Here is a 461,373-nt window from a genome sequence, read left to right as displayed (position 1 = left end):
GATGTAGCGGGACTCTCCACCGCCGCCTATGATATCCTCGGCACCGAGGCTCCGGAAGAACCGACCAGCCTGCTGGCGATCCCCTATTTTGCAGGAGGCGCTACGCCGGATATGGACGATAAAACGCCCGCTACCATTACGGGGTTGCGGTTAGGAACCACGCGGGGAGAGATTTTCCGTGCGCTTATGGAAGGAGAGGCGTATGAAATGAGGCGGTGCGTCGATTGCCTTATAGACGCTGGCGTTGATATCCGCAAGATCACGGCGGTCGGCGGCGGTGCAAATTCTTCCGTATGGATGCAGCTTCGGGCGGATATCTTTGAACGGAAATTATATACCGCCCGCAACAAAGAAGCGGGGACGCTTGCAAGCGCGCTGCTTTGTTATGCGAATATTGGGGTTTATAGAGATATACGGGAAGCACAGGAACATCTTGTTGAGATTGAATCCGTTCATCTGCCCGAGCAAAAAAACAGCGCTGCTTACGTGAAAAAGAGAAAAGAATACCATCGCTTTTACGAAGCCGTCAAGGGCGGCCAACCATCATATTTTCCGGCAGGAGATGCTGTTATATAAGGGGACTGTCTCTGAAAAAATAAGAAACGCCCCCCAAAAGTTAAACAATATGACGCGCAGGCTTGCCTGTTTTTCCCGGACGCTCTCTTTTTGCCGGGACAGTCACTTTCTATCTTGATTTAGAATTCAAGCTCCGTATCAAAATCAAACAATTCAAAATCGCACATAAGACGCAGCATGGTAAAACGATTGCGGATATAGCAACAGATTTTCATGGTTTCCCTGAATTGGCCGTCCGTCATATCAATCGCTGAATAATCCGTATATCCGCCAACGGTGCGGAGCGTTTCCGTAAGGGATCCAGGGGAGGGCACTTCATCCGCAATCCGCAGGACTTCGTCATAATTCTGCTTCAAAAGTTCGCGGTCAAGCTTTGAGGTAATGGTAGGAGTATTTTCTTTCTCTACCGCGGCAACAATATTTTCCGGATAGTGCGCGTAGTATCCTTTAACACGCGCAATGTCAAACTGGTTGGGGATGTTTTGCTCATAAATGCGCTTTAATCTCCGTGTAAAGACGGGGTAATATTTTGCCGCCTGGATTGTTGCGATTCCCACTTTTTCTCCATGAAGCGCAGCGCGGTTTACACCTTCGATCGGCACAGTTTCGAGATAGTGTGAAAAATGGTGTTCGAAGCTTGAGGCGGGGCGGGTGATTCCGACCATCTGCATTGTAATACCGGAGAGCAGCAGCCCTTTCATCAATACGCCAAAACTCTCGATATCGCCACTGTCGATTTTTTCAATGTTCTGCACGATCATATCGACAGCTTCAATCGTAAGGTCAGCCACGAAAGGACAAAAATATTCCCCGGTAATGAGATGGCCGATCTTCCAGTCGGCGATGCTGATATATTTACTAAGCATATCGCCTACGCCGGAAGCTGTCATTTTTTTGGGAGCGGCAGCGATGATTTCAAGATCTGCGACTACGGCATTCGGCGCTTTAGCCGGCAGGGTAATTTTCGCGCCGCCAAGTGTCATTGCCGCGGAATCGGAAACAAATCCGTCTACGCTTGCGGCGGTTGGCACTGCGATAAAAGGGATATCTTGCTGAAAGGCCACATACCGCACGATATCGCAGATTACGCCCGAACCAACAGCCAGGAGAAGATCACAGCTGCCTTCCCTGAGCGCTTGCGTCACAAGCCCTACCTGTTTTTCATCGGCATGGATTTCTTCGTCTGTCAGGATAAAGGCCGGAACCCCGGGAAGTGCGGCGTTAAATTTAGGATGCGCTGCTTCGTATGTGTTGCGGTCAAAGACCGCGAGTGGAGCTGCATCCGGAAAGAGGCGCCCAAGAAGTGCGGGCAGCTTTAACATCGCATCCTTTTCCACAATATAATCACGTGTTTTGAGCGTATGATTTTTCCCGCAGGCACAGTCGGTAACATCCAGGATATCTTCAAACATAAAAGGTGTTCCCCCTATTAAAATTTAAGTCGCTTTCATTGTACGGCAGGTGGAAGCGTTCGTCAAATAGCATTGCAAAAAAAGGATTTTACAGTATAATAATGAGTGAATATAGAAGCGATGAAAGGAAAACGTATGCTGACGGCAAAAGAGTTTATTAACGAACATAAAATGGAATATACGTCTGTTGACGTAAAAAACGAAATGGACGCTTATATTGATGAAATGAAAAAGGGACTGTGCGGCGAGAAGAGTTCGCTGTTAATGATTCCTTCTTATATTACATTAAAAAGCGAAGTGCAGCGGGAAAAACCAGTCATCTGCGTGGACGCGGGGGGGACGAACCTGCGTATTGCCGTGGCGGAATTTCTCGAGGATGGTTCATTCCATACGGAAAAGATCCAGCGCTATCTGATGCCGGGAGTGGAAAAAGAGCTTGAAGCGGAAGAATTTTTTGATATTCTTGCGGGTTATATCCTGCCGTTCACGGAGATTGCAAAAGACATTGTAATTTCTTTTGCATATCCGGCCAGAATACTGCCGGATATTGACTGCGAAATCGTTGAAATCACTAAGGAAGTCAAAGTGAAAAATGCGGTTGGGAAACGGTTGGGAAAAGAAATCTGCGCGTCCCTTGCGAAGCAGGGGGCGAAGGGATGCAATATTATTGTGGTAAATGATTCCGTGGCAACGGCGCTTGCGGGAAAAGCGGAAAAATTAAACGATGGCTACGGTTCTTTTACGGGAACTATCCTTGGTACAGGGAGCAACAGCTGCTATATTGAATACGTGCGCAATATCGCCAAACTTGCAGGCGGGGGAGAAGGCGTGATGGTTATTAATACGGAGGCAGGCAGTTACAGCCGGGTACCGCGAAGCGATATTGACCTTGCCTATGATGAGAGTACGCAAAATCCGGGACTTGGGGTATTTGAAAAAATGACAAGCGGCGGCTATATAGGGCCTTTGTGTGATTTCACCCTGCGTACGGCGGCGCGGGAAGGAGTGTTCGCAAATGGGTTTTCCCTCGCCAAAACGGTTTCAACCGTTGACGTGAATGATTTTTTGACAGATGGCTCGGGGGCAGTCGGAAAATATTTCACGGAAGCTGCAGACCGCGATGCCGCACGGGAAATCCTGCTTAATATTGTGCTCCGCGCAGGCCGTTTCCTCGCGCTGCAGATGGCAGCGGTTGCCGTGAAGGCTGCAAAGGAAAACGAGCGTGTTTGTATGACCATTGAGGGAACAACGTATGAAAAGATGTTTGGATTGAAAAAGGAGGCGCTTACCGTACTGCTTCCGTATCTTGATTCCATCGGCATCAAAGCAGACGTAATCAGCGTAGAGCATGCAGTGCTGAAGGGCTGTGCGATTGCCGGACTTTCGAGGTAATATGGAATTTTTAAAGAAATTAAAAAAGGATGCATATTGTAATCAAGACGAGTTTATAATATGATTAGAGAGATCGGAATTTTGGCTTCTGATCACAAGGAGGAATCTGAGTGAGAGGACGGCATTTGAAATAGCGATATTTTATTAGCTGTCTTTTCGTTTGGAAAGGCAGTTTTTTTATCGGCTGGAAGCAGGAGAGGATATGGCGCTTTATACACTGGGAAATCACACACTGGATACGCAACAACCGGATAGGGATATCCTTGCCGCGCTGATTGGGGATGAGACCGTGGATGCAGAGCTGTTCCATGCGGCAAACACTCTCAAGATACGGCAGTTTGGAAATAAGGTATTTGTACGCGGCATTATAGAGTTCTCCAACTATTGCCGATGTACCTGCGCTTATTGTGGAATTAATGCGCAAATGACGCATACAAAGCGTTACCGCATGATGCCGGATGACTTAGTGAACGCAGCGGTTTGTGCCGCGAAAGTATATCGTACCGTAATCCTCCAGAGTGGGGAAGACCTGTTTTACACTGCAAAGACGCTGGCAGATATTGTGCGGCGGATTAAAGAAAAAGCCAACTGCGCGGTAACTTTATCGATCGGGGAACGAACCCTCGAAGAATACCGTTTGATGCGGGAAGCTGGGGCAGACCGTTTTCTGCTCAAGCATGAAACGGCAAATGCAGTGCTTTATGAGTCCCTGCATGGAGCGGCGCTTGAAACGCGCCTTGGCGCGCAGCGCAGAATTAAAGCGCTTGGGTTTGAGCTCGGTGGGGGCTTTATGGTTGGACTTCCAGGGCAGACGGATGAGATACTTGCAGAAGACCTGTTGACGCTTGTGCGCGAGAGAGTGGAGATGGCGGGGATCGGTCCGTTTATTGCACATCCGGATACGGATCTTGGAAATGCATTGGACGGAGACCCGCATAAAACGTTGAAGGTGCTTGCGCTTGCGCGGCTCCTTCTTCCGGGATGTCATTTACCGTCAACCACAGCGCTTAACGTAAAAGGCGGCATGAAAAATGCATTGTTGTGCGGGGCGGACGTTATTATGCAGAAGGCGACGCCTTTTGAATATAGACAGCTTTACGACATCTATCCGGGGCGGGATGCCCAGGAGGTGCCGCTTGAAGAACAATATGAAACATTGAAAAAAAGACTTGCGGAACTTGGTTTATCCGCAGAATAGGGGGAAAGTATGTACAATGTAATGGGGAAAACAGCCGCTGAGTTTATGGACAACGCAGAAATTGAACGGGTACTTGCGGCGGCGCGGGAAAAAGCGCATGACAAAAAAGAGGTAGAACGTATCATCCATAAAGCGAGTGGTTTTGGCGGATTAACGCATGAGGAAGCCGGAATTTTAAGCTATGTGGAGGACAAAAACCTGATTGAAAAGATGTTTGCTACGGCGAAAGAGATCAAAAAGCATATTTACGGCAACCGTATCGTGATGTTTGCACCGCTTTATCTTTCAGATTACTGTGTGAATGAGTGCCGCTATTGTGGTTATCATCATTCCTCGTGTATGGAGCGCAAAAAACTTACGCAGGAAGAAATTGTACAGGAAGTGCAGGCACTCGAGAAAATGGGCCATAAACGTCTTGCCCTTGAAACGGGGGAAGATCCGAAAAATTGTCCGCTCGAATATGTACTTGAAAGCATCAAAACAATTTATTCGATTCATTTTGAGAATGGAGCGATCCGCCGTGTGAATGTCAATATCGCGGCAACGACAGTTGAAAACTATAAGCGGCTTAAAGAAGCGGGAATCGGGACTTATATCCTGTTCCAGGAGACCTATCATAAACCGACATATGAACTGCAGCATCCGAAAGGACCGAAGAGCAACTATGAATACCACACAACCGCCCATGATCGGGCAATGGAAGCCGGGATCGACGACGTCGGCCTGGGGGTGCTTTACGGTCTTTACGATTGGCATTTTGATCTTGTAGGACAAATTATGCATGCGGAGCATCTGGAAGCGGTATTCGGCGTGGGGCCCCATACGATTTCTATGCTGCGTATCCGCGATGCGGGAGACGTCAAGAAGACGGATTATGAACACGCGGTATCGGATGACGACTATAAAAAGATTGTCGCAATCATGCGTATGACGGTTCCATATACGGGGATGATTCTCTCTACACGCGAAGGCGGTGCATACCGCGACAGCGTCATTGAACTCGGTATTTCACAAGTGAGCGCGGGCAGCGCGACGGGCGTAGGCGGATATACAATAAAAACACAGCAGCCACAATTTGAAATCGAGGACCACAGGACGCCGATTGAAATGACAAAAGAGCTGATCAGAGATGGATATATACCGAGCTTTTGCACGGCATGCTATCGGCAGGGAAGGACGGGCGACCGCTTTATGCGTCTTGCGAAAACGGGGCAGATCAGCAATATTTGCCAGCCGAACGCGCTTTTGACACTCAAAGAATATGCGGTTGACTATGGCGATGATGAGTTCAAACAAATGGCGGACAGCTTGATTGAAAAACAGCTTGAAGAGATTCCGAATGATACGGTTCGTGAAAAAGCAAAAGAGTATATCGGAAAGATTGAAAACGGGGAACGGGATTTCAGATTCTGATAGCGGGTGAGTTTTTGAAAAACGAGGGGCACCGACTCTGCTTGCCCGTATTGGGCAGGCAGAGTGTCGCTGCCCCTGCTTGCATTCTGTTCGGCAGATATCTTGTTTTTAAAGTATAAAACCAAATATGATTGGGAGGAATTACAATGTCTAATTTAGATGAAACGCCGAGGGCGAACAGGCTTCATATTGCCTTCTTCGGAAAAACCAACGCGGGAAAATCCAGCACGATCAATGCAATCACTGGCCAGGAAATTGCTCTCGTTTCGGATGTAGCGGGGACAACGACCGATCCTGTTTATAAAGCGATGGAACTTTTGCCGGTTGGCCCGGTCGTGTTTATCGATACTGCGGGACTCGATGACCGGACTGCACTGGGCCGGGCGCGCATCGGCAAGACGGATGAAGTAGTGGATAAAGCCGATATTGCCGTTTTTATCATCAATAGCGCCGACCACGATCTTGTGCCGGAACAGGAATATATGGCGCGGTTCCGCGCAAAAAAAACGCCGGTTATTATTGCTTATAATGAGTTCGGAAACGATGGAGCAAAATCCACAGTGACGGCTGGGGACAATGCGGTGGTAATTAATGCGAAAACGGGCCAGGGGATTGATGCGTTAAAAGAAATGATTGTACGTAATGCGACGGATTATGAGCTTCCCAGCATTGTGGGGAATCTGGCCCAAAAAGGCGATGTTGTCCTATTGGTAATGCCGCAGGATATCCAGGCGCCCAAAGGAAGGCTGATTCTCCCGCAGGTACAGGTGACGCGCGACCTGCTTGACAAGGGCTGCCGGGTAATTTCTGTGAAAACGGAAGATATGATTCCCATGCTGAGGGAATTAAAGAATCCACCACGCCTTGTGATTACGGACTCGCAGGTATTCAAGTTTGTTAACGAGCATCTTGACAAGACCATTCCGCTGACTTCTTTCTCTATGCTAATGGCAAGATATAAGGGAGACATTGAAGAATTTGTGAAAGGCGCACGCACTATTGCAGATTTAAAACCAGGGGATAAGGTGCTGATTGCGGAATCTTGCACCCATCATGCCATGAAGGGCGATATCGCGCGGGAAAAATTGCCGGGTTGGTTGAATGAATATGCAGGAGGAGAGCTTATTGTTGAAAACACGGCAGGACACGGTTTTCCCGACAATCTTGCAGAATATAAATTAATCGTTCATTGCGGCGGATGCATGATCAACCGCAAAAATATGCTTTCTAAAGTTGAGCGTGCCCGAAGCAAAGGCGTTGCGATTACAAACTTTGGCGTCGCGATTGCATTCCTCAATGGAATGCTTTCCCGCGTTTCCTATTAAAATATGCAAGAAACATGCTTTGATTGTGTTATAGATGTGCGGTTGTGGTTTACAAAAAATATGAAATAAAGTATAATGTACGCAAAAAGTGGCCGAAAGGCTGCATAATACCGGGAGGCAGGGATAATGATTATTATCAAAATAAAAGGCGGCGGCACCATCAAGGTTAAGCTCGACGAAAAGGCTGCTCCGAAAACGGTAGAAAATTTTAAGAAATTGGTTCGTGAAGGTTTTTATGATGGACTTACATTTCATAGGGTAATCAAAGGCTTCATGATCCAAGGCGGATGCCCTAAGGGAACGGGTACCGGCGGGCCTGGCTACAGCATCGAGGGGGAATTTTCTTCGAATGGGTACGATAACCCGCTCAAGCATAAGCGCGGTGTAATCTCCATGGCACGCAGCATGGATCCAAACTCTGCAGGTTCTCAGTTTTTTATCATGCATGCGGATGCTCCGCATCTGGACGGACAGTATGCGGCATTTGGGAAAGTTGTCGAAGGCATGGAGGTTGTCGATGAGATCGCTTCTATGAAAACGGACTTTTCAGACCGCCCGATGGCTGATATCGTCATGGAAAAAGTTACCGTCGAAGACTGAAGCACAATCCGCTGATGCCTGGTGGACTTAAAACGGTATTGATACCGCAGTATTTGCTGCGGTATTTTTTTGTCTTTAAAATGGCTTGGCACAGCGAAAACTTTTTTACATACACTTTACAACATATAAAAATGACCTCTCCCTGATTTTACATGGATTTTACAGAATTAAATACTTGATTTTACATTGGCATTTTATAATACACTCATCGTTAAAGTTTTCAATAATTTAAATAAGGAGAACGAACATGAAAAAAATTATTACAGTCACAGCATTGGTACTTTGTATGGTGTTTGCGGTCATCGGCTGCTCGGCACCAGCGGCAGAGGAATCCACGGCAGCGCCGAGCGAATCTGCTTCGACGGAAGCGAGTGCATCCACAGAAGCAACGGCCTCTGCTTCCACGGAAGCCTCGGGCGAGGCAATCTCCGGGAGCGTACAGATGTCTGGTTCCACTTCGATGGAGACCATTGCAAATGCCCTGAAGGAAGCCTTTATGGCCCAATATCCTGATGTTTCGGTTGACGTACAGCTCGGTGGATCTTCCGTAGGCGTGCAGGACGCACAGTCTGGAAAATCCGATATCGGGAATGTGTCGCGGGAACTGAAAGACGATGAGACAGGTCTTGTTGCAAACACGATTGCCATCGATGGCATCGCGGTCATTGTCCATCCAGACAATAAAGTGACGGAAATTACGTCGGAAGATCTGGTGAAAGTATATACGGGCGAGATCAAAAACTGGAAAGATCTCGGCGGCGACGACCAGCCGATTGTAGTAATCGGACGCGAAGCTTCTTCTGGTACGCGCGGCGCGTTTGAAGAACTGCTTAAAATAGAAGACCAGTGCCAATATGCACAGGAGCTGAATGAAACAGGCGCGGTCAAGACGGCGGTTTCCGCAACGCCAGCAGCCATTGGCTATGTATCCCTCGAAGCGCTTGACGATACGGTGACGGCCCTTAAGGTGGATGGCGCAGAAGCGACGGAAGAAGCGATTAAGGCGGGTGATTATCCGCTCTCAAGACCGTTCATTATGGCGACGAAAGAAGGAGAACTCCGCCCCGAAGTGCAAGCGTTCCTCGACTTCGTGATGGGAGAAGAGGGGCAAGCAGTCGTGGCGGACAATAAGCTGATTACGATTTCATAATAATTCCTCTAGGTTAGATTCCGGAAGGGACGCGGAGGCAAGTCCGCGTCCCTTTCGATGGTAAGAGGAATTTTAATGCTAAGGAGAAAGATATGAATGCCAGCATGACAATCATAGGCGGCAGGAAAAGTAAAACGATCCTGGAACGGACGATGAAAGGGATTTTTATCGGATGCGGGCTGTTTGCGATCATAGCGGTTCTGATTATTACGATCTATATGATCGTTTCCGGCGCGCCGGCAATGTTTACAATTGGGCTCAAGGATTTCCTGTTCGGAACGGAATGGGCGCCAACCGCCGCCGATCCGAAATTTGGGATACTCCCAATGATATTAACGTCTCTTGTGGGGACGGGACTCACGATTTTAATCGGAGTGCCCATCGCGTTGATGGCGGCAGTGTTCGTTTCCGAAGTCGCTCATAAAAAGGTCGCGGGCGTTGTGAAACCGGCGATTGAACTTTTGGCGGGTATTCCATCGGTTGTATATGGCCTGCTTGGAATGATTATCCTTGTCCCGCAGATATCAAAACTGGAAGCACTTTTGTATGCGAACGACCCGGCGCACATTTTTACAGGCGGGGCAAACCTTTTATCTGGAATTATCGTACTCACAATTATGATTCTGCCCACTGTAGTCAACATAAGCATCACATCGCTAAAAGCGGTCCCACAGGAATACAAGGAAGCGTCGCTCGCGATGGGGGCAACCAAAATGCAGACGATCTTCAAGGTTCAGATCCCTGCGGCAAAATCCGGAATTATCACGGGTATTGTGCTCGGCATCGGACGGGCGCTCGGCGAAGCAATGGCGATTATTCTCGTCTCGGGAAATGTAGCAAATATGCCCGCACTCTTTAGCAGTGTCCGTTTCCTTACAACAGGCATTGTGTCGGAAATGAGTTATGCATCCGGCCTGCATAGGGAAGCCCTTTTCAGCATTGGCCTCGTATTATTTATTTTCATCATGGTCATCAACGTCACCCTTAACACACTATTGAAAAAGGAGGCCGCGGCTAATGAGAAATAGTGCGGAAAAACTTTCCAACGATATCAGTCTGATGAAAAAGAAGCACCGTCCTAAGGATGCGGCGCAAAAATTTGCCATTTATGCTTGTGCAATCCTTACGGTTGTGATCCTGTTTTACCTGCTGATTTATATCATGATACGCGGACTTCCGAATGTGAACTGGGAATTCCTTTCCACGGCGCCTTCGGCGCTCAATAAGACAGTAGGGATCCTTCCCAGCATCCTCAATACGCTTTACATGATCGGGATCACGCTTCTGATTGCAACGCCGATTGGGGTAGGTGCAGCTATTTTCCTAAACGAATACGCAAAACGCGGGAAGATTGTCAAAATTATCGAATTTACGACGGAAACCCTGGCAGGAATCCCTTCTGTGTTATACGGTCTGTTCGGTGCGCTGTTTTTTGGAGTGACACTGGCCCTTGGGTATTCAATTATTGCCGGTGCTCTCACTCTTGTATTGATGATCCTGCCGATCATTGTACGGACGACGCAGGAAGCACTGAAGACAGTGCCCAACGAATACCGGGAGGGAGCCCTTGGAATCGGGACGACCAAATGGCATATGATTCGTACGATTATTCTGCCCGGCGCGCTGCCCGGGATTATCACAGCAGTCATCCTTGCCATCGGCAGGATTGTGGGTGAATCGGCGGCCCTGCTCTTTACGTCTGGGATTGGCACCAACATGCCGGCAAACTTTTTCGGGCATATGATGGAATCGGGGGCAACGCTTACTGTGCAGCTCTACACGTATGCCGCGAAAGGGCAAAATGAACCTGCATTCGGGATTGCGGCCGTACTGGTAATTATTGTCCTTGTCATTAATTTGCTGACTAATTACCTGAGCAAACGTTTCGGCAATAAGAACAAGTAGTGGAAAGGGGTAACACCTTGGATATCAAAATTTCAACAAAAAATCTGAATTTATATTACGGACAGAACCATGCCCTCAAAGATGTAAATATAGAAATTGAAGCGGGGAAGATCACCGCCCTGATCGGGCCTTCGGGATGCGGGAAGTCTACCTACCTGAAAACGCTCAACCGTATGAACGATCTGGTGGAAGGCGTAAAAATAACAGGTGAAATATTGCTCGAGGGGGAAAACATCTATGACCCGAAAGTGGATGTGACGATTCTCAGAAAAAAGGTCGGGATGGTATTCCAGAAGCCAAATCCGTTCCCTATGAGCATCTATGACAATATTGCCTATGGACCGAGAGTGCACGGGATCAAAAACCGCAGCGATCTCGACGAAATTGTGGAAAACAGCCTTAAAGGTGCGGCACTGTGGGAAGAAGTGCGCGACCGCCTGAAGAAAAGTGCGCTGGGGCTTTCGGGCGGGCAACAGCAGAGGCTGTGTATCGCGCGGGCAATTGCGGTTTCACCGGAAGTCATACTGATGGATGAGCCGACCTCGGCCCTCGACCCGATTTCCACGACCAAGATTGAGGATCTGATGAGCGAGTTAAAGAAAAAATATACCGTCGTTATCGTTACGCACAACATGCAGCAGGCCGTCCGTATTTCAGACCGGACCGCATTCTTCTTGCTCGGGGAAATGGTAGAATTTGGCAAGACGGAGGATTTGTTCAGTATGCCGAAGGACAAACGGACAGAAGACTACATCACCGGACGTTTCGGCTGATTGGTAAAGGAGAAACCATGAGAAATAAGTTTGATATAGAATTGGAAGATTTAAATCTGGATTTGATCCGCATGGGTGCCCGCGCGGAGCAAACGATCACAAAAGTAGTCAAGGTTATTGAAAACTGTGACGAGGCGGGCGCGCGTGAAATCATTGAAGACGATGACCTCGTAGACGCGATGGCGCGGCAGATCGAAAGCCGTTCCATGAAGCTGATTATGAAGCAGCAGCCGGTAGCCAAAGACCTGCGGATCATTTCCACGGCGCTGAAAATGATTACGGACATCGAAAGGATCTGTGACCAGGCATCGGATATTTCCGAAATTACCCTTTCCGTATGTAAGGAAATTACGATCCCCCGGCCGCAGCATATCTCTAAAATGGGCCGTACGACGGCCCAGATGGTTCACATGGCGGTAGATTCCTATGTGCACCGGGACATGGGACTTGCAGAGGAAGTCATCGGGATGGATAATGAAGTAGACCGCCTGTACGACGTAGTGAAGACGGAACTTCTGGATATGGCCATAGAGGACAGGGAAAAGATCGACCAAATTGTGGATTTCCTGATGATCGCAAAATATTTGGAACGCATCGGAGATCACGCAGAAAACATTGCGGAATGGGCGGTGTTTTCGGAAACCGGTGTGCACAAAGACCGCCGTATTCTCTGACGGATGATGTGTGATATAATATGCATAGCAAACGTGTGAGGTAAAAAAAGTGGCTTATATTGCGGTAGTGGAAGACGATGCTTCGGTACGGGAGCTCATCCTGTGTACGCTAAAGTCGGCAGGCTTTGCGGTAGAAGCGTATGAACGGGGAGAAGACTTTCTGGAACAATATAAAAAGCATGAGGAACCGGATGCGATTCTTCTGGATATCATGTTGCCCGGGATAGACGGGTTCGAAATATTCAGGAGGTTATCTTCGCAAAGCGGATTCGACAGTCCCGTCATTTTTCTGACCGCCCGGACAACAGAAGTGGATAAAGTCTCCGGATTGAACCTGGGAGCGGATGATTATATTACGAAGCCGTTCGGCGTATTGGAACTGATCGCGCGTGTGAACGCGGTCATCCGGCGTTCCCGGAGAAGCTCGCGGCCGCCGCAGGCTATTGAGATCGGTGGCCTGAAGCTGGACGTTTCGGCGCATACTCTTTACGTAGAGGGGGAAAAAACCGCACTGACCTATAAAGAGTTTGAGATGCTGCGTTACTTTATGCGAAACCCGGGCCTTGTATTGACGCGGGAGATGCTCCTGAACGAGATATGGGGTATCGATACGGATATTGAGACGCGTACAGTTGATATGCATATTAAAACATTGCGACAAAAGATAGGACGCTGCGGAGAATGTATTAAAACGGTGCGCGGCGTTGGCTATCGGTTTGAGGTATAGATGTGAAAAAGAAAATTGTACAATTAACTACCTGCATTCTGGTGGTGGCGCTGGTAGTAACGGTATTGGTTTCTATGGCAAGTTTCAAGGGAACCTATACAAACGATGTAATCGCCGTACTGAAGGGGAACATCAACGCGATGGAACTTTCCTTAGGGGAACACACTGATTATCAGAAAATGGCAAATGAATACCAGAAGGCTTATGGGCAGAACAACCGCGTTACGGTCATTGCAGAGGATGGAACCGTCCTTGCGGATACGCAGGCGGATTCGGAACAAACGGAAAACCATCTGGAGCGGCCGGAGGTGCAGGAAGCGCTTGCGGGCAGGTTTGGCTCCGAAGTGCGTTACTCCGAAACAACAGGGCAGGATATGATCTATGTGGCAAAACAAATGCCAAACGGGGTGATTATCCGAAATTCCATGCCGCTTGATAATGCGACTGCTGTGGTCAACCAGACGCTTCCGGTTATTATTATCGTGTTCATCCTGCTCGTGGTGCTGGCGGTTTTCCTTTCAGGAAAGATTGTGAGCAACACGTTGAAGCCGTTTAGCCAGCTTCATGATTCTATACAGGGTTATATTGAGGGAAAGCAAGAAAAACTCAGTATCGAGAGCCCTTATCCGGAATTCGACGATATCGCACAGGCATTTTCGCGTATTTCGGAACGGCTGAACCGCTATATAGAAAAAGTAAAACTTGAAAACCGTAAGACGGCGCTTATCATCGACAGCATTAATGAAGGCTTGATGATCTTGGATGAAAAAGAGGAGGTGCTCCTGATCAACACGGCTGCCAAAAATATTTTCGGTGTGAACGGAGAACCGCTGAGTGAGAACATCCTTCATTATATTCGCCGCCCGGATATTGTATCCAAACTTGAAAAAGCGCTTACTAAGAAGAAAAACATGCAGTTTGAGGCACGCAACGATGAAGACGGGCGTACGTATCGGTTTTATACAAGTATTGTGGATGAACCAGCCTTTATGAATGGGCAAGGCGGGTATGCGATGCTTGTCCTGATCAGCGACGTAACGGATATCGAGCTTTCTGAACGCGTACGCCGGGATTTTGCGGCAAACGTTTCCCATGAACTGAAAACACCGCTTACCTCCATCAATGGATTCGCGCAGCTTGTTGCCAATGGCATGGTGGAGGACGAAAAAAGCATAAAAGCTTACGCGAGACGTATTTCTGAAGAATCAGACCGGCTGATGGGCCTGATTAACGATACGTTGATGCTGTCCGAACTGGAGCAAATCAGTATTGATGAAGCAATCGAGACTGTAGATATCGCGAAAGTGACGGAAGATGTGCTGCATCTTCTCGAGGACAACATCGTAAAACGGGATCTGAAAGTTCATGTCAGCGGGGCGGCGGCAATAATGGCGAACAGGAACCGTATCCGGGAACTGATGCTAAACCTATGCGACAATGCCGTCAAATATAATAAAGAGGGTGGGAGAATAGATATCCGGCTTTCAGAGCAGGACACTTTTGTGGAAATTGAAATACAGGATACCGGGATTGGGGTACCTGAGGATGAAGTGAACCGCATCTTTGAGCGTTTCTACCGTGCGAAAAATTCGGGAGGCTCTACGATAAGCGGGACGGGACTTGGCCTTGCGATCGTCAAGCATATCGTTGCACTTTATGAGGGAGAGCTTACCATGGAAAGCCGCCTCGGCGAGGGGAGCCGGTTTATTGTCCGTCTGAAGAAAGATTAAGCCTGGAAAATACGCATTTTAAAGGATGCGTATTTTTTTGCTATAGTTGACATTGCCTTTTCCAAATATTAATATGAAGTACGAAGGCATTAAAAAACGGGAGGAATGCGGCATGCAACTGGCAAAGATTGTTGGAACTGCAAAAAGCATCACAAAATCCGATGAACTATATGGAGCGGAGCTTCTGATTGCGGTTCCGGTAAATATGGAAACCATGCAGGAAGACGGGGAGCCGTTTTTAGTGGCGGACAAACTTGGCGCGCAGGAAGGGCAGGTCGTGGTATGCGCGGCTGTATGCTCCCAGCAGCAGGAGAATACCGTAATTGACAAGATAATTGCTATTCCGGAAACTATTTTTCGGGACGGGGAAAAACAATTGAACCAGGCAGCGGACAGCGAAGAAGCGGCAGAGGCACCGCAGGACTTACTTGAAGGAATCGATCCGGTTTCAGATCTAACTGCTGAATTTAAAGCGTTACATCAGGAGCTTGACCAGCTTTCAGATAGAGATGTGCCGAGCCAGAATACAAATTCTGTTCCGTATGAAGATTATGCGAAATACCTGACTACTGACTTCGAGCCTGTGGATGTACCGCCGGAAATACCGAAAAGTTCGGAAAAAGAACGGGAGAAACGGCAGGGCTATACTCGCGTGGGCTATCGAAGCGAAAAGAAAAAATAGAATCAGGAGAAGAGATGGAGACGATTTTTGATATGGAAACCGTGGCGCTCGACGACGAAGACAGCGCCCTTTTAATTATTGACCAGACACAGTTGCCAGGACGCCGCGAGATTTTGCGTTTGAAAGATCAAAAGAGTATCTGGAATGCAATTTATTTACTCCAGGTGCGCGGCGCTCCGGCAATCGGGGTTTCTGCGGCGTTTGGAATTTATCTTGCGGCAAAGGAAATTACCGAAACAGATTTTGAGGCATTCTATGCGAAATTCGAAGCGGCACGGGATTATCTGGATTCAGCGCGTCCAACAGCGGTAAACCTTTCATGGGCGCTGCGGCGGATGGACGGCGTGGTGCGCGCAAACAAGGAAAAACCGGTTGAAGAGATTAAAAAATTACTCCTAAAGGAAGCACATGAGATAAAAGCGGAAGATATTCGCGTATGCAGGGCGATTGGCGAAAATGGCCTTGCCCTCCTGAAGCCGGGCATGGGGCTTTTGACACACTGCAATGCCGGGCAGCTTGCCACTTCTAAATATGGTACGGCGACAGCGCCTATGTATCTTGGGCAGGAGCGGGGATATGATTTCCATGTGTTTTGCGATGAGACACGCCCCCTGCTGCAGGGAGCGCGGCTTACGGCGTTTGAGCTTACGGAAGCAGGCATCGACACAACGCTCATTTGCGACAATATGGCGCCTTCCGTTATGAAGCAGGGATGGGTGGACGCCGTCTTTGTTGGATGCGACCGTGTTGCGGCAAATGGCGATACAGCCAATAAAATCGGGACATCCTATGTGGCACTTGCTGCAAAACAATTCCAGATTCCGTTTTATGTATGCGCGCCAACCTCGACCATCGATATGAACTGCAAAACAGGCGGAGAAATTCATATTGAGCTGCGTCCGGCGGAAGAAGTGACGGAAATGTGGTATGAAAAAAGGATGGCGCCTGAAGGAGTGAAAGTTTATAATCCGAGTTTTGACGTGACGGATGCCGAATTTATTACGGCAATTATTACGGAACATGGCGTAGCCTATCCGCCATATGACGTTTCTTTAAAAGAGATTTTTGATAAGAAGAAAGGCGGGACGGAAAAATAATGGAATATCTGCCGGTTAAACAGGCGAAAGAGCAAATCCTTGATATTGGGAAACGGATGTATCAAAAAGGCTTTGTCGCCGCAAATGACGGAAATATCAGCTGCAAGATTGCAGAGGATGTTATTCTTACTACGCCGACAGGCGTATCCAAAGGTTTTATGAACGAGGATATGCTGGTAGAAATGACACTCGGCGGAGAAATTTTGAGGCAGGGGGCTTATGCTCCTTCTTCAGAGGTGAAGATGCATATCCGCGCTTACCTGGAAAATCCTTCTATTATGGCAGTGACGCATGCACACCCTCCGGCGGCTACGGCGTTTGCCATTGCGGGGATTCCGCTTGATCGGCCGCTTCTTACCGAACCGATCGTACTGCTGGGCAGCGTACCGGTAGCAAAATATGCTACGCCCGGGACACAGGAAGTTCCAGATTCCATTGCGCCATTTTGCAAGACGCATAACGCGGTGTTGCTTTCCAACCACGGAGCGCTTACATGGGGGAAAGACCTCTTACAGGCATTCTACCGTCTGGAATCCGTAGAATATTATGCCATGATTACAATGTATACGGAAAACATTCTGGGGAAGGCAAATTACCTGAGTGAGCAACAAATCGTTCCTCTCTTGAAAACGAGGAAAATGATGGGGAACCACTGCGGCGGAGAGCCGCTGTGCAGTGCAGAGGAAACAAATTGCATGGATTTTATGCCACAGTGCGGAACGGTGGAGAAATACGCGACAGCACTGGACGTTTTAGTTGAACGCATTGCAGAGCGTGTTGCGGAAAAGATAAAATAATTTTAGAGACGCGGTGTCCTACAGGAAAAACGAAAGCATTCCCAGACAGGCAAAAGTGAATAAAAATTTATTTTATAACAAAAAGACCGGGTTCTTGTGAAAAAAGACCGGTCTTTTTTCATCCAATATAAACGTCAAATTTCTTTCAAATCAATCTCCATAAAATCGGTTACTTCCGTGTTCCAGCGCTCCTCCACGAACTTACAGTGGTCGGGATGGTTGTTATAACTTTCATAATCCTCCGGTTTCATAAAGTCAAAAGAAAAACCATACGTATAGTTATTTTTCGGGCTGATTTCCCAGCACTGCATAACATTTCGGGCAAAGGGAATGCCGGCGAATACTTTCTTTGCCGTTTCAATAAAATCTTTTGCGCGGGGATCCTCTTTCGCATACTTGAGATTAAATACCACCATGTGTCTAATTGCTGCTTCCATATTTATTTCTCCTATTCCGTAAGTTTGTCAATCAGGTTGACAGCGCTTACTTTTAATTGATCCAGTTGATATTCTGCCTGTTGCCTATCCATTGAAAAAGCGGAAAGATATGATTTCAGCTTAGGTTCCGTGCCGGAAGGGCGGATGATGAACCGTCCGCCATCGAGCTCGAAATAGAGCACGTTCGATTGCTCCATATCGATTGGTTCGGCTTTTCCGGTTGACATATCAAAGCGTTCCTGTTTTAGGTAATCCCGCACTGCAATCACATGGAAATCGCCGATTTTTTCAGGATACTTGTCACGCAGCAAACGAACGGCGTTCTGAATTTTCTCAATACCTTCTTTGCCGTATAATGTTTTTGAAACCACCAGTTCTTCGAACCAGCCATATTTTTCGTATATATCGATAAGTGCCTCATACAGTGTACGGCCGAGGGAATGATACCAGCATGCGGCTTCGGCAATCATCATGGCGGCCTGCACCGCATCCTTATCGCGCACGAACGCGCCCTGTAAATATCCATAGCTTTCCTCAAAGCCAAAAATAAACTTGCCTTTCCCCGTGCGCTCAGAGAGCTTGATTTGCTCGGCAATAAATTTAAAGCCTGTAAATACGCTGCGCAGTTCTACTCCGTAGTGTTTGGCAATCACATCCACCATATCGCTGGTGACAATAGATTTGACGACAAATTCATCACCAGAAAAAGTTTTTTGCTTTTGCGAAAGCACATAATCCATCAATAAACAGCCAATCTGATTCCCCGTTAAAATTACAAATTCGTGTTCTGTATTGCGGATGGCAACGCCAAGGCGGTCACTGTCCGGATCGGTCGCGAGGATCAGGTTTGCATCTTTCTGATTCGCCAGCTCTATTGCGAGATCAAAGCATTGACGTTCTTCGGGATTAGGCGCTTTTACGGTCGGGAAGGCCGGATCGGGATGCTCCTGCCCGGGAACGACGTGCAGATTGTCGACCCCCAGATCTTTTAAAACGCGCCGTACCGGTATATTGCCTGTGCCGTGCAGGGGAGTATATATAATGTTAAGTTTGTCGGCCTGTTGTTTTATAATTTCGGGATGAATGCACAGCGCTTCCACCTTTTTAAAATAAATTTCATCCAGATCTTTTCCAATATAGGTAAGCAAGCCTTTACGCTCCGCCTCGTCGAGCGGCATGGACTCAATATGGAATATATCGTCGATTTGCGAAATATATTGGGTAATGCGGTCGGAATCTGCAACAGGGCACTGCCCGCCGTCGTCGCCGTAGACTTTATATCCATTGTATTCGGGAGGATTGTGGCTTGCCGTAATAACGACGCCCGCTGTTGTTTTCAATTCTAAAATCGTAAAAGAAAGCTGAGGGACGCTATGCGGCGTATCATACATGAATACACTGATGCCATTTGCGCAAAGAACACCCGCCGTTTCGCGCGCGAAAAGATCACTGTTTTTACGCGTGTCATATGCAATAGCAACGCCGGCAGTTGGATCTCCGTGGGCCAGGATATTGTTTGCGAGCGCTTGTGTAGCGCGCTTTACTGTGAATATGTTCATGCGATTGGTGCCCATGCCGATGATACCGCGCATTCCGGCAGTACCAAATTCCATTTCTTTGTAAAAGGAATCCTGCAATGTTTCCGTGCTTTTTGCCGTAAGCGCAAGCTCTGCCTCATACTCTGTTCCCGTCAATGCGTCTTTCCAGACTTGGTAAGTTTCCTGATAAGTCATGAGAGTGCCTCCTCGTGAATGCCGCTCCCGCAATCGTCATGCGGACTGGCTGATTTATATAAATATGGGTTAGTCGCTCCTCAGAATCCGAGCGCATCGTTTACCAGAAGGATATGAATTTCTTTTCCTTTTGGCGGATATTGGATGCGCACCGTCACTTTGCACATGCGTTCGGGCGAATCGCAGTTTCTGCATACGCCTTCCGTAGCGCATGGGGTGGAAAGACCGAGGCGCTTTGCATTCTTTGGACAGGCGCTTTTTTTAATCCGGGCAATGGCATCATGCGGTCCCTTGCTGATTTTGTTCGTGCCGCACAGCACGACCACCTTATCCGGCCCAAAGAACATTGCAGCGACCCGGTTGCCGTTACCGTCAATATTGATAAGATCTCCTTCGCGCGTCAAAGCATTGGTGGAGGTAAGGTATACGTCCGCTCCCATGGCACTGCGCCACACCGCCATATTATCGGGATTTTCTTTTTTGCGCTCAAGCGTTTGGGAATAAATAGTTTTTCCTGTCGCAACGACTTCGTCAAAAAGTCCGGATTCTTTAATGGTTTGGCTGCCTCCGATGCCAATGGAGTCCGCGTCCGCAATCAATTCCATTACGCGCTGTTTTGCGGAAACGACATCTTCAAAGAATTCGGCGTGGAATCTTTTTTCATTGAGTAAATTTATGAGATCTTGATATTCATCCATAGGAAAGCCCCCCTTTTTACAACAATAGATGAACCTGCTCTTCTTTCACTATTATATTATTATATACCACAACCGGGCTATGAGCTACCGATTATTTTATTGATTTTTGGACGGCGTTTGCGTATCATTAAGGAAGAAAACCAATATTAGGAGAACGTATGAAGAACGAGTATCAGAAAAATATACGGAATTTTTGTATTATCGCGCATATAGATCATGGAAAATCGACGCTTGCAGACCGGCTGATTGAAATGACGGGCACGGTTGCGCAGCGGGATATTAAGGAGCAGCTTCTCGATACGATGGACCTTGAACGGGAGCGCGGGATCACCATTAAATCACAGGCGGTGCGTATGCTCTATGAACGCGATGGCATAGAGTATGAATTAAACCTAATCGACACGCCCGGGCATGTCGATTTTACTTACGAGGTATCGCGTTCGCTCGCCGCATGCGAGGGAGCTGTGCTCGTGGTGGATGCAAGCCAGGGAATCGAAGCGCAGACACTTGCCAATGTGTATCTTGCCATGGACAACGACCTCGAAATTATTCCGGTAATCAATAAAGTGGATCTGCCGAGCGCACGCCCGGATGAAATTGCCAAAGAGATCGAGGATGTCCTTGGGCTGGATGCGTCCGACGCGCCGCGCATCAGTGCGAAGAGCGGCGAAAATGTCGGACAAGTTTTAGACGCAATCGTAGACAAACTTCCCGCACCGTCGGGTGATGAAGAAAAGCCTTTAAAGGCATTGGTATTTGATTCTTACTACGATAATTATAAAGGCGCGATTAGCTATGTACGCCTGATTGATGGATGTGTAAAGGAAGGTACCAAAATCAGGTTTATGGCGTCGGGGAAGGTCTTTGACACTACGGAGGTCGGCGCGTTTGCGCCGGAACTCGTTCCAACAAAGGAATTGAAAGCAGGGGACGTTGGCTATATTGCAGCCAGTATCAAGAATGTCGCGGATACGCGCGTGGGTGATACGGTGACGGATGACCAGCGGCCTGCCGCACAGGCACTTCCGGGTTATAAAAAGATTACGCCCATGGTATACTGCGGTATCTATCCGGCAGATGGAGCCAAGTATGACGATTTACGCGATGCTCTGGAAAAGCTGCAACTCAACGATGCATCCCTGCTCTACGATCCGGAGGTATCGGTTGCGCTTGGATTCGGATTCCGCTGTGGTTTTCTGGGGCTTCTGCACATGGAGATCATTCAGGAGCGGCTGGAACGTGAATTTGATCTTGACCTTGTAACAACAGCGCCCAGCGTTTCTTACCGCGTATGTATGATGAGCGGGGAGGAACTTGAGATAGACAATCCGACGAACCTTCCGGACCCGTCGATGATCGAGTATATGGAAGAACCGATCGCCAAGGTAAGTGTGATGACGCCGGATACTTATGTGGGAGCTGTGATGGAATTGTGCCAGGAAAAACGGGGTGTTTTTAAAAACATGGAATACATTGAAGCAACCCGTGTACTGTTGCACTATGAAATTCCACTAAACGAGATTATTTACGATTTTTTTGACAACCTGAAATCAAGGACGCGCGGATATGCATCCATGGATTATGAAGTGCAAGGTTACGCGAAAAGCGATCTTGTTAAGCTGGATATTTTACTCAACGGGGAAATGTGCGACGCGCTTTCCATTATTGTGCATCGGGACCGCGCGTATGGGCGGGGAAGATCCATCGCTGAAAAGCTCAAGGAAGTAATTCCAAGGCAAATGTTTGAGATCCCGATTCAAGCTGCGATCGGTGGAAAAATCATTGCACGGGAAACTGTGAAAGCGCTGCGCAAGGATGTTTTGGCAAAATGCTACGGCGGTGATATCAGCCGCAAAAAGAAGCTGCTCGAAAAGCAGAAAGAGGGCAAAAAACGAATGAGGCAAGTAGGCAGCGTAGAAGTGCCGTCGGAGGCATTTATGAGCGTCCTCAAGATGGATAAATAAACTGGTTAAAAGAGGGCAAAATGCTGGGTATCTATTTACATATCCCTTTTTGTGTAAAAAAGTGTAATTATTGCGATTTTGTGTCTGTAGAACGAAAAGAACTCATAGAAGCGTATTTTTGCGCGCTAAAAAATGAGATTGAGATGACGGGGCGGATGTATAGACGAAAAGTGGATTCCGTTTTTTTCGGAGGCGGCACACCATCTTTCCCACCGGCGCAGTATCTTGTGGAAACTATGGACGCGCTTTGCCGCGCCTTCGACGTGCAGGCAGATGCGGAGATTACCATCGAGGCGAATCCATGTTCTCTAGATGCTTCAAAACTAAAAGAATATCGCAGGGCAGGGATCAACCGCCTGAGCATCGGGTTGCAAGCGGTGCAGGATCACCTTCTCAAAATGCTTGGCAGGCAGCATACATACAGGCAGTTTGAATATGCCTATAGCTGTGCGCGCGAGGCAGGTTTTAATAACATCAATATTGATGCCATTTATGCGCTGCCTGGACAAAAAATGGCAGACTGGGAGGAAACCCTGCGTTTTATCATGGAAAAGGAGCCGGAGCATATTTCAGCCTATGCGTTGAAATTTGAACCCGGGACCCCCATTTTTCAGGGATTACAGATAGGAGAAATTATTCCAATAAACGAAGATATGGATCTTGCGATGTATCATATTGCCCAGGATATGCTAACGAGCCGGGATTATGATAATTACGAGATATCCAATTTTGCAAAAGAAGGCTTTGAATGTTCCCATAACCTGAAATATTGGAATTTACGGGATTACCTCGGCCTTGGCGCAGCCGCACATTCCTGCGTAGACCATATGCGCTTTGCCAATACGGGCGATGTAAAAAAATATATTTCCAATATGAAGTCGGGACAGCTGCACTATGCTTCCTCCGAACTTATTTTGGAACGGGAACGCAAGCTGGAATATATCATGCTCAAACTGCGGCTCAAAAAGGGCTTTTCATTTTTTGATTATAAAAGCAGGTTTGATGAGGATTTTCGCCAAGCATTTCCCACCGAGCTGGAAAAGGTGGTTTCGCTTGGCCTTGCCGAAACGGATGGGCGCGGTTTATATCCCACGAGACGCGGATTCGATCTCCAAAATCAGTTGGTCTCGATTTTGATTCAAAATCTATAATCTTTAATCTTTGGGAAATTTAAATTTTCCGGTAGAAATTGCAGAACCTGGGAATTGTTCATAAAATATTCATCTGAAACGTTTATTATTTTAACAAACCATATTGACAACCAACCGGCGGGGTGGTATCTTTATATCAAGGAATTAGCACTCGACAATGATGAGTGCTAACAAATCGGTTTATAACCGGTTTTTTGTGTATATAAAGATACTACCGCAAGAAAGGAGGCGCGCGGCATGGAGCTTTCGGACAGAAAACTGAAGATACTGAAAGCGATTATTGATGACTATATTGATACCGGAGTTCCGGTTGGATCGCGTACGCTCTCCAAGAAACCGGATCTGGATTACAGTCCGGCGACGATACGCAACGAGATGGCGGATCTTGAAGAACTTGGGTTGCTTGAACAACCGCATACTTCAGCGGGAAGAACGCCAAGCGATAAAGCGTACCGGTTGTATGTGGACAGGTTGATGCATATTGACCGTATCACGAAGGATGAAGCAATGTTCATCCGCAATTATTTCGATACGCGGGTGGATGAAATCGGGGAAGTATTGACTTCGGCAGCCAAAGCGTTGTCGGATGCCACGAAGCATATCTCCATGGTGACGGCACCAAACCTTGAAAGCGTGAAGCTGAAGCGTATCCAGATCGTAAAAATTACAGAAACAAAGGGACTTCTTGTTTTTGTGACGGATAACGGCCTTGTACAGGATAAAATGATCAATATACCGCTTGCGATGGATGCGCATCAATTGGAAATTCTTTCCAATATGTTGACAGACCAGGTACAGAACGTTTCACTGAAAGAAGCGGAAGAGATTATCAGGAGTTCCTGCATGGACAGTCTGAAAGAGCAGAAAATGGTCATGGGAGAAATCTTGGATGCGATTAATCTCAACCGGGAAAAGAAAGAGCTTGTGTTTGGCGGCGCGCAAAATATATTCAATTATCCCGAATATAAGGACATCAGTAAGGCCCAGCATTTTCTGCAGCTTTTGGAAACCAAGGATGTGCTTTACAAGGTGATGTCTGCAGCGACCGATCTTGAATTTTCGATTAAGATTGGACGGGAAAACCCTTACGATGATTTTAAGGATATGAGCATCGTAACGGCTACTTATAAAATAGGCGGAGAAAAAATCGGCTCATTTGGCGTGATTGGGCCGACACGGATGGATTACGCACGCGTACTTTCAGTGTTAAATTATGTAGGTATGAGTTTGAGCGACATTCTTTCATGTTTGCTGCAGACAGAGAATAAAGAATAAGGCAGGTAAAAAAATTGGCGGAAAAACAGGAAAAGCAGCAGGTAAAGCAGGCTGCGGAAGAAGTAAAAGGACAGGCCGTGGAAGATCAGGTGGAGGAACCAAAATCTGGGGAAAAAGAAGAGAAAAAACCGGCTAAGCATAAAACGGCTTCCAAAAAGGATAAAACGCAGGAAAAAATAAAAATATTGGAAGCGGAAAAAGAGGAATATTTAAACGCCCTGCAAAGAGAACGTGCGGATTTTGAGAATTATAAGAAACGCAACGCAACACTTGCAGCGTCGTCGTTCCAGAACGGGGTTGCGGATACTGTTATGGTCATGCTGCCGATTTTGGATAATTTCGAGAGGGCGCTTGCCGTAGAATGTGGTGATAAAGCGTTTTTCGAAGGAATGAATATGATTATGCGGCAAATGAAGGATGTCCTCAAAAATTTGGGGGTGGAAGAAATTGCGGCGGATGGCCAATTCGATCCGGAACTGCACAATGCAGTAATGCAAGCGGAAGAAGAAGGAGCTGAAACAAATCAGATTATCGAAGTGCTGCAAAAAGGATATAGCCTGAACGGAAAGGTGCTGCGGCATTCGATGGTAAAGGTTGCAAAATGAAGACAAGGCGGAACGCCTTATCATAAATAATCGAAAACAATTTTACAGGAGGTTTTCATAAATGGGAAAAGTAATCGGAATTGACCTTGGAACAACGAATTCGTGCGTGGCAGTCATGGAAGGCGGCGAGGCCGTCGTAATTCCAAACGCAGAAGGTGCGCGAACCACACCGTCTGTCGTGGCTTTTTCAAATAATGGCGAAAGATTGGTTGGCCAGGTGGCGAAGCGTCAGGCTGTGACCAATCCGGATCACACCGTTATGTCGGTCAAGCGTGATATGGGTACGGACAGGAAAATTGATATTGATGGGAAAAGTTATTCTCCGCAGGAGATTTCTGCAATGATTCTCCAGAAGCTGAAATCGGATGCAGAAGCTTACCTTGGTGAAACGGTTACACAGGCAGTCATTACCGTTCCGGCGTATTTTTCTGATTCGCAGCGGCAGGCGACAAAAGACGCAGGCAAAATCGCGGGCCTTGAGGTGTTGCGTATTGTGAACGAGCCTACGGCGGCAGCGCTTGCTTACGGACTTGAAAAAGACAACAACCAAAAGGTTCTGGTATACGACCTTGGCGGCGGTACCTTTGATGTGTCGCTGCTTGAAATTGGCGACGGCGTAATTGAAGTGCTTGCTACAAGCGGAAACAACCGTCTTGGCGGAGATGATTTTGATGATAAGATTGTCGGATGGATGGTCGGAGAGTTCAAGAAGAGCAACGGTATCGACCTTTCCGGTGATAAGATTGCAATGCAGCGTTTAAAGGAAGCGGCAGAAAAGGCTAAAATCGAACTTTCCGGCGTGATGCAAACCAATATCAACCTGCCTTTTATTACGGCAGACGCTACTGGACCCAAGCATCTCGACCTCAACCTCACGCGGGCGAAGTTTGACGAGCTTACGGCGGATCTTGTTGCCGCGACGGAAGGGCCGACCACAAATGCAATCAAGGATGCGGGAATCAGCAGCTCGGCTATCGATAAAATCCTGCTTGTAGGCGGTTCTTCGCGTATTCCAGCCGTGCAAGACATGGTCAAACGGATTACGGGAAAAGAACCCTTCAAAGGCATCAATCCGGATGAATGCGTAGCCATGGGCGCGGCGATTCAGGCAGGCGTTCTTGGCGGCGAGGTCAAGGATGTATTACTTCTCGACGTAACGCCGCTTTCTCTCGGTATCGAGACAATGGGTGGTATCTGCACAAAGCTTATCGACAGGAACACAACCATTCCGGCAAAGAAGAGCCAGATTTTCTCTACGGCTGCGGATGGGCAGACAAGTGTGGAAATCCATGTGCTGCAAGGTGAACGCGAGATGGCGGCTGCGAATAAGACGCTCGGACGGTTTACGCTTACCGGCATTGCACCGGCTCCTAGAGGCGTTCCGCAGATCGAAGTTACTTTTGATATTGACGCGAATGGTATCGTAAATGTGTCTGCTAAGGATATGGGCACGGGTAAGGAGCAAAAAATTACGATTACAGCATCTACAAACCTTTCAGATGAAGAAATCGACAAGGCTGTAAAAGATGCGGAAAAATTCGCGGCTGAAGACGAAAAGCGTAAGGAAGAAGTAGAAGCACGCAACAATGCCGACTCATTGATCTATCAAACGGAAAAGACACTGAAAGATCTCGGAGACAAGGTGCCGAAGGAAGACCAGAAAAAGATCGAGGATGAATTGGCGGCAACTAAGGAAGCGCTGAAAACGAACAATCCGGATACCATTAAATCTGCTACGGAAAAGTTGCAGAAGGTTTCGTTTGATACGTTTGGCAAGATTTACCAGCAAGCGGGCGGCGATCCGAACGCAGCAGCGGGCGGTGCGGGTTTTAACCCGAATTATGATCCGAACGGCGGCGCAAAGAAGGATGATAATGTAGTAGATGCGGACTATGAAGTCGTTGATGATGACAAAAAAGACGACGATAAAAAAGAAAAATAAGAAGAACGAATTATAGGGGATAGGCGGAAAATTTCTTCAAAAGCCAGAGTATTATACTTTGGCTTTTGGAGGTTTTCAAGATTCTGAGGGAAGAGGTAGCGTGAATTTTGGCTAAGGACTATTACGAGACGCTTGGCGTTGGAAAAGATGCGAATGCGGACGAAATCAAAAGTGCATACAGAAAACTTGCCAAGAAATATCATCCCGATATGAATAAAGGGGATGAAAGCGCAGCACAGAAATTCAAAGAAGTAAATGAGGCGTACCAAGTATTGAGCGACGACCAGAAACGACAGCAATATGATATGTATGGTACGGCAGATGGAGCCGGCGGCTTTAATGGGCAGGGCGGTTTCGGTGGGTTTGGAGACTTTGGCGGGTTTGGCGATATCTTCGACAATATTTTTGGCGGCGGTATGCGCAGCCGGCCGGCAAACGGCCCTCAACGCGGCAGCGATATCCGCGTCAACATGAAACTTTCCTTTGAAGAAGCGGCACAGGGGGTAAAGCATGATATCAGCATCACCCGGCTCGAACAGTGCAATGAATGCGGAGGAACAGGAGCGGCAAAAGGAACGGAACGCAGGACATGCCCCACATGCAACGGCACGGGGCAGGAACGCGTGCAACAGCAAACCGTATTCGGCAGCTTTGTGAATGTGCAGCCCTGCCGTACATGCGGAGGAGAAGGAACCATTGTAGATACTCCGTGTGAGAAGTGTAAGGGAAAGGGAACTACGCAGCAGCAACGCACGATTTCTGTAAACATTCCGGCGGGAATTGATAATGGCCAGATCCTGACCATGCGCGGAGAGGGAAATGCGGGAAAACGGGGCGGCCCGTCAGGAGACCTGCAGATTGCCATTTCCGTAAAGCCGCATAAGCTGTTTGAGCGTCTGGGAAATGATCTTTACCTTGACATGGATATTACGATGATGCAGGCGGCGCTCGGCGATGAAGTTGAAGTCCCAACGCTTGACGGAAAGGTGCGTTATAAGATAGATGCCGGTACCCAGCCGGGAACGATCTTCCGGCTTAAAAACAAGGGAATAAAACATCTGAATTCAAGCCGCATGGGGGATCTTTATGTGCGCGCAAACGTACAGATTCCTAAAAAGTTAAATGAGCGCCAGAAGAAAATTTTGCGTGATTTTGAAGATAAAATCCGGTCAAAGGATAAGGAGACTACATTTTCCAAACCCAGCGACGCATTTTAACCGGTTTCAAAGAAGAGCGGGAAACTGCTCTTTTTTGTTGCATTGGGAAAAGGTTTACGGGTATAATAGAGTGAAGTTTATAGCGAGGTATGGTAAATGGACTGGCTGAAGATCGGAATACGAACACAAAAGGAAGCAGAAGAAATTTTTTCCGCCCTGCTTATGGAAGCAGGCGCAAGAGGAGTCTCCATTGAAGGAGATAACGCAGCATGCGCCAAAGATGGGCTCCCGTGGGATTATTTGGATGAAGAGGTTTTGGCGAAAGTACCTTTTTGCGTAACGGCATTTTTCCCATGCGATGGGAATGAGCAGAAGATTCTTTCGGATGTGAAGGAGCGTGTACGGCAGGTTAAAGGAATGAATCTTGGCGTTCCGCTGGGCAGCCTTGAAATTATTACGCAAACTGTATGTGAGCAGGATTGGGAAAATGCATGGAAGGCTTATTTCAAACCGGTTAAAATTTCTGATTTTGTAGTAATCAAGCCAACATGGGAACAATATTCCGCCGCGCAGGATGATGTCGTTATTGAAATTGACCCGGGCATGGCTTTCGGAACGGGAAACCACGAAACAACACGGATGTGCGTGCGCTTTTTGGAAGAATATATCGAGCCTGGAATGACGGTAATCGACGCCGGATGCGGAAGCGGAATCCTTTCAATTGCCGCTGCGAAATTTGGCGCCAAGAAAGTCTTTGCGCTTGATCTTGACCCTGTCGCTATAGAAGTAACGGAGGATAACGCAAAACGGAACAGATGCGGGGGAGAAATTGAGGTCCGGCAGTCCGACCTTCTCGCAGAAGTACCGGAGGATGTGCAGGCGGATATTGTCGTCGCCAATATTATTGCGGATGTAGTCATTGCGCTCAACAAAGTGGCGCAGGGGTATATGAAACGCAATGGGATGTATATTTGTTCGGGCATCATTGATTCCCGGCTGGACGACGTAAGAAAGTCGCTTGAGGAAATGAAGTTTAAGGTGATTCAAATTCTGGAAGACGGAGAATGGCGGGCAATCGCATGTAAATACAGAGGATGAGACGTTTTTATTGGCCGGATATTTCCGGGAAACATATTACAATTAAAGGTCAGGAAGCAAAGCATATTTCCCGCGTGCTGCGGATGCAGCAGGGCGATATGCTTATTCTGTTTGACGGAAGTGGGACGGACTATTCCTGCGTTATTACGGAAATGGATGAAGACGGAGTCATGGTACGCGTGGGGGAAAAGAAAAAATCCGATAAGGAGCTGCCTGTTCAAATCACACTTTACCAGGCAGTTATTAAAAGCGACCATCTCGATTATGCGGTGCAAAAATGCACGGAAGCCGGGGTGCATGCATTTGTTCCCTTTTTAAGCGAACGATGTGTAAAGCGTCCGGATGCGAAATCCGCCGGAAAACTTGTCGAACGGGAAAACCGTATCGCGCTAGAAGCTGCTAAACAATGCGGCCGCTCCTTTGTCCCCACGGTTGGAAATCTTGTTATGTTCAAAAAAGCGGTAGAAGACATAAGGCAAAAAAGCGGCTTTAAGCTTGTCGCTTACGAAAATGAGGAGCGCACGACGATTAAAAAAGTGCTTGAGACTCAGGTGGTAAATGAGATATTCTTGTTTATCGGGCCAGAGGGCGGCTTTACAAAAGAGGAAATTCATATGCTTGGGGAGGCGGGCGTGGTGTCCTGCTCACTTGGAAAATTGATTTTACGCGCGGAAACAGCAGGACTTGCCGCAGCCGCGATGATTGGCTATGAATATATGGGGAAATAGCATGAAGGTTGCGGCGTATACTCTGGGGTGCAAGGTGAATCAATATGATACGAACGCTATGGTTGAGCTCCTTGAGAAAAGTGGGTTTGAGCGTGTTGAGTTTCATGAAGAAGCGGACGTCTACCTGATCAATACATGTACAGTGACGAATACTGCGGATAAAAAGTCGCGGAATATGATTCGCCGCCTGCATAAAAATCATCCGGAAGCTGTTATTTGTGTATGCGGTTGCCTTGCTCAGCGCGATAGCGAGGGAATTTTGGGAATCGAAGGGGTCAGCGCAGTTATTGGAACGGAAGAACGGAGCAGAATTGTACAGATCGTCCGGGAGTGCTTTGATGGGAAAAAAGTTGACGGCGTATGCGAAATTGGAAAAGGATTTGAAGAATTATCGGTCTCTTCCGCGGGAGAACTCACGCGGGGCTATATCAAAATCCAAGAGGGCTGCAACAATTTTTGCAGTTACTGCATCATTCCTTATGTACGTGGGCGGGTTCGCTCACGCGCGAGTACGGGCATTTTATCTGAGGGCAGAGCACTTGCGGCACGCGGAGTACAGGAAATTGTGCTTACCGGAATTCATATTTCATCCTATGGACAAGATAATGGGGAAAGCCTTCTGAATGTGTTGGACGGTCTTAATGGGATTGAAGGCATCGGGCGTATTCGGTTAGGCTCCCTTGAACCGCATATCCTAACCAGGGAATTCCTTGGCGAAATAAAGAAACTGGGAAAAATATGCCCTCATTTTCATGTGTCGCTCCAAAGCGGAAGCGATGCGGTCTTAAAGAGAATGAACCGGAAATATACCTCTATGCAGTTTGCGGAATATATGGAGAATATACGTGAAGCATATGACCGGCCTGCGATTGCCACTGATATTATTACGGGATTTCCTGGAGAAACAGAGAGAGAATTTGAGGAAACGTGCCGATTTGCGGAAGAACAGGCCTTTTCGCGCATCCATGTGTTTCCCTTCTCGGAACGTGCGGGTACGCCTGCGGCAGAAATGGGCGGTAAGGTTCCTGTAGACGTGCGGCGCAGCCGCGCCAATCGGCTGATAGAGGTTGGGAAGCAGCTTGAATGCAGATTCGCCGGAGAATTTTTAGGAACCGTACAGGCGGTACTGTTTGAACAAGAAACGGAAAACGGATTTGCGGAAGGATATACGGACCGGTATCTGCGCATTCATGCGGCGGGAACTCCCGGAGGCTTCCAAAATGTTTTGTTAAAGAAATATAATGATGCTATACTATATGGAGATATCATAAAGTAAAGGAGTACAAATGAATGGAAGATTGCTTATTCTGCAGAATCATTACGGGCGAAATCCCATCTAACAAAGTGTATGAAGATGAGTTTGTATATGCGTTTACTGACATTGATCCCAAAGCGCCGGTGCATATATTGATTATTCCGAAAAAACATCTGAAAAGTATTTTAGAAGTAAAAGACGGAGATTTTGAATATATTGATGCAATGATAAAAGCGGCGCAGAAAATTGCTGCCGAAAAGGGAATTGCGGCGGATGGATTCCGGCTTGTATTCAATACCGGAGAAAATGGCGGACAAACGGTGCCGCACTTGCATTTACATCTTCTCGGAGGGAGATATCTGGAATGGCCGCCCGGCTAAGGAGGCGGACAGGTTAACATTTACTTGCGATGAGAACACGCCTGATAGGGAATTTCACAGCCCTGATGGATGTGAGGCATTTTTGCTGGAATTAGTTGTTGACAGAACGCCGCGATTTTACTATAATACAGGGGTATGAAATAGCTCCCAGTTCCTGTTTTGGATGGGAACAGAGTACGGGAGGAGGGGAGATTAATGTCTGAGATACGCGTAGGCGAAAATGAAACACTGGAAAGTGCTCTGAGAAGATTCAAGCGTAAATGCGCAAGAGCAGGGGTTCTGGCTGAAATCCGGAAACGTGAGCATTATGAAAAACCCAGCGTAAAAAGAAAGAAAAAAGCGGAAGCGGCAAGAAAGAGAAAGCATTAAGTTTTGGTGCGGTTTCTTACCAGATGTTGAAAAGCAAAGACAACAGGCTACTCGCAGGATGCGGGCAGCCTGTTTTTTCATAGGAAATAAGGTGTGGGCTTTTTGGAAAAAATATGGTACTATGCATATGTGGATATGAAACCGGGAGGATTTTTTGAATTTGGCAGAAACACAGATTGATATTTCGTTTGACAGTATGGAGCAGATGGCCGGCGTATTCGGTAATTTCGACGAGAATATTAATATTATATCAGCGGAGACTGATACGGCGATCCGCGCGACGGAAAATGGAATTTGTATTACAGGAGAGGCGAAAAAAGCGCAGCTTGCTGCCGATGTTATTGAAGTGCTGAAAAAGATGTACGGAAAAAATGAAACGATCAATCAGGATTCCGTAAATTATGCGATGAACCTTGTACAAGACGGCCATCAGGATTTAGTCAATGAAATGATGTCTGATGTGGTAGCGATTACAGCAAAAGGCAAACAGATCAAATGTAAATCTTACGGGCAGAAAGAATATATCCAGGCGATCAAAGACAATACGGTAGTGGTTTGTATCGGCCCGGCCGGCACGGGTAAGACCTATCTTGCGATGGCAATGGCGGTTGTCGCACTCAAAAACAAACAAATTTCACGCATTATCCTAACCAGGCCGGCCGTCGAAGCCGGGGAGAACCTTGGATTTTTACCGGGAGACTTACAAAATAAAGTCGACCCGTATTTGCGCCCTTTGTATGATGCTCTTTATGATTTTATGGGAGCGGATGCTTATGCGCGCCTCTCCGAAAAAGGCGTGATTGAAGTGGCACCGCTTGCCTACATGCGAGGGCGTACACTGAATGATGCTTTTATTATCTTGGATGAGGCACAAAACTGTACGATGGAACAGATGAAGATGTTTCTCACGCGCTTTGGAGAGAACGCCAAGGTTGTCGTTACCGGAGATATCACCCAAATTGATTTGCCCAAAGAACGTGCCTCCGGTTTGAAAAAAGTGGTTGAAATATTGAAGAATATCAAAAATATCGCAATCGTTCATTTGGATCAGAAGGATGTCGTACGCCATCCGCTGGTCAGGAACATCATCAAGGCATTCGAGAAGTATGAAAACAGGCGTAAAAATACGATTGTTTAGACTGTATACGAGGATTGACTATGGTTTTGAAAGAGACATTTCGTAAAAAAGCGGCGATGAACCTGCTGATGGCAATTGGTTCCCTTGTGCTTTGCGTTGCGATTGCACTTTTTTCATTGATGCCCCAGACCTATGATATCACGAGCGGTGAAATTTCAGATATTACAATTACCGCGCCAACCGATGTCATCGACGAAGCGGCGACCCAACGTATTATCGAAGAAGAACAAGCCAAAATCGGCCCGGTTTACAATACGGATGCAAATACTACGCAGCAAATCGTAAAGAAGATTTCCGAAGATTTTGCCGCATTTGAAAATGCACGCGCAGCTGCGGAAGAAATTTATAACGCGGATCAGAAAAAGAAGCAGCAAGATGTAGAAGAAACAATCACGGATGCGCAGCAGGCGAATGCTGCTAATCCGGCGGAACCGGTTCCTGTGCCTACAGCATATGCCACCGTACCATTTGACCCGAAAAAAACGGAATGGGAAACGCTCCTTACGGAAGATAATGTAAATACCCTTAAGGATTTACTGCCGGACTACATTACAACCGCCCAACTTTATCATATCGTTAGTATGACGTCTGGCCAGCTCGCAGATATGAAAGATTCGATTACCAATCACGTACAGGACGTCCTCTACGCGGGGGTGCGGGCAGATGATATCGATTCAGCCAAGACAGATGTGGTAAGCGCGACTACGGAACAAAGCGATATGACCGATGAAGAGAAAGAACTTGTGTCGGCCGTCGTTACAAACGACTTGTATCCCAATATGGTGTTTGATGAAAAAGCGACCCAGCAAAAGCGGGACGAGGTCGCAGCTATGGTTACACCGATCGAATATAAAAAGGGACAGAATATTGTGCGGAAGGGCGAACTTGTTACAGACGACCAATATGCTGTATTAAAAAGCCTTGGCATGCTGGCTGCGGAATCCACTTCTATCAAGCCGTATGCGGCAGTAACGATTTATATTGTGTTGATTTTTGTGATGTATGCGGTCTTTCTTGCGGTGTTCAACCGCAAGCTTCTGCTCGATACAAAAAAAATAGCGATACTTGCGATCCTGACGGCGGCGGCTTATGGGATAACTTCAATTGCACAACTTGTAGCAATCCATTTATTGCCAGTATTTTTGTTTGTTATTTTGGGCGCGGTCTTACTTTCGCCAAAGAATGCGATTGTGTATAGTGTCTTTTTATCCCTTCTATTGATGAGCGTTACGACGGGCGGGCAAAACATGTTCAGCACGACGTCGCTGATGTTGCTCCTGATTATGCTTACCGGCGGTTTCTTTGCTGTCTATATCCTGAAAGATATGCGGTATCGTTCGCGGCTGGTGCTTGCTGGCCTTGTTGCAGCAATACCAGGGGTTGTCATCGCATTGCTTGTATGGATGCTGCAAGTCCCTCTACTTTCAGACCAGCCCCACAACGGACAGCAAATGTTCTCCGGAATGGCGATGATTGCAGGCAGTGGCGTATTGTGCGGTATTGTCAGTATTGGCGTACTTCCAATCATTGAAAATGCATTCAATCTGACTACGCCGACCAAACTTCTCGAGCTATCCGACCCAACCCACCCCCTGACAAAACGGTTGATGATTGAAGCCCCTGGGACTTACCATCACAGTATTTTGGTCGCCAATCTTGCAGAGGCAGGATGTAACGCAGTAGGGGGATTTTCGTTGCTTGCACGTGTCGGAGCTTATTTCCACGATATCGGCAAGGTGGAACATCCTCTGTATTTCAAGGAGAACCAGAGAAATAATATAAATATGCATGATTCGCTTCCGCCGGAACGCAGTGCGGAAATTATCCGGCATCACGTACCTGCGGGAGTAGATTTGTTGCGTAAGTACAAAATGCCGCGTGAAATCATTGAAATTGTACGCAACCATCATGGAAGCGGTACAGTCGGCTATTTTTATGCGGAAGCATTGGAGCGGGACCCCCGTACAAAGAAAGAAGATTTCCAATATGAAGGAAATCCTCCAGAGACGAAAGAGCAGGCAATCGTTATGCTTGCTGACGTCGTGGAGGCAGCGGTACGCAGTCTTGATAATCCATCGCGTGAAGAGATTTCCGCTATGGTACATAAATTGGTCAAAGCCCGATATGATGAAGGACAGCTTGATAACGCACCGCTCAACAGGCGCGATTTGAAGTTGATTGCCGAAGCGTTTATCAATATTTTTGACGGCGTTTATCATCAGCGGATCAAATATCCGGAAATCAAGATACATGGAGCAGAAGATGACGATAACATTCTCTGACGAACAGAATCAAATAGAAGTGACGGATAAAATTTCAGCCGCGATCAGAGCCGCACTCGAGGCCGCACAGGCAGAGCTTGGGGTTCCGGCATGCCTGAACCTGCTCTTTACGGATAATGAAGGAATCCGGGAACTAAACCGGGAATTTCGCAATATTGACCGGGCAACGGATGTATTGTCCTTTCCGGCCTACGAGCTTCCTGCGCTTTTGACGGAGTGCTTCGATGAAATCGAGGCGGAATATGTGGAAGGGGAACTTTTCCTTGGGGATATTGCCATTTCTATGGAGCGGGCACAGGCGCAAGCAGCAGAATATGGGCACAGCCTGATACGGGAAGCGGCATTTCTGGCGCTTCACGGGACCCTTCACCTGATGGGGTATGACCACATGACGTCTGGGGAAGAAGCAGTGATGACAAAAAAACAGGAGGCGCTTTTGCAGTCTGTTAATATTGGCAGGGAAATGGATGGAATCTAACGAAACAGGGAAAAAATATAGGCCGAAGAAATCGTTGATGAACAGCTTTAACCATGCCATCAACGGTTTTTTGCAGTCGTTTAAGATGGAGCGCAATATGAAGATCCATGTTGCGCTTGCGGTTGTTGTTACGGTCACAGCGCTTCTTACGCAGGTTACGCGCTTTGAGATGATTGCGCTTGTGCTTGTTATTGCGTTTGTGTTTTTTGCGGAGCTGTTTAATACGGCGATTGAAGCGGTGGTGGATATTGCCTCCAGGGGCGAATATAACGAACTTGCCCGTATTGCCAAGGATGTCGCGGCGGGGGGCGTTTTTGTTGCGGCGATGAGCGCGCTTGTGGTGGGCTACCTCGTTTTTTTTCGAAAATTATACACGATTTCTTATGCATCGGTCAGTTATATCAATAATTTGCCCGCTTATATTACGTTTGCAGCCTTGATGCTTGTGTTTGTAGCTGTGATTGTTATGAAATCCCGTTTCATGAAAAAGGGCGGGAATTATATTCAGGGGGGGATGCCGAGTGGGCATACTGCCTTCGCTTTTGCGCTGTTTACCGCCATTGCCTTTGTATCCGCCGATCCGGTTGCCTCGACCTTTGCGGCAGTACTTGCCCTGATCGTCGCAGAAAGCCGCATGGAAACCAAAGTACATACCTTTGCAGAAGTGCTGGTAGGCGCGCTTATGGGCGTCGTGATTACGGTGCTTGTGTTTGAGGTGGGAGAATTGATTATTCATTAAGGAGAAGGAAATGGAATTTAAATCCGGTTTTATTGCGCTTACAGGCAGCCCAAATGTGGGGAAGTCCACACTGTTGAATGCGCTTGTGGGAACAAAAATTGCCATTGTATCAAAAAAGCCGCAAACTACGCGCAGCCGCATTACCGGGGTACTTACGCGCGAAGAGTATCAAATGGTTTTTATGGATACGCCGGGCTTGCAAACGCCGAAAAACAAATTAGGGGAATTTATGTTAAAAACGGCGGAACAAACCGCGCGGGATGTAGATGCTGTTTTGTTTGTAGCGGATGCTAAAGTCGGCGTGCGTGAAAAAGACGAAGAAATACTTAAGCGCCTCGGGACCGGCGAAACGCCTCTTGTTATTGCCCTGAACAAGATCGATGCAGTGGATGGCGAACGTGTCCGGGAGCAGGAAGAAATTCTGGGAAAATACGGTAGGAAAGTTTTTCGGATCTCTGCTGCCGAAAAACTTGGCCTTGCGGAGCTGGTCGAATATCTGAAACAGTATCTTGTGGAAGGGCCGATGTATTATCCGGCGGAGATGGTTACGGATCAGCCGGAACAGGTAATTGCGGCGGAGTTGATCCGGGAAAAAGCGCTGAAAAGTATCGGCAAGGAAATCCCGCATGGTATCGGCGTTGTTGTAGAGAAACTTGAACGGGAAGAAGATCGGGAACTTACCAATATCGATGCTGTGATTTATTGTGAGAAAGATTCCCATAAAGGAATTATTATCGGAGCAGGCGGCAGGATGCTGAAAAAAATTGCTTCAGCCGCGCGTGAGGATATGCAGATGCTGTTTGGCGGAAAGGTTTTTTTGCAGGTATGGGTTAAGGTGAAGCCTGACTGGCGGAACAAGAGCGGAATGCTGCGGACGCTCGGATATGACGAACGGCAATAAAGTGGAATATTAATTTAAAGAAGCGGGAGGAATTCTGTGGAAAAGCACTATTGCATTGTATTGCGCACGGCAGATTATAAAGATTATGATAAGATATTAACGCTTTTTTCGCGTTCAGATGGGCGCATTAATGCTCAGGCGCGCGGCGCGCGCAGGCTGAAAAGCGATATTGCTACGGCAGCGCAGCCGCTTTCGTGCGGGGAATATGAATTTTATAAAAAAGGGGACAAGCTGTATCTTACGGCAGCGCTCATCAAGCAGGAATTTTTTAAGGTTCAGAATGATTATGATAAATTTGCCGCAGCATGCGTCATGCTGGAACTTTCCGATAAGCTGCTGCAAAACACGGATGATTATGAAGATTTGTTCCTTGCCCTTATTTATGCGCTTTTTTCAATGGAGCAGGGAACGCTTTCCCATACGCAGGCGCTTGCGTATTTTTTTGCGCGCATTGTGGAGCGAATGGGTATTTTCCCGGTCGTCGGCATGTGTGCAGTGTGCGGAAATGAAACCAATAATGATCCGGCAAATTTTTCTTTGGAAGAAGGCGGGGAAATTTGCCGGGAATGTGCGCCGCATATCTCTACTGTTTCTGTACCACATTCCGTGCTTTTGAGCCTTGAAAAAATGGGAGGGGCCAGACCGCAAGATATCGTGCAATCAGCAGCCGGAGAGCCGGACGCCAAAAGTGTAATAGATCTTATGAGCCGTTATCTGGAAAATATGATGGAATTACACCTCAAAACAATGAAATGTTTCCGTGAAAAATCTTTGTGAAAGTGTAATCTTTTGTTGTTTTCTTACATTTGTTCATGTATAATAGACGTGGCTCTTCATTATACGTATAATACGCAAATAAGTGAACAAATTTTTAAATAAATATAAATTCAGGAGGAGTTTTTAGATGGCAAAAAAGTATGTATACCTTTTCAAAGAAGGTGATGCTTCCATGAGAAACCTTCTTGGGGGCAAAGGCGCAAACCTGGCAGAAATGACCAACCTCGGTTTGCCGGTTCCCCAAGGCTTTACGGTTTCCACGGAGGCTTGCACAAAGTACTATGAAGACGGCAAAAAGATTGCTGATGAAGTAGTAGAACAGATTTATGACGCAATGGCAAAAACGGAAGAAATCGCGGGCAAAAAGTTCGGTGATCCGGAAAATCCATTCCTCGTATCCGTACGCAGCGGTGCCCGCGCTTCCATGCCGGGCATGATGGACACGATTCTGAACCTTGGCCTCAATGATGTTGCAGTAGAAGGCATGGCGAAGAAATCCGGTAATCCGCGTTGGGCGTATGACAGCTACAGGAGATTTATCCAGATGTTCTCCGACGTTGTTATGTGCATCGATAAAGAAAAGTTTGAAGAGCAGCTCCAGGCCGCAAAAGACGCCAAGGGCGTTAAAATGGATACAGAACTGGACGCGGACGATCTGAAAGAAGTCGTCAAGAAATATAAAGAAATTTATAAGCAGGAAATGGGTAAAGAATTCCCTCAGGATGCAAAAGAACAGCTGCTTGAATCTGTAACGGCTGTATTCCGTTCCTGGGATAACCCGAGAGCAATCGTTTATCGCCGCATGAACGATATCCCGGCCAGCTGGGGTACTGCGGTTAACGTGCAGGCCATGGTATTTGGCAACATGGGTGACGATTGCGGCACGGGCGTTGCTTTCACAAGAAACCCCTCCACAGGCGAAAAGAAGCTGTATGGCGAATATCTGATGAATGCGCAGGGTGAAGACGTTGTTGCCGGTATCAGGACGCCTCAGCCGATTTCCCACCTCGCAGACCAGATGCCCGAGGTGTATGAGCAGTTTGCAAATATTGCACAGTCCCTCGAAGACCATTACAAAGATATGCAGGATATGGAGTTCACCATTGAAGGCGGGAAACTTTACATGCTGCAAACAAGAAACGGCAAGCGGACGGCTCCGGCTGCGCTCAAGATTGCTGTTGACCTCGTAAAAGAAGGAAAATTGACGGAAGAAGAAGCGATCCTGAAGGTAGAGCCTAAACAGCTCGATTCGCTCCTCCACCCAATGTTCAATGCAGATGCGCTGAAGAAAGCGAAACCGGTTGCAAAGGGATTGCCGGCTTCTCCTGGCGCTGCTTGCGGTAAGCTGTATTTTACGGCTGACGATGCGACGGCGGCTGCTGCAAAAGGCGACAAAGTAGTTCTTGCGCGGCAGGAAACTTCTCCTGAAGATATCGAAGGCATGTATGCTTCCGAAGGTATCCTTACGGCACGCGGCGGTATGACGTCTCACGCGGCGGTTGTTGCCCGCGGCATGGGTACGTGCTGCGTAGCAGGCTGCGGTGAGTTGAGGATCGACGAATGCGCGAAGACAATGACCACGGAAGATGGCAAAGTCTATAAAGAAGGCGACTGGATTTCCCTTGATGGTTCCACGGGTAACGTGTACGGTGAAGCAATTGAGACGCAGGAAGCCCAGGTAACGGGCGATTTCGCTACAGTTATGAGTTGGGCGGATTCCATCCGCAGGTTGAAAGTTCGCACAAATGCCGATACGCCGCACGATGCGGAGCAGGCGATGGAGTTTGGTGCGGAAGGTATTGGCCTGTGCCGTACAGAGCATATGTTCTTCGCGGAAGATAGAATTGCCGCGATGCGCGAAATGATCGTTTCCAAGACGGTTGAGCAGAGAGAAAAAGCTTTGGCGAAGCTCCTGCCGATGCAGAAGGAAGACTTCAAGGGCATCTATAAGGCAATGAAGGGCAATCCGGTTACGATTCGCTTCCTCGATCCGCCGCTGCATGAATTCCTGCCCACGGATCCGGAAGATATTGCGAATCTGGCGAAAGAAATGTCCCTTGACGTGGAAGAACTGACAGGCATCATTGAAGGATTGCACGAATTCAACCCGATGCTTGGCCACCGCGGAGTCCGTCTTGCGGTTACGTTCCCTGAGATCGCTGTGATGCAGACGAGAGCGGTTATGGAAGCTGCGATTGAAGTAACGGAAGAAACCGAATATAATATCGTTCCTGAAATCATGATTCCGCTTGTCGGCGATCTGAAAGAGCTGAAATATGTAAAAGACTTCGTTGTTGAAACAGCGGAGAAAGTCATGGAAGAAAAAGGCAAAAAGATCGATTACAAAGTCGGTACGATGATCGAAGTGCCGCGGGCTGCCGTTATGGCTGATGAAATCGCGAAGGAAGCAGAATTCTTCTCCTTCGGTACGAACGATCTCACGCAGATGACGTTCGGTTTCAGCCGCGACGATGCCGGTAAGTTCCTTGACGATTACTACACGAAGAAAATCTACGAATCTGATCCGTTTGCGAAGTTGGATCAGGATGGCGTCGGCAAGCTTGTGAAGATGGCTGTAGAACTTGGGCGCCAGACCCGCCCCGACATTAAACTCGGAATCTGCGGTGAACACGGCGGAGATCCGTCCACTGTTGAATTCTGCGACAGCCTTGGCCTCAACTACGTATCCTGCTCGCCCTTCCGTGTACCGATTGCACGCCTTGCAGCAGCACATGCAGTTGTGAAGTCAAAATAAGTTCGTTCATAAAACGAAACTTTATTAAAAATTGAAACAGGCGTATTCCTATCAAAAGGAATACGCCTGTTTTTTGAATGCGAATTTCTTAATGTTTTGCTGGCATATGGAAGGTTAAAAATAGCATATCAATCCTGAAAGATTGTTAATACGGGACGGACTGTGAAGATTAAGTGCCGGAAAGGAGAAATATGTATCGTAGAAGAACAGAAAAATTAGCACAACATGCAGAAGTAGCCACGGAAGGAAGAGCCTGCCTAATCTGCGGAAACAGAAAATACGATATTAGTGATAGATAAAACGTATATTCTGGAAGCAGCAGACAAGGGAAACAGTGCTGAAGCTATCTGTACAAAGCGTGCGAATTGTGTTTTGCTATACGTTTATGGAGCCATAAACGTCCGAAGCAAATACGAAAAGCTATCCGCAAACTAAATGGGGGAATAGCTTTCTATTATTCCAAGGAAGTGGAGAGCTAAAACAGAAGAATTGTCCGGCTGCATATTTGACAGACTGGGAAGGCAAGCGCCTTCTTTTTATTTGTAAATAAGAATCATATCCGGTATGATAAAATGAAAAGTTCCCGGAAGATGAGGGAAATATAACAGCTATGGAAAAGAAAGTATACGTAAAGGGAAAAGTGCTTGTTACTGATTTACTCTTGTTTTTGGCAGGCAGTCTGATTTTTGCAATTGCAATCAACACCTTTATTTCACCGAACAATATTGCGCCAGGTGGGCTTACCGGGGTTGCAACTATGCTTAATTATACATTCGGACTGCCAATCGGTACGATGGTTATCGTAATGAATATACCGCTTTTCATTATAGCGTTTTTTTCGTTTGGGTTTGAATTCATTATTAAAACTGTAGTTGCGGCTGTCATATCTTCAGCCATGATTGACCTGACAGAAGGAATTCTTCCCGTTTACCATGGAGATCCATTGATTACAATTGTTTTTGGCGGAGCGTTTTACGGCGCAGGCCTTGCCCTGATCCTGATGCGCGGAGGAACTGACCTTGTCGCTAATCTGATTAACAAGCGTTTCCCCCATATGCCGATGGCGAAAATGATTTTATTTACCAATGTTGTGGTTGTCGTATGCTCGGGCTTTGTCTATGAAAATCTGGAAAGTCCGTTGTATGCGGTGATTGTAATTTTTATCGAATTAAAAGTAATTGATGTAATTCTCTATGGAACGAGCGTCGCAACAGGGAAAATGTTATTCATTATATCTAAAGAAAACGACCGGATTGCCAATGAAATATTATGCAGACTGCGGCGGGGCGTAACCGCCCTTAAATCGCGCGGGGTCTATACGGACTGGGAAGGCGAGATGCTGATGTGCGCTGTGCACCGGCCGGAAATAACGAAGCTCTATCATTTAATCTACAAAATTGACCCGGATGCTTTCATCATTGTGGGCGATGCCGGCCAAATCCGGGGAGCAGGTTTTATGCCAAACGCCGATCCAACAGGTAAAAATATTTGTATGCCTTTCAAAAAGGAAAAAAATGATGCTCAAAAAATGGCTTGCTGCTTTGCTGTGTCTGTATAAAGAACAACAAATGTAATGGTAGGAGATGCTTACAAGGGATTGTTGGCAAGAAAGCAGAAAGAATGGTTTGCGGGAGATCAATTTGAAATGGAAAGCATTTTAAGGTATAATCTAAACTGCAATGGAAACTAAAGGAGCGGAACAGCAATTGAATAAAATAGTTATGCCTATGGTGGCGCTTCGGGGACTTGTAATTTTTCCCTATATGGTATTGCACTTTGACGTAGGGCGCGAGATGTCTGTCGCTGCGGTAGAGGAATGCGTGACGCAGGGACAGGAAATTTTTCTCGTTACACAAAAAGATTTAAAAATCGAAATGCCGGAAATCAAGGATGTGTATGAAATTGGCACGATTGCAAAAGTAAAGCAGGTTTTAAAGCTCCCTGGAGATACGCTGCGCGTACTCGTAGAAGGAGAGCGGCGTGCCCGCGTTCTGTCATATGCTGCGAGAGAACCCTATTTACAGGCGGAAGTGGAAGTGATCCCGGATGAAATGCGCGATGATCCGGCGAAAGAGGTTGTGAAAGAAGCATATATGCGCCGTGTGACGGACCTGTTTGAACGGTTTGCGGCACTGGGGGCACGGATACCGGGCGAGACGCTTTTTACGGTCAGCGAGGTAGAGGAGCCGGGCAAATTTGCAGATATGATTGCCTCTAATGTGGCGATTAAGCTGGACGATAAGCAGAAGGTATTGAGCTGCATTGATGAGCTTGAACGTTTACAGCTTGTCATGAGTATCCTGAAAAAAGAAATTGATATTCTGGAAATTGACAAAGAAATTGCATCTTCCGTAAAGCAGCAAATTGATAAATCTCAACGGGAATATTTCCTGCGTGAGCAGCTTAAAGTGATTCAAAAAGAGCTTGGCGAAACGGAAAATGATGCGGATGAAATCGAAGACCTAAGGAAAAAAATCAAAGGTTTGCCGCTTTCCGAGGAAGCACGTACCAAAGCTGAAAAAGAATTGACACGTATGGCGCGTATGGCCCCGGGCTCGCCGGAAATCAGCGTATTGCGAAACTATATCGATTGGATTGTCAGCCTGCCGTGGGGGAAGGAAACAACGGACAATATGGATCTTGCGCATGCGCGCAGCATACTTGACCAAGATCATTACGGCCTTGCCAAAGTGAAGGACAGGATTATTGAGTTTCTAGCCGTACGCAAATTGAAAAATGATATGCACGGGCCGATTTTGTGCCTTGCCGGCCCTCCCGGAGTGGGCAAGACATCGATTGCGCATTCGATTGCACGTGCATTAGATAAAAAATTTGTGCGGATGTCCCTTGGCGGAGTACATGACGAAGCGGAGATCCGTGGGCATCGCCGTACCTATATTGGAGCGATTCCGGGACGTATTATTACGTCGATTAAACAGGCGGACAGCATGAATCCACTTTTTCTGCTTGATGAAATCGATAAGATGTCCAGTGACTTCCGAGGCGATCCCGCGTCGGCGATGCTGGAAGTGCTGGATCCGGAGATCAACAATACGTTTCGGGACCACTATCTCGATATTGATTTCGACTTATCGAAAGTTATGTTCATTACGACTGCAAATGATGTGAGCACGATTCCGGGCCCGTTATATGACCGAATGGAAATCATTCATATCGATAGCTATACGGATGTTGAGAAACTCAATATCGCCAAGAAACATCTGGTCGCAAAGCAGGCGAAGGAACATGGCCTGAAGCCTTCTGCCGTCAGGATCAGCGATGCTGCGCTGATGGATATTATTCACCGCTATACGGCGGAAAGCGGCGTAAGGAGCCTGGAGCGTGAAATTGCCGCCATTATGAGGAAATCCGCCGCTAAAATTGTAGCAGATGGAGTAGAAAAAATATCTATATCGCAGAAGAACCTGAAGGAATTTCTGGGATTGCCAAAATGCAGCGAAACGAATGTATTAAAGCGTGATACAGTTGGCGTCGTAACAGGGCTTGCCTGGACAGCGGTTGGTGGGCAGACAATGCCTGTCGAAGTTTCTATTATTCCAGGAAATGGAAAAATGGAACTAACCGGGCAGCTTGGAGATGTCATGAAGGAATCGGCCAAGACGGGTATATCCGTTGTGCGGGCGATGTCTGGGAAGCTGAAATTTCCGAAAGATATTAATGAAAAAACAGACCTGCATATTCACGTGCCTGAAGGGGCCATTCCCAAAGATGGTCCCTCGGCGGGCGTTACCATGGTGACAGCTCTCGTTTCAGCGCTGACAAAACGGCCGGTGCGGCATGATATTGCAATGACGGGGGAAATCACCCTGACCGGAAGGGTGCTGAAGATTGGCGGAATTAAAGAAAAAGCGCTTGCAGCCTTGCGCGCAGGGATTCATACGATAATCCTGCCAAAGGATAATGAAAGCGATCTGGAAGAACTTCCGGAGTCTGTGAGAAATGAACTTCATTTTATTTTTGCTTCGGAAATTGACGATGTTTTGAAGCACGCCCTTGTGACGGAGAAAAAATAGTGGAGATCAAGAAAGCAAGCTTTTATACAAGCATGAAAAATGCCTCCGGCTATCCAAACGACGGGAAGCCAGAGATTGCTTTTGCCGGGAAGTCGAACGTGGGTAAATCTTCGCTGATTAATTTCCTGACGAATAATGGAAAACTTGCTTATGTCAGTAAGCAACCGGGAAAAACGCGGCTCGTCAATTATTTCCTGATAAATGACTCTTTTTACCTTGTGGACCTCCCGGGCTATGGATTTGCGCGGGTCTCTAAATCAGAGCGCGATTCGTGGGCGGAAATGATGGAGTGTTATTTTGCGGCAGCGAAATATTTGCGTGCACTTGTGATTCTCATCGATATTCGCCATAAACCGACAGAGGACGATCTACAGATGATCGAATGGGCGGCGCATTTTGGCATTCCGTTTATAGTTGCGGCAACGAAGGCTGATAAAGTTGCAAAGTCAAAACGCTACCATTATGCGGTTCAAATGGCAAAGCATATTGAAGCGGCTCTGGATATGGATTTGGAATTTGAAATTGTTCCCGTTTCATCAACAGGCAAGGTAGGAAAGGAGAAGATACTCTCCTATATTGATGTGATGACGGGATTGCCGGAGGATGTGGAATGAACATCTATGCAATCGGGGATCTGCATCTTTCCAATGCACAACCCAAAGCAATGGATATTTTTGGCGCACACTGGAAAAATCATTTTGAGAAAATAAGCGCTGATTGGAAAACTCGTGTGACAGATCAAGATGTAGTATTGATTCCAGGCGATATTAGCTGGGCAATGAAGCTGGAGGACGCCAAACCGGATATCGATGCGATCTGTAGCCTCCCTGGTAAGAAAATCATGATTAAAGGCAATCACGACTACTGGTGGGGCTCTATGGCAAAAATAAACGGAATATTACATGGTGATGCCCATATTCTGCAAAATAATTGTATTGCGGTGGGGGGATATGTGTTTTGCGGGACGCGCGGCTGGACTTTCCCGCAGGATAGCGGTTTCGGAGAAAACGACCAGAAAATTTACGAACGTGAAAAGATACGTCTTCAGCTTTCTTTGGATGCAGCCAAAAAATATCCGGACTGTGAAAAAATTGTGATGATGCATTTCCCGCCGATTTACCAAAATATGAAAAATACGGAATTTGCACGCATTTTGGAGCAGGAACAGGTGTCGGAAGTGGTGTTTGGCCATCTTCACGGTGACATTTTAAAAAATATTTATTTGACGGACGTTTCCTCGGGAGGAGTAAATTATAATCTTGTCTCAGCCGACTATCTTAACTTCACATTAAAACAGATCCGCTAAACTGAATTACAAAAACGAAAAAAGCCGACAAGACAGCGAAAAAATAAGATCGCTGTCTTTTTGTATTTCTCGCAAAAATGCTTGCATAATGGTGGTGAAAATGGTAAAATTTGATTAAAAGTGGTGGAAAGTGGTTAAAAGTGGGGAAAGGAGTCTTGTGCGGAGATGTTGATCGGTGAATACACACACAATATAGATGCCAAGGGCAGGGTATTCATGCCGGCGAAGTTTCGTGACGATCTGGGCGAAAGCTTTATCGTGACGAAAGGCGTAGGCAAATGCCTTTTTGTGTTTTCATCCGAAGAATGGGCAAACTTTTCCGGCAAACTCAAGGATTTACCGATATCCGATGTAGCAGCGCAAAGCTTTACGCGTATGCTGTTTGCGAGCGCCTGCGAATGCGAGGGAGATAAGCAGGGGAGGATTCTCCTGCCACAGCGGTTGCGGGATCATATCGGCGTGACTAAGGAAACCGTTATTATCGGTGTGATGACACGCGCGGAGATTTGGTCGAAAGAAGGTTGGGAAGAATATAACGACAGCGCCTACCAGGATTACGAAGAAACGCTCGCCAAGTTGGCGGAGCTTGGGATATGAGTTCGCGCGGGCACGTTCCGGTGCTCTATCATGAAACGCTCGGAATGCTAAACCTTAAAACGGGCAAGACTATTGTAGATGGAACGCTTGGCGGCGGCGGGCATGCAAACGGGATACTCGAAAAAATTACACCTGGCGGAAAACTCGTAGGGATTGATCGGGACGCAGCTGCGATCGAACGTTGTGCGAAAAGGTTCTCCACCTATAAAGAGCAGGTAACGTTGGTCCATGACAACTTTAAACGGATCAAACCGATCCTGTATGACATGGGGATCGAAAAGATTGACGGGGCTGTCCTGGATTTGGGAGTATCGTCTTTTCAGCTTGATGAAGGAGAAAGAGGATTTTCCTATAATACGGATGCACCGCTTGATATGCGGATGGACCAGGGAGATTCCCTTTCCGCGTATGACGTAGTAAATGGATACAGCGAGAGCGCCCTCGAGGAGACCATAAGAGAATATGGTGAGGAACGCTGGGCTGCCCGCATTGCGCGGTTCATTGTAAAAGAACGAGAAGGAAAACAGATAAAGACTACAAAGGAATTAACAGAAGCAATCAAAAAAGCAATTCCGGCCGCTGCGAGAAGAGACGGACCGCATCCTGCGAAACGAACGTTTCAGGCAATCCGTATCGAAGTAAACGGGGAATTGACAGGACTCAGAGAAGCACTGGAGGATTATGTTTCTGTCCTGAGAAGTGGAGGGAGGTTCGCAGTAATCACCTTCCACTCCCTCGAGGATAGAATTGTGAAACAAACCTTCAAAAGACTGTTTAATCCATGCGAATGCCCCAAGGATCTTCCAGTCTGCGTATGCGGGAAGGTGAGCCAGATTAAGATAATTACGAGAAAACCCATACTCCCGGGAATAGAAGAATTAGAAGAAAATCCTCGTGCAAGAAGCGCGAAATTACGGGTAGCGGAAAAGAGATAGCGAAAGGAAGAAGCATATGAATGCGATACCGCAGAGAGCATATGACAATTACGAAAGAATACAACTGCCACGTAGGATAAATGCTACGGAGCGCGGCCGTATTTCTGATATGGAAGCCTACCGGATGCAAAAAATTGCGGCAGAGCGCCGCCGCCTCCAACAGCAGGATGAAATTCATACTGCGCGGCGAGTAGGCATGCAGCAGAATAGCCGTCCCATGCAAACGAGATCGCCACAGGTACGGCGTCCAGCCCAGGAACAGCGTTCAAGCCAGGCAAGAAGGCCTGTACAGCAAACACGGCGCTATTCTGGTGAGCAACAGGGGGAACGCTATGGAATCCGGCAGACAGGCGTAAAAAACGTAGTTGGCGGCAGACGGCTTATGCCCGCGTATGAAGGCGCCTATGCTCCGGGGAATGATTATTCTTACGGGGGGCGGCAGGCACAAAGAAGCACCGGAAGAAGGAATGAAGAAAATTCGCGGCGCAACGAATATTCGCGTCCGCGACAGGCGGCAAGCTATGGCGGATATGCTGCTCCGGCTCCGGCGTCAAAAAGGTATGTGCGTGGCTATGAACGCGCGCCTCAAATCGAGAATACGGCATATAATGGTGTAAAACCGATTGCTGTGGAATATGAGAGCCCGAAGAAAAAAGGTATTGTATCCACAATTCTATTGATTGCCTTTGTCTTTGCGGTGTTGACAGGAATTGTAATCCGTTATGCTTCGATCAGTGACCTGAGCTATAAAAATGCGCAAATCCAAACGCAAAACGAAACGCTTCAGGACGAACTGGATAAAATAAAAATGGAAAATGCGCTTAGCCAGGATCTTAACAGCATTCAGGAGAAAGCTTCTACCGAGCTTAATATGTATTATCCAACAGACGATCAGATCGTTTATCTGGAACCTGAAGCGGAAGAAACAGCATCTGTGGAAAGCGTACAGCCTGAAGTGCAGGAGAAAACCCCGGTTCAAGTTCAGGAAAACACATCTGGGGAAACGGGTTTTTTGGAAGGCATTCAAAGTTTCTTCGGAGATATGATGGAAGCATTGAAGGGATGGTTCCAAGCGTGAAGAAGGAGTTAATGGTTTGGCAACCTCGCATGTTCTGATTACAAGAAAAAGGCTGCTCGTCTTATTGATCATATTAATTGTACTCATTATCCTGCTCATGACACGAGTGGGATATTGGTCTTTATGGAAGGGGCCAGACCTGAAAGCCCAGGCAGAATCCCAGTGGGTCAAGGATGTTGAAGTGAGTGCAAAGCGCGGTTCTATTATGGATCGGAATCAGCAGATTCTGGCACAGAGCGCAGCGGCTGATACGGTTGTCCTGCTGCCGGAGAAGATCGCAAAGGCTGAAAACGCCAATGAAATTGCGGATCAACTTTCGCAAATCCTTGAAATGGATCGTGAAGAGATTTATCAAAAGGCGACCAATACCGAGAAAAAAGAAATCTGGTTAAAGAGACAGATATCAATGGAACAATCGGAACAAATTGAAGCACTCAATTTGCAGGGAGTCGCCTTCCGGGATGATGTGAAACGCTTTTACCCCAATAAGGATTTTGCTGCGCAGGTTATTGGATATACTACGCTTGACGGAGAAGGACAGACAGGGATTGAACGACGCTACAATACGACGCTTTCGGGACGTGCGGGCAGGCAGGTAGCCGAAACGGCAAAAGATGGAAGCGGCGTGCCAAATGGTCAGGAAATGATGATCCAACCGCAAGATGGCCTGAATGTCGTATTGACTATAGATGAGATTACACAAAGCTTTTTAGAGACTGCGTGTAAACAACTTTATGATATACAGTCTCCGGAGAGCGTACAAGGCTTGGTGATGGATGTAACCAATGGAGAAGTTCTGGCGATGGCAAATATCCCGGAGTTCGATCTCAATTCGCCGCCGCGCGAAGATGCCGAAGCGCTTTCCGCGCTTTCGACAAATGTGATCACCGCAAATTCCTATGAGCCAGGAAATATATTAGAAATTTTTACGGCGGCTGCTGCGCTCGACAGCGGAACCGTTTCCGGGGAATATATATGCACGGGAACTCACGCTGTGGACGGCGAGGTAATTGTCTGCAATAGTGCGCACGGTTCCCAGGATCTGGATAATGCAGTTTTGAACCATTGCAATGTGGGCGCAGCCATGCAGGCCGATGCTATGGGGCGGGATGTATTCTATCAATACCTGAAAGGATTTGGCTTCGGAACAAAGACCGGGATTGATTTTTCAACAGATACCGCAGGGGATATGATTGAAAAGCGATATGCGCGAAAAGCCGATGTTGCCATGATGGGAGCAGGCGCCGATATAGGAATATCGCAAATGCAGCTTGCAAGTGCAGCGGCTTCCCTCGTAAACGGCGGTACATTATATACGCCTAAAATGGTGCTTGGACTTTCGGATGCCGAGGGAAATATGGTGGAAACCTATGCACCTGAGGCAAAAGGGCAGACGGTCACGGAAGATACGGCAGCACAAATCAAATCCATCATGGAAAACAGGGCGCAGTCTGACGGTATTAGTATTGCGGGCTATTCCATCGGCGCAATATGCGGAACGGCAAATCAATATAAAGATGGGATTATAGTGCAGGGAAATATGATTTCCACCTATATTGCATACGCACCGGCCGATAATCCCAAATATATGGTCATGATTACGGCCACTGGGATTCCGGCAACCGAAAAAGCGGAAATGGTGTGTGCACCGTATGTACAGGAAACGCTGGACGGCGCGCTTAAAAATGGGAACATTATGCCCAGCGAAAATGTATCGGAACAGGAAAAGGTAACTGTGCCCAATGTAGTTGGAATGGAGCTGCAGGAGGCACGCGATATTCTCGCCAATGCAGGACTGCAAGTATCTTATGACGGAAGCGGCACTGTAGTCAGTCAGGTTCCGGCAGCTGATGAAGAGGTCTATAAAAACAATACGGTTGTACTTGTTATGGAGACAAAAACAATGCAGCAGGAGGGAAACGAGATGGTTACTGTCCCGGATTTTACGGGTATGGACATCATTACGGCGCGAAATACGGCAATTTCATCCGGACTCGTGTTTGTTGCAAGAGGCAGCGGAGTCGCGCAGGATCAATCCCCTGCGGCGGGAACGCAAGTCAGCAAGGGAAGCAATATTGTGATTGACTTCAAACTACAAATTGCGTCTGAGCAGTAGATAGATACAACATTTTGTGGTATAATAATATCCGGATTTCGGGAGGATGCAAAAATGAAACTAAGTGAATTGTTTCGCAATATAAATTGTAAAATACATGGTAATGAAGAAACAGAAATTAAGGATCTGAAATATGATTCCCGAAAAGTACACAAAGGAGATCTGTTCTTTTGTATTTCTGGATTTGCTGAAGACGGACATAAATATGCTGCGGACGCGGTGAAAAAAGGCGCTGCTGCAATCGTTGTAACCGAGTATCAGGAAGGGATCAGCGTGCCGCAAATCGTTGTGAAAAACGATAGGGAAGCGATGGCACTTGCAGCGTGCCGCTTTTTTGAATATCCTGCGCGCCGCATGAAGATGATTGGGGTTACGGGCACCAACGGAAAAACGACGACGACCTATATGATTAAAGCAATTGCAGAACAGGCAGGGCTCAAGGTTGGACTGATCGGGACAATTCGTAATATGATCGGCGACAAGGTAATTCATACGGAACGTACGACACCTGAATCGGTTGATTTGCAGCGTCTGTTGAAAGAAATGGCAGACGAGGGGTGCGAAGTGCTTGCGATGGAAGTCTCCTCTCATTCCCTGGTTTTGAAACGGGTTTACGGAATTGATTTTGATATTGGGATTTTTACTAATCTAACACAAGACCATCTGGATTTCCACGAGACATGGGATAATTATATTCAGGCAAAAAGTATGCTGTTTGAGCAAGCTGAGACATCCATAATTAATATTGATGACGACAGCGCGGCAAATATGATGGGTGCAGCGAAAAGTGAAGTAATAAAATACAGCGTACTCCAGCCAATTCAGTATGCGGCAAAAGATTTGGAACTGACACACGAGAAAACAAAATTTGCAGTTGAAATTGACGGACGGGATCTACACATTGAAGTGCCGATTCCCGGATATTTTACTGTTTATAATGCAATGGCCTCAATTGTAGCTGCTAATGCAGCAGGGATTGACAGCTATTGTATTGAACAGGGGCTAAAAAAGATGAAGCCGGTTGCTGGACGGTTTGAGCCGCTTGATACTCATGGACGCGAGTGCAGCATCATTTTGGATTATGCCCACACGCCAGACAGCCTTAAGAATGCGCTCGACACAGCTAAGAGCTTTGCGCCCGCCCGGGTCGTAACGATTTTTGGCTGTGGTGGAAACAGAGATTCCAGCAAACGTGCCATCATGGGGAAGATTGCGGGGGAACGCGCCGATTTTACGATCATTACGTCAGATAATCCCCGGTTTGAGGAACCGGCCGCCATTATAGCGCAGATTGAAGAGGGCATGAAACAGACGGACGGAAAATACACCTGTATTGAAAACCGGAAGGAAGCGATTGAATATGCGATTCGTAATGCCCAGAAAGACGATGTAATCCTCCTGGCTGGAAAAGGACACGAGGATTATCAGGAAATTAAAGGGATAAAGCACGACTTTGATGAAAAGGTTGTTGTTGAAGAAATACTCGACAGGCTCGGGCCTGTGAGAAAATAAAAAGAAACCTGAGGGACTGGCTCCATGAATTTTATAATGAATATGCTGCTTACGGTTTTGATTGCCTTTGCAATTACCTTTGTAGCATCAAAGATTTTAATTCCGATTTTAAAAAAAGCGAAGGCGGGCCAGCATGTGCGTGATGACGGCCCGCAAACCCATCTGGTAAAAGAAGGCACGCCTACCATGGGCGGCATTGCAATGCTGGTTGGTATTATTGCATCGAGTTTTATTTTTTCTTCGGGAGATATTAAATATACGTTATTTGCCCTGATCACAGTTTTGGCGTTTGCCTTGATTGGCTTTTTGGACGATGGACTGAAACTCTTTAAAAAGCGTTCGCTCGGGCTCCGGGCATGGCAAAAAATTGTGCTGCAGCTTATTGCCGCGGCAGTGGCCGCGTGCCTAGCTTACTACTGGCTGGGAATTGATTTTGTCGCTATCCCGCTTTCTGCCTCCATCTGGCAGATGGGGTGGGGCTTCATCCCATTTACGATGTTTGTGCTTCTTGCAATGGTAAATAGCGTGAATCTTACAGATGGCCTCGACGGACTGGCAACCGGCATTACGCTGATTAATTCCTCTACATTTTTACTGATTTTTGTGTTAAGCGTAATAGGAGCAGTTGCCATGACGGACACGGAAGTCGTGGCGGATATGTCTAATATGACCATGTTTACCGCCGCGGTAGCTGGATCGTGCATCGCGTTTCTTTGCTTTAATGCGCATCCGGCAAAAGTTTTCATGGGTGACACCGGGGCGTTCGCACTCGGCGCAGCACTTACCGCGATGGGTATTGCGACGGGAATGCAGCTTTTCCTGCCGGTTATGGGCTTTATGTTTGTGCTTTCGGCAGTGTCCGTTATCATACAGGTCGGGTCATTCAAATTGCGTGGGAAACGTGTATTTCGCATGGCTCCGTTGCATCACCACTTTGAACTCGGCGGTGCAAGTGAAACACAAGTTGTGACAGGTTATATGATTGCAACGACGCTTTTATGCGTGGGAGCGTTTCTGCTGTTTTTCTTTTCGTTTTAAGCGCACTTCAGGAGGCAGAGAATGGATTACAAAGATAAAAAGGTACTTGTTATCGGCATGGCGAAAAGCGGGATTTCTTCAGCAGCGCTTTTATGTAAGCTCGGCGCCGATGTAACGATTTACGATGTGAAGAAACGGGAAGATTTGCCGGCGGAATTGCTTCATGAACTTGATGGACATTCTTACCACGATATGTTGGGCCAGGATCCTACAGAAATAGTTTCGGACATGGATATTCTTGTTCTAAGCCCGGGCGTACCGCTTGGCTTGCCGTTTATTCGCAAGGCTTATGAACTTGAGAAGCGCGTAATTGCTGAGATTGAATTGGGCTTTGCAGTTTCAAAAGCTGATTTTATCGCAATTACAGGGACGAATGGAAAAACAACTACGACAGCGCTTACCGGCGAAATTTTTAAAAATGCCGGCATTCCGACGCATGTACTTGGAAATATCGGCGTACCCATTACTCAGGAAGCCATGCAGACGCAGCCAGGCGACGTAGTAGTTGCGGAAACGGCCGCATTGCAACTTGACACTATAGAAGCTTACCGACCCCGTGAAAGCGCGATCTTGAATATTACGGAAGACCATCTGGATCGGTATGGCACTATGGAAAACTATATTGCGGCAAAAGCGAAGATCTTTAAAAATCAGACGCAGGAAGATTATTGTGTTTTGAATTACGATAACGGCCTTGTGCGGGGGCTGGAAGATCAAATCAGGGCCGGAGTCGTATGGTTCAGTGCGCTTACCATTCCGCCGAACGGCGCGTATGTGGCAGACGGAATCATTCGCTTTTCGCTGGATGGGGAAGAAATTGATATTATGCCGGCGCAGGAGCTTCGGATTCCCGGCCGTCACAATCTTGAAAATGCGTTAGCGGCGACGGCACTTGCCTGTCTGTATGGAATACCGGCAGATGTGATTGCGAATACGCTTCGTACTTTTCCGGGGGTAGAGCACCGTATTGAATTTGTACGCACGGTGAATGGCGTGACATTTATCAATGACTCCAAGGGAACCAATCCTGATGCGACACTGAATGCGATTCGTGCGATGGCTGCGCCAACAGTACTTATTTTGGGAGGATATGACAAAAAGAGCGATTTTGTCCCTCTCTATCAGGCGTTTACACCCATGATTAAAGCGGTGATTGTCTTGGGTGATACGGCAGGGAAACTAATTGATGCAGCGGAGGAATGCGGTTATCAGAATTATATCCGGGCGACCGGATTTGAAGATGCGGTTCTAAAAGCCTACAGTATAGCTAACGAAGGAGATAACGTGTTATTGTCCCCGGCATGCGCCAGTTGGGATATGTTTCAAAATTTTGAGGAGCGGGGGCGTATCTTCAAGGAAATTGTGAACGGACTTTGATATGCAGAAAAAAAATATCTTGCAAAAGGGATCAATTGATTACTCGATTTTAATTGTAACCCTGATCTTAATCGCATATGGGATAATTATGGTATTCAGTGCCAGTTACTATATGGCGCAATCATCCAAAGACTATGATTACGATGGTTTGGCACTTTTTAAAAAGCAGTTGTTCGGTGCGGCAATTGGTCTGGTCGCAATGATTTTCTTTGCGTTTTTTGATTATAAAAAACTATTTAAGCTTCGCTATATTGCTTTGGCAGTAGCCGGAGTTTTTTTGATCGCGGTGCTTGTTCCCGGTGTTGGTGTAAATCTGAACGGATCCTCGCGGTGGATTCGGGTATTGGGAATCAGTATCCAGCCGGCGGAAATCGCCAAAATTGCATTAATTATTTTTATTGCATCTTCGGTCTATCTCAACCGCAAGCGTATGGATACCCTGCGGCACGGGGTGTTGCCGCCGCTTCTGGCGCTCTTTCCAATTTGCATCCTGCTGTATTTTCAGCCAAATTATTCTGCGATTATTGTCCTTTGCGCGCTAACGTTTATCATGATCTTTGTAGGGGGCGTAAAGGGCTGGCACCTTGCCGCAATTGGTGCGATTGGCGTTGTAGGAATACTCGTTCTCATGCTGCAGGAGGGATATCGGGTCGCCCGTGTTACTTCTTTTATGGATCCATGGCAGAACCCAACGGGGGACGGTTATCAGGTGATACAGTCTTTGTATGGTATAGGATCGGGCGGGTTATTCGGTCAGGGTATCGGAAACGGAACCCAAAAGCTTTCATGGCTTCCTTATGGCGAATCGGATTTTATTTTTTCAATTATCGCGGAAGAACTTGGATTGGTAGGCGCAGTCTTATTGCTCGCTTTATTTATTTTTCTGATTTACAGGGGAATTAAGGTCGCAGCAACTGCACCGGATCTGTTTGGGACAATGCTTGCGACGGGTATTATCACGCTGATTGGCTTACAGGTAGTGGTTAACGTAGGTGTAGTGACTGCGTCGCTGCCTCCAACGGGCGTATCCCTGCCGTTTATCAGCTACGGAAGTTCTTCCTTGGTTATTTTTATGAGTATGATTGGGATTTTGCTCAATATATCGAAACAGGGCAGGCGTATTATGATGGCAAACACAGCGCGTCAGAAGACATAATGGAGGAATCATGAAGGAACGGCGAAAAGCGCATAGTGTCGGAAAAACAATATTAACGGTCGTATTGGTGATTTTGCTGCTTGCGGGAGCGGGATATTTTACTTATGCTTATTTTCAGGTGGAGAAAATTAAAGTGGAGGGCGATCACCCTTCGTTTTCTGATGGGGATATTGCGAAGCTGGCCGATATCCAGCCGAAGACACATATGTTTTTTGTAGATACGGATGAAATTAAAGAAAAAATTGAGACGGAGCCATATTTGGAGGTAGACAGCATTACCAAAGAATATCCTAAAACGTTGGTTGTCCATGTCACGGAGCGTCAGCCTATGGCTGTTATCTCCGCTTCAGATCAATATCTCCTTGCAGATGCCAATGCCAATGTAATGGAGATGATAGCGGAATTGCCCGCAGAACCATATCCAGTAGTGAATGGATTTGTGATTGACGCGGTAAATCTTGGAAAACAGATATCTACACAGGACAGTTTTAAACTGACGGTTTATACGGAACTGATGAACGCATTGACTGAAAAAGAAATTAAAGACCTGATAGAAACAATTGACCTGACGGATATAAATAATATCAAAATGAAGACACGGGATGGCCTGGAGATTAAATTCGGCCAATCGGACAAAATAACCGATAAAGTAAAAATGATTAAGCGCATGATTCCAAAGTTAGCTGCGAGTGGAGACGCGGGGGGAATTCTTGACGTAACGCTGGGAATATCGGCGACATACCAGCTCAATGAAAACAGTACGGCTACGCCCCAGGACGGTGGAACACAGGATGATCCTGCCCAGTCTGGCGACGGCGGCACCGAACCGGATGGAGAAAGTTCAACGGACCCGGGGAGTGGAGAATAAAGTTTTCGTTTGCTGATGTGGTTAATGAAGCGGCAAATGTGGTAAAAAATATACAAAAGTGTTTCGTTTTCCAAATAAATGTGATATTATATGCATAATGGTTTCTGCTGGAGAAAAGAAACAGGATGCTAAGGTTGGTTTTTGAATGAGAGATTTCAAAACAGTTATCGAATTTGGTACTTCGAAAATATCCTGCACCGTCGCTGAAAAAAAGCAGCGCATGGGGCTGGAAGTTTTAGGGTACGCGCAAATTCCTTATGCGGGAATTAAAAAGTCAAATTGGGTGGATTCCAAGAATGTAATTTATGCTTTAGAGCAGGCTTTGGAATCATGCGAACGGCAGACCGGATTCCGTATCAGAAGCGCTGATGTCGGGATACCGGGTTCTTTTATTAAAGTGATTACCCAAACTGCACAGGTGCCGGTAAAAGGGAGAGTTTCCGAGCGTGATGTAGACCGGCTGGTTGACCGCGCACGGCGCTTTGATATCCTTGACGACCTGACACTTGTTCATGAATGGCCCGCATGGTTTCTTCTTGATGACAAGAATGTGTATTTGGAACCTTACGATATTCCCACGAAGAACCTTCGGGGATGTGTTTCATTTACATTTGCCAATAAGTTCTTTCTAAAAGATGTGATGGATCTTTTGAATCATTTAGGAGTTCGTGTGGATTATTTTATTCCTGAGCCGCTCGCAGAAGCGCTTTATTTGCTTTCGGCGGAGAAGAGGGATTCTTTCGCGGCATTGGTGGATGTTGGCTATTACAGTACCAATATTTCGCTCGTCTATGGCGACTCCATTTTGTATTTTGCCACTATTCCGATGGGTGGAGGGCATATTACAAGCGACATTTCCTATGCAATGAAGGTGGAAGCGGAAACAGCGGAACAATTAAAGCGCCGTTATACGTTTGGACTGAGCGATAATAACAGCATTTCTCAATTGTTTGCTAAGGATGCGGAAGGAAAGCTTAAGAAGTATCCGTATGACCTTTTGAAAGAGATCATTGACGCACGGGTTGAACACCTAATTATGTATATTGGTCAACATATCGCTAAAGCGGAAGCCAAAATCGGCAGGAAGATCAATATTTATCTCACGGGCGGAGGGCTTGCATTCATGAAAGGATCGGATAGTTTTTTTCGGGCAGTGTCCGGCAGGATTCCGACTTTCATTAAAGTTCCGAATACAAAGCTACAACCACCGGATATGCATTCAGCGTATGCGCTGATGCAATATGCGTATGACGGTTACATTCAGAGTAAACCTCCGACCAAAAAGAAAGGTTTTTTTGGAAGAGGGCAGGATGTACTGTTTGAATAATTTATCCATACCAAGGAGGAAAACAAATGTCACTCGAATTTGATAACAACAGTGAAAATTTCGCAAAGATTCGCGTTTTTGGCGTGGGCGGTGCGGGAAACAACGCTGTCAACAGAATGATAGAGTTTGGCGTAAAGGGAGCGGAGCTCATTGCAGTCAATACTGATAAACAGGCTCTCTTTTTATCAAAAGCTGACCAGAAAATACAGATTGGTGAAAAACTTACAAAAGGTCTTGGTTCAGGGGCGGATCCGTCAACCGGGCGTAAAGCGGCGGAAGAAAGCCGTGACGAGCTTGAGCAGGCTGTCAAAGGAGCGGATCTTGTATTCGTTTCGTGCGGCCTCGGGGGTGGAACGGGAACAGGCGCCGCGCCGGTTATTGCAGAAATTGCAAAAGAAGACGGCTGTCTTACCATTGGCTTTGTGACTAAGCCGTTTTGGTTTGAAGGACATCCGCGTGCAAAGGCTGCGGAAGCTGGATTTGAAGATTTAAAATCGGTGGTAGATACAATTGTAACGATCCCCAACGATAAGCTCCTCAATACGGTTGGCAAAGATACCCCGCTTGTCGATGCGTTCCGAGTAGCGGATGACGTGCTGCGGCAGGGAATACAGGGAATTATTGATTTGATCGGTAAGCCGGCTCTGATTAACCTGGATTTTGCGGATGTGAAGAAAGTAATGACACTTCGCGGTATTGCGCATATGGGCATTGGGATCGGCTATGGGGAAAACAAAACGGTTGAAGCTGCAAAACAGGCAATTAACAGTCCATTGCTTGATACGACGATCGAAGGTGCGCGTGGTATTATCTTCAATGTCACTGGGGATCCCTCCCTTGGCATGTATGAAATACAGGAAGCTGCAAAGATTATTCAGGAAGGAGCGGATCCGGAGGCGGATGTGTTCTTCGGTGTGTGCATTGATCCTTCCCTTGATGACGAGGTGCGCATCACAGTGATTGCAACAGGTTTTGATGCACCTGAAACCGTTGGCATGCCGAAGGTTCAAAAACAAAAGGTAGAAGAAAAGATTGAATTTACAGATGAGGTATCTCTTAATCTGGAACCCCAAATTCCGCACCGTGAGAAGGCAACTTTTAATTCGAACACCTCGCCTATGCCGGAATTGAAAGAGTCGGGAACAAGGGAAGCAGAACCGTTGGAAACCTTTGGAGACGAAGATCTCGAGATTCCTTCTTTCCTGAAGAAGAAACCCAGAAGAAACCGTACGGATTATTAATTTAGAATCTATAAAGAAGGCCTTTTTCTTGAAGAAAAGGGTCTTTTTTGGTTGTATCGTAAAACCACTCGTTAGACGAGTGGTTCAGAGAAAGCCTACTGGCGATAATAAAAAAAAACTCCCTTTGGTATAATGAGCTTGCGGTCTGCCAACTGCAAGAAAAATACAAAGGGAGGACATTCAGATGAGCATGAATGACATAAATAGTTTATCGCACACCAAATGGAATTGCAAATATCACATAGTATTTGCACCCAAATACCGTAGAAAGGTGTTCTATGGAGAAAAGAAAGCGGCAATAGGAAAGATATTAAGACAACTGTGTGAGTGGAAAAGGGTAAAAATAATAGAAGCAGAAATGTGCCCCGACCATGTGCATATGTTAGTTGAGATACCACCGAAAATAGCAGTATCGAGTTTTATGGGATATCTCAAGGGAAAAAGCAGTACGATGCTATATGAGCAATTCGGCGAATTGAAATACAAATATCGGAACCGAGAATTTTGGTGCAGAGGATATTATGTAGATACAGCAGGAAAAAACGCAGGCCGAATTGCGGAGTATATACAGAATCAACTAAAGGAAGATCAATTAGGTGAGCAGTTAACGATACCGGGATTCAGCCCGTTTACGGGCGGCAAGTAATAGTATCGCAACTGGCAGACCGTTTTACACGTTTGACGTGTCGCGAAGAACAGAGGGCTTTGCCCGCATATGAACAACCACCAGCTTGGCTGGTGGTTGTTTATTATGTAAACATAGAGAATTATAAAATTTCATTAAATAATTTCATTAAAACCTACACAAATCGACACGGTTTGATTCACAAAGAATGTTACCATACAGCAAAAGACACATAAGGGGAAACGGAAGGAGAAAACAGATGTATGATAAGAAAAACATGCCTGCGCCGCTTTTCCCGACAAAAGGACTCAAACAGAAAGACAGTGGGAGGCAGCGGGAAAAGAAGGCGTTGATCGAAGATAACCTTTCCCTCGTTTCTTTTACTGCAAAAAAATATACTGGTAAAACAGCGGAATTTGACGATTTAATGTCTGTTGGAAGCATCGGATTGATTAAAGCGGCAGATAGTTTTGATCCTCTGAAACATGTGCAATTTTCTACCTATGCTTCTCATTGTATAAAAAATGAAATACTGATGTATCTGCGTAAAAACACGAAGCCGGAAGTGCCTCTTGAGAAGTGGAAAGAGGAGGCTCTTTTTTGTTCGGAAGAAGATTTGGTATGGATGGAGATGGAACGGAAAATTAATCGAAGCAAGTTCACGGAAATTGCAGATCAACTTCCTTCCCGACAGAAAAAAATCATATATTTACGATTTGGCCTTGATGGGAAACTGGAACAAAGCCAAAAAGCCGTTGCAGCAATTGCCGGGGTGTCACAATCATGTGTCAGCAAGGTGGAACGAAAATTTATTGAACTTTTAAAGGCTGATATGGATAATGACGCGAAATAATTGAAAAATTATGCATTTCTATCCGGAATATGGTATACTTAACACAATAAATCTAATTTCTGCGGAGGAAAAATAAGTGAAATGTATTTATTGTGATTTTCCGGAAAGCAAAGTAGTCGATTCGCGTCCGGTCGATGAGGGAACTTCCATCCGCAGGCGACGGGAATGCCTGAAATGCGGGAAGCGCTTTACAACCTATGAAAAGGTCGAGAGCCTTCCTGTTTTTGTAATCAAAAAAGATGGGAAACGGGAAGTATTCGATATAGAAAAAGTTAAGAAAGGCATTGTAAAGGCGTGCGAGAAACGGGAAGTATCTTTTCAGGACATTGAAGAACTGATTAATGAGATTGAACGTTCCGTTTATAATGCGCCCAGTCAGGAAATCACATCACATGAAGTTGGCGAAATTGTAATGGACGGGCTGAGAAAACTGGATGAAGTAGCCTATGTGCGCTTTGCGTCCGTTTACCGTCAGTTTAAGGACATCAACACATTTCGGGAAGAACTCAACAGGCTTTTGACGGAGAAATAAATGAATATATTTGAGGACAAAGTTAAACGCGGTTTTTTGTTGCAAACAAAAGCTGGCGTTTCCTTTTTAACAATCCCTTCTTTTTTGGAGGCTGGCTTTGAGAAACATTGTTACACTACACGTAAAGGCGGCGTGAGCAAAGGGTGCTATGCATCCCTCAATTTGAGTAAGACGAGGGAAAATTCCCCTCAAAATAAGGAAGAGAATTACCGGCGCGTATGCAGGGCTTTGGACGTACCCTATGAATCTTTGACACTGGTTAATTATGCGCACGGCGACGGCATATGCAAAGCATCGGCTGAAGATGCAGGCAAAGGTATTGTGCGCGAAAATGATTTGCCTCCTTGTGATGCAATGATTATTTGTGAGACGGGAATTACGGCAGTCACTCTGCATGCGGACTGTGTTCCTGTTTTTTTTGCGGATAAAAAACAGCGGATTGCCTGTGTAAGTCATGCCGGATGGCGGGGTGTTTACAGCGGCCTTCCTGCGAAGGTTGCCAATGTCTTCTTCCATGATTACCATACTTCGGCGGATGATTTGTTGATTGGGATTGGCCCGCATATCATGACCGATTGTTTCGAAGTGCAGGAAGATGTAGCGCAGCCTTTTAGCGAACGTTTCGGCGGCGCAGCGGTGGTGCGGAAAGAGAGAAAACTATATGTCGATCTGCAATATGCAATTCTAAAACAGTTTGATCAGGCAGGTGTTTCGCTGGAAAATATTACGTGTGCGGATCTTTGTACCTATATGCGGGAGGATCTGTTTTTTTCCCATCGTAGGGACCAAGGAAACACAGGAGCAATGGGATCGTTTATCAATCTCGAAACAAAAGCTGTTTAAGGGAAAAATGGCCGGTTTATAAATTAAACGGATAAAATTTTAGACCAAAGAAGGTAGATGCGATGGACAGAATTTATTTGGATTATGCAGCAACAACCTATGTCAAAGATGAAGTGCTTGAGGCGATGAAGCCCTATTATAAGAAGCACTTTGGCAATCCGTCAAGCATGTATGAAAGTGGACGATATGCGAAAAATGCGCTTGATAAGGCGCGTGAAGAGGTTGCGGGATGCATCGGAGCGAAATACAGCAACGAGATCTATTTTACCGCATGCGGGACAGAAAGCGATAACTGGGCGCTCAAAGGTGCGATGGAGGCCAACAGGGCAAAGGGCAGGCATCTGATTACAACGGCAGTAGAACACCATGCCATTATGGATACTGCCGAGTACCTGAAAAAGAACGGCTATGACGTTACTTTTCTTCCGGTAGACGAATATGGAATGGTAACGGCGCAGCAGGTAAAGGATGCAATACGCGATGATACGGTGCTTGTTTCAGTGGTATATGCAAATAATGAAGTGGGTACAATTAACCCAATTGCCGAGATTGGCAGGGTAACGCGTGAAGCCGGCGTGATTTTTCATACGGATGCGGTGCAGGCAGCAGGCCATCTGCCTCTCAATGTGCAGGAAGATAATGTGGATTTGTTATCGATTTCAGCGCACAAGTTTTATGGACCAAAGGGAATCGGGATGCTTTATATCCGCAATGGCGTAAAGATAGAACGGTTGATGCATGGCGGCGCACAGGAGCGTAAACGGCGTGCGGGTACGGAAAATGTTCCGGAAATTATTGGCCTTGCGAAGGCGTTAACTATGGCGACAGAGGCGCTTGGAGAGACAAATATCCGGCTTACAGAGCTCAGGGATTACATGATTCGTGAAATTGTGGAGAAAATCCCGTATACGAAGTTGAATGGGCATCCAGAAAAACGGCTGTGCAATAATGTCAATATCTCGCTGGAATTTATTGAGGCGGAGGCATCTTTGCTGAGCTTGGATCTGGCGGGTATTGAATGTTCCAGTGGGTCTGCATGCGCAAGTGGTTCACTTGAATCTTCGCATGTACTTCTGGCAATGGGCATTCCGCCTGAAATTGCCAAGGGAGCGCTTCGTTTTACAATGGGTGAGACAACTACAAAAGAACAAATAGATTATACGGTAAATGAGCTCGTGCAGCTTGCGGAACGCCTGCGGAAAATATCGCCGCTGTTTCAGCAGATGCACGCATAAAGAAAAGGAGATAACAGGATGTATACGGAAAAATTGATTAAACACTTTCAGGAACCCCATAATGTAGGGGTTATGGAGAATGCGGATATTGTAGGCGAGGCGGGCAGCCCGACTTGCGGAGATACTACAACAGTTTATCTAAAAATGGATGGAGACGTTATCCAGGATATTTCATTCCAGACATACGGATGTGCTGCCGCTATTGCCAGTTCAAGCGTACTTACAGATATGGTCAAAGGCAAAACGGTTGAAGAGGCACTTAAAATCACAAAAAACGATATTGTGGAAGAACTCGGCGGAATGCCGGCCGAAAAAGTGCATTGTTCGCTCCTTGCCGAGGATGCACTTAAAACAGCATTGCATAAGGTTCTTGAACAGAATAAATAGCGATTTACTTCTTAACGTGTTTAGGGTATAATAAAAAGCAAGCAGTTGCAATGAAGGAGGCGGGGCAATGTCAGATTTTGATAAGACGATGCAGTTCAACTTTGATAAGGAGTTGGAAAACCCTGTGCGCGGTATCATTCGCATTGTAAGCGAGGCGATGCGTGAAAAGGGATACGACCCGGTAAATCAGCTGATAGGCTACATCGTTTCCGGCGACCCGACCTATGTGACGGGATATAAAAACGCGCGTTCATTGATTGCGAGTGTAGACCGTGACGAATTGCTGGAAGAGCTTGTAAGCTATTATATCAAGCAAATGTAAAACAATTGAATCACGCCTGAACCAAATTTTCAGGCGTGATTTTTTGTACATGAGGAGAAATGTGTGGGTAGAGTTTTAGGATTGGATGTAGGCGACATACGGATTGGGGTGGCGCTCTCGGATCTGTTGATGATTACTGCGCAAGGGATAGAGACTTATACGCGCCGGGACGAGCAATCGGATATCCAATATTTTTGTGAATTGATGAATCAACAGGATGTAGAGACGCTTGTTGTAGGGCTGCCGAAAAATATGAATGGAACGATTGGCGAACAGGCCGAAAAGGTACAGGATTTTGCCGAAAAATTGAAAACAGCTTGTGGCAGAAAATTGGTTTATTGGGATGAGCGGCTTACGACCAAAAGTGCCCATAGAACCCTTCTCGAGGCCGATATGAGTCGCAGGAAACGAAAAGCGGTTGTAGACAAGATTGCCGCCGTATATATTTTGCAAGGTTACATGGATAGTTTATAAGGAGAAAAAAATGAGCGAAGAAGAGATGAACTTAATCGAAATGCAGGATGAAGATGGAAACGTATTAAAATTTGAACATTTGCTTACGTTTGAAGTGGATGAAGAATTTTATGTTGCCTTTACGCCCATTGAAAAAACAGGGGAATTTGATGTAGGGGAAGTCCTGATCATGCGGATTCAGGAAGATGACGAAGGGGATGTTTATCTTCCAATTGAAACGGAGAAAGAGCTGGATGAGTTGTGGGCAATTTTCCAGCAACTTTATTATGAGGACGATGAGGATGGCGAAGACGCGTAATCGGATAGATTCGAGCAGCCTCAATGCGGAAAAATTATAAAAAAGTTTCATGAAGTCTTGACAGAAGCAAGAGTTTATAATAAAATAATAAACGCACTGTGAGTTCAGTGCACATGTGATGTGTGGGAGTATAGCTCAGCTGGGAGAGCATCTGCCTTACAAGCAGAGGGTCACAGGTTCGAGCCCTGTTACTCCCACCATTCAATTATTGGTATTTATTCTGTGGCCTGGTAGTTCAGTTGGTTAGAACGCTAGCCTGTCACGCTAGAGGTCGAGAGTTCGAGTCTCTTCCAGGTCGCCATAGAATCCTTCTCGGGCTTTCGGGCCCGGAAGGAAGAATAAGCGGGAGTGGCTCAGTGGTAGAGCGTCGCCTTGCCAAGGCGAATGTCGCGAGTTCGAATCTCGTCTTCCGCTCCATAATGGCGCCATAGCCAAGTGGTAAGGCAGGGGCCTGCAAAGCCCTCATCCCCAGTTCAAATCTGGGTGGCGCCTCCAAAACGTCGCGACGTATTCGCGGCTCAATCCCACAAGCATTGCTTGTGGGATTTTTGTATTTTCCGTTTCCGGGTTAAGTACCACATGATGTATGATAGGAAGTATAAGATGTCTTGCCAATAATCTTTTATAATACAGCGGAGGTAACAAGGTGTATTGTGATAGAGTAAGTTTTATATAGTGATATACACAGGACAAGAATATTATATAAAGCTGATTTCTTGTTGACAGGAAAGTGCGCCTACCATATTATGAAACTAACTTCAGGGATCTATTATTGCTGCATATAAAATTAAATGAAGGGTGGTTTTCATATGACGGGGAAAGATATCGTTACAAGAGCAGTTCATTTTCAGGATGTTCCAAGGACGCCGGTAGCGTTTATTGATGGAGGGGCATGGCTGGTCTATCAAAAAGGAATCTCCTATGAAGACATATTTGACATGGAAGACTATGGGGCGGGCCTGATACGTGAATACTACGAATTATTTGATTCCGATATCGTATGGACTGCACCCGCGTGCTACAATCTGGCAATCCGGGCGCTTGGTGGAAAAGTAGATTTCAGTATTAAGGGCAGTTGCCCGGAGGTTCTTGAACCTTTGCTGAAAAGTCCGGAGGATATCAAGAAATATGATGAGAAAAAAATCGCGGAATTTTTACTCGCGGATCCGGGAATTCAGGCAATGTTGGAGCAGACCAGGCTGGTTGCAAAAGAGTTCGGAGCGGAAAAGTGTATTGCAATCAATTACATAGGGCCCTTCACTCTGGCGTCGCAGCTCATCGGAATCACTGATTTTATGATGGGGCTGTACGATGAAGAGACGGATATTTGGCCTTTGCTGAATTTTGCGACTCGCGTATGTTACGAATTTTTTCATATTTTCCTTGAAGCGGGCGCCGATACTGTTTTTATTGGAGATCCTTCCTCCTCAGGAGATCTGATCAGTCCGGATATGTTTGAACAATACGCATTGCCTTGCATTAAAAGCCTGACTACATTACTGGAGGGGGAAGCTCAAATCAAGATGCTTCACATTTGCGGCAGCACACAGGCGCGTATCAAGCCTTTAAGAGGCTCCGGGATTGACGGCTTTTCGCTGGATTCAATCGATCTCAAAACGGCGATGCAGTTGGCGGATGGAAATTTTGCAATTTTTGGCAATATGGGGACTGTATCTGTTATGAATGAAAAATCTCCGGATGAGATTTATACTATTTGCCTGGAGTTGGCACGAGCGGGAGGCCTGCAGGGAGGATATGTTATGATGCCGGGATGCGATCTGCCGCCAATTACGCCAATAGAAAATATAAAGGCAATGATACGGGCGGCGCATGCCAATCAAAAGTAAGCGAGAAAAAACGGGAATAGATTTATTCCTGTTTTTTATTGCGGAAAATATACTGCCCTGCCGTTGCCGCAGATAGCGAAAAAAGAAAGCGTTCTTTTTATCTGAAATATTTTGAAATAACAGTTGACGAATGTGGGTTTTTGTTGTATTATAGCATTAAACAAACAGAAAACAACTAAAATCAACAATTTCAAACAAGGATAATACGATATATTCTACGAGTTAGGAGGTGCAAAAATGCTGGCAGTTGAGCGCAAAAGTAAAATTATTGATCTTCTGGAAGCCAAAGGGCAGGCAGAAGTAAGCGAACTTGCGCAAATGTTGAGCGTTGTACCGGAGACGATCCGTCGTGATCTAAAAGAACTTGAAATGCAAGGTGTGTTGCAGCGCACCCATGGTGGAGCTGTGCTTGCCGAAAAGAAGGAAGCGGATACACTGCATGCCTTGCGAATAAAGCAGCACTATAAGGAGAAAATAAAGCTGTGCAAAAAAGCTGCGGAATTTATTGAAAACGGAGACACTATTTTTGTTGATAATAGCACAACCCTTCTGAACCTGATTCGCTTTATCGATCCGGAATCAAGCGTTACTTTACTCACCAATTCTGTAGATGTGCTCCAACTGGCATCAACGCTTGAAAATCAAGTGACTGTAATCAGCAGCGGCGGGGTATTACATAAAGAGAAAATGTATTTATCCGGTTCGATTGCCGATTATATGCATACGGAATTTATTCCCTCTAAAGCGTTTATTTCATGCTATGGAATTTCGCTTGAATATGGGCTTTCGGATTGCAGTATGAACGAAGCGGCATTTAAGAAAAATATGATGCAGGTGAGCCAAAAGACATTTTGTATTGTTGACCACACCAAGTTTGAAAAAAATGGACCGGTAAAGCTTACGGGCATCGATGCATGTGACGTGTTGATTACAGACAAGCGGCTGGAGCCTCGTTATCAGGAGATGTTGCAATCGGACAATGTAATTATGGATATTTTTCATTGTGAAGAGCGAAAATGATAATAATTAAATAATAAAAAAAGAAATGCGGAGGTAAGGAAATGAAGTTAGGATTCTTTGCGGCAAACTATGCGCATCTGAGCCTGGAAGAAGTGGCGAAGATCATGAGCAGACATGGGTATGAGATGATGGAGATACCGGCGTATATAGGGAACGGGCAGTTCGACTGTGACGAGATTCTGAAGGGGAATAACGCAGAAGAACTGAAAAAGATGCTGTCAGGCTATGGGATCACGATCTCGGCGCTGTCGAACCATGCGGATTCGCTGCTGATCCTGGGGCCGTGGGGTGAAGATACAGACGGGCTGTATAAAGGAACAAAGGAAGAAAAGATCAAATACGGAACGGAGAGCCTTATAAAGACGGCGCAGGCGGCGAACGCGCTGGGAGTGCCGGTGGTAAACGGTTTTACGGGAGTGACGAACTGGGGAAGGTATTTTCCGTTTCCATGCCCACAGGGATGGGAAATGATGGAGCGTGATTTCGTGAAGTATTTCACGCCGATCCTGGACAAGTTCAAGGAATACGGAGTGAAGTTCGCGGTAGAGCCGCATCCGAACAACTTCATCTATGATATTCATACGGCCAAGAGGGCGATCGAGCTGGTGGACGGACATCCGTGCCTGGGATTCAATATGGATCCGGCGAACCTGATATATTTGGGATTGAGGATAGAAAACTTTGTAGACGAGCTTGGGGAAAGGATTTTCCATGTACATGCAAAGGACGGAGAGATAGTAGAGCACAATATCCAGTATGGAGGAATCCTGATGCAGGGAGACTGGCAGAGGCTGGACCGGACGTTCCGGTTCCGGATACCGGGCTGGGGGAGCGTGCCGTGGAAGAAAGTGATTACGGAGCTGTCGATGGTAGGATATGATTACGTATTGAGTTATGAGCACGAAGACGTAACGATGAGCGTAGGAGACGGAGTGGAGAAGGTATCGGCGTTCTTAAAGCCGCTTATAATCAAGGCGCCTTATGAGGGAAGGCGCGACAAAATCTTCAACAATCCCTGCGAGAAATAGGCCTATTTAAATTAGATCAAATTAAGTAATAGAAATCTTTAGGAGGATACTGAAATGAGTTATAAGGAAACCCTGCTTGACCCGATTAAAATCGGTACGAGAGAGTGCAAAAACAGATTTTTTGTACAGGCTATGGAATGTACGGACGCGGATGCGGACGGCAACCCAACTGATCTTACTTTACAGAGATATGAGAATCTGTATAAAGGGGGCTGGGGCTTAGTCGATCTGGAAGCAATTTCCATCACACAGGAAAGCCGTTCCCGAATGAACCAGTTGATGATTATGGAGAAGAACGTTCCTGCTCTTACTACATTTATGAAGAAGTTGAAGGAAGTCAACAAGGACGTACTGAATGTATTCCAGTTGACCCACTCCGGTGAGCTAAGCAACCCCAAATTTTCGCGCAGGGTGACTGTTATGCCTTCCTATAGCTACGGAGGAGACTTGCTTTCGGAGGAAGAAGTGGATAAAATCATTGACGATTTTGTTCTGGCCGCGAAGATTGCACATGACGTTGGCGCGGACGGTATCGATATGAAGCTGTGCCACGGTTACCTCGGTTCGCAAATTTTGCGCCCGTTCAACAGCCGCAAGTGGAAATATGGCGGAAGCTGGGAAAACAGAAGACGTTTCGCTTTTGATCTGTATGAGAGAATTGCCAAAGAAATCAATGATAAGAACTTCCTGATTGGCTCTAAGATTTCCGCATGGGAAGGCTTCCCGGGCGGTTTCGGAACGGAGGGCCCCGATTCGCCGATTCTGGATCTTACAGAGCCGCTTGACCTGATTAAGGGCCTTGAAGAGCGCGGGGCGCAGTATATCGTTCAGTCTGCAGGAAGTCCTTCTATCACGGTTACGCTTACGCAGGCGGAAAAGAACTATCCTTATATCGCTTACCTGCACCCGTACTTCCAGAAGGAATTCAAGAAGGTATTGAAGCCGGAGACGGTGCTGATTGGTTCGAACTACTCCGTATGGGGCAATGGCAATAAAAACCTGCAGATGATCGATCCGAAGGATAATACGATGTTCAAGGTTGGCGCGCATAATATTGAGAGAGGCATTGTGGACATGATTGGCCTTGGACGCCAGTCCTTTGCTGATCCGCTGCTGCCCCAAAAGCTGGCAGACGGCAATGAGAAAGACATCCATTTCTGCACCCTGTGTGATAACTGTCTTGAACTTTTGATCAGGCAGGAAAACATCGGCTGCTGCACTTACAACAAGTATTATACAAACGTTCTGGTAAACGTGCGGAAAGAAAAAGGAAAATTAACCCAAAACCATACCTGATTGAGGGAAAAGCATGATGCAAATCTGCGGGGCTATTTTGGCCCCGCGGATTTGTCAATAACTGCGCAAGCAAGGGAACGAAAAATCATAATGACCATATTGTATTGTGCTGATTTTTGTGGTAAAATACACTGGTCATATTGATATTTGTTTTTATGCCGAAGTGGCGGAACTGGCAGACGCACAGGACTTAAAATCCTGCGGGAATTAACCCCCGTACCGGTTCGATCCCGGTCTTCGGCACCAAAACCGTTCCTGTTTCGGGGACGGTTTTACCATATTAACAAGAATTGCGCCCAAAACGGCATATTCCATCCGCGGATTTGGTATTGACAAATTTAAAAAAACTGATTATATTTAGAGAGCAAAAAGAAGGAATATCAGGGTTTGGGGTATGTGGCGCAAATAGCAGTAGTGTTGCGGTTATGCTACGGAAAATCCTGGTTTTTTTGTGAGTTTTTACAGAAAAATAACGAAATGGTATCAAATAACAATATATGATAGCAAAGGTTTTTGGAAAAAGAGAGAAAACGACAAAAATTTAATAACAAATACAAAATAAATGTTGAAAATTATATGTTTGTGAAGTATAATACAGTTTAACAGGGTAGTTATGAATTGCCCCGGCATTTCTTGCTCAATATGGCATAAGCCGTTTGAGATATTCTAAGAACTAAGTAGGAGGAAACAAAACATGAAAAAGTCTTTGGTTCTTGTGGTCTGCGTTATCGTAGCAGTTGCTATGTTCGTTGGCTGCGCAGCACCGGCGGAAACACCGTCCACGGAAGCTTCTACTGAAGCATCCACGGAAGCATCTGCAGAAGCTTCTACTGAAGCATCCGCGGAAGCGTCTGAACCGGCTGCAAGCGGCGATGGCCCGCTCGTAGGTATCTCGGTTCCGAACAACCCGACGGGTTGGGTTGCAGCGGTTCAGTGGTCTGCAAAGCAGAAAGCTGAAGAGCTCGGTCTCAACTATGTGCTGGTTGCATCTGACAGCGTAAACGATCAGGCGAACAAGATCGACGAACTGATCCAGATGGGTTGCGAGTACATCGTAATGATGCCGGAGAATGACGAACTGGCAGTTGCTGCTCAGAAAGTTCTTGACGCTGGCATTACGCTGATCGACTTCGACCGTACGCTGGGTGACGTAGAGCCTGACTACTATGTAGCTGGCGACAACACCGGCATGGGCGTTGCGGGCGGCGAGTACATCGTTGACAAACTTGGCCCGGAAGGCGGCAAGGTTGTTATCATGAACATCCCGTCCTATGGCGAGATTTTCACGGAACGTGTTGATGGCTTCAAATCCGTTGCTGCCGAGCATCCGGAACTCGAAATCATTGGCGAATATGCTTCCGATAACGGCGCTCCCGAAACGGTTCTGACAGTTATGTCCGACGTGCTCACGGCGAACCCGGAAATCGATGCGATCTATTCTTCCGATGACGAAATGTCCCAGGGTATCCTTCAGGCAATTAAAGAAGCTGGCCGTACGGACATCAAAGTAATCACCGGCGGTGGTGGTGCGAAGACCTACTTCGACCTGTTTGATGATTATCCGGACATCTGGGTTTCTTCTCAGACATATGCTCCTTACATGATGGCTGATGCAGTACAGGTTGCTGCTGACCTGATTGCTGGTAAGGAAGTAGAGAAAGAACTCATCATTCCGACGTCGAATGTTGACCGTGAGAACGTTGAACAGTATCTGACGGAGAACAACATCACAGAGGAAGCTCCTTACTAAGCCCTGGCTTTGTAAAGAGAATTGACTATGAAGAAATATCCAACGGGGCCCTAGGACCCCGTTGGATTATTTCAAGAGAACTTTTGTAGCTGGCAGTGATGAGAGAGAATTGCCAGACCATAAGCGAGGAGACATGCGTAAATGGAATATGCACTGAAAATGAATGATATCCATAAAGGTTTCGGCGGCGTTCCTGTGCTTAAGGGTGTCGATTTCAATGTTGAAACAGGGAAAATCCATGCGCTGCTTGGCGAGAATGGTGCCGGAAAAACAACACTGATGAATATCTTGGGCGGAGTCATTTCCATGGACAGCGGGAACATCGAACTATTCGGGAACCAGGTAAAGATCAACAGCCCAGCCGAGGCCCAGAAAAACAGGGTTGCGTTTATTCATCAGGAATTAAACGTAGTGAATGATTTGTTCGTATATGAGAATATGTTCCTGGGACATGAATTGCGTAAAAAAAGCGGAGCAATGGATGCGGGTACGATGATTGAGAAAACGAGAGAAGTTTTCGAGCGTATGCACGTTGATATAAATCCGCGCGCTATGATGGGCGATTTGCAGGCTTCCTATAAGCAGATCGTAGAGATCGCGAAGTCGATTTTGATGGACGCCAAGCTTATTATCATGGACGAGCCTACGACGTCACTGACGCAGCCCGAGGTGGAAAATGTATTTTCGATCATGCGCAACCTGATCGAAGAACATGGTGTTACCATTATATTTATTTCCCACAAGCTGGGGGAAGTTGTAGAGTTCTGCGATTACTATACCGTATTGCGCAATGGCGAAATGGTAGGAACCCACCCGATCAAGGATGAAAATGGAGAGCTTGTAAAGCAAGCCGATATCGCCAGAATGATGGTTGGTAAAAGTGTCATGGATGTAGAGGTATATAAACCTCATGAAATCGGAGAAGTCATTTTGAAGGCGGACGATTTATGCATCGATAGACACGTTGAACATGTAAGTTTCGATCTGCATGCGGGAGAGATCCTCGGCATTACCGGTTTGCTCGGGGATGGCAAAGACGAGTTGGTACGCGGTTTGTTCGGCGATATGCCTTTTAACAGCGGAACAATTGAGAAAAATGGGAAAGTTGTAAAGTATAACCATCCTGCCAAGGCAAAAAAAGCAGGCATTGGAATGCTTCCTTCTAACCGGAAAGAAAATGCAATCATAAAAGATCTGACGGTTATGCAGAATATGACGATTGTTACGTTGGATCAGTATAAAAACGGGTTGTCCCTTTCACGTGCCAAGGAAAATAAAGTTGCCTTGGAATATAAGGAAAAATTAAATATAAAGGTAGACAACCTTGCCAATCTGATTACGAGCCTTTCCGGCGGAAATCAGCAGAAAGTAGTACTTGCAAAATGGTTAACCGCGAATCCTGATATTATGATCCTGTCAAACCCGACTCAGGGTGTTGACGTCGGCGCTAAGAATGAGATTTATGGAATTATTATGGAACTTGCAAAGGCCGGTATGGGAATCATTGTTACTTCAGGGGAAGCGCAGGAAATCTTAAAAATTTGCGACCGTGTATTGGTTATGTATCATGGCGTACTCAAAGGGGAACTGCAACGCAGCGAACTCTCCGAAGAAGCTATTATGATACTCTCTACCGGCGGTGTATTAGATTGAGAGGGGGCAAAATAATGTCTGAAGAAGTAAAAGAGTTAAAAAAGAATACTGGGTGGCATAAATTTGTCAGAGAATATTCTATTATTCTGGTAGCTGTTGGACTGATCATCGTTGCTACGATTCTGGGCGGTTCGACATTTATGAACGGGCAAAACTTTATCAACATATTCCGTAACAATACGGTGCTTGGGATTATTGCCTTTGGTATGGCGTTTGTTATTATCACGGGAAATATCGACTTGTCGGTTGGTACTCAGCTCGTTGTTGTTGGTATTGTCCTTCTGTCTGTACTGAATGCGACGGGAAATATCGTTATCGCGCTGATTGTGGCGGTATTGTTCAGTTGTGCATTGTCGGCAGGTGTAGGCGCTATCATAACGAAGGGACGTGTTCCCTCCTTCATTGTTACATTAGGTATGCAGTACATTTACCGTTCGTTGGCGATTTTCATTCTGGACGCACGCGGAATTTCCGGCGAGGTAGATGCATTCCAGCAGATTTCAAACTACGAAATCGGGGGAGTATTCCCACTGCCGTTGATTTATTTTGCGGTTGTATTCTTTATCTGTTTCTATATCTCCAAGTATACGGTACTCGGACGGAGAATCTATGCTGTTGGTTCCAACGAACAGGCGACCAGGCTGTCTGGTATTGATACGGATAAAGTAAAGATCATGGCGTTTGTACTGATGGGCCTTACGGTTGCAATTGCAACGATCATTGAAGCTTCGAGAATGAACTCCATTAACTCCGCATCTTCTGGCAATGGCTATGAACTGAATGCAATCGCTATGGCGGTTGTTGGCGGTATTGCAATGGAAGGCGGCAAGGGACATATGATCGGCGTTCTGTTCGGTGTTATTATCTTGGGCGTTATAAACAATATCCTAACGATTGTCGGCATGAACGTATATCTGGTTAACGCAGTAAAGGGCGCGATCATCATTGGTGCGGTTCTGCTGCAGCATAAGAAAAAAGACTGAAATATATCAAATATTTTTAAACAGGAGGCTGTTTGCGGCGAAGGCAGGCAGTCTCCTGTTTTTTTACCGGATGGAAATTGCAAAGCATTTATTTATGATATAAGCAGTCAGGGCAGGCAGTCATGGCAAAGATCCAATCTGGTAAAGTATCTAAACTGTATTTTGTTATATGGGAAGCCCCCTTACTTATTGACACCGTTTCTTAAAAGCATTATAATGATAACAAATAACAATAAACAATTACAAATAAAAATATTATTTTTTACATGTGAAAATGAAATAGGGGGAACAATTATGCAGTATATTATTTCTTTGGATATCGGGACACAGGGAACAAAGTGCATTCTATTCGATACGAATATGAATATGGTTGCGGATGCATTTGAGATATCTAACTTGATTAGCCCAAAACCAGGGGTAGTGTGGCAGGAGGCTGACGAGATTTACGGTTCTTGCGTCCGTACAATAAAAGAAGTGATGGATAAATCACAAATTTCCCCTTCCGATGTATGCTCTATCGGAATTGACAGCCAATCAGCCGGGATTATGGGAGTAGATGCAGACGGGGAAGCATCTACATATTACGACTCGTGGCTTGATATGCGTTGCGGAAAATATATGCATGAAATGCAGCAAAAGGCTGGGAAGAGAATTATCGAAATCTGTGGCGGGCCAGCCTCTTATACGCACGGCCCGAAAATATTATGGTGGAAAAATGAGCAGCCGGAAGCTTATGCGAAAACGGCAAAATTTGTTCTCCCGAGCGGGTATGTAGTAGGGAAAATATGCGGTCTGAAAGGGGAAGAAGCGACATTCACACATACATGTATTCATTTTTCTAATTTTGGAGATAACCTGAAAAAGGAATGGTCGGATGAACTGCTTGATTTGTTTGGCGTAGCGAAAGAAAAGATGGCACGTATTGCTTCTTCTTTCGAAGTTGTCGGAAAGACCACGGCTGAATTTGCGAAACAAAGCGGGCTGATTGAAGGAATTCCGGTTGTGGTCGGAGCAGGCGATACCGCCGCAGGGGCATTCGGCTCGGGAATCATAGAGGCGGGCATGCTGATGGATACAGCGGGAACAGCTTCTGTTCTTTGCTGCGCATCGGATGAATATCATCCAGATACGGAATTCGAGACCCTGGTGCAGATGCCGTCGCCGGTTGAGGGGCTGTGGCATCCTCTTGCATATATTAACGGAGGCGGGCTGTGTGTGCGCTGGTTCCGTGATGAATTTACCGGGAAACCCGCCGCCTCCTATGATGAGTTGATGGCGGAAGCGAAAGACCTTCCTGCTGGAAGTGAAGGGATTTTATTTGTGCCCCATTTCAGCGGCCGGGTTTTGCCGAACAATCCTTATGTGAAGGGAAGCTTTATCGGGCTCGACTGGAAACATGGCAGGGGCCATATGTACCGGGCAGTGATGGAAGGAATTGCTTATGAATATGCGTATTATTTCAATATCTTGAAAAAAGAACACAAGAGCACCCGGTTTGAAAAGCTGTATACGACCGGCGGCGGTTCCAAGAGTCCGCTTTTTAATCAGATCAAGGCAGATGTACTGGGAATTCCCGTTGTTGCATACGAACAAGGAGAGACGGCGCTTGCAGGAAGCGCGATCATTGCCGGATGTGGGGCGGGCGTATTTGCCGATTACAGGGAACCAATGAAAAACCTTGGAAAAGAAGGGGCCGCTTTCCAACCGAATATGAAGAACCATGAAAAATATCAAAAATTTGCGGAACAATATTTGAATATAATCAGCGCGCTTGAGCCAATCTACCGGAGCGATGTTTATGAAATCGAGGGATAGAGAGGAAACGGAGGACGGAACATTGAACAAAAATGGTGAAGACGGCATGTTTGCAGAAGAACGCAAGCACATGATTGTCGATCTGGTAAATAAGAATATCAAGACGACAGTAAATAATTTATGTGAGAAATTTTCCGTTTCCCCCGCAACGATCAGAAATGATTTACGTGAACTTGAGGAGGCGGGACTGCTGAAACGCACACATGGCGGGGCAATCAGCAATATCAAAGCCAATTACGAGCCGAATGCCTACCAGAAAGAAGTTGAGCATGTCAATGAAAAAAAGGCGATCGCAAAACATGCAACACAATATGTACATGAGGGAGATACCATTGCGCTTGACACGGGGACGACGACCTTTGAGCTTGCGAAACTGCTGGTAACATATGAAAACCTGACGGTTGTAACAAACGACCTGCAAATCGCGGCATTTCTCGAACGCAACGGGAAAGCGAATATTATTATGGCAGGCGGTGCTGTACGGCGCAACTTTCACTGCACAGCCGGGCAAAAAGCAATCGATACACTGTCCGACCTCAATGTAGACAAAACTTTTCTGGCGGCAAACGGAATAAGCGTGAAGCGTGGAATTTCAACGCCGAATATCGATACGGCGCATGTTAAAGAGAAATTGGTTTCCCTTGGTGATGAAGTGATCCTGCTTGTAGATAGTACAAAATTTGATACGTCAACTTTTGTGAAATTTGCGAACTTGGAAGATATTGATTTGGTCATTACGGATGATAATGTTGACCGGGAGTATGTCGAACTTCTGGAGCGCAAAGATATGACCGTTGAAATTGCTAAAATATAGGTGAAACGAAACGATTATCACCATAAGCGAAAATAAATGACAATAAACTATTGCAAAACGATAATAAATTCAGTATAATAATAGTAATGAAAAACTCAAAATTTCAGATTAGATTTTAGGCGTTCCGGAGGAGGAAAATTATGAAAAACGGCAGAATTGGGGTTTGCCTGATTGGGGCTGGACGTGCGGGCATGATTCATGCAAATAACTTTAAGAACAAGGTGAACGGCGCATATATGGCGGCAGTCGTCGATGTTGTGGAAGATGCGGCAAAAGCTGCTGCAAAAGAACTGGAAATCACAAAATATTATACGGACTATAAAGAAGTGCTGAAAGACGATGAGATCGACGCCGTGGTTGTGGTTTCGCCCACCAATCTGCACAAAGATATCGTGATTGATTGCGCAAGGGCGGGAAAACATATTTTCTGCGAAAAGCCAATGGCAATGAATTCACAGGAATGTGAAGAAATGGAAGCCGCTGCAAAAGAAAACAATGTAAAACTGCAAATTGGCTTTATGAGGCGGCATGACGCAAGCTTTATCCAGGCAAAGGAAGTGATCGATTCCGGAGTTATCGGTGATGTGGTACTGATTCGCTCCAATACACGCGGTCCCAGCAAACCGCGTCCGTGGATGTATGATATCAAGAAGAGCAATGGCGTTCTTGCAGAACTCAACAGCCACGATATTGATTGCGTGCGGTGGCTTGCTGGCAGCGAAATGAAATCGGTTTATGCAATTGCGGGCAATTACCGGAACCGTGAAGTTGCGGAGGAATATCCGGATTATTATGATAGCGTTGTCATGACGGGAGTATTTGAGAATGGAATTCAGTATTCTATCGATGGCGCAGCCTATGTGCAATATGGATATGACGCCAAGGTTGAGGTTGTGGGCACGAAAGGCGTGATCCATATTGGAAAAGAAAACGGGAGCAATTATACAGTTGCGGCTCCGCAAAGCGGGATTTCCACTCCCTATATCAATAGCTGGATGACCCTCTTCAAGGACGCATATCTGGCGGAAGACATCGGGTTTGCGGAGTGCATTTTAAACGATACGGATCCGAAGGTGACGGGACATGACGGGAAAATGGCGGTGAAGATTGTAGAAATCGGGAACCAGTCGATTGCGGAAAAACGCATTATCGAGCTTTAAGGAGGAAAACTATGTTAGCATTGAGATTATACGGACCGAACGACATTCGCTTGGATGATATCCCGGTTCCTACGATTAACGAAGATGAAATTCTGCTGAAAGTTGACGCGGCTGCCGTATGCGGAACAGACGTCCGGATGTGGCAGAACGGATATACGGGAGTAGATGAAGAACATCCGCGCGTACTCGGACATGAATTCGGAGGAACGATTGTTGAGGTCGGAAAAAATGTGAAATTCTATGAAAAAGGTATGAAAGTGGCGCTTGCACCCAATATGGGCTGTGGAATTTGCGACAGATGTGTTGCAGGACAGCCACATTTGTGCGATAATTATAGAGCGTTCGGAATTAATATGGACGGTGCGTTTGCCGAATATGTAAGAGTTCCGAAGGAAGCGATTGTTTACGGCAATCTCATGGTGATGCCGGAGGGCGTGACCGCTGAGGAAGCTGCGGTTAACGAACCGCTTTCCTGCGCATATAATGGCTCTTTGAAATGCAATATCAAGCCGGGGGAATATGTGCTTGTCGTAGGTGCGGGTCCAATTGGCATTATGCATGCGATGCTTGCCAAGATGGCAGGTGCGGCAAAGGTTATGATGAACGACTTGTCGGCAGAACGCCTTGCGGAATGCGAAAAAATTATTCCGGGAATTGTTACTTACAGTGGCGATGACCTTCCCGGTTTCGTCAAAGAACAGACGCGTGGTAAAGGCCTTGATGTAGCGATTACGGCTTGTCCGGTACCGGCGGTTCAGGCTGCAATGCTTCCGCTGATGAACTATGGCGGCCGCGTTAATTTCTTTGGCGGAATCCCTGCATCCAAACAGCCTGTGCCGATTGACACAAATCTTGTGCACTACAAAGAATTGTTCCTGACAGGTTCGACGCGCGCGAGCATTTGCCAGTTCAGGCAGACTCTTGATTTTGTGTCTGAAGGCTTGATTGATATCAAGAGTATTATTACAGGGCATTACGATATTAAGGATATTTTGGTAGCGTTTGATAATGCAAAAGCTGCCAAAGGACTTAAGAATGTAATAACATTCGGATAAAGGAACGGATTTATATGAGTGATTTTGTAAGGACCGTAGCAGGGGATGTCTCCCCGGAAACATTGGGGCATTGCCAATGCCATGAGCATATCTTCCTTGAGATGGATAAATCTTACGAAGTAGCCCCGGTACTCTATATGGATAACTACGAAAAATCTCTTACAGAGCTAAAGGACTATCGCGCCGCGGGGGGAGGGGCGATAGTCGATGCTCAGCCCGTGCTCGGAGGACGTATGGCGGAGTTGCTTGAAAAAGCTTCTAAAGCGAGCGGCATCCAGATCGTTGCGTCTACAGGTTTTCATAAAACAATATTCTATTATGAGGACAGCTATCTTTTTAACGAAACAACAGATAGAATCACGCGGCGCTATATTGAAGAAATTGAAGAAGGGATGCTTTCCTCCAAACAGGACGGTGCAAGACGTCTTGACTGTCGCGCCGGACAGATCAAAACAGCAATCGATAAAAATGGAATCCACGCAGATGCAACGTATGAAAAACTGTTTGAGGCTGCTGCAAACGCGGCTCTTGCGACAGGAGTCCCCGTTATGGTTCATATTGAACAGGAGGCGGACGCGTTGCATGTAGTGGATTTTTTTGTGAAAAAAGGTCTTGGTCCGGAGCGGCTGATCCTCTGCCATTTGGACCGTGCGCGTTATGATTTTGGTTACAACAAAGAATGTGCGCAAACAGGCGCTTTTATGGAATACGATACCATCCACAGATTAAAATACCATGATGATGTGAAAGAAGCTGAACTGATTGAATTTATGCTCGGGGAAGGCTTTGAATCCCAATTGCTTTTGGGACTCGATACCACGAACGCGCGTCTGCGTAGCTATGGCGCAGAAGATATGGGACTTGATTTTATCTTGAAAACGTTTATTCCGTTTATGGAAGAACGCGGCGTAGGAAAACAAATGATGCAAAAGATGCTTGTTGCCAATCCGCAGCAGGCATTGAAAATAAGTAAGGAATAAGAAAAAAGGAGTGTGTAAGAAAATGTTTAATTTTGAACCTGCAACGCAGCCGACAATGTACTTCATTGGGGTGACTACAGGGAAGTCTTCCATCATGAAGGTGTTCCCGGAGTGGGCAAAGGCTCTCGGACTTAAGGATACGGTCATGAAAGGGATTGACATTGAGATCCATGCTGAGCCTGAAAAATATAGAAAGGTCGTTGAGTTCATTAAAAACGATCCGCTTTCTTATGGCGCGCTTGTAACGACACATAAAATTGACCTTTACAATGCGACAAAGGATATGTTTGAATATCTTGATCCATATGCGCAGAAATTTGGCGAGCTGTCTTCTATCTCCAAGAGAGGGGACAAACTGTGCGGACATGCGAAAGATCCGATTTCAAGCGGTCTTGCTCTGGAAGAATTTGTTCCTAAAAACTACTGGAAAGACCATCCGGAAGCCGGCGTGTTTATTATGGGCGCGGGCGGTAGCGCAATTTCCATGTGCTCTTACTTCATGCGGCCTGAATTTGAAGGGAATTATCCGGCGGAAATCGTAATTGGGAACCGCTCTAAGCCGCGGTTGGATGAAATTGAAGCAATTAATAAAACGCTCAATCCGGGCAGTGTTAAATGTTCTTACTATCTGACGCCTGAACCGGGCCAAAACGATAAGGTCATGGAAGAAATGAGCAAGGGTTCCCTGATTATCAATGCGACCGGCCTTGGAAAAGACCGCCCGGGCAGCCCGCTTACAGATGCGGCACAATTCCCGCAGGATGGCCTCGTATGGGAGATTAACTACCGCGGCGACCTTCTGTTTATGCATCAAGCGGAAGCGCAGGAAAAGGAAAAGAATCTGCATGTAGAAGATGGATGGAAATACTTCATTTATGGTTGGACGCAAGTAATTTCCGAAGTCTTCGATATTCCGATTGAGGGCGCAGTTCTGGATGAACTCGACAAGATCGCTGCAAAATTCAACCAAAGATAAAAGGACAGGAAACGGTTTCCGCTGTCTTTGCAGGCGGCGGGAACTTGCTTCTTTGAAACCTGACTATTTGATACACAGGAAGCATACGATGGTTTTCTCCAGTGAACCGATAGGGCACTGATATTTGGAGGTTAATAAAATGGGTAATGCGGAAAAGTTTGATTGGGTACGTGGTTTCACGTGCGATTTTGATCTGGTAAATGGTCTCTCCAAAACGGCGGAAAGTACAAAACGTTATCTTTCCCAGATGAAGGGGATGTATGCGGACGATGCAGCATTTGATAAAATGCTGGAAGGCGGCGATGATCCGCTGGTATATGAATTCTACGAAATGGGCGCACCGGAACTTCCCGGAGATCTGGCATTTGGTACAAGCATTACATATCCGGGCAAAGTTGGCGACGAATATTTTATGACAAAGGGCCACTTCCATACGATCCTCGATACCGGAGAAGTATATTATTGCCTGAGCGGGCACGGCTATATGCTGCTTGAAAGCCCGGAAGGTGACTGGTCGTTGCAGGAGATGAAAGCCGGCGAGGCTGTTTATGTTCCCAAACGTTATGCGCACAGAAGTATTAATATTGGTGACACGCCGCTGGTAACGTTTTTTGTATTCCGTGGAGATGCGGGACACGACTATGGCACAATCGAAACGAAGGGATACAGGAACCTCGTTGTGGAAAAAGGCGGCAAAGCAGTAGCGGTGCCGAATCCTAAGTGGGGGGAATGAGCATGAAGATCCTTGTGACGCCAACTTCTTTTTTGAAGCCGGAAAACGCCGCGGCGAAAGCGAAGCTGGAAGCATTTGCAGATGAAGTTGTGTATAACGATCTTGGACGCCCGCTGCAAGCGGAAGAGATTCTGGAGCGTCTTGACGGGGTTGACGGCTATGTGGCAGGACTTGACTACATCACAGCAGACGTCCTGGAAAAAGCGCCGGCCTCTTTGAAGGTGATTTCCCGTTATGGAGCGGGAGTAGACCGTGTGGATATGCCAGCGGCGACAGCTAAGGGGATCAAAGTGACCAACACGCCGGGCACGAATTCAGTGGCTGTGTGCGAACTTGCCTTCACATTAATGCTATGTGCGGCAAGAAATGTTCCGAAGTTGCATGCGGCGGTGGAAAAAGGCGAATGGCCGCGCAGCCAGGGCGTTGAACTTCGTGGAAAAACCCTTGGCATTGTGGGAATGGGTGCAATCGGAAAAAATCTTGCAACGCGGGCAAAGGCGTTTGGGATGACAGTAAATGCATATGATCCGTATTTTGACGAGGCTTTTGCAAAAGAATATGGAATTGGGAAGTTGAGTCTTGACGAAGTACTTACAACATCCGACTTTATTTCTTTGCACGTGCCGCTTAATGATTCAACCCGTCATATGATTGATGCGTCCAAAATCGCTGAAATGAAAGATGGAGCGATTATTATCAATACGGCGCGGGGGGGAATTATTGACGAACAGGCGGCGGCGGATGCCGTGAAGAATGGAAAACTCGGCGGGCTTGGTCTCGATGCTTTTGAACAGGAACCGTTGATCGATTCGCCGTTGAAAGGGTTGGATAATGTAATCTTTACACCCCACACAGGAGCACATACGGCAGAAGCGGTGAGTGGAATGGGCAGCATGGCGGTTGATAATGTGATCGCGGTTCTTTCGGGCGAAGATTGCCCGTATGTCTTAAACAAATAAAACAGGTGATATTATGGAAAAATTAGAAGTTTTGAGAAGACTGGAAGAATGTGGTGTTGTAGCGGTTGTACGCGGCAACAATGAAGAAGAAGTAATGAAGATCATCGACGCTTGTATCGCGGGCGGAATTATCGGCATCGAAGTAACGTTCACGGTACCGGGCGCTGCAGATATCATCAAAGCGTTGGCAAAGCGGTATGATCCAAAGGATGTATTGATCGGAGCAGGTACGGTGCTTGATCCGGAAACGGCGCGTGCGGCGATCCTTGCAGGGGCGCAGTTTGTAGTAGCGCCATGCCTGAATGTAGACACGGTGAAGATGTGCCTGCGCTATCAGGTTGCTTGCATGCCGGGTGCAATGACGATCAAGGAAACTGTTGACTGTATGGAAGCGGGTGCAGACATTGTTAAACTGTTCCCGGGAAATCTTGCGGGCCCGAAGATGATCAAGAATATCAAAGGGCCGCTGCCGCAGGTGCGCATTATGCCTACGGGCGGTGTGAATGCCGCCAATGCCGGTGAATGGATTGCAGCCGGCGCGGTTGCAGTTGGCGCAGGCGGAGACCTTACAGCGGGTGCCAAGACAGGCGATTACGAGTCCATCACACGAATTGCAAAGGAAATGGTTGCCGCAGTAAAAGAAGCACGTAAATAAGCATTGAATTTTTTAAAAAGTATAACATCGGCTGCGAAACATAAGTAAGGGATTCGCAGCCTTTGTTATATTAAAGAGCGGAGGATGGAATTTTGAAAAAACCAATCCATATAGTTTGTGTTTTGTTTTGCCTGGCTGCTGTTGCAGCGGGCTGCGGAAAACAGGCAGGCAGCGAACACTTTACCGCAAAGATTGTTGAAATAAGCGGAGACAGCATCCTGGCAGAACCTGATCCTGAAGAAACGGTTAGAAATTCCAGCGATCTGTTTTTGTTTAGCATGGGGGAGCTGGCCGAGATCGGAGCCGAGCAGGGAGACAAGGTTATCCTTTTCTATACCGGGGAGATCCGGGAGACTTATCCGGCCCAGATTGATGTGACCGACTGGAGACTCGTTGAAAATACCTAGACAGAGCAGATGCAAGAAGCCGGATTTGATACCAGTGGTCAGGCATCTGGATTGATGGACTTCTTTACATAGATACCAGAGTTGGCGTTATGGAGCAGATCATATGTGAGATACCGGATGGAACAATTGAGACAGGCATTGATAGAATAGAAAAAACTTTGGGCGGCAACCAATCCAATTTCGGCTATGTAGGAGCAAAACAATGTGGGGTACCGCTTCGGAAATTTCAGTGGAAATTGATAGAAAATATATTAAATCCGCCGCGGGGGAAGCACGTGATTAAAGAAAATAAAAATTTATTCAAATACGAAAAATGTCCGGACATTCTATCAAAAAAATCTATCCTATTTCTGCTATTTTTGTTGACTTAAATTGCATTTTGGTATATCATAAAGACATAAACAAACAGAAAACAACTAAAAACAACATTTTCAAAAATGCAATATGGATGAAATGATTTGATGGAAAGATAAATAATATAAAACGAATGGAGGTAAGGAAATGAAGTTAGGATTCTTTGCGGCAAACTATGCGCATCTGAGCCTGGAAGAAGTGGCGAAGATCATGAGCAGACATGGGTATGAGATGATGGAGATACCGGCGTATATAGGGAACGGGCAGTTCGACTGTGACGAGATTCTGAAGGGGAATAACGCAGAAGAACTGAAAAAGATGCTGTCAGGCTATGGGATCACGATCTCGGCGCTGTCGAACCATGCGGATTCGCTGCTGATCCTGGGGCCGTGGGGTGAAGATACAGACGGGCTGTATAAAGGAACAAAGGAAGAAAAGATCAAATACGGAACGGAGAGCCTTATAAAGACGGCGCAGGCGGCGAACGCGCTGGGAGTGCCGGTGGTAAACGGTTTTACGGGAGTGACGAACTGGGGAAGGTATTTCCCGTTTCCATGCCCACAGGGATGGGAAATGATGGAGCGTGATTTCGTGAAGTATTTCACGCCGATCCTGGACAAGTTCAAGGAATACGGAGTGAAGTTCGCGGTAGAGCCGCATCCGAACAACTTCATCTATGATATTCATACGGCCAAGAGGGCGATCGAGCTGGTGGACGGACATCCGTGCCTGGGATTCAATATGGATCCGGCGAACCTGATATATTTGGGATTGAGGATAGAAAACTTTGTAGACGAGCTTGGGGAAAGGATTTTCCACGTGCATGCAAAGGACGGAGAGATAGTAGAGCACAATATCCAGTATGGAGGAATCCTGATGCAGGGAGACTGGCAGAGGCTGGACCGGACGTTCCGGTTCCGGATACCGGGCTGGGGGAGCGTGCCGTGGAAGAAAGTGATTACGGAGCTGTCGATGGTAGGATATGATTACGTATTGAGTTATGAGCACGAAGACGTAACGATGAGCGTAGGAGACGGAGTGGAGAAGGTATCGGCGTTCTTAAAGCCGCTTATAATCAAGGCGCCTTATGAGGGAAGGCGCGACAAAATCTTCAACAATCCCTGCGAGAAATAAAAGTTGAAACAGGAGGAAAAATAAAATGGCAAGAATGATGAAAGCACAGGTTGTAGAATCTCCGAACAATATGGTATTCAAGGAAGTACCGGTTCCGGAAATTAATGATGATGAAGTATTGATTAAGGTAAAATACTGTGGAATTTGCGGTTCTGACTGGAGCATTTATACGGGAAAATATGCGGCTGATCAGTTGCCGTTGATTACGGGACATGAGATTTTCGGCGTAATCGATGAAGTTGGAAAAAACGCAAAGGGAATCAAAAAAGGAGATCGTGTTGCGGTAGATATCTGCCTTACCTGCGGAACATGCTATTGCTGCCGCCGTGGCGACGGGCTCTTGTGTGAATCCTTTACACAGCTCGGCATCCATACAGACGGAGGATTTGCTGAATATGTAAAAGCGCCTTGGAAGAACATTTACCATATCCCGGACAGCATGGATGATTATACGGCAGCTTTTGTAGAACCTCTTACAGCGACGCTTCAGGCAAGCAAAAAGATGGATGCAAAAATTGCTTCGTCCTGCGTTGTGATTGGCTGCGGACTTGGTGTCGTACATGCCCTTCTCGCAAAGTTGCGTGGCTGCGCACCGGTTATTCTGGTAGGCGACAGTGAACTGCGCCTTAATATGGCAAAGGAAATGGGCATTGATTATACAATCAATATCAAGGAAGTGGACGACCCAATTGCGGAAGTGAAGAAGCTTACGGGTGGTGTTGGAGCGGATTATGCGATCGAAGCGGTAGGACACCACAGCACATATGAACAGGCATTTGCGATGCTGCGCAGGGGCGGCAAGCTGGAGGCGTTTGGCGTATGTGCCACAGACGATATGATGCAGCTTGCGCCTTATGATTTCGTTTTGGGAGAGAAGAAAGTCAGCGGTTCATGCGCGGGAATCGGCAACGACTGGGGCGATGCGATCCGCTTGCTGGAATACCACAGGATCGATCCGAAGCCGATGATCTCTATGGTCGTTCCGCTAGAAGAGCTGGAAGACGCATTGAAAGAATTGCGTACGAATCCGAATCTGTTCAAAGTTCTCGTCTCCCCTGAAATCAAAGAACGGGTGGTATTCTAGGTATGAAAATAAAAGGGATGGATCACATTGGAATCAACGTCAGCGACATGGAAAAGGCGCTCCATTTTTATCGCGACTTGTTGAAGCTTCCGGTTTTGCAGGAAAAGATTGATAATGGCAACAATGACGTTTACTATCTGCAACTTGGAGAAAATTCCAGGGTTGAACTTTTTGATTATCATGGCGCCAGCGCAAAGAAGGAAACCGCTGATAGCGATCTTGGGTACCGGCACCTTGCAATGGGAGTCGATGATGTTGACGAATGGGCTGTCTATTTGAAGGAAAATAACGTGCCGATTCGCTATGGTCCAGAGAGCCTTCCTCATCTCGGTGTACGCGTATGCCTGATTGAAGATCCGGACGGAACGGAAATCGAGATTTGCGCAGAATTGTAGGCTTGTCAAAAAGCCACTGGAAACAGTGGCTTTTTTTGTTAAATCCATTGATTTATTTTCGTTTTGTGTTACAATAAAAATATATTAGTGTTGGATGCTGTTTTTTATTAGCTTTTTATTGCGAATTTGTTATCGAATTCTATTGTTTGAAGTAGATGATTTTGTTATTTGGTGCTATAATTAAGAGGATAAAATGAGCAATAAGATAAATTTGGAATGATTTCTCAATTGAGAAAAAATGAGGGAGGTTAACCTGTTATGATGAAAGCACGTTTGGCGCCGCTCTATTTTGATGCGGCAAATGAAAGGGAACGGGGGGAGTTCCAGGAACAGCTTGACAGGCTCAAGGAAATGTACGGCGATGTTGCCGAATTTCTTGAACCGGTTTGTGTAGGAAACGCCTTGCCGGAAACAGCAGACGCAGTTGTGTTTCCGCAGCTTATAGGTGCGGCATTTAAGGAAAGCGAAAGCCTGAAAGAGTACGACTTGCCGATGATTGTACTGACATCGAAATTTGGAACGGTGGAAATGTGGGACTGGGAAATTGTATATTATCTCCGTGAAAAGGGTATGAACGTCTTTTCACCCTACAACATCGAACTGGCTAAGGTTGTCATCCGCGCGATTGCCGCGAAAGTACAGCTCAAGCAGGGCGTAAAATTCCTGATGTTCCAAGATACGCCGGGCGAGGGGATGCAGGCCTATATTTTCAAGCGCTTCTATTGGTGGGAAGATGAAGCGACAAAAACGATGGCGGATACGTTTGGTATGAAGTTAATCCACAAGAGCTGGAAAAAGCTGGCGGAAGATGCAAAAGCCATACCGGATGACGAAGCACGCAAGATAAGCGCCGACTGGGATATCAACAAGGCGGAAGACCTGACGGAGAAATCATTCCTTTCTGCGGTAAAACTGTATATTGCCGCAAAAGCAGAATGTGAAAAGGAGGGCAACGTAGTCGGCATCGGCTGCAACTGTCTGAACGAAAGCTTTTATTCGGATAGTACGCCCTGCCTTGCATGGAATATGCTGTTTGAGCGCGACGGTATCATTTTTGCTTGCGAAGGCGATACGCTTACGCTGCTTTCCAACTATATGATCTACCAGTCTCTGAAAGCTCCTTTCATGATGAGCAATGTATATCCGTTCCTCGTTGGAATGGCGGCTCTCGCACATGAAAAAATTGACAAGTTCCCGGACATCGAGGATCCGGACAACCATGCTCTTGTTGTTCACTGCGGATATTTCGGACTTGTTGCGCGTCAGTTCTGTTCTCGTTGGATTCTCCGGCCGAAGGCCCTTGAAATTGTAGATGATAATGCGGTTGTCGTTGACTGTGAGCTGCCGAAGGGGCCTGCTACACTGGCTAAAGTCGCAGCGGATATGAAGCATATTGTTATCATCGAGGCCGAGATTGAAGATTATGTACAGTATCCGGGCAGTGATTGCCGGAATGGAGCACTGATCCGTTATAAGGATGGGCACAAGGTAATGGAAAGCCTGAGTTCGCATCACGCTATTGTGATGTCGGGTAATTGGAAAGTAGAATTACTCCAGATGGCTAAAGTATTTGGTTTAAAACCCACTGTTTTATAACAGTAAAAATATACGCTAAAAAGGAGGATAAGAACATGAAAATAGGTATTGACAGTTATTGCTACCATAGATTCTTCGGAGAGGTATACGACGACCAGGAAGCGCCAAAAAAGAACATGACGATGGAAGATTTTTTGCGCCGTGCAAAAGAGCTTGATGTTGACGGGGTTTCGCTGGAGTCCTGCTTCTTTCCGAGCTTTGATGAAGCTTACCTTACAGAACTAAAAGGGCAGCTTGACGAATATGGTTTTGACCGTGTATTTGCGTGGGGACATCCCGATGGTCTTGAAAGAGGCGGGAACCCGCAGGCCTTTGAAGAGATGAAAAAATTGATTCCCTGCACGAGGATGATCGGCGCGGATACGATGCGTGTCACCGGTTCCAGTCTGATGTTTCGCCACGAAGACCATGGTCCGCAGGTAAAGGCACTGATTAAGCAATTTAAAGAAGCGGTCAAAATTGCGGAAGACAACGGTGTGAAAATGGCTGTTGAGAACCACATCGACTTTACGGCAGATGAAATTTACCAGATTCTCGAAGGGGTGGATTCCCCGAACTTCGGCGTGAATTTCGATACCGGTAATTTCCTGCGCCTGCTTGACGACCCGATTGCAGGCATGGAAAAATTGGCTCCCTACGTATTTGCGACACACATCAAGGACCTGAAGATTGAGCCTTCCGCAAACCCCACCGATTGGTTCTTCTTTGCTGGTGTTCCAGTAGGAATGGGCCTCATTGATAATCAGAAATTGGCTGAAATTCTTCACAAAAATAACTATAAGGGATTTCTTGCCGTAGAAATCGATCATCCGCACAGCGATTGGGCGGGCTTTGAAGATGAAGCAGTCGGTATCAGTGTAAAGAATCTTCGCAAAATCGGCGATTCATTGAAATAAACAAAGGAGATTTGCTATGAAGAAAAAATTGAACATTGCCTTAATGGGTAGCGGCTTTATGGGAAAAGCCCATAGCTATGCATGGACGCTTGTCAATAAGTTTTTTGATGTAGATTATGAACCTGTACTGAAAGTAAACTTCGGAACGGACGAAGAACTGACGAGAGAGTTTGCTGAAAAGTGGGGATGGGAAGAGATTTCCACCAACTGGGAAGAAGTGATTAACCGCGATGATATTGATATTGTGGATATCGTAACGCCTACCTACATCCATAAAGATATGGCTGTTGCGGCCGCGAAAGCAGGAAAGCATATCTTCTGTGAGAAGCCCTGTGCAGTTACATATGACCAGACCAAGGAAATGGCGGAAGCGGCGGACAAGGCTGGCGTGGTAAACTATCTAAACCATAACTACCGCAGGGTGCCGGCAATTGCGTTTGCAAAGCAAATGATTGACGAAGGCAAACTTGGCACGATCTATCACTGGAGGGGTGCATATTTGCAGGATTGGGTCATGGATCCAAATTTCCCGCTGACATGGCACTTTAAAAAAGATCTCGCGGGCGGCGGTCCGTTGTTTGACCTGAGTTCCCACGCGATCGATCTTGCCAGATACCTGATTGGCGAAGTAAAAGCAGTCACGGCGGTTAACAAGACATTCATTGAAGAACGTCCGCTTCCGGGACAGCGTGCGGCAACTTTCACTGCGGGCGGCGAAGTAAACAGCGAAAAAGGGAAGGTTGAAGTTGAGGATGCAAGCTTTATGATCGCTGAATTCGAAAATGGTGCACTTGGTTCCTTTGAAGCTTCCAGATTTGCGGCAGGACGCAAAAACTATAATACATTTGAGGTTTACGGCAGCAAGGGAGCGCTCACGTTTAACTTTGAACGCATGAATGAGTTGCAATATTTGAATCTTGAAGATCCAGCCGACGAACAGGGTTACAAGACGATTCTTGTTACGAACATGACGCATCCGTATGCAGGTGCATGGTGGGCGGCAGGACATGTAATTGGTTATGAAAATACGTTTGTACACGCGATGGCGGATTTCCTGAAGGCCGTTGAGAAAAACGAGACGATCGAGCCGAATTTCCACGATGGCGAAAAGATTATCCGCACGCTTGAAGCGGCGGCGCTGTCCAGCGAAGAAAAACGGCGTGTTGAGGTTTCCGAAATCAAATAAGAAACAGGAAACATAAAAAAGACGCATCTGGAAAAGAGATAATCCTTACACTCCGTTATCCTTTCAGGTGCGTCTTTTTATACTGTTTTTGAAAGGCGCTCTTTTATGCTAAATTTATTCTTCGATATCGAGCGCGTACAGTTTATCACCGATTTTGGCGAGATAATCGGTGGCTTCCTTATAGACGCCGAGAATTTTATTGTATTCGGCCTGTGCCGCAGGATCGACGTGGCTTACGCTCTCAATTTTATGGATTTGATCGATGGGTGTGAAATCACTCCACATGCCGCAGCCAACGGCTGCAATTGCTGCAGCGCCCAAGGAACCGGCTTCCTGGCCAACGTTTGTTTTGATAACATCCATACCATAGATATTGGCAAACATTTGCAGCCATAACGGACTGTTTGCACCACCACCTACGAACAGAATTTCATCCTGAAGCGTAGTCATGGTTTTCATATAATCAAGCGCGATACGTAGTGCAAGGGAAATTCCTTCCATTGCCGAACGGATCAGATCCGCTTGCGTATGTTTCAGATCAAGCCCTATGTAAGCACCGCGAATATTCGGGGTGAGGTCTGCACCTGTGCCGCCTGCAAGGCTTGGATTGAAGAGGAGCTTGTGGGAACCAATCGGCGATTGTGCGGCGAGCTCATTCATCAATACGTAAGGATCTTTAGCTCCTGCATTTTGCATAATATCCTTGCAAAGCTGGTTGCGGACCCACTGGAAGGAAGAACCAGCCGAGAAAATGGAAGTTGCCGAAACAAACAAGCCGGGAATACAATGCGCAAATACAAAAGGAGACAGTTTGGTATCAAGGATTGGCTCATGGCTCGACACCACATTCCATGCCGAGGAACCAAGAGATACGTAAGCGCGCCCGTCTGCAATACAGCGACCGCCAAGCGCCATACATGAGTTGTCTACACCGCCGCAGGCTACCTTGACATCCATAGGCAAACCAATTTCTTCGGAGGCTTTTTTTGTTAAGGTGCCAATGATTTCAGTAGACGGGACGATCTGGGGAAAGATTTCTGCCGGAAGCCCCATTTCTTTCATATAAGATGCGTCATATTGACCTTTTTTCAAGTCATAAAAACCAATGCCCGAAGCATAGGAATGATCGGTATACATTTTACCGGTCAACAGGTAATTGATATAATCCTTTGTTCCCAGGACCATGGCAATTTTGCCAAACATTTCTGGCTCGTTTTTGCGGTACCACATCAGTTTGAAGGCAGAGTATAGATGGCTGGGAAATCCATTTCCGGTCATCATATACCAGTCATCCTTGCTGTGCGAGGAAAAGAATTCGTCCGCTTCCTTTTGCGCACGCGTATCAGACCAGATCGGTGCCGTTTCCCGCAGAAGGTTTCCATCTCTATCGACCGGCACAACGCCAAGGCTGTGGCCTGAGATTGCCAGGCCTTCAATTTCATTCTTATCCGCTCTCGATTTTTCAAGCAAGCGCTGAGTACTCACACAGATGGATTTCCACCAGTCGCCGGGCCGTTGCTCATGCCAGCCGACATGCGGGTAGATCGTGTCGTAAGGCTCAAAGGAGGAGGCAAGCGAAAGGCCTTCAGCGGTATAAAGAGAAGCCTTGATGCCGCCTGTTCCAAAATCATATGCAATAATATACTTTTTCATGAGAAGACTCCATTCAAGATAGTATTGTTACAGATTTATTATAATAAATCATTTCCGTGGTTTCAATAGATAACGATTAAAAAATGAAAATATTTTTTCAAAAAAAATTTATTTTTTCAGAATAAAACGAACAAAAAACCACATTGTATTTTGGCGTTTTTTTGAGCGTCAAAATTTGACGCAAACTTGCTTCCGTATTATAATAAATGAGGTATAAATTTCTAATTTAAAGGGAGAATCGCATGATCAACACAGTTACTTTAAATCCGGCGATGGATGAAATTCTCTACATCGAATCTTTTCAGGAAAACTGCATGAACCGTATTCAAAAAAAAGAAAAATGCCTGGGCGGGAAAGGAACGCATTTGGCGTATAATTTTTCACTGCTTGGCGTACCAAACCGTACGTTTGGCGTTTCTTTCGGCAGTTGTGGGAAGGAAGTAATCGATGTTTTGAAAGAATCCGGGTCGGATACGCACTATCTTTGGTATGAGACGCCTGAAACACGTACCAACTATCTGGTGGTTGATAAAGAAAGAAATTGCACGTTTCTTGGCGGTAAGGGAGAGACTCTGACGCAGGAAATTACAGAAAAGCTGCTGGAGCTGATGGAAGCCCAAATGCAGAAGGGGGACACGCTAATCATTGCAGGCGACGCTTCGAACGTAGACGATAAGGACGTTCAGAAAAAACTTTTGGAAATTGCAAAGAAAATGGGCCTTAAGCTGTACCTTGACAGCTCAGGTGCGTTTATGAAAGAAGGACTCAAGTATCATCCGGAATTGATTAAACCAAACCTTGAAGAGCTTTCAGAGCTTGTCGGACGCGATTTGAAAAATGTGGACGATGTAGTTGCTGCGCTTGGCGAGATTCCGGACATCCCGGTTGTAATGGTTTCCATGGGCGGAGACGGATGGGTATTCCGTTATGAAGGAAAGATTTACCGCGGACATGGGCTGAAAGTCCAGGTTGGCAATACGGCCGGATGCGGGGACGCGCTCCTGACCGGGCTCATTTATGGACTTGAATGCAACCCGATGCCAGTCATGGACATGCTTGCATATGCGACGGCGCTCTCTGCGACCTGTGCGGCAAGCAATAAAACGGTTGGCTTTGATATTGAAAAAGCTAAGGAATGGATGAAAGACGTAAAGATTGAAGTCATCCGTTAACGAAAATTGAAATCCGGCTATGCCGGAAATATAAAGTTTATGCTGGGAGGCAATTAAAATGGCAGAATTATCTTATATGAAACAAAGGATGGAAATGCTCGAAATCATTGAGTTCCTGTATGACCGTAAACTCACCAATGCGGCAGGCGGAAACCTTTCCGAACGTGTTGCGGAAAATCGTGTGTTAATCACGCCCACTATGATGTCGGAACATCACAGATGCCGCCTGAATCCGGAAGACTTGATGATTATTGACTATGACTGCAACATTATTGAAGGGCCGGATAAGCTCTCGCGTGAAAGCAGGATGCACACGATGCTGCTTAAAAATTTCCCGGAATTTGGAGCGGTGATCCATGCGCATCCGCAGTTTTCCATGTGCTTTGCGGCGTTCAGCCAACCGATTCCGTCCGTAACGGAAGCGACGATGAAAATGGGGGATTGCGGCGTAATCCATCAGGCGTGGGCTTACTCTGAAGAACTGGCAATCCGTACCAATGAATATTTTATGAAAAACCGTGAACGTGCCCAGAAAATGGGGCTGGAAGGTATTCTTCCGCAGCACGGCATCGTAGCGGCCGGCCCTACGCTTAACAAAGCATACAGCATTGTGGAACGCGTAGAATACGACGCAATGGCGAACATCTTCAAACCGGCAGTATATGCGGCACAGGAGAATTTACACGAATGAAAAAAGAAGGATTGGCGTTAGCGGTTGATCTTGGTGCCTCCGGCGGTAAGCTTTTTGTAGGCGAACTGAAGGACGGAAAAGCCGAAATTCATCCGGTGCACAAATTCAAAAATAAAATCGTGCTTGCCCAAGGAAAAGCTTACTGGGATTTCCTACGCATTTTTGATGAAATTAAAATGGGATATGCGTTTGCCCAACGTGAGTTTGACGGGCAGATTACGTCGATTGCGATTGACTCATGGTGCAATGATTATGCACTGGTTTCGAAGCACGGTACAATGATTGGAACACCGCGTAATTACCGCGACAGCCGGACGTTCGGCTGGGTGGAACGTTCGTTTGAGCTGATGCCTCAATATGAGGTATATAAGCGTACGGGCCAGCAATTCCAGCGCTTTGAAACCAGTTATCACCTGCTTGCGGAAAAGGAGCAGGATCCGGACATCCTCGGGATTGCAAAGGAACTTATTTTTGTCCCGGATTATCTTTCACATTTGCTGGGGGCGAAAAAGTATTCGGAATACACGATTGCGAGCGTATCGAACCTTTACAACCTTGTAGAAAACAAGTGGGATGATGATATTCTTAACGCGTATGGGCTGCCGAAGGAAATTTTTATGCCGATCGTATACGCGGGAGATAAAGTTGGCGAGATCGCAAAGGATGTGACGGATGAACTGCAAGTGCCTTCTGCGGAAATTTATGCGGTAGGTTCCCATGATACGGCTTCGGCAGTCGTAGCTGCTCCGGCGGCGGACGATGAAGAATTTATTTTCATTTCGAGCGGGACATGGTCCCTTGTGGGCGCGGAACTCCGCAAGAATATCATGACTGAAGAAAGCATGAAGCTCGGTTTTGGAAATGAAGGCGGCGTTAACCGGCGCAACCGCTATATTTGTAATGTAATGGGTTTGTGGATCATTCAGGAGTGTGTGCGCATGTGGAACCTGCAGGGTAAGAATTATGATTTTGCAGGACTGGCTGAAGAAGCAAGCAAAGTGACCACATGCGATACGGTATTCATCGACCCGGATGACGACAGGCTGTTTGAACCTGCCAATATGCCGGCGGTTGTCGCGCAGATGGCGCAGGAACAGGGATATACGCCTCAAAATGATATTGAAATCGTGCGCATTGTAACGCAGAGCCTTGCGTGTAAATATCGTTATGTAATTGACAATATCGAATATCTGACGGGCAAAAAATTTCCCTGCCTGCACATTATTGGCGGCGGAAGCCAAAATGCTTTTCTGGATCAGCTGACTGCAGATTATCTGCACAAACCTGTGAAGGCGGGGCCGGCTGACGCAACGGGAATCGGGAATATTCTTACGCAATGGATAGGGCGCGGTATGCTGAAGGACCTGAAAGAAGCGCGGCAGGTTTGCGCGGCTTCCTGTGGGATAAAGACATATCAGCCAAGCGGCGATGAAAAGTTCGAAAAGAACTATCAGAAATTCCTGCGAGATATTGGGAAGGCTTAATTGAACTGCTGAAAACGGTCCCGTCCGGGGCCGTTTTTTGATACAAAACAGCTTTCTGTCACGCGGTGTTCACATTATGCAGATAAAATAACAGAAAGTAAACACATGGCGGTGAAATATATGTACAAAATTTTAGTTGTAGACGATGAGGAAAATATACGGTCCCTGATCCGCAAATATGCAGAGTTTGAAGGATATGAGGTTGAAGAGGCAAAAGATGGAATGGAAGCGGTGGTCATGTGCCGCGATCACGACTATGATTTTATTATCATGGATATCATGATGCCGGAACTCGACGGTTTTTCTGCTTGCAGTAAAATCCGGGAGACAAAGGATATTCCGGTGTTGATGCTCTCTGCGCGGGGGGAAGAATACGACAGGATTCATGGCTTCGAACTGGGTATCGACGATTATGTGGTGAAACCATTTTCGCCCAAGGAATTAATGATGCGCGTTAATGCAATTTTGCAGCGCTCACACCGGAGCGTACCGGAAAATGAAAAGATGGTCTTTGGCGGGCTCGTAATCGACACTTCGGCCATGTTGGTCTATGTGGATGGCGAAAAAATTGAGCTGTCGCCCAAGGGATATGAACTTTTACATTATCTTGCAAAAAACAAAGGAATTGCGCTTACCCGTGAGAAGCTGATTACCGAAGTATGGGGATACGATTTTTACGGTGATGACAGGACGCTTGACACACATATTAAGCTGCTGCGCAGCGCTTTGAAGGAATATCGTGATTGCATTGTAACGCTTAGAGGAGTGGGATACCGGTTTGAAGCCTGATACAATGAGTGTAAAATGGAAAATTTTTTTCTATATATTGATTTTTGCAATAGCGATGATCGTCCTCCTGTGGCTGTTTCAAATTGTTTTTTTGGATGATTTTTATCAAGCTATTAAGAAGAGCGAAATCCAGAAGACGGCACAGACTATTTCGCAGAACATTGACAATGAAAACGTAGAAACGTTGATCGACCAGATCGGGGACCGCTTCGATATGCGTGTTGAAATTGCGGACATGGAAGGAAATACGATATACAGCACGGATACCATGCTAGAACTCCCACAGAGTGAATTGGCTGTAGTGGCCCGGAAAACGCAGGAAAATGGCGGGAGCAAGATGGAGATATTCAGGATGGAGAAATTAGAAAATCCTGAATATAATGAACAGATGTTCAACGGCAACAATGTACCGCCACGCGATATGAACGGGTTTGAAACACTCATTTATTCACAGATCGTAACGCCGGAAGACGGGACATCGATTTTATTGGTACTTACTTCACGTATCACGCCTGTGGACGCCACGGTGGATACCTTGCGTGTCCAGCTTGTCTATATTACAATTATCCTGCTTGGCTGTGCGTTGTTCCTTGCGTTTGTGATTTCAAAATGGATATCACGCCCTATTGTAAAAATCAATAAAGGGGCAAAAAAGCTTGCGCGTGCGGAATATGACGTCTGTTTTGACGATGGGGGCTACAGGGAAATTGCCGAGCTTGCGGATACGCTGAATTATGCATCGCGGGAGCTTTCCAAAGTAGAAAAACTTCGCCGGGAACTTTTGGCAAACATTTCACATGACCTGCGTACGCCGCTTACTATGATTATCGGCTATTCTGAAGTGATGCGGGACATTCCAGGGGAAAACACACCGGAAAATATCCAGATTATTATCGACGAAGCAAAGCGGCTGACGACGCTTGTGAATGATGCGATGGATATTTCGAAGCTCCAGGCGGGGACGCAGGAATTGAATATGGAACGTTTTAACCTGACGGAATCAATAAGCAATATTGTTGTACGCTATGTGAAACTCGTGGAGCAGGATGGGTACAGTATCAGTTTTGTTTGTGACCGGGGCGTATATGTTTTGGGGGACGAAGTGAAAATTGGTCAGGTACTATGTAACCTGTTAAGCAATGCTATCAATTATTCAGAAAAAGATAAAAGGATATTTGTCCGGCAGGAAACCCGGGATGGGCAAGTGACGGTTTCAGTCGAGGACCACGGGGAGGGAATTGCCGAAGACCAACTTGAATATATATGGGACCGTTATTATAAGGTTGATAAAACCCATAAGCGGGCCTCTGTCGGAACCGGGCTTGGATTATCTATTGTAAAAGGTGTATTGGAACTGCACCATGCGGAATATGGCGTGGAGAGCGAAGTGGGGAAAGGCAGCACATTCTGGTTCAGGCTGCCGGAAGCGGAAGACAGGCAATAAAGCGGCAGGATGAAAGAGCAACCCTAGGGCTGCTCTTTTTTGTTGGCTGTTTCAGAAGATACGGAATGTTTAAATTTCTTTTAAGACGCGAAAAGCGCATTGAACGAGCGTCTTACTTCTTCTATAATGAGATGGAAGGAAAGGATGGATTCAATGAAAATCTGTATTGTGGAAGATAACCGGAAAATACGGGAAGAGCTTACTTCTTTCCTGCAAAAATATGGATATACCATAGGTGCTATCGCTGATTTTGACGGGGATGTGGTTTCTGATATTATACGAGAGCAAGCGGATTTACTTTTGCTTGACATCAACCTGCCAATGGTGGACGGGTACTCTATCTGCCGTGAAATACGCAAACGATCGTCCCTGCCTATTATTATTGTGACCAGCAGAAATACGGAAATGGATGAATTGATGAGTATGAATTTGGGGGCGGATGATTTTATTACAAAGCCGTATAATACCCAAATTCTTCTCGCGCGGATTCATTCTGTATTGAAGCGGGCATATCATACGGTGGATAAAATTGATTGCGGCAGGTTTGTTCTGAATCTTTCCAAAAGCCTGATCGAATACGACGGATATGAAATTGAACTGACGAAAAATGAGCTGCGTATTTTGAACACCCTGGCACAGCATGCGGGCAGCATTGTTCCCCGGGAGGAGCTAATGAACGATCTATGGAGCAGCGATATGTTTGTGGACGAAAATACATTGAATGTGAACGTGAACCGCCTGCGCAAAAAAATGGAGGAAGCCAGCCTTAAGGATGTGATCGAAACGAAAAGGGGACAGGGGTATTTACTGAAATGAAGCCAAGTGATTATCTCAAAGACAAGGTGCTTTTTTTATTGTTTGATTTATTGCTGCTTGCATCCACCGCGCTGCTATTTTATTTGCTCGGCGTAGGATCAATGATTGTTATCTTTTTTGAAGCTATTTTCATCGCTTGCCTTTCCGTCCCGCTCATTATGGATTTTTTTAGGCGCAGACGGTTTTATAACGGCTTTTTATCACTTCTTAATACGCTTGAACAAAAGAATTTAATTGCTGAAATCATGGAAAAACCAGATTTTAAGGAAGGGATGATTCTTTATGATTCCCTGAGAATTTCGAATAAAGCAATGCTTGAAGCGATTAAGAAATACAGTAAGGCACAGGAAGAATACCGCGAATATATTGAGATGTGGGTACATGAAATCAAGACGCCGATTGCGTCTTCCCGGCTTATACTGGAAAATCACAGGGAAATCCCTGCAGAAAAAGGACTTTCGGAGGATCTTAACATACTTGAAAACCTTGTGGAGCAAGTGCTTTTTTATGCCCGCAGTAATGCGGTCGAAAAAGATTATATGGTGAGAAAGACAGACCTGAAAGACGTCGTGTATGCAGTGGCACGGAGGAATGCAAAATTATTCATCGAGCGCAGGATCCGGTTTGAAATGGACGGACTCGATCTTGTTGTAAATACGGACGCTAAATGGATCGAATTTATTTTAAACCAAATTGTGGGCAATGCAGTAAAATATTGCGATAAAGAAAATCCGGAGATTTGCATAGCGGCGCATCAAGCTCCAAACGCCGTCATTCTCAACATCACGGATAACGGGATTGGAATTCCGGAAGATGAAGTTGATAGGGTGTTTGAAAAAGGATTTACTGGTACCAACGGAAGGCAGCAGGAAAAATCCACCGGGATGGGCCTTTATTTGTGCGCCCGGTTATGCGAAAAATTGGGGCATGGATTTAAAATTATATCGGAATATGGAAAGGGGACAACAGTTGTCATCGTTTTTCCGGAAAGTTCAATGCACAAAATGCAATAATTCAAAGCGGTGTTTGGATGGCTTTTTCTTACAAAACTGTAAGGAAGACGTAAGATGAAACGATAGGCGCTTATTTCCGGCTTGCATATAATAAAACTACAGCAGGATAAAAGATATCCAAATAAGTCATATATGCAGTCAGGAGCTTTGGAATGAGCATCTATTGGGAGGTAAAAATGGAAACACTGCTAAAGGTCAGAAATGTTGAAAAAATATATGGGGGAAAAGGCAACCTTACTAAGGCGCTCGACGACGTCAACTTTGATGTTAACAAGGGCGAATTTTTGGGTATTATGGGTCCGTCCGGAAGCGGAAAAACGACGCTTCTTAATTGTATTTCTACAATTGATACGGTGACAAGCGGCCATATTACGGTAAACAATACGGACGTCACCATGCTGAAGGCAGGAAGGCTTGCGGAATTTAGGAGGCGCCAGCTCGGATTTATTTTTCAGGATTTTAATTTACTGGATACGCTTTCGGGATATGAAAACATTGCGCTCGCCCTTACAATCTGCGGAGTAGGATATGGGCAGATCAAGGAGCGTATTAAGAGCATTGCAAAAGCGCTGGAAATCAATGACGTGCTGTATAAATATCCGTGCGAAATGTCGGGCGGACAAAAACAGCGTATCGCCGCCGCAAGGGCGATCATCACAAATCCTTCCCTCATCCTCGCGGATGAACCTACAGGCGCGCTCGATTCCAAATCATCGCGTATGTTGCTTGAAAATTTTACAGAAATGAACAAAAAATTTGGCGCTACGCTTCTGATGGTAACGCATGACGCATTTGCGGCAAGCTATTGCAGCCGCATTCTGTTTTTGCGGGACGGCAAGATATTTACAGAATTGGTGCGCGGCGTGGACAGCCGGAAAGATTTCTTCAGCAAAATTATAGAAGTGGTATCCCTTCTGGGAGGTGACGTAGCTGATGCTGTGTAAATTAGCTTTCCGTAATGTCCGCAAAAGCGTTGGTGATTATGCGGTATATTTTATTACGCTGATGTTTGCAGTGATGTTTTTCTACGCTTTCAACTCGCTGGACGCGCAGCAGGCGATTATGGACCTGAACGAAAATAAAGCGACCTCGGCACAGATGATGCTGGAGAGTATTAAGGTGTTTTCAACATTTGTTGCGGTTGCGCTTGCAATACTGATTTTATATGCCAACAATTTCCTGATTAAGCGCAGAAACAAGGAACTGGGAATTTACCTGACCCTCGGGATGGGGAAGGGCCGGGTGGCTGGTATCCTGATGATGGAAACGCTGCTCGTGGGCATCATTGCTCTTGCCGCAGGTCTTTTTCTGGGCATATTATTCTCACAGGGCATGTCGCTCATTACGGCCAAAATGTTTGAAGTGCAGCTTAAGGAATATGTTTTTGTATTTTCATCGAAAGCGGCAATCCAATCAATTATTTATTTTGGCGTTATGTTCCTATGCGTGATGCTTTTCAATGCAGTCAGAGTATCCAAACAAAAGATAATCAAATTGCTTCATTCGGATGTGGAAAACGAAAAAGTCATTGGAAAAAAAACGTGGGTTTCTATTCTGATGACAGTTGCGGGGATTGTCCTGATTATCGTTGCCTATTACCTGATTATCAAAGGGATGATGATTATGTACCTTCCGCTGGTGATGCTGTTTGGAATTCCGGGAACGTTTTTGCTGTTCGCAGGACTTTCAGGATTTGTGTATAAGATCGCGTCCCGCAACAAAAAGAAATATTACAAGGGACTTAACCTGTTTGTAACCAGGCAGCTTACAAGCAAAATCAATTCGACGCATACATCGATGGCGCTTATCTGCCTGATGCTGTTTGTGACAATGGTGACGCTGGGCGCCAGTTCCGGCGTATCTGCCGCGGTTAACAAAGAGGCCGGGCGGGACATTAGGTTTGATGCGGAATATTATATGAGACCGGCCGAGGTGGAAAATGCGGGCGGAGGTGTTGCGGCACTTGAAGACTATGGAATTCCGGTTGACAAATTTTTTAAAGAGACGGCGGAATATGCGCGCTATGACAGTGATGTAGATATGCTGGCAGACTTTGCGGAATATCTCGATGTTGCACAAGCAAATGAAATGGCGGGCAATATGGATGTCCACTCCTTTGCGGGAGCGGTTCCGGTATCGCAGTTTAACAGTTTCCTGCGCCTGATTGGTGAACCAGAGGTCACAGTCGGTGAAAATGAGGTTGGTGCGGTGGTTTATAATGAAAAGCTGGCGGAAAACCTGGAAAATTTCTCAAATGATGGAAATAAAATCCATTCCAACGGAAAAGAATATACGCTTAGCCCTGACGGTATACGCATTGTAAACACAAGGATTATGGGCGCTGCCTCCAACGCGATGATGATTTTTATCTATCCGGACGCAGATGTAGCAGGCTTTGAGCTCCGGGATGTGATGGTAGACGGCATTTACATCGATGGTGTGCCAAAGGAAGAAACAGACCAATCCCTGCAGGCTTTGCAATCGCAATTGCGGGAAGAAAACCCGGAGCGTCCTTTTAGCGGGTTTACGACAGCTCTGACCTCGCAGGATTCCAGTATCGGCCTGCGTGTGACAATTTCTTTCGTAGGGATATATCTTGGCATCACATTCCTGGTGACGGCGGCGGTTATCCTTGCATTGCAACAGCTTTCGGCTGCAAACGACAATAAAAAACGCTATGCGACGCTTAGGAAGCTTGGCACAGAGGAAAAAATGATTAACAGGTCCCTGTTGAAACAGATTGTAATTTACTTCCTCATTCCGCTTGCTATAGCGGCAGTCCACGCAATTTTCGGAATACAGGGCCTGATGAGTATGATTAATATGGCGTGGTATGAAAACGTCTATCAGGATGTATTTTGGGGACTTGCGATTATTGCTGTAATCTATGGAATCTACTTCTTGGCGACCTATTTCAGCAGCAAAAAGATTATTCGGGAAAAATAACAAAAATTTCCATAAATACTATGATACATGCAAAAAGAGCGAATCCAGCCTGGATATCGCTCTTTTTGCATGCCATAGCTGGGATAATGGATTTAATAATATCGTAAGAATTTTAGGCGATTTCCGTTAAGAAGTACGGCTTATAATAAAAATAACAAATAAGGAAAAGGAGTGATGAAAGTGAAGAGGATATTTTACGCAGTTATGGTTTTGGTGAGCGCCTTCTTTTTGGTCAATGCCGGGATGAGCGAAACCGAAGCGCTTGGAATCATTCCTGACTATAAAAAGGCATAGGACAAAAGTATGGGACATTTGCTTTGTGTGGAGGATATCGAAAAAATATATGGAAACAGGAGAAATGTCACTAAGGCTCTCGACAATCTTAGCTTTTGTGTAGACAATGGCGAGTTTGTAGGGATTATGGGCCCATCCGGAAGTGGAAAAACGACGCTCCTCAACTGTATCTCTACAATCGATCCGGTGACGACGGGGCATATTTATATTGATGGGACTGATGTTACCAAAATGAAAAGGGAACATCTTTCAAAGTTCCGGAGGCAGCATCTGGGCTTTGTGTTTCAGGAATTTAATCTGATTGATTCCTTGACCGCCTATGAAAATATTGCCCTTTCCCTTGCCGTAAACGGGATTGCATACGAAGAACTGCGGGTGCTTGTCGCTCAGGCGGCGGATACGCTTGGTATCAGCGATCTCTTGGACCGATATCCGGGCGAACTTTCCGGAGGACAAAAGCAGCGTATAGCGGTCGCCAGGGCAATTGCCATGCAGCCTTTTTTGGTGCTTGCGGATGAACCCACGGGGACTCTTGACTCACGTGCGGCCCGCAGGATGCTGGAGAGTTTTTCCGATATGAATAAACGGCTGCATACCACAATAATAATGGTGACTCATGACGCGTTTGTAGCAAGCTATTGCGGGCGTATTCTGTTTTTGAGAGATGGGAAAATTTTTACGGAAATCCGGCGGGGAGAACTTACGCGCAGCGCATTCTTTAGCAGGGTGATGGATGTCGTATCGGTGTTGGGCGGAGATATGGAGAATGCGGGATGAATGCTTCGCCAACAATCATTATTTTCATGGCAAAAGAATAAAGATCACATTGAAAGCGGCTCTTGCCGCTTTTTCTGTAAGATAATGTTACAAAAATATGATGGGTATGCTATAATAAATTAATGTCTTGATAAGGAGCGTTCATTATGGCAAAAAATATTTTGATTGTGGATGACGAACCTACTTTGGTAAAAGGCCTGCGTTTTAATCTGGAACAACAGGAAGGCTATGTGATTGATGTTGCTTATGATGGAGAGGAAGCACTCGATATTTTTGATCCGGAAAAACATGATCTGATTCTTTTAGATCTAATGCTGCCTAAAATTGACGGAATGGAAGTATGCCAGAAAATCCGCAGTGTGTCAGAGGTGCCCATTATTATGTTGACCGCCAAAGGCGAGGATATGGATAAGATTATGGGACTTGAATTCGGGGCTGATGATTACATGACAAAGCCTTTTAATATGCTGGAACTCAAAGCACGCATCAAGACAATCCTTCGCCGCGCGGGAGCACAGAAAGCAGTCACGGATACGCAAACAATCCAGGTAAAGGATATGAAGGTTAACCTGATTAACCGCAGTGTGGAAATCAAAGGTGAGGATATCAATCTTACGGCAAAAGAATTTGATTTGCTGAATCTTTTTATTACGAACCGGGGAAAGGTATTCGATAGGAACACCCTGCTTGAACTTGTCTGGAAGCACCAGGGCGATTTGCGTACGGTGGATGTGCATATTCGCCGGTTACGTGAGAAGATTGAACAAAATCCGGCAAAACCGGAGTATATTTTAACAAAATGGGGAGTTGGCTATTATTTTACGAACAAATAAGCTGCTATACTCTATTAGATGGCAATTTGCTGTTATTTATCTGATTCTTGTGGGAATCGTTTTTGGACTTGTGTCCGTCGCAGTTTCATCGCTGGTGGAAAACTATTTGGTAAACCAGCGTATTTCGGCGCTGACAAAGACAGCGAATAGCACGGCAGTTCAGGTGGCGCCCTACCTTTCGGATGATGATGCGGGCACAATGTATGAAATTGTGGTAAACAATAAAAATGATTCCGGCGGACGTTTTCTGGTATTGAACAGTTCGGGAATTGTGGCTGTTGACAGCTCGTCCGAACTAAATGGCGTTCGGCTTTCCGAAAGGGAAGTGAACGATATTTTGTATGGACAGAACTCATCTTCCTATGGATTTCATTCCATTAATAATTCGGACGGCGAGTTTTGGGCGGTTTATTGTACGTCTTCCATCGTTCATAACGGACAAATCATTGGAGCGGTGCTCTATTCTTCCAGTATTCAGGATGTTGTAGATGCGACTGCCATACTGCAGCAACGAACGCTCACTATCTTTTTGCTTGCCTGCGGAATTATTATTATTGTCAGCCTTTTTACAACAAATTTGATTACAAAACCAATTAAAAAGTTGACGGATGTCGCCATGAAGATTTCCACAGGGGACCTTTCGCAGCGTGCTAATATTCACGGAAAAGGAGAGGTTGCGGAATTGGCGCAAACCTTTGATATGATGTGCGGCCGGATACAGAATATGGATCAGCAAAGGAGCGAGTTTGTTTCGGATGCGTCCCACGAACTGAAAACGCCGCTTGCTTCTATGAAAATTCTTGTGGAATCCATGTTATATCAGGACAATGTTCCAGAGGAGGTATATAAAGAATTTTTAGGTGATATCAACGGTGAGATCGACCGTATGAACAGCCTGATTACGGATCTTTTGCTGCTTTCAAAAATGGATAGTGACATCGTCACAATTAACCTTGAAAAAGTGCGCATTTCCTCTATTATCAATAAATGTATAAATGCATTGGAACCAATTGCAAGGGAGCGGAATATCCGAATCAGAACGGATCTTGGTGATGATTTTGAATTAGAGTGCGACCCGCTTAAACTGCGCCAGGCAATTAACAACCTGATCGAAAATGCAATCAAATATACGGGGGATGGCGGGCACGTATTTGTGTCTACAAGACATCATGGCGGCGAGGGCATTATCCGCATCGAGGATGATGGAGTTGGAATGAGCCCGGAACATTTGGAACATATTTTTGAACGATTCTACCGGGTGGATAAGGCGCGTTCTCGTGAAACGGGAGGAACGGGCCTTGGGTTACATATTGTACGCAGAATTGCTCTGATGCACAAGGGACGCGTTGATGTGGAGAGTCAGGAGGGAAAAGGGTCCGTATTTACTCTTGTGGTTCCGCTGGTTCAGCATACGGAGGATATATTATGAAAAAAGGGAAAAAATTGATTTGTATTGTGCTTTGCAGCCTTTTGATTCTTGGGGCCTCGGCATGTGCACAACAAGATACAGAACCGTCCGCAACAGCTTCAGAGGAAACGGCAATCCAGATTAATCCTCTGCCCGAAGCGGTCAGCAAGGACAAAGAAACGGCGCGGCTTTACTTTGGATATATGCAGGAGGCGCTTTTGATTGGAGAAGTGCGTGTGTTTTCCGTTCCGATTAACGAAAATTCTGAGGCTTCTATTATCGCAGAATTGATTAAAGGCCCCTCGACAGCCCGTGCCGATTTTACCCAACTGATCAATCCAAATACAAAGGTAGTAAACGTCGCACAGGACGGTACATTTCTGTCTGTGACCCTAAGTAAGGAATTCTTGACGCCGCCGGAGGATACGTCGGCGGATGGCGCGGAAAATGAAGCCTACGAGGAAACGCGAAGAAGAATGCTGGCAACTTATTCGATTGTGAACACAATCGTGGAACAGGGCAACTTTTCGAGGGTACAAATTTATATTGACGACGATGGCACTGGGACTGGCCGGCCTCTGACGCTTGAGGAAGCGGGACTTGACGGGGAGGGCGCCACGGAAGCATTGGAGCGCAAGGGAGATCTCGACCTGAATGGACGCAATACTTTGCGCGAAATTATGAACTGCATTGAAAATAAGTCGTGGGATACGCTTTACAGGTATATTTCTTTTAAAAACCTCTATGGAGAAGATAAGCCTTCGCTTGAAGAGTTCAAGAGTGAAATTACAACTGCAAAACTTGTTGTTTCGGATGTTGAAATTGGAGATGAAATACAAAGTGCAGACGACCTGACCGAAGTGGTCATGGCAAGCTATGTACTGAAATTGCGTGACGGAGATGCAAAAACGATATCGAATGTTCCGATACGGCTGATTTTGGAAAATGACGTATGGAAGATGACGTATACTACATTCAAACGGAACTTTTTATCGTAGGTGATATATGAAGAGGATATTGTTGTTTCTGCTTGCGGCAGTCTTGGTTTTTTCGGGATGCTCCGTCGTAAGAGAGGACACCAACCAACAGGAAAATTATACAGAAACGGGAGCGGTAATGCAGCCCGTGAGTTTGGAGCCGAGCATTGTGATCAATCCAGCCCTTTATTTCCTTGATAAATCCAAATCCGAACTGACGCTTGCAGCGGAAACGCGAAAATTGTCGGTGGGGCAAAACGAGCGTGCAGAAAAAAAGATTATCGAGGCGATTATTGAAGGTCCTGCTACGGAAACGTATGGTCCGGTTGCGGAAGGATTTTCTTATGAGGGAATTGAAATACTTCCCAATTTGATCAATGTATTTCTCGGAACGGATGAAGAAAAGACGGATGAAGAAATTGCATTGATGGAGCTCTCCCTCGTGTCAACGCTTGTAGATTTTTCAGGTGTATCTTACATCAATATTTTTGTTAATGGCATCCAAACAGGATATGAGAGGCAGCCGGTTGGCGTTCTCCAAAAGCCAAAGGGAACACTTCAGGAGGAAATCACAAAAATAGAACAGCGGGCCCGCATGGAGAAACCTTCCATGGATGTTATGCTGTATTTTTTAGACCGTACAGAACAATTTTTGGTTCCAGAAGCGAGAAGTTTCCAGTTTGAAACAAACGTACCTGAGGAGATGATTGGCGCAGTCGTACAGGCAATTATCCGTGGGCCGGAGAATACATATCAGCATATGCCGGTTGTAGATAAGACAATCGCCGAGCTGCTGGGGACAGAGATCGTTACGCTTGAAGATGGACAAAAGATTGTCCGGCTTAATTTTAATAAGGCGCCCGTAGCGATTACACAGCAATTCAGCGACGGGGAAAGAATTGCTGCACTGGCCCTTGCGAAAACTATAATCGGGTTTATGCCGGATATAAACGGGATAGAAATATATGTAAATGGAAACGCACAGGCAGAGCCAGTTATTTATACGCAATCCATGAGTGATGAACTGCTCGGAAATGATATATTGTTGTATTTCCCCAACTCCACATATACACTGTTTATGAGTGTAGAACGTATGGTGGAGCAGGGAACGGCGGGATATCCAGAAGAAATCCTTGCAGAGCTAATGCGCGGGCCGGCTGGTCTGGATGATAAGGATGTAAGCCCGGCATTTCTTTCGGGAATATCAATGGAAGATGTTAATGACGTCTATTTGGCCGGGGATGTAGCAGTAGTTGATTTTAATGCTTCTATTTCGGAAAAACTGGAAGGGATCAGCAGAAAAGATGAATCTATGATGATTTATTCTATTGTCAATACGCTAACAAATATCGAAAACATCAAGCGGGTACAGTTCCTACTCGATGGAGAGCGTGTGGAGAGCCTTGGCGGAGGAATTATCAATATCATTGATCCGTTGCTAAAAAATCCGGGAATTATTAAAGACGAATAAGAGGGGCATGAAAAGAAAAATGGACATCAAGACAAGAAGACTCACAACAACAGCGGTTACGGCGGCATTGGTTTACGTAGTAACAATGCTGCTTGTAATTCAGATTCCCGCCGTGAAGGGCGCATATTTTAATCTTGGAGATGTGATTATCTATTGTGCCGCTTTCATTTTAGGCGGCCCTTACGCTGCGCTTTCTGCCGCAATAGGAAGCGGACTCGCCGATCTCACAGTTGGATCTACCGTTTATATTCCGGCTACGATTGTGATTAAAGCATGTATGGCGCTTCTTGTCGGTGCAATGACAAAAAAAGGCGATTCGTTCAAACAATACGCGATGGCATGCGTGGCGGCTGCGCTCGTAATGGCCTTCGGATATTTTGGATATGAGACTCTCCTGGTGGGCGTTGGGGGAGCCTTGCTTACGCTGATTCCGAATTTGATTCAGGCGGGATGTGGCGCGGCACTTGCCATGGTACTTTACCATCCAATGTTTATGATGAGAAATAAACTGAAATTGAGGATAGCATCATGAAGCTTACAGTTCTTGGAAAATATGGTCCTTATCCCAAACAAGGAGGGGCGACTACCTCGTACCTGATGGAGTGTGGCGGAAAGAAGATATTGATTGATGCGGGCAGCGGGAGTCTTTCGCGTGTTCAGGAATATTGCAGGCTGGAGGAGCTTGATTCGGTTGTGCTGACACATCTGCATTCCGATCATTGCAGCGATATGTTTATTTTGCGTTACGCTCTTCGGGATATGGTGATTCCGGTTTTTCTTCCACGCACACCGGAAAAGGAATATGGAATACTGCATTCCTGTCCATGTTTTCATACGTCGGAGATTTCCGCGGCGCTGGAGATATTACTTCCGGAGACGAACGTGAAACTTTCTTTTTGCAAAACGATTCATCCGGTAGAATGTTATGCGGTTAAAATTCAGGACGCCGGAAAGATTTTTGTATTCTCAGGCGATGCGTGCCGCAGCGACGATCTGACGGAGTTTTGCAGAGGAGCAGACGTGTTTTTATGCGACAGCGGTTTTTTATCGGCACAGGAAAACACAGGCTCGCTTCCGCATATGTATGTACGTGAGGCCGCGCAAACGGCACAGAAAGCCGGCGTAGGCCGTTTGTTGCTTACGCATATTAATCCTGCCTATCAGGAGGAAAAGCTTGTGGAAGAAGCAACAGCTGTATTTAAGCCTACGGAAGTTGTGAAAGAAATGAAACAATATGATATATAAGTAAAATGTACCGCAGTATGCGGTCCCGTTGATTGGGGGAAGAAATGAAGCGCGTCTTAAATCCAAGACCAGTCGCTTTTCTTGCATTCTTTTTAGTGGTGGGTATCGCCGCGGCATATTACCTCGGTTTGCCGGGTGTTTTTTCGTTGCCTGCATGGATTTTGTGTGGGATTCTTTTTGGTATTCTTTTTTTCAAACAAAAAAAGCAAATGTTTCCCGTCCTGTACCTGTTTGCCTTTTTCCTTGGGGCATTTTTATTCCAGATGCAGTTTCATACGGATTTTTCAGGCTTTGATCCGAACCGGATCTACCGGATTGAAGGATACGTTTCCGACCGTTCCAAAATGGAGGCGGAAACGCATACATATCTTCTGACCGATGTGAAGATTGGAGGGAAAAATTTCGGAAAGAAGGTTATCCTGTATTCGCCGGACATCCTTGAATATGGAGACACGGTAGTGACGGAAGGGGAAGTCGCGCCGCCTTCGCCTCCACGAAATCCGGGAGATTTTGATGAAACCATGTACTTGGCAGGAAAAGGAGCTGGGTTCAGCCTCTACCGGGCCTCCCTTGATGTAGAAGGGAACGAGCTTTCCTGGTATCAATACCCGTTTTTACTGCGTGAAAAACTAGCGGAGAAAATGAATGGGATTTTTTCACAGGAGAGTGCCCCCATTGCAAAAGCGATGTTCTTGGGGATCAAGGATGAAATTTCACAGGAGACAAGAGATAGCTTTTCGAAAACCGGAATCGCACATATTCTGGCTATTTCAGGACTTCACGTTGCAATCCTATCCTATGCTTTTAATTTTATGCTCAAAAAGCTGAAAGCGGAAAGAAGGGTAAGGTTTACCCTCAACATTGTTATACTTATTTTGTATGCGACCTTGACGGGATTTGCCCCATCTATCCTGCGGGCTGTTTTGATGACCATATTTGTGATAATAGGAAGATGGAAATTTTCAAAACGGGATACGCTTGTATTTCTTTCTGCCGCTCTCATTTTCACTTTGCTGGGCAATACCACACAGCTTTTCCTGCCGGGCCTGCTGATGTCATATGGCGTAGTATTCGGCATTTTATGCCTGAATCCCCCGCTCATGCGTCTTTTTCGAAAAATTCATCTGGATAAAGCTAAAGTGGATGCGCCGCTTGCCACTTCACTTTCAGCGACTACGTCCGTTTTTCCCATGACGGCATATTTTTTCAATAATGTCGCGCTTGCCGCTCCTTTGGCAAATTTTTTTGCCATCCCTCTTGCGGGAATTATTGTCCTGTTTAGCGGAATTGGGACTGTTGTTTCCCTTGGGATTCCACAAGCCGGGCGGATTCTTGCGTTCCCAGCGGAGATTTCGATTCGGGGTCTTACGTGGCTTAATGAGCAGATTGCCCAAAGTTCATTCGGATTTATCGAAGTGAACGGATTCCCGGTGTGGGCCTGCATAGCCGTCCTGGCAGTTATTTTTTTATGTTCGGACTATATGCTCATAAAACGCAGAACGAAAGCGTTGATGGTTGGAGTTCTTACGGGAGCCATTCTTTTTGCAGGAATTGCGGCTGTGCCTTCCGTCCCGTTGCGTGTGGTTATCCTTGATGTTGGAACAGGAGACGCAATTCATGTTTCCGCGGAAGGAAAAGACTATCTGATCGATAATGGGGGAAATCTTCAATATTCGAATATAAGCAATTATGCGGAAAAAAACGGAATCGTTTTTGACGGCATTATTGTAACAAATGATCGAACGAAAAATTTGAAACAGCTTGCGGCGGACAGCAGGATAAAAACATTGTACGTACCTGAAAATTATCAAGCCAAAGAATACGATACGCAATATCCCGTGAAAGAATATACATTATATGATAAAATAGAGTTGAACGAAAATATCTTTCTCGAAAACGTCGGAGCCGATGGTAAATACCAATCTCTGGTACTGCGCTATCGGGGAGAAGCGGTGTGCCTGTTCGCACAGACAATGCCGGAATATTTGGAATTTGAGGGGCCCGTTTCCGTCTTAAAACCGGCGGGCGGCGGCAGAAAGGGGTCCGTAACGGAGGAGCTTCTAATAAAAACGGAGCCTCAATATGCGGTTATTTCCGTAAAAGAAAATAATAAAAAAGGGTTGCCTGATTCTACGGTTTTAAGTTTATTGCAGAAAGAGGCAATTAGACTGTTTGTTACTTCGGAAGATGGAGCGGTAACGATCTTGGTGAACGGGCAGGGAGACATTCAAATACAGACAGAAAAGCGAGTGGTTCAATGAAGGCACGGGAAGCATTAAAACAGATCAAAGGCGGGGATATCAAAAATTTCATATTGGTGGCCGGCGAGGATGATGCACAAATACAGCAGGCGTTTCATGCCTTGCTCGCAGCGCTTAACGTACAGATGCCTGAATTAAATCTTTCGGTTTTTGAGGAGCGCCCTGAACCTATGGCAGTAGTACGCTCTTTGGAAACGCTTCCGTTTATGGGAGAGCGCCGGGTTGTTGTAATCAAAAACACCGATCTTCTTTCACCGGCCGCATCAGGGGAGTTTAGTGCCCCATTTGAGAAAGCAAACCTTCCAGCGCAAAATGTGTTGTGTATTGTTCATCAGGGAAAAGTGGACAAGCGAAAAGCATTTGTGAAATATGTTATGAAAAAAGGAATGTTTATTGAATGTAATGCGATGAAGGAAAATGAACTTGCCGCCTATATCGTACAGGCCGCAAAGCGGAGGGGGCTTTTGATTTCTGTAAAGAATGCGCAGACTCTGGCCGCGCTTGCGGACGGAGATATGGGTATTGTGCAGAATGAGCTTGAAAAACTTTCATGTGTGTGCAGGGGAGATATTACGGCGGATGATATTGAAAAATATGCCGTGAAATCCTTACAGTATAATGTGTATAAGATACATGACCTGATGGTGGGAGGTTATGCAAAAGAAGCGCATGCGCTCATCGGTCGATTACTTGCGGAGGACAATAATCCAATTGGCTTTTTAACGCTTCTTTCCAACAATTTTCGTCAAATGCTGGTTGCAAGAGCGTGCAGGGATGCGCGTTTTCCAGAGCAAAAGATCATTTCCCACATTATGAAGGCGACGGGGACATGGGAATTTGCCGCACGTCGGGCTCTCACACAATGCAAGCAGTTTACGGCGCCGCAGATTCGCCGTGCTCTTGAAAAATTAGCGCAGATGGATTTCGATGCCAAACAAGGCGTAATCAGTTTGAAGACCGATCTGTATCCATTGCTTGTGGATATCTATATGAATCCAAACAAAAAAGGCTGAGGGTGAATCAGCCTTTAGCATGTTATCGTTATGGGGGAGACAAAAAACTATTCAGCTTTGCTGTTTAACTTTTTTGCCAATTGCGCTTTGGTACGATTTGCTTTGTTTTTGTGGATCGTACCTTTTAAAGCAGCCTTATCAACCGCACTGACAGCGTCCTTATACAGCTCGCCGATATTTGCGTCGTTTGCGCTTACTGCAACGTCAAACTTTTTCAGATCGGTTTTGAGTGCTGATTTGATCATTTTGTTCTGCAGAGTTTTCTTAGCGATTACTTTTACGCGTTTTTTTGCTGATTTAATGTTAGGCATTGTTTCACCCCCCGTAATATTTTAATCCAGCAAGGGCTATTTTATCACAATACAAGGCTATTTGCAAGCTATTTTTAACAGGAAAATGGAGCCCTTTACTCCGCTCCCGTCTTGTTATATAATAAAAAACGTTTATAAGAAGAAATTTGGGATTTGGAATATGCAGAAAAAGGAATTGCCGATCGGTGTTTATGATTCGGGCGCGGGCGGAATAAGCGTGCTTGCTCAGGCCAGAATATGCCTGCCGCACGAAAATTTTATTTACTATGGGGATAGCGCGAATGCCCCCTATGGAACGAAGTCTGAAGAAGAGATTCGTGACCTTTCGCTTGCCTGCGGGGATTTTTTGTGCCGGCAAGGCGTTAAAATGATTATTATTGCTTGCAATACGGCGACGAGTATTACCGTGCAGGCGATGCGCGAAAAATATAATATTCCTATTATCAGCATTGAACCTGCGGTAAAACCCGCGGTGGAAAAATATCCGGAGGGAAAAATTGCCGTTTTGGCAACCCCGGCAACCCTGCACCAAAAAAGGTATTTACATCTTCTTGATAAACTTGGTGCAATGGATCAGGCCGTGAATATTTCCTGTGATGGTCTTGCAGAGATAGTGGAAAGAGGAAATCTTTCGGATCCGCATATTAAGGCGTACCTTTGCGAGAAATTTCTTCCGTACAGGCGATGCGATTTTAATGGAATCGTGGTTGGATGTACGCATTATTCGTTTATCAGTGATCAAATACGTGACGTTGCAAGGAAAATATGTGGCGGGCCGTGCGAAATATTTGATGGAATGTACGGTACGGCGCGGCATGTTGCAGATGTGCTTGCGCTGGAAGGACTCCTGAACGACTCATTTTCCGAAGGCAGGATAAAATTTTTTTCTTCCGGTGAGGCGCATCATATAGATGTTTTCGAACGATTCCTGAAAATTTTCAAAAAATAGAGTGAAAAAAGGCTGGTATTTCAATTCCTTTCGGTGTACTATATATAGTGTGTTTGATGAATAAAAGACACTAAATATATTGCGCGGGGGGAGCTTTTGATGTTAAGCAAGAACGCGGTAACAGTACTTGAAAGACGTTACCTGAAAAAGGATGCGAATGGAAAGCCTGCCGAAAAACCGGAGGACCTTTTTAAGCGTGTAGCCAAAGCAATAGCGGAGGCGGACAAAGAATTTAATGTGGATGCTGATATTAAGGCGACACAGGATATTTTTTATGATATGATGTATCATTTGAAATTCATGCCGAATTCCCCGACATTGATGAATGCAGGGCGTCCGCTGGGGCAGCTTTCGGCTTGTTTCGTTTTACCGGTGGCCGATAGTATGGAAGATATTTTTGACGCACTTAAAAATGCGGCACTTATCCATAAAAGTGGCGGAGGAACGGGATTTTCTTTTTCACGCCTGCGCCCGGCGGGAGCATCGGTTAATTCCACCGGCGGCGTAGCCAGTGGGCCGATCAGCTTCATGAAAGTATTCAATGCGGCAACGGAAGCCGTAAAACAGGGTGGAACGCGCAGGGGTGCCAACATGGGTATCTTGCGGATCGATCATCCCGACATTATGGATTTTATCCAATGTAAAAAAAATACGACAGAAATTACGAATTTTAATATCAGCGTAGGGATTACCGAAGAGTTTATGAAAGCTGTTCATGAAAAGCGTGAATATGTACTTTTCGATCCGCACGACAAAAAGGAATGTGGAAAACTTTATGCTCCCGATGTATTTGAGTTGATTGTAAAAATGGCATGGACGAACGGTGAACCGGGGATTGTATTTCTCGACCGTATCAACCGTGATAATCCGGTGCCTTCCCTTGGTGAGGTTGAGAGCACAAACCCGTGCGGAGAGCAGCCGCTTCTGCCGTTTGAAAGCTGCAATCTTGGTTCCATTAACCTAGACGCCATGCTGATTAAAAAAGGTAATCAATACGAAATTGATTATCAGGAATTTGAAAAGACAATTCGCAATGCGGTACATTTTCTCGATAATGTTATTACAGTAAATAATTACCCGTTGGCCGAAATCCGGGAAATGACACAATCGACACGTAAGATTGGCCTTGGATTGATGGGGTTCGCCGACATTCTTTATAAGCTTAGAATCCCTTACAATTCCGACGAAGCGATTGCTTTGGCGGAGAAAGTGATGAAATTCCTGCGGGATACAGCCCGCGACGCTTCGGGCGAACTGGCAAAGGAACGTGGAACGTTCCCGACTTATTCAGAAAGCGTGTTTAAATCCAAGGGGATGGTGCAAAGAAATGCCACCGTTACCACCATTGCGCCTACGGGGACGATTTCGATTATATGCGGCGCTTCTTCGGGAATTGAACCTATTTTCGGTCTTTCTTATATCCGCAACGTTATGGACAATGATGAACTTCTTGAGATCCATCCGTATTTTGAGGAGGTTATGAAGGAACGCGGCCTTTATAGCAAAGAACTGATGTCTAAAATTGCACAGGAGGGAACCATAGCTCATATGGAAGAAATCCCACAGGAAATCAGGGATGTATTTGTGACGGCGCATGATATCACACCGGAATATCATATCCGTATGCAGGCGGCATTCCAGAAATATACAGATAACGCGGTTTCCAAGACAGTAAACTTCCCGCGGGAGGCAACACAGAACGATGTGCGGATGGTTTATGAACTGGCATATGAGCTTGGACTGAAAGGCGTTACGATTTACCGTGACGGATCAAGGGATGCGCAGGTTCTGAACATCGGAAAGGTGAATAAGGCAGAAAACTCTGAGATGGAAGCTGCTGCTGTGGAAAAAGACGGGGGAAGGGTTGCGCCCAGGATGCGTCCGGAAATTACTCAGGGAATCACGCAAAAGGTGAAGATTGGTTGTGGCAACCTTTATATTACAGTTAATTATGATGAAAATGGAATTTGCGAGGTGTTTACAAATCTTGGACGCGCGGGCGGATGCCCCTCACAGTCTGAGGCAACGAGCCGTCTGATTTCAACGGCATTGCGTTCCGGCATGGATGTTGAATCCATCGTGGAACAATTGCGCGGTATTCGGTGCCATTCCACACTGCGTAAAGGCGGAGACGTCAAAGTGCTTTCGTGCCCCGACGCAATCGGGCGTGTCCTTCAGACGGTGGCCCAGATGCAGAGTGAAAAGGTTGCGCCGCTTGTCATGCAGGATGAACCCGAAGTGCCGGATGACTCGAAATGCCCGGAATGCGGAAAACCCCTGGCATTTGAAGGCGGATGTAATATTTGCCGTTCATGCGGTTACTCTAAGTGTGGCTGATACTACCAAAGGTAAAACAGGCAGGACGCGAAGCGGTTCCCTGCCTGTTTTTTATTACAGATGATTTTTTGTCCTTCTGTCCAGCGATATGATGCAGGAGAATTGTGTAAAAGCCCGCCGGCAGAAATATTGAATTTAGTTTATGGTTGATTTTTTGTGGTAGATGTATGATACTTAGTAATGAATATGACCTGCAAAGAGAGGTTTTTATCTATGCCTGCAAAAGAATTTGAGAGTAAATTGAGATATCTGATTATTTCCGCACCTGATGTAATCCAACAAGCGCCGGGAATTAAAATATTTGGGAGAACCCTGCGGTCGTTTCTGTTTACGACAGATATAGCGCTCATCAGGAATACCGATGCGGACGCGATTATGGCGGTTTATCCGTTTACGCCCCAGCCTTCCATCAATCAGGCGATTATGACTACGGCGGATGTGCCTGTCATGTGCAGCGTCGGGGGAGGAGAACTAAAGGACGAGCGGGCAGTCCATTTGGCATTGGAAACAGAATTCCGCGGGGCTGTCGGAGCGGTATTGAGCCCTGAAATTGATAATGATATTGTTGCAAAAATTAAAAAACGCGTGGATATCCCGGTGGTGGTAACGGTCGTTTCTGAAAAGGAAGATGTGGAAAGGCGCATTGAAAGCGGCGCGGATATTTTGAATGTATCCGGTGCGGAAAACACATGCCGTATTATTGAGAGAATCCGCAACAAATATCCGTATATTCCGATTATTGCGACAGGTGGACCTACGGATGATAGCATCCGTGAAACGATTACCTGTGGCGCGGATGCGATTACGTATACGCCGCCTACGAATGCGGAACTGTTCAAGAAGACAATGCAGCTCTTTCGGGAGAACTTATAGAAAATAAAAAAATCCGGCTGCCAGCCGGATTTTTTATTTTGCGAAAATTAACTGAATATTCTGCCTGTAAGAGCACCGACAAGGAAGAAAAGACCCAATCCAATAACCAGCCCAATCAACCAGAATTTAGTAAATAATGTCAGCCGCATATCCAGCGAACGTTCAATTTTTCGCTGCCCAAAAATAACAACGACAAAAATAATGAGAAATAAATATTGAAGGAGAATATTATCGGACTCGCTTCCAAAATAAATTGCCAGCCAGATGCCGATACCGGCAACAATCCCTAAAAATTTCTGCCAAAAATTCAATTGTTTTTCCGTAAGTTGTTTCATAGAATACCCCTCGATTTCCAATACTTTTCCTATTATTGCACAGAATGCCTTCAAATTCCATATTAAATTGAAAAATTTATTTATTTTTTAGCTGTAATCTGTTACACTGAATGTGTAACTCATTTCAATATGGAATTTAAGTTTTAAGAGGCTTCACATAAATAAATATCATTAGGGAGGCTTATTACATGAAAATATATCATCCACAGGACATTTTTAACATTGCGGTTGTCGGGCATGGCGGGGAAGGAAAGACGACGCTCGTCGAGGCAATGCTTTTTGATTCAGGTGCGACAGAGCGTATGGGCCGTGTGGAAGACGGAAATACCGTAACAGACTATGACGGAGAGGAAACAAAACGGCAAATATCTATTGGGCTCGCACTTGCGCCGGTTGAATGGAAAAATAAGAAAATTAACTTGATTGATGCCCCCGGCTATTTTGACTTTGAAGGCGAAGCAGTCGCGGCGTATGAACTTTGCGACAGCGCATTGATTGTTTTGAGCGCAAGCGGTTCTGTGCCGGTAGGCGCCCAAAAAGCATATGACTATTGTTCCAAGCATGGGATACCGCGTGCATTTCTTGTTAATCAGGTTGATAAGGAACATGCGGACTATTTGAAAACAGTAGCGGCGCTTGGCACAAAATATACATCAGCCATTACGGCGGTCCAGATGCCTATTATGCAGGATGGAAAATTTACTGGTATCATTGATATTATCGGCATGAAGGCATATCTGTTTGACGGTAAGAACATGAAGGAAGCAGAGATTCCGGCTGATTGCGCCGCAGACGCAGAAGGCTTGCGGGAAACACTGGTGGAAAATGCAGCGGGAAATGACGAAGAACTGATGGAAAAGTTTTTCGACGGGCAGGAACTTTCCACGCAGGATATCCTGAAAGGACTCCGGGCAGGGATTCTTCAGGGAAGTATTGCTCCCGTATTTGTAAGTGCTGCTGCGCCGAATATCGGAGTAAGCGAGCTGATGGATGAAATTGTTGCGCTGATGCCGAATGCGGCTGAAATGCCGGGAACAGAAGCGCTTGATTCTTCAGGCAATTCTATTACGCTTAAAATTGATGCGTCGGCACCTTTTACCGCGCACGTGTTAAAGACAATCGCAGATCCGTTTGTGGGCAAATTATCCATTATTAAAATTGTTCAGGGCACCTTGAAGTCAGATATGTCTATCACGAACGCCAATACGGGAAAACCGGAAAAATGTTCGGGCCTTGGCGTGATGCGTGGGAAAAAACTGATTAACGTGGGGGAACTTGAAGCAGGCGACATTGGCGCCGTTGCCAAACTGCAACATACGGCGACGGGCGATACGCTGTGCTCCACATCCTGCGTTGTAAAATTTCCGCCGCTTGATTTTCCTGAACCGTGTATTTGCCTTGCCGTTGGCGCGAAAAAGAAAGGCGAGGAAGAAAAAGTATTTTCCGGCCTGCACCGTTTGGAGGACGAAGATCCGACCTTTAAACTTGTAAAAGATACCGAAACGGGCGATATGTTGGCGAACGGTATGGGCGAGATGCATCTTGAAGTAATCAACAATAAATTGAAAAGCAAATTCAATGTGGAGGGCGAACTGCACGATCCGCGTATTCCATACCGCGAAGCAATCAAAAAAGCGGTTAAAGCACAGGGAAAACACAAGAAGCAGTCGGGCGGCCATGGGCAGTACGGCGATGTATGGATTGAGTTTGCGCCTGTTCCCGATGGACTTGCAGATTTCGTTTTTGAAGACAAGATCGTTGGCGGCGTCGTTCCGCGGCAATATATACCGGCAGTTGAAAAGGGACTGAAAGAAAGCATCCAGAAAGGCGTTTTGGCCGGCTATCCGGTAGTAGGGCTCAAATGCACGCTTTACGACGGTTCCTATCATACCGTGGATTCTTCTGAAATGGCGTTTAAAGTGGCGGCAAACCTCGCATTTAAAAAGGGGATTGCGGAAGCGAATCCAGTTCTTCTTGAACCTATTATGAAAGTGGTTGTTACGATCCCGGATGAATACATGGGAGATATCATTGGCGATCTCAACCGCCGCCGTGGCAGGATTCTTGGCATGAATCCAATTGATGGATTACAGGAAGTGACGGCGGAAGTGCCGTTAAGCGAACTATTTAAATATGCGACAGACCTGAGATCTATGACGCAGGCACGCGGTACATTTAAACAAACATTTGAACGGTACGAAGAAGTACCGGCTCAGATGGCAGGAAAAATTATTGAGCAGGCAAAAAAAGATATGGAAGAATAACCTGAAAACTGGTAAGATAAAGGCTGTGGAGACGCAGCCTTTATTTTGTTACGGTAAAGGAGAGACTTATGAACGGTTTTATGTTAGAATGGAGCCGTTGCGATAAATTTTAAAATCATATGGGAGAATATACTGCATGAGAAAAACAAAAATTATTTGTACGCTGGGGCCTTCCAGTGAAGATGAACATACAATTGGGCGCATGGTGGAAGCCGGTATGGATGTGGCACGCCTGAATTTTTCGCACGGCGATCATAAAATACAGCTTGAACGGGTGAAAAAAGTCCGCAAGATCGGCGCGGAAGCGGGCAGGCATATTGCTTGCCTGCTCGACACCAAAGGCCCTGAAATCAGGATTGGGACCTTTAAACAGGGAAGCATTGAACTCCAAGAGGGAGATACTTTTACGCTTACGACGCGTGAGGTGGAAGGGGATGAAACCTGTGTTTCGGTTTCGTTTAAGGATCTGCCGCAGGATCTTGCGCAGGGAGCAATCATCTTGATTGACGACGGTTTGATTGAAATGCAGGCGACGTGTATTACCGATACGGAAATTACATGTAAAGTATTGAACGGCGGAGTACTCTCCGACCGCAAAGGCGTCAATGTTCCGGGTTTTTCAGTGTCTCTTCCTTATATCAGCGACAAAGATCGTGCAGATATTATTTTTGGTATCGAAAATGAAGTTGATTTTATTGCCGCGAGTTTTACGCGCAGTGAGCAGGATATTCTGGATATTAAACGTATACTTGACGAATATAAGTGCCAGAATACCAAAATTATTGCCAAGATTGAAAATGCGGAAGGCGTAAAAAATATTGATGATATCCTGCGGGTTTCCGATGGTATCATGGTAGCGCGCGGCGACATGGGTGTAGAAATTCCTCTCGAGGAAGTTCCGGTGCTCCAGAAGCAATTGATCCGAAAAGCGTATGGAGCAGGGAAAATTGTCATTACCGCTACCCAGATGCTGGAAAGCATGATGCATAATCCGCGGCCAACGCGTGCAGAGACTACGGACATCGCCAATGCAATTTACGACGGGACGAGCGCAATTATGCTGTCGGGAGAAACAGCTGCGGGAAAATATCCCGTAGAATGTGTAAAAACAATGGCACGTATCGCGCTGCGTACAGAAAAAGACATTAATTATGAGATGCGTTTTAAGAAAAACGACGTGACACAGATTTCAGACGTTACGAATGCAATTTCTCACGCGGCATGTACGACTGCATACGACCTTGGCGCATCCGCGATTATTGCTGTAACAAAAACGGGAAAATCTGTACGTATGGTTTCAAAATACAGGCCTTCCATTCCCATCATTGGCTGTTCGCCGGATGAACAGGTATGCCGCCAGCTCAGTATGTCATGGGGGGTGACGCCCATGAAAGTAGAACAAAAGCTGAACACAGACGAATTGTTTGAGATGGTAGTCAACTATGGAAAACAGGCCGGCCTGCTCGAAAACGGAGATCTTGTGGTGATCATGGCGGGCGTTCCGCTGGGAATCGCGGGGACGACAAATCTTTTAAAAGTTCATATTGTGGGCGATGTATTGGTCAAGGGGACCGGTATTAACGGACTATGTGCTTCCGGGAATCTTTGCGTTGCGCGCACGGAAAAAGAAGCGCGGCAGACGTTCAAACGGGGGGATATCCTGGTTGTTCCCACGACGTCAAACAATATTTTGGATTTAATGAAGCAGTCCGCGGGTATTATAACGGAAGAGGATGGGCCGAACACGCATGCCGCAATTGTCGGAATGGCACTTGACATTCCGGTACTTGTGGGAGCTGTAAGCGCAACGCAGATTTTAAAAAGCGGTACGCACATCAAGCTGGATGCAGACCGCGGCCTTGTCTGCAATGAAAATCGTGAGGACTGATATTATTTATGCTTAATTTTAAACCGTTAGAACTGGAAGATAAACTAATCTTCGACCGTTTTGTGATGCCACAGAATTTCAGACATTCCGAAGCGTCGTTTTCCAATATGTATACATGGCAGGAAGCTTGGGATATCCAAATGGCAGTGGAAGGAAATGGATTATATATTTGGATGTACAGCGACGTCTATAAGCCTTTTATGCTTCCGCCTTACCTGAAAGATCCAAATGAATCGATCGAACCATATATGCGAAAATGCGAGGAATATATGGCGGATAAAGGAGGCATATTTTATATCAAATGTGCAACGCCGCGCATGGTGGAAAAGATCAAAAACGATTGTGGCGACCGATATGATTTCGTTTATGATGAATATAATTCAGAATATGTTTATCATGCGCAGGATCTGATTGAGCTTTCGGGAAAGAAATATCATTCCAAGCGAAACCATATCAATGCGTTCCTCCGCACCTATCAAAGCGAATTCGCTCTTTATGAAGACCGGTACCGGGACGAATGCCTGAAGCTTCAGGAAGATTGGGCAGCGGATAAAGATGCCGACCCGCGTGAAGCGGAAGAAGAATTGCTTTCCATCACAAAAGCGCTTGACCATTGGCGGGAACTGAATTTCAAAGGATGCGTAATTAAAATTGCAGGCGAAGTCGTCGCGTTTTCCTTTGGAGAACAGATCAGCGAAGATACGGCGATTATCCACATTGAAAAGGCGCGTTCAGATTACAATGGATTGTTTACCTACGTCAATAACGCTTTTGTAAAAAACGTATGGCCGCACTGTACCTATATTAACCGTGCGGAAGATATGGGCGTGCCGGGAATCCGCAAGGCAAAGCAGTCGTATCATCCGGTGTTTATGCTGGAAAAATATGATGTGATTTTAAGTGGAGAAACAACATGAATATCAGGCCGCTTTCAAGGAAAGATGAAGTAAAAGCAAAGGAAATATGGAAGATTTGCTTTGGGGATTCTGATGCCTTCATTGACGAATATTTTAATCGAATTGTGCGCTATGAGGACACGCTCGGCTGTTATGACGGGCGTGAGCTCATAGCCGATCTTTTTATGCTGGATTTTCAGGCGAGCATTTCGGGTATTGATTTCAAAACAGAGTTTTTGGCAGGCTGCGCAACCCTGCCCAAGGCAAGAAAGCGCGGGTTGATGCGAGACTTGGTGAAGAGTGCCATGCTCGGCATGAGAAAAAGCGGACTTGCCGTTACATACCTGCATCCGTTTCTACATGCCTTCTATCGCCAATTCGGATATGAAACGGTTGCATATGTAAAAAGAGAGAGTATGAGACCCAATTCTGGACACATGGAAAAAGAACCGGCGATTTTTTCCACATATGATAAAATTCCGGAAGAAAATATGCGTCGGGCCTATCACCGATATATTGCCGCTTACGATCACTCATTTATTCGCTCCAAGGAGCGCTTTTCGAAGTGGCTGCAATTGCTTTTTGCCGATCGGGGATACGCAATTGTGAATGAGGATGAGGAGCCTGTTTCTTATGCTCTTTATTATATGGAGGAGAACACCGCAGATGTATTTGAACTGGTGGCTGAAGGAAAAAAAGCGCGTGAGTTGCTCTTGGGCTCCATTCCGGCGGAAAGGATAAATTATTTTCTTCCCTCGCCGCCTGACGAGGCGGCAGAAGAATTTACAATGATGCGGGTATTGGAACCCGTTTGCTTGCTCAAAAAAATGCCGCTTAAGGCCGAGCATTTTATACTTGAAATAAAAGATGATTTTCTGGAAGAGCATTACAACCTGCGGGTAGAAAAAGTGGAAGGCGAAACAAACCTGGTAGAGGAAACCGTAGAAAAAGCGGACCTTTCACTCACTATAGGAGAATTAGCGCAAGCTGCCGCAGGTGCGTACGCCCAAGGCAGCAAATTTGATGCCTGCTTCCCCGGCAAAACCGCATGCTTTTTCGAAACGTATTGAATATCGCAAGTATTTGCGCGTATACATGCGCATTGCTGGAATAATAAAAATAAAACCTGGTTTTTGGCAGTATTTACGGTTGCATTCTCTGGGGAATAGGGCTACACTAGGGCTTAGAAATTTTGAATTTGAGCAGGTAAAGTAGTATGTGGGGAATCTTCATCGGGCTTGGTCTCGGAGTGCTTGAGGTGCTTTTCCTGAAAAAGTTGATTGCAATGATGACGGCTGATAAAAGAAATACAGCAATTGCGGTTCCGCTCACCATTGCCAAACTTGCTTTGATTTTAGTGGTGCTATGGTTAATGGCTAGGTTTATTTCCTTGGAGGCTATGATTTGGTGTGCGGCTGGGGTTGCAGCTGCAATGATTGGCATTCCAGTCGTAACAGGCATTTTGACAATTAAAAAATACAGGCAGAGTGGAGGTGAGCAAAAATAATGGATATACCAAGCGTATTCCCTGACAAAGTAACGATCTTCGGCGGTTGGACCGTATCAACGACGCTGATTGCGGCCTTTGGCACGACGCTGGCAATTATCGTGTTTGGGCTCATTTTTCGTTTTGTGATTCTTAAAAATTTCAAGAGGGTTCCTAAGGGGCTGCAAAATGTAATGGAACTTATGGTAGAAGGGGTAAATAAATTTTCAACCTCGATTATGGGGGCGGGAAAAAAAGCAAGCTCCATTGCTCCCTACATTATGACGATTTTTGGTTTTATCATTTGCAGCGGCCTTTTGGAATTTATGGGAATCCGTTCGCCCGCTACGGACCTTGACTGCACGATAGGGCTCGCGCTGATTACGTTTGTGCTTATTATTGCGTATTCAATCCGGTTCCGCGGAGTGAAAGGATGGCTTAAGACCTATGCTGAGCCGAAGGCATTCATGGTTCCGATCAACGTTCTTTCCTCGGTGGCTGTGCCGATTTCTCTTGCATGCCGGCTTTTCGGTAATATGTTCAGCGGGCTTGTCGTTATGGATATGCTTTATGGGGCAATGGGCTATTTTGCGGTCGGTGTTCCGGCGCTTGCTTCTATTTACTTCATTTTGTTCCATCTTGGTATGCAGTCCTATGTATTCTCGATGCTGACGATGTCCTTTATCGAAGAAAAGGCATAAAAGTGTGCTTAAGCGGTACGCCGCTTTATATATTTTAATGAATAAACGGAGGTAATTAGTTATGGATATGGGTTTGATTGCAATCGGCGCAGGTATTGCCGTTTTTACAGGCATGGGCGCGGGCATTGGCATGGGAATCGCAACAAGCAAGGCATGTGAAGCAGTGGCAAGGCAGCCGGAAGCAACGGGCAAGATCAACCAGGTGCTTTTGATTGGCCTGGCGCTTGCGGAATCCACAGCCATCTATGGTTTCGTTATTTCTATCATCATGATTTTCACGATGGGAAAATAAGGGCGTAGGAGCGCACAATTCAATTGTTGCGCAAATAAGTACAGGGGAAGTTTTGAGATGGAAATTAATTTTCTGGAGATCATACTCTATATCGTCAACATCATTATTTTGTTTTTCTTTTTGCGGTGGCTGCTTTATAAGCCGATGACCCGTTTTTTAAATAACCGGACGAATGAAATTCAAAAGCAAATTGATGAAGCGGCCCAGAAGTATTCCGATGCGGAGCAGCTTAAAGCAAAATATGACGAGATGATGGAAAACGCGCAGGACCTTGCGACACAGCTTATTAACAAGAGTAAATCCGTTGCAGATGAACAGGCGCGGCAGATTGTTGCCGAAGCAGAGGAAAGTGCGGAAGAGATCCGTACGCGGACGGAAAAGCATATTGAGTCGCAAAAACAACAGGCTGTACTTGAGATGCGGCAGGAAGTTACGCGTATGGCCATACAGATCGCGGAAAAGGTGTTGCAGCGCGAAGTGTCTTACGAAGATAACAAGAATGTCATCAACGAATTTTTTGAGAAGGTGAGTTAACATTTGGAAATGAAGGGCAAACTCGTTTGTGCAACTGAATTTACGCCGGATGAATTATCCGCAATTACCGAGAAGTTTAATAAGCTTTTTGATGCAAAAATAGATTTTGATATTACTGTGGATCCATCGCTGATCAGCGGCTTTGTTGCAACTGTAAACAATATGGTTTATGACCTCAGTGCAAAATCTTACTTGGATCGGATGCAGGAGTATATCGGCGATAATTCGACCAAAACAGGTACGGAAAATATTGAAGATATTGTCGCCGCCCTGAAAAGAAATGTGGACGGTGCGCTCGGAAATACGGCGGTAGGAGAGGATCTGGCAAACAGGATCACCCAGTTTGACGTAAAATATGATATCTCAATGATCGGTATTGTGGAGCGGACAGGAGATGGCGTCGTTTTTGTACGCGGACTTGACGGCTGTAAATACGGAGAACTTTTACAGTTCGAAAATGATGCATACGGGATCGTCATGAACCTCGAAATCGAGCGTGTAGGCGCGGTTCTTTTGAACGGCGTTGCCGATGTTGTGGAAGGGTCTATGGTGCGGCATACCGGTGATGTGGTAAAGGTTCCGGTTGGAGACGCCGTGATGGGGCGCGTAATGAATCCGCTCGGGCTTCCGATTGACGGAAAGGGAAGGATCCTGACTGAAAAGTTTCGGCCGATTGAAACACCGGCTCCGGCAATCATTGACAGGCAGCCGGTAGATACGCCGCTGCAAACGGGTATTATGGCTATTGATTCCATGATTCCGATTGGCCGCGGACAAAGAGAGCTGATTATTGGGGATCGGCAGACGGGAAAAACGGCGATTGCAGTCGATACGATTATCAACCAGAAGGGCCAAAACGTCAAATGCGTTTATGTAGCAATTGCGCAGAAAGCGTCCACTATTGCTGAAATTGTGAACCGTTTGGATGAATTTGGCGCACTTGATTATACGACCGTTGTAGCTTCGACGGCGAGCGATACGGCGCCGATGCAGTACATTGCCCCCTATGCAGGATGCGCGATTGCGGAAGAATTTATGCGTAATGGGGAAGATGTACTGGTGGTCTATGACGATCTGTCAAAGCATGCCGTTGCCTACAGGACGATGTCCCTGTTGCTTCGCAGGCCGCCGGGACGCGAGGCGTATCCGGGAGACGTTTTTTATTTGCATTCAAGACTTTTGGAACGCGCCGCAAAGCTTTCGGAGGCTCTTGGCGGGGGTTCGATGACAGCGCTTCCCATTATTGAAACAATGGAGGGGGACATTTCTTCCTATATTCCGACGAATGTGATTTCCATTACGGACGGCCAGATTTATCTTGAGACAGAGCTGTTCAATTCAGGACAGCGTCCGGCTGTTAATGTTGGACTTTCGGTTTCGCGTGTAGGCGGCAGTGCGCAGATCAAAGCAATGCGTAAAGTTGCAGGGCCGCTTCGGCTGGAGCTCGCCCAGTATCGTGAACTAGAAGTGTTCTCGCAGTTTGCTTCCGATCTTGATAAAGCGACGCAAGATGCCCTAAACAATGGCCTCAAGGTGACGAAGGCGCTGGTTCAACCGCAGTATACGCCGTATTCGGTGGAGAATCAGGTTATTTTGCTGTGCGCCGCAACTAATAAAGTATTGATGGATATTCCCGCGGAACGGGTGCGTAAATTCAACGAAGAGTTTTTAGATTTCGTTAATGCAAAATATCCACAAATCAAGGGGGCAATTAGGGAAACGAAAGAACTTTCTGCAGAAAATGAGAAATTGATTCTTGATGCGGTAAAGGAATTTGAACGCGGATTTTTGGCAGAGAAACCTGGGAAGACCGAAGAAACGCCTAAAGCAGAAGCGGGAGCTGATCAGCCATGAGGAGCCTTGCGGACGTTAAAAACAGTATGCGTGCAATCGGCGATACAAGCAAAATTACGAGTGCGATGAAGCTTATTTCTACGTCTAAAATGCAAAAGGCAATCCAGCGTTACGACGCGAACCTTTTATATTTTAACCGTGTACGCAGTGCAATTAAGGACATCCTTGTGCATTCCCACGAATTGCATCATACGTTTCTGGAAAAGCATGAAAAGGGGCATCCGGCCTATATTGTGATTGCGGCGGATAAAGGATTGTGCGGGGCATATAACCACAATATCCTGAATTTTGCATCAGAGTTTATGACGCCGGGTGAAAAATTTGTTATTACAATCGGGCAGGAAGCGCGCGCGTTTTTTGAACGTAAAAATATACCGATCGACGTGGAATACCTCCATATTTCGCAAAATCCAACCCTATATGAGGCGCGGAACCTGGCGGATGACTTGTCGAAGATGTATAAGAATAGCGAAATGAACGAAGTTTATCTTCTTTATACGCGTTATTATTCTTCTGTAAAACAAGTTCCGACAGCGTTAAAGTTATTGCCTGTGGAACTTTCGAGCTTTGAGGATATCGAAACAGAGGTCGATTATGAAAATGAGATGAACTATCATCCATCTCCGCGAAAAGTGTTTGACGTGCTTGTGCCGCAGTACATCATCGGGCTTATTTATGGCGCTTTGATTCAATCATTTGCCAGTGAAAACAGCGCGCGTATGATGGCAATGGATTCTTCTTCAAAAAATGCGGCGGAGATGCTCGGGAAATTGAGCGTTGAACTGAACCGTGCGCGCCAACAGGCGATCACCATGGAGATCACGGAGATCGTAGGGGCAATGGAGGCATTAACCTAAGGAGCAGGAATGTATGTACGATTATAAAATTGTGAGCGAAGGCGAAATTATAAAGATAACAGGACCGGTCATCGATGTTAAATTTGCAGAGAAAACAGATCCTTCCATCAATACGATTCTTTATGCAAAAAATGATGCGGATAAAGATAGCCGCGTATGGATGGAAGTCGCTTCCCAGATCGGTGACAGCGTCGTGCGCTGTATTGCCCTTGAAGCGACGGAAGGTCTGGCATGTGGCATGAAAGTATATAATACCGGTGAACCGATTACGGTTCCGGTCGGGGACGGTATTCTTGGACGGGTTGTCAATGTAATGGGAGAAGCGATCGACGGCAAAGGTGAAATCAAGACAGAAGATTATTGGCCTATTTATCGTCCGGCCCCGGCGTTTGCAGAACAAAACCCAGTGTCTGAAATTTTCGAGACGGGCCTTAAGGTAATCGACCTTATCGCACCGTATGCCAAGGGTGGAAAGATCGGCCTGTTTGGTGGCGCGGGCGTAGGAAAAACGGTACTGATTAATGAATTGATCCACAATATTGCAACGGAAAGCGGTGGTTATTCCGTCTTTACCGGCGTTGGTGAACGGAGCAGGGAAGGACGCGACTTGATTGGTGAAATGGCGGAGAGCGGCGTCCTGGAAAAGACGGCGCTTGCATTTGGACAAATGAACGAGCCGCCGGGTTCCCGTATGCGTGTCGCCATGACAGGTCTTACCATGGCCGAGTACCTGCGCGACAAGACGCAACAGAATGTGCTTTTGTTTATCGACAATATTTACCGTTTTATTCAGGCGGGTTCCGAGGTATCGGCATTGCTGGGGAGAATTCCTTCCGCAGTTGGTTATCAGCCGACTCTGGCGAATGAACTGGGAGCGCTTGAGGAGCGCATTACCTCAACAACGCATGGATCTATCACGTCGGTACAGGCAATCTACGTCCCTGCAGACGACTTGACAGATCCAGCTCCGGCAACCACCTTCTCGCATCTTGACGCAATTACTGTGCTTTCAAGAAGCATTGCCGAACTTGGTATCTATCCATCGGTCGATCCGCTGGAATCCACTTCGCGTATCCTCGATCCGCGCATCGTAGGAGAAGAACACTATGAGGTTGCGAGCCGCGTGATCCATACGCTCCAGCGCTATAAGGAGTTGCAGGATATTATTTCGATCCTTGGTATGGAAGAGCTTGCGCCGGAAGATAAAATTACGGTATTCCGTGCGAGGAAAGTGCAGCGCTTCCTTTCGCAGCCGATGTTTGTGGCTGAAATTTTTACCGGGATTGAAGGGAAATACGTTCCGCTCAAGGATACGATCAGAAGCTTTAAGGCGATTCTTGACGGTGAAGTGGACGATCTGCCGGAACAAGCGTTTTTGATGGTGGGAGATATTGACGAGGCAAAAGAAAAAGCAAAGGAAATGAAATAAATGGCTTCGGAATTTTTGCTTGAAATCCTGACACCGGAACGGTCTTTCTTTTGTGACAGTATTGTGTCCGTGATTTTCCCTACGGAGGACGGGCAGATGTCGATACAGAAGAATCATGAATCGGAAGTTGTAACCGTGGTTCCGGGAGAGGTAAAAATCAATACGGGGAAAAAATGGCTGATGTGCTCTGTGGCGGAGGGATTTCTTGAAGTGCGCCCAGATGAAACAATTATGTTTACACAGGCCGCTGAATGGCCGGATGAAATTGATGTAAAACGTGCGGAGCGCGCGAGGGAACGTGCGGAAGAACGTTTGCGCCAGAAACGGAGCGAACAGGAATACCGCCGAAACAAGATAGCGCTTGCGCGGGCAATGGCAAGACTGAGCCTGACAAAGCGGAAAACAACGCTGTAGGCGGCACAGGCGAGGGATACTTATCCCCCGCCTTTTTCTTCAGTAAATCAAATGATATAGGAATGGTGCTTGGAAATGGGAAAAATTACGTTTATTACAGGCGGGGCGAGGAGTGGAAAGAGCTATCATGCCGAACAAATGGCAAAGCGGTATCGGGATGTTGCGTATATTGCAACCGGAGTAGTTACGGATGATGAAATGAAACTGCGGGTTGAACGTCACAAACAACAACGACCGGCAGCATGGAAAACTTATGAAGCGCCGTATGATATTGCACGGGTAATTCACCGAAGCGGTCATGAGGCGTATCTGGTCGATTGCATTACCGTACATATCACCAATCTTCTTTTACAGGAAAAAATAGACTGGGATTCGGCTACACTGGGTTTGGAGGAACAGAAACGGCTGGAAGAAACGGTGGAGAAAAAAATAAGCGAACTTCTTTCCGCGATGGAAAAGAGTCCGGCACATTTTATTATTGTCTCCAATGAAGTTGGGATGGGGCTTGTGCCGGCGTATTCTCTTGGAAGAATTTTTCGTGATGCTGCCGGAAGGGCAAATCGGGCGATTGCCGCGCAAGCGGACGAAGCCTATTTTTCGGTAAGCGGCATCCTGATTCCCTTGAAAAAAATACAGGAGGAACTATGAGTACCAGTTTTACATTTTTAAGGCATGCCCAGACGGAGGCGAATGAAAAAGGTGTATTCAGCGGAAGCATTGACCTTCCGCTCAGCAAGGAGGGCGAAGCCTGCGCGGAGCAAACGGCGTTTATGCTTGCCGAGGAGCATTTTGATGCCGTCTTTTATGGGACGGCCAAACGTGTCCTGCAGACAACAGACTATGTGCTGAGCAAATTGCAGGACGTTCCCAAAATTATCTTGAAATCAGATGAGATCCGGGAAACGAATTTCGGCCTGTTTGAAGGACTGTCGGCAGGTGAAATACAGGAAAAATATCCGCAGGACTGGAAGCGGTACATGGATGATTGGCAGACGTTTGTTTTTCCGGGGGGAGACAGCGTAGAAGCGTTTTATGAACGCTGTGAGCAGTTTATCCACAACGTTTTATTTGAGTATGAAAACAACAGGATACTGATTGTCGCACATAAGGGATTTATCCTTGCGTGCTGGTCGGCTCTCCTTACAGGAGACCTTTCCGATGTTTTTACGCGGGATATAAAAAATGGAGAATTTGTGACAATCACTCTGTAGGGCGGCGAAATAGCTTTTGGATCAGCCGAAAGCTATTTCTTTTTTTCTATGAATGTATTATAATATTATTTGATTGTTTTTAAGCGGATATTACCGCTTTCTTTCAGGAGGGAGTAGTGCGTTGGAACATATTATTTGGGATAGGGAATTTGAATGTGCAGGCCGGGAAAAAATCAGGGAATTGCAGCTTGAAAGGCTCAAACATACGGTGCAATATTGTTATGACAACGTACCTCACTATAAGAAAAAATTTGATGAAATCGGTTTGAAGCCGGAACACATTAAAACACTTAAAGATATTGAAAAAATTCCGTTCACAACAAAGGAAGATTTCAGGGCAAACTATCCATATGATATGTTTGCCGTCCCCATGAAGGAGATTGTCCGCCTTCATGGGTCTTCCGGAACTACCGGAAATCCGGTCGTAACGGGATATACGCGTCATGACCTTGATATGTGGACGGGACTTGTGGCGAGAGTAGCCTGCGCAGCGGGTGTCGTACCCGACGATATTGCACAGATTTCTTTCGGATACGGCCTTTTTACGGGTGGTTTTGGCCTGCATTACGGCTTGGAACGCGTTGGCCTCAGCGTAATTCCGGTTTCCAGCGGAAATACAAAACGCCAGATTAAGTTTATGCAGGATTTTGGCAGCACGGTGCTCATCAGTACGCCGTCATATGCCATGTATCTTGGCGAAACCGCACAGGAAATGGGCGTTGATTTTAAGAAACTGAAACTGCGCCTTGGTCTTTTTGGCGGCGAAGGCCACACCAAAGAGATGCAAAAGCAGATTGAGAAGTATCTGAATATTACAGATACGGAAAACTATGGGCTGACGGAGGTCATCGGTCCAGGTTTTTCCGGGGAATGCTATGTACAAAACGGGATGCATATCGCGGACGACGAGTTCATTTCTGAAATTATCGATCCGGAAACGGGAAAGGTGCTTCCGATGGGTGAAAAAGGAGAGCTCGTCGTGACCAGCCTGACCAAGGAAGGCGTACCGATCCTGCGCTACCGCACAAAGGATATTACACGCCTGATGGATGAGCCGTGTAAGTGCGGACGGACGACGACTCGCATGGAGAAGGTATCGGGGCGGACAGACGATATGCTTGTAATCCGCGGGGTGAACGTCTTCCCGTCGCAGATCGAAGGCGTACTGCTGGGAATGGATGATGTCGCACCCCACTATGAGATCGTCCTTACAACCGAAAAACATTTGGACCGGATTGAAGTCAAGGTAGAGGTTGCAGACGCGGAACTGCTGACGAGTTATTCAGCGCTTGAAGATTTGCGGGCGCGGATTTCAAACAACATTTATTCGATCCTGAATATGCATGTGAAGGTTACGCTGGCCGAACCGCATACCCTGAAGCGTTTTGAAGGAAAAGCGCGGCGGGTTACGGATATGCGGACGGAATAAAGAGAATGCTCCCGCCTTCCGGCGGCGGGCTTTACAAGAGAAGAGGACTGGTATGGGAATGAAGAAAATTATGCTTGGAAACGAGGCGTATGCGCAGGGGGCATATGAGGCGGGGGTCAATATAGTCTCCTCTTACCCGGGCACGCCGAGCACAGAAGTTACCGAAAACATTGTAAAACATGATGAAGTATATGCCGAATGGGCGCCGAATGAAAAGGTTGCGCTGGAGGTTGCAGCAGGTGCAAGCTACGGAGGAGCGCGTGCACTTTGCTGTATGAAGCACGTGGGACTCAATGTAGCTGCAGATCCGCTTTTTACTGCGTCATACACCGGAGTAAACGGTGGGCTGGTTATTTTAGTTGCGGATGATCCGGGGATGCATTCGAGCCAGAATGAACAGGATTCGCGTTTTTATGCCCGCAGCGCACACGTGCCGATGCTCGAGCCGGCGGACAGCGGGGAGGCAAAGGAATTTGTTAAAGCTGCTTTTGATTTGAGCGAACGGTTCGATACGCCCGTGTTGGTTCGCTCCAATACAAGAATTTCGCATTCCCGCGGAATTGTCGAACTGGAAGAACGCAAAGAAGTTCCTCTGAAGGAATATCAAAAAAACATCAGAAAATATGTTATGATGCCGGGAATGGCACGGGAAAGGCATATTGTGGTTGAACAGCGCATGAAGGATCTTGCGGAATATGCAGAAACATATGAACTCAACCGAATTGAATATGCCGATACGGAAGTGGGCGTAATTACAAGCGGCACATGCTATAATTATGTGAAGGAAGCAATGCCGAATGCCAGTATTTTAAAACTGGGAATGGCTTATCCGCTGCCTCAAAAGAAAATTTGTGAGTTTGCTTCCAAAGTGAAGAGACTTTATGTGATTGAAGAACTGGAGCCTTTCTTCGAAAACCAGATTAAAGTAATGGGAATCGAAGTAAAAGGAAAGGAGCTTTTTACTGTACAAGGGGAGTATTCCACGCGTATGATCCGGGAAAAATTGTGCGGGGAAGTTTGCACGCCGGTAGAGGTCGGCGCTTTGCCGCAACGTCCGCCAGTACTTTGCCCGGGCTGCCCGCATCGTGCGGTTTATTATATGTTTAACAAATTGAAATTAACCGCAATGGGAGATATTGGATGCTATACGCTTGGTGCAGGCGCACCGCTCTCGGCAATCGATACGACATTATGCATGGGTGCTTCCATTGGGATGGCACACGGTATGGAAAAGGCGCGCGGCAGGGAATTTGCCCGCAAACTTGTCAGCGTAATTGGCGATAGTACTTTTATGCATTCAGGTATCACGGGGCTAACGAACATGGTTTATAACGGAGCTACTTCAACCGTATTGATTCTGGATAATTCTACGACGGGCATGACGGGCCATCAGGATCATCCTGCAACCGGAAAAAATGCAAAAGGCCAGCCCGCGCCTGCAGTAGATATTCCAAGACTGGTAGAATCTCTTGGCGTGAAAAACGTCCGTGTTGTGGATCCGTTTGACCTCCCCGGACTGGAGGCAGCGCTGCGGGAGGAGACGGCCCGTGAAGAAGTTTCGGTTATTATTACAAAGCGGCCCTGTGTTTTGATCGATAAGGAGTCAATCAAAGGAACGCTCACGATTACGGATGCATGCCGTAATTGCGGTACGTGCATGAAGCTTGGATGTCCGGCCCTGGTTAAGGGGGAAAACGCGGTGCGGATTGATGCGTCGTTGTGTATTGGATGTGGATTGTGCGCGGATGTTTGTCCGTTCCATGCAATTGAAGGAGAACGCAAATGAAAAGTATATTGATAGCTGGAGTAGGCGGTCAGGGCACGCTGCTTGCGAGTATGGTATTTGGACAAATCGCCCTTAGGATGGGATATGATGTGAAGCTTTCGGAAGTGCATGGAATGGCCCAGCGCGGTGGCAGTGTAGTTACGTATGTACGCATGGGCGATCAGGGGGAAAAAGTATATTCTCCAGTCATTGACGAATGCGGCGCAGATATTCTTTTGGCGTTTGAGGAATTGGAAGGCTTGCGGTGGCTGCCGTATCTTAACCCGCAGGGCGGCAAGTTGTATTGTAATTCACAGCAGGTTCTGCCTATGCCTGTCATTATTGGGGCGGCCGAATATCCGCAGAATATACCCGGGAAAATCAAGACGTATTTTCCGGATGCGGTATTTGTAGATGCGCTTAAGCTTGCCAACGAGGCGGGAAGCGTGAAGGCGGTCAATACCGTTTTACTTGGAGTGCTTGCTAAAAATATGCCGCTTGATAAAGAAATTTGGAAAGAAGCGATTCGTTCCGTCGTTAAGCCTAAATTTATCGGCCTGAACGAGAATGCATTCGAACTCGGATATGCTTTATAATGCGGGGCCAGAAGATGGAAAACGCTGAAGGAGGATGAAAAAATGTTGATTAAACAAATATCGGCTTTTGTTGAGAATAAAAAAGGAAGATTGTACAGTTTGACACAGACGCTTGCCGACCATAGCATCGACCTGAAGGCGCTTTCTATTGCGGATACTTCGGAGTTTGGAATCCTGAGGTGCATTGTCAATGATCCGGATACTGCCCTGGAGATTTTAAAGGAAGCGGGCTTCACGGCTTCCATGACAAAGGTGCTTGGCATCGAGGTAGCAGATACTCCCGGCGGCCTTGCAGAAGTCTTGAGGGTTTTGCATGAACATGAGATTAGTGTTGAATATTTGTATTCTTTCGTTGGAACAAGAAGTGAGAACGCAATCGTCATTTTCCATGTGAAGGAAACGGAAAGAGCATTTGAGATACTGAAAGACGCCGGCTTGAAAATGCTTACCGGAGAAATGATTTATAACATTTAAGAGGCGGAATTTTGTATAGGAAGACATACGCCCGGATTCATCTGGGAAATTTGAAGCAGAACATCCGAAGTGCAGCGGAAAACCTGCCGCGCACATGCGGGATTGTAGCCGTTGTGAAGGCAAATGCCTACGGGCATGGAGCTGTGGAGTGTGCGAAGGCCGCCAAGCATGCGGGAGCTTGTATGCTGGCGGTTGCCCTGGCGGAAGAAGCCGTGCCTTTATATGAGGAAAAAATAGGGATTCCCATTATTGTTATTGGGCGTTCCAACCATGAACAATTACGGCTTGCTGTAGAGCTTGGTTTGCAGCCGTGTGTTTTTACGGCAGGAGATATTTTATTTCTGCAGAAGATTTGTGCGGCGCAGGGAAAAAAAATTAAGATTCATCTGAAATTCGATACGGGTATGTGCCGCATTGGAATTCGCAGCGACGAAGAACTGAATTCATGTGTCCGCATGCTAGATACCTGTCCGGATGTAGAGCTTGAAGGAGTCTTTACTCATTTTGCAAATAGTGACGCGAAGAACAAAGAGCATGCCATTCGGCAGCATGAGAGTTTTTTGCATTTTATTGAGATTTTACGGGAAAATGGATTTCAGCCGGCTATTCATGCAGACAATAGTGCGGGCACGATTGACTTACCGCAGTTTTCACATGATATGGTGCGCCTTGGGATTTCGATGTACGGATATTATCCTTCGGATGAAGTAGATAAAGACGCAGTACCGCTGAAACCTGTTATGGAAGTTTTTGCTGAAATTTCCCATGTAAAAACCATTGGACCGGGGGAAAGCGTGGGCTATGGAAGCACATTTACGGCACAACGCACGACTAAAGTCGCCACTGTGCAAATTGGTTATGGAGATGGATACAATCGGCTTCTCTCAAACCGCGGGAAAATGATTGTAACAACAGGATGCGGTTCGTTTTATGCACCCATCATTGGGCGTGTATGCATGGATCAGACGATGCTTGATATCACCGACGTTGACGGAGAGGTGCAAACGGGAGACCTTGTGACCGTACTGGGAAAGCGGGGGGATAAATTAATTTCGGCGGATGCTATTGCGCAAATTTGCGGAACCATAAGTTATGAGGTGCTCCTTGATTTCAATGAACGCGTCCCGCGGATTTATGTGGAAGATTAACCGAATTTCAACCACCGACAGGGAGTAAAAATGACAAAACAGGAGATACGTGAAAAGATTCTAAATATGCGGAGGGGGCTTACTTCGAAATATATCGAAGACGAATCCGCAAAAATATATGAGCGGCTTACGGAAAGCGGAATATTTGAAAATATAAAATCTGTACTTTCCTACAGCGATTTTGATAATGAAGTCAAGACAGCGGCGCTTACCGGATGGATGATGTTTCGCGGTATGCGTCTATATCTGCCTTGTGTGCGTAAAAAAGAAATGTTTGCAGCGGATATTAAAAGCGCGGGCCTTGAATTGAGCAAATTTGGGATTGCGCAGCCTAAATTTGCAGAGGCTTCTTTTTTAGAACCGGGAGAGCTTGATATGGTGATTGTACCGGGAATTGCTTTTGACCGAACTGGCCACAGGATTGGATTTGGCTGCGGCTATTATGATGATTACCTGAAAAAGACGGCAAAGGCCAAAAAAATTGCTCTTGCCTATGATTTCCAGGTCATAGATTTTATCCCGGCAGAGGCGCACGATGTGCGTATGGACATGATTATTACACCGGATGGGATCATTGGATGAGGATTATTGCAGGCGAAAAACGCGGCCTGAAGCTGGCAAGCCAAGAGGGGATGGAAACGCGGCCCACGCTTGACCGGGTCAAAGAGGCGATGTTTGGGAGGTTACAATTCGAGCTTAAGGGAAAGCACATATTGGACCTTTTTGCCGGCAGCGGTGCGCTTGGCCTTGAAGCGCTTTCGCGCGGCGCGCAGGATGCTGTGTTTGTTGATTATGACGATGGTGCAGGAGCTGCAGTAAAACGCAATATTGAGGCGGCCCAAATGGAAAGCCGCGCGGTGTTTATTAAAAATGACTATGTGGCTGCAATGAAACTATTTCAAAACAAAAGGAAGTTTGATATAGTATTTATAGATCCGCCTTATAGAAGCGGTTTCTATGGAAAGGTCTTGTGTGACCTTGTAGAATATGGGCTTCTTACCGCCGGTGCGGTTGTAGTCACGGAAAGTGGCGAGCCGATTGAATTTGATGCGAAAGGCTATCGTCTGGAAAAACAGAAAAAATACGGAAAGACGTTTCTGACTTTTTTCCGTTGGAAAGAGGAATAAATGAAAGCATGCATTTATCCGGGCAGCTTTGATCCAATTACCAAAGGCCATATGGATATTATTGACCGCGCGTGTAATCTTTTCCCCAGGGTTTATGTAGGGGTGCTGAACAATACAGCGAAAAAAAATTTGTTTTCAGTTGAAGAACGAATTGAAATGATACGCCGCGCAACAAGCGGCATGGAAGAGGTTGAAGTCGTAGCATTTGATGGCCTGTTAGTGGAATTGATGAAAAAACTGGAATGCAAGATCATTATCCGCGGACTCCGAACCGGTACGGATCTTGAACTCGAACAACAGCTTTCTGTCATTAATGGCAAATTGTTTCCCGGCGCGGAAACGGTTGCGCTTCTTTCCAAACCGGAAACCTACTTCATCAGTTCGAGCGCAGTACGTGAATTAATTGAGTTTCGCGCAGATATATCCGATTATGTTCCAAAAGAAGTGGCAGATATGATAAACGGAGGAATTGCAAAATGAAAGTCTATGATTTGCTGAATGAGATTATTGAAGAGGTAGACAACAGCCGAAAGTCTCTGTTTGGAAATAAGAAAACGATCGATGTAGATTTTGTTCTGGAAATATTGGAAGAAATCAAAGCGGCATTGCCAGACGAAATTGTATATGCGCAGGAGATTCTGGATCATAAGCGGGAAATCATTGATTCAGCGCAGGGCAAGGCAAAAAATATTCTGGATGGGGTGGATAACCGTTTATCCGAACTGGTCGAGGAACATAAGGTGACGCAGCTGGCCTATGAAAAGGCGAACCGCGTCATTGATACGGCGCAGAAACAAGCATATGAAATTCGTGTGAACGCAAACGATTATGCGGTAAATGTTCTCGAGGATTTATCCTCCTATATGAAGGAGTACATGGATATCATCAAAGAGAACCAGTCTAATTTTATTAATAAAAAGAATAAAGATCAGGCAGAATTTGAATAAAATGTTTAAAAAGAAATCTTTACGTTATTGGAAAATAAAGTAAAGATTTTTTTATGGAGAGAAAACATATGGCAAAAGTTAAAAAAATGGGACTCGCACTTGGAGGCGGTTCAGCCCGTGGATTTGCGCACATCGGCGTGCTTCGGGTCATGATTGAAAACAGAATTCCTATTGACTCGATTGCCGGCTGCAGCATGGGGGCTTTGATCGGAGGAATTTATGCGTCAGAAGCCGATCTTGAAACGCTGGAGAATTTGGCGGTCGTATTTGATTATAAAAAATATTTTGACCTGACTTTGTCTTCCAAAGGCTATGTGAAGGGGAGCAAAGTACAGGAACTGATCAAATTGATGACCAAGAATAGCATGATTGAGAAATCGAAAATTCCGTACTGTTGCATTGCAACATGCCTCTGCGATGCCAAATTGAAAAGATTTACGGAAGGGCCGATCCATGAAGCGGTCCGGGCAAGCATTTCTATTCCAGGAATGTTTACGCCGCACGTGATTGACGGAGTTTCCTATGTAGACGGCGGCGTGATTGACCGTACGGCGATTGACGCTGCGTGGGCAATGGGACCGGATGTGGTTGTGGCGGTGGACGTGGGATACAGGGGAGAAAAAATCACTCCTCCGAAAAGTATAATTGGGCTTGCACAAGCCTCTTTTTCGGTGGCGGATTGGCATCTTGCACAGACCAATTTACCCAAAGCGAGCATGTGTATCTTTCCTGACGTCAGCGGAATTTCCGGAAGCCAGTATAAAGATATACAGGACATTATAGCCCGCGGCGAAGAGGCTGCACATGCAGCGCTTCCGCAAATTAAGGAACTGATTGAAATCAAATAACAATAAGCTTCTGTGTGAAATCGCGCTTTGAAGGCGCGATTTTTTTTGTGAACAGGGAATAAATATCTGTAGCAAGCAAGTCTGCATCAAACAGCAAGCTGTCCGGAAATTCTGCCGCCCTTGTCACGATCGGAATCTTGGCGTGTGCCGAAAGGTAGGAAAGCAGATCAATGGAATCCTGTCGGATTCCCAGCACGCGTGCATAAAGCGGCAGAAGTTTCAATTTTCTCATTTGTTCTTTAGTAATACCAAACAAAGAGTGGAGTAAAATGCGTTGAATACGGGAATGAGGATAACGCTTACTGGCAATCCGGAAGACGAGGTCATTATAATTTTGGGCTTTTTTTGCAGCGCTAAAGATCCTGTGTTCCAAACCTTCGCACACCCCGTAGATGGTTCCGATTTCTTGAACGGTCATGCGGCGTAGTTGAAACATGAGAAATGGAAACATGGACTCAGGAAATACGGGCGTACTGCGAGAGCAAGATGCATTGTCCGGAAGATAATTTTTATAGATGTCATTCCCATCCTTGATCGCGCCGCGAATAGCACGTGCACTGGAATAAGAAGGCGCAAGAGCATTTTCGGAATATCCTGAACCGATACGTTCAACTGGAATGGGCTGAAGCTTGCTTTTTTGCCGATGCATTGCTTTCAGATATTCAATAGCAAGAATGTTGTTTGGCTGCCTCCATACTACGGCATCGGCTTCGGGTAAAAGGTGGGAAAGGGCGTGCGCGCGTGCAGATGGGAAGGAAAGGCCTCTGCCAAGATTTTGCCGCAGGATATTACGGAATTCAGGAGATTCGGCGCACAGAAGCTGTGCCGCACGCTTCATGAAGTCAAGATCCGTATTCTCTGCGCCGAAAGAAAGATATTCTACACAATTAAGCGCATCCAAAATAGAAATACCGCCTTCGGCAAATCCTTCCGCGCTTTGTGTGGCATAGGCAAAAGGCAGTTCCAAAACAAGGCTGACTCCACCCAAAAGGGCCGACCTTGCACGCGTCCATTTATCCCAGACCGCGGGTTCGCCGCGTTGTGTAAAATTTCCGCTCATAACACAAATAATGTGATCTGCGCCACACTTTTCACATGTCTTTTGAATATGGTATGCGTGCCCCGTATGAAAGGGATTGTATTCTGCGATGATTCCTGCGATTTTCATAAAATACCTTTGCAAAGCAGTGTTTTTTTATATATAATATATGAGTGTCATTATAGCAGAGAAATCAAAAAATTTAAAATTCATTTTATAAAATCGTGAGGTGCAGAAAAATGTCATTAATGGACAAAATCAAGGATAAGGCAAAATCGGTCAAGAAAAATATCGTTTTGCCGGAGGGAAGCGAACCGCGTACCATTGAAGCGGCGGCTAAAATCGCCAGTGAAGGAATTGCAAATGTAATTCTGCTGGGCGACGAGCAGGAAATTGAAAAAGCAAATACTAAGCACGTTGATCTCTCCGGAGCGACGATTATCAATCCGGTGACCTCTCCAAAGCTTCAGGAATACGCCGATATGTTCTACGAAATGCGCAAGAAAAAAGGAATCACGCCTGAACAAGCGCTTGAAACTACGAAAGATCCGCTTTATTATGCGGTTTTAATGATTAAGGCAAATGATGCAGACGGTATGGTATCCGGGGCGATTCATTCTACAGGCGATACGCTGCGCCCTGCGCTGCAGGTAATCAAGACAAAACCGGGCGTACCGATTGTGTCTAGCTGCTTCATCATGGAACATCCAGACAGCAAATGGGGCCAGGAAGGCGTGATGGTGTTTGCGGATTGCGCAGTGAATATTGATCCAAATGCAGAAGAGCTTGCAGCCATTGCGGTTGCGTCTGCGGATTCGGCAAAAGACCTTGCAGGGATTGACGATCCAAAGATTGCAATGTTGTCTTTTTCAACCAAGAACAGTGCGAAGCATGAGCATGTAGACAAAGTGATCGAAGCGACAAGACTCGCCAAAGAAATGGCGCCGGAACTGAATATTGACGGAGAATTACAGGCGGATGCGGCGTTGATTGAATCGGTTGGTCAATTAAAAAGCCCGGGCAGTAAGGTTGCAGGACATGCAAACGTATTGATCTTCCCGGATATCCAAGCGGGGAATATTGGATATAAATTGGTTCAAAGGCTGGGCGGGGCAGAAGCAATCGGCCCGATCTGCCAGGGACTCGCACGCCCGGTGAACGATCTTTCACGCGGATGCAGTGTGGATGATATTGTTTCTGTTGTGGCGATCACGGCAGTACAGGCTCAATCTTTCTAATTGAAAAAGGGGTACGGAAAAATGAAAAATGTTCTGGTAATCAACGCGGGGAGTTCTTCACTGAAATATCAACTGATCGATATGGAAAGTGCGGACGTTATCGCAAAAGGTCTTGTTGAAAGAATTGGTATTGACGGATCTGTCATTAAGCATAAACCAGCAGGAAAAGACAAGGTAGAAATCGAAACGCCTATGAAAGACCACAACGATGCGATGAAGCAGGTTATTGCTGCGCTTACGGATTCTGTACACGGCGTAGTGTCTGATCTTTCCGGTATCTGTGCGGTTGGGCACCGTATCGTTCACGGCGGTGAGAAGTTCAGTGAATCCGTATTGATTACGGATGAAGTTATGGAAGCGATCAAGGAAAATATTGAGCTTGCCCCGCTCCATAATCCAGCAAACCTGATGGGGATTGACGCTTGCCGCGCACTGATGCCCGATGTGCCGATGGTCGGTGTCTTTGATACGGCATTCCATGCAAATATGCCCCAAAAGGCATTCCTGTATGGAATTCCTTACACGGCTTACACGGACTATAAAGTCAGAAGGTACGGCTTCCACGGGACATCCCATAAATATGTTTCGAGGCGGGCAGCCGAATTGCTCGGCAAGGACATCAAAGACCTTAAAATCATCACCTGCCACCTTGGCAATGGCTCCTCTGTTGCTGCGGTTGACGGCGGTGTTTCTGTGGATACTTCCATGGGATTTACGCCGTTGGAGGGCCTCGTAATGGGAACGCGTTCGGGGGACCTCGATGCGGCAATTGTTCCATATCTTATGGATAAGATGCATATGGATGTTAATCAGGCAATCAACTACCTCAATAAGGAGTCGGGCGTATGGGGGATTTCCGGTGTTTCGAGCGATTTCCGCGACCTTTGGGCAGAAGAGGAAAAAGGAAACGAACGGGCAAAGCTTGCGCTTGACGTATTTAACTACCGTCTGAAGAAATTTATTGGTTCTTATGCGGCTGCAATGGGCGGCGTTGACGTCATTACTTTTGCAGGCGGCGTAGGCGAAAACGACTGGGATGTCCGCAAGCATGCTCTTGAAGGTCTTGAGTTTATGGGCGTAAAGTTAGATAAGGAGAAAAACGACGGTCTGCGCGGAGAGGAAATGGATATCTCGGCTCCCGACTCAAAAGTGAAGATTCTCGTAATCCCGACAGACGAAGAAATGACGATTGCAAAGGACACCTACGATATTTGTTGCAAGTAAACTTTGCGGTACGAGGCTTCCGGCGAGAAAAAACAGTTGACAAGCCCGCTGCATAAAAATATAATGTAGTGGTACTCGTTTTCTTGCATGGAGAAGAGCAATGATAGAGATAGACATTCGGGAAGCGTTGAAAAACGAAGGAAAGGTTTATTCTTTCCATTATGATGGAATTCCCGATTTGAGCGAAGAGATAGATTTCGCAAGGCCGCTCGTTCTCGATGCGGAATATAGTGTGCTCGACCGGAAGGTTTCTGTGAAGGGGACTTTTGAAACAGCGCTTAACACTGTTTGTGATCGATGCCTTGAAGAGATGGAAACAAGGGTTTCCTACCGCTTTGATGAAACATTTTTTCGGGACGGTATGCAGGAAGAAGAGGATTATACATACGCGGGCGGCTTGTTATCGCTTGATAAGATGGTGTATGATGCAATTGTTTTGAGCTTACCGCATCAGCTGTTATGTAGTGAAGACTGCAAAGGAATTTGCCCGGCATGCGGGCAAAATTTAAACAGCGGATCGTGCGGATGCAAACAGAAAGATACGGATGAGACAAATCCGTTTGCAAAATTAAAGGGATTGTTTTGACCTTAAGGGAGGTGTGTGAAAATGGCAGTACCAAAGAATAGAACGTCGAAGCAGCGTAAACATACGAGAAGAGCGCATTGGAAACTGACGGCTCCAGCCGTATCGCAGTGTCCGCAGTGCCACCAGCCAAAACTGGCTCACAGGGTTTGCCCGAATTGCGGTTATTATAACGGCAGGCTGGCAGTTGCTCCGAAAGAAGCGGCAAAATAAGAAAGAACTGAAAGGTTTGCCATGAGCAAGCCTTTTTTGTTTTCATCTCTTTGAAAAATACAGATTTTCGTGTATACTGTATCTATTGTATTTCGTTTGACAGGGGAGACGGCATGAAGATTATCATTGACGCGATGGGCGGCGATCATGCGCCGGAGGAAATAGTGGCAGGCGTGCTGGCTGCGCTTGAAAAGTTTAGCGACACCTCTTTTTTGCTGGTAGGAGATGAAGCGGGAATCAGGGCATTGCTTGCGGATCGGGCCTATGATAAGGAACGGGTGGAAATTGTCCCTACAACCCAGGTGATTGAAATGGATGATTCGCCTGTGAAAGCTCTGAAAGAAAAGCGGGATTCCTCAATGGTGGTGGCACTTCACCTTTTAGCGGAAAAAAAGGGGGACATGCTGATTTCAGCAGGCTGTACGGGCGCCCTTGTCGCGGGATCCACCTTGATTGTGAAACGCCTTCCTGGCATCAAGCGTCCGGCGCTTGCACCGGTGCTTCCTTCACAGACGGGCGAGGTACTTCTGATTGACGGTGGAGCAAATGCGGACTGCAAACCCCAGTATTTGCAGCAATTTGGTGTTATGGGCAGCATTTATATGCAAAAAGTATTCGGTATTGCTTCGCCGCGGGTAGCACTCATTAACAATGGTGCAGAAGAAGAAAAGGGCAGTGAACTGACGAAAAAAGCATACCAGCTGCTAAAGCAGGCGCCTATTAATTTTGTAGGAAATGCGGAAGGACGGGAGCTTCTTTCCGGTGAATTTGATGTGTTGGTATGCGATGGGTTTACTGGGAATATCGTCCTTAAATTTTTGGAAGGTTGTGCCAAGACGATTCTAGGTATGTTAAAGGGATACGTCAAAGAGAGCGGAAGCGCTAAATTCGGATACCTGTTTATGAAAGGCTCTTTTGGGAAACTAAAACAGAAGATGGACTATAAGGAATACGGCGGCGCGCTTCTTTTGGGACTGAATGGCGGAGTCATGAAGGCACACGGGAGTTCGAACCGGGATGCAATTTTCCACGCGATTGCAGCGGCAAGAAAATTTATCGCAGGAGACGTGGTGGGAACAATAGGGCAGGAAATGGTAAAGTTGGCGGATGCAGATGAGTGATCGTGAACTTGAAAACAGAATTGGATATTCTTTTGAAGACCAGTCGCTTTTAACGCGCGCACTTACACATCCATCCTGTGGGAATATGCCTAATTATGAACGGTTGGAATTTTTGGGAGACGCGGTGATTGAGTTGATCATCAGCGACGACTTATTTCAGAATTACCGGGATTTTTCGGAGGGAATGCTGACGCAGCGGAGGGCAGATATCGTTTGCTCTAAATCTCTTGCACGGATCGCCCAGTCGATTGATCTTGGAAGATATATTGTTCTCGGAAAAGGCGAGGAAGAATCAGGGGGCAGGAAGAAAACTTCCATATTGGAAAACGTGATGGAGGCGCTTATGGGCGCTGTTTATGTGGATGGCGGATTTGCGGAGGCACAGCGGGTGGTACGTACTTTATTTGCGGATGCGGTACGCAGCGCCATGAATGGAAAGAATGAAAATGATTACAAGTCGCAGTTTCAGGAACTTGTGCAAAGGACGGTAAAACAGGAAATATCTTATCAAGTAATCCGTCAGGAAGGACCGCCGCATAATACAGTGTTTTACGTACAGCTCTCTGTAGGCGGAAAAGCTTTGCATGAAGGTATAGGAAATTCCAAAAAAGAAGCAGAGCAAAATGCAGCCAAATCCGCAATTGAGGATTTCGAAAAAATTTATAAGGGGTAGAATGTGATGTTTGAATTTGAATCAGTAAAAAATACGGATCAGGAAATCTACGACTCTATGATGCGTGAGTTAAACCGGCAAGAGCATAATATTGAGTTAATTGCTTCGGAGAATTTTGTATCGCCGGCAGTCATGCAGGCAATGGGATCCCATCTGACCAACAAATATGCGGAGGGATATCCGGGAAAGCGTTATTATGGCGGATGCCAGTTCGTAGACGAAGTAGAAGAGCTCGCGCGTGAACGTGCAAAGAAACTGTTCGGCGCAGAACATGCAAACGTCCAGCCGCATTCGGGCGCGCAGGCCAATACGGCAGTGTATTTTGGCGTTCTTGAGCCGGGCGATACAATTTTGGGGATGAATCTCTCCCATGGCGGACACCTGACACACGGAAGTCCGGTTAATCTTTCGGGAAAATATTTTAATATCGTACCTTATGGTGTAAGCGAGAAGGATGAAAAAATTGATTATGACAAGCTTTCCGATCTTGCGCAGGAACACAAACCAAAAATGATTGTCGCCGGTGCGAGTGCCTATCCCCGCACGATTGACTTTGCAAAGTTTAGGGAAATTGCGGATTCGGTGGGTGCCTACCTGATGGTAGATATGGCGCATATTGCAGGCCTTGTAGCAGCGGGACTGCATCCCAACCCGGTGCCCTATGCACACTTCACAACCACCACAACACATAAGACGCTGCGTGGACCGCGCGGAGGTATGATCCTGTGCTCGGAGGAATATGCAAAAATTGTAGACAAAGCTATTTTTCCGGGGACGCAGGGCGGACCGCTTATGCATGTGATTGCAGCAAAAGCGGTATCTTTCCATGAAGCTTTGCAGCCGGAATTCAAAGAATACCAGAAACAGATTGTGAAAAATGCAGCAGCTCTCGCAAAGACGCTGACAGACAATGGTCTGCGTCTTGTTTCCGGTGGGACGGACAACCACCTGATGCTGGTTGATGTAGGAGAAAAGGAAAAGACGGGGAAAGAAATTGAAGCCCTGCTTGACACTGTAAATATCACGGTCAATAAAAATACCATTCCGTTTGAAACATTAAGCCCGTTTGTTACAAGCGGTATCCGTATTGGAACGCCTTCGGTGACGACGCGGGGCATGAAAGAAACGGAAATGGAGACAATCGGAAAATTGATAGCGGATATGATCCTGGGTGGAGAGACGTCTTCTGATCAAGTGAAAAAGAGTGTTTTGGAGCTCTGTGAAGCTTTCCCGCTGTACAAATAGAAATAAAGGCGGAAATTGAGTCGGGCGGAAGATTCTTCCGCCCGATTTTAGGGAAGTATAAATGATTGTAAAACAAGTGGATCCCGGCAGTATCGCCGAAGAATGTGAAATTTCCCCAGGCGATGTTTTGCTGTCAATCAACGGACACCGGCTTCGGGATTATATCGATTATATTTATGAGCTTGCCGGAGATGAAATCCTTCTCACCGTCCGAAAAAAAGATGATGTTCTCGAAGAAATTGAGATTGAAAAGGAACCGTATGAAGAATTAGGGATTACCTTTGAAAATGACGGTTTCGGACGGAAGATCAGTTGCCGGAATAAATGTGTGTTTTGCTTTGTGGACCAGATGCCAAAGCGTATGCGCCGAACACTTTACGTCAAGGATGATGATTGGCGTATGTCTTTTTTGATGGGAAGTTATGTGACGCTTACTAACCTCACTGAGGACGAGATCGGGAGAATTATAGAACAAAGGATTTCGCCCCTTTATGTCTCGGTGCATGCATATGACAATGAACTGCGCAAACTTCTTTTTGGAAATGAAGATGCCGGAAAAACATTCGGACTGATTCGTCGTTTCGTGGATCATGGTATTCGTATGCACACACAGATTGTAATGTGTGAGGGACTGAACAGCGGTGCCATATTGCAAGAGACAATTGAACAGCTATATCGGCTTTTTCCGGGGGTACAATCTGTTGCGGTGGTGCCTGCGGGCCTTACGAAGCATCGGAAAGGGCGTTATCCTCTTTCGCCGGTAAGCAAAGATTGCGCGCGCGAAACAATCCGTTTGATTGAAGCATTTCAAAAACAGTTTCTGGAAGAAACCGGGGAAACGCGTTTTGTATTTGCTTCGGATGAAATGTATATCCGCGCGAACTTAGAACTTCCTTCTTATGAGGAATACGAAGATTTTGTACAGATTGAAAACGGCGTAGGGCTCGTGAAGATGTTTCTTCATGATGCATATGAGGCGTTAGGACTTCTGCGCGGCGAAAAGCCGCGTTATCAGAAGATCGGCTTTATTACGGGAAAAGATTTTTATCCCTTTCTTAAGGAGCTTGCGAAGCAAATTGAGGATGTATTTGACATCAAGATAACCGTTTATCAGGTCAGGAATGATTTTTTTGGAGAGACAATTACAGTTGCGGGCCTCCTGACCGGAAGCGATGTGATGGCTCAGGTGAAACGAGGGGATGAACAGGCTTTGTTTTTAAGCCGATGCTGTTTTAAGGAAAATGAAAACGCGATGCTTGACGAGGTAACGTTGGAAGAACTTGCAGATGCGTTTGGTGTTCCCTGTTATAAAGCGAGCGGGGACGGGTATGAAGTAATACAGATGTTGCTCAAGGAATGAGGAAAGTTTTATGGCAAAACCATTGGTTGCAATTGTGGGGCGGCCCAATGTAGGAAAATCTACATTTTTCAACCGGATAACAGGAACAAAATTAGCGATTATTGAAGATACGCCGGGTGTAACGCGGGACCGTATTTATGCGGACGCAGAATGGCTCGGAAGGGAATTCACGCTTGTTGATACGGGTGGCGTGGATATGAATACGGAAGATGTTCTTTTGCGGCAGATGCGTATGCAGGCAGAACTTGCGATTGAAGCCGCACAGTTGATCCTCTTTTTTGTGGATGGAAAAACGGGCATCACTTCGGAAGACTACGAGGTGGCAAAAATGCTTCGAAAATCCGGCAAACCCGTCATCGTAGTGGTAAACAAAACGGATAACCAGAACGACGAACAGAATGTTTATGATTTTTACGAGCTTGGACTGGGTGATGTCGTCGGGATATCTTCATCGCAAGGGCTTGGAATCGGCGACTTGCTTGACGATGTGATTGAGGAGATTGGCGAATATGAAAGCGGAGGAGAAGAGGATGATACTTTAAAAATTGCGCTCGTTGGGAAACCAAACGTCGGAAAATCCTCCCTGACCAACAAGATTCTTGGATACGACCGCGTAATTGTAAGCGATATTCCAGGGACGACACGCGATGCAATCGACTCTTTATTTGAACGCGACGGACAAAAATATACAATTATAGATACGGCGGGAATGCGCAAAAAAGGACGTATTGACGATAAATCAATTGAACGGTACAGCGTGATTCGCTCGCTTGGGGCGGTCCGCCGCGCAGATGTCGTGGTTGTCATGATTGATGCAACCGAAGGAATCACGGAGCAGGATGTTAAAGTTGCCGGATATGTTGACTCCGAAGGAAAACCGTGTGTCATTGCCGTCAATAAGTGGGACGCAATTGAAAAAGATACGTACACCATTGAGGAATATAATAAAAAAATCGCTGCGGATCTGGCATTTATGCCATACGCACAGCGCATTTATATTTCAGCACAGACCGGCCTGCGCATTGACAAACTGTTTCATATGCTGCATGCGGCATATGAAAATAACATCCGGCGCATACCCACCGGGATATTGAACGATTGCCTGCAGGATGCCATCACAGCGGCAGAACCGCCCTCGACAAACGGCAGGCGGTTAAAAATTTATTATATGACGCAGGTTAGCATAAAGCCGCCTACATTCGTATTATTTGTTAACGAAACAGCATTGATGCATTTTTCCTATCAGAGATACCTGGAAAATTATTTGCGTAAAACATTTGACTTTACAGGTACGCCGATTAAAATAATAGTTAGACAAAAGAGCGACGAGAAAGGGGAATGAGGTATGAATGAAAATTTAATACTTGTTTTATGCGCCGTCATTGCATACCTTTTAGGATCCATTTCATTTTCCTATATTTTCACTAAGAAAATCAGGCATGAAGATATCCGGAAAAAGGGTAGCGGAAATGCCGGTACAACAAATGTGTTGCGCAGTTATGGATGGGGAATGGGACTCCTTGTATTTGCCGGAGATGTGCTGAAGGGGTTGCTTGCAGCGCTGATCGGCCTGCATTTCGGGGGAGAAATCGGGCTGTGCGTAGCGGGCGTATTTGCGATTGTAGGGCATAATTACTCTTGTTTTCTGAATTTTAAGGGCGGGAAGGGAATTGCCGCAACGATTGGCGTGCTGCTCATTATCCAGACCATACCGACGTTAATTATTTTTACAATTGCCATTATCATCGTTATTTCAACGAAGATTATGAGCATTGGCTCCATCATCGGCCTTATCCTGAGCGCTGTGGCCGCTTTTATTGTCGCGCCGGGAGATCCTTATCACTATATCGCGGTACTTGTGATTGCACTTCTGGGGATCTGGAGCCACCGCGAGAACATAGAGCGGTTGATTCATGGAAATGAACGAAAGCTGAGCCTGTCCAAAAAGTAAAAAATGCTTGCATAAAGGGCGCTGTTATGGTATTCTTAAATAGGTTAATAAATGCTTGACTAAAGAGTGGGAGTGAAAACCCACTCTTTCGCATTATGAATACTTTTTGCAGGAGATGTTATGGCAAAAAATACACGTGCCATGGTGGAAGAAATCGCCGTACCGATTATTGAGGCGCTTGGATTTGAATATGTGGATACGGAATACGCAAAACAGGGACAGGATTGGCTGCTTACGGTTTATATCGATAAAATTGGCGGTGTGCTCATCGATGACTGCGAAGCGGTGAGCCGCGCGATAGAAACCGTCCTTGACGAGAGGGATTTGATTGCCGAAAGCTATATCCTGTGCGTATCTTCGCCGGGGCTTGACCGTCCGCTGAAAAACGAACGCGATTATAAGCGCTGCTTGGGGCAAAAAGTGGATGTAAAGCTGTACAAGCCGTTTTTGGAGAAAAAAGAGTATACTGGCGTGCTTTCGGCGTATACGCCAACGAGCATCACCATTGAGACGGCTGAAAACGAGATTATCTTCGAATGTAAGGAAGTTGCAAAGCTTTCCTTGCACTTGGATTTTTGATAAGGAGATAGGGATATGAATACGGAATTTATGGAAGCTTTATCAGATCTGGAGCATGATAAGGGAATCAAAAAAGATGTTTTGCTGGAAGCGATTGAGACGGCATTGATTTCGGCCTATAAGCGCCATTTTGGAACAGATCAGAACGCACGTGTTGAAATTGATGGGGATACGGGCGAAATTAAAGTATTTGCAATCAAAAATGTAGTGGATGAAGTGGAAGACGAAGATACAGAGATCTCTGTAGAGGATGCGCATGCGATTCACGAGAAATATGAGGCGGGAGATGTACTCGAAACAGAAGTGACGCCGCGCGATTTTGGACGTATCGCGGCGCAGACTGCCAAACAGGTTGTAGTGCAGCGGATCCGCGAAGCAGAGCGGGGTATTATTTACGACCAGTATTCAGAAAAAGAGAATGAAGTACTGACTGCCATTGTCCATAGAATTGAGCGCGGAAACGTTTATGTAGAGCTGGGACGTGCGGAAGGCATTATTCCCGTAAGCGAAACGGTTTATTCGGAGCAGTATAACATCAATGACCGGCTTAAGGTTTATGTCCTTGAAGTGAAAAAGACAAACAAGGGGCCGCAGATCATTGTTTCGCGTACCCATCCGGCATTGATCAAACGTTTATTTGAAATTGAAGTGCCCGAAATTCGCCAGAATGTTGTACAGATTAAAAGTATTGCGCGTGAAGCGGGCGGGCGTACAAAAATTGCTGTATGGAGCGATGAAAAAGATGTCGATCCGGTTGGAGCTTGCGTAGGACATAAGGGAACGCGCATTGAAAAGGTTGTAGAAGAATTGGGCGGAGAAAAGATTGACGTAGTTCCGTGGAGTTCGGACCCGATCGAGTTTATTGCAAATGCCCTGAGGCCGGCAAAGGTTGTCATGGTTCAGATTAATGAGGACGAAAAAGCAGCGAAAGTTATTGTACCAGATTACCAGCTCTCCCTTGCAATTGGCAAGGAAGGGCAAAATGCGCGTCTTGCTGCAAAGCTGACAGGTTGGAAAATAGATATTAAGAGCCAGTCACAGACGGAACAGGAAGTTTTCGGTGAAGCGTTTGCAAATGCGGACACTAGCTTCGATTCGCTTGCAGATACTTTTGGCGTAGTTGATCGGTTGAACGAAGAATCGGCAGTGGAAGAGGCAGAAGAGGAGCTGATCCTGGATGAGCTTGCTAAGAATGAAGGTGAAGAGGACGAGGGTGTTTCGGATCAGGAGGAAACTAAGTAAGCGATGACGGGCGGAAATAAAAAACAGCCTGTAAGGATGTGTATTGCCTGCCGCTGCGGAAAACCGAAGCGGGAGCTTATACGGATCGTGCGGACAAAAGAAGGCGCGCTTTCCATAGATAAGACGGGGAAGGCGCCGGGACGCGGCGCCTATGTGTGCGCAGATCAAGCATGTATTGAGAAAGCCAAAAAAATTTTTCCTAAGATCCTGCATTGCGAAATGGATGGAGAACTCTATGAAATGCTTATAGAGATTGTGAGCGGTTATGGAAAATGAGAAGTTCCTGAGATTCCTCGGGCTTGCGGCGCGGGCTGGAAAGATTATATGCGGCGCCCAGGGAGTTGACCAGGCGGTAAAGAAAAGGAAGGCGAAACTCGTTGTTGCAGACGGCGGCGCTTCCGAAAATACAAAAAAGCAAATAAAGGATGCGTGTGCCTACTATCACGTAAAGTGCATCATTCTTGATGAGTGTGGAGTGCTTGGCAAAAGCATCCATAAACCAAACAATAAAGTCATAGGAATAGTGTGTCCGCAGTTTGCACAAAGTGCATGGGACAAATATAACGCTATCTCCGGGGGTGAAACTATTGAGCAAGATTAAAATTTTAGAAACAAACAAATCGCTTCTCGCAAATGCGCAGAATATTTTCAACCGTATTTTGGAAATGCAAACGGAGGCAGACGGCCAAATCCGTGATATAAAGACTATCGAGTCTAAAATTCTTGATATAGAGAAAGTCAGGAACGAAAAGGCGCGCGCTGAAAAAGAAGAGCAACAGCGCATGGAAGAAGAAGCCCGGAGAATGGCAGAGCAAAAGGCGGCGGAAGAAAAAGCTGCTGCTGAGCAAAAAACAGCGCCGGAAATTGTGAAAGCAACGGAAGAAACGCCAAAGCCGGAAGTGAAGGAAGAGGAGAGCGCGAAAGCTGCTCCTGAAAAGAAAGAGCAGCCTGCTGCACCTGCGGCGGCGTGTCCACAGATGCAACAGCCGCAGCGAATGGAGGCTAAGACAAAGCCATCGGTTCCGCCGAAGCAAGCGGCGTCCAGACAGGCGGTCCCCCAGAAGCAGGAAGCGAAAGAAGGTCAGAAGAAGCAAGAGCGGATGGAAACAAAACCGGCTAAGAAATTTGCAAATACGAACGCAAAACCGGGCGGTTTTGAGCATGGCAAAAAAACAAAAAAGCAGCTTGAAGACGAGCGTGCCAAACGGCCGAAAATTAAAGAACGCGTTTTTAATATTGATGACGACGATTTTCCGAAGGGATCCAGAAAACGCCATAAAAAGCAACAGCAGCCAAAGGTAGTCATCGAACCAATTAAAATTGAAAAAGCAGTGATTACGGAAGAAACGATTTCCGTAAAGCTTTTCTCGGAAAAAATAGGAAAACCGGTTTCCGAAATTTTGAAAAAACTGCTTCTGCTGGGCATGATGTCCACCATCAATTCCCAAATTGATTTTGATACGGCGACACTGGTGGCTGGTGAGTTTGGAATTGAACTGGAGCAGAAAATTGAAAAAACGGCAGAAGACATCCTGATTGAGGAAGCGCCTGATACGGAAGAGCAGCTTTTAAAGCGCCCGCCGATTGTTACAATTATGGGCCATGTTGATCATGGTAAAACGTCTTTGCTTGATAAAATCAGGCAATCCAAGGTGACGGAAGGCGAGGCTGGGGGCATCACACAGCATATTGGTGCCTATCAGGTAGAACTGAACGGTGAAAAAATTACATTTATTGATACACCTGGCCACGAAGCGTTTACAGCGATGCGCGCCCGTGGCGCCCAGGTAACGGACATAGCGATTATTGTAGTCGCGGCGGACGACGGCATCATGCCTCAGACGGTTGAGGCCATCAACCATGCTAAGTCAGCTGATGTCCCGATTATTGTGGCTGTGAACAAGATCGACCGGCCAAATGCCAATGTGCAGAAGATTATGCAGGAGCTTACCGAACATGACCTCCTGCCCGAAGAATGGGGCGGACAAACGATTGTTGTTCCGGTCTCTGCAAAGACGGGTGAAGGAATTGAAAAGCTCCTTGAGATGATTTTGTTGGTTGCGGAGGTTCAGGAACTGAAAGCAAATCCAGATCGTCTTGCAAAGGGAACTATTGTAGAGGCGCAGCTTGATAAAGGGCGCGGACCGGTTGCTACTGTATTGGTGGAAACAGGTACGCTCCGAACGGGCGATACAATTATCGCAGGTACGGCTTACGGCCGGGTACGCGCTATGGTAAACGATCTTGGGAAAACGGTGAACGAGGCGTTTCCATCTCAGCCGGTTGAAGTGATTGGCTTTTCCGAAGTCCCTGCGGCAGGAGATATTCTGCATGCCGCTCCTGCGGATAAGCTTTCCAAACAGGTTGCAGAAGAGCGGAAAGATAAGCAAAAGGCGGAAATGCTCAAGAAGATGTCCAAAGTTTCGCTGGATGACCTGTTTAACCAGATCGCAGAAGGGCAGATCAAGGATTTGAATATTGTCATCAAAGCGGATGTACAAGGCTCTGTTGAAGCGGTAAGACAGTCTCTGGAAAAACTGTCCAATGAAGAGGTACGTGTGCGTGCTATTCATTGCGGAGTCGGCGCGATCACAGAAACGGACGTTATGTTGGCCTCGGCCGCAAATGCTATCATCATCGGGTTTAATGTCCGGCCGGATAATATGGCACAGACGGCGGCGGAACATGAGAAAGTTGACATCAGGCTATACCGCATTATTTATAAGGCAATCGAAGATATTACTGCTGCCATGAAAGGCATGCTTGAGCCTGAATTTGAAGAACTTGTCATCGGTCACGCCGAGGTTCGGCAGACCTTTAAAGTTTCTGCTGTGGGAACGATTGCGGGCTGCTATGTGACGGACGGACTGATCCGCAGAAATGCACAGGCGCGTTTGCTTCGTGATAATGTGGTTATCTATGAAGGAGCACTCAGTTCTCTAAAACGCTTTAAGGATGACGCCAAGGAAGTGGCGCAGGGGTATGAGTGCGGACTTTCCCTCGAACGTTTTGACGATATCAAAGAAGGCGATGTTGTGGAATGTTTTGAGATGCATGAAATCGCACGGTAAGGAGTGAATATCCATGGCGACGAATCGGTTAAGCAGGATTGATGAAGAGGTAAAACGCGCGCTTGCTGAAATCATCAGAGACGATGTAAAGGATGACCGGTTGTCTGAAATGACGACTGTAACTAAGGTAGAAATTACATCCGACCTGAAATTTGGCAAGGTATACATTAGCGTATATGACACAGAGAAAAAAAGACGCGCTTCAATCGACGCGCTCAACCATGGAGCCTCCTTTATTCGTACAAAGCTGGCAAGGGCTGTGGATTTGCGGCGGGTGCCTGAGCTTACTTTTGTATTGGACGATTCGATTGAGTATGGCATCAAAATTTCTAAGTTAATTGACGATGTAAAAAGTAAGGAAATAAAATGAAAGAAGTTGTCACTTTTTTAGAAACGCATCATAAATTTGCAGTGCTTACCCATTTGAATCCTGACGGAGACGCACTCGGGAGCGCGTATGCGCTTGCTCAAATATTAAATAATCTTGGCAAATGCGCCGAGGTTATTTTATTATGTGAACCGCCGGCGAAATACCGGTTTGGGTGTTTTGAGCATTTATACCGCTTGTTACCAAATGTTATGGCCGCATCATACGATGCTGCGGTTTCGGTGGATTGCGCAACAGCAAAACGGCTTTCGGATGCGCAGGAATTATTCCAGCAGTTACCGAACTGTAATATTGACCACCATATTTCCAACACCAATTACGCGCAAATTAATTATGTAGCTGATTTGCCGGCGACGGGGGAAATTATTTGGCAATTGGGGAAGATATTAGGCGCCGTAGCGGATGAAACGGTACGCATGGCCATCTATATGGCGATTTCTACAGATACCGGGAATTTCACCTATTCCAATACGAAAAAAACAACGCTTGAATTGTTTTCACGTTTAGTGGCAGAGGGATTGCCTTTGTCTGAAATGGCGGAACAGATTTTTAACAGGCGTTCTCTTGGCGCCACAAAGCTGATTGCACGTTTTATTGACAATATCAGGCTTTACAAGAATGGAATGATGGCTATCTCTGTTCTTATGTTGAGCGATATTGAAGAAAGCGGAGCAGATGTATCGGATACGGAGATACTGATTGATTACGCACGTGAGATCGAGGGTGTGGAGATTGCCGCGTTCATTCGGGAGATGAGCCGTGATACCTATAAGGTAAGTCTTCGGGCAAATACATATGCGGACGTAGGCGAACTGGCAGCCCAGTTTGGCGGTGGCGGACATGTCAAAGCGGCTGGATGCATGATGAAAGGAAATATTTACAACGTAACGGAAACGCTGATGAAGGCGGCGGAGAATTATTTGAAGTGAACGGTGTTTTGAATCTATTGAAACCCCCGGCCATGACCTCAAGCGACGTGGTGTTCCATGTGCGCAGGATATTGGGACAAAAAAAGGTTGGACATACGGGGACACTTGATCCGGGTGCGGCGGGAGTGCTGCCGGTTTGCATTGGCCGTGCAACAAAGATTGCAGATTATATTATGCATGGCGATAAGGAATATATTGCGGAGATTACTTTTGGCATGGAGACGGATACTCAGGACAGTTATGGACGCGTGACGCGCGTGTCGGAAGGCGATATTACGCGGAAACAACTGGAATCCATCCTACCGGGTTTTACCGGGAAGCTTTTACAAAAACCTCCTATGTATTCGGCGATAAAACATGAAGGAAAAAAGCTTTATGAGCTTGCGCGCAAGGGGATTACAGTAGAGAAACCGCCGCGGGAAGTATATGTGCATAAATTGGAACTGATACGGGGAATGCAGAACCGCTTTCTTTTACGCATTCGGTGTTCTAAAGGTACCTATATCCGGAGCTTGTGTGCGGATATAGGAAGAGGGCTTTCTGCTTGTGCCCATATGTCGTTCCTCATGAGAACCGAAACGTGTGGGTTTCGGGCGGAAGATGCATATACGCTACCCGAAATTGAAGAATTAGCGGGCGGCGGCAAAGCGGCAGCGGTTGTACAGCCTATGGAACAAGCGGTTTCCTTTTTGGAAACGCTCCGCTGTGATCCATATTTGTACCGTTTTCTTACTAATGGAACACCTGTTGATCTTGGTAAGGCAAATCTCCGGGTGCAGGCCGATACAAATTATGCGGTATATTGCAAAGATGAATTGATTGGCATTGGAAAAAAAGCAGGAAATACGTTGAAACTTGTATCCATGCTGAAGGAATTGGGGGATTCTCGCAGGTGAAACTGCTGACACGAAATGACTTGCCGCTTCAGGAAGAGACCGCCGTTGCAATCGGACTATTTGACGGAATCCATGCGGGACATATGGCGCTCATCGATGAAATAGAGCGTAGGGCGAACCTGAAATCGCTTATTTATACGTTTGACACAAAACCGAATCACGCGGCCTATAAAAACATTTATACCGCAGAGGAAAAGGTTTCTATTTTTGCTTCCATGAATGTGGATATGCTTTATCAGCAGCCCTTTACAAAAGAGTTTTCACAGCTGACAAAGGAAGAATTCTTGGAATATATTGTGGGAAATATGCATGCCAGGCATATTACGGTCGGCTTTGATTTCCGGTTTGGAAGGAATGCGGAGGGGACGGCTGATTATTTGCGCTCGCAGGCGAAGCACTTCGGATACACGGTTTGTATTGTGCCGCCAGTGAAATGCCAGGATGGTAAAATAAGCAGTACGCTGATCCGCGGACATATTGAACGCGGAGAAATGGAGCAGACGGTCTCATTGCTGAAGCGCTTCTACTTCATCGACGGAAAGATTGAAAAAGGAAAGCATCTTGGGTCATCCATTGGTTTTCCGACGGCGAATATTTCAACGGATAAGCTTTTGCCGCGGTATGGCGTTTATGCAACCATCGCCCAGATTGATGGAAAATGTTATCCCGCAGTAACGAATGTAGGCATAAAACCTACCGTTTCGGATGCAGGAATTGCCAATGTGGAGACTTTTATTTTTGGATTTTCGGGAGACGTATATGATGAAAAGATGCGCGTGAATTTCGTATCATTTCTTCGCGGGGAACGGGCGTTCCCAAATGTGGCGGCGCTGCAGAAGCAAATTGCTCAGGACGCACACCTGGCGCAGGAAATGCTGAAGGATTTAGATGTTTACAAAAAGTATATGTTGTGGTAAACTACTTTACATGTGATTATATCGTATGCTCCGATGTACGACAACTCCGACGTCACCGTGGCATCACGAGGTTTCAAAAAAATGGAGGTAAGAAATGGACAAAGCAGTAAAGACGGAAATTATTCAGAAGTATGCCCAAAAAGAAGGGGACACCGGTTCGCCGGAAGTGCAGATCGCCCTTCTTACATACAGGATCAATCACCTGAATGAACATTTGAAACAGTTTAAGAAAGACGCGCATTCACGGCGTGGCCTTCTGAAAATGGTTGGTAAAAGACGTGGCTTGCTCAACTATCTGAAGGAAAAGGATATTGAGCGTTACAGAAGCCTGATCAGCAGCCTGAATTTAAGAAAGTAAGCGATAAGGAGCGGGGCTTGTCTCGCTCTTTTTGCATGCCAGGTGCCGGAACATCATCGGGCGGGAGACGCCTAAGTGGTGTTCCGGTTTTATCGATTCGTTACCAATAGAGGGAATATATAGAAAGAACATAGGAGGAAACTATGCAGGATCACATGTATGAAATGGAACTCGGAGGCCGTACCCTTTCGATAGAGAGCGGCAAGTATGCTTTTCAAGCAGGCGGCTCCGTAATTGTAAGATGTGGAGATACGGCCGTTATGGTAAATGCGACGGGCTCCAAAACAGAACGGGAGGGAATTGATTTTTTCCCGCTCAGTGTAGAATATGAAGAAAAAATGTATGCCGCCGGTAAAATACCGGGAGGCTTTATTAAACGCGAAGGCAGGCCTGCCACCTCGGCAATTCTGGCAGCACGCCTGATTGACCGCCCCATTCGTCCGCTTTTCCCGAAGGGATATTATAAGGATGTTCAAATAGTTGCGACGGTTATGTCTGTTGATCTTGATAATCCGCCGGAAATATTGGCCATGATCGGATCTTCCGCGGCGCTTTCCATTTCCGGACTGCCTTTTGCAGGACCGACGGGTTCCGTTGCGGTCGGAATGGTCGATGGGGAATACATCATCAACCCAAACAGCGAACAACGTGAAAAGAGCAGGCTGAATCTTACGGTATCCGGAACAAAGGATGCGGTGATGATGGTGGAAGCAGGCGCGAAAGAAGTGACTGAAGCGGAAATGCTGGATGCAATTCTGTTCGCGCACGAAGAAATCAAACGAATCTGTGCCTTCATTCAGAATATCAAAGATGATATTGGCAAGCCGGAACAGGAAGTAGAAATCCACAAACCATCGGAAGAAGTAGAAGCTGCCGTTCGTGAGTTTGCTGCGGAAAAAGTGGTCTGGAGCCTCGATACGTTCGAACGTGATGAGCGTGAAGCGCGCCAGGAACAAGTAAAACAGGAGACGATCGAACATTTTGCGGAACAGTTCCCAGAAAGTGCGGGAGATATTGCGGACGTCTTGTATGCAATGACAAAGGAAGTTTTGCGCAGCAAGATTATGAATGACGGTGTACGTCCCGACGGACGCGGATATGAAGATATCCGCCCGATTTGGTGTGAAACCGGCCTTTTCAAACGGACTCACGGAAGTGCGGTATTTACGCGCGGCCTGACACAGGCAATGAATATCGTAACGCTCGGCGGGCTTCGCGAAGGCCAGAACCTGGATGGAATTACGGATGAAGACTTCAAGCGTTATATGCATCATTATAATATGCCTCCGTTCTCTACAGGTGAAGCGAAAATGATGCGCAGCGCTTCTCGCCGGGAGATTGGCCATGGTGCGCTCGCAGAACGCGCGATTGAACCGATGCTTCCCTCCGAGGAGGAATTCCCATACGCAATCCGTGCAGTTTCAGAAGTAATTAGCTCGAATGGTTCGACCTCACAAGCAAGCGTATGCGCCAGCTCGCTTGCATTGATGGATGCAGGCGTACCTATGAAAAAAGCAGTTGCCGGATGCGCTATGGGCTTAATCAAAGATCCTGATACCGGAAAGGTTGTTGTCCTTACGGACATTCAAGGACTTGAAGATTTCATGGGCGATATGGACTTCAAAGTTGCAGGCACAAAAGACGGAATTACTGCAATCCAGATGGACATTAAAATCAAGGGAATCGATAAAGAAATCCTCGAACGGGCGCTGGCGCAAGCCTTACGCGGCAGGCTTTATATCCTCGATAAGATGAACGAAGTTATTTCGGCCCCGCGTGAACATCTCTCGCCCTTTGCACCGAAGATTGTCCAATTTATGATCGATCCGGATAAGATCCGTGAAGTAATTGGTTCAGGCGGCAAAGTAATCAATAAAATTATTGACGATACTGGCGTGAAAATTGACATTGAAGACGATGGCCGTGTGGCGATCCTGACACCGGATGACGAGGCAGCGGCAAAGGCACGCAAAATCATTGAGACGATCGTAAAAGATGTGAAAGTCGGCGAGGTATTCAATGGCAAGGTAACACGCATTATGAACTTTGGGGCGTTTGTGGAGCTTGCTCCGGGGAAAGAAGGAATGTGCCGTATTTCCAATCTCTCCAAAGATTATGTGAAAAAGGTTGAGGACGTGTGCAATATTGGCGACACTTTACTTGTAAAAGTTATCGAGATTGATAAGCAAGGAAGAATCAACCTGACGCATAAAGGTGTAAAACCGGAAGAATTGAACTGAAACGAGTGAGAAAAAGCCGGCTAATGGGGAGCAGCGATAACCGTTTGGGTTCCCGTGTCGGCTTTTTTGTATCATGAAAGGATTTTGTTATGGATGGAACATTTATCAACGAAGAGCTGGAATGCGGAGTGCGCCTGATTGCCGAAAAGCTTCCTAATTTTCATTCGGTAACGGCGGGAATCTGGGTAGGGGCGGGCTCTATCACGGAAACACCCGGGGAGAATGGTATTTCCCATTTGATAGAGCATATGCTGTTCAAGGGAACGGAGAAACGGACTTCCAAGCAGATTGCAGTAGATGTAGATAATATCGGCGGACAAATTAATGCGTTTACTTCGAAGGAATGTACTTGCTATTACATCAAAGTGATTGACGAGAAGTTAGCGGACGGCCTTGAGATTTTGACGGATTTATTCTGCAATGCGACCTTGCAGTCAGAGGAGCTCGACAAAGAACGAAATGTTGTGCTGGAAGAGATCGCGATGTCGAATGATAATCCGGAAGACCTTGCGATGGATCTGATCTCAAGCACCTATTTTAGCGGCTGTTCCCTTGAAAAGACAATACTGGGGCCGGCAGATAATATTCGGCGTTTTGGGCGGGAAGACCTTGTAAACTATATGAACCGCTACTATACGGCCTCTAATATTGTAGTGGCGGTAGCAGGAAATTTTGACGAGCAAGAGCTTCGGGACTGCCTGAACCGGCTGTTGAACAAAGTCAACCAAGGTCCGCTGGATGTTCCGGGATTTGCTGATTGCAGTGCTTTTTCCCCGCAAAAGGATGGGTTTCAAGTGATTGACCGGGAGATTGAACAGGTTCATCTGTGTATGGGGATGCCAGGACTCAACCTTAGCGACAAAAGAAAATATGCGCTGAATATTATCAATAACGTGATCGGAGGCTCAATGAGCTCACGCCTATTCCAGAAAATCAGGGAAGAAATGGGCATGGCATATTCTGTATTTACTTACCCGGCGCTTTATGCAAATTCTGGAATGTATGGTGTGTACGCGGGGACAATGGCAGATAATACGCTTCAGGTTGCGGAAATGATTCTGGAAGAGCTCCGGAAGGTAAAGCAAGAAGGGATTACGGAAGAGGAGTTTATCCAGAGCCGCGAACAGTCAAAGGGAAACTTGATCCTGTCCCTCGAAAGTACTTCTTCAAAAATGAGTGCGATTGGAAAGGCTATGATCCTTACGGGAAATGTTTACTCTGATGAAGAAGCGCTTCGTTTTATGGAGGAAGTACGATATCAGGATCTGCAGGATGTAATTGACGCCTGTCTTGATTTCGATCGGCTGACAGTTACATGCGTAGGCAAAGTACAGGATGGTGAAGCGCTCCGTAAGACCGTTTTCTAAATTTAACTTTATTTGAACAAAAGGGCAGACAGGGAATGCGCCGTTTCCCCGTCTGTCTTTTATGTATGGCAGTCCCAGTCTATGTTGAAGTTCTGTCAGCAAAGTGCACATTGCCAAAAGATATGTTATCCGTTGGTGAAAAGAGCCTTGTAGTATTTATTGGAGAGGGGCCTTCCTCCCCAATATCAACAGAGGAAAATGATTGCTTTTCCTCCGGCTATTTTGATTTCGCAACTTAAAACTTCACCAGATTTTGGATTTTCCGCTTCTTTTTTTCTTTACTCTCTGTAACTCATCATTGTACAACCTACACTTCTGTCAGCAAGGCGATTGAAATACGGTATATTTGATGCTATAATAAATAAGATTGTAATCTGGTTTTAAAGGGGTTTTCATGGCAGCTCGCAGGAAACGGAAAAGAAAGAATACCAACAAGAAAAATGAGATCGCTGGCATTATTATCATAGGGCTGGCCGTTTTTGTTGCTATCACAATTTATTTGAATGTTGACAGTGTATTTGGAAACATGGTTGCGGATTTTGTTTTTGGCTTATGTGGTGCAATTGGTTATGTGATACCGGTTATTCTTGGAATCGTCGGCGTGTTGTTTATTGCTGCAAGGAAAAAAGCGCCGAATGCAGGGAAACTTGCTTTGCTGGCACTGGCGGTGTTTTGCGTATTTTCTTTGATTCATCTAATACCGATCGGGGATATTTATACAGAAGGGGGCAGCTATGGCAGCTTTATTCAGGCTTCGTATGAATATGGAGTAGCAAATCATGCGGGAGGCGGCGCGATTGGTTCATTGCTTACCTATTGGACCTACCTTTTCCTGGGGCTTGTTGGAAGCTATATCGTATTTATCACAGGAATTGCAGTTTGCATTATTGCGTTGACCAATCTTTCCATTAAAAAAGTGAGCAAAGATATTGGCACTGCAGTTAAAACGACATATGACGAATACCGCACCCGTGCGGAACAACGGCGCGAAAAGAAACGCCTTTATATTGAAAGCCTCGATCTTGAGCGGGAAGAGGAGATGCGCGCCCGACAGGAAGAGGCAGCGTTTGCCCGGCAGGAAGAGGAAAACGAATTTAATATGCACGTAGAAGAGCCGCAGCCCACGGATGAAATCTATTCGGCGGAAGAAGTTCCGGAAGAATTTACCGACTATGATCCGGAGGAATACCGAAAGGTATTCTCGGATACCGATATTGAATTTGATGATGAAATGCAGCCGGAACCAAAAGGAAGACGGAAAATCGGTGTTTCTCAGGTGACGGCGGAGCAACCGCGTGTATCCCAGCAAACGGCTGAGTTTGCGCCCGCCAGCGTACAGGGGAACCTTGCGCCTGCCCAAAAGTATATTAAACCGCCGCTCAACCTCCTTGCACAACCGGCAAAAAGCGCCAGGACATCAACCGCGGATCTCAAGAAAAATATGGAAATACTTGAGAATACGCTTGCGAGTTTTAACGTGAGCGCCAAAGTCGTCAATGTGAGCCGCGGACCGGTTGTTACACGTTATGAAGTACAGCCTGCGCCCGGTGTAAAGGTCAGTAAAATTGTCAATCTTTCAGATGATATTGCAATGAATCTCGCGGCACGGGATGTGCGCATTGAAGCGCCAGTTCCCGGGAAGCCTGTGGTTGGAATCGAAATACCAAATATGGAGACCAGTTCCGTTGGCTTGCGCGAATTGGTAGGAAGCGAGGAGTTCAAGGGGATCAAAAGTCCCATTGCATTCGCACTCGGGAAAGATATTGCGGGCGCAAACGTTTATGCGGACATTGCCAAGATGCCCCATATGTTGATTGCCGGTGCAACGGGATCCGGTAAAAGCGTATGTATCAATTCGCTGATCGTCAGTATACTATACCATGCATCGCCGGAAGAGGTCAAAATGATCATGGTTGACCCGAAGGTTGTGGAACTCAATGTATTCAATGACATTCCGCATCTTTTGATTCCTGTGGTTACAGATCCTAAAAAAGCATCTTCAGCGCTCAACTGGGCAGTTAACGAGATGACAATGCGTTACCGCATGTTCGCTGCAAAAGGCGCCAAAGACCTCAAAAAGTATAATGAATTGATGCAGGCTGAGGAAGATGGGGAAACGTTGCCGCATATTCTTGTTATTATTGATGAGCTTGCAGACTTGATGATGGTCGCACCGGGTGAGGTAGAAGATGCGATTTGCCGCATTGCGCAGCTTGGACGCGCGAGCGGCATACATCTTGTAATTGCGACGCAGCGGCCGTCCGTGGACGTTATTACAGGTATTATTAAAGCCAATATTCCCTCGCGGGTTGCATTTGCCGTTTCTTCGCAAGTGGATTCCCGGACAATTTTGGACATGGCGGGGGCGGAAAAACTTCTTGGACAGGGCGATATGCTGTTCTATCCATCGGGCGCACCGAAACCAATGAGGCTTCAGGGATGTTTTATTTCTGATCGTGAAGTGGAAGCGGTAGCGAAGTTCCTGAAAGAGAGGCTTGCCGCTGATTATGATGCGAAGGTCATCGATGGAATTTCGAAAGACAGCGCCAATCCTATTGCGGGGCAGGCGGAAACGGATGAGCTTTTTCTCCGCGCGCTTGAAACGATTGTGGAATACGACCAGGCGTCTACTTCCATGCTGCAGCGGCGTCTGCGCATTGGATATGCCCGTGCGGCGCGCCTGATTGACCAACTGGAAGAACATGGGTATATTTCGCCAATGGATGGGAGCAAAGGGCGGCAAGTACTCGTTACCAAAGAAGAACTTCAAAAGATTATGAACCCGCAGGAAGAGGAATGATAAAAATGACTGTGAAAATTGGTGTTATTTCGCTTGGATGTGTAAAAAACAGGGTCGATACGGAAGCGATGCTTGCGCAACTGCAGGACGATTATGAGTTTGTACAGGATATGCAGGATGCGGATATTATGCTTATCAATACATGCGCTTTTATCAGCGATGCACAGGAAGAATCCATTAATACGATTCTTGAAGCAGAGCAGCAGAAAAAATTTGGTAAACTGAAGGGTATTGTCGTAACGGGATGCTTGCCGGAACGTTATCATGAGAAATTGCGGCAAGTGGTTCCGCGTGTGGATGCATTTCTTGGAACTGCGGCATATAAAGAAATACGCCAGGCAATTGAAGCGGTTGTAGAAGGCGGCGATTTTACCAGTTATCCGGATCGGACAATAGATGAAAAGTTTTCACGGCGCGTGCTGACGACAGTACCGCCTACTGCATATGTAAAGATCGCCGAAGGTTGTGATAATTGTTGCAGTTATTGCGTTATTCCGTCTATTCGCGGCGGGTACCAGAGCAGAAAGCCAAAAGATATTCTTGACGAAATTGCCTCTCTTGCGCACGATGGTTACAGTGAAATTATTTTAGTTGCACAGGATACGACCAGCTACGGAAAAGACCTGGAGGAGAAGGTAAATCTTGCAGAGCTGATGGATCGGGCTGCTGAAATCCCCGGAGTGAAATGGCTCCGCGTGCTCTATAGCTATCCGAACGGCATTACGGACGAGCTGCTTGAAGTGATGTGCAGACATGATAATATCGTAAAATATCTTGATATTCCGATCCAACATACGGACGATGAAATATTACAGAAGATGCATCGCCGGAATACCTGGAAACTAACAGATGATATCATGCAAAAGATTCGCAGCGCTTCGAAGGATTTTATCATCCGCTCTACGGTAATCGTAGGTTTTCCGGGAGAGAAACGGGAAAATGTAATTCATTTATATCAAGATCTCAAAAAATACCAGTTTGATCGTTTGGGCGTGTTTTCCTATTCGCAGGAAGAAGGAACTCCCGCGGCTGAAATGGAAGATCAGATCGACGAAGAAGAGAAAGAATTCCGGCGTGATTCCGTACTGAATACACAATCCTCTATTTCTCTGGACCGGAACCAGGCGCGGGTAGATAAAATTTACGAGGTTTTGATCGAGGGCTATGATGAGCATTCCGGGCTTTTTTACGGAAGATCTTATGCGGAAGCACCGGATGTGGACGGGAAGATTTTTGTAAAAACACGCGAAAAGCTTAGTGCAGGGGAATATTATCCTGTAAAAATAACTATGGCTTATAGCTATGATTGTATGGGAGAATTGGCAAAATGAAATGGAATGTACCAAATATACTGACCCTAATCCGCATGATACTGATTCCATTTTTTGTATTGTTTTATTTTACGGATTTACCGCATTGGAACATATGGTCTGCTATAATATTTATAGTGGCGGCAGTAACAGATTGGCTTGATGGATATCTTGCACGCAAAAACAATCAGGTCTCCAATTTTGGGAAGCTATGGGATCCGATAGCTGATAAGCTTTTGGTGCTCGCAGCACTTTTGCTTCTTATGGATTGGGGCAAAGTGGGCTTTATCGCAGTATTGATTCTTGAGGCAAGGGAGCTTCTCATCGGCGGGATGCGTTCGGTTGCAGCTTCCAAAGGCGTTGTAATTGCTGCAGATAAATCAGGAAAGCTTAAAACGGTGGTGCAGTTCATTGCGATTATATTATTACTGCTCAATGATTGGCCGTTTATGTTCGTACCTGTCTCAATTGGGACGATTTTGATTTGGGTAAGCGTAGTTTTATCAGTTTACTCATGTATCGAGTACTTTGTAAAGAACCGCAGTGTATTTACAGATTGATATTGGAAAGGGAAAGCATATGGATAATAAAGGAAAAGCGTTAGACGCGGCTCTTGCGCAGATTGAAAAGCAGTTTGGTAAAGGCGCAGTCATGAAACTGGGTGACGCGGCGAGGAATATGAATATTGAGGCGATTCCCACTGGCTGCCTGGAGCTGGACGTTGCGCTTGGCATCGGCGGCGTACCGCGCGGGCGGATCATCGAGGTGTATGGTCCGGAATCATCAGGTAAAACAACTGTGGCGCTGCATATGATTGCAGAAGCCCAAAAGCTTGGAGGTGCGGCAGCGTTTATTGATGCGGAACATGCGCTTGACCCGGTCTATGCAAAAAATTTGGGCGTTGATATCGATAACCTTTATGTTTCACAGCCGAGCACGGGCGAGGAAGCGTTGGAAATCACGGATATGCTAACGCGCAGCGGTGCAATCGATATTGTAGTCGTGGATTCGGTTGCCGCCCTGGTACCGAAATCTGAAATTGAAGGCCTAATGGGGGATTCCTCGGTAGGTGTACAGGCACGCCTGATGTCGCAGGCACTACGCAAACTTGCAGGGGCGATCAACAAAACCAATACGGTTGTTGTATTCATCAATCAATTGCGCGAAAAGATCGGTGTAATGTTTGGCAACCCGGAGACAACGACAGGCGGCAAAGCGCTTAAGTTCTATGCTTCCGTACGTCTTGACGTACGCCGGATTGAGACAATCAAAGTGGGCGATCAGATGATTGGAAACCGAACCCGTATTAAAGTTGTAAAGAATAAGGTTGCTCCGCCTTTTAAAATGGCGGAATTTGAAATTTATTATGGCGAGGGGATCAGTGAACCCGCCAGTGTGCTGAATTTGGGTACACAGCTCGGCTTGATTGTAAAATCAGGTGCATGGTTCTCCTATCAAGGGGAACATATCGGCCAGGGACGCGACAATGCGCGGCAATATCTGATGGCGCACCCAGAGATTATGGAAGAAGTAAAGCAACAGGTTCTTAAAACATACGGCCTTGGCAAGTATAAAGACGAGGATGCAAAAGAAGAACCCGAGCAGGAAGAAAAGGAATAATTACGTTCACCGCGAAAGCGGGAGGCGTATCATAAAGTTTTGGTGGTGCAGTATTCTAGTCGGTACTGCCGATTCCGAAGACGGGCCTAAAAATCCGTTATAGGGCACATCGATGAAGTTTCTGGTGTTGGCTGCTGACGCCCCGTCGGGAGCTGATGCTGGGAGTTAAGAAAGAAGGGCGATCCATAAGGGCATATGGGCGTTGACCCAGCTTTCGCGGAGACCTGTTGCGGTGGTGGTGAAAACAACCCATTACTGGACGGGGAAAAACCTGCTATGCGGTACTAAGCTGTGTACAGAGTAGCCTGCCTTGAGTTGGCATGGTGGAAAATGCGGGATAATTGCAAGCCGTCTGCAGCGTACGGGCAACGGTATGCACGACTGTAAAAAACCATGCTGGCAAAAGAGACTAGGAATTGGATTTGTGCTGTCGAGGAAAGCTCCTAGACTGTATTTCAGGCAATAAGGGGATTATAGTGTGGTTTGAACAGGCAATCCGGTCGTGCGAGTGGTAACACCGCACCGGAAACTTTAAAGGGAAACCGCTTCTTTCGGCGACGGGAAGTAGTTTTTGGGGAAATCCTACCGGACCATATACTGCAAGGTCTACTCTTATTGTCACCACCAAATTTTTTTATAGATGGCCGGGTGGAAATCCGGCTGCGAGGATTCGATGAAAGTAATTAAACATTGGACTATTAAAATATTTTTTATTACGCTTTTTATTTCCGCAGGCGTTTCCGTGGCTGCGGAATATTTTATTTCTAATTTGTCTCTTCCGGCATCTGTGGGCATTCTTGCGGCTTTAATAGCTGTTGGCGTTTTATTTGATATCGTCGGCGTTGCATTTGCAAGTTGCGATCAGGCGCCGTTTATCGCTATGTCCGCAAAGAAGAACGCAAAAGCGCATTATGCGCTGAAAATGCTTAAGAATGCGGACGTTGTTTCCAATTTTTGCAATGACGTCATTGGTGATATTTGCGGAATTGTCAGTGGAGCGGCCGGGGCGGCAATTACGCTGAAAGCACTGGTGTTTGAGTTTCCTTTTCCCGATCTTGTCGTATCCATTGCTATTTCTGCTCTGATTGCTGCGGCAACGGTGGCGGGCAAGGCGTGGGGCAAAACAATTGCGCTCCGAAAAAATAAAGATATTGTGCTTGCAATTGGCACGGCTGCAAATTTTTTCAGCGGAGGCAGGAAAAAGAATGAAAAAGAGAATTGACGTACTGATTGCGGAAAAAGGTCTTGCTCCGAGCCGGGAAAAAGCCAAGACGCTGATTATTGCCGGAAAAGTAAAGGCAGGGGGAAGGGCAGTCAAGAGCCCCTCTGAACAATTTGAAGGAGATATTGCGATTGAAGTGGAAGGGCATGCTTGCCCGTATGTCAGCAGGGGAGGCCTGAAACTTGAAAAGGCGGTCAAAGAGTTTAGGCTTCGCCTAAGCGATAAAATTTGTATGGACATTGGCGCTTCGACGGGGGGCTTTACGGACTGCATGCTGCAAAATGGAGCACGATTTGTATATGCGGTGGATGTAGGGTATGGGCAGTTTGACTGGAGCCTTCGAAATGATAAACGCGTGAAACTGATGGAGCGTACCAATGCAAGATATTTAGAGAGGCAGGATGCCCCGATTGATTTTGTAAGCGTAGATGTGTCGTTTATTTCTTTGAGATTAATATTTCCCGCTATTATGCGTGTAATCGGGGGGGAGGCACAGGCGGTTACTCTGATAAAACCACAATTTGAAGCCGGGCGGGAGCATGTTGGCAAAAAAGGCGTCGTACGGGACGCACAAGTCCATGCGGCAGTCATCCGGCAAACGGTTGAACACGCGTCTTCCTGCGGGCTTTTTTTGCAGGGGCTTACTTTTTCGCCGGTAAAGGGGCCAAATGGAAATATTGAATATCTGGCTCTTTTTTCAACGGAAAAGAAGGAGTGGATTGCGGATATTGAACGGACTGTGAGCGCTGCGCACGGTGAACTAAATTGACTTGTATATCTATGCATTTTTATGTATAATAAAACAGAATGACAGAGAGAAAAGCGGAGGCTGTATCATGCTGAGAATCGGTATTTATACGAATAAAGACAAGGACCCGGGCCTCCAGGCAACAGGGAAAGTGATCAGTGCGCTTGAACTCGCCGGGTGCAGTATTTGTTATGATTCGGATACAGCTTCGTTGTTGAACCTCGCTGAATACACGGACGCGAGCAAGGCGGATGCACTTTTTATTTTAGGCGGAGACGGAACTATTCTTCGCGCGGCCCGCAAGTATGTCTCGTTCGGTTTGCCGCTGGTAGGAATTAATATCGGACATCTTGGTTTTATGAGTGAAATCAACCTTCCTGATGTGGAAAAAATGATCAGGCATGTCAAGCGGGGCGATTATGTGATTGATGAGCGTATGATGCTCGAAGCGAAGATCAACGGCGAGGGCAGACCGTTTATTGCGCTCAATGATTTTATCATTACAAAAATTAACCGTACGCATATGGTGCAGCTTGACCTTTATGTGAATGGGACGCTTGCGGAGTTTTATAATGGCGACGGACTTATCGTTGCAACTCCTACGGGATCAACAGCGTATTCCCTGTCGGCAGGCGGACCGATTATTGCGCCAAATGTGAGCTGCATGTTAATTACTCCTATGTGCCCGCATTCGCTTTACGCACGCAGCATTGTGACAAAATACAGCGATACGATCATGGTGTGCCCGCATGATGGGGAAGAGAATGTAACTTTCTCGGCGGATGGCCAGGAAGTGCAATATTTAAACAGCGCGGACAGAGTGATGATTCAGCGCTCGGAAATGAAAGCAAAATTTTTGCGGTTCACAAATGATATGTTTTTTCCACAATTGAAAGATAAGCTCGCGCAGTGGAGCGGTCCGAAAAAATAGGAGTTTTTGCCATGAAATCCAAAAGACAGAACAAAATTTTAGAAATTATCGAGAACAACGAGGTAGAAACGCAAGAGGAACTGGTAGTCCTTTTGAATGAAGCGGGGTACAAAGTAACCCAGGCGACTATCTCACGGGATATCAAAGAGCTCCATCTCATTAAGGTGCAATCGTCATCAGGGGCGTATAAATATGCAGATAATAAAAAAAATAAAGGGAATGACATGGATATCCTGATGCGCATTTTCAGGGATACGGTGGTTTCGATTGAAAGCGCAATGAATCTTGTGGTGATCAAGACGCTTTCAGGAAGTGCAAATGCAGCGGCAGAGGTTGTAGACAGTCTCCATTATGCCGGAGTCCTGGGAACGCTCGCGGGTGACAATACGATCTTTATTGCCACGACTTCAGAACAAACAGCAGAAGAGATTGTGGAACGTTTTTCTAAGATGGTGAACAGATAAAAAGAAAGTGACGCGCAAATGATACAGAGTCTTACGGTGAAAAATATCGCCTTGATAGACGAACTGAATATTGAATTCGGCAATGGTCTCAATGTCCTCTCAGGAGAAACAGGTGCGGGAAAATCAATTGTAGTCGATTCTATGAACCTTTTACTGGGAGAACGCGCAGACAGGGAGCTTATCCGCAGCGGACAGGAAAAAGCGCATGTTGAAGCGAATATTTGTATTGATTCTGCGGCGTTCGCGGATTTTTTTGATGAAAATGAACTTGAAGCAGACGACGAATTAATTATTTCCCGTGATCTGTCTGTCTCCGGTAAGAATGTATGCCGAATAAATGGAACCGTGGTAAGCCTTGCTACACTGAAGACGCTGATGGATCGAATTGTAGATCTTCACGGACAGCACGAGCACCAATCATTGTTATATGCCAAAAACCATATACTTTTTCTGGATAATTACTGCGGAAAAAAAGCGAAGGAAGCCAAAGGACGGATTGCCCAGTTGTATACGCGGCTGAAAAATGTGCAGCGGCAGCTTGATGAAACGGGCGGGGATGAAAGAGAACGTATGCGGAGTATGGATCTTTTGTCTTTCCAAATACAGGAAATCACGGAAGCAAAGATTTTTGCGGGAGAAGAGGATGCACTGAGGGACGAGCGCGAGAAGCTGAATCATGCGCAATTTATTGCCCAAACGCTTTCCAATGGATATGCGGAGCTGTACCTTGGCGGCGAAGAAGGCGGCAGCGCACTTTCACTTGTACAGGATGCCGTTCGTTTGCTATCGCAAATTGCTATATATGATGCCGCCTATGAGAAAACGGCAGAACGCCTTCAGGAGAGTGCATTTGTTTTAGAAGAGTGTGCGCACGATCTGCGCGGTTTTTCTGAATCAATCGTATTTGACGAACAGCGTCAGACTGAAATTGAAGAACGAATCGACCTTTTAGGAGGGTTGAAGAGGAAATACGGAAATTCCGAAAAGGAAATTTTGGCTTTTTGCACAGATGCGCAACAAAAGCTCGAAAAAATGCAGCATGCGGAGGAAGAAGCGGCACGGCTGACTTCTGAAATTATTGGGATACAGGATCAGTTATATGCAGAATACCAGGCATTGTCTGGCCTGCGCAAAGAAGCGGCAAAAAAGCTTTCCGCCGCTGTTTTGAAAGAATTGAATGATCTCGGAATGCCGGGAGCAAACTTTGAAGCAAAATTTGCCCCGCTTCCCGGAAGAAAAGAAACTGTTTGGCATAGGGACGGGATCGATGAAATGGAATTTTATCTCTCGACGAATGAAGGGGAACCTTTAAAGCCGCTATCTAAGACTGCTTCCGGTGGTGAAATATCGAGGGTGATGCTTGCTTTCAAAAATATTTCCGCAGGTTCGGAGGATATTTCCACTTTGATTTTTGACGAAATTGATACGGGAATCAGCGGAAGGATGGCCTTGGTCGTTTCCGAGAAAATGGCCTCGATTTCACGGTCGCGTCAAGTAATTTGTGTGACGCATCTTCCGCAAATTGCAGCCATGGCGGACGCGAACTTTTTGATTCGTAAATATTCTGCGGATGGAGCGACGCATACGAATGTCGCACGGCTTGAGGGAGCAAATATCACGGATGAGATTGCACGCCTTGCAGGGGGGATTGAAACCGAAAATGCCCTGAAATATGCAGGGGAACTGCGGCAGAATGCAGAGAAGATCAAAAGAGCATTCAAAGGGTAAAAACGGAGGTTTGCATTGGCAAGGTTCAGGCGTACATTGATTGTTGAACAAAACAATGATTACATAAACCAAATCAAAGAGATGCTTAGGGAGGAATCGGCTTCTTTTTTATGTACCACCAATGGCGGGAAGGCCTTGGAGCTTTATGACAAATATCACCCGGACCTGGTTCTTGTAGAGGCAATTTTACCGGGATATGACGGTTTTGCACTTATGGAACACATGCTTGCAGATAAAAATGTGATTAAAATTGTCCTGACGCCAATGAATCAGGACCTTATTATCAAAAAGGCATTCGAACTGGAAGCGGCATATGTGATCGTGAAGCCCTATATCAAAAAGTATTTTGTTGAACGAATTCTCGAAGCAGCGGATCAACAGGAAGAAAGGAGAATAGTGCCTGCCGAAAGCGATCAGCTGCTTGCCGGGAAGATTTCCGTTGCACTTAAAAAATTGGGTGTTCCGGTCAATATCAAAGGATATAAATTGTTGCGTGAAGCACTGCTTATGATATGTATGGATCCGGCGAAAGCGCGTCCGCTCAACTTCAACGTATATGAACCGCTTGCCCGAAAGTATGCCTCCACTATCAAATGTGTAGAACGCAACATCAGGCATGCGATTGAAACGGCTGCTACGCGCGGCGATACCGAAGCATTTTATGAATACTTTGGTTATACAATCAGTCCTGAAAAAGGAAAACCGACAAACAGCGAATTTATTGCGACGCTTGCAGAGAAAATACTTTCGCAGCAGGAATAAGAAAGGAAAAAATATGAAGGAACGGCTGACAATTGCAAAAAACTATATCGAATCGAAAACGGATTTCAGACCGGAGGTTGTGATCGTACTCGGCTCAGGTCTTGGAGATTATGGGAACACAGTAGAAGAGGTTGAGGCAGAGTTTCTCTATGCCGAAATTCCAGGCTTTCCAGTTTCAACCGCACCCGGACATGCGGGGAAATTGACCTTTGGATGTAAAGCGGGAAAAAAAATTGCTTTGCTTTCGGGACGCTTTCATTGTTATGAAGGATATCAGGCGGCAGAAACGGTAGTGCCGCTGCGTACATTGCTGATGCTTGGCGCGAGGTATGTGGTACTTACGAATGCGGCCGGGGGGATTAATACGGATTTTACCGCCGGGGATCTGATGTTAATCACGGATCATATTAATTTTTCTGCAAATAATGCACTCACCGGCCCGAATATTGATGAACTTGGCCCGCGTTTTCCGGATATGTCTTTTGCTTACTCCAAACGGCTCAATAAAATGATAGACGAAATTGCGGAGCAGGAAGGGATTGCATTGCAGCACGGCGTGTACGGTTATATGGTCGGCCCTTCTTACGAAACGCCCGCCGAGATTCGCGCCCTTCGCGTACTCGGCGCGGATGCGGTGGGGATGTCTACTGTACACGAGGCAGTCGCTGCGTCCCATGCGGGAGCGGAAACTGTTGCCATTTCATGTATCAGCAATCTGGCGGCAGGGGTTGCCAAGCATGCGCTTACCATGGAAGAAGTTCTTGAGGCGGGGAAAATGGTCGCTTCACGGATGTGTGCGCTTGTGGACGGTTTTCTGAAAAAATTGTGATGGCCTAACTGCACGAAACGTGTTAAAATTGATTCATATGTTTAAAAGCAAAAGGCGATTAAACAACAAAAAAATGAGGTATTCTTATGTTTAGTTATTTTACCGATCCAAATTACTGGATGGGGCTTTTGTACAGTATTCCCGCTGTGCTTTTGGCGCTTTCAATCCACGAGTATGCGCATGCGTTTGCTGCTTATAAGTGCGGAGATCCGACGGCACGCAATTTGGGGAGAATGACGCTTGATCCGGTGAAGCACCTGGATCCGATCGGGACGATTTGTTTGCTGCTATTCCGGTTTGGATGGGCCAAACCGGTTCCGGTCAATTCGCGTAATTTCAAACATCCGAAAAGGGATAATGTACTGGTTTCCTTATCCGGTATTATTGCGAATTTTATTATGTCTTTTATTGCATTTGCAATTTTTTTCCTGGTTTATTACAAATTAGGCTTCACCAATGAGATATTTGCCAACATTATGATGCCGATTGTCATACTGAACATCACGTTGGGGATTTTCAATCTTTTGCCTATTCCGCCGCTTGACGGTTTCCAGGTTTTGAACAGCTTTTTGCCTCATAAGGCTTCAGGAGTAATTAACATACTGTACCGTTATGGCTTTATTATTCTACTGATTTTGATCCTGACGAATGTTACCAGCATGATTCTGGGAACCTTTACGACATGGTTGGTCTATGATGTTTATACTCCGTTCTTTGGATTGTTTTTGTAGGACTTGAATGATGCCGTATACTGTTAAACTTGCCCAATTTGAAGGGCCGCTCGACCTGCTCCTGCATCTGATCAGCAAGGCAAAAATTGATTTGCAGGATATTTTTGTTTCGGAGATTACAGAGCAATATCTGGTTTATATGGATCAGATCGGCGAACTTGATATGGACAGGGCCAGTGAATTTCTCAATATGGCGGCAACGCTTTTGTACATCAAATCGCGTGCACTTTTGCCGGCGAAGCGGGAAGAACTGGAAGACGAAGATTTCGTTGATCCGGAAACGGAATTAATTGAGCGCCTGCGCGCCTATAAACTTTATAAAGAGGCAGGGGAACGCCTTGGAGAAATGGAACGCGGGGCGAAAGGAATCTACTATAAACTGCCGGAGGAGCTTGTAGATATCGAGCAGGAGATATTTATCGAAGGAAGCGATGCGGACGCACTTTATATGGCTTTCCTCGAACTTTTAAAAAACAGAAAGAAAGAGCCGGAGGAACGGCGCAGAGTAGAGATACGCCAGGATACATTCAGCATCCGGGTGCAAAAAAAGAAAATATTGGAACGGCTCCGAAGTGAAAAAAAAGTTTCCTTTTTTTCTTTGTTTGAAGAGCAGTCAACCCATATGGAAATTGCCGTAACATTTGTTGCGCTTTTGGAACTGTGGCATGTGGGGCGGCTGGCAGTCCGGCAAAATAAAGCATTTGCAGATATTGCATTGATGTACCGTGATGGGGGGAATACAGGTTGAACAAGAATGAAATATGCGGGGCGGTAATGGCCGCCCTGTTCGTCGCCGGCGATGCCGTTGAAATATCGGTTTTCGCGGAACTGTTCGGCATGGATCCCGATGAGCTGGATATTCTCATACAGGAAATCCTGGAAGAAAAAAAGAACCGTGGAGAGGGCCTGCTGCTCACGCGCGTGGGTGATAAAATACAGCTCTGCACGAATCCAAAATATGCGGATTATATCAAAACCCTGCTTGCTCCGGATGAGCATATGTCGCTTTCCAAATCGGTGCTCGAAGCGTTAAGCATTATTGCCTATAAGCAGCCTGTAACACGTTCTGAAATTGATGAAATAAGGGGTGTGCGTTCGAATTATGCGGTGACAACGCTTGTTGAAAAAGGATTGATTCATGTTATTGGGAAAAAAGACGTCCTTGGGAGACCTTCTCTTTTTGCGACGACAGATGAATTCTTACGGCATTTTGGGATATCGTCGCTAGAGGAACTTCCCAAAATAGACTTTGAGGAACTGGAACAAGACAGCCTGGAATAAAGGCTGTTTTTTATGGAGAAAGAATTATGAGATTACAAAAATTTTTAGCAGATGCAGGAATTGCTTCACGCCGGAAAGCGGAAGAATTAATTGCGGCGGGCCGCGTTGAGGTAAACGGGAAGACAATACGTGAAATGGGTTATCTCGTCGATCCTGAAAAAGATGTGGTGAAGTATTTGAATAAGCCTGTAAAACCTATGAAAAGGAAAGTTTACCTGATGCTCAATAAGCCGGCAGGGTGCGTATCAACCTGTCATGACGAAAGTGGCCGGAAAACGGTCATGCAATATGTAAAAGATGTGAAAGAGCGGCTCTATCCTGTTGGGCGTCTTGATTTCACAACGGAAGGTTTGCTTTTAATGACGAACGACGGCGCGCTTACCAATGCGCTTACGCACCCGCGCCATAATGTTCCGAAAAAATATTTGGCAGTGGTGGATTCTGAGGTGACAGAAGAAGAACTCGCACAACTTGCCAAGGGAATTGTGCTGGATGACGGATATAAAACGGCGCCCTGCATCTTGAAGCTTCTTTCCGCCGGAAAAGACCGCAGTGAAGTACTGTGCGTTATCACCGAAGGAAAAAACCGGCAGGTGCGCAGGATGTTTGCTGCAATTGAAAAAAATGTATGCTACTTGAAACGCGTCGCTGTTGGGGATATTAAGTTGGGAAATTTACGGAAAGGTACCTATCGTATGCTGACAGACGAAGAGGTGGCTTATTTAAAGAAATTTATTTCTTTGTAAAAAAATAATATTTTTGGCAGGGATGTGAAGGGTACGTGTTGAATTTGTATAAGTAGGATAAATTTTTAATTACACAAATGATTACCGGCACGTTCGCATCGAACATATGGTATTCAGACTGGCTGGACGTTTGTCCGGACATGTGTAACTTTGTTTTTATTTTAAATTTTTAATGTGGAGGTATCATAATGGGCAAACTGGAAGAGCTCAGGCAAAAGAACGCAGATGTTCTTGCGGGGAACGAGCAGAACGTTCAGGCTCAGCACGCCGCCGGAAAAAAGACTGCGCGAGAGAGAATCAGCAACCTGCTCGACGAGGGTAGTTTTGTTGAAATCGAAAAGTTTGTAAAGCGTACGTTTGCAACACCGAGATTTGAGGCTGCAAGCGAAACGGGAGAGGGTGTCGTATGCGGCTACGGAACAATTTCAGACCGGGCGGTATTCATCTATGCGCAGGACTATACGGTCCTTTCAGGATCGCTTTCCGCAGCGCATGCATCCAAAATTATCAAGGTCATGGATATGGCTGCGAAAAATGGCGTACCGGTTATCGGCGTGCTTGACTCGGGCGGTGCACGTATTTCAGAAGGAATTGCGGCAATTGGAAGTACGGCGGCAATTCTCGATAAGTATAGTGAAATTTCAGGCGTGGTGCCGACCATTACGGTTGTAGCCGGGCCTTGTATCGGCACGGCGGCGTATATTACGGCAGTCTCTGATTTTACATTGATGGTTGATGGAATTTCAACGGTTGCGCTGCATGGCCCACAGATTTATGCTTCAGCCTTGGGAAAAGGGATTGAAGCGCAGGAATTTTTCGGAGCGAAAAATCATGCGGAAAAAACTGGCCTTGCACAATTTGCATGCGTAAATGAAGAAGAATGTGCTGGAACTGTGAAAAAACTCATTTCATTTCTGCCGTCGAACAACCTCGATGAAGCTCCTTATGAGATGACGGGCGACGATCTTAACAGGCAACTTCCGTTTACGGGAGAAGAAACTTATGATGCACGGGCAGTCATTTCCGCAGTTTGCGACGGGGGCGATATGCTTGAGCTGCAATCTGCTTATGCTCCTGATGTAGTTCTTGCTTTTGGCAGGATTAACGGGAACGTATGCGGCTTTATTGCCAATGCAGACACGAATCTCACAGGTGCGGGCGCCAGAAAAGCTGCGCGGTTTGTGGAGCTTCTCGATGCATTTAATATTCCGGCAGTGACACTTGTAAACTGCGGCGGTACGAAATTTGATGTGGAGGCAGAACAGGATTCGCTGATTCAGAATGCAGCCCGCTTGATTTCTGCGTATGCGCAGGCAGGAATTCCTAAGCTTACCCTTGTGACGGGAAAGGCGATAGGGGACGGGTTTGCCGTAATGTGTCCCAAAGCGCTCGGCGCAGACCTGGTTTATGCATGGCCGGATGCGGAAATTTCCTCGATGCCTTCCGAAGCGGGCGCGCTGGTCCTGTATGAAGATGAAATCAGCAAAGCGGAAGACGGAGTTGCCGCGAAAGCACAAATGAAAGAAAAATATATTGCGGAATATGCGAATCCATGGCAGGCTGCGGCACAAGGCGTAATCGACGACGTAATCGAACCGGCGCATACCCGTCAGATTCTTATCGCCGCACTTGAAATGACGATTTCAAAACGGGAAAATAAGCTGCCGAAAAAACACGGCGTGCTTCCGCTCTAGGAAAGGTGGATCGCCATGAACAGTGGACTAAGTTTAGCTGAAAAATTATCCATAGCCGGTGAAACAACGGCACTCGGGCTTGTAGTTGTTTTTGCCTGCCTAATCCTGTTGATTGTTGTAATTATGATTTTATCAGTCATTCTGAGAGATCGTAAGAAGCCGGAATCAAAACTAGAGAAGGCGATTGAAAAGCCTTTGCCGGAAATGCCTACGGTGCAGGTGCAGGATGATGAACTTCTTGCGGTCCTGACTGCGGCGGTTGCGGCGGCAATGGAAAGTGAAGGAAGTTCAACGCCTTTCGTTATTCGCTCTTATAGAAGGACAGGTGGATCCAGGGCATGGAATCGTGCGGGACGGGATTCACAGATCACGAATTGGTAATTAAATTTATTTCGGAGGTAATAAAACATGCGTAGATTTATTATTAATGTCAATGGAAATTCTTATAATGTAGATGTGGAAGAGGTAGGAGCAGCACCTCAGGCGGCTCCGGCTGCACCCGTTCAGGCTGCTGCTCCTGCAGCGCCTGTTGCTCAAGCAGCTCCGGCACCCCAAGCTGCTCCCGCTGCGTCTGCTCCGTCCGCAGCACCGGCAGATGGCACCAAGGTCACGGCACCGATGCCCGGAACCATCCTTGATATCCAGGTAACGGAAGGCAAACAGGTTGCGGAAGGCGATATTCTGGTTATTCTGGAAGCGATGAAAATGGAAAATGAAATCATGGCTCCTCATGCGGGAACTGTTAAGACGATTTCCGTTGCAAAAGGAGCTACCGTAGAAACCGGAGACCTTCTTGTGGTAATTGGTTAAAACGACTAAACTATAGAGGAGGTTGATTCATTTTGGAAAATTTTGGAGAAACATTATCCGATTTCTTGCAATCGACCGGGTTTTTTAATGCTACCGACTGGCAGCAGTGGGTAATGATAGGTATCGCGTGTGTGCTGCTTTATCTTGCTATTGTTAAAAAATTCGAACCGTTGTTGCTCCTGCCGATCGCTTTCGGTATGTTGCTGACGAACCTGCCGATTGCGGAAATGTACCATACGGAGCTATTTGCCGGAGGCCATGTAGACTGGGCAAATTTCCAGGGAACGGCAGGACTGCTTGATTATCTGTACCTCGGGGTAAAGCTTGGCATTTATCCGCCGCTTATCTTTCTTGGAGTGGGTGCGATGACAGACTTTGGACCGTTGATTGCGAATCCCAAGAGTTTGCTCCTTGGGGCGGCCGCCCAGCTTGGTATCTTTGTAGCACTCATTCTGGCGCTGCTCGTTGGGTTTGATCCGAACGTAGCGGCATCCATTGGTATCATTGGAGGTGCGGACGGACCAACGGCAATTTACGTTACGTCCAAGCTTGCACCGGAATTCCTGGGGCCGATTGCGGTGGCGGCATACACCTATATGGCACTCGTGCCTGTTATACAGCCGCCGATCATGAAGCTGTGCACGACGAAAAAGGAACGTTCGATCAAGATGGAACAGCTCCGTCATGTATCGAAACGCGAGAAGATTATTTTCCCGGTCGCGGTTACGATTTTTGTTTCCTTGCTGGTTCCGGCGGCAGCGCCGCTTGTCGGCATGCTGATGCTTGGAAACCTGATGCGTGAATCCGGCGTTGTGGACAGATTATCCAATACGGCACAGAACGAATTGATGAATATTGTCACGATTTTCCTTGGCGTATCCGTAGGAGCGACGACCAACGGTTCCGTGTTCCTTTCCGGAACGACGGTTGGTATTATCGTGCTGGGCGTCATTGCATTTGGCTTCGGTACATTCGGCGGTGTACTGCTTGGAAAACTCATGTGCAAGCTGACGCACGGCAAAGTAAATCCGCTGATTGGCTCGGCAGGCGTTTCTGCAGTGCCGATGGCTGCGCGTGTATCACAGAAGGTTGGCCAGGCGGAAAATCCGTCCAACTTCCTGCTTATGCATGCAATGGGCCCAAATGTGGCGGGCGTAATCGGCTCGGCAGTGGCGGCAGGCGTGCTGCTCTCGCTGTTTGGCTAATGAACTGAAGGAGAAATAAACTATGGCAAAAGTAAATATCATGGATACAATAATGAGGGATGCGCACCAGTCACAGGCGGCGACGCGCATGACGACGGAGGAAATGCTCCCGATTGCCCCCCTCATGGACAGCATCGGTTACTGGTCGATCGAATGCTGGGGCGGCGCGACGTTTGACGCGTGCCTGCGCTTCCTGAACGAAGACCCGTGGGAGCGTTTGCGCAAGCTGAGAAAAGCGATGCCTAACACGAAGCTGCAAATGCTTCTGCGCGGGCAGAACCTTCTTGGGTATAAGCATTATGCAGACGATGTGGTTGATTTCTTTGTTAAAATGGCGTGCAAAAACGGCATTGATGTGATCCGTATCTTTGATGCGCTTAATGATACGAGGAACCTGCGTCAGTCGATCGAGTCAACCAACCGTTACGGCGGATGGCCTGAGGTTGCGCTTTCTTATACGACAAGCCCTGTGCATACGTTTGATTATTTTATCGAACTTTCCAAAGAGCTCGAACAAATGGGCGCAAAGTCTATCTGCATCAAGGATATGGCCAACTTGTTGCTGCCATATGAGGCTTATAATCTCGTTTCGGCAATGAAGAAACATGTGAAGGTGCCGATCCACCTGCATACGCATAACACAAGCGGCGTGGGCGATATGACCTACCTTAAAGCAGTCGAAGCGGGCGTCGACATCATTGATACGGCGCTTTCTCCGCTTGGAAACGGTACCTCCCAGCCCGCAACGGAATCGATGGTTGCGACGCTTGCGGGAACGGAATACGATACGGGACTTGACCTGAAAAAGTTAACGGAAGCGGCAAAATATTTCACCAAGGTCGCAGACCGGCTGAAAGCAGATGGATTCCTGGATCCTAAGGTTCTTGGAATTGATATCAATACGCTGTTGTATCAGGTGCCAGGCGGTATGCTTTCCAACCTGATCAGCCAGCTTAAGCAGTCGGGTGCGGAAGATAAACTGATGGACGTTTTGGCTGAAGTGCCGCGCGTACGTGAAGATTTCGGTTACCCACCGCTTGTAACGCCGACAAGCCAGATTGTAGGAACGCAGGCAGTGCTCAATGTTCTTTCGGGCGAGCGCTACAAGATGGTTACGAAGGAGTCCAAGGCAATGCTGCGTGGCGAATATGGCAGGTTGCCCGCACCTGTAAATGAGGAAGTACGGAAGAAGTGCATCGGAGATGATGAAGTCATCACAGTTCGTCCGGCAGATTTGCTGCCTCCTGAACTGGACAAGTACCGGGAAGAAGTCAAAGGATGGATGGAACAAGAAGAGGATATCGTAACCTATGCGATGTTCCCGCAGGTTGCGCCGAAGTTTTTTGAATTCCGGCGTGCGAACCAATATAAGTTGGATTCAGAAATGCTGGACAAGGACAACATGATTCATCCAGTATAACACGAAAACGGGAAGCCGCATTTCTATGCGGCTTCTTTTTTGTTATAATGGGATGGAGGAGGATGACGATGAACATTTTAATTACAAATGACGACGGAATTTATGCGCAGGGGATTCGTGCGCTTACCCGGGCGATGGCCCAAACCGGGCACGAGATAACCGTAGTTGCACCGGACAGTCAAAAAAGCGCCTGCAGCCATGCTTTGACAATGGATACGCCTTTAACCGTAAAAGAAATTGAAGAATTTGGCGTGAAAGCATATGCCGTTTCCGGTACCCCTGCGGATTGTGTGAAACTGGGGCTGGCTCATTTACTGGAAGATAAAATAGACCTGGTGATTTCCGGCATTAATTCTGGAGCCAACTTAGGATCAGATATTGCATATTCAGGAACAGTGAACGCGGCTCTTGAAGCCAATATGCTTCATGTTCCGGCGGTTGCATTTTCCAAGGCTCTTGTATGGGGACAGGGAAAAGCAGAAACTAATTTTGATGAAGTAGCAGATCTGGCAGCAGAACTGATTGGGCAACTGGAAATCAGAATATTGAAAAAGTTTATTTACAACATCAATTTTCCAGCAGTGCCCCGAAATTCCATGAAGGGTGTCAAATTTTGCAAACAGGGAATCAGCGCGTATGATGAGGCCTATGACAGGAGAACCGATCCATTTGGGAGAGACTATTTCTGGATCAGCGGACGCATGATTGAAGATGAGTATAATGAAGAACATGAAACGGATATCAAATGGAATCGTGAAGGTTATATTACAGTGACGCCGCTGAAATGGAATCAAACAGATGAAACAGAAATTCACTCTTCGAAATGCAAGATAGAACAGATAAAATTGCATTTTTAGTGTTTTCCTGTTATAATAAGGCCATTAAATGCGATAAGGCAATCCATGGAGGAAACGATGGTCGGGAATGTGATAGACCGTATCAACAACGAATATGCGAAAATGTCTAAAGGGCAGAAGTTGATTGCGGATTATATTTTAAAAGAATATGATAAGGCTGCTTTTATGACGGCGGCAACACTTAGCAAACTTGTTGGGGTGAGCGAATCTACAGTAGTGCGTTTTGCGTATGCGCTCGGATATGACGGATATCCCAAGCTTCAGAAAGATTTGCAAGAGGTCATTCAAACTAAGCTTACAACAGCACAGCGCCTCAATATGATGGAAGGGCTGAGTTCGGACGAAGTCGTAAATGCTTCTTTTAAAACAGATATCAATAACTTACGCGTTACGCGCGAGCATATTGATACGGAAAATCTGGAACGCATTGTTGACAGCATTGATAAGGCGAGGAAAATTTATATTCTTGGCACGCGTTCCAGCGGACCGCTTGCGGAATTCCTGCGATATTATATGAATTATATGAATGAGAATATTCGTTTGATTCGTTTCGACGGAAGTGATATATTCAGCCAGATTCTTACGGCAAATGAGCAGGACGTAGCGATAGCAATCAGCTTCCCGCGGTACTCTATGCGTACCATTGAGGGTATGACTTATCTTAAAAACTGTGGATGTAAGGTTGTGGCGATTACAGACAATGAAGATTCGCCGCCCGCACAAATCGCAGATTATTCGTTGACGGCAAAAAGTTATATGAATTCGTTCGTAGACTCGTTCGTTGCTCCCTTGGCGGTAATTAACCTTCTTATTATTATGCTGGGACTTCGCAAAAAAGATATTTTATTCGCTAATTTTAACCGCCTTGAGGAATTGTGGCAGACAAATGATGTATATGCCACAAAAGAACTTGACGCACAAATTACGGACGAGGATCTTTATGAATAATTTGATTATCATTGGTGCGGGCGCCGCAGGACTTATGGCTGCATATTCCGCTGCTTCACGGGGTATCCGCACGGTTGTACTTGAAAAAAATGAAAAAGCCGGGAAAAAGCTTTTTATCACCGGGAAAGGACGCTGTAATATCACCAATGACTGCGATATCAGCGATTTTTTCCCGCAGATTGTCCATAATGGAAAATTTTTGATGAGCGCGCTATATGCGTTCAGCAATGATAATCTTATTTCGCTTCTGAATGAAAATGGTTTACGTACCAAGACGGAACGCGGGGGGCGGGTGTTTCCACAGAGCGACCGTTCCAGCGACGTAATCAAGACATTGCTTCACATCGTCGGGAAATCCGGTGCGAAGCTTCGCTTCAATACTACGGTGAAGCAAATTGAAAAACAGGAAGAGACGTTCCTCTTGCACCTTGGCGACGGTTCTGCAATGCGTGCGGGTGCGGTTTTGATCGCAACAGGAGGGAAGTCGTACCCGCTTACAGGGTCAACGGGAGATGGCTATGGATTTGCAGAGGAATTTGGCCATAAAATCATACCGCCGTACCCGGCTCTTGTTCCCATGGAGGATTTGCATCATATTTGCCCTAAGATGCAGGGGCTGACATTGAAAAATGTGAAATTCACACTGTTTCAGAATGATAAGAAAATTTATTCCGAGCAAGGGGAGCTTTTGTTTACGCATTTTGGTATATCCGGCCCGGTGGTACTCTCTGCGAGCAGTTTTATCGACCACAGAAAACAGCCGCTTTCCCTGCGGGCGGAAATCGATTTGAAACCGGCCCTTAACATAGAACAAATTGATGCGAGGCTGTTACGCGAATTTGAAGCGGCAAAAAACAAACAGCTTAAGAACGTTATGCTTGAGCTTTTGCCGGGCAAAATGGTGCATTCGTTTCTAGCGGAAAGTAATCTCGACCCCAATAAGGAAATCCATAGCGTTACACGGCAGGAACGCGGGCATATTTGCAAGAGCCTCAAAGCGTTTTCAATTGCCATTGCCGATACGCGGCCCGTTGAAGAAGGAATTGTAACCTCCGGCGGTATATGTGTGAAAGAGATTAATCCATCTACGATGGAGTCCAAACTGGTGCCTAATCTCTACTTTGCGGGCGAAGTAATGGATGTAGACGCAAAAACGGGCGGTTTTAATCTTCAAATTGCATTTTCCACCGGATTTCTTGCTGGAACAAGCGTATTTAATTGACATTGGTTCCAAATAAAGATACAATATATATTGGTTGTATTTGTTATTATTACAAACTTGCCAAATTGAAATTTGAAAACAGAATATGGAAGAATGGGAGGTGAATTTGCTAAGTGGATGTGGTGATTCCTATCCTCGTAGGCGCAGGCGGTCTCGTTGTTGGACTCATTGTTGGTTATTTTTATAGGCGCAACATTGCAGAATCAAAGATCGGCCGTGCCGAGGATTCCGTGAAGAAATTGATCGACGAAGCGCAAAAGCGTGCCGAAGTTATCAAAAAGGAAACGGTTCTCGAGGCTCAGGAAGAAGTTCACAAGCTGCGTAGCGAATTTGACAAGGAATCAAGAGAAAGACGAAATGAAATTACAAAGATTGAAAAGAGACTTGTTCAACGGGAAGAACTGCTGGATAAAAAGTTAGACAGCATTGAACAAAAAGAAGAACAGATCAACAAAAGAACAAAAGAAATTACAAAAACAAAAGAAGACCTTGCGAATCTTCATGCCCAACAACTTGAGCAACTTGAGCATATTTCGGGCATGACGATTGATGAAGCCAAGGGGCTTCTGCTCGAAAAGGTTGAGCAGGAGGCGCGCCATGATATGGCGGTCATGCTGCGGGACATTGAGCAAAAAGCAAAGGATGAAGCCGATAAAAAGGCAAGGAACATTTTGTCGTTGGCGATTCAGAAATGTGCTGCGGATCATGTTGCCGAGAGCACAGTATCCGTAGTCAATTTACCCAATGATGAAATGAAAGGCAGAATCATTGGCAGAGAAGGCCGAAATATCCGGACGCTGGAAACGGCAACGGGCATCGACCTTATCATAGACGATACACCTGAAGCGGTTATTCTTTCCGGGTTTGATCCGGTGAGGCGTGAAGTTGCAAGAATCGCGCTTGAAAAGCTGATTGTGGACGGGCGGATTCATCCCGCACGTATCGAAGAAATGGTGCATAAAGCTCAAAAAGAAGTCGATACGCAGATCCGGGAGGCCGGAGAGCAGGCTGTGTTCGATGTAGGCATTCATTCCTTACATCCCGAACTTGTCAGACTTCTGGGCCGGCTTAAGTATCGTACCAGCTATGGCCAGAACGTACTCAAGCATTCGATTGAAGTTGCGCATTTAGCTTCCCTGATGGCCGCTGAAATCGGAGCAAACGCAAAATTTGCGAAGCGTGCAGGCTTGCTGCATGATATTGGAAAAGCGGTTGATCATGAAGTGGAAGGGCCGCATATTCAGATTGGCGCTGATCTTGCGAAGAAGTATAAGGAAAATGCGGATATCATTAACGCAATTGCAGCTCACCATGGAGATGTGGAGCCCAAAACGGTGGAAGCTGTTCTTGTGCAGGCCGCAGATGCAGTTTCTGCTGCAAGGCCGGGCGCAAGAAGGGAATCTTTGGAAAATTATATTAAACGTCTTGAAAATCTTGAAGAAATTGCAAATTCATTTGCAGGCGTTGATAAATCTTACGCAATACAGGCGGGCCGCGAGGTTCGGATTATTGTAAAACCGGAAGAGATTGACGACGCAGGAACAACTTTGCTGGCACGAGATATCGTGAAAAAAATCGAGGCTGAACTTGATTATCCCGGACAAATTAAAGTCAATGTAATTCGGGAGACGAGAACAACCGATTATGCAAAATAATAAAGAAGCGGTTTATGATAACCGCTTCTTTTTCTATGCAGCTTCAGCATGAAAATTCTCTTTTCTAAGCCGGGCGGGGTTTTTGCAGCCTTTTAGCATTTCTGTCTAAGGGAAGGAGGAGCCTGCAGCTTTTATGACGGGCAGAACAAAAAATATAGAATGTAGATCTCCGCTGGGCTCAGCTGGTCTTAAGGCCCTTTTATAGGACTAGCACAAGTAGTTTAGATTACGAACCCAATTTTTACCTATACTTGAAAACATTATATAAACCCGATACAATAATTAAGTACGATTTTAATCAAAAAGGCGGTATTTATTCAATGAAGGACGTTTACGAAAATCCATTAATCACAAGATATGCGAGCAGGGAAATGGCCCATACTTTTTCTGATGATATGAAGTTCAGAACTTGGAGGCGGCTTTGGATTGCGCTTGCCGAAGCGGAACATGAAATGGGGCTTCCAATTTCCCAAGAGCAGATAGAAGAGTTGAAAGCACATGCGGATGATATCAATTATGACGTGGCGCAGGCCCGCGAACGCGAGGTGCGGCATGATGTAATGTCACACGTATATGCCTATGGTGTTCAATGCCCGAATGCAAAAGGAATTATCCATCTTGGTGCGACAAGCTGCTATGTGGGAGATAATACGGATATCATTGTAATGGATAAGGCAATTTCAATCATAGAGAAAAAACTGGTGAATGTTATCGCGCGCTTGAAGGAATTTGCTTTGAATTACAAGGATATGCCGACTCTTGGTTTTACACATTACCAGCCTGCACAATTGACGACGGTAGGAAAGCGCGCCACACTCTGGATGCAGGATCTTGTTATGGATTACGAACAGCTTCGCTTTGTTCAATCGCAAATTAAGCTCCGCGGCGTGAAAGGAACAACCGGAACACAGGCCAGCTTCCTGACGCTGTTTGACGGCAATGCAGATAAAGTAAAAGAGCTGGAAAGGAAGGTGGCGGAAAAGCTGGGATATGACCAGGTATTTGCCGTGACCGGGCAAACCTATCCGCGCAAATTTGACAGCGTGGTCGCTGATTTTCTTTCTTCTGTTGCGCAAAGCGCGTACAAATTTGCAAATGATCTCCGCTTGCTGCAAAATTTGAAGGAAGTGGAAGAACCCTTTGAAAAAAAGCAAATAGGTTCTTCTGCAATGGCATATAAACGCAATCCTATGCGCTCTGAACGCATTTGTTCGCTTGCACGGTACATTATCAGCCTCGCATCAAGTCCGGCGATTACGGCCTCTACACAATGGTTCGAAAGGACGCTTGACGACAGCGCCAATAAGCGGCTGGTGATTCCCCAGGCATTCATGGCCCTTGATGCGGTTTTGAACATTTATCTCAATGTTTCAAGCGGAATGGTTGTTTATCCGAAGGTAATTGAAAAGCGGATCCGTGAGGAGCTTCCTTTTATGGCAACAGAGACAATCCTAATGGATGCGGTAAAGCGGGGAGGAGACCGGCAGGAACTGCATGAGAAAATTCGTGAATACTCCATGCAGGCGGGCGCACGCGTAAAGGAAGAAGGAAAAGAAAACAACCTGATTGACCTGATTAAGGCAGATGCAGCTTTCCACATGCAGCCGGATGAAATTGATGCAATTATGGATCCGCGCAATTTTATTGGCCTTGCGAATATACAAACGGAAGATTTTATCCGGAATGTGGCGGACCCGATTTTGGAAAAGTACACTGACCTTTCCATGCAGGGAGAAATCAACGTATAAAACGGGATAAAAGATGTTTAAGTTCTTGTCATGAGTTTATCAATAAAGCGTCAAAATTAATTGATAAAATTGTAAAAAGGAGTATGTATTTATGAAAGACTTAAAGGGGACGAAAACAGAAAAATGTTTGCAGGACGCCTTTGCGGGTGAATCCATGGCTCATATGAAATATCTTTATTATTCATCGCAGGCGAAAAAGGACGGGTATGTTCAGATTTCCAATATTTTTGCGGAAACGTCTGCCAACGAAAAAGAACATGCGAAATTATGGTTTAAGTGGCTGCATCCTGACAATAAAGTTCCGGATACGATTACAAACCTGCAGGATGCTGCTGCGGGCGAGCATTATGAAACAACGGAGATGTATCCTTCCTTTGCCAAAATTGCAGAGGAAGAAGGCTTTGCGGAAATTGCCCGTGAATTCAGGGGGGCTGGTGCTGTTGAGAAAGAGCATGAAGACAGATATCGTAAATTGAGCGACAACCTCACGGCGGGTAAAGTATTTGAACGCGATACAGAAGTCCTCTGGCAGTGCATCAATTGCGGACATATCCAAAAATCCAAAGCTGCTCCGGAAAAATGCCCGGTTTGCCAGCATCCGAAAGCATATTTCCAGTTAAAAGAAGATAATTATTAATGTTTAGAAAAAATGGAGGGCGCTTGCTCTCCATTTTTTATTCCTATTTTTCTGTAAACGTTCGCTCGTTTGGGTTGCGAAGCGGATATTTTTCGGATCCACGCATCAATAGCTCCGGCATGAGGATAAAGCGGTTAGAGGAAGTGCTTTTCCCATTAATTTTATCTATCAGCAATCCGGCGGCTTTCCGCCCCATATCAACTGCATCTTTTTCAACGAGCGTAAGATTGAGGTGTAGGATATCGTGCATGGCAAGGCGGTCATACCCAATGAAAGCGACTTCTTCCGGAATGGCGATATTGAATTCGGAAAGTGCCTTTAAGCATCCCATGCTGAGCATATTGGTCATCCCGATGAAAGCGGTTGGAATCCGGTGTGTCAAAATCAGATGCTTGGTTAACTGATACGCACTTTCGATGGTAAAATCTCCGGCCAGTATGTTCTGGGGATAAGGTTTGATGTCCGCAGCTTCAAACGCATCTTGATACCCCTCGATTCGCTTTTGGGCAATGACATGGTTTGGGTTGCCGGCGAGCAATGCAATGTCTTTATGGCCGTTTTCAATTAATAGGGAAGTGATTTTATATAAAGCTGCCTTATCATCAAAATATACCCCGTCAAAATTACTGTTCTTAATATTTCGGTCAACCAACACAATCGGAAGATTCATATTTTCAAACATCTCAACATACTTTTTATCATATTCGTTATTTCCAGTAACAGGAGTAATAATGAGTCCGCGAATGCGGTATTCCTGAAGAATACGCATGGCCCGCGCTTCCTTTTCGATATTTTCATCAGTATTAAACAACAGTACGTTGAGCCCCTGGCGGTCCGCGACGGAAGAAATACCGTCGATTACTTCACTAAAAAACGGATTGCTGATTTCCGGCACAATTACGCCGATAATATTGCTTTGGTTGCGTGAAAGCCCACGCGCATAGGCGCTGGGAATATAATTCAATTCTTTGATAGCGCTTTCAACTTTTTTCTTGGATTTATCGCTTACAGCAGGAGATTTATTGATTACACGAGAGACCGTAGCCAAAGAGACCCCTGCTTTTCTGGCGATATCACTTATTGTTGCAGCCATAAATAAATCCTCTCAAAACCCTTATTTTGATACAATTATAACAAAGTGAAATAAAAAACACAAATAAAAAATGATTGACATTTGATTTTTAATATGGTATAAATATTTACATAAAGAAAAAGTAAGCGCTTACATTTTGAAGGCGAAGAGAGCGTATAAAGACAGATACTATTCTGAAAATTTTACCAAACAAATTAAAAATCCAATACAGAAATTTATAACAGTAAATTTTGTTATTAGCGCATTGGAAAAGAGATTTTGAATTCAAAAAGTAAAAAAATGTTTACCAAAATTGTAAGCGCTTACAAAAATGGAATGATGTAAATTTTATGTGAAAGGGAAATCACATAAATGTAATCAAACGAAAAAAAGGGAGGAAATGAAATGTTTAAAAAAGTAGTTGGTCTTTTGGTTGTGGTCTTGTTGCTCACAGGAGCATTTGCCGGATGTGCAACGACTCCGGCGGCAGAGGACAGTGCGGCTGCGGCAGAATCATCGGCGGCTGCAAGCGCGGATGGAGGAGAGGATGCAGCGACAGAAAGTGCAGATGGAGAAAAGCTTAAAATTGGGTTTGCGAACCTGACGGATTCCGGCGATTATTTTGCATGGGTAAAACGCGGCATGGAAGAAGCAGCGGCGGAAGCAGGCGTTGAGATCATCTGTGTCGATAACCAGGGCGACGGTGCAACGGCAGTGCAGAATATTGACACCCTGATCAGTGCTGGGGTAGATTGCGTGATCGAATATTATAATGATTCGACCGTCAATACGCAGGTCAAAGACATATTGGATGAAGCAGGAATTCCGAGCGTAGCAATCGATATTCCGGTAGCGAACGATGCAGGCGCGGCACCCTATGTAGGCGGCGACAACTATGAAGCGGGCTTCATTTGCGGAGAAAACCTCGGACAGGCCGCGATTGACCAGTGGGGCGGCGAAGTAGACCTGTTCCTGTCTGTCGGAACGCTTTCCACGGGAGAGACGAATGAACAACGCATGGGCGGGATTTTGGATGGAATCCGTTCGAAAGTAGACCTGCCGGACGATAAAGTAGTTATTCTTGATGGGGAAGACTCCACGGCACAGGCACAGAAGGTTGTAACAGACGCTCTGACCGCCAATCAGGACGCAGAGCATATCCTGATCGGCTGCATGCAAGATGACGAAACACAGGGCGCTTTTGCGGCGGTCGAGATCGCGAACCGCCAGGATCATGTCATTCTGGCTGGGAACGGACCGTTCAACAGCACGTTCGACAACTTGTATAAAGATGAAGCAAACTTCTGGATCGGAAGCGCGAGCTTCTCGCCTGAGCAGTACGGACCGCTTGCCGTGCCGATTGCGATCTCCCTTGCCAAAGGAGAAGAAGTGCCGGCAGAATCGTTTGTTACCCACTATTTCCTGACTCAGGAAAATATCAGGGAATACTATCCTGAATAAGAAAGAGGTTGTATTGCGGCGCCCTGGGCGGGCGCCGCAAATCAAGTAGAGGAGAATGGTATGGAAAGTAACAGATATTTGTTGCAAATGAAGGGCGTGACCAAACGCTTTCCGGGCGTCCTTGCGCTAAACAACGTTGACCTCGAACTGTATGCGGGCGAAGTGCTGGCGCTGCTGGGCGAGAACGGCGCGGGAAAATCGACGCTGATTAAGATTCTTTCCGGCGCGTACAACGCGGATGAGGGAGAGATTCTGATCGATGGGGAAGTGCAAAATTATCATACGCCGCGTGAAGCGAACGATCAGGGCGTAAGCATAATTTATCAGGAATTGAATTACCTGAACGATCTTACGGTTGCTGAAAATATTTTCCTGAACCGGTGGCCGCGGGGGAAAAGCGGGCAGGTCGATTGGAAAAAATTGAGGAACGCCGCACGGGAAATACTGGACATGCTTGAAGTAGATATCCCGACAGGCGCATATATGCGAGATCTTTCGGTGGCTGAAAAACAGCTCGTAGAGATCGCAAAAGCGCTTTCCCAGAAAATGAAAATACTGGTTATGGATGAACCGACTTCCGCCCTGTCAGAAAAGGAAGCGGAAAAGCTGATGAAGCTGGTGGCAAAACTAAGAGATCAGGGAACGGGAATCATTTTTATATCCCACCGGCTTGACGAATTGTTTCAAATTGCGGATCGGGTTCAGGTCATGCGCGACGGCGAACGTGTCGGCGTTGTAAAAATGAAAGAAGCGCAGCGCGAAGAACTGATCCGCATGATGGTCGGACGTGAAGTAAATATGTTCTATCCTAAACGGGAAGTCGAAAAAAAGCAGACGGTTCTTAAGGTAAAGGGCCTTACGACCGATTATTTAAAAGATATTTCTTTTGAAGTAAAGGCGGGGGAGATACTCGGCGTGTTCGGGCTGATGGGATCAGGACGGACCGAAATGGCACAATGTATCTTTGGAACGCATAAAATACACAGCGGTGAAATCTATGTGGACGGAACACTGAAGAAAATACGCAAGCCAGCGGACGCGATTGCAAGCGGTATCGCCTATGTGACGGCCGAGCGGAAAAAAGACGGCCTGATCCTGATACAGTCCGTGCGGGACAATATCATGACGGCATCGGTGGACAAATATTCGACTCCGTTTAGGATCAACCACAAAAAGGAAAAAGAGATCGCCGTAAAATGGAAAGAAAAATTTGCGATTAAAACACCGGATCTCAATACGGTCGTGAATGGGCTTTCCGGTGGCAACCAGCAAAAGGTCGTACTCGCGAAATGGCTGGCAACAGACCCGAAGGTGCTGATCCTTAACGAACCGACCCGGGGCATCGACGTCGGTGCGAAAACAGAAATCTATAAATTGATGGAAGATTTTTGTGAAAAAGGCCTGGGAGTCGTCATGATCTCATCGGAGTTGCCCGAGATCCTGCAGCTCGCGGATCGGGTAATGGTGATGTGTGAGGGAAAAGCGACGGCAGAATTTGCGCGCGGTGAAATGAATCAGGAAAAATTGATGCACGGCGCGATCGGGGAGGTTTAAAACAATGGAACAAGTAAAAACAAATAAAAAGATCAATCTTTCAACAGAAATGACGGTGTTGATCGCATGCGTCGGACTATTCATCATTTTTTCAGCGATCGCCCCGAATTTCCTTACAGTCAGTAACGTTATGAATGTTTTCCTGTATTCAGCGGTAACGGGCATTTGTGCGACGGGAATGACGCTCGTTATCATCTCGGGCGGGCTTGATATCTCGGTCGGCTCGGTAGTAGGGTTGACGGGCATGGTAGCGGGTCTCGTGATCGCGGGAACAGGAAACGTTGCGCTTGGCATTTTTCTCGCCCTGCTCACAGGCGCGGGCTGCGGAGCACTTAACGGTCTGCTGGTAACACGCTTCAAAATCGTACCGATCATTGCGACGCTGGCGACGATGTCTATTTTCCGGGGTATGGCAATGTTGACGACGAACGGACAGTCGCAGATCGTATCGGCAGACGCATTCAAATGGCTGGGAAGGGGTTATTTGCTGGATGTAGTTCCCTACTGCGTCATCATTATGATTGCGATGTTTATTATCATCGGTTATGTTTTGAAAAATACGCCCTTCGGCCGGAAGACCTATTCAATCGGAGGAAATCCGGAAGCGAGCCGTCTTGCAGGAATGAACGTAAAAGGCGTGCGGTTTGTCATCTATATACTGTGCGGACTGTTCGCGGGGCTTTCCGGTATTGTCACGGCGTCCCAAACGGGGACGGCGATTCCAGCCGCTGGGGAAGGCCTTGAGATGGATGTGATTGGCGCAGTTGTCTTGGGCGGCGCAAGCATGAGCGGCGGCAAAGGAAGCATCGTAGGCACGTTGCTGGGTGTCCTGATTTTTGCGATCTTGCAAAACGGATTGACGCTGTTGAACGTAATGTCCTTCTGGCAGACGATCGCAAAAGGTATCGTACTCGTCATTGCGGTTATGCTCGACGTGGCGCGCGGCGGCGGATACGAATAAGGAGAAAGTGAGTATATGAAAGCAAAGGGAATTTTACATAAAGACCTATGCGCTCTAATTGCGGAGCTTGGCCATGGGGATACCATACTCGTATGCGATGCCGGTTTTGCTATTCCCAAAGGGGTTAGACGAATTGAACTTGCAATTGAAAAGGATTGTCCAACCATTCAGCGTATTCTGGAACTACTGAAAGAGGAATTGATCATTGAACGGTATGCGCTTGCGGAGGAAATGCGGGAGGTAAATCCCAAGATGCTTGAGAAATACCGGGAAATCTACCGGGGGACGACCATCCAGGAAACATTTGTTCCACATGAACGGCTAGCCGGGGAAATAGCAGCTAAAGCGAAAGCCATTGTGCGTACGGGCGCTTTCCAGCCGTATGGATCAATTGCGATTTATCCTGCAATTGACGCTCCGGTATGGTATCAAGCGGAAGGTGTGCATGTGCCGGACTTTTATAAAGACAGAGTTTAAGCGGAGGAAGACATGAGCTACAGACAGGACGTCATTGATGCATTAAACCATAAACAAACGGAACTTACTCCATGGGCATTCGAACTGACTTCGGAGTTCAGTGAACTTTATCGAAAGAAATATTCCTGCCAAAGTGTGGAAGATGATCTCCGTTCCCACATTATGTTTGGGAAATATAAAAAAATGGAATGGCTGAATGAATCTAAATACAGAGACATTTTTGGCGTTGAGTGGCAACTAGGGGATGACGGGGGTGACATCGGCATCCCCGTCAACAAACCTGTTACTGCGGAATCGGTAGAGGAATATATATTTCCTGATATCGATGAGGTACTCCTTCAAAAGGGATTGTATTCAATGGAACAGGATACGGAGCATTTTAGGATGTTCCGCTTCACTTATGCTCTCTATGAAAGAGCGTGGGCCCTGATGGGCATGGAAGATATGCTGCTTAATATGGCTTTGAATGTAAGCGCTACCATGAAGTTGTTTGAACGCATTGCAGAATACAATATGACGCTGTTAGACCGTATTCTCACTTCGGATTTTGACGGCGTATATTTTGGGGATGATTATGGGCAGCAAAAAGGGCTGATTATGGGGCCTGACTGCTGGCGCAAGTTTATCAAGCCGTTTTTGAAAGAAATGTTCGCCAAGGTGAAGGCAAGCGGTAAATATATTCTGCTGCACAGCTGCGGGGATATAGAAGACATTTTTCCGGATCTGATTGAAATAGGACTCGATGCTTATAACACAGTGCAACCTGAAATTTATGATTTGAAAAAAATAAAACGTGAATATGGGAAAGATCTGGCTTTTTGGGGAGCAATCAGCACCCAACAATTTTTAACGGAACGAACGGCGCAGGAAGTATTTGATAAATCGGTAGAAACTATCAAGGTTTTGGGGCAGGACGGCGGCTATATTTTTTCACCGACCCATGCGGTGACGCCGGATATACCGATAGAAAATATCAGAGCGATGCTGGAGGCAGTTAACAGCGTCCAGTGGAAATAAACAAATAAGGAGAAGGATAATGAAATCATTAGCGGTAACAACAGACCACCAACTAGAAATCGTGGAAATTCCAGATCCGGTTATTGGCGAGGATTGCGTTTTATGCAAAACCATTAGCTGTGGAGTATGTAACGGAACGGATACAAAAATTCTGCATGGGACCTTTAAAGGCTTCAATACATATCCATGTCTGATCGGTCATGAAGCGATTGGCGAAGTAATCGAAGTTGGAAAGAAAGTCAAACAATGGAAAATAGGGGATCACATTACCTTGCCATACCTTGAAGTCGGACCGGATGGAAAATATGCGGGATATTATTCTGGATGGAGTGCGTATTCTGAATATACCGTTGCACGGGACTGGCAGGCGATGGCGGAACTTGGAAATGGCCCGGGGACGCCGGGATTCTGGGAAGGATATTATACTCAGAAAGTGCTGCCGAAAGATATTGATCCCGTCTATGGGGCAATGGTTAATACATTGCGTGAAGTACTGAATGCCTGCAAAACGTTTGGATTCGGTAGCGGGCAGTCTATCGTTATTTTTGGTGCGGGACCGGTGGGCCTGACCTTTACGACCTTTGCAAAGCTTCTTGGTGTAAAAAGTATCACAGTAACGGATATTCTCGAAGAAAAGCGTGATGAGGCGCTGAAGGCCGGGGCAGATCATTTTATCAACGGCTCCAAAGAAGATGTGATAACGGAAGCACGAAAAATCTATCCGAACGGGGCAGATCACGTCCTCGATGCAGTTGGAATTAATTCCATCATTAATACGGCAATGCACATTGTAAAGGATTTTGGACAGATTTGCGTGTATGGAATTTCGCCAACCCTTGGAATGGAACTTAACTGGGCGGACGCACCTTATAACTGGAGCTTGAAATTTCTCCAATTTCCAAATAAAGTAGACGAGGCCGCCGCGCATGACCAGATCATAAACTGGGTGCGTATGGGGGTAATCGACCTGAAAGACTATGTATCCCATATTATTCCGTTTGAAAAAATATTGGATGCCTTTGCCATGGTTGAACGAAAAGAACCGTGCAAAAAAATCGTAATTAAATATTAAAGACAGTTGCAAGGAACGAAAGGAGAATCAAATGACTTACGTAGCAAAAACAACGAGGGGTTGGGGTTCGCCCAGCAGATATATTCAGGGCCCCGGCGAGATTGAGAATCTAGCAAAATATACCGCAATCTACGGAAAAAAGGTATTGGCTATGATTGATCCATTCTTTTTTGAAGAACTCGGGAAAAAGCTTGAAGCGCAGTATGAGGCCTCAGATGCGGAGTTGATGACGCTGGCGTTCGATAAAGAAGTAACGGAAAAACGGATTGCAGCCGCCTGTGAAAAGGCCAGAGAGTTCCAGCCGGCAGTGGTGGTTGGGATTGGCGGCGGAAAAACACTGGATACGGCAAAAGCGGTCGCCGACCATTTTAACGCCGTAATGGTAATTGTGCCGACCTCTGCATCTACTGACGCGCCGACAAGCGCGCTTTCCGTAATTTATAAAGAAAACGGAGAGCACAGCCATGCGGTTTTTTATAATAAAAATCCGGAACTTGTGCTTGTTGACAGTGCAATCATTGCAAAGGCCCCGGTGAGATTTCTTGTATCGGGAATGGGCGATGCGCTTTCTACAGTATTTGAAGCACGTGCAAACCAGGCGTCTGATACCGCAAATTATATTTGGTTCACCGAGGGCGGCTTCCGCAGATGCAAATCATCCCTTAGCGTAGCGGAACTTTGTTATGATACGCTTATTGGAAAGGGCTTCTATGCAAAAATGGCGGCGGAAAACAAAGTAGTAAATGAAGCGCTGGAAGATGTAATCGAGGCAAACACGCTTATGAGCGGCCTTGGATTTGAAAATACTGGCTGCGCAGGCGCGCATTCCATAGGCGACGGGATCACAGCACTACCGGTTGGAGCCAAGACGCTTCATGGCGAGAAGGTAGCGTTCGGTGTGATGTGCCAACTGGTTGCGGAAAACGCCGAGGAAGAACTGATCGAGGAGGTAGCGGCATTCTGCTTGCGCGTAGGCCTGCCCATTACGCTAAGTGATTTGTATGTAGATCCTACGCCGGAAAATTTGCGGATCATCGCCCAAGGTTCGCTCAATTCATTCTGGTCGGCAGAACCGTTCAATGTAACGGAGGAAATGGTTATTGATATTATTCTTGCTGGTGATGCCATGGGGAGATATTATAAAGAAATGTTAGGATAAGGCCTCTCTTCCTGCCCATATCGTTCTGAGGAGCGGTGTGGGCAGGAGGGGCTGAAAGGGATTGGACAATGTTAAATTATTTGATAGCGCATGATCTTGGAACATCCGGCAACAAGGCAACCCTGTTTTCAACCGAAGGAGAACTGATCAAAAGTGTAGTCTACAGTTATCCGGCAAAATTTTTCAATGGAAATTGGGCAGAACAAGATCCGCAGGATTGGTGGAATGCGGTATGTTCCGCAACCAGGGAATTGCTTCAGGATATCCAGAAGAAAGCTGTCCGGGCAATTTCATTCAGTGGACAAATGATGGGGTGCCTGTGTGTCGATGAAAATGGAACTCCGCTGAGAAATGCGATCATCTGGGCGGATATGCGTGCGGAAAGGGAAGAAAATCAACTTGCCGAAAAAATTGCTCCGGAACGTTTTTATCAAATCACAGGGCATAAGCTCAGCCGGTCATACAGCATTGAAAAGCTGATGTGGGTAAAAAACAATGAACCTGCCATTTATGCAAAAACCTACAAGATGCTAAATGCAAAGGACTATATTGTTTACCGCCTAACCGGAAAATTTATGACGGATTATTCGGACGCATCGAGCACAAATGCACTTGACCTGAACACGATGGAATGGTCTGATGAAATTATAGCGGCAGCAGGAGTGAAGCGGGAATTATTTCCCGATCTCAAACCCTCCACTTATGTCGCGGGCGAAATCAGACCCGATATGGAGGAGGAAAGCGGCCTTGCGGCGGGGACTAAAATCGTTTTGGGCGGCGGAGATGGAAGCTGCGCTTCCGTTGGAGCCGGTTCGATTGCCGAAGGAATTACCTATAACTGCCTTGGTTCTTCTTCATGGATTTCCACTGTTTCGAAAAAACCCTATTATGATGGGCAAATGCGAACGGTTACGTGGGCGCATGTCATTCCCGGACTCTTAATTCCCTCAGGAACCATGCAAACGGCCGGTGCAGCTTTTTCGTGGGCCAAAGAACGTTTTTGTCAAAAGGAAGTGCAGGAAGCAAAAAAACAGGAAATCAGCCCATATGACATAATTAACCGCGAAATCGAAGATTCTCCAGCGGGGGCAAATGCGCTTTTATTTCTGCCGTACCTGATGGGGGAACGCTGTCCACGTTGGAATAGCCATGCCCGCGGTTCCTTTGTGGGGCTTAAGATGGAGCATACCACAGGGGACCTCATGCGAAGCGTGGTGGAGGGAGTGGCGATGAACCTTAACCTGATTATTGAAATATTAAAAAATGCCGTAGAAATGAAGCAAATGATCGTAGTAGGCGGGATGGCTCAGGGGGAAGTGGAACGGCAGATATTTGCCGATGTCTATGGAATGGATATTGTGCGCTTAGAACATTTGGAAGAAGCCACCTCGATTGGTGCGGCTGTAATTGCCGGAGTAGGCGCGGGAGAACTACAGGGATTTGAGGAAGTGCGTTTTTTCAATAAAGCTTGTCTCCCGCAGAAACCGATTGCACAAAACGCTGAAATATATCAAAAAATGAAACGATTGTTCGAGAAAGCATATAAAACACAGATGAAATTATTCGAAGAATTGGCCCGGTTTTGAAGTAAATTCCTCAATGCACTTAGGACGGGAACAAAGCATGGTATTCATATCATGCTTTGTTCTTTTATATGGGCAAAATATCGACCAAGCTCTTTTATTTTATGTTCAACCGTGATAAATTAGATAGGGATTGAAAAGTGGAGGGATCATAATGATCGACGTACTTCTTGCAACTTATAACGGAGAAGCATATTTAAAGGAAATGTTGGATTCACTCATGGAGCAGACGATTCAGGATTTTCACGTCTACGTCAGGGACGACGGTTCAACCGATCGGACACCTATTATTATTGAAGGGTTTCGGCAGGCATATCCGGAAAAATTTACGATCATTGAGGACAGACTCTCCATTGGTAACGCGCGTGATAATTTTTTTACGCTGCTTTCTTATGCCACGCAGGATTATGTTATGTTTGCGGATCAGGACGATATCTGGCTGCCGGATAAAATCGAACTTACTTTATCAACGATGAAAAGTATCAGGAATGGTTTTGGAAACAGTCCGATTCTTGTACATTCCGATCTTACGGTAGTCAACGAGACCGGTGTTGCAATCCATCCGTCTTTGTTTAAACTGCAGAAACTAGATCCGTCACGTCTGCATTTGAATCAGCTGATTTCCCAGAACAATATCACGGGATGCACCATGATGATGAACCGTGCGCTTGTACGGATCATCCGCGCAAACAAGCAGGCGTTGATGCATGACTGGTGGATTGGGCTCGCCGCTTCGGCGTTTGGACACATTGCCGTTGCTCCGAACCGTATTCATTACCGCCAGCACCAGGCCAACGAAGTGGGAGCCAAAGATGTCAAAAGCGCCTCCTACTTCCGGAAAAAGCTATCAAATACAGGAGGAATCCGTGAATCCATCCAAAACACATATGAGCAGGCGGCAGCCTTTTTGGAAACGTATGAAGATATGCTAAGTGCTGCGCAGAAGGATATGATTTGCGTGTTTAAAAGCCTTGGGGAATGCAATATGCTAAAACGAATGCATTTGCTTTCCAAATATAAATTATTTAAAAGCGGTGTTTACCGTAAAATCGGACAGATAATCTATGGATAAAGGAAGTAATAACGGAAAATGAAAGCTGAAATTTTATGTGTTGGAACGGAACTGCTGCTTGGGGATATTATCAATACCAACGCGGCCTACATAGCAAGAGAACTTGCCAATATTGGAATTGACGTCTACTATCAGACGGTTGTCGGAGACAATAACGGAAGGTTGAAGGAGAGCCTTGCGCTTGCCTTTTCCAGGGCTGATATTGTTGTTATGACGGGCGGGCTTGGCCCCACGTATGATGATCTTACCAAAGAAACGGTAGCAGACTATTTTCATAAAAAAATGATTATGGATGATGCCTCGCTAAAAAGCATAGAAGGTTTTTTCTATCGCCTGAAGCGCCCGATGACGGAGAACAACAAGAAGCAGGCCATGATGCCGGAAGGCGCAGCTATTTTCCCGAATGCCAACGGAACGGCTCCCGGCCTTGCAGTTTCGGAGAATGGAAAAACCGCGATCTTGCTTCCCGGGCCTCCTGCGGAAATGCGGCCGATGTTTCAGGATGCTGTTCTTCCGTACCTGATGAAGTTTTCCGATAAGGTTTTGCTTTCGCACAATATACGGATATTCGGCATGGGTGAATCCCGTGTGGAAGAGATGCTGTATGATCTGATGAAAAATAGTACCAATCCCACGATCGCTCCCTATGCAAAGGCCGGTGAAGTCACTTTAAGGGTAACTGCGGCGGCGGAGACAACGGAAGAATGCGAAAAAATGATTGCGCCTACAATAAAAAAAATCGAGGCAGTCATTGGAAAATACATCTATGGAATTGATGTGCCGGATATTCAAACCGCAACCGTAAAGGAGTTAATCCGGAAAAAGGTGACGGTTGCAACAGCGGAAAGTTGCACAGGCGGACTCGTTTCCGAACGGATTACGGAAGTGCCGGGCGCGAGCGAAATATTTGGATGCGGAGTTTGTTCTTATGCAAACGAAATTAAACATCGGGTATTGGGGGTTTCAGAGGAAACGTTGGCAAAATATGGCGCAGTTTCCGAACAAACGGCGCGCGAGATGGCGGGTGGTGTGCGGAAGCTTGCGGGAGCGGATATCGGAGTTTCCACAACGGGGATTGCCGGACCGGGCGGAGGAACGCCGGAAAAACCGGTAGGTCTTGTCTATATTGGGATCGACAGTGATAAATTAACCACTGTGCTGAAGCTTAATATTAATTACCATAAAGCTGACGAACGAACCTATATCAGGCATATGACGGCACAGAATGTATTTCGGCTTATCATGAAAGCGTTGGAAGACTATTAATTATTGCGGAAGGCGGGGACGTTTTTTCCCGAAATCGGCTTCCAGGATCAGGATTGATACCATGATTACTGCACCGCCCGCAACGAGCGACCAAGTAATCGTTTCAAGACCGAGCAAAATGGAAAGGATGCTGGCAAACATGCCTTCCAAAGAAATGATAAGGGCTGACCGGGCCGCGGAAATGTATTTCTGTGCGGTACATTCGAGCCAGTAAGGAAGCGCTGTGCACGCTATACCGAGATATAAGGTAATCCATACCGCTGTTCCAAACAGAGGAGTTATTGTGGCTCCTTGTTCAAACAGCAGGAAATAGGTAAGCGCTACCAGCCCCGTTACCGTAATTTGCACAAAAGAAAAAGACGCTGCTTCCGATTCCTTCGCTGCATATCCGATATATGCGATTTGCATAGCGTATGAAGCAGCACAAAGAAGGGAGAGAATATCCCCGAGATTAAAAGAAATCGTCGTATCGAAGACCCGCGTCAGGATAGAAATACCAAGGAAGCCGATTGCAACGGCAAGAAAGGTTTTGAAGGGCGGCCGCTTTTTCAGAAGAAACCAACTGATAAACGGTACGAAGATAACGTTTGTGGTTGTTAGAAAAGCATTACTCGAAACATCTGTATACTGCATGCCAATGGTTTGCAAGAGAAAGCCGGCAGACATGAACAGGCCTGCAATAACGCCATGCTTTATCTGGATTTTTGTAAGCCGCCTGATTTGAGGAAAGAAAATTGCAAGCATGGCTCCGGAGGCAAACAACATCCGGAATATGACGATTAGGGAAGAAGACATTCCGCAATCTTGCGCATATTTGATGCCAATAAAACCGGTGCCCCACATAACCGCTACAATAAACAGCATGAGGTCATATTTGAGGGTTGCTGTTTTCACAAAAGATATCCCTTCCTGTTTTAGATGAACAAATTTTATCTTATCATAATTTATAACGGATCACAATTGGAAATGAGGTGATGAAAATGAATGATATCCAAAAATTCAAAGACCTGATTGATAAAAGCAAGAGAATTGTTTTTTTTGGCGGAGCAGGGGTATCTACGGAAAGCGGAATCCCAGATTTTCGCAGTGTTGACGGCCTTTATCATCAAACCTACCGCTATCCGCCCGAGACGATACTGAGTCATGATTTTTTTGTGGCACATACAGAGGAGTTTTTTGACTTTTATCGCGATAAGATGCTTACTCTTGACGCCATGCCGAATGCGGCGCATCTAAAACTTGCAAAGTGGGAGAGGGAGGGAAAGCTCACCGCTGTTGTTACGCAGAATATTGATGGACTGCACCAAAAAGCGGGTTCAAGGAATGTTCTGGAATTGCATGGGTCGGTCCACCGCAATTATTGTATGGAATGCGGCAAAAGTTATTCTGCTGATTACATGGTAAAGAGCCAAGGCGTCCCGCGCTGTATATGCGGCGGCGTAATCAAACCGGATGTAGTGCTATATGGCGAACCCCTCAACACTGAAATAGTGGAAACGGCTGTGGAAAATATCGCGCAGGCGGATATGCTGGTTATTGGCGGTACCTCGCTTGCCGTTTATCCAGCCGCCGGACTCATCGAATATTACCAGGGAGACAGGCTGGTGCTCATCAATCAATCACCGACACCGTATGACGATAACGCCGATCTTTTGCTGAAAGAAAAAATTGGAAGCGTTTTTTCAACTGTGTGAGGCATGAGAATGAGGCAAAATCCTCTTCTGTTTTAATATGTGCCTTTTTTGTTTATCTATAAATAAAGAATCATTTTGTTTGAACAGGGAGGAATTTTCTGATGGATTATGAAAAAAGAGCGCTGGAAATGCACAAAAAATGGCGGGGAAAAATCGAGGTTTCAAGCAGGGTGCCGCTTGAAAGCAAAGAAGACCTGTCGATAGCATATACCCCCGGCGTTGCTGCGCCTTGTCTTGAAATCGAAAAGGATCCGTCGCTTTCCTATGAATATACGCGCAGGCACAACCTTGTTGCCGTGGTAACAGATGGATCGGCAGTGCTTGGCCTTGGAGATATCGGGCCTGAAGCGGGAATGCCTGTCATGGAAGGAAAATGCGTCCTTTTTAAAAAATTTGGAGATGTGGATGCGTTTCCGCTCTGTATCCGCAGTAAAGATGTGGATGAAATTGTAAATACGGTTGCATTGCTTGCCGGAAGCTTTGGGGGAATTAACCTTGAGGATATCAGCGCGCCGCGTTGTTTTGAGATTGAGAAGCGCCTCAAGGAGCGGTGTGATATTCCTATATTCCACGATGACCAGCATGGAACGGCGATTGTTACCATGGCGGCGCTTCTAAATGCGCTTAAACTTGTGAAGAAAGATATCCATGAGATCAGTGTAGTCACGTCCGGCGCAGGGGCGGCTGGAATCGCGATCATTAAGCTCCTTATGGCTATGGGGCTGGAAGATGTAGTTATGTGCGACCGGCACGGAGCCATTTACCGGGGACGTGATAATCTGAACGAGGAAAAAATGGAAATGGCTGAAATTTCCAACCGGAAGATGAAAAAAGGAAGCCTTGAAACAGTGATAAAGGGGGCGGATGTATTTATTGGAGTTTCCGCACCCGGTACAGTGACGGAAGAAATGGTGCATTCTATGGCCAGAGAGCCGATTCTGTTTCCCATGGCCAACCCAACCCCGGAAATTATGCCAGATCTTGCAAAAAAAGCAGGAGCAGCGGTTGTGGGGACGGGCCGCAGCGATTTTCCCAACCAAATCAATAATGTACTTGCGTTCCCGGGAATTTTTCGCGGGGCATTGGATGTACGTGCCAGCGATATTAATGATGAAATGAAAATTGCTGCAGCCCACGCAATTGCCGGTTTGATTCCCGAGGCAGAACTTACGCCGGATTATGTAATACCATCGCCATTTGACGAGCGTGTTGCTCCGGCGGTTGCAAAAGCGGTTGCGCAGGCTGCCCGAAAAACAAACGTAAACAAGATCTGATGGATAAAGAAATATCCGGCAGGGTTAATCTGTCCGGATATTTTTTCCTGTCAACGGTTTTTAGCAAACTGGAAGAACGACAAAAATATCTGTCGGGAGGCTTTTTAAAGATGCCGGATAAAAAAAACGTTACATAAAGCCACTTTTGTAGTATAATAAAATTATTAACAATTTGTTACCCGTTTATTAGGAAATCGTGAATTGTGATCAATTAATTGTAGGGAAGCAAAATCAGCCATGAATCAAATCGGATGCATGACAGAGTGTTTGTTCTATCATGAGCGGGGAAACGGCAAATTGTACGGTATAACGAAATACCGCTTGTAGTATAAAAATTATGCTGAAAACAGGAGGAACGTGGATGGAAAATAAAAACATTTCTGAAATTACTCCGGAAATTTATGAATTGACGGAACGGATTTATCAGACAGGTACAATTGATCCTGCATTATATACGAAGTACGAGGTAAAACGCGGATTGCGTGACATTAGCGGAAAAGGCGTTTTAGCCGGACTTACGAGAATATCCGATATTCAATCTTTTATTGAAAAAGACGGTGAACACATTCCGTGTGAGGGCAAATTGTTTTACCGCGGAATCAATATAAAAGAAATTGTAAAAGGATTTATGAAAGAAAAGCGCCACGGGTTTGAAGAAGTGGTGTATCTTCTGATGATGGGGAATTTACCGGACAAAGAGCAGCTTTCTGATTTTACGGAACTTTTGGCGCATTACCGCACTCTGCCTACAAGTTTTGTGCGTGATATTATTATGAAAGCTCCCAGTCCGGACATGATGAATACGCTTGCAAGGAGTGTGCTGACGCTTTATTCGTATGATGACAAGGCAAATGATATTTCAATCCCAAACGTATTGCGGCAGTCTCTACAGCTGATTGCATTGTTTCCGCTGTTGTCCGTCTATGGCTACCAGGCATACCGGCATTATCATGACGGCCAGAGCCTTTTTATTCATGTGCCGGATCCTGATCTTTCAACGGCTGAAAATATCCTGCATCTGCTTCGGCCGGACAGTCAATATACGGAACTCGAGGCGCGAATACTTGATGTATCTCTGGTACTGCATGCGGAGCATGGCGGCGGCAATAACTCAACCTTTACGACGCATGTTGTTTCTTCTTCGGGAACTGACACCTATTCCACGGTCGCAGCGTCTCTTGGATCACTAAAGGGCCCCAAACATGGCGGGGCAAATATCAAAGTTGTTCAGATGGTTGAGGACATGAAAAAGAACCTTTCCGACTGGACAAGCGAAAGCGAAGTAAGAGATTACCTAACCAAATTACTGAATAAACAAGCGTTTGACAAAGCCGGCCTTATTTATGGAATGGGCCACGCAGTCTATTCACTGTCCGATCCGCGTGCGGATATCTTTAAAAGCTTTGTTGAGAACCTCTCGGAAGCCAAAGGTCTTTCCGATGAATTCAAGCTTTATACACTAGTGGAGAGGCTGGCACCTGAAGTGATTGCGAAGGAACGCAAGATTTACAAAGGCGTCAGCGCGAATGTCGATTTTTACAGCGGGTTTGTGTATAATATGCTCAAACTGCCCACCGAATTGTTTACTCCTATTTTTGCCATCGCGCGTATTGCCGGCTGGAGCGCGCACCGCATTGAAGAACTTTCCAATGCAGGCAAAATTATCAGGCCTGCGTATAAGAATATTCAGGATGAGAGACCGTATATTCCGTTGGATGACCGTGGCTGACCTGATTGAGAAAGAAAGACCGCTTTTGAAAAGAGCGGTTTTTTTGTGGGAAAGTAATTGACGCGGAAGGCGGTTTCGGGTATAATTTAATACGTTGCTTTTGGTCAGTAGGGGTGTAGTATAATGGTAGTGCATTGGTCTCCAAAACCAATTGTGGGAGTTCGATCCTCTCCACCCCTGCCAATCTGAGAACGGGCGCTGGCAGTTTTGCCAGTGCTTTTTTTATTGCCGCATTGTTTTTTTCGGCGCCTTAAAGTATAATGAGGCTAGCATCGCGGGGAGAAATGAAAATGCAGGCTCATCCGAATATCAGTGAACGACATAAAAATATGCTCAGTATTTTGCGGTACATCATACAGACAGGTGAAGTTTCTGCAAACGATATTATGCAGGCAACTGGTTTGAGCTTTGCGACGATCAGCCGTGTGCTCGCCTCGCTGCTGGAAGCAAAATTTATCGTAAAGTGTGGAAAAACCTGCATCGAGTTAGGCCGCCATCCGGAAATATTTGCTTCTAACAGCAAGTACGGCTACTTGGTGCATTTTTTTATTGAAACGGATTCGGTCTCTGCTTGGATTGCGGATTTCGGGAAGCATGTCACTGCGAAAGCGGTAAAAAAGATTGCGCGTGATATTACGCTTGAAGAGCTGGGAAAACAATTTGCGGAGCTTGTTTCTTCGTTGACGGAAAGACTGGCCCTCAATAAAAATCAGGTGCTTGCGGCAAGCGTTGCCGTGCCCGGCGTTGTAGATGATAAGAATCATGTAATTCGCAGGATTCCGAATCTTTCGGGCTTAAATAACAAGGATTTACGCAGAAAGATTATGGAAGTGTTGGATATTCCGGTTCTTATTTCAAATGAAGCACGGTTTTGTGCCCTTGGCGAGAAAATTTGCCGTTTTCCTTATGTGGACGATATTACTTATGTCGATATTACAAAATATAGTGGAATTGGCGCGGGGATTTTGCTCAACGGCAGAATTTTTAGCGGAAAAAATGGCGTCGCTGGAGAACTGGGAGATATTATTATCGATACCGGTAATCTTGATTATGAATATCGGGAACAGGAAGGATGTTTGGAAATGCTTGCAGGCCTTGCAACGTTGTATCATAAATGCGAATGCCTGATTAGGGAGGGAAAGGCACCGTTTCTCAGCAGCAAATTGGAACGGAAACCACTTGATTTTCATATGATTGAACGCGCGGCATTGGAAGACCGGGCGGTAGAAGCCGTGTATGACGAGACGGTCAGGATGTGGAGCATTGCGATCATTAATATTATATCAATTTTGAATCCGGAACTGATTATTCTCGGAGGCGTGTTTGACGACAGCAACCAGAAAACACTGGACCGGATTAGCCATTATGTAAAAAGAGCAATCTATCACGATGTGAATATCGAACTTACAACACTGGGAGAGAAGGCCCAGCTTTTTGGCGGTCTCGAAATGCTCGCTTCCTATACTTTGGAACAGATCATAGCAAAAAAAATATTGGAAATTTAAATTTTTGGGATTGACAAACGTGCGCGTCTCGTGTTATATATTATATATAATTTTTGTTGTATATATTTCTTTTCAAGCTGAAAAAAATAATTCGACGACAAGATAATTGAATAACCAAAATAGTATAAACCTTTAACGAACGGGGGAGAGCACATGTTCTATTCAAATATCGAAGCTGTAATTCCTGAAAAAAATATTGTATGTATTTCGCCGCATTACGATGACTTCCTGTTCTTTCTAGGGGGATATCTAATTGAAATGAAAGAGAAAGGACTTCTGGGCGGAAAGAAGTTTACGAATATCAGCACCTTTTCGCGTTCGAATTACCAGGAACGTGATTCGGAGGGAAATAAAGATGCGAGCCTTAAACGCGTACAATATGCGACGGGTATTCGCCTGATTGAGGACCTTGAATGCCTGGATGCCCTGCTTGGTCCGCATAATTATTTTTATCGCATTATGGGAGAAGAGGAAAGTCAGGTAAGGGGAAAGGTCTTGAATGAGGGCGAAGGAGAGATGGAAATGGCTTTTGGAAGCTATGAAAGCATGGACGCTCATGATAAAGAAATTCTCGCACGCATGAAGGAAGCTGCCGGGGAATATATGATGATGGAAGATACAGCAATCATTTTGCCGCTTTCCATGAAAGGACATATCGATCACTTTATTGTTCGCGAGGCGGGACTCGCAGCCGCTAAGGAAGCGGGAGAATCGCGGCGCGCAGCCGTATATTTTGCGGAAGATAAACCCTATGCAGGCATGATGAACGATGCTGAGAGCAAGATGAACAATGATTTTATTGTTGGAAATAACCTTGTGGATAAGGCGTTTGCCCACCACCCCGAAAAAATTCTGGAACTTGCATTCCGGCATTATCCCAGCCAGGTGGATGAGGTGTACAACATGGGAATACGGGAGCGCAGCCGCTACCTGAGGGATTTGTATCATGTGTCCTGTGAATGCGACCGGCTATATCAATATAAATAAAAAATAACGGAGGTAATAGTGATGGAACTGAACATGATGACTACGATTAAAGGATCAATGATGGAAGATTTTTTTCCGGCGGGATGGGATTTACAGAAAATTGAGGATTGCTGTGCGACTCCTCCGGAACATGCACTTGACCGGATGCCGCACTGGCACAAAGAGTTTAGGACGGAAGAATGCGCAGACGTAGCATCCTTTAATATGCAGATGGGTTACGAAATTGCAAAACAAATTAAACGAACCCGCGATGAAGGGAAAAAACTTGCACTGATCCTGTCGGCAGGGCCAATGGGAATGTATCATTGGGCTGCTTATTTCCTCCGGGACTGGAATTGCAACTGCGATCATGTTTGGGGATTCAATATGGACGAATGGTCGGATGCGGAAGGGAATACGCTTCCAGGAGATTGCCCGGGTGGTTTCCAAAACGCAATGGAGCTTGCTTTTTATGGCCCGCTTGGCGACCTCACAATTCCGAAAGAACAAAGAAATTTTGCCACAAGAGATAATCTTCCGACTTACCCTGAAAAAATACAGAAGATTAAAGATGGCGGAGGAGAATTAATCACGATTTATGGAATCGGCCGTTGCTTCCATATCGCTTTTTGGGAACCTCATTTCGCAGCGGATTATGCAAATGTCGAAGAGTGGAAAAAGGCTCCTTACAGGAAGGGTGCCAAACTTCATCCAATGACAATTGAACAAAATTCACTGATTAGCTTCAGAAGCCGCGTTACGCTGATTCCAGCGCGTGCGAACACGATCGGTCCGGGAATGTTCCTGAATTCCGACTATTGCATCGGCGGAGTAGACGGCGTAGTTGGCCGGGGCATGAACTGGCAGGGGATGACGTTCTTTGTAACCTTAAAATATGGCCCGGATATGTGGGTACCCTCTAGTTGGATGCCAACTCTTCCGGGGAAGTTCTTTGTTGTCAAAGAGTTGGAAGGACCGCTCGTTCCCGAATGTAATTAATAAATAATCCTCTTCTCTCTTAGTTCATAAAGAGCCGGTAACGGATGTGCACGCTTTTTTGCACATCCGTAAAATCGGGTCCGTCTTAGATTTCTATTCTAGAACGACCCAGAGGAAAGGTAAATGAAAAAGACGGGAAAATGGATTCTTATATAGGGAGGCTATTATGTTGCTGCTGATACAACTTAATATTTTGGGGCAGATTCTCGGGCGGAATAGGTGAGGAGATGATGATTTCATGAAAAAAATTACGGCCGTTTTAATTGGCGCGGGAGACCGCGGAGCGAATGCATATGCATCTTATGCAATCAATAATCCGGGAACAATTCAATTTATTGCCGTTGCGGAAAAAAATGATGAAAAAAGAAGACATTTTCAGGAGATGCACCATATTCCGGATGAAATGGCTTTTTCCAGTTGGGACGATCTGTTTGCGCAAGGGAGGCTGGCAGATGCGATTTTGATCTGTACAAATGAAAATTATCACTATGAGCCGGCGAAAAAGGCGATGGAGCAAGGCTATCATATCCTTCTTGAAAAACCAATTACGCAGGAGCCGGTTACAAGCGTCGAAATTGGCGATATGGCGGCGGATTATGACAAGGTGTTTATGTTGTGCTATGTTCTTCGCTATACTCCTTTCTTTACGGAAATTAAGCGTGTGCTGGAAGAAGGGACGATAGGAACCCTGAAAACAATTGTACACTGTGAAAATACGGGTATCGCCCATTTCTCTCATAGCTATGTGCGCGGTATGTTTTCCAAAGAAGAAAATGCCGGACCGATGATCCTTTCCAAATGTTGTCATGATATGGATATTTTGAATTGGTTGACGGAATCGCATTGCGTACGTTTGTCAAGCTTTTCGACGCCTACGTATTTCAGTGCGGAAAATGCACCGGAAGGTGCGCCTTTGCGTTGTACAGACGGCTGCCCCTACTCTGACTCTTGTTATTTTTATGCGCCTAAGATGTATTCTGTTCCGCGGTCGGGATTCAATGTGGATATGATTTCTATTGATACAAGTCCGGAAGGGAAAATGAAGGCGCTTGAAAGCGGACCGTTTGGCCGCTGTGTATACCACTGCGATAACGACGTAGTAGATACACAGGTGATTAATATGAAATATGAAAACGGCGTAACCGTAGCTTTTTCAATGACGGCTTACTCTGAAGAGTGCTACCGAACAATTAAACTGACGGGAACCAAAGGAGAAATCGAAGGCAACCTGGAAAAAAATGAATTTGTTGTCAAGGATTTTGCTACCGGCCGGCATGACACGATTCAGGTATCGACTGTTCTAGACCGTCATTCTGGCGGGGATTATTTTATTATGACGGACTTTATTAAGCTTGTACGCGAGGGGAAAACAGGCGGTAGAACAAGCACTAAGGGCGCGGTAGACAGCCATGTGATGTGTTTTGCAGCGGAAAAGTCCCGTAAAGAAGATCGTGAAATTGATCTGGAGGAATATAAAGAAGAGCTTCGGTCAGAAATAGAAAAATAAAAACATTTTCATCAAGCGGCTTGATATACTTTGGTATATAAAAATATCTAAATTAAGAATAAAGCGCATAAGGGGCGCTTATACAAGAATAAACGCCCCTCTTTTTACTTTTGAAATTAGCAAGCGGAATTTATAATTAAATTATGCACCCTGAAAAATGAATAACAAAGAGACAGATGGATGATCCTTGTAAAACGGATAAATTTCGTAAATAAAAAACAATTTTTCCCAAAAAAAATGTTGACGAAATAGAAAAGTGGATGTATTATTAGATTAATAAGACAACCCACTTTATTAATTATTCAAATGACAATAGAAAACAGATATCGGAAAGCAGAGGAAATACCCAAATGTTTGTATATGGAGACAATGCAACAACCGATTTTGAATTGGTAAATCAGCAGCAGCTAAAATCCTATCATTTGCGTCAGCTATTTGATTTGGTACTTGAAAACAAGCGTGTGTCACGCACATGGCTTGCGCACTACATGAAACTCAGCACCACAGCAGTTTCATCGCTTGTTGATGAATTGCTTGAAAATGAGGTGCTTATATCCGTAGGACAGGGCATATCCAAAACAGCAGGACGTAAGCCGATTATGCTTGAAGTGAATCGAAAATGGCGTCAAATTGTTACCTTCCGCCTTGATTTATATGAAATCGAATATGCTCTTTACGATATGGTGTGCCAGCCTCTCGAAACGATAAAAAAGCGGATTAAGGGAAATGACTATGTTGCCGAAATGCGATCAATTCTCCGGCAATCACAGATGCTTAAGCGCGAGAATGTTATCTCCGTATGCGTAGCGGTTCCGGCGATTGCCGATTGCGGAAGCCAGCGCCTGTTATTGAATATTCTTGAGATTGAGAACGAGCAGAAGTTTCTGAAGGATATGGCTGAGCTTTTCCCGGAGGCAGTCCTCCTGGTGGGAAATGACTCCGTTGCTTATTCATATGCCGAGAAAGAATTTGCATCGGAAGAGGGAATTCAAAATCTGATTTATATCAATTATACGCACGGGATCGGCGCGGGAATTATTATTGACGGGAAGATATTTAATGATACGAAACACAATACCGGTGAGATTGGACATATGTCCATTGATATGAATGGCCCCCAATGTATTTGTGGAAACAGAGGCTGCCTAGAACGGATGATCAGCATTCCGGCGGTGATTCGGGAAACGAAGCATAAACTTGAGGAGGGAAGCTATTCAATCATTACTGACCTGTGTGGAAATGATTTGAGCAGGCTTGATATTGAAATGATTATTTATGCATTCTTACACGACGACATGACGGTTTCTCAAATTATAAAAGATATGGCTTTCAAATTATCTTTTGGAATCAGAAATGTATTCAGCATGTTCCATCCTCAGGAAGTCGTCATTGGGGGAATTGCTCATAGATTCGGAGAACGTTTCCTGGAAATGCTGATACAGTATACAAAAGGATCTTCCTATTGGGAAGCCCTATACGAAACCAAAATCCGTTATACGCAGATTAAGGAGTTTGGAGCAAATCTTGGAATCGCTAAGTATTATCTGGACAGTGTAATGTCGCTTGACCGAAACGAAACAGTACAAAAGTGCACGATGACTTTATTTTAAAAAGGGGGAAGGATAATATGAATAACAAAATTGCAGTGCTGACAAATACCTATCATGGTTTTACCCTGGATGAAGCGCTCAATGGTATTGCTGCCGCAGGGTTTCAATACGTAGAACTTGCGGCTGTCCGCGGATGGACGGAACATGTTTCTTCCGACATGACGGAAGAACAGATTGATGAAGTAAAGAAAAAGCTTACTTCACTTGGTTTGAACGCGATTGGTATGAGCGGACACTGTAACCTGATGGAAGAAGAACGGCTGGATGATTTCCGTCGGAATATTGTCCTTGCTTCTAAATTAGGATGCAAATATATCATAAGCTCTACCGGGGAAGCGCATTTTGGAGAAGGCGAAAGCTTTTCCGATGAGGTACTCGCCAAGCATTTAAAGAGCCTTGTACCGGATTTGAAAAAATATGGCATTACGATGGTTCTCGAAGTCCATGGGGAATACGGGACGGGGGAAGCCCTCTACCGCGTGACTAGAATGGTTGATTCTCCCTATATAGCGATTAATTACGACACGGCGAACGTCGTCTTCTATGGCGGGAAATATCCGGAGGAAGAGATAAAATGCTGCATTGGCGACGTGAAGTATGTGCACCTGAAGGATAAAGCCGGAGAGATGAAGGAATGGAACTTTCCGGGGATTGGTTCCGGTAATCTGAAGTTAAAGGAATTTATGGAATATATGGATTCACAGGGGTATACCGGTCCGTACAGCATAGAGATCGAATATACGGAGGATTTTTGTATGAGGGATAAGAAGCCGGAAGATCTTGTAATCGCGGACAAAGCTGTAAAGGACAGTTATGATTACCTGAAATCAATTGGAAGGATTTAAAATTTTGGCAGGGAGTTCTGTCAAATAAACTATATCTAATGGAGGTACAAAAATGAAAAAAATCTTACTGACAATCCTTGCGGTAGTGTTGGTTGTGGCCTTGGGCGCAACAATGGTTGGCTGCTCCGCTCCTGCGGCCGAGCCATCCGAATCGGCTTCCACCGAAGCATCTACAGCACCAGAATCCTCGACACCTGCTGAGGAATCCTCTGAAACGCCCGAAGCTGGGGCGAAAGATAGCTATACGTTTGGCTATATCGCATACAATACGGCTGACATCTGGAACGACTATTCCCAGAAGGCTTTTGAGTATGCCGCAACCCAGGCTGATGTAAATGTCGAAGTAGTGGCGCTTGATTCCAAGAACAGCGTTGAGGAATCCGTAAAAGCAATGGAATCCCTCATCCAGCAGGAAGTTGATGGCATCTCAATTTTCCCGATTTCCATCGAACAGGGCGCGCAGTTGGTTAAGATGGCAAATGACGCGGGAATCCCTGTAACGATCGAAAACTTTGAAATGGATACGCCTGATCCAGGCGACTACATTGCGGCTGTTGCATGCAAATATGATGATATAGGATATGCTGCGATCAACTATATCGCAGAGCAGAAGCCAGGCGCGAAGATTTTCTTCTGCGCAGGACAGGAAGGCGCAGGCGTTTATGAGAAGTATCAGGAAGGCGTTGACAAGGCTATGGCTGAACTCGGCGACAAAGTAGAGATCGTAGGTACGGAGCATGGCGACTGGGAAACCGAAAAAGCAATGAATGTAACCCAGAACTTCATCCAGAGTGGTGCGGAATTTGATTACATCTTCGCAAACAACGGTTTGATGGCCAAAGGTTGCTACCAGGCTCTGAAAGAAGCGGGAATGGAAGATATTCCGATCGTTTCTACTGGCGGATCGCCGGATGATTACCAGATGCTCGTTGACGGCGTCGAAGCTGCAAATATGACGGCTCCTGTTTCTATTCAGGGTATCCAGACATTCAAGAATCTCTATGATTCTGTCGTACTGGGACAGGCTCCCACGGATACGTTCCAGCCTCTGCCAGTCATTGCGGTTTCTGCTGACGATATGAGCAAGTTTATTGCATGGGACGACTATGAAGCGGCTTACAATTATGTATATGGCGGCGCAGATATTGCAAAATAAGTAATCTCTCTTATTTACCGGGCTTCTACGGGGAAGCCCGGTAAATAAATAAAAGGGAAAAGGTTGTTGCGTATGAGTATTGATTATGAAAACAATAAGCCTGTCATCGAAATGAAAGACATCATCAAAGAGTTTTCGGGAGTACGCGCCCTCTCCGGTATCACATTTGATCTTTATAAGGGCGAGATTCATTGCCTGGTTGGCGAGAACGGTGCAGGGAAAAGTACGCTGATGAAGGTTCTGAGCGGTGCATATAAACCGGATGGGGGCTCTATTGTTGTAGGAGAAAAAAATTATAAGACGCTTGATCCCAATCTATCTCAGGAATTGGGAATCAATATCGTATATCAGGAAAATGACTTGGTACCGACCATGAATGTTGTTGAGAACATTTTCGTCGGAAGTGAAAAGACAAAAAGATTTGGCTTTGTCGATTTTAAGGCGATGTTTCAGGAAACAGAAGCTGAAATGAAGGACCTGGGGATCGATATCGACCTTAATAAGACGATTGAGAATTTATCTGTTGCGGAACAGCAGTTTGTTAAAATTTTAAAAGCAATTTCTACGCATCCCCAAATACTGATTATGGACGAGCCAACCTCCATGTTTAACGTGGAAGACGCGGGCAAAGTGCTGACTCTGGCACAGACGATCGCAGCGAGGGGAATCAGCATCATTTATATTTCACACTTCTTAAACGAGGTGGTGCAAATCGCCGACCGTATTACAGTGATTCGCGACGGTGCTGTAGTCAGTACGTATTCAAACGAAAAAAGGGATATCCCACTTGAGACCATTACCCGGGATATGGTAGGACGCCCGGTCGATATGTTCTATACAAAGGAAGAGCATGAGATCGGCGACGTTATGTTTGAGGTGAAGGGCCTTAAGTTGACCAAGGATTCTCCAGAAATCAGTTTTAATGTCCGTAAAGGTGAGATACTTGGCTTTTCCGGCATGGTCGGTTCTGGACGCACGGAGATCATACGTGCGGTGTCGGGAGCAGACAGAAGATATGCCGGGGATATCTACCTGCATGGCAAGAAGCTGGATATCCATAATCCTGCGGATGGGATCGATGCGGGGATTGCCCACATCACTGAAGACCGCCAGAAGCTCGGCCTGATGCTCGGAGGATCTGTTTTGGAAAATACCACGATCGTGGGACTGCGCAACAAGATCAAGGGATTTTTTATTAATGTGAAAAAAGAGCCGCCGTTGATTGAAGGAATTATTAAGGATCTGAATGTGAAGACGCCGTCTGTCATGCAGGAAGTTAAGTACCTTTCGGGTGGCAACCAGCAAAAAGTTGTTCTTGGAAAGTGGCTTTTTGCGGATCAGGAAGTTTATATCTTTGACGAACCGACGCGTGGTATTGACGTAAACGCCAAGGTTGAGTTTTATAAACAGATGTCCAACCTGACAAAACAAGGAAAATGTATCATCATGATATCTTCGGATATGCCGGAACTTATTTCCATGAGCGACAGGGTATTGGTTGTAAGAAATGGTGAAATCACCGGAGAATTGCAAAGAGATGAGATTACGGAAGAAGAGATAATCAAGAGAGCACTGGGGGTAAACAAATCATGAGTGAAGAAAGAGCTTTGAACAAGAAATCCGGCCTTAACTTCAAAGATCAGCGCATATTGCTTGCGTTTGTCATCGTAGGTATTGTGATTGTTGTTTCAATTATTAACCCGAAATTCATAGAACTAAAAAATATCATCCAGATATTCCAGCAAATTTCCGTTATGGGAATCCTGACAATGGCAATGGCGCTGCTCCTGATCAGCGGCGGGATTGACCTTTCTATTGGCAATTTGATGGTTCTTTCTGCAATCTGTATGTCAACGTTGATTGCAAGTGGCGTTGCCCTTCCGCTCGCTATTCTGGTAGGAATTATCGTAGCACTTGCCTGCGGTGCGCTCAACGGATTTATTATTGCAAAAAGCAAATGTGTACCTCTTATCATTTCGCTTGGTACCAGCCAGATTTTTTACGGGATTTCATTGACAATCTCCGGTGGGCGAATCATGAGCTTCAATGGAACGCTTGATGCAATCGGTAGTACGAAAATCGCGGATGTATTCCCGGTTATGCTTTTCTTCCTGATCGCAATGATCTTCATAGCCTATGTTTTGCTGAACCGTACAAAATATGGAAGGCGTCTGGTAGCGATTGGCGGAAACGAAAAGAACGCTTATCTGTCGGGTATCAATGTTGATATGCATAAAATAGGGATCTATATTATCAGCGGATTGTTTTGCGGAATTGCGGCAATCGTCTTTTCTGCAAGACTTGATTCAGTCAGCGCCAGCGCCGGATCCGGTTATGAATTGAATGCGCTTACGGCAGCCATTATTGGCGGCATTACTTTCGAGGGCGGACGCGGGACTATTTCCGGTGCATTTTTGGGCTGCTTGTTTATGGGCGTCGTGACGAATGCAATGAATATATTGCGGGTAGAATCTTATACACAGACGATCGTTACCGGTGTTATAATTGTAATTGCCGTTGTACTGAGCAATATCAACAATTTGAAAAAGAACTAATGCATAAAGAGGGAAGTGAGCAGAATGAATATACTTGCAATTGGTTGCCACCCAGACGATCTTGAGATCGCCTGCGCCGGTACGCTCGCAAAATATGCAAAGCGCGGAGACAAGGTTATTATGTGCCATGTTGCCAATGGAAATCTTGGGCACGCTGTCATCATGCCGGATGCACTGCGCGATATCAGGACGAAAGAAGCGGAAAACGCGGCCAAGATAATCGGTGCGGAATCGATCAATATCGATGTGGGAGATATGAGTGTGGAAGGGTCAAACCGCGATACGATCAGCAAGGTTGTCGAGGTAATTCGCTACGCAAAGCCGGATCTTATTATCACGCATAATCCGGATGACTATATGCGGGATCATATGCAAACAAGCCAGCTCGCGTTCCATGCGAGCTTTGGCGCCACGGTACCTCATATGAAAGGGGCAACTCTTCCGGGAATCAGCGAAGCGGCAGAGGCCTTTGGCACAATCGTTCCGATTTTTTATATGGATACGCTTGCGGGTATCAATTTCATACCGACGGAATATGTGGATATTACGGATACAATCGATTTGAAACTGGAAGCCCTTGCGTGCCATGAAAGCCAGATCAAATGGATGCTGGATCATGATAAAATCGATTTTATTGATTTTGTGCGTACATGTTCCAAATACAGGGGGCTTCAGTGCAGTGTGCCTTATGCGGAGGGGTTTCGCCAGTATGCGGGATGGCCGCGGTTTGCGACTAAAAGGTTGCTTCCGGAATAATAGGATTGACACTTCTATGCTCTTTTAAATTTAACTGCACGATGACAAGGAGGAATGTCAAAATGGACTTATTATCAACGATTAAAAACTCAAATATGGAACATTTTTATCCAGCAGGATGGGATTTGAAAAGAATTGACGAATGCTGCTCGTACGGGCCGGAAGAAGTGACGGTTGCCCAACCTTTCTGGAATGAAAAATTCCGTCCGGTCGCATGCGAAAACGCAGATGCCTTTGCGGTGATGATGGGGCATGAAATTGCCCTGACTATAAAAAAAGCAAAGGACTGCGGTAAAAAATTAGCGCTTATTTTTCCGGTTGGCCCGATGGGAATGTATCGGTGGGCAGTTTATTTCCTGAAGGAGTGGAACGTTGACTGTAGACATGTTACAGGCTTCAATATGGATGAATGGAGTGATGAAGACGGAAATACACTCGATCCAAATGCGCGCGGATCTTTTCAGAATGCAATGATGGATGCCTTCTATGGTCCGCTTGGCGAGCTAACGGTTCCGGAAAATCAACGAAATTTTGCAACCAAGCAATTCCTTCCACATTATGCTGAAAAAATAGAAGAAATCAGGCGGGAAGGCGGAGAACTCGTTACGGTATATGGTATTGGCCGCGTATTTCATATTGCTTTCTGGGAACCGCATTTTGCTGCGGATTATAAAGACGAGGCGGAATGGAGACAGCAAACGCACCGCTTCGGTGCGAAGCTGCATCCCCTTACGATTGAACAAAATGCCTTGCATAGTTTCAAAAGCAGGACTACGCAGGTGCCTGCTTTTGCAAATACGATTGGCCCCGGATTATTCCTTAAATCCGACAAAATGATCGGCGGTTGTGACGGAACGTATAACCGTGATCTGATGTGGCAGGGGATGTCTTTTTGGGTTGCGCTTCGCTACGGGCCTGATATGTGGGTTCCGGCGAGCTTTGTACCTACGCTCCCGGGAAAATTGTTCTATATCAAGGAGCTTGGCGGACCGCTTGAAGCAGATTGCAAGTGAGCCTGCCGATCGGCTGAAAGGGGAAATGGAATATGTTGAAATCTGCTATTATTGGAACTGGATTTATCGGAAATGCGCACGCTGCCGCATATAAAAATATGGACAATGTACAGCTTGTGGCGATCGTAGATGTGGACGAGAAAAAAGGGAAAAAAGCCGCAGAAGAATTTGACTGCAAATATTACGGGGATGCAGAAGAAATGCTGCGGGTAGAGGATGTCGATATTGTAGATATCTGTCTGCCAACATTCCTTCACGAGCAGTATGTTCTTTTGGCTGCACGGTATAAAAAGCATATCCTCTGTGAAAAGCCGGTGACACTGTCTCTGGAATCTATGGATCGCATGCTTACAGCCGTAAAAGAAGCGGGTGTTCGCTTTATGGTCGCTCAGGTGGTACGGTTCTGGCCTGAGTACATTAAAATTAAAGAAATGTACGATGACGGCGACTTCGGAGATGTTCGGATGGTATATGCAAACCGCATTGCACAACATCCTAATTGGACGCAATGGCACCGCGATCCGAGTAAAAGCGGCGGCGGACTGTTTGATTTGCATCTGCATGACATTGATTTCTTGCAATATTTGTTCGGCAGGGTCAAAAGTGTTTATGCGGTAGGAAAAGCCAGCGAAACTGGCTGCTGGAACTTTGTTATGACTACGCTCAAATTTGAAAATGGAAATTATGCCACGGCGGAAGGCATTTTCGATATGACGGAAAACTATCCTTTCACTATGACGTTTCGTATCATCGGGGAAGCAAAGACCGTCGATTATTCTATGGTCGCAGGCTTTAACCTTGAAGATGTAGGAAGCTCGAAGCGGGCGGCAGTACTGTACGAAAACGGACATGAGCCGAGAAAACTTGATATCAATGAAAAAGATGCCTATCAGATTGAACTTGAATACTTTGTCGAACATATTGAGTCGGGCAAACCGTTCGATGTCATTACGCCTGAAGATTCAAGACATGTCATAGAAGTAATTTGCGGGATTCAGAAATCCCTCGAAACGGGCAAGGTTGTCGAATTGTAATGGCCAAGGAATATATCATCGGACTTGACGGCGGAGGCACGAAATCAGATTGTGTCCTTCTAGATACGGATGGACGGTTTGTCGACCAACTGAAATGGGGGACGACCTCGCATGAATTTCTGCCCGGAGGGATGGCAGAACTTGCGTGTGAACTGAAAAAAATGTTCACTACACTTTTTGAGCGGAACGGAATTGAGCCGCGGCAGATTCGACGCGCAGTTTTTGGCATGGCCGGAGTGGATACAAAATATCAAAAACAAAAAATTGCCGGAATGATTGCCCTAAATGGACTTAAAAATTTTCGGGTATGTAACGACGGCTATCTTGGAATCAAAGCGGGGACTGTGAGCGGCGTTGGAATCACAATTATCAATGGAACGGGCTGTAGCTTCACCGGAATCGGGGAATCAGGTGAGATGATGCAGGTTGGCGGGCAAGCTGTTGTTATGGATGACATAGGAGGAGGTTATATTATTGGCCGCAATATTGTACGGCTCGTCCATAGGGACTTGATTTTAAACGGAAAGTCTACGATGCTCTCCGAAATGCTTATGAAAAAGGTTGGCGCCGCTTCATCGGACGACCTGATGGACGAACTGGTACAAAAGGTTGGAGAGAATACAATACAGATCAAGCACCTCGCACCGATGATGTTCGAAGCTGCACACCAAGGAGACGAAGTCGCGAAAGGGTATCTTGCGAAAATGGGAAGACAGATCGCGGAATATGTTGCAGCAATCGTACGAAAATTAGCTCTTGTACATCGGGACGTTATCGAAGTGGTTCTGATTGGCTCCGCTTTTTTAAAGGCTGCCGATAAAACGCATATTGAATCCCTGGAGGCGGAAACGGAACGGCGTTTTGGTCATGGAAAAATCATATTTCGTCCGCTTACTGTAAGGCCGGTATGCGGCGCGGCACTTTGGGCGCTTTCCGATATTGGCCGCGATACGGCGAATAAAGAGTTCCGGGAGCAGGTAATCAGCGGAATAGAAACACATATTACAAACTAAGGAGCAGGCTATGAAACAAGGAGTGAGTTTTTTCTCGTTTGCCCAAAATGTAGATGTAAGAGAAGCGGCACAGCAAATTAAGACGGCAGGATATAGTGGTATGGAACCGGTAGTCAGTGAAAACGGCAGCCTAAATCCATCCATGACAGATCAGGAAGTATTGAAAATCAGGGAAATCGCTGAGGATTTTGGGCTTGAAATACCAAGTGTCGGCGTATGGTCCTTGTGGGATAATAATTTGGTTTCAGATTCACAGGTGATTCGTTCGAAGGCGAAGGGAATCGTACAAAGGCAGCTTGAAATTGCTTGTTTGCTTGGGGCAGACACTATTTTGGTGGTGCCGGGATATGTTGGCTGTGACTTTGCAGCTGAGCCGGAAAAGATACGCTACGATGTCGCTTATGAGCGTTCACAAGAAGCAATCGCGGGGCTTGCTCCGCTTGCCGAACAGCTTAAGGTTAATATTGGCATCGAGAATGTATGGAATCGTTTTCTGCTTTCTCCACTTGAAACGAAGCGGTTTGTGGAAGAGATATCCTCCCCGTATGTTGGCGTGTATTTTGACGTAGGTAATATTATCTATATCGGCTACCCTGAACAGTGGATTGAAATCCTGGGAAGCCATATCAAAAAGATACATTTTTGCGATTATCGTGCGGATCAATGTGGGATAGGAGCCTTTGTGGATCTTTTTGCAGGTGATGTTGATTTTAAAGCAGTTATGGCCGCTCTGGAAACGATCGGGTATGATGATTACGTTACACTTGAAATGCTTCCTAACTATAAGGAGTACCCCTATGTATCCCTGTATGCGAATAAACCCGCGATGGATACAATTATTGCATTATAATTTAATAATTTAAAAAGGAGAATCTATTTTGGAATTTATAGTATCGGATAGCTATGAGCAAATGAGTGAAACTGCAGCCGGGATTTTGGCAAAAGAACTGAATGGGAATCCGTCCGCAGTATTTGCGCTCCCAACGGGTTCGACTCCGGTCGGAACCTATCAGGTATTGGCCAAACTGAATAGAGAAGGACAGGTTGACTTTTCCCACGGGAATTTTTTCAATGTAGATGAATATGTCGGGCTTTCACGGGAAAGCAAGCAGGGATATTATCATTTTCTGTATGAAAATCTTTATCAACATGTCAATGTTGACCTTACAAAAACGCATGCGCCGGATGGAATGGCGTCCAACCCAGAATTGGCAGCTATACAGTATGAAGAAATGATCGACGGGCTTGGAGGCCTTGATATTGCTTTTCTGGGCATTGGAAGAAATGGGCATATCGGGTTCAATGAACCTGCTTCCAGCCTGCATTATTCCACGTATTGCGTGATGCTTACAGAAAGCACTATTGAAGCCAATTCGCGTTTTTTCAAGAGTGTGGAAGAGGTGCCTAAACAAGCGCTTACAATCGGTATGGGTACGATTATGAGAGCAAAAAAAATAGTAATGGTGGCGAATGGGGAAGATAAGGCAGCGGCGATTAAGCGCCTAAGGGAGGATACAAGCCTCGACACGGAATTTCCTTCCTCGCTCCTGAGATTACACCCGGATGTGACAGTCGTGACAACAATCAAATGACTTCATGGCAGGATAATTCATAAAATTCGGGCCGTCCGCACTTTAAAACGCGAACGGCCCTTATATTTGTGGAATGTTTTTTAGCCCGGGATATGCTATAATATCTCTGGAAACTTAAAAAGGGAAGAACTATGGGAGGATTAACGATTGTGAAAGTCTATAAACCCGGCTTTATTGGTTGCGGAAATATGGCGTCGGCGATTATTGGAGGCATAAAGCAGGCTGGCATCACGGAACTTTATGTTTTTGACAAGGATATGGAAAAATGCAGAGCTTTTGACGGCGCAACCATATGTAAAAGTGTAGACGATGTCGTAAAAAGTGCGGATATCATATTTTTGTGTGTAAAGCCCAATATATTACCGGAGGTTCTGAAAGAGATCACGGTGGAGGGAAAGGCTTTCGTTTCCATAGCGGCAGGCATAACGGTAGAAAAAATCAGGGAATTACTCAGGCCGGCGGCACGTATTATGCGTATTATGCCCAATACGCCATTGCTGGTGGGGAAAGGCGCCATTTGTATCCAGATGCCGACAGACCTCTCAGAAGGTGAACAGATTTTTATTGAAGAAATTTTTAGTGCAATAGGTATTGTCGAGCATGTAGGCGGTAATTTGATGGACAGTGTGACGGGAGTATCGGGGAGTGGGCCTGCATACGTATATATGTTCATAGATGCGCTTGCAAAAGCAGGAGCAAAACACGGTCTTCCGGAGGATGTTTCATTGCGTCTTGCCGTTCAGACGTTCGAGGGGGCTTGCGAAATGCTTAAGCAAACGGGAGATACGCCGTCCCAGTTGATTCATAATGTTTGTTCGCCCGGCGGAACGACAATTGAAGCGATGAAAATATTTGATATGAATGAAACCCGTGGGATTATTGAATGGGCGGTCGATGCCTGCGTGGCAAAGTCGAAGGAACTTTCCAAATAAAAAATTATAGAAGGGAAATATATGCTGAAAGAAGTAATCGTTTATTGTGATGGCGCATGCTCAGGAAATCCGGGACCGGGAGGTTGGGCATGCGTACTTGAATACAAGGGAAATCGAAAAGAGCTTTCCGGATATGCAAGCGATACAACAAATAACCGAATGGAGCTAACTGCTGCCTTACAGGGTCTTCTTGCCCTCAAAGAACGGTGCAATGTCAAGGTGTACACCGATAGCGCTTATATTCATAATGCGTTTGATAAAGGATGGATTATTGCGTGGCAAAATAATGGCTGGAAAACAGCCGCTAAAAAGCCTGTGGAAAATCAGGATTTGTGGAAACAGTTAATCAACGCATCCAAAAATCATATCGTAAAATGGTATAAAGTAAAGGGACACGCAGATGATGAGCTGAATAATCTTTGTGATAAACTGGCGCGTGAGCAAATTAAAAAGAATGCTGCAGGCTGAAAATCCACAGTACTTCCGGTTCATTATAAAAATAGGGCTACTGGAATAAACAAAATTCGGCGATTGTTGATTTGTTATGTTGAACTTTCCAAGTTTTCAGTGCAGAGGAGATATAATTGAGCGACGTGCAACTATTCGCAAAACACAAGTTTTGCGAATAGTTTATTGCGATATGGGCCAAAGTCTGCTATAATAAAGAAAAAACGCGTTATAATGCGAAGTTTGGGTATAAAAGGAATTTTTATGGTATGAGCAATTCTCCGGACTATCATCAAAATCTGAATCAAAAAATGACTCTGCGCTTGCGCGAGATTATGAAGGATTTGCCATCCTTTACTACCAGCTTTTTTATTGCGATGGAAAATACTTCTACGATTTTGACCCGTGTAAACTATGCAGCGGATTTGCGTATTTTTTTTCAATTTCTCGTCCGGGAGGTTCCCTCTTTCCTAGGACGGAAAGTTGGTGGAATTGACAAAGAAGAATTGAAAAAAATCACGGTGGACGATCTTTATATGTTTCTGGACTACCTTAACCTATATACTGCGCCGGATGATGATGAAAAATTTATCGAAAACCATGAACGTGGAAAAGCACGTAAGGTAGCTTGTCTGCGCTCCTTTTTTAAGCATTACTATCGAAAAGGTGTACTTGATAAAAATATCTGCGAACTGCTTGATACGCCAAAACTCCATGAGAAAGCAATTGTACGCCTTGAGCCTGATGAAGTGGCCAATTTACTTGATATTGTAGAAAGTGGCGAGCAGCTTACAGAAAAACAAAAACAATATCATAAAAAGAATGCAAAACGCGATGTGGCAATATTGACACTTTTTTTAACAACGGGAATTCGTGTTTCCGAACTCGTATCGATTAATGTCGATGATGTGGACTTCAAAAATGGATGTTTTAAAGTGGTACGCAAGGGTGGAAATCAAGTAATGCTTTATTTTGATGACGAAACAGCACATGCTCTGGCTGAATATCTTGACGAACGTAAAGATCGTGGAAATTATGAGCTTACTTCCCCGCTCTTTCTTTCCATGCAGGGAAAACGGATGTCTGTTCGCAGTGTAGAGCTTATGGTAAAAAAATATGCACGTATTGCGAGCCCACTGAAAAAAATATCGCCGCATAAACTCCGCAGCACCTATGGTACAATGCTTTACGATGAAACGGGAGATATTTACCTTGTTGCCGATGTGCTTGGCCATAAGGATGTCAATACAACGCGAAAACATTATGCAGCGATGTCTGAAGATAATAGAAAACGCGCTTCGCGCGCAGTTAAGTTACGAAAATAAAAAAAGAATCCCGGGCGGGATTCTTTTTTTGTTATAACGTTACGCCCATTGAGTCGAGCGCGTATAGGATGCCTAATTTTGCATGTTCGTAGGTAAGCGCACCTTGCAGGTATGCGGCATAAGGTTCCCGTATGGGCCCATCGGCCGTCAGTTCTACGGAAGCTCCCTGTACGAATGTTCCCGCCGCCATAATTACTTTATCATCATAGCCCGGCATATCCCAAGCATACGGCACGACATGTCCGTCGATGGCGGAAGAACGCTGTATGCCCCGAATAAAGCCTGTCATAGGTTCTTCGCTGCCGAATATGATAGATTGTGTAATGTCGCCGCGTACAGCATCGTAAGAAGGCTTAGCTTGATATCCCAGCTGCTCAAAGACGCGTGCGGCAAGTGCAACACCCTGGAGCGCCTGGCAGACGGTATGCGGCGCCATAAAAAAACCCTGATAATATTGTTGATAGCCAAATGCATAGGAGCCGATTTCTGTACCGATCCCAGGTGCGGAAAAGCGCCCGGCTATTTTTTCGATCAGGCTGCTTTTTCCTGCAATATAACCCCCGGTAGGCGCAATACCACCACCGGGATTTTTAATCAGGGAACCGGCAATTATATCGGCGCCAACAGCGGTCGGTTCCTCAGTACATACGAATTCGCCATAACAATTGTCTACCATAATGGTTTTATCAGGAAATTCGCTGCGGATTACTGAGATCACCCTGCCTAAATCCTCTGTCGTGAACGCAGGACGGATTTCGTAACCAGTTGAACGCTGCAGATAAACCACCTTGACAGACGGATCCTTTTTTATTTCTGCAACAGATGTGTCAATATCGATCATGCCGTTGCTTTCCAAGGGTGCGCAGTTGAACCTGATGCCATATTCTTCCAGTGAACCGCTGGCGCCGTACAATGTGGAAAGCAATGTATCGTACGGTTTCCCGGTGAGTGAATATAAAGTATCGCCAGGGCGCAGCAGACCAAATAAAGCCGTAGAAATCGCGTGAGTTCCGCTCATCAGCATGGGTGAAACGATCGCATCTTCTGCCCCGAACGCATCCGCAAAGACGCGGCACAGTTTTTCACGGCCTTCGTCGCCATAGCCATATCCTGTCGAAGCATAAAAATGGCGCGCAGAAACACTATTTTTTTGGAATGCTTCAATTACACGGAATTGGTTGACCTGTGCGGTTTCCTGAAATAATTTAAAAATCGGCGCTACTTCTTTTTCGCATTCAAATACGAATTCTACGAGTTGAGGATCAATGCGAAAATGCTTACTGATGTACGATATCATGTCCATAATTAAAACGATTTATTGCTCCTGTCTTAAAATTTCTTTGGCAATTGCCGATGCATTCGGATAATCGGCGGTGTGATACCAGTGGATTCGCTCATCCCGCCGGAACCAAGTGAGCTGCCGCTTAGCATAACGGCGCGTATTTTTTTTGAGCAAAGCAACTGATTCTTCCAAACTTGTATCACCATTCAGATATGCAATTAATTCCTTGTAGCCAATTGCCTGCATAGAAGTAGGCATACTACCGTATTTTGCGAATAGTTGCTGTGCTTCTGAAAGCAGTCCTTGTTCCATCATCAGGTCAACCCGCCGGTTGATTCGTTCATAAAGCGCTTCCCTCTCCATTGTGAGGCCGGCCATTATAAACGTATAATCTTCATTGGGAACGCGAAACCGATATTCTCCCTTTCCGTCCCCATGATGCAAAATTTCAAGGCGTCGGATGATACGTTTTTTATCATTTGGGTGGATACGTGCTGCTGCCTTAGGATCTTTTCTTGTAAGTTCCCTATGCAGGGCCTCCCCTTCCTTTGATTCAAGCGATGCGCGAAACTCCAAATCATAAGTGGTCTCAGTAAAATCCAGCTGATAGGTAAGCGCGTTGATATATAGTCCTGTTCCTCCCGCAATAACCGGCGTCTTGCCGCGGCTTAGAATATCGTTGATCCATCCGAATGCTTCCTGCTGAAACATAGCGACGGAATAGGGAAAATCGGGAGAAACAATATCAATCATATGGTGCCGGATTCCCTGACGTTCCTCTTTATCGGGTTTGGCTGTCCCAATATCCATTTCACGGTAAATCTGCATCGAATCCGCGGAAACCACCTCACCGTCCGCTTGTTTGGCAAGCTGGATCGCCACTGAGGTTTTTCCGGAAGCGGTTGGCCCTGTAATCACATATACCTTACTTTTCATACAATCCGCTTAAACCCTTTTTGTAAGTCGCTTTTTTTGAGCGCAACAGCGATCGGCCTTCCATGCGGACAATTTGGAATTGCCTCCAATTCGGTAATTTCCCGAATCAGTTCTTCAATTTGTTCATCAGAAAGCTGATACCCAGCCTTAATGCTGTAGCGGCAGGAGGCGCGGATTACCGCATCGCGTATCAAAAGGATATCATCCCTTGTATTGCGTAGCTCAAACAAGATTTCTTCCACTAATTTTTCTGCGGTGCTTTTTTCCACCTGAACCGGAAACGCATTGAATTTAAGTGTCAATGGCCCAAATTCCTCCATTTCAAAGCCGAGGGACTGTAAAAGCTCCGCATTCTTGACCAAAAGGGAAAAATCTTCCGCAGGCAATGTAGTGACATAAGAAATAAGAAGGCCTTGAGAAGCAGAGCTACCCTCTGCAGCGGCTTTTTTCATTCGCTCGAAGTTAATCCGTTCGTGAGCGGCATGCTGGTCAATCAAATAGAGGCAGTCCGCACATTCTACGATCACATAAGTATTCCACACCTGTCCAATGATGCGGTAATCGAGCAACCGACGCACATCCTCAAGCATTTCCTGCTCTTCTTTCGGTGCATTGTATTTTACTACCGAATCAATCAGTTCCTCGAAATCCTGCGTCCCGTTCCCGTAAAAGACGCTGGGCGGTTCCGAGGGGGTCATGACATAATTAGGTTTTTGCGCGGCATGGGGTTTAGGCGCGTAAATCTTTTTTGCAGAACGTAGATCAGGGATTTTTTCCGGAAACTGTACGGGCGGCGCGGATTCCATTCGTTCCGCTTTCTTCCCCACTGATGTTTTCGCTTCGGTCAAAGAAAGAACGGGCGGCGCGCTGTTTATCTCAAGCGCAGACCGAACAGTTTTTTCAATTGCATCCAGTACGTCGGTTTCATCGTAAAGCATCACTTGCAGCTTGCCCGGATGGACGTTAATATCGGCACGGTTGAGCGGAAGATCAATATGCAGGACGGAAAACGGATAATGCCCACGTAAAAGTCGTTCACCATATCCGCGCAACACAGCAGACTGAAGATTCTTTGACTGCACATAACGCCCGTTCAGGAAAAAGCACAGGTAGTTGGTGCTTTTGTAAAGAAAAGTTGGTTGGGAAAGCAAGCCATGAACACGAATCTCCCCAAATGCATGATCCGCTTCTGTCAGTTTATGTGCGATATCCTTCCCATAAACTGCTATAATAGCATTTTGTAAGCTTCCATCGCCAGGGCTGTGATAAATGACCTTACCGTTGCTGATATACTTGATCGAAATATGCGGATTTGCAAAAATGAGTTTTGAAACAACAGAAGTAACATTTACCGTTTCCCGCGCCGTATTTTTCAGAAATTTCATGCGTGCCGGAATATTATAAAACAAATTTTCTACTTTGACGGTTGTTCCTTCTGCAAGTCCGGCAGAAGAAACTTCCGGCCCCTGTTCCCCGCTGATAAAAAGAACGGTTCCTTCCGTACTATCTGCCGTGCGGGTCTGAATCGTGAGCCGTGAAACAGCAGCGATGCTGGAAAGCGCCTCGCCACGAAAGCCTAGAGTTCCAATTTTATCCAAATCGTCAAGCGTACTGATTTTACTCGTTGCATGTTTTTGGATAGCGAGCGGAACATCTTCAGCTATAATTCCCACCCCGTTATCCGTCACGCGAATGAGTTCTTTGCCCCCTTGCGCGATTTCCACAGTGATTGCGGTTGCACCGGCGTCCATAGAGTTTTCCATAAGCTCTTTAACAACTGCGGCAGGATTTACCACCACTTCCCCAGCGGCGATTCGTTTATAAACAGCTTCGTCCAAAACGGCAATTCTATGATTCATCCGCAAGCTCCTTTTTGAGCGAATACACAAGATTCAACGCCTCTATTGGCGTCAAGGTATCGATGTTTAAGGTGTTGATTTTTTTTACACATTCCGGCAGTTCCGCTTTGGGGAGGGGCGCTTTTTCCTTTTCTGCTGGAAGACCGCCAAGGGAGACTTCATATTCCTGAAACCGGTCGAGAAATACACGGGCGCGTGAAATTACCTGTGCGGGGAGGCCGGCAAGTTTTGCAACGTCGATCCCAAAACTCCGGTCTGTTCCCCCCCGAACGATTTTATGAAGGAAAATAATATCATGTCCCATTTCCTTAACCGCAACCGAATAATTCCGGATTCCATCAAACATATTTTCAAGTTCCACCAGCTCGTGGTAATGCGTTGCAAACAATGTTTTAGCGCGCAGGTTTGTGATAATATATTCCACGCTCGCCCAGGCAATTGAAAGACCGTCTGTCGTACTGGTTCCGCGGCCGATCTCGTCAAGGATCAGTAGACTTCTTTCGGTTGCATTGTTCAGAATATTGGCAAGTTCGTTCATTTCCACCATGAAAGTACTTTGACCGGAGGCAAGATCATCCGAAGCGCCAACCCGCGTAAAGATACGGTCTACAAGGCAAATATGTGCGCTTGCCGCCGGGACAAAACAGCCGATATGCGCCATCAGTACGATCAGGCCAACCTGCCGCATATAAGTACTTTTTCCTGCCATATTCGGGCCGGTAATCAGCAACATATTATTTTTTTCATTATCGAGAAAAGCATCATTCGGAACAAATTCTTGCCTACAGATGCTTTCGACTACAGGATGCCTGCCATTTCTGATATCCAAAATGCCGTCATCGGCCATTTCGGGACGTACGTACGCATTTTCATATGCAACACAGGCAAATGACTGCAGCACATCCAAAAGAGCGATACGGGCCGCACAAGCCTGTATACGCGCGACATTTTCGCCGAGGGTGTTGCGAATTTTCAGGAAGGCTTCATATTCGAGCGTTTTTCGTTTTTCTTCCGCACCCAAAATGGTATCTTCCATTTCCTTCAGTTCTTCGGTGATGTATCGCTCACAGTTTGCAAGGGTCTGTTTGCGCAAATAACGGTAAGGAACCTGTGAAAGATTGGATTTGGTTACTTCAATAAAGTAACCAAATACCTTGTTATAGCCAATTTTTAAGTTTTTAATGCCGGTTTCTTCCTTTTCCCGCGTTTCCAGTTCGGCAAGCCAGGATTTACCGTTTTTAGAAGCGGAAATCAACCGGTCAATTTCATCGTCGTAACCGGGCTTAATGATATTGCCGTCCATGATTCCAACAGGCGCATCCTCATTAATTGCGCTGTCAAGCAGGAGAAAAAGATCGCGTAAATCGTCGAGGCCCTGATAGATCCGTTCAAGGAGCGGGCTTGCAGTCTGTTCCAGAAGTCCCCGTACCGTTGGCAAGGCTTCGATGGAACGCTTCAGCGATAAACAATCCTTCGCATCGATTGATCCATAAGAGATCCGTGAAATGATGCGTTCAAGGTCGTAAATATTTCCAAGGGAATCCATCAAGGATTCGCGCAGATAAAGGTTTTCTTTGATTTCCCCCACTGCATCAAGACGCTCATTGATTGGATCCAGACCTTTTAAAGGCTGGAGGATTATTTTTTTCAGCAAACGCGCACCCATAGCAGTCCGGGTCTTATCAAGAAGCCATAGTAAGGAGCCGCGTTTCCCTCCCTCCATGAGGGTCTGTGTCAGTTCCAGATTACGGCGTGTATTGGGGTCGAGCGTCATATAAGATTTTTCGTTAAGGGTACGGAGCGCAGTAATGTGCAGAAGGGCGTTTTTCTGCGTATCGATCAGATACTGCATAAGCGCGCCGGCCGCACTGATTCCGTTATCCATTTCCATACAGCCGAACCCTTTGAGAGAATTTACCTTAAAATGACCGCAAAGAACCTTCTGTGCTGCTGTTTTTTCAAATGCCCAATCGAAATATGGATTTACAAATGTATTCTTGAAACGTGTTTTTTCCGTAGTCGTGAGCAGGTCTTTCACACGGGAATCCGCAACAAGAATTTCCATGGGATTTAGGCGTGTCATTTCATTCAAAAGTCCGGTTTCATCTTCGAGTTCTTCGACAAAAAATTCCCCGGTAGAAACATCGCAATAAGAGACCCCATATTGCCCATCGCCATAATGAATACATAAAATATAATTGTTCTCAGATTCATTTAAAATCGAATTTTCAACGACTGTTCCAGGTGTCACAACACGTGTAATGCCGCGTTTTACAATACCCTGTGCAACCCGGGGATCCTCCAGTTGATCGCAAATCGCAACTTTATATCCATTTTCTATCAGTTTGCTGATATAACTATCAACGGCGTGATGCGGAACGCCGCACATGGGCGCGCGCTCTTTAAGGCCGCAATTTCGCCCGGTCAGTGCAATTTCAAGCACGCGTGCGGCTGTTTCTGCATCTTCAAAAAACATCTCGTAAAAATCCCCTAAACGGAACATCAAGATACAATCAGGATATTCCTGCTTCAGGTCAAGATATTGTTTCATCATAGGTGTCAATTCTGCCATTGTATTTCCTCTTAATTCAGCGTACCGAACAACGTTGTCTTCTTCCCGTGTGTAATTTTCACATTTACAAAATTTCCAATTAAACTCGCGTCGCCTTCAAAATTCACCATCTTTGAAGTGCTTGTACGTCCGCATACATGTTTTGGATTTCTTGCGCTGATACCTTCCACGAGAACCTCCATGGACCTTCCTTCATATTCATGGTTTCGTTCTTCTGTGATTCTGTTCTGTAGCGCTACGAGCTCCTTGATACGTCTTGCCTGCGTTTCTTCATCAACCTGATTCGGCATCCGGGCCGCACGGGTACCGTTGCGCGGAGAATAAACAAAAGTAAATGCGGAATCAAAACGAAGTTCCTTTACCAGAGAAAGCGTCTGCGCAAAATCGGCATCCGTTTCACCGGGAAATCCGACAATGATGTCAGTTGTAACCGCAATTCCGGGAATATTTTTGCGTATTTTTTCCGCAAGTGCAATATATGCTTCCCGCGTATATTTACGATTCATTTCTTGCAAAATGCGCGAGCTGCCAGACTGTACAGGCAAATGAATATGACGGCAAATTTGCGGATGGGCGGCAATTACGCCGATCAGTTCATCTGATAAATCCTTAGGATGCGAGGTCATGAAGCGAATTCGCGGAATATCTGTTTCTTCACATATTTGTTTGAGAAGCTGGGCAAAATTAAGGCCGCCGTCATAGGAATTGACATTTTGGCCAAGCAGCATTACTTCACGAAATCCCTGCGAAGTAAGGCCGGCAACCTCGGAGATTACGTCATTCGCGCTGCGCGAGCGTTCCCGCCCCCGCACATAAGGGACAATGCAATAGGAACAGAAATTATTGCAGCCATACATAATGTTGACGGACGCAAGCGGACCTTCGGAACGCTTTTGCGGAACATCATCGTGCAGTTCACCTATTTCGGGAGCTCTGTAAATAGGATCCGGGCTGGATTTACACGCTAAAATCATCTCGGGGAGCTCATGAAGGTTATACGTCCCGAAAACGATATCAACAAACGGAAATGTTTTCATAAGTTTTTTTGCGGCACTTTCCTGCTGCATCATGCAGCCGCAAACTGAAACAAGCAATTCACGATTCAATTGCTTTAACTTTTTGATGCGGCCTACATTCCCAAATGTCTTTTGCTCAGCGTTTTCTCGTATACAGCAAGTGTTAAATATAATAAAATCGGCATCTTCTTTCGAGTTTGCCGGTATATATCCGATGCTTTCCAGAAGACCGGCTATTTTTTCCGATTCATGCGCGTTCATCTGGCAGCCATAGGTAATAATATAATATTTCAGGCCTTTTTCTTTGATTTCGGTTTCAAGGTTTTTTAGTGTTTTCATGGTATTTATTATAATGCAAAATCCAAATAAAATCCACAAGGAAAGGATTGACTCATAGAAAAAACCCGCCCGGCAAACCGGACAGGTTTTTAAGTTCAAGTACAAACGGTTTCACTACCATGGACGGCGGCCGCATACAAAATGGTTTCTCCAATAGGAGGTGTCATAGCTGCGGTGCACAACCTGCCCATTCGAAGACGATGCGTCGATCATCATTCCATCTCCAACGACAATACCAACATGGCCGACCCGCGTCCCCGCATTGTTGGAATAAAAAATCAGGTCGCCGCGCTGCAAATCATCAAAAGAAATTTTTTCCCATGCAGAGTTTTGCGAAAAACCTGCCGCATTGAGACGCCCAGTTGATGAGCCTGCCTGCCTCAAACAATATGTTACAAGCCCGGAACAGTCAAAAGAATTTGGACCCGATGCCCCCCATACATAAGGGCAGCCAAGCTGTTCCTCTGCCACAGAAATAAATTTATCGATATTTCCTTTACGCTGGATTTCCGCTGCTTTTTCCGGTGTGGGCAGCGCATCTGCCGAATAAATCAATGCAAGTGTCATCTCGCCAGTCTTTCCGTCCACCCCAAGATCATTGCGTTCCTGAAAGCGCTTGACAGCATCAACCGTTTCTGTGCCATAATAACCGGTAGCCTTTCCCAGATAGCCCAACTCCTGCAAACGCTCCTGAAGAAGGTCTACGTCATCACCGCTTGTTCCTTCAAGCAGCGTATAGGGCTTGGCATCGTCCGTATAAATAATTGCGAGAGTCTGAGGACCGCATACGCCGTCCTGATCAAGACCATGCTGCCGCTGGAAAAAACTGATAGCACCGGCGGTAGCAGGCCCGTAATATTGCGTTGTTTCGTCAATATCAAGATAACCGAGATCCATCAAACGCTGCTGCAGCGTTTGGATTTCAGGTCCTTCCATTCCCTCTTTCAGGGTAGGGTCCGGCGTTGGTTCCGGCGTGGGGCTTGGCGTAGGAGCCGGAGTCGACTCTGCTGCCGCCGTGATATTTTCGTTTACAGGAACCGTATTATCCGCATTTGCCGCACTGGTATTGGAACTGAAAAAAGGAACGTTTCCAAATACACCAAACGCAAATAGAAGAATGACACCCACAGCGGCTCCACAAATAGAACCGGTCATTGTCCAGCGTTTTGTTTTCGGCATACGAGTCATTTTGTCTTTAATATTCAGAAAAAAACGTTTGACACGTAATGAAAAAGGATAATAGGTATGTCGTCTTACCTTGATAAACTTCCTCCGCACAACGTCCACTCCCTCCGGATATTGAAATAATTGTAACACAAAATTAACAAATATGGTAGTAGAAAAATCGAAGTTAATGTTGCTGGCGGAAAATTTGTTTCCGCAAAGCTTCATTTAGGCCGTTAGGCCGTCCTCACCTGGACGAGACCTCAGTGTTCATTATAGTTATAGTCAAATTTCTTCATACCGTCATATCGTTAAAACGTGATTCTTATATTGGCCCGATATATCGTGCGGGGCATAAACATGCGTATCAGTGCAGAGAGACAAGAGCAGGGCAAAATAAATACCTCGTGTAATAAACACGAGGTATTTATTGCAAAGTTTCCTTCGCCGTGGTGCGGATAAGAGGACTTGAACCTCCATGAAGTTGCCTTCACACGGACCTGAACCGTGCGCGTCTGCCAATTCCGCCATATCCGCAAAATTGGTGGAGAGAGATGGATTCGAACCATCGAAGGCGTCGCCGGCAGATTTACAGTCTGCTCCCTTTAGCCACTCGGGAATCTCTCCACATCGAAACTATGATAGAACTTGAAGCTCCTCTGCTGATTATTAAAAGAATCGCATCAGTTTTAGTGAGCCAAGCATTTTTCCTACCTAGTCAGCGATATTTATTATAGCATAGCGGTATGTAGAGGTCAATAAAAAATTTCAAACCACTCAAAAAAAGATCTGCTTCTGTAAATATTGGCTTCCGGAAGAGAGAAGGTTTGTCTAAAATTATAGCGGGAAATTCCGCATCAGAGATTCTTCAGGATCGGTAGCTTCTCCATATTGGTTTATGGCTGCAATAATAATATGATCTATCTGATCTAATTCAATTCTTTCGCACATATTTGAGCCTCCTCTACATACTAAATAGTATATCACCTGCCCTGTACAAATAGAGTATAATACTTTTTATCGACAGTCTAGAAAATTAGTATTATCTATTAAATTATCCCTTCAAAAGGAAAAAGTTGTTATTTCCTTTTTCAAATTTTGCTTATCATGTGCAGAGGTTACATCCAGATAGAATGCTTAATTACCTCCAAGCATACTCAAAGAAATACGATTCTTCTCCACATCCACAGATAAGACACGCACCCTTACGGTATCCCCTACCTGCACGACTTCGCCCGGATGCTTGATGTATCTGTCTGTCATCTGGGAGATGTGCACCAGTCCGTCCTGATGTACGCCAATATCAAAAAATGCTCCAAAATCAATGACATTTCTCACCGTCCCCTCAAATTCCATACCCGGTTTTAAGTCGGAAATATCCAAGACATCCCGCCGCAGGACGGGCTTTGGCAAGGAATCGCGGATATCGCGTCCGGGTTTTTTCAGCTCCGCAATTATATCACGGAGCGTGGGAATCCCTATACCGCATTGCTCCGCAACTTCTTCCTCCCCATATTGTGCGAGCTTGATATCCAGCGCGTTAAGAGTACCTAAGGCTATATCTTTTTCCGTAAATCCAAATAATGCCAGCAGTTTTTTTACAGCAGTATAAGATTCCGGATGCACGCCAGTATTATCCAGCATTTGTTTCCCATCGGAAATACGGAGAAACCCGGCACACTGTTCATATGCCTTCGGCCCAAGCTTAGGAACCTTTTTAAGTTGTGCTCGCGTCTGGAATGCTCCGTTTTTCGTCCGGTAAGAATAGATGTTTTCAGAAGCAGCGGCAGTAAGGCCTGCCACATATGAAAGCAACGAGGGCGACGCTGTGTTGACGTCCACCCCAACGCTGTTGACACAATCTTCCACCACGCCTTTCAGTGTTTCATTAAGTTTTTTTTGCGGCATATCGTGCTGGTATTGCCCTACGCCGATGGATTTTGGATCTATTTTTACCAATTCAGCCAACGGATCCTGTAACCTGCGCGCAATAGAGATAGCACTGCGCAAAGACACGTCGTATTCCGGAAATTCCTTTGCGGCTAATTTGGATGCAGAATAGACGGATGCGCCGGCCTCGTTAACCATGATATATGCCACAGGCTGCGGCAACTCCGCGATCACTTGCGCAACGAACAATTCCGACTCCTTTGAGGCGGTTCCGTTTCCGATAGCGATCACCTCGACCTGATGTTTTCGAATCAATTCCTTTATGGCTTTCTTCGCTTCCTCCACCCTGCTTTTAGGCGGCGTTGGAAAAATTACTCCCATATCTAAAACTTTCCCCGCCGCATCCACTATTGCCAGCTTGCAACCGGTACGGTAAGCTGGATCGAATCCCATTACAACCTTGCCGCGCAGCGGAGGCTGCAAGAGAGCAGGCTTGAGGTTCTGGCCAAACATACGGATTGCCTGTTTCTGTGCGTTCATGGTCAGATTCGCGCGCACCTCGCGCTCCAGCGACGGAAACAAAAGCCTCTGCCACGCGTCTTTGATTACCTCACGCATAATCGGTTCCGTGGCCGTATCTTTTTTCAATACATGGTTTTCCATCACAGCAAACGCCCTGTTGTCATCGAGCCGTATGGCAACTTTTAGGTATCCTGTTTTCTCCCCGCGGTCGATTGCCAATACGCGATGAGGCGGGATCTTCGGAACCGGCTGTGAAAAATCGTAATAGGTGCGGTAAACGGAATCCTCATTTTTTTTCGCTGCCCTGGATTCTACCATCGCACTACTTTGTATCAATTCCCGCAAGCGGACACGCAGCTTGGCATCATCCGAAAGTATTTCCGCTACAATATCCATCGCGCCTGCAAGAGCTGCCTTGCTGTCCGGAACGTCCTTTGCGGGATTAATAAAAGGCGCGGCAGCCGGCTCCATGCTATCTACGTCCTGTGTATAAAGGATATCCGCCAACGGCCCAAGCCCACGTTCCCGCGCTATCGTTGCGCGCGTTCTGCGTTTTTGCCTGTAGGGACGGTAAAGGTCTTCTAATTCAGCAAGTGTTGCAGCTGACTGGATGGCCTTCTTCATCTCTATTGTCAGCTTTCCCTGCTCATCAATAGATGTCAGTACTTCCTGCATGCGCTGATTTAAATTTTTCAGGTATCCCATGCGGTCCGAAATATCCCGCAACACTTGGTCATCACACGAACCTGTAAATTCCTTGCGGTAACGTGCGATAAAGGGGATAGTATTCCCCGCATTGATAAGGTTCATAATATTACGAATATACGCAGGCTTCATCTGAAACTCTTTCACTAAAATTTTCTCTATATTCATTGCAGTCCTTTCCTTAACCTCATTCAGTATACCGCAAAATATTTCTTATGTGATGCAAAATTATCTGGCAATGGGAGTATGTTATATGGCAATTTATAGTCCCAGCAAAGCAGGTTGGTAAAATGGCTCAAAACGCTCCCACATGAAATGCAGATATGTTTCTGATGAAGTAAGATTTTTTAGAGCGCTCCGAAATCTAATAAACAAAAAAACCGCATTATCATGCGGCTTCTGGTGTGGAGCTGGTGATGGGACTTGAACCCGCAACCTGCTGATTACAAATCAGCTGCTCTGCCAATTGAGCTACACCAGCAGGTGTAAATGGTGCCTCCGGGCGGAATCGAACCACCGACACGGGGATTTTCAGTCCCCTGCTCTACCGACTGAGCTACAGAGGCATATTGGCGACCTGGAAGAGACTCGAACTCTCGACCTCTAGCGTGACAGGCTAGCGTTCTAACCAACTGAACTACCAGGCCAACTTTGGCAGCGGGTTCTGCCACGTGCTGTTTTTTACCCTTTTATCCGCCCTATCGGGCTTTGCTCTATTGGTGGGCCCTCAGGGACTCGAACCCCGGACCAATCGGTTATGAGCCGACCGCTCTGACCAACTGAGCTAAGGGCCCGCAAGCAAATAAGAGTAAACCCTGCTCAAAGTAATAAATGGTGACCCCACCGGGAATCGAACCCGGGTTACCGCCGTGAAAGGGCGATGTCTTGACCGCTTGACCATGGGGCCATTGCTGCAAATTCGGGTATGAGCTTTTTGGTCGGGGTGGAGGGACTCGAACCCCCGGCCCCATGCTCCCAAAGCACGTGCGCTACCAAACTGCGCTACACCCCGAAGCATACTCCTTTTATTTGCGACGCTTTATAATATACTTTAATTTGGGCTAAAAGTCAATAGGATTTCTTTGTTTTTTTTAAAGATTTTCGAGAACAAAATCGTAGCATGCAAAAAAACCGCGCTATGCGGCCTTTTTGCAGCTAATTCAATATAATTTTCCAGCAAAACTTCTTTTATTCGTCGTCTTTAGTTAGAATCATCATCCATTTTAGGGAAGAAATCTGCAAGGGACGACGTCGCTTCTTCAACCGGAGGAATCTCATAATGGAATTTCTCTTCCTTATGCTTTGCATCCTCTTCCTGTTTTGACGGTTTTTCCGGTTCATCCATAAGCGCGCGTATACTAAGGCTAATCCGCTTTTTCGAAGGATTTACTTCCATGATTTTTGCTGTTACTTTGTCACCGATCCGAAGCTCTTCTTCAACTTTTTCAAGTCTTCTGTTTGTTACCTGCGAAATGTGTACAAGGCCATCAATTGTCGGCTCCAAGGAAACAAATGCACCAAATGGCATAATACGGACAACCGTTCCTTCCACCGTGTCTCCTACGATATATTTTTCGGGTACAAGGTCCCACGGCTTCGGTGAAAGTTGCTTGAGGCCCAACGAAATCCGCTTCTTCTCTGGATCAACATTAAGGATTTGAACTTCAATCTCATCGCCAACCTTAAGAATATCGGAAGGATGTTTGATTTTTACCCAAGAAATATCCGTAATATGGAGCAAGCCATCCACACCGCCGATATCGACAAATGCACCGAAGTCTGTCAGGCGTTTTACTTTACCTGTTACCTTATCGCCCTTCTTAAAGGTATCATAAAGCTTTTTCTCCTGTTCTTCAGCCTGTGCCTTCAGAATATTCTTGTGGGAAAGAACAAAACGCCGCTGACGTTTATCTGCCTCAATGATATTAACCTCGAGATCCTGCCCAATAAATTCACTTAAATCTTCCACATAACGCAGGGAAAGCTGCGAAGCAGGAATGAAAGCATCATAACCGTCAAGTTTGGCAAGTACGCCGCCCTTAACCACTTTATCTACTTTTACCGTATAAACAGCGTCTTCATCAAGAGACTCAACAAGTTCTTTCCATTTCAGTTTAGATTCAATCGACTTTCTGGAAAGGACCACATTTCCTTCGCCGTCGTTTAATGTAACGACTTCTGCTTCAATTTCGTCGCCCACCTTAAACAGATCCATGGGGTTTTCGTCCCCAGCGGCGGTAAGGTTCTCTTTTTTGATGATACCGTCAGATTTATAGCCAATATTGACACATATTTCACTGTCGGAAATCTGAACAACCGTTCCGGTCACGATCTGCCCTCTCTTAATATATACAAACGATTTTTCGATTTCAGCCATGAAATCCTCGTTTGCCTGTGATTGTTCCTGTTCGGTGGATACTACTTCCTGTTCCTCCGTAGTTTCTGTTGTATCCACTACTTTTTCGACATCGCTCATAAGTGTCTTTACCTCCCTAATTAACCAATCCGGTGTCGATGCACCGGCGACAATACTTATTATAACATGATTCGTCACTTTTTCAAGTGGAAGTTGTGCGATATTGTCTATGTAATAGGTTTTTTCGCAATGACTTTTGCAGAGTTGATATAATTTTTCTGTATTGGAGGAATGTCTCCCTCCCACCACAAGGACAATATCAGAGGACCGTGCAAGTTCAACGGCCTCCTTTTGGCGCTTTTGCGTTGTATCACAAATCGAATTAAACAGGTCAAGCGTGGCAATACGGTCTTGCAGAACAAAAACGACTTCATCCCACAGTTCATGGGTAATGGTTGTCTGCGCAACAACGAGCGCATGTCCGAGATACGGCAATTTTTTGGCCTCTTCGGCACTGCCGACAACGTATACGGCATCCTGAGCCCAGCCCTTAATTCCGGCAACTTCAGGGTGGTTTTCCGTACCAATAATTACAACGGGTGTATTTCCCGCTTCAATCACGCGTTTATGAATACGTGCCACAAACGGACAGGTAAGATCAAGAACCTCGAAACCGCGCTCCTGAATTTTATCATAAACCGCTTTTGAGACACCATGCGAACGGATTACAATGACGGTGCTTTGAGCCTGCGGAACCGAATCCAGATCTTCCGTAACGCAAATGCCTTTTTTTTCAAGATCGGCGATAACATCTTTGTTGTGGATCAATTCGCCATAGGTATAGATATGGTCATACGAGCCTGCAATTTCGTTTACAGCATCCACCGCACGGGCAACCCCAAAACAAAATCCGGCATTCTTTGCTACTACTATTTTTGACATGCCTGTTCCTCTAATTCGAGCATAACCGTTTTCAAATATTCCGTTGCTTTTTCAATCGCCGCGCTGTTCGTCTTCTCCCCTACTACATCCTTGAGGCGGATTGCCGGATGTGTATACAGTTTGACTTGACGAAACGGTTTATAATTCCCACTGATATAGACCGGGACAACAGGGACATCCGCCCGCAGGGCCATAAGTGCCGCTCCTGGCTCAAACGGAAGGAGTTCTCCTGTTTCGCTGCGGTGCCCCTCTGGAAAAATACCAAGAATTTTTCCGCTTTTCAATGCGGAAAGCCCGGTTTTTACCGCCTTAAGGTCACTTTTTCCCCTCGCCACGGGAATGGCATGTAAACGCCGCAAAAACCAATTAGCCATCCTATTGCGAAACAATTCCTCTTTGGCCATATAGCAGACGGGCTGCGTTTTTACGCTGTGACCAAGCACAATAGGATCCCAATTTGAAATATGGTTGCAAATAACGACGCAACCGCCGTGGATCCGAAGATTTTCTTTGTGAACAACCTTTACAAAGAAAACAGGCATTAATATAATGTAGGCCAATATACGTGCAAAAAAATAAACCATATTCCCTATACTGCTCCCGAAATCATTCCGGAGACAAGCTCGATTACCTGCTCACGGTTAAGGTCCGTCGTATCGACAAGAACTGCATCCTCCGCTTGGCGCAAGGGAGCGAACTCGCGTGTGGAATCCGTTTTGTCACGCGCAATAATGTCTCGTTCTATTTGGTCGATATCCGCATCCGGCACGGTCTCTTTCAATTCGAGATACCGCCGCTTGGCCCGCTCACGCGGAGAGGCAGTAATAAAAAATTTAAAGTCCGCATCCGGAAGGACATATGTGCCGATATCACGCCCATCCATAACAACATCATACTCATTTGCCACTTCGCGCTGCAAATCGACCAGTTTTAGGCGCAATTCAGGAATTACAGCAATATCGCTTGCCCCTTTGGAAATTTGCGGTGTACGGATATAAGGAGTTACATCCCGGCCATCGATTAAGACCTTCTGGCTCCCGCCTTTATAGACAATTTTCATGGAAAGCCCGGGAAGGGCCGAAAGAACCTTTTCACGGTCGGAAGGCTCAATTCCCCGCTCAATCATTGCATAGGCTGCCGCACGATACATTGCGCCCGTATCGAGATAGTTAAACTTCATTTTCCTGGCAACCGCCTTTGCGACGGTGCTTTTCCCCGCACCTGCAGGGCCGTCAATGGCAATCTTCATGCTTTCCTCACTTTTCGCGTTTCAAGATGAACTGCGCAAGGTCGGTCAATTCCTGGGCACGCGGCCCAAAGATTTTCAGTGCGTTCACCGCTTCTTCTGTTTTTTCTTCCGCGATCTTCATAGATTTTTCTATACCGTAAAGCGTCGGGAACGTAAATTTTTTAGAAGTTTTATCTTTTCCCAACGTCTTCCCCATTTTTTTGGTGTCGCCCACAATATCAAGTACGTCATCTACAATCTGGAACGTGAGTCCGATGTTGTTGCCGTAAACAGTCAGCGCATCAATATATTCCTGCCGCGGATCGCATAACAATAGTCCTGAAAGCAGTGAAGATTTAATCATAGCGCCGGTCTTGTGCTCATGGACTTGCTTGAGTTCGACTTCCGTCAAGATTTGTCCTTCATTTTCAATATCGCCGCATTGTCCTGTAATCATTCCATATACGCCTGCGCCCGTAGCGACTTCAAGCATTGCTTTTATATGCGAATTCATATTGGAAGCATGCCTCAGAGCGTTCTTCATCATGACTTCATAGGAAAAATTAAGCAATGCATCCCCACATAAGATTGCGAATGCTTCCCCAAACATCACATGGCTGGTTGGCTTCCCGCGCCGCAGGTCATCATTGTCCATCGCCGGGAGATCATCATGGATCAAGGAGTAGGTATGAATCATCTCAATTGCGCACGCAATGTCAAGTGTTTCCCGCATATTCCCCGATAAAAGGGCATTCGCCATGATGTTGAGTGTGGGCCGAAGGCGCTTTCCGCCTGCCATCACACTATAATTCATGGCATCCTTGATCATGGGATTGATATTTTTCAAATCCAGCAGCTCCTGCAAGCGCTGATTTACAATTTCCGTATATTTGCTTAAAATATCAGGCATCATTTATTCCTCGCTTTCGTCGTGGATAATTTCAAGTTCCTGTTCAAATTTTTCTAGGATTTTGGAAGCTTTATCCGCGGCGGCCATTCCTTTTTTATAAAGAGAAACAGCATCCGCAAGCTTTATATCCTCGTCGGATATTTTTTCAGATATTTGTTTTAATTCGTCAAGATATGCTTCAAGATCCTTTTCAGGCATGTTTTTTACTCCCTGTGACACAGGCGTTTACTGTGCCGTCTTTTAAAATAATTTCAATTTCATCCCCGCCGGAAACTTCATCTGTGCTTCGAAGCTCTTTTCCGTTATGCATTGCGATAGAGTATCCACGTTCAAATGCACTGATGGGGCTGAGGTTTTCGATTGCCGATTTATAGCCATTATACTGCATCATACGATTTTTATAAAGATGCAACGCAGCATTTTTGATGATATCCCGATGCGAAGCGATACTCTCGTGAGCATGAGATAGGCGAAGAACCAGAACTTCCCTGCGCAACGAGCGCCTTCCCTGTTCGAAAGCGGATTTTTTTTCATAAAGTATCTGAAAAAGACGCTGGGAAATTCCCTCGCGCAAGGCTAGGATCCCAGAATAGATATCGTCGCGCGCCGGGATAGACAGCTCGGCAGCAGCCGAAGGCGTAGGCGCGCGCAAATCTGCGGCCATATCACATAAGGTGAAATCAGTCTCATGACCGACCGCACTCACGACAGGGATGCGGGAACGATATACGCTGAGCACGACCGCTTCCTCATTAAAAGCGAAAAGGTCTTCAGCGCTGCCGCCGCCGCGTCCGACGATTAATAGATCTGCATCGCTATTTTCATTCAGGTATTCAATTCCACGCGCAATTTCCGCGGGTGCCTCTGTCCCCTGCACTCTGACAGGATACAAAACGAGTTTTACCTGCGGATTCCTGCGTTGTGCAATGTTGCAGATATCCTGGATTGCAGCTCCCTGCCCGGATGTTACAATCCCCACCTTTTTAGGATAACGCGGGAGCGGCCGCTTTCTCGCCTCATCAAAAACACCAAGACGGTCAAGCTTCTCGCGGATTTGTTGAAACCGGGCATATAATTCCCCGAGGCCAACCTGCTGGACTTCTTTGACCACGATCCGGTAATTTCCATTTTTCCGGTAAAGTGAAACTTCACCACGCGCGAGAATTGTCTGGCCCTCAACAATCGCATCGGAACATTCAACTGCCTCAACGCAATTGAACAACAGGCAACCCACGGATGCCATCTCATCTTTCAGGACAAAATATAACGTATCGTGCCGCATATTTACATCCGTTACCTCACCGCGCACCCATATTTCTTCCAGAAACGGATCGCCCGAAAGCTTATCCGAAACGTAGGTATTTAATTCATGAACCGAAAGAACCAGTTCATCCATACATTTCTCCCGCATCTACTGTGTTTTCCATCAGCATTGTGATTGTCATGGGGCCGACGCCGCCTGGAACGGGTGTAATATATCCTGCGACCTCGCAGGCTTCATCGAATTTTACATCGCCCTTCAGCTTGCCATCCACACGTGATGTTCCTACGTCGATTACAACGGCTCCAGGTTTTATGAATTCTTTTGTCACAAATTCAGGGCGTCCGATTGCCGCTACCAAAATATCCGCCTGCGCGCAAATTCCAGGTAAATCTTTTGTTTTGGAATGGCAGATTGTGACGGTAGCATTTTCATTAAGCAATAGCATTGCCACCGGTTTTCCGACAATGTTGCTCCGGCCGATTACGACGGCGTTTTTTCCCGCCAAATCGATGCCGGATTTTTTGATTAGTTTAATGATCCCTTTGGGAGTGCAGGCGACAAGGCCCGGAAGCCCTGTGAAAAGGCTCCCCGCATTCTGCACATGGAAGCCATCTACATCTTTTTTAGGATTGATAGCCCTTAATATTTCCGTTTCATCAATATGGGCTGGAAGCGGAAGTTGAACAAGCAAACCATGAATTTTCGGGTTATTGTTATATTGCTCTACCATGGCGAGCAGTTCGTCCTGTGTGGTTTCCTCAGGCAGACGGTTCACCTCTGAATAAATCCCCACTTCCGCACAGGCCTTTTCCTTATTATTTACATAGATGGTAGAACCCCCGTCTTCACCGACCTGAATGACTGCAAGTCCTGGTATGATGCCCTTGTCTTTTTTCAACCCGGCCACCCGCTCTTTGAGCTGTTCCCGGATTTCTGCGGAAAGCTCTTTTCCGCTCAAAATTTGTGCGCTCATTTTGTTACCCCCTTTTGTGCTGCCAAAACGGCGAGACCCGCCGCATTGTCAGAAGAATATTCTATTTCTGCAAATCGGATTCCTTCCAATTTTGAAGACAAATAAGTTCGGATCAGGCGGTTGCACATGACACCGCCAAACATCAATATATCACGGATACCTGTATCGAGTATAGTATATTTAAGCATTTTTTCCAGGGTAAAGGCCAATGAATAAAGTGTGGAGTAGCAAATGTCTGGCGAAGTTTCCGTTGCCAATGCCCGGAACGCTTGTGCCTCGAGGCCGGAGATGTTGCATTCCCGACCTTGTACGCTTGTTTTGAATCCAAGATCTTTTCCGCCTGCAGATAGCCCCTCGACGTGCTTGCCGCCGGGAAAGGGAAGATTCAGTTTTTGGGCCAGCCGGTCGATCAGCTGACCGGCGGCGATATCTTTTGTCCCGCCAATCTTTTCAATGAAAAATTGTTCTCCCGTGTTCTGTACATGAAGAAGTTCGGTTGTGCCACCGGAAACATGCATGGCAAGAAACTCCGGCGGCATATTTTGCCCAATCATTGCTGCTGCCAAATGTCCTTCCTGATGTGTCGCATATAAAATAGGAATATCGGCCGTGCTTGCGATTGCGCCCGCAAGCATTGTTCCCACGGTAAAAACAGGCATATAAGAACCTGCCTGAGGACGTGGCTTTTCACTTACGGCAATTCCACCGAAAGGGCCGAATCGTGCAATCAGATTCTCACGAAACAGGCGATCATAATTTTTGATATGAAGAAATACAGCCTGAGACTGCTGCAAGCCTTTTTTCCCTTGCGCAACCTCAAGCGGTATTTTCAAATTACATAAAATTTGTTTCGCATCGTTTGCCACTGCAAGCGAAGTCGTATAACAACTCGTATCAATTCCCAAATATGCGGTCACTTCTTCCCTCCGTTTCGGAGATATCCCCCAAGAAGGCCGTTGACAAACTGATACGATTTTTCCGCAGAATATTTTTTTGCGAGTTCAATGGCTTCATTGATCGTCACTTTCTGCGGAATATCATCCATATAGAGAAGTTCATACAGGGCAAGCCTCAGAATTGCGAGATCCACTTTGGCTATCCGTTCCAACTTCCAGGATTTACTGTTGCTGGATATAATTCCGTCAATCTCATTGCATTTTTCAGCAAGGCCGGCAATGACTTCCTCAACATAACGCAGATTATTTTCATCAAGAGACTCTGCGCCCAAAGCATCCGGCGCATTTTCAAGGGAATCCCCGTTGAGCGTACCGGTAATGCTGTATTCATATAGAAGTTTCATTGCAGTCTCGCGTGCGCTCGTCCTGCTCATGCCAAAACAATACCTCCGTGTCGTTCATTTAACTTTTTTTCGTGAAAAGTCCTAAAAACCATTCCTTGATTACAAGGCGGATATCCGGACGCGCCCCCAGGAATGCGCCGACCCCCACACACAGCGCAATCAAAAGCGTCGCCCAGAAACCAATGGTCAGGAACAGGATCGCAACGAGAAGGCCGATTACAATCCCCCAAAATAATCCACTGTTCTCGCTGTACCATTCAAAAAATTTTTCTTTCATTCCTGCGCCTCCGATTTGTCAGGAAAGTTTTGCGGAATTTTCTTTCAGGCCCGTTACCATAATCTTTGTTTCATTTACTGTGATTCCGGTATGTTCCTGAATATATGCCGCAAGCCCGGATTGCAATTCTTTGGTCACTGCAGGAATGTCCACATCGGGAAGTACGCAAATATCGATTGCAAGATCAAGCGTATCTTCATGGGAAATGACATTCGTACGAAGCCCTTTTACGCTTTTGTTCTCATGAACATAGCGCTCGACAAGTTCTTCGATTGCCTTTACGGTAATCAGTATGCTGCCGCTTTCGAATGACGCAACTTTGGCTGTCTTAGGTGCGGGAGCCTTTCCTGCCCCAAAGAACATCAGCATGAAACTAACGATGATGACAACGACCGCAATCACTGCATACAGAATTTTAAACCAAATTGACCCATTTATGACTGTATTTGTGAAATTTGAGAGATCGCTGCCTGGAATAAGACCGCCAAGCGTCGCAAGAATAAACCCGCATAATGCAATCACTGCAATGAGGTAGATCGTCAGAACAACGCGTGTTCCTACTTTCATTTTCATATGTTTTTCCTCCAAATGATATTCGCCCGAACAAAGACTTTTACTGAATATACCCGGCCTGTAAAGACCGGGTATATAGATTTTATGCTTCAACAAGCACAGAACCTGTCCGCTGCTGCCGCGGGCTTGCATTTTATTTTACTCTGGGCGCTTTTTCCGGTTTCTCTTCCTTAGGTTCTTTTTCCTTACGCACAGTTGCGTTCTGTTCCTTGAATTTGATCCCCTGAACATTCAGGTTCACTTCCACAACCTTAAGTCCAGTCATGGTCTCAATCGCCTTCATAACCGCCATTTGGATATTCTGAGCAATTTCAGGAACAGGAGTACCGTATTCTACGACGATTGCAATATCAACCGCTACTTCTTCCGTACCAACCTCAACTTTGATTCCCTTGGAAAGATTTTTCCGTCCGAGCAGTTCTGTAAAACCATCCACGAAACCACCGCTCATACCCGCAACACCGGGAATATCGACCGCTGCGAGTCCTGCAATTGTCGCAATCACCTCATTTGCAAAAGTAATCGTACCATTGCTTTCCTTTTTGACTGCATTTGTATCCTGCGTACTCAGTTTTGTATCTGCCATAATCAAATCGCCTCCGATTCATTTTTATATAAAGCATTTATACCCCAAATATTTCATGAAAAAACATATTTGTGACAGGATGCTTTATACGCGCTCCATATACTCCCCTGTTCTGGTGTCGATACGGATTTTATCGCCTGTGTCAATGAAGAGAGGAACCATAATCTTTGCGCCTGTTTCCATAATGGCAGGCTTATTTCCGGCAGTTGCCGTATCGCCTTTAAAGCCAGGCTCGGTTTCTGTGATGGTAAGTTCAACAAAATTCGGAGGTTCAACGGAAAACGCTTCACCTTTGAAAAATTTGATCGTTACATTCATATTTTCTGTGATATAAGGAAGTGCATCTTCTACCTTATCATGATTCAAAGGAAGCTGCTCGTAAGTCTCGGTATCCATAAAGTAATAAAGTTCACCATCTGAATACAGGTATTGCATTTCTTTTCGGTCAATATGTGCCTTAGGGAACTTTTCCGTAGGATTAAACGTACGTTCCAGAACATTTCCACTCACCACATTTTTAATCTTTGTGCGCACAAATGCCGCGCCTTTCCCCGGCTTCACATGCTGGAAATCAACGATAACCCACACCTGTCCGTCTATTTCTACTGTCATGCCTTTTCTGAATTCTCCGGCTGAAACCATACAACCATACCTCCTGTTTTATAACAAAATTAATTCTTTTGAAAACGTATAAACACTGCCCAAGCCGCCAATATGCATATCTTCGATTCGTACGCCGCCTATACCGGGAACATAAATGCCCGGTTCTACCGTATAAACCATGTTCTCCCCAAGAAGCGAGGAAGCCCGCGGATTTAGGACGGGAAGCTCATGAATAAAGCGTCCTACTCCATGCCCGGTTCCATGATCATAATATTCGCCATAGCCGTTTTCTGCAATGATGTCACGCGCAACGGCATCCACCGTAAGCGTGTCAGCGCCGGGAACAGCGGCTGCAGCCGCGCTCTCCTGAGCATGCTTAACTATATCATATATTTTTTTTCGCTGCCCGTCAATATTTCCGATGCCGAAAGTACGTGTCATATCAGAACAATATCCCTGATACCGACATCCAAAATCAATCGTCAGAAGGTCGCCTTCGCATAATTTATAAGCAGATGGGGTTGCGTGGGGCAAAGCCGAATTAAGACCTGCCGCTACAATGGTTGGAAATGCCAGATCCATCCCCTGCCGCTGCATGCGGTATTCCAGCTCTGCCCGAATGTCAAGCTCGCTTACGCCAGGCTTGATGAATGGAAGAAGTTCATTTAAGGCTACTTCATTTGCCCTCGCCGCCTTTTTGATTTTAACCAGTTCTTCTTCCGTCTTCACCATACGCAGCGCCAAAAGGTCTTCTGCAACATCGATATAACTATAGTAAGGCTCGAACGTTCCCTGATAGCCTTCAAATACTTTAACAGTCACGTCGTCCTTCTCGATGCCCAAACTGTGGATGGCATTTTCCGAAAGAAAGCCGTTGATTTTGGAAAGCCTGTCGCCTCCGCCGGTCATAACCACTTCTGCATTCTGCACTTCAATACGCGCTTGTTCCACATAGCGAAAATCCGTAAAAAAGTATGCACCGTTTGCCGTAACCAGGAGCTGTGAACAGTCCCCGGAAAAATTGGTTGCGTAAGCCACATTTTGCACGGACGAAAGGAGATATGCATCCGCTTTTCCTATGTTTCTGATTGCGTTGATCACGTTTTTATTCATAACTATGCTTCCTCATACATTCGTTTCATTTCTATTGCGTCTTTTGCCTGGGTTCCGCTTGACTCGCAGATAATAACGGGTTCCATCCGGCCGTTAGCCTTCAGAAGCTTTGCCAACGGCTCAAAGAACGGCCCCCATATTTTATCCTCAAAAGTCAGATGCATTTTTTCTCCCTTATCCGTATATTGGATATGGGAGAAATGAACGTGCATTTTATTTGTTTTTTCTTCTCCAGCGCTGTTTCTGAGTTTTTTTAAAATAGCGACATAATCCTCCTGCGTTTTGATTCCGCCAAGCGTTCGCGCATTGAGGTGCCCAAAATCAATGGCCGGATAGATGCAGTCGTCCAGCTGCGCCATAATGCCGACCTCATCAAGATCGGCAATCTGGCCTAATTTACCCATTGTTTCTGCACAGTAGATAAAATTATCATACCCCTCGCTGCGGAGGATAGAAAGGATTCTTTTTAAATTTTCGCATACGTTTTCAAACGCAAGCCGGCGGTCCATCTTTGCACAAGAACCGGGATGAAATACGATTCGCCTTGCCCCCAAAAATCCCGCTGCTGCCGTTGTTTCACGGAAATAGGCAAGATTTTTTTCGAATTTTTCGGGGGCGCTGTTTGCCAGATTGATATAATAAGGTGCATGCACACTCATGGCAATCCCATATTTATCCGCCTGTTCCCTGATTTTGGATGCGGTTTCTTCTTTGAGTTTTACTCCCCTGCCAAAAGAGTATTCAAAAGCATTCAAGCCTTGTTCGTACAGCCACAGAGGCGCTTCATATGTATGCTTATGCCCTTCGTCATAAAAAGCCTGAGAGTTTCCTGCCGGACCAAATCTGATCATAGTACTTCCCTTCTTTCGTCATGCCTGCGTAACAAATCACCCGGCTGCACTGGATATGGACAGTTGATCTTCACAGGCTGTTGGGGATGGGGTGCACTTTCCTGCCGGTTTCCTTCCATATCGCAAATGCTTTCCACAACAAAAGATACATTTTCAAGATTGGGAGAGAGAACCTCAAGTGTTTCTCCAATGCAAAATTTATTGCGCTGCTCGACCTCGATGCAACCGTTCCTTGGTGCGGAAATAATCCTGCCTGTGAAAGTATATGTCCGTGGATCAAGAGTACGCGCGGTATCCTGCCCCTTTTCATGTGGATTGCCAAAGTAAAAACCTGTCGTAAAGCCGCGTGATGCCGATTTCACAAGTTCTTCTTTTAGGCTTTTATCAAAATAATAGCCCTGCGGATCGCTCTCGTATGCATCGATCGCACGCCTGTATGCATGCACGACAGAGGCAACATAGTACGCTGATTTCATGCGTCCTTCGATTTTGAAACTCGTAACTCCGGATTCTGCCAGAAGCGGAATATGCTCAATCATCATCAGATCGCGCGAATTCATGATATAGGTCCCCCGGTCATCCTCAAAAACAGGGAAATATTGGCCTTCATATCCTTTTTCGTACAGATGATATTCCCAGCGGCAGGGCTGGGCGCATGCCCCCCGGTTGCCGCTCCGTCCGGTAAGTACGGAACTTAAGAGGCAGCGGCCGGAATGGGCAATGCACATTGAACCATGGACAAACGCCTCCAATTCCAGAGTATCTGGCGTGTTTTTTCGTATTTCCGAAATTTCTGCAAGTGAAACCTCACGGGATAAAACAATACGGTCCGCACCGCACTTATGCCAAAAAGAAGCAGACAAATAATTGGTTATATTTGCCTGCGTACTCATATGCACGGAAAGCGGAATTGCAGAGCGGCTAATGATTTGTAAAACAGCTGGATCAGTTACAATCACGCCATCAACACAAATTTCACTAAGATAGCGCAGATATACTTCAAGCCCGGATAAATCATGGTTCCACAATACCGAATTTACGGTAATATATAATTTTTTACCCCGGGCATGCGTCATGCTTGCCGCTTGTGCGAGGCCGTCTTCTGTGAAATTATCCGCGAACGCGCGCAGACCATATTGTTTTCCGGCCATATAAACGGCATCCGCGCCAAAATAAAGAGCAGTTTCAAGGGTCTCTAAGTTCCCGGCGGGGGCGAGCAATTCGATCATTGTTCACCTGCCGCCTTTGCATCAGCCTTGGCCCATTCATCCTGCCATTCCAAAACGGCTGCATCGTGTTCCTCAAGGGTTTGGCTATACTTGATTTCGCCGGTTTCCGGGTCAGTCGCAACGAAATAATAGTATTCTTCGCCTTCCTGCATCATTTCTTCATCCGGATACAGCGCCGCTTTGATGGCTGCTTCCCCAGGATTGCTGATGGGGCCGGCAGGCAAACCGGGATACCCGGCATTATTCCAGAACGTATTGTATGCCGTAGGCGTATTTTTCTCTTCTCCAGTTAAATTATAGCGGTTCTTTATTCCCAGTGCATAAGCCTGCGTTGCATCGGAATCAAGATATCCGTATTCTTCGGAATTCAGCCGGTTATGGAAGACTGCCGAAACTTTAGGGAAATCTTCGACATTTGAAGCTTCCCTTTCAATGATGGAAGCCAGAGTAACCACATCGTCGATATCCATATTCAACTCCTGAGCCCGCGCCCAATACTCGTCCGTAAAAATTTTATCAAACTGCTCCAGCTGTTTTCTGATAATATCCTCTTCGCTGGCATCGGTATAGTACTGATATTTATCTGGAAACAGATATCCTTCCAGAAGATACTTTCGGCGTTGATCCGCGGGCTTTGCATCATTCTTGGCCTTAGCTTCAGCAAGGAATGTAAATTCATTCACAAAATCACCGCCGGTTGTAATCAGTTCCGTATAATGGACTGTGTTTTTCAGAATGCCGTAATTGTCAACTAACTTCTGGCCATATTCCTCTGCCGTACGTCCTTCGATAAACTGGACGTCTATTACATCGGCTGCAACATTCCCTTCCTGCAGGGTATAAATAATATCGTCAAACGACATATCCCGGGAAAGCTCATAAGTTCCCGCCTTCAATTTCGATGCCATATCCGAAAAATCTACGTAAAGTTTAAATACCTGCTTGTTACGAATCAGATTGTTTTCGTAGAGGATATCTGCAATTGTACTGAGGGAAGAACTCTTTGGGATCTTCACTTCTACTACGGCGGAATCGTTAACATCAACCGGATCGAAGTAATGCTCCTTCACATAATGAAATACGCCAAATACAAGCAAGAGCACGATGACAAGACTAATCACAAAAGTCAGCAATGGCCGCAACTTGCTCCATGTTGATTTAACAGATGGTTTTTTCTTCGGTTTTTTTCCATTTGACAAAAATTCAGGCGAATCAAGCCCGATATTTCTGTCCGCATACGGATTTTCCAGTTTCTTTGCCAAGAGCTTTACTCCTACAGATTAGTCTTCATCAAACATATTTGCTCCAACATCGCAGGCCTCGCCAATAATTTTATATACATCCGATACCAGCGTATTGAATTTATACTCTGCGGAAAAAAATTCAGTAATTTTAGGATTAAATTGAAGGACTTCTCCCATCTTTTGAATTTTTTCCAGCAGTTCAGGCGCAGGCTCCTGCCCTGTCAGATAAGCGGCCTGTGCCTCAAACTGAAGCTTTTTATAATCTTTAATCATACGTTTGTTTTGCTCGTCTTCGTAGACTTCATCCTTGATTTTGTCGTAAGCTTTATATTCGTCGCTTTGTTTGATCAATGAAGCGAGCTCGTTTGCTTTATCATATACATTCATATCCTTGATGGTTCCTCCCTCATACTTCTATAATAATCGGCAGGATCATCGGGCTCCGCTGCGTCATGTCATATAAATAATTCGAAATTTCTTTCTTTATGGAACTTTTCAACGTTGACCAGTCGGAAAGGCCGCTTGCATTGCAATGATCGATAATATTGACAACAAGGTCACGCGCATGATCCAAAAGGTCTTCCGATTCTTTCATGTAGACAAAGCCGCGTGAAACGATATCGGGTGTAGAAAGAAGTTCACCCGTCTCGCTTGAGGTCGTTACGACGATGATAAACAGGCCGTCGGACGAAAGCTGTTTCCTGTCACGCAGGACTACATTTCCTACATCGCCCACACCAAGCCCGTCAATAAGCACGCTGCCTGACTGTACAGTATCTTTTTGCACGCCTACTTTGCGGTTTAACTCGATGACCGAACCAATTTCAGGAATAAAAATATTTTTCTTCTTAATTCCCATTTTTTCCGCAAGTGCGGCATGCTTATACAGATGCCTGTATTCTCCGTGCACCGGAATAAAGAATTTAGGCTTCACAAGGGAAAGCATCAATTTCAATTCTTCTTCACAGGCATGGCCGGAAACGTGAACCATATCCACCGAATCGTTGATTACACTTGCCCCTTTTCGGTAAAGCATATTGATTACATCCGATACATAACGTTCATTACCCGGAATTGGCGAAGCTGAAATGATCACGAGGTCGCCTTCCTTTACGCTGAGCTTTGCATGTTGGCCCGTGGCCATGCGCACAAGGCCGGACATAGTTTCACCCTGGCTTCCCGTTGTAAGGATTACCACCTGATTATCCCGCAGCTTTTTTAATTCGTCAAAGCTGACCAGCATATCGTCATCAACATTCAGGTATCCCAGCTCCCGTGTAACATTTACAATCTTGATCATGCTCCGCCCGGAAAGACAGATCTTCCGGTTAAAAATGCGGGCAACATCGATTACCTGTTGAATCCTGTGAACATTCGAGGCAAAGGAAGCTACCACAATCCGCCCCTTCGCCTGCCGGAAGTAATTGACGAACGTTTCACCAACCTGGCTTTCCGACATGGTAAAGCCGGGCCGCTCAGCATTCGTACTGTCAGACATCAGGGCGAGCACACCCTTCTTGCCTAATTCCGCAAAACGTGAAAGTTCCATCACTTCTCCGCATGCAGGCGTAAGATCAATTTTAAAATCGCCGGTATGGAGAATTGTGCCAATAGGTGTAGTGATTGCGAGCGCCATTGCATCGTCAATGGAATGACTGACATGGATGTATTCAATAGTAAATACGCCGGCTTTAATTTTATCGCCATTTTTCACAACATGGATTTCCGGCTCGACGCCAGGATGTTCCGTGAGTTTAGCCTCAATAAGAGCCATTGTGAGTGTAGAGCCATAAAGCGGTACATTCTTTAACGCCTGCAGGACATACGGCACGCCGCCGATATGATCCTCATGTCCATGCGTAAAGAAGATGCCTTTGATTTTCTGTGCGTTTTTCTGAAGATATGCCGTATCCGCAATGACGTAGTCCACTCCCAGCATTTCTTCCCGCGGAAACATCATCCCCGCGTCAATTACGATGATATCATTTTCAAATTCGATTACCGTCATATTCTTGCCGATTTCCCCAATTCCCCCAAGGGGTATAATCTTGATCGACGGTGCCGGGGTATGCGTCTTCTGCTGCGCTTTTTGCCGCGGCATTTTATTTCTTGTCCTATTATTATCCAAAATCCTTTTTCTCTCTTTTCTACCTGAGGTGCTTTTTTATTATTTTATTATACCATAAATGCGCCACATACGCATTTACAGAATGAATTTTTGCAGGTTTGTATACTGCTCTTCATTTTTTAAATGCTCGGTAACGTAATTTCCGTCAATTACAACATCGACCGCAGGCTCAATTCCACTCGCGTTGAATGAAATGTCATCCAGTAGATTTTCCAGAATGGTATGCAATCTGCGTGCACCGATATTTTCTGTACTTTCATTGACGACCTGTGCAAATTCCGCAATCTTTTTGAGCGCATCGGCAGTAAATTTCAGGTTAACGCCGTCTGCTGCAAGAAGCGCTTCATATTGCTTGGTAATTGCATTTTTAGGCTGGGTCAGAATCTGTTCAAATTCCTTTTTCGTCAGATTTTCAAGCTCCACCTTGATGGGAAAGCGGCCCTGAAGCTCGGGGATCAGGTCAGAAATTTTCGCCACATGGAACGCGCCGGCAGCAATAAACAACATATAATCCGTTTTGACCGGGCCATACTTAGTAACAACTGTACTTCCTTCTACGATAGGTAAAATATCCCTTTGAACACCTTCGCGCGATACATCGGGGCCATTGCCTGCTCCTTTTCCGGCTACTTTATCAATTTCATCCAAAAAGATAATACCATCCTGTTCCGCACGTTCAATGGCAGTTTGCGTGACTTCGTCCATGTCGATCAGCTTTTCTGCTTCTTCCTGTTCCAGGATCTTTTTGGCCTCCACAAGGTTCACTTTCCGCTTCTTCTTTTTTGGAGGAAGGATTCCGGAAAGCAGGTCGCCCATGCTTTCGCCGCCCATACCGGGAATTTCCATTCCCATACCCTGATTTACTTCCACTTCGATTTCGATCACTAGGCTATCGAGCTTCCCGGCACGCAGGTTTGCACGAATCTCGTCTCTGCGGGACATACGCTTCTGTTTCTCTTCATCACTTTCAGCGGGTGCAGCTTCGATTTGCGGAGCGCCAAACAATGCGCCAAGCGGATTGGTGTTTTGCCGCGCCTGCTTATTGGGTACCAAAATATCCACGAGGCGTTCTTCAGCATTTGCTGCCGCACGGCTTTTTACCGTTTCAAAGCGCTGTTGTTTCACCATGCGGATTGAGGACTCCACAAGATCGCGCACCATAGATTCCACATCGCGGCCGACATATCCTACTTCCGTAAATTTAGTTGCTTCCACCTTCACAAAAGGCGCATCCATGAGTCTTGCCAGACGGCGCGCAATTTCCGTTTTACCGACGCCCGTGGGCCCCATCATAATAATATTTTTGGGAGTAATTTCCTCACGCATCTCCGGTTCTAGTTTGCTTCTGCGATAGCGGTTGCGAAGGGCGATTGCTACGGCTTTTTTGGCCTTGTCCTGCCCTACAATATATTTATCGAGTTCTGCTACAATTTCTTTTGGCGTTAAATATGACATTTGTTTCACCTACACTTCTTCCACTGTGATATTGTCGTTTGTATATACGCAAATTTCGCTTGCGATTTTGAGACCTTTATATGCGATTTCTTCCGCAGAGAGATCCGTATTTTGGACAAGCGCACGCGCGGCTGCAAGAGCATATGTGCCGCCTGAACCGATTGCGCACACGCCGTCGTCGGGTTCAATTACTTCGCCTGTACCGGAAATAATCAGCAAATTTTCCTGATCCGCAGCGATCAGCATCGCTTCAAGCTGGCGCATTGCTTTATCGCTACGCCATTCCTGCGCAAGCTCGACAGCGCTGCGCTGCAAACTTCCGCCATACTCTTCGAGTTTTGCTTCAAATTTTTCAGAAAGCGCAAATGCATCGGCTACGCTTCCCGCAAAACCGATGACGACTTTGTCGCCATAAATCCGCCGAACCTTGGTAGCTCCTTTTTTCATAATTACGCTTTCGCCGAGCGTTACCTGCCCGTCTCCAGCGATTGCACATTTATCCCCTTTTTTTACTGCCAGTATGGTTGTTCCCTTGAGTCCCATTTGTATCCTCCGTTTATAATCCAAAATGATGGATCGTTGTTTTCAGTTTTTCAAGTGCACGCTCCGCAATGCGCGTCTTTTTTTCTTCTTTGTTTCTGATTCTCTGCCCCAGCGGCCGCATAATGCCAAAATTAATATTCATTGGCTGGAAATTACCTGTAACCGCACCGGAAATATACCTACATAAAGCGCCTGAGGCAGTCTCATCGTCAAAATCCGGAAGCGGTTTCCCCAAATATTCACACGCGGCAAAGATTCCACCAAGCAAACCGCTTGACGTACTCTCGACATATCCCTCTACACCGGTAATCTGTCCAACAAACCGAATCAGCGGATTTTTTTCCAATCGGTAATATCGGTCAAGAAGTCTTGGAGAATTGAGGAATGTATTTCTATGCATGATGCCAAAACGCAAATATTCCGCATCTTTCAGCGCGGGGATCAAGCCAAATACCCGCCTTTGCTCCGGGAATTTCAGGTGCGTTTGAAATCCGACAATATTATACATACTTCCCACGTCATTTTCCCGCCGCAACTGTACGACGGCAAATGGTTCCCGTCCTGTTTTGGGATCCGTAAGGCCTTTGGGCTTTAACGGCCCGAAAAGCAATGTGTCGTGACCACGCGATGCCATCGTTTCCACAGGCATACAACCTTCAAATACGCCGTCATGTTCAAATTCCCTCAACTCGGCACAATCTGCAGTCACAAGCGCCTGATAGAATTCTTCATATTCTTCCCGTGTCATCGGACAATTGATATAGTCGCTTCCTCGCCCATATCGCGAGGCAAAAAAGGCGCTGTCCATATCAATGCTGCTTGCGGAAACAATCGGTGCAGCCGCATCAAAAAAGTGTAGCCGCTCCTGGCCTGTCAATTCTTTAATTGCCTCTGACAATGCCTGCGATGTAAGCGGACCGCTTGCGACAATAACCATTTCTTCTTTAAATTTAGAGAAATCAGTTACCTCTTCAGAGAGGAGTTCAATCAAGCCGTGCTCACGAATCGCTTGCGTAATGTACGCCGAGAATTTTTCGCGATCCACTGCGAGCGCGCCGCCCGCCGCCACGCTTGTCGCGTCCGCCGCCTGCATAATGAGGCTTTCGAGCAGCCGCATTTCTTCCTTCAATAAACCTGCCGCATTGCAGATCCGGTCTGAGCGCAGGGAATTGCTGCACACGAGTTCCGCAAATAAATCCGACACATGTGCAGGGGATTTTTTTCCCGGCTTCATCTCATAAAGCCGTACCGGAACCCCACGCTTTGCGAGCTGATATGCACATTCACATCCCGCAAGTCCTGCGCCAATGACATTAACTTTCTTTTTTTGCATCTGTATCCGTCTTCTTTTTCTGGTTCGTTATACATTCCGGGTTTGAGCACTTTTTATAAGTCTTTCCGCCATACCGAAATTTAGCTTCTACCATATAAGCGCCGCATTCCGGGCACTTCTCGTCAAGCGGCTTATCCCATGATACAAAATCGCAATTAGGATAATTTTCGCATCCGTAAAAACTTTTACCGGATTTTCCCGCTCGTTTGATGACAACCTTCCCGCCGCATTTCGGACAGGGAACATCAATCTGTTTTACGATTGGTTTGGTATTTTTGCATTCCGGATAATTGGGGCATGCCAGGAATTCACCAAAACGTCCGGTCTTATAAACCATATTTGCTCCACATTTTTCACAAATAACATCCGAAACTTTCTCGGGCAGCTTGATGCGCTCAATATTCTTCTCGCCGGCTTCAAGGTCTTTTTCAAAAGGGCCATAAAAGTCGCCGATGACTTTTTTCCAGTCGTTGCCCTCCTGCTCCACACCGTCAAGTTTTTCTTCCATGTCGGCAGTAAACGCAATATCCACAATATCGGAAAAATTCTTTGCCATCAAGTCCGTCACAATCTCACCAAGCTCGGTCGGGACAAAGGATTTCGCTTCTTTTTGGACATAACCCCGGTCCTGAATTGTAGAAATAATAGGCGCGTAAGTGCTTGGGCGGCCAATTCCCCTTTCTTCAAGGAATTTAATCAGAGCAGCTTCCGTGTAGCGCGCCGGCGGCTGTGTAAAATTCTGTTTTGGAGTCACGCCGAGGCATTCCAGGGTCTCGCCTTGCTCGGCCTTCGGCAACATCTTCTGGTCATCGTCTTCTGTCTTGGAATCATAGACCGCCAGATGCCCTTTAAACAAGATGCGCGAGCCGCTCGCTTTAAAGGTTTGGCCGTTCGCATCAATATCGTAACTGAGCGTTTCGAACTGCGCAGGCATCATCTGGCTTGCCAAGAAACGCGTATAAATCAGCTTATAAAGCTTAAACTGATCGTTGGTCAAATATTGTCTGACACTCTCCGGCGTGTTTTCAATGTAGGTAGGCCGGATCGCTTCATGGGCGTCCTGCGCATTTTTGCGTCCCTTATAAATATTGGGTTTCGCCGGCGCGTATTCATCTCCATAAGTTTTTTTTATATGGGCAAGCGCCGCTTCCTGCGCTTCGCCTGAGATGCGTGTGGAATCCGTTCTCATGTAGGTAATAAGGCCAACGGTATTGCCATCTTTCAAAGGTACGCCTTCATAAAGCATTTGCGCCAACATCATCGTTTTTTTTGCGGTAAAACCAAGTTTCCCGGATGCCGATTGCTGTAGAAAACTTGTAGTAAACGGCGGTAAGGCATTTTTTTTGCGCGTACCGCTTTTTACTTTAGAAACGATAAAATCCGCGTCCTTGACGGCATCCAGTACAGCCTGCGCGTCTGCTTCCGTATCGAGCTTTGCCTTTTTGCTTCCCGGGCCATAATATTTGGCTTCAAATTCCTGCTGCTCTTTTTTGAGTTTTGCGCTGATTGTCCAGAATTCTTCCGGTTTAAAATTACGGATTTCATTCTCGCGGTCAACAATCACCTTGACCGCAACGCTCTGCACCCTTCCTGCTGAAAGCCCTTTTTTCACTTTCTTCCAAAGCAAAGGACTCAATTTATAGCCAACCAACCGGTCAAGCACGCGGCGCGCCTGCTGCGCGTCCACGCGATCCATATCGATTGACCGCGGATGTGTAATTGCGTTTGTAACCGCATCTTTCGTAATTTCATTGAATTCGATCCTGCTTACTTCTCCGGGATCAAGCCCGAGAATATTTGCAATATGCCAGGAAATTGCTTCACCTTCGCGGTCCGGGTCAGTTGCGAGATACACTTTGGAAGACTTTTTGGCCTCATCTTTAAGCGTTTTGATGAGCGGTGCCTTGCCCCGGATAGTCGTATATTCCGGCTCGAAGTTGTTTTCTACATCCACTCCTATTTTGCTTTTAGGAAGATCACGCAAATGCCCGTTTGACGCACGTACCGCGTAGCCCCTGCCTAAAAATTTTTCAATTGTTTTTGCCTTTGCCGGAGATTCTACAATCACCAGCTTTTGATTGGATGTTTTTGTCTTACCAGTGTTTTTTTTCGCCGTTTTTTTCTTTACGGCAGTCTTTTTTGCAGCGCCAGCCGCTTCCTTTGCCATTCTATTCCTCCAGATAATCTCCTGTACTATATTATAATCATTATCAAACAGTTGTAATGTAAATTAACTGTTAATTCTGAACCGGTCGCCTGGCATTCCCTCGATCAAACCTTTGAGTTCCATTACGGTAAGGATGGTATTGATGTCTTTGATCGCAATACCGGTTTCTCCTGCCAAGTCCCCCGCTGATAAATTCTCCTTTAAAAGCAGATTATATATCTGTGCTTCCAATAAATCAAGCTTATTTGCGCCATTTTTGCTTTTTTGTACGGCGGAGTCATGCCTCATTCGCCATCCCATGCCATTCATAACATCGGCTGCCTTCTGCACAACCGGGGCGCCCGAATCCATCAGGTATAAGGGAAGTTTCGCTACCGGGGATTTCAGGTCGCATATCATGGTATAAACGTCCCGCCCCTGCCGCAGCGCATCGTCTACCGTAATGCGCGCGCCGCTCCTTTCGCCGCCTTCTCCTGCAATCAGGACGTTGGAAAGGCCGGAAACAATTCGGTTGCGTTGCGGAAAAAACTGCGGCTTGGGTTCGGTACCGGGTAGAAATTCGGAAATAACAGCTCCGCTATCCAAAATTCGCTCGTATAATTCCCGGTTCTCCTGCGGATATACCACATCGGCTCCGCATCCAAGGACGGCAACCGTAATACCGTTTGCTTCTAATGCACCCATATGTGCGGCCGTATCAATTCCACGCGCCATCCCTGAAACAATGACGACGCCTTCCCCGGCAAGGCCGCATGCCAAGGAACGTGCCGTGGAAAAACCATTTTTGGTGGGACGCCGCGAACCAACAATTGCACAGGACATCTCATCAAAGTTTGGCAAAACTCCTTTATAAAATAAAACGGGCGGTGGATTTTCAATTTCGGCCAACGTATGCGGATAGTCCTGATTGAGGCGGGTTAAGACCTGAATGCCCTTTCGTGTGCAACTATCCAAAAGACGATCGATATAGGATTCATTGGCGCTTTCCAAAAGCGCCTTTTTTTGTTTTGCAGTAACGGATTTTACAAGTTCTGGAATTAGGGCGCATTCATGGAACGCCTGTTCCAGATCTGTAAATACATTCAGTGTGTCATAAAACCGGACAGGACCGATTCCATCGACGGAAGAAAGCCATAGCCAATACCGTTCCTCCTTTGTGATCTCAGTCATAAGCGTTCCCCCAATATTTACGGTCCAGCGTACGATATTGAATTGCTTCTGCAATATGCGATGCTTCGACCGTTTCTGTATCCTCAAGATCGGCGATCGTGCGTGCAGTAAGCATAACGCGCGTATAGGAACGGGCGCTTAGATTCAATTTTTCATATGCGCTTCTAAGAAGAGTCTCAGCCTGCGGAGTGATTTGGCAGAAACATTCGAGCTGTGCCGACGAAAGCTGCGCGTTACAAAATTTTCCGATTGTCCGGTAACGCTGGACCTGAAGAGAACGCGCAGCGTTGACACGCTTGCGTACTTCAGCAGACGATTCCTGTTTTTCATTGCTGCGAATATCATCATAACGCACTTTGCCCACTTCAACGTGTAGGTCGATCCGGTCGAGTAATGGTCCGGATATCTTAGACAGATAGCGCGCAATCTGATTTGGGCTGCAACGGCATTCCGCATCGTCTGAACCGAAATTCCCGCAAGGACAAGGATTCATAGAAGCGACAAACATAAAATCTGCCGGATAAATGACTTTTGCATTGGCGCGGGAAATCGAAACGATTCCGTCTTCGAGTGGTTGGCGCAGCGCTTCCAGAATGGAACGGCCAAATTCAGGGAGCTCGTCAAAATAAAGTACCCCCCTGTGCGCAAGACTGATTTCCCCCGGATTGCTTTTAAGGCCGCCGCCAGTAATTGCGACTGCGGATGACGTATGATGCGGACTGCGAAATGGGCGTGTATTTATAATCTCCTGATTTCGGTTGCGCAGTTCCCCGGCGATAGAATGTATTTTCGTAACCTCAAGGGCTTCTTCAAACGTAAAATCGGGCAGGATTCCGGGCAAGGCCTTTGCAAGCATGCTTTTGCCCGCCCCCGGTGGGCCGATTAAAAGGATATTATGCCCCCCGGCCGCTGCAATTTCCATTGCGCGCTTGGCCTTTTCCTGTCCGCGAATTTCGCAGAAATCAACATCCGTTTTTCCAGTCTGCTTGGGCGGGTTCCATTCGGAAGCGGGAAAAAAAACGGGTTTTTCCTGCTTATTCAAAATGGCCGCCAATTCTGCAAGATGTTTGACAGGTAAAATACGGATGTCGCTGATATAGCTGGCTTCCTGCGCGTTTTCCTGTGGAACGACCATCAGATTGAAGCCGCGTTTTCGTGCCTCGATTACCATCGGAAGAATCCCATTCACGGCACGAACTTCACCGTTCAGGGAAAGCTCGCCGAATATTACCATATATTTCAGCAAATCTGGTAATACCTGATCGCTGGCGGTAAGAAGCCCGATGGCAATAGCGAGGTCATAGACAGGACCTTCCTTTCTCTGGTCTGCTGGAGCAAGATTCACCGTAATCCGTTTTGCCGGATACTCAAAACCGGAATTTTTGATAGCAGAGCGAACGCGTTCTTTTGATTCCTTTACCGCTGCGTCGGGAAGCCCCACGAGTTCGTAAGCAGGAAGACCGTTATAGACATCCGTTTCCACTAAAACCGGATACCCATCAAGCCCGGTTAGTCCGAAACTTAAAACCTTAGCGAGCAATTTTCCCTTCCCCCCTTAACATCAGCCATAGAACGGCCAGGACGGCAGCCAACGCAGAGCCGTCACGTAATCTGTATCAAACGGAATACCTGTAATCACCGGATAAAACACCGCAAACATCACGACGCAGGCAATCACAAATCCCCACATGAATTGCTTGCCGTATTTAAAGTCGCGCTCAACATTCCTCAGCCAATAGACAATCAGGATAATAAGAAAAGGTACTGTGGCGAAATAATGGTAAATAAACACTTCACGTGTAACAAACCACCACGGCATAAACTGCGATAAGGCCGCGATTGCAGTGAAGGTCACACCATAATGCCTGTGCTTACCACGAGCGGAATCAATGATTAGCCAGATGCATGCCACTACGCCAGACCACCAGATCAGGGGATTGCCCATTGTAGAAAGCGTGGAAGTGGTATGGTTGAGATCATTATGCCCATTAAAAAACAAGACAGGGCGCACATCAACCGGCCAACTGTACCACATGGAAGAGAACGGATGCACATGATCCGGGTTCAGTGTAGAATGATAATTGAGCATATAGAACTGGTTGCCGATAATGCTGTGATGTTCCTTCAGGTTCCCTGGCACTAAGAATTGATACGCTTCTCCCTGGGTAACGACTGTGTATGGATAATATGATGCAATGTAAATTACGGCAGGCACAATAATGAAAAACAGCACGCACCAACAGAGGATCAGCGCGACGTTAATCCTATATTTTTTAACAATAGAACGATACAGAGGTATTCCTCCTGGATCCGGAGACTCTCCGGTTTCGTGGGCAAGCAGTTTTTCTTTCGCAAACCGGTATTCCTTATACCGGTTGTAAAGCGTCATACAGAAGATAACGGCAAGTCCTGCTCCCGCATAGATACACAGCCATTTGGTCGCCGCGCCGATCCCGAAGAACAGTCCGCTTAGTGCCAGAGGAATCAGTGTCTTTGATATTTTCTGCCGATTGAAATTGCTTTGTGTAAATTGATACATAAACAGATACATCAGCATAATCCACAAAATGCTGTAGCTGTCGATCGTACCGATCCGCGTTTGCGCAAAATGCATAAAATCAACGGCAAATAAAATTGTTGCGACCGCTGCATATTTGCTCTTTTTGAAAAGCATTTTTGCAAAAATATAGAGCACCGGAAGCATCAATACTCCGGTAAGCGTTCCCATAAACCGCCATCCGAACGGATTCATTCCAAATAGCTGGATGCCGCAGGCAAGGATCAATTTACCAAGCGGAGGATGTGTGATTTCATAGGGTTCAATTCCGTGAATATTTTCATATGCTGTTCTTACATGGTAAATTTCATCAAAATAGAAATCTGTCATATAAGTAGATTCTTCGGGTACAAGGTTTTGCTCGTCAAATAATACTTGGGCTGAAGAAGGCGTGATATTTTGTGGTTCAAGCAGATTTCCTTGCGCATCTTTAAAAGCAACCTCCAAAATAGGAAGCGATCCGGAAAGCGGCACGATTTTAATATATTTTGCATCTACGCCCGTTGTGTAAATTTGCCACTTATACATATTGGCAAATTTGTGTTCGATTTCAGAGAGCGTTGTCCCACTTTTTTCAAGTACGACAGGCGCATAGGTGACTCCATCTTCGGAATAATAGAATTCCAGCTTTGCTTCCCCATATCCAGCGTAGTATTCAACCGTAGAGATCGGTTCTGCTTGGGAAAATTCCACAATAACCGGTTCGCTCTCAAGCTGCGCCGGAGTTTCCGGAATCTGGAAGGTTCCGAGGTTTGTGAATGCAACCACAGCATAAATAGCCGATATAGCGAGCATCAAAAGGCCGTCTTTTTTGTTCAGCGTCTTTTTTTCTTCGAAATTTTCCAGGCGAAGATGTGCCGGAGGCTTTTTTAACGTCTCCATCGCAGAAATATCCGAATCTTCCGTTTTTTCGCGGATGGATCCAAAAGCCAGTTTTGTAACGACATATCCTGTATAAATAAAAATTCCCATACTGAAAGCAGATACGCTTACCGTCCAGGCCAAGGGAATCATTACCTGGTAATAATAAAGCGATAGACTCTGATTCAAGAGAAGCGCAATAAAAGTAAGAACAACCGGCCAGATCAGGCGCTTATCTTTCATAAAAATGAAAGCAAATAACAATAACACCGGAACCGGGAACAAATACCGGTCATGCATACCGTGTCCGAGAGCAAACACTCCCATGATCATGAAAGCGGCAAGCGCGAACAAAAATTCCTTTCTTGGATTCTTCAGATACAGGAACAAGGAATACCCACAAACGAGGGCAATCAGGATAAATCCCCATACGTCGGCTGTAAGCCCGAGAAATACGGCCTGGCTGGAAGAAATAAAATTTTGCCCCAACATTGCAAACAAATTAAACGCGTTGAGGGAAGCCTGATCGTATTGCCCCACTGTGCTCAGAAACTGTTTTACAAGCCAGAGGGGTTCCTGGTTTCCGGCAAACGGCAGTGGGATCAGGAAAAAGAGACCTGCCATTGCGCCAATAGATATCAGCAGGTTCAAAACATCCTTTTTGCGGTTTTGGGAAACAATTACATTGCGTATCAAAACAAAGGCAAGGATCGGGAAAATCATGATTGCCTGCGGTTTTAATAAAAATGCTGCGATAAATGCAACGGAAGCCCAGATTGGACGGTCTTTTACCAAAAGATAAATTACAAGAACCATCATAAGCGTGATGATAATGTCAACCTGCCCCCAGATACTTGAATTAAAAATAACAGCCGGATTCAGCAGGATAAGCGTACTGAGTAATAATGCGGTATTGGGACGGAATTTTTGTGAGGCGAGACGGTATACCACATATGCAGCCACGATATCGCAGCAAATCGCCGGAATGTGGATCATCAACGCAAATTCCGGGCCGCCAAGACTCAAGGAAAACGTGTTCTGAAGAAATCCGAAGAAATAAAGTACGTAAATATAGACAGGAGGGTAATCTGCAAAAAAATCACTTGTATAGAAATTCTCAAGACCGCCGGTGTAAGAATAATTTGCCCAGGCTTTGAAGCAATCAAGATCGGTTACATATCCAGGCATGGAATAGGCTAGCGCCAAGCGCACTAAAACAGCGATGACGGCGAATATAGCAAACATCATCCCCGCTGAAACAGGTTTTTCAAAAGGATTTCTTGTTTTCCTGCCATAATATAAATAGGCAACTAAAAACAAAAAAATGACACCGAGCACGGTAAACCATACAATCAATTCATTTTGAGCTTCCATAAATTACCACCACTTTAATTCATCCCAAATGCATTATCAATATAATTAAGCCGGTTGCCTTCATTGGGATAGACTTCCGCTACGTCAAAACGTATATTGTTCTCATAAAACCCATGCTGCGCGATAAAGTGCTGGGCCGTCTGTATCAAAACCTGCTGCTTACGGTACCCAACTGCTTCCGCCGCCGTTCCGTAATTTAAACCGGACCGGGTTTTCACTTCAATGAATACAACCGTATCGCCTTCCATGGCAATAAGGTCAATTTCCCCTTTTCCGGCCCGGTAGTTCCGGCCAAGCAACTGCATCCCGTTGCGGAGAATATATTGGCAAACGAGATCCTCCCCTGTTTTTCCAAGTTGCAGCGTATCAGTCATTTTGTATCAACTTCCTTAAGAATGTCTTCCGATGAATGTCCAGAATCCCGTAGGTGCGAATCGCGTCATAATGCGCTTTCGTCCCATAGCCCTTATGTTTTGCGAAGAGATATTCTGGATATTGCTTATCATATTCCCGCATAATACGGTCCCGCGTTACTTTTGCGACGATGGATGCAGCCGCAATCGTATATACCTTTGCGTCACCCTTGATAAGCGGAGTATACGGAATATCGGTTTCTATTGCCATTGCATCCGTATACACATGCTGTGGGCGAATCTCAAGACCACGCAAAGCGTTTTCAAAAGCCTTGCGTGTAGCGTTTAGAATATTGACCTCATCAATTACCCTATTATCTACGACGGATATTGAATAGCCGACAGCCTTTTTTAATATTATATCATATAACGCTTCCCTGCGCTTCTCCGAAACTTTTTTTGAATCGTCGATTCCAAGAATCAAGTCGTCGCACGGCATAATCACACATGCAGCTACAACCGGGCCCGCGAGCGGTCCTCTCCCGGCCTCATCAATTCCGGCTACCAGTTCTCCGTGTTCCCAGTGTATCCGCTCATATGAAGTCATGAGCTGCAGCTTTTCACGCCATGCATCTTCCCGTTTTCCCATGGTATACTTTACTCCGGTTTTTCCAGGGAAAGCCGTCCCAGCCTTCCATTTTTAAATTCGTCGAGCAGTGTTTTAGCTCCCCGCTCCGTATCATATACGCCGCCTTTTAACAGGAAGCCCCTTGCACGGCAGATATCTTCCAGCAGACCGAAATCATTTTTATCGAGGGAATCCAATTGATAACGATTCTGCAAAAGAGCGGGCGCGGTCTGCTTCAGGAAGCCGATCAGGTAGAATGCCAGCGCCTCTTCATCAAGAATATCAAGTTTCACACTGCCAATCAATGCGACGACGGCTCCGGTCCTTTCCTCCTGAAATTTTGGCCACAGCAGTCCCGGAGTATCCATGATCTCTAAATGCTCGTCAATTTTAGCCCATTGGAGTGCCTTGGTTACACCCGGGCGGTTGCCTTCCTTCAGCTTTTTTTCACCGGAAAGGCGGTTTAAAATTGCAGATTTTCCCACGTTTGGAATACCAACGATCGCACAACGCAGCGTTTTATTCATTCCTTTTTCACGATAGCGACGCAAGAGGGGCGCGGCGCAGTCGATGATCTGCTTTTTTAGCAACTCTACATTTCCGCGTGTAGCCGAGAAAGAAACGGCTCGAATTTTTTGGTTTTTAAAATAACACAGCCAATTTTTCGTTATATTCTCGTCGGCAAGATCCGCTTTGTTCAAGACATAAAATCTCGTTTTGTGCGAAAAAAGATCATCAAAATCGGGATTCAGAGAGCTAGCCGGCGCACGTGCGTCAAGAACTTCGATGACAAGATCTACAGTTTTTAGTTTTTCTTTCAATTGCCTGCGGGCTTTTGCCATATGCCCGGGATACCACTGAATATCCAATTTCCTGCTCCTTTCCCATGATATAAAAAAATAGGGGGCATAACGCCCCCGCATTTTTTAAGCTTCTTTGATCTTTGCGGCTTTGCCAACCCTGTCGCGCAAATAAAACAATTTTGCTCTGCGCACGCGGCCATGGCGAAGCACTTCGATTTTGTCCACCCGGGGCGAATGGATCGGGAATGTTCTTTCCACCCCAATACCGTAAGATACGCGTCGTACCGTAATCGTTTCGGAAAGGCCGCCGCCTTTCTTTGCAATTAAATATCCCTCGAATGCCTGTAATCTTTCTCTGGTTCCTTCTACAACCTTTACATACACCTTAACTGTATCTCCCACCTTCATAGCGGGCAGATCCGTTTTAAGCTGTTCGGCTTCTACTGCTCTGATAATATCGTTCATTTGAATTTCCTCCTTCCCCTGCAGACGTTCTTACCCGCATATTCGGGCAGCGGACCATCCTAATTCAAAAAACACTAAAATTTTATCACAACTTGACCAGAAGATCAAGTTTGTTTTTTTAACCGGTCCAAAATTTCCAGGTCTTCCTTGCTAAGCTCCGCACTTTCTAAAAGCTCAGGCCGGCATAAAAGGGTTTTCAGGAGGGCCTGTTCCCTTTGCCAGGCAGCAATGTTTTTATGGTGTCCGGAAAGAAGTACTTCCGGTACTTCCATTCCCTGAAAGGAAGAAGGACGCGTGTATTGCGGATATTCCAGCAAACCGCCGGAAAAACTTTCTTCGGAAAGCGACTCCGCATTGGAAAGAACTCCGGGCACATAACGCATAACACAATCCATTAATACCATGGCTGGAAGTTCTCCACCGGTCAATACATAGTCCCCAATGGAAATTTCTTCATCGATCAAGTGATCCAGTACGCGCTGATCTACTCCTTCATAATGGCCACATAAAATATTCAGCACTTCATATCCGGAGAATTCCGCAGCCTTTTTCTGAGTGAAAACCTTGCCGGCCGGGCTCATATAGATATTACGGACCTTTCGGGCTGCGTGCTTTTCATTTAGGGCCGCGAAACAACGAAACAGCGGTTGCGGCATCAAAAGCATCCCGGCCCCGCCCCCGAAAGGATATGCATCGACGCGGTTATGCCTGTCTTCCGTGTAGTCGCGAAAATTAACGGCATTGATTTCAATCAGCCCTTTTGCAATCGCCTTTTCACACAGGCTTGTGCCTGTAAAAGCAGAAAACATTTCGGGAAAAATCGTAAGGCAGTTAAATATCATAGACCGCAACCTCGGCGAGCTTTTGCGCATCCACCGTAATGATGCCGCTTTCTATATCACGGTTCAGGACGACATGCTTTACGGAAGGAAATAAGCAGGTACCTTTTTCCATTTTTATAACATACACGTCTGCCGCACCGTTTTGCAGGATATCCTGCAAAACGCCAAGTGATTTTCCCGTTTGATCCGTTACCCGGCAGCCAATTAGGTCTTGAATATAATAAGAACCTTCCGGCAACTTGGCCGCATGTGCTCTGTCGATGTACAGGAAAACCCCACGAAGCGTTTCCGCATCATCACGGGACTCAATACCCTGAAGTTTCAGATAAGCATACCGGGCGTCTATGCGCGTTTTCTCGACGTTTACGCGACGATATCCCGTTTCCGCATTCTTGAAATAAACAAAATCCAGATCAAGGAACCGCGATAAATCGTCAGTAAACGCATCAAGCTTCACTTCACCTTTTACACCCTGTGGTTTCAGGATACGCCCTAACTCGAAGTACTCAGTCATACGATTTCAACAATATATTTTTTTGGTGATTTTGTTGTGGCAGCTTTCACAACGGTACGGATTGCTTTGGCAATCCGACCCTGCTTGCCGATCACTTTACCCATATCGTCAGGCGCAACGGTAAGCTCGAGGATAAAGGCATGCTCTTCCTCGCGCTCAGTCACGCGGACAGAATCCGGTTCATCCACCAAATTCTTGGCAATATATTCTACCAATTCACGCATTGTGATTCACCTTTAGTTGATCGCGCCGCTTTTTTTCAGTAATGCGCGCGCAGTATCCGTAGGCTGTGCACCATTGCCGATCCAGCTTTGCGCTTTTTCATTGTCCAGTTTCAGATCCTTCGTAAGCGGATCATAATATCCAAGCTCTTCGATGTACCTGCCATCGCGGGGTGCGCGCTCATCCGCCACCACCATTCTGTAAAACGGCCGCTTTTTGGAACCCATTCTTTTTAATCTGATTTTTACTGACATAATCTACCTCCAAATAATTTCATAAATGAAACTTTATTATATTTAACCGCTTGCACGGCATAAGACTGTGTTAAAACTAAAATGGCAGTTTCATCATGCCCCGCCGTTTTCCGCCTTTGCCGGAAAATTGCTTAAGCATCTTTTTCATCTGGTCAAACTGGTTCAGAAGCCGGTTTACATCCTGCACCGTCGTTCCGCTTCCTGCGCTGATACGCCGCCTGCGAGAGGCATTGATAACCTGGGGATTCAACCGTTCTTCCCGCGTCATGGATTTTACAATTGCTTTTGTGCGTTCCAGTTGTTTTTCATCAACCGTCATGCCCTTCAGCTTATTTCCACCCGGCATCATAGCCAGAATATCGCTCATGGACCCCATATCCTGAAACTGCTCCAGCTGGTCGAGAAAGTCTTCGAGGGTAAGCTGGTCTTTGGAAATCTTTTTCTGTAATTCGACAGCCTTCTTTTCTTCAAAAGAAGCTTCCGCTTTTTCTATAAGAGACATAACGTCCCCCATGCCGAGAATCCGCGATGCCATACGGTCTGGATAAAATGGCTCAATATCCGAAAGTTTTTCCCCCACACCCACAAATTTGATTGGCTTTCCCGTCACGGAACGGACGGACATTGCCGCACCTCCGCGCGTATCTCCATCGATTTTGGTGAGGATTACGCCGTCAATACCGATATTATCATTGAAAGTCGTCGCCGCGTTTACCGCATCCTGACCGGTCATTGCATCAAGAACCAGCAGCGTTTCCGTCGGGTTCGCCGTTTGTTTGAGATCTTTTAGCTCCGACATCATTTCATCATCGATGTGCAAACGGCCCGCCGTATCTACAATAATCATATCACAGCCAAGTTTCATGGCATGCTTTGCCGCTTCTTTATAAATTTTAGAAGCGTTATCCTGCCCCATATCGAATACGTCCACACCGACTTGCTCACCAACCACATGCAATTGCTTAATGGCTGCCGGACGGTAAATATCACAAGCGACGAGCAACGGTTTTTTACCTTTTTTCTGATAGTATCCAGCAAGTTTTGCGCAGAACGTTGTTTTTCCGGCGCCTTGGAGTCCCATCATCAGGACGACCGTCGGTGGTGTGCTTGCCAATTTGATCTCCGCTTGCTTCCCGCCCAGAAGTTCGGTCATCTCATCGCGTACAAGCTTGATTACCTGTTGCCCGGGCGTAAGGCTCTCAAGAATCTCGGAGCCAACCGCTTTTTCCGATAATTCCTTGATAAATTTCTTTACAACGAGAAAGTTAACGTCCGCTTCAAGCAATACGAGCTTTACTTCCCGCATTGCCGCCTTGATATCTCCTTCGGACAATTTACCGCGCGACGTCAATTTTCTGAACACGTTTTGGAGTTTTTCCGCGATCCCTTCAAATGCCATCTATTTCTCCTTGCTGTTTGCAACCAAGCCAAGCTTGCCTTCCATATCCTTGAGTTTTGCCTGGGCCCGCTTCAGGGTATCCAGTACCCCCTGCCTTGAAATTCCACATTCCTGGGCAATCTCGGCAAGGGAATAATCGTCATTGTAATAGAGTTTAAACAGTTTCGCCTGTTTTTCCGTCAGGAATTCTCCATAAAAATCATAATACAGGCTGAGGCTTAAGTCCTTTTCGCGTTTCATAATATACCGCCCAATCAGCCCGTTCCATACGTATTTTCCCAAGCCGACTGCTCTCAATAATTAAAAACAGATGTAAAGCATAAAAACTTTACACCTGTTTTATTATACATAATTTTTATGAAGTGTCAAGCCTAAGGCCTTTACACTCACAAATTCAGTAGCCGTTTACGCTCCACCGGGCCTCCGTGCCCGGGATAAAAAATTTCCGCGTCCGTCCGTTTTAATGTCCCGATGCTTCGGTCAAGCGCCCTGAAATCCTCTGCGATGCGTGCCCGGCTGACTCCGCATATATTCATGAGCGTATCTCCTACAATGCATGCTTTTCCAGACAGAATCCCAATAGAACCCACCGTATGTCCAGGGAGCGCAATAATTTGCGCATCAATTCCAAACGGCCTGAGATCCTGCCCGTCCTGCAAATAAAAAGCTGGTTCAAACGGTTCGATATATATCCTGTTGATGTTTGCTATAGAAACTTTTTTTATAAAATAGCCGACCGGGCCGCGCGAATCAATTTTATGAATCCGATTATCGCGCACCAGTCTTGCATCCGCCACATGCAGAGCGATTTTGGCGTCAAATTTTTGTGCGAGGAACGCCGCGTTATATGTATGGTCAAAATGACCGTGCGTCAGAAGGATCAGCTCAATATCCCACGGCTTCAGGGCTGCCAGTAATTTTTCCCTTGTGGAGTTTCGTCCTGTATCCACGAGCACGGCATGGCTGCCATTTTCAATGACATAGCAGTTATCTCCGCCAAAGCGCAGCGGAATTATCTGTGTCCCCATATTATTCGAGGATCGCTTTTGCAAATTCGTACGCATCGAAAGGCTGTAAATCATCCACCCCTTCGCCGACACCAATAAAACGCACTGGTACGCCTGTCATATCTTTTACAGCGCATACAACGCCTCCCTTGGCTGTCCCGTCAAGTTTGGTAAGGATGATCCCTGTGAGCTTAACGCTTTCGTTAAACACTTCCGTCTGTGAAATCGCATTTTGTCCTGTTGTAGCATCCACCACAAGGAACGTTTCGCGGTTTGCACCTGGATATTCTTTATCGATGACTCTATTAATTTTTTCGAGTTCGCTCATCAGGTTTTTTTTGTTGTGCAGGCGGCCCGCCGTATCGATGATCAAAAGATCGCTGTCCGCGGCTTTTGCCGCATCGATCGCATCATAAACGACAGCCGCCGGATCAGCGCCTTCCGCATACTTAATTACACGCGTATTCGTACGCTGTCCCCAGATGGAAAGCTGTTCCGCCGCCGCTGCGCGAAAAGTGTCCGCCGCCGCAAGAAGCACCTTTTTACCCTGCGCATTATAGTAATTAGTCAATTTTCCGATCGCTGTGGTTTTTCCCACTCCATTGACGCCTACAATCAGCATTACGGTCGGTTTTTTAATTTCCAGAGGCTGAGCGCTCATATAATCCGCGAGGATTTTTACGAGCATATCCTTGATTTCAGAAGAATCCGAAATTTTGCTCTCTTTTACTTGGTCACGCAATGTTTCAATTACTTTTTCCGTTGTTGCATAGCCAATATCCGAGAGAATCAATGCCTCCTCGAGTTCTTCAAAAAACTCTTCGTCTACTTTGCGGAAATTCTTAATTACTTGGTTGACTTTAGCTGAAAAATTTTCCCGTGTCTTGTTGACACGTTCTTTTAGTTTGTCAAAAAATCCCATTTCTAAACTCTCTCCTGTTTTAAAGTTCTACTGATACAATATCCGAAACGCCCTTTTCCTGCATTGCAATGCCGTAGAGCGTATCGCAAATGGCCATAGAGGGCTTCCTGTGCGTAATGACAATAAACTGCAATTCCTTAGAAAGCGTCGTAAGATACTCCGAAAAACGGATTACGTTTGCATCATCAAGCGGCGCGTCTATCTCATCGAGAAGACAAATTGGCGATGGATTGATGCTTAGCATTGCAAACAGAAGCGCGATTGCCGTAAGCGCCTTCTCTCCACCGGACAAAAGGCCGATATTCTGGAGTTTTTTCCCGGGCGGCTCAGCAATAATTTCCACTCCGCATTCCATGATATCTCCTTCTCCAAGTTCGAGCTGTGCATATCCGCCGCCAAAAAGGTCATGGAATGTACGTTGGAAATTCTCGTTAATCAGTGCGAATTTTTCGCGAAAACTTTCTTTCATCCCTGACAGGAGCCCATTAATTACAACCTGGAGGTCGTTTCCGGCCGCGATCAGGTCTTCGCGCTGAAGAACAAGATTATCGTACCGCTCACGCACGCGCGTATAATCCTCGATAGCGTTCGGATTTACTGCGCCCATTTCACGGATTCGTTCCCGGATACCATCAATTTCACGGGTCCCCGCCTGATAAGCAAAATCTTCTTTGCGGAATGGGAGGGCATTTGCATAGGTAAGACCGTAATCTTCCCAAAGCTTATTCTGGTAATTTTCACGTGATAATTCGAGTTTTTCTTTATTTGCAATAAATTTATACTTTTGCTCGATCAACAGGTCTTTCTGTGCATTAAGCTCTTCTGCTTGTCTCGCAGCTTCCTCCGCCTGCGCATTCCATTCATCGCGCCGTGCAAGTTTCACACGCGTCTCTTCGCCTGCCTGCCGCACCCGCTCGAGGATTTCATCAAGCTGGCCGCGAAGTTCCGCTTTGGAATGGGTCAATTCCTTCATTTCGGCAGAAAGCGCGTCGTTATCTTGCTGCAGCCGGGCCAGATTATCCTTTGCCTGCGCAATTGATCCGCGCAGGTGTTCCGCCTCGCGCAAGAGGATATTTTTCTCATTTGCAAGCTCCGATTGATGCAGTTCCTGCGCGGAAAGCATATCTTTAATTTCCGACGTCTGTGCGGCCACTCCGGCGGCGCGTTCTTCCGCTTCTTTCTGACGTTTTTTTAGTGCATCAAACTCGGCTTGCGCACATTCGGTATTTTCGCGCAATGCCTTTGTCGCGGTTTCCATCTGTTCCAATTCAATTGACGCTTCCGATAAACGGTCTGCTAAATCAGCGGCAATTTGTTCATTATTAATGAATACGTCGTAGGCGGCCTGGAATTTCTGTTTCGCCTCTGCGGCTTTAATTTCCTGACCGCGTAATTTTTGCAGTGTTTCCTGCTGCAAAAGCTGTGCATCTTCACTCCGTTTCCGGCTTTCCATAAGAGAGGTATTCCACTGGGCAAGCAAGTTCCTGTTTGAATCCACGCTTTCTTCAAGTTCCTGTGCCATACGTTTACGGGAAAGAAATCCGGTGCTGTTTTTCTTCAGGCTGCCGCCCGTAATGACTCCGCCGGGTTTTATGAAATCCCCCTCCATCGTTACCGCCCGGAACGCATAGTCTGTTTTACGCATAAGAGAAATTGCGCTATCCATATCGCGGACAATTACCGTACGGGCAAGCAAAAAGTCCACTGCAGGCCGCACCTCATCCGAACACTCGATCGCTTCACTGGCAACACATTCCACTCCATCCAGATCAAGGAAAGATTTCTCATCTTTTTGCAAGGTACGGACTTTGAGGGATTTCGTCGGCAAGAACGTAACGCGTCCCAGATTGTTTTTACGCAGGAAGGAAATAATATCCTTTGCGTCCGTATCATTTTCCACGACCACATTTTGCAGAGCATTGCCAAGAATGATTTCAACCGGCGTTTCATATTTTTTGGGAACATCGATCAGTTCTGCCAGTACGCCTTTGATTTTCCAGCCAATTTCCGGCGCTTTTTTTGCCGCTTTAAACAGCGAACGAACGCTGTCAAAGTAGCCTTCATATTCGTCGCGCATATCATTTAAAAGTTTCAGCCGCGATTCGTCTTCGCTTAAACGGCGCGCCGTATCAGCTACTTTCTTTTCTGCCTGCGTACGCTCATCCTGGAGTGTTTTAATTAACTGGGCCGCTTCATTCATAGCGGAGCGGAGGACGGCGCTTTGACGTTCACATTCTGTATTTTCATGTTTGAGGGATTCAACCGTTTGCTGTAATTGCACAACATATGCTTTATGCTGCTCAATTTCCTCTTGAGCCTGTTGCTTTTTCTGCCCCAGGATTTCCGCTTTAACTTGCTTTTCATTGAGTTCAATCAGCATCGTTTGGAGTGCCGTACGGGCATTTTCCACTTCTGCGCGTACAGCGTCAATTCCTTCTTGCGCATCGCCCGACTTTCCGGTCACTTCCTCAATCCGCGAACGCAAAGCGAGAATTTCCGTATATTTTTCATCGATCGCGGAATTTTTTTCGCTAATTTGCGCGTTTATATCCCGAAGTTTTTGTTCGCCTTCTTTGATCTGCACTTCATACGTGTCGCGTTTTTCATAGTTGTCACGCATGGCACGCTGATTTGTATTCTCCTTTTCTTCCAGCAAATTGAGGGAACCCTTCAGGCGTTCCTGCTTACTCATTTGCTCTCCGAGCTGCGCATTTTGCGCTTCAATCTCATCCTGAAGCCGGGCCAGCTCTTTTTTGGTCTCCTGCATACGTGCGTTTTCCTGTACAATCCGCTCTGTCAAGCCGCGGAACTCCTGCTCGTTTTCCCGGATCTGTTCTTCGGTTTTTGAAATACGCTCACCGGTTCGATCGTATTGATACAAATAAAGGTTAATTTCAAGTTCTTTTAAACGGTCACGCAACGTAAGATAGTCGCGTGCTTCATTCATCTGTTTTTCCAGCGGCTCGATCTGGGCGGAGAGCTCCGAGATGATGTCGTCAATCCGGGTGATGTTATCGTTTGTTTTGCGCAGGTTACGCTCCGCTTCTTCCTTACGGACGCGGTATTTCATAATCCCAGCCGCTTCTTCAAACACCTTTCTACGGTCGGTTGCCTTGCTCGTCAGGATTTCATCGATCTTTCCCTGTCCGATGATGGAATACCCTTCCTTTCCAATTCCGGTATCACGGAAAAGGTCGAGGATATCTTTTAGGCGGCAGTTGGTATTGTTGATGGAATATTCGCTTTCCCCGGACCGGTACATCTTTCGCCGCACTGCGATTTCCGTGTATTCGGATTTGATGCGCATATCCGAGTTGTCAAAAATAAGCGCAACTTCGCAATAGCCTTTTTTGCTGCGCGTTTGCGTCCCATTAAAAATCACGTCCTGCATGCTCGTGCCGCGCAGGTTCTTGGAACTTTGCTCTCCAAGCACCCAGCGCATGGCGTCGGCAATGTTACTTTTCCCGCTGCCGTTCGGTCCGACTACTCCCGTGATTCCCTTATTGATAATGATTTCTTTCTTATTGCAGAAAGACTTGAACCCATTGAGTTCGATTCGTTTCAGGAACACTTATTTTTGCCCGCTTTCCTCAATGATTTTGGTCATCGTGTATACATTTGAGAATTTCTTCTTAAAATATGGATTGAGCAGCTTCAAAATCAAAAACGCAGCCACCGCAAAGATGATTCCCAGAATCGCGGCAAGCGCATCTTTGACCGGAAAGACATCCTGAGGGATGATATATCCGAGCCACACGCCCAAAAATAACATCAGCAATGGAAAAAGATACGCAATTGCCGAGGACTGAAGCGCGTTTTTTGTAGTGAATTGCACCTCGACCCGGTCGCCTTCCCGCGCGTGCAAAAGGTTTTTCATAGTGACAGTGATATCGTTTTGCCCACTGAGCATGCCGCATGCGCCGCATTTCGAACACGCGGAAGTACGTTCAAATAAAACGTATGCCGTATCCCCGGATGTTTTCGTTACAAGGCCCGATTCATTCATTCTTCCACACCTGCCAGATATCTTACTGCCGCGCCTGCCATAAGAAGCCCGCACACAGAAGGTACAAACGAAATACTGGCCGGCACATTCTTTCCATCCTCACTTAATCCCGTTTTACGGGGAGGCTCATCCGAGCAGACCACTCGAAGCTTTTTGACCCCCGCGCCCCGCAGACGCTTCCGCAATATTTTCGCAATAGGATCGCACGTTGTGCGGAATAAATCCATTACGGAAAAGCGCTCAGGATATAACTTATTACCCGCGCCCATAGAGGAAATCATTTCAATCCCCCGTCCCGCGCAATTTAAGATCAGGTTTTCCTTTGCCCGCAGACTATCGATCGCATCAATGACAAAGTCAAACTGATGGGCAAAAATTTCATCGCTGCTTGCTTCGTCATAAAAACGGTCGATGGCAATGACGTTAACTGCGGGGTTGATATCGCGGACACGCGCAGCCATTACCTCTACCTTTTTGCTGCCTACAGTAGAAGAAAGCGCAACCAACTGGCGGTTGCAATTGGACGGCTTCACTATGTCGTTGTCGATCAGGCAAAGCGTACCGATCCCCGCCCGTGCAAGCGCTTCCGCGGCAAATGAACCAACCCCGCCGACTCCGAACACAGCGACAGCGGAAGCGCGCAAACGTGCAGTTCCCTCTTCCCCGAGCAGCGCGACTGTCCTGGAATCGTCAAACATCAATCTTCATCCACTTTAATATGCAGCTCACGCAACTGCTTTCTATCCACTGTATCGGGCGCTTTTGACATCAGGTCGGATGCATTCTGCACCTTGGGGAATGCGATCACATCACGAATCGATTCCACGCCTGCCATCAGCATTGCCAGGCGGTCAAGGCCATAGGCAAGTCCGCCGTGCGGCGGCGTGCCATATTTTAAAGCCTCGAGCAGGAAACCAAAGCGCTCCCATGCGTCCTCCTTTGAGAAGCCAAGTGCTTCGAACATTTTTTCCTGTAATTCCGTACTGTGGATCCTGATACTGCCGCCGCCGATTTCGTTTCCGTTCAAAACAATATCATATGCTTTTGCGCGTGCGTGTTCCGGATCGCTCGTCACCTTATCAATATCCTCATCCATAGGTGATGTAAACGGATGGTGTTTTGCGACATAGCGCTTCTCTTCTTCGCTGTACTCGAACAGGGGGAATTCAGTCACCCATAAAAGATCCCACGTATTGTCTTCAATCAGGTTAAGCTTTTCGGCCAATTTTAGGCGCAGCGCGCCGAGTGAATCGTAAACAACGGAATTTTTATCTCCTACGAAGAAAAGGATGTCGCCCACCTTGCCATCCAGGCGTTCCATGATCCCGTCGATCTCTTCCTGCGTCATAAACTTCGTGATCGGCGAATTGAGGCCGTCCTCACGAATGGAAATCCAAGCCATACCTTTTGCACCGTAAATCTTAACAAATTCCACCAGCGCATCGATTTCGCGCCGCGCAAGGATATTTGCACATCCCTTCGCATTGATCGCGCGTACGCTGCCGCCATTTTTTACGACGGAACTGAATACCTTGAATTCGCTTCCGGCGACGATATCGCTCACATCTTTCAGCTCGAGGCCAAAGCGTGTATCCGGCTTATCGCTTCCAAAGCGGTCCATCGCCTCCTGATAGGATAAACGTTTTAAAGGAAGCTCTATATTTATATCCAACACATCCTTGAAGACCCTTTGCAGCAGGCCTTCATGCACGGCCATGACGTCGTCTGCGTCTACAAAAGACATTTCCGTATCTATTTGCGTAAATTCCGGTTGGCGGTCAGCCCGCAAATCCTCATCGCGGAAACATTTGGTAATCTGGAAATACCGGTCATAGCCCGAGATCATCAGAATCTGTTTGAAAAGCTGCGGAGACTGCGGAAGCGCATAAAAACATCCCGGATGGATGCGGGACGGAACCAGATAATCTCTCGCGCCCTCCGGTGTGCTCTTTTGCAGCATTGGCGTCTCGATATCAAGGAAACCATTTTCAGTCAGGTAAGCCCGCGCAGAATTTGCAATCTTATTGCGCAGTATCAGATTTTTTTGCATCTCAGGCCGGCGCAGGTCGAGATAGCGATATTTCAGGCGCAGCTCTTCACGCACTTTGCTGCCATCTTCAATTTCAAACGGCGGCGTTTCCGCTTTACTCAAAATCTTCAATTCGCGCACTTTAACTTCAATAAGGCCGGTAGGCAGCTTAGGGTTGACCGTATCTTCCGAGCGCTTTACAATTTTTCCCTTTACCGCCAGCACAAATTCGCTCCGAATGCTGCTAACCTGATCAAAGTCTCCTTCAAACATCGATTCGTCGAATACCACTTGCATAATCCCCGAACGGTCCCGTAAGTCCACAAATACAAGCCCCCCCAGGTCACGGCGCGTATCCGCCCAACCCATCAGCGTTACTTCCCGGTCAATGTCGTCTGTGGTAAACTCCGCACACAGCGCAGTGCGCTTCCAATCGCCTAAAAATTCTCCCATGATTTTCTCTCCCAAATAGTAAATTCTTTATATCAGCTTTTTGATTTCATTCTGGCGCACAGTGCGTTCCTCGCCCGTTTCCATTGTTTTTAAGACAACTGTATCTTCTGCAAGCTCAGTTTCGCCAATGACCCCAACAAATTTGGCGCCGATTTTATCCGCATATTTAAACTGCGCCTTAATACTGCGCGCACAGTGGTCCATATCTGCTTTCACTCCTTCGCGGCGCAGGTCGCGCACCAATTGCGCTGCCTTAAAGCGCGCCTGTTCCCCATGCGTACATAAAAAGATGTCTGTAAGTACAGGCCGGCTAATCTCTATTCCTTCATTTTCCATCACAAGCAAAAGGCGCTCGATGCCCATACCGAAGCCAATGCCCGGCAAGTCCGGTCCGCCAACCTGCTTCACCAGCTTATCATACCTCCCGCCGCCGCACACCGTTCCCTGCGCGCCAATGCTGTCGGAAATAATTTCAAATACGGTTTTGGTATAATAATCCAGGCCGCGTACAATGAACGGATTAACTGCATATTCAATTCCCAGGACATCCAAATATTTTTTCAATGCTTCAAGATGAGCCGAACATTCTTCGCACAGGTGGTCAATCATAAGCGGCGCGTTTTTTACCACCGCCTGACATCCTTCCTCTTTGCAATCCAGTGCACGCAAAGGATTTCGGTCCATACGTTCGTTGCAGGATTCACACAATTCGTCCGCATGCTTGTGCAAGTATCCTTTGAGCAACTCGTTATATTGCGGACGGCATTTTTCGCAGCCAATGCTGTTAATATTAAGGTGTAGCTGTTTTAGTCCGAGTTCCCCTAAAAGCGTAAGTGCAATATTGATTACTTCCGCATCGACGCTCGCGTCTGGCGCGCCAAATACTTCCACGCCAAACTGGTGATGCTCCCTCAGCCTTCCAGACTGTGGTTTTTCATAGCGGAACACAGGAGCGCTCAGGTAATACATCTTTGTCGGCTGTGCATTGGAGGGCAAGCCGCCTTCCAGGAATGCCCTCACCACGCCTGCGGTTCCTTCGGGACGAAGCGTAATGGAACGGTTGCCCTTGTCATTGAAGGTGTACATTTCCTTTTGAACAATATCTGTCGTATCTCCCACGCCGCGCAGGAAAAGTTCCGTATGTTCAAAAATGGGTGTACGAATTTCCCGATATCCGGCGAGTGCAGTAATTTTTCGCACAAGATTCTCTACATATTGCCATTTATAGCTCTCCTGGGGAAGAACGTCTTTTGTTCCTTTTGGGGCTCTCACTGCCACGTTACAGTTACCTCCTGTATCCTGAAAACAATATAAAACATAAAAAAACAACGTCCTGAAACAGAAAGGGACGAAGTTTAAAATCCGCGGTACCACCCATATTGAGAAACAAGTTTCTCCGCTCTTTGCCGATAACGCCGGCGTGCGTCCGCAACTAATCACAAAACGATTGCTTTCGCAACGGAAGCTCCATGGTGTTCTTCACCGCATCTTAAACGCACAGCCGCTTTCAGCCGCGGCGGCCGCTCTCTTGGCGTAAGGCATACGGTTACTCTCCATCTCATCGCCTTTTCCAATTGGTCTTATTATACCGGGAAAACGAAGGCATGTCAATAAAGCGCGAATTTCTTTGGCGTTCAAATAAAGGACAGTATCGGCCGCCGGACCGATCCCCTCCCCATAGGTTTATTGTTTTCCTTTTGCCCTCGTGACGATTTTTCCGAACAGCAAAATGCACCGGGTCTTTCCACATCTTTACGTATGTTCCAAGCTCCTGTATACTTCAAAATAGTTCTTTTTTACGCCCTATCATTTCTTCCGTACGGTCGATATAATTTTTCAAATCCTTTACATTCGGTGCACGTTTGATAAGGTTTTGATCCAGAAATAATTTTTTGGAAATCGCTCCCGCCCCGAACGCAAGATTGCTGACCGTTTCTTCCATGATATCGATATTATAAATGCATTCTTTTCCCGGAAGTGCAAATCCAACGTTTTCAAGATTACCGCTCATATATTTCTGGCGGTAGAGATAATACGGAAGATACCCCTTTGCAGAAAGAAATTCTTGGGCCAAATCTACCATTTCTGAGACTGTTTCGGCTCCTGGAAGGTCGTTTTGACGCTCTTCAGCAAACGCAGAAGATTGTTTGATTGCCAATGTATGAACCGTTACATTGTCTGGTTCAAACTTCATAATTTCGGCAAGCGTTTTTTCCACGTCCCGCAATCCTTCATGTGGAAGGCCGAGAATGATATCGGTATTGATGCTTTGGAATCCGTATGTATTTGCCAAGGAAAAAGCACGCTTAAAATCCTCCAGCGTATGTTTCCTGCCAATCAGCTCCAGTGTCCTGTCGTTTGCCGTCTGGGCATTGATGCTGATGCGCTCCACGCCGTGCTCCTTTAAAATACGCAGTTTTGTAGCTGTTACTGTATCCGGCCGTCCTGCCTCCACCGTAAATTCAAGCCGATCCGGAAACCATTTGTTCACTGCTTCGAGAACCGTAGCAAGATCATGGTCGCTCAGTGCAGTCGGTGTGCCACCCCCGATATATACGGAGCGAATACGGTATTTTTCCACGATATCTTTCATAGCTTCCATTTCATGCAGCAAACAAGGAAGATATTGATCTTTAATCGTTTCGTTAAATTTGAGATCGCGTGAAATAAAGGAACAATATTTACACCTGGAGACGCAAAACGGAATTCCAATATAGATATCAAGTTCCTGCCCGTCCATATGGCTGATAAAAGGAGCCTGCACAGCACAAATTTTTTCCGCAAGCCGCGTTTTAGGCCGCGAAACATCATAACGGTCCGTAAAGATGCGGCGCGCACGGGCTGTGCCATGTCTTGCCGCAAGCTCACGAAACAGCTTTGTAGGACGAATCCCTGTAAGCGATCCCCACGGCATGCTTTTTTGGTAAGCTTCCTGCATAACACGATATATAAGATGTTTCACGGCATGCTTTTTTAATTTTCTGGCAAGCAGGGTATTTGCGGTGATATCAACAGGGTCTCCGTTGTCGTCTGTAAATATGGGAAGCTCGCAGGATGCGGCCCTTTGCCTGCCATCTTCATAATACTCAACCTTATTATGCCAACCGGCCTCATCATGCCAAAAAAAATGCCGTATCAGCTTACCGGCATTTGTCTCATTTTTATCGTCGAGCTGTATAATTTGTTTTTCTTCCGGTAAAAACAGCCGGATTTCCTCACAGATATCATTAAAAAACGAAGGGGTTTCCGTATAAAGTGAAAACATAGTTTACCATCCCATATATGGATTCATTGCTTTTTCCTGCGCAAGCGTAGTAGAGCCGCCATGCCCCGGATAGACTTGATAATCGCCTTCCAGTTCTCTAAGCTGTTGCAGAGAAATTTTCATATCTTCTGTGCTGCTTCCTGGAAAATCTGTGCGGCCGATAGAGCCTTCAAACAAAGTATCCCCTGAAAACAATACGTCTCCGCCTAAAAAACAAACGCTGCCCGGTGAATGACCGGGCGTATGAAGTACGCGTAAAGCTAGATTGCCAGTATTTATCATATCCCCATCCTTCAAAAGGATATCTGCCGGCTCAATGCAAAATGGCAGGCCTATAAAAGCGGAAAGATTGGCTTGCGCAGAAGTCAACATTCCTGCATCTTTCTCATGCACCGCAACCTTCGCGCCATATCGTCTCTTTAGTTCATCGACCGCGCCAATATGGTCGGCATGGCCGTGCGTCAGAAGAATATATGAAACGGTAAGCCCATTATGGTCAATTTGTTCTTCTATTTTTGCGGTATCATCACCTGGATCAATGACAATTGCTTCCTTAGACCCTTCTTCATATATGATATATGCATTTTCAAGCAAGGCGCCTGTCACAACTAGTATAATTTGCATTTCAAAATTCCTTTTTGCTATCCAGCAAAATTGTCACAGGACCATCATTTACGAGGGAAACCTGCATTTCTGCCTGAAATTTTCCAATTTGTATTTTTTCATATTTTTTTCGAAATAAATAAACACATTTTTCGAACAGATCCCGCGCCGCATCCGGGGTAGCCGCCTTGATATAGCTTGGTCTCCTGCCCTTGCGTGCGTCCCCGTAAAGTGTAAACTGAGAAACAAGGAGTATTTCTCCCCCGATATCTTTTACAGAAAGGTTCATTACGTCGCCTGCATCTTCAAAAATCCGCAGATTGACACATTTTTCCGCAATATACTCCATATCCCTATCGGAATCTTCCGAAGAAATACCAATCAATACAACAAGGCCGGTACCGATTTGACTGATGGCCTCTCCGTCCACATAAACAGAAGCATTTTTTACCCGTTGTACTACAGCTCGCATAATTTTCAGGCCCTCAATAGTTCACACGGAATACATCCCGCACACCTTTCAAAGCTTTCAGCTTGTTCATTAGGTCGTGCAGGTCTTGTACAGATGTAATGTTAGAGCGCAGGGAAATCGTGGCCACGCCATTTTTAGCCGAGTGTGCATTGATCGCTGTGATATCCCTGCCCATATTGTACATTGCCTGGGCAATTTCCACCATCAGGCCCGGCCTGTCATCCGCCACGATTTGTATTTCGACATTGTAGGAGGTCGTTTGGTCTCCGGCCCATGCAACCTCGATCAAACGCTCCTTATCCACACTCTGAAGGTTCTTGCACTCCTTTGTATGCACGCATACGCCACGTCCTCGCGTAATATAACCCACGATATCGTCCCCGGGAACCGGATTGCAACACTTGGCAAAACGCACCGCAAGGCCGGTATTGCCCTCTACGGTAATATCTTCTTCCGCACCCTTTCCCGTGCGCTTCACAATCTTCAGTTCTTCTGAACCGGAGTCGATTTTGTTGGCCATTTTATATTGCTCAATCAGCTTGGAAAGAATCTGATTGGCAGAAAGCGCACCATAGCCAACGGCAGCAAACATATCGTCCTGTGAATTGAGTGTAAAACGTTTATAAAGAACGCTCAGCCAATCTGGTTTCAGGAGCTGTTCGGATAAATGATACCCTTGCCGCTTCGCCTCTTTCTCGAGCATTTCGCGGCCTTTGACAATATTCTCTTCCTTAAGTTGCTTCTTGAACCATTGCTTAATTTTACTCCGGGCCTGTGCTGTTTTCACAAATTTCAGCCAATCACGGCTCGGAGTCGCAGAATTCGAAGTAATAATTTCAACGATATCCCCGGTAATAAGCTTGTAGTCGAGCGGAACAATCTTTCCGTTCACCTTTGCTCCTACGCATTTGTTACCGATTGCGCTGTGTACGCTGTAAGCAAAATCAAGCGGTGTCGCACCGGCAACAAAATCCTTCACATCCCCCTTGGGTGTAAATACAAAAACATTATCCGCAAACAAGTCAACCTTAAGCGTTTCCATAAATTCCTTGGAATCTTTAAGATCGTTTTGCCATTCCATCAATTCGCGCAGCCATGCGAGTTTGGAATCCATGCCCGATTCCTTGCCGCCTTCTTTGTATTTCCAATGGGCGGCGATTCCATACTCGGCAGTCCGATGCATATCGTATGTGCGTATTTGCACTTCGAACGGTTTCCCGTCTTCCCCTAGAAGTGTCGTGTGCAGGGACTGGTACATATTCTGCTTCGGAACGGCAATATAATCCTTGAAACGCAAGGGAATCGGTTTCCACATCGTATGGACAATCCCCAAAACGCCATAGCAATCCTTAATGCTCGACACAATGATACGGATCGCAATGAGGTCGTAAACTTCTTCAAATACTTTATGCTTTTCGCGCATCTTTTTATAAATGCTATAGATGTGCTTGGGGCGGCCTTCAATCTCCGCCTTTATTTTCATTTCCGCAAGTTTATCTTCCAGTTTTACAATAACGGAATTAATTTGTTTTTCGCGCTCTTCGCGGGTTGATGCAATTTTATTGGCGATCTCGAAATATTCATCTGGATGCAGAAATTTCAGCGACAAGTCTTCGAGTTCCCACTGGATAGCGCTGATACCAAGGCGATGTGCAAGCGGCGCATAAATTTCCAGCGTCTCCGTCGCCTTCTCAATCTGCTTATTTTCGGATTGATATTTCAAGGTGCGCATATTGTGCAGGCGGTCAGCCAGTTTGATAATGACCACCCTGATATCGGAAGCCATTGCCAAAAACATTTTTCGCAGGCTTTCCCACTGCTGCTCTTCCCGTGTTTTGAAATCGTAATTATTGAGCTTGGTGACTCCATCGACAAGCTTGGCAATTTCCGGAGAAAATTCCCGCCCGATATCTTCTGTAGTAAGCTGTGTATCTTCCACGGCATCGTGCAGAATCGTGGCGACGACTGTCGTAGTGTCAAGGCCGAGATCCGCAACGATGTCGGCAACCGCAAGCGGATGGGTAAAAAAAGGTTCACCAGAATGACGGAGCTGGCCTGCATGGGCTTCTTCCGCTATTGTAAACGCTTTTTCCAGCATTGGATCATCTTCAAGCTTATGCCGCCTGATAAAATCGTTATAGTATTCCGACACCCAAACTATCTCCCAACCATCAATACTGTACTAATGAAAAAACATCGTAGCCACCGAGCGCAGCCCTTCCGCCGAGGTCTGTCAGCTCGATCACGAAATTCAGGGAAACGACCTCTGCTCCTGCAAGTTCAACAAGTTCACATGCGGCTTTTGCCGTCCCGCCGGTTGCCAGCAAATCATCAAAAACAGCGACACGCATCCCTTTTTTTATAGCATCTTTATGCATTTCCAATTGGTCTGTCCCATATTCCAGCTGATATTCCACATGATAGACGTCTGCGGGTAATTTTCCCTTTTTCCGCACTGGAACAATTCCCTTTTTCAAAAGATAGGCAACCGGGGAACCAAATAAAAATCCACGTGCATCCAGAACCACAATCATATCCACGTCCTGCTCCCGAACACGACTTGCCAGCGTATCCGTTACGTATCCAAACGCATCAGGATCTTTGATTAAGGTTGTGATATCCCGAAAGATCACTCCTTTTTCCGGGAAATCCTCTATATTTCTGATTTTTGCCTTTAAATCCATTTTAATTCTCCCCTGCACCAAACTTTTGATATAGCCTGCTGTCTGAAAGCTCATGCTTCCCAGAATGTATCACAATGTGTATTTTATCATCTTTTTTCATTTCTAGCAAACCCAATTCCTCAAAGACAGACAAGGCAAATGCAGTTTTATTTTCCGTCAATCCGGCAACATATTTCTGTACAAATTCCGCGAGACTGCCTTCGTCCGCAAAAGAAACGGCTTTCTCGTTTATTTTTTTTAAGACCGTATACACCCTAAGCAATGTTTCACGGTCGAGAAAATAAGTTTTACAGTCCGCCTCACAGGGTGAAGCTGTTTTTTGCAAAAAGGTGCGTGCAAGCTTCATTTTTTGCAAAGGAGTTTCTTCATAAGAAAGCGTATTGACAATCATCTGCGGTTTCATATCGAAGGTATTGATGTTAAGCGTTCCCACCACATCTGCGTACCTTGGGACATCAACTGCCTGCGTACCAAAAATTACGGCGTTTATACTTTTTCCGTTTTTTGAGATTTGAAATTTGGCATGTTTGTCTTCGCCAATAGCGCGAATATCTTCGATGTGCGCGCCTTCAATCAGGAGTTCTATTTGTTCGTTCTTAAACCCAAACGGCCGCATTGTCTCAAATTCCGCAATCAAAGAATTTGAGACTTCCGCCGGGGTAATTTTAAGATCATACATTTTGAGCGGTTTAAAAATATCATCCTCATAATGTTCTTTTAAAAATTCATTTAGCCTGTGCTTTAATTGCCGGATATATTCTTCTTTTATGGTAAGGCCTGCCGCACCCGCATGCCCGCCGAATTTTTCATATATCGTTGCCTGCGAATTCAGGGCTTCATAAATGTTAACGCCGGGGATACTCCGCGCAGAGCCTGTAAAAATTCCCGGTTCCGATTCGCCGAGGAGGATGGTAGGCTTCACATACCGTTCGGAGACTTTGGAAGCGGCAAGACCAACAATTCCGATATCCCAGTCATTTTTATATAAAATAATTATCTTATCTCCGGGATCCCCGGTTGCCTCCTGCATTTGCATCGCTTCAGCAACAACCCGCTCCTGCCGCTGCTGCCTGTCTATATTCAGTGTACACAATTTTTCCGCAAGACCTTCAAGTTGTTCCGGATCATTTTCAGTCAGGAGTTCAAAGGCGGTTTTTGCTGTAGAAATGCGCCCTGCGGCGTTTATGCGCGGAGCAAGTACGAATGATACGGTCTGCGCATCAATTTCAGACGTACGTTTGACACATGCTTTTTTAACAAGCGCATTAATTCCGGGATTCGGGTCTTCATTGAGCTTTTTTAGTCCAAGAGCTGCAATTGTGCGGTTTTCGCCCAGCAAAGGTACGATATCCGCAATTGTGGCAAGTGCGGCAATGTCAATCATTTCAAGAGCTGCATCTCCGATCAGGGCTTGTGCAAATTTAAACGCGACCCCTGCTCCACATAAGGAATGATATGGATATGTTTCATCCGGACATTTAGGGTTCAGTATATAATCTGCTTTAGGTAAAACATGCGGGCATTCGTGATGATCGGTAAGGATCGTCGTCATGCCCAGTTCTTTTGCCCGGTCAATTTCCTGTGTGCTGGTGATGCCGCAGTCCACAGTAATTAAAAGCGATATTCCCTGTAGGCGTTCAATATTTTCCAATGTGAGGCCATACCCATGCTCCATACGGTTCGGCAGGAAGACTTCTACTTTTGCGCCCATTTGGTTCAAGGTTTTATACAAGATTGCGCTCGCAGAAATACCATCCGCATCATAGTCTCCGTATATGCAAATTTTACCTTTTGTTGCGATAGTATGCCTGACAGCACTGACGGCGTCATGCATATTCGCAAATAAAAACGGATCACGTAATTGGCTGATATCCGGATTTAAAAATATTTGTGCTTCCTGCGGACTGGTGATTCCCCGCGCACAAAGAAGCGCGGCGGTTAATTTGGACAGCTTCAGCTCTTTACGCAGCCCGTCAATGACCGCAGGGCTATTATTCACTTGGGATTTTTGCTTCAGGATGTACTTCATATTGCTGTTTCCTTAGAAAAAAGACCTCCTCATTTGGGAGGTCTTTTTTAATTTCAGATCACTGCTCAAATTGTTCGTAACCTACAGATATCTTAAGCCTTTGCAGCTTTTTTCTTTGTTTTCGCTTTTGATTTAGCGTTTTGTTTTTTCTTGTCGAACCGGTCGGCAAGCAACGCCCACATCGGAGCTGCAAGAAGTACGGACGAATATACGCCTGCCAGTAAGCCTACGATAATCGGGAATGAAAACTCCTTGATCGTCGGTACGCCAAAGATATACAGGCACACAATCATAATCAACGTTGTCACGGACGTATTGATTGTCCGGGTAAGCGTTTCCTTGATGCTCGTATCGGCAATTTCCGGCCGCGTAAAACGCTTGGTTCCCATTACCTTAAGATTATCACGAACACGGTCGAATACTACGATCGTATTATTGATGGAATAACCAATGATCGTAAGGCATGCCGCAATGAATGCACTGTTGATTTGAATCTGCAAGATGCACATGATAGCGATCATAATTCCAACGTCGTGGATCAGCATAACAACTGCGCTGATACCGTTATAGAGCTGGAACCGAATCCAGATATAAATCAGCATCAGGCCGCAGGCAATTGCAACTGCAAGGAAAGCATTCCGTACCAGCTCGGAACTGGCAACGCCCCCAACCTTATCGACCGACACGATTTCTGCGTCCGGATACGTTTGCTGGATATCCGTGAGAATTGCCTCGTTTGTCGTGGACTGTAATTCATCCGTATCAAGTGTGCGCATACGGATTTCCGCCTGCGTATACCCTTCTCCGGCTTTTACAATCGGCGAATCACCCATTCCGTTATTATCGAGCGCTTTCTGGACGACATCCGTTTCAAATTCTCCTTTGAAATCAATAGATACGATGCTACCGCCCGTAAAATCGATACCGAGATTGAGACCGCCGTTGATGACGCCAAAAATAATTCCCAGTGCAATAATGACAATTGGAATCATCAAAAACTTTTTGAAGTGTTTTGTAATCACTGTGCGCCACCTCCTTCTTTTGCTGCCTTGGCAGCTTCACGAAGCTGTTTTGCTTTAGCCATAAATACATTGGGGTTTTTGATGTTTAGGTTAATAAACATTTTGAGAATGCCCCTCGTGATCGCCAACGCTGAAATCATAGATACAACGATACTGATAATCAATGTATAGGCAAAACTTTTAAGTGTACCGGTACCAAATACCGCAAGTACGATTGCACAGATCAGAGTTGTAATATTAGAGTCGAGGATCGTAACGAATGCTTTCTGGAATCCACCGTTAAAAGAAGTCCGCAATGTCTTTCCGGAACGGAATTCTTCCTTGAAACGCTCAAATATAATGACGTTTGCATCAACAGCCATACCGATGCCAAGTATAATACCTGCAATACCGGGAAGCGTAAGCTGTACGCCAGGAACGCTGCCAAGAAGCAGAAGTACAAAGCAAACGTACACGATAAGCGCCATACATGCCACAAGCCCCGGCAATCTGTAATAGATCAGAATAAAGATAAACAGGATTGCAAGACCGATGAGGCCTGCGATGATGCTGTTTTGCAGGGCGCCTGCACCAAGTGTCGCACTGATAGAACGCACTTCGATTTCCTGTAAATCGAGCGGTAATGCGCCACTTTCAATCTGCATTGCAAGATTCTGGGCACTTTCGGCCGTAAAGCTACCTGAAATTTCACCTTTTCCACCAGTGATAGCCTGATTTACCGTCGGTGAAGAAATGGCCTCGCCGTCGATGGTGATGGAAATCGATTGACCGACAAATTTCTCAGTCGCTTCGGCAAATTTTTCAGCGCCCTCTGCCGTCAATTCAAAATTGACGACATACTGGAGGTCATCCTGCCGCTGCCCCGCCTGCGCTTTGGCAATATCGCTTCCTTCAAGGATCGTCACCCCATCCGGCCCAACGAATTCAAGCTTTGCAGGAGTTCCTATAAACTCGGCCACTTCATTTGGATCCTGAATGTCGCTGGTACTGTTGATCGGAATCTCCACACGGATCCGGTCTGTTCCCTGTTTTGTAATCGTGGCTTCCGTAAATCCTTTCGCGTCCAACCTGTCCCGGAGCACCAGAATCGCACCGTCCATCTTGTCGTCAAAGTTTTCGATCGACGTATCTGCCGCCTGATAAACGGTATAAACGCCGCCGGTCAAGTCCAGTCCTTGTTGGATACCGTTGAGCGGCTTGATTTCATAAATCCCAACACTGAAACCGTTGATGACAACAAAACACAACAAAGCGATCAAAATGAATGTTACAATGATGCCGACTAAGCTACGTTTTTTCATCAATGTTCCTCCTACCTTCTTAAATTATCAGACAAAATCAAGCCTTTGTCCGCTGTGAAAAAGAAAAACTGCATAATACAGTTAAAAACTCACTTTAATATTATATAGCCGCACGGATAAATAGTCAATTGCAAAACCGTATGCTAAAAATCAAACAGGCTCAGTTGATTTGTCTGGGAAAGTCCGGTTAGCGTCCCCATTTTTTGCATTTCTTCGATAACAGATGCGGAAAGCTTTGCACGTTTCCTTAAATCTTCAATGGAAATAAAAGCCCCCTTCTCCCGCTCTTCTACAATTTTCGCCGCAGCATTTCCTCCAAGTTTGGGAATCGAGAGGAATGGCAGCCGCAGTCCGCCCTCTTCAATGAGAAACTTCTCAGAGTCTGACCGGTCAAGATCAACCGGGAGGAAATGATAACCACGCAAATACATTTCACACGCTACTTCGAGCATAGTCGCCATATTTTTCTCATTGGCTGTCGCATTGCCGTTATTTTCAATAATTTGCCAGTTTTTCTTAATGTCGTCGAGCCCCCCCAGAATGTAAGAAGCGTCAAAATCGTTTGAACGGACCGTAAAATAAGACGAATAGAACGCCTCGGGATAGTGCACCTTACAGTAAGCAATACGGTATGCCATAATAACATAGGCGACGGCGTGCGCTTTGGGGAACATGTATTTGATTTTTTTACAGGATTCAATAAACCAATCTGCAATATGCGCATCGTCGAGCGCCTTTTGCATATCCTCTGTAAAACCGTTTTTTGCGACCTTTCCTTTTCGGGTTGCTTCCATTATGAAAAATGCCATTCGCTTTTCCACACCCTTGTCGACCAGGTAATTCATGATATCGTCACGTGTACAGATTGCTTCTTTGAGGGTGCATGTTCCGGCTTTGATTAAATCCTGCGCATTCCCAAGCCATACGTCCGTACCATGGGAAAGACCGCTGATTCGTACAATTTCAGACATCGTAGTCGGTTTTGTATCCATCAGCATCTGGCGCACAAACTTTGTGCCGAATTCCGGTATGCCCAGCGTTCCCGTCTGTATCCCAAGTAAATCCTTGGATTTCAATCCAAGAGGTTTTAAGCCGGAGAAAAGAGCCATGGTTTCCTGATCGTCAAGGGGAATAGTCAATGGATCGATGCCCGTTGCATCCTGCAAGAGCCTGATAATAGTCGGTACATCATGCCCAAGAATGTCAAGCTTAATCAGGATATCATGCATCGAGTTGAAGTCGAAATGCGTAGTAACCCACTCCGCTTCGGCAGAATCGGCCGGTTTTTGTACCGGCGTAAAATCATATACCTCCATATCGTGAGGAACGATTACAATACCGCCCGGATGCTGCCCCGTTGTTTTTTTTACGCCGGAAACCCCCTGAACGAGGCGGTTGATTTCTGCTTCGTTAGCCTGTGTTCCCGTTTGTTCGAGGAATTTTTTTACATATCCATACGCAATCTTATCCTTAACGGCACTGATTGTTCCCGCACGGAACACATGCCCCTTGCCAAACATTACCTCAGTATATTTATGCGCAGTCGGCTGGTATTCACCTGAGAAATTCAGGTCGATATCAGGCACTTTGTCCGCATCAATTCCCAGGAAAACTTCAAAAGGAATATCATACCCGTCTTTGATATATTTTGTTCCGCACTTTGGGCAAATTGCGTCGGGCAGATCAACGCCCGACGGATATTTTTCTTTGTCGATATCAAAGTCGGAGTGTTTGCACGCCGGGCATACATAATGCGGCGGCAACGGATTTACTTCCGTAATTCCCGTCATGGTTGCCGCGAGGCTGGATCCAACCGACCCCCTTGAGCCAACGAGGTAGCCGTCGTCATTGGATTTTTTAACCAAAAGATGCGCGCTATAATATAAGACGGAAAATCCATGAGAAACAATGGAATCCAGTTCCCTTTTCAGCCGTGCCTCGATGAGTTCAGGAAGTGGGTCTCCATATTTTTCCTTTGCGGTTTTGAAAGCGAGTTCAGTAATGTTTTCCGATGCATTCGGTAAACTGGGCATGGCGGTTTCCGATTGGAACAATTCAATTTCTTCCGTCATATCCGCAATTTTATTGGGGTTTTCGATCACAACCTCGCGGGCGGTTTCTTCTCCCAAGTATTCAAACTCTTTGAGCATTTCGTCGGTTGTGCGCAAATAGAGAGGCGCTTGTTCCGTATCATCATAACCCTGGATTTGAAAAATAATCCGTCTGAAATATTCCTCATGCGGATCGAGAAAATGCACATCGCATGTTGCGGCAACCGGTTTATTAAGTTTCCTTCCCAACTCGACGATGCGTTTGTTCAGCCGGCGGATATCCTCGTTTCCAGCCAATATCCCCTTTTTGACCATAAATTCATTGTTGGCGGTAGGCTGTATTTCCAAATAGTCATAAAAAGACGCAATTTGCAGGAGTTTTTTTTCATCAGCCCCTGCAAGCATCGCCTGGTAAAGATCGCCCGCCTCGCAGGCCGACCCGATAATGAGTCCTTCCCGATGCGCGTCGATTACACTCTTTGGCATCCGTGGCTTACGGTAAAAATAATCGAGGTGGGCAAAAGAAACAAGCTTGTACAGATTTTTCAATCCCTGCTTATTTTTGCACAGCAAAATAATATGATATGTTTTCGCGTTCTTACCAGTTGCATGGCCCGAAAACATCTGGTTTACGCCTTGCATGTCCTGTGCGCCTTGCTTTTCAAATTCCCGGAAACATTCAAGCATAATTTTCGCAGTGCACACCGCGTCGTTCACCGCACGATGATGCTCTAGCGGAATGTGCAAGTGGGCCGCCACCGTATTCAGTTTATGATTTTTGAGGGATGGAAACGCAAGGCGGCATAAAGCAAGGGAATCTACCACCGTGTTCTTATAAGTGATCCCAAATTCCCCAGACTTATGAAAAATAAATTTTGTATCAAAGTCCGAATTGTGGGCAACCAGAACGGCGTTGTCTCCGCAAAAACGCCTGAACTCCGCAAGTGCTGCCTCTGGCAATGGCGCATCCTTTACCATGTCGTCGTTGATCCCCGTCAATGAAACAATACGGGGCGGAATTGGCCCGCTGGGCTTTACAAATGTCTGAAAACGGTCAGTCAATTCTCCATTTATAACACGAACGGCGCCAATTTCCGTAATATCGCAATTAATGTGCGAAAGACCGGTGGTTTCAATATCAAATACGACGTATTCATCATAGAAGCCTTTAGGCATATCGGAATCATAAATACGTTTCGAGTCATCGATCATATAACCTTCCACACCGTAAATCAGGTGGATGCCGCTTGCTTTTGCCGCGTTTGCAGCATCCGGAAAAGCCTGTACGACTCCATGATCTGTGATTGCAATCGCTTTATGTCCCCATTTTGCGGCACGCGCTACAATTTTTTTGACATCCGAAACGCCATCCTGTGCTGACATTTGCGTATGTACATGAAGCTCTACTCGCTTTGATTCCGCCTTGTCTTCCCTATCCTTGTGATTGGATTTTTCAATTTTTTGCGCCTTCACTGTTTTCTCATGCTCAAAACTGTCGTCTGCGCATAGGCCTGTCACTACGACCCACTGACCCTTTTTAGGCGGAGTCAGCCGCGTTTTAAATTTATTGCCCTCCAGGAAAAAACAGGTAATACTGGATGTATAGTCGGAGAGTACAAATTTATGTTTGATGAGTTCTCCATTTTTAAGTTCTTTATCTTCTGTATAAACTACTTCGCCTTCAATGGTAACGCGCGTATCCGCTTTGAGTTCGCATACTTTTGTTACCGCTCCCTTCGGCGCCGTACTTTTAGGTTTCAGCGCAACCGAAGCATCGGCAGGCGGCATATTCGGTTCCGCTTCCTCCGGCGGGGCCTCCCATGGCGGTGGTGCCTCGTCCCTGACCGGCACCGGGCGTACGGCCGGCTTCTGCGGATTATTCCGGGGGCAGATAGCCTTTTGCACATCTGCGGATACTTTGTAGCCGCTTTGTGCATCTTCAGCCACGCCAATGCGCACTTTGCCGTTCACCCCATAGATATCATTCAGGAAATGTTCTGCCAGTATATTTAACTTCATCGTACTAATAATTCCTTCTGCCATCTTCGAAGCGCAAAGGATTTCCAGTGTACGGTCATTTAAGACTATTTTTGCTGGTTGGATAAAAGGCATGACGGTAGGTTCCGATAAGATAAGATAATCTTTCAGATACTGTTCCAATATTTTTTCGTCTTGAAATAAGGTGTCTGCATGGCAGGATTGATCCAGTGAAATTTTTATTTTTACATTGCAGGATTCTTCCAGTTCCCGTTTCACTTTCAAGAACTCGAATGGTGCAAGATGCTCCACCGTTTTGAAAAAAGCCCGCAACACTTCTTCTTCTGCGATAAATTCTACTCGGTCGAACTGTATCAGGTTCGAAAAACGCTTATCTTTGTTGATTTTGTCAATAACTTGTGTGAGACTTTTTATAAGCGCGTTCAACGTTCTTTGTTCCTTTCCTCTACCAATTCCAGAATCATACGCCTTAGTTCCGGCAAGATATCAAACTCGTCCACTTTTTTGATGACTTTTCCGTGAGAAAACAACAACCCTTCACCGCGTCCGCCGGCAATTCCGAGATCTGCTTCGCGGGCCTCCCCCGGACCGTTGACCGCACAACCCATTACAGCAATTTTAAGGGGAATACTGATATTTTGTGTGAACTTTTCGATGCTCTCAGCGATTTTTTCGATATTGATCGTACAACGGCCGCATGTCGGACAGGAAATGATCTCTACCCCCGATTTCCGTACGCCGCAGCTCTTCAGAATATCGCGTGCAGCATAAACCTCCTGTACAGGATCCCCCGTTACGGAAACACGTAAAGTGTCGCCAATTCCATCCAGGATCAGGGAACCCATTGCAATAGCGGATTTAATGACCGCCATATGATAGGTTCCCGCCTCTGTTACGCCCAGATGCAGCGGATAGTTTGTCAGCTTTGCGATTTTTCGGTAGGCCTCCACACACACAGGAACGTTTGAAGATTTAATGGAAACCACAATATCATTGAATTTCGCACGCTCTAAAATATGAATATTTTCAAGTACGCTTTCGATCAAAGCCTCCGCCGTGGGTCCGCCGTGCTTTTGCAGGACATCTTTGGACAAGGAACCTGCATTCGCACCCACCCGGATTGGAATATGTGCCGCTTTGGCCGCATCCACTACGGCGATAATTTTTTCCCGTCCGCCAATATTGCCAGGGTTGATGCGGATTTTGTCCGCGCCGTTTTCAATGGCTGCAATTGCCGCCTGGGCATCAAAATGGATATCTGCAACAAGAGGGATGGAAATGGAGTCCTTAATTTTACGGAATGAGAAAGCGCTTTCTACATCAGGTACGGCACAGCGGACAATTTCGCACCCTGCTTCCTCAAGCGCGTGAATTTGCGCAACCGTCCCCTTTATATCCCGTGTATCCGTATTTGTCATCGACTGGATTGTAATTGGATTCCCATTCCCGATTGCAACAGTTCCAATTTTCACTTCACTTGTTTTCATTTTCTCGTCCTTTACAATATCAAACGCTGCACATCCTGGAAAATCAGGAATATGGCAAGTCCGAAAATAAGTACCATACCGATCAGGTTAAGCGTTCCTTCCACTTTGGGAGATGCAGGCTTCCTCCGTATTCCTTCCACGGCATACAGAACGATTTTTCCGCCATCAAGTGCAGGAATCGGAAGCAGGTTGACGATGGCAAGGTTGATGCTCAGAAGCGCGGTTAAGTTAATTACCTGATCCCATCCGATCATTGCAGCCTGCCCTACCATGCTTGCGACGCCAACGATTCCCGACATGTTTTCCACGCCCTGTCCCATGAAGAACAGGTTTCCAAGCGCCATAATCATTTCGCGCGTTACCAGAAAAAGCCATTTGAAGCTGAGCGCAATGGCTTCAAAAAAATGAAACGTTCGCGGCTCAAGCGAAAGAGACATTCCTGTCACTTTTCTGCCATCTACCTCTTCCGGTTCATAAGGTACGCTGAATGAAATCTTTTGCCCATCACGCTCCACGGTAAGCGCAAGGATATCTCCCTGTTCCGCTCCAAAGGCATCCTGTAAATCATAGGTAAAATCAATACGCACTCCGTTCATTTCACGGATAATGTCTCCCTCCATGATGCCTGCGGACTGTGCGGTAGAACCCTGTTCAAGCCCCGAAACAACGGGCTGTGCGTTGCCTACGGTCATCAGGAGAACCGCCGCCAGTATAACGGCGACAATTACATTCATCAGGGGGCCGGCAATAATCGTCAGGAACCGGCTTTTCAGGGATGCAGCACGAAAATCCCCGGGAACGGGGTCTTTTTCCTCATCGTCGGCAAACTTATTATATCCTCCGATGAAAAAGGGGCGGATCGAAAATTCCGTTTCTCCCCGGCGCCACTTGATAAGTTTAGGTCCAAAGCCAATCGCAAATTCAGCAACTTTGATTCCGCGCTTTTTTGCTACGATATAATGTCCAAATTCATGTGCGACGACGAGTGCTGTCAGCACCAGCAGCGTCACCACAATACTTAGTACAATCTGCAATCATTTTCCTCCTGGCGTTTAGAGCAATGTCTTCACATATGCTCTGATGTCTTTGTCCAGATTCAGTATTTCAGAAATAGTCTTCGGTTTATCTGTATAAAATTTTCTGATACTGCTCTCAATCAATCCACTCAGCCTCCCGAATTCAATTTTACCTGCCAGATAACAAGCGACCGCTTCCTCATTCGCCGTATTATAAACTGCGGTTGTATCCGTCCGGATTGCTTCGAAAGCAAGCGCAAGGCAAGGAAATTTCTCCATATCCGGCTCGAAAAATTCAAGGCTGCCGATCTCATAAAAATTCAGCGGTCTAACGCAGGGATTTTCCAGCATTTCGGGGAAAAGCAACGCTTTTTGGATTGGCATACGCATATCTACCGGGCCCAGTTGCGCCGATACTGAAGCATCCCTCCATTCCACCATAGAATGAATAATGCTCTGCGGATGAATCAGCACTTTGATCCGCTCCGCCGGAACACCATACATAAAATGGGCCTCCATTACTTCAAGTCCCTTATTTGCAAGAGACGCTGAATCAATTGTAATTTTTTGCCCCATGGACCAACGCGGATGCTTCAAAGCTTTTTCAAGCGGAGCATGATCGATTTCATCCTTACTCCAGCGCAGGAATGGCCCGCCGGAGGCGGTAATCCATAAATTTTGCACATCTGTTACATCAAACTCATGGTTAAGGCATTGAAATAACGCCGAATGCTCGCTATCTACGGGCAGGACAAGCGTTCCTGTTTCACGAATCATCCTTTGTATCACTTTTCCGCCGCAAACAAGCGACTCCTTGTTTGCAAGAGCAACGGTAATTTTATGCCTCAGGCATTCTTCAAATGCAGGTAATCCTGCAATCCCGAGAACAGATAAAATAACCATATCCGGCTTTCCCGCAGTACATGCCTCAAGAAGGGCGTCATACCCCGAAAGGATTACCGGCTCATAATCAAGCAACGTGCCGAGTTTTTCAACATCCGCATTTACTCCTGTAACTGCTACATATTCCGGTTTCAGGTCGTTTGCTATATGCGCCAACGCCTCTACATCCCGGTGCGCAGAAATACATCCTACATGAATACGGTCCGCATATGCCCGCGCCACATCCACCGACTGCTGTCCCACAGAGCCGGTCGCCCCCAATATTGTAACGTTTTTCAACCAATTTCTCCTTAGTCAGTTTTATGCCACCAGTCCGGCAATTGTCAGAATAAACACGGCTGGAATGCAGAACAATATACTATCCATCCTATCTACTATACCACCGTGCCCGGGTAAAATCTTTCCAAAATCTTTAATATTCAGTGAACGCTTTATGAACGATGCAGAAAGATCGCCAAATTGGGAAACAGCCCCCAAAAGGGCCCCTGCCGCCATAAAACCAGCGAGGTTTTGTCCCCGCCAGAAAAGCAATGTAATTAAAAGCGCACCTACCACTCCGCCAACGATTCCGGCGACGCTTCCCGCCACAGTTTTTTTGGGGCTGATCTGCGGGCAAAGTTTGCGCTTGCCAAATGCCATGCCAAAAAAATATGCAAACGTATCCGAAAACATGGCGGGCACAAGCACCATAAGGAATACTACGAGCATACGGTAATATTCGCCGATATTGCCCAGGATCAACATATAAAAGAGCGCCAGGAAAAGCTGTGGATATACAAAAGTAAAGATCGTATTTGCTACACTGTCTGCCGTGTGCCGTTTTGAGAACATGGCGGTGATAAATGTCAGCATAATCAGGATAACAAACGCCGAAAGCAGCATGAGCGGCATCCAGTTTATGTAATCCATACCTTTTTGCAGCAAAATAAAAAATCCAACGAAAAAAGCCGCCAGAATTACGGAAAATGCATAGGAAAGATAGGTTACAACAGGTTTTCCATTTTTATCCAGTGCCCTCACAATTTCAAACTGTGTGGCAAGGGCAAGTACAACCGCGAACACTATCATTACCCAGCTTTGAAAAATCGCAGCAAGAGCGACAATGATAATAATTGGTACTGCCGATAAAATACGTTTCAGCATATGTCCTTTACTCCTTAAAGACCACCGTAACGGCGCTGCCTGTTCTGATATTCGAGCAACGCTTTTTCATATTCATGCTCGTCGAAGTCTGGCCAATATACAGGTGTGAAATAGAATTCCGCATAAGCCAGTTGGTAAAGCAGATAGTTGGACAGGCGTTCTTCCCCGCTTGTGCGGATCATAAAATCAGGATCCGGCTGTCCGGCTGTTTCAAGATGCCCGGAGACCGTATCCTGTGTAATATCCTCAATCGCCAGCGTTCCAGCTTTTACCTCGGCGGCAATCTGCTTCACAGCGTTCGCGATCTCAATCCGCGAACCGTAATTAAGCGCAATGTTAAGCGCGAGCCCTGTGTTGTTCCGGGTTTTCTGTTTGGCATTTTCAAGCACATCGATCACTGCCTGCGGAAGTTTCGAAATATCCCCAATGGTGCGGAAAACCACACCTCGCTCGTGCATTTCATCAAGTTCCTTTTGGAGAAACTCAATCAAGAGACTCATGAGCGCGCCAACCTCTTCCTTAGGGCGCTTCCAATTTTCTGTGGAAAATGCATACAGGGTCAGATGCTTTATACCAATATCGCTGCTCATGCGAATGATCGTCTTTACTTTATACATTCCCGCACGGTGCCCGGCTGCCCGTGGCAGGAAACGCTTTTTGGCCCAACGCCCGTTTCCGTCCATAATGACCGCAACATGTACCGGTAATTTATTTAAATCGAGTTCCGTCAGATCGGCGGAACGCTTTTTTGAAAAAAAGCCCAAATTATTCTCCCCTTAAAAAGCGCGTCTCAAGGCTTCAGCCCTGAGACGTCTTAACATTTGTAATAAATTCGCCTGTCAAAAGCTCATAGTCTCCATCCCGCTCGCGCACGCGCAGCACCCGCACTGAATCCGTGCCCTGATAAGGCTTATAGGAAACATAACGCACTACGGTATAAGCCTTGCCTTCCCGTGCAAGTATTTCTTCCGCTTCCCGGAGATCAAGGCCTAAAAGATCAGATCTCAAGGATTTCTTTTTCCTTTGCTGCAAGGATCTCATCCGCTTCCTTGGTTTTTTTGTCCGTCAGCGTCTGGATCTCCTTTTCAAGGATTTCATAGTCATCTTCTGTAACGACGCTTGCTTTTTTGTCCTTCTTAAATACCTCATTTGCATCACGCCGGATTGAACGGATTGCAATTTTGGCTTCTTCTGTTTTTTTCTTTGCGAGTTTTACGAGTTCCTGCCTTTTTTCACCAGTGATTTCCGGAAAAGCAAGCCGGATGATCTTTCCGTCATTGGCGGGGTTGATGCCCAAATCAGATGCCTGAATCGCTTTTTCCACCTCATGCAGCATACTGGGATCCCAAAGAGAAATCGTCAAAAGACGGGGTTCTGGAGCTGCAATGTTGCCAACCTGATTGATTGGCGTAGGAGTGCCGTAGTAATCGACCATGATTCCATCTAAAAGTTGCGCGTTTGCCCTGCCCGCGCGAATGCTGACAAGCTCTTTTCTCAAAACGCCAAGCGTTTTATCCATTTTTGTTTCGGCCTTTTCGAGTGCCTCGTGTTTAATTTGCATTTGTCACCCATTCCTTTCACCATTTTCAGATTTTGTAAAAAAGGTGCTTTTTAGTTCATATCCATTGTATCGTAACCGGAGCTAAAACTCAATCCTTACTTGGAGATTTTATCGATTCGTTCACCTGATCATCGTACCTATTTTTTCCCCATGCACAACCCTCCTGATACTGTCTTTTTCATTTACTCCAAATACATTAATCGGAATATGGTTGTCCATGCATAGGGTAATCGCCGTGTTATCCATTACACATAGTCCTTTATTAATTACGTCCATATAAGTAATCGTGTCAAAACGCTGCGCATGAGGATTTTCCTTGGGATCGCTGTCATAGACTGCATCCACATTTTTAGCCAGCATGATAAGGTCAACTTCCATCTCTGCCGCCCGAAGGGCTGCCGCCGTATCTGTTGAAAAATATGGATTCCCCGTGCCGCACGCAAATATAACGACGCGTCCCTTCTCGAGATGTTTCATTGCCTTCCTGCGAATATACGGCTCTGCAATCTGCCGCATCTCGATAGCTGTCTGAACGCGTGTCTGCAATCCTTTCTCTTCTAAAGAATCCTGGAGTGCCAGTGCATTGATTACAGTTGCAAGCATTCCCATATAGTCTGCCGTCGTCCTGTCCATATGTTTTCCAACCCGCGCGCCACGCCAGATATTCCCACCGCCGACAATGATCCCCACTTCTACGCCTTGGGCCGCAACCTCGATAATTTGTTCGGTAACATTATCAATGATATCAAAATCAAGCGGCCTGTTCTCAGGCGAACAAAGCGCTTCACCGCTGATCTTCATAATGACTCTCTTATATTTTGGTTCCATAGTATCCCTCCGATATCCGTTTTTCCCCCAAAAAAGAGAACACAAATGTGTTCTCTTTGATCGCTGATGCATGCATCTGTGGAAACTTAACTGCCTTGTCAGCCATTCCAATAGATTCGTCAGCCATAAAAATACCTTCTTCCTGTCCGATGCTGTAACGATTATACCAAACTATGCTTCTTTCGGCAATGGGTTTTACCGCCTGCAATTTTCGTTTGGCTTATATTTTTCGCCCCATACAAATTGCCTGCTCTATCTATTTTTAATGATTGCAAGAAAATATTGCGTTTGTTCCGAAGCTGGAAGGCTATACCCTAAAAGAAAAATAACTTTATATTTTTTTCCGTGTCAAGAAGATACCGGCAATTGCCCCTATAAGGATAACAGGTGCTAATCTAATAAATAACCATTCAAACGTATGAAAAGCTGCACCAAAAACAGCGGTTTCAGGGTCGCTGTAATTCCAATCCAGATAAGGGCTATTTAATACTCCCAAGACCACAAAAATCGCTATTATGGCTACGCTTAATAAAATAAATAACCAATGAAACATTCTTCTCCTTGCGGTTTCTCTTTGTGCGAGCTGTAGGTTTATAATCTCAAGTTTTTCTGAAATTGTTTTTAACCCATCGACCTCCAAGCCAACAACCGTCTCTCCAAGCAAAGTGCTTACGGGTGTTTCAAGTATTTCTGATATGGAAATTAACATAGCGGAATCTGGAACCGACAATCCTTGCTCCCATTTAGAAACCGTTTGTCGCACCACGTTCAGCTTGATAGCAAGTTCTTGTTGCGAGAGTCCTTTTGATTTTCTAATTGTTTTAATATTTTCGTTTAACATCAACGATAACCACCTTTCTTTCAGTTGTCACCACTATTTTAGGTGGAAATTCCCGTTGCAACAAGCAACGTATTTTAACATTCGGGTGAAGCGACAAATTTATATTTTTATTTATGCACATTATATCATGATACTTCAATATCGTAATTTCTTTTCTGCTTTTGGAAATGGTTTTTTGTTTATGATTTGTAAAAGATGCCATTCAGTACTGTTTTATCCTAATACAATTCAACCTCACTATTTTAAAGCTTTTTTGAATGCGCCCATTTGTTCCGAAACTAAAAAAGAGTGCCGGTTTGCTTCTACAAACTCAACACTCTTTTTGTTCTCTTTTTTGCTTTTTTATTATCCCATTTCTTGTGTTTTTGATTGGGATGTGTACAACCAATGTCCAAGCACAAAATGAAAACGCAAGAAATCCGATTTAAAAAAACAAGATATAGGGCAAAACTCATTAGACATAAAAAACACCACAAATCCTTTTAAATAGGCATTTTCTGCGCATTATGAAGAAAAATGATTAATTATTTTATCTTCATTTTATTTTGCACTAAATGCATTTTTATTTCAGAAACAATACCACTTCTCAATACAATTCATCCCCCACCGTTTTCCTTTATATAAAAGCTTTTTGGAGGTCTTTTTGTATTGAATTTATGCTCCCTACTTTTTCGCTTTTACTACAAAAAAGAGCGTTGGTTCGCTTCTACAAACTCAACACTCTTTTTGTTCTCTTTTTTGCTTTTTTAATATCCCATTTCTTGTGTTTTTGATTGGGATGTGTACAACCAATTAGAGCCCCGCCTGCTCCATAACTTCTTTCTGGAAATCATCCTGACGCTTTTCGAGACCCTCGCCCATTTCATATCTCGTGAAACGGCGGATGGAAATTTTTTCACCGATTGTCGCAACCTGATCGTTTACCAGATCCTGCACTGTTTTGTCGGGATCCTTTACGAATGGCTGATCGAGCAGGCAAATCTCTTTCTTGAACTTCTTGATTCTGCCTTCCACCATCTTTTCGACGACATTTGCAGGCTTGCCTTCATTGAGTGCCTGTGCCGTCAGGATTTCCTTTTCTTTTTCCAAAACCGCAGGTTCAATTTCTTCTTCAGAAATATACAGCGGATTCGATGCTGCAATGTGCATCGCTACATCCTTTACAAACGCTTGGAAAGCATCTGTCTTGGCAACAAAATCTGTCTCACAGTTTACTTCCAACAGAACGCCAATTTTACCGCCCATATGGATATAGGAACCAACAATACCTTCCGCTGCAATCCTGCCGGCTTTCTTCACTGCAGCCGCAAGACCTTTCTCGCGCAGCAGTTCGCTTGCCTTTTCCATATCTCCGTTTGCTTCCTGCAGGGCCTTCTTGCAGTCCATCATGCCCGCACCGGAACGCTCACGCAATGTTTTTACATCACTTGCCGAAACCATCTATTTCTACCTCCGATACTTATTTTTCCTCTTCAACTACTACAGCTTCCGCTTCTGCTTCAGGAAGAATCTCCTGAGCAATCTCTTCTGCGATTTCTTCTGCAGCAGCAACTTCTTCTTCCGCCTCTGTGAGAACTTCCGCCGCTTCCTCAGCAGCTTCTTCCATTTGCTCTCCCTGCTTGCCTTCGAGAACCGCATCCGCCATTTTAGACGTAATCAGTTTTACCGCACGGATTGCATCGTCATTTCCCGGAATCGGATAATCCACTTCGTCCGGATCACAATTCGTATCTACGATTGCCACAACTGGAATGCCGAGGTTCCTGGCTTCCGCGATCGCAATATGTTCTTTTCGCGGATCAACAACAAAGAGCGCGCCCGGAAGATCCTTCATCTCACGGATACCGCCAAGGTTCTTCAGCAGCTTTTCCTTCTCATGCATAAGTTGGATAACTTCCTTTTTGGGAAGCAATTCCATATCGCCGTTTTGCTCCATCTCTTCAATTTTGTTGAGACGCGCCACACGGCTTTTGATCGTCTTGAAATTGGTCAGCATACCGCCCAGCCAACGATTGGAAACATAATACATTCCGCAGCGTTTCGCTTCCGCTTCGATTGATTCCTGAGCCTGCTTTTTTGTACCCACAAAAAGCACCGTCTTGTTGTCCATAGCGATGTCGCGCACAAAGTAATATGCTTTTTCCACTTCTTTGACTGTCTTCTGCAGGTCAATGATGTAGATACCATTGCGTTCCGTAAAAATGAACCGCTTCATTTTTGGGTTCCAACGGCGTGTCTGGTGACCAAAGTGTACTCCTGCTTCCAGGAGCTGTTTCATAGAAATAACTGACATAATAAATTTACCTCCTCGTTTTATGCCTCCCCGCGCTTCTTTTTTCCAGCAGAACCCGCTTTGGGCACGAGTACTGAAAATCTGCGCAAGTGCGTTATCGGATGCTATTATACCACATCCGCAAATCGCTTTGCAAGAAATTTTATCTCCTTCCCTGCAATTCTCCAAACAGTTCTGTAAGGCTGAGCCCTTTTTCATTCATCAATACCAACAGATGATAGATAAGGTCTGCTGCCTCGTACTGCAACTCCGAGGTCCCCGGATTTTTAGACGCGATAATTACCTCAGCGCTTTCTTCTCCAATTTTCTTAAGGATTTTATCGATCCCTTTTTCAAAGAGATAGTTGGTATAGGAGCCTTCTTTGGGGTGTACCTTACGGTCCGCGATCAGGTCGTAAAGTTCGTATAACAGGGACGAATTTGCTACCTTGTCATTTTCCTGCACACAATTAAAGAAGCATGAATATTCCCCTGTATGGCAGGCAACCCCGGTTTGTTCCACCTTAAGAAGTACGCAGTCGCCATCGCAATCCAGACTCACGCTGACAACCTTTTGCACATTGCCGGAGGTTTCGCCTTTTTTCCACAGTTTTTTTCTGGAACGGGAATAGTAATGCGCATATCCTGTTTCAAGCGTTTTATCAAACGCCTCCTGATTCATATATGCCTGCATTAAAACCGCCCCTGTACGCGCTTCCTGCGCAATCGCGGGCACCAGCCCTTTTTCGTCAAATTTGATTTCCATGATTATATGCTCCTTACCGCAATTCCTTTTTGTTTCAAATATTCTTTTACTTGCCGGATCGTCAACTCTTTATAGTGGAACAATGAAGCTGCAAGAACAGCGCTCGCATCCGCCTCCCGGATGACCTCTGCGAAGTCTTCCAGTTTTCCCGCGCCGCCAGACGCAATAACGGGAACGCTTACTGCTTCACTGATTAGCTTTGTAAGCTCAATATTATATCCTTCCTTGGTACCGTCTGCATCCATGCTGGTGAGAAGGATTTCGCCCGCGCCGCGCTTTACGGCTTCTTTGGCCCAGGCGACGGCGTCTTTTCCGGTATTCACCCTTCCGCCGTTTAAATAAACATCATAAGTTCCTTTTTCGTTCCTTTTGGCATCAATTGCAACCACAACACACTGGCTTCCAAAGCGTGCGGCAGCGTCGTTAATCAGGCTTGGTGTTTTAAGCGCTGTTGAATTGATGGATATTTTATCGGCACCGGCCTTCAAAATACGCCGGAAATCGTCCACTGTACGAATGCCTCCACCTACCGTCAGCGGAATAAATACCTGTTCCGCCGTACGTGCAACAACATCTTCCATAATTCCCCGGTCATCCGAAGAAGCAGTGATATCCAGAAACGTAATCTCGTCCGCGCCCTGCTCATTGTAAGCCTTTGCAATTTCGACCGGATCGCCTGCATCCCGCAGATCAACAAAATTAACGCCTTTTACGACGCGCCCCGCGTGAACGTCAAGGCATGGAATAATTCTTCGCGTCAGCATCCTATTTTGCCGCCTTCATTGCATCCTGCAAAGTGAATGCGCCGTCGTACAAGGCCCGGCCAACAATACAGCCGCATGCCCCTGTTTCACGTACCTTCCGTATATCGTCAAGACTGCTGATGCCTCCGGAAGCAATCAGATTCATCCATGTTTTTTTCACAATCATTTCCGTTTTTTCAAGGTTTGGCCCTTCCATCATTCCATCTTTAGAAATATCGGTGTAAATAATGTTTGCGACTCCCATGGCGTGCATGTCCTTTGCCAGCGAAACCGGATCCATATCGGAATCTTCCGCCCAGCCTTTGATTGCGACCCGCCCTTCTTTGGCATCGATTCCTACGGCAATGCGGTCCTTATACCGTGCAACCGCCCACTTCACAAGTTCCGGATTTTCTACTGCAACCGTGCCAAGGATCACGCGGGAAATCCCGGCATCATCGAGACGTACGCGTATATCTTCTTTGGTCCGCACACCGCCGCCCATCTGGACCGGTATCTTGATGGATTGCACCAACTTTGTAATGATTTCCTGATTTACGAAAGAGCCTGAGAAAGCCGCGTCAAGGTCAACCACATGCAAATAATAAGCGCCTTCGTCTTCCCAGCGCTTTGCCATTTCGATCGGATCGCCGTATTCCGTAGAACGCTGTAGCTCTCCCTGCATCAAGCGGACGCATTTTCCATCCCTGATATCGATTGCGGGATAAATTTTCATAGTTTCAAACCTCCAAAATTTTTCAACATGGTAAGGCCTGTTTCACCACTTTTTTCGGGATGAAACTGCAGGCCGAATAAGTTATCCTTCTGTACAGCGGAAACAAAATCGTATCCATACCCGGTTCTGGCGATTACATTTTTTTCCGGGACGCCATCGGCATGGTAGGAATGTACAAAATATACATACTTTTGCTCTCCATCGTTCCGGAATAATGGATTGTTCTTCACAATCAGGGAATTCCATCCCATATGTGGAACTCGCATATTTTCCAGACAAAAAGGCTTCACGTCACCCTCAATGAGGCCCAACGCTTCGTATTCACCATTTTCGTAACTTTTCCCGAACAAAAGCTGCATACCGAGGCAAATTCCCAAAAACGGTTTTCCGCTTTCAGCCTGTTTGACAATTTCAGTGGTAAGGCCGCGCTGCTCGAGGTTCGAAAGGGCGTCCGCAATAGCTCCAACTCCCGGTAAAACAATATGGTCAGCGTCCCTGAGCGTTTGTTTTTGGTCTGTTACACATACGTCAAAACCAAGATATTGGAATGCTTTCTCCACACTGCGCAGGTTGCCCATTCCATAATCAATCACAGCTATCATAACATACCCTTCGTAGAAAACACGCCTTTGATTTTGGGATCAATGGAAGCAGCCTCTCTCAACGCCTGGCCGAAGGCCTTGAACGCCGCTTCTATGATGTGGTGAGTATTTTTTCCATATTGCAGATTGAGGTGTAGGGTCAGGCCCGCATTGACGGATACTGCACGGAAAAATTCTTCGCATAGCTCTGTGTCAAAATCTCCCACCTTATCTCGCAGCAAGTCTATGTTATATACAAAATAAGGACGCCCGCTGATATCCAGATTCGCCATTATGAGCGTCTCATCCATAGGAACAAATTTGGTTGCGTATCTTTTGATACTTACTTTATCGCCAAGCGCAATTCTGATCGCTTCGCCAAGCGCGATTCCACAGTCCTCCACAGTATGATGCGCGTCTACCTGCGTATCTCCCTTACAAGCAAGCTTTAAATCTACCATTGCATGTTTGGCGAATAAGTCGAGCATATGGTCTAAAAAGCCCACACCCGTATTAATTTCATAGCATCCGGAGCCGTCAAGCTCAATTTCCAGCCGAATATCCGTTTCATTCGTTTTTCTTGCAACCGAACCTTTTCTAGTCACTTATTATCCCCTTTCAGTCCTCAAAGCGAATCGCCGCAGAACGTGCGTGCGCGTCCAACCCCTCTGCCTGTGCAAAAGCTTCCACCTTACGGTAAACCTTTTCGAATTCTTCTCTGGAATAGTATATCACACTGGATTTCTTTTGAAAATCATCTACATTAAGCGGCGAGGAAAAGCGTGCCGTACCATTCGTTGGAAGCACATGGTTTGTTCCCGCAAAATAGTCCCCAAGCGGTTCCGGTGAATATTCCCCAAGGAAGATAGAACCCGCATTTCGAATTTTGGAGAGAAGCGCCTGCGGATCTTCCGTACAAATCTCCAAGTGCTCGGGAGCAATCCGGTTTGCGGTTTCTACCGCTTCATCCAGCGTTTCCGCTACGATAATCGTTCCATACTTTTCCAGCGATTTCAAAACAATATCTTTTTTGGGAAGCAGTTCCGCTTGCCGCATAATCTCCGTACGCACCGCATCCGCTTTTGACCTGCTTACCGTCACCAGCATACAGGCTGCAAGCTCGTCGTGCTCGGCCTGTGAAAGGAAATCCGCAGCGATAAAACGCTCATTCGCGCTGTCATCGGCAATTACAAGGACTTCAGACGGCCCGGCAATCATATCGATGCCAACCTGCCCATAAACGCTCTTTTTTGCAAGCGCAACATAGATATTGCCCGGTCCCGTAATTTTATCCATACGCGGCACGCTTTCCGTGCCGTATGCAAAGGCAGCAATCGCCTGTGCGCCGCCCATTTTGTAAATCTTATGCGCCCCTGCAATTTTAGCAGCGGCAATTGTTACCGGATTTATATTCCCGCCCAACGCTGGGGTTGCTACAAAAATATTAGGTACGCCCGCGCATTTGGCAGGAATAATATTCATCAATACACTCGACGGATAAGCGGCTTTTCCGCCCGGGACATACACACCGGCATATTCAACCGGTAAATATAACTGTCCTAAATACTTCCCATTTTTTTCAATAAACCAATTTTCGCGTCTTTGGTGGTTGTGAAATTCTTCGATATTTGCTGCCGACTCCTCCATAACCTCAAGAAGAGAGGGATCAATTATTTTGAACGCTTGTTCAACCTCTTCTTCCGTGACCACCAAATTGTCTTTGTTCGCCTTAAATCCATCGAAGCGTTCAATATAAGAGAACAAGGCGCTGTCTCCGGTTTCACGCACATCCCTGAGTACTGAGTTAACAACCATTTCCTGTTCCGTATAATCCGTATTGGCACGTTCCAGTAACCGTCTTTTGAGCAAATCCGTCTCTTTCGCCGAAAGTATAGGCAACATATCACATATCCTCCAGTGCGGTCTTCATTTTTTCAATAAGCGGTTGTATTTTTTCTGCCTTTGTCTTCAGGCTGACTTGGTTTACCACCAGCCGTGCGCTGATATCGCACACTTCTTCCAGGATCGTAAGGCCGTTTTCGCGAATTGTTGTACCGCTCTCAACAATATCCACAATAACATCCGAAAGATCAAGAATCGGTGCAAGTTCTATACTTCCGTTTAACTTGATAATCTCGATGCCCTCCCCTTTTTCATCGTAATACATTTTCGCAATGCGCGGATATTTCGTCGCAACACGCGTAATATTAGAAGTAATCCTTTCTTCCTGCCGGGGATACCCGGCCACGCACACTTTGCATTTTCCGCACTTCAAGTCAAGCATTTCATATAACGGAAGCCCTTCCTCCAAAAGCGTATCCTTTCCAGCAATACCGATATCAGCAACGCCGCGGTAAACATATACCGGTACATCCGAAGGCTTCACCAAAACGAAACGCAACTCGCTCTTTTTATCGTAAACAACCAATTTACGCGTATCTTCCCGCAATTCCGAAGTATCGATTCCACATTTGGCAAATAATTCAATTGCAAATTTGGCAAGCCTGCCTTTTGCAAGCGCTATCGTTAGTTCCATTTATTTCATCTCCCCCTCCGCAAAGTCGCGGATTTCAAATAAAGCGGGATCATAAGTACTCCCGTTCAATTCAAGAATAACCCGTTTGCCCTGTGCGCGCAGTTCCTGCACATAGGAAAACGCTTGCCGCAGTAACTTTTTTCCGGCACGGACAACGATAGATTTTTCACGCTGCGCAGCCAATTTCCCCTGGCACTCAAGTACGATAAGCAGTTCTTTTACTCCCATAGCAAAGCCCGTCGCCGGGGCATCTGTACCAAATTCACGCAGCAGATCGTCATAACGCCCGCCGGAAAGAATCGGCATACCAATGCCATCCGATATCCCGCGAAAAATGATGCCCGAATAATAATTGAAATTATTGAGAATGCCAAAGTCTATGGATAAATATTCTTCATATCCGAAATCACAAAGAATATCGTATACTTCACGAATGTTTTCCACCGCCGCGCGGCATTCTTCGCTCTTGGCAAGTGTTTCCGCCTGCGCAAGTGCCTCCCGTCCGCCAAACAGGCCGCCTAGCTCCAGCAAAGCCTTCTTTTTGGTATTTTCTATGTTAAGACGGGAAAGTTCGTATTCCAGCTCAACGTTGTTTTTGGCATCTACCAGGGAACGAATACGTTCCGTCTGTTCTTCATCCAGCCCGCTTCCTTCAATCAGGCCCTTAAAATATGCCACTTGTCCAAGTTCGATTTTAAATCCTTCCAGACCGATTTGGCGCAACGTACCAATTGCAAGCGCAATTACTTCTGCATCCGCATCCGCGCCTTTTTTCCCGATCAATTCCACACCGGCCTGCGTAAATTCAGTTTTTCCCGCAATCCCACGATTGAAAAATCCAAAAGCGTTTTGAATATAACACAGCCGCAATATGTCTTGCCGTGCAAGCAGCTTCGTGGCAGCAGCACGGGCAATCGGTCCCGTCAAGTCAGGCCGCAAAGCCAGTATCCTGCCTTTCTGATCAAAAAACTTCATCATATTTTCCTGTACATACGGCACGGAATCATGCATAAACACTTCATAATATTCAAAAGAAGGCGTTTCAATTTCGCTGTAGCCGCTCTTTAAAAAACTGTTTCTGATCTTGTCTTCCACTTTTCTTTTTGCCGCACATTCTATCGGCAGGTAATCCCAGGCGCCTGTCGGAACCTGCATTTTTAGTTGTTCCATTTTTTGTTTATTTCCCCTCGGATAATTTAGCGTAGTAAATCGATATCACGCTACTATAATAATATAAACGACTTGCCGTGTCAAGACGCAAATTAATTCAAGGCAATTTCAATCAGTTTCTTTTTCAATTCTTCCTTCGCCGCCGCGGTTATGGCCCCGTATTCCGGGCCGCCAGATTTTTTCAACTGGTCAAGTACCTCCCGCGTCCGTATGAGCAGTCCCATATCTGTAATAAGATTCGCTACTTTCAGCGTTCCGGCACCATGCTGGCGCGTCCCCAAAAGATCGCCCGTTCCACGGATCTGCATATCCTTTTCGGCAATTTTGAAACCGTCATTGCTTGAGACGAGCACGCGCAGGCGTTCATATGCGTTCTGGTTATCGGAAACGAGGAAACAATAAGACTGGTGCTTCCCGCGCCCTACGCGCCCCCTGAGCTGGTGCAGCTGCGCCAAGCCGAAGCGCTCCGCATTCATCACTGCCATTACCGTTGCATTTGGTACGTTAATTCCAACTTCGATTACCGTAGTAGAGACCAGGATTTGCAAGGACCCACTGGAAAAATCCTCCATAATTTTTTGCTTCTCGGCATTTTTCAGCTTTCCATGGATTAAGGCCATTTGTTTTCCGGGATAACAGGACTTCAGCTCATCAAACATCTGCTTGGCAGATTTAGCTTCCATTCCCCCGCTGTCCTCAATCAGGGGGCACACGATATATGCCTGCCTGCCCTGGTTAAGTTCATTTGCGATAAATCCAATCATATCGTTATATTTGGAACCGTGAATCAGATATGTTTTGATTTCCTTGCGGCCGGGCGGAAGCTCATCCACAACAGAAATATCCGTATGCCCAAACAAAACGAGCGAAAGCGTACGCGGAATAGGCGTTGCCGACATAATCAGCGTATGGACCTCCTGCCTGCCTCCGGAAAGTGCCGCACGCTGCTTTACGCCAAAACGATGCTGTTCATCCGTGATAATAAGGCCTAAATTCTCAAAAGAAATATCTCCATATAAGAGTGCGTGCGTTCCTATGATGATTTTCAGAGTGCCATCAGCCACTTTTTCTCGCAACTCGCTTTTCTTTTTTGCGGTCAGTGCACCGGTCAGGCAAACGATTTTCTCTTCAGGAAACAATTTTAACGCTGTTTCGTAGTGCTGCCGGGCCAGGATTTCAGTCGGCGCCATCAATATGCTTTGATAGCCATTTTGATACATACAATACATAGCAAAAAAAGCAATCACCGTTTTTCCGCTGCCTACGTCGCCCTGAACGAGGCGGTTCATCACCTGCTCTCCCGTCAGATCGTTTTCAATTTCACGCATGACGCGCTTTTGCGCTCCTGTCAATTCAAATGACAAATATCTGGAAAACTCTTCAAGAAAACTGCCTTCGATACGTATCCGGTTTTGTAAACGTTTTTCCTCTCCAAGCAATTCAAGCATACGGTTAAATAACAAAAGTTCGTCAAATATAATCCGCAGACGCGCCTTTTCCGCCCGTTCAGCAGTTTCCGGAAAATGTACTTCGCGAAGAGCCTCTTTGAGCCCAAACAGCTTATTTTTTCGCAGAAAAACATCTGAATAGACCTCTGTAAATTCTGCAGTGTGCAAGGCCTCCCGCAAAAATTTCCGGAGCATATTTTGTGTGAGGCCTGCCGTCAACGGATAAATGGGCAAAAAAGATTCTTGCGGTTTTTTGAAATAGAGTTCGGGCGAGGTAATGCGGACTTTCCCAAACTTTTGTTCCAATTTTCCGTAGATATAAATTATATTCCCCGGGACGATATTGTTTTTGATATAAACTTGATTGAAAATATCGACAATTGCAATCCCCGTTCCATCCGAGACTTGAAAAGAAGTGATTTCAAGCTTATACCGCGGACGCCTCACTTGGGGCTGTGAAAGGATTTTAACTTTAAAAAAAGCAGTTTCTCCAAAACTTACGTCCCGTATTTTTTTGCAGTGCGAGAAATCTTTATAGGCGCGCGGCAAATAGTAAAGCAAATCCTTTACCGTTGAGATTTCCACTTTTTGTAATAATTCCGCCGTTTTTTCGCCTACGCCGGGAAGACTGCGTACCGATTCATTTAGCTCCATTCAAACTCCCACTTTGATGCTTTTCAAAGAAAAAAGCCGACATATTTGCCGGCTTTTGCCACAAGATCATATCATTCCACCGAAATGATGTACGGATAGACCGGCTGCCCACCGTAATGCACCTCTACATCACAATCCGTGAACGCTTCACCGCATAACTCCTCAAGTTCATTTGCCTGGCCTTCGTTTGCGTCCTCACCATAATAAATGGTAATCAATTCCGAATCTTTATCCGCCATCTTACCGAGAAGACTGGCAAATACATCTTTCAGGTCGGTACCGTTCGCTACAATGTCACTTTCGGAAATTCCAATCAAGTCATCTCGTTTGATGCTGTTTCCGTTTATTTTAGTGTCGCGCACAGCATGCGTAATCAGCCCCGTTTTTACTTCGCTGATAACCCTGTCCATGCGCTTTACATTCGCCTCCAGATCGGCCTCTGGATCATAAGCGACCGCTGCTGCAATCCCCTGCGGAATAGACTTTGTCTTTAACACTACCACATTCTTTTCACTCATTTCCGCTGCCTGTTCCGCTGCCAAAATGATATTTTTATTATTCGGGAGTACAATAACGTTATTGGACGGCGCTTCCTCTACCGCTCTTAAAATATCATCCGTGGATGGATTCATAGACTGCCCGCCTTCGACGAATGCTTCAATTTGCCAATCTTGAAAAATCGTCTTGATTCCATCACCTGCCGTAACCGCCACAACAGCAATTTGCTTTAATTCTTTTTGCTCCGCGACGTTAATATCAGGGGCAAGTTCGGAAAGTTCGCGGTGCTGCTCGCGCATATTGTCAATCTTGATATGGCTGAGTTCTCCTAAAATCTGCGCATACTGAAGTGCCAATCCAGGTTCGTTGGTATGTACGTGGGTTTTTACAAGAGTCAGATCCCCAACCACAAGTACGCAGTCGCCTATTTTCGAAAGATTATTTCGATAAGTATCGATGTCGCGTTCTTTTACCTCAGGATAGAGGTTCTTAATGAAAAATTCCGTACAATAGCCAAATTGGATATCTTCAGTTCCAGCATCGAGATTTGTAAAATCAACGACCACACCATCGGAATCCAGAATATTTTCAGAATCAACTTCTACACCGTCCAGAACGGCCTTGAGACCCATTATAATAGCCAGAAACCCTGCGCCGCCTGCATCCACCACGCCGGCCTCCTTGAGTACCGGAAGCTGTTCAGGGGTTTCTTTCAAGGCCTTCTCACCCTCCTGAATAACATATTCAAGCTGTGCATACAGGTCGTCTGATTTTTCGGCCATGAGTTCCGCTGCTTCAGCCATTTTCGTCGCGACAGTGAGAATCGTACCTTCTTTGGGTTTCATCACCGCCTTATATGCGTAATCAACGCCGTTGCGGAAAGCTGCCGCAAAGATGGAAGTATCAATTTTGCCGTCTGCTTTCGAAAGCGTGTCCGCAACCCCGGCAAAAATCTGTGAAAGAATCACGCCGGAATTTCCGCGTGCGCCTTTCAGTGCACCCAGGCTTAATGCCTGCACGATGGCTTTCATATCAGAAGGATCTGCCGCCGCTACTTCTTTTGCCGCTGAAATCATCGTAAGCGACATATTCGTTCCCGTATCGCCATCCGGCACGGGAAATACGTTCAGCGCATCCAAAGCATCCTTGTTTTTTTCAAGGGTGGCGGCAGCCCCCACAATCATGTCTTTAAATTGCTGCCCATCCAGCAGTTCGATCAATTCGAGTTCCCCCTTAGATTTGGATCCCCTGTACAATAATATCTACGCTCTGTACATTGAGACCCGTTTCTTTTTCAATTGAGTATTTCACTTTGTCGATAATATTTTCCGCTACCGCTGACAAAGAAACGCCGTATTTCACCGTAATATACAGTTCTACAACGATATTCTCGGATCCGTCGGTTTTAATCCGCACTCCTTTTTTTAAATTATCGCCTTTAAATAAATTGGAAATCATTTCCGTAATATTTTTTTGCGACATTCCAACAAGGCCATAGCATTCGAGCGCGCTGTACCCTGCAATCGATGCAATATAGTCTTCCGTATAGGTTACCGTTCCCAAATCGATCTTTAAACTTGCACTCATGAGAAAACCTCCTAATGGTTTATTAATAGTTATTATATAACAACTTTTTATCAATATCAATCGCATATCCGTCCAAAGGAAAGCAAATTAACGTACATTTCCAAAAAACACTTGCATTCGAAGGCCATTAATGGTAAAATAAACGCTGTTTGAACGTATACACCAAGAGGGAGGTGTTTTAGATGGCAAAATATTGTGAGATTTGTTCAAAAGGCGTTTCATCCGGCAACAAGGTCAGTCACTCGCACAGAACGTCAAAAAGAATCTGGGCTCCCAACGTACAGCGTGTCAGAGTCATTGAAAATGGGACTCCCACAAGAAAGTACGTATGCACACGTTGCCTTCGTTCCGGAAAAGTCGAACGCTACGTGTAATTCAAAATCATGACAATATTTAGGACAGATGCTCTGGCATCTGTCCTGTTTTTATTGTTTATCCTTGCAAATAAATACGAAATCGTCGCTTTCAATTACAGCGTGTTTTTTTTGAAATACGTTGCTTACTCCACGCGGTTTTTCATTTGTCAGAACCAGGCGGTCCAATGGATAATATAAACCGCGGGCAGTTACTACTGCCTGCTTATTCATAGGAATAATTGATATGGTCTGCCCTTCGTTTCCGAATAAATCGAATGTTCCGCGGTGGAGGCTGATTTCCTGCTCATCATCTTCCATCGTCAGGATGGCTCCCTTATTCATGGCATATTTTAGCAACATAAGATTGGAAAGCAGATGGTCAATCCGTCCTCCCGTCGCTCCAAGAAGCAATATTTGATCCGCCCCACGTTCCACCGCTTCATCCACTGCGAGCGCTGTATCTGTCTCGTTTTTTTCTGCCGGAGCCGTCACCAGAATGCTTTTTTCCCGATAAGACTCTAAAAGTCCCGCATCCACAGAGTCCATATCCCCTACAATAAGATGCGGCGTTACACCATATTCCTGAAAAATCCGCAATCCACCATCAATCGCAATCGTAAGGTCTGCATCGCGGACTGCGCGTAAAAACAGCCCGCGATGCGGCGCAAGGCCAGACGCAACCAATAAAGCTTTCATTTTTACTCGCCCCGCAATACACGTACCGCTTGTGCCGGATCTTCCGCGCCAAATACTGCGCTGCCAGCAACAAGAACAGTTGCTCCCGCCTCCCGCAGCCGGGTACAATTTTTCATATCAACGCCACCATCCACTTCAATATCAATTTTCTTACCCGTTGTGTCAATCATTGTACGAAGATCCTCCACTTTCTGCATTATAGCTGGAATAAAGCTTTGTCCTCCGTATCCCGGGTTTACCGACATTAATAAAATCATATCTACGTCATCCAGAACATACTTCACCATTTCCAGCGGCGTTGCAGGATTTAAAACAGCTCCCGGCTTTTTCCCACATTGTGCAATTTGCTTTAAAACGCGCTGCAAATGATCCGTTGCTTCGGCATGCACTGTAATGAAGTCTGCACCAGCCTGCGCAAAACGCTCAATATAGCGTTCCGGCTGCACAATCATTAAATGTACATCGAGCGGTATATCCGTAATTTCATTGAGGCGGGAAATCATTTGAAATCCAAATGAAATATTGGGAACAAATACGCCATCCATAATATCGCAATGAAGATAATCCGCGCCCGCACGTTCCATCATCCGCACGCCCTGCTCCATGTTACAAAAATCTGCCGACAGTAAAGAAGGTGCTACTTTCGTCATATCATTTTTCCTCCAAAGAATGAATAATCCGCAAATACCGTTCGTAACGTTCGCGGTTAATTTCTCCTGTTTCTACTGCCTGCTTCACACCGCAATCCGGTTCACGGTCATGCAGGCAGGAGATAAATCTGCACTGTTTTCCAAAAGTACAGAATTCAGGATAATATCCTGCGATTTCGTCTTTATTTAAATTCATTTCAAACATCGAAAAGCCGGGGGTATCCACCACGTAGGCATCACAATTCTCGACATAAAACAATTCTGCCTGGCGTGTTGTATGTTTGCCGCGATCCGTCTTTTTACTCAGCCCGCCCGTTTCCAGCCCGAAAGATTCATCAAGCCGATTAATCAGCGAAGATTTACCAACCGCCGACTGGCCCGCAAGGCATACGCACTTTCCGCGAATTTTTTCTTCCAACAAATCAATACCCTCATGGTCTTTCGCAGATGTAAGAATCGTATCATAGTATGCATACTGCTTTTCCAGTTCCTGCGCATATTGGAAATCCATATCTGTTTTGTTGATTACAATTACCGGATGGATCCCGCTTTGTTTCGCCTGAATCAACAATTTATCCGCAAGCAGCAAATCGGGCATAGGCTTCCCCGCAGAAAGGACAAGGAGCATTCTGTCGAGATTCGCTACGGCAGGACGCTTCATCGCATTCTTGCGCGGCAATATCTCCTCAATCGAACTATATCCCGAAAGATCTGCAAAGTCCACAAGATCTCCAACCATAGGCTTCATTTTTTCCTTTCGAAACCGGCCGCGCGCTTTGCATTCGTGAACGCTGCCTTCTTCGTCGCTGACATAATAAAAGCCGCCGATTCCTTTTATAATTCTTCCCCTGATAAGGCTTTACCTCCTTGTGAATTCTACGCTTTCCGTCTTAACTTGGATACCGTCCAAAAAGATTACAATATCCTTCTGAATGGTCTCTTCATCGGAATCCATAATGATTGTGCCAGTCGGTTCAATCGCATGATCTCCCGATTCTACCATCGTATCATAAATAATATAGTAAACAGGGGTTCCATCGATGTCGCCGGGGACGCCGATGCGAAGCGAAGTGGCATCCTTTGGGATATTCAGGTCAATGGGCTCGCTAAGCCGGTATCTTCTTCCTTCCGGTTCAGGAATCGTAAGCATAACGGGCTTGTCGGTAGCCAATTCCGTATTTTCCTGCGGACTCTGGGAAATTACGACGCCTTTCTGTTCGCTGCTTCCCTTCTCATAAATGAAAAACAGGCTCAAATCCCTAAGTTTCAGAACACCCAATGCGTCTGCAATATTCATACTCTGCACATTGGGAATCACAACCTTTTGGACGTCCGGCGAGGCTTTTACTGTAAGCCACACACTCCCGCTCTGGGTCACAGATTCCCCTGCTGCAGGATGCTGCTCGATTACGTATCCGACAGGCATATCGCCTTTTGTATCTTCGACGATTTGATTTAATTCAATCCCGTTTTCCAACAATATCTTTCTTGCCTGCGTTATGTCCATATCCGTGACATTCGGCATAATATCGGATCCGGTCCCGTTACTTACAACGAGCGTCAGCGGATCTTCTTTCTTAAAAGCCGTTCCTGCTGCCGGATCCTGCCGTATAACAACACCTTTTTCCGCTTCCGAAGAATTTTCATAGGTTATCGTTGGCATGGACGTTATCTTCTGGGCGGCCTCAACGGCATTTTTCTCCGTCATACCCACAAAGTTTTGCAAGGGAACAGGACGCTCCGCATTAAAATTGATTACAGCGCTCACAATTGCTATAATAGCGAAAACAACAACTGCCGCAACTCCAAATGTCAGAATCAACCGTTTTACGCTTTGTTTTGAGCGTTTTGCATGCGCTTCCTCAAGATGCTGCTGTGTCCGTTTGCTTTCGCTGTATTTAACATATTCTCCATCCGGTTCGGACAGGCACCGCTGCAGATCTTCATACATGTTAAACGCAGATTTATACCGAAAATGTTTATCCTTTTGCGTTGCTTTTTGGATAATCTTATTGATGCTTTCCGGAATCGATGGCATTTCATCCCGTGCGTCAGGCATCGGATCGTTGATATGCTTCAATGCAATGGCAACAGAGGTATCCGCGTCAAACGGCACTTTACCAGTCACCATTTCATAAATCAAAATTCCTAGGGAATAAATATCGGAGCGCTTATCTACCCGCTCTCCGCGCGCCTGCTCTGGGGAAAAATAATGGACGGAACCCATAACGCTTCCTTCTTCCGCCGTAATTGTATTTTGCGCAAGATTTCGCGCGATTCCAAAATCTGCAATATAAGGTTCGCCCGTCATATCGATCATTACGTTATGCGGCTTGATATCCCTGTGCACAAATCCCTTTACATGCGCATATTCCAAGGCGAGGCAAATCTTTTTTGCTACGGCAACCGCATATTTGATTGGCAATGGCCCATTGACATTAATCAGGTGTTTCAGCGTCTTCCCTTCGATAAGGTCCATTACAATATAATAGGTTCCGTTATCGAGCCCTGCGTCGTAGGCACGGATAATATTTGCATGGCGAAGTTTGGCTGCAGCCTGCACTTCCTTTTTGAAACGCTGCACAAATTCTTCGTTTTCCGTGAGTTCTGGTTTCAGAACCTTCACGGCAACGATCTGTTTTGTGAGTTCGTCCATTGCCTTATAAATATATGCGGAACCACCCGAATCTATCTGTTCGATCAACCGATAACGTCCGGCAAGCACCGTATCCGGTCCGATCATGGCGTACTCCCTTCTTGCGTGCGCTGTGCGAGTACAACCGAAATATTATCTTTTCCGCCGCCGGCAAGCGCTACGTCAACAAGCTTCTGCGCTTTCTCTTCAAGACTATCTGGAGCAGACAGAATATCAAACATAATTTTTTTATTCGTATAATTGGATAATCCGTCCGAACACAACAAAAGAATATCGTCATTCTTCCATTCAATCGTGAAAAAATCAACCTCAACATCCTTCATCCCGACAGAACGTGTAATGATATTCTTGAATGGATAATCTTCTGCCGCTCCTTTTTTGATAACACCACTGTCTATAAGGTGCTGCACATAGGTGTGGTCTTTGGTAACTTTACAAATATCATCCGCGCTTTTATGGTAGGCGCGTGAATCTCCCACCTGGGCAATGGTGATTTTATCTCCCTCGAACGCAGCAAAAGTAAGAGTTGTTCCCATTCCCTGAAAAGCCGGTTCTTTTTCTACCGCATCAATCAGGCGTTGGTTTACAAAACGGACCGCATCCAAAATTTGCTTCTCACTTAAATGCTCTTCGTTCAAACCTTTGATATAGCGTTCAAGCTCAGTGCACACCATTCCGCTTGCTACTTCCCCGGCCGCATGCCCGCCCATGCCGTCCGCCACGAGCATATAATAAGGCTTTCCCCTATCATGAACCAGGATAGAATCTTCATTTGTCGTTCTGACCTTGCCGATGTGGCTCAATGCTACCGTTTTCATGCCTTGCCCTCATTTTCGCCAATATATTGCTGCCTAAGCTGTCCGCAAGCTCCTGCAATATCGCCGCCCATAGACTTTCTGACCGTAGCGGAAATTCCTTCCTTTTCCAGCATTGCGCAAAATGCATAAACCTTGCGCTTGTCCGGTGCTTTTAGCTTCAGGCCGTCGTTTCCGTTAAGTGGAATCAGGTTTACGTGGCAATTCATACCATGCAGGATATCTTTTAACAAAAAAACATCTTCTTTTGTATCGTTAAAACCGTCAATTATGGCATACTCTATTATAATACGGCGGCCCGTTTTTAAAAAGTAGGTTTTTGCCGCACTGAGTATTTCATGTATTTTATATTTTTGGGCAGTCGGCATAATCTGTATCCGTTTTTCGTCCGAAGCAGCATGCAGGGAGATAGAGAGTGTGACGCCGAGCCCTTCTTCCGCGAAACGTTCTATTCCCTCCACCAGACCGCAGGTCGAAAGGGAAATTCCCCTTAACCCGATTCCCATTCCGGCAGAATTGTTTACCATGCGGATAAATTTCACAACATTTTCGTAATTGTCAAATGGCTCCCCCATTCCCATCAGGACAATATTATTTATATTCCGTCCCTCGCCCTGGGCCGCATTTACCGCAACTACCTGCGCGAGAATCTCGCCTGCTGTAAGATTTCGCTTCCATCCATCTTTGCACGAGGCACAAAACGCACATCCCATCCTGCATCCAACCTGTGTAGAGATACATACGGTATTTCCGTATTCCTTTTGCATAAATACACTTTCTACCGTGCTTCCGTCCTCATAGCGAAACAAGTATTTCCTGGTACCGTCTGCCGCCGTGAGTACGCGGCATGTTTCTGCATATCCCTCCGTATAGCTTCGGCGCAGCTTCCCGCGCAGCGCTATGGAAAGATCTGTCATTTCTTCAATTGGTTTTTGTAGAGCAAGCCACTTTATTACTTGCTTTGCGTGAAAAGCTTTTTCTCCGATCCGCTCAAACTCTTCCTTTAATTCTCTCAGGCTAAAATCCATCAAAATTTTTTTCATATCCGTTTCAGCCTCGCCATAAAAAATCCATCGATACTGTCAATATGTGGGAAAAGCTGCAACATTCCGGTATCTGTCCGTTCCTTCAGCTCTCCGGGCAAAAATGGGCTTAGTATATCTTCCTCAAATTCCGGATGGCGCTTTAAAAAATCGTGGATATTCTCCTCATTTTCATCACGGTCAATCGTGCAGGTAGAATAGAGCAGTGTTCCGCCTGGCTTCACATAGGAAGAACAAGTTTCAAGAATATTACGTTGAATTTGTACAAGCTCCGGGATATCTTCTTCTTTCTTAAAAATTTTGATGTCAGGCTTCCGGTATAAAAGGCCAAGGGCGCTGCACGGCACATCCGCAAGCACTACGTCAAAAGCTTCCCTCCATTCGTCCCGATATTTCGAGGCATCAGCAATATGAATTTCGGCATTTTTTACGCCCAGCCGTTCAAAGGTACGCTTCATGAGGTTTGCCCTGTGTTCATGCAGCTCCACGGAAACAACCGCTCCTTCCCGTGCAAACCAGGCGGCATAGGCGCTTTTTCCGCCCGGGGCGGCACATGCGTCAAAAACCGTATTTGTTTTGCCGATTCCGGCTGCGCACACTGTCACCTGGGATGCTTCTCCTTGCACCGCCACCTGTCCTTCCAGGAATTCAGGCATTTGGTCGACAGCCGTCATTCCTTTTATATAATGCGCATCCTCGCAATAAAGACCGGGCAAAGACTCCATGGGGAAAAAATCTGATTTTAAACGGTTCAGGCGCACACAGGTCAATGAACGATCGCCTGTATAGCTCATCATTTGTTCGGCTTGTTCCTCGCCATATTCACGAATATATTTTTCACAAAGCCACTTGGGATAACTGTAAAACACATGGAAATATTCCACGGGATCCTCATCCCGGTCCGGGTACTGTATTTTCCCAAAATTTTTAGATAAATTGCGCAAAACGGCGTTTACAAAGCCTTTGAGCTGCCGTTTTCCAGATTTCTCCGCGAGTTTTACACTTTCATTTACCGCCGCCGAAACGGGCACTGACTCAAAAAATAAAAGCTGGCAGGCTCCGAGGCGCAAAATATTCAGAATGACGGAATGGACCCGCTTAGCCGTAATAAATTGCCGAAGTACGTAATCAATACGGAACAAGTTTTCAATTGTCGTATTCGCAAGCGCAGTAATAAAGCGCTTATCTTCCACGCTCCAGCCCGTGGATAATACGCGCTTACATTCCAAATTCAGATAACTTTCGTTTTTCAGCACATTTGATATAATCTCAAGCGCCGCCTGTCTTGCATTCAATCTTTACCGTTCTCCCTGTCTTTCAAATACATATCCGACCTCAAGAGCCCTGCCGCACAAACAGTCCCTTGCATCCATACAGCGGGAGCCGCAGCGCTTTAATTCTTCGATGGAAACCATTCCGTCCGCCGACCGGATTCCAAGCCCCCGCTTACTGTCCGCATATAATATAGTCCCGCATGGTTCGGATCCAGAATATTCATGCACAGCAACTCGGTAGACTTTTATTTTTTCATCATGATACATCATATAGGCTCCCGGCGCCGGATTGGTTCCACGCACAAAGTCGCGGATTTCGTTTCCATTTTTTGTAAAATCAATTTCTCCAAATCCGCGTTTAAACATCGGAAAATACGTTGCCTCCGCTTCATTCTGCGGCGTACGCACAAGCGTTCCGTCCGCAAGTTTTTGGAGTGTTTTTTCCAATACCTCTGCTCCCAAGATGCTGAGTCTATCATAAAGACCGCCAGCTGTCATTTCTTCTGGGATATCGATGCTCTCCTGTTCCAGAATATCGCCTGCATCGAGGGCAAGCGCAGTGTACATCGTTGTTACACCCGTTTTCTTTTCGCCGTTGATAATGGCCCATTGAATAGGGGCGGCTCCGCGTAGCTTGGGCAGCAGCGACGCATGCACATTGATGCAGCCATAGCCGGGAATTGCAAGAATCTCTTCTGTCAGAATATGCCCGAATGCCGCCGTAATCATTACATCGGGAGCCAGTTCTTTCAAGAGGGAAACTCCCTCCTGCACACGGATTTTTTCAAATTGATATACGGGAATCCCCGCTTCTTCCGCAACGACTTTAACAGGCGGAGGCGTCAGTTTATGCCCTCTCCCGGCTTTTCGGTCCGGCTGCGTAATGACAGCCGCAACATTATATTTTTCCCGAATCAGCATTTTAAGGGAAGGGACTGCAAAAGCAGGCGTCCCCATAAAAACAATCTTAAAGTTCTTGTTCATCCACATTCTCTCCGGTTTCGTCCGGCTCCACGCGCTCCACCATTTTGTCTGTAAATAAAATCCCGTCCAGGTGATCGATTTCGTGCGCAAAGGCGCGTGCCAGAAGGTCTTCTCCCGTATATTCATGTTCTACGCCGTTCCGGTCCAATGCACGCACTGTAATCTTAGCCGGACGAATCACATATCCTACGTCGTCAGGGAGGGACAGGCAACCCTCTTCCACTCGCTGTTGTCCTTCGGATTGCACGATGACCGGATTGATGAGCTCCATAAGCCCTTCCCCCACGTCGATTACCACAACGCGCCGCAATACTCCTACCTGGGGAGCCGCAAGGCCGACTCCACGGGCTTCATACATTGTTTGTGCCATATCATCCAAAAGATCTGTAATATGCTTGTTGATTTTTGTTACAGGACGCGAGGTCTTCCGCAGCCTCGGATTATCCTTTAAAAGTATGGTTCTTGTTGCCATATGATTCCTCCGTCACGCCATATTGACCGGATTGATATCGATGCCGGTCAGTACGTTTACATATTTCGTTTGATTGAATAACGTATAAATTTGCCCGACCAGCCCTTCATCGTTTTTTAAATGAATCAGTATGTGATACCGTTCCATATCACGAATCCGTTTAATTGCTGCTTCGGATGCCTTTATACTTATTATACCACGTTTATGCGGCAATAGCACCGCTTTTAATTTCCCGATGAAATCCTTCACGGCAGCGATTACCTGTTCTTCCTTCTGCCCGGAAAACTGAAGCTGAACATACGTGGAAAAAGGCGGAAGCTGTGCCATTTCCCGCAAAGCGATTTCCTCGTTGTAAAATCCTACGTAATCATGATATTTCGCATGCTGCACCGCATAATGCATCGGATTGTAAGTTTGCAGGATAACTGTTCCCGGCTCTTTTCTGCCCGCACGTCCGGCAATCTGTGTAATATGGCAGAAGGTGCGTTCCGCACTGCGGTAATCCGGAATATTCAGCATTGTATCTGCTGCAAGAATGGCGGATAGCGTCACGTCACGGAAATCAAATCCTTTTGTAATCATCTGTGTACCGATCAGGATATCCGCTTTATGGGCTGCAAAATCCTCAAACAGCTTGATGTGAGCATCCTTATTTCCCATAGTATCGAGATCCATACGCAGAATGCGCGCGTAGGGAAACAGTCCTTTCACTTGTTCCTCGATTTGCTGCGTCCCCATACCAAAATATTTCAAATGCGGTTTCCCGCATTCCGGGCATACTGTCTCCGGCGTCTTTGTCCGTCCACAGTAATGGCATTTCAGGATATCCTGCGCTTTATGATAAGTCATTGTCACGTCACAGCTATCACATTTCACTACATAGCCGCATGATCGGCACATAACAAATGTGGAATATCCCCGCCGATTCAAAAACAACATCGCCTGCTTTCCGTCAGCAAGCGTGCGCTCAAGTTCATCATATAATCTGCCGCTGATTGCCGTTCGATTGCCGTTTTTTAATTCATTGCACATATCCACGATATCAACGGCGGGAAGCTGCAGGCCAAAAAGCCTGTTGGGCATCTTTAATATTTCATATTCGCCACGGATCCCTCGAAAATAGGTTTCAATTTGCGGCGTCGCACTCCCCAGAATCAAAATTGCATCATTGAGGCGGCAGCGCTCCTTTGCAATTTCATGCGCCGTATATTTCGGGTAATTATCTGCCTTGTAGCTTGTTTCATGCTCTTCGTCTATGATAATAACTCCAAGGTTTTCAAGCGGCGCAAATACCGCTGAGCGCGCCCCAAGTACAATTTTAGCTTTCCCGCGTTTTACCTTCATCCACTCGTCGAACCGCTCTCCTGCCGAAAGACCGGAATGAAACACGGCGATTTCCTCGTCAAACCGCTGCTTCAGGAACGTATAGGTTTGGGGTGTAAGGGAAATTTCAGGGACGAGCAGAATAGCTGTTTTCCCCCGCGCAAGGCAGTCGCGCATTACCCGAATATAAATTTCCGTCTTTCCACTTCCCGTTACCCCGTGCAGTAAAAAACGCTTTCCCCCAGCCCGAATACGGTCCAGAATTTCCTTTTGTTTTTCGGTAAGGCCGTAATCGTCAATACGGATGACCTTCTTTTGGAAAGGAATCCGGGCAATTTCGGCACGAACCAGCTCCACAGCCCCTTTTTTTTCAAGGGATTTCACCGCGGATCCGTTTAACTCCGACGCAGGCAATTCCCCCTGTTCCTTTAAAAGGGAAAGCGTTTCCCATTGCCTCGGATATTTAACGCTCCCATCCTTTTTGAGTAACCCTTCCTCCACACGCTGCAACGCCGGTCCGCTCAAAAGCAGGCGGACCCTAGTTTGTGTTTTAACCGAGACCCGTCCTCCACGCACTTGCGCGGGAAGCATGAAGCGGAGTGCGGCTGCGAGTGTCGTATTGTATTTCTGTTTAATAAAGCTGGCAAGTTTGATTTGTTCCTCTGTGAGCGCACAAAAATCATCAAGTGGACAAATAATTTCCTTGATTTTATTCGCTTCATACTCAGACGTTTCTTCAAGGCCGATTACAATGCCTTCCGTATCCCGCATATGGCCAAAGGGAACCCTGACGCGCATGCCTGGACGGATATTCATTTTTTCAGGAATGTTGTATTCAAATACACGGTCTACCTGTGTGTGGGAAATATCTACAATAACCCGGGCATACAATGATCCGTTTCCTCCATTTCAAAATAGCGCTCCTAAAAGAGCGCTATCCGCCGTCAGATATTTTTTGCGATTTCCGTAAGGATACGGTCCGCCAAATTGCGTTTGGTATCTTTTTCGAGATGTACGGCGGCTCCTTTTTCCGTATAAATCGAAACCGCATTATATTCGCTGTCAAAACCAGTTTCCGGACCAGATACATCATTTGCGATAATCATATCCAAATTCTTACGGCTGAGTTTATCTTTCGCATATCCTTCAAGATTCTGCGTCTCTGCTGCAAACCCGGCCAGGAAGGCCTGCTTGTCTTTCCCAAGTTCCGCAAGGATATCTTTCGTTCTGGTCAGATCTATCCTGAGCCTCTCCTGTTTTTTCATTTTGTGTTCTGCGCAGGTTACAGGCGTATAATCTGCTACGGCTGCGCACATGATGATAATATCCGCCTTGTCTTTCAGGGACATAACGCTCTGGTACATTTCTTCCGCGCTTTGTACCGGATAAACTTCTACTCCCCGTGGTCTTTCAAGAGCGACAGGCCCTGAAATGAGCAAAACCTCTGCGCCGCGTGCAACTGCCGCAGCCGCAAGCGCGTAGCCCATGCGCCCTGAGGAACGGTTTGTCAGGTAACGCACCGGATCAATCGCTTCTCTCGTTGGTCCTGCCGTAATTAGGAATTTTCTACCGCTAAAATCACCTTTTTTTTTAAGCGCTTTCTCTACAGCAGATAAAATATCGGCCGGTTCAAGCATACGGCCCGCTCCTGTTTGTCCGCAGGCAAGTTCTCCTTCTGCGGCAGGAAGTACAATATAACCGCGATCTTTTAAAATCTGCAAGTTAACCCGCGTAGCAATATTCTCAAACATTGCCGTATTCATCGCCGGCGCGATGAAGATTGGGCACGTACACGCAAGTAAGGTCGTCGTCAGCATGTTATCCGCGATCCCACACGCGAGTTTTGCAATCGTATTAGCCGTAGCAGGCGCCACAATCGCAATGTCTGCCTTCTGGGCAAGGGCAATATGTTCCACCTCCCATGGCTTTTCACGCGAAAACAAATCTATTGCTACCGCATTTTTGCTCAATGTTTCAAAAGTAAGAGGTGCGACAAAGCGAGTGGCCGCTTCCGTCATCACGACATCCACGTCCGCTCCTTCCTTTTTCAACATACTTACAAGATTGGCGGCCTTATAGGCAGCAATGCCGCCCGTTACGCCCAAAAGGACGTTTTTTCCATCCAGCATCTTTATTTGATTCCATCTGTTACGCGAATATACGTTACTTTATCGTGCAAAATTTCATCAACAGCCTGCGAGACAGGATTTTTATCAGCTGGTTCCGTCAGCGGCTGCGCGCCGTCTATGAGCTGCCGCGCACGTTTTGCCGTTTCAACAATCAACGTATACCTGCAATCTACTTTTGCCAATAAATCATTCAATTCCAAATGTATCATAAAATAAAACCTCCGTTAACCTTTCTCTATCATTTGCCTGACTTCCGAAACCGCCGTCATCAGGTCGTCATTTACTACCGAATAATCGTATTTGTCCGCAAGTTCCATCTCAGCTTTTGCTTTGCCAAACCGTTTATTAATCTGCTCTTCCGTTTCCGTACCACGGCCACGAAGCCGGGCGAGGAGCACTTCCTCCGAAGGAGGCAGAATAAAGATCATCATTGTGTCGGGATAATTCTTTTTTACTTGCAAAGCGCCCTGTACGTCAATTTCAAGAATTACATTTTTTCCTTCGTTCAATTTCCCCAATACATAATCCTTGGGCGTCCCGTAATAGCAGCCAAATACGTCTGCATACTCCAGAAACTGCTGATCCGAAATCATCCGCTCAAACTCTTCCCTGGATTTATAAAAATAATTTACCCCTTCCTTTTCCTGGCCGCGTGGTGCGCGTGTTGTGCAGGAAATGGAAAGCTCGTATTGTCCGCTTTTCAAAAGCTGATCCACAATCGTTCCCTTGCCGGCGCCTGACGGCCCGGAAATTACGATCAATTTCCCTGTTTTTCCCATAAGTTAAACTTCCTCAATCATCAGAATCATCCGTATCTTTTGTCACAATGCGGTTCGCAACCGTTTCAGGCTGCACAGCTGACAAGATTACATGGTCACTGTCCATGATTACAACCGCACGCGTACGCCTCCCGTAGGTTGCGTCAATCAGCCTCCCCGCTGCGCGTGCCTCTGAAATAATGCGCTTAATGGGTGCCGACTCAGGACTGACGATTGCAACCAGCCGGTTTGCCGAGGCAATGTTACCAAAGCCAATGTTAATAAGTTTAATTGCCATGCTATGCTCCTATTCGATATTCTGTATCTGCTCCCTGATTTTTTCTACTTCCCCTTTACCGGCAATGACCTGTTTTAAGATATCGCCGTCCTGCGTCTTAGAACCAATGGTATTGAATTCACGGTTCAATTCCTGCACGATAAAGTCCATGTTACGGCCCTGAGGCGTATCTTCTTCTGCCGCGGCCTTAAATTGTTTCACATGGCTTCTCAGGCGCACCAGTTCTTCGGTAATATTACACCTGTCCGCATAAAACGCTACTTCCTGCGCAAGGCGTTGTTCATCAACTTCTGTGCCGTCAAGAAGCTCTTGCAACCGCTCTTTCAATTTCATTTTATATTCATAAACCACAATATCTTCCTTGGAAGCAATATTGTTGACGTAAACAAGAATTGTATCGAGACGCTTAAGCATATCCTTTTTCAGCTGCTCTCCTTCTTTTTCACGTGCCTGTTTCAGTTCACAGAGGGCCGCATCGAGGTTTGTAAACAACAGCTTTCTCAGAGCGTCTTCGTCTGAGTTTTCATCTTCATAGGTCACTGCATCGGGAAGCCTCATCAGGCTTGTCACAGTAAGATCATTTTCAATCCCATATTGCTTGCTGATCCCTTCCGCTGCTTTCATATATGCGGTAATGAGCGGCATGTCTATAACCACGTTTTTTGCATCCTCGCGCTCAGACGAATAATAGATAAATACATCTACCCTTCCCCTGCTTACATTTTGCTTGATATATTTGCGTACCTCATCTTCCAAAAAAACCATGAAGCGTGGTTCGCGGATGCTGATATCGAGAAAGCGATGGTTAACCGTTTTGATCTCTACCCGCAGTTTTCTGCCGTCCTCCGCAATTTCACTTTTCCCAAAGCCCGTCATGCTTTTCAAACGCGCATACCTCTTTCAAAAAAATTATTGGCTATTATTATAGCACAATCATAGACCTCTTTCCAATACCTTGTATAATTCATCCGCCGGATACGGAGTAATTTCACGTTTGCTTCCCGCAGACAAATCATAAACTCCTTCTTCTCCAGCTTTTCCAATCACTGCGGCGGGCACACCATTTGCCCTCATTTCCTTTACGACCTGATTCCCATCCTTAGCTGCAATCATCATGCTCCCTGAAGAAATCAGCCCATAGACATCCAGCCCATAGTACCGGCAGATCTTTTTGGTCAAAGGAAGCACGGGGACAGCCGAAAGATTGATACGCGCTCCCGTGCCCGATGCCTCGCACATCTCGCATACCGCACCGAGAATGCCGCCTTCCGTGATATCATGCATCGCATGGACACCTTCTATCTTTGCCGCAATCTCACCATCTCTTACGACACTCAGTGATTCTTTTATTTTGGAAAGCTGTTCCTGTTCGCCGGCCGTGAGACCGAGTTCCCCGGCAAAATCCGAACCGATAATTGCTGTTCCTTCAAGCCCCGCATATTTTGTCATGATAAGGTCATCGCCCGGAAGAACATCTGCCGTTTTAAACATTTTTCCCTTGACGACAGGCTTGCCGATCATCGTTACCGAAACTACCATACGCGTCACACTATCCGTAACTTCTGTATGCCCGCCGATAATATCAATGCCAAGCGGCCGCGCCGTATGTGCCAGTTCATTCATCAGCGTTCGGATCTGTTCTTCTTCCGCTGTAGGCGGGATCATCAAAGTCACGAGCGCGGCAATCGGCTTTGCGCCGGCGGCGGCAATATCGTTCGCATTGATATGGATGGCAAGCACTCCCGTTTGTTTTCCACCAGCGGTAATCGGATCCGTGGAAACGACGCACAAATCGTCTGTCATAACGGCACAGCAGTCCTCGCCTACGCCTGCTCCAACAACTGTTTCCGCGTTTCGCGGCTCGATATTGTCGATCACAAGCTCCCGCAGCTTTGCATTTGTCAGTTTTCCCTGCCTCATGCTTTATCAAGCTCCGCCTTTACAAGTTCATTGACCGTTTTAGGGTTGGCTTTTCCCTTCGTTGCCTTCATTACCTGGCCCACAAAAAAGGTCATTGCCTTTTTGTTGCCGCCTTTATAGTCTGCAACCGGCTTGGGATTATCCGCAATTATTTTTTGTACGAGCGCCAGAATCTCATCTGCGTTGTCATTCTGCTTTAAATCCTTCTCTTCAACAATCTGCGCAGGCTTTTTCCCCGTCTTGAACATTTCCTCGAACACTTGTTTGCCAACGCTTGAGTTAATAATCCCATCGCTTACCAGTTTCAAAAGATCTGTAAAATCTTTTGGAGATATGGGAATATCCTTGGCTTCCATATTGTTTTCTTTCAGCAGCCGTGCCAAATCCACCATAATATAATTACTGATAGCTTTAGGCTCATTGTAAATGGCAACGCTGTCCTCAAAAAATTTTGCCGTATATTTCGACATGGTAAGAATGCCCGCATCATATTCAGGCAGATTGAATTCATTCACATAGCGTTCACGTTTGGCGGCCGGAAGTTCCGGCAAAGCCGCTTTGATTTTTGAGATGCGTTCATCCGTAAGGTAAACCGGCACAAGGTCCGGATCTGGAAAATAACGGTAATCATGCGCTTCTTCCTTATCCCGCATGGGAAACGTCTTACCTTTGACGTCATCCCAACGCCGCGTTTCCTGTACAATTTTTCCACCATCTTCAATTACTTCAATATGCCGCCTTGCCTCGTACTCAATGGCGCGCTGCGCCGCCGAAATGCTGTTGATATTTTTGAGTTCTGTCCGCGTTCCATATTCTGTTTCACCAACCGGACGTACAGAAATATTGATATCGCAACGCATGGAACCTTCCTCCATTTTACAATCGGAAACGCCGATATATTCCATGTTTGCACGCACCGTATCAAGGAAAGCCTTCACCTGCGCCGCATTCCTGAAATCAGGCTCCGTCACAATTTCCATCAGTGGGACACCGCCGCGGTTATAATCCACGAAACTTTCCGTTCCCTGGTGGATCAATTTTCCTGCATCCTCTTCAATATGAATGCGCGTAATACCAATTTTATGCTTGGCTCCATCAGCTTCGACTTCCACCTCTCCGCGGGAACACAGCGGAAAATCGTATTGCGAAATCTGGTAGGCTTTCGCAAGGTCGGGATAAAAATACCCTTTCCTGTCGAGCTTGGAATAATTGGGAATTTCACAATTTAGGGACAATCCTGCGCGCACGCCATATTCCACGGCTTGTTCATTCAGAACAGGCAGCGTGCCGGGCATGGAAAGGCATACAGGACATACGTTTGTATTGGGCTGCGAGCCGAACTCATTTTTGCAAGCGCAGAAAATTTTGGTTTCAGTCGCCATTTCCACGTGTACTTCAAGGCCAATTACAGTTTCATATTTCATCGCATTTCTCCATTACAACGTTGGTTTTTTATCAAATTTTACAGCTTGTTCAAAATTCCATGCTGCACGGAACATCGTATTTTCGTCAAATGCCTTTGCGATCATTTGTACGGAAACCGGAAGTCCCTCGCCCGTCACGCCCGACGGAACGGAAATTGCAGTTACGCCCGCAATGTTGACCGGCACGGTAAACAAATCGTTCACATACATTTCAAGTGGCGTTGCTTTTGCGCCAATTTTAAATGCCGGTGTGGGAGCGGTGGGTGAAAGAAGAATATCATATTCGCTGAACAGGCGGTCAAAATCATTTTTGATAAGTGTTTTCACTTTAAGCGCCTTCAAGTAATAAGCGTCATAATACCCTGAACTCAAAACATAGTTCCCCAACATGATGCGGCGCTTGGTTTCGTCGCCGAAACCTTCAGACCGTGTATTTTTATACATTTCCTTGAGATCGCTGTAATGTTCTGTACGGTACCCATAGCGAATTCCGTCAAACCGCGAAAGATTGGAGGCCACCTCTGCGGAAGCGATGACATAATAGGCGGAAAGCGCATAATCAAAAGTAGGAAGGGATGTCTCTTCGACGATCGCCCCCATGTCTTCAAATAGCTTAATGGCGTCAAGATAGGACTGCCTGACTTCCGGATCAATTTCCTGTTCCAGATATTCCTTTGGAATACCGACTTTCAGCCCTTTGATATCCTTTTTCATTCCTTCGCCATAATGCGGATATTCCATGATCGCTGAGGTGGAATCTTTTTTATCGTTCCCTGAAATGACATCCAGTACGAGAGCGGAGTCCTCCACCGTTTTAGTCAGCGGTCCAATTTGATCCAATGAAGAAGCAAACGCCATAAGCCCGAACCGCGAAACCGTTCCATAGGTTGGCTTTAGCCCTACGACTCCGCAAAATGCCGCCGGCTGGCGAACAGACCCTCCGGTATCGGAGCCAAGAGAAAATACGGATTCGTCCGCCGCGACACACGCAGCGCTTCCACCCGATGATCCGCCGGGAACGCGCGAAGTATCCCACGGATTTTTCGTTACGCCAAAATAAGAGGTCTCTGTGGAAGATCCCATGGCAAATTCATCCATATTTGCTTTCGCAAGCAATACATAATCCTGCGCTTTCAGCTTCTCAATGACCGTCGCGTCGTAAACCGGTTTATAGTTATACAGCATTTTTGAAGAGGCCGTAGAAAGGATTCCCTTGGTGCACATATTATCCTTGATAATTGTGGGGATCCCTGCAAGGCGTCCAAGCGCTTCTCCTTTGGCGCGTTTTTCATCCACGTGCCTCGCGGATTCCAGCGCATCTTCCGCACAGGTCGTTACAAGCGCGTTTACCTTAGGCTCTACTTTCTCTATACGGTCGAGATAGGCCTGCGTCAATTCAGTTGAAGACAGCTCCTTTTTTGCAAGCAGTTCCGCTGCCTGCACAATATTGAGTGCGGTTAGTTCCATCTTTTCTGTTTCCTCCGTCAATCTACAACCTTTGGCACCGTGAAAAAGCCATCTTCCTTCTCCGGCGCATTTTTCAGCATATCTTTCCGTTCCCATACCTTGCCGGGAATATCTTCACGCACAACATTCTGTTGCTTCAGGATGTATGAGGTCGGCTCTACCCCTTCGGTATCCAGTTCATTGAGCTTTTGTGCATGGCCCAATATATCGTCCAGATTTTTCCGGAGCATTATTTTCTTCTCCTCATCGAGACTAAGCATCGAAAGGGATGCAATTCTTTCCACTTCTTCCAATGTAACGCGCATGTGTGTTCCATCCTTTTTTCATAGTCGTTCAACAATCATTTATTATAACATAAATACGGCCACAATGAATAGTCTAAAAAGGAGAATGAACATCACTTCATTCCCCTTTTGCGCTTATTTCATAATTTTTTCCAAAACCTCTGCCGCGCCTTCCACAACCTTCCAGCATTGGCTGCCATTTTTCTCAAAATTTTCTTTGCGAACTTTCGTACAAAACGCGCTGCCGAACTTCTCTTTGAATCCGTTCATCATCGCCTGGCACTTTGGGCTGAGCGTTTCGGTGTGATGTGCATTTGTTTCAATTTCTTTCGCGCTGATCGCGCCAATTCCGCCACATACCGCGCCGCAGATGCTGCCGCATTGCATTCCGCCGCCAAACCCGCCAAACGCCTTCAGGCCTTCCTCATTAATTCCAAGCCCATATTCATCGTTTGCCGCCCGAATAATCGTTTCCGCACAGTTGCAGTCTTTTTCCTGATAGTATTCCCTTGCTCTTTCCTTCAACATAATTCGATCCTCCTTTTATAGCATTTCTTTAAACTCATCTTCTGAAAGCACAGCCACGCCCAGATCCCGCGCTTTCCTAAGTTTGCTGCCCGCATCTTCTCCTGCCAGCACATAATCCGTTTTTTTGCTGACGGACGAGCTTGTTTTTCCACCAAGCCCTTCGATCAGTTCCTGTGCCTGCTTGCGCGTATACTGGGTAAGCGTTCCCGTAAGTACAAATGTTTTTCCCTCGAATTTTCCGCCTGTCACAACCCCCGCATCTTCCTGCGGCTGCACGCCTGCGTCGAACAGTTCCTGCACAACGCGCATATAATTTTCATTGTGAAAAAACTCCACGACATCTTTGGCCACAATTTCTCCCACATCACGAATTTCTACCAGTTCTTCAAACTTGGCCTCCTTCAGGCGCTCATAAGTCCGGAAGGTCCGCGCAAGATCTTTCGCCGTTTTTTTCCCGACATTGGAAATCCCCAGCGCATAAATAAAATTTGCAAGCGGAGGCGTTTTGCTCTTCTCAATGGCAGAAAGAATGTTTTCCGTCCTTTTTTCCTTAAATCCTTCCTGTGCTAAAAGCTGTTCACCCGTTAACGTGTAAATCGCGGCAATATCCTTAATATCCAGTTTTTCGAAAATCAATTCAATGGTTTTTTCACTGAGGTTTTCAATATCCATGGCATCACGCGACACAAAGTGCACCATACGCGAAGTCAACTGTGGCTTACAATTCAGGGAATTCGGGCAAAACAAGTTCGGTCCGACTTCCTCGAGCTCTGTTCCACAGGCCGGGCAATAGACCGGTTTTTCGATGGGAGCGAGTTCACCGTCCTGTACGGGTGATGCTCCCAAAATTTCGGGAATCACGTCATTCGAACGCCGAATAAAAACATTTGCGCCGATCGCGGCATGCTTGCGCATAATATCCTCGTAATTATTGAGCGTTGCCCTGCGAATTGTTGCTCCTGCAAGTTCAACCGGCTCAAGATGTGCGAGCGGTGTCAATTTTCCCGTTCTCCCGACATCCCATGTCACGTCAAGTATCCTGGTAGTCATCTCTTCCGCCGCAAATTTATAGGCAATTGCCCAACGCGGAAATTTTTGCGTATACCCAAGCGCCTCTCTTGTTTTAAAATCCGTAATTTTAATGACCATACCATCGATTAAGAAATCAAGCCGGTCTCTTGTCCGCTCAACCTTATCTACCGCCGCCTCAATATCCGTTACATCAGAAAAAACTTTTTCATAGGTACTAACGTTGAACCTATTATCCCGCAGGAAAGAAATCATCTCTTGATGGTCTTGAAATACCTTGCCTTCAATATATCCAACGTTATAAATAAAGGCATCCAAATGCCTTTTTGCGGTCTGTATTGGGTCAAGGTTCCGAATCGCCCCCGCCGCCGCATTGCGTGCATTTTTAAGTGGCTCATCTGCCGTCTCATTATATTTCTTCAGTACTGAGAGACGCATGATCGCCTCTCCCTGTACCTCCATTTTGCCAGCGAAACCAATTTTTAAAGGGATAGACTGTATCGTTTTTACCTGTTCGGTGACATCTTCCCCCACAATTCCATTTCCGCGCGTTGCTGCACGGATGAGATATCCGCCGTCATAGGTTAGGTTGATCGTAAGGCCGTCAAACTTGTATTCGAGGGAATAGCTGGCATCCGGCAGCCCAAGTGCCTTCATTTGCTTGTTGGTACGCTCCTGCCACGCGACGACATCCCCGATACTCTGTGCCTTGTCAAGGCTCCACAGTGGCGCAAGGTGCGTATGCTTTTGGAAGCCTTCCAGAAGTTTTCCGCCCACACGCTGCGTGGGAGAATCAGGCTCGATTTTTCCAGTCTTCTTCTCAAGTGCAGACAGTTCATCGTATATTTTGTCATACTCGGCGTCAGAAACTGCCGGATCATCCAATACATAATACCGGTATGCATAATCATTCAGTTGGTCAATCAGTTCTCTCATACGTTCCATACGGGACACCGCCTACTTTAAAATCTTTAAGGATGCAAAGGCGAGGAACATTTTCTTTTCGCCCACTTCGTAAAAATCCACTACGGCTACACGGGAATCGCCTTCGCCCGCAATGCTCTTCACCTTACCGCGGCCAAACGTCTTATGTTCCACGACCGTACCGATATCGTAGTTCCCTGTCACTTTTTGCGGTGACGCCTTCTTCTGGATGCTAAACCCGCCCGAAAATAAATCGGTTTTTCCCTTCACGGCGGCCGGCTTTTGCGAAATCACCGGTTTTTTTCGTCCGATACAGTTCAGCAAGTCGCTATCAATTTCATCCAGGAAACGCGATTGCACCGAAGGCTGCATCCGTCCGTAAAGGGTTCGCATATTGGAATGCAGCATATACAGGCGTTGCTTGGCACGCGTTACCGCTACATAGCATAACCGCCGTTCTTCCTCCACATTATCTTCATCAATCGCACGCTGGCTCGGGAAAATATTTTCGTCCATGCCAGCAACAAACACTGCGTCGAATTCAAGCCCTTTGGCCGCGTGCATCGTCATCAGGGTTACACCGCCCTGGTCATCCATGCTGTCAAGGTCCGTAATGAGCGCAATATTTTGCAGAAAACCTTCCAATGACGACTCATCCTCTCCATCATAGGTATACGCGGAATTAATCAATTCTGCAATATTTTCGATACGCGCTTCCGCCTCCGGGGTTTGCTCCTCCTCAAGCATTTTTTTATAGCCCGATACCTCATATGCGCGTTCCATGACTTCATGCACGCTCATATCCGTATAGTTTTCACTCAAGCGTTCATACATTTCGCAAAATTCATCCGCCTTTTTTATAAGCGCTTTATCCGTGAGTAAAACATTTGCGTTTTGCATTACTTCAAGAATAGAAATGCCGTTGTAGTCCGCTGCCTGCACGAGCGCCTCTACTTTTGCCGCACCGATAGCGCGTTTCGGCGTGTTTATGATGCGCAGGAGCTGTAAATCTGCCGCTGGATTCGCAATGATGTTGAGATATGCAACCATATCTTTGATTTCCCTGCGTTCATAAAAGCTGATGCCTCCATAAATACGATAAGGAATCGCGTAAAGCCGAAGCTTTTCTTCCAGTATTCTGGAAAGGGTGTGGATACGGTACAGAATCGCCATATCCGCATAGCGCATCCCCTCGTCGGATAATCGTTGAATTTCCCGCGCAATGGTTTCCGCCTCTTCATATTCGCTGTTTGCCGTATAAAGTACGGGTTTTTCTCCCCGGTCAATATCGCTCCACAACGTTTTTCCCTTGCGTCCTTCGTTATTTTTAATCACACAATTGGCCACATCGAGAATTTTTTTATCCGATCGGTAATTCTGTTCCAAACGGATTACCGTTGCCCCTGGAAAATCCTTTTCAAACTCAAGAATATTTCGTATATTTGCACCGCGAAACGCATAGATGGATTGATCGTCGTCACCAACTACAAATATATTGCCGTATCCGGCCGACAATATTTTAATCAGTTTATACTGAACCATATTGGTGTCCTGATACTCGTCTACCAAAACATAGTGAAATTTATTCTGGTAATATGTCCGCGCATCCCCGTTTGTCTCGAGCAGCAGTAATGTATTCAAAAGCAGATCGTCAAAATCCATTGCATTTTGCTTCTGAAGTTCCTGAGTATACTCGTCAAATATCTCTCCGGCATACTCTGCGATAAACGGATTGCGTTCTTCCGCATATTGTTCAAAATCAAGCGTAGTATTGTCGTTTTTATATTTGCTGATTAAATTTTTAATATAACGGTCGGAATAGCTCTTGTTTTCCTTAAGTCCCATTCGTTCCAAAATTTTTTTTAACAGGCGCAGTGTATCGTCCGTATCGTAAATCAGGAAATTTTTGGTATATCCCAGCGCCTCCGCATATCTTCGAAGCATACGCACGCACATTGCATGAAACGTGCTAATCCACATATCGCGCATATCCGCAGCTACAACGCCGGCAATGCGCTCCTTCATTTCCTGCGCCGCTTTATTGGTAAATGTAATCGCCAGGATTTGCCACGGCGCTACCTCTTTCTCGTTGATCAAATACGCTACCCGCTCGGTTAGGACGCGCGTTTTTCCACTCCCCGCGCCCGCAAGAACGAGTACGGCTCCCGAAATTGTCTCCACCGCTTGCCTTTGCCGTTCGTTCAGTTGATACAAAATTATTATTCTCCCTTTTTCCCGTTTCTTTCAAGAATTGTACAGTAGCCGCCAGTCCCATAGTTAAGGCAGCGGTTTACACGCGAAATCGTCGCGGTAGAGGCTCCGGTTTTTCCCGCAATCGCATGACAGGTAATCCCATCCTTCAACATCTGCGCGACTTTATAACGTTGAGAAATCGCCGAAAGCTCCGCGACGGTACACAAGTCCTCAAAAAACATATAGCACTCTTCTTCGCTTTTAAGAGACAGCACCGCCTCAAACAAAGCATCCAGTTCTTTTGATTTCAGTTTCGAATGATACACTTGTAAAACACCTCGCAATGCAAAATGTAGGTATATGGTTAAATACACCTACATTTTAACACATTACTACGCGAAAATAAAGCGGTCAATCAAATATGTTCTTATAAAGCGTTTTTACATCGTTGCCCATCATTGCGAGAATCACCTGTTCTCCCCGCGTGTTGCGCGCACCCGCAGGAATGCTGTCTGTAGAAATCTTGCTTAAATCACCCGATTTCTGCACTCCAGTTACTGTACAAATTTTATCGAGCAGGAGTGCGCCAATAACTTCGCGCCCGGATGAACCTGAAAGCTGATAAGATTTCAGGCCTTTTCCGTTCCGGCCCTGTTCTTCAAATTCGGAAACAGGCGTTCGCTTTGCGTATCCTTTTTCCGTCATCAACAGAATGTCGCCTTCTTGGCCGTTTTTAATTTGTTCTACATATACGACTTTGGCATGTTTCCCCAGCTTTATCGCGCCTACGCCTTTTCCGCTTCGCCCCATTATGGAAATTTCATTCTTGCGAATATTGATGGACATGCCGTCCGAGGTAATAAAGAGCATATTTTCCACATCCGGCAGATTGGGCTTGGCATAAATAAGCATATCGCCTTCCTTGAGGCCACAGGCCATGATTTTAGACTTTTTGACGTCAAATTCCTCCATCTGTGTCGCTTTTACCAATCCATTTGCAGTCGCAAAGTACATGAGCTTATTCCCAAAATCGTTTTTTGTCAGAATGTTCAGGATAACTTCGTCAGCATCCACGCCGGAAATCAGGGCGTTTATCGATTTTCCCGCATCTTTCATACGAGCTTCCGGAACGGACGCAACAGGCAAAATCATCATATTCCCCTTATTCGTAAACAGGTAAAGCTTTCCCGCCGTATCGGTTGACACCAGAAGCACTGGCTGGAATTTTTCTTCCAGTTCTCCCGCCTCCATTCCCTTTTGCAGGGCCTTGGGCGACATACGCTTGAGGTTTCCGTTGCGTGTCAGGATCACGGTGCATTCTTCCACGACCATAAATTCACTTTCGTCAATCTCAATATGCGCATGTTCCTCCTTCATAAGCTGTGTGCGCCGCTTGTCGGCATATTTCTCTTTGACCGCCAAAAGTTCTTCGCGGATGACCTCCAACAGCTTTGATTCTGAACCCAAGATAGAACGCAGATACTTAATGAGCGCCACAACCTCTTTATACTCATTTTCCAGAAGCTCAACTTCAAGATTGGTAAGCCGTGCAAGACGCATGTCAAGAATGGCCTGAGCCTGCACTCCCGTGAGGTTAAACTCTTTCATCAGCCTGTGCTTAGCTTCCTCTGAATTTTTCGAGGAACGGATAATCCGGATTACCCTGTCGATATTTTTTACCGCGACAATCAGGCCAAGCAGAATATGCTCACGTTTTTCCGCTTTTTCCAAATCGAACTGCGTTCGGCGGGTAATGACATTTTTTTGGTGCCGGATGTAGTGATCGAGGATCGGCAGAAGCCCCAGTTGTTTGGGTGAACCGTCGGCAATCACCATCATATTAATACCGAAGGTTGTCTGCAGATCGGTATACTTGAACAGCAGGTTCAGTATTTTTTCAGGATCATGTCCTTTTTTCACCTCAACCACTGCCCGGATTCCTTCCCGGTCGGATTCATCCCTAATATCATCAATGCCCGCAAAGAGTTCTTTCCTGTTTTCACTGACTGCAAGAATTTTTTCCAGCATGGCCGCTTTGCGCACTTCATAAGGAATTTCAGTGATTACAATCAGGCTTTTTCCATTCTTGGTCTTTTCGATATGCGTTTTGGCACGCATCTGTATCTTGCCCTTGCCTGTTTCATACGCCTGCTTCAGGCCGTCTCCACTCAGCAAATATCCCCCCGTAGGAAAATCCGGGGCTTTAATGTGTTTCATTACGTCTGCAAGGCTGCATTCCGGATTCTCGATGCGCGTTACAACACCGTCGATGACTTCACCAAGGTTATGCGGCGGAATATTTGTCGCCAATCCTACCGCAATGCCCGACGAGCCATTTACGAGCAGGTTAGGATAACGTGCCGGCAGCATATCCGGTTCACGCTCCGTGTCGTCAAAATTTGGACGGAATGGTACCGTGTCTTTCCCGAGGTCACGCAGCATTTCAAGCGCCAATGGCGAGAGACGTGCCTCCGTATAACGCATTGCCGCCGCACTATCCCCATCCGGCGAGCCAAAATTTCCATGGCCGTCAACAAGGGGCATGCGCATCGCATAGGGCTGCGCGAGACGCACCATAGCATCGTATACGCTTGTATCACCATGCGGATGGTATTTACCAAGCGCTTCCCCTACAATTCTGGCTGATTTTTTATAAGGTTTATCGGGTAAAATCCCGAGATCATACATGGTATATAAAATACGCCGCTGTACAGGCTTCAGTCCGTCCTCAACGCGCGGCAAAGCACGTTCCATCGTAACGTATTCAGCATACGTAATGAAAGAGGTGTGCATGACCTCATCCAACGCCGCATCAATAATATCTTCATTGTAATTAATTTGCTTCGATTTCATGCTGCACTACCTCGAAATTATCCTGTTTATTGAAATTTGCATGTTCTGCGATATATTGCTTGCGCGGTTCGACATTATCCCCCATAAGCGTTGTAACAATCTGTTCCACATCTGCGAGATCGTCGATGGTCACGCGAATCAACGAACGCTTTTCAGGATCCATCGTCGTCTCCCAAAGCTGTTCGGGATTCATCTCGCCCAATCCTTTATACCTCTGCACCGTATAGCCACGCCCAATTTTTTTCTTAGCCTCCTCCAGTTGTTCGTCATCGTAGGCATAAAGTACTTTGCCGCCCTTGGCAACTTTATAAAGCGGAGGCCGTCCGATATAAAGATGGCCATCTGTAATCAGTTCCTTAAAATAGCGGTAAAAAAATGTAATTAAAATAGCACGGATATGTCCGCCGTCCTGGTCTGCATCCGCCAGAATAATCACCTTATTATATTTGATATTATCGATATTAAAATTATCGTCAAAGCCTGCGCCCAGCGCTGTGATGATGGAACGGAATTCTTCATTGGCAAGCACCTGGTCAACGCGTTTCTTTTCGACATTCAGCGGCTTTCCCCGCAGCGGCAGAATCGCCTGAAACCGACGGTCTCTCCCCTGCTTTGCACTGCCACCCGCACTGTCGCCCTCTACAATAAAAAGTTCATTGAGTTCGGGTTTTCTACCCGTGCAGGCCGAAAGCTTGCCGACAAGCGGCGAACTTTCCAGTTTACTCTTGGCGCGCTCCATTTTTTTTGCCTTACGTGCAGCTTCGCGCACACGTGCCGCCCCCACCGCTTTTTCCAGAATTTTTGTACAAATTTGCGTGTTGTTAAGATCGGCCATAAATGCCGAAAGCTTCTCGGTAACAACCGCTTCCACAGCTACGCGCGCTTCCGCATTGCCAAGTTTGGTTTTTGTCTGGCCTTCAAATTGCACGTTTTTCATTTTTATATTAACGACTGCGCACAAACCTTCCCGGAAATCATCCCCCGTAAGATTTGCTTCCTTTTCTTTCAGAAGGTTATTGCTGCGGGCGTAATCGTTCATCACTTTTGTAATAGCGGTTTTAAAGCCTGTTTCATGCATACCGCCCTCAGTGGTTGGAATATTGTTTACATAAGAAAAAATGCTTTCGGTGTAACTTGAATTGTACTGCATTGCAATACTGACTACAATATCCCGTTTTACCCCTTCCAGTAAAATCGGTGCCGCGTGAAGAGGAGTTTTGTCTTTATTCAGGTAAAGTACAAAATCCACAATGCCGCCTGTATATTCAAAAACCTCCTTGCGCGGCCTGCCACCCGTCGTCTGCCGCTCATCGATCAGCGTGATATGCAGCCCTTTGGTCAGGAACGCAAGTTCCCGCAGCCGCCGTCTTACCACATCGAATTGAAAATCAATGTTATCGAAAATCGTATCATCGGGCAAAAACGTAATCTTCGATCCTTTTTTTCTGGTTTCACCGATTTCTTTCAAAGCTGAAACCGGTTTGCCTACCTGCATCCTGCCCTTTGCATCTGGTTCCGTTTTATATTTCTGATAGTAAATTTTACCGTTCTGATAGACTTCCACTTCAAGCCACTTGGAGAGCGCATTCACGACCGAGGCTCCAACGCCGTGCAGCCCGCCCGAATAAGCATAATTTTCATTGTTGAATTTACCGCCTGCATGGAGCTGAGTGAACACAACCTCCACTCCCGATATTTTCAGTTCTGGATGCAATCCGGTGGGAATCCCCCGCCCGTTGTCTTCCACCGAGATGGAATTATCCGGATGGATTGTTACGATAAGCTTATTTGCATATCCATTTGCAGCTTCATCAATTCCATTGTCCACGATTTCCCACAAAAGATGATGAAGCCCTCTTGAACTCGTCGTGCCAATATACATTCCAGGACGGCGGCGTACTGCGTCAAGACCCTCAAGCACTTGAATATCTCCCGCCGTATATGTCTTTGACATAACTTTTCCTCCACAACATTTATGTATACATACTGTAATATTATATAACAGGCCACAAAATATAGCAAATAAAAAAGGAACGGGAATCTTGTTCCCGTTCCTGAAAGGCGCTTTATCCTTTATGAAGCGGTCTCTTCTTTCTGCCTTGCTTGAGGCAATACAGGTTTTTCACCCATCACAAGCATCGGCTTTTTAGAATCAATCGTCTCTTTTGTAACGACGCATTTTAAAACATCATCACGCGATGGCAGATCATACATGATATCCATCATAGACGTTTCAATAATACTGCGAAGCCCCCTTGCGCCCGTTTTTTGTTCAATTGCAAGTTTAGCAACTTCTTTCAGCGCTTCGTCTTCAAATTCAAGTTCCACGCCGTCAATCGCAAACAGCTTTCTATATTGTTTTGTAAGAGCATTCTTAGGCTTTTTGAGAATCTCTACCAATGCCTGCTCATCGAGCGATTGCAAATTCACAACTACCGGCAACCGGCCGACAAATTCCGGAATCAGTCCGTATTTCAGCAAATCCTCAGTTTGAAGCTGTTCCAAAAGCGCGCTCATATCCTTTTCCTGCTTGCTCTTTACATCCGCTCCAAAACCCATCGTTTTTTTACCAATGCGGCTTTCAACGATAGAATCAAGGCCATCGAACGCTCCTCCGCAAATAAAGAGAATATTTGTGGTGTCAATCTGCAGAAAATCCTGATGCGGATGTTTACGTCCGCCCTGCGGCGGCACGCTTGCAACCGTACCTTCCAGGATTTTCAATAACGCCTGCTGCACGCCCTCTCCCGATACATCGCGCGTAATGGAAGGATTATCCGTCTTGCGGGCAATCTTATCGATTTCATCCACATAAATAATGCCCTTCTGCGCACGGTCAATATCGAAATCCGCCGCCTGAATAAGCTTCAGGAGAATATTTTCCACATCTTCCCCTACATAGCCTGCTTCAGTGAGCGACGTTGCATCCGCAATTGCAAACGGAACATTCAGTATCCGCGCAAGCGTCTGCGCAAGCAGCGTTTTCCCGCTTCCTGTTGGCCCGAGCATCAAAATATTGCTCTTCTGCACCTCGGTGTCATCTTCGCCAACTGTGGCGTTGATTCTCTTATAGTGGTTGTATACCGCGACCGCGAGATATTTCTTCGCCTTATCCTGACCGATTACATACTCGTTTAGGGTACGGACAATCTCTGACGGCTTGGGGATTTCCTTCAGCTCAAATTTTGCCGCTTCCTTGAATTCCTCATCGATGATTTCCCGGCATAATTCCACACATTCATCACAGATATATACACCAGGGCCGGCTACCAGCCTGCGCACCTCATCCTGCGTTTTCCCGCAGAAGGTGCATTTGATCTGGCCGTCGCCGCCATCATTATAGTTATCATACATATTCTATTTACCTCTGACGCTATTTGGCGGGAATAATTTCGTCGATAATCCCATATTCAAGGGCTTCTTCCGAAGTCATGAAATAGTCTCGCTCGACGTCTTTCTGCACCTTTTTCAGCGTCTGTCCTGTCCGCTCGCTCAAAATCTTGTTCATCTTATCCTTGATTGCGATAATCCGTTGTGCATGGATTGCAATATCCGTTGCCTGCCCCTGCGTGCCGCCGAGCGGCTGATGAATCATGATCTCGCTGTTTGGCAGCGCTTTGCGTTTTCCTTTCTGGCCTGCCGCCATCAAAAACGCACCCATAGAGGCCGCCATACCAATGCAGATTGTGCTTACATCGCACTTAATATACTGCATCGTATCATAAATCGCCATCCCGGCCGTTATAGAGCCGCCGGGACTGTTAATGTACAAATGGATATCTTTATCAGGATCTTCCGCTTCCAAGAAAATGAGCTGCGCCACGACAAGATTGGCGACAGTATCATCAATTTCACCGGATAGAAAAATAATCCTGTCTCTTAATAAACGGGAAAAAATATCATACGACCGTTCTCCCCGGTTTGTCTGTTCTACCACAATTGGTACCAAGCTCATAAAATAACCTCCTTGCTGCACATAGCCTGAGTTTGCCCTGTGCATAGAAAATTGTTATTCCTTGGCAGCTTTCGGTTTTCCAGCGCTTTCCGCTGTCTTCTTAGCTGCTTTTTTCGTGGAATCTTTGGCAGGTTCTTTTTTTGCGCTTTCTTTGGAAGCCGCCTTCTTTTCCGCTGGCTTTTCTGCTTCTTTCTTGGGATCAAACTCTTCAATTTCCGCCTTGGAAACGAGGTAGTCGAACAACTGCTCCATTGCGACGCGTTCCTTGAAATAATCAATTTCCTGCGCGCTCATAGTATCCTTGAATTCCTGCACAGTTTTGTTCGCTTCTTTCGCAAGCTGTTCGTATTTCTTCTCAATATCCTCTTCCGTCGGATCGATCTCCAGTTTCTTCAACAGCGCTTCCACGGCAAGACGCATGCGCACCTGCTCTTGTGCACTTTCCTTGTAATCATTCCGCAAATCCTGCAGGGTTTTACCCATATAGTTCAGATAATCGTCCAGCTTCATTCCCTGGTACATTAACTGATAGGACATTTGCTGGATCTGATAATCAATCTGGTCGTCAACCATTACATCTGGAATATCTACTTTGATTCCCTTAGCAACGGTTTCGAGCAACTGATTCTCCATTTCCGCTTTTGCGCGCAGATCCGCGCGTTCCTGCAGCTTTTTCTTTACATCTTTTTTATAGTCTGCAAGCGTATCAAATTCTGATACATCCTGTGCAAAATCATCATCCAGTTCAGGCAGCTCCTTCTCTTTCACTGCCTTCATCGTGATCGCAAATACCGCATCCTTACCTGCAAATTCGGGCGTATAATCTTCAGGGAATTTCACATCAATATCTTTTTCATCCCCTGCTTTCATGCCGATAATCTGTTCCTCGAATCCGGGGATAAAGCGCCCCTCGCCTAAGACGAGCGTCTGGTCTTCCGCAGCGCCGCCTTCAAATTTTACTCCGTCAATACTGCCGACGAAATCGATTAAAACAGTATCGCCATTCTTGGATGCACGTTCTACTTCCACCCATCTTGCATTCTGCTCACGCGTTTTCCCGATCTCCGCATCCACTTCTTTTGCCGTGATTTTTTCCACCGGTTTTCTTACTTTAATTCCTTCATATTTTCCAAGCTTTACAACCGGCTTCAGAACCACCGTTGCCGTCACGACGACACCTTCCTTCTGGTCGATGCTTAAAACGTCGTAATCCGGTCTTGAAACCACATCCAGTTCATGCTCCTTGACTGCGTCGAGATATGCCTGCGGAATAATCTCATCCAGCGCATCTTCATAAAACACCTGAGGGCCGTAAAAGTTTTCGACCATCTTTCTTGGCGCCTTCCCCTTGCGGAATCCGGGAATATTGAATTTTCCCTTCAACTTCTGATACGCCTTCGCAATTCCTTCCTCAAATTTATCAGCGGGAACCAGTAGTTCCAGTTTCGCTTTGTTTCCTTCCAGCTTCTCTAATTTAGCAGCCATTTTCATCCTCCTAGATTGTTTCAAAAACTATAAAATTGCAGAACAATACAGAGAATAGTATACTATATTTATAACCCGCACGCAATACGAATTAACAGATATATTTCTCTCCGAATGCTCCGTTTCATCCCCTTATCAGCTTCTTTTTTCCCTGACCGATCAAGTCGTCGCGCTCCGCCTTCAAAAGCGCTTTTTTAACAATCCCGCGGTTTTTCGGATTCTTATATTGAATCAGAGCACGCTGCATTGCCTTCTCCTCTGCCGACCTTGGTATGTATACCTTCCGGCCCGTTTCCGGATCAAGGCCGGTATAATACATACAAGTTGCAAGCGTGCCCGGCGTAGGATAAAAGTCCTGTGCCTGCTCGGGCATAAAACCTGTATCACGGATAAATTCCGCAAGACGGACCGCATCCGTCAACGTACATCCTGGATGGGAAGACATAAAATACGGCAGGACATATTGTTTCTTTTTAACTCGCTGGGATGCTGCATTGAACTTTTGGCAAAACCTCTGGTACTTTTCAATTCCCGGCTTGCCCATCAGCTTAAGGACATCCGCGCTGACATGTTCGGGAGCAAGTTTAAGCTGTCCGCTGACATGATGCGCGGCCAGTTCCCTGATAAAATCCCCACTTTGATTGAGCAGTGCATAATCATAGCGGATTCCCGAACGAATGAATACCTTTTTTACCCCATTTACCGTCCGTACCTTACGCAAGAGCCTGATATATTCCGCATGGTTTTCTTTTAAAAACCTGCACTTTTCAGGTGTCAGGCAGCGCCGCTTTGTGCACCGCCCCTTAGGATTCGTGCATTTTACCCCATAAAAATTAGCGGTAGGACCTCCAACATCATGGATATATCCCTTAAATTCCGCATCTTTTGTCATTTCTTCTGCCTCGCCGACAATGCTTCCTATGCTCCGCCACGCAACATCTTTTCCTTGATGATAATACAAAGCGCAAAAAGCGCATGCACCGATACAACCGCGCGTTGCCGTAATACTGAATTTCACTTCCTCAAGGGCAGGGATAGGTTTCTCATACATCGGATGCGCCGTACGCATAAAAGGCATCGCATAAACGAAATCAAGCTCCTTTTGGCTCAGCGCCCTGGCTGGTATATTTTGAACGACAAAACCGTCCTTATGCTCCTGAACAAGAGCCTGCCCGCGTTCATGCATCTCCGTCATAAATGCTTTGGCATAGGTCTTTTTATCTGCCCTTACTTCCCGAAATGCAGGAAGTTTCTTATATTCATATACCCGCTCAAGGGTTGGCGTAAAATAAACGGTTCCTTCTATATAAGTAATATCACGCACCGCAAGGCCGCCATCCAGTGCCTCAGCAATCTCAATAATAGGGCGCTCCCCCATGCCATAAACCAAAAGATCCGCGCCGCTTTCCGCAAGAATAGAAGGTTTTACTACATCATCCCAATAATCATAGTGGGCGAATCTGCGCAAACTCGCTTCAATTCCGCCGATAATCACCGGCACATCGCCATATGCTTCGCGTATTTTTTTCGTATAAATAATTGTGGATCGCGCCGGACGTTTTCCGGTTTTTCCTCCCGGTGAATATAGGTCTTTTGCGCGGCGATGTTTTGTCACGGAGTAAAGATTTACCATGCTGTCCATGTTTCCGGCACTAATCAGAAAGCCGAGCCTTGGCCTGCCCAGTCTTTTGAAATCATCTGCTGTTTTCCATGACGGCTGGGCAATAATACCAACAGAATACCCATGCGCTACAAGATAGCGGGAAATGATTGCATGCGCAAAAGACGGATGATCTACATATGCATCCCCTGTGATCAAAACAAAATCAAGTTGCGCGATCCCACGTTCCGCCATATCTGCTTTCGATATAGGTAAAAAGCCATTCATTTTTTATTCTATCACCATAGGCAAATCTGTCGGCCAAACAATACTTTTCTTGCCGCAACAAAAGATCATCCGCTAAATACCGTACCTTCCTAATGCCTATTCCTCATTTTGATTTCTGCGGCAGCAATGCTTTTCATGGGCGCACTCCGGTTTCAGAGCATTACACACGATCACATCTCCGCCATTGATACGGATCTTTTTTCCATTGACCAGTGCATCCGCCATTTTTTTCCGGGCGCTATCGTACATACGCGCTACCGTTGATCGGGATACGTTCATTTTATCCGCACATTGCTCCTGCGTAAGCGCCGCATAATCGAGCAGGCGTATGACTTCATATTCATCATATCCTAATATTACCGCTCCACTTCCAACGCCATTTTGCGGAACAAAGCAGGTTGTCTTTGGTTTGGAACAAATGCATCTGCATTTAAACGGCCGTGCCATTTTGAATACCTCACATTATTTTAGCTCATTATATGCAAAATTATGAGCATATGTCAATATATCCGATAAACAAATCGTAAACTTTGCTATCGTTCAGCGCCGCCATACGCTTTGATCCCTTCGCCGAACGGATATGTTTTAATTCTTGATAGATGCATAAACAACATAATCCGTATATTTTGAAAAGCGCCAGTCTTGGAATGCACTCTGCTAAAACCAGTTCCAGTTCTTTCGGCTTGTGATTCAAAAACTATAAAAAATATTTGTCTAAAAACAGCTTCACATGTGCCCGCCCTCTCATCTAAAATCAAAAAATCACAATCTCCTGCCACATTTCCGTTACATCTTCCAGTCTTTTATTCTGAAGTGTGCATGCGGCTTCCTTTTCTTGTTCACTCATGCCCCACACAAATTCAACGCCTTTTTTCCCGGAAATCACCGTTATGCCCGGTTATCAATCAATACTTGCATTTCCCCGAGGCCCCGTTTCATAAATGGCAGGAAAGCACGGTATCCCGCATGCCTGGCGGCACATACATCAATTCCAACGGCAGTTGTCGTCTTCTCCTTTCCATCTCCACAGTAAATATGTATCAGTCCTTTCATTGCAGCAGCACCTTTTCACTACATTGCATTGAATCCATAATACTCTCTTTCTTTTTATAATACCACTTTTTTATTGCGGATACCAAAAACGGCGGCGATGCCTTACGCATTTCCGCCATTTTCCTTATTTCCATTCTTTACTTTTCGCAGGCACGCCTATTATTCCGTACTGCAATAACAACTCCAGCCGCGACCGCCGCACCGGCGATCACTAGCGGCAGGATGTACGGCGACAATAAAAACAGCTCGTTTCCGAGCTGTCACACATGCTTTATAAATAATTTGAGCAGACCTATAAGCCGGGTTCTGTTTTGATGGCCATCTATCTAGGCCGTCTGTTACCATACGGCTCATGCGATTACAAGGGACATGACGGGCCGTCATTAAATGTCCCCATACCAATCTTGCACCAAGCGGGGTTTACATGGACGCGTTAAGTTGCCATAACGCCGGTAAGCTCTTACCTCACCTTTCCACCCTTACACCTATAAAAGATGCGGTTTATTTCTGTTGCACTTTCCTTGGAGTCGCCTCCACCGGGTGTTACCCGGCGCCCTGCCCTGTGGAGCCCGGACTTTCCTCACGCCGAAACGCGCAGCCATCCAGTCTGCTCAAAATATTCAATCTTCCACTACATAAAGGATCCTGCCGCAGTTTTCACATTCGACAATATTTCCCTCCACCTTCAGGCTCTGCAGAACTCCCGAGGGAAGCTGCATCTTACAGCCTTCACAGCGGTCTCCTACCAACTTCGCCATCGGATTAGGCCGATGCTGTTTGATTGACTTATACCGCTCCATTAATTCCGGATCGATCCCCTTTGCTGCCCTGGTAACATTTGCACGCAGTTTATCAAGATCATCTTTCCCGGCGGCAACTTCCTTTGCATGTTGTTCTTTTAAAACATCGAACTGCTTTTTTGCGTTGCTCATCTTAACGAGCGTTTCCTTGATTTCTGTTTCCGATTTTTCAAGGCGATGCATAATATCAACAATTTTACGTTTATTTACTTCGACAGATGCCTTAATGCTCTCGCATTCTTTAATCATTTCACGCACATCATCCAAAAACATATCTTCCAGATCATAGCCTGAAACTTCAGAAATTTCGTCCTTTTTTTCACTCATCTGCTTTTGCAGGATTTCAATCTGGGAAGCTATTTCACTCATTTTATTCTGAAGCAGCACAGACTCCTGTTCAAGTTGCTTCAGCTTTTGCTGGTTGTTTTTATAAACCTGCTGCTGATGTACCAGCCTCTTCCTCGTTTCTGTATTCACGAGCGTACGCTCATAGGATTCCAGTGCATTTTCTGCCGCCTGATATTCCCATAATACTTTCAAATTATTACTCAACATAGACCTCCTCAATAATTTACGTATGGTCTGCGTAAATTTGTTACATAAATCGCTATGTTATAGTTTACATCATGGAAACATTTTTGTAAACCTTGCGCATATAGCTGGCAGAAGCATTTCTCCGTATCGAAATGTCCCGCTTCCACTAGAATAATATCCGTATGCGCCACATAGTCGTTGTGCTTTATTTCCCCTGTAATAAAAAGTTCCGCGCCTTTGTTCCGCGCCGCGCCGGCAAAATCACCCGCTGCGCCGCCGCATACACCAACCCGGGAAATTTTTCCGTTCATTTCTCCGGCAACACGTATACTGTCTGTCTGCAGTATTTCTTTCAGCCTGTCCAAAATATCCGTTGTGCGGGATGGCTCCGGTAAATCTCCCACAACACCAAGCCCCGAGCTGACACACTGGGGTTCATCTGTCCTAAGCGCGCTGATTGCCGGCATCTCGTAAGGGTGTACATTCCGGATTGCGCAAAGAACCTTTTGCAGGTCATTCTCACTGCATATGGATGAAATTCGTATTTCGTCCACAGTCTCAAGCTTCCCGCCCTGCCCGATATACGGGCTGGCGTCGAGTCCTGGCCGAAAGGTCCCTTTCCCGTCGATGCGGAAGGTACACTCCGTATATTCTCCAAGCGTTCCGGCTCCGGCCAAGGCCATCGCCCGGCTCACTGCCTCCGCATGGTCCCGTGGCGTATGAACCGCAACTTCATAAAAGTGCTCCGTCGTCCCATTTTGGACATAACACCTATTTGTAAGCGCAAACTGGTCCGCCAGCCATGTATTGATTCCGCCGGGAGCGCTATCCATACTTGTATGAGCGCAGTAAAGCGAAATTCCACGTTCTATAAGCATCCGGACACACTGTCCTTCATAGGATTCAGAATCTATTTTTTTTGTTGCGTGGAATAAAAGCGGATGATGGGAAATAATAAGATTGCATCCTTTTTCTGCCGCTTCTTCAATAATCTCAGGCAGGACATCCAGGCAGACCATAACGCCTGAAACGTCTGTATTATGCAAATTGACATTGAAGCCGCTGTTGTCCCAATCTTCCGCAAAGCTTACCGGTGCAATATTTTCTAATACAATTCCTATTTGTTCAAGAGTTACAGGCATTGCATAACCTCCATAATCTGACTTCGCATTTTTCTTTTTTCCGCAAGGTATTCCTGCGTGTTCCTCCCCTTTTTCGCTTCGTTAATAATCGTTTCCAGTTCCTGCAGCCTGCTTTGTAAAAATTCCTTCTGCAAGGGATCTTTCCGCATAACCGGATAATATCCGAAATACAAGTAGATTTCCTTTGGCAACGGCTGCTCGCCGCGTTTGGCGACAATCACTTGGTAATAGTGCCGATCATCCCGAACGATTGTTTCATCCTGTATAAAAAAACCGTTCTCATACAGAAACGTGCGTAACTCGCACTCATTTCCTTGTGGACCAAGGACGAGCTTCTGCGCTGTGCGGGCGGCTCCGAGGCTGCCGGCAAGAATGTCGCGTATCAGCAGTCCACCCATACCTGTGATTACAATACAATCTACCTTTTTATTCTCCAATGCCGAAAGTCCATTTGAAACAAGCGGAGTTATTCCGGTGATTTGCTGTTCCAAAATCAACTTCTTCGTTTTTTGCAACGACTGCTCGCTGATATCGCAGGCAAATACATGTTTCGCACGCTTTTCATCAATTAAGGCTGCAGATATCCGGCCGTGGTCGCACCCAATATCAGCTGCAATATCCATTCCATTCACGCAATCGAGAATTGCCCGCATTCTTGCTGTTATTTCCATAAGATATGAAAGGCGGCTGTTCGCCGCCTTAACACTCCTTTTCTATTCCAAAAAATCCCGCAGCTTCTTCGACCGGGATGGATGCCGCAGCTTACGCAGCGCTTTTGCCTCGATCTGCCGGATTCTTTCGCGTGTTACCTGGAATTCCTTGCCCACTTCTTCCAGTGTACGCGCCCGGCCGTCTTCAAGGCCAAAGCGCAACTTAAGAACCTTCTCTTCACGTGGCGTCAAAGTATCGAGAACATCCATCAGCTGTTCCTTTAAGAGCGTAAATGCAGCCGCTTCTGCCGGAGCCGGGGCATCATCATCCGGAATAAAGTCCCCCAAATGACTGTCTTCTTCCTCGCCAATCGGTGTTTCTAAGGAAACCGGTTCCTGCGCAATCTTCAGGATTTCGCGGACTTTTTCTTCCGGAATATCCATTTCCTTCGCCAGTTCTTCCGGGAGTGGATCACGCCCATATTGCTGGAGCAACTGGCGCGATACACGAATCAACTTATTGATCGTTTCCACCATATGCACGGGAATACGAATCGTCCGGGCCTGGTCTGCAATTGCACGCGTAATTGCCTGGCGAATCCACCATGTTGCATAAGTGCTGAACTTGTAGCCTTTCTGATAATCAAACTTTTCAACCGCCTTGATCAAGCCAAGGTTTCCTTCCTGAATCAAATCCAGAAACAGCATGCCACGACCAACATAGCGCTTTGCAATGCTCACCACAAGGCGCAGATTCGCTTCGGCCAGTTTGCGTTTCGCTTCCTGATCTCCTTCCCCCATGCGCTTTGCAAGTTCCACTTCTTCCGACGCTGAAAGCAGCGGCACCTTTCCAATTTCTTTAAGATACATCCTTACCGGATCGTCAATATTGATATTTTCCGGCATGGAAATCTCGAAATCTACTATCTCTGCCTCTTCCTCGGCTTTCGGTACTTCCTTTTCGATTTCATCATCCAGAACGTCAATATTCTGTTCCTCAAGAGCCTCATATAGCTTATCAATCTGTTCGGGAACCGCGTGTGCATCGTCAATATATTCGGCAATCTCTGCATATTTTAAAACGCCTTTTGTTTTTCCGATTTCGACAATTTTAGCAATCCGTTCATCAGACAATTTTGACTGTATCTTTTTCTCTACCGCTTTCACTTTTTTCTCTGCCAATAAAATTCACCTACTATTAAAATTTTAAAAACTCGTCTTAAGTTTATGAATCTTTTTCCCTAACTCATCTATTTTCTGCAACAAAATTCGTTTTTCTTCCGCATCCTGCTTGGTTGCGCATAAAGCGAGAACATCCCTTCGCTGCCGTTCCAGTCTTCCCATTCTCATTTGCTTAACACAGTCCTTCAGGAAATCATCCGCATTCTCCCGCTCATCCTCCTCACTCAATACTTTTCTGATATGAGCGCTTTCCTCTTCATTGAGCACGGATAATAATTCGCTGTTTGCAGTGAAAATCCCTTTTTTTGCTTTCTTCATTATATGAGAAAATATTTTTTTATTCGCCGTATTCTGAAAATCCGCCTCCTCAAGCCTACCCTCCAGTTTCAAAATAATCTGCGGATCCGAATAGATTCTTCGAACCAGGCAGTTCTCTGCTTTTCCCTCTAAGGTAACTTCTTTAATCTCTACCTTTGGCGGGACCCATTCCACTCCTTTCTGCAATCCACCGGCATCCTGCAAGATTGATTCCGGTGAATAACCGGTCATCCCGGACAATTTCCTCGCATACTTCTCCTTCGTGACCGCACTTTCTACTTGTTTTAACATTTTTGCACATTCCTGTGCAAATTTTTCCTTTTGGTGGCTGTCGTTAAGATCATATTTTGCCGCTGCCGTTTGGAACCGGTAATCCATTTCCGGTAAAGATTCCTTCATAAGCTCTATATACCCGGCCTTACCATGTTCTTTCAGATATTCGTCAGGATCCTGCCCGCCCGGAATAACAACTACGCGCGTTTCAATCCCTTCCTGCGCCAGAATGCCAAGCGCACGCAGCGTCGCCTTCTGCCCTGCCGCGTCCCCATCGTAGGAGATATATATATGATTCGTATAGCGCTTAATCAACCGTGCCTGGTCCTGCGTAAGCGCTGTTCCCAGAGTGGCAACACATTCCGGAATTCCGTAGGAAAAAAGCGCAATTACATCCATATATCCTTCGACCAGAATCAGATGGGAAAGATTTTTCTGTTTTCGTATCAAGTTCAGGTTATAAAGATTCCTGCTTTTATTAAAAGCTGCCGTTTCCGGTGAATTCAGGTATTTTGGCATTCCATCGTCCATCACGCGTCCGCCAAAACCAATAATATCGCCAAACGCATTGATAATCGGTATCATAGCACGATTGCGGAACATATCATAACTTTTTCCATCCGACATCTTAATCAATCCAGCCGCCTGCATGTCCTGCTTTGTATACCCTTTATCGGCAAGCAATTTCATCAGGTAATCCCATCCATCCCTGGCAAAGCCCATGCCGAAAGTTTTAAGCACCCGGTCCCCAAGTCCTCTCCCCCGAAGGTATTCAAGCGCTTCTTTTCCGTCCGGTGCATAAAGCGCTTCATGGAAATACCGCGCTGCAATCCTGTTCATTTCGAAAATCTTTTTCCGTTGCTGCTTGCGCTTTTCATAGCCTGCATTATCCGTGTTTTCAGGAACCGGTAATTTTACCTTCTCTGCAAGATACTGACAAGCCTCCGGGAAGGTCATTTTCTCCTGTTCCATTACAAACTGGATCGCATTTCCGCCTTTTCCACATCCAAAACAATGATAAAATCCTTTTTCCGGATTAACAGAAAAACTGGGTGTCTTCTCGTTGTGAAACGGGCAGCACGCCCACCAGCGTCCACCTTTATTCTGCAATGTTACATATTCGCCAATCAGATCTACAAGATTCACTTTCGAAAGCAAATCCTGGATCCATTCTTCCGGGAAAAACGGCATTTATTTCTCCTTGTTCTGAAACCTCTCCATATATTTTATACTAATATATTATACGCCTTAAACGTTAAATCCTTCAAATTCACGTTAAAATATCGTTTCACAAAACAAACGCCCGGCTCAAAACCGGGCGTTTGCAGCAGGATTGTTCCTTGTTATTCCTTATATTTGGGTTTTGCTTCATAGAACGTATGCAGCAACTCATGTGCCTTATGACTGTTCGGCTCCCCAAGAAAATCATTATAAAGCTTCTGGATATCAGGATTTTCATGAGATTTACGCAAAGGCTTATCGCAGTCTTCATCATAAAGCCCTTGTGCGCGGACGACACGCGGATCGAGCACATTTTTAATACGGGCCGATACAATCGGCTGTCCACCGCCGTTCACACAACCGCCCGGGCATGCCATAATTTCAATAAAATGATACTCCTTTTCACCGGAACGTACCGCTTCAAGCAGCTTCCGTGCATTTCCCGTTCCGCTGGCTACAGCAACCTTGACAGGCATATCTCCAACCATAATTTCCGCTTCCTTGATTCCGGCAATTCCGCGCACGTCACAGAAATCAATACTCTTAAGTTCCTCTCCTGTCAAAACTTCCGCAACCGTACGGAGCGCCGCTTCCATAACCCCGCCCGTTGCGCCGAAGATAACACCCGCTCCAGTAGACGTACCGAGTACAGGGTCAAAATCTTCATCCGGCAGATTCACAAAATCAATACCGGCTTCTTTAATCATTTGTGCCATTTCACGCGTCGTGAGCACCGCATCTACATCCGGATACCCCGTAGCATCCTCGCCTGCGCGGTCTTTCTCGTATTTCTTTGCGGTACACGGCATAACGGATACGGTGAAAATCTTTGCTGGATCAATTCCGTTTTCCTGCGCATAGTAAGATTTTATAATCGCACCCAGCATCTGATGGGGAGATTTGCAGCTTGAAAGATTATCCAGCATATCCGGGAAGAAATATTCAGCGAATTTAATCCATCCCGGCGAGCAGGAGGTAATCATCGGCAGTGTTCCGCCATTTTTAACCCGGTTAATAAATTCATAGCCCTCTTCCATGATTGTAAGATCGGCGCCGAAGTCCGTATCAAATACCTTGTCAAAACCCATTCTGCGAAGCGCAGCAGCGAGCTTTCCGGTAACGCGGGTTCCCATGGGCATTCCAAATTCTTCTCCGATCGCTACGCGGACAGCCGGAGCCGGCTGGACAACAACGTGCATATTCGGATTGTGCAGGGCGGCCCATACGTTATCGATCTCGCTTTTCTCGGAGAGTGCACCGACCGGGCAGGATACAATACACTGACCGCAATTGATGCATGGAACATCCACAAGGGATTTGCCCCATACGGGTTCAACCGTCGTTTTGAATCCGCGGTTTGTCGAACCGATGACGCCTACTGTCTGGATTTTTTCGCAGGCAGCAATGCAGCGTTTGCAAAGCACGCACTTATTTGGATTACGTACAACGGAAACCGACTGATCGTCAATATCCTTGTAAATTTTTTCACCTTCATACTGGATCGAGCGAATATTGAACTCATCTGCCAGCGTTTGCAGTTCACAATTCTTGTTGCGAACACAAGTCAGGCATTCCCTGTCATGATTGGAAAGCAGAAGGTCAAGGCTTACCTTTCTTGCCTTCAAAACTTTTTCAGATTTCGTAAAAACTTCCATTCCTTCCGACACCGGAAGGACACACGCCGCCTGAAGCGCAGGGTTGTTTTTCACTTCAACCAAGCAAATCCGGCATGCGCCGATTGCATTGACCCCTTTCAGAAAGCAAAGTGTGGGAATGTCAATATTTGCTTTTCTCGCAGCGTCGAGCACTGTGGAATTATCTGGCGCTTCAATCTTTACGCCGTCTATTGTCAATGATACCATATCACTTAATCCTCCTTTTATCTCTTGATTGCATCAAATTTACATTTCTCGATGCAAGCGCCGCACTTGATGCATTTATCCGGATCAATGTGATGCGGTTGTTTCTTTTCTCCGGTAATTGCGTCGGCCGGGCATACGCGTGCGCACATTCCGCATCCAATACACTTGGAAGGAATGATCTCATATACCAAAAGCTGCTGGCAATGTCCTGCCGGGCAACGTTTGTCGTAAATATGCGCTTCATATTCATCTCTGAAGTATTTGATCGTGGACAACACTGGATTTGGCGCTGTTTTTCCAAGACCGCACAGCGCTCCGGCTTTGATACTCTCGCCAAGTTCAATCAGCTTCTCAATATCGCCGGGTTTCCCCTTGCCATCTGTAATGCGCTGCAGTATTTCAAGCATACGCTTCGTACCAATCCGGCAAGGCGGACATTTTCCGCAGGACTCATCTACTGTGAAATCCAGGAAGAATTTTGCGACGTCCACCATACAGTTGTCTTCGTCCATAACAATCAAACCGCCCGAGCCCATCATCGAGCCAATGGAGGTAAGCGTATCATAGTCAATTTTCAGGTCAAGATGCTCCGCAGGGATACATCCGCCGGAAGGGCCGCCCGTCTGGGCCGCCTTGAATTTCTTGCCGTCCGGGATACCGCCGCCGATGTCATAAATAACTTCGCGAAGCGTCGTTCCCATAGGAATTTCCACAAGTCCTGTGTTGTTAATCTTGCCGCCAAGAGCGAAAACCTTTGTTCCTTTGGATTTTTCTGTTCCCATGGAGCCGAACCAATCGGCGCCTTTGAGAATGATCTGTGGAATATTCGCCAAAGTTTCCACATTATTGATTATCGTAGGTTTGCCGAACAAACCTTTGTTCGCCGGGAACGGGGGTTTCGGCCTCGGTTCGCCGCGCCGTCCTTCGATAGATTCCATCAAGGCTGTTTCTTCACCGCACACAAATGCGCCCGCGCCCAGACGGATTTCAATATCAAACCCAAAACCGGTTCCAAAAATGTCTTCGCCAAGCAGGCCATATTCACGCGCCTGATCAATCGCGATCTGGAGTCTCTTGACCGCAATCGGATATTCCGCGCGTACATATACATAACCCATGTTCGCGCCAATCGCATAACCTGCGATTGCCATTGCCTCGATAACGCTGTGTGGGTCGCCTTCAAGAACGGAACGGTCCATAAATGCGCCTGGATCGCCTTCATCGGCATTACAAATCACATATTTCTGGTCGCCTTTTGCATCATGGCCAAACTGCCATTTAAGGCCTGTCGGAAATCCACCGCCCCCGCGGCCGCGCAGTCCCGATGCTTTGATTATGTCGATTACTTCCTGCGGTGTTTTTTCCGTCAGGCAGGTTCCAAGCGCTTTATACCCATCAAAAGCAATATATTCGTCAATCACTTCCGGATCGATTACGCCGCAGTTTCTAAGCGCAACACGATTTTGTTTTTTATAGAACTCAATATCGTCGAGAGTCGTCGCAACATCCTGTTCTTCTTCATCCTTATGCAGCAGGCGTTCCACAATACGTCCCTTAAGAAGATGTTCTTCAACAATTTCGTCAACATCTTCAAGTTTTACCCGGCTGTAAAAGGCACCTTCCGGGTAAACAATTACGATTGGCCCTGCTTCGCACAAGCCAAAGCATCCGGTCCGCACTACTTTTACTTCCTTATCCAGCCCTTTTTCCGCGAGATCTTTCCCGAAACGTTCGATTAATTCCCCGGAACCGGAGGACGTACAACCTGTACCTCCGCATACCAACACATGCGCACGATAAAAATCCATTTATCCTAAACCTCCAATTAAATGTACAAAGTTAAGCGTTGTTTTTTTCGTAATACCCGATTGTGTATTCCGTTACGATGTTGCCGTTCACCAAATGCTCTGCAACAACGCGCTTCGCCTTTTCCGCATCCATTTTCACATAGGTAACTTTTTCCTGACCGGGCATAAATACCTCTGCGATAGGTTCGAGACGGCATACGCCGATGCACCCTGTCTGTGAAACGACGACGTCGTTTAGGCCGCGTGTCGCAACTTCGTCTACAAACGCCTGGAGGACAGGACGTGCGCCTGCCGCGATTCCGCATGTAGCCATTCCAACCACAACGCGCTTTTCAGCATCGTTTTTGCGAATATCCACTTTTCCCTGCATCTTGTTCCTGATTGCTTCCAATTCCTGAAGTGACTTCATATTTTCTACTCCCCATACTTTAAAACATCTCCATGTAACGAACATGTTTTAAGCCGCTTTTTCGGCAAGCGGTTGGCCGAGATATGAAATGTTTTTCTGCAGCACAGCTGCAAAATATTTTATTCACAATAATTAGTGAAAAAAAAGACAATTTTTCCATTAGCTATTATATCAGTAATATCCTGCAAAATCAACTTCTTTCGTGAAAAATTAACCATATTATTAATCTGTTTTTTCAAAAATTATTTTGTACTGACATTCGTACCATTTTAGAATCTGAATGACTGTGCTTTTTAGAATATATCGAAAAGATTTTTTATGAAATCTTTAGATATTGGTTGCGATGGCACCAAAACTTTTACACCCCCGATTGAGCAGCGGTTTCGAAAACCAAAAACAGTTTACCTCCGCCTGCAAAATTGCTCAAATCTTCCACAGGGAAGGCTTTGGAAATTTCCATTTGACTTCTTCTGGAAAAATTAAGGTTCCGGCCGCTTGACCGGAACCCTTGCAAATTTTAAAACATTGCATATTCAGTTGGGAATATCTCATCGAGGTTTTCTTTCAGCCATGCCGACACATCCGGCAAATCAAGCGGCACATCCTCGCCAAGCACTTGCCTTACCTCCCTCGTGTCGAGCGTTTCCTCATGCCCGTCAATCGTCACCTGGATTAAAAAATCAAGATCCGGATTACACACGATGAGTGAATGCATCGTTCCCGCAAAATCTCCGATAGGCGGCCGGTCAATGTTATCGAGGACATATACGGCCGTCAGTTCCGTCCCTTTCCCTTCCTCGGAATCAATACTGAAATTTCCGCCGGAGCTTTCAGCTCCCGCTTTGAAAAGCGATATCCCAAGCCCCACTTTACGCGTAGTGCGGGTTGTGACAAATGGGCTTGTTACGTGCGCAAGCATCTCCCTGCTCATCCCTTTTCCATTATCCTTAATCGTAACGGAAATTGTGTTGTCCCGCCTCACAACCGAAAGGAATACCTCAATCAAAGTTGCGTTTGCCGTAATTGAATTCTGCACAATATCCATAATGTGCAGCGCAATCTCTTTCATAGCTGCCGCTGGTTATTGCTTGTCTCTGTAAAGTCCGATAATCCCCGGGATATCTTCCGGTTTCAGCCTGCCATAAACCTGGTCATCAATCATAATAACCGGCGCAAGGCCGCAGCATCCAAGGCATCGCGTCGCCTCGAGGGTAAATAACGCATCCGGCGTTGTTCCGCCCGGCGCTGTTTGCAGCTCATCTCCCAGCGCATTCAGGATACTTTCCGCTTTTTTGACATAACATGCCGTACCCATGCACACGCCTATTACATGTTTTCCCTTCGGCTCCAGGGCAAACTGAGAATAGAATGTTGCCACACCATAAATATCGGTCATTGGAATCTGCATTTCTTCCGAAATAAATTTTTGTACTTCAAATGGCAAAGAGCCAAAAATATCCTGAGCCTTCTGCATAATAGGCATCAACGGACCAGGTTTTTTCATCGTCTCTGAGATATACCCTTTTAATTCATCAAATTTTACTTGCAATTCTGCAGTGTTCCCCATGGAAGTGCCTCCTTAAATAATCAACCTTCTGAATTTCATTTGGATTTTATTGTTTCCGGAAATCATTTTACCATATAATAATCTGTTTTGCATCCCTTTTTGTGAAATTAGTCACACAATTTTTGTAGAATTGTTCGGACATTTGCCTCATCCACTTCAAGATACCGTTCCCGCTCGGCAATTTGCCATAAATTATGCGCGTCCGACGAGTGTATTTGTTCAAAACGCGATACATCGTTTTCGATTGCAAGCCCCGGCACCGTTTCAATCGTCTTGAAAGAAAGCTGCGGCGGAAAGAACCCAAGGTTCGCGAGCATGGAATTTGCCCCTTTATTAACATGGGCTGGAATGGAATATCCTCCATATTCCCGAATCAGCTTGCAGCTTGCGTCGATGTCATACGGTAGCGCTGAAATCAATAATTTATCAAGCGTTCCAATCACTTCGTCATGTTCATCCAAAACCAGCTGGTTTCCAAAATAATCCGGCTTATTTTTGATATCCGGAAGATCTGCGTACAGCTTATCCCCAAACTCCCGCGCTGCGCCTGCTTCTTCAAAAAAAGCGAGGACATGGACTTCTTCCGCAGTCGTCATTTCTATTCCTGGCAAAAAAAGAATTCCCGCCTGCTCCGCAACTTTTGATGCTGCCTCTACGTTCCGGCCGCAATTATGATCACTCACCGTAATCAGGTCAAGACCTTTTAATTTCGCCATATTGACGATATTATTGGGTGTCATATCGTCATCCGCACACGGCGAAAGCGCGGAATGAATATGCAAATCATAATAAAGATGCATTTCTATTTTCCAATACCTAAGTCATATAGCTCACAACAAATTGCATATGACGTTTTGGATGAAGAGTAAATGACGACTCCTTCTTCCTTGGCTTTGTCGATTGTAGCCTGCGGAACATCAATACTTTCCGGTATGATTACGCAGGCAAAATCGTGCAGGCATGCAACGGCAATCACATTAAGATGCGTTTGTACCGTGACCCAGGCCATTCCCGCCTCGCCGCGTGCCATGACCCAGCTTAAGAGGTCGCAAACGCAGCCATCTGTTACCTCCGCTTCCTCCGCGAGGCCGTCCGTAAGGAGTTTCAGCCCCATTTTTTCGGCAATTTCTGCTGTCTTCATTCAGTTTCATCCTCCGATAATTTATCTTTACTTGCAAGATCCACCATCTCTTCTGCAAGATAGCGTACCTTTTCCTTTAATATGAATACACAATCCATCTCCTGCGCATGACCGCGTACAATATCTTCCGCAAGGGCCCGGCAAGACGGTGCGCCGCAGCTTCCGCAATCCATTCCCGGGAGCTTCTGTACGAGTTCTTCAATTTTCTGTATCTTCCGCAGCGCCTCCATACGGTCGTCGTCTAATTTCATAACATCCACGGCTTCCATCTGCTTTTTGGTTGCTGCTACACCTGATTGCGCATATGCCCTGGCCTGCTCTTCCACGCTCTCATCAAACCCAACTTCATCACATATTTTTTGTACGCGCGACTGGGCCACAAACGCGCTTTCAAACACGAGTGGTCCGCCGACGCAGCCGCCGACGCATGCAAGGCCTTCAAAGAAATCAAGATCTTTCAATTTATCATTCTCAATATCTTCAAGCGCACGTGCAACATTGGAAATTCCATCCACGGCAAGAGCGTTCTTTTCCCCGACTGCAAATGTTTCCCCGCCGCTGTTTGCCCAACCGATTCCTTTTGCCGTGGCCTTGACGCCGTCAAAATGCCGGGCGTCTGCCGATTTCAATTGACCTGTCAAAAGGCCATAAACCTCGAGGATTGAAATAGCGCCGTCCACATCGCTTTTCTCTTTTGCAAGCGGCGACTTGATGCTTGTCATCTTTGCAGGGCACGGTGTGATGAAATAAGCACCGATTTCCGAAATATCTACGTTGTTCTTTTTGGCAAATTCTTCCTTCGCCACCTTTGCGGCAACTTCCACCGGCGCGTCAACCTTGACGACATTATCAAGAAGCTCAGGAAAGCGCACCTGAATAAGCCGTACAACCGCCGGGCAGGCCGAGGAAATGACAGGCCGATTTCCGGGCTTCTCAAGCTCCTTTGCAATTGCTTTTGCGCAAATCTCCGCGCCCTTGGCCACTTCGAATACATCGTCAAATCCCATAGCCTTCAGGCCGGAAAGCACTCGGTCTACCTTATCCACCTGATTTATCATTTTGAATTGCGCGTACAGCGCCGGAGCAGGAAGCGCGATTTTGTACTTAAATTGACTAATACTGGACAGGGGATCCGTTACCGCATTTTTGGCATGATAAGGACAAACGCGGATGCATTCCCCGCAGTCGATACACCGTTCCTTTAATATCTTTGCTTTTCCTTTTTGCACCCGGATGGCCTCTGTCGGACACCGCTTAATACAATTGGTGCAACCTGAACATTTTTCTTTTTCCAGGCGCACCGAATGAAAATATTTTTCCATGATAATCGACCGTCACTTTATTTCGTCATTTACATTTGAAATTTGAGCGTCACTGTCGTTCCCGCAGGGCTCGATTCAATATGCATATTGTCACTGTTTTTACTCATGTTAGGAAGTCCCATACCTGCGCCAAAGCCCATTTCACGCACCGTATCCGATGCGGTTGAATACCCCTCCTGCATGGCAAGGTCAATATCCGGTATTCCCGGCCCGGTATCCGCACAGGTAATTTTAATGGAATCTTCGTCAATATCGAGCTGCATATGCCCCCCATAGCTATGGATAATCATATTAATTTCCGCTTCATAGGACGCAATTGCAATTTTGCGTATCAAAGCAGGAGCCACGCCAAGCTGCTTCAATTTATTCTTGATGCGTGCCGAGACCTCTCCCGCCGCAACAAAATCTTCCTTTTCTATTTCATAATCCCGGGTATAGATCATAGTCATTCCCCCCGCATTCCACCTTTAATTCCATTTTGATAGAGGATCCCGCACGTTGTAAACATCGGTTTATCCGTTGCGAGGAGAACCATCTCCCGCTCTTCCGCCATATCAATGATGTCCTGCGCCGGCCTCTTACCGCGCACAAACAAAATGCAGGGAATGTCCATCATCTCCGCCGTGCGAATAACATGATTATTCACTAAGCCCGTCATCAAAATGGCGTCATGTTTTGTAAACGCCAATACGTCGCTCATCATATCCGCGCCGCATGCGCAAAGTATTTCCGTGTCCTGTCTGCTGTCTCCGCAGAGAAATTCCGCATCCAGAAGTTTTGCAATCTCCGTAACTTTCATACATACTCCTCCGATTCTATTCTTTATACTGTTCTATCTGGATATCTACCATATCAAATATCTTATTTGCAAATTCATCCGGATAGGGATGCTTATAAACAACGCGTACAATCCCTGCATTTACAATCATCTTCGCACAGATCGAGCAAGGTTGATGCGTACAATACATCGTCGCCCCGTCAATCGCAACGCCAAGTTTTGCAGCTTGGATAATCGCATTTTGCTCCGCGTGGATCGCGTAGCATAATTCATGCCGCTCTCCGGAAGGAATTCCCATATTGATACGCAAGCATTCTCCCCGGTCTTTGCAGCTGTCAATTCCTGCGGGTGCGCCATTATATCCGGTTGTTACGATTCGTTTATTTTTTACAATCACTGCGCCAATGCTGCGATCTGTTTTAAAGCAACTGGTCCAATGTGCGATTTCTTCCGCAAGGTCCATAAACCTCTTATCCCACTTATCCATTCTATTCCCCTTTTGTATCATATGATTAATAAAGTACGCTGAAATTATATAATAGTTGAAATATTTATCGTTTTTATTGTACATTATTTCACATTATATGTTAGAATTAAATACAATAGAAATCATCAGATATAAGAAGCAATTCGCAGATATATTATATTATTCTGGTTTAATAACAAAATTTACCATTTTTTAATAATTAATGTTAGTTGATTTATTTATCGTTTATAGATATCATTAGTCCTAGAAAAATTAGCACTCAACTTTGACGAGTGCTAACAGAATAACGAATATTATTTAATATAGGAGGCATGTGACATGACAATCAAACCTTTAGGTGACAGAGTCGTCATCAAATCAGTTGAAGCAGAAGAAACGACAAAGAGCGGTATTGTACTGCCCGGTTCTGCACAGGAAAAACCGCAGGTTGCGGAAGTTGTTGAAGTTGGCCCCGGCGGCGTAGTTGACGGTAAAGAAATTAAGATGGAAGTAGAGAAAGGCGATAAGGTTCTTTATTCCAAATATGCAGGTACAGAAGTAAAGCTGGACGGCGAAGAGCTGATGATCGTGCGCCAGTCCGACATTCTTGCAATTGTAAAATAAGAAGGAGGCAAATAAATCATGGCAAAACAGTTGAAATTTGGCGAAGAAGCTCGCCGTGCGCTTGAAAGAGGCGTAAACCAGTTGGCAGATACAGTAAAAGTAACGCTCGGGCCGAAGGGCCGCAACGTTGTTCTGGATAAAAAATTCGGTGCTCCGCTGATCACGAACGACGGCGTTACGATCGCAAAGGAAATCGAGCTTGAAGATCCCTTTGAAAACATGGGAGCACAGCTTGTAAAGGAAGTTGCTACAAAGACGAACGATGTGGCTGGCGACGGTACGACAACCGCTACCCTGCTTGCACAGGCTATCATTCGTGAAGGACTTAAGAACGTTGCAGCCGGTGCAAATCCGATGGGCGTTAAAAGAGGTATCCTCAGCGCCTGTGAAACGGCGGTTGAAAGCCTGAAGACTCTTTCAAAGCCGATTGCAGACAGCAAGGCAATCTCTCAGGTTGCAAGCATTTCAGCTGGTGATGACCGCATTGGTACGCTGATTTCTTCCGCTATGGAAAAAGTTGGTAATGACGGCGTTATCACAGTGGAAGAATCCAAAACGATGCAGACGGAACTCGACGTTGTCGAAGGTATGCAGTTTGACCGCGGGTATGCTTCTGCCTACATGGTAACAGATACCGAAAAAATGGAAGCCGTCCTTGATGACGCCCTTATCCTGATCACAGACAAAAAAATCTCGAATATTCAGGATCTCCTTCCGATCCTTGAACAAATCGTACAGCAGGGCAAAAAATTGCTCATCATCGCCGAAGATGTTGAAGGCGAAGCTCTCGCTACCCTCGTTGTCAACAAACTGCGCGGCACGTTCAACTGTGTTGCTGTGAAAGCTCCGGGCTTTGGCGACAGAAGAAAAGCAATGCTGCAAGACATCGCTACGCTCACGGGCGGTACGGTCATCTCTGAAGAGGTCGGTATCGACCTTAAGGAAGCAACGATGGATATGCTCGGCCGTGCGAAACAGGTAAAAGTTGACAAAGATAACACGACCATCGTGGAAGGCATGGGCAAGAAAGAAGATATCGAAGGACGCATCAAATCGATCAAGGCTCAGATCGAAGAAACGACTTCCGATTACGATAAAGAAAAGCTTCAGGAACGTCTTGCTAAACTGGCAGGCGGCGTGGCGGTAATCCGCGTCGGTGCGGCAACGGAGACAGAAATGAAAGAAGCAAAGCTGAGAATCGAGGACGCTCTCGCAGCGACGCGCGCAGCTGTGGAGGAAGGTATCGTTCCTGGCGGCGGCACAGCTCCCCTGAAGGTAACGGATGATATTAAGGCGCTGATTGACAAACTGTCTGGTGACGAGAAGACGGGCGCTAAGATCGTTCTGCGTGCTCTGGAAGAGCCTGTCCGTCAGATTGCTGCAAACGCAGGTCTTGAGGGCAGCATTATCGTCGAGAAAATTCTTGCGGACAATTCCAAGACATTTGGATTCAATGCCGCAACCGGCGAATATGTGGATATGATCGAAACGGGCATCATCGATCCGACGAAAGTTACGCGTTCCGCTATCCAGAATGCATGCTCCGTTGCGGCTATGCTGCTCACAACGGAAAGTATTGTAACGGATCTTCCGGCTCCGGAACCGCCGGCAATGCCTGCAGGCGGCGCTCCCGGTGGAATGCCTGGAATGTACTAAGAAATGTAAAAGAACTGCTGTACGTGCAGCAGTTCTTTTTTTATATTCTTTTCTTAACAGTTCCCCTCGTATACATACTTCAAATGTTTACGTGCAACTTCTGCGAGCTGTAAAACCTTCCGGACCGGCGTAGCTTGCGCGTTCTGCATTTTATATCTTGGAAAAAAACGAGTCACATGCAAAGGAATCTCTCGGCTGATTGAAGCAAGCCAGATAGAAAGATGCTCCATTTCAGTATTTGAATCATTTTCGTTCGGAATAATAAGAGCCGTCACCTCTATATGGCAATTTTGCGCAGCCAATTCAATAGAACGCTTCACCGTTTCCAAGTCCCCTCCTATTGCGCGATAGAATCTTTGGGAAAAAGCTTTCAAGTCGATATTCACAGCATCAATGACAGGTAACAGCGCTCTCCATATTTCCTCATTACAAAATCCATTTGTTACCAGTACATTTTTCAAATTTTTTTCATGAGCAGCATAGGCGCAGTCGCGTACAAATTCATATCCGATAACCGGTTCATTATAGGTGTAGGCAATGCCAATATTTCCCTGCTCTCTTAATGCCTCCGCCAGGCATGCCAATTCATTTGGCTGCATAGATTGCTTCGTCATTTCATTGCCATACATGGATATAGAGCTGTTTTGGCAAAAAGGGCAATGCAAGTTGCAGCCAAAGCTGCCGACCGAGAGAATACGGCTGCCTGGAAAAAAACGCACCAAAGGTTTCTTTTCAATCGGATCCAAAGCGATTGCCGTAAGCTGCCCATAATTATCATCAATGATCCGGTTATCAATATTTTTACGCGCTCCGCACAAACCTACTTCCCCTTCTTTTAAAGCGCAGGCATGCGGGCAAACTGTGCAAACCTTCTTCATTGATGCCTGATCACTTCGAATTTTTCGATAGAATAAGGTTCTCCCCGGCCAATTCCCGCCTTTTGGAGTGCAATCTCAATCTGCTGCCGCGGAGTGTCTACTCCTTCGAGATTCGGCAGCAGTAGTCCCCGGCGTCCTACGCTTGATACAATGATTCCAAAGCGTTTTACATCAAGCTCCTCTGCACTTTCCACCGGTTGCACTTTTCCCAAAACGTCTACGCTGTACACAAGTTCCTCAAGTTCAATACGGCTTACCGATACAAATCGCGGATCCTCAGTCCCGGCGCTTACTGAATTCCAGATGATTTCATCGGCAATACAATTCCGCATTGCCTCAATCGTTCCAATACAGCCGCGCAATTCTCCCCGCTTTTTGAGCGATACAAATACCCCGGCGCGTGTTTTAAGCAGTTCATCCGGTAAATCATCCGGGCGATGCAAAACAGTTCCTGTATTCACATAGTGCTCCAGGGAGGCGCGCGCCAGTTTTACATAGGCATCCTCGCGTGCGTCGCGTTTCATTTTTTCCCGTGCCTGTTTTTCCCGGTATAGCTTGCCAAATTCACGCGCAGCATCATTTCCTCTTACAGAAAAAACAGCAACTCCATATCCGACTCCAAACGGACCTTCATACGAGAGTAGTCTTGAACCCAGCGATTTTCCGTTAAATGCTCCCGCCATAATGAGAAAAGCCCGCACTCCGCATTCCGCCGCCTGTTCGCAAAAAGCAGGTGCCAGCTCCATTAAATTCATAAAATCTGCTTTTCCCAGCGCTTCTGTTACAAGGTGATCAAATTCAGGTCCCTGTGGAGCGTAACCGTATGGGCCATCCTCTTTCAGTCTGTGGGAAAGGTCTCCGCTCGCAACAACAGCGACTCTTTTCCCGAGAGTCTCAGCTGTCTGTGCAATAAGCTCACCCAGTCGGTAATGTGCTTCTACACTGAGACCTGAAAGCCCAATTCTCACAATAGGCACATTGCCAAGGCCCTCTTCCTGCAAAAAGCGGAGCGGAATCAGCGTCCCATGATCCAGCAATGGATCGCGTTCTCCATCTGTTCCAGCCGGGAATCCTTCCTGTTGGGCTAATTTCCCAAGCTCACTTACAAAGTTTGCATCATATTTGGCTTCGACGGAGCTTCCCCTGACGTGAAACTGCTCCAGATTCCCCGCTGCCGTCTGACCCGGTGAAATATGAAAATATTCCGCATACAGCACCGAATGCGGAGAGAGGATAATGATCGTATCGGGCCGCATATCCGCTATTGCCCTGGCGGCCTCCCGATAAGCACGAATCGTTGTTTCAATTTTCCGTTCCTCTCCGCATCCGATCTCAGGCAGGATAATCGGCGGATGCGGAACTGCAATTCCTCCAACCACAGCCATAGCCGTTTCCTCCGTTACTTTGTGATATTTTTTCTCGCTTTGTCGGCATTTCCGTCAAATTTTTCCGAATCCCATGAAAACCTGCGTTTTCCATCAAGTGCATCGATTCTTTGCATATCTTCCTGCGAAAGCATGAAGTCAAAGATATCTGCATTCGAAAGGATCCTGTCCTGATGAACCGACTTTGGAATCACAGCGTTTCCGTTTTGGATATGCCAGCGTAAAGTTGCCTGTGCCGCCGTCTTTCCATAGTGACTGCCGATTTCTTCCATCAACGGTTCTTCACTGAGGTGTCCGTGAAAAATCGGACCCCACGCAGTAATTGCTATCCCATTTTTCCCGCAAAATCTTCGCAATTCCCTTTGCTGGAACCATGGGTGGAGTTCCACTTGATCATTCGCCGGAAATTCTCCTGTCTTTTCTTTCAGGTCTGCAAGCTGATCTGCAGTAAAATTGGAAACGCCGGCAGCACGGATCAGGCCTTTTTCCCGCAAATCAAGAACCATATCCCAGGTTCGGTAACGCAAGAATTTATCTGTTCCCGGCCAATGCAGCATATATAAATCGACATAGCCTGTTCCCAGTAATGAGAGGCTTTTTTCAAAGGTCTCCCCCGCCCGTGCAAAGTCGGTCGGCCACAACTTTGTTGCCACAAACACTTCTTCCCGCGGTATTCGGCTGTCTTTTATAGCAAGTCCTACATCCTTCTCATTTCCATAAAAAGTTGCAGTATCGATATGCCGGTATCCCGCATCCAAAGCAAAACGAACAGCCCGGTATACTTCTTCCCCGGCTTTTGCTTTGTATAGCCCAAGACCAAAGCCCGGCATTTCAACGTCGTTTGCAATGCGAATACATTCCTGCAAGCCCTCAATCATTGTTTTTCCTCCAACAGTATTTTCAGCGCTTCAATATATCCCTGCTCTCCTTTTCCACAAATCTGGGCGATACACACATCCGCAATCACAGAAACATGTCGGAATTCTTCACGTGCATGAATATCTGAAAGATGTACTTCCACGCAGGGAATACTGATGGAAGAGATCGCGTCGCGTATCGCATAGCTGTAATGCGTATAGGCTCCCGCATTGAGGATGACGCCGTCTTTTCTTCCATAAGCATCATGTAGCTTATCAATCAGCGCACCTTCATGGTTGGATTGGAAAAATTCGAGCTCCACATCCAACCCCTCCGCCTGCCCGCAGATAAAATCGTTTATTTCGTCCAGTGTTTTTACGCCGTATACTCCCTTTTCCCTTATACCGAGCATGTTAAGGTTGGGACCGTTCATCACTAAAATTTTTTTCATTGCTTTCTCCAAAATAATCTAAATATGTTATACTTGATTGTATCATATTATAAAGGAGTTTTTCCATTCGTATGCTGAAAAATTATTGCGTCATCGGCTCCCCCATTGCCCATAGTTTATCCCCTGTTATCCATAACACGCTTTATGCGCGGTACGGACTGAATTGCGCTTATGGAAAAGAGCTCGTGGAAACTGATACACTCAAAAATTTTATTGCCGCCCTTCCGGAGCGGCATATTTCAGGTTTTAATGTCACGATGCCGCTCAAGCAGGAGATTCTACCCTATTTATGCCATATATCCGCCGAAGCGCAGGAGGGAGCCAACACGATCGTTGTCCGGCCGGACGGCCTGTATGGCTATTCCACTGACGCACAGGGGTTTCTCACCGCGTTGCGTAATATTGGAGCGGATTATACCGGGGCAAACATTGTATTTATTGGGGCGGGAACCGTTACAAAACTGTTGGCATGCGATGCCGTGGAAAACGGCGCCCGGAGTATTGCGATTGTCAACCGCACGCCGCAAAAAGCAAAAAAAATAGCGCAGCAGATCAATGCGGCGCATGGCAGCCTTACCGATATCAGTCAACATCTTAGAAACTGCGACCTGTTGATTAATACGACCCCCCTTGGCATGAATGGTACAGGGTATGACTTTGAAGATCTCTCGTTTCTCAAGCTGCTGCCCTCCCATGCAACCGTATGCGACCTAATCTATTCGCCTGAGCAAACTTTGTTTCTCAAATACGCGGGCAGGAATGGCCTCAAAACGATGAATGGCCTCGGAATGTTAATCTGGCAGGCCTTCTTTTCTTTTGAAAAATGGTTCCGGATTTTACCGGATCAGAATGATTATAACGCAGTCGCCGCAGAGATCATCCGCATTTTAAGACAGAGATAATCCGTTCCGCCGCCCTGTCGATCGTATCATCGTTGTTGATTTTAAAATGGCAGGACCCCTCATAGCGTTCTCTGCGTTCCTCAAATATTTTGCGCACACGTTCCGCGCCCTCTTTCAGCAAAGGACGTTTTTGGATATCTACGGTGTCTATAATGCTGTCGATATCCCTGTATACCCATATCACGTTTCCCGTTTCACGCATAATGCGGACATTTTGCTCCGAAAGCACAATCCCCCCGCCGCAGGAAATTACGGAATCCGGTTCATGGCGGGCGGCATTTTTAAGTTCAGCGCTTTCAATCTCCCTGAAAAACGTCTCCCCGCTTTCTGCAAAGATATCATTAATCGCTTTTTTCTGCCTTTCTTCAATCCTTGCATCGAGATCTATAAAGGGTAAATCAAGCTTGTAGGCAAGACTCTTTCCCACCGAGGATTTTCCACATCCCATCATTCCCGTCAAAAAGATATGGCCCATATCAACACCCATTCCTATAAATTCCCAATAATTTCATCTGCGTGCAATAGGGCTCGATTTCCAAAATTGCCTTTTCAATATGCGCCCCGATTCTAAAGCCGACAAAGTCAACATAAAAACGGTATTCGAAATTGCGATGCTGCAACGGTCTGGATTCCAGCTTTACCATATTAAGCTCACGTCTGGAAAAAACGTTCAGGATATGCGCAAGCGCTCCGGGTTTATGCTCCAATACAAAGCTAAGACTTGCTTTGTCTGCATTTTCATCAGTATTTTTTATCGGTCCAATCACAATAAAACGTGTGCTATTCTCCCCGCTGGTGTTGACCGTACCCTTCAATAGTTCCAATCCGTAAATATTTCCCGCATATTCACTGGCAATCGCCGCTTTGGACGGATCACCGGCGCCTGCTACATATTCCGCGCTGGCAGCGGTATTATAGTAGGGAACCCTTCTCCACTGCGGATAATTGTCTAAAAAATCCGAGCATTGCAGGAGTCCTTGGTCGTGTGAATAAACTTCCCGGATATCGGAAAGAGTCGCTCCTGGAACACCGAGTAACGCATGATCGATATGAATGAGCTGTTCCCCGGCAATGAAAACCTCGTATTGATCCAAAAGATCATATACCTGCAAGACGCTTCCCGCATATGAATTTTCAATGGGAACGACACCAAAGGCAACTTCGCCTGCTTCAACCGCCGCAAAAACCTCTTCAAATCCACCGTAACTGACCGCCTGAGCCTGACTGTGAAAATACTGATCCTGCGCCATATCTGCATAAGCACCGCGAATGCCGGAATATCCCACTTTACACACCTCGCCGATACCTTTCTGCGTGGGCCTTCTTTCTTCCCTTACCAGCCGGCGCTGGTGCGCCCGGCTAAGGCTCATCAGCAATTCGAAAACCCGGTCGATATCGCTGGAAAGTTCTTGGTTGGAAAGCATTTCTTCCCGCTTTTTCAGCAATTCCGCCTCCCGTTTCCGGTCAAGCACCGGCAGCCCTTTTTCTATTTTGCATCTTGCGACTTCTTCCGCAATTTGAATTCTTGTTTCGAAGGCCCGGACGATCTCCTCGTCTACCGCATCGATCTCCCTGCGCAATGCTTCCAAATCAGCCATTGTATACCTCCAACCATAGATCCGCCATCACAAGCGCCGCCGCACATTTGACAACCTCCACGGCACGCGGCACAATACAGGAATCATGTCGTCCATGAATCCGGAGTGCAGCTTCCTTCATCGCTTTGATGTCAACTGTCTTTTGTTCCTTTGCTATGGAAGGCGTAGGGCGAATAGCGACGCGGAAGACAACGGGCATACCGTTTGTAATGCCGCCGCCAATTCCACCGTTATAATTCGTCTCAAATGACACTTTTCCATCCTGTAAAACGGGAGAATCATTCGCTTCGCTTCCCTGCATTGTCGTCAGCTCAAATCCTTTTCCGAACTCAATTCCCTTAATCGCCGGAACGGAGAACATCATATGTGCAAGCCTGCTTTCCACACTGCCAAAAAAAGGCTCTCCCAAGCCTACCGGAAGGCCATCCACTACGCACTCTATGATCCCGCCTACGGAATCTCCATTGCTGTGCGCCTCGAAAATTTTCTCCTGCATTTTCTCAGCCGCTCCAGAGTCAACCGCTGCGAACTCTTTTATTTCCGCTTCTTCCAGTTGGCTGAATGAATAAGACCCTTCATCGGTAATTTCTGCAATGCTTTGAATGCGGGCCGCTATCCGAACCCCTTCCCGTTCGAGCAGCTGACGTGCGATGCTGCCCGCAAAAACCAAAGGTGCCGTCAACCTTCCGGAAAAATGCCCTCCTCCCCTATAATCATTTGCGCCATGATATTTCATAAATCCAGTATAGTCCGCATGGCCCGGGCGAAGCAATGCAGCGGTTTTTTCATAATCCCGTGAACGTGTATCCTGATTACGAATAAACGCCGCAAGAGGCGTTCCCGTTGCCTTTCCCTTGAAGTAGCCGCTCACAATTTCTGGAATATCGGGTTCTTTACGTTTGGTGGAAGCAATAGAAGCATTAGGCGCACGTCGTCTCATCGCCTGCTTGATTTTTTCCTCATTAATTTCCATGCCCGCTGGAAGTCCGTCAATCACAATTCCAATCGCGGCAGAATGGGATTCCCCGAAAAGAGTAACCTTCAAACGATTCCCAAATGTTGCACTCATTCCACAATTCCTCCCAGACTTGCAAATTCTTCATAGAAATTTGGAGCAGATTTCTTTACGACCATAGGGTCATGTATCGTAATTGCATTCTTTGCGATGCACGAAGCAACGGTAAGCGCCATTGCAATCCGGTGATCGGAATGGCTTTCAACCTCACCACCATCCAACATGCCGGTTCCATTGATAACAAGGCTATCTTCGTATTCCGTAATATCCGCACCAATTTTTTCAAGTTCATGGGCCATTGCATGCAGGCGGTCACTCTCTTTATAGCGCAGCCGTCCGGCGTTATAAATTCGCATTTTCCCTTCCACGGCACAGCCAAGCACAGCAAGCACCGGTACGAGATCCGGTATCTGACTTACATCGATTTCAATGGGTTTGAGCATCTTTTTCCTGACAAAAATACCGTCCTCCCGGTGCTCAACTTCCGCTCCCATGCATTGCAGGATTCCCAAGATCTCTTTATCGCCCTGTTCCGAATTCTCCTTCAATCCCTGCAGTAAAACTTCTCCGCTCAAGGCTGCTGCAACGGCAAAAAAGGCGGCGTGTGAATAATCGCCTTCGATTGTCATATCATGCGGCCTATATCCTTGCCTTCCCGATACGTCGATGATATGTCCGCGCCAACGGCTTGTTACCCCAAACATTGCCTGTACATTCCGCGTGAGATCAATATAAGGCCGGGATTCAATTTTTGTCGTCAGGTGAATCCCTGAATCATCCATCAGCAGAGGCAGCGCATAGAGCATTCCCGATACAAACTGCGATGAAATATCCCCTGGCATCGCATATTCGCCGCTGTCAAGCGTTCCGCATATTGTAATAGAATTTTCTGTTTTCACCGCTTCCACATTATTTCTGAGGAAAATACGGTCATATGCCCCCTGGGGACGTTTCATTAAGCGTCCATGGCCCTTAAACGTACGTTTTTTCCCATCAAGAGCAAGTGGAACCAAAAAGCGCAGGGTGGAACCTGATTCTCCACAATCAATCTCTTCTTTGCCTTCCCTGTGAAGGCCTCCGTGCACAATACACACATTGTCATGAAGTTCATATTCACATAGTCCAAGATCCCGAAGTGCATTCGCTGTTGCCGATATATCTTCGGAAAAAGCCATATTTTCCAGAACCGAATCTCCTTTGGCCAACGCCGCACAAATCAGAGCCCGGTGCGATACACTTTTGGATGGGATAGCTTTAATGCTTCCTTGGATATTCGAGGGAGCTACTTTTTTCATAAATACAATTCCTTTATTATTTTTTGAATTTCCTGCGCTTCCAGCTTTTGAGTAACGGCATGGCCGATCTGATCGATTAAAACAAAATGGATCAAACTGCCTTCTGCCTTTTTATCAGCCAGAAGAATTCCAAGTGCTTCCTCCAGAATACCTGGTTCCGCAGAAACTGGCAAGTGATACTTTTTGAGTAATATTTGCGTATTTTCCGCAAGCCCTTTTGGAGAAACACCAAGCGCTTCCCCCAGTTTCGCTGCATATACCATTCCTATGGCAACCGCCTCTCCATGAAGAAGCGTCCCATAACCAGCGGTCGTTTCGATTGCATGCCCGATTGTATGTCCATAATTAAGCTGCATGCGTATACCTGTATCATAGGGATCCTGCTTCACATAATCTGCTTTGATCTCACAGCATCGCCCGACAATCTCTTCAATTTCAGCGCCGCCTTCCATCAATACTTCATATAGCTTTTCATCGTAAATATATGCGTACTTGATAATTTCCGCCATCCCGGCGGCATACTGGCGCGCATCAAGCGTCTCCAGCGTTTTTGTATCCGCAACCACGGCGGCTGGCTGATAAAACGCGCCAACCATATTTTTTCCGCCCGGAAGATTTACTGCGACCTTTCCGCCAACCGAACTGTCAACCTGAGCCAAAAGAGTCGTCGGATATTGGATGAATGCAATTCCCCGTTTAAAGGTTGCCGCTGCAAAACCGGTGATATCACCGATAACGCCACCTCCCAATGCTGCCACAGCACCCTTCCGGTCGATTTCGTATTCCATCAGTTTCTGATAAATCATTTCCAGATTTTGCATATTTTTCGATACTTCCCCGGAGGGAAGTACGATCCATTTTGCTCCGGGAAAATATTTTCCCAAAAGAGGATAAACTACATCGTCCGTAACAATCGCATAATCCGTATAACCCTGCAGAGGTTCATCTGAAAGAATGCCGTTTCCTATTACTATATCATATTTTCCATTATCTGCATCTACAAAAACATTTCTCATTTGCTTCACCATCAGGACATTATGCTTTTAAGAGCATTAATTTTATGCATAATCCCATCGAACGCTTCCGGGGTAAGGGATTGCGCTCCATCACACAACGCGTGTTTGGGATCGTTATGTACCTCAATCAGCAGACCGTCCGCACCGGCGGCAACCGCTGCCAAAGCAAGCGATTCCACCATGTAAGACAATCCCGATGCATGGCTCGGATCAACGACAACGGGAAGGTGAGATAATTTCTTAATCGCAGGAATTGCGCTGATGTCCAGTGTGTTTCGCGTATAGGTTTCAAACGTCCGGATGCCGCGTTCACACAGAATAACATTTTCATTTCCGCCGGACATGATATATTCCGCACTCATTAAAAGTTCCTCAATCGTACTGGAAAGTCCTCGCTTTAAAAGAATCGGTTTTTTAGTCTGTCCAACTTCTTTCAGCAGGTCGAAATTTTGCATATTCCGCGCGCCGATTTGGATAATATCCGCTTTTTCCGAAAACAATTCAACATATCGCGGCGCCATAATCTCCGTTACGATAGGCATGCCTGTTTCTCTTCTGACTTCCTCAAGGATATCCAGGCCCTGTTCTCCAAGCCCTTGGAAAGCATAAGGAGACGTACGGGGTTTGAAAGCGCCCCCCCGCAAAATCTGTGCGCCGGATGCTTTGCATTGCACGGCTATTCCTTCCAATTGAGGAAAGGATTCGACCGAGCAAGGACCTGCCATCACAGTGAGCGTGCCTCCCCCTACTGGCACGCCGTTTACATTCACTACGCTGTCTTCGGGATGGAACTTACGGTTTGCTTTTTTGTAAGGCTCCTGTACCGAGACAACACGGTCAACGCCGTTCATCATTCCGACGCGCTCCTTGTCTACCGTATAGGTATCTCCTAAAACGCCAAGCACCGTACAGTCGACGCCTTTATTTGTCTGCACCTGCATTCCTTTTTTGATAAGCGCATCGGTGACACGAAGGACCTCTTCTTTTGTTGCGCTGCTTTTCATAACTACAATCATATTTCTTGCTCCTCGCTTCGTTAAAGTATTAAAATAAAAAAGCTGCGAACGCCTGTCGGCACTCACAGCATAACATCTACGACCTTATCTGTTTCAATGCGTATACCGACAGAAATCAACATGCAAACAAGCTCCAACGGTAAAAACCGTTAAAGCCAAACATGCTAAAAAATCGTGTCGATACTGCTAACATTGTTTTATACTCCTTGCGTTTATTATATGCGATACATTTCCGCAATTCAAGTTTTTTTTCAAAAACGCAGCCCATAAATCATAAAGACTTCGCCTTTTCCTCCGTCAAAAACTGTTTGTAAACTTTTCAATAAATTTATTACGATAATATTACAAAAAACTCTTTACAAGTGTTTTTTCTTGTGATAATCTATAAATAGAGTTAATGATTTTTTTCAATATAATGTTCCTCCAGTACCATAATTTTCGAAAAGAACTGCGGCTACGGCCGTAGTTCTTTTTTACGTTAGATTTTCGTAAAATTTGGTTCATAATATTCTTTTTGCGTTCTTTCTGCCAATCGTTTATAATATGGTGGAATGTGAGGTAACATAGCAATGATTATTATCGTAAAGCAAAATACTCCTAAAGAAAAAGTTGGCGAATTGCTCCATTCTCTCGAGGAGCAAAATTTCAAAACGCACCTGAGCGAAGGCGAAAACACTACAATCATCGGCCTTGTCGGCGATACTTCCATTGTTGATATCGACAGTTTGAAAGCACGCGATATCGTAGAAGACGTACGCCGTGTTTCAGAGCCCTATAAAAAAGCAAACAGGAAATTCCATGCAGACGATACTGTTGTCGATGTGTTGGGGCAAAAGATTGGCGGCGGACATTTTGCGGTAATGGCCGGCCCTTGTTCTGTCGAGAGTGAGTCGCAAATTTTAGAAATTGCAAAAAACATTATGCAAAGCGGGGCAAATTTTTTGCGTGGCGGCGCGTTTAAACCCCGTACATCTCCTTATGCATTCCAAGGGTTGGAAGGAAGCGGAATTGATCTTCTGCTCAAATGCAAAAAAAAATATGGGATACCTATTGTAACCGAAATTATGGGGATCTCTGATATCCCATTGTTCGAGGATGTGGATATTATTCAGGTTGGCGCCCGCAATATGCAAAATTTTCGCCTGCTAAAAGAATTAGGCCACTTAAAACAGCCAATTCTTTTGAAACGCGGTCTGGCCAATACGATTGAAGAACTCTTAATGAGTGCGGAATATATCATGTCCGGTGGAAATGAAAATGTTATTCTATGTGAACGCGGCATCCGGACGTTTGAAACCTATACGCGGAATACCTTCGATTTGAGCGCAATTCCCATGATTAAGCGCCTCTCGCACCTGCCGGTTATTGCAGATCCAAGTCATGCCGCTGGACTCGATTGGCTCGTTGAACCGCTTGCCAAGGCAGCTGTCGCCGCCGGCGCTGACGGCCTCATGATTGAAGTGCACAACGACCCGTCTCATGCCTTGTCGGATGGCAAACAATCCCTTACCCCATCGCGCTTCACAGAGGTCATGGAGGTCTTGAAAAACTATATTAAACTCGAAAAAAAAGTTATTGGTTAATTGGAAGAGCCCTGTGGATTCAGGGCTCTTTTTTATATCCTGTTCTACGCCCCCGAATCCAAACCCAAATGATATATCAAGAATTCGGTAGTATTTTAAAGGTATTTGCTTGATTTGTAGGATTTTAATGTTTTTTCGGAGTTTATAAGGGTAATTAATGATTGTATAAATGTTAAGAAATTGTTACAATTATTTCATATTGTTATAATACGTTATAGGTAGGTCTATTTATGTTTAAAAAATTGGTCGCAGGTATTTCCGTTTGTTTGGCTGTTCTCGCTTTTGCTCCTTTTTCAGCAATGGCTGTTTCAAGGTATGAAGTATTGCAAATTGGTGACAGGGACGAATGGGTTGAAGCTCTTCAGGAAAAATTACATGAAACGGACTACTTAAAATGTAATCCTACCGGATATTTCGGTACGGACACTCAAAATGCTGTCGTGCAGTTTCAGACAGATAAAGGACTTGTGGTCGATGGAAAAGCTGGTCCTGATACCAGGCGCGCTCTCTTTGGCGACGACTATTCGGAAATTGATTCGAGCCGTGAAGTGAACGGGATAAAAAGCGATGCAACAGCTTCCCCATCCTCTTCTTCAGATATAAATAGCGGCACGACCTTGAATCCCGGGGATAAAGGCAGCGAAGTTTCCGACCTGCAGCAGCGCCTGAAAGATCGTGAATATTACGAATATTCGAGTATTACCGGGTATTATGGCCCGGTTACTACGGAAGCGGTAGAAAAATTTCAGCGCACCAATAACCTGCCCATAACGGGTATTATGGATGCCGAATGTTTGTCTCTGCTGAAATCCGAAGGAGTAAAATATTATACGATGTATCCTGGTGATAGTGGTGACGATATCAAAGCCATGCAGGATCGCTTGAACGCACTCGGCTATTTTGATGCAACATCTACAGGATATTTCGGCAGCATCACAACGGGCGCTGTCAAAAGTTTCCAGGATGCAAATGGTCTTTCCGTGGATGGTGTAGTGGGAAAAGACACGCGTAGAGTTCTTTATTCTGACGATGTGAAAAAAGGCTCTTCCGGTTCCTCCGAATCCTCTTCTGAAGGTTCTTCCGGAAGTTCTTCTTCCAGTAGCGGAAATTCGGATGTTGACCGTATGATTGAAATTGCACATACGCAAATTGGCAAACCTTATTCCTATGGTTCCAGCGGCCCAAATTCTTATGACTGTTCTGGTTTCGTATACTATTGTCTCAAAAATTCGGGAGTGGCAACGAGCCGCCTTAGTTCGGCTGGATATTCTAATGTTTCCAGATGGGATACGATTACAAATGTAAATTCCCTTCAGGCAGGCGATCTTGTATATTTTAAATCAGACAAAAGTTCCTCGGTAGGCCACATCGGTATTTATCTCGGTGGCGGCAGTATGATTCATTCCGCTCCTTCATCAGGCGGCGTAGCGGTCAGCAGTATGTCCTCCGGATATTATGCACGAAATTTCCTTGGAGCCAAACGCGTTTTCTAAAATAGTATATTAAGATCAAAAAAACCGTCGTAAAATATTGCGGCGGTTTTCTAATTTTATGCTTGAAATTCGAATCGAACTTTGGTAAAATATAATTCGCGTGATGAATTGCATTTGGGGGTATAGCTCAGCTGGTAGAGCGCTTGCTTCGCATGTAAGAGGCCAGCGGTTCGAATCCGCTTATCTCCACCAAGAAATAAGTCCCTTTTAAGCGGGCTTATTTTTTTCCCCTTCTATCTTCCAGACGTTTTTTCTCCTTTTTGTACATGGAGTTTTATTTCGAGTGCGCAAGCGCGGTAATTATTTTTTCAACCCAGGCAACATTATGTATGCTATAATGAAAGCATGAAATCGCGGCAAACAATACTATATAAACGGAAATTCGATTGGCTGCTGTTCGGGACACTGATTATTCTCGTTTGGGGTTATATTCTTTTCCATGACCTCTTTGGCGGCACGCTTTTTTCTTATAATGATTGGGACAGTTACACACTACAAGCTCTTGCATGGCGTGAGGGTAACGCTTTCCTTCCCCAGAACTATTCCTGGCTCGAGCTTGCAGAATATGAAGGGAATTATTATGTATCTTTTCCGCCCGTCCCTTCCCTTATCATGTTTCCATTGACTTTCATTTTCGGTTCTGACGTTCCGAGTAATTTTGTCATCATGGTATATTCTCTTTTAAGTGTCGTTTTTGCCTATAAATGTTTTTGCAAAATAGGTGTGCGGGATATTTTTGCGATGTTTTGGGCAATATTTTTTATATTGGGCAGTAATATGTTCTGGATGTCCACTTCCGGCGGCTCCTGGTTTTTGGCCCAAGGACTGAATCTCACCTTGTGTTTTGGGTCCATTCTTTGCTTTCTATACCATAAAAAGACATTATCCCTGATTCTGCTTGCGTTTGCTGTTGGATGCCGTCCATTCTCTATTTGCCTTTTTCTGATCATGTTTCTATATTTCTGTATACAGGAGTACCGGGAGGCTTCCTCGCCAAAAATCGGATTTATTGTGCTTCATAAGATGAAATACCTGATTATTCCTGCGTTTATCGCCCTAAGTTACTGCTCATATAATTATATTCGCTTCAACGATCCTTTCGAATTTGGCCACAACTATTTGCCTGAATTTACAGGAGCCGGCAATGAACAATTCGGACTTCAATACCTACAAGAAAACGCTTATAATATTTTTTTGCGCCCTGTAACCCTGCTGGGCGATGCTTCCCTCGATATTCCACAATTTAACGGATTTATGTTTTTCGTTGCCAATCCAATTTTTATTATATGGTTTGTCATGGTGATTCGCGATGTGTCATCTAAGAAGATGACACTGGAAAAAATATTGTTGATTATAGGCTTTTCGGCAAGCCTATTGCTCCTTTTGAGCCATAAAACATTTGGCGGCTGGCAATTTGGTGCCCGGTATACAGTTGACCTGTTACCCTTTGTCCTTCTGTATTTTCTTTTTTCCAACAAAGGCAAGCCCGCGAAATGGGAATTTTTCCTCGGTTCATTTGCCCTCCTGTTTAATCTGTATGGGGCAGTCTTTATGCATCTGCAAATCCCATAAAAAATACGCCTGCCTGTAGGCGTATTTTTTATTTCAGATATCAATTACATAATCATTTTTCTGCAGAGCAGATATTCCACGCTCCAGTTCTTTTTCACGAAGCAGGATATAATCTGTATTATACGTTGAAACACAGAAGATACTAATTTTCTCTTTGGCAAGCGCATCGCTGATTCCGGCCAGAATTCCCACCAAAGAAAAATCAAGGTGACCTTCCAGTTTCAGCAACGCAAAGTCTCCCTGGACCTTCGTGGCGACTGCAGGAATGCTTTCCTGCTTACATACGAGGGAGAATTCCTCCTCCGTCACCGTAAGGCTCAAAAAATCCTTTGCCTGCGGCAAGTAGGCTTCTTTCAGCTTACAGACCGCATAAATTCCCTTTTCTACCGAAAGCCTTATGCTCAAAAATACATACACTCCACATATTTATCCATAAAATACGGATTGCTCCCAAGCTCTACATGCTTTCCAACCGCACAAAGATGGTTCATATCTTTTTCATACGCCCGATCGAATAAAGCCATGCTTGCACCCGCGCCTGCAGCATTTCCAACGCTGATTACTTCCCTGAAGTCAGCTGACAGCAGGCCAATTTCGGTTGCGCTTTGCTGGTTCATATAATTTCCGAAACCTCCGGCAAGATAAACCCGTTTAATATCCTTCACCTGCATCTCGGCTTCTTTAACAAGGGAAAGCACACCTGCCGCAACGGCAGCTTTTGCCGTCTGAAGTTCACGGATATCCTTTTGGGTAATGAACACCTGATCTGTAATCAGAATAACTGGTTCGCCATCCTTCTCACCAATAAACCGGCTGCCCGTTTCATCCGCGATTCGCCCCGTTTCATCAATCACGCCAATCTTGCGCATCAAGGCAATCGTGTCAAGAAGACCCGATCCGCATAATCCCTGTGCATTTCCACCGCCAATGACAGTTGTTTTCAATTTTCCCTGCAATGCATCCACACTGTTAATTGCACCCTTCACACCTGCCATTCCGCAACTGATTTGAGCGCCCTCAAAGGCTGGTCCTGCAGCGGTAGACGTGCTCAGGATAAAATCTTTGTTACCGATGGCCACTTCGCCATTGGTACCAATGTCCATCAGCAGGCAAATTTCATCGGAACCGGCAAAACCAGTTGCTAAAAGCGCAGAGGTAATATCTCCCCCTACAAAAGCTGACATGCATGGTGTTAAATAGCACTGAGCGCCCGGCAGAGCAATCCCAAGCTTCTCCGCAGACTCATAGCAGCCAAACGTGGAAAGCGGCTCAAACGGCAATACGCCCATTGATACGGGCGATAAATTAGCAAGCAAATGCAGCATCGTCGTATTTCCGGTAATAACGCATTCCGCAATCTGTTCGCGCGTTACTCCACTTTCGTCAAAAGCTTCATCCATCAACGAATTCAGCTCTTTTATAATAGCATCGTTCATTTTTTTCAGGCCGTCATTCTGATCCGTACAAAATTTGATACGTGAAATAACATCCAACCCCAAAGACGCCTGTGCGTTGATCCTGCTTTTTACACAGATGCATTTTGCTTCATCAAAATGATATAAGTAGGCAACAACGGTTGTCGTGCCAATATCAACAGCAATTCCATATCCGGTTTTTTCTGTTTTTAGTTCCGGCATGACTCCATCCGTCAATATTTTCATTTCAGCGCGTAAATCTTTTGCCTCTGCGTCCTGCTGCGCAAACTTTATACAGTGTTTATGTGGGCATTTGCCAAATAAACACTCCCCTCTGCATACCAGTTCTTTTTCCATTTTTCCTCTCCTAGCAATACTGTTTCAGAATATAAATGTGAAAAAAAGAGCTGCCAAGCAACTGACAGCTCTTAAAATCTAAGCCTTTACTGGCAAATCTGCAATGCAACATCGCTCGCGCTGGAAGCGTCCGCCGTATAATAATCTGCACCAATTTTATTTTTAAAGTCTTCGGTAACAGGTGCGCCGCCGACCATAACTTTAATTTTATCCTTTACGCCCTTTGCATTAACTTCGTCAACAACTTCTTTCATAACCGCCATTGTCGTCGTCAGCAGTGCGGAGCAGGCAATTACCTGTGCGCCTTCCGCGATTGCAGTGTCAACGAACTTTTCAGCAGATACGTCAACGCCAAGATCAATTACGTCAAGGCCCTTACTTTCCAACATAATTTTTACAAGGTTCTTACCGATATCGTGCAGGTCGCCTTTTACCGTTCCAAGAACAACTTTGCCTTTAGACTCCACCTTTTCCGAAGCCAAGGCTCCTGCCAGTGAATCGATACCCGCCTGCATAGCACGAGCTGCAATCAGAACTTCCGGTACATACACCTGATTATTTTTGAATTTTTCCCCGATGATAGACATCCCGACCAGAAGTCCATCCTGCAACAGATCTTGTGCGTTAGTTCCTTTTTCGAGCTCTGCCGCAATGATCTCTTTTACGTTGTTCGCTCTCCCCTGCTGAACCAACGTACTCAAATCTTCATAAACACTCATTTAAACATCCTCCCCGTTTTTTTGCCCGTAGGCAATATTTATTAGTAGAACTATACCTTACTATAATCATACTGCGAATATTTTCTTATTTATTATACTATTTTCTCTTTTTTTGGATTCTTTGAACGAATTTCATACAAAATTGCTCTTTAGCCCTGCACAAACTTTGCTATTAGGCGCAAAGCATTATTCATTTTCTATTCATATTTCATTCATATGCATTTCATAATTCACTGGTATGATACATATAAAGAAAAGCAGTTACAACTTTTCATAAATCTTCTTTCTCTAAAAGGCCGCAAGGCCTTTGGCCATCCCGCCGGGAGGCGTTAAACATATATGATACTTCCGAGAAAAAAATCTGTTGCACAGCAGCAGATTTTTTTCTCGATACAAATAAAAATAATTGGAATATCCTCAAGACCTTTTTCACAACTGGCAGTGCCTTCCCTCTTCATGCGGCAAATCGGGATTAACATGAACAATTACATCATCCAGTTCAGGATAGGATGCAAGAAGTTCTTCTTCAATTTTTTTTCCAATTTCATGACTTTTAATTACAGTCATATCACGGTCAACAGATATTTTGACTACAAGGATCGACTTTGCTCCAACCGGCTTCGTATTCAGGCTATCAATATGGTCAATCCCGTCGATTTCCATTACCCGTTTCTTATATTCCTCCAATGTCTTTTCGCCAACGCCAGCATCCATCAATACGCGTGCCGACTCCAACACGATTATAACTCCGCTATAAATAATCCATGCGGATATTGCAAGGCCAATCAGCCCATCCATGAAATATAGACCTGCCATGCTCAAAAAAATTGCGGCAAGCGTACCGGAAGTCACAAAGACATCATTTCTATGATCCTGTGCATTTGCCTTAATCAGCACACTATTAAATTTTTTGCTTTTTTTGATGCAATAACAATACAAAATAAATTTGGAAATAATCGTCGTTCCTGCAACGCCGACCAGCCACCATGAAAATTCCAGTTCTGCTCCCGAGGAAAGAGAGTCCACCGATCCCGTAATCGTATAAATTGCCATTACGACCATAGAAAATCCAATAATCATCGAAGCAATATACTCGGCCTTCCCATGTCCCCATGCATGGTCGGCATCTTTCGGTTTTGCTGCATAAATGCTTCCAAGCAGGGTAACGGTAGAGGCGAATACGTCTCCCATACTATTAAACCCATCGGCAATCATCGCTTGACTTCCCGACGAATATCCCGCGGTTAATTTCAACAGTAGCAATACAATATTGACTGCGATGCCAAGTATCGCGACTTTCTTACCGGATGAAAAACGATCTTCCAATTCCTGTGCTGCCCTTCTTTTCTAAACACTATTTTTATAGCGATTGGTTTTTTTCTATTATACCGCAAAGTAAGAAATGTTGCATTTTTTGTACAAAAAAACCGTTCCAATAATTTATTGGAACGGTTTCGCCGCAAAGGCTCACTTTCCTCCGCCAAACAGGTTAACAAAGAAATCTCCTATACTTTTAAAGAAATCTCCTACGCTTGTGAAGAAATTTTCTACTCCCTGCTTTGCCTGGAACAAATTCAAGAATGTGTCGGGATCCAAATTCAGTTCGTTGAATTTCTTGACGAGTTCCAATATTTGCTGGATCTGGTCATCCGTCAATGTTACCTCATATTTATCGGCCGTTTCTTTGATCAGTTCAATGATCTGATCATCCGTCATATTTTTAGTTTCTTTCAGCTTGCCCTTCAGGTCGTTAATAATATCAATCGACACATCCCCAAGAGCTTCCTGCAGTTCACCTGTCACCACAAGTTCTTCTACTGCGGTATCCTTTGCAAATTCGCTTAATACCGTACCTGTCATATCTTCATAGGCTTTATAAATTCCTGCGAGGGCTCCCGTACCCGAAACAGGCTTATACGCCGTGATTTTCACTTTTGCATCCGTTACGCCTGCCGTAGAAAGCGCCGCTTTATACATTTTCTCCGTCACGTAATTGATGTTATTGACCTCGAGCTCGATCCCACTGCCGTCATTAGGTTCAATGTAAACGCAGGAAAGCGCTACATTTCCGATTTTTTGATCTGGAACAAGTCCTTCCAAATACTGCCTTTCCTCACCGTTGGTAACTTGCAACTCCGTTACATCACCGCGATTGATTCCAAAATAATTATAAACATCCGCAATCTGGTCTTCCGTATTATCTGCGCCGATAACGACGCGCGCCTCTTGGGAAGCCGCAAGGGCCGGTGCAGCAAAAGACACTGCTAAAACAACGGTCAGCACGACTGCCATAATCTTTTTAAACATAATAGTAACTACCTTTCGTGAGTTAATATAGCTGAATTATAGCATGGCTTTCCACAAAATTCAATTTACACGGCCTTTTTTCAAACATTGTTAATAGTTTATTAAGAAAATTGTATGCTATAATAAAAATTATAAATACTTAGGTGTCTGCGTATTTAGCGGTCATTTATCCCAAATAATTAGTTCATACGAAACATGGTTTTAACGGTAGTTATGTAACTTTTTGAAAAATAGCACATAAAAATGACACACATATACGTGTGTCATTTCCGTTTTGGTCGGGGTGACAGGATTTGAACCTGCGACCTCTTCGTCCCGAACGAAGCGCGCTACCAAGCTGCGCTACACCCCGGTATGGAGCCAACGAGCGGACTCGAACCGCTGACCTGCTGATTACGAATCAGCTGCTCTACCACCTGAGCCACGTTGGCACCTATTTATTGCCGACTTCTAATATTTTATCAGATTTATGACAAAAATCAACTATTTTTTTAAAATTGCATACGTAATTTTAAATTTGTTAAGAAACGTGTTGGTTCTCTAATGCTTTTTTCTGAAATATTGATAATAGGTGCATTTAATGCTACCATTATAAAGTTTCCTGCGCTTGTCTGCTTTCGCCCCGTATTTTGCTTCAAACTGATTATCCGCGGTAATAACAAATATCACTGTATCCTCAAGGGGACGCAAGGCCTCTCCCATGGCGCGGTAAAGTTTCGCTACTTCTTTCTCTTCACCCATGCGCACCGCATAAGGAGGATTGGTAATGACAGAAGCTGGGCGGCAAGGTTGTTCAAACTCCCGTACATCTTTTTTTGAGAACCGGATATACTGGGCAACATCCATATTGTGCGCATGTTCTTTTGCAAGCTCAAGTGTTTTCCGATCAATATCGCCTGCAAAAATATCCATTTCCGGCTCTTTTAAGAGACTCTGCGCATATTCCTTCATTTCCGCAAATTGTTTGCGGAATTCATTGCCGTATCCCTGTGCATCAAATCTCCGTTTGAGTCCCGGTGCCATGCCGGAAGCCAGCATGGCTGCTTCAATCGCAATCGTTCCGCTTCCGCATAGTGGGTCATAAAAATCACGTGTACGCCACCGCGAAATCATAATAAGTGCTGCAGCAAGCGTTTCCTTGAGTGGAGCCTGCGCGTTTTTCAATCGATACCCTCTTCGATTGAGCCCCATTCCACTGGTATTCAAGGCAATTGTCACCTGATCTTTAAAAAGGTTTACGTAGAGATTGAACATGCTTCCGTTTTCTTCAAACCGTTCTTTTGGATATACCTTTTGCATTGCCGTCACTACGGCCTTTTTGGTAACTGCCTGTACGTCCGATACGCTCCCAAGGGCCGACCTCACCGCATTCCCATCAACCGGAAAACGCGCGTCGGACGGCATGATATCCCCAAAAGGGATAGCCGCTACGCCTTCAAACAAATCGTCAAACGTTATAGCTCTAAATTCTTTTAGCACCAGATAGACCCTGTCCGCCGTACGCAAAAAAATGTTAGCCTTTGCAATTCCCTTTTCATCCGCATCGAAATAGACACGGGCATCCTGCGCACTGACATTTTCAAACCCTAAACCTTTCAGTTCATCCGCAAGAATGCCTTCAATCCCAAACGCACACGAGGCGTAGCACCGATATTTCACGCCTGCTGACCTCCAATTTTGTTCATCACCAGTCCATTGATTACAAGCTTAAACGTACATCCCAAAAATGCCGCGCTTTTTTCACACATTTTCATGCGGCCCAGATAGATATCCAGAAACTCCATTGGTGTTGCGTAATCTTTCATTTTCAATTCGAACGTAATTTGGTTCTTTTCCTGGGAAACACGCACATCTGTCTCATAAATAGAAAGATTTACCCGGTCATGAATATCGTCCATATCTTTGTGTTTTACGCGCTTTTTATACGCATCCACCTTATCCGCAATAATCAAAGCCGCCGCAATGTCGCTCACGGGCGTTCCTGTTTCCTCGTCGTGCGCACCAACTGCAGAACAAATATCGCATACATCCTGCAAATCCATATCAATCCGCTGGAATTCGTCAAATAAAAGTGTCGCTCCCGTAAGAGAATGCATTTTCCGGTTGATCATGTTGCCGACATCATGTGTCCATCCCGCAATACGCGCAAGTTCTGCGCGGTCTTCCGGATATCCTAATTTTTCTAATATTTCTCCGGCAATCCTGCTCACATAGCCCACGTGCCGCGGCCCATGATCCGTATACCCAAGCGTTTCAAGGCAAGTATTCGCCTGTTCCACTAAAATCCTTATCCTTGGATTTTCTTTAATTTTTTCTGATGAAATTCTTGCCATTATTTTTCCTCTTTCTCTCCAACCGTATTAATAATCTCCATCGCAATTGCCGAAAGCCTGTTTACATCAGCGTTAAAAAGCGCCGCAATCTTCCGGGGTTCTGCCGTCTTTCCATTCAGGTAGAGCGTTGCAAAGGCAATCGCTGCGGCGAATTCTTTTGTCTCGGGAAAATATGTGTTCCCTGCACCCCGTTCGGTGAACTCCTGAAGCAGGCTCACAGCTTTCCCCGCCAATTGTTCTGAATATTCCCCGCTCACAACACTGACAAGGAGATCGAACAGCTTATCAAAATATTTTGTTGCATTCTCTTCTACATTGTCGAGAATTCCAACCTTTACTTCAACGATGCCTCCATTAAAGTAAGCGATATATGGCTCGTCTGCATGCATACGCTTTAACGCGATAAATATTTCATTCTTAATTTCATCCGGTTGGCTTCTTTTCAGGATATAGCGCCGGAATACCCGCTCTGCTTTTTCTCCGCCAAATCCGCTGATAATCTCTACCACCGTCTGTTTGATGAAATTATCCCCGTATTCAAGACCCCACAGGAGAATATCTTTCAGTTTTCTGTCGTTTTCCCATAACTGTTTGAATTCTTCCTCTGGTAATTTCATTTTTTCATTCAAGTAGCGAATACGGTTTCTAGCCTCATTGGGCGGAACTTGAAATACATAACTAAGTTCGTCGTGCGCCTTTTTCCCTTCCATTACGTCTTTCACATATTTTAAATAATAGCTTGCTATGCTCTCCTCCGGCTCCAATTTGATAATATCCGAAAAGAAGTTTACAGATTCTGCGTAACGCTTCATATTAAAGCTTGCAACCCCCGCACAAAACAAAACTTTTTCATCGTACGGGCAGGTCGCAAGAATATTGCTTAAATACTTAAGCGCTCTTTCATGTTCTCCGATTTCACAATAAGTAATTGCAATTTTATAAAAATCATCCTGTGTATTTCTCTGCCCGCGCTCTGTTTTTTCAACATACCTGCAAGCCGCAGCGTGGTCTTTTCGGCTCAAAAACATCGCCATATTGCAATTGGCATGTATGTTTTCCGGATCACGCTCTAAGACCTTCTGGGTAATTCTGATTGCTTCTTCCGTCTTTTTCATACAATAATAAGAAAGAGCAAGATTATTTTTTGCAAATAGCATATCCGGGTCATTTGTATTGATCTTCTCCAGAACCTCAATTGCCTTTTGATATTCGCAATTGTCAAGGTGGCGTTTACCCTCTTCTGCCAGCTTTTGTTGTTTTAGTTCATAGGCATCCTCTAGAAGATATTCTTCCTCTTCCTCGATATCGCAAAATAAGGATAAAAATTCTTCCACCTCTTCACGATATTCACCATCCGGGGATGTCGTTAAATATTTCTCAAAGCTTTCTTCCGCTTTATCAAGGTCTCCCAGACCAATAAAGTTGCATCCCATGCCAAAGAAGCATTCGCTCCGTTCGTCCTTTGCTTTCATTTGAATTTCAAACAATACACTGTTTGATTCCTCATACTTCGAAAGCTCGGTTAGGATTTCCGCAAGTTTCATCATGTAATCGAGGTTTCCGGGAGCTTTTTCAAGCGCTTTGCGTACCATAGGAAGCGCCCCCAGGTAATTCATATTATCTATCATTTTCAGCGCCGACTGGAAATAAAAATCCGCCGGGCGTTCAAAATTGATAATCTTCAGGTTCTGTTTCTCCATTCTTATTCCTTCACTGCCTGTTCAAGCAGTTTTCTTAATTCTTCCGCTGAAAACCAATATTTCTTATTACAAAAACGACAAACGATTTCCGCACCGTCATCTTTTTCAATCATATCCTGTATTTCATTCTTTCCCAGCGAAATAACCACTTCATTCAGCCGTTCTTTGGAACAATCACATTTCCATAAAGGCTGTTGTTCTTCTAAAATTTCAAGATTCATCCCTTCAAATATTTGCTCAATTGCTCCTCTTGCGCCTTGCGGGAGCATATACATTGCATAGTTCAAAATATCCCCTGCCCGTTTCTCAACTTCGCTTAAGGTGTCTTTCGAGCACCCCGGCAAAGGCCGTACAATGACGCCGCCTGCATTCACAATGCTCATATCCGTCTCCAGCCATGTATTAACATAAACCACCGACGGCTGCTGCTCCGATACGAGAAAATAATTAGCGATATCCTCCCCGATTTCCCCTGTCAGCATAGGCGTTTTACCAATATACGGTTCGCGCAGCCCTAAATCTTTAACTACCGTTACGAATCCGTCGGTTCCTACTGCCCCAGCGATATCGAAAGCGCCTTTTTCGTTCGCCGCAGTGTTTACCATTGGGTTTGCAATATATCCTTTCATATGAAGCATCGCATCTCCCACGACCATAATTGTCCCTGCCGGTCCTCCGCCATTAATCATCAGGGTAATCCGGTCATGCTTGCTTTTCAGCATAGAGGCCATCATCGTCCCGGCTGCAAGTGTCCGTCCGAGGGCGATGGTTGCCACTGGCATTGTTTCGTGTATTTTTCTTGCTGTCTCGACCATCTCGCTAACATCGCATGCGCATACCGTCGCTTCACCGTTCAGCATCGCTTTGATCAATACATCACTCATTGTTTTTTCCTTTCTTCACAGCCTGAAACTGTATTCTTTCTTCCTGTGCACAAGGCTCGTCTCCAGTTAAAAAGCCATGAACCTTGATATTTGCAAATCCAGTATCGCAAAGCATTGCCTCAATTTCTGCGGACTTCCATGCTCTTTGCACATGGATTTCATCCCTGCGCTCATAAATATCTCCATCCTGACGTGTAAAGAAGGTCAGTTCCATCGTTACGGTTTTTCTTTCACTGTCAAACCGATTTTGCCAAAAATACGTTTTGTCTTCGCCATCATCATAGTAAAATTCATTTCCAAGGATGTTTTCCAGCTTATAGGCGGAACTTATATCAAATAAAAAAATCCCATCCTCCTGTAAATTTGCATAGGTTTGCTCAAAAAAACGTCGAAGCTCCGCATCGGTCAACAGGTAATTGACTCCATCGCAAGCGCAAACTGCGGCGCACGCGGGCCTATTTAGCCGAAAACGGCACATATCTTCGCATACGTAATTTACTCTCAAAGCATTTTTACGCGTTTTTTCCTGAGCACAGAAAAGCATCTCCTCTGAAGCGTCCACAGCCGTAACATGATAACCCGCTTTTGCCAGCGGCAGCGTTACATTTCCCGTCCCGCACGCGTATTCCAAAAGATCCGCGCCCGGCTCCACGCCGCTTGCACACAGTTGGGCAATAATATATTGGGACCAATCTTCATAAGGCGCGTCATACATCAAGTCATCATATAGCTGCGCGAGCGCCCCATACTGCTCATTCAAAACCAGTTACCCTCAAAAAATATTCTACACCATTTAATAGTGCCTGTTCGTTAAAGTTGAATTTGCCCGAATGAAGGGGCTGTGCACCTTCCGCTTCCGCAACTCCTATAAAAGAATATAAACCGGGAACCGTGCGTTGAAAATTAGAAAAATCCTCCGCCATCATAAAAGGCTGCGCTATCTGGAATTCATCTTCTCCGAATTTCGCCGCTGCGCATTCAAAAAGCCGCTTATCATTGACTACTGCCGGATAACTCATAGGCTCACAATACGAGCAATCCACGCCATACATACTCCCGGTCCCTTCCAGCAACTCATGCATGCGGCATTTCACCGTATCCATTACCTTCGGCTCAAATGCGCGCATCGTTCCTTCCAGATGCACGTTTTCGCAAATTACATTCTGCGCCCGGCCGCCTTCAATCCGGCCGATCGTGACCACAGCCGTCTCATAAGGATCAATGCTACGCGATACAATTGTCTGAGCTCCCATGATAAACTGTGCTGCCGCAACAAGCGCGTCATTCCCGTCCTGTGGTTTGGCTCCATGGCTTCCCCTGCCCCTGATGTCAATTAGAAAATCGGACATCTGGGCCATAATCGGTCCCGGCTTCATACCTACTATGCCAAGCGCAAGATAGGGCCATAAATGAATTCCATAAATTTCATCTACATCCGGATTTTGGAGCGCGCCGTCCTCAATCATAGGCTGCGCTCCGCCAACAGTTTCTTCCGCGGGCTGGAATAAAAAAACAAAGTTTTTATCAATGCGTTCCCGCGCCTCTCCAACCAGTTTCGCACACACAAGCGCAATTGCCATATGCCCGTCGTGGCCGCAGGCGTGCATGAGGCCCTCATTCCGGGATGCAAACGAACATCCTGTTTTTTCTTCAATACGCAAACCATCCATATCCGCGCGAATCGCCACTGTTTTGGCAGGATTTTTTGCAAAAAAAACTGCTTTAATCCCGTTGTTTCCACACATTTGCAGTATGTCCGGCGCAAGCGTTCCGAGGTAACTCATAAGGTACTCGTGCGTCTCAGAAACATCAAAAGAATAGCCTGGAATTTTATGCAGCTCACGACGCAGCTTCACTAACTCGTCCCATTGCAGTTTTACTGTGTCCCTGACTTCTATCATCTTACGGTTCCCTTCCTGCTCATATACTAACTAAATCATACCGTTTCCCCACTCATTTCGCAAGTATTTCAGATGGAAAAGTATTTACATGCCAGGGGGGATGTTGTATAATGACAATTGAACAGACAGAGGCGCGTTACAGCATCAGTACCGCAAAATGATGAGCTCTCGGCGGAGCGGTTGTATTTTGCAGGAAAGGGCTTAACGCCGAAGACGTTATGTGCGCCGGGCATAGCGGTCTGGGGATACGGTTAATAGCCGTGTCACTGTCACCGCCCCGCGGTGTTGCGCTGCTGCGATCGGATGAATTATGGATGCAGAGGACGGCGCAGTATGTGTGCCGCCCTTTTTGTTTGAGTTGCGGCGGGAAAAAAATAGGCTAGGTAACAGAAAACGGAAACCGTTTTTTAAATATTTCAGAAATGCCGTTCTGCGGCAAAGAATAGGAGACTAAGAATGAAAAAGTATAATGTTGCTGTCGTTGGCGCTACCGGTATGGTAGGCAGGAAATTCCTGCAGGTTTTGGAAGAACGCAACCTGCCTGTAGAAAATTATTATCTTTTTGCAAGTTCCCGCAGCGCAGGCAAAAAAGTGGATTTCATGGAAAAAGAATATACCGTGGAAGAGCTTACGGAAACCTGCTTCGACGGCAAAGATATCGATATTGCCCTGTTTTCAGCTGGCGGCGGCACAAGTGAAAAATTTGCCCCGTTTGCGGTAAAAGCGGGAGCGCTTGTTATTGATAATTCAAGTGCATGGCGTATGGATCCCAAGGTTCCGCTCGTCGTTCCGGAAGTGAACCCTGAAGATATCGAATGGAATACCGGCATTATCGCCAATCCAAATTGCTCTACGATTCAGGCTATGGTCGCCTTGAAGCCACTTGATGACAAATATAAAATCAAGCGTGTAGTTTATTCGACATATCAGGCAGTATCCGGTGCGGGAATGGGCGGATACAGCGATCTTGAAAATGGAATTAACGGAGATGCGCCGAAAAAATTCCCCTACCCGATTTTTGGCAACTGTCTGCCGCAGATCGATGTGTTTGATGAGGACGATTATACGAAAGAAGAACTTAAGATGGTGAATGAAACACGCAAAATCCTTCATAACGACGATATGCGCATCACTGCAACCACGGTTCGGGTTCCTGTATTTCACGGGCACAGCGAATCCATTAATGTCGAGTTTGAAAAAGAGTATGATCTCGACGATCTAAAGAAGACACTCGCCGCTTTCCCCGGCCTTATTGTGATGGACGACGTGAAAACAGGCGAAGGTAAAGGAAAATATCCAATGGCTATTGAAATTGCCGGCAAGGATGAGGTTTATGTCGGACGTATTCGCCGTGACCGTTCCGTGGATTCCGGCGTGAACCTTTGGGTCGTCGCCGACAATATCCGGAAAGGTGCGGCAACAAATGCCGTGCAGATCGCTCAAAAATGGATAGAAATGCAAGACAACTAATTTTGATTCACAGGAGATTATATAATGATTTTTAAAGGTTCCGGTGTTGCGCTTGCAACGCCTTTCACGGAAAACGGAATTGCATACGATACGCTTGAAAAGCTCGTCGAATTCCAGATTGAAAACGGCACCGATGCGTTAATCGCATGCGGTACGACAGGAGAGCCCGCTACGATGACGGACGAAGAACAACGTTCGGTCATTGAGTGTGTTGTCAAAGCTTCGGCTGGACGGATTCCTGTGATTGCGGGCGTAGGAGGTAATAATACCGCGCATGTGATCTCCTGTGCAAAAGCGGCCCAGGCCGCCGGTGCAGATGGCCTTTTGGCCGTTACCCCCTATTACAACAAATGTACGGATGCGGGCCTGATCGCTCACTTTGGCGCTCTTGCGGATGCGACCGATCTGCCGATTGTCATCTATAACGTCCCTAGCCGGACTGGGGTCAATATCTGTGCTTCTGTATATGAGAAGCTTTGCTGCCACGAAAAAATCGCAGGCATCAAAGAAGCGAGCGGAAATATTTCGCAGGTTGTTGAAACGGCACGCCTGACCCGCGGTAAAGCCGCTTTATACAGTGGAAACGACGATCAGGTTGTTCCCCTGCTTTCCCTCGGAGGAAGCGGCGTTATTTCCGTAGTAGCAAATATCATGCCGAAATATATGCACAACATGGTAATGAACTACCTGAACGGCAAAATGAAGGAAGCAAGTGAGATGCAGCTTGAAATCAACCCGCTCATACAAGCTTTATTCAGCGAAGTCAACCCGATTCCTATTAAAACCGCTCTTCGTATGATGGGGTTTGATATGGGGCCGCTTCGTCTTCCACTTACAGAGATGGGCGATAAGACTTATAATAATCTTCTGGCGCAGATGCGCCAGTTTGGACTTTGTGATTAAGAAAGGCTGAAAAATGATTAAAATTTTGATCAGCGGTGCCAATGGCAAAATGGGGCAGATGATCGCCGCATGCGTCGCGGAAACAGAAGATATGGTGGTGGTTGCAGGAGTAGATAAAATGCCTGACGCGCGGCAGAATTCATTTCCTGTCTATCATGATTTCTCAGGCATTGCGGAGCCGGTAGACGTGATTATTGATTTTTCGAGGCCCGATGCCCTGCACGGTTTGCTCAATTTCGCACAGGAAAAGAACAGTGCCGTTGTCTTGGCAACAACGGGGTATTCGGCGAACGATAAGATGATGATTGTGAAATATTCCGGTCATATCCCAGTCTTTTTTTCCGCCAATATGTCCCTAGGGGTCAACCTTCAAATGGAGCTCTGCAAAACTGCTTCTGAATTTTTAGGCGATAAATTCGATATTGAAATTATCGAGAAGCACCACAATCAAAAAGTAGATGCTCCCAGCGGCACAGCGCTTGCTATCGCAGACAAAATAAACGAGGTCTTTTCCGGGGACAAGGAATATATTTATGGCCGCACCCCCAAAGTACGTGCAAAGCGCGTGCAAAAAGAAATCGGTATCCATGCGGTGCGCGGAGGAACAGTGGTCGGCGACCATGACGTACTGTTCCTTGGTAATGACGAGGTCATCGAAATCCATCACCGTGCCCTTTCCCGGCAGATTTTTGCCGAAGGCGCTGTACGGGCTGCACAATTTTTAGCAGGTCGTTCCCCGGGCCTTTATTCCATGGAAGATATTATCTCTGGAAAAAAGATCGTAAGCAGTATCTATGTGGAAGAGGAAAACAATGCGATTGTCACCCTTATTAATATGCCGCACGATCCTGTTTATATTGCAGACGTATTTGACCGCATTGCCAAAAACAGCGTCAATATCGCGACAATCAGTCAAGCCTACCCGCAGGACGGCACGGTTGATATCACTTTTTCCGTCGCGTCATCCGATCTTAAAACGGTCAGGGCTACGCTCGATTTGATGGAAGGCCTTTCTTATAAATGTGTTTCCGATATTACAAAACTCACGATTGAAGGAGACGGTATGGCCCGCCAGTATGGCGTAGTATCTAAGCTGTTTTCTGCATTTGCGGCGGATTGCATCAAAACATACATCGTTACTGATTCGGAAACAAGGATCTCTTTCTGCTTGAAAAACCAGGATGCAACCAAGGCGATCAAGGCTGTTACACAGGCATTCAGCTTGTAATTTCACCAACTGAGGTAACTATAAATTGAAAAAATATGATGTAGCAATCATCGGGGGCGGTATCAGTGGAATCATGTGTGCATACCGCCTAACGGAATCAAACCCTGCCCTTGCGGTCGCATTGATCGAAAAAGGTCATGCAATTACCGGACGCATATGCCCAATCATAAAAAAAACTGCGGATCATTGTGTAAAATGTCCTTCCTGCGCCATTATGGAAGGCATGGCGGGCGCGGGTGCTTTTTCGGATGGAAAATATGTAATTTCCACGGAATACGGCGGATGGCTGACGGAATTTTTAGAGCCGCAAACCGTTATTGACTATATTGAACAGGCCGACCGCCTGCTCGTTTCCTTTGGCGCTACAACCGAACGCTTTATGCCCAATAACAGTCTTAAGGCGGAATGCCTTAAGTACGACCTCCATATGTCACAAGCTCAGCTAAAGCATCTCGGTACGGATGAGAACTTTGACACAATGCGCAGAATGATCGAGCATATTTCAGAAAAATGCGACATTTATACGGATACCGACGTGACAGATGTTGACGCGGCTGCACATACTATTTTGGCGCAGGCAAAAACAGAATCTTTGGAATTTCAGGCGAAACATATCATCTTTGCCGTAGGGCGTGCGGGAAGTCAATTTTTTACGAAGTGGTGCAAGAGCAACAACGTCGTCCTGACCAACAATCAGGTGGATATCGGCGTTCGTGTAGAGCTTCCTTTCAGTGTGTGGGAACATTTTTCCAAACAAATTTACGAACCGAAAATCTGGTATCGCAGCAAGGCATATGGCGATACGACACGTATGTTCTGTTTCAATGAAAAAGGAAATGTTGTAACGGAAAATACGAATGGCGTGCTGACGGTAAACGGTCATTCCTATCGTGACCAGTCACGTAAAACGGATAATTCCAATTTTGCTCTCCTTACAACAATCCGTTTCACAGAACCGTTCAAGGAGCCCATCGAATATGCGCGTCATGTAGCCAGCCTTGCCAACCTGATCAGTGGTGACAGCGTCCTTGTGCAACGCTTCGGCGATCTTTTGTCCGGACGGCGAACAGATGCAAAGCGGCTCGCGCAATCCACTACCCGGCCAACCTTGCATGCAGTCCCCGGAGATTTAAGCCTCTGTCTGCCAAAACGCCAGCTTGACAATATTATTGAAACACTATATGCGCTGGATAAGATTGCACCCGGCACGGCCAACTACGATACCCTGCTTTATGGAATCGAGTGCAAATATTATTCCGCCCGACCACTTGCGCATGATTTTGAACTGGATGGATTTGATCACATTTATGCGGCCGGCGACGGTGCGGGATTTACACGTTCCCTCTCGCAGGCAGCAGCCAATGGTCTCTATGTTGCGGATAAGATTTTAGAGCAATTTTAGAAAATCAAAAAGCCAGCCCCGTGGGTTGGCTTTTTTGTTATGCCTTAATCAACATGATATTCTGCTTCCTCAAGCAAGGCAATCACTTCATCCACGCCAAAGCCCCTTCCCTTTTCCGTCTCTCCTTTTGTGTCCCGTGGGTTTACGCCAATTTCCGCATAAAGTTGGTTTACGCCTGCCAGCAGCGCCATCTTTTTTGGTTCATGAATATTCATAGATTTTCCCGGGTTTGTCACAAGCCGTGCCACTGCCGCAATCTTTGTCTGCTCCAATTCCGTAATCGGTTTTTCATGTTCGAAAGCAGTTCCCCGAACCGGTGTGCGCGCCATCACAGCCATTACATCAACACCATACTCCCGTGCACGGATCATTTCGTCCGCCATTTCATCGTAGGAATGTTCTCTTCCAATTGGTTCCACGCAATAATAAAGATCCAAACCAGCCTTTTTAATGGCATCCAAGGTTCTGATTCGCTGTTCCCGAGGCAATGCCGTATCGCTTCCCTCACGCAGGCGTACAATGTGGTAAGCGGCGCCAAATCCTGCATCTTTCAGCTTTAGTGCATAAGCATCGTCAAAATCTCCAACATTCGCTACCATAATTACATGAGGCGGCAATATTGCTCTTACAGCCTTCCCAATCTTCAGAAAGTCTTCCTGACTATAATCCGCCGTTGTCATCAAAAACAGTGCAGTAATGCGTGCAAAATCAATTTTATTCACTTGCTCCAAAATTTCCCCCTGGGACTTTGAGGCCTGTTCTTCTACACAGAAATTATCTTTTGCAATGGAACAAAATTTGCAGTTTCCGCTGCAGGGATCGGAATTAATTCCAATCTGCACGAAAATATAACCCCTATTCTGGTAATTTTTTCTGGAAAGTTCGTTTGCCTTTGCAATCAATTCATAAAATTCCGGTGATTGGTTATGCGTTTTCAGTAAAGCCACAGCATCTTCCTTTGTCAGTTGAACCCCTTGATCGACTTTTCGTAAAATAGATTTCATCTTATATTTATCTCCAATTTAATTATGCCTTTATTGTAGCGAATTTTTCCCCATTGTGATAGGAAAATTATTTTTTGTTTTGTAAAATGAAACACAAAACGGCCGCATTTCTGCGGCCGTTTTTCATTTTATTTTATTACTTTATTCCTATATCTTTTCTGTAGTGGGCGCCTTCAAACCTGATTTTCTCTATGTTCCGGTAGGCAATTTCCCGCGCATGCTGAATATCCCTTCCCGCGGCTGTTACACCCAGTACGCGCCCGCCATTTGTATATAGCCTGCCGTCTTCCCCCAGTTTTGTTCCCGCGTGGAACACCATCACGCTGTCTTCAACGTCATCCAAACCTTCAATCAGCTTTCCGCTCTCGTATTTTTGCGGATAACCGCCCGACGCCATCACTACGCACACCGCGTTGCCATCCTTCCATTGGAAAGATACCTGATCGAGTGTGCCGTCAATGACCGCATCGACCACCTCCATAAGATCCGTATCCATCATCATAAATACCGACTGCGCTTCCGGATCGCCGAGCCGTGCATTATATTCCAATACTTTAAGTCCGTCTGGTGTAATCATCAATCCAAAAAAGATCACACCCTTAAATATACGGCCTTCCGCATTCAGCGCTTCCACCGTCTTTTCAAAAATTACCTTGCGGGCATATTCCTGTAATTCCGGTGTAAACTTCGGTGATGGTGCAAAGGTTCCCATGCCGCCCGTATTTAGCCCTTCATCGCCATCATACGCTCTTTTATGATCCTGTGCGGACACCATGGGCAAAATCGTTTTTCCATCGCAGAATGCAAGCACAGACACTTCAGGACCGGTCATAAATTCTTCTATCACGACCTGTGCACCCGCTGCGCCAAATTTTTTATCCAGCATGATCTCTTGCACAGCTTGCTTCGCCTGCTCAAAATCATCACAAATAAGCACGCCTTTTCCAAGTGCAAGACCATCCGCTTTCACAACGATCGGATAGTTTGCTTCCGAAAGATACCGGATCGCTTTATCCGCATCGTCAAATACTTCGAAGGCAGCAGTGGGAATCCCATATTTTTTCATCAGCCATTTGGAATAAGATTTCGACCATTCGATTTCCGCAGCGGCTTTCGTTGGGCCGAATGCACGGATATCCGCCTCTTGCAGCGCGTCTACCATGCCGAGCGCCAACGGATCGTCCGGTGCGACAAATACAAGATCCATTCCGTTCTCTTTTGACCATGTAACCATTCCTTCGACATCATCCGCTTTGATCGGGACACAAGTTGCAAGCTCTGCAATCCCACCATTTCCAGGAGCACAAAAAAGCTCCAGTGCTTCGTTTCCCTGCTTTAACTTCCACAGGATTGCATGTTCCCTTCCGCCGCCGCCGACTACCAATACTTTTCTCATGCCTTACTCTCCTGTCTCTTAATGCCTGAAATGACGGATACCAGTAAATACCATCGCGATTCCATTTTCATCACATTTCTTAATGGAATCTTCATCACGGATCGAACCTCCCGGCTGGATAATCGCGGTAATACCCGCTTTGGCAGCAGCCTCTACACAGTCGTCAAACGGAAAGAAGGCATCTGATGCCATTACAGCCCCTTTTGCTTCCTCGCCGCTCCTCTCAAGCGCCATCTCCGCCGCCCAGATGCGGTTTGTCTGCCCCGGCCCAATGCCGAGCGTGCCCATATCCTTGGCAATCGCAATACCATTTGATTTCACATATTTCACAACCTTAAACGCAAACTCAAGGTTCTCCATTTCTTCATCTGTTGGTTTGCGTTTTGTAACAACCTTAAATTCACTGTCGAACATTTTATCGTTGAGCCCTTGTACCAGCAGCCCGCCTAATACCTTTTTGGTGTCAAGCCCATCTTTCGGCAAGGGCGCGGAAATTTCAGGCAGCCGTAGCACCCGCAGATTTTTCTTCTGGCAGAGAATGTCGAGCGCTTCCTTTGTATAGGAAGGCGCAACGACGATCTCCAAAAAAATCTTGCTCATCTGTGCCGCAGTTTTTTCATCGATCTCACGGTTACATGCCACAATTCCGCCAAAAATCGAAACCGGGTCACATTCGTAGGCTTTCATATAAGCATCGTAAACCGTTTCCGCGCTTCCAACGCCACATGGGTTTGCATGCTTTACGCCCACTACCGTCGTTTCTTCAAATTCACGCAGGCAATCAAGCGCTCCTGCCGTATCATTGATATTATTGAATGAAAGTTCTTTTCCATTGAGCTGCTCCGCATTTGCGAGACTCCCCGGTACGTAAAGCGGTTCCCTGTAGAACGCTGCCTTCTGGTGCGGATTCTCGCCATACCGCATTCCCTGCTGCTTTTCATATGTAATCGTCAATTTCTCCGGCAATTCTTCCGTGGCGAGCTGTTTCCTCAGGTATTGGCTAATGAGAGCATCATAGGCTGCCGTTGTCTCAAACACCTTCGCACACAACTTGAATTTTGTTTCGCGTGTTACTTCTCCCTTTTCTGCCAATTCCCTCAGCACCGTTTCATAATCGGCGCTGTCTACGATAGACGCAACATCTTGCCAGTTTTTGGCTGCCGCGCGCAGCATGGTCGGTCCGCCGATATCGATATTTTCAATCGCATCTTCCAGCGTGACATCCGGTTTCGAAATCGTTTGTTTAAATGGATAGAGATTGACGGCAACGATATCAATCGTATCCACCCCCAGCTTCTCGAGCTGCTTCATATGTTCTTCATTCCCACGCATTGCGAGGATTCCTGCATGAATTTTTGGATGCAGCGTTTTTACCCGTCCGTCAAGGCATTCCGGAAAGCCCGTAATGTCCGACACATTCGTTACTTGAATCCCGGCGTTTTCCAGCTCGCGCTGTGTCCCGCCCGTAGAAAGAATTTCAAAGCCAAGTTTCACAAGACCTTTTGCAAAATCTACTACTCCGCTTTTGTCGAATACGCTTAAAAAAGCTCTTTTCGCCATATCGTTATCCTCCAAATTATTTTAAAATTTTTACGAGTCGCCCTTCAACCCGGAGCCTGCCGCCTGCCATAAGCTCTACCGCCCGCGGCAGCAGCTTGTGTTCCGTTTCCAATACCCGTGCAGCGAGGTCCTCCGGAGTGTCGTTTTCCAGAACTGGAACCACTTCCTGTAAAATAATCGGCCCCGCATCTGCTTCCTCATTCACAAAATGAACCGTCGCACCGGAATATTTTGCACCATATGCAATTACGGCTTCATGCACATGACTGCCATACATTCCCATCCCGCAAAAGCTGGGAATCAATGCGGGATGGATATTAATGATCTTGTTTTCATAAGCGCTGATGGTTTGTGGCCCTACGATGTTAAGATAGCCCGCAAGTACAACAAAATCAGCCGAATATCTCTTAAGCGTGGTAAGGATCGCCTGGTCAAACGCTTTCACATTGTCAAAGGATTTCTTTTGTATTACCTCTGTGGGAATACCCGCCTTTTTTGCACGTTCGATTGCATAAATGTCCGGTTTACTCGCAATCAGGCAGCAGATTTCCGCATCGATCTGCCCTGCTTCCACTGCATCGATCAGGGATTGAAAATCCGTTCCCCCACCTGAAGCCATTACTGCAAATTTCAGCATAACTCGATGCCTCCATGACCGGAAACTATTTCGCCAATCTCAAATGCCTTTTCACCGGAAGCTTTAAGTGCCTCAAGCGCTGTTTTTTCATCTTCCGGTTTCACTACAACGATCATTCCGATTCCCATATTAAACGTATTATAGGCATCTCTTTCGGAAAGCTGGGCGTCGCGCACCAGCATATCAAATACAAACGGCATTTCCCATGAACCAAGCTTGATTTTTGCGTCCACCGTCTTTGGCAGCACGCGCGGGATATTCTCATAAAATCCGCCGCCCGTAATATGCGCAATTCCCTTCACATCCACTTTCTCAATCAACCCAAGAATCGATTTCACGTAAATCTTTGTAGGTTCCAACAAAAGTTCTCCCAAAGTTTTTCCCGCTTCTGGTACTATTTTGGTTTTCAAAGTCTCGTCCATTTCATACAGCTTGCGTACCAGTGAAAAACCATTGGAATGAATCCCTGTCGAACCAAGCCCAATAATTTTATCTCCAGGCTCAATTTCCGATCCGTTGATAATATCCTTTCTATTCACAATCCCTACACTGAATCCTGCAAGGTCGTATTCTCCTACGGGATAAAAACCAGGCATCTCTGCGGTTTCACCGCCAATCAGTGCACATCCTGCCTGCATGCAGCCATCCGCAATTCCACTTACGATATCCGCCGCAATACCGGGCACAAGCGCCCCCGTCGCAATATAATCCAGAAAAAACAAGGGTCTTGCACCATGGCAGACTACATCATTGACACACATCGCCACACAGTCAATCCCGACCGTATCATTTTTTTCTATCGCGAACGCAGCTTTCAGTTTTGTTCCTACACCGTCCGTTCCCGATACGAGTACCTGCCCGTTTCCAATATCGTACATCCCACCGAACGTGCCGAGGTCAGTGATTACATTTCCGTCGAAGGTCTTTTTTACATGCTCTTTCATGAGCTTTACCGCTTCATATCCGCGTTCTACATCAACGCCAGCGTCTTTATAAGTTACTGCCATTATTTCCACTCCTATTTATTCAATCGTCGCAAGGTCAAGCGCTTCCGTCTCCTTTAGCGCCGTTTTCATATCAACAGGATAATTTCCGTTGAAGCATCCAGCGCAAAAATTACATCCTGCTCCTTCCACCGTCTTCAAAAGGTCTTCGATCGAAAGATAGTTCAGCGTGTCCGCACCGATGATCTTTCGTATCTCCTCTACAGAATTTTTGGAGCCAATCAGTTGATCGTGGGACGGCGTATCGATCCCAAAAAAGCACGGGCAGACCACCGGAGGCGAACTAATCATCATGTGGACTTCCCGCGCTCCCGCAAGCCGAAGCATTTCCACAATTTTTCGGCTTGTTGTCCCCCGCACAATAGAATCGTCAATCAATATCAGCCGTTTCCCATGTACGTTGCGTTTCATTGCGTTCAGCTTCAATTTTACGCCGCGTTCCCGCAGGGCCTGTGACGGTTGGATAAAAGTACGTCCTACATAACGGTTCTTGGCAAGCGCTTTTGCGTAAGGAATTCCACTTTCCGCCGCATATCCCGATGCAGCGGGCGTTGCAGAATCCGGTACATCGCTCACAAGATCTGCATCAATCGGAAAAGCCTGCGCAAGTTTGATCCCCATATTTTCCCTCGAGCGATACACGCTGATCCCATCGATATCGGAATCGGGCCGTGCAAAATAAACATATTCAAACACGCACAGCGCCGTTTTCATAGAGGACTGCGCCTGGTAAGACTTAAGCCCGTCCTGATTGATCACAAGGATCTCTCCCGGCCGTACATCCCGGACAAATTCCGCATCGATCGCGTCGAAGGCACAGGATTCAGAGGCCACCACATAGCTGTTATCGAGTTTTCCCAATGCAAGCGGACGTATTCCCAACGGATCGCGCACGGCTATCAGCTCTTTCTGTGTCATAATCACAAGTGCATAAGAGCCGCGTACCACCTTCATCATCGCAGTGATCGCCTTCAGCATTCCCTTCCGGGATTGCCGGGCGATCAGGCTGGCCATTACTTCCGTATCGATTGTCGTCTGAAAAATTGCTCCCTCATCCTCCAGCTTTTCCCGCAAAATACTGCTATTAATCAGATTACCGTTATGGGCAAGGGCAAGTTTGCCTCCGCGGTAAGACATTACCAACGGCTGCGCGTTGTCCGCTTTACTATCCCCTGTTGTAGAGTAGCGCACATGTCCGATGCCGATATTTCCCCCAAGTATTTTCCCAAGGTTCTCCTTAAAGACTTCGGAGCACAGGCCCATTCCCTTATGGAATTTGATATCTTTTCCATCTGCGACGGCAATCCCGGCACTTTCCTGTCCCCTGTGTTGAAGCGCATAAAGTCCGAGGTAGGTTGCTTCCGCAGGATCGTAGCGACGGTCATCCATAAAAATACCGAATACGCCGCATTCCTCCACCATCACATCGTCTTTCGGCTTCCAGCGTTCATAGCTGTTATATAGATCTGGCCGAATGAACATATAGCTTATTCTCCCATCAGCCTCTTGAGAATTTCCTGGTATGCATCTTCCACATTTCCAAGATCCTGCCGAAAACGGTCTTTATCGAGTTTTTCACCCGTCTTAGAATCCCAGAAACGACATGTATCCGGAGAAATTTCATCCGCGAGGATAATTTTTCCGCCGCATGCGTTGCAGCGGCCATATTCCAGCTTGAAGTCAATAAGCTCGATTCCGAATTGTTTCAGATACTCTGTCATTACCTCATTTACTTTGAAGGAATACTCTGCAATCTTCTCCATTTCTTCCGGAGTCGCAAGACCCATGGCATAAACATGATAATCGTTAATCATCGGATCTCCAAGGTCATCATTTTTGTAGCTGTACTCAAGAACCGTAGATTTGAGTTTTGTCCCTTCCGGGATACCGAGTCTTTTGGAAAGGCTTCCCGCCGCGATATTACGCACGATTACCTCAACCGGAACAATGGAAACACTCTTGACGACTGTTTCACGGTCCGAAAGCTCTTCCACATAGTGCGTCGGAATACCATGCTTCTCAAGCATTTTAAACATATGGTTGGAAACTTTATTGTTCACAACGCCTTTCCCAACAATCGTTCCTTTTTTCAATCCATTGAATGCAGTTGCGTCATCTTTGTAATCAACGATCACGTAGTTCGGATCATCTGTCTTAAATACCTTCTTTGCTTTTCCCTCATACAATTGCTCTGTTTTTTTCATTTTGACAACTCCTCCCTGAGTTCAGCATCCGCAGCTACCACTTTGAGCTGCATGTCCTCTTTAAACTTATATAATAAATCGCTTAATGTATCATATTTTAATGCGAGAATCTGCACTGCTAAAAGAGCGGCATTTTTGCCGCCATTGATTGCTACCGTCGCAACCGGAATCCCCTCCGGCATCTGCACGGTGGAAAGCAGGGAATCAAGGCCGTCCATTGTTGAAGATTTGATCGGCAGGCCAATCACCGGCAAAATTGTATGTCCCGCAATTACGCCAGCCAAATGTGCAGCTTTTCCGGCCGCTGCAATGATCACTTCCACACCCTTATCTTTTGCGTTTTTTGCAAAGTCTGCTGCCAGTTCAGGAGTCCGGTGGGCCGACATAATATGCGCTTCCACTTCAATCCCAAAATCCCTCAGCGTGTCAATGGCCGGTTTCAAAACCGGCAGATCACTTTTTGATCCCATAATCACTGCAACTTTCATTTTTTGATCTCCTTTAGTTTTTAAAAGCCGGCCCGGTGTCTGCCACCGGAACCGGCTTTTATAAATTTGTTAGCCTATAACAATGGCCCTCATGACGTAGTAAACGATAAAGATGATGACGATACCCCACATAATTCCGCCAACTTCTTTCGCCTTTTTGGTAAAGATTTTACAAATCGCATATGTAATAAAGCCAAATGCGATGCCGTCGGTGATAGAACTCATGAAGCCCATGCACAGTACGGTCATGAATGCCGGAGCGGCCTCCGTGAAATCATCCCACTTGATCTTCATCAGCGGGCCCATCATCAGGATGCCGACAACGATCAAAGCCGGAGCCGTCGCCGAGCTCGGGATAATTCCCGCAATTGGCGCAAACAGAAGAGCGAGTACAAACAGGATTGCAACAACGACTGAAGTAAGCCCTGTACGGCCGCCTTCATTCACGCCGGAGACGCTTTCTACAAACGTCGTAACCGTAGACGTACCGAGCACAGCGCCTGCCGCCGTTGCGATTGCATCCGCCATCATCGCCTGATTCGCTTTCGGCAGATTACCATCCTTATCAAGATATCCAGCTTTTTCAGCAGTACCGATAATTGTCCCCATGGTATCGAACATATCGATCATCAGGAAAGCAAGAACAACAGTTACAAAGGAAATAACCTGTACAAACAGCGTCGGGCCAACAAACATCTTGCTGAAGTCCATCTTCATGAACGTCTGATCCAGCGAGATGGAGGATTCACCCGTTGCAAGATTTGCAATCAGCAAAACCACGGTTGCTGCGAGACAGATCCCCGCAATGGTTCCCATACCTTTTTTCTTTGTCACGCCCCAGATGATAACGAACAACACCATAAGCGCAAAGGCAATAAAGCCTGCGAGAGCAAGCGGACTTACTTCCACACCAGCGAGGGATGTAATTGTTCCGCCTTCGCCATTCGGCATAAAAAGACCTACAACCGTCGTGAGCACAATACCGATCAGGATAGCGCCTTTTACCTTGAGCACCATCAGTATGATCGTAATCACAAGGCCGATAATCGCAAGCAGCATCATCGGGTTTGCAAGACTTCCGATGAAGAAACCATCCGCAGAGAGCGCAAGCATCGAACCGTTCTTGAGGCCAAGAGATGCAATAAACAGGCCGATACCTGCGCCAATCGCATACTTAAGGCTCCTCGGAACCGCGTTCAAGATTTTGCCGCGTGCGCCGGACAGTGTAATGATAACAAAAATAATGCCTGAAATGAACACTGCCGCCAGAGCGCCTTCCCACTCCCATGCCATCGCGCCGCATACCGTATATACGAAAAATGCATTCAGACCCATGCCCGGAGCCTGCGCGAACGGATAGTTTGACATCAAGCCAATCAGCAGCGTACCAATCGCCGCCGACAAACACGTAGCAACCGTTACGCTGCCATGGTCCATTCCCGCACCGGATAAAATGTTCGGGTTAACGAAAATGATGTAAGCCATCGTGAAGAACGTTACAAACCCGGCAATTACCTCAGTACGGAAATTGGTCTTGTTGTCCGTTAGTTTGAAAAACTTTTCCATATGATACCTCCTACAATATGATATGGTAAGTATAAAAACTTACACAATTTATGATACTTTAAATCAGAGATTGTCGCAATATATTTTCGAACTATATTTTTTTTGCTCTATATATAGTTCGACTTATTCCGAACTATATATCCGATTCATTGTCATATATATGATAACTGCGCGTTTTTTTGCTTTTTAATGCTTCTGTCTGCCTAACAGCTTTGTAAACCTGTTCCTTAAAAGAAAAAGAGGCAATCTTCTCTCGTTCTGATGCCATTGACAAATCCTGATCTAACAGGATCACGTGCATGGTTTTACAACGGCATAACTTTCTTGCCAAATTCTTCGTTTATAACTTGTCCCATAGCGGAATAAATTGCGCTCGCTCCGCAAAGGATTCCGATGTATCCTGAAATAATTTTAATGAGCGCTATCCCTGTGAAATCCCCGATCGCGAGCCCGAAAAATAATAGTGTAAGTGAGAGAAAGACGATTTTTGTAATTGTATTATGCTTCAGCGTCCCTATGAACATAAAGAGTGTAAATATTCCCCACAGTAAAAGATAGAAACCCATGGAACGCTCATCCGCTGCTAATATTGTATTGCTGACAGGATTTGTCCAGATGAAAATTAACGACCACCAGAAAAAACCATAAGCAATGAATGCCGTACCGCCAAAGGTATTTCCTCCCCGAAGTTCAAATATCCCGGCAATAATTTGTGCAGCGCCTCCCAGTGCAAATCCCATCGCTACGATGACAACCGAAAGTTCCGTTATTCCCGCATTGTGCAGGTTTAAAAGGACCGTAGTCATGCCAAATCCCAATAACCCCAGCGGGCCCGGATTCGCTCTTGTTGTTTGTTCGTTCATACACTTTCCCCCAATACATGAAATATGGACCATTATACTTTATTTGTTTCATTAAATGCAATTGCCGAAAAAATCCTCAATCTTGTTTCACGTGCCATATAACCAATAGGCTCCCAAACTGAGTTTAAGCTCTTACGCCCAAGGTATGATTGGGAGCAATCACTCTTTGATATGCATCATATAGGATATCCGTCATATTGCAGTCAAGCAGGTTCTTTCTTCTTCTAATAGTTGGTTTTGATTTCTGTTTTTCCATAAGGAATAACACCTCCAAAAATAAAAAATAGGCAGTCATGATTACCGCCTATTTTTTGAAATTTGATGCTGTTCCCACTGAAATGCCGTCCGGCTCAAACCCGTATGGTTAAGCCAAAAACGTTATTCCCACTCGATGGTTGCCGGGGGCTTTGACGTGATGTCGTAAACGATACGGTTGATGTGCGGTACTTCATTGATGATGCGGTTTGAAATCGTTCCAAGCACATCATAAGGAATACGCGCCCAATCTGCCGTCATCGCGTCCACGCTCGTCACACCGCGCAGGGCGACCGTATAATCGTATGTCCGTTCGTCTCCCATCACGCCAACGCTGCGCATGTCAGTCAGCACTGCGAAGTACTGCCAGATTTTTTCATCTAAGCCCGCCTTAGCGATTTCATCACGGAAGATGAAATCCACGTCACGCAGTAAATCAAGTTTTTCTTTCGTAATTTCGCCGATCACACGGATCGCAAGCCCTGGTCCCGGGAATGGCTGTCTCCACACCATATGGCGTGGAAGTCCAAGTTCTTCACCCAATTCACGCACTTCATCTTTAAACAGCTCCCGCAGCGGTTCTATAATTTCATCAAAATCCACATGATCCGGCAGGCCGCCTACATTGTGATGGCTCTTTATCAGTGCCGCATCTCCTACGCCGCTTTCCACTACATCCGGATAAATCGTTCCCTGGGCAAGAAAGTGTACTTTTCCTATCTTCTTTGCCTCTTCTTCAAATACGCGAATAAATTCTTCACCTATGATTTTACGCTTCTTTTCAGGCTCTGTAACTCCTGCTAATTTTTCCAGGAACCGTGCTTCGGCTTTCACATGAACAAGATTCATATCAAATTGCTTTTTAAAAACATCTTCCACTTCATCCGGTTCATATTTACGCATAAGCCCGGTGTCTACAAACACACAAGTCAGATTTTTTCCAATCGCTTTGTGCAGCAATACGGCGCATACTGAGCTGTCTACTCCGCCCGACAGCGCCAACAATACCTTCTTATCCCCTACTTTTTCACGAATTTCTTCAATGGCCTGTTTTGCATAATCATTCATATCCCAATCTCCTTTTGCGCCGCATATGTCATATAAAAAATGTTCCAGTATGCTTTGCCCTTTTACTGTATGTTGTACTTCCGGATGGAACTGTACGCCATATATCTTTTTCTCCCGACTGCCAAATGCCGCTACCGGACAGGCTCCTGTCGTCGCCATGATGTCGAACCCATTCGGCGCTTTATCAATATAATCCATATGGCTCATCCAGCATACTGATTCGCAATCCATATCTTTCAGCAATATGCTCGAGGTATCGTATTGAATTTCGGTTTTCCCATATTCACCAGCAGGTGCCGAAGCAACATGTCCTCCGAGTTTCATACTGATAAGCTGGCTCCCATAGCAAATCCCAAGGATCGGAATTCCCAATTCTAAAACCTTGGTGTCACAAACAGGCGCCCCCTCTTCATACACACTTTTAGGCCCACCTGTAAAAATAATTCCAATCGGTTTTTTATCTTTAATACGCTGCACATCCACGTCATATGGCAAAAGCTCTGCGTAAACATGCGCTTCGCGGACGCGGCGGGCAATCAGTTGATTATACTGTCCGCCGAAGTCCAGCACAATGACTGTTTCCCTCATCTAAAAAATCCTTTCTTGTTATTCTTCCAAAAGAGTAAAGCTCACATTTTTTGCGCCATCCTCTTTCAACTTTTGGGTAATATTTTCTTTCTCGCAGTCCAATAGGTTCCTTGCAGTATATACCGCAATATTCCAATCCGAAAAATAAGCAGAACAGTCCTTCCCTGCAAATTTCCGAATTTCCTTTTCCGCTTTTTCTACAAAATCAAGTTTTTCAGGCGTCAGGTGTTCGCCTGATGCAAAACGCTCCGCAAGACAGCAAACAGGCTCTCGAATGTAATAATTCCTGCCTACTGCACACAGCATCTCGGAAATGTCCGACTTCACAAAACCAAGTTCTGCCAACGGGCTTCTCTGCTCTATTTCCACATTTGCCATCCTCCCGTCAACACATCCTGCCTGTTCCCCAATGCGTCCGTCTAAAAGCACTGATGCCCCCAGGTTCTTTGCAGCCTTTGCAACCCCTTCCGACAAAAGTTTCCGGCAGGTTTCGCACCTGTCTGCTCCATTTTTGGCAACGCTTTTTTCCTGCAGGACATAAACTGGAATACGTGCGTCATTCAACTTATAATCCTCCAGCACCTCATGTACACGGTAAAGCTCTTCCTGCGTAGAGAAAGCGGCATTCGCAGTAAGCGCCCAAACATTTTTTCCATGCGCTTCCTGTGCGGCGCAAAGTAGCAATGACGAATTTGTTCCGCCTGAAAACGCCACTGCCACATCGTCGCATTCATAAATAAGCTTCACCAAGCTGCTGAATTTTTCCTGTGCTGTCATCGACTATTTTGCACTATAATTCGGCGCTTCCTTCGTAATATTAATATCGTGCGGATGGCTCTCCAGAAGTCCGGCGCTTGTGATCTTGACAAATTCCGCATTTTTCTGAAGCTGTTCAATTGTCGCAGCCCCGCAATATCCCATGCCCGATTTCAATCCGCCTACCATCTGGAAGGTTGTATCTGCAAGAGGACCTTTGTAGGGAACGCGTCCTTCTACGCCTTCCGGCACCAGCTTTTGTGTGCTTTCCTGAAAATAACGGTCTGCACTTCCCTTCTGCATCGCTGGAATTGATCCCATCCCGCGATATACCTTAAAGCTGCGGCCCTGATAAATTTCCATCTCTCCCGGGCTTTCTTTTGTTCCAGCAAACAAACTGCCAATCATAACGGCTGCCGCACCGCCTGCAAGCGCCTTAGTAATGTCTCCACTATATTTGATTCCACCGTCTGCAATTACCTTAACGCCAAATTTTGAAGCTTCCTCCGCACAATCCATGACCGCCGTAAGCTGTGGCACGCCAATTCCAGCGACAACGCGCGTCGTACAAATGGAGCCCGGCCCAATGCCAACTTTTACACAACTCGCTCCTGCAGCAATCAAGTCATGCGCCGCTTCTTTTGTTGCGCAGTTGCCAACGATAATATCGAGGTTTGGAAACTTGGAGCGAACCTTTTCCAGCACCTTAAGCACATAAACGGAATGCCCGTGTGCCGTATCAATTACGATTGCATCCACCTTGGCATTTACAAGCGCTTCCACCCGTTCAATTGTTCCGTTTCCTGTCCCAACTGCTGCGCCAACCAGTAGCCGGCCGCCTTTGTCCTTCGCCGACATCGGATATTGAATCGACTTTTCGATATCCTTGATAGTAATAAGTCCCATCAGCTTTCCATTTTTATCTACAAGCGGCAGTTTTTCAATTTTATATTTGCGCAGAATTTGCTGCGCCTGGTCGAGTGTCGTACCGATCGGCGCGGTTATCAAGTGGTCGCTTGTCATCACTTCGCTTACTTTACGCGAATAATCCGTCTCGAAACGCATATCACGGTTGGTGATGATCCCAATTAGCTTGCCGTCTTTTTCTACGATCGGCACACCTGAAATTTTATAGCGCCCCATCAATTGATCCGCATCATTTACCGTGTGGTCGGGCGAAAGCGAAAACGGATCGCTGATAACGCCATGCTCGCTACGTTTCACTTTATCGACATTATCCGCCTGTTGCTCGATCGACATGTTTTTATGGATAATACCCATGCCTCCCTCCCGCGCAATTGCAATAGCAAGGCCGCTTTCCGTAACGGTATCCATCGCAGCACTCATGATCGGGATGTTGAGCTTGATATTCGGCGTAATGTAGGTAGAGACGTCAACTTCATTCGGTGTAACGGCGCTCCTTTGCGGTTTTAGCAGAACATCATCAAATGTAAGACCTTCCGTAATTTTCATGTGCGTTTTTTCCTTTCCTATCATTCATAAAATTATTTTACACCATACATAGCACAGTGTGATACACAATTTTTCCAGCAAATAAAAAAGACGCGCGGCCCTATGGCTGCGGCGTATCTTTTTCATCTTTCTGACGCGCTGTTTTTTCCTCTTCCTCGAGTGCATGCTGGTGCTCTCTTTTTAAAACCATCCAGTTAATAGAACCAACGACAAAAGCCAACACCAAAACAAGAATGGCGCCTGTAAATTCTCTTTCTGCAAACAATACCGCAGAAATAGCAAGAAGCGCCGAAATCGCATAGAGAAGAGTCACCGATTGCTTCTGGTTCAATCCCATGTCAACCAGCCGATGATGCAGATGTTTCCTGTCCGCATGAAACGGATGCTGCCCTTTCAAAAGACGGCGCAGGATTGCAAATGCAGTATCTGCAATCGGCAGTCCCAGTACGAGGAAAGGGATACCGAAGGACACGACCGCATTAACCTTGAAAAATCCCTGTATGGAAATTACGGAAAGCACGAAGCCAAGGAACATCGCGCCTGCGTCTCCCATAAAAATTTTAGCTGGATTCAGATTATAAGGCAAAAATCCAAGGCAGGCACCTGCAAGCACAGCCGCCACAATCGTAACTGTTGGATTTCCCGCAGAAAGCAACGATACGGCGAGCAAAGCAAACGATGAAATCGCAACAATTCCGCATGCAAGCCCATCAAGGCCATCGATCAGGTTAATGGTGTTTGTGATTGCGACAATCCATAGGACTGTAATTGGAATTGCCCAGTTTCCAAAATAAATGATCTGGTCAAACAGTGTTACGCGCGTAATCAGTACACCGGAAAAACACACTACAAGCGCCGCACAAACCTGGCCCAGCAGTTTAATATACGGTTTGAGGTCATAGATATCATCGAGAATTCCCAAAATAATAATCATCAGCGCCCCAATGAGAAGCCCGATGAAAGAGGGATCCATATCCACAAATGCGAGCATTCCAAAAGCAAACGCTACAAATATAGCAAGCCCCCCCATTGTGGGGATTGGCTTGCTATGCATTCGTCTTTCATCTTTAGGAACATCTACTGCGCCTACCCGGAACGCAAGTTTACGGACGAGCGGCGTCGTTGTATACGTTACAAAAAACGTAAACAGCAATGCAATTACAATCAAAATGCCCGAACGTACATCCATAATAGAACGTTTCCTCTTTCCGATCCGTAAATTGTGAGCAAATATCACAAGAGCGGCAAATCATCTTTGCCGCACTTGTGCTTTGCTACATTATATCAATTTTCTTTTTTAAATGCAACATCTCCGTTTTCTACAAACATCTTAACTTTGTCGCCAATGTTAATCTTTCCTGCAAGGATTTCTTCGGAAAGCTTATCTTCTACGGTCTGCTGAATCATCCTGCGCAGCGGCCGTGCACCATACTGGTCGCTCATCCCATCTTTCGCCATCAGTTTTGCCGCATCCTTTGTATACGTCAGATCAATTTCCCTGTCATGCAGTCTCTTGATGACACTGTTCAGCATCAGTTCTGCAATCTGCTCCGTATCCTTTTCCGTCAGCTTATGGAATACGATAATATCGTCAATCCTGTTGATGAATTCCGGACGGAAAGTATTTTTCAGCGCTTCCATCATCCGCTCTTTCATCTCATCGTATTCTTTCAACTGCTCCATATCTTTGTCGCTTTCCTTGCCAAAGCCGATCTTGTTTGCCGCAATCTCATGCGCACCCACATTGGATGTCATGATAATGATTGTGTTTTTAAAGTCGACTGTCCGGCCCTTGGAATCCGTCAACCGTCCGTCTTCCAAAACCTGAAGCAACATATTGAACACATCCGGATGTGCTTTTTCGATTTCATCAAACAGTACCACTGAATACGGCTTGGTCCGAACCGCTTGTGTCAGCTGTCCGCCTTCATCATAGCCGACATATCCCGGAGGCGAGCCAACCAGCTTTGATACGGAGTGTTTCTCCATGTACTCCGACATATCGAGACGAATCATTGCATTTTCATCGCCAAACATTGCCGCAGCCAGCGCCTTGGTCAGCTCTGTTTTACCCACGCCCGTGGGGCCAAGGAAGATAAACGAACCAATTGGCCTTGCCGGGTCCTTCAGTCCTGCCCGTGCCCGGCGGATCGCCTTAGCGACAGCGGAAACCGCCTCATCCTGCCCGATTACACGTTCATGCAGCATATTTTCAAGGTTAAGCAATTTCTTGCTTTCATCTTCCGTCAACTTGCTGACCGGAACGTGCGTCCAACTAGAGATAATCTGCGCAATATCTTCTTCCGTAACAACGCCTTTTTCCTTGGCAACAGCCTTGCGCCATTCCTCAGAACAATGTTCGATATCGCGTTTGATGTCGGCTTCTTCATCCCTCAGCTTTGCCGCCTTCTCAAAATCTTCATGCGCAATCGCGCTTTCTTTTTCTTTCCCAATGCCTTCCAGCTTCTCTTCCAATTCCCTCAGGTCTGGTGGAGAAGTGAACATGGAGATTCTCACCTTTGAGGCTGCCTCATCAATCAGGTCGATTGCCTTGTCCGGCAGGAACCGATCCATAATATACCGCGTAGAAAGGTCAACGGCTGCTTTCAGGGCTTCATCCGTAATCGTTACCTTGTGATGCGCTTCATACCTGTCACGCAGGCCCTCCAGGATTTGCAAGGCCTCTTCCGGTGTGGGTTCGCCGACGTTTACCGGCTGGAACCGCCGTTCAAGAGCTGCATCCTTTTCAATATGCTTCCTGTATTCGTCAATTGTCGTCGCGCCGATTACCTGGATTTCACCGCGTGCAAGCATCGGTTTTAAGATGTTTGCCGCATCCATTGCGCCTTCTGCCGCACCTGCGCCGATCAACGTGTGAAGTTCATCAATAAACATGATCACATCACCCGCTTTTTTCAGTTCATCAAGCGCATCTTTTAACCGTTCTTCAAACTCACCGCGGAATTTGGAACCCGCCAGCATTCCGGCAAGGTCAAGCATCACGACACGCTTATTTTTCAGCATATCGGGAATATTGCCTTCTACGATCTTTTCCGCAAGTCCTTCCGCAATCGCGGACTTACCGACGCCCGGTTCGCCGATTAAAACGGGATTGTTTTTTGTACGGCGGCTCAATATCTGGATGATCCGTTCGATTTCTTCTGAACGTCCAATTACCGGATCAAGTTCTCCATTCTTTGCCGCAAGCGTAAGATCACGGCCAAATTTGTCCAACTTCGGCGTAGACGACTTTGGATTTTCATCGCCGCTTACCGGCGCTCCCTGCGCAACGGCAAGTATTTCCTGCTGCATGGCCGCCAGGTCTGCCCCGAGGTCGTGCAACATGCGGAAACCCATACTTTCACGTTCATTGATAATTGCAAGCAGCATATGCTCTGTTCCAATAAAATTCTGTCCGAGTTGCCGTGAAAACGCTACGCTCATTTCAATAATTTTTTTGGTCCGGGGCGTATATCCAATCACCTGCGGATTTCCATAGCCACCGTCCGTTGAGACAGAACGAATATATTCTGCCGCCTTGTCAGCATCAATTCCCTGTTTTCTCAGAATTTCCGCCGCAGTTCCCCCCTCGAGAACCAGCCCGAGAAGCAGATGTTCCGTTCCTACATAATTTTCTCCCATGCTGCTGGCGAACTGTGCCGCCTGATTGACAGCTTCCTGCGCACCTGCAGTAAATCTTGACATATTGTCCATATTGTCCTCCCTTAAACCTCCGCGGAGCTTCCGCAAGAGGTACCGCTGTTCCGGCGAGCGGTGCGCCTATTCTTTCTGTTACAAAACGGCTTCTTCTGGCTATAATGTAACCGCCATTTTCTTTGTTAAAACAACTTAAGCCGTTTCATCACTTTTCTCTTTCTTCTTTTTCATTAAGTCGCGTATCTCCGCAGCTTTTTCATAATTTTCTTCTTTGATTGCCTGTTCAAGCTGTGCTTTCAGGCCATCTTTTTCCACTTCCGCTTTCCTTTTTTCTTGTTTCTTTGGATCCAAGTTAATTTTCGGCAGCTCAATTCCGCTTTCGAACGGTTGATCCACTCCCACAAACTCTGCATTATAGCGGTCGCTTCCTGCCTTCTGAAGCTGAGGCGCCATATCAAACATGCTGCCCATTCGCCTCGATCCACGTTTTAGCAAACTGGTCGCGAATAAGTCATTGAAAAAATGATCCATGGAAAAGGCGCCCATCAGCCCTTCTTCTTCCCGCGCACAAACTTCACACAAATTCCTTTCTGTAGTCATACCATTGATGCTTTGTTTGATATGAACATTTGCTTCCCTCTGCTTACATTTATCACATAACATATTATTCGTCCTCCTTTAATAGAACAGAAGCTAAAACTTCTCTTAAGATCGAGCTTCTCAATTCATTCCTTTGTTCCGGTGCGGCAACAAGCGCTCTGTCAGAAATTGCTGCGAGCAGTATATTTTTTATTCCGTTCCCAATGAGCCCAGTCTGCACAAGCCCTTCAATCAGCTCCGCCGCCTGCCGCATGTTGATCCCATGCCTCAGATTTTGTTCGATCACTTGTGAAACATAATCGCATTTATCAATGTTCAAACGTATCACCCGGATATATCCGCCTCCACCTCTTCGGGACTGAGTGATATATCCCCGGTTTGGCGAAAATCTTGTGGTCAGCACGTAGTTGATCTGCGACGGCGCACAGTTAAATTTCTGTGCCAGTTCATTTCGCTGAAGCTCCGCCATGCCGTCCGCTTCTGTCATCAACTCTTTGATGAAATTCTCAATGTGGTCGCTCAGTACCGACATTTTTCGCCCTCCTATCTTTGACTTTCTTTGACCTTTGTTTTAATTATAACCGAAATCCTGATAATGTAAACAGGTTTTTTAAACAAATTTTGATAATTCTTCCGGGATTTGCCCTTTGATTTTTGTACGGTCGTAATCCGTGCGCAGCAGCGCAAAAAATTCTTCCAAACGAGAAGATGGCAGATACTTTTTTGCATATTCAATCAGCACAACGAACTGATTTTTTGCACTCAGTGGCCGCGCCGCATATTTTTCCTGCTCACAAAATATATATAAATTTTCATAAAGCGTAAAGGGAGCAACAATCTTATTTCTCGTCAGAAAATCGAACGCCTGCCTTGCCCGCCCCGTGTTGTAATAACGGTTTAACATCAGTTCAATTCCTTTTAAAAAAAGTAATTCCCGCGCCGAAATATCGCTTGTACAAATCACTTCGTAAGGCGCATAACTCCTATAAACAATGCCATATTTCCCCGCTTCACGCCGCAGGGCAGTTCCAGGAAGCAATTTGAGGAACCCAAGCTGGAGTGCATCCGGATAGAGGCTGTATACTTCGTTAAAAGATGTGCGAAAACTGTCTAGACTTTCATAGGGCAATCCGGCAATTAAATCGAGATGAAGATGAATATTGCCTGAATCCAGTATAGAACTTGCATTTTCTTTCAGCCGGTCCAGATTCATCCTGCGCATGATGGCTGCAAGCGTACGGGAATTTGTAGACTGTACGCCTGCTTCGAGCTGGATTTTTCCCATCGGTGCACTGCGCAAAAGAGAAACCATTTCCTCATCCATTAAGTCCAGCGCTACTTCAAAATGGAAGCAGGTATTTTCTGTTTCGTCTAAGATAAAGCGAATTATATTTTTAGCGCGTTCCTTGTTCGCATTGAAAGTACGATCAGTAAATTTGACAAGCCTCACGCCATGCTTTACGAAAACCTTCAATTCCCTTTTTACTTGGTCAAACGACTTTTCGCGTACTGTACCTTTGAGATTGCCAGACATACAGTATGCACAAGAAAAAGGGCACCCCCTTGACGATTCGTAATAATAAATCTTGTTTTCATCATATTCATCGCCTGCGGAAAAAGGAGCCGGAAGCAGATACATACTATCTATTATCCGGTATTCGTTATTTCCTTTTAGTTTACCTGACTCTTTATATAAAGCCCCTCTGGTTTTGACTGCTTTTTCCTGCCTAAGTTCTTCCAACAGTTCATTTAGGCTTTCTTCTGCCTCTCCGCGCAACACATAATCTACAAACCAATACTCTAGCATTTCTTCGGCACGAAAAGAAGCTTCCGGTCCTCCGAAGATCACAGTCACTTCCGGGCAGGCCTTTTTCAAATCCTCAGCAAGACGAAGCACATATCCTATATTCCAGATATAACAGGAAAAAGCGACAATTTCCGCCGCATAAGACAAAATATTTCCCAAAACATGATGGCTGTCCTGATTGATATTAAATTCCGCAAAAGGAATAGAGCCTGCCGAAGCAAGGGAGCGCACCGCCGGATTAGTATGTACATAGCTTGAATTTACGGCAATTAAGAGTGTTTTCATATAGATTCCATACCTCGCCAATAAAATCCGGCCTTAAGCAGCACAACAGAAAAATGCCCGGTACCTTCAAGACAATAAATACTGCAAGACGGCTTTGGATAGATTATTTTTCTGTCTGGACATAGGTGACATAAAAACTGTCTTCATTCTGGCTATAGTAATTAATAATATAAATTTCTCCTGCATTTAACCCCGGCATGATGCGTTCTGTCTTGGAATACTCGAGCAAGGATAGCTCTGAAGCCGAAATCGAATATTCCAGAACGGCAACCTGATATTGTGGCGTTGTTCCTTCATATGAATAGGTCGTAAAATAGAGGATATCGCTTCCGGCATCAAATCCAATGCTAGGGCTTTCCCCTTCGCCAATTCCCCGCATGATTTCCGTCTGCTCTTTTGTGGAGAGATTAGTTAACACAATGTTGAAGGTAAGCGATCCGCCTAGCTCTCCTCCTTCTTCTACAACCGGAACGACTGCTGCGATATTATTGCCATCCGGCGCTACCGCAAAATCAATTCCCTGTGCTACTTCTTCCCTCATTTCCGTTGCCAAGTCCAGCGAATATATCTTTGCCTCCTCTTTATCGGCAAAGTAAATTTTCCCATTTACCAGCGCAATCCGGCTGTCCGCCCCTGGCATGTCTCCGCCGATGGCATCCACACGGTTGCCGGCTTCCTTGGAAAAATCATACTTCACAAGCTGGAGCGCACTTGCTCCCTGCGATGTGCCAAGGCCTGACATTGCATATACAATTGGCCTCTCCGCATCCCATGCAAAAGATGTTGTGATCGTACCAAGGCCTTCTTCTCCCAAGTTGTGTAAAATATTCTCTTCCGTATCATACACATAGAGAACTTTATTTTCGATTCCGGAATCCAAGATTCCAATATAACGGCCATCCGCCGAAACCGCTGCTTTTTCTACACTATAAAAATCCGGAAGTTCAAGCTGTGTTTTTTTGCCATTGGTTTCTATCATCCACAACTTTTCTTTCAATACTTGTTCCATATCCTCCCCGCTGCTTGGAACATAAGAACGGGCGTAGATAATATTACCTTTACCGGTTGTACAAAGATACCGTCCGTTTTCAACCAGAACTGGCAGAGGGGTTGGGGTGCCGTCCTTCAATACGACGGGTTCTTCCTTCACGGATTCTGCGTCTGCATCCCTGTTGTAAGCCGGGAGCGCGGTCGTCTCCATTGAAAATGAATATGCCTTCTTAGCGGGAACCGTATTTGCAATTTTTAAATCGATTTCTTCAGCAAGTTTTTTCGCTGACGCTTCATCCTTAAGCGGCGATGAAATCAACATAATATCGGCAAGGCCGTCACACATTGTAGGCGTGAGACCAGTATCTTCCGGGATAAGGCTCTGCTCGTAGGCTTCATATGCATTCAGTCCGACAAAATATGCTTCCTGCCCTGCCTGCGGACTAGGAGTAAGGGTAAATACCAGTTTATCTCCTTCCTCTTTCAGCGTAGCCTCCACATGTTCATTTAATTGAAAGAAAACCGAAAGTTTCCCTTGGCTGTCCGAATGAATCGTATTAAACAGCCCATACAGTACACTATTGCTGTAGGTTTCATTATTTTCAGCATAATCCCAAAAACCAACGGAAAGATCAACTTGCATCCGAAAAGGCGCGGAAAGCATTTGCACGCTGTATTCTGGTACGGCGGATATCTTGGATTCATCAACCCCGGCGACACGCGATCCATTTAAAAAATACATCGTAACAACCGTATTTTCGCCCTGTTGTTCTACATTGATATCTTTCAGGTTCACAGTTTCGCCAAGGGAGGCATCCCCTCCGGTAACGGTTCCTTTTACCTGCTTCTCTTCCGGTTCCGTCGTAGAGGGCACTCCTTCCTGTGCACAAGAAACGAGCAGCAATGCTGCTACCATGATAAAAATCAGAATAATGGTGGACTTTTTCCGCATAAGTTTTAACCTTTAAATTTTCTTCATACTTTCTGCATATTCCGCAAGTTTCATTTTTACTTCGTCAAGGTCGGCAAATGCAAATTTTCCGTCTTCATAAATAATATCCCCGCCGACCATCGTCATGCACACATCCGCATCACTGCCCGCATATACGGCCAAAGATATTTCATCATAATCCGGCGTGTACCGGACTCCATTCGTATTCACCATGACGAGATCGGCATTCTTGCCTGCCTCAACCACTCCGCTATTCAAGCCTAGTGCCTCCGCGCCATAGCGGGTAGCAAGTTTCAGGGTTTGTGCTGCAGGCATGGTTTTGGGATCGTATGTTGTCCCCTTTTGCAGGAAGGAAGCGTAAGTCATTTCCTCCCACATGGAGAGCTTGTTATTGGATGCGGCGCCATCTGTCCCCAGCGTCACCCTTACGCCTTTTTGCATCATTTCTGTCAGCGGCGCTATCCCGCTCGCAAGTTTGAGGTTGCTCTTTGGGCACGAAAGCACTGTTGCATTATATTCCGCCATCAGCTCCATATCATGTTCTCCAATCCATACGCAATGTGCGGCATAGAACGGTACATCAAGCAACCCAACTTTTTGGCAAAGTTCAATCGGGGTCATTCCCTGTTCTTTCAGGCAGGTTTCATGTTCGCCACGTGTTTCGGACACATGCATATGCACTCCGGTACCAAGCGTCTTTGCCGCCTCTGCAATCTGCTCCAGCATTCCGTTGTTCACCGTATATTGAGCGTGTGGTGATAAAAAGACTTTTAGCCGCCCTTTCCCGTTGTATTTTTCAAACAGTTCTTTGCTCTCTTCCAGCATTCGCTCCCCCACGCCGGGCGCAGGGGTTACTACTGCACGTGAAAGAACTCCGCGCAGTCCGCTTTGCTGAGCCGCTCTCGCAATAGAATCGACAAAAAAATACATCTCGTTGAAGGCAATCACTCCGGCGGCGGAAAGCTCGCACATCGCAGCCATACTGGCCCAATATGCGCTTTCTTCCGTCAGTTTGTCTTCCGCAGGAAATATCCGGGTATTCAGCCATGTCATCAGGTCGAGATCGTCTGCATAAGAACGAAAAAGATTCATAGGGACATGTGTATGCATATTCACAAAACCAGGCATTATAATGTTGCCATGCGCGTCAATGACACGTTCTGGGGCAAATTCAGGAGCCGCTTTCCCCTGCCCCGCATAAGCAATCTTTCCATCTTTTACCTGTATTGTTGCATCTCTGATTACTTCATCCCGGTCATTATTTGTAATCAGCGTCGCATGACGTATTTCTACCATAATTTTAGTCTCCATATAAATACTTGTGCTGTTCTGGCGTAAGTACATCTACTGTTCCGCCCATCGCTTTCAGTTTTCTTACCGCTACGCTGTAATCGATGTCTTTCGGCAAGTTCAAAAGGCCCGGGTGCAGCGAATCATAATTTTCTTTTAGGTATTTCTGGGCAAGGAACTGCAAAGCAAAGCTCATATCCATAATTTCCGCCGGATGTCCGTCACCTGAAGCTAAGTTTACAAGACGTCCGCCCGCAATAACGTTTAAGATTCTTCCATCCTTCTGCACATAACCATCCACGTTGTTTCTCATCTCAACGACTTTCTCGCTCATCTCTGCGAGTTCGGAGACTTTGACCTCACAATCAAAATGCCCTGCATTCGCAAGCAGCACGCCGTCCTTCATTCTATCGAAATGGCGCCCAACAATAACATCTTCACATCCTGTGACGGTAACAAAAATATCTCCAAGGGCCGCCGCATCGTTCATGCTCATTACGTCAAATCCATCCATCAGGGCCTCCGTCGCCTTGATATGGTCAATTTCCGTTACAATTACCCGTGCGCCAAGCGCGGCAGCCCGTTTTGCAACGCCTTTCCCACACCAGCCATACCCTGCAACTACCACGCGCTTTCCTGCAACAATCAGATTTGTCGTACGCATGATTCCATCCCAAACAGACTGCCCGGTGCCATATCGGTTATCAAACATATATTTGCACTGCGCGTCATTCACTGGAATCACGGGAATTTTAAGTTCACCCGCTTTTTCCATCGCTTTGAGGCGCAGTACCCCTGTCGTTGTCTCCTCGCTCGCACCGATTACATCCGCAAGAAGTTCCGGGAATTCCTCATGCAGCATTGTGATCACATCACCACCGTCGTCCACGATCAAATTTGGCTTTGTGCCGAGTGCACTCCTGATATGTGAATCATATTGCTTCATTGTTTCGCCATGGATTGCATATACATCCGCCCCACCTTCAACAAGTGCCGCGACTACATCATCCTGTGTAGACAATGGATTCGATGCACACGCCGCAACCTGCGCGCCGCATGCCTGGATCACCTGAATCAGGTAGGCTGTTTTGGCTTCAAGATGGCAGCATACGCACATTTTATAACCATCAAATGGTTTTTGCGCCGCAAATTCTTCCTCGAAGCTTTTTAAAACAGGCATATATCTCTTAACCCACTCAATTTTTTGCTTGCCGGAAGGCGCTAATTTGATATCCTTGATATCGCTCATTTGATTCCTCCAACCAATTCTTTTAAATACTGTTCAAAATCTCCCCTAAGGTCCTCCCTGTCGAGCGCAAACTCGCAGGTTGCCTTTAAAAATCCCAGTTTGTCCCCTACATCGTAACGTTTTCCTTCAAATTCGTACGCATAGACCTCTTCTGTTGCCCGCAACCTGCGAATCGCATCCGTAAGCTGGATCTCTCCGCCTTTTCCCGGCGGAGTATTTTCAATCGCTTCGAAAATTCCCGGAGTAAGCACATAGCGCCCCAAAATCGCAATATCAGAAGGAGCATTTTTCGGTCCGGGTTTTTCGACAAGGTCGGAAACCTTATGCATTCTTCCATCAGGATCATCGGTAGCGATTACGCCATATTTGTCTGTATCTTTAATATCTACCCGCTGTACGCCAAGCACTGTGGATCCACATTCACAGTAAGCGTCCATAAGCTGGCCAAGCGCAGGACGTTTTCCTTTTACCACATCGTCGCCCAAAATCACCCCGAATGGTTCGTTCCCTATAAAATCTTTGGCAGTCAGAATTGCATGTCCGAGACCAAGCGGCTCTTTCTGGCGCACATACATCATATTTACCATGCTGGCAATATCTTCCACAAGCTGCAAAAGCTCGCACTTGTTTTTTTTCGTCAGTTCCAATTCCAGCTCAATCGATTTATCGAAATGGTCTTCAATCGCACGCTTGCTCCTGCCTGTAATAATTACAATGCTTTCAATTCCGCTTGCGACCGCTTCTTCAACAATATATTGAATTGTGGGCTTATCTACAATAGGCAGCATTTCCTTCGGCTGCGCCTTGGTGGCTGGTAAAAAACGCGTACCCAGCCCTGCCGCGGGAATCACCGCTTTCCTAATTTTCATTTCTCAAGTCCTCCATAATAGTCATCCAGCATTTCCTGCATCTTTTCCCTCACATACCTGCACATCAGCACCGTCTGCTTCGGCGCCTTCAGTCCTTCCGCTCCCGGAACATCCTTCACATAAATCGGCTTTCCAACAATCAGTTTTACCTTTTTGGGTTTTGGAAAAACAAATACCATTGGCAAAACAGGTACATTATTTTTTACAGCAAAGTGAAATGCGCCATTTTTAAATTTTCGCAGCTCCTTTGAATAGGGTGCGATTTCGCCTTCCGGATACATATGTACTTTGCGCGTCGTATTCTGAAGCGCATCATTCATTTGCTCGGAAAAACGTTCAAAGTTCTTCAAGTCGGATGGGAGCGGCACTCCCCTCAGCACACGTACCAACCCGCCGATAATAAATGCTTCAAAATTATGCTTCAAGGCAACAAAGTAGGGCGCACTCGGATAAAATACATAAGTAAGCATAGGCGAATCCATATTATGTACATGGTTTGCCACTGTAATTGCGGATGTCTTTTTCACAAGTTTTGCATTTTTCTTATTGATGACGCCGAATCCCCAACGGATTTTAAAAAACAAATATCCGAAAGGCATTCCCACAAACATCGCAAAATAATATAAAAAACGCAGGCCCCAATTTTTGGTAACATACTGGTAATCTTCATCAAGATGCAGCTTGATTGGCGCCCACATCCGCTCTGCCGGGCCTTTTCTGCGCGGTTTATCGCTCTCCCGCAATTTTTCCAGCTCTGCTTTTTGGTCGCTGTCCTCTGGTTTTTGCAGTTCTTCCTCTGTTGATTTCAAAAGGTCATTCTCCTATTATCTTGATCAAAACACGCTTTTGGCGCTTACCGTCAAATTCACCGTAGAATATCTGTTCCCATGTTCCAAAATCAAGCCGGCCGTTCGTGACTGCAACCACTGTCTCACGCCCCATCACAGTACGTTTCATATGGGCATCCGCATTGTCTTCATAGCCGTTATGGGCATATTGGCTGTATGGTTTTTCCGGCGCAAGGCGCTCCAGCCATTTCTCAAAATCAGCATGTAATCCGCTTTCATCATCATTAATAAAAACGCTCGCTGTAATATTCATAGCGTTCACAAGGCACAATCCCTCCTGAATGCCGCTCTTTTGGACTGCCTTTTCCACCTGGGGCGTAATATTCAAAAATTGCCTGCGCTGCGGAATCTGAAATTCCAGTACTTCACGATAACTTTTCATTTTCTCACTCCTTACCGCTACAGATATTATATTATACCATAGCAAACCGATATTTCCAAGAAAAAACGCCCGTGGGCTTCCCCGCAGGCGTTGCTGTTATACGCTATTTTCAGTTTACTTTTCCTCAGTTTCTCCTATTTCTATGCTCACAGAATCTGTATCTTCCAGAATCTCCGCAGCCTCTTTCTCCGTTTCGCCGATCTGGCCATCGATTTCTTTTTGAATTTCCGTTTCCGCTTTGATGATTGCCTCGCCTTCTGCAGCAAGTTCTTCTACTTCATCTGCAATCTCATCAACACGTGCCTCAATGCGTTCTACAATCTCAGCCTCTTCATCAGTCATCCCAATCATATGGCAGTCGAATTTCCTGCGATTAAGCGTCACATAGAAATACAGCATACACATTATCGAACAGGCAACGGCAGTCATGATCATAAAAGTATATTGAAAAATATACGCCGTCTGCATTGTGCCAAGCGTATCAAGCATTGATTTCATTTGTGTCATAATATTGGAGATCAGCAATATTGTCATTGCCGCCGAAATCAAGGTGCACACGAGCGAAATCATATTCGCCTTTTTACGGTTGCTACTGTCCCATTGCACAATAAGTGAAATGGATGCGACCACAAGCGCTACATAAGGTACATAGGTTGCAAAATATGCAATCCCCTGATCAATAGACGTGAAGCTGGAAACCTGTGCTAAATTCCCAAAGAAGCCGGCGCTTGCGAGCATTGCGAGTAAGAAAGTGCCCCACACAAAAATTTTCGCAAAAAATTCGCGCATATTTTTGAGCGTCAGTACCATTATCATCAAAACAGCAATGCAGGCGATCATCATCCCGCCGTACAAATATAGGTAGTAGAGAACCATCGGGAGCCCCAATGTCAGTCCTGAAGCCGCTGCCGCTGAATTGAGATAGCCCCCAAAGCCTACAAAATAGATCACACATACCGCAAGTACAATAATTGCTAAAATAATAAAAGGTATTTTATTCGTTTTGTTTGTTTTTGCTTCCATCATTTTTTCCTTTCCTGGAACGCTTTATTTCTTTTTCTGGTCTTTTTCCCGAAGTTCCACCCGGCGAATTTTTCCACTAATTGTTTTGGGCAGTTCCGTTACAAATTCAATTTCACGTGGATATTTATACGGGGCCGTTGTTTTTTTCACATGATTCTGTAGTTCCTTTTTCAGTTCCTCTGTCGGTTCATATCCTTCCGCAAGAACAATCGTCGCTTTAACAATCTGTCCGCGTTCCGGATGAGGAACCCCCGTGATTGCTGTTTCAAGCACCGCAGGATGCTCCATCAGGGCGCTTTCCACTTCAAACGGCCCAATACGGTATCCCGATGATTTAATCACATCATCCGCACGTCCAACGTACCAAAAATAACCGTCCTCATCTTTCCATGCCACATCTCCGGTATGGTATACGCCGTAGTTCCATACGCTTTGCGTACGCTCTTCATCGCGATAATAACCAAGGAACATTCCTGTGGGGACTTCCTTATCCGTATAAACCACAATTTCCCCTGTCTCGCCCGGTGCGCAGGAATCTCCATTTTCATCCACAATATCAAGATCATACATGGCATTTGGCTTGCCCATGGAACCAGGGCGCGGCTCCATCCAGATGAAATTTCCGATTGTCACGGTAAGCTCTGTCTGGCCGTAGATTTCCATCAGCTTCAGCCCTGTCGCCTCCAAAAACTGATAATATACCTCCGGGTTCAACGGTTCTCCCGCGATTGTCGCATACTTCAGCGAAGAAAGATCGTATTTACTAAGATCTTCTTTAATAAAATAACGGTAGATTGTCGGCGGTGCGCAAAATGTCGTAACCTGATACCGCTCGATCTTTTTCAGAAGGCGGTCCGGTACAAATTTATCCATGTCATACACAAAGATACACGTTTCCGCCAACCATTGACCATAGAGCTTTCCCCATGCGCTCTTGGCCCAGCCTGTATCCGCTACCGTAAGATGCAGGCCGTCCGGATCAGCATTATGCCAATAAACTGCCGTTACAATATGCCCCAGCGGATACACGAAATTGTGCGCCACCATCTTGGGCATTCCGGTTGTTCCCGATGTGAAATACAGGAGCATAATATCATCGTTATGCGTTGCTTCCTCTCCTTGAGGGCGCGGAAAATCCTGCCCACATTTTTCCATTTCCTCCCAGAATTCAAGCCAACCTTCCCTTTTCTCCCCTACAATGACTTTCTTTTCAAGCGTGGGGGATTCCGCTTCCGAATCCTCCACATGTTCCTTCAATTCCCCATCTTTTGTGCAGACAATCATCTTGACATCAGCGGCATTGTTACGGTACACAATATCTTTCTTCGTCAAAAGGTGTGTCGCCGGAATAGCAATGGCGCCAAGTTTATGCAAGCCGATAATCGCAATCCAGAATTCATAATGGCGCTTTAAGATCAACATAACCTTATCGCCTTTTGTAATTCCCGCATTTTTGAAAAAATTTGCCGCCTGATTTGATAGCCTGCTGATGTCGCTAAAGGTAAATGTTTTTTCCTCGTCTGCATCATTCGTCCAGAGAAGCGCCCGCTTCTCCGGCTTTTCTTTCGCAAGTTCATCTACCACATCAAATCCAAAATTAAAATTTTCCGGCACAAACGTCTTAAAATTCTGTGCAAAATCTTCATAGCTCGTAAATCCTGTCGTGCTAAATTTTTCGTATATCCTCATGTCCGTCCTCACTTTGAAATAATTGCCAGAAATTTGCAGGGTTTTCCATCTTCCGCGCGCATCGCATGCGGCGTAGAAGCATCAAAATATACGGTATCTCCTTCATTCAGGCGTATCTCTGCATCATGGATAAAAATTGTCATGCTTCCTTCCACGACATAATTGAGTTCCTGGCCTTCATGCGCATTCTTTTTTACGGCATCCGTATCTTTTGGCTCCACCGTCACAAGGAATGGCTCCATCGCCCTATTTTTAAAAATCGGCGCAAGATGCTGGTATTTATAAGCTTTGCGGCGTTCCATTTTAAGCCCCTCGCCCTTCCGCACCAAGGTAAAGGTTTTAAGTTTTGCATTGTCACCCGTAAGAAGTTCCGTAATATCAACTCCGAAACGGTTCGCTAGCGTATACAAAAAGCTAAATGAGAAATCCCTCTCTCCAGCTTCATATTCCCTGTATTCTTCTATAGTTTTTCCGGTCAGCTGCGCCATCTCTTCAATGCTGATTTCTTCTATCTCACGCAAAACGCTAATTCGCTGCGCTATTTCTTTGATCTCATTCATCGTTATTACACTCCCATCTTAAAATCAGGGTTTGCGCATTTCTACCTGCGCAGACCGTACACTGCCGTTTCATACACGAAACAAAAAACCGGAAGTTTCCGGCTATGCTCAAGCTTTCCCGAAAGCCAACGCCGGAATACTCACCCCGTCGTGCTAGTCCCGTTTATTTTACTTTTACCGCTTCACTTTGAAACACGACGATAACACCGTTCTTATCCCAAATAAGATCTTCTCCTTCGAGATTCTGGAATTTTTTTCCGTAGGCCTGTTTCACCGCCTCCGGCTGTCCATCCGACTTGGATGTATCAAACATCACGAACCCATAAACGGTCTCCGGCCAATCTTCTTTCACTGTAAATTCCGCTTTCAGGTTATTCCCTTCCTTGGTTATCTTCTGTTGGTCAATACGGGTTCCATCTGAATTCAATACACTGATGATACCGTTGGTACCATCCATCAGGTTGGTCTCTCCGGAAACAATCAGCTTGCCGTCGGTAAGTTCCGCCGTGCAGGATCCTGTTACTTCAAATTTTGTTCCGTCCGCTTCCGGCCTCTTAATTTCCTGTGCGCCTCCGCAGCCAGCTAAAACAGTCACCGCAGCTATCACGATAACAAGTAATACAATCAACTTTTTCTTCATGCTTTTTGAAATGCCCCTTTCGCCAATCACGCCTTATGCAAGAACATAAGACCGTATTTTATAAGTATATTAAAAACAACCCCGGATGTAAAGTGCTTTCCTGCCTGCCATGGTTCGGAAGTTCAGGAAACCTATCTTTATTTCAAGCATGTATCTGCAATTCTCAACATACCGCCCCGCCAAAATTTTCCAGTATTCCACGCACGAACAAAATCAAACGAACACCGCTTTCCCCACGTCGCAAAAATCACGTTCATTTCTTCACCGTCGCTTTCATATCCGGTCAGGTTAAACCAATGCCATTCATATTCGTCAAACGCCACATCAAAATGTTTGAGCATCAGATACATAACAGGCACGCCATTCCCAATCGCTCCTTGTACAAATTTTTTTGCCTGTGAGATATCCGCGTGACCGTCAATCTTTTCCAATGCAAGCCCGACTCCCGCGTCCTGTGCATAACGCAAGAACATTCGTTCAAACTTATCGATACTGGTGAGGCCTCCGATGCCGGGATAGATATACCGGAACATAAGTTCAAAAAATTTCAGAAAATCTTCCCGTGTCACATGGAATGGATCATACGGATATAGTTTTCTAAGCGCGGGAAACGAGCGTGCCAATACAATGCACTGCTCGCATGCGCACACGGCCGAACAGCCCCCCAATTTCATCATATGATGGGTGTGCCAGTTTTGATCTCCTCCATAGTAGGCGTCGTCTATTCTAAAAAAATCTAATTCTTTTTCCATGCCTATTATTATAACACACATTGACAAACATATGCAGATGAACGAAAATAGAAGCAATAGCCAAATTATCCTAGGAGTGACACCGATGAATAATGATTTGAAAATCGCAAATTCCGTAACAGCGGAGCCCATTTTAAAAATTGCACAAAAGCTTGGTATTCCGGAAAATGTATTGATTCCTTACGGAAAAGATATTGCCAAAGTGCAGCTTTCCTATTTAAAGAAGCTGGAAGAGACACGCCAGCCAGGGCGCTTAATCCTCGTTACCGCCATCAATCCCACACCTGCGGGCGAAGGCAAAACAACTGTTTCGATCGGCCTTGCAGATGCCCTTTCCCGCAGAGGACAAAAAACGTGTCTCGCCTTACGCGAGCCTTCTTTGGGGCCGGTATTTGGCATCAAAGGAGGCGCGACGGGAGGCGGGTATGCCCAGGCAATTCCGATGGAAGATATTAATCTGCATTTTACTGGCGATATTTATGCCGTGACAACTGCTAATAATTTGTTGTGCGCCATGATTGACAATCACATTTATCATGGAAACGAGTTACGCATCGACGTAAAAAATATTACTTTTAAACGCTGCATGGATATGAACGACCGTGCGCTTCGAAATATTATTTGCGGATTGGGCGAGCGTACGGATGGTGTGCCGCGTCAGGACGGATTCGATATTTCCGCAGCTTCCGAGATTATGGCAGTGCTGTGTCTTGCTTCCGACTCAGATGATCTCAGAAGGCGGCTTGATAGAATTACTGTCGCTTACAATCTTGATGGGCAGCCTGTATTTGCCAAAGACCTTGGCGCGGGCGGAGCAATGTCCGTCATCCTCAAAGAGGCAATCAAGCCAAACCTAGTACAAACTCTGGAACACACTCCGGTTTTTATGCATGGCGGACCCTTTGCCAATATTGCACATGGCTGCAACAGCATCATTGCCACTAAAATGGCAAACCATCTTGCAGATTATACCGTCACGGAAGCTGGGTTCGGCGCGGATCTTGGCGCGGAAAAATTTCTCGATATCAAATGCCGGGCGGCAGATCTATGGCCGGATGCGGTTGTCCTTGTCGCCACTGTCCGGGCGTTGAAATATCATGGAGGCATTCCAAAAGACCAGCTTAATGTGGAAAATATCGAGGCCGTTAAAAAGGGAATCTCTAATCTCCGGCGGCACCTTAACACACTCAAAAATACATATGGTTTACCCGTTGTCGTGGCTCTCAATCATTTTACCACCGATACGCAGGCCGAACTTGATGAAGTGTTAAGCCAGTTAGAGGCGATGGGAACCAAAGCCGCTTTGTGTGATGTCTGGGCAAAGGGAGGAGAAGGAGCGCTTGAACTTGCAGATGCTGTTACAGCTTCCATATTGAACCATTCGTCTCCCAGTCATCCATATGATTATGCAGAGCCAATTATACAAAAAATAACTGCTATTGCTACCCGTGTTTATGGTGCGGAACGCGTCGATTTCTCTAAAGTAGCAAAACAAAAGATAGCGATGTATGAAGACCAAGGCTACGCCAATCTTCCCGTTTGCATTGCCAAAACACAGTACTCTTTTTCCGATGATCCTAAAAAATTGGGAGCACCCGAAGGTTTTAAAATGGATGTTCGGGATGTAACACTAAGCTCCGGAGCAGGATTTATCGTTGTGTTGTGCGGAACCATTATGCGTATGCCCGGCTTGCCCAAAAAACCCGCCGCAGTCAATATCACTCTGGATGAAAATGGAGATACAGTCGGCCTATTCTGAATTGCAACAAAAACGGAGCAAATATTTGCTCCGTCAGCCTGTCGAAAAAGTCAACCTTTCGGTTGACTTTTTCGACAGGCTGCACCGCTATAAAAGCGGTGTTTTTTAAACTTAGAGGAGTTTTTCAATGGCAGGAGCAATTTTATCTGGCGTGGCAGTTGGTTCAAACCGCTCAACAACAGTGCCTTTCCTATCAATCAAAAACTTAGTGAAATTCCATTTGATATCACTGGTTTCATCATAATTTTTATTTTCGGCACGAAGAATTTCGTCAAGCTTGCCGGCAATTGGGTGTTCCATATCAAACCCGGCAAAGCCCTTTTGTGATTTCAGGTACTCATAAAGCGGCTCGGCATCTTTTCCATTGACATCTATTTTTGCCATCATAGGAAACGTAACCCCATAATTTAGAGAACAAAATTCTTTGATCTCTTCGTTTGTACCCGGATCCTGTCCCGCAAATTGGTTACACGGAAATCCAATGATGGCAAGTCCTTTCTCTCCATAAGTTTGGTACAACTTCTCAAGGCCTTCAAATTGAGGGGTAAATCCACATTTGCTCGCCGTATTGACAATAAGTAAAACATTTCCTTCATAGTCGCGTATTTTCTGCGTTTCTCCATTCATCTTTTTCACGTCAAAATCATAAACATTCATACTCTATTACTCCCGTTTTCGTTTTGATTATTTATAAAGACAGAAAAAGCTCCTCAAACAAATTATTTTCCTCAATTGAAAATCGAAACTCCTACAGCGCCCATCGCAAACATATAAATGATACAGGCTATGATTGAGAGCAACATGCCGGCGATAGAGTAAAAATGCAAAATTTTTAACGTGGCTGAACCGGCAATAACTCCGGCAATTGCTAAAATAAGGCCAATCAGGAAAAAGCCGGGAACAAACATCAGGAAAGAGAACGCCCCAAGCAAGATAACCAGAATAGCCAGAGCTCTATTGCGCATGCTTTCCTCCTTGGGGTTCAAATTGTTCAAATACCAGGGCATCAATGTAAGGCTCTGCCGCTTTCCGCTCCTCTTCTGAACGGATCGTCCACGCAAATACCGGCACCCCACTTTTGCGCAAGCGTTCGACAATCGGCTGTTTTACTCCATTTTTTTCATAATTAATAAAATTAGGACGGCACATGACATTGGTAAGCAGATGGCGCAGCCCCCACCGCTGCCATGCTGGGATCGCTTCCGCACCTTCTTCAAATGTTGCGGAAAGCTGGCCGCGCAACACCTGCGGCGCATGTTTATAAAACCAACGCATCGAATACGGAGAAAACGACTGTACTGCGAACTTTCCCTCATAGCCTTTTAGCCGTTCGCAAACATCCACTTCTAGCCTTCCTGCCCGTCCTGTATTTTTCAATTCAATTAGCAACGGCACTTTTCCGCCAACTGCTTTTAATACCGCGTCAAAGGTTGGAATCTTTTCTTCGGTCCCGGCGAGGCGAAGAGTCTGCAGTTCCGTCAGCGCAAGGTCCTCAATCCTACCCTTCCTTCCTGTCATACGCTCCAAGTCGTCATCATGAAATACCACCAATATGCCGTCTTTGGAACGATGTACATCCAACTCGATGGCATATCCTTGGCGGATGGCATGCTCAAACGCAGGTATCGAATTTTCCGGCACTTCCTCCGAATGCAATCCCCGGTGGGCATAATCGTAATCTTTTAGCCAACAATCATAGACTGGCTTTCCCATCGTCATAAAAAAATAAAGAAAAAATAGCCCTATGCAAACAAGTATCAAAATTATCCCAAACATAAATGTACGCTCCCGTGCTATATTGTATCACATTTTTGATTTTTTGGTTGAGAAAAGTTATAATACAACATTGAGGTGAATTTTATGGCAAAAGCAGGTTTAATCCTTGAGGGAGGCGGAATGCGCGGCTCCTACACAGCCGGCGTCCTGGATGCATTCCTTGATCTCGGAATTCATTCAGAAGACATCATAGGCGTTTCCGCAGGTGCGGCCAACGCGATCTCTTATGTCTCTGAACAGCAGGGACGTAATCTAACTATTTATAATACCTGTATCAACCGCAAATATCTGAGCGCATGGAATTTTCTTACTACAGGCTCATTTTTCGGGATGAAATATGTATTTTATGAAGTGACAAGGAATATCATTCCCTTTGATTATGACACTTTCAAAAATTCCAGAAAAAAGCTCACGATTGTCGCGACAAATGTTAAAGATGGAAAACCATTTTATAAGCAGCTTTCCGACCTTAACAACGATGCTGATATGAAGTATCTCTGCGCAACGGCTGCAATCCCTATGGCGTCTACCATCGTAAAGGTAGACGGGCATCAATTGATGGATGGCGGCGCAAGTGATTCTATACCAATTGAGTATTCCCTCTCCAAAGGTAATACTAAAAATATAATTGTCCTGACAAGATGCGCGGGGTTTCGGCATGAAAAAGGTAAAATGAACTGGTTCCCTTACATACGGTATCCATCCCATAGGGAATTTGCGTATACAATTGCCAATCGTTATCAGTATTACAACAAGAGCATCGAAATTGCAGAGCAACAGGAACGCGAAGGAAATGCGCTTATTATTCGTCCGTCTAGGCCCATTATCGCAGGACGCATGGAAAAAAATCCAAAAAAGTTATCCGCTCAATATCAGGTTGGGTATGATGACACTATGGCAATGCGCGATAAGCTGCTTGTTTTTGCCGACGGCCTCGAAAATGTGGATCTGCGCAAATAGCGGCTCTTTTCTGAACAGTTTATGAATTTTCTCAAGAAAGGCTGTTCAATCATGAAATATCAGGATATTAATATTATAATAGATAAAAACTCTCATTCTCCTACAGACACTCATTTTCGCCCGGAGGATATCGCCATGAAACGATGGAACGCCGTGCTGTGTGCCGTATTGTTTCCTGTTCTGTTGGTTTTCACGTCCTGTGGTACGGTTCCGAAGGGCAGGCTTTTGGAGATATTTGAACTATATTCAAAGTGAGGTAAACGATCGTGAGAAAATTTTTTCTGCTGGCCGTCTCCGTTGGTCTTCTTCTGCTGCTTACAGGCTGCCAATCCGCTTTTTCGCTCTCCCCCGCGGAGGTGCAATCGGTCGACGCTTTTACGGGAAGCGTTCCCGCGGCGGCGGTACAAAAAACAGTTTCTCGTGCAGAGGATATCAAGCGGCTCACTGAAGCAGTCAATCAGATCAAATTGCTTGGAAGCGCTTCCCAAGAGGACGAGGTTGCCGGCGGGATCGGCCTGCATTTGCGGTTCTATTTAACGGACGGGGCGTCTGTTACCGTTTCTATCGGCGAAAACGGCTCCCTCCTGCGAAAGAGCGGCAGACTGTACTCTATCACTCCCATAGCATGTGATATACTATGGGAAAGCCTCGATTATGAGGAAGTGCCTGTTCCAGAATCTGAGCTTCCGGTTGTTTCCTGACCAATAACATAAAGGAGGCCGCCAAATGAACCGAAAGCATTTTCTTCAGGCTATTTTCGCCGCCATTATTTTACTGCTTGAATTTTTGCTCTGTCGTTTTATTCTATTTGATTGGCATGGCATGAAGGATTTTCCGCTTTTGCTGTTTTTTTCGGTATAGGAGTGATTTTTCTTTCCCTCCCGTCTGTCTCTCATACCATACGGTTTTCCGTACCCATTGGCTATGCTGCCGGTTTTTTCTCAGGTATCCTGCTCCATTCTTATGGAACGGATCCCGGTGGCGGAAAAACAGACGATCTATGGCTTATTTGGGGCGCAGTATATCTCGCCTGCATTTTAGCGGGAATTTCCCTCGAAATCCTATATCGCCGCAGGCGCAAAACACGAGCCGCCCATTCCGCAGAAAAGAAAAACCGGTATTAAGCAATACCGGTTTTTTACAGTCCTTTTATTCCCGCTCATTTGCCGCAGCCTTTTCCGCCTGCTGCTTTTTCAAATTTTCGAACGCACTGTAGATCATCAGTTTAATCCGGTTAAGCTGATTAACCTCCGACGCGCCCGGGTCATAGTCCACTGCCACAATATTCGCCTGGGGATATTTATTTCTGATCCCCCGTATCATTCCCTTGCCCACTACATGATTTGGCAGACAAGCGAACGGTTGTACGCAAATAATGTTTGGAGTCCCCTCTTCGATCAGGCTCAGCATTTCAGCCGTTAGGAACCAGCCCTCACCCGTGCAGTTTCCACAGGATATCATTTCCTCTGCCCGTTCCGCAAGGTGCTGTATTTTCGGATACGGCTCGTAATATTTGCTCTTGCGCAACGCACGCTGAATCGGGTTCCGGAACCAATTGACCAGCCAAATGCCAAACATAGCGGCTTTATAGACTCCTTTGGATTTCCCCATTTCCTCATGCTTGAACTTGCAACTATATAAGCTGTAGGTGAAAAATTCCATCAATGCCGGCATTACAGCCTCACCGCCCTCGCTTTCAATCACGTCGATAGCATGATTATTGGCATCCGGATGATATTTCACAAGAATTTCTCCTACAATTCCTACCTTGGGTTTCACCTCACCTGTACGCTCAATCGCTTCAAAGTCCCTGACCATCTGCTTGGCAGCCTTACGATACCCAAAATAACGCGTATGTTCTACGATATCCTGTATCTTCTTGACCCACCTGTTAAACAGCGCATTGGTCTCTCCCTCATTTTTCTCATAAGGACGGGTTGCAAGCAATAATTTCTGTAGTAAGTCACCTAGCGGAATTGCAAGAAGAAGACGCATCGCAAGACCGCCTGTAAAACGGAATCCCGGATTCTTCTCTAATCCTGAGAAATTGATTGATACCACCACTACCTGAGGAAATCCCGCTTCCTTCAGCGCCTTTCTCAGAAAAGCCAGATAGTTAGATGCACGGCATCCACCGCCCGTCTGTGTCAGCATAATGACCGTATTGTCTGGATCGAGCTTTCCTGTTAGAAACGCATTTACAAGCTGCCCTACAACAATAATCGTCGGATAACATGCGTCATTGTTCACATATTTGAGGCCAACGTCGATGTCTTCTTTTGTCACTTCCGTCAACACCTTGAAGTGATAGCCCGTAGGATCAAAGGCTTGCTTTAGGAACTGGAACTGGAGCGGGGCCATCTGCGGACAGACGATCGTGCCCTTCTCGCGCATTTCTTTTGTAAAAATCCGACGATGCCATATGGCATCTTTGCGTTCCGGCTTCGGTTTTTCTGCCTGTTCCTCTTTCTGTTCCTTGAGTGCTGCAATTAAGGATCGAATTCGTATTTTGGCCGCTCCTAGGTTACTGATCTCGTCAATCTTGAGCAGCGTATAAATTTTCCCAGCCGCCGTAATAATCTCCTGCACCTGATCCGACGTAATCGCATCCAATCCACATCCAAATGAATTGAGCTGCACAAGCTGGAGACAGTCATAGCGCCCTACCGCCGCCGCAGCCTCATACAACCGCGTGTGGAACGCCCACTGGTCCATTACCCGGATTGGGCGTTCAAGATGCCCCAAATGTGCTACACTGTCCTCCGTCAATACGGCAAGACCATAGCTTGTAATCAACGATGGAATACCATGGTTGATTTCTGCATCCACATGGTAAGGCCGTCCGGCAAGCACAATGCCTGTATTTCCGGTCTCCTCGAGCCATTTGATCGTCTTTTCGCCCTGTTCCCTCATATCCTGCTTAAACGCATCGAGCGCGGCGTACGCGGCTTCTGCCGCCTCTTTGGCCTGCTTTTCTGTAATCCCATATTTTCCGAATTCCTTCATGATCTTCTGCGGCATGAACTCCGGTTCATCAAGAGCCACAAAAAAATTAATAAATTCAATCCCTTTTTCATGAAGGACATCCATATTGTTTTTGATCACTTCCGGATAAGATGTCACCACCGGACAATTGTAATGATTGTTCGTATTGTCGAACTCCTTGCGTTCAAAAGGCACGCATGGATAAAAAATCCGTTTTACACCCTTTTCGGCAAGGTTTTCAATATGTCCGTGAATCAGCTTTGCCGGATAGCAAACGGTATCCGATGAAATCGTCTCCATCCCCTTCTGGAACATAGAATGGCTGGATGGATCCGACAATACGACACGGAAGCCGAGCTTGGTAAACATCGTATGCCAAAATGGATAGTTCTCATAAATATTGAGTGCACGCGGAATCCCCACTGTCCCGTTCGGAGCTTCCTCGTCGCTCAAAGACTCATACTCGAAAACACGTTTCAGCTTGTAATCAAACAGATTCGGCATGTCGTTTTTACGTACAATACCGCTTCCCTTTTCGCAACGGTTTCCGGAAACAAACTTCCTTCCATCCTCGAAGGTGGTAATCGTGAGCATACATCTGTTTTCACATTTTCCACACCGCGCAAAGCTTCCCTTATATGTAAAATGTTCAAGTTCCTCACGGGATAAGATGCCCGAGCGCTTTCCCTTCATTTCTTTCTTGGCAAGCAAAGCAGCGCCGAACGCGCCCATGAGCTCCGCGATATCCGGACGGACGACCTCACGCCCCAACTCCAGTTCAAAGGAGCGCAGGATCGCATCGTTTTTAAAGGTTCCGCCTTGTACGACAATATTTCTGCCGAGATCTTGCGGATCTTTGACCTTAATCACTTTATATAATGCATTCTTTACAACCGAATAGGAAAGCCCGGCGGAGATGTCTCCTACGGTCGCCCCCTCTTTCTGCGCCTGTTTCACCCGGCTATTCATAAATACGGTGCAACGCGTCCCAAGATCGACAGGATTCTTCGCCTTGAGCGCTTCTTGTGCGAATTCCTGAATCGGTATCCCCAGCGAGAAAGCAAATGTCTGCAGGAAGCTGCCGCAACCGGAAGAACAGGCCTCGTTTAACATAATCCCATCTACGACACCATTCTTAATCCGCAAGCATTTCATATCTTGCCCACCGATATCAATAATGAGATCCACATCCCTATTAAAAAATTCCGCCGCCTTATAGTGCGCCATTGTCTCAATCTCGCCAAGATCAAGTTTCAGCGCTTCTTTTATGATTGCTTCCCCATATCCCGTAACGCATGCACCTGCGATATAGGCGCCTGAAGGAATTTTATTATAAATATCGCGTACAATTTCTACTGCGGAATCAAGCGGGCTTCCCTCATTGGAATGGTAGTGGGAATACAGTATTCTGCTTTGATCGTCAATCAAGACTGCTTTGATTGTTGTGCTCCCGGCATCCAATCCCAAATAGCATGCGCCCTCTGCACCTTTTAAATCGGCCCGCACGGCATTTTTCTGCGCATGCCGATTTTGGAATTCATCATACTCTTCCTGATTTTCAAACAATGCCCGCAGCCGCCGCGTTTCGTGCTCTCCTTCGCTTGCATGCTCAAGCATTCCCGGCAATTCGCTGATTTGAAACTCTTTGCCTTCTGCCATCAATGCAGCGCCAAGCGCAACAAAGAGGTGCGAATTTTCCGGATGGATAATTGCTTCATCTTTTAAATTCAGAGTATCTATAAATCGGCTGCGCAGCTCCGTTAAATAATGAAGCGGACCTCCCAAAAATGCAACGTTGCCCCGAATCGGCCTGCCGCAGGCAAGTCCGGATATCGTCTGATTTACAACCGACTGGAAGATGGAAGCAGCAATGTCTTCCTTCGCTGCGCCTTCATTGACCAATGGCTGCACATCTGTTTTTGCAAATACGCCGCAGCGCGCGGCGATCGGATAAATTGTCTGATAGGTTTTAGCAAGCTCGTTTAAGCCCATCGGATCCGTATTCAGCAAAGTTGCCATCTGGTCTATAAAGGCTCCTGTACCGCCTGCACAGGTCCCGTTCATCCGCTGTTCGAGCGATGGCTTCATATAAGTGATCTTTGCATCTTCTCCCCCAAGCTCAAGAACGACATCCGCTTGCGGAATATATTTTTGCGTTGCGCGCGCCCCCGCAACTACTTCTTGAATAAAAGGAAGTCCTAGAATTTTGGCAACAGAAAGTCCCCCGGAACCTGTAATAGCCGAAGTGACCGTATATGTACCGCATTCCTGCGCAATTTCCCGAAACAGATTTAATAGTTCACCCCTGACGTCTGAAAAATGACGCCGATATCTTTCAAACAAGATATTATCTTCCCCATCAATCAACACGACTTTGATCGTGGTGGATCCAATATCAAGTCCCAATTTATATTCTGTCATAACTACCTCCCGCTGACAAAATATTATAGCAAATATATGTGAACTATACAAGAACACAAAAAAGAACGGATGCAGTTGCACCCGTTCTTACTATTAAAATCGAAGTATCTTAGAGTGGTCTTTTACCACAGATAAACCGACTCTGGAACCAAGAGCCTAAGCCCCGCACAACAATCGCATTCTGGCTCGAAGAGGCATCGATAACCTGTCCGCCGCCAAGATAGATCGCTACATGACCAGAAACGCACACGATATCGCCGCGCTGCAGATCATCCCAACCTACCGAAGTATAGCCTGAATTCGCCCAACCACTGGATGTCATATAGCCAATGCCATTACCGCTCTCTTTCAGTGCGTAATAGATGAATCCAGAACAGTCAAATGCATCCGGGCCTTTTGCGCCAAGACTATACGGTTTTCCAACCTGAGCCATTGCCACATCAATAAAAGCCTCTACCGAACCTGGATCAGCCGTATAAGACGGACTGCTGCTGCCTGAACCGCCTGAGGAACTATTGCCTTTATTCCCGCCGGAAGAAGAACTATTCCCTTTATTTCCAGACGAACTGCTCCCCTTGCTATCGGAACTATCATTTTCCTTTTTCGGAGCTTCATATTCCAGGGCTTTCTCAGCCTCATCCGAATAAATCAATTCTTCAGTCATATGGCCGACACTGCCATCATCAGTAAGGCCGTTCATTCTCTGGAAATACTGGACAGCCTTTTCCGTTTCCTCTCCAAAATAACCGCTTGCTGAGGAAATCGGGTACCCAAGAGCCATCAAACGCTCCTGCATCCGCTCGACATCATATCCTTCCGCACCAAGAGACATTGTATATTCTTTTGCCTGATCCGAGAACAATAATGCCTGTGTTTCCGGGCCTGCCGCTCCATCGATTGCAAGGCCATGTTTTCTCTGGAAATATTTAATTGCCTGTGCCGTTTGCGGCCCATAATAATCAGTTGTTTCATCCGCACCCATATAATAGAGATCCATTAACCTCTGCTGTAATGCCGGTACGGAAGCGTCATTCATTCCTTCCGTCAGCATAACATACTGAGGTGTCGGCTCAGGAGTAGGCGTCGGTTCTTCAGCCGTCTCTGCAATCGCGGCATCATCCGCAACTGCGCCATCTGACGTTACTGTGCTCTCTTCCACCGCAGCCTGCGTTGTTTCCGTCAATTCCGGTACGGCTGCCACAGCCTGCGTTGTTTCCGCAGGTGCTTCCACATTGTATTCCGCAACCTGCACCATTTCCGGCACATTCGGCTCTACTTGGGCGGTATCGCCGTTTGCAGCCATAACCATCACAGGAACCATGATCGCCACAACCGCAACTGCTACTACCACCGTAAAACGTTTCCTGTTTACACGATGTGCCGTATAACGCCGCGTCGCACGGCGGGCTGGCCTTTGCATGGTAATTCTCGTACGCGAATTTCTCGACGGCATCGCCGTTCCCCTTCTTCTTTTACTGCTTACATGGATGTTAGAAATAGAGCCTTTCACTTGGGAAAGCTTGTCTTTTGTTGTACTGACTGCTTTGGAAAAACCCTCTTTAACATTAGATATAATATGATTCATATTAATCTCCTCTGTTTTTTTACGAAGATACAAGGCACCATTTCACCTTATAACTTTGATTATTATACAATGTTTCCGCACACTTGTAAATAGTTTCGTAATAAATTGTTCATAATTCTTTCAAAAAGCAGCAGAATTACTTTGGTACCCGTCCCACTGGGCAAACGGCCATACAAATTCCACAAACGGCTCCCCTGCCAATTTTCTTATAAGCTTTTTTCATGTGTGCACTGCACAGGCGCACATCTATGATCTCTTCGACAGATATGCCAGTTTCCCACTTTTTTCCAAAAAGCGCGCCGCTCGGACATGCCGATACGCATTTGGCACATCCAGTACACGGATTTTCGGTTTTTCCGGTCCGTGCAACCGGCAGGTCCGTCATAACCGTCCCCAGACGGACGCTTGCCCCATAATCCGGGGTAATCAGTAAATCGTTCATTCCAATTCCGCCCAGCCCACACAATACCGCTGCTGCTTTGTGCGGAAAAAGCCCCCTGTATCCATCTTCACTTACCGATTGTGAAGCCGGAATATACACTGCATCATAACCTTCTGCTTTGATTGCAAGAACAAGCGTATAGGATACATGATCGATGTATGCATTGCAGGTACGGTAATGATGGAAATAAGTCTTTGTCGGCCCGTTTTCCGCAATCTCCCGTACAATCGCGCGCGGCAGCGGCAGTGCGAAAGAAATTACATTCGGCAGGGTTTCATACACTTGCAAACTCTGCGGCAATTGGTCGCTTCCATACAGTGTAATATTCTTTTCCCGGAAAATCTTTACATAATCCAAGCCTATTGCTTCTTTCTCTTGGTTACCCTATTGATAATAAGCACTACCACACAAATAGCGGCAATTACAACAAAGATAGAGACCATACCCTGCCACATAAGCTGGAGGGAACCTGTAACAGCATCCATATTCTTTTTCCTTTCTGCTAGATCAGCACCGGTACAAGACCGAGGATAACGCCTCCGGCAATCACCGAAGCAATCTGCCCCGAGACGTTGGCCCCCACCGCAAACATCAACAGATGGTTCTGATTGTTCGCTTCAAGGCCCATTTTCTGTACAACACGTGCGGACATCGGAAAGGCCGATATTCCCGCCGCACCGATCATTGGATTTATTTTATTTCTGCCAAACAAATTGAGCAGCTTGGCAAACAGCACCCCCGCGATTGTATCGAAAAAGAATGCTACAAGTCCGAGGCACATGATGAGAATTGTCTGGATATTTACAAAATTTTCCGCCTTCATCGTGGAAGCAATTGTGATTCCCAGAAGCAAAGTAATAAGATTCACAAGAACCTTCTGCGCCGTATCGGAGAGGGAATCCAGCACCCCGCATTCCCGCAGCAGATTGCCAAACATCAGGAATCCAACAAGCGCAATAGACGCAGGCGCAACAAGACCTGCAATGAGCGTCACGACAATCGGAAATAGAATCTTGGCAATCCTTGGGATATCTTCGCCATGATATTCCATCTTAATCGCACGTTCTTTTTTGCTGGTCACGAGCTTAATGGCAAGCGGCTGTATGATGGGCACGAGGGCCATATATGAATAGGCCGCCACTGCGATGGCTCCAACGTATTGGCTTCCAAGTACTTGAGAAACCAAAATAGAAGTCGGGCCGTCTGCCGCGCCGATAATGCCAATTGAAGCTGCATCCGTAAGGGAAAATCCCATCCCCGTAGCGGCAAAAATTGTTGCGAATATACCAAACTGAGCTGCCGCCCCAAAAAACAGCAGTTTAGGATTCTTAAGCACCGGTCCAAAATCAATCATTGCGCCAATTCCAATAAAAAGCAAAAGCGGCATCGCTTCCGAAGCAGAAATTCCTACGCTGAACAGCCAATCGACGATACCGTTTACTGGTCCGATACCTGCCATCACCTGATCAACCGCGCCCGAAAAAGGAATGTTTACTAAAATTGCACCAAATCCCATCGGCAAAAGCAACGCAGGCTCTAATTTTTTAGAAATTGCAAGGAAAATAAGCACGCCTCCTACGGCAAACATCACGATCTGCTGCCATGTGAGCGCGGCAAACCCTTCCACCAAAAATTCCATTGGTTTCTCCTTTGTTATATTTTACTTTATGAACATCCAGAAACAGTATAGCATTGTCTCCTGCCAATGGAAACCTATTTTAGAAAAATTTTAGACCTCCCGGTAATCCATAAAACACAATATTTTGTTTTCCCATTCCCGATTGTGTTATACTTAAAGAAACGGTCGCAGGAGGAAATGTGGTGAAAGTAATTGCCTTTAACGGAAGCCCGCACAGGAGGGGCAACACCTATCACAGCCTCAAACTTGCGTGTGATGAAATGAATATTCGCGGGATTGAAACCGAAATTATCCAGGTTGGCGGCAAACCTCTTCGTGGCTGTATCGACTGCGGTCATTGCAAAAGCATTATGGACCGCCGGTGTTCCATTGCTACGGATGAGATGAATGATTTTATCACGCAGGCAATTACATCCGACGGAATGCTGATCGGCTCGCCGGTTTATTTTGCCAATATGACTCCCGAAACAAAATGCCTGATTGACCGCCTCGGGCGCGTGACCCGCAACAATGGATTTTTGCTCAAAAACAAGCCCGGTGCTGCCGTCGTGGCCGCCCGACGTTCCGGAGAAGCCTTTACTTTTGCTTCCATTAACTATCTGTTTCAGGCAAGCCAGATGCCGATTGTAACTTCTTCACACTGGAATTTCATGATGGCAAACAGCCAGAATGATTGGGAGCAAGACGAGGAAGGTCTCGAGACCATGAGGCTGCTGGGAGAAAACATGGCATGGATTCTGAAAAAATTTGCCGGTTAATCTACAAAAAAGCGCCTTTCGGCGCTTTTATTCTCTTCTTGCTATTGCACACAACCAACCGTTTTCCACATTGGTATCCGTGGTTACTTCTGCGAAGCCCGCTTCCAGCAGCATCTTTTCAAGCTCCTCCGGAGTATTGTTATGCATTTTGAGTGTTTCTACGATATACTTATCTTCCTCGCTTTGATTCTCGTGATTATACATTTCTGCAACGATCACAAAAAGGCCGCCCGGTTTTATCACCCTGCACACCTCACGGAAATCATGCGCCAGATCCGGCCAAAAATAATAGCTTTCCACCGTAGTCACAAGATCAAACATATCATCACGGAAGGGGAGATTGGATACGCTTCCATGGAGGATATGTATCTTTCCGCTTTGAACATCCTCTTCATTTTCCTGTTTTGCCATATTCACAGACGTTTCGGAATAATCGATGCCGTATAGCTTTCCGTTTTCTGCCTGTCTGGACAGACGCCTAAGCGCCTTTCCTCCCCCGCATCCAATATCGAGGACAATCGCATCCATACCTACGTCAAAATGCGAAAAGCCCCATGCAGTCAATTCCGCATGGCTTTCATTCATACGGCGAATCGTCTGCTCTCCCAGTTCTCCTTCCGGCCTCTTACAGTTTTTCAAAACTTCATCAGGTGTTCTCATTTTTTATTCGCTTTCATCCTCAACTGATGATCCAGAATCCGTTTGCGGATACGCAAACTTTCGGGGGTTACCTCCAGAAGTTCGTCATCTCCCAAAAATTCCAGCATCTCTTCTAAACTCATGTTTTTAGGCGGGATCAGGCGTAGCGCATCGTCACTTCCCGAAGCACGCACATTGGATGCATGCTTTTTCTTGCATACATTTACCACGAGATCCTCGTTTTTCGGCGACGAGCCGACTACCATTCCCATGTAAACCGGGGTGCCCGCACCGATAAACAAAGTGCCGCGTTCCTGCGCATTGTATAGGCCATAGGTAATTGCATCGCCCGTTTCAAAAGCGATCAGCGATCCTACGGATCGCTTTTCGATGTCCCCTTTATATGGTTCATAGCCATCAAATACCGTGTTGAGTATTCCCTCACCGCGCGTATCGGTAAGGAATTCCCCACGATAGCCGAATAAACCCCGCGCAGGTATTTTAAACTCGATTCGCATGCGCTCACCCTGTGGCGTCATATGTACCATTTCCGATTTGCGGGAACCAAGCTTTTCAATAACGCTGCCCACACTCTCCGCAGGAACATCTACCAAAAGACGCTCAATCGGCTCGCACATATGGCCGTCAATCGTTTTATACAGAACCTTCGGTGCCCCGACCATAAATTCATAGCCCTCGCGGCGCATTGTTTCGATCAGGATGGAAAGGTGCATCTCCCCGCGTCCAAGTACGCGGAATGTCTCCGGGCTGTCCGTCTCATGAACGCCCAATGAAACATCTTTGCGCAGTTCCGCCATCAGACGGTCCCGCAAATGCCTTGAAGTCACATATTTTCCTTCCCTGCCTGCAAACGGCCCATTATTGACAGAAAATGTCATCTCTACCGTCGGTTCCGAAATCTTCACGAACGGAATTGGCTCAAATTCATAAGGGGCGCATACCGTATTTCCAATATTTACATTTTCAAGACCGGAAAACGCAACAATATCACCCGCTTTTGCAGCTTCCACTGTCACGCGCTTCAAACCGTCGTATTGGTAAATTGCCGTAACCCGGCCATTGGTGCAAAGATCCTCCACGTGGTAATCGCACAGCGAAACCTCTTGCCCAGTCTTAATCGTTCCCCGTTCTATCCGTCCAACAGCGATTCTCCCCACATAATCATTATAATCAATCGAGGATACCAACATCTGAAGCGGCCCATCCGGATCGCCTTCCGGTGCGGGAATATAGCTTAAAATGGTATCAAAAAGCGGTTTCAGGTCCGTCCCCTTCCGGTTGGGATCCATGGTTGCCGTTCCTTCGCGCCCGGAACAATAGATAATCGGGCTGTCGAGCTGCTCATCCGTTGCATCAAGTTCAAGGAGCAGTTCCAGTACTTCTTCCCCTACATCATTTAGGCGCGCATCCGGCCGATCCATCTTATTCACCACAATAATAACGCGATGGTTGAGTTCCAGCGCTTTCTGGAGTACAAACCGCGTTTGCGGCATTGGCCCTTCGAACGAATCCACAAGCAGCAGAACTCCGTTTACCATCTTGAGTACACGCTCTACCTCCCCGCCAAAATCCGCATGCCCGGGGGTATCAACAATATTGATTTTTACGTCATTATAATAAGTCGCCGTATTTTTCGCCAGAATAGTAATTCCGCGTTCGCGCTCCAAATCTCCCGAATCCATCACACGCTCCGCCACGACCTGATTGTCACGGAAGGAACCGCCTTGTTTCAGCATTTCATCTACAAGCGTCGTTTTTCCGTGATCGACATGTGCAATGATCGCAATATTCCTCAAATCTTCTCTTATCACTTTATTTCTCCCTTTCTTAAAAACAATTTATTATATACCAAAAAGCGTTTATACGCAAGGGATACCACTGTATAAGTATATGGTATAATAGATGGGAAATATGGGAGGGAGCTTATGGAACTTTTATCGCCGGCAGGCGGATGGGACAGTTTAAAAGCGGCCGTGGAAAACGGCGCGGATGCAGTATATATTGGCGCACAAAGGTTCAGCGCGCGTAACCTTGCGGATAATTTCGATGACTTCGGGGCGGCGGCGGCCTTCGCGCACGCTTCCGGCGTAAAACTCTACCTGGCGCTCAATACGCTTGTGCGCGATCGTGAGATTCCCGCATGGATCGATACGGCGAAGGCTGCCGTGCAGGCAGGAATTGATGCGTTTATTGTGCAGGACCCCGGTTGCGCAATGCTTCTCAAAGAACTTTGCCCTTCTTTTCCCCTGCATGCAAGTACGCAAATGACAGCGCATAACCCTTCCAACGTGCGTATCCTGCAAAAACTTGGATTTCGTCGTATTGTTTTGGCGCGCGAGCTTTCTTTTGCAGAAATTTGTGCGATTCGTGAGAGTACTAAAATAGAACTTGAAGTGTTCGTACACGGTGCATTATGTGCCTGCTACTCAGGCCAATGCCTGATGAGCAGCCTTTTTGGCGGAAGAAGTGCAAATCGCGGCCTGTGTGCACAGCCCTGCCGGCTCGATTATTCAGTAAACGGAAAACACGGCCGTCTGCTTTCCCCGCGCGACCTCTGCTTAATTGATTATATTCCTCACCTTATGCAGGCCGGAATCGAAAGTATAAAAATCGAAGGACGTATGAAGCCGGCCCGGTACGTAGGAACCGTTACGCGCATTTACCGCAAGGCGCTTGACGGCAAAAGTATTACGCAACAAGATAAAAACGATCTCCTGAAAGCATTCAGCCGGCGCGGCTTTACCGATCGGCCCTTCGCCAAAAGTGTTCCTTCCATACTTCCTCAAACTATACCCATGAAACATCAACCTCCTGCTGCGGATCATCCTTTCGGCATTTATTCTCCCTTAAAAAAGGGAAAGTGGAAAAAGCCGGGGAAATTGGCCGCACAGGCAACGACTATCGAGCAGGCGAAGGCCGTTTTGCCGCTGGTAGATATCCTGTATGTTCCCTATGCTGCACAATGGGTGGGCGAACTTTCTGGTTCCAAGGCACAAATTATCGGTGCGCATCCGCTCATTTCACATGATGGAGAGGAGCAGCCTTCCAAGGCCTGCTTTGACGGCGAACTGTTTACTACTCTTATGGACGGGGATGTAATGCACAAAATAGCGGATGTCTCGTTGAATATAATGAATGGCCAAACCTTGAAAGCACTGCGTTCCCTCGGTTACGAGCGTGCAACCGTGAGCGCTGAACTCAATGCGGCGCAAATTGCAGATCTGCCCGATCTCCTGCCCACGGAGGCGATCGTCTATGGCAGGCTGCCCCTGATGACTACCTCGTATTGCCCCATGCACTGTGAGGATAAAAAGCGCTGTCCTGCCGCCGCAGGACAGGCAGTGCTTACCGACCGCATGGGGAAAAGGTTCCCTATTTTGCGGGTCGGCCCGGACTGTAGAGTCGCAATCCTGAATTCCGCACCAATTTATATGGCGGATAAACTCATTTCAGTCAGCGCCAATGTAATCAGGCTTCTTTTCACGGTGGAATCCCCGGAACAATGTATTGCTATTGTCCGGCAATACAGGGGGGCAATGCAGGGAAAACCGCATACTCCGCCTCCAGAGTTTACACGGGGGCATTTTACGCGTGGCGTCAAATAATTGAACAAAAAAAACGCCTTTCGGCGTCTTTTTAGTCAAGCTCCTGATTTCTCCATTTTTCAAATTTTTCATTGATAACAGGTTCTACCTTATCATAATTTTCCCATGTATCTTCGTGAAGATACACCGAAAATTCTGAATCAATATCTTCCGCCGCAAGTGCATCTGCAAAATCATCAATATAGGAGGTAACATAATACTCCCCGGTAAATTCCAATGCTTCATCCACCATAATATCTTCCGGCAGTGCCTCGTCAAAGCATTCCATCAGGAGGTCACGGCCCGTCATTTCCCGACTGCGCACACGTTCTATCGCATCAGCAAACTCCTCAAGCCATTCTTCCTGTATCAGGTCGTTATTTACCAGCCACGCAAGGTATATTCCGATATGAGTTCCTGCATTCTCGTAGGGAATGCTGTCCGGAAACGTTACTGCGTGCCAATCCATCTTATCGAAAGCCATCTGCATTCTCCTCCATATTTATACACATAATACTCCAAGGTTTTTTCTATTGCAAGAAACCGCTTCTAAAATTAACAATTTATTATCAAATCGCTTCCCATACGGTCCTTTCGCACTTCAATTGTCGTTTCTATATTCTCTTTGAGCATCTGGACATGGGAGATGATTCCAATTAATTTGGAGCCGCCGCGCACACACGCCAGAACGTCGAGTGCATTCTCAATGGAGGAAGGATCGAGAGAACCAAAACCTTCGTCAATAAACAGGGCATCGATATGAATCCCCCCGCTTTGCGCCTGTACAACCGTAGAAAGGCCAAGCGACAATGCTAGGGCAACCAGAAATTTTTCCCCGCCGGAAAGACTGTTTACGCTCCTGCGCTCTCCCGAATAAGAATCAAACACTTCAAGATCCAGTCCTACCTTACGCGTGCGGCCCGCCCCTTCCATAGATCGATAAAGCTGATACCTGCCATCATGCACCTTTTTGAGCAATACGTTCGCCTCTTCAGCAATCGCCGTCAGCATAACCCCGAGGACATATCTTTGCAGGCTGATGCCATTGGAACCCCTTAACAGTTTGGAAAACTGGTCCAGTTCTATAAATTTTGAGGTTGACCGTTCAAGTTTTCTTGCGTATTCTTCTACAGCATCCGCCGCTTTTTCCAGTAGTGCGATCCTAGCTTTTATTTCTGCAAGAACAGCTTCCGCTGTTTTCTTTTCCCGCTCCTTTTTGTTAAATTCTTCTTCAAGCGGTCCAATATCTACCGGAACAATCCCTTCCAGTTTTTCCTCAAGCAAGCGCATGCTTTCTTCCGCAACTTTTTTCGTTACATAATAATCCTGAATTTTCTGCCGGGCTGCTTCCGTCTCCTCTTCCGGCAAGCAGGCCGCGCGAAATTCCTCATCTGTTTGAAATCCTTTTTCTGCACAAGCCGTTTTAAAACATGTAATTGCTTCTTCGAAAATATTTCTCGCCTTTCCTGCCTCCCTTTGGTAAAAAGTTTGGGAATCCTGTACGGTTTTGTACTCCAAAAGCAATCTCTCCGCTTCTTCCAAAATCTCTTTTAATCTACCGGGAAGTTGAGGGCAATTTTGTTTTACGACCTGGCTAAATCCGAGCTTTCGAATCCCCTTTTCACATTCTTCCGTCTCTTGCTCTACACGGAATATCTCCCTTTCTTTTTCTGTGGCTTGCTTTCTCAGATCCTGTATGCGCTCCTCCACGTTCAAAACATCTTGTTCCGTTGTTTTTACATCCAGTTCAACTGCAGGCGACGGATGATAGACACTTCCGCAAACCGGGCACGCCATTCCATCTTCAAGCATTCCTGCGAGCATATGTGCCGTATCTCCCATATAGGCAGAAAAAATTCGTTGATACTCTTTCTCCGCCTGTTCTATTTTCTCTTCCAGTATATTTTTTTCTGTGACTTTCTTTGCCTGTTCCTGTTGGAGGCGCTTTTTATGCCCGCCGATCATAGACATATATTCATCAAGCCGTGCCCGCAGGCTTTTTATTTGTGCCGCGGCTTCGTCAGACTTTTTTTCATGTTCTTTCCATCGTTTCTGGAGGGCTGCCGCTTCACGGCGCGCTGGCAGCAACTGCGCCGCACTTTGGGCCCGTGCGCATTGGATCTCCAATCCACGGATCTCTTCTTCCTGTGCGCTTACTGCCGCTTCTTTCTTTTTAGCCTGCTCCCATTCGTCGAATAAGCCTTGTACAGCCTGCGCATTTTTCAAAGCCATCTCCGCCGCCTCAAGCTGCGCAGAAATGTCGGCGCAATTCTTTTCTTGCTCTGCAAGCTTCTCTTCCTGCGACGCTAAAAATGTTTTCAATTCTTCTTTCGTTTCGCAGTCATACTGGCGAAGCACAGTCTGCAGACTCTGTTCTACACCGTCGCGTACATGCTTCAATTCAAGTGCCTGTGCACAGAGCCAATCAGTAATCTTCTGCCATCGCTCCGCCTTAAAAAGCGTAACCAGTATTTTTTCTTTTTCCGCGGAATCCGCCACCAGAAGCTGTTCAAACCGGCCTTGCGGGAGAAGGACAACCTGGCGAAACTGCTCATAAGTGAGCCCCAAAATTTCTTCTGCCTTCTGCCGTACATTTTTAATTCCCGGGTTTTCAAAAAATGGTTCGAATGCCCTTGCATCGTTTTCAAAAAAAGCGTTTTGTGAAGCCTGAAGCTCTTTTTCCCCATTGCGCTTAGTCCGGACGCGGACTTCCCGCAGGAAACGGTATCTCCTACCGTTGGCGCGGAAAACAAAGTCTACCTTCGTATCCTGTTGATCTCCCGCAAAATTACTCCGCATAGCGCCGATATCTCCACGTCCGCCGCCGCTGCTTTCTCCAAATAGCGCGTATGTCATTGCATCCAGTACTGTTGTTTTTCCCGCGCCTGTTTTTCCATGGATCAAAAACAAACCGGATTTTTCAAACACCCGAAAGTCAATCTGCTGTTTCTTTACATAAGGTCCAAAAGCTTCAAAGCTCAGGAGTTCCGGCATCATTGCGCATCACCGCCTTTTTGCTCAAATTCAAGCGCTTTCCGGAACCAACCCATCTGCGTTGCATTTGGTTTCTCTCCCGTATATTCCTGGCAGAACATCGTCAGAATATCCTCTGGATGGAGGCTCGCCGCCTTTTCCATAGAAAGTGAAGTTTTCACATTGTTCAATTGCTTTCCAACAAGTGAAAGCAGCCGCGGATAATAACTGCGCAACGTATTAAGCACCTCAACATGAGCATACTCATCCCGCAATTCAATTTTAAGATAATCTTCCCGGTGCATGTCCTTCTCCGCCGCGTCCAATATTTCACTGTAATTTCCCTTGACGACGCGCAGATCATGCTGCATGGAAAGCACAATTTCCTGCCGCGAAAAGCCGGTTGTATCAACAACCGTTACACTCTTTTTTATATCCGCCTCGGCAAAAGAAAATTTAACAGGCGAACCGCTATAACGAATATTCCCGCCAATTTCCTGTGCCCGATGCAAATGCCCCAAGGCAACATAATCAAATCCGGCAAATGCGTCTGCGCCTACCATGTTCGCGCCGCCCACCATTGCCGAACGGTCACTCTCTGCTGGCTGGGCCCCGGTTACAAAACAATGAGCAATTAAAACATTGCTGCGCTCTCTGTCTGGTTCGATTCCTTTTATCACCGTACGCATTGCGCCATCATAACTTTTGATTTCTTCCTCTGGATGCAGGTAACGCACCTCGTCAATCGAAAAATAAGGAAGCAGGTGAAACGCCACATCCCCTGTATTGATCCGCTTGACACCATCGCGCACACTCCCCGCCACATAAAGTCCGGCACGTTCCAAAAGAGCATTGCACGAAGAAAGGCGCGCTGCCCCATCGTGATTTCCTGCGCAGATAAGCACCCGCTTTTTTTGGTCGATGCAGAGCATTGTCATCGCTTCATTATATAAGGCAATCGCGTCTGCACTTGATACGGCGTGGTCAAAGACATCTCCCGCAATCACAATTACGTCTATTTTTTCCGTATCAACAAGTTCATAAAGTTTTTTAAGAAAACACCGCTGCTCTTCGAGCAGCGACATATTGTTTAAAGTAATGCCCAGATGCCAATCTGAGGTGTGTAAAATTCGCATTGCTTTTCCTCCGTAAACATCATATCATATTTTATTTGGCTGGCACAGCGGGAAGGCACAATAAACATCCCCCAGCAGAGCTGGGGGTTTTTCACAAAACGCCTGTAAGGCTATGATACTGGCAACGCCTTAAAAGGCGTATCGGCCTGACGCATGCAGACAGATTACCTGCTACCCGTGCTAAACGGGTCACCTGGATACGGTATCTTCAGTTGTTCTCCATACTTATCTCTATCCAATTGCCCTTTGATGTATTCTGCTATCTTCTTCTCGTTTTTTCCTACCGTATCCACGTAGTATCCCCGGCACCAGAACTGTCTGTTTCTGTACTTGAATTTCATATCCCCAAATCTTTCGTATATCATCAAGCTGCTTTTGCCTTTCAGATAACCCATAAAGCTTGATACACTCATCTTCGGAGGTATCTCCAGCAGCATATGTATGTGGTCTGGATAAATCTCCGCTTCTACTATGTTCACACTTTTTCTCACACATAGCTGTCTTAGTATCTCTCCTACTACTTGCTTTTTCTCTTTGTAGAATACCTGCCTCCTATATTTCGGTGCAAATACTACATGGTATTTGCAATTCCAGCGTGTGTGTTCTAAACTATTATTGTCATTCATTTTGAATGGCCTCCTTTTGATTTTTTATTTGCAGTTGTCAGGCCGCAAATTCATTCTATCAAAAGGAGTTTTTTATTTCTCTTCATAGCTTTAAGCTTTTTTATACTCCCCAGTAAACTGGGGGTTTTTTGAGTCAAAAAAACTCCCGGATTTCCGGGAGTCTTGCCTGTTCGATTAATAAGCCAGTTCCAGTACGTTACGAATATCAGCTTCATTGAGTACGGCGAAGTGTCCAACCGTTCCATCATTATTTTCCGCGCAACGGCGGGCAAGCTCGTCGAGCACTGATTTGTCGTTGATACCAAGATCCCGCAGGGAAATTGGCATACTGATTGTTTTTAAAAAGCTCAGGAACCTTTTGATCCCTTGCGTAACCGTCCAATCCGGATCATTTACATCGTACTCCACATCGAAAACGCGCATTGCGAACTGGATAAAACGCTTCGGTGCCTTTCGATACACGTATTTAATCCATGCCGGGAAAATAACCGCCAGTCCCGCCCCGTGCGATACGTCATATTTTGCGGATAGTTCATGCTCAATTTGATGTGATCCCCAATCTTCTTCGCGCCCCATTCCAAGCGTCCCGTCGTGTGCTATCTTGCAAGCCCACATAATTTCGGCGCGTGCATTATAATCCTCCGGTTCGGTAATCGCCTGTTTCGCGTTGCGCATCAAGCCACGCATTACCGCTTCGCTCATCCGGTCTACCACATCCGTATGTTCCGTCCTCGTAAAATAACGTTCCATTACATGTGCAATTGCATCTGTAATACCCGCAGCGGTATGATAGGCTGGGACTGTATAGGTAAGTTCCGGATTCAGAATGGAAAAAACCGGGCGGCTGCGCTCGTCACCATATGCCAATTTTGTCATTGTCTTCTCATTTGTGATGACCATTCCATCCGAAGATTCGCTTCCCGCACCTGGAATGGTTAAAATTACGCCTACTGGAAGCAAGGCCTGCGCCATCTTTTTTCCAAGAAAATAATCCCATACATCGTCGCTGTTTGGCGTACCACAGGCGATCGTCTTAGCAGAATCAATTACGCTTCCTCCACCTACAGCAAGAATAAATCCAATACCATTTGACCGGCAAAGATTGATGCCTTCATAAACAAGTTCAAGACGGGGATTCGATTTTACTCCGCCCAATTCATAGACCGTAATGTTTGCGGCCCGCAAAGATGCGCGCACTCGATCCAATAACCCTGATCGCTCCGCGCTTCCGCCGCCGTAATGAAGGAGCACCTTATCGCTATATTTTGCAACTTCTTCTCCGCAAAGAAGTTCCGTTCCCTTGCCAAATATAACCTTTGTTGGGTTATAAAAAATATCATTATCCATCCGGATATCCTCCTATTACTTTTGGCCTATTATAATTCAATTCTAGTATGATATACACGCATTGTCAATTCACTAAACCCGTCCTCGAGCAGAATAGTGAAAAATGATACTATGGAGGTGCAAATATTCCAGAATATTATACCTTCGCGTTTCAAGTAGAAGACTTCGCCGCGCATTTATGATGTCTCCTGGTTTATCTTTTACTAAAAAAGTGATTGTTCTCTGTTCAAATAGTTACTTGCAGAAGCACCCACTCGAATTTGAACGCCTATACTACTTTTTGAATAAACAAAAGGTTGGCAATGCAATGAAGACGTTTATTTATATCCGCACCTATAAAGGCATAGCCTCCGCATACATGACGTCTTCGGAAGATGAGTTTGCATATTAAAGCCTTGGGTGAATGCACAAGGAATGCCTAAACCAATCGGAAATCATTCGAAACTATGAAACGAAAAATAATACCCAGAAATAAGAAAAAGCCGCTTATATAACGGCTTTTTCTCTGGTGACCCACCGGAGACTCGAACTCCGGACACCTTGATTAAAAGATGTTTTTTTACTGCTTTTTTAAGATTTCTATAAAGCCGATTTTCGGCTGTATAAAAGCATTTCTTGCGTTTTGCGATATCGTATGACACTACACGGCACAATATGAATTTGTACAAATTTTGTGCATTTCTCATCTCTATACTTCAGGTGGTTGCCGCTTGTGTTCCAAACAATACCGACTGCATGATATCCGCGCATACATGGCGGCTCTCCGGCGTTACTTGACAATATGTATTTGCTGTCATGTTAATTGTACTATGCCCCGCATTTTCGGATATATACTTCAATGGTGCTCCTTGCGCATATGCCATCGTTATCTGTGTGCCGCGTAGGTCATGGAACCTGTTTGCAGGCAATCCTGCGCGGGCAATAATACGCCTGTATTGGCGATAAACGCTTTTGGGATTCAAAAATGTACCATCTTCGTGACAACAAACTAAATCCATATCCTGATAGTTCTCACACTTGCGTTTATCTTTCGCTACTTGTACCCAACGCTTCTTAACCATACCCATAAGCGTCGGAGGCGCACCTATAATGCGATTGCTCTTTTCGGTTTTTAAGGGCGCAAGACCGTAAACTTCACATCCTTGACCGTCATGCTTTACCATTGTAACTTGCCTCTGAATGTGAATCGTATTATTTCTGAAATCACAATCACTAAAACGAATTCCCAATGCCTCGCCTCGTCGTAACCCTAAAGACAATGCAATCAATATAGGCAATTCAACGCTTGTTCCTTTAATTGCATTCATGAGGCGTATTGTTTCTTCTTTGTCAAATACTTTTGCCGCATAATGTGTTATTTTGGGTTTCCTTACCCCCTTACACGGATTGATGGCAATCAATCCATCATATACCGCCTCGTTTAATGCTTTTGATAATACAGAATTTGTCAGCCGTATAGAATTTGCCGATAAACCGCGCTCCAACAGGTCATCATATAATTTTTTAACATGTTGCCTGTTAAGGGCTTGCAACAGAATCCCACCAATATAAGGCACAATATTTCTCCGTATATCATTCTCATACTGATAGATGGTATTGGAAGAATACTGCCGTTGATTATTTCCGTTGTTTTCATACCGCTTATAGTTGTCCTCAAACCATTTTTCAATATACTCTTTCACGGTTATCTTTGAGGGCTCTCTATAGGTGTGATTTGCAATTTTAGCGCGTATATCGTCCAAAAACATTTGCGCCTCTGCTTTTGTTTGAAACCCGCCCTTGTATTTCTGTTTGCGTTTTCCTTCGCTGTCAGTTATAA

428 protein-coding genes, 17 tRNA genes, 1 other RNA gene, 2 pseudogenes, 1 riboswitch and 1 other annotated feature (2 of these 450 cut by a window edge) are annotated in these 461,373 nt (G+C 46.1%); of the genes and pseudogenes, 231 read left to right on the top strand and 217 right to left on the bottom strand.

The window, feature by feature from the left end; all coding sequences use genetic code 11:
* Positions 1-576, top strand: the 3' end of a protein-coding gene (locus H8S18_RS03370; RefSeq protein ID WP_186856871.1) for an FGGY-family carbohydrate kinase. The gene continues 945 nt to the left of window position 1, outside the view; 576 of the gene's 1,521 nt are visible here — the last part of the coding sequence; its start codon lies off the left edge, out of view; its stop codon occupies positions 574-576.
* Positions 577-695: 119 nt separating this feature from the next.
* Here the strand turns inward: H8S18_RS03370 and H8S18_RS03365 are convergent, their stop codons facing one another.
* Positions 696-1,988 (bottom strand): sn-glycerol-1-phosphate dehydrogenase, encoded by a 1,293-nt coding sequence (locus tag H8S18_RS03365; RefSeq protein ID WP_186856870.1) that lies wholly within the window; start codon positions 1,986-1,988, stop codon positions 696-698.
* Between the two features lie 135 nt (positions 1,989-2,123).
* On the opposite strand from H8S18_RS03365, the gene H8S18_RS03360 reads away from it, so the two are divergent.
* The 15 genes from H8S18_RS03360 to H8S18_RS03290 all read left to right on the top strand — a co-directional run bounded on the left by H8S18_RS03360 (position 2,124) and on the right by H8S18_RS03290 (position 17,451).
* A complete protein-coding gene (locus H8S18_RS03360) occupies positions 2,124-3,380 on the top strand; it encodes a hexokinase family protein (RefSeq protein ID WP_186856869.1) in 1,257 nt (418 codons plus the stop codon).
* A gap of 202 nt (positions 3,381-3,582) precedes the next feature.
* A complete protein-coding gene (hydE, locus tag H8S18_RS03355) occupies positions 3,583-4,578 on the top strand; it encodes a [FeFe] hydrogenase H-cluster radical SAM maturase HydE (RefSeq protein WP_186856868.1) in 996 nt (331 codons plus the stop codon).
* Positions 4,579-4,587: 9 nt separating this feature from the next.
* Complete coding sequence (gene hydG, locus H8S18_RS03350) at positions 4,588-5,991, top strand: [FeFe] hydrogenase H-cluster radical SAM maturase HydG (RefSeq protein ID WP_186856867.1); 1,404 nt, start codon at positions 4,588-4,590, stop codon at positions 5,989-5,991.
* A 146-nt stretch (positions 5,992-6,137) separates the two neighbouring features.
* The gene (gene hydF / locus H8S18_RS03345) at positions 6,138-7,316 is read left to right on the top strand and encodes a [FeFe] hydrogenase H-cluster maturation GTPase HydF (RefSeq protein ID WP_186856866.1); all 1,179 of its coding nucleotides are present in this window, start codon (positions 6,138-6,140) and stop codon (positions 7,314-7,316) included.
* A 126-nt stretch (positions 7,317-7,442) separates the two neighbouring features.
* A complete protein-coding gene (locus H8S18_RS03340; protein ID WP_186856865.1) occupies positions 7,443-7,916 on the top strand; it encodes a peptidylprolyl isomerase in 474 nt (157 codons plus the stop codon).
* 247 nt (positions 7,917-8,163) lie between these two features.
* Entirely contained in the window at positions 8,164-9,066 is a 903-nt protein-coding gene (locus H8S18_RS03335) for a phosphate ABC transporter substrate-binding protein (RefSeq protein WP_186856864.1), read from the top strand.
* Between the two features lie 92 nt (positions 9,067-9,158).
* On the top strand, positions 9,159-10,094 hold the full coding sequence (gene pstC / locus H8S18_RS03330; protein WP_186856863.1) for a phosphate ABC transporter permease subunit PstC: 936 nt from the start codon (positions 9,159-9,161) through the stop codon (positions 10,092-10,094).
* Positions 10,084-10,971 (top strand): phosphate ABC transporter permease PstA, encoded by an 888-nt coding sequence (gene pstA, locus H8S18_RS03325; protein WP_186856862.1) that lies wholly within the window; start codon positions 10,084-10,086, stop codon positions 10,969-10,971. The genes pstC and pstA overlap by 11 nt, the downstream gene beginning before the upstream one ends.
* A gap of 17 nt (positions 10,972-10,988) precedes the next feature.
* Positions 10,989-11,744, top strand: coding sequence for a phosphate ABC transporter ATP-binding protein PstB (gene pstB / locus H8S18_RS03320; RefSeq protein WP_207721631.1), 756 nt, complete (start codon positions 10,989-10,991; stop codon positions 11,742-11,744).
* A 17-nt stretch (positions 11,745-11,761) separates the two neighbouring features.
* Positions 11,762-12,418, top strand: a complete 657-nt coding sequence (phoU, locus tag H8S18_RS03315; protein ID WP_186856860.1) for a phosphate signaling complex protein PhoU — start codon at positions 11,762-11,764, stop codon at positions 12,416-12,418.
* Positions 12,419-12,467: 49 nt separating this feature from the next.
* On the top strand, positions 12,468-13,145 hold the full coding sequence (locus tag H8S18_RS03310; protein ID WP_186856859.1) for a response regulator transcription factor: 678 nt from the start codon (positions 12,468-12,470) through the stop codon (positions 13,143-13,145).
* Between the two features lie 2 nt (positions 13,146-13,147).
* On the top strand, positions 13,148-14,875 hold the full coding sequence (locus H8S18_RS14580) for a sensor histidine kinase (RefSeq protein WP_186856858.1): 1,728 nt from the start codon (positions 13,148-13,150) through the stop codon (positions 14,873-14,875).
* A gap of 112 nt (positions 14,876-14,987) precedes the next feature.
* The gene (locus H8S18_RS03300; protein WP_186856857.1) at positions 14,988-15,557 is read left to right on the top strand and encodes a EutN/CcmL family microcompartment protein; all 570 of its coding nucleotides are present in this window, start codon (positions 14,988-14,990) and stop codon (positions 15,555-15,557) included.
* A 14-nt stretch (positions 15,558-15,571) separates the two neighbouring features.
* Positions 15,572-16,654: an S-methyl-5-thioribose-1-phosphate isomerase gene (gene mtnA, locus H8S18_RS03295; RefSeq protein WP_186856856.1), complete on the top strand. Its 1,083-nt coding sequence runs from the start codon at positions 15,572-15,574 to the stop codon at positions 16,652-16,654.
* Complete coding sequence (locus tag H8S18_RS03290; protein WP_186856855.1) at positions 16,654-17,451, top strand: class II aldolase/adducin family protein; 798 nt, start codon at positions 16,654-16,656, stop codon at positions 17,449-17,451. The genes mtnA and H8S18_RS03290 overlap by 1 nt, the downstream gene beginning before the upstream one ends.
* 134 nt (positions 17,452-17,585) lie before the next feature.
* On the opposite strand, the gene H8S18_RS03285 is transcribed toward H8S18_RS03290, so the two are convergent.
* From H8S18_RS03285 to H8S18_RS03275, 3 genes are all read right to left on the bottom strand, one after another.
* On the bottom strand, positions 17,586-17,888 hold the full coding sequence (locus H8S18_RS03285; RefSeq protein ID WP_186856854.1) for a Dabb family protein: 303 nt from the start codon (positions 17,886-17,888) through the stop codon (positions 17,586-17,588).
* Positions 17,889-17,899: 11 nt separating this feature from the next.
* Positions 17,900-19,621, bottom strand: a complete 1,722-nt coding sequence (locus H8S18_RS03280; protein ID WP_186856853.1) for a phospho-sugar mutase — start codon at positions 19,619-19,621, stop codon at positions 17,900-17,902.
* Positions 19,622-19,701: 80 nt separating this feature from the next.
* Complete coding sequence (locus tag H8S18_RS03275; RefSeq protein ID WP_186856852.1) at positions 19,702-20,319, bottom strand: lactate utilization protein; 618 nt, start codon at positions 20,317-20,319, stop codon at positions 19,702-19,704.
* A 158-nt stretch (positions 20,320-20,477) separates the two neighbouring features.
* Here H8S18_RS03275 and lepA point away from each other — a divergent pair, with 158 nt between their 5' ends.
* The 71 genes from lepA (at position 20,478) to H8S18_RS02920 (ending at position 91,243) form a co-directional block, all read left to right on the top strand.
* Positions 20,478-22,283 carry a translation elongation factor 4 gene (gene lepA, locus H8S18_RS03270; RefSeq protein ID WP_186856851.1) on the top strand — a complete coding sequence of 602 codons (1,806 nt, stop codon included), beginning with the start codon at positions 20,478-20,480 and terminating at the stop codon, positions 22,281-22,283.
* 20 nt (positions 22,284-22,303) lie between these two features.
* Positions 22,304-23,434, top strand: coding sequence for a radical SAM family heme chaperone HemW (hemW, locus tag H8S18_RS03265; protein ID WP_186856850.1), 1,131 nt, complete (start codon positions 22,304-22,306; stop codon positions 23,432-23,434).
* A gap of 237 nt (positions 23,435-23,671) precedes the next feature.
* Positions 23,672-24,709, top strand: coding sequence for a heat-inducible transcriptional repressor HrcA (gene hrcA, locus H8S18_RS03260; protein WP_186856849.1), 1,038 nt, complete (start codon positions 23,672-23,674; stop codon positions 24,707-24,709).
* A 14-nt stretch (positions 24,710-24,723) separates the two neighbouring features.
* Positions 24,724-25,314, top strand: coding sequence for a nucleotide exchange factor GrpE (gene grpE, locus H8S18_RS03255; protein WP_186856848.1), 591 nt, complete (start codon positions 24,724-24,726; stop codon positions 25,312-25,314).
* Between the two features lie 61 nt (positions 25,315-25,375).
* The gene (dnaK, locus tag H8S18_RS03250) at positions 25,376-27,256 is read left to right on the top strand and encodes a molecular chaperone DnaK (RefSeq protein WP_186856847.1); all 1,881 of its coding nucleotides are present in this window, start codon (positions 25,376-25,378) and stop codon (positions 27,254-27,256) included.
* A 107-nt stretch (positions 27,257-27,363) separates the two neighbouring features.
* The gene (dnaJ, locus tag H8S18_RS03245) at positions 27,364-28,473 is read left to right on the top strand and encodes a molecular chaperone DnaJ (protein WP_207721630.1); all 1,110 of its coding nucleotides are present in this window, start codon (positions 27,364-27,366) and stop codon (positions 28,471-28,473) included.
* A gap of 96 nt (positions 28,474-28,569) precedes the next feature.
* Positions 28,570-29,511 (top strand): 50S ribosomal protein L11 methyltransferase, encoded by a 942-nt coding sequence (gene prmA / locus H8S18_RS03240; protein ID WP_186856846.1) that lies wholly within the window; start codon positions 28,570-28,572, stop codon positions 29,509-29,511.
* Positions 29,508-30,239: a 16S rRNA (uracil(1498)-N(3))-methyltransferase gene (locus H8S18_RS03235; RefSeq protein WP_186856845.1), complete on the top strand. Its 732-nt coding sequence runs from the start codon at positions 29,508-29,510 to the stop codon at positions 30,237-30,239. Before prmA ends, H8S18_RS03235 begins: the two co-directional genes overlap by 4 nt.
* Before the next feature lies 1 nt (position 30,240).
* Positions 30,241-31,515 carry a tRNA (N(6)-L-threonylcarbamoyladenosine(37)-C(2))-methylthiotransferase MtaB gene (gene mtaB, locus H8S18_RS03230; RefSeq protein WP_186856844.1) on the top strand — a complete coding sequence of 425 codons (1,275 nt, stop codon included), beginning with the start codon at positions 30,241-30,243 and terminating at the stop codon, positions 31,513-31,515.
* A 14-nt stretch (positions 31,516-31,529) separates the two neighbouring features.
* The gene (locus H8S18_RS03225; protein ID WP_186856843.1) at positions 31,530-31,874 is read left to right on the top strand and encodes a histidine triad nucleotide-binding protein; all 345 of its coding nucleotides are present in this window, start codon (positions 31,530-31,532) and stop codon (positions 31,872-31,874) included.
* Positions 31,875-32,069: 195 nt separating this feature from the next.
* The gene (gene rpsU, locus H8S18_RS03220) at positions 32,070-32,243 is read left to right on the top strand and encodes a 30S ribosomal protein S21 (protein WP_046444557.1); all 174 of its coding nucleotides are present in this window, start codon (positions 32,070-32,072) and stop codon (positions 32,241-32,243) included.
* A 196-nt stretch (positions 32,244-32,439) separates the two neighbouring features.
* The gene (locus H8S18_RS03215; protein ID WP_186856954.1) at positions 32,440-33,381 is read left to right on the top strand and encodes a PhoH family protein; all 942 of its coding nucleotides are present in this window, start codon (positions 32,440-32,442) and stop codon (positions 33,379-33,381) included.
* Positions 33,382-33,401: 20 nt separating this feature from the next.
* A complete protein-coding gene (locus H8S18_RS03210) occupies positions 33,402-35,663 on the top strand; it encodes an HD family phosphohydrolase (protein ID WP_186856842.1) in 2,262 nt (753 codons plus the stop codon).
* On the top strand, positions 35,644-36,141 hold the full coding sequence (gene ybeY, locus H8S18_RS03205) for an rRNA maturation RNase YbeY (protein WP_186856841.1): 498 nt from the start codon (positions 35,644-35,646) through the stop codon (positions 36,139-36,141). The genes H8S18_RS03210 and ybeY overlap by 20 nt, the downstream gene beginning before the upstream one ends.
* Positions 36,131-36,880: a diacylglycerol kinase gene (locus H8S18_RS03200; protein ID WP_186856840.1), complete on the top strand. Its 750-nt coding sequence runs from the start codon at positions 36,131-36,133 to the stop codon at positions 36,878-36,880. The genes ybeY and H8S18_RS03200 overlap by 11 nt, the downstream gene beginning before the upstream one ends.
* A 10-nt stretch (positions 36,881-36,890) precedes the next feature.
* Complete coding sequence (gene era / locus H8S18_RS03195) at positions 36,891-37,781, top strand: GTPase Era (protein WP_186856839.1); 891 nt, start codon at positions 36,891-36,893, stop codon at positions 37,779-37,781.
* Positions 37,782-37,817: 36 nt separating this feature from the next.
* Positions 37,818-38,558 (top strand): DNA repair protein RecO, encoded by a 741-nt coding sequence (recO, locus tag H8S18_RS03190; protein WP_186856838.1) that lies wholly within the window; start codon positions 37,818-37,820, stop codon positions 38,556-38,558.
* Between the two features lie 127 nt (positions 38,559-38,685).
* Positions 38,686-41,313: a pyruvate, phosphate dikinase gene (gene ppdK, locus H8S18_RS03185; RefSeq protein WP_186856837.1), complete on the top strand. Its 2,628-nt coding sequence runs from the start codon at positions 38,686-38,688 to the stop codon at positions 41,311-41,313.
* A 610-nt stretch (positions 41,314-41,923) separates the two neighbouring features.
* Positions 41,924-42,871 carry a YitT family protein gene (locus tag H8S18_RS03180; protein ID WP_186856836.1) on the top strand — a complete coding sequence of 316 codons (948 nt, stop codon included), beginning with the start codon at positions 41,924-41,926 and terminating at the stop codon, positions 42,869-42,871.
* Between the two features lie 121 nt (positions 42,872-42,992).
* Positions 42,993-45,347, top strand: coding sequence for an endopeptidase La (gene lon / locus H8S18_RS03175; RefSeq protein ID WP_207721629.1), 2,355 nt, complete (start codon positions 42,993-42,995; stop codon positions 45,345-45,347).
* Entirely contained in the window at positions 45,347-45,961 is a 615-nt protein-coding gene (yihA, locus tag H8S18_RS03170; RefSeq protein ID WP_186856835.1) for a ribosome biogenesis GTP-binding protein YihA/YsxC, read from the top strand. Before lon ends, yihA begins: the two co-directional genes overlap by 1 nt.
* Positions 45,958-46,653 (top strand): metallophosphoesterase, encoded by a 696-nt coding sequence (locus tag H8S18_RS03165; RefSeq protein WP_186856834.1) that lies wholly within the window; start codon positions 45,958-45,960, stop codon positions 46,651-46,653. Before yihA ends, H8S18_RS03165 begins: the two co-directional genes overlap by 4 nt.
* Before the next feature lie 165 nt (positions 46,654-46,818).
* Positions 46,819-47,250 carry a division/cell wall cluster transcriptional repressor MraZ gene (mraZ, locus tag H8S18_RS03160; protein WP_186856833.1) on the top strand — a complete coding sequence of 144 codons (432 nt, stop codon included), beginning with the start codon at positions 46,819-46,821 and terminating at the stop codon, positions 47,248-47,250.
* A complete protein-coding gene (gene rsmH, locus H8S18_RS03155; protein WP_186856832.1) occupies positions 47,247-48,185 on the top strand; it encodes a 16S rRNA (cytosine(1402)-N(4))-methyltransferase RsmH in 939 nt (312 codons plus the stop codon). Before mraZ ends, rsmH begins: the two co-directional genes overlap by 4 nt.
* A gap of 16 nt (positions 48,186-48,201) precedes the next feature.
* On the top strand, positions 48,202-49,263 hold the full coding sequence (locus tag H8S18_RS03150) for a cell division protein FtsL (RefSeq protein WP_186856831.1): 1,062 nt from the start codon (positions 48,202-48,204) through the stop codon (positions 49,261-49,263).
* Positions 49,264-49,279: 16 nt separating this feature from the next.
* On the top strand, positions 49,280-51,379 hold the full coding sequence (locus H8S18_RS03145; RefSeq protein ID WP_186856830.1) for a penicillin-binding transpeptidase domain-containing protein: 2,100 nt from the start codon (positions 49,280-49,282) through the stop codon (positions 51,377-51,379).
* 54 nt (positions 51,380-51,433) lie between these two features.
* On the top strand, positions 51,434-52,891 hold the full coding sequence (locus tag H8S18_RS03140; RefSeq protein ID WP_186856829.1) for a UDP-N-acetylmuramoyl-L-alanyl-D-glutamate--2,6-diaminopimelate ligase: 1,458 nt from the start codon (positions 51,434-51,436) through the stop codon (positions 52,889-52,891).
* Between the two features lie 24 nt (positions 52,892-52,915).
* A complete protein-coding gene (gene mraY / locus H8S18_RS03135; RefSeq protein ID WP_186856828.1) occupies positions 52,916-53,929 on the top strand; it encodes a phospho-N-acetylmuramoyl-pentapeptide-transferase in 1,014 nt (337 codons plus the stop codon).
* A 21-nt stretch (positions 53,930-53,950) separates the two neighbouring features.
* Positions 53,951-55,306, top strand: coding sequence for a UDP-N-acetylmuramoyl-L-alanine--D-glutamate ligase (gene murD / locus H8S18_RS03130; protein WP_186856827.1), 1,356 nt, complete (start codon positions 53,951-53,953; stop codon positions 55,304-55,306).
* A gap of 19 nt (positions 55,307-55,325) precedes the next feature.
* The gene (gene ftsW / locus H8S18_RS03125) at positions 55,326-56,462 is read left to right on the top strand and encodes a putative lipid II flippase FtsW (RefSeq protein ID WP_207721628.1); all 1,137 of its coding nucleotides are present in this window, start codon (positions 55,326-55,328) and stop codon (positions 56,460-56,462) included.
* A 10-nt stretch (positions 56,463-56,472) separates the two neighbouring features.
* Positions 56,473-57,330 (top strand): cell division protein FtsQ/DivIB, encoded by an 858-nt coding sequence (locus H8S18_RS03120; protein WP_186856825.1) that lies wholly within the window; start codon positions 56,473-56,475, stop codon positions 57,328-57,330.
* Positions 57,331-57,475: 145 nt separating this feature from the next.
* Positions 57,476-58,657 carry a cell division protein FtsA gene (locus tag H8S18_RS03115; RefSeq protein ID WP_186856824.1) on the top strand — a complete coding sequence of 394 codons (1,182 nt, stop codon included), beginning with the start codon at positions 57,476-57,478 and terminating at the stop codon, positions 58,655-58,657.
* Between the two features lie 26 nt (positions 58,658-58,683).
* Positions 58,684-59,898 carry a cell division protein FtsZ gene (gene ftsZ, locus H8S18_RS03110; protein WP_186856823.1) on the top strand — a complete coding sequence of 405 codons (1,215 nt, stop codon included), beginning with the start codon at positions 58,684-58,686 and terminating at the stop codon, positions 59,896-59,898.
* A 190-nt stretch (positions 59,899-60,088) separates the two neighbouring features.
* Positions 60,089-60,544 (top strand): IS200/IS605 family transposase, encoded by a 456-nt coding sequence (tnpA, locus tag H8S18_RS03105; RefSeq protein ID WP_186856952.1) that lies wholly within the window; start codon positions 60,089-60,091, stop codon positions 60,542-60,544.
* 328 nt (positions 60,545-60,872) lie between these two features.
* Complete coding sequence (locus H8S18_RS03100; RefSeq protein WP_186856822.1) at positions 60,873-61,376, top strand: sigma-70 family RNA polymerase sigma factor; 504 nt, start codon at positions 60,873-60,875, stop codon at positions 61,374-61,376.
* A 76-nt stretch (positions 61,377-61,452) separates the two neighbouring features.
* Positions 61,453-61,908: a transcriptional regulator NrdR gene (gene nrdR / locus H8S18_RS03095; protein WP_186856821.1), complete on the top strand. Its 456-nt coding sequence runs from the start codon at positions 61,453-61,455 to the stop codon at positions 61,906-61,908.
* Positions 61,909-62,751, top strand: a complete 843-nt coding sequence (locus H8S18_RS03090; protein WP_186856820.1) for a polyphenol oxidase family protein — start codon at positions 61,909-61,911, stop codon at positions 62,749-62,751.
* Between the two features lie 62 nt (positions 62,752-62,813).
* A complete protein-coding gene (gene nifS, locus H8S18_RS03085) occupies positions 62,814-63,986 on the top strand; it encodes a cysteine desulfurase NifS (protein WP_186856819.1) in 1,173 nt (390 codons plus the stop codon).
* A gap of 18 nt (positions 63,987-64,004) precedes the next feature.
* Complete coding sequence (locus H8S18_RS03080) at positions 64,005-64,373, top strand: iron-sulfur cluster assembly scaffold protein (protein ID WP_186856818.1); 369 nt, start codon at positions 64,005-64,007, stop codon at positions 64,371-64,373.
* 67 nt (positions 64,374-64,440) lie between these two features.
* Positions 64,441-64,695 carry an IreB family regulatory phosphoprotein gene (locus H8S18_RS03075; RefSeq protein WP_066521288.1) on the top strand — a complete coding sequence of 85 codons (255 nt, stop codon included), beginning with the start codon at positions 64,441-64,443 and terminating at the stop codon, positions 64,693-64,695.
* Between the two features lie 63 nt (positions 64,696-64,758).
* Positions 64,759-65,169 carry a Holliday junction resolvase RuvX gene (gene ruvX, locus H8S18_RS03070; protein WP_186856817.1) on the top strand — a complete coding sequence of 137 codons (411 nt, stop codon included), beginning with the start codon at positions 64,759-64,761 and terminating at the stop codon, positions 65,167-65,169.
* A gap of 10 nt (positions 65,170-65,179) precedes the next feature.
* The gene (locus tag H8S18_RS03065) at positions 65,180-65,467 is read left to right on the top strand and encodes a DUF1292 domain-containing protein (RefSeq protein ID WP_186856816.1); all 288 of its coding nucleotides are present in this window, start codon (positions 65,180-65,182) and stop codon (positions 65,465-65,467) included.
* A gap of 124 nt (positions 65,468-65,591) precedes the next feature.
* Positions 65,592-65,667: transfer RNA gene (locus tag H8S18_RS03060), tRNA-Val, on the top strand.
* A gap of 24 nt (positions 65,668-65,691) precedes the next feature.
* Positions 65,692-65,768, top strand: a tRNA-Asp gene (locus tag H8S18_RS03055).
* Positions 65,769-65,809: 41 nt separating this feature from the next.
* Positions 65,810-65,884: transfer RNA gene (locus tag H8S18_RS03050), tRNA-Gly, on the top strand.
* A 4-nt stretch (positions 65,885-65,888) separates the two neighbouring features.
* A tRNA-Cys gene (locus tag H8S18_RS03045) sits at positions 65,889-65,962 on the top strand.
* Between the two features lie 314 nt (positions 65,963-66,276).
* Positions 66,277-67,314, top strand: coding sequence for a uroporphyrinogen decarboxylase family protein (locus H8S18_RS03040; RefSeq protein ID WP_186856815.1), 1,038 nt, complete (start codon positions 66,277-66,279; stop codon positions 67,312-67,314).
* A gap of 237 nt (positions 67,315-67,551) precedes the next feature.
* Positions 67,552-68,334 (top strand): DeoR/GlpR family DNA-binding transcription regulator, encoded by a 783-nt coding sequence (locus tag H8S18_RS03035; protein WP_186856814.1) that lies wholly within the window; start codon positions 67,552-67,554, stop codon positions 68,332-68,334.
* 41 nt (positions 68,335-68,375) lie between these two features.
* Complete coding sequence (locus H8S18_RS03030) at positions 68,376-69,362, top strand: sugar phosphate isomerase/epimerase family protein (RefSeq protein WP_186856799.1); 987 nt, start codon at positions 68,376-68,378, stop codon at positions 69,360-69,362.
* 54 nt (positions 69,363-69,416) lie between these two features.
* Complete coding sequence (locus H8S18_RS03025) at positions 69,417-70,658, top strand: oxidoreductase (RefSeq protein WP_186856813.1); 1,242 nt, start codon at positions 69,417-69,419, stop codon at positions 70,656-70,658.
* Between the two features lie 157 nt (positions 70,659-70,815).
* Positions 70,816-70,904: transfer RNA gene (locus tag H8S18_RS03020), tRNA-Leu, on the top strand.
* Between the two features lie 448 nt (positions 70,905-71,352).
* Positions 71,353-72,408, top strand: a complete 1,056-nt coding sequence (locus H8S18_RS03015) for a substrate-binding domain-containing protein (RefSeq protein ID WP_186856812.1) — start codon at positions 71,353-71,355, stop codon at positions 72,406-72,408.
* 141 nt (positions 72,409-72,549) lie between these two features.
* The gene (locus H8S18_RS03010) at positions 72,550-74,061 is read left to right on the top strand and encodes a sugar ABC transporter ATP-binding protein (RefSeq protein WP_186856811.1); all 1,512 of its coding nucleotides are present in this window, start codon (positions 72,550-72,552) and stop codon (positions 74,059-74,061) included.
* 14 nt (positions 74,062-74,075) lie between these two features.
* Positions 74,076-75,044 (top strand): ABC transporter permease, encoded by a 969-nt coding sequence (locus H8S18_RS03005; protein ID WP_186856810.1) that lies wholly within the window; start codon positions 74,076-74,078, stop codon positions 75,042-75,044.
* Positions 75,045-75,338: 294 nt separating this feature from the next.
* Entirely contained in the window at positions 75,339-76,859 is a 1,521-nt protein-coding gene (locus H8S18_RS03000) for a xylulokinase (protein ID WP_186856809.1), read from the top strand.
* The gene (locus H8S18_RS02995; protein ID WP_243165030.1) at positions 76,843-77,673 is read left to right on the top strand and encodes a DeoR/GlpR family DNA-binding transcription regulator; all 831 of its coding nucleotides are present in this window, start codon (positions 76,843-76,845) and stop codon (positions 77,671-77,673) included. The genes H8S18_RS03000 and H8S18_RS02995 overlap by 17 nt, the downstream gene beginning before the upstream one ends.
* 140 nt (positions 77,674-77,813) lie before the next feature.
* The gene (locus tag H8S18_RS02990; RefSeq protein WP_186856808.1) at positions 77,814-78,833 is read left to right on the top strand and encodes a Gfo/Idh/MocA family oxidoreductase; all 1,020 of its coding nucleotides are present in this window, start codon (positions 77,814-77,816) and stop codon (positions 78,831-78,833) included.
* Positions 78,834-78,844: 11 nt separating this feature from the next.
* Positions 78,845-79,888 carry an alcohol dehydrogenase catalytic domain-containing protein gene (locus H8S18_RS02985; RefSeq protein WP_186856807.1) on the top strand — a complete coding sequence of 348 codons (1,044 nt, stop codon included), beginning with the start codon at positions 78,845-78,847 and terminating at the stop codon, positions 79,886-79,888.
* 14 nt (positions 79,889-79,902) lie between these two features.
* Positions 79,903-80,868, top strand: a complete 966-nt coding sequence (locus tag H8S18_RS02980) for a phosphotriesterase family protein (protein WP_186856806.1) — start codon at positions 79,903-79,905, stop codon at positions 80,866-80,868.
* A gap of 22 nt (positions 80,869-80,890) precedes the next feature.
* Positions 80,891-81,844 (top strand): shikimate dehydrogenase family protein, encoded by a 954-nt coding sequence (locus H8S18_RS02975; RefSeq protein WP_186856805.1) that lies wholly within the window; start codon positions 80,891-80,893, stop codon positions 81,842-81,844.
* Positions 81,845-81,983: 139 nt separating this feature from the next.
* Positions 81,984-82,577 carry a glucose-6-phosphate isomerase gene (locus H8S18_RS02970; protein WP_186856804.1) on the top strand — a complete coding sequence of 198 codons (594 nt, stop codon included), beginning with the start codon at positions 81,984-81,986 and terminating at the stop codon, positions 82,575-82,577.
* Between the two features lie 2 nt (positions 82,578-82,579).
* Positions 82,580-83,536 (top strand): phosphoglycerate dehydrogenase, encoded by a 957-nt coding sequence (locus H8S18_RS02965; protein ID WP_186856803.1) that lies wholly within the window; start codon positions 82,580-82,582, stop codon positions 83,534-83,536.
* Positions 83,537-83,549: 13 nt separating this feature from the next.
* The gene (locus tag H8S18_RS02960; RefSeq protein ID WP_186856802.1) at positions 83,550-84,191 is read left to right on the top strand and encodes a bifunctional 2-keto-4-hydroxyglutarate aldolase/2-keto-3-deoxy-6-phosphogluconate aldolase; all 642 of its coding nucleotides are present in this window, start codon (positions 83,550-83,552) and stop codon (positions 84,189-84,191) included.
* 92 nt (positions 84,192-84,283) lie between these two features.
* Complete coding sequence (locus H8S18_RS02955; RefSeq protein WP_186856801.1) at positions 84,284-84,598, top strand: hypothetical protein; 315 nt, start codon at positions 84,284-84,286, stop codon at positions 84,596-84,598.
* 89 nt (positions 84,599-84,687) lie between these two features.
* Positions 84,688-84,969: a hypothetical protein gene (locus H8S18_RS02950; protein ID WP_186856800.1), complete on the top strand. Its 282-nt coding sequence runs from the start codon at positions 84,688-84,690 to the stop codon at positions 84,967-84,969.
* 130 nt (positions 84,970-85,099) lie between these two features.
* Positions 85,100-86,086 (top strand): sugar phosphate isomerase/epimerase family protein, encoded by a 987-nt coding sequence (locus H8S18_RS02945; RefSeq protein ID WP_186856799.1) that lies wholly within the window; start codon positions 85,100-85,102, stop codon positions 86,084-86,086.
* A 25-nt stretch (positions 86,087-86,111) separates the two neighbouring features.
* Positions 86,112-87,170 carry a zinc-dependent alcohol dehydrogenase gene (locus H8S18_RS02940; protein ID WP_186856798.1) on the top strand — a complete coding sequence of 353 codons (1,059 nt, stop codon included), beginning with the start codon at positions 86,112-86,114 and terminating at the stop codon, positions 87,168-87,170.
* Positions 87,171-87,172: 2 nt separating this feature from the next.
* Entirely contained in the window at positions 87,173-87,565 is a 393-nt protein-coding gene (locus tag H8S18_RS02935; RefSeq protein ID WP_186856797.1) for a VOC family protein, read from the top strand.
* 258 nt (positions 87,566-87,823) lie between these two features.
* Entirely contained in the window at positions 87,824-89,161 is a 1,338-nt protein-coding gene (locus H8S18_RS02930) for a hypothetical protein (protein ID WP_243165029.1), read from the top strand.
* 35 nt (positions 89,162-89,196) lie between these two features.
* Positions 89,197-90,057, top strand: a complete 861-nt coding sequence (locus tag H8S18_RS02925) for a sugar phosphate isomerase/epimerase family protein (RefSeq protein WP_186856796.1) — start codon at positions 89,197-89,199, stop codon at positions 90,055-90,057.
* A 16-nt stretch (positions 90,058-90,073) separates the two neighbouring features.
* A complete protein-coding gene (locus tag H8S18_RS02920; RefSeq protein WP_186856795.1) occupies positions 90,074-91,243 on the top strand; it encodes a Gfo/Idh/MocA family protein in 1,170 nt (389 codons plus the stop codon).
* Between the two features lie 114 nt (positions 91,244-91,357).
* On the opposite strand, the gene H8S18_RS02915 is transcribed toward H8S18_RS02920, so the two are convergent.
* Positions 91,358-92,896: a xylulokinase gene (locus H8S18_RS02915; protein ID WP_186856794.1), complete on the bottom strand. Its 1,539-nt coding sequence runs from the start codon at positions 92,894-92,896 to the stop codon at positions 91,358-91,360.
* 242 nt (positions 92,897-93,138) lie between these two features.
* Here H8S18_RS02915 and H8S18_RS02910 point away from each other — a divergent pair, with 242 nt between their 5' ends.
* The 18 genes from H8S18_RS02910 to holA all read left to right on the top strand — a co-directional run bounded on the left by H8S18_RS02910 (position 93,139) and on the right by holA (position 113,530).
* Entirely contained in the window at positions 93,139-94,068 is a 930-nt protein-coding gene (locus H8S18_RS02910) for a 1-phosphofructokinase family hexose kinase (protein ID WP_186856793.1), read from the top strand.
* Positions 94,069-94,126: 58 nt separating this feature from the next.
* Entirely contained in the window at positions 94,127-94,759 is a 633-nt protein-coding gene (locus H8S18_RS02905; RefSeq protein ID WP_186856792.1) for a class II aldolase/adducin family protein, read from the top strand.
* Positions 94,756-96,243: a rhamnulokinase gene (locus tag H8S18_RS02900; protein WP_186856791.1), complete on the top strand. Its 1,488-nt coding sequence runs from the start codon at positions 94,756-94,758 to the stop codon at positions 96,241-96,243. The genes H8S18_RS02905 and H8S18_RS02900 overlap by 4 nt, the downstream gene beginning before the upstream one ends.
* Before the next feature lie 120 nt (positions 96,244-96,363).
* Positions 96,364-97,032, top strand: coding sequence for a response regulator transcription factor (locus H8S18_RS02895; RefSeq protein WP_186856790.1), 669 nt, complete (start codon positions 96,364-96,366; stop codon positions 97,030-97,032).
* Positions 97,022-98,476, top strand: coding sequence for a sensor histidine kinase (locus H8S18_RS02890; protein WP_186856789.1), 1,455 nt, complete (start codon positions 97,022-97,024; stop codon positions 98,474-98,476). Before H8S18_RS02895 ends, H8S18_RS02890 begins: the two co-directional genes overlap by 11 nt.
* A 144-nt stretch (positions 98,477-98,620) precedes the next feature.
* A complete protein-coding gene (locus H8S18_RS02885; protein ID WP_186856788.1) occupies positions 98,621-99,292 on the top strand; it encodes a response regulator transcription factor in 672 nt (223 codons plus the stop codon).
* Complete coding sequence (locus H8S18_RS02880) at positions 99,289-100,305, top strand: sensor histidine kinase (RefSeq protein ID WP_186856787.1); 1,017 nt, start codon at positions 99,289-99,291, stop codon at positions 100,303-100,305. Before H8S18_RS02885 ends, H8S18_RS02880 begins: the two co-directional genes overlap by 4 nt.
* Positions 100,306-100,481: 176 nt before the next feature.
* The gene (locus H8S18_RS02875; protein WP_186856786.1) at positions 100,482-101,249 is read left to right on the top strand and encodes an ABC transporter ATP-binding protein; all 768 of its coding nucleotides are present in this window, start codon (positions 100,482-100,484) and stop codon (positions 101,247-101,249) included.
* Positions 101,239-103,251, top strand: a complete 2,013-nt coding sequence (locus H8S18_RS02870; RefSeq protein ID WP_186856785.1) for an FtsX-like permease family protein — start codon at positions 101,239-101,241, stop codon at positions 103,249-103,251. Before H8S18_RS02875 ends, H8S18_RS02870 begins: the two co-directional genes overlap by 11 nt.
* A gap of 303 nt (positions 103,252-103,554) precedes the next feature.
* Positions 103,555-104,322 carry an ABC transporter ATP-binding protein gene (locus H8S18_RS02865; protein WP_186856784.1) on the top strand — a complete coding sequence of 256 codons (768 nt, stop codon included), beginning with the start codon at positions 103,555-103,557 and terminating at the stop codon, positions 104,320-104,322.
* Between the two features lie 146 nt (positions 104,323-104,468).
* Complete coding sequence (locus H8S18_RS02860; protein ID WP_207721627.1) at positions 104,469-105,155, top strand: response regulator transcription factor; 687 nt, start codon at positions 104,469-104,471, stop codon at positions 105,153-105,155.
* A gap of 49 nt (positions 105,156-105,204) precedes the next feature.
* Positions 105,205-106,584 (top strand): HAMP domain-containing sensor histidine kinase, encoded by a 1,380-nt coding sequence (locus H8S18_RS14575; RefSeq protein WP_186856783.1) that lies wholly within the window; start codon positions 105,205-105,207, stop codon positions 106,582-106,584.
* Positions 106,581-107,561 (top strand): GerMN domain-containing protein, encoded by a 981-nt coding sequence (locus tag H8S18_RS02850; protein WP_186856782.1) that lies wholly within the window; start codon positions 106,581-106,583, stop codon positions 107,559-107,561. The genes H8S18_RS14575 and H8S18_RS02850 overlap by 4 nt, the downstream gene beginning before the upstream one ends.
* A gap of 7 nt (positions 107,562-107,568) precedes the next feature.
* On the top strand, positions 107,569-109,011 hold the full coding sequence (locus H8S18_RS02845) for a GerMN domain-containing protein (protein WP_186856781.1): 1,443 nt from the start codon (positions 107,569-107,571) through the stop codon (positions 109,009-109,011).
* Positions 109,012-109,018: 7 nt separating this feature from the next.
* On the top strand, positions 109,019-109,543 hold the full coding sequence (locus H8S18_RS02840) for an ECF transporter S component (protein WP_186856780.1): 525 nt from the start codon (positions 109,019-109,021) through the stop codon (positions 109,541-109,543).
* The gene (locus tag H8S18_RS02835) at positions 109,540-110,256 is read left to right on the top strand and encodes an MBL fold metallo-hydrolase (RefSeq protein WP_186856779.1); all 717 of its coding nucleotides are present in this window, start codon (positions 109,540-109,542) and stop codon (positions 110,254-110,256) included. The genes H8S18_RS02840 and H8S18_RS02835 overlap by 4 nt, the downstream gene beginning before the upstream one ends.
* Positions 110,257-110,300: 44 nt before the next feature.
* Complete coding sequence (locus H8S18_RS02830) at positions 110,301-112,517, top strand: ComEC/Rec2 family competence protein (protein ID WP_186856778.1); 2,217 nt, start codon at positions 110,301-110,303, stop codon at positions 112,515-112,517.
* Positions 112,514-113,530, top strand: a complete 1,017-nt coding sequence (holA, locus tag H8S18_RS02825; RefSeq protein WP_186856777.1) for a DNA polymerase III subunit delta — start codon at positions 112,514-112,516, stop codon at positions 113,528-113,530. Before H8S18_RS02830 ends, holA begins: the two co-directional genes overlap by 4 nt.
* 47 nt (positions 113,531-113,577) lie before the next feature.
* Here holA and rpsT read toward each other — a convergent pair whose 3' ends face one another.
* Positions 113,578-113,841 carry a 30S ribosomal protein S20 gene (rpsT, locus tag H8S18_RS02820; protein WP_186856776.1) on the bottom strand — a complete coding sequence of 88 codons (264 nt, stop codon included), beginning with the start codon at positions 113,839-113,841 and terminating at the stop codon, positions 113,578-113,580.
* A 160-nt stretch (positions 113,842-114,001) separates the two neighbouring features.
* Between rpsT and murI the strand changes: the two genes are divergently transcribed.
* The 3 genes from murI (at position 114,002) to H8S18_RS02805 (ending at position 118,000) form a co-directional block, all read left to right on the top strand.
* Complete coding sequence (gene murI / locus H8S18_RS02815; protein ID WP_186856775.1) at positions 114,002-114,790, top strand: glutamate racemase; 789 nt, start codon at positions 114,002-114,004, stop codon at positions 114,788-114,790.
* A gap of 96 nt (positions 114,791-114,886) precedes the next feature.
* Complete coding sequence (locus H8S18_RS02810) at positions 114,887-117,127, top strand: vitamin B12-dependent ribonucleotide reductase (protein ID WP_186856774.1); 2,241 nt, start codon at positions 114,887-114,889, stop codon at positions 117,125-117,127.
* 213 nt (positions 117,128-117,340) lie between these two features.
* A complete protein-coding gene (locus tag H8S18_RS02805; protein WP_243165028.1) occupies positions 117,341-118,000 on the top strand; it encodes a beta/alpha barrel domain-containing protein in 660 nt (219 codons plus the stop codon).
* 47 nt (positions 118,001-118,047) lie between these two features.
* Here the strand turns inward: H8S18_RS02805 and H8S18_RS02800 are convergent, their stop codons facing one another.
* Positions 118,048-118,335, bottom strand: coding sequence for a hypothetical protein (locus tag H8S18_RS02800; protein ID WP_186856773.1), 288 nt, complete (start codon positions 118,333-118,335; stop codon positions 118,048-118,050).
* A 188-nt stretch (positions 118,336-118,523) separates the two neighbouring features.
* On the opposite strand from H8S18_RS02800, the gene fusA reads away from it, so the two are divergent.
* The 24 genes from fusA (at position 118,524) to H8S18_RS02680 (ending at position 140,495) form a co-directional block, all read left to right on the top strand.
* Positions 118,524-120,599: an elongation factor G gene (gene fusA, locus H8S18_RS02795; RefSeq protein ID WP_186856772.1), complete on the top strand. Its 2,076-nt coding sequence runs from the start codon at positions 118,524-118,526 to the stop codon at positions 120,597-120,599.
* Between the two features lie 136 nt (positions 120,600-120,735).
* Positions 120,736-122,487 (top strand): pyruvate kinase, encoded by a 1,752-nt coding sequence (pyk, locus tag H8S18_RS02790; RefSeq protein WP_186856771.1) that lies wholly within the window; start codon positions 120,736-120,738, stop codon positions 122,485-122,487.
* 8 nt (positions 122,488-122,495) lie between these two features.
* Positions 122,496-123,404: a DUF2156 domain-containing protein gene (locus tag H8S18_RS02785; protein ID WP_186856770.1), complete on the top strand. Its 909-nt coding sequence runs from the start codon at positions 122,496-122,498 to the stop codon at positions 123,402-123,404.
* The gene (locus H8S18_RS02780; RefSeq protein ID WP_186856769.1) at positions 123,401-124,453 is read left to right on the top strand and encodes a GNAT family N-acetyltransferase; all 1,053 of its coding nucleotides are present in this window, start codon (positions 123,401-123,403) and stop codon (positions 124,451-124,453) included. The genes H8S18_RS02785 and H8S18_RS02780 overlap by 4 nt, the downstream gene beginning before the upstream one ends.
* A 146-nt stretch (positions 124,454-124,599) precedes the next feature.
* On the top strand, positions 124,600-124,890 hold the full coding sequence (locus H8S18_RS02775; protein WP_186856768.1) for a hypothetical protein: 291 nt from the start codon (positions 124,600-124,602) through the stop codon (positions 124,888-124,890).
* Positions 124,890-125,570: a F0F1 ATP synthase subunit A gene (locus H8S18_RS02770; protein ID WP_186856767.1), complete on the top strand. Its 681-nt coding sequence runs from the start codon at positions 124,890-124,892 to the stop codon at positions 125,568-125,570. Before H8S18_RS02775 ends, H8S18_RS02770 begins: the two co-directional genes overlap by 1 nt.
* A 67-nt stretch (positions 125,571-125,637) precedes the next feature.
* Complete coding sequence (atpE, locus tag H8S18_RS02765; RefSeq protein ID WP_186856947.1) at positions 125,638-125,862, top strand: ATP synthase F0 subunit C; 225 nt, start codon at positions 125,638-125,640, stop codon at positions 125,860-125,862.
* A 57-nt stretch (positions 125,863-125,919) separates the two neighbouring features.
* Positions 125,920-126,396, top strand: coding sequence for a F0F1 ATP synthase subunit B (gene atpF / locus H8S18_RS02760; protein WP_186856766.1), 477 nt, complete (start codon positions 125,920-125,922; stop codon positions 126,394-126,396).
* A gap of 3 nt (positions 126,397-126,399) precedes the next feature.
* Complete coding sequence (gene atpA, locus H8S18_RS02755) at positions 126,400-128,250, top strand: F0F1 ATP synthase subunit alpha (protein ID WP_186856765.1); 1,851 nt, start codon at positions 126,400-126,402, stop codon at positions 128,248-128,250.
* A complete protein-coding gene (atpG, locus tag H8S18_RS02750) occupies positions 128,247-129,107 on the top strand; it encodes an ATP synthase F1 subunit gamma (RefSeq protein WP_186856764.1) in 861 nt (286 codons plus the stop codon). Before atpA ends, atpG begins: the two co-directional genes overlap by 4 nt.
* Before the next feature lie 13 nt (positions 129,108-129,120).
* On the top strand, positions 129,121-130,536 hold the full coding sequence (gene atpD / locus H8S18_RS02745) for a F0F1 ATP synthase subunit beta (protein WP_186856763.1): 1,416 nt from the start codon (positions 129,121-129,123) through the stop codon (positions 130,534-130,536).
* Positions 130,537-130,950, top strand: a complete 414-nt coding sequence (gene atpC / locus H8S18_RS02740; protein ID WP_186856762.1) for an ATP synthase F1 subunit epsilon — start codon at positions 130,537-130,539, stop codon at positions 130,948-130,950.
* A 75-nt stretch (positions 130,951-131,025) separates the two neighbouring features.
* Positions 131,026-131,598 (top strand): bifunctional adenosylcobinamide kinase/adenosylcobinamide-phosphate guanylyltransferase, encoded by a 573-nt coding sequence (gene cobU / locus H8S18_RS02735; RefSeq protein ID WP_186856761.1) that lies wholly within the window; start codon positions 131,026-131,028, stop codon positions 131,596-131,598.
* Positions 131,595-132,161, top strand: a complete 567-nt coding sequence (locus tag H8S18_RS02730) for a histidine phosphatase family protein (RefSeq protein ID WP_186856760.1) — start codon at positions 131,595-131,597, stop codon at positions 132,159-132,161. Before cobU ends, H8S18_RS02730 begins: the two co-directional genes overlap by 4 nt.
* A 130-nt stretch (positions 132,162-132,291) precedes the next feature.
* Complete coding sequence (locus tag H8S18_RS02725) at positions 132,292-133,590, top strand: phenylacetate--CoA ligase family protein (RefSeq protein WP_186856946.1); 1,299 nt, start codon at positions 132,292-132,294, stop codon at positions 133,588-133,590.
* 52 nt (positions 133,591-133,642) lie between these two features.
* Positions 133,643-135,376: an indolepyruvate ferredoxin oxidoreductase subunit alpha gene (gene iorA / locus H8S18_RS02720; protein WP_186856759.1), complete on the top strand. Its 1,734-nt coding sequence runs from the start codon at positions 133,643-133,645 to the stop codon at positions 135,374-135,376.
* Positions 135,373-135,951 carry an indolepyruvate oxidoreductase subunit beta gene (locus H8S18_RS02715; protein WP_186856758.1) on the top strand — a complete coding sequence of 193 codons (579 nt, stop codon included), beginning with the start codon at positions 135,373-135,375 and terminating at the stop codon, positions 135,949-135,951. The genes iorA and H8S18_RS02715 overlap by 4 nt, the downstream gene beginning before the upstream one ends.
* A 42-nt stretch (positions 135,952-135,993) precedes the next feature.
* A complete protein-coding gene (locus H8S18_RS02710; RefSeq protein WP_186856757.1) occupies positions 135,994-136,425 on the top strand; it encodes an ACT domain-containing protein in 432 nt (143 codons plus the stop codon).
* 11 nt (positions 136,426-136,436) lie between these two features.
* Positions 136,437-137,573 carry an alanine racemase gene (alr, locus tag H8S18_RS02705; protein WP_186856756.1) on the top strand — a complete coding sequence of 379 codons (1,137 nt, stop codon included), beginning with the start codon at positions 136,437-136,439 and terminating at the stop codon, positions 137,571-137,573.
* A 30-nt stretch (positions 137,574-137,603) separates the two neighbouring features.
* Positions 137,604-138,155 (top strand): 5-formyltetrahydrofolate cyclo-ligase, encoded by a 552-nt coding sequence (locus tag H8S18_RS02700; RefSeq protein WP_186856755.1) that lies wholly within the window; start codon positions 137,604-137,606, stop codon positions 138,153-138,155.
* Complete coding sequence (gene rsmD, locus H8S18_RS02695; RefSeq protein WP_186856754.1) at positions 138,152-138,700, top strand: 16S rRNA (guanine(966)-N(2))-methyltransferase RsmD; 549 nt, start codon at positions 138,152-138,154, stop codon at positions 138,698-138,700. Before H8S18_RS02700 ends, rsmD begins: the two co-directional genes overlap by 4 nt.
* Complete coding sequence (coaD, locus tag H8S18_RS02690; RefSeq protein ID WP_186856753.1) at positions 138,701-139,180, top strand: pantetheine-phosphate adenylyltransferase; 480 nt, start codon at positions 138,701-138,703, stop codon at positions 139,178-139,180.
* The gene (locus H8S18_RS02685; protein ID WP_186856752.1) at positions 139,177-139,647 is read left to right on the top strand and encodes a hypothetical protein; all 471 of its coding nucleotides are present in this window, start codon (positions 139,177-139,179) and stop codon (positions 139,645-139,647) included. The genes coaD and H8S18_RS02685 overlap by 4 nt, the downstream gene beginning before the upstream one ends.
* Positions 139,648-139,715: 68 nt before the next feature.
* On the top strand, positions 139,716-140,495 hold the full coding sequence (locus H8S18_RS02680) for a patatin-like phospholipase family protein (protein ID WP_186856751.1): 780 nt from the start codon (positions 139,716-139,718) through the stop codon (positions 140,493-140,495).
* On the opposite strand, the gene H8S18_RS02675 is transcribed toward H8S18_RS02680, so the two are convergent.
* Positions 140,488-141,663, bottom strand: coding sequence for a nucleotidyltransferase (locus H8S18_RS02675; protein WP_186856750.1), 1,176 nt, complete (start codon positions 141,661-141,663; stop codon positions 140,488-140,490). The genes H8S18_RS02680 and H8S18_RS02675 overlap by 8 nt on opposite strands.
* A gap of 110 nt (positions 141,664-141,773) precedes the next feature.
* On the opposite strand from H8S18_RS02675, the gene pta reads away from it, so the two are divergent.
* From pta to rbr, 48 genes are all read left to right on the top strand, one after another.
* On the top strand, positions 141,774-142,772 hold the full coding sequence (gene pta, locus H8S18_RS02670) for a phosphate acetyltransferase (RefSeq protein ID WP_186856749.1): 999 nt from the start codon (positions 141,774-141,776) through the stop codon (positions 142,770-142,772).
* A 21-nt stretch (positions 142,773-142,793) separates the two neighbouring features.
* On the top strand, positions 142,794-143,996 hold the full coding sequence (locus H8S18_RS02665) for an acetate/propionate family kinase (RefSeq protein ID WP_186856748.1): 1,203 nt from the start codon (positions 142,794-142,796) through the stop codon (positions 143,994-143,996).
* A gap of 100 nt (positions 143,997-144,096) precedes the next feature.
* Entirely contained in the window at positions 144,097-144,582 is a 486-nt protein-coding gene (locus H8S18_RS02660; RefSeq protein ID WP_186856747.1) for a YceD family protein, read from the top strand.
* Positions 144,583-144,603: 21 nt separating this feature from the next.
* Complete coding sequence (gene rpmF / locus H8S18_RS02655; RefSeq protein WP_079547589.1) at positions 144,604-144,792, top strand: 50S ribosomal protein L32; 189 nt, start codon at positions 144,604-144,606, stop codon at positions 144,790-144,792.
* 113 nt (positions 144,793-144,905) lie between these two features.
* Positions 144,906-145,913, top strand: a complete 1,008-nt coding sequence (gene plsX, locus H8S18_RS02650) for a phosphate acyltransferase PlsX (RefSeq protein ID WP_186856746.1) — start codon at positions 144,906-144,908, stop codon at positions 145,911-145,913.
* The gene (gene rnc, locus H8S18_RS02645) at positions 145,906-146,586 is read left to right on the top strand and encodes a ribonuclease III (RefSeq protein ID WP_186856745.1); all 681 of its coding nucleotides are present in this window, start codon (positions 145,906-145,908) and stop codon (positions 146,584-146,586) included. Before plsX ends, rnc begins: the two co-directional genes overlap by 8 nt.
* A 6-nt stretch (positions 146,587-146,592) precedes the next feature.
* Entirely contained in the window at positions 146,593-147,831 is a 1,239-nt protein-coding gene (locus H8S18_RS02640) for a serine hydroxymethyltransferase (RefSeq protein WP_186856744.1), read from the top strand.
* Positions 147,832-147,892: 61 nt separating this feature from the next.
* Positions 147,893-149,191 carry a DUF512 domain-containing protein gene (locus tag H8S18_RS02635; protein WP_186856743.1) on the top strand — a complete coding sequence of 433 codons (1,299 nt, stop codon included), beginning with the start codon at positions 147,893-147,895 and terminating at the stop codon, positions 149,189-149,191.
* A 10-nt stretch (positions 149,192-149,201) separates the two neighbouring features.
* Positions 149,202-150,533 carry a ribosome biogenesis GTPase Der gene (gene der, locus H8S18_RS02630; RefSeq protein ID WP_186856742.1) on the top strand — a complete coding sequence of 444 codons (1,332 nt, stop codon included), beginning with the start codon at positions 149,202-149,204 and terminating at the stop codon, positions 150,531-150,533.
* A 3-nt stretch (positions 150,534-150,536) separates the two neighbouring features.
* Positions 150,537-151,142 (top strand): glycerol-3-phosphate 1-O-acyltransferase PlsY, encoded by a 606-nt coding sequence (plsY, locus tag H8S18_RS02625; protein ID WP_186856741.1) that lies wholly within the window; start codon positions 150,537-150,539, stop codon positions 151,140-151,142.
* Between the two features lie 120 nt (positions 151,143-151,262).
* Entirely contained in the window at positions 151,263-151,721 is a 459-nt protein-coding gene (locus H8S18_RS02620) for a ribosome maturation factor RimP (protein WP_186856740.1), read from the top strand.
* A 15-nt stretch (positions 151,722-151,736) separates the two neighbouring features.
* Positions 151,737-152,963, top strand: a complete 1,227-nt coding sequence (gene nusA, locus H8S18_RS02615; RefSeq protein WP_186856739.1) for a transcription termination factor NusA — start codon at positions 151,737-151,739, stop codon at positions 152,961-152,963.
* Between the two features lie 3 nt (positions 152,964-152,966).
* Positions 152,967-153,239, top strand: coding sequence for an RNase P modulator RnpM (rnpM, locus tag H8S18_RS02610; protein ID WP_186856738.1), 273 nt, complete (start codon positions 152,967-152,969; stop codon positions 153,237-153,239).
* Positions 153,229-153,564 carry a L7Ae/L30e/S12e/Gadd45 family ribosomal protein gene (locus H8S18_RS02605; protein WP_186856737.1) on the top strand — a complete coding sequence of 112 codons (336 nt, stop codon included), beginning with the start codon at positions 153,229-153,231 and terminating at the stop codon, positions 153,562-153,564. Before rnpM ends, H8S18_RS02605 begins: the two co-directional genes overlap by 11 nt.
* Positions 153,565-153,940: 376 nt before the next feature.
* On the top strand, positions 153,941-156,034 hold the full coding sequence (infB, locus tag H8S18_RS02600; protein WP_407926956.1) for a translation initiation factor IF-2: 2,094 nt from the start codon (positions 153,941-153,943) through the stop codon (positions 156,032-156,034).
* A 13-nt stretch (positions 156,035-156,047) separates the two neighbouring features.
* Positions 156,048-156,404 (top strand): 30S ribosome-binding factor RbfA, encoded by a 357-nt coding sequence (rbfA, locus tag H8S18_RS02595; protein WP_186856735.1) that lies wholly within the window; start codon positions 156,048-156,050, stop codon positions 156,402-156,404.
* The gene (locus tag H8S18_RS02590; protein ID WP_186856734.1) at positions 156,401-157,351 is read left to right on the top strand and encodes a DHH family phosphoesterase; all 951 of its coding nucleotides are present in this window, start codon (positions 156,401-156,403) and stop codon (positions 157,349-157,351) included. The genes rbfA and H8S18_RS02590 overlap by 4 nt, the downstream gene beginning before the upstream one ends.
* Positions 157,348-158,247: a tRNA pseudouridine(55) synthase TruB gene (truB, locus tag H8S18_RS02585; protein WP_186856733.1), complete on the top strand. Its 900-nt coding sequence runs from the start codon at positions 157,348-157,350 to the stop codon at positions 158,245-158,247. The genes H8S18_RS02590 and truB overlap by 4 nt, the downstream gene beginning before the upstream one ends.
* Positions 158,244-159,164 carry a bifunctional riboflavin kinase/FAD synthetase gene (locus tag H8S18_RS02580; protein WP_186856732.1) on the top strand — a complete coding sequence of 307 codons (921 nt, stop codon included), beginning with the start codon at positions 158,244-158,246 and terminating at the stop codon, positions 159,162-159,164. The genes truB and H8S18_RS02580 overlap by 4 nt, the downstream gene beginning before the upstream one ends.
* A gap of 94 nt (positions 159,165-159,258) precedes the next feature.
* A complete protein-coding gene (gene rpsO / locus H8S18_RS02575; RefSeq protein WP_066683350.1) occupies positions 159,259-159,522 on the top strand; it encodes a 30S ribosomal protein S15 in 264 nt (87 codons plus the stop codon).
* A 143-nt stretch (positions 159,523-159,665) separates the two neighbouring features.
* Complete coding sequence (locus tag H8S18_RS02570) at positions 159,666-161,762, top strand: polyribonucleotide nucleotidyltransferase (RefSeq protein WP_186856731.1); 2,097 nt, start codon at positions 159,666-159,668, stop codon at positions 161,760-161,762.
* Between the two features lie 89 nt (positions 161,763-161,851).
* A complete protein-coding gene (locus tag H8S18_RS02565; RefSeq protein ID WP_186856730.1) occupies positions 161,852-163,129 on the top strand; it encodes a M16 family metallopeptidase in 1,278 nt (425 codons plus the stop codon).
* A gap of 394 nt (positions 163,130-163,523) precedes the next feature.
* Positions 163,524-165,929, top strand: a complete 2,406-nt coding sequence (locus tag H8S18_RS02560) for an FtsK/SpoIIIE family DNA translocase (protein WP_186856729.1) — start codon at positions 163,524-163,526, stop codon at positions 165,927-165,929.
* Positions 165,930-165,934: 5 nt separating this feature from the next.
* The gene (gene rimO / locus H8S18_RS02555; RefSeq protein ID WP_186856728.1) at positions 165,935-167,260 is read left to right on the top strand and encodes a 30S ribosomal protein S12 methylthiotransferase RimO; all 1,326 of its coding nucleotides are present in this window, start codon (positions 165,935-165,937) and stop codon (positions 167,258-167,260) included.
* A complete protein-coding gene (gene pgsA / locus H8S18_RS02550) occupies positions 167,257-167,799 on the top strand; it encodes a CDP-diacylglycerol--glycerol-3-phosphate 3-phosphatidyltransferase (protein WP_186856727.1) in 543 nt (180 codons plus the stop codon). Before rimO ends, pgsA begins: the two co-directional genes overlap by 4 nt.
* A gap of 19 nt (positions 167,800-167,818) precedes the next feature.
* The gene (gene recA, locus H8S18_RS02545) at positions 167,819-168,859 is read left to right on the top strand and encodes a recombinase RecA (protein WP_186856726.1); all 1,041 of its coding nucleotides are present in this window, start codon (positions 167,819-167,821) and stop codon (positions 168,857-168,859) included.
* A 673-nt stretch (positions 168,860-169,532) separates the two neighbouring features.
* On the top strand, positions 169,533-170,081 hold the full coding sequence (locus H8S18_RS02540; protein ID WP_186856725.1) for a hypothetical protein: 549 nt from the start codon (positions 169,533-169,535) through the stop codon (positions 170,079-170,081).
* Positions 170,065-170,850 (top strand): TlyA family RNA methyltransferase, encoded by a 786-nt coding sequence (locus H8S18_RS02535; protein ID WP_186856724.1) that lies wholly within the window; start codon positions 170,065-170,067, stop codon positions 170,848-170,850. Before H8S18_RS02540 ends, H8S18_RS02535 begins: the two co-directional genes overlap by 17 nt.
* Before the next feature lie 67 nt (positions 170,851-170,917).
* Entirely contained in the window at positions 170,918-171,760 is an 843-nt protein-coding gene (locus H8S18_RS02530; protein WP_186856723.1) for an NAD(+)/NADH kinase, read from the top strand.
* A gap of 11 nt (positions 171,761-171,771) precedes the next feature.
* The gene (locus H8S18_RS02525) at positions 171,772-172,224 is read left to right on the top strand and encodes an arginine repressor (protein ID WP_186856722.1); all 453 of its coding nucleotides are present in this window, start codon (positions 171,772-171,774) and stop codon (positions 172,222-172,224) included.
* A gap of 18 nt (positions 172,225-172,242) precedes the next feature.
* Complete coding sequence (recN, locus tag H8S18_RS02520) at positions 172,243-173,952, top strand: DNA repair protein RecN (RefSeq protein ID WP_186856721.1); 1,710 nt, start codon at positions 172,243-172,245, stop codon at positions 173,950-173,952.
* 15 nt (positions 173,953-173,967) lie between these two features.
* Positions 173,968-174,714, top strand: a complete 747-nt coding sequence (locus H8S18_RS02515) for a sporulation initiation factor Spo0A C-terminal domain-containing protein (protein WP_186856720.1) — start codon at positions 173,968-173,970, stop codon at positions 174,712-174,714.
* Between the two features lie 13 nt (positions 174,715-174,727).
* On the top strand, positions 174,728-175,543 hold the full coding sequence (locus tag H8S18_RS02510) for a purine-nucleoside phosphorylase (protein ID WP_186856719.1): 816 nt from the start codon (positions 174,728-174,730) through the stop codon (positions 175,541-175,543).
* A gap of 86 nt (positions 175,544-175,629) precedes the next feature.
* Positions 175,630-176,274, top strand: coding sequence for a site-2 protease family protein (locus H8S18_RS02505; protein WP_186856718.1), 645 nt, complete (start codon positions 175,630-175,632; stop codon positions 176,272-176,274).
* A gap of 7 nt (positions 176,275-176,281) precedes the next feature.
* Positions 176,282-177,022, top strand: a complete 741-nt coding sequence (locus tag H8S18_RS02500) for a segregation and condensation protein A (protein WP_186856717.1) — start codon at positions 176,282-176,284, stop codon at positions 177,020-177,022.
* The gene (gene scpB, locus H8S18_RS02495; protein ID WP_186856716.1) at positions 177,019-177,555 is read left to right on the top strand and encodes an SMC-Scp complex subunit ScpB; all 537 of its coding nucleotides are present in this window, start codon (positions 177,019-177,021) and stop codon (positions 177,553-177,555) included. The genes H8S18_RS02500 and scpB overlap by 4 nt, the downstream gene beginning before the upstream one ends.
* A 26-nt stretch (positions 177,556-177,581) precedes the next feature.
* Positions 177,582-178,301 (top strand): pseudouridine synthase, encoded by a 720-nt coding sequence (locus tag H8S18_RS02490; RefSeq protein ID WP_186856715.1) that lies wholly within the window; start codon positions 177,582-177,584, stop codon positions 178,299-178,301.
* Positions 178,302-178,489: 188 nt separating this feature from the next.
* Positions 178,490-179,995 (top strand): acyl-CoA carboxylase subunit beta, encoded by a 1,506-nt coding sequence (locus H8S18_RS02485; protein WP_186856714.1) that lies wholly within the window; start codon positions 178,490-178,492, stop codon positions 179,993-179,995.
* A 15-nt stretch (positions 179,996-180,010) separates the two neighbouring features.
* A complete protein-coding gene (locus H8S18_RS02480) occupies positions 180,011-180,376 on the top strand; it encodes an OadG family protein (protein WP_186856713.1) in 366 nt (121 codons plus the stop codon).
* 27 nt (positions 180,377-180,403) lie between these two features.
* On the top strand, positions 180,404-180,805 hold the full coding sequence (locus tag H8S18_RS02475) for a biotin/lipoyl-containing protein (protein WP_186856712.1): 402 nt from the start codon (positions 180,404-180,406) through the stop codon (positions 180,803-180,805).
* A gap of 29 nt (positions 180,806-180,834) precedes the next feature.
* Positions 180,835-182,010, top strand: a complete 1,176-nt coding sequence (locus H8S18_RS02470) for a sodium ion-translocating decarboxylase subunit beta (RefSeq protein WP_407926955.1) — start codon at positions 180,835-180,837, stop codon at positions 182,008-182,010.
* 22 nt (positions 182,011-182,032) lie between these two features.
* Positions 182,033-183,430 carry an oxaloacetate decarboxylase subunit alpha gene (locus H8S18_RS02465; protein ID WP_186856711.1) on the top strand — a complete coding sequence of 466 codons (1,398 nt, stop codon included), beginning with the start codon at positions 182,033-182,035 and terminating at the stop codon, positions 183,428-183,430.
* A gap of 68 nt (positions 183,431-183,498) precedes the next feature.
* Complete coding sequence (surE, locus tag H8S18_RS02460; RefSeq protein WP_186856710.1) at positions 183,499-184,287, top strand: 5'/3'-nucleotidase SurE; 789 nt, start codon at positions 183,499-183,501, stop codon at positions 184,285-184,287.
* A 57-nt stretch (positions 184,288-184,344) separates the two neighbouring features.
* A complete protein-coding gene (locus tag H8S18_RS02455) occupies positions 184,345-185,235 on the top strand; it encodes a MurR/RpiR family transcriptional regulator (RefSeq protein ID WP_330598645.1) in 891 nt (296 codons plus the stop codon).
* On the top strand, positions 185,228-186,457 hold the full coding sequence (locus H8S18_RS02450; protein ID WP_186856708.1) for a BaiN/RdsA family NAD(P)/FAD-dependent oxidoreductase: 1,230 nt from the start codon (positions 185,228-185,230) through the stop codon (positions 186,455-186,457). Before H8S18_RS02455 ends, H8S18_RS02450 begins: the two co-directional genes overlap by 8 nt.
* A gap of 113 nt (positions 186,458-186,570) precedes the next feature.
* Complete coding sequence (gene rny, locus H8S18_RS02445; RefSeq protein WP_186856707.1) at positions 186,571-188,112, top strand: ribonuclease Y; 1,542 nt, start codon at positions 186,571-186,573, stop codon at positions 188,110-188,112.
* Positions 188,113-188,432: 320 nt separating this feature from the next.
* Positions 188,433-189,860 carry an adenylosuccinate lyase gene (gene purB, locus H8S18_RS02440; RefSeq protein WP_186856706.1) on the top strand — a complete coding sequence of 476 codons (1,428 nt, stop codon included), beginning with the start codon at positions 188,433-188,435 and terminating at the stop codon, positions 189,858-189,860.
* Positions 189,861-189,951: 91 nt separating this feature from the next.
* A complete protein-coding gene (rbr, locus tag H8S18_RS02435) occupies positions 189,952-190,497 on the top strand; it encodes a rubrerythrin (RefSeq protein WP_186856705.1) in 546 nt (181 codons plus the stop codon).
* Between the two features lie 43 nt (positions 190,498-190,540).
* On the opposite strand, the gene H8S18_RS02430 is transcribed toward rbr, so the two are convergent.
* Entirely contained in the window at positions 190,541-191,590 is a 1,050-nt protein-coding gene (locus H8S18_RS02430) for a LacI family DNA-binding transcriptional regulator (protein WP_186856704.1), read from the bottom strand.
* Between the two features lie 384 nt (positions 191,591-191,974).
* Between H8S18_RS02430 and H8S18_RS02425 the strand changes: the two genes are divergently transcribed.
* The 10 genes from H8S18_RS02425 (at position 191,975) to H8S18_RS02380 (ending at position 203,191) form a co-directional block, all read left to right on the top strand.
* Entirely contained in the window at positions 191,975-193,030 is a 1,056-nt protein-coding gene (locus H8S18_RS02425; RefSeq protein ID WP_186856703.1) for a sugar ABC transporter substrate-binding protein, read from the top strand.
* Positions 193,031-193,090: 60 nt separating this feature from the next.
* Positions 193,091-194,584, top strand: a complete 1,494-nt coding sequence (locus tag H8S18_RS02420; RefSeq protein ID WP_186856702.1) for a sugar ABC transporter ATP-binding protein — start codon at positions 193,091-193,093, stop codon at positions 194,582-194,584.
* 4 nt (positions 194,585-194,588) lie between these two features.
* On the top strand, positions 194,589-195,545 hold the full coding sequence (locus tag H8S18_RS02415; RefSeq protein ID WP_186856701.1) for an ABC transporter permease: 957 nt from the start codon (positions 194,589-194,591) through the stop codon (positions 195,543-195,545).
* 15 nt (positions 195,546-195,560) lie between these two features.
* A complete protein-coding gene (gene rbsD, locus H8S18_RS02410) occupies positions 195,561-196,022 on the top strand; it encodes a D-ribose pyranase (RefSeq protein WP_186856700.1) in 462 nt (153 codons plus the stop codon).
* A gap of 12 nt (positions 196,023-196,034) precedes the next feature.
* Positions 196,035-197,039, top strand: a complete 1,005-nt coding sequence (locus tag H8S18_RS02405) for a uroporphyrinogen decarboxylase family protein (protein WP_186856699.1) — start codon at positions 196,035-196,037, stop codon at positions 197,037-197,039.
* Between the two features lie 19 nt (positions 197,040-197,058).
* Positions 197,059-198,111, top strand: a complete 1,053-nt coding sequence (locus H8S18_RS02400; protein WP_186856698.1) for a zinc-dependent alcohol dehydrogenase — start codon at positions 197,059-197,061, stop codon at positions 198,109-198,111.
* Between the two features lie 31 nt (positions 198,112-198,142).
* Positions 198,143-199,270, top strand: a complete 1,128-nt coding sequence (locus tag H8S18_RS02395) for a glycerol dehydrogenase (RefSeq protein ID WP_186856697.1) — start codon at positions 198,143-198,145, stop codon at positions 199,268-199,270.
* A gap of 68 nt (positions 199,271-199,338) precedes the next feature.
* Positions 199,339-200,856, top strand: coding sequence for a xylulokinase (gene xylB, locus H8S18_RS02390; protein ID WP_186856696.1), 1,518 nt, complete (start codon positions 199,339-199,341; stop codon positions 200,854-200,856).
* Between the two features lie 151 nt (positions 200,857-201,007).
* A complete protein-coding gene (locus tag H8S18_RS02385; protein ID WP_186856695.1) occupies positions 201,008-201,925 on the top strand; it encodes a glycosyltransferase family 2 protein in 918 nt (305 codons plus the stop codon).
* Between the two features lie 18 nt (positions 201,926-201,943).
* Positions 201,944-203,191, top strand: a complete 1,248-nt coding sequence (locus H8S18_RS02380; protein WP_186856694.1) for a competence/damage-inducible protein A — start codon at positions 201,944-201,946, stop codon at positions 203,189-203,191.
* Here the strand turns inward: H8S18_RS02380 and H8S18_RS02375 are convergent, their stop codons facing one another.
* Positions 203,192-204,085 carry a DMT family transporter gene (locus H8S18_RS02375; RefSeq protein ID WP_186856693.1) on the bottom strand — a complete coding sequence of 298 codons (894 nt, stop codon included), beginning with the start codon at positions 204,083-204,085 and terminating at the stop codon, positions 203,192-203,194.
* 86 nt (positions 204,086-204,171) lie between these two features.
* Here H8S18_RS02375 and H8S18_RS02370 point away from each other — a divergent pair, with 86 nt between their 5' ends.
* The 23 genes and pseudogenes from H8S18_RS02370 to H8S18_RS02265 all read left to right on the top strand — a co-directional run bounded on the left by H8S18_RS02370 (position 204,172) and on the right by H8S18_RS02265 (position 227,143).
* Entirely contained in the window at positions 204,172-204,885 is a 714-nt protein-coding gene (locus H8S18_RS02370; RefSeq protein ID WP_186856692.1) for an NAD-dependent protein deacylase, read from the top strand.
* Positions 204,886-204,986: 101 nt separating this feature from the next.
* Entirely contained in the window at positions 204,987-206,159 is a 1,173-nt protein-coding gene (locus H8S18_RS02365; protein ID WP_186856691.1) for an NAD(P)-dependent malic enzyme, read from the top strand.
* 361 nt (positions 206,160-206,520) lie between these two features.
* Entirely contained in the window at positions 206,521-207,888 is a 1,368-nt protein-coding gene (locus tag H8S18_RS02360) for a citrate/2-methylcitrate synthase (RefSeq protein ID WP_186856690.1), read from the top strand.
* A 109-nt stretch (positions 207,889-207,997) separates the two neighbouring features.
* A tRNA-Trp gene (locus H8S18_RS02355) sits at positions 207,998-208,071 on the top strand.
* Positions 208,072-208,178: 107 nt separating this feature from the next.
* Positions 208,179-209,393, top strand: coding sequence for an ROK family transcriptional regulator (locus tag H8S18_RS02350; RefSeq protein WP_186856689.1), 1,215 nt, complete (start codon positions 208,179-208,181; stop codon positions 209,391-209,393).
* Between the two features lie 153 nt (positions 209,394-209,546).
* On the top strand, positions 209,547-210,380 hold the full coding sequence (locus H8S18_RS02345; RefSeq protein ID WP_186856688.1) for a hypothetical protein: 834 nt from the start codon (positions 209,547-209,549) through the stop codon (positions 210,378-210,380).
* A gap of 21 nt (positions 210,381-210,401) precedes the next feature.
* Complete coding sequence (locus H8S18_RS02340) at positions 210,402-211,358, top strand: sugar phosphate isomerase family (protein WP_207721625.1); 957 nt, start codon at positions 210,402-210,404, stop codon at positions 211,356-211,358.
* A 238-nt stretch (positions 211,359-211,596) separates the two neighbouring features.
* Positions 211,597-212,865: a Gfo/Idh/MocA family protein gene (locus tag H8S18_RS02335; RefSeq protein WP_186856687.1), complete on the top strand. Its 1,269-nt coding sequence runs from the start codon at positions 211,597-211,599 to the stop codon at positions 212,863-212,865.
* A 350-nt stretch (positions 212,866-213,215) separates the two neighbouring features.
* The gene (locus tag H8S18_RS02330; RefSeq protein ID WP_186856686.1) at positions 213,216-214,475 is read left to right on the top strand and encodes an ROK family protein; all 1,260 of its coding nucleotides are present in this window, start codon (positions 213,216-213,218) and stop codon (positions 214,473-214,475) included.
* 17 nt (positions 214,476-214,492) lie between these two features.
* Positions 214,493-215,320 carry a sugar phosphate isomerase/epimerase family protein gene (locus H8S18_RS02325; protein ID WP_186856685.1) on the top strand — a complete coding sequence of 276 codons (828 nt, stop codon included), beginning with the start codon at positions 214,493-214,495 and terminating at the stop codon, positions 215,318-215,320.
* A 52-nt stretch (positions 215,321-215,372) separates the two neighbouring features.
* Positions 215,373-216,476 (top strand): sugar ABC transporter substrate-binding protein, encoded by a 1,104-nt coding sequence (locus H8S18_RS02320; RefSeq protein ID WP_243165027.1) that lies wholly within the window; start codon positions 215,373-215,375, stop codon positions 216,474-216,476.
* A 72-nt stretch (positions 216,477-216,548) separates the two neighbouring features.
* Positions 216,549-217,067 (top strand): annotated as a pseudogene (locus H8S18_RS15015) (ATP-binding cassette domain-containing protein); the annotation flags it as partial.
* Positions 217,062-218,069: a sugar ABC transporter ATP-binding protein gene (locus tag H8S18_RS02315; protein WP_407926954.1), complete on the top strand. Its 1,008-nt coding sequence runs from the start codon at positions 217,062-217,064 to the stop codon at positions 218,067-218,069. The pseudogene H8S18_RS15015 and the gene H8S18_RS02315, both read left to right, overlap by 6 nt.
* On the top strand, positions 218,066-219,031 hold the full coding sequence (locus H8S18_RS02310) for an ABC transporter permease (protein ID WP_186856683.1): 966 nt from the start codon (positions 218,066-218,068) through the stop codon (positions 219,029-219,031). Before H8S18_RS02315 ends, H8S18_RS02310 begins: the two co-directional genes overlap by 4 nt.
* A gap of 24 nt (positions 219,032-219,055) precedes the next feature.
* Positions 219,056-219,787, top strand: coding sequence for a PIG-L deacetylase family protein (locus H8S18_RS02305; protein ID WP_186856682.1), 732 nt, complete (start codon positions 219,056-219,058; stop codon positions 219,785-219,787).
* 62 nt (positions 219,788-219,849) lie between these two features.
* The gene (locus H8S18_RS02300; protein ID WP_186856681.1) at positions 219,850-220,800 is read left to right on the top strand and encodes a sugar phosphate isomerase family; all 951 of its coding nucleotides are present in this window, start codon (positions 219,850-219,852) and stop codon (positions 220,798-220,800) included.
* A gap of 32 nt (positions 220,801-220,832) precedes the next feature.
* A complete protein-coding gene (locus tag H8S18_RS02295) occupies positions 220,833-221,834 on the top strand; it encodes a Gfo/Idh/MocA family protein (RefSeq protein ID WP_186856680.1) in 1,002 nt (333 codons plus the stop codon).
* On the top strand, positions 221,834-222,847 hold the full coding sequence (locus H8S18_RS02290) for an N-acetylglucosamine kinase (RefSeq protein ID WP_186856679.1): 1,014 nt from the start codon (positions 221,834-221,836) through the stop codon (positions 222,845-222,847). The genes H8S18_RS02295 and H8S18_RS02290 overlap by 1 nt, the downstream gene beginning before the upstream one ends.
* A gap of 10 nt (positions 222,848-222,857) precedes the next feature.
* Positions 222,858-223,697, top strand: coding sequence for a sugar phosphate isomerase/epimerase family protein (locus tag H8S18_RS02285; protein ID WP_186856678.1), 840 nt, complete (start codon positions 222,858-222,860; stop codon positions 223,695-223,697).
* Between the two features lie 28 nt (positions 223,698-223,725).
* The gene (gene nagB, locus H8S18_RS02280) at positions 223,726-224,439 is read left to right on the top strand and encodes a glucosamine-6-phosphate deaminase (RefSeq protein WP_243165026.1); all 714 of its coding nucleotides are present in this window, start codon (positions 223,726-223,728) and stop codon (positions 224,437-224,439) included.
* 149 nt (positions 224,440-224,588) lie between these two features.
* Positions 224,589-225,371 (top strand): pyrroline-5-carboxylate reductase, encoded by a 783-nt coding sequence (gene proC, locus H8S18_RS02275; protein WP_186856677.1) that lies wholly within the window; start codon positions 224,589-224,591, stop codon positions 225,369-225,371.
* 21 nt (positions 225,372-225,392) lie between these two features.
* Positions 225,393-225,839, top strand: coding sequence for a ribonuclease HI (gene rnhA / locus H8S18_RS02270; RefSeq protein WP_186856676.1), 447 nt, complete (start codon positions 225,393-225,395; stop codon positions 225,837-225,839).
* A gap of 248 nt (positions 225,840-226,087) precedes the next feature.
* Positions 226,088-227,143, top strand: a complete 1,056-nt coding sequence (locus tag H8S18_RS02265; protein ID WP_186856675.1) for a tyrosine-type recombinase/integrase — start codon at positions 226,088-226,090, stop codon at positions 227,141-227,143.
* Positions 227,144-227,174: 31 nt separating this feature from the next.
* On the opposite strand, the gene H8S18_RS02260 is transcribed toward H8S18_RS02265, so the two are convergent.
* The 90 genes from H8S18_RS02260 to H8S18_RS01815 form a co-directional block, all read right to left on the bottom strand.
* The gene (locus tag H8S18_RS02260; protein ID WP_186856674.1) at positions 227,175-228,446 is read right to left on the bottom strand and encodes a methionine gamma-lyase family protein; all 1,272 of its coding nucleotides are present in this window, start codon (positions 228,444-228,446) and stop codon (positions 227,175-227,177) included.
* Between the two features lie 12 nt (positions 228,447-228,458).
* Complete coding sequence (miaA, locus tag H8S18_RS02255) at positions 228,459-229,361, bottom strand: tRNA (adenosine(37)-N6)-dimethylallyltransferase MiaA (protein WP_186856673.1); 903 nt, start codon at positions 229,359-229,361, stop codon at positions 228,459-228,461.
* On the bottom strand, positions 229,358-231,220 hold the full coding sequence (gene mutL / locus H8S18_RS02250) for a DNA mismatch repair endonuclease MutL (protein WP_186856672.1): 1,863 nt from the start codon (positions 231,218-231,220) through the stop codon (positions 229,358-229,360). The genes miaA and mutL overlap by 4 nt, the downstream gene beginning before the upstream one ends.
* Complete coding sequence (gene mutS, locus H8S18_RS02245; RefSeq protein ID WP_186856671.1) at positions 231,210-233,792, bottom strand: DNA mismatch repair protein MutS; 2,583 nt, start codon at positions 233,790-233,792, stop codon at positions 231,210-231,212. The genes mutL and mutS overlap by 11 nt, the downstream gene beginning before the upstream one ends.
* Positions 233,793-233,803: 11 nt before the next feature.
* Positions 233,804-235,147: a tRNA (N6-isopentenyl adenosine(37)-C2)-methylthiotransferase MiaB gene (miaB, locus tag H8S18_RS02240; RefSeq protein WP_186856670.1), complete on the bottom strand. Its 1,344-nt coding sequence runs from the start codon at positions 235,145-235,147 to the stop codon at positions 233,804-233,806.
* 114 nt (positions 235,148-235,261) lie between these two features.
* Entirely contained in the window at positions 235,262-236,326 is a 1,065-nt protein-coding gene (locus H8S18_RS02235; protein WP_186856669.1) for a C40 family peptidase, read from the bottom strand.
* A gap of 435 nt (positions 236,327-236,761) precedes the next feature.
* Positions 236,762-236,848 (bottom strand) — tRNA-Leu (locus H8S18_RS02230).
* Between the two features lie 5 nt (positions 236,849-236,853).
* Positions 236,854-236,938 (bottom strand) — tRNA-Tyr (locus H8S18_RS02225).
* Positions 236,939-237,448: 510 nt separating this feature from the next.
* Complete coding sequence (locus H8S18_RS02220; protein ID WP_186856668.1) at positions 237,449-239,596, bottom strand: Tex family protein; 2,148 nt, start codon at positions 239,594-239,596, stop codon at positions 237,449-237,451.
* Positions 239,597-239,833: 237 nt separating this feature from the next.
* A tRNA-Thr gene (locus H8S18_RS02215) sits at positions 239,834-239,909 on the bottom strand.
* Between the two features lie 9 nt (positions 239,910-239,918).
* Positions 239,919-239,994, bottom strand: a tRNA-Phe gene (locus tag H8S18_RS02210).
* 4 nt (positions 239,995-239,998) lie between these two features.
* A tRNA-Asp gene (locus H8S18_RS02205) sits at positions 239,999-240,075 on the bottom strand.
* 70 nt (positions 240,076-240,145) lie between these two features.
* Positions 240,146-240,222: transfer RNA gene (locus H8S18_RS02200), tRNA-Ile, on the bottom strand.
* 38 nt (positions 240,223-240,260) lie between these two features.
* Positions 240,261-240,335, bottom strand: a tRNA-Glu gene (locus H8S18_RS02195).
* 28 nt (positions 240,336-240,363) lie between these two features.
* Positions 240,364-240,440 (bottom strand) — tRNA-Pro (locus tag H8S18_RS02190).
* A gap of 189 nt (positions 240,441-240,629) precedes the next feature.
* A complete protein-coding gene (locus tag H8S18_RS02185; RefSeq protein WP_186856667.1) occupies positions 240,630-242,726 on the bottom strand; it encodes a bifunctional 4-hydroxy-3-methylbut-2-enyl diphosphate reductase/30S ribosomal protein S1 in 2,097 nt (698 codons plus the stop codon).
* Positions 242,714-243,310: a lysophospholipid acyltransferase family protein gene (locus H8S18_RS02180; RefSeq protein ID WP_186856666.1), complete on the bottom strand. Its 597-nt coding sequence runs from the start codon at positions 243,308-243,310 to the stop codon at positions 242,714-242,716. Before H8S18_RS02180 ends, H8S18_RS02185 begins: the two co-directional genes overlap by 13 nt.
* Positions 243,311-243,315: 5 nt before the next feature.
* Positions 243,316-243,975: a (d)CMP kinase gene (gene cmk, locus H8S18_RS02175; protein WP_186856665.1), complete on the bottom strand. Its 660-nt coding sequence runs from the start codon at positions 243,973-243,975 to the stop codon at positions 243,316-243,318.
* Between the two features lie 7 nt (positions 243,976-243,982).
* A complete protein-coding gene (locus H8S18_RS02170) occupies positions 243,983-244,867 on the bottom strand; it encodes a polyprenyl synthetase family protein (protein WP_186856664.1) in 885 nt (294 codons plus the stop codon).
* Complete coding sequence (xseB, locus tag H8S18_RS02165) at positions 244,868-245,062, bottom strand: exodeoxyribonuclease VII small subunit (protein ID WP_186856663.1); 195 nt, start codon at positions 245,060-245,062, stop codon at positions 244,868-244,870. It abuts the gene before it with no gap.
* On the bottom strand, positions 245,055-246,260 hold the full coding sequence (gene xseA / locus H8S18_RS02160) for an exodeoxyribonuclease VII large subunit (RefSeq protein ID WP_186856662.1): 1,206 nt from the start codon (positions 246,258-246,260) through the stop codon (positions 245,055-245,057). Before xseA ends, xseB begins: the two co-directional genes overlap by 8 nt.
* Positions 246,253-247,101, bottom strand: coding sequence for a bifunctional methylenetetrahydrofolate dehydrogenase/methenyltetrahydrofolate cyclohydrolase FolD (gene folD, locus H8S18_RS02155; protein WP_186856661.1), 849 nt, complete (start codon positions 247,099-247,101; stop codon positions 246,253-246,255). The genes xseA and folD overlap by 8 nt, the downstream gene beginning before the upstream one ends.
* The gene (locus H8S18_RS02150; RefSeq protein ID WP_186856660.1) at positions 247,098-248,018 is read right to left on the bottom strand and encodes a tRNA (adenosine(37)-N6)-threonylcarbamoyltransferase complex transferase subunit TsaD; all 921 of its coding nucleotides are present in this window, start codon (positions 248,016-248,018) and stop codon (positions 247,098-247,100) included. The genes folD and H8S18_RS02150 overlap by 4 nt, the downstream gene beginning before the upstream one ends.
* Positions 248,015-248,431, bottom strand: coding sequence for a transcription antitermination factor NusB (nusB, locus tag H8S18_RS02145; protein ID WP_186856659.1), 417 nt, complete (start codon positions 248,429-248,431; stop codon positions 248,015-248,017). The genes H8S18_RS02150 and nusB overlap by 4 nt, the downstream gene beginning before the upstream one ends.
* A 28-nt stretch (positions 248,432-248,459) precedes the next feature.
* Complete coding sequence (locus tag H8S18_RS02140; RefSeq protein ID WP_186856658.1) at positions 248,460-248,678, bottom strand: DUF2273 domain-containing protein; 219 nt, start codon at positions 248,676-248,678, stop codon at positions 248,460-248,462.
* A gap of 18 nt (positions 248,679-248,696) precedes the next feature.
* The gene (gene amaP / locus H8S18_RS02135) at positions 248,697-249,251 is read right to left on the bottom strand and encodes an alkaline shock response membrane anchor protein AmaP (RefSeq protein ID WP_186856657.1); all 555 of its coding nucleotides are present in this window, start codon (positions 249,249-249,251) and stop codon (positions 248,697-248,699) included.
* A gap of 133 nt (positions 249,252-249,384) precedes the next feature.
* Positions 249,385-249,837 (bottom strand): Asp23/Gls24 family envelope stress response protein, encoded by a 453-nt coding sequence (locus H8S18_RS02130; protein WP_186856656.1) that lies wholly within the window; start codon positions 249,835-249,837, stop codon positions 249,385-249,387.
* An 84-nt stretch (positions 249,838-249,921) separates the two neighbouring features.
* Positions 249,922-250,479 (bottom strand): elongation factor P, encoded by a 558-nt coding sequence (efp, locus tag H8S18_RS02125; protein WP_186856655.1) that lies wholly within the window; start codon positions 250,477-250,479, stop codon positions 249,922-249,924.
* 18 nt (positions 250,480-250,497) lie between these two features.
* On the bottom strand, positions 250,498-251,553 hold the full coding sequence (locus H8S18_RS02120) for an aminopeptidase P family protein (protein ID WP_186856654.1): 1,056 nt from the start codon (positions 251,551-251,553) through the stop codon (positions 250,498-250,500).
* A gap of 2 nt (positions 251,554-251,555) precedes the next feature.
* A complete protein-coding gene (locus tag H8S18_RS02115) occupies positions 251,556-252,404 on the bottom strand; it encodes a TIM barrel protein (protein WP_186856653.1) in 849 nt (282 codons plus the stop codon).
* Entirely contained in the window at positions 252,401-253,633 is a 1,233-nt protein-coding gene (locus H8S18_RS02110; RefSeq protein WP_186856652.1) for a peptidase U32 family protein, read from the bottom strand. Before H8S18_RS02110 ends, H8S18_RS02115 begins: the two co-directional genes overlap by 4 nt.
* Positions 253,630-254,895 carry an endolytic transglycosylase MltG gene (gene mltG / locus H8S18_RS02105; RefSeq protein ID WP_186856651.1) on the bottom strand — a complete coding sequence of 422 codons (1,266 nt, stop codon included), beginning with the start codon at positions 254,893-254,895 and terminating at the stop codon, positions 253,630-253,632. Before mltG ends, H8S18_RS02110 begins: the two co-directional genes overlap by 4 nt.
* 18 nt (positions 254,896-254,913) lie before the next feature.
* Complete coding sequence (locus H8S18_RS02100) at positions 254,914-255,264, bottom strand: YlbF family regulator (RefSeq protein ID WP_186856650.1); 351 nt, start codon at positions 255,262-255,264, stop codon at positions 254,914-254,916.
* A gap of 19 nt (positions 255,265-255,283) precedes the next feature.
* Positions 255,284-256,978: a ribonuclease J gene (locus H8S18_RS02095; RefSeq protein ID WP_186856649.1), complete on the bottom strand. Its 1,695-nt coding sequence runs from the start codon at positions 256,976-256,978 to the stop codon at positions 255,284-255,286.
* 102 nt (positions 256,979-257,080) lie between these two features.
* Positions 257,081-258,460, bottom strand: a complete 1,380-nt coding sequence (gene hslU, locus H8S18_RS02090; protein ID WP_186856648.1) for an ATP-dependent protease ATPase subunit HslU — start codon at positions 258,458-258,460, stop codon at positions 257,081-257,083.
* Positions 258,461-258,469: 9 nt separating this feature from the next.
* Positions 258,470-259,003 (bottom strand): ATP-dependent protease subunit HslV, encoded by a 534-nt coding sequence (hslV, locus tag H8S18_RS02085; protein ID WP_186856647.1) that lies wholly within the window; start codon positions 259,001-259,003, stop codon positions 258,470-258,472.
* 13 nt (positions 259,004-259,016) lie between these two features.
* On the bottom strand, positions 259,017-260,336 hold the full coding sequence (gene trmFO / locus H8S18_RS02080; RefSeq protein WP_186856646.1) for a methylenetetrahydrofolate--tRNA-(uracil(54)-C(5))-methyltransferase (FADH(2)-oxidizing) TrmFO: 1,320 nt from the start codon (positions 260,334-260,336) through the stop codon (positions 259,017-259,019).
* Positions 260,317-262,503, bottom strand: coding sequence for a type I DNA topoisomerase (topA, locus tag H8S18_RS02075; RefSeq protein ID WP_186856645.1), 2,187 nt, complete (start codon positions 262,501-262,503; stop codon positions 260,317-260,319). The genes trmFO and topA overlap by 20 nt, the downstream gene beginning before the upstream one ends.
* Before the next feature lie 63 nt (positions 262,504-262,566).
* The gene (gene dprA, locus H8S18_RS02070) at positions 262,567-263,673 is read right to left on the bottom strand and encodes a DNA-processing protein DprA (protein WP_186856644.1); all 1,107 of its coding nucleotides are present in this window, start codon (positions 263,671-263,673) and stop codon (positions 262,567-262,569) included.
* On the bottom strand, positions 263,666-265,213 hold the full coding sequence (locus H8S18_RS02065) for a YifB family Mg chelatase-like AAA ATPase (protein WP_186856643.1): 1,548 nt from the start codon (positions 265,211-265,213) through the stop codon (positions 263,666-263,668). The genes dprA and H8S18_RS02065 overlap by 8 nt, the downstream gene beginning before the upstream one ends.
* 21 nt (positions 265,214-265,234) lie before the next feature.
* Positions 265,235-268,465 carry a glycosyltransferase family 39 protein gene (locus H8S18_RS02060; RefSeq protein WP_186856642.1) on the bottom strand — a complete coding sequence of 1,077 codons (3,231 nt, stop codon included), beginning with the start codon at positions 268,463-268,465 and terminating at the stop codon, positions 265,235-265,237.
* A 14-nt stretch (positions 268,466-268,479) separates the two neighbouring features.
* Positions 268,480-268,839, bottom strand: a complete 360-nt coding sequence (locus H8S18_RS02055) for a YraN family protein (RefSeq protein ID WP_186856641.1) — start codon at positions 268,837-268,839, stop codon at positions 268,480-268,482.
* Positions 268,832-269,467: a ribonuclease HII gene (locus tag H8S18_RS02050; RefSeq protein WP_186856640.1), complete on the bottom strand. Its 636-nt coding sequence runs from the start codon at positions 269,465-269,467 to the stop codon at positions 268,832-268,834. Before H8S18_RS02050 ends, H8S18_RS02055 begins: the two co-directional genes overlap by 8 nt.
* An 8-nt stretch (positions 269,468-269,475) precedes the next feature.
* Complete coding sequence (ylqF, locus tag H8S18_RS02045) at positions 269,476-270,315, bottom strand: ribosome biogenesis GTPase YlqF (RefSeq protein WP_186856639.1); 840 nt, start codon at positions 270,313-270,315, stop codon at positions 269,476-269,478.
* A 57-nt stretch (positions 270,316-270,372) separates the two neighbouring features.
* Complete coding sequence (gene rplS, locus H8S18_RS02040; protein ID WP_186856638.1) at positions 270,373-270,714, bottom strand: 50S ribosomal protein L19; 342 nt, start codon at positions 270,712-270,714, stop codon at positions 270,373-270,375.
* A 104-nt stretch (positions 270,715-270,818) separates the two neighbouring features.
* On the bottom strand, positions 270,819-271,556 hold the full coding sequence (gene trmD / locus H8S18_RS02035; protein ID WP_186856637.1) for a tRNA (guanosine(37)-N1)-methyltransferase TrmD: 738 nt from the start codon (positions 271,554-271,556) through the stop codon (positions 270,819-270,821).
* Positions 271,546-272,070 (bottom strand): ribosome maturation factor RimM, encoded by a 525-nt coding sequence (rimM, locus tag H8S18_RS02030; protein WP_186856636.1) that lies wholly within the window; start codon positions 272,068-272,070, stop codon positions 271,546-271,548. The genes trmD and rimM overlap by 11 nt, the downstream gene beginning before the upstream one ends.
* On the bottom strand, positions 272,067-272,294 hold the full coding sequence (locus H8S18_RS02025; RefSeq protein WP_186856635.1) for a KH domain-containing protein: 228 nt from the start codon (positions 272,292-272,294) through the stop codon (positions 272,067-272,069). The genes rimM and H8S18_RS02025 overlap by 4 nt, the downstream gene beginning before the upstream one ends.
* 12 nt (positions 272,295-272,306) lie before the next feature.
* The gene (gene rpsP / locus H8S18_RS02020) at positions 272,307-272,546 is read right to left on the bottom strand and encodes a 30S ribosomal protein S16 (RefSeq protein ID WP_066518717.1); all 240 of its coding nucleotides are present in this window, start codon (positions 272,544-272,546) and stop codon (positions 272,307-272,309) included.
* 76 nt (positions 272,547-272,622) lie between these two features.
* On the bottom strand, positions 272,623-273,945 hold the full coding sequence (ffh, locus tag H8S18_RS02015; RefSeq protein WP_186856634.1) for a signal recognition particle protein: 1,323 nt from the start codon (positions 273,943-273,945) through the stop codon (positions 272,623-272,625).
* A complete protein-coding gene (gene ylxM, locus H8S18_RS02010; protein WP_186856633.1) occupies positions 273,946-274,185 on the bottom strand; it encodes a YlxM family DNA-binding protein in 240 nt (79 codons plus the stop codon).
* A gap of 146 nt (positions 274,186-274,331) precedes the next feature.
* On the bottom strand, positions 274,332-274,973 hold the full coding sequence (locus H8S18_RS02005; RefSeq protein WP_186856632.1) for an MBL fold metallo-hydrolase: 642 nt from the start codon (positions 274,971-274,973) through the stop codon (positions 274,332-274,334).
* Position 274,974: 1 nt separating this feature from the next.
* Positions 274,975-275,874 carry a signal recognition particle-docking protein FtsY gene (ftsY, locus tag H8S18_RS02000; RefSeq protein WP_186856631.1) on the bottom strand — a complete coding sequence of 300 codons (900 nt, stop codon included), beginning with the start codon at positions 275,872-275,874 and terminating at the stop codon, positions 274,975-274,977.
* A 19-nt stretch (positions 275,875-275,893) separates the two neighbouring features.
* On the bottom strand, positions 275,894-279,445 hold the full coding sequence (gene smc / locus H8S18_RS01995; protein WP_186856630.1) for a chromosome segregation protein SMC: 3,552 nt from the start codon (positions 279,443-279,445) through the stop codon (positions 275,894-275,896).
* Complete coding sequence (locus H8S18_RS01990; protein ID WP_186856629.1) at positions 279,446-279,880, bottom strand: SoxR reducing system RseC family protein; 435 nt, start codon at positions 279,878-279,880, stop codon at positions 279,446-279,448.
* Positions 279,877-280,578 carry a tRNA threonylcarbamoyladenosine dehydratase gene (locus H8S18_RS01985; RefSeq protein ID WP_186856628.1) on the bottom strand — a complete coding sequence of 234 codons (702 nt, stop codon included), beginning with the start codon at positions 280,576-280,578 and terminating at the stop codon, positions 279,877-279,879. Before H8S18_RS01985 ends, H8S18_RS01990 begins: the two co-directional genes overlap by 4 nt.
* The gene (aspS, locus tag H8S18_RS01980) at positions 280,578-282,362 is read right to left on the bottom strand and encodes an aspartate--tRNA ligase (RefSeq protein ID WP_186856627.1); all 1,785 of its coding nucleotides are present in this window, start codon (positions 282,360-282,362) and stop codon (positions 280,578-280,580) included. The genes H8S18_RS01985 and aspS overlap by 1 nt, the downstream gene beginning before the upstream one ends.
* A 27-nt stretch (positions 282,363-282,389) precedes the next feature.
* Complete coding sequence (gene hisS, locus H8S18_RS01975) at positions 282,390-283,640, bottom strand: histidine--tRNA ligase (protein ID WP_186856626.1); 1,251 nt, start codon at positions 283,638-283,640, stop codon at positions 282,390-282,392.
* Positions 283,641-283,703: 63 nt separating this feature from the next.
* Positions 283,704-283,933: a binding site (T-box leader), on the bottom strand.
* A 209-nt stretch (positions 283,934-284,142) separates the two neighbouring features.
* Positions 284,143-285,627 carry a coproporphyrinogen dehydrogenase HemZ gene (hemZ, locus tag H8S18_RS01970; RefSeq protein ID WP_186856625.1) on the bottom strand — a complete coding sequence of 495 codons (1,485 nt, stop codon included), beginning with the start codon at positions 285,625-285,627 and terminating at the stop codon, positions 284,143-284,145.
* A 3-nt stretch (positions 285,628-285,630) separates the two neighbouring features.
* The gene (locus H8S18_RS01965; protein ID WP_186856624.1) at positions 285,631-286,251 is read right to left on the bottom strand and encodes an MBL fold metallo-hydrolase; all 621 of its coding nucleotides are present in this window, start codon (positions 286,249-286,251) and stop codon (positions 285,631-285,633) included.
* A 1-nt stretch (position 286,252) separates the two neighbouring features.
* On the bottom strand, positions 286,253-286,702 hold the full coding sequence (gene dtd, locus H8S18_RS01960) for a D-aminoacyl-tRNA deacylase (RefSeq protein WP_186856623.1): 450 nt from the start codon (positions 286,700-286,702) through the stop codon (positions 286,253-286,255).
* Positions 286,703-286,715: 13 nt separating this feature from the next.
* Complete coding sequence (locus H8S18_RS01955; protein WP_186856941.1) at positions 286,716-288,800, bottom strand: RelA/SpoT family protein; 2,085 nt, start codon at positions 288,798-288,800, stop codon at positions 286,716-286,718.
* Positions 288,801-288,873: 73 nt separating this feature from the next.
* Positions 288,874-289,386 (bottom strand): adenine phosphoribosyltransferase, encoded by a 513-nt coding sequence (locus H8S18_RS01950; RefSeq protein ID WP_186856622.1) that lies wholly within the window; start codon positions 289,384-289,386, stop codon positions 288,874-288,876.
* Between the two features lies 1 nt (position 289,387).
* Positions 289,388-291,415 (bottom strand): single-stranded-DNA-specific exonuclease RecJ, encoded by a 2,028-nt coding sequence (gene recJ, locus H8S18_RS01945; protein WP_186856621.1) that lies wholly within the window; start codon positions 291,413-291,415, stop codon positions 289,388-289,390.
* Positions 291,416-291,507: 92 nt separating this feature from the next.
* On the bottom strand, positions 291,508-292,437 hold the full coding sequence (gene secF / locus H8S18_RS01940; protein ID WP_186856620.1) for a protein translocase subunit SecF: 930 nt from the start codon (positions 292,435-292,437) through the stop codon (positions 291,508-291,510).
* Positions 292,434-293,738: a protein translocase subunit SecD gene (gene secD, locus H8S18_RS01935; protein WP_186856619.1), complete on the bottom strand. Its 1,305-nt coding sequence runs from the start codon at positions 293,736-293,738 to the stop codon at positions 292,434-292,436. The genes secF and secD overlap by 4 nt, the downstream gene beginning before the upstream one ends.
* Positions 293,739-293,881: 143 nt before the next feature.
* Positions 293,882-298,213: a PolC-type DNA polymerase III gene (locus tag H8S18_RS01930; protein ID WP_186856618.1), complete on the bottom strand. Its 4,332-nt coding sequence runs from the start codon at positions 298,211-298,213 to the stop codon at positions 293,882-293,884.
* Positions 298,210-299,274 carry a flavodoxin-dependent (E)-4-hydroxy-3-methylbut-2-enyl-diphosphate synthase gene (gene ispG / locus H8S18_RS01925; protein WP_186856617.1) on the bottom strand — a complete coding sequence of 355 codons (1,065 nt, stop codon included), beginning with the start codon at positions 299,272-299,274 and terminating at the stop codon, positions 298,210-298,212. Before ispG ends, H8S18_RS01930 begins: the two co-directional genes overlap by 4 nt.
* Before the next feature lie 11 nt (positions 299,275-299,285).
* Positions 299,286-300,308: a M50 family metallopeptidase gene (locus tag H8S18_RS01920; RefSeq protein ID WP_186856616.1), complete on the bottom strand. Its 1,023-nt coding sequence runs from the start codon at positions 300,306-300,308 to the stop codon at positions 299,286-299,288.
* Between the two features lie 18 nt (positions 300,309-300,326).
* Entirely contained in the window at positions 300,327-301,472 is a 1,146-nt protein-coding gene (gene dxr / locus H8S18_RS01915) for a 1-deoxy-D-xylulose-5-phosphate reductoisomerase (RefSeq protein WP_186856615.1), read from the bottom strand.
* Positions 301,473-301,493: 21 nt separating this feature from the next.
* A complete protein-coding gene (locus H8S18_RS01910; RefSeq protein WP_186856614.1) occupies positions 301,494-302,336 on the bottom strand; it encodes a phosphatidate cytidylyltransferase in 843 nt (280 codons plus the stop codon).
* Positions 302,337-302,350: 14 nt separating this feature from the next.
* Positions 302,351-303,100 (bottom strand): isoprenyl transferase, encoded by a 750-nt coding sequence (locus tag H8S18_RS01905; protein ID WP_186856613.1) that lies wholly within the window; start codon positions 303,098-303,100, stop codon positions 302,351-302,353.
* Between the two features lie 34 nt (positions 303,101-303,134).
* The gene (locus H8S18_RS01900; RefSeq protein ID WP_186856612.1) at positions 303,135-303,344 is read right to left on the bottom strand and encodes a hypothetical protein; all 210 of its coding nucleotides are present in this window, start codon (positions 303,342-303,344) and stop codon (positions 303,135-303,137) included.
* Positions 303,334-303,897: a ribosome recycling factor gene (frr, locus tag H8S18_RS01895; protein ID WP_186856611.1), complete on the bottom strand. Its 564-nt coding sequence runs from the start codon at positions 303,895-303,897 to the stop codon at positions 303,334-303,336. The genes H8S18_RS01900 and frr overlap by 11 nt, the downstream gene beginning before the upstream one ends.
* Before the next feature lie 120 nt (positions 303,898-304,017).
* A complete protein-coding gene (gene pyrH, locus H8S18_RS01890; RefSeq protein WP_186856610.1) occupies positions 304,018-304,725 on the bottom strand; it encodes a UMP kinase in 708 nt (235 codons plus the stop codon).
* Positions 304,709-304,852, bottom strand: a complete 144-nt coding sequence (locus H8S18_RS01885) for a hypothetical protein (RefSeq protein ID WP_186856609.1) — start codon at positions 304,850-304,852, stop codon at positions 304,709-304,711. Before H8S18_RS01885 ends, pyrH begins: the two co-directional genes overlap by 17 nt.
* 204 nt (positions 304,853-305,056) lie before the next feature.
* A complete protein-coding gene (locus H8S18_RS01880) occupies positions 305,057-305,566 on the bottom strand; it encodes a helix-turn-helix domain-containing protein (protein ID WP_186856608.1) in 510 nt (169 codons plus the stop codon).
* A 792-nt stretch (positions 305,567-306,358) separates the two neighbouring features.
* On the bottom strand, positions 306,359-307,006 hold the full coding sequence (gene tsf / locus H8S18_RS01875; protein ID WP_186856607.1) for a translation elongation factor Ts: 648 nt from the start codon (positions 307,004-307,006) through the stop codon (positions 306,359-306,361).
* A gap of 19 nt (positions 307,007-307,025) precedes the next feature.
* The gene (rpsB, locus tag H8S18_RS01870; RefSeq protein ID WP_186856606.1) at positions 307,026-307,859 is read right to left on the bottom strand and encodes a 30S ribosomal protein S2; all 834 of its coding nucleotides are present in this window, start codon (positions 307,857-307,859) and stop codon (positions 307,026-307,028) included.
* A gap of 142 nt (positions 307,860-308,001) precedes the next feature.
* Positions 308,002-308,604 carry a bifunctional phosphoribosyl-AMP cyclohydrolase/phosphoribosyl-ATP diphosphatase HisIE gene (gene hisIE, locus H8S18_RS01865; protein ID WP_207721622.1) on the bottom strand — a complete coding sequence of 201 codons (603 nt, stop codon included), beginning with the start codon at positions 308,602-308,604 and terminating at the stop codon, positions 308,002-308,004.
* 2 nt (positions 308,605-308,606) lie between these two features.
* Positions 308,607-309,368, bottom strand: a complete 762-nt coding sequence (hisF, locus tag H8S18_RS01860; RefSeq protein ID WP_186856605.1) for an imidazole glycerol phosphate synthase subunit HisF — start codon at positions 309,366-309,368, stop codon at positions 308,607-308,609.
* Between the two features lies 1 nt (position 309,369).
* Complete coding sequence (gene hisA, locus H8S18_RS01855) at positions 309,370-310,083, bottom strand: 1-(5-phosphoribosyl)-5-[(5-phosphoribosylamino)methylideneamino]imidazole-4-carboxamide isomerase (RefSeq protein ID WP_186856604.1); 714 nt, start codon at positions 310,081-310,083, stop codon at positions 309,370-309,372.
* Positions 310,080-310,685: an imidazole glycerol phosphate synthase subunit HisH gene (gene hisH / locus H8S18_RS01850; protein WP_186856603.1), complete on the bottom strand. Its 606-nt coding sequence runs from the start codon at positions 310,683-310,685 to the stop codon at positions 310,080-310,082. Before hisH ends, hisA begins: the two co-directional genes overlap by 4 nt.
* Positions 310,682-311,269: an imidazoleglycerol-phosphate dehydratase HisB gene (gene hisB, locus H8S18_RS01845; protein ID WP_186856602.1), complete on the bottom strand. Its 588-nt coding sequence runs from the start codon at positions 311,267-311,269 to the stop codon at positions 310,682-310,684. The genes hisH and hisB overlap by 4 nt, the downstream gene beginning before the upstream one ends.
* Before the next feature lie 13 nt (positions 311,270-311,282).
* Positions 311,283-312,566, bottom strand: coding sequence for a histidinol dehydrogenase (gene hisD / locus H8S18_RS01840; RefSeq protein WP_186856601.1), 1,284 nt, complete (start codon positions 312,564-312,566; stop codon positions 311,283-311,285).
* 1 nt (position 312,567) lies between these two features.
* On the bottom strand, positions 312,568-313,200 hold the full coding sequence (gene hisG, locus H8S18_RS01835; protein ID WP_186856600.1) for an ATP phosphoribosyltransferase: 633 nt from the start codon (positions 313,198-313,200) through the stop codon (positions 312,568-312,570).
* Positions 313,201-314,370: an ATP phosphoribosyltransferase regulatory subunit gene (gene hisZ / locus H8S18_RS01830; protein WP_186856599.1), complete on the bottom strand. Its 1,170-nt coding sequence runs from the start codon at positions 314,368-314,370 to the stop codon at positions 313,201-313,203.
* 92 nt (positions 314,371-314,462) lie between these two features.
* Entirely contained in the window at positions 314,463-316,472 is a 2,010-nt protein-coding gene (recG, locus tag H8S18_RS01825; protein WP_186856598.1) for an ATP-dependent DNA helicase RecG, read from the bottom strand.
* A 71-nt stretch (positions 316,473-316,543) separates the two neighbouring features.
* Positions 316,544-318,190, bottom strand: a complete 1,647-nt coding sequence (locus tag H8S18_RS01820; RefSeq protein ID WP_243165025.1) for a DAK2 domain-containing protein — start codon at positions 318,188-318,190, stop codon at positions 316,544-316,546.
* Between the two features lie 13 nt (positions 318,191-318,203).
* On the bottom strand, positions 318,204-318,557 hold the full coding sequence (locus tag H8S18_RS01815; RefSeq protein WP_186856597.1) for an Asp23/Gls24 family envelope stress response protein: 354 nt from the start codon (positions 318,555-318,557) through the stop codon (positions 318,204-318,206).
* Between the two features lie 182 nt (positions 318,558-318,739).
* On the opposite strand from H8S18_RS01815, the gene rpmB reads away from it, so the two are divergent.
* On the top strand, positions 318,740-318,931 hold the full coding sequence (rpmB, locus tag H8S18_RS01810) for a 50S ribosomal protein L28 (protein ID WP_074025768.1): 192 nt from the start codon (positions 318,740-318,742) through the stop codon (positions 318,929-318,931).
* 51 nt (positions 318,932-318,982) lie between these two features.
* On the opposite strand, the gene H8S18_RS01805 is transcribed toward rpmB, so the two are convergent.
* The 48 genes from H8S18_RS01805 to H8S18_RS01570 form a co-directional block, all read right to left on the bottom strand.
* Entirely contained in the window at positions 318,983-319,609 is a 627-nt protein-coding gene (locus tag H8S18_RS01805; RefSeq protein ID WP_186856596.1) for a thiamine diphosphokinase, read from the bottom strand.
* A 2-nt stretch (positions 319,610-319,611) separates the two neighbouring features.
* Positions 319,612-320,259, bottom strand: coding sequence for a ribulose-phosphate 3-epimerase (gene rpe, locus H8S18_RS01800; protein ID WP_186856595.1), 648 nt, complete (start codon positions 320,257-320,259; stop codon positions 319,612-319,614).
* Position 320,260: 1 nt separating this feature from the next.
* The gene (gene rsgA, locus H8S18_RS01795; protein WP_330598661.1) at positions 320,261-321,097 is read right to left on the bottom strand and encodes a ribosome small subunit-dependent GTPase A; all 837 of its coding nucleotides are present in this window, start codon (positions 321,095-321,097) and stop codon (positions 320,261-320,263) included.
* 21 nt (positions 321,098-321,118) lie between these two features.
* Entirely contained in the window at positions 321,119-323,002 is a 1,884-nt protein-coding gene (locus H8S18_RS01790; protein ID WP_186856593.1) for a protein kinase domain-containing protein, read from the bottom strand.
* Positions 322,999-323,733 carry a Stp1/IreP family PP2C-type Ser/Thr phosphatase gene (locus tag H8S18_RS01785; RefSeq protein ID WP_186856592.1) on the bottom strand — a complete coding sequence of 245 codons (735 nt, stop codon included), beginning with the start codon at positions 323,731-323,733 and terminating at the stop codon, positions 322,999-323,001. The genes H8S18_RS01790 and H8S18_RS01785 overlap by 4 nt, the downstream gene beginning before the upstream one ends.
* A complete protein-coding gene (gene rlmN / locus H8S18_RS01780; protein WP_186856591.1) occupies positions 323,730-324,773 on the bottom strand; it encodes a 23S rRNA (adenine(2503)-C(2))-methyltransferase RlmN in 1,044 nt (347 codons plus the stop codon). Before rlmN ends, H8S18_RS01785 begins: the two co-directional genes overlap by 4 nt.
* A complete protein-coding gene (gene rsmB, locus H8S18_RS01775) occupies positions 324,770-326,068 on the bottom strand; it encodes a 16S rRNA (cytosine(967)-C(5))-methyltransferase RsmB (RefSeq protein ID WP_186856590.1) in 1,299 nt (432 codons plus the stop codon). The genes rlmN and rsmB overlap by 4 nt, the downstream gene beginning before the upstream one ends.
* Positions 326,069-326,071: 3 nt before the next feature.
* Entirely contained in the window at positions 326,072-327,031 is a 960-nt protein-coding gene (gene fmt / locus H8S18_RS01770; RefSeq protein WP_186856589.1) for a methionyl-tRNA formyltransferase, read from the bottom strand.
* On the bottom strand, positions 327,015-327,503 hold the full coding sequence (def, locus tag H8S18_RS01765; RefSeq protein ID WP_186856588.1) for a peptide deformylase: 489 nt from the start codon (positions 327,501-327,503) through the stop codon (positions 327,015-327,017). The genes fmt and def overlap by 17 nt, the downstream gene beginning before the upstream one ends.
* Positions 327,504-327,515: 12 nt before the next feature.
* Positions 327,516-329,717, bottom strand: a complete 2,202-nt coding sequence (priA, locus tag H8S18_RS01760) for a replication restart helicase PriA (protein WP_186856587.1) — start codon at positions 329,715-329,717, stop codon at positions 327,516-327,518.
* Between the two features lie 53 nt (positions 329,718-329,770).
* Positions 329,771-330,955: a bifunctional phosphopantothenoylcysteine decarboxylase/phosphopantothenate--cysteine ligase CoaBC gene (gene coaBC, locus H8S18_RS01755; protein ID WP_186856586.1), complete on the bottom strand. Its 1,185-nt coding sequence runs from the start codon at positions 330,953-330,955 to the stop codon at positions 329,771-329,773.
* 2 nt (positions 330,956-330,957) lie between these two features.
* A complete protein-coding gene (rpoZ, locus tag H8S18_RS01750; protein WP_186856585.1) occupies positions 330,958-331,164 on the bottom strand; it encodes a DNA-directed RNA polymerase subunit omega in 207 nt (68 codons plus the stop codon).
* A 15-nt stretch (positions 331,165-331,179) separates the two neighbouring features.
* Positions 331,180-331,734, bottom strand: a complete 555-nt coding sequence (gene gmk / locus H8S18_RS01745; protein WP_186856584.1) for a guanylate kinase — start codon at positions 331,732-331,734, stop codon at positions 331,180-331,182.
* 13 nt (positions 331,735-331,747) lie between these two features.
* Positions 331,748-332,011: an extracellular matrix/biofilm regulator RemA gene (remA, locus tag H8S18_RS01740; RefSeq protein ID WP_066518580.1), complete on the bottom strand. Its 264-nt coding sequence runs from the start codon at positions 332,009-332,011 to the stop codon at positions 331,748-331,750.
* A gap of 9 nt (positions 332,012-332,020) precedes the next feature.
* Positions 332,021-332,887 (bottom strand): YicC/YloC family endoribonuclease, encoded by an 867-nt coding sequence (locus H8S18_RS01735; RefSeq protein WP_243165044.1) that lies wholly within the window; start codon positions 332,885-332,887, stop codon positions 332,021-332,023.
* 57 nt (positions 332,888-332,944) lie between these two features.
* On the bottom strand, positions 332,945-333,931 hold the full coding sequence (locus tag H8S18_RS01730; RefSeq protein ID WP_186856582.1) for an AIR synthase family protein: 987 nt from the start codon (positions 333,929-333,931) through the stop codon (positions 332,945-332,947).
* The gene (gene gatB / locus H8S18_RS01725) at positions 333,928-335,355 is read right to left on the bottom strand and encodes an Asp-tRNA(Asn)/Glu-tRNA(Gln) amidotransferase subunit GatB (protein ID WP_186856581.1); all 1,428 of its coding nucleotides are present in this window, start codon (positions 335,353-335,355) and stop codon (positions 333,928-333,930) included. The genes H8S18_RS01730 and gatB overlap by 4 nt, the downstream gene beginning before the upstream one ends.
* Positions 335,356-335,367: 12 nt before the next feature.
* Entirely contained in the window at positions 335,368-336,822 is a 1,455-nt protein-coding gene (gatA, locus tag H8S18_RS01720) for an Asp-tRNA(Asn)/Glu-tRNA(Gln) amidotransferase subunit GatA (protein WP_186856580.1), read from the bottom strand.
* A gap of 17 nt (positions 336,823-336,839) precedes the next feature.
* Positions 336,840-337,127, bottom strand: a complete 288-nt coding sequence (gene gatC, locus H8S18_RS01715; RefSeq protein WP_186856579.1) for an Asp-tRNA(Asn)/Glu-tRNA(Gln) amidotransferase subunit GatC — start codon at positions 337,125-337,127, stop codon at positions 336,840-336,842.
* Between the two features lie 114 nt (positions 337,128-337,241).
* Entirely contained in the window at positions 337,242-337,634 is a 393-nt protein-coding gene (locus tag H8S18_RS01710; RefSeq protein ID WP_186856578.1) for a C-GCAxxG-C-C family (seleno)protein, read from the bottom strand.
* A 15-nt stretch (positions 337,635-337,649) separates the two neighbouring features.
* Positions 337,650-339,608 (bottom strand): NAD-dependent DNA ligase LigA, encoded by a 1,959-nt coding sequence (gene ligA, locus H8S18_RS01705; RefSeq protein ID WP_207721621.1) that lies wholly within the window; start codon positions 339,606-339,608, stop codon positions 337,650-337,652.
* A gap of 12 nt (positions 339,609-339,620) precedes the next feature.
* Positions 339,621-341,801, bottom strand: coding sequence for an ATP-dependent helicase (locus H8S18_RS01700; RefSeq protein ID WP_186856576.1), 2,181 nt, complete (start codon positions 341,799-341,801; stop codon positions 339,621-339,623).
* A 5-nt stretch (positions 341,802-341,806) separates the two neighbouring features.
* Positions 341,807-342,106 carry a YerC/YecD family TrpR-related protein gene (locus tag H8S18_RS01695; RefSeq protein ID WP_330598637.1) on the bottom strand — a complete coding sequence of 100 codons (300 nt, stop codon included), beginning with the start codon at positions 342,104-342,106 and terminating at the stop codon, positions 341,807-341,809.
* Between the two features lie 85 nt (positions 342,107-342,191).
* Positions 342,192-344,633: a DNA topoisomerase (ATP-hydrolyzing) subunit A gene (gyrA, locus tag H8S18_RS01690; protein WP_186856575.1), complete on the bottom strand. Its 2,442-nt coding sequence runs from the start codon at positions 344,631-344,633 to the stop codon at positions 342,192-342,194.
* Positions 344,614-346,587, bottom strand: coding sequence for a DNA gyrase/topoisomerase IV subunit B (locus H8S18_RS01685; protein WP_186856574.1), 1,974 nt, complete (start codon positions 346,585-346,587; stop codon positions 344,614-344,616). Before H8S18_RS01685 ends, gyrA begins: the two co-directional genes overlap by 20 nt.
* 119 nt (positions 346,588-346,706) lie before the next feature.
* The gene (gene clpX, locus H8S18_RS01680) at positions 346,707-347,987 is read right to left on the bottom strand and encodes an ATP-dependent Clp protease ATP-binding subunit ClpX (RefSeq protein WP_186856573.1); all 1,281 of its coding nucleotides are present in this window, start codon (positions 347,985-347,987) and stop codon (positions 346,707-346,709) included.
* A gap of 19 nt (positions 347,988-348,006) precedes the next feature.
* Positions 348,007-348,588 (bottom strand): ATP-dependent Clp endopeptidase proteolytic subunit ClpP, encoded by a 582-nt coding sequence (clpP, locus tag H8S18_RS01675; protein WP_186856572.1) that lies wholly within the window; start codon positions 348,586-348,588, stop codon positions 348,007-348,009.
* A 54-nt stretch (positions 348,589-348,642) separates the two neighbouring features.
* Positions 348,643-350,073, bottom strand: a complete 1,431-nt coding sequence (tig, locus tag H8S18_RS01670) for a trigger factor (protein ID WP_186856571.1) — start codon at positions 350,071-350,073, stop codon at positions 348,643-348,645.
* A gap of 124 nt (positions 350,074-350,197) precedes the next feature.
* Positions 350,198-351,961: a YgiQ family radical SAM protein gene (locus H8S18_RS01665; protein ID WP_186856570.1), complete on the bottom strand. Its 1,764-nt coding sequence runs from the start codon at positions 351,959-351,961 to the stop codon at positions 350,198-350,200.
* A gap of 96 nt (positions 351,962-352,057) precedes the next feature.
* Positions 352,058-352,408 (bottom strand): DUF134 domain-containing protein, encoded by a 351-nt coding sequence (locus H8S18_RS01660; RefSeq protein ID WP_186856569.1) that lies wholly within the window; start codon positions 352,406-352,408, stop codon positions 352,058-352,060.
* 441 nt (positions 352,409-352,849) lie between these two features.
* On the bottom strand, positions 352,850-353,014 hold the full coding sequence (locus H8S18_RS01655) for a cob(I)yrinic acid a,c-diamide adenosyltransferase (RefSeq protein WP_186856568.1): 165 nt from the start codon (positions 353,012-353,014) through the stop codon (positions 352,850-352,852).
* Positions 353,015-353,293: 279 nt separating this feature from the next.
* Positions 353,294-353,628: RNase P RNA component class A (rnpB, locus tag H8S18_RS01650), an RNA gene on the bottom strand.
* Between the two features lie 6 nt (positions 353,629-353,634).
* Positions 353,635-354,366 carry a zinc ribbon domain-containing protein gene (locus H8S18_RS01645; protein WP_186856567.1) on the bottom strand — a complete coding sequence of 244 codons (732 nt, stop codon included), beginning with the start codon at positions 354,364-354,366 and terminating at the stop codon, positions 353,635-353,637.
* An 11-nt stretch (positions 354,367-354,377) separates the two neighbouring features.
* A complete protein-coding gene (locus tag H8S18_RS01640) occupies positions 354,378-355,490 on the bottom strand; it encodes a Nif3-like dinuclear metal center hexameric protein (protein ID WP_186856566.1) in 1,113 nt (370 codons plus the stop codon).
* Entirely contained in the window at positions 355,481-356,161 is a 681-nt protein-coding gene (locus H8S18_RS01635) for a tRNA (adenine(22)-N(1))-methyltransferase (protein WP_186856565.1), read from the bottom strand. The genes H8S18_RS01640 and H8S18_RS01635 overlap by 10 nt, the downstream gene beginning before the upstream one ends.
* 42 nt (positions 356,162-356,203) lie before the next feature.
* On the bottom strand, positions 356,204-357,286 hold the full coding sequence (rpoD, locus tag H8S18_RS01630) for an RNA polymerase sigma factor RpoD (protein WP_186856937.1): 1,083 nt from the start codon (positions 357,284-357,286) through the stop codon (positions 356,204-356,206).
* 60 nt (positions 357,287-357,346) lie between these two features.
* The gene (dnaG, locus tag H8S18_RS01625; RefSeq protein WP_186856564.1) at positions 357,347-359,104 is read right to left on the bottom strand and encodes a DNA primase; all 1,758 of its coding nucleotides are present in this window, start codon (positions 359,102-359,104) and stop codon (positions 357,347-357,349) included.
* A gap of 152 nt (positions 359,105-359,256) precedes the next feature.
* Complete coding sequence (locus H8S18_RS01620; RefSeq protein ID WP_186856563.1) at positions 359,257-360,996, bottom strand: NADH-dependent [FeFe] hydrogenase, group A6; 1,740 nt, start codon at positions 360,994-360,996, stop codon at positions 359,257-359,259.
* 17 nt (positions 360,997-361,013) lie between these two features.
* Positions 361,014-362,804, bottom strand: coding sequence for an NADH-quinone oxidoreductase subunit NuoF (gene nuoF / locus H8S18_RS01615; protein WP_186856562.1), 1,791 nt, complete (start codon positions 362,802-362,804; stop codon positions 361,014-361,016).
* A 31-nt stretch (positions 362,805-362,835) separates the two neighbouring features.
* A complete protein-coding gene (locus H8S18_RS01610) occupies positions 362,836-363,213 on the bottom strand; it encodes a (2Fe-2S) ferredoxin domain-containing protein (protein ID WP_186856561.1) in 378 nt (125 codons plus the stop codon).
* A 517-nt stretch (positions 363,214-363,730) separates the two neighbouring features.
* A complete protein-coding gene (locus H8S18_RS01605) occupies positions 363,731-364,282 on the bottom strand; it encodes an ATP-binding protein (RefSeq protein ID WP_186856560.1) in 552 nt (183 codons plus the stop codon).
* Positions 364,283-364,294: 12 nt separating this feature from the next.
* A complete protein-coding gene (locus H8S18_RS01600; protein ID WP_186856559.1) occupies positions 364,295-364,780 on the bottom strand; it encodes an NADH-quinone oxidoreductase subunit NuoE family protein in 486 nt (161 codons plus the stop codon).
* 107 nt (positions 364,781-364,887) lie between these two features.
* Positions 364,888-365,580 (bottom strand): PHP domain-containing protein, encoded by a 693-nt coding sequence (locus H8S18_RS01595; RefSeq protein ID WP_186856558.1) that lies wholly within the window; start codon positions 365,578-365,580, stop codon positions 364,888-364,890.
* A 2-nt stretch (positions 365,581-365,582) separates the two neighbouring features.
* Positions 365,583-365,921, bottom strand: coding sequence for an AraC family transcriptional regulator (locus tag H8S18_RS01590; protein WP_186856557.1), 339 nt, complete (start codon positions 365,919-365,921; stop codon positions 365,583-365,585).
* Positions 365,918-367,243, bottom strand: coding sequence for a [Fe-Fe] hydrogenase large subunit C-terminal domain-containing protein (locus H8S18_RS01585; RefSeq protein WP_186856556.1), 1,326 nt, complete (start codon positions 367,241-367,243; stop codon positions 365,918-365,920). The genes H8S18_RS01590 and H8S18_RS01585 overlap by 4 nt, the downstream gene beginning before the upstream one ends.
* A gap of 29 nt (positions 367,244-367,272) precedes the next feature.
* Positions 367,273-367,692, bottom strand: a complete 420-nt coding sequence (locus H8S18_RS01580; RefSeq protein WP_186856555.1) for an ATP-binding protein — start codon at positions 367,690-367,692, stop codon at positions 367,273-367,275.
* The gene (locus H8S18_RS01575) at positions 367,689-368,042 is read right to left on the bottom strand and encodes a DRTGG domain-containing protein (protein ID WP_186856554.1); all 354 of its coding nucleotides are present in this window, start codon (positions 368,040-368,042) and stop codon (positions 367,689-367,691) included. The genes H8S18_RS01580 and H8S18_RS01575 overlap by 4 nt, the downstream gene beginning before the upstream one ends.
* Positions 368,043-368,058: 16 nt before the next feature.
* Entirely contained in the window at positions 368,059-368,508 is a 450-nt protein-coding gene (locus tag H8S18_RS01570) for a deoxycytidylate deaminase (RefSeq protein ID WP_186856553.1), read from the bottom strand.
* A gap of 318 nt (positions 368,509-368,826) precedes the next feature.
* Between H8S18_RS01570 and H8S18_RS01565 the strand changes: the two genes are divergently transcribed.
* Both H8S18_RS01565 and groL read left to right on the top strand, forming a co-directional pair.
* Complete coding sequence (locus tag H8S18_RS01565; RefSeq protein ID WP_186856552.1) at positions 368,827-369,111, top strand: co-chaperone GroES; 285 nt, start codon at positions 368,827-368,829, stop codon at positions 369,109-369,111.
* Between the two features lie 18 nt (positions 369,112-369,129).
* Entirely contained in the window at positions 369,130-370,767 is a 1,638-nt protein-coding gene (gene groL, locus H8S18_RS01560; RefSeq protein ID WP_186856551.1) for a chaperonin GroEL, read from the top strand.
* A gap of 53 nt (positions 370,768-370,820) precedes the next feature.
* Here the strand turns inward: groL and amrS are convergent, their stop codons facing one another.
* The 4 genes from amrS to aroQ are packed head-to-tail and all read right to left on the bottom strand — an operon-like array spanning position 370,821 to position 374,339.
* Positions 370,821-371,645 carry an AmmeMemoRadiSam system radical SAM enzyme gene (gene amrS, locus H8S18_RS01555; protein ID WP_186856550.1) on the bottom strand — a complete coding sequence of 275 codons (825 nt, stop codon included), beginning with the start codon at positions 371,643-371,645 and terminating at the stop codon, positions 370,821-370,823.
* Positions 371,642-373,030, bottom strand: coding sequence for an AmmeMemoRadiSam system protein A (gene amrA, locus H8S18_RS01550; protein ID WP_186856549.1), 1,389 nt, complete (start codon positions 373,028-373,030; stop codon positions 371,642-371,644). Before amrA ends, amrS begins: the two co-directional genes overlap by 4 nt.
* 14 nt (positions 373,031-373,044) lie before the next feature.
* Positions 373,045-373,908, bottom strand: coding sequence for an aldo/keto reductase (locus H8S18_RS01545; protein WP_207721618.1), 864 nt, complete (start codon positions 373,906-373,908; stop codon positions 373,045-373,047).
* Positions 373,905-374,339: a type II 3-dehydroquinate dehydratase gene (gene aroQ / locus H8S18_RS01540; RefSeq protein ID WP_186856548.1), complete on the bottom strand. Its 435-nt coding sequence runs from the start codon at positions 374,337-374,339 to the stop codon at positions 373,905-373,907. Before aroQ ends, H8S18_RS01545 begins: the two co-directional genes overlap by 4 nt.
* 71 nt (positions 374,340-374,410) lie before the next feature.
* Between aroQ and aroE the strand changes: the two genes are divergently transcribed.
* Positions 374,411-375,241 (top strand): shikimate dehydrogenase, encoded by an 831-nt coding sequence (aroE, locus tag H8S18_RS01535; RefSeq protein WP_186856547.1) that lies wholly within the window; start codon positions 374,411-374,413, stop codon positions 375,239-375,241.
* Here aroE and H8S18_RS01530 read toward each other — a convergent pair.
* The 6 genes from H8S18_RS01530 to aroF (H8S18_RS01505) are packed head-to-tail and all read right to left on the bottom strand — an operon-like array spanning position 375,216 to position 381,181.
* Positions 375,216-375,728, bottom strand: a complete 513-nt coding sequence (locus H8S18_RS01530) for a shikimate kinase (RefSeq protein WP_186856546.1) — start codon at positions 375,726-375,728, stop codon at positions 375,216-375,218. The genes aroE and H8S18_RS01530 overlap by 26 nt on opposite strands.
* Positions 375,718-376,839 (bottom strand): bifunctional chorismate mutase/prephenate dehydratase, encoded by a 1,122-nt coding sequence (locus H8S18_RS01525; protein WP_186856545.1) that lies wholly within the window; start codon positions 376,837-376,839, stop codon positions 375,718-375,720. Before H8S18_RS01525 ends, H8S18_RS01530 begins: the two co-directional genes overlap by 11 nt.
* Positions 376,832-377,908, bottom strand: a complete 1,077-nt coding sequence (gene aroC / locus H8S18_RS01520) for a chorismate synthase (protein ID WP_186856544.1) — start codon at positions 377,906-377,908, stop codon at positions 376,832-376,834. Before aroC ends, H8S18_RS01525 begins: the two co-directional genes overlap by 8 nt.
* A complete protein-coding gene (gene aroA, locus H8S18_RS01515; RefSeq protein WP_186856543.1) occupies positions 377,905-379,149 on the bottom strand; it encodes a 3-phosphoshikimate 1-carboxyvinyltransferase in 1,245 nt (414 codons plus the stop codon). The genes aroC and aroA overlap by 4 nt, the downstream gene beginning before the upstream one ends.
* Positions 379,146-380,165 carry a 3-dehydroquinate synthase gene (gene aroB, locus H8S18_RS01510; RefSeq protein WP_186856542.1) on the bottom strand — a complete coding sequence of 340 codons (1,020 nt, stop codon included), beginning with the start codon at positions 380,163-380,165 and terminating at the stop codon, positions 379,146-379,148. The genes aroA and aroB overlap by 4 nt, the downstream gene beginning before the upstream one ends.
* A gap of 11 nt (positions 380,166-380,176) precedes the next feature.
* Positions 380,177-381,181, bottom strand: a complete 1,005-nt coding sequence (gene aroF, locus H8S18_RS01505; protein WP_186856541.1) for a 3-deoxy-7-phosphoheptulonate synthase — start codon at positions 381,179-381,181, stop codon at positions 380,177-380,179.
* A 569-nt stretch (positions 381,182-381,750) separates the two neighbouring features.
* On the opposite strand from aroF (H8S18_RS01505), the gene aroF (H8S18_RS01500) reads away from it, so the two are divergent.
* The 4 genes from aroF (H8S18_RS01500) (at position 381,751) to H8S18_RS01485 (ending at position 385,829) form a co-directional block, all read left to right on the top strand.
* Positions 381,751-382,764 carry a 3-deoxy-7-phosphoheptulonate synthase gene (aroF, locus tag H8S18_RS01500; RefSeq protein WP_186856540.1) on the top strand — a complete coding sequence of 338 codons (1,014 nt, stop codon included), beginning with the start codon at positions 381,751-381,753 and terminating at the stop codon, positions 382,762-382,764.
* 230 nt (positions 382,765-382,994) lie between these two features.
* Entirely contained in the window at positions 382,995-384,257 is a 1,263-nt protein-coding gene (locus H8S18_RS01495; protein ID WP_186856539.1) for a C40 family peptidase, read from the top strand.
* A gap of 116 nt (positions 384,258-384,373) precedes the next feature.
* A tRNA-Ala gene (locus tag H8S18_RS01490) sits at positions 384,374-384,449 on the top strand.
* A gap of 153 nt (positions 384,450-384,602) precedes the next feature.
* Positions 384,603-385,829, top strand: coding sequence for a hypothetical protein (locus H8S18_RS01485; protein WP_186856538.1), 1,227 nt, complete (start codon positions 384,603-384,605; stop codon positions 385,827-385,829).
* A 33-nt stretch (positions 385,830-385,862) separates the two neighbouring features.
* Here the strand turns inward: H8S18_RS01485 and H8S18_RS01480 are convergent, their stop codons facing one another.
* The 13 genes from H8S18_RS01480 to H8S18_RS01420 form a co-directional block, all read right to left on the bottom strand.
* Entirely contained in the window at positions 385,863-386,234 is a 372-nt protein-coding gene (locus H8S18_RS01480) for an ACT domain-containing protein (protein WP_207721617.1), read from the bottom strand.
* Complete coding sequence (locus H8S18_RS01475; protein WP_186856536.1) at positions 386,231-387,601, bottom strand: ASKHA domain-containing protein; 1,371 nt, start codon at positions 387,599-387,601, stop codon at positions 386,231-386,233. The genes H8S18_RS01480 and H8S18_RS01475 overlap by 4 nt, the downstream gene beginning before the upstream one ends.
* An 86-nt stretch (positions 387,602-387,687) precedes the next feature.
* Positions 387,688-388,320 (bottom strand): corrinoid protein, encoded by a 633-nt coding sequence (locus tag H8S18_RS01470; RefSeq protein WP_186856535.1) that lies wholly within the window; start codon positions 388,318-388,320, stop codon positions 387,688-387,690.
* 429 nt (positions 388,321-388,749) lie between these two features.
* Complete coding sequence (locus H8S18_RS01465) at positions 388,750-389,646, bottom strand: cation diffusion facilitator family transporter (RefSeq protein ID WP_186856534.1); 897 nt, start codon at positions 389,644-389,646, stop codon at positions 388,750-388,752.
* A gap of 141 nt (positions 389,647-389,787) precedes the next feature.
* A complete protein-coding gene (locus H8S18_RS01460) occupies positions 389,788-390,627 on the bottom strand; it encodes a DUF1002 domain-containing protein (RefSeq protein WP_186856533.1) in 840 nt (279 codons plus the stop codon).
* 275 nt (positions 390,628-390,902) lie between these two features.
* Positions 390,903-390,979, bottom strand: a tRNA-Pro gene (locus H8S18_RS01455).
* Between the two features lie 3 nt (positions 390,980-390,982).
* Positions 390,983-391,058: transfer RNA gene (locus H8S18_RS01450), tRNA-Thr, on the bottom strand.
* 109 nt (positions 391,059-391,167) lie between these two features.
* Positions 391,168-392,286 (bottom strand): THUMP domain-containing class I SAM-dependent RNA methyltransferase, encoded by a 1,119-nt coding sequence (locus tag H8S18_RS14915; RefSeq protein ID WP_186856532.1) that lies wholly within the window; start codon positions 392,284-392,286, stop codon positions 391,168-391,170.
* A complete protein-coding gene (locus tag H8S18_RS01440) occupies positions 392,283-392,960 on the bottom strand; it encodes an HD domain-containing protein (RefSeq protein WP_186856531.1) in 678 nt (225 codons plus the stop codon). Before H8S18_RS01440 ends, H8S18_RS14915 begins: the two co-directional genes overlap by 4 nt.
* Positions 392,960-394,660 (bottom strand): tetratricopeptide repeat protein, encoded by a 1,701-nt coding sequence (locus H8S18_RS01435; RefSeq protein ID WP_186856530.1) that lies wholly within the window; start codon positions 394,658-394,660, stop codon positions 392,960-392,962. The genes H8S18_RS01440 and H8S18_RS01435 overlap by 1 nt, the downstream gene beginning before the upstream one ends.
* A gap of 2 nt (positions 394,661-394,662) precedes the next feature.
* Complete coding sequence (gene hslO / locus H8S18_RS01430) at positions 394,663-395,544, bottom strand: Hsp33 family molecular chaperone HslO (protein ID WP_186856529.1); 882 nt, start codon at positions 395,542-395,544, stop codon at positions 394,663-394,665.
* Positions 395,537-396,304 (bottom strand): class I SAM-dependent DNA methyltransferase, encoded by a 768-nt coding sequence (locus H8S18_RS01425; RefSeq protein ID WP_186856528.1) that lies wholly within the window; start codon positions 396,302-396,304, stop codon positions 395,537-395,539. Before H8S18_RS01425 ends, hslO begins: the two co-directional genes overlap by 8 nt.
* Positions 396,297-397,445, bottom strand: coding sequence for a M20 metallopeptidase family protein (locus tag H8S18_RS01420; RefSeq protein WP_186856527.1), 1,149 nt, complete (start codon positions 397,443-397,445; stop codon positions 396,297-396,299). The genes H8S18_RS01425 and H8S18_RS01420 overlap by 8 nt, the downstream gene beginning before the upstream one ends.
* A 118-nt stretch (positions 397,446-397,563) precedes the next feature.
* Positions 397,564-397,746, top strand: a riboswitch (Lysine riboswitch).
* 155 nt (positions 397,747-397,901) lie between these two features.
* Between H8S18_RS01420 and H8S18_RS01415 the strand changes: the two genes are divergently transcribed.
* The 5 genes and pseudogenes from H8S18_RS01415 to H8S18_RS01400 all read left to right on the top strand — a co-directional run bounded on the left by H8S18_RS01415 (position 397,902) and on the right by H8S18_RS01400 (position 402,448).
* On the top strand, positions 397,902-398,915 hold the full coding sequence (locus H8S18_RS01415; RefSeq protein ID WP_186856526.1) for an aspartate-semialdehyde dehydrogenase: 1,014 nt from the start codon (positions 397,902-397,904) through the stop codon (positions 398,913-398,915).
* A gap of 21 nt (positions 398,916-398,936) precedes the next feature.
* Entirely contained in the window at positions 398,937-399,818 is an 882-nt protein-coding gene (gene dapA / locus H8S18_RS01410) for a 4-hydroxy-tetrahydrodipicolinate synthase (protein WP_186856935.1), read from the top strand.
* A 13-nt stretch (positions 399,819-399,831) separates the two neighbouring features.
* Positions 399,832-400,587: pseudogene (gene dapB, locus H8S18_RS15010) on the top strand (4-hydroxy-tetrahydrodipicolinate reductase); the annotation flags it as partial.
* Positions 400,570-401,046: an ACT domain-containing protein gene (locus H8S18_RS15005; RefSeq protein ID WP_407926953.1), complete on the top strand. Its 477-nt coding sequence runs from the start codon at positions 400,570-400,572 to the stop codon at positions 401,044-401,046. The pseudogene dapB and the gene H8S18_RS15005, both read left to right, overlap by 18 nt.
* Positions 401,047-401,119: 73 nt before the next feature.
* Positions 401,120-402,448, top strand: a complete 1,329-nt coding sequence (locus tag H8S18_RS01400; RefSeq protein ID WP_407926952.1) for an NAD(P)/FAD-dependent oxidoreductase — start codon at positions 401,120-401,122, stop codon at positions 402,446-402,448.
* A gap of 44 nt (positions 402,449-402,492) precedes the next feature.
* Here the strand turns inward: H8S18_RS01400 and H8S18_RS01395 are convergent, their stop codons facing one another.
* The 30 genes from H8S18_RS01395 to H8S18_RS01255 all read right to left on the bottom strand — a co-directional run bounded on the left by H8S18_RS01395 (position 402,493) and on the right by H8S18_RS01255 (position 434,903).
* On the bottom strand, positions 402,493-403,452 hold the full coding sequence (locus H8S18_RS01395) for a biotin synthase BioB (RefSeq protein ID WP_186856523.1): 960 nt from the start codon (positions 403,450-403,452) through the stop codon (positions 402,493-402,495).
* Between the two features lie 136 nt (positions 403,453-403,588).
* Positions 403,589-404,848 (bottom strand): phosphoribosylamine--glycine ligase, encoded by a 1,260-nt coding sequence (gene purD / locus H8S18_RS01390; RefSeq protein WP_186856522.1) that lies wholly within the window; start codon positions 404,846-404,848, stop codon positions 403,589-403,591.
* An 18-nt stretch (positions 404,849-404,866) separates the two neighbouring features.
* Complete coding sequence (purH, locus tag H8S18_RS01385) at positions 404,867-406,408, bottom strand: bifunctional phosphoribosylaminoimidazolecarboxamide formyltransferase/IMP cyclohydrolase (RefSeq protein WP_186856521.1); 1,542 nt, start codon at positions 406,406-406,408, stop codon at positions 404,867-404,869.
* A gap of 16 nt (positions 406,409-406,424) precedes the next feature.
* Entirely contained in the window at positions 406,425-407,042 is a 618-nt protein-coding gene (gene purN / locus H8S18_RS01380; protein WP_186856934.1) for a phosphoribosylglycinamide formyltransferase, read from the bottom strand.
* Positions 407,039-408,052, bottom strand: a complete 1,014-nt coding sequence (gene purM, locus H8S18_RS01375) for a phosphoribosylformylglycinamidine cyclo-ligase (RefSeq protein ID WP_186856520.1) — start codon at positions 408,050-408,052, stop codon at positions 407,039-407,041. Before purM ends, purN begins: the two co-directional genes overlap by 4 nt.
* A 15-nt stretch (positions 408,053-408,067) precedes the next feature.
* Positions 408,068-409,531 (bottom strand): amidophosphoribosyltransferase, encoded by a 1,464-nt coding sequence (gene purF / locus H8S18_RS01370; RefSeq protein WP_186856519.1) that lies wholly within the window; start codon positions 409,529-409,531, stop codon positions 408,068-408,070.
* Positions 409,532-409,536: 5 nt separating this feature from the next.
* Positions 409,537-410,253 carry a phosphoribosylaminoimidazolesuccinocarboxamide synthase gene (gene purC, locus H8S18_RS01365; protein WP_186856518.1) on the bottom strand — a complete coding sequence of 239 codons (717 nt, stop codon included), beginning with the start codon at positions 410,251-410,253 and terminating at the stop codon, positions 409,537-409,539.
* Positions 410,250-410,741, bottom strand: a complete 492-nt coding sequence (gene purE, locus H8S18_RS01360; protein ID WP_186856517.1) for a 5-(carboxyamino)imidazole ribonucleotide mutase — start codon at positions 410,739-410,741, stop codon at positions 410,250-410,252. Before purE ends, purC begins: the two co-directional genes overlap by 4 nt.
* Positions 410,742-410,810: 69 nt before the next feature.
* Positions 410,811-412,307 (bottom strand): NCS2 family permease, encoded by a 1,497-nt coding sequence (locus H8S18_RS01355; RefSeq protein ID WP_186856516.1) that lies wholly within the window; start codon positions 412,305-412,307, stop codon positions 410,811-410,813.
* A gap of 305 nt (positions 412,308-412,612) precedes the next feature.
* Positions 412,613-413,170 (bottom strand): acetate uptake transporter, encoded by a 558-nt coding sequence (locus tag H8S18_RS01350; protein ID WP_186856515.1) that lies wholly within the window; start codon positions 413,168-413,170, stop codon positions 412,613-412,615.
* Between the two features lie 124 nt (positions 413,171-413,294).
* Positions 413,295-413,426: a hypothetical protein gene (locus tag H8S18_RS14780; protein WP_279288424.1), complete on the bottom strand. Its 132-nt coding sequence runs from the start codon at positions 413,424-413,426 to the stop codon at positions 413,295-413,297.
* Positions 413,427-413,548: 122 nt separating this feature from the next.
* Positions 413,549-415,081, bottom strand: a complete 1,533-nt coding sequence (guaA, locus tag H8S18_RS01345) for a glutamine-hydrolyzing GMP synthase (protein ID WP_186856514.1) — start codon at positions 415,079-415,081, stop codon at positions 413,549-413,551.
* Between the two features lie 18 nt (positions 415,082-415,099).
* Positions 415,100-415,858: an adenine nucleotide alpha-hydrolase family protein gene (locus H8S18_RS01340; protein ID WP_186856513.1), complete on the bottom strand. Its 759-nt coding sequence runs from the start codon at positions 415,856-415,858 to the stop codon at positions 415,100-415,102.
* A 3-nt stretch (positions 415,859-415,861) separates the two neighbouring features.
* Complete coding sequence (guaB, locus tag H8S18_RS01335) at positions 415,862-417,310, bottom strand: IMP dehydrogenase (RefSeq protein ID WP_207721614.1); 1,449 nt, start codon at positions 417,308-417,310, stop codon at positions 415,862-415,864.
* 100 nt (positions 417,311-417,410) lie between these two features.
* Positions 417,411-418,499 (bottom strand): MraY family glycosyltransferase, encoded by a 1,089-nt coding sequence (locus H8S18_RS01330; protein WP_186856511.1) that lies wholly within the window; start codon positions 418,497-418,499, stop codon positions 417,411-417,413.
* 95 nt (positions 418,500-418,594) lie between these two features.
* The gene (locus H8S18_RS01325) at positions 418,595-421,015 is read right to left on the bottom strand and encodes an ATP-dependent Clp protease ATP-binding subunit (protein ID WP_186856510.1); all 2,421 of its coding nucleotides are present in this window, start codon (positions 421,013-421,015) and stop codon (positions 418,595-418,597) included.
* A gap of 144 nt (positions 421,016-421,159) precedes the next feature.
* Positions 421,160-421,630, bottom strand: a complete 471-nt coding sequence (locus H8S18_RS01320) for a UvrB/UvrC motif-containing protein (protein WP_186856509.1) — start codon at positions 421,628-421,630, stop codon at positions 421,160-421,162.
* A 1-nt stretch (position 421,631) separates the two neighbouring features.
* A complete protein-coding gene (locus H8S18_RS01315; protein WP_186856508.1) occupies positions 421,632-422,099 on the bottom strand; it encodes a CtsR family transcriptional regulator in 468 nt (155 codons plus the stop codon).
* 78 nt (positions 422,100-422,177) lie between these two features.
* Entirely contained in the window at positions 422,178-423,659 is a 1,482-nt protein-coding gene (locus tag H8S18_RS01310; RefSeq protein WP_186856507.1) for a B12-binding domain-containing radical SAM protein, read from the bottom strand.
* Positions 423,660-423,762: 103 nt separating this feature from the next.
* Positions 423,763-425,601, bottom strand: coding sequence for a hypothetical protein (locus H8S18_RS01305; protein ID WP_186856506.1), 1,839 nt, complete (start codon positions 425,599-425,601; stop codon positions 423,763-423,765).
* A gap of 12 nt (positions 425,602-425,613) precedes the next feature.
* Positions 425,614-426,897: an amidohydrolase family protein gene (locus H8S18_RS01300; protein WP_186856505.1), complete on the bottom strand. Its 1,284-nt coding sequence runs from the start codon at positions 426,895-426,897 to the stop codon at positions 425,614-425,616.
* A 4-nt stretch (positions 426,898-426,901) separates the two neighbouring features.
* The gene (locus tag H8S18_RS01295) at positions 426,902-428,140 is read right to left on the bottom strand and encodes an adenosylhomocysteinase (RefSeq protein WP_186856504.1); all 1,239 of its coding nucleotides are present in this window, start codon (positions 428,138-428,140) and stop codon (positions 426,902-426,904) included.
* Positions 428,137-429,009: a UTP--glucose-1-phosphate uridylyltransferase GalU gene (gene galU / locus H8S18_RS01290; RefSeq protein ID WP_186856503.1), complete on the bottom strand. Its 873-nt coding sequence runs from the start codon at positions 429,007-429,009 to the stop codon at positions 428,137-428,139. The genes H8S18_RS01295 and galU overlap by 4 nt, the downstream gene beginning before the upstream one ends.
* On the bottom strand, positions 429,006-429,818 hold the full coding sequence (locus tag H8S18_RS01285; RefSeq protein WP_186856502.1) for a lysophospholipid acyltransferase family protein: 813 nt from the start codon (positions 429,816-429,818) through the stop codon (positions 429,006-429,008). The genes galU and H8S18_RS01285 overlap by 4 nt, the downstream gene beginning before the upstream one ends.
* 4 nt (positions 429,819-429,822) lie before the next feature.
* Complete coding sequence (locus tag H8S18_RS01280; protein ID WP_186856501.1) at positions 429,823-430,239, bottom strand: secondary thiamine-phosphate synthase enzyme YjbQ; 417 nt, start codon at positions 430,237-430,239, stop codon at positions 429,823-429,825.
* 114 nt (positions 430,240-430,353) lie between these two features.
* Positions 430,354-431,265 carry a putative sodium/potassium/calcium exchanger gene (locus H8S18_RS01275; protein ID WP_186856500.1) on the bottom strand — a complete coding sequence of 304 codons (912 nt, stop codon included), beginning with the start codon at positions 431,263-431,265 and terminating at the stop codon, positions 430,354-430,356.
* 21 nt (positions 431,266-431,286) lie between these two features.
* Positions 431,287-432,945, bottom strand: a complete 1,659-nt coding sequence (locus H8S18_RS01270; RefSeq protein ID WP_186856933.1) for an AMP-binding protein — start codon at positions 432,943-432,945, stop codon at positions 431,287-431,289.
* 14 nt (positions 432,946-432,959) lie between these two features.
* The gene (locus H8S18_RS01265; protein ID WP_186856499.1) at positions 432,960-433,511 is read right to left on the bottom strand and encodes a helix-turn-helix domain-containing protein; all 552 of its coding nucleotides are present in this window, start codon (positions 433,509-433,511) and stop codon (positions 432,960-432,962) included.
* A 163-nt stretch (positions 433,512-433,674) separates the two neighbouring features.
* Complete coding sequence (locus H8S18_RS01260; protein WP_186856498.1) at positions 433,675-434,151, bottom strand: hypothetical protein; 477 nt, start codon at positions 434,149-434,151, stop codon at positions 433,675-433,677.
* Positions 434,152-434,288: 137 nt separating this feature from the next.
* Entirely contained in the window at positions 434,289-434,903 is a 615-nt protein-coding gene (locus H8S18_RS01255; protein WP_186856497.1) for a hypothetical protein, read from the bottom strand.
* Positions 434,904-434,988: 85 nt separating this feature from the next.
* Here H8S18_RS01255 and H8S18_RS01250 point away from each other — a divergent pair, with 85 nt between their 5' ends.
* A complete protein-coding gene (locus H8S18_RS01250) occupies positions 434,989-436,662 on the top strand; it encodes a formate--tetrahydrofolate ligase (RefSeq protein ID WP_186856496.1) in 1,674 nt (557 codons plus the stop codon).
* A gap of 111 nt (positions 436,663-436,773) precedes the next feature.
* Here the strand turns inward: H8S18_RS01250 and H8S18_RS01245 are convergent, their stop codons facing one another.
* The 3 genes from H8S18_RS01245 to H8S18_RS01235 all read right to left on the bottom strand — a co-directional run bounded on the left by H8S18_RS01245 (position 436,774) and on the right by H8S18_RS01235 (position 438,438).
* Complete coding sequence (locus H8S18_RS01245) at positions 436,774-437,319, bottom strand: glutathione peroxidase (RefSeq protein ID WP_186856495.1); 546 nt, start codon at positions 437,317-437,319, stop codon at positions 436,774-436,776.
* A 71-nt stretch (positions 437,320-437,390) separates the two neighbouring features.
* Complete coding sequence (locus H8S18_RS01240) at positions 437,391-437,627, bottom strand: hypothetical protein (RefSeq protein ID WP_186856494.1); 237 nt, start codon at positions 437,625-437,627, stop codon at positions 437,391-437,393.
* Positions 437,617-438,438, bottom strand: a complete 822-nt coding sequence (locus H8S18_RS01235; RefSeq protein WP_186856493.1) for a glycerophosphodiester phosphodiesterase family protein — start codon at positions 438,436-438,438, stop codon at positions 437,617-437,619. The genes H8S18_RS01240 and H8S18_RS01235 overlap by 11 nt, the downstream gene beginning before the upstream one ends.
* A gap of 84 nt (positions 438,439-438,522) precedes the next feature.
* On the opposite strand from H8S18_RS01235, the gene H8S18_RS01230 reads away from it, so the two are divergent.
* Together H8S18_RS01230 and H8S18_RS01225 are read left to right on the top strand one after the other, a co-directional pair.
* The gene (locus H8S18_RS01230) at positions 438,523-439,398 is read left to right on the top strand and encodes a patatin-like phospholipase family protein (RefSeq protein WP_186856492.1); all 876 of its coding nucleotides are present in this window, start codon (positions 438,523-438,525) and stop codon (positions 439,396-439,398) included.
* A 266-nt stretch (positions 439,399-439,664) separates the two neighbouring features.
* Complete coding sequence (locus H8S18_RS01225; RefSeq protein ID WP_186856491.1) at positions 439,665-440,099, top strand: hypothetical protein; 435 nt, start codon at positions 439,665-439,667, stop codon at positions 440,097-440,099.
* 448 nt (positions 440,100-440,547) lie between these two features.
* Here H8S18_RS01225 and H8S18_RS01220 read toward each other — a convergent pair whose 3' ends face one another.
* The 5 genes from H8S18_RS01220 to H8S18_RS01205 form a co-directional block, all read right to left on the bottom strand.
* Positions 440,548-444,804, bottom strand: coding sequence for a 2-hydroxyacyl-CoA dehydratase (locus H8S18_RS01220; RefSeq protein ID WP_186856490.1), 4,257 nt, complete (start codon positions 444,802-444,804; stop codon positions 440,548-440,550).
* A 109-nt stretch (positions 444,805-444,913) separates the two neighbouring features.
* Positions 444,914-446,389, bottom strand: a complete 1,476-nt coding sequence (locus tag H8S18_RS01215; RefSeq protein ID WP_186856489.1) for a C40 family peptidase — start codon at positions 446,387-446,389, stop codon at positions 444,914-444,916.
* A 136-nt stretch (positions 446,390-446,525) separates the two neighbouring features.
* The gene (locus H8S18_RS01210; protein WP_186856488.1) at positions 446,526-447,188 is read right to left on the bottom strand and encodes a 4Fe-4S double cluster binding domain-containing protein; all 663 of its coding nucleotides are present in this window, start codon (positions 447,186-447,188) and stop codon (positions 446,526-446,528) included.
* Between the two features lie 2 nt (positions 447,189-447,190).
* Positions 447,191-447,316, bottom strand: a complete 126-nt coding sequence (locus H8S18_RS14775; protein ID WP_279288423.1) for a hypothetical protein — start codon at positions 447,314-447,316, stop codon at positions 447,191-447,193.
* 17 nt (positions 447,317-447,333) lie between these two features.
* Positions 447,334-448,470, bottom strand: a complete 1,137-nt coding sequence (locus tag H8S18_RS01205) for a sodium ion-translocating decarboxylase subunit beta (RefSeq protein WP_186856487.1) — start codon at positions 448,468-448,470, stop codon at positions 447,334-447,336.
* A gap of 182 nt (positions 448,471-448,652) precedes the next feature.
* Between H8S18_RS01205 and H8S18_RS01200 the strand changes: the two genes are divergently transcribed.
* Entirely contained in the window at positions 448,653-449,228 is a 576-nt protein-coding gene (locus H8S18_RS01200) for a flavodoxin family protein (RefSeq protein WP_186856486.1), read from the top strand.
* 27 nt (positions 449,229-449,255) lie between these two features.
* Here H8S18_RS01200 and H8S18_RS01195 read toward each other — a convergent pair whose 3' ends face one another.
* Positions 449,256-449,888, bottom strand: coding sequence for a class I SAM-dependent methyltransferase (locus H8S18_RS01195; protein ID WP_186856485.1), 633 nt, complete (start codon positions 449,886-449,888; stop codon positions 449,256-449,258).
* Positions 449,885-451,699, bottom strand: coding sequence for a translational GTPase TypA (gene typA, locus H8S18_RS01190; protein ID WP_186856484.1), 1,815 nt, complete (start codon positions 451,697-451,699; stop codon positions 449,885-449,887). The genes H8S18_RS01195 and typA overlap by 4 nt, the downstream gene beginning before the upstream one ends.
* Positions 451,700-451,813: 114 nt before the next feature.
* Between typA and H8S18_RS01185 the strand changes: the two genes are divergently transcribed.
* Positions 451,814-453,493, top strand: coding sequence for a U32 family peptidase (locus H8S18_RS01185; protein ID WP_186856483.1), 1,680 nt, complete (start codon positions 451,814-451,816; stop codon positions 453,491-453,493).
* 31 nt (positions 453,494-453,524) lie between these two features.
* On the opposite strand, the gene H8S18_RS01180 is transcribed toward H8S18_RS01185, so the two are convergent.
* The 6 genes from H8S18_RS01180 to H8S18_RS01155 form a co-directional block, all read right to left on the bottom strand.
* On the bottom strand, positions 453,525-453,956 hold the full coding sequence (locus tag H8S18_RS01180) for a DUF7832 domain-containing protein (RefSeq protein WP_186856482.1): 432 nt from the start codon (positions 453,954-453,956) through the stop codon (positions 453,525-453,527).
* Positions 453,957-454,027: 71 nt separating this feature from the next.
* On the bottom strand, positions 454,028-456,469 hold the full coding sequence (locus H8S18_RS01175) for an AAA family ATPase (RefSeq protein ID WP_186856481.1): 2,442 nt from the start codon (positions 456,467-456,469) through the stop codon (positions 454,028-454,030).
* Positions 456,466-457,581, bottom strand: coding sequence for an exonuclease SbcCD subunit D (locus tag H8S18_RS01170; RefSeq protein WP_186856480.1), 1,116 nt, complete (start codon positions 457,579-457,581; stop codon positions 456,466-456,468). Before H8S18_RS01170 ends, H8S18_RS01175 begins: the two co-directional genes overlap by 4 nt.
* 164 nt (positions 457,582-457,745) lie before the next feature.
* Positions 457,746-458,207 carry an IS200/IS605 family transposase gene (gene tnpA, locus H8S18_RS01165; protein ID WP_186856479.1) on the bottom strand — a complete coding sequence of 154 codons (462 nt, stop codon included), beginning with the start codon at positions 458,205-458,207 and terminating at the stop codon, positions 457,746-457,748.
* A 174-nt stretch (positions 458,208-458,381) separates the two neighbouring features.
* Positions 458,382-459,554 carry an iron-containing alcohol dehydrogenase gene (locus tag H8S18_RS01160; protein ID WP_186856478.1) on the bottom strand — a complete coding sequence of 391 codons (1,173 nt, stop codon included), beginning with the start codon at positions 459,552-459,554 and terminating at the stop codon, positions 458,382-458,384.
* Between the two features lie 695 nt (positions 459,555-460,249).
* Positions 460,250-461,373 carry the 3' portion of a tyrosine-type recombinase/integrase gene (locus H8S18_RS01155; RefSeq protein ID WP_186856477.1) on the bottom strand. Its footprint extends 388 nt past the window's final position, so only the last 1,124 of its 1,512 coding nucleotides appear in the window; its start codon lies off the right edge, out of view; the stop codon is at positions 460,250-460,252.

This window comes from Christensenella tenuis (assembly GCF_014287795.1).
GTDB lineage: Bacteria > Bacillota > Clostridia > Christensenellales > Christensenellaceae > Christensenella > Christensenella tenuis.
The sequence above is the reverse complement of the archived record's forward strand: the minus strand, read 5'-3'. Positions and strand labels throughout refer to the sequence as shown.

What these genes read in the sequence shown, in the direction of transcription:
- H8S18_RS03365 (WP_186856870.1), bottom strand. Translation starts at nt 1,988, where the DNA reads ATGTTTGAAGATATCCTGGATGTTACCGACTGTGCCTGCGGGAAAAAT.
- H8S18_RS03360 (WP_186856869.1), top strand. Translation starts at nt 2,124, where the DNA reads ATGCTGACGGCAAAAGAGTTTATTAACGAACATAAAATGGAATATACG.
- hydE (WP_186856868.1), top strand. Translation starts at nt 3,583, where the DNA reads ATGGCGCTTTATACACTGGGAAATCACACACTGGATACGCAACAACCG.
- hydG (WP_186856867.1), top strand. Translation starts at nt 4,588, where the DNA reads ATGTACAATGTAATGGGGAAAACAGCCGCTGAGTTTATGGACAACGCA.
- hydF (WP_186856866.1), top strand. Translation starts at nt 6,138, where the DNA reads ATGTCTAATTTAGATGAAACGCCGAGGGCGAACAGGCTTCATATTGCC.
- H8S18_RS03340 (WP_186856865.1), top strand. Translation starts at nt 7,443, where the DNA reads ATGATTATTATCAAAATAAAAGGCGGCGGCACCATCAAGGTTAAGCTC.
- H8S18_RS03335 (WP_186856864.1), top strand. Translation starts at nt 8,164, where the DNA reads ATGAAAAAAATTATTACAGTCACAGCATTGGTACTTTGTATGGTGTTT.
- pstC (WP_186856863.1), top strand. Translation starts at nt 9,159, where the DNA reads ATGAATGCCAGCATGACAATCATAGGCGGCAGGAAAAGTAAAACGATC.
- pstA (WP_186856862.1), top strand. Translation starts at nt 10,084, where the DNA reads ATGAGAAATAGTGCGGAAAAACTTTCCAACGATATCAGTCTGATGAAA.
- phoU (WP_186856860.1), top strand. Translation starts at nt 11,762, where the DNA reads ATGAGAAATAAGTTTGATATAGAATTGGAAGATTTAAATCTGGATTTG.
- H8S18_RS03300 (WP_186856857.1), top strand. Translation starts at nt 14,988, where the DNA reads ATGCAACTGGCAAAGATTGTTGGAACTGCAAAAAGCATCACAAAATCC.
- mtnA (WP_186856856.1), top strand. Translation starts at nt 15,572, where the DNA reads ATGGAGACGATTTTTGATATGGAAACCGTGGCGCTCGACGACGAAGAC.
- H8S18_RS03290 (WP_186856855.1), top strand. Translation starts at nt 16,654, where the DNA reads ATGGAATATCTGCCGGTTAAACAGGCGAAAGAGCAAATCCTTGATATT.
- H8S18_RS03285 (WP_186856854.1), bottom strand. Translation starts at nt 17,888, where the DNA reads ATGGAAGCAGCAATTAGACACATGGTGGTATTTAATCTCAAGTATGCG.
- H8S18_RS03280 (WP_186856853.1), bottom strand. Translation starts at nt 19,621, where the DNA reads ATGACTTATCAGGAAACTTACCAAGTCTGGAAAGACGCATTGACGGGA.
- H8S18_RS03275 (WP_186856852.1), bottom strand. Translation starts at nt 20,319, where the DNA reads ATGGATGAATATCAAGATCTCATAAATTTACTCAATGAAAAAAGATTC.
- lepA (WP_186856851.1), top strand. Translation starts at nt 20,478, where the DNA reads ATGAAGAACGAGTATCAGAAAAATATACGGAATTTTTGTATTATCGCG.
- hemW (WP_186856850.1), top strand. Translation starts at nt 22,304, where the DNA reads ATGCTGGGTATCTATTTACATATCCCTTTTTGTGTAAAAAAGTGTAAT.
- hrcA (WP_186856849.1), top strand. Translation starts at nt 23,672, where the DNA reads ATGGAGCTTTCGGACAGAAAACTGAAGATACTGAAAGCGATTATTGAT.
- dnaK (WP_186856847.1), top strand. Translation starts at nt 25,376, where the DNA reads ATGGGAAAAGTAATCGGAATTGACCTTGGAACAACGAATTCGTGCGTG.
- prmA (WP_186856846.1), top strand. Translation starts at nt 28,570, where the DNA reads ATGGACTGGCTGAAGATCGGAATACGAACACAAAAGGAAGCAGAAGAA.
- H8S18_RS03235 (WP_186856845.1), top strand. Translation starts at nt 29,508, where the DNA reads ATGAGACGTTTTTATTGGCCGGATATTTCCGGGAAACATATTACAATT.
- mtaB (WP_186856844.1), top strand. Translation starts at nt 30,241, where the DNA reads ATGAAGGTTGCGGCGTATACTCTGGGGTGCAAGGTGAATCAATATGAT.
- H8S18_RS03225 (WP_186856843.1), top strand. Translation starts at nt 31,530, where the DNA reads ATGGAAGATTGCTTATTCTGCAGAATCATTACGGGCGAAATCCCATCT.
- rpsU (WP_046444557.1), top strand. Translation starts at nt 32,070, where the DNA reads ATGTCTGAGATACGCGTAGGCGAAAATGAAACACTGGAAAGTGCTCTG.
- H8S18_RS03215 (WP_186856954.1), top strand. Translation starts at nt 32,440, where the DNA reads ATGGAGCAGATGGCCGGCGTATTCGGTAATTTCGACGAGAATATTAAT.
- H8S18_RS03210 (WP_186856842.1), top strand. Translation starts at nt 33,402, where the DNA reads ATGGTTTTGAAAGAGACATTTCGTAAAAAAGCGGCGATGAACCTGCTG.
- ybeY (WP_186856841.1), top strand. Translation starts at nt 35,644, where the DNA reads ATGACGATAACATTCTCTGACGAACAGAATCAAATAGAAGTGACGGAT.
- H8S18_RS03200 (WP_186856840.1), top strand. Translation starts at nt 36,131, where the DNA reads ATGGAATCTAACGAAACAGGGAAAAAATATAGGCCGAAGAAATCGTTG.
- era (WP_186856839.1), top strand. Translation starts at nt 36,891, where the DNA reads ATGGAATTTAAATCCGGTTTTATTGCGCTTACAGGCAGCCCAAATGTG.
- ppdK (WP_186856837.1), top strand. Translation starts at nt 38,686, where the DNA reads ATGGCAAAAAAGTATGTATACCTTTTCAAAGAAGGTGATGCTTCCATG.
- H8S18_RS03180 (WP_186856836.1), top strand. Translation starts at nt 41,924, where the DNA reads ATGGAAAAGAAAGTATACGTAAAGGGAAAAGTGCTTGTTACTGATTTA.
- lon (WP_207721629.1), top strand. Translation starts at nt 42,993, where the DNA reads ATGGAAACTAAAGGAGCGGAACAGCAATTGAATAAAATAGTTATGCCT.
- H8S18_RS03165 (WP_186856834.1), top strand. Translation starts at nt 45,958, where the DNA reads ATGAACATCTATGCAATCGGGGATCTGCATCTTTCCAATGCACAACCC.
- mraZ (WP_186856833.1), top strand. Translation starts at nt 46,819, where the DNA reads ATGTTGATCGGTGAATACACACACAATATAGATGCCAAGGGCAGGGTA.
- rsmH (WP_186856832.1), top strand. Translation starts at nt 47,247, where the DNA reads ATGAGTTCGCGCGGGCACGTTCCGGTGCTCTATCATGAAACGCTCGGA.
- H8S18_RS03150 (WP_186856831.1), top strand. Translation starts at nt 48,202, where the DNA reads ATGAATGCGATACCGCAGAGAGCATATGACAATTACGAAAGAATACAA.
- H8S18_RS03140 (WP_186856829.1), top strand. Translation starts at nt 51,434, where the DNA reads ATGAAACTAAGTGAATTGTTTCGCAATATAAATTGTAAAATACATGGT.
- mraY (WP_186856828.1), top strand. Translation starts at nt 52,916, where the DNA reads ATGAATTTTATAATGAATATGCTGCTTACGGTTTTGATTGCCTTTGCA.
- murD (WP_186856827.1), top strand. Translation starts at nt 53,951, where the DNA reads ATGGATTACAAAGATAAAAAGGTACTTGTTATCGGCATGGCGAAAAGC.
- H8S18_RS03120 (WP_186856825.1), top strand. Translation starts at nt 56,473, where the DNA reads ATGAAGGAACGGCGAAAAGCGCATAGTGTCGGAAAAACAATATTAACG.
- H8S18_RS03115 (WP_186856824.1), top strand. Translation starts at nt 57,476, where the DNA reads ATGAGAGATTTCAAAACAGTTATCGAATTTGGTACTTCGAAAATATCC.
- ftsZ (WP_186856823.1), top strand. Translation starts at nt 58,684, where the DNA reads ATGTCACTCGAATTTGATAACAACAGTGAAAATTTCGCAAAGATTCGC.
- tnpA (WP_186856952.1), top strand. Translation starts at nt 60,089, where the DNA reads ATGAATGACATAAATAGTTTATCGCACACCAAATGGAATTGCAAATAT.
- H8S18_RS03090 (WP_186856820.1), top strand. Translation starts at nt 61,909, where the DNA reads ATGAATATATTTGAGGACAAAGTTAAACGCGGTTTTTTGTTGCAAACA.
- nifS (WP_186856819.1), top strand. Translation starts at nt 62,814, where the DNA reads ATGGACAGAATTTATTTGGATTATGCAGCAACAACCTATGTCAAAGAT.
- H8S18_RS03080 (WP_186856818.1), top strand. Translation starts at nt 64,005, where the DNA reads ATGTATACGGAAAAATTGATTAAACACTTTCAGGAACCCCATAATGTA.
- H8S18_RS03075 (WP_066521288.1), top strand. Translation starts at nt 64,441, where the DNA reads ATGTCAGATTTTGATAAGACGATGCAGTTCAACTTTGATAAGGAGTTG.
- H8S18_RS03065 (WP_186856816.1), top strand. Translation starts at nt 65,180, where the DNA reads ATGAGCGAAGAAGAGATGAACTTAATCGAAATGCAGGATGAAGATGGA.
- H8S18_RS03040 (WP_186856815.1), top strand. Translation starts at nt 66,277, where the DNA reads ATGACGGGGAAAGATATCGTTACAAGAGCAGTTCATTTTCAGGATGTT.
- H8S18_RS03035 (WP_186856814.1), top strand. Translation starts at nt 67,552, where the DNA reads ATGCTGGCAGTTGAGCGCAAAAGTAAAATTATTGATCTTCTGGAAGCC.
- H8S18_RS03030 (WP_186856799.1), top strand. Translation starts at nt 68,376, where the DNA reads ATGAAGTTAGGATTCTTTGCGGCAAACTATGCGCATCTGAGCCTGGAA.
- H8S18_RS03025 (WP_186856813.1), top strand. Translation starts at nt 69,417, where the DNA reads ATGAGTTATAAGGAAACCCTGCTTGACCCGATTAAAATCGGTACGAGA.
- H8S18_RS03015 (WP_186856812.1), top strand. Translation starts at nt 71,353, where the DNA reads ATGAAAAAGTCTTTGGTTCTTGTGGTCTGCGTTATCGTAGCAGTTGCT.
- H8S18_RS03010 (WP_186856811.1), top strand. Translation starts at nt 72,550, where the DNA reads ATGGAATATGCACTGAAAATGAATGATATCCATAAAGGTTTCGGCGGC.
- H8S18_RS03005 (WP_186856810.1), top strand. Translation starts at nt 74,076, where the DNA reads ATGTCTGAAGAAGTAAAAGAGTTAAAAAAGAATACTGGGTGGCATAAA.
- H8S18_RS03000 (WP_186856809.1), top strand. Translation starts at nt 75,339, where the DNA reads ATGCAGTATATTATTTCTTTGGATATCGGGACACAGGGAACAAAGTGC.
- H8S18_RS02995 (WP_243165030.1), top strand. Translation starts at nt 76,843, where the DNA reads ATGAAATCGAGGGATAGAGAGGAAACGGAGGACGGAACATTGAACAAA.
- H8S18_RS02990 (WP_186856808.1), top strand. Translation starts at nt 77,814, where the DNA reads ATGAAAAACGGCAGAATTGGGGTTTGCCTGATTGGGGCTGGACGTGCG.
- H8S18_RS02985 (WP_186856807.1), top strand. Translation starts at nt 78,845, where the DNA reads ATGTTAGCATTGAGATTATACGGACCGAACGACATTCGCTTGGATGAT.
- H8S18_RS02980 (WP_186856806.1), top strand. Translation starts at nt 79,903, where the DNA reads ATGAGTGATTTTGTAAGGACCGTAGCAGGGGATGTCTCCCCGGAAACA.
- H8S18_RS02975 (WP_186856805.1), top strand. Translation starts at nt 80,891, where the DNA reads ATGTTTAATTTTGAACCTGCAACGCAGCCGACAATGTACTTCATTGGG.
- H8S18_RS02970 (WP_186856804.1), top strand. Translation starts at nt 81,984, where the DNA reads ATGGGTAATGCGGAAAAGTTTGATTGGGTACGTGGTTTCACGTGCGAT.
- H8S18_RS02965 (WP_186856803.1), top strand. Translation starts at nt 82,580, where the DNA reads ATGAAGATCCTTGTGACGCCAACTTCTTTTTTGAAGCCGGAAAACGCC.
- H8S18_RS02960 (WP_186856802.1), top strand. Translation starts at nt 83,550, where the DNA reads ATGGAAAAATTAGAAGTTTTGAGAAGACTGGAAGAATGTGGTGTTGTA.
- H8S18_RS02950 (WP_186856800.1), top strand. Translation starts at nt 84,688, where the DNA reads ATGGAGCAGATCATATGTGAGATACCGGATGGAACAATTGAGACAGGC.
- H8S18_RS02945 (WP_186856799.1), top strand. Translation starts at nt 85,100, where the DNA reads ATGAAGTTAGGATTCTTTGCGGCAAACTATGCGCATCTGAGCCTGGAA.
- H8S18_RS02940 (WP_186856798.1), top strand. Translation starts at nt 86,112, where the DNA reads ATGGCAAGAATGATGAAAGCACAGGTTGTAGAATCTCCGAACAATATG.
- H8S18_RS02935 (WP_186856797.1), top strand. Translation starts at nt 87,173, where the DNA reads ATGAAAATAAAAGGGATGGATCACATTGGAATCAACGTCAGCGACATG.
- H8S18_RS02930 (WP_243165029.1), top strand. Translation starts at nt 87,824, where the DNA reads ATGATGAAAGCACGTTTGGCGCCGCTCTATTTTGATGCGGCAAATGAA.
- H8S18_RS02925 (WP_186856796.1), top strand. Translation starts at nt 89,197, where the DNA reads ATGAAAATAGGTATTGACAGTTATTGCTACCATAGATTCTTCGGAGAG.
- H8S18_RS02920 (WP_186856795.1), top strand. Translation starts at nt 90,074, where the DNA reads ATGAAGAAAAAATTGAACATTGCCTTAATGGGTAGCGGCTTTATGGGA.
- H8S18_RS02915 (WP_186856794.1), bottom strand. Translation starts at nt 92,896, where the DNA reads ATGAAAAAGTATATTATTGCATATGATTTTGGAACAGGCGGCATCAAG.
- H8S18_RS02910 (WP_186856793.1), top strand. Translation starts at nt 93,139, where the DNA reads ATGATCAACACAGTTACTTTAAATCCGGCGATGGATGAAATTCTCTAC.
- H8S18_RS02905 (WP_186856792.1), top strand. Translation starts at nt 94,127, where the DNA reads ATGGCAGAATTATCTTATATGAAACAAAGGATGGAAATGCTCGAAATC.
- H8S18_RS02900 (WP_186856791.1), top strand. Translation starts at nt 94,756, where the DNA reads ATGAAAAAAGAAGGATTGGCGTTAGCGGTTGATCTTGGTGCCTCCGGC.
- H8S18_RS02895 (WP_186856790.1), top strand. Translation starts at nt 96,364, where the DNA reads ATGTACAAAATTTTAGTTGTAGACGATGAGGAAAATATACGGTCCCTG.
- H8S18_RS02885 (WP_186856788.1), top strand. Translation starts at nt 98,621, where the DNA reads ATGGATTCAATGAAAATCTGTATTGTGGAAGATAACCGGAAAATACGG.
- H8S18_RS02880 (WP_186856787.1), top strand. Translation starts at nt 99,289, where the DNA reads ATGAAGCCAAGTGATTATCTCAAAGACAAGGTGCTTTTTTTATTGTTT.
- H8S18_RS02875 (WP_186856786.1), top strand. Translation starts at nt 100,482, where the DNA reads ATGGAAACACTGCTAAAGGTCAGAAATGTTGAAAAAATATATGGGGGA.
- H8S18_RS02870 (WP_186856785.1), top strand. Translation starts at nt 101,239, where the DNA reads ATGCTGTGTAAATTAGCTTTCCGTAATGTCCGCAAAAGCGTTGGTGAT.
- H8S18_RS02865 (WP_186856784.1), top strand. Translation starts at nt 103,555, where the DNA reads ATGGGACATTTGCTTTGTGTGGAGGATATCGAAAAAATATATGGAAAC.
- H8S18_RS02860 (WP_207721627.1), top strand. Translation starts at nt 104,469, where the DNA reads ATGGCAAAAAATATTTTGATTGTGGATGACGAACCTACTTTGGTAAAA.
- H8S18_RS02850 (WP_186856782.1), top strand. Translation starts at nt 106,581, where the DNA reads ATGAAAAAAGGGAAAAAATTGATTTGTATTGTGCTTTGCAGCCTTTTG.
- H8S18_RS02845 (WP_186856781.1), top strand. Translation starts at nt 107,569, where the DNA reads ATGAAGAGGATATTGTTGTTTCTGCTTGCGGCAGTCTTGGTTTTTTCG.
- H8S18_RS02840 (WP_186856780.1), top strand. Translation starts at nt 109,019, where the DNA reads ATGAAAAGAAAAATGGACATCAAGACAAGAAGACTCACAACAACAGCG.
- H8S18_RS02835 (WP_186856779.1), top strand. Translation starts at nt 109,540, where the DNA reads ATGAAGCTTACAGTTCTTGGAAAATATGGTCCTTATCCCAAACAAGGA.
- H8S18_RS02830 (WP_186856778.1), top strand. Translation starts at nt 110,301, where the DNA reads ATGAAGCGCGTCTTAAATCCAAGACCAGTCGCTTTTCTTGCATTCTTT.
- holA (WP_186856777.1), top strand. Translation starts at nt 112,514, where the DNA reads ATGAAGGCACGGGAAGCATTAAAACAGATCAAAGGCGGGGATATCAAA.
- rpsT (WP_186856776.1), bottom strand. Translation starts at nt 113,841, where the DNA reads ATGCCTAACATTAAATCAGCAAAAAAACGCGTAAAAGTAATCGCTAAG.
- murI (WP_186856775.1), top strand. Translation starts at nt 114,002, where the DNA reads ATGCAGAAAAAGGAATTGCCGATCGGTGTTTATGATTCGGGCGCGGGC.
- H8S18_RS02805 (WP_243165028.1), top strand. Translation starts at nt 117,341, where the DNA reads ATGCCTGCAAAAGAATTTGAGAGTAAATTGAGATATCTGATTATTTCC.
- H8S18_RS02800 (WP_186856773.1), bottom strand. Translation starts at nt 118,335, where the DNA reads ATGAAACAACTTACGGAAAAACAATTGAATTTTTGGCAGAAATTTTTA.
- fusA (WP_186856772.1), top strand. Translation starts at nt 118,524, where the DNA reads ATGAAAATATATCATCCACAGGACATTTTTAACATTGCGGTTGTCGGG.
- pyk (WP_186856771.1), top strand. Translation starts at nt 120,736, where the DNA reads ATGAGAAAAACAAAAATTATTTGTACGCTGGGGCCTTCCAGTGAAGAT.
- H8S18_RS02785 (WP_186856770.1), top strand. Translation starts at nt 122,496, where the DNA reads ATGCTTAATTTTAAACCGTTAGAACTGGAAGATAAACTAATCTTCGAC.
- H8S18_RS02780 (WP_186856769.1), top strand. Translation starts at nt 123,401, where the DNA reads ATGAATATCAGGCCGCTTTCAAGGAAAGATGAAGTAAAAGCAAAGGAA.
- H8S18_RS02775 (WP_186856768.1), top strand. Translation starts at nt 124,600, where the DNA reads ATGTGGGGAATCTTCATCGGGCTTGGTCTCGGAGTGCTTGAGGTGCTT.
- H8S18_RS02770 (WP_186856767.1), top strand. Translation starts at nt 124,890, where the DNA reads ATGGATATACCAAGCGTATTCCCTGACAAAGTAACGATCTTCGGCGGT.
- atpE (WP_186856947.1), top strand. Translation starts at nt 125,638, where the DNA reads ATGGGTTTGATTGCAATCGGCGCAGGTATTGCCGTTTTTACAGGCATG.
- atpF (WP_186856766.1), top strand. Translation starts at nt 125,920, where the DNA reads ATGGAAATTAATTTTCTGGAGATCATACTCTATATCGTCAACATCATT.
- atpG (WP_186856764.1), top strand. Translation starts at nt 128,247, where the DNA reads ATGAGGAGCCTTGCGGACGTTAAAAACAGTATGCGTGCAATCGGCGAT.
- atpD (WP_186856763.1), top strand. Translation starts at nt 129,121, where the DNA reads ATGTACGATTATAAAATTGTGAGCGAAGGCGAAATTATAAAGATAACA.
- atpC (WP_186856762.1), top strand. Translation starts at nt 130,537, where the DNA reads ATGGCTTCGGAATTTTTGCTTGAAATCCTGACACCGGAACGGTCTTTC.
- cobU (WP_186856761.1), top strand. Translation starts at nt 131,026, where the DNA reads ATGGGAAAAATTACGTTTATTACAGGCGGGGCGAGGAGTGGAAAGAGC.
- H8S18_RS02730 (WP_186856760.1), top strand. Translation starts at nt 131,595, where the DNA reads ATGAGTACCAGTTTTACATTTTTAAGGCATGCCCAGACGGAGGCGAAT.
- iorA (WP_186856759.1), top strand. Translation starts at nt 133,643, where the DNA reads ATGGGAATGAAGAAAATTATGCTTGGAAACGAGGCGTATGCGCAGGGG.
- H8S18_RS02715 (WP_186856758.1), top strand. Translation starts at nt 135,373, where the DNA reads ATGAAAAGTATATTGATAGCTGGAGTAGGCGGTCAGGGCACGCTGCTT.
- H8S18_RS02710 (WP_186856757.1), top strand. Translation starts at nt 135,994, where the DNA reads ATGTTGATTAAACAAATATCGGCTTTTGTTGAGAATAAAAAAGGAAGA.
- H8S18_RS02700 (WP_186856755.1), top strand. Translation starts at nt 137,604, where the DNA reads ATGACAAAACAGGAGATACGTGAAAAGATTCTAAATATGCGGAGGGGG.
- rsmD (WP_186856754.1), top strand. Translation starts at nt 138,152, where the DNA reads ATGAGGATTATTGCAGGCGAAAAACGCGGCCTGAAGCTGGCAAGCCAA.
- coaD (WP_186856753.1), top strand. Translation starts at nt 138,701, where the DNA reads ATGAAAGCATGCATTTATCCGGGCAGCTTTGATCCAATTACCAAAGGC.
- H8S18_RS02685 (WP_186856752.1), top strand. Translation starts at nt 139,177, where the DNA reads ATGAAAGTCTATGATTTGCTGAATGAGATTATTGAAGAGGTAGACAAC.
- H8S18_RS02680 (WP_186856751.1), top strand. Translation starts at nt 139,716, where the DNA reads ATGGCAAAAGTTAAAAAAATGGGACTCGCACTTGGAGGCGGTTCAGCC.
- H8S18_RS02675 (WP_186856750.1), bottom strand. Translation starts at nt 141,663, where the DNA reads ATGAAAATCGCAGGAATCATCGCAGAATACAATCCCTTTCATACGGGG.
- pta (WP_186856749.1), top strand. Translation starts at nt 141,774, where the DNA reads ATGTCATTAATGGACAAAATCAAGGATAAGGCAAAATCGGTCAAGAAA.
- H8S18_RS02665 (WP_186856748.1), top strand. Translation starts at nt 142,794, where the DNA reads ATGAAAAATGTTCTGGTAATCAACGCGGGGAGTTCTTCACTGAAATAT.
- H8S18_RS02660 (WP_186856747.1), top strand. Translation starts at nt 144,097, where the DNA reads ATGATAGAGATAGACATTCGGGAAGCGTTGAAAAACGAAGGAAAGGTT.
- rpmF (WP_079547589.1), top strand. Translation starts at nt 144,604, where the DNA reads ATGGCAGTACCAAAGAATAGAACGTCGAAGCAGCGTAAACATACGAGA.
- plsX (WP_186856746.1), top strand. Translation starts at nt 144,906, where the DNA reads ATGAAGATTATCATTGACGCGATGGGCGGCGATCATGCGCCGGAGGAA.
- rnc (WP_186856745.1), top strand. Translation starts at nt 145,906, where the DNA reads ATGAGTGATCGTGAACTTGAAAACAGAATTGGATATTCTTTTGAAGAC.
- H8S18_RS02640 (WP_186856744.1), top strand. Translation starts at nt 146,593, where the DNA reads ATGTTTGAATTTGAATCAGTAAAAAATACGGATCAGGAAATCTACGAC.
- H8S18_RS02635 (WP_186856743.1), top strand. Translation starts at nt 147,893, where the DNA reads ATGATTGTAAAACAAGTGGATCCCGGCAGTATCGCCGAAGAATGTGAA.
- der (WP_186856742.1), top strand. Translation starts at nt 149,202, where the DNA reads ATGGCAAAACCATTGGTTGCAATTGTGGGGCGGCCCAATGTAGGAAAA.
- plsY (WP_186856741.1), top strand. Translation starts at nt 150,537, where the DNA reads ATGAATGAAAATTTAATACTTGTTTTATGCGCCGTCATTGCATACCTT.
- H8S18_RS02620 (WP_186856740.1), top strand. Translation starts at nt 151,263, where the DNA reads ATGGCAAAAAATACACGTGCCATGGTGGAAGAAATCGCCGTACCGATT.
- nusA (WP_186856739.1), top strand. Translation starts at nt 151,737, where the DNA reads ATGAATACGGAATTTATGGAAGCTTTATCAGATCTGGAGCATGATAAG.
- rnpM (WP_186856738.1), top strand. Translation starts at nt 152,967, where the DNA reads ATGACGGGCGGAAATAAAAAACAGCCTGTAAGGATGTGTATTGCCTGC.
- H8S18_RS02605 (WP_186856737.1), top strand. Translation starts at nt 153,229, where the DNA reads ATGGAAAATGAGAAGTTCCTGAGATTCCTCGGGCTTGCGGCGCGGGCT.
- infB (WP_407926956.1), top strand. Translation starts at nt 153,941, where the DNA reads ATGCAACAGCCGCAGCGAATGGAGGCTAAGACAAAGCCATCGGTTCCG.
- rbfA (WP_186856735.1), top strand. Translation starts at nt 156,048, where the DNA reads ATGGCGACGAATCGGTTAAGCAGGATTGATGAAGAGGTAAAACGCGCG.
- H8S18_RS02590 (WP_186856734.1), top strand. Translation starts at nt 156,401, where the DNA reads ATGAAAGAAGTTGTCACTTTTTTAGAAACGCATCATAAATTTGCAGTG.
- rpsO (WP_066683350.1), top strand. Translation starts at nt 159,259, where the DNA reads ATGGACAAAGCAGTAAAGACGGAAATTATTCAGAAGTATGCCCAAAAA.
- H8S18_RS02570 (WP_186856731.1), top strand. Translation starts at nt 159,666, where the DNA reads ATGCAGGATCACATGTATGAAATGGAACTCGGAGGCCGTACCCTTTCG.
- H8S18_RS02565 (WP_186856730.1), top strand. Translation starts at nt 161,852, where the DNA reads ATGGATGGAACATTTATCAACGAAGAGCTGGAATGCGGAGTGCGCCTG.
- H8S18_RS02560 (WP_186856729.1), top strand. Translation starts at nt 163,524, where the DNA reads ATGGCAGCTCGCAGGAAACGGAAAAGAAAGAATACCAACAAGAAAAAT.
- rimO (WP_186856728.1), top strand. Translation starts at nt 165,935, where the DNA reads ATGACTGTGAAAATTGGTGTTATTTCGCTTGGATGTGTAAAAAACAGG.
- pgsA (WP_186856727.1), top strand. Translation starts at nt 167,257, where the DNA reads ATGAAATGGAATGTACCAAATATACTGACCCTAATCCGCATGATACTG.
- recA (WP_186856726.1), top strand. Translation starts at nt 167,819, where the DNA reads ATGGATAATAAAGGAAAAGCGTTAGACGCGGCTCTTGCGCAGATTGAA.
- H8S18_RS02540 (WP_186856725.1), top strand. Translation starts at nt 169,533, where the DNA reads ATGAAAGTAATTAAACATTGGACTATTAAAATATTTTTTATTACGCTT.
- H8S18_RS02535 (WP_186856724.1), top strand. Translation starts at nt 170,065, where the DNA reads ATGAAAAAGAGAATTGACGTACTGATTGCGGAAAAAGGTCTTGCTCCG.
- H8S18_RS02530 (WP_186856723.1), top strand. Translation starts at nt 170,918, where the DNA reads ATGCTGAGAATCGGTATTTATACGAATAAAGACAAGGACCCGGGCCTC.
- H8S18_RS02525 (WP_186856722.1), top strand. Translation starts at nt 171,772, where the DNA reads ATGAAATCCAAAAGACAGAACAAAATTTTAGAAATTATCGAGAACAAC.
- recN (WP_186856721.1), top strand. Translation starts at nt 172,243, where the DNA reads ATGATACAGAGTCTTACGGTGAAAAATATCGCCTTGATAGACGAACTG.
- H8S18_RS02510 (WP_186856719.1), top strand. Translation starts at nt 174,728, where the DNA reads ATGAAGGAACGGCTGACAATTGCAAAAAACTATATCGAATCGAAAACG.
- H8S18_RS02505 (WP_186856718.1), top strand. Translation starts at nt 175,630, where the DNA reads ATGTTTAGTTATTTTACCGATCCAAATTACTGGATGGGGCTTTTGTAC.
- H8S18_RS02500 (WP_186856717.1), top strand. Translation starts at nt 176,282, where the DNA reads ATGATGCCGTATACTGTTAAACTTGCCCAATTTGAAGGGCCGCTCGAC.
- H8S18_RS02490 (WP_186856715.1), top strand. Translation starts at nt 177,582, where the DNA reads ATGAGATTACAAAAATTTTTAGCAGATGCAGGAATTGCTTCACGCCGG.
- H8S18_RS02485 (WP_186856714.1), top strand. Translation starts at nt 178,490, where the DNA reads ATGGGCAAACTGGAAGAGCTCAGGCAAAAGAACGCAGATGTTCTTGCG.
- H8S18_RS02480 (WP_186856713.1), top strand. Translation starts at nt 180,011, where the DNA reads ATGAACAGTGGACTAAGTTTAGCTGAAAAATTATCCATAGCCGGTGAA.
- H8S18_RS02475 (WP_186856712.1), top strand. Translation starts at nt 180,404, where the DNA reads ATGCGTAGATTTATTATTAATGTCAATGGAAATTCTTATAATGTAGAT.
- H8S18_RS02465 (WP_186856711.1), top strand. Translation starts at nt 182,033, where the DNA reads ATGGCAAAAGTAAATATCATGGATACAATAATGAGGGATGCGCACCAG.
- surE (WP_186856710.1), top strand. Translation starts at nt 183,499, where the DNA reads ATGAACATTTTAATTACAAATGACGACGGAATTTATGCGCAGGGGATT.
- H8S18_RS02455 (WP_330598645.1), top strand. Translation starts at nt 184,345, where the DNA reads ATGGTCGGGAATGTGATAGACCGTATCAACAACGAATATGCGAAAATG.
- H8S18_RS02450 (WP_186856708.1), top strand. Translation starts at nt 185,228, where the DNA reads ATGAATAATTTGATTATCATTGGTGCGGGCGCCGCAGGACTTATGGCT.
- purB (WP_186856706.1), top strand. Translation starts at nt 188,433, where the DNA reads ATGAAGGACGTTTACGAAAATCCATTAATCACAAGATATGCGAGCAGG.
- rbr (WP_186856705.1), top strand. Translation starts at nt 189,952, where the DNA reads ATGAAAGACTTAAAGGGGACGAAAACAGAAAAATGTTTGCAGGACGCC.
- H8S18_RS02430 (WP_186856704.1), bottom strand. Translation starts at nt 191,590, where the DNA reads ATGGCTGCAACAATAAGTGATATCGCCAGAAAAGCAGGGGTCTCTTTG.
- H8S18_RS02425 (WP_186856703.1), top strand. Translation starts at nt 191,975, where the DNA reads ATGTTTAAAAAAGTAGTTGGTCTTTTGGTTGTGGTCTTGTTGCTCACA.
- H8S18_RS02420 (WP_186856702.1), top strand. Translation starts at nt 193,091, where the DNA reads ATGGAAAGTAACAGATATTTGTTGCAAATGAAGGGCGTGACCAAACGC.
- H8S18_RS02415 (WP_186856701.1), top strand. Translation starts at nt 194,589, where the DNA reads ATGGAACAAGTAAAAACAAATAAAAAGATCAATCTTTCAACAGAAATG.
- rbsD (WP_186856700.1), top strand. Translation starts at nt 195,561, where the DNA reads ATGAAAGCAAAGGGAATTTTACATAAAGACCTATGCGCTCTAATTGCG.
- H8S18_RS02405 (WP_186856699.1), top strand. Translation starts at nt 196,035, where the DNA reads ATGAGCTACAGACAGGACGTCATTGATGCATTAAACCATAAACAAACG.
- H8S18_RS02400 (WP_186856698.1), top strand. Translation starts at nt 197,059, where the DNA reads ATGAAATCATTAGCGGTAACAACAGACCACCAACTAGAAATCGTGGAA.
- H8S18_RS02395 (WP_186856697.1), top strand. Translation starts at nt 198,143, where the DNA reads ATGACTTACGTAGCAAAAACAACGAGGGGTTGGGGTTCGCCCAGCAGA.
- xylB (WP_186856696.1), top strand. Translation starts at nt 199,339, where the DNA reads ATGTTAAATTATTTGATAGCGCATGATCTTGGAACATCCGGCAACAAG.
- H8S18_RS02385 (WP_186856695.1), top strand. Translation starts at nt 201,008, where the DNA reads ATGATCGACGTACTTCTTGCAACTTATAACGGAGAAGCATATTTAAAG.
- H8S18_RS02380 (WP_186856694.1), top strand. Translation starts at nt 201,944, where the DNA reads ATGAAAGCTGAAATTTTATGTGTTGGAACGGAACTGCTGCTTGGGGAT.
- H8S18_RS02370 (WP_186856692.1), top strand. Translation starts at nt 204,172, where the DNA reads ATGAATGATATCCAAAAATTCAAAGACCTGATTGATAAAAGCAAGAGA.
- H8S18_RS02365 (WP_186856691.1), top strand. Translation starts at nt 204,987, where the DNA reads ATGGATTATGAAAAAAGAGCGCTGGAAATGCACAAAAAATGGCGGGGA.
- H8S18_RS02360 (WP_186856690.1), top strand. Translation starts at nt 206,521, where the DNA reads ATGGAAAATAAAAACATTTCTGAAATTACTCCGGAAATTTATGAATTG.
- H8S18_RS02350 (WP_186856689.1), top strand. Translation starts at nt 208,179, where the DNA reads ATGCAGGCTCATCCGAATATCAGTGAACGACATAAAAATATGCTCAGT.
- H8S18_RS02345 (WP_186856688.1), top strand. Translation starts at nt 209,547, where the DNA reads ATGTTCTATTCAAATATCGAAGCTGTAATTCCTGAAAAAAATATTGTA.
- H8S18_RS02340 (WP_207721625.1), top strand. Translation starts at nt 210,402, where the DNA reads ATGGAACTGAACATGATGACTACGATTAAAGGATCAATGATGGAAGAT.
- H8S18_RS02335 (WP_186856687.1), top strand. Translation starts at nt 211,597, where the DNA reads ATGAAAAAAATTACGGCCGTTTTAATTGGCGCGGGAGACCGCGGAGCG.
- H8S18_RS02330 (WP_186856686.1), top strand. Translation starts at nt 213,216, where the DNA reads ATGTTTGTATATGGAGACAATGCAACAACCGATTTTGAATTGGTAAAT.
- H8S18_RS02325 (WP_186856685.1), top strand. Translation starts at nt 214,493, where the DNA reads ATGAATAACAAAATTGCAGTGCTGACAAATACCTATCATGGTTTTACC.
- H8S18_RS02320 (WP_243165027.1), top strand. Translation starts at nt 215,373, where the DNA reads ATGAAAAAAATCTTACTGACAATCCTTGCGGTAGTGTTGGTTGTGGCC.
- H8S18_RS02315 (WP_407926954.1), top strand. Translation starts at nt 217,062, where the DNA reads ATGGACGAGCCAACCTCCATGTTTAACGTGGAAGACGCGGGCAAAGTG.
- H8S18_RS02310 (WP_186856683.1), top strand. Translation starts at nt 218,066, where the DNA reads ATGAGTGAAGAAAGAGCTTTGAACAAGAAATCCGGCCTTAACTTCAAA.
- H8S18_RS02305 (WP_186856682.1), top strand. Translation starts at nt 219,056, where the DNA reads ATGAATATACTTGCAATTGGTTGCCACCCAGACGATCTTGAGATCGCC.
- H8S18_RS02300 (WP_186856681.1), top strand. Translation starts at nt 219,850, where the DNA reads ATGGACTTATTATCAACGATTAAAAACTCAAATATGGAACATTTTTAT.
- H8S18_RS02295 (WP_186856680.1), top strand. Translation starts at nt 220,833, where the DNA reads ATGTTGAAATCTGCTATTATTGGAACTGGATTTATCGGAAATGCGCAC.
- H8S18_RS02290 (WP_186856679.1), top strand. Translation starts at nt 221,834, where the DNA reads ATGGCCAAGGAATATATCATCGGACTTGACGGCGGAGGCACGAAATCA.
- H8S18_RS02285 (WP_186856678.1), top strand. Translation starts at nt 222,858, where the DNA reads ATGAAACAAGGAGTGAGTTTTTTCTCGTTTGCCCAAAATGTAGATGTA.
- rnhA (WP_186856676.1), top strand. Translation starts at nt 225,393, where the DNA reads ATGCTGAAAGAAGTAATCGTTTATTGTGATGGCGCATGCTCAGGAAAT.
- H8S18_RS02265 (WP_186856675.1), top strand. Translation starts at nt 226,088, where the DNA reads ATGAGCAATTCTCCGGACTATCATCAAAATCTGAATCAAAAAATGACT.
- H8S18_RS02260 (WP_186856674.1), bottom strand. Translation starts at nt 228,446, where the DNA reads ATGGACATGATATCGTACATCAGTAAGCATTTTCGCATTGATCCTCAA.
- miaA (WP_186856673.1), bottom strand. Translation starts at nt 229,361, where the DNA reads ATGAAAAGTAAGGTATATGTGATTACAGGGCCAACCGCTTCCGGAAAA.
- mutL (WP_186856672.1), bottom strand. Translation starts at nt 231,220, where the DNA reads ATGAATCATAGAATTGCCGTTTTGGACGAAGCTGTTTATAAACGAATC.
- mutS (WP_186856671.1), bottom strand. Translation starts at nt 233,792, where the DNA reads ATGGCAGAATTGACACCTATGATGAAACAATATCTTGACCTGAAGCAG.
- miaB (WP_186856670.1), bottom strand. Translation starts at nt 235,147, where the DNA reads ATGAAAACACTAAAAAACCTTGAAACCGAAATCAAAGAAAAAGGCCTG.
- H8S18_RS02235 (WP_186856669.1), bottom strand. Translation starts at nt 236,326, where the DNA reads ATGCCGAAAACAAAACGCTGGACAATGACCGGTTCTATTTGTGGAGCC.
- H8S18_RS02220 (WP_186856668.1), bottom strand. Translation starts at nt 239,596, where the DNA reads ATGAATATAGAGAAAATTTTAGTGAAAGAGTTTCAGATGAAGCCTGCG.
- H8S18_RS02185 (WP_186856667.1), bottom strand. Translation starts at nt 242,726, where the DNA reads ATGTCAAAAATAGTAGTAGCAAAGAATGCCGGATTTTGTTTTGGGGTT.
- H8S18_RS02180 (WP_186856666.1), bottom strand. Translation starts at nt 243,310, where the DNA reads ATGGTTTATTTTTTTGCACGTATATTGGCCTACATTATATTAATGCCT.
- cmk (WP_186856665.1), bottom strand. Translation starts at nt 243,975, where the DNA reads ATGAAGATTGCCATTGACGGCCCTGCAGGTGCGGGGAAAAGCACCGTC.
- H8S18_RS02170 (WP_186856664.1), bottom strand. Translation starts at nt 244,867, where the DNA reads ATGATGCCTGATATTTTAAGCAAATATACGGAAATTGTAAATCAGCGC.
- xseB (WP_186856663.1), bottom strand. Translation starts at nt 245,062, where the DNA reads ATGCCTGAAAAGGATCTTGAAGCATATCTTGACGAATTAAAACAAATA.
- xseA (WP_186856662.1), bottom strand. Translation starts at nt 246,260, where the DNA reads ATGGATGAACTGGTTCTTTCGGTTCATGAATTAAATACCTACGTTTCG.
- folD (WP_186856661.1), bottom strand. Translation starts at nt 247,101, where the DNA reads ATGAGCGCACAAATTTTGAGCGGAAAAGAGCTTTCCGCAGAAATCCGG.
- nusB (WP_186856659.1), bottom strand. Translation starts at nt 248,431, where the DNA reads ATGAGCAGGACGAGCGCACGCGAGACTGCAATGAAACTTCTATATGAA.
- H8S18_RS02140 (WP_186856658.1), bottom strand. Translation starts at nt 248,678, where the DNA reads ATGAAAGAAAAATTTTTTGAATGGTACAGCGAGAACAGTGGATTATTT.
- amaP (WP_186856657.1), bottom strand. Translation starts at nt 249,251, where the DNA reads ATGAAAATGAAAGTAGGAACACGCGTTGTTCTGACGATCTACCTCATT.
- H8S18_RS02130 (WP_186856656.1), bottom strand. Translation starts at nt 249,837, where the DNA reads ATGGCAGATACAAAACTGAGTACGCAGGATACAAATGCAGTCAAAAAG.
- efp (WP_186856655.1), bottom strand. Translation starts at nt 250,479, where the DNA reads ATGGTTTCAGCCGGAGAATTCAGAAAAGGCATGACAGTAGAAATAGAC.
- H8S18_RS02120 (WP_186856654.1), bottom strand. Translation starts at nt 251,553, where the DNA reads ATGAATAAAAACGTGATCAACGCAATCAGAAACATAGGAAAAGCGGAT.
- H8S18_RS02115 (WP_186856653.1), bottom strand. Translation starts at nt 252,404, where the DNA reads ATGATCAGATTTGGTCCGGCAGGAAACTCTCAGGCTTTTTATGACGAA.
- H8S18_RS02110 (WP_186856652.1), bottom strand. Translation starts at nt 253,633, where the DNA reads ATGATCGAATTGCTCGCCCCCGCCGGGAACTTAGAGACCCTTGAAACT.
- H8S18_RS02100 (WP_186856650.1), bottom strand. Translation starts at nt 255,264, where the DNA reads ATGAATGTATATGATAAAGCAAACGAGCTCGCTTCATTGATCAAACAA.
- H8S18_RS02095 (WP_186856649.1), bottom strand. Translation starts at nt 256,978, where the DNA reads ATGCCGCGGCAAAAAGCGCAGCAGAAGACGCATACCCCGGCACCGTCG.
- hslU (WP_186856648.1), bottom strand. Translation starts at nt 258,460, where the DNA reads ATGTCATATTTAACGCCAAAAGAAATTGTAGCAGAACTCGATAAATAT.
- hslV (WP_186856647.1), bottom strand. Translation starts at nt 259,003, where the DNA reads ATGGGACTCAAGGGAACAACCATACTGGCAGTAAAAAAAGGGGATAAA.
- trmFO (WP_186856646.1), bottom strand. Translation starts at nt 260,336, where the DNA reads ATGCAAAAAAAGAAAGTTAATGTCATTGGCGCAGGACTTGCGGGATGT.
- topA (WP_186856645.1), bottom strand. Translation starts at nt 262,503, where the DNA reads ATGGCAAAGGAAGCGGCTGGCGCTGCAAAAAAGACTGCCGTAAAGAAA.
- dprA (WP_186856644.1), bottom strand. Translation starts at nt 263,673, where the DNA reads ATGACTGAGATCACAAAGGAGGAACGGTATTGGCTATGGCTTTCTTCC.
- H8S18_RS02060 (WP_186856642.1), bottom strand. Translation starts at nt 268,465, where the DNA reads ATGGAAGCTCAAAATGAATTGATTGTATGGTTTACCGTGCTCGGTGTC.
- H8S18_RS02055 (WP_186856641.1), bottom strand. Translation starts at nt 268,839, where the DNA reads ATGACTGATACGCTGCAACTTGGAAAAACAGGGGAGGATCTCGTTTGC.
- H8S18_RS02050 (WP_186856640.1), bottom strand. Translation starts at nt 269,467, where the DNA reads ATGGGAAAACGGGAAGATGCATGGCGTGAAAAGCTGCAGCTCATGACT.
- rplS (WP_186856638.1), bottom strand. Translation starts at nt 270,714, where the DNA reads ATGAACGATATTATCAGAGCAGTAGAAGCCGAACAGCTTAAAACGGAT.
- trmD (WP_186856637.1), bottom strand. Translation starts at nt 271,556, where the DNA reads ATGATATTTAACTGCCTTACGATTTTTCCCGAAATGTTTTCTGCTTTT.
- rimM (WP_186856636.1), bottom strand. Translation starts at nt 272,070, where the DNA reads ATGACTGAGTACTTCGAGTTAGGGCGTATCCTGAAACCACAGGGTGTA.
- H8S18_RS02025 (WP_186856635.1), bottom strand. Translation starts at nt 272,294, where the DNA reads ATGCGTGAATTGGTAGAATATATTGCCAAGAATTTGGTGGATGAACCG.
- rpsP (WP_066518717.1), bottom strand. Translation starts at nt 272,546, where the DNA reads ATGTCAGTAAAAATCAGATTAAAAAGAATGGGTTCCAAAAAGCGGCCG.
- ffh (WP_186856634.1), bottom strand. Translation starts at nt 273,945, where the DNA reads ATGGCATTTGAAGGGATCGCGGAAAAACTCCAAAACGTGTTCAGAAAA.
- ylxM (WP_186856633.1), bottom strand. Translation starts at nt 274,185, where the DNA reads ATGAAACGCGAAAAGGACTTAAGCCTCAGCCTGTATTATGATTTTTAT.
- H8S18_RS02005 (WP_186856632.1), bottom strand. Translation starts at nt 274,973, where the DNA reads ATGGGGACACAGATAATTCCGCTGCGCTTTGGCGGAGATAACTGCTAT.
- ftsY (WP_186856631.1), bottom strand. Translation starts at nt 275,874, where the DNA reads ATGGGATTTTTTGACAAACTAAAAGAACGTGTCAACAAGACACGGGAA.
- H8S18_RS01990 (WP_186856629.1), bottom strand. Translation starts at nt 279,880, where the DNA reads ATGAATGAATCGGGCCTTGTAACGAAAACATCCGGGGATACGGCATAC.
- H8S18_RS01985 (WP_186856628.1), bottom strand. Translation starts at nt 280,578, where the DNA reads ATGTTTGACGATTCCAGGACAGTCGCGCTGCTCGGGGAAGAGGGAACT.
- aspS (WP_186856627.1), bottom strand. Translation starts at nt 282,362, where the DNA reads ATGGGAGAATTTTTAGGCGATTGGAAGCGCACTGCGCTGTGTGCGGAG.
- hemZ (WP_186856625.1), bottom strand. Translation starts at nt 285,627, where the DNA reads ATGTTTTCACTTTATACGGAAACCCCTTCGTTTTTTAATGATATCTGT.
- H8S18_RS01965 (WP_186856624.1), bottom strand. Translation starts at nt 286,251, where the DNA reads ATGCAAATTATACTAGTTGTGACAGGCGCCTTGCTTGAAAATGCATAT.
- dtd (WP_186856623.1), bottom strand. Translation starts at nt 286,702, where the DNA reads ATGCGAGCTGTAGTACAACGGGTAAAAAATGCTTCTGTTTATGTGGAC.
- H8S18_RS01955 (WP_186856941.1), bottom strand. Translation starts at nt 288,800, where the DNA reads ATGCTGGAAAAAGCGTTTACAATAGCGGAAGAAGCCCATGCAGGCCAG.
- H8S18_RS01950 (WP_186856622.1), bottom strand. Translation starts at nt 289,386, where the DNA reads ATGGATTTAAAGGCAAAAATCAGAAATATAGAGGATTTCCCGGAAAAA.
- recJ (WP_186856621.1), bottom strand. Translation starts at nt 291,415, where the DNA reads ATGAAGTACATCCTGAAGCAAAAATCCCAAGTGAATAATAGCCCTGCG.
- secD (WP_186856619.1), bottom strand. Translation starts at nt 293,738, where the DNA reads ATGAAAAAACGTAGCTTAGTCGGCATCATTGTAACATTCATTTTGATC.
- ispG (WP_186856617.1), bottom strand. Translation starts at nt 299,274, where the DNA reads ATGAAAACAAGTGAAGTGAAAATTGGAACTGTTGCAATCGGGAATGGG.
- H8S18_RS01910 (WP_186856614.1), bottom strand. Translation starts at nt 302,336, where the DNA reads ATGCTGAAACGTATTTTATCGGCAGTACCAATTATTATCATTGTCGCT.
- frr (WP_186856611.1), bottom strand. Translation starts at nt 303,897, where the DNA reads ATGCAAATTAAACACGAGGCACTCGAAAAGGCCGAAACAAAAATGGAT.
- pyrH (WP_186856610.1), bottom strand. Translation starts at nt 304,725, where the DNA reads ATGGAACCAAAATATAAGAGAGTCATTATGAAGATCAGCGGTGAAGCG.
- H8S18_RS01885 (WP_186856609.1), bottom strand. Translation starts at nt 304,852, where the DNA reads ATGGCTGACGAATCTATTGGAATGGCTGACAAGGCAGTTAAGTTTCCA.
- H8S18_RS01880 (WP_186856608.1), bottom strand. Translation starts at nt 305,566, where the DNA reads ATGTTAAACGAAAATATTAAAACAATTAGAAAATCAAAAGGACTCTCG.
- tsf (WP_186856607.1), bottom strand. Translation starts at nt 307,006, where the DNA reads ATGGTTTCGGCAAGTGATGTAAAAACATTGCGTGAGCGTTCCGGTGCG.
- rpsB (WP_186856606.1), bottom strand. Translation starts at nt 307,859, where the DNA reads ATGTCAGTTATTTCTATGAAACAGCTCCTGGAAGCAGGAGTACACTTT.
- hisIE (WP_207721622.1), bottom strand. Translation starts at nt 308,604, where the DNA reads ATGGAAATCAAATTTGACGAAAAAGGGCTGGTGCCCGCGATTGCGCAG.
- hisF (WP_186856605.1), bottom strand. Translation starts at nt 309,368, where the DNA reads ATGCTGACGCGAAGAATTATTCCATGCCTTGACGTTCACGCGGGGCGC.
- hisA (WP_186856604.1), bottom strand. Translation starts at nt 310,083, where the DNA reads ATGAAAATTTATCCCGCAATCGATATCAGGGATGGAAAATGCGTCCGC.
- hisH (WP_186856603.1), bottom strand. Translation starts at nt 310,685, where the DNA reads ATGATAGCTGTGATTGATTATGGAATGGGCAACCTGCGCAGTGTGGAG.
- hisD (WP_186856601.1), bottom strand. Translation starts at nt 312,566, where the DNA reads ATGTTGCCTATACTTTCGGCGAAAGAGACGGATTTGCTCAAAAGACGG.
- hisG (WP_186856600.1), bottom strand. Translation starts at nt 313,200, where the DNA reads ATGGAACTAACGATAGCGCTTGCAAAAGGCAGGCTTGCCAAATTTGCA.
- hisZ (WP_186856599.1), bottom strand. Translation starts at nt 314,370, where the DNA reads ATGGAACAACTAAAAATGCAGGTTCCGACAGGCGCCTGGGATTACCTG.
- recG (WP_186856598.1), bottom strand. Translation starts at nt 316,472, where the DNA reads ATGGAGCTAAATGAATCGGTACGCAGTCTTCCCGGCGTAGGCGAAAAA.
- H8S18_RS01815 (WP_186856597.1), bottom strand. Translation starts at nt 318,557, where the DNA reads ATGAGTGCAAGTTTAAAGATCGATTTGGGAACGGTAACCTATACGGAA.
- rpmB (WP_074025768.1), top strand. Translation starts at nt 318,740, where the DNA reads ATGGCAAAATATTGTGAGATTTGTTCAAAAGGCGTTTCATCCGGCAAC.
- H8S18_RS01805 (WP_186856596.1), bottom strand. Translation starts at nt 319,609, where the DNA reads ATGAAAGCTTTATTGGTTGCGTCTGGCCTTGCGCCGCATCGCGGGCTG.
- rpe (WP_186856595.1), bottom strand. Translation starts at nt 320,259, where the DNA reads ATGACGAAAGTAGCACCTTCTTTACTGTCGGCAGATTTTTGTAACATG.
- H8S18_RS01790 (WP_186856593.1), bottom strand. Translation starts at nt 323,002, where the DNA reads ATGATCGGACCGGATACGGTGCTTGCCGGACGTTATCGGTTGATCGAA.
- H8S18_RS01785 (WP_186856592.1), bottom strand. Translation starts at nt 323,733, where the DNA reads ATGAAAACGGTAGCATTGAGCCACATCGGCAAGGTCAGAACGACAAAT.
- rlmN (WP_186856591.1), bottom strand. Translation starts at nt 324,773, where the DNA reads ATGAAAAAAATTTTGATGGATTTTAGCCTGAGAGAATTAAAGGAAGAG.
- fmt (WP_186856589.1), bottom strand. Translation starts at nt 327,031, where the DNA reads ATGAACAAGAACTTTAAGATTGTTTTTATGGGGACGCCTGCTTTTGCA.
- def (WP_186856588.1), bottom strand. Translation starts at nt 327,503, where the DNA reads ATGGCAACAAGAACCATACTTTTAAAGGATAATCCGAGGCTGCGGAAG.
- coaBC (WP_186856586.1), bottom strand. Translation starts at nt 330,955, where the DNA reads ATGCTGGATGGAAAAAACGTCCTTTTGGGCGTAACGGGCGGCATTGCT.
- rpoZ (WP_186856585.1), bottom strand. Translation starts at nt 331,164, where the DNA reads ATGATACATTTGGAATTGAATGATTTATTGGCAAAAGTAGATTGCAGG.
- gmk (WP_186856584.1), bottom strand. Translation starts at nt 331,734, where the DNA reads ATGGGAAAAACAGGGAAATTGATCGTAATTTCCGGGCCGTCAGGCGCC.
- remA (WP_066518580.1), bottom strand. Translation starts at nt 332,011, where the DNA reads ATGGCAATTAAACTTATTAACATTGGCTTTGGTAACATTGCCTCGGCA.
- H8S18_RS01735 (WP_243165044.1), bottom strand. Translation starts at nt 332,887, where the DNA reads ATGACGGGCTTTGGGAAAAGTGAAATTGCGGAGGACGGCAGAAAACTG.
- H8S18_RS01730 (WP_186856582.1), bottom strand. Translation starts at nt 333,931, where the DNA reads ATGAGGCAGGGAAAACTGACAAATGCAAAGCTGCGGGAGCTTGTGATC.
- gatB (WP_186856581.1), bottom strand. Translation starts at nt 335,355, where the DNA reads ATGAAATATGAAACTGTAATTGGCCTTGAAGTACACGTGGAAATGGCG.
- gatA (WP_186856580.1), bottom strand. Translation starts at nt 336,822, where the DNA reads ATGGAACTAACCGCACTCAATATTGTGCAGGCAGCGGAACTGCTTGCA.
- gatC (WP_186856579.1), bottom strand. Translation starts at nt 337,127, where the DNA reads ATGCGCGTTACATTGGAAGAAGTGGAAAGAATTGCATCCCTTTCGATG.
- H8S18_RS01710 (WP_186856578.1), bottom strand. Translation starts at nt 337,634, where the DNA reads ATGTTGAAGGAAAGAGCAAGGGAATACTATCAGGAAAAAGACTGCAAC.
- ligA (WP_207721621.1), bottom strand. Translation starts at nt 339,608, where the DNA reads ATGGAACGTATGAGAGAACTGATTGACCAACTGAATGATTATGCATAC.
- gyrA (WP_186856575.1), bottom strand. Translation starts at nt 344,633, where the DNA reads ATGAAATCGAAGCAAATTAATTACAATGAAGATATTATTGATGCGGCG.
- H8S18_RS01685 (WP_186856574.1), bottom strand. Translation starts at nt 346,587, where the DNA reads ATGTCAAAGACATATACGGCGGGAGATATTCAAGTGCTTGAGGGTCTT.
- clpX (WP_186856573.1), bottom strand. Translation starts at nt 347,987, where the DNA reads ATGTATGATAACTATAATGATGGCGGCGACGGCCAGATCAAATGCACC.
- clpP (WP_186856572.1), bottom strand. Translation starts at nt 348,588, where the DNA reads ATGAGCTTGGTACCAATTGTGGTAGAACAGACAAACCGGGGAGAACGG.
- tig (WP_186856571.1), bottom strand. Translation starts at nt 350,073, where the DNA reads ATGGCTGCTAAATTAGAGAAGCTGGAAGGAAACAAAGCGAAACTGGAA.
- H8S18_RS01665 (WP_186856570.1), bottom strand. Translation starts at nt 351,961, where the DNA reads ATGAATGGCTTTTTACCTATATCGAAAGCAGATATGGCGGAACGTGGG.
- H8S18_RS01660 (WP_186856569.1), bottom strand. Translation starts at nt 352,408, where the DNA reads ATGGCACGGCCGTTTAAATGCAGATGCATTTGTTCCAAACCAAAGACA.
- H8S18_RS01655 (WP_186856568.1), bottom strand. Translation starts at nt 353,014, where the DNA reads ATGAAAGGACTGATACATATTTACTGTGGAGATGGAAAGGAGAAGACG.
- H8S18_RS01640 (WP_186856566.1), bottom strand. Translation starts at nt 355,490, where the DNA reads ATGCCTGTAACTCTTGAACAAATAGGAATTGTATTAGAAAATATTGCA.
- H8S18_RS01635 (WP_186856565.1), bottom strand. Translation starts at nt 356,161, where the DNA reads ATGGAAATAACAGCAAGAATGCGGGCAATTCTCGATTGCGTGAATGGA.
- dnaG (WP_186856564.1), bottom strand. Translation starts at nt 359,104, where the DNA reads ATGCCGTTTTTCCCGGAAGAATGGATCCAGGATTTGCTTTCGAAAGTG.
- H8S18_RS01620 (WP_186856563.1), bottom strand. Translation starts at nt 360,996, where the DNA reads ATGGTATCATTGACAATAGACGGCGTAAAGATTGAAGCGCCAGATAAT.
- nuoF (WP_186856562.1), bottom strand. Translation starts at nt 362,804, where the DNA reads ATGGATTTTTATCGTGCGCATGTGTTGGTATGCGGAGGTACAGGTTGT.
- H8S18_RS01610 (WP_186856561.1), bottom strand. Translation starts at nt 363,213, where the DNA reads ATGAAGTCACTTCAGGAATTGGAAGCAATCAGGAACAAGATGCAGGGA.
- H8S18_RS01605 (WP_186856560.1), bottom strand. Translation starts at nt 364,282, where the DNA reads ATGAAAGAGATTGCGCTGCACATTATGGATATTGTGCAGAATTCAATT.
- H8S18_RS01600 (WP_186856559.1), bottom strand. Translation starts at nt 364,780, where the DNA reads ATGGGGAACACTGCAGAATTGCAAGTAAAATTTGATGAATTAAAAGGG.
- H8S18_RS01595 (WP_186856558.1), bottom strand. Translation starts at nt 365,580, where the DNA reads ATGCATCTTTATTATGATTTGCATATTCATTCCGCGCTTTCGCCGTGT.
- H8S18_RS01590 (WP_186856557.1), bottom strand. Translation starts at nt 365,921, where the DNA reads ATGAAGACAGCAGAAATTGCCGAAAAAATGGGGCTGAAACTCCTTACG.
- H8S18_RS01585 (WP_186856556.1), bottom strand. Translation starts at nt 367,243, where the DNA reads ATGGAAAAATATTTTCATTCGGTGCGCCTGGAAAAAGAAAAATGTTCA.
- H8S18_RS01580 (WP_186856555.1), bottom strand. Translation starts at nt 367,692, where the DNA reads ATGACTATGATCTATACCCGGGATTATGAAATAGAAAAGGAAGATTTT.
- H8S18_RS01575 (WP_186856554.1), bottom strand. Translation starts at nt 368,042, where the DNA reads ATGAAAGTTACGGAGATTGCAAAACTTCTGGATGCGGAATTTCTCTGC.
- H8S18_RS01570 (WP_186856553.1), bottom strand. Translation starts at nt 368,508, where the DNA reads ATGGATAAGTGGGATAAGAGGTTTATGGACCTTGCGGAAGAAATCGCA.
- H8S18_RS01565 (WP_186856552.1), top strand. Translation starts at nt 368,827, where the DNA reads ATGACAATCAAACCTTTAGGTGACAGAGTCGTCATCAAATCAGTTGAA.
- groL (WP_186856551.1), top strand. Translation starts at nt 369,130, where the DNA reads ATGGCAAAACAGTTGAAATTTGGCGAAGAAGCTCGCCGTGCGCTTGAA.
- amrS (WP_186856550.1), bottom strand. Translation starts at nt 371,645, where the DNA reads ATGAAGAAGGTTTGCACAGTTTGCCCGCATGCCTGCGCTTTAAAAGAA.
- amrA (WP_186856549.1), bottom strand. Translation starts at nt 373,030, where the DNA reads ATGGCTGTGGTTGGAGGAATTGCAGTTCCGCATCCGCCGATTATCCTG.
- H8S18_RS01545 (WP_207721618.1), bottom strand. Translation starts at nt 373,908, where the DNA reads ATGATTGAGGGCTTGCAGGAATGTATTCGCATTGCAAACGACGTTGAA.
- aroQ (WP_186856548.1), bottom strand. Translation starts at nt 374,339, where the DNA reads ATGAAAAAAATTTTAGTGATGAACGGTCCCAACCTTAACATGCTCGGT.
- aroE (WP_186856547.1), top strand. Translation starts at nt 374,411, where the DNA reads ATGCTGAAAAATTATTGCGTCATCGGCTCCCCCATTGCCCATAGTTTA.
- H8S18_RS01530 (WP_186856546.1), bottom strand. Translation starts at nt 375,728, where the DNA reads ATGGGTGTTGATATGGGCCATATCTTTTTGACGGGAATGATGGGATGT.
- H8S18_RS01525 (WP_186856545.1), bottom strand. Translation starts at nt 376,839, where the DNA reads ATGGCTGATTTGGAAGCATTGCGCAGGGAGATCGATGCGGTAGACGAG.
- aroC (WP_186856544.1), bottom strand. Translation starts at nt 377,908, where the DNA reads ATGAGTGCAACATTTGGGAATCGTTTGAAGGTTACTCTTTTCGGGGAA.
- aroA (WP_186856543.1), bottom strand. Translation starts at nt 379,149, where the DNA reads ATGAAAAAAGTAGCTCCCTCGAATATCCAAGGAAGCATTAAAGCTATC.
- aroB (WP_186856542.1), bottom strand. Translation starts at nt 380,165, where the DNA reads ATGAGAAATGTTTTTGTAGATGCAGATAATGGAAAATATGATATAGTA.
- aroF (WP_186856541.1), bottom strand. Translation starts at nt 381,181, where the DNA reads ATGATTGTAGTTATGAAAAGCAGCGCAACAAAAGAAGAGGTCCTTCGT.
- aroF (WP_186856540.1), top strand. Translation starts at nt 381,751, where the DNA reads ATGATTATTATCGTAAAGCAAAATACTCCTAAAGAAAAAGTTGGCGAA.
- H8S18_RS01495 (WP_186856539.1), top strand. Translation starts at nt 382,995, where the DNA reads ATGTTTAAAAAATTGGTCGCAGGTATTTCCGTTTGTTTGGCTGTTCTC.
- H8S18_RS01485 (WP_186856538.1), top strand. Translation starts at nt 384,603, where the DNA reads ATGAAATCGCGGCAAACAATACTATATAAACGGAAATTCGATTGGCTG.
- H8S18_RS01475 (WP_186856536.1), bottom strand. Translation starts at nt 387,601, where the DNA reads ATGGAAAAAGAACTGGTATGCAGAGGGGAGTGTTTATTTGGCAAATGC.
- H8S18_RS01470 (WP_186856535.1), bottom strand. Translation starts at nt 388,320, where the DNA reads ATGAGTGTTTATGAAGATTTGAGTACGTTGGTTCAGCAGGGGAGAGCG.
- H8S18_RS01460 (WP_186856533.1), bottom strand. Translation starts at nt 390,627, where the DNA reads ATGTTTAAAAAGATTATGGCAGTCGTGCTGACCGTTGTTTTAGCAGTG.
- H8S18_RS01440 (WP_186856531.1), bottom strand. Translation starts at nt 392,960, where the DNA reads ATGGCAAGAATTTCATCAGAAAAAATTAAAGAAAATCCAAGGATAAGG.
- H8S18_RS01435 (WP_186856530.1), bottom strand. Translation starts at nt 394,660, where the DNA reads ATGGAGAAACAGAACCTGAAGATTATCAATTTTGAACGCCCGGCGGAT.
- hslO (WP_186856529.1), bottom strand. Translation starts at nt 395,544, where the DNA reads ATGAGTGATGTATTGATCAAAGCGATGCTGAACGGTGAAGCGACGGTA.
- H8S18_RS01420 (WP_186856527.1), bottom strand. Translation starts at nt 397,445, where the DNA reads ATGATAGAAGTCAGGGACACAGTAAAACTGCAATGGGACGAGTTAGTG.
- H8S18_RS01415 (WP_186856526.1), top strand. Translation starts at nt 397,902, where the DNA reads ATGAAAAAGTATAATGTTGCTGTCGTTGGCGCTACCGGTATGGTAGGC.
- H8S18_RS15005 (WP_407926953.1), top strand. Translation starts at nt 400,570, where the DNA reads ATGGAAGATATTATCTCTGGAAAAAAGATCGTAAGCAGTATCTATGTG.
- H8S18_RS01400 (WP_407926952.1), top strand. Translation starts at nt 401,120, where the DNA reads ATGTGTGCATACCGCCTAACGGAATCAAACCCTGCCCTTGCGGTCGCA.
- H8S18_RS01395 (WP_186856523.1), bottom strand. Translation starts at nt 403,452, where the DNA reads ATGAAATCTATTTTACGAAAAGTCGATCAAGGGGTTCAACTGACAAAG.
- purD (WP_186856522.1), bottom strand. Translation starts at nt 404,848, where the DNA reads ATGAGAAAAGTATTGGTAGTCGGCGGCGGCGGAAGGGAACATGCAATC.
- purH (WP_186856521.1), bottom strand. Translation starts at nt 406,408, where the DNA reads ATGGCGAAAAGAGCTTTTTTAAGCGTATTCGACAAAAGCGGAGTAGTA.
- purM (WP_186856520.1), bottom strand. Translation starts at nt 408,052, where the DNA reads ATGGCAGTAACTTATAAAGACGCTGGCGTTGATGTAGAACGCGGATAT.
- purF (WP_186856519.1), bottom strand. Translation starts at nt 409,531, where the DNA reads ATGTTCATTCGGCCAGATCTATATAACAGCTATGAACGCTGGAAGCCG.
- purC (WP_186856518.1), bottom strand. Translation starts at nt 410,253, where the DNA reads ATGAAAAAAACAGAGCAATTGTATGAGGGAAAAGCAAAGAAGGTATTT.
- purE (WP_186856517.1), bottom strand. Translation starts at nt 410,741, where the DNA reads ATGAAAGTTGCAGTGATTATGGGATCAAAAAGTGATCTGCCGGTTTTG.
- H8S18_RS01355 (WP_186856516.1), bottom strand. Translation starts at nt 412,307, where the DNA reads ATGGAAAAGTTTTTCAAACTAACGGACAACAAGACCAATTTCCGTACT.
- H8S18_RS01350 (WP_186856515.1), bottom strand. Translation starts at nt 413,170, where the DNA reads ATGAACGAACAAACAACAAGAGCGAATCCGGGCCCGCTGGGGTTATTG.
- H8S18_RS14780 (WP_279288424.1), bottom strand. Translation starts at nt 413,426, where the DNA reads ATGGAAAAACAGAAATCAAAACCAACTATTAGAAGAAGAAAGAACCTG.
- guaA (WP_186856514.1), bottom strand. Translation starts at nt 415,081, where the DNA reads ATGAGGGAAACAGTCATTGTGCTGGACTTCGGCGGACAGTATAATCAA.
- H8S18_RS01340 (WP_186856513.1), bottom strand. Translation starts at nt 415,858, where the DNA reads ATGACAGCACAGGAAAAATTCAGCAGCTTGGTGAAGCTTATTTATGAA.
- guaB (WP_207721614.1), bottom strand. Translation starts at nt 417,310, where the DNA reads ATGAAAATTACGGAAGGTCTTACATTTGATGATGTTCTGCTAAAACCG.
- H8S18_RS01330 (WP_186856511.1), bottom strand. Translation starts at nt 418,499, where the DNA reads ATGGATGTACGTTCGGGCATTTTGATTGTAATTGCATTGCTGTTTACG.
- H8S18_RS01325 (WP_186856510.1), bottom strand. Translation starts at nt 421,015, where the DNA reads ATGTCAAGATTTACTGCAGGTGCGCAGGAAGCTGTCAATCAGGCGGCA.
- H8S18_RS01320 (WP_186856509.1), bottom strand. Translation starts at nt 421,630, where the DNA reads ATGTTATGTGATAAATGTAAGCAGAGGGAAGCAAATGTTCATATCAAA.
- H8S18_RS01315 (WP_186856508.1), bottom strand. Translation starts at nt 422,099, where the DNA reads ATGTCGGTACTGAGCGACCACATTGAGAATTTCATCAAAGAGTTGATG.
- H8S18_RS01310 (WP_186856507.1), bottom strand. Translation starts at nt 423,659, where the DNA reads ATGAAAACACTCTTAATTGCCGTAAATTCAAGCTATGTACATACTAAT.
- H8S18_RS01305 (WP_186856506.1), bottom strand. Translation starts at nt 425,601, where the DNA reads ATGCGGAAAAAGTCCACCATTATTCTGATTTTTATCATGGTAGCAGCA.
- H8S18_RS01300 (WP_186856505.1), bottom strand. Translation starts at nt 426,897, where the DNA reads ATGGTAGAAATACGTCATGCGACGCTGATTACAAATAATGACCGGGAT.
- H8S18_RS01295 (WP_186856504.1), bottom strand. Translation starts at nt 428,140, where the DNA reads ATGAGCGATATCAAGGATATCAAATTAGCGCCTTCCGGCAAGCAAAAA.
- galU (WP_186856503.1), bottom strand. Translation starts at nt 429,009, where the DNA reads ATGAAAATTAGGAAAGCGGTGATTCCCGCGGCAGGGCTGGGTACGCGT.
- H8S18_RS01280 (WP_186856501.1), bottom strand. Translation starts at nt 430,239, where the DNA reads ATGAAAAGTTATCGTGAAGTACTGGAATTTCAGATTCCGCAGCGCAGG.
- H8S18_RS01275 (WP_186856500.1), bottom strand. Translation starts at nt 431,265, where the DNA reads ATGATGGAAGCAAAAACAAACAAAACGAATAAAATACCTTTTATTATT.
- H8S18_RS01265 (WP_186856499.1), bottom strand. Translation starts at nt 433,511, where the DNA reads ATGAATGAGATCAAAGAAATAGCGCAGCGAATTAGCGTTTTGCGTGAG.
- H8S18_RS01260 (WP_186856498.1), bottom strand. Translation starts at nt 434,151, where the DNA reads ATGAAGAAAAAGTTGATTGTATTACTTGTTATCGTGATAGCTGCGGTG.
- H8S18_RS01255 (WP_186856497.1), bottom strand. Translation starts at nt 434,903, where the DNA reads ATGGAAAAAGAATTAGATTTTTTTAGAATAGACGACGCCTACTATGGA.
- H8S18_RS01250 (WP_186856496.1), top strand. Translation starts at nt 434,989, where the DNA reads ATGAATAATGATTTGAAAATCGCAAATTCCGTAACAGCGGAGCCCATT.
- H8S18_RS01245 (WP_186856495.1), bottom strand. Translation starts at nt 437,319, where the DNA reads ATGAATGTTTATGATTTTGACGTGAAAAAGATGAATGGAGAAACGCAG.
- H8S18_RS01240 (WP_186856494.1), bottom strand. Translation starts at nt 437,627, where the DNA reads ATGCGCAATAGAGCTCTGGCTATTCTGGTTATCTTGCTTGGGGCGTTC.
- H8S18_RS01235 (WP_186856493.1), bottom strand. Translation starts at nt 438,438, where the DNA reads ATGTTTGGGATAATTTTGATACTTGTTTGCATAGGGCTATTTTTTCTT.
- H8S18_RS01230 (WP_186856492.1), top strand. Translation starts at nt 438,523, where the DNA reads ATGGCAAAAGCAGGTTTAATCCTTGAGGGAGGCGGAATGCGCGGCTCC.
- H8S18_RS01220 (WP_186856490.1), bottom strand. Translation starts at nt 444,804, where the DNA reads ATGACAGAATATAAATTGGGACTTGATATTGGATCCACCACGATCAAA.
- H8S18_RS01215 (WP_186856489.1), bottom strand. Translation starts at nt 446,389, where the DNA reads ATGAATCATATTATATCTAATGTTAAAGAGGGTTTTTCCAAAGCAGTC.
- H8S18_RS14775 (WP_279288423.1), bottom strand. Translation starts at nt 447,316, where the DNA reads ATGGATGCTGTTACAGGTTCCCTCCAGCTTATGTGGCAGGGTATGGTC.
- H8S18_RS01205 (WP_186856487.1), bottom strand. Translation starts at nt 448,470, where the DNA reads ATGGAATTTTTGGTGGAAGGGTTTGCCGCGCTCACATGGCAGCAGATC.
- H8S18_RS01195 (WP_186856485.1), bottom strand. Translation starts at nt 449,888, where the DNA reads ATGAGAACACCTGATGAAGTTTTGAAAAACTGTAAGAGGCCGGAAGGA.
- H8S18_RS01185 (WP_186856483.1), top strand. Translation starts at nt 451,814, where the DNA reads ATGGAACTTTTATCGCCGGCAGGCGGATGGGACAGTTTAAAAGCGGCC.
- H8S18_RS01180 (WP_186856482.1), bottom strand. Translation starts at nt 453,956, where the DNA reads ATGGCTTTCGATAAGATGGATTGGCACGCAGTAACGTTTCCGGACAGC.
- H8S18_RS01175 (WP_186856481.1), bottom strand. Translation starts at nt 456,469, where the DNA reads ATGATGCCGGAACTCCTGAGCTTTGAAGCTTTTGGACCTTATGTAAAG.
- H8S18_RS01170 (WP_186856480.1), bottom strand. Translation starts at nt 457,581, where the DNA reads ATGCGAATTTTACACACCTCAGATTGGCATCTGGGCATTACTTTAAAC.
- tnpA (WP_186856479.1), bottom strand. Translation starts at nt 458,207, where the DNA reads ATGAATGACAATAATAGTTTAGAACACACACGCTGGAATTGCAAATAC.
- H8S18_RS01160 (WP_186856478.1), bottom strand. Translation starts at nt 459,554, where the DNA reads ATGGATAATGATATTTTTTATAACCCAACAAAGGTTATATTTGGCAAG.